This is a genomic window from Paenibacillus sp. EB106-06-01-XG199 (genome assembly GCF_058791575.1).
Window position 1 is genome coordinate 1 of sequence record NZ_JBYTDQ010000008.1, and the last position, 405,974, is coordinate 405,974.

The 405,974-nt window shown below is 50.8% G+C and carries 348 protein-coding genes, 2 tRNA genes, 3 pseudogenes, 2 riboswitches and 1 other annotated feature; of the genes and pseudogenes, 237 read left to right on the plus strand and 116 right to left on the minus strand.

The genetic code is table 11. From position 1 onward, the window contains the following. Nucleotides 1–86: 86 nt before the first annotated feature. The 3 genes from AC3WT9_RS25110 to AC3WT9_RS25120 all read left to right on the plus strand — a co-directional run bounded on the left by AC3WT9_RS25110 (nt 87) and on the right by AC3WT9_RS25120 (nt 1,569). Nucleotides 87–160: transfer RNA gene (locus AC3WT9_RS25110), tRNA-Pro, on the plus strand. A 12-nt stretch (nt 161–172) separates the two neighbouring features. Continuing rightward, a tRNA-Gly gene (locus AC3WT9_RS25115) sits at nt 173–243 on the plus strand. Between the two features lie 372 nt (nt 244–615). Then, a complete protein-coding gene (locus AC3WT9_RS25120) occupies nt 616–1,569 on the plus strand; it encodes a helix-turn-helix transcriptional regulator (protein ID WP_341089869.1) in 954 nt (317 codons plus the stop codon). A 94-nt stretch (nt 1,570–1,663) separates the two neighbouring features. Here AC3WT9_RS25120 and katA read toward each other — a convergent pair whose 3' ends face one another. Next, nucleotides 1,664–3,121 (minus strand): catalase KatA, encoded by a 1,458-nt coding sequence (katA, locus tag AC3WT9_RS25125; RefSeq protein WP_492408038.1) that lies wholly within the window; start codon nt 3,119–3,121, stop codon nt 1,664–1,666. A 356-nt stretch (nt 3,122–3,477) separates the two neighbouring features. Then, on the minus strand, nt 3,478–5,094 hold the full coding sequence (gene glgP, locus AC3WT9_RS25130; protein ID WP_341089871.1) for an alpha-glucan family phosphorylase: 1,617 nt from the start codon (nt 5,092–5,094) through the stop codon (nt 3,478–3,480). Nucleotides 5,095–5,536: 442 nt separating this feature from the next. On the opposite strand from glgP, the gene rbsK reads away from it, so the two are divergent. The 6 genes from rbsK to AC3WT9_RS25160 all read left to right on the plus strand — a co-directional run bounded on the left by rbsK (nt 5,537) and on the right by AC3WT9_RS25160 (nt 10,924). Beyond that, nucleotides 5,537–6,454 (plus strand): ribokinase, encoded by a 918-nt coding sequence (gene rbsK, locus AC3WT9_RS25135; RefSeq protein WP_492408207.1) that lies wholly within the window; start codon nt 5,537–5,539, stop codon nt 6,452–6,454. Nucleotides 6,455–6,497: 43 nt separating this feature from the next. Next, entirely contained in the window at nt 6,498–7,262 is a 765-nt protein-coding gene (aroD, locus tag AC3WT9_RS25140; protein WP_342481121.1) for a type I 3-dehydroquinate dehydratase, read from the plus strand. A gap of 336 nt (nt 7,263–7,598) precedes the next feature. Further along, nucleotides 7,599–8,291 (plus strand): response regulator transcription factor, encoded by a 693-nt coding sequence (locus tag AC3WT9_RS25145; RefSeq protein ID WP_342481122.1) that lies wholly within the window; start codon nt 7,599–7,601, stop codon nt 8,289–8,291. Beyond that, complete coding sequence (locus AC3WT9_RS25150) at nt 8,288–9,652, plus strand: sensor histidine kinase (protein ID WP_492408041.1); 1,365 nt, start codon at nt 8,288–8,290, stop codon at nt 9,650–9,652. The genes AC3WT9_RS25145 and AC3WT9_RS25150 overlap by 4 nt, the downstream gene beginning before the upstream one ends. Next, complete coding sequence (locus tag AC3WT9_RS25155; protein ID WP_342481124.1) at nt 9,649–10,248, plus strand: PepSY domain-containing protein; 600 nt, start codon at nt 9,649–9,651, stop codon at nt 10,246–10,248. The genes AC3WT9_RS25150 and AC3WT9_RS25155 overlap by 4 nt, the downstream gene beginning before the upstream one ends. 106 nt (nt 10,249–10,354) lie before the next feature. Beyond that, the gene (locus AC3WT9_RS25160) at nt 10,355–10,924 is read left to right on the plus strand and encodes a PepSY domain-containing protein (RefSeq protein WP_341089879.1); all 570 of its coding nucleotides are present in this window, start codon (nt 10,355–10,357) and stop codon (nt 10,922–10,924) included. A gap of 117 nt (nt 10,925–11,041) precedes the next feature. On the opposite strand, the gene AC3WT9_RS25165 is transcribed toward AC3WT9_RS25160, so the two are convergent. Further along, nucleotides 11,042–11,806 carry a MerR family transcriptional regulator gene (locus tag AC3WT9_RS25165; protein WP_492408044.1) on the minus strand — a complete coding sequence of 255 codons (765 nt, stop codon included), beginning with the start codon at nt 11,804–11,806 and terminating at the stop codon, nt 11,042–11,044. Between the two features lie 220 nt (nt 11,807–12,026). Next, a complete protein-coding gene (locus AC3WT9_RS25170) occupies nt 12,027–12,779 on the minus strand; it encodes a 3'-5' exonuclease (protein ID WP_341089882.1) in 753 nt (250 codons plus the stop codon). A gap of 306 nt (nt 12,780–13,085) precedes the next feature. Between AC3WT9_RS25170 and AC3WT9_RS25175 the strand changes: the two genes are divergently transcribed. The 3 genes from AC3WT9_RS25175 (at nt 13,086) to AC3WT9_RS25185 (ending at nt 15,195) form a co-directional block, all read left to right on the plus strand. Then, a complete protein-coding gene (locus AC3WT9_RS25175; protein WP_341089883.1) occupies nt 13,086–13,700 on the plus strand; it encodes a hypothetical protein in 615 nt (204 codons plus the stop codon). A gap of 50 nt (nt 13,701–13,750) precedes the next feature. Then, on the plus strand, nt 13,751–14,638 hold the full coding sequence (locus tag AC3WT9_RS25180; RefSeq protein ID WP_492408047.1) for a protein kinase family protein: 888 nt from the start codon (nt 13,751–13,753) through the stop codon (nt 14,636–14,638). Nucleotides 14,639–14,853: 215 nt separating this feature from the next. Further along, on the plus strand, nt 14,854–15,195 hold the full coding sequence (locus tag AC3WT9_RS25185; protein WP_341097547.1) for a nuclear transport factor 2 family protein: 342 nt from the start codon (nt 14,854–14,856) through the stop codon (nt 15,193–15,195). Nucleotides 15,196–15,225: 30 nt separating this feature from the next. Here the strand turns inward: AC3WT9_RS25185 and AC3WT9_RS25190 are convergent, their stop codons facing one another. From AC3WT9_RS25190 to AC3WT9_RS25215, 6 genes are all read right to left on the minus strand, one after another. Then, nucleotides 15,226–15,963, minus strand: coding sequence for a spermidine synthase (locus AC3WT9_RS25190; protein WP_341089886.1), 738 nt, complete (start codon nt 15,961–15,963; stop codon nt 15,226–15,228). 13 nt (nt 15,964–15,976) lie between these two features. Then, nucleotides 15,977–17,473: a response regulator gene (locus tag AC3WT9_RS25195; protein ID WP_341377337.1), complete on the minus strand. Its 1,497-nt coding sequence runs from the start codon at nt 17,471–17,473 to the stop codon at nt 15,977–15,979. A gap of 26 nt (nt 17,474–17,499) precedes the next feature. Further along, nucleotides 17,500–19,320 (minus strand): cache domain-containing sensor histidine kinase, encoded by a 1,821-nt coding sequence (locus tag AC3WT9_RS25200; protein WP_341377338.1) that lies wholly within the window; start codon nt 19,318–19,320, stop codon nt 17,500–17,502. A 24-nt stretch (nt 19,321–19,344) separates the two neighbouring features. Next, nucleotides 19,345–20,178: a carbohydrate ABC transporter permease gene (locus AC3WT9_RS25205; RefSeq protein WP_038586116.1), complete on the minus strand. Its 834-nt coding sequence runs from the start codon at nt 20,176–20,178 to the stop codon at nt 19,345–19,347. Between the two features lie 2 nt (nt 20,179–20,180). After that, a complete protein-coding gene (locus AC3WT9_RS25210; RefSeq protein ID WP_038586119.1) occupies nt 20,181–21,074 on the minus strand; it encodes a carbohydrate ABC transporter permease in 894 nt (297 codons plus the stop codon). 124 nt (nt 21,075–21,198) lie between these two features. Further along, nucleotides 21,199–22,539 carry an ABC transporter substrate-binding protein gene (locus AC3WT9_RS25215; RefSeq protein ID WP_492408051.1) on the minus strand — a complete coding sequence of 447 codons (1,341 nt, stop codon included), beginning with the start codon at nt 22,537–22,539 and terminating at the stop codon, nt 21,199–21,201. Nucleotides 22,540–22,735: 196 nt separating this feature from the next. On the opposite strand from AC3WT9_RS25215, the gene AC3WT9_RS25220 reads away from it, so the two are divergent. The 12 genes and pseudogenes from AC3WT9_RS25220 (at nt 22,736) to thrC (ending at nt 36,379) form a co-directional block, all read left to right on the plus strand. Then, nucleotides 22,736–25,288, plus strand: coding sequence for a beta-mannosidase (locus AC3WT9_RS25220; RefSeq protein WP_492408053.1), 2,553 nt, complete (start codon nt 22,736–22,738; stop codon nt 25,286–25,288). Nucleotides 25,289–25,319: 31 nt separating this feature from the next. Next, nucleotides 25,320–25,829, plus strand: a pseudogene (locus tag AC3WT9_RS25225) (glycoside hydrolase family 36 N-terminal domain-containing protein); the annotation flags it as partial. 141 nt (nt 25,830–25,970) lie between these two features. After that, on the plus strand, nt 25,971–26,162 hold the full coding sequence (locus AC3WT9_RS25230) for a GH36 C-terminal domain-containing protein (RefSeq protein ID WP_341089891.1): 192 nt from the start codon (nt 25,971–25,973) through the stop codon (nt 26,160–26,162). Between the two features lie 359 nt (nt 26,163–26,521). After that, nucleotides 26,522–26,866 (plus strand): DUF2294 domain-containing protein, encoded by a 345-nt coding sequence (locus AC3WT9_RS25235; protein WP_076110410.1) that lies wholly within the window; start codon nt 26,522–26,524, stop codon nt 26,864–26,866. A 297-nt stretch (nt 26,867–27,163) separates the two neighbouring features. Then, nucleotides 27,164–28,249 carry an ABC transporter substrate-binding protein gene (locus AC3WT9_RS25240; protein WP_341089894.1) on the plus strand — a complete coding sequence of 362 codons (1,086 nt, stop codon included), beginning with the start codon at nt 27,164–27,166 and terminating at the stop codon, nt 28,247–28,249. A 2-nt stretch (nt 28,250–28,251) separates the two neighbouring features. Beyond that, nucleotides 28,252–29,214, plus strand: a complete 963-nt coding sequence (locus AC3WT9_RS25245; RefSeq protein ID WP_341089895.1) for a nucleoside hydrolase — start codon at nt 28,252–28,254, stop codon at nt 29,212–29,214. A 3-nt stretch (nt 29,215–29,217) separates the two neighbouring features. Further along, nucleotides 29,218–30,045, plus strand: coding sequence for an ABC transporter permease (locus tag AC3WT9_RS25250; RefSeq protein ID WP_341089896.1), 828 nt, complete (start codon nt 29,218–29,220; stop codon nt 30,043–30,045). 4 nt (nt 30,046–30,049) lie between these two features. Continuing rightward, complete coding sequence (locus AC3WT9_RS25255; protein ID WP_038586142.1) at nt 30,050–30,838, plus strand: ABC transporter permease; 789 nt, start codon at nt 30,050–30,052, stop codon at nt 30,836–30,838. A 16-nt stretch (nt 30,839–30,854) separates the two neighbouring features. Further along, on the plus strand, nt 30,855–31,919 hold the full coding sequence (locus tag AC3WT9_RS25260) for an ABC transporter ATP-binding protein (RefSeq protein ID WP_341089897.1): 1,065 nt from the start codon (nt 30,855–30,857) through the stop codon (nt 31,917–31,919). A gap of 23 nt (nt 31,920–31,942) precedes the next feature. After that, nucleotides 31,943–33,664: an adenine deaminase gene (locus AC3WT9_RS25265; RefSeq protein ID WP_341089898.1), complete on the plus strand. Its 1,722-nt coding sequence runs from the start codon at nt 31,943–31,945 to the stop codon at nt 33,662–33,664. Between the two features lie 616 nt (nt 33,665–34,280). Beyond that, on the plus strand, nt 34,281–34,775 hold the full coding sequence (locus AC3WT9_RS25270; protein WP_341089899.1) for a CYTH domain-containing protein: 495 nt from the start codon (nt 34,281–34,283) through the stop codon (nt 34,773–34,775). 215 nt (nt 34,776–34,990) lie between these two features. Then, on the plus strand, nt 34,991–36,379 hold the full coding sequence (thrC, locus tag AC3WT9_RS25275; RefSeq protein ID WP_492408058.1) for a threonine synthase: 1,389 nt from the start codon (nt 34,991–34,993) through the stop codon (nt 36,377–36,379). 239 nt (nt 36,380–36,618) lie between these two features. On the opposite strand, the gene AC3WT9_RS25280 is transcribed toward thrC, so the two are convergent. Continuing rightward, complete coding sequence (locus AC3WT9_RS25280) at nt 36,619–37,902, minus strand: PucR family transcriptional regulator (protein ID WP_341089902.1); 1,284 nt, start codon at nt 37,900–37,902, stop codon at nt 36,619–36,621. Nucleotides 37,903–38,021: 119 nt separating this feature from the next. Between AC3WT9_RS25280 and AC3WT9_RS25285 the strand changes: the two genes are divergently transcribed. The 6 genes from AC3WT9_RS25285 to AC3WT9_RS25310 all read left to right on the plus strand — a co-directional run bounded on the left by AC3WT9_RS25285 (nt 38,022) and on the right by AC3WT9_RS25310 (nt 44,879). Beyond that, nucleotides 38,022–39,962, plus strand: coding sequence for an oxidoreductase (locus AC3WT9_RS25285; RefSeq protein ID WP_341089903.1), 1,941 nt, complete (start codon nt 38,022–38,024; stop codon nt 39,960–39,962). Between the two features lie 21 nt (nt 39,963–39,983). Beyond that, nucleotides 39,984–40,808 (plus strand): acetoacetate decarboxylase family protein, encoded by an 825-nt coding sequence (locus AC3WT9_RS25290; RefSeq protein WP_341377342.1) that lies wholly within the window; start codon nt 39,984–39,986, stop codon nt 40,806–40,808. Between the two features lie 55 nt (nt 40,809–40,863). Then, complete coding sequence (locus tag AC3WT9_RS25295) at nt 40,864–41,637, plus strand: SDR family NAD(P)-dependent oxidoreductase (protein ID WP_341089905.1); 774 nt, start codon at nt 40,864–40,866, stop codon at nt 41,635–41,637. Nucleotides 41,638–41,807: 170 nt separating this feature from the next. Further along, complete coding sequence (locus tag AC3WT9_RS25300; RefSeq protein ID WP_341089907.1) at nt 41,808–42,794, plus strand: Gfo/Idh/MocA family protein; 987 nt, start codon at nt 41,808–41,810, stop codon at nt 42,792–42,794. A 41-nt stretch (nt 42,795–42,835) separates the two neighbouring features. Then, nucleotides 42,836–43,711 carry a radical SAM/SPASM domain-containing protein gene (locus AC3WT9_RS25305; protein WP_341089908.1) on the plus strand — a complete coding sequence of 292 codons (876 nt, stop codon included), beginning with the start codon at nt 42,836–42,838 and terminating at the stop codon, nt 43,709–43,711. A 229-nt stretch (nt 43,712–43,940) separates the two neighbouring features. Continuing rightward, entirely contained in the window at nt 43,941–44,879 is a 939-nt protein-coding gene (locus AC3WT9_RS25310) for an alpha/beta hydrolase (protein ID WP_492408062.1), read from the plus strand. Between the two features lie 138 nt (nt 44,880–45,017). Here AC3WT9_RS25310 and AC3WT9_RS25315 read toward each other — a convergent pair whose 3' ends face one another. Next, entirely contained in the window at nt 45,018–46,022 is a 1,005-nt protein-coding gene (locus AC3WT9_RS25315) for a LacI family DNA-binding transcriptional regulator (protein ID WP_341089910.1), read from the minus strand. A 483-nt stretch (nt 46,023–46,505) separates the two neighbouring features. Here AC3WT9_RS25315 and AC3WT9_RS25320 point away from each other — a divergent pair, with 483 nt between their 5' ends. From AC3WT9_RS25320 to AC3WT9_RS25410, 19 genes are all read left to right on the plus strand, one after another. Next, nucleotides 46,506–47,867, plus strand: a complete 1,362-nt coding sequence (locus AC3WT9_RS25320) for an ABC transporter substrate-binding protein (protein WP_341089911.1) — start codon at nt 46,506–46,508, stop codon at nt 47,865–47,867. A 151-nt stretch (nt 47,868–48,018) separates the two neighbouring features. Further along, nucleotides 48,019–50,940 (plus strand): extracellular solute-binding protein, encoded by a 2,922-nt coding sequence (locus tag AC3WT9_RS25325; protein WP_341380320.1) that lies wholly within the window; start codon nt 48,019–48,021, stop codon nt 50,938–50,940. 54 nt (nt 50,941–50,994) lie between these two features. Beyond that, nucleotides 50,995–51,867, plus strand: a complete 873-nt coding sequence (locus tag AC3WT9_RS25330) for a carbohydrate ABC transporter permease (RefSeq protein ID WP_341097551.1) — start codon at nt 50,995–50,997, stop codon at nt 51,865–51,867. A gap of 58 nt (nt 51,868–51,925) precedes the next feature. Further along, the gene (locus AC3WT9_RS25335) at nt 51,926–52,774 is read left to right on the plus strand and encodes a carbohydrate ABC transporter permease (RefSeq protein WP_379144308.1); all 849 of its coding nucleotides are present in this window, start codon (nt 51,926–51,928) and stop codon (nt 52,772–52,774) included. A gap of 12 nt (nt 52,775–52,786) precedes the next feature. Next, nucleotides 52,787–54,295: an NHL repeat-containing protein gene (locus tag AC3WT9_RS25340; protein ID WP_341089913.1), complete on the plus strand. Its 1,509-nt coding sequence runs from the start codon at nt 52,787–52,789 to the stop codon at nt 54,293–54,295. After that, nucleotides 54,276–54,896, plus strand: coding sequence for a Yip1 family protein (locus AC3WT9_RS25345; RefSeq protein ID WP_342481136.1), 621 nt, complete (start codon nt 54,276–54,278; stop codon nt 54,894–54,896). The genes AC3WT9_RS25340 and AC3WT9_RS25345 overlap by 20 nt, the downstream gene beginning before the upstream one ends. A 14-nt stretch (nt 54,897–54,910) precedes the next feature. Continuing rightward, nucleotides 54,911–57,490 carry a DUF5696 domain-containing protein gene (locus AC3WT9_RS25350; protein ID WP_492408065.1) on the plus strand — a complete coding sequence of 860 codons (2,580 nt, stop codon included), beginning with the start codon at nt 54,911–54,913 and terminating at the stop codon, nt 57,488–57,490. Further along, complete coding sequence (locus AC3WT9_RS25355; protein WP_341089918.1) at nt 57,487–58,386, plus strand: carbohydrate ABC transporter permease; 900 nt, start codon at nt 57,487–57,489, stop codon at nt 58,384–58,386. Before AC3WT9_RS25350 ends, AC3WT9_RS25355 begins: the two co-directional genes overlap by 4 nt. A gap of 24 nt (nt 58,387–58,410) precedes the next feature. Further along, the gene (locus tag AC3WT9_RS25360; RefSeq protein ID WP_341089919.1) at nt 58,411–59,415 is read left to right on the plus strand and encodes a carbohydrate ABC transporter permease; all 1,005 of its coding nucleotides are present in this window, start codon (nt 58,411–58,413) and stop codon (nt 59,413–59,415) included. Between the two features lie 87 nt (nt 59,416–59,502). Then, nucleotides 59,503–61,422 carry a cellulase family glycosylhydrolase gene (locus AC3WT9_RS25365; protein WP_341089920.1) on the plus strand — a complete coding sequence of 640 codons (1,920 nt, stop codon included), beginning with the start codon at nt 59,503–59,505 and terminating at the stop codon, nt 61,420–61,422. A gap of 243 nt (nt 61,423–61,665) precedes the next feature. After that, entirely contained in the window at nt 61,666–62,001 is a 336-nt protein-coding gene (locus AC3WT9_RS25370; RefSeq protein WP_341089921.1) for a hypothetical protein, read from the plus strand. After that, complete coding sequence (locus AC3WT9_RS25375) at nt 61,983–62,240, plus strand: hypothetical protein (RefSeq protein ID WP_341089922.1); 258 nt, start codon at nt 61,983–61,985, stop codon at nt 62,238–62,240. The genes AC3WT9_RS25370 and AC3WT9_RS25375 overlap by 19 nt, the downstream gene beginning before the upstream one ends. A gap of 50 nt (nt 62,241–62,290) precedes the next feature. After that, nucleotides 62,291–64,414, plus strand: coding sequence for a class I SAM-dependent methyltransferase (locus tag AC3WT9_RS25380; protein WP_342481138.1), 2,124 nt, complete (start codon nt 62,291–62,293; stop codon nt 64,412–64,414). Nucleotides 64,415–64,577: 163 nt separating this feature from the next. Further along, nucleotides 64,578–65,225, plus strand: coding sequence for a GntR family transcriptional regulator (locus AC3WT9_RS25385; RefSeq protein ID WP_492408069.1), 648 nt, complete (start codon nt 64,578–64,580; stop codon nt 65,223–65,225). Nucleotides 65,226–65,473: 248 nt separating this feature from the next. Next, complete coding sequence (locus AC3WT9_RS25390; RefSeq protein ID WP_342481139.1) at nt 65,474–66,643, plus strand: amidohydrolase family protein; 1,170 nt, start codon at nt 65,474–65,476, stop codon at nt 66,641–66,643. A gap of 45 nt (nt 66,644–66,688) precedes the next feature. Next, a complete protein-coding gene (locus AC3WT9_RS25395) occupies nt 66,689–67,762 on the plus strand; it encodes an ABC transporter substrate-binding protein (protein ID WP_341089926.1) in 1,074 nt (357 codons plus the stop codon). Between the two features lie 37 nt (nt 67,763–67,799). Further along, nucleotides 67,800–68,657, plus strand: a complete 858-nt coding sequence (locus AC3WT9_RS25400; RefSeq protein ID WP_038586199.1) for an ABC transporter permease — start codon at nt 67,800–67,802, stop codon at nt 68,655–68,657. A gap of 1 nt (nt 68,658) precedes the next feature. Further along, on the plus strand, nt 68,659–69,441 hold the full coding sequence (locus AC3WT9_RS25405) for an ABC transporter permease (protein ID WP_038586204.1): 783 nt from the start codon (nt 68,659–68,661) through the stop codon (nt 69,439–69,441). 14 nt (nt 69,442–69,455) lie between these two features. Beyond that, nucleotides 69,456–70,541, plus strand: a complete 1,086-nt coding sequence (locus AC3WT9_RS25410) for an ABC transporter ATP-binding protein (RefSeq protein WP_341089927.1) — start codon at nt 69,456–69,458, stop codon at nt 70,539–70,541. A gap of 62 nt (nt 70,542–70,603) precedes the next feature. On the opposite strand, the gene AC3WT9_RS25415 is transcribed toward AC3WT9_RS25410, so the two are convergent. Next, nucleotides 70,604–71,521, minus strand: a complete 918-nt coding sequence (locus AC3WT9_RS25415) for an AraC family transcriptional regulator (protein WP_038586210.1) — start codon at nt 71,519–71,521, stop codon at nt 70,604–70,606. 126 nt (nt 71,522–71,647) lie between these two features. Between AC3WT9_RS25415 and yicI the strand changes: the two genes are divergently transcribed. After that, nucleotides 71,648–73,969, plus strand: coding sequence for an alpha-xylosidase (yicI, locus tag AC3WT9_RS25420; protein ID WP_492408073.1), 2,322 nt, complete (start codon nt 71,648–71,650; stop codon nt 73,967–73,969). Between the two features lie 204 nt (nt 73,970–74,173). Further along, nucleotides 74,174–75,340 carry an SGNH/GDSL hydrolase family protein gene (locus AC3WT9_RS25425; RefSeq protein ID WP_492408075.1) on the plus strand — a complete coding sequence of 389 codons (1,167 nt, stop codon included), beginning with the start codon at nt 74,174–74,176 and terminating at the stop codon, nt 75,338–75,340. Between the two features lie 983 nt (nt 75,341–76,323). Here the strand turns inward: AC3WT9_RS25425 and AC3WT9_RS25430 are convergent. Next, complete coding sequence (locus tag AC3WT9_RS25430) at nt 76,324–77,985, minus strand: helix-turn-helix domain-containing protein (RefSeq protein ID WP_492408077.1); 1,662 nt, start codon at nt 77,983–77,985, stop codon at nt 76,324–76,326. Beyond that, nucleotides 77,982–79,805, minus strand: a complete 1,824-nt coding sequence (locus AC3WT9_RS25435; protein ID WP_341377362.1) for a cache domain-containing sensor histidine kinase — start codon at nt 79,803–79,805, stop codon at nt 77,982–77,984. Before AC3WT9_RS25435 ends, AC3WT9_RS25430 begins: the two co-directional genes overlap by 4 nt. A 133-nt stretch (nt 79,806–79,938) precedes the next feature. On the opposite strand from AC3WT9_RS25435, the gene AC3WT9_RS25440 reads away from it, so the two are divergent. From AC3WT9_RS25440 to AC3WT9_RS25455, 4 genes are all read left to right on the plus strand, one after another. Beyond that, nucleotides 79,939–80,820, plus strand: a complete 882-nt coding sequence (locus AC3WT9_RS25440) for a carbohydrate ABC transporter permease (RefSeq protein WP_038586228.1) — start codon at nt 79,939–79,941, stop codon at nt 80,818–80,820. Then, nucleotides 80,820–81,653: a carbohydrate ABC transporter permease gene (locus AC3WT9_RS25445; protein WP_038586231.1), complete on the plus strand. Its 834-nt coding sequence runs from the start codon at nt 80,820–80,822 to the stop codon at nt 81,651–81,653. The genes AC3WT9_RS25440 and AC3WT9_RS25445 overlap by 1 nt, the downstream gene beginning before the upstream one ends. Before the next feature lie 58 nt (nt 81,654–81,711). After that, on the plus strand, nt 81,712–83,019 hold the full coding sequence (locus AC3WT9_RS25450) for an ABC transporter substrate-binding protein (protein ID WP_341089933.1): 1,308 nt from the start codon (nt 81,712–81,714) through the stop codon (nt 83,017–83,019). A gap of 152 nt (nt 83,020–83,171) precedes the next feature. Next, complete coding sequence (locus AC3WT9_RS25455) at nt 83,172–85,178, plus strand: beta-galactosidase (RefSeq protein ID WP_492408080.1); 2,007 nt, start codon at nt 83,172–83,174, stop codon at nt 85,176–85,178. A 295-nt stretch (nt 85,179–85,473) separates the two neighbouring features. On the opposite strand, the gene AC3WT9_RS25460 is transcribed toward AC3WT9_RS25455, so the two are convergent. Further along, on the minus strand, nt 85,474–86,310 hold the full coding sequence (locus AC3WT9_RS25460; RefSeq protein WP_445744946.1) for an AraC family transcriptional regulator: 837 nt from the start codon (nt 86,308–86,310) through the stop codon (nt 85,474–85,476). Nucleotides 86,311–86,428: 118 nt separating this feature from the next. Between AC3WT9_RS25460 and AC3WT9_RS25465 the strand changes: the two genes are divergently transcribed. Next, nucleotides 86,429–88,459: a beta-galactosidase gene (locus tag AC3WT9_RS25465; protein WP_341089935.1), complete on the plus strand. Its 2,031-nt coding sequence runs from the start codon at nt 86,429–86,431 to the stop codon at nt 88,457–88,459. Nucleotides 88,460–88,629: 170 nt separating this feature from the next. Here AC3WT9_RS25465 and AC3WT9_RS25470 read toward each other — a convergent pair whose 3' ends face one another. From AC3WT9_RS25470 to AC3WT9_RS25480, 3 genes are read right to left on the minus strand one after another with little or no spacing between them, the layout of a single operon-like run. Then, on the minus strand, nt 88,630–89,820 hold the full coding sequence (locus tag AC3WT9_RS25470) for a Ger(x)C family spore germination protein (RefSeq protein WP_341089936.1): 1,191 nt from the start codon (nt 89,818–89,820) through the stop codon (nt 88,630–88,632). Continuing rightward, complete coding sequence (locus tag AC3WT9_RS25475; RefSeq protein ID WP_341089937.1) at nt 89,813–90,916, minus strand: GerAB/ArcD/ProY family transporter; 1,104 nt, start codon at nt 90,914–90,916, stop codon at nt 89,813–89,815. Before AC3WT9_RS25475 ends, AC3WT9_RS25470 begins: the two co-directional genes overlap by 8 nt. 24 nt (nt 90,917–90,940) lie before the next feature. Continuing rightward, nucleotides 90,941–92,605 carry a spore germination protein gene (locus AC3WT9_RS25480; protein WP_341089938.1) on the minus strand — a complete coding sequence of 555 codons (1,665 nt, stop codon included), beginning with the start codon at nt 92,603–92,605 and terminating at the stop codon, nt 90,941–90,943. Nucleotides 92,606–92,822: 217 nt separating this feature from the next. On the opposite strand from AC3WT9_RS25480, the gene AC3WT9_RS25485 reads away from it, so the two are divergent. Then, a complete protein-coding gene (locus tag AC3WT9_RS25485; RefSeq protein ID WP_341089940.1) occupies nt 92,823–93,380 on the plus strand; it encodes an SLOG family protein in 558 nt (185 codons plus the stop codon). A gap of 13 nt (nt 93,381–93,393) precedes the next feature. After that, on the plus strand, nt 93,394–93,711 hold the full coding sequence (locus AC3WT9_RS25490; RefSeq protein ID WP_081965684.1) for a YciI family protein: 318 nt from the start codon (nt 93,394–93,396) through the stop codon (nt 93,709–93,711). Nucleotides 93,712–93,723: 12 nt separating this feature from the next. Here the strand turns inward: AC3WT9_RS25490 and AC3WT9_RS25495 are convergent, their stop codons facing one another. Continuing rightward, nucleotides 93,724–95,181 carry an amidase family protein gene (locus AC3WT9_RS25495; RefSeq protein ID WP_341377368.1) on the minus strand — a complete coding sequence of 486 codons (1,458 nt, stop codon included), beginning with the start codon at nt 95,179–95,181 and terminating at the stop codon, nt 93,724–93,726. Nucleotides 95,182–95,495: 314 nt separating this feature from the next. Here AC3WT9_RS25495 and AC3WT9_RS25500 point away from each other — a divergent pair, with 314 nt between their 5' ends. After that, complete coding sequence (locus tag AC3WT9_RS25500; protein WP_341377369.1) at nt 95,496–96,419, plus strand: DUF6612 family protein; 924 nt, start codon at nt 95,496–95,498, stop codon at nt 96,417–96,419. A 119-nt stretch (nt 96,420–96,538) separates the two neighbouring features. Here AC3WT9_RS25500 and AC3WT9_RS25505 read toward each other — a convergent pair whose 3' ends face one another. The 3 genes from AC3WT9_RS25505 to AC3WT9_RS25515 form a co-directional block, all read right to left on the minus strand. Continuing rightward, nucleotides 96,539–97,036 carry a hypothetical protein gene (locus AC3WT9_RS25505; protein ID WP_341089944.1) on the minus strand — a complete coding sequence of 166 codons (498 nt, stop codon included), beginning with the start codon at nt 97,034–97,036 and terminating at the stop codon, nt 96,539–96,541. Between the two features lie 89 nt (nt 97,037–97,125). After that, a complete protein-coding gene (locus tag AC3WT9_RS25510) occupies nt 97,126–98,526 on the minus strand; it encodes an ATP-binding protein (protein WP_341089946.1) in 1,401 nt (466 codons plus the stop codon). Next, on the minus strand, nt 98,514–99,194 hold the full coding sequence (locus AC3WT9_RS25515) for a response regulator transcription factor (protein ID WP_341089948.1): 681 nt from the start codon (nt 99,192–99,194) through the stop codon (nt 98,514–98,516). The genes AC3WT9_RS25510 and AC3WT9_RS25515 overlap by 13 nt, the downstream gene beginning before the upstream one ends. 190 nt (nt 99,195–99,384) lie before the next feature. Here AC3WT9_RS25515 and AC3WT9_RS25520 point away from each other — a divergent pair, with 190 nt between their 5' ends. After that, on the plus strand, nt 99,385–100,119 hold the full coding sequence (locus tag AC3WT9_RS25520) for a YceI family protein (RefSeq protein ID WP_341089950.1): 735 nt from the start codon (nt 99,385–99,387) through the stop codon (nt 100,117–100,119). A gap of 583 nt (nt 100,120–100,702) precedes the next feature. Here the strand turns inward: AC3WT9_RS25520 and AC3WT9_RS25525 are convergent. Further along, nucleotides 100,703–102,841 (minus strand): peptidoglycan D,D-transpeptidase FtsI family protein, encoded by a 2,139-nt coding sequence (locus AC3WT9_RS25525; protein WP_341089952.1) that lies wholly within the window; start codon nt 102,839–102,841, stop codon nt 100,703–100,705. A gap of 129 nt (nt 102,842–102,970) precedes the next feature. On the opposite strand from AC3WT9_RS25525, the gene AC3WT9_RS25530 reads away from it, so the two are divergent. The 4 genes from AC3WT9_RS25530 (at nt 102,971) to AC3WT9_RS25545 (ending at nt 105,200) form a co-directional block, all read left to right on the plus strand. Beyond that, the gene (locus tag AC3WT9_RS25530) at nt 102,971–103,357 is read left to right on the plus strand and encodes a (deoxy)nucleoside triphosphate pyrophosphohydrolase (protein ID WP_341377371.1); all 387 of its coding nucleotides are present in this window, start codon (nt 102,971–102,973) and stop codon (nt 103,355–103,357) included. A gap of 32 nt (nt 103,358–103,389) precedes the next feature. Continuing rightward, nucleotides 103,390–103,719: a nucleoside triphosphate pyrophosphohydrolase gene (locus AC3WT9_RS25535; protein WP_341089954.1), complete on the plus strand. Its 330-nt coding sequence runs from the start codon at nt 103,390–103,392 to the stop codon at nt 103,717–103,719. A 49-nt stretch (nt 103,720–103,768) separates the two neighbouring features. Beyond that, on the plus strand, nt 103,769–104,119 hold the full coding sequence (locus AC3WT9_RS25540) for a DUF1648 domain-containing protein (RefSeq protein WP_341089955.1): 351 nt from the start codon (nt 103,769–103,771) through the stop codon (nt 104,117–104,119). An 82-nt stretch (nt 104,120–104,201) separates the two neighbouring features. Beyond that, the gene (locus AC3WT9_RS25545; RefSeq protein ID WP_341377372.1) at nt 104,202–105,200 is read left to right on the plus strand and encodes a Gfo/Idh/MocA family protein; all 999 of its coding nucleotides are present in this window, start codon (nt 104,202–104,204) and stop codon (nt 105,198–105,200) included. A 110-nt stretch (nt 105,201–105,310) separates the two neighbouring features. Here the strand turns inward: AC3WT9_RS25545 and AC3WT9_RS25550 are convergent, their stop codons facing one another. Continuing rightward, the gene (locus tag AC3WT9_RS25550) at nt 105,311–106,027 is read right to left on the minus strand and encodes a glycosyltransferase family 2 protein (RefSeq protein WP_341089958.1); all 717 of its coding nucleotides are present in this window, start codon (nt 106,025–106,027) and stop codon (nt 105,311–105,313) included. Beyond that, nucleotides 106,024–106,764 (minus strand): glycosyltransferase family 2 protein, encoded by a 741-nt coding sequence (locus tag AC3WT9_RS25555; RefSeq protein WP_342481147.1) that lies wholly within the window; start codon nt 106,762–106,764, stop codon nt 106,024–106,026. Before AC3WT9_RS25555 ends, AC3WT9_RS25550 begins: the two co-directional genes overlap by 4 nt. A 141-nt stretch (nt 106,765–106,905) precedes the next feature. On the opposite strand from AC3WT9_RS25555, the gene AC3WT9_RS25560 reads away from it, so the two are divergent. Further along, nucleotides 106,906–107,832, plus strand: coding sequence for an ADP-ribosylglycohydrolase family protein (locus AC3WT9_RS25560; protein WP_341089960.1), 927 nt, complete (start codon nt 106,906–106,908; stop codon nt 107,830–107,832). Between the two features lie 94 nt (nt 107,833–107,926). On the opposite strand, the gene AC3WT9_RS25565 is transcribed toward AC3WT9_RS25560, so the two are convergent. Further along, a complete protein-coding gene (locus AC3WT9_RS25565; protein ID WP_341089961.1) occupies nt 107,927–108,721 on the minus strand; it encodes a muscle M-line assembly protein unc-89 Uncoordinated protein 89 in 795 nt (264 codons plus the stop codon). Nucleotides 108,722–108,889: 168 nt separating this feature from the next. On the opposite strand from AC3WT9_RS25565, the gene AC3WT9_RS25570 reads away from it, so the two are divergent. Next, nucleotides 108,890–109,474 carry a Crp/Fnr family transcriptional regulator gene (locus AC3WT9_RS25570; protein WP_341089962.1) on the plus strand — a complete coding sequence of 195 codons (585 nt, stop codon included), beginning with the start codon at nt 108,890–108,892 and terminating at the stop codon, nt 109,472–109,474. A gap of 7 nt (nt 109,475–109,481) precedes the next feature. Here AC3WT9_RS25570 and AC3WT9_RS25575 read toward each other — a convergent pair whose 3' ends face one another. The 5 genes from AC3WT9_RS25575 to AC3WT9_RS25595 all read right to left on the minus strand — a co-directional run bounded on the left by AC3WT9_RS25575 (nt 109,482) and on the right by AC3WT9_RS25595 (nt 115,959). Further along, nucleotides 109,482–110,201 (minus strand): DUF4386 domain-containing protein, encoded by a 720-nt coding sequence (locus AC3WT9_RS25575; protein WP_445744947.1) that lies wholly within the window; start codon nt 110,199–110,201, stop codon nt 109,482–109,484. 78 nt (nt 110,202–110,279) lie between these two features. Further along, on the minus strand, nt 110,280–111,842 hold the full coding sequence (locus tag AC3WT9_RS25580; protein WP_341377378.1) for a glycoside hydrolase family 32 protein: 1,563 nt from the start codon (nt 111,840–111,842) through the stop codon (nt 110,280–110,282). A gap of 11 nt (nt 111,843–111,853) precedes the next feature. Next, nucleotides 111,854–113,311: a glycoside hydrolase family 68 protein gene (locus AC3WT9_RS25585; RefSeq protein WP_341097556.1), complete on the minus strand. Its 1,458-nt coding sequence runs from the start codon at nt 113,309–113,311 to the stop codon at nt 111,854–111,856. A gap of 259 nt (nt 113,312–113,570) precedes the next feature. Continuing rightward, a complete protein-coding gene (locus tag AC3WT9_RS25590) occupies nt 113,571–114,443 on the minus strand; it encodes a PRD domain-containing protein (protein ID WP_341377379.1) in 873 nt (290 codons plus the stop codon). Nucleotide 114,444: 1 nt separating this feature from the next. Beyond that, entirely contained in the window at nt 114,445–115,959 is a 1,515-nt protein-coding gene (locus tag AC3WT9_RS25595) for a PTS transporter subunit EIIC (RefSeq protein ID WP_341377380.1), read from the minus strand. A 1,083-nt stretch (nt 115,960–117,042) separates the two neighbouring features. On the opposite strand from AC3WT9_RS25595, the gene AC3WT9_RS25600 reads away from it, so the two are divergent. Together AC3WT9_RS25600 and AC3WT9_RS25605 are read left to right on the plus strand one after the other, a co-directional pair. Beyond that, nucleotides 117,043–117,717 carry a phosphotransferase enzyme family protein gene (locus AC3WT9_RS25600; RefSeq protein WP_492408211.1) on the plus strand — a complete coding sequence of 225 codons (675 nt, stop codon included), beginning with the start codon at nt 117,043–117,045 and terminating at the stop codon, nt 117,715–117,717. 114 nt (nt 117,718–117,831) lie between these two features. Then, nucleotides 117,832–118,488 carry a P-loop NTPase family protein gene (locus tag AC3WT9_RS25605; RefSeq protein ID WP_341089969.1) on the plus strand — a complete coding sequence of 219 codons (657 nt, stop codon included), beginning with the start codon at nt 117,832–117,834 and terminating at the stop codon, nt 118,486–118,488. Between the two features lie 140 nt (nt 118,489–118,628). Here the strand turns inward: AC3WT9_RS25605 and AC3WT9_RS25610 are convergent, their stop codons facing one another. Both AC3WT9_RS25610 and AC3WT9_RS25615 read right to left on the minus strand, forming a co-directional pair. After that, a complete protein-coding gene (locus AC3WT9_RS25610) occupies nt 118,629–119,156 on the minus strand; it encodes a DUF5673 domain-containing protein (protein ID WP_341089970.1) in 528 nt (175 codons plus the stop codon). Between the two features lie 32 nt (nt 119,157–119,188). After that, nucleotides 119,189–119,992: an AAC(3) family N-acetyltransferase gene (locus AC3WT9_RS25615; protein ID WP_341089972.1), complete on the minus strand. Its 804-nt coding sequence runs from the start codon at nt 119,990–119,992 to the stop codon at nt 119,189–119,191. 272 nt (nt 119,993–120,264) lie between these two features. Between AC3WT9_RS25615 and AC3WT9_RS25620 the strand changes: the two genes are divergently transcribed. The 3 genes from AC3WT9_RS25620 (at nt 120,265) to AC3WT9_RS25630 (ending at nt 122,265) form a co-directional block, all read left to right on the plus strand. After that, nucleotides 120,265–120,498, plus strand: coding sequence for a ribbon-helix-helix domain-containing protein (locus AC3WT9_RS25620; protein WP_341089973.1), 234 nt, complete (start codon nt 120,265–120,267; stop codon nt 120,496–120,498). A 29-nt stretch (nt 120,499–120,527) separates the two neighbouring features. Next, a complete protein-coding gene (gene dnaN / locus AC3WT9_RS25625) occupies nt 120,528–121,664 on the plus strand; it encodes a DNA polymerase III subunit beta (protein WP_341089975.1) in 1,137 nt (378 codons plus the stop codon). Nucleotides 121,665–121,869: 205 nt separating this feature from the next. Then, nucleotides 121,870–122,265: a MerR family transcriptional regulator gene (locus AC3WT9_RS25630; protein ID WP_341377383.1), complete on the plus strand. Its 396-nt coding sequence runs from the start codon at nt 121,870–121,872 to the stop codon at nt 122,263–122,265. Here the strand turns inward: AC3WT9_RS25630 and thyX are convergent, their stop codons facing one another. Beyond that, the gene (thyX, locus tag AC3WT9_RS25635) at nt 122,266–122,973 is read right to left on the minus strand and encodes an FAD-dependent thymidylate synthase (RefSeq protein ID WP_341377384.1); all 708 of its coding nucleotides are present in this window, start codon (nt 122,971–122,973) and stop codon (nt 122,266–122,268) included. Nucleotides 122,974–123,215: 242 nt separating this feature from the next. Here thyX and AC3WT9_RS25640 point away from each other — a divergent pair. From AC3WT9_RS25640 to AC3WT9_RS25665, 6 genes and pseudogenes are all read left to right on the plus strand, one after another. After that, nucleotides 123,216–123,389: pseudogene (locus AC3WT9_RS25640) on the plus strand (HAD hydrolase family protein); the annotation flags it as partial. A 91-nt stretch (nt 123,390–123,480) separates the two neighbouring features. Beyond that, nucleotides 123,481–123,975: an NUDIX domain-containing protein gene (locus AC3WT9_RS25645; protein ID WP_341377386.1), complete on the plus strand. Its 495-nt coding sequence runs from the start codon at nt 123,481–123,483 to the stop codon at nt 123,973–123,975. Between the two features lie 101 nt (nt 123,976–124,076). Then, complete coding sequence (locus AC3WT9_RS25650; RefSeq protein ID WP_341380321.1) at nt 124,077–124,499, plus strand: WecB/TagA/CpsF family glycosyltransferase; 423 nt, start codon at nt 124,077–124,079, stop codon at nt 124,497–124,499. Nucleotides 124,500–124,541: 42 nt separating this feature from the next. Next, the gene (locus AC3WT9_RS25655; RefSeq protein WP_341377387.1) at nt 124,542–125,384 is read left to right on the plus strand and encodes a GNAT family N-acetyltransferase; all 843 of its coding nucleotides are present in this window, start codon (nt 124,542–124,544) and stop codon (nt 125,382–125,384) included. Nucleotides 125,385–125,440: 56 nt separating this feature from the next. Then, entirely contained in the window at nt 125,441–126,445 is a 1,005-nt protein-coding gene (locus AC3WT9_RS25660; protein ID WP_341377388.1) for a phosphotransferase, read from the plus strand. 282 nt (nt 126,446–126,727) lie between these two features. Next, entirely contained in the window at nt 126,728–127,087 is a 360-nt protein-coding gene (locus AC3WT9_RS25665) for a DUF6468 domain-containing protein (RefSeq protein ID WP_341377389.1), read from the plus strand. 97 nt (nt 127,088–127,184) lie between these two features. On the opposite strand, the gene AC3WT9_RS25670 is transcribed toward AC3WT9_RS25665, so the two are convergent. The 3 genes from AC3WT9_RS25670 to AC3WT9_RS25680 all read right to left on the minus strand — a co-directional run bounded on the left by AC3WT9_RS25670 (nt 127,185) and on the right by AC3WT9_RS25680 (nt 130,146). Beyond that, nucleotides 127,185–128,975, minus strand: coding sequence for a hypothetical protein (locus AC3WT9_RS25670; protein ID WP_341377390.1), 1,791 nt, complete (start codon nt 128,973–128,975; stop codon nt 127,185–127,187). 102 nt (nt 128,976–129,077) lie between these two features. Beyond that, nucleotides 129,078–130,001, minus strand: a complete 924-nt coding sequence (locus tag AC3WT9_RS25675) for a hypothetical protein (protein WP_341377391.1) — start codon at nt 129,999–130,001, stop codon at nt 129,078–129,080. Beyond that, on the minus strand, nt 129,994–130,146 hold the full coding sequence (locus AC3WT9_RS25680; protein WP_341089989.1) for a hypothetical protein: 153 nt from the start codon (nt 130,144–130,146) through the stop codon (nt 129,994–129,996). The genes AC3WT9_RS25675 and AC3WT9_RS25680 overlap by 8 nt, the downstream gene beginning before the upstream one ends. 285 nt (nt 130,147–130,431) lie before the next feature. Here AC3WT9_RS25680 and AC3WT9_RS25685 point away from each other — a divergent pair, with 285 nt between their 5' ends. From AC3WT9_RS25685 to AC3WT9_RS25745, 13 genes are all read left to right on the plus strand, one after another. Beyond that, nucleotides 130,432–132,183 carry a vWA domain-containing protein gene (locus AC3WT9_RS25685; protein WP_492408213.1) on the plus strand — a complete coding sequence of 584 codons (1,752 nt, stop codon included), beginning with the start codon at nt 130,432–130,434 and terminating at the stop codon, nt 132,181–132,183. 69 nt (nt 132,184–132,252) lie between these two features. Further along, on the plus strand, nt 132,253–135,642 hold the full coding sequence (locus tag AC3WT9_RS25690) for a tubulin-like doman-containing protein (protein ID WP_341377392.1): 3,390 nt from the start codon (nt 132,253–132,255) through the stop codon (nt 135,640–135,642). A gap of 4 nt (nt 135,643–135,646) precedes the next feature. After that, a complete protein-coding gene (locus AC3WT9_RS25695; RefSeq protein ID WP_341377393.1) occupies nt 135,647–138,052 on the plus strand; it encodes a transcription initiation factor TFIID in 2,406 nt (801 codons plus the stop codon). A 423-nt stretch (nt 138,053–138,475) separates the two neighbouring features. Continuing rightward, nucleotides 138,476–139,753 carry a vWA domain-containing protein gene (locus tag AC3WT9_RS25700; RefSeq protein WP_341377394.1) on the plus strand — a complete coding sequence of 426 codons (1,278 nt, stop codon included), beginning with the start codon at nt 138,476–138,478 and terminating at the stop codon, nt 139,751–139,753. Between the two features lie 63 nt (nt 139,754–139,816). Next, a complete protein-coding gene (locus tag AC3WT9_RS25705; protein WP_341377395.1) occupies nt 139,817–140,452 on the plus strand; it encodes a beta-mannanase in 636 nt (211 codons plus the stop codon). A 671-nt stretch (nt 140,453–141,123) separates the two neighbouring features. Continuing rightward, on the plus strand, nt 141,124–142,386 hold the full coding sequence (locus AC3WT9_RS25710; protein ID WP_038586374.1) for a hypothetical protein: 1,263 nt from the start codon (nt 141,124–141,126) through the stop codon (nt 142,384–142,386). Continuing rightward, nucleotides 142,383–145,505: a GAP1-N2 domain-containing protein gene (locus AC3WT9_RS25715; RefSeq protein ID WP_341377396.1), complete on the plus strand. Its 3,123-nt coding sequence runs from the start codon at nt 142,383–142,385 to the stop codon at nt 145,503–145,505. Before AC3WT9_RS25710 ends, AC3WT9_RS25715 begins: the two co-directional genes overlap by 4 nt. 456 nt (nt 145,506–145,961) lie before the next feature. Then, nucleotides 145,962–146,162: riboswitch (cobalamin riboswitch) on the plus strand. Between the two features lie 262 nt (nt 146,163–146,424). Next, nucleotides 146,425–151,671, plus strand: coding sequence for an S-layer homology domain-containing protein (locus AC3WT9_RS25720; RefSeq protein ID WP_341377398.1), 5,247 nt, complete (start codon nt 146,425–146,427; stop codon nt 151,669–151,671). A gap of 148 nt (nt 151,672–151,819) precedes the next feature. Continuing rightward, entirely contained in the window at nt 151,820–152,737 is a 918-nt protein-coding gene (locus tag AC3WT9_RS25725) for a DUF4430 domain-containing protein (RefSeq protein ID WP_341377400.1), read from the plus strand. Further along, nucleotides 152,734–153,678, plus strand: a complete 945-nt coding sequence (locus AC3WT9_RS25730) for an energy-coupling factor transporter transmembrane component T (protein ID WP_341090001.1) — start codon at nt 152,734–152,736, stop codon at nt 153,676–153,678. The genes AC3WT9_RS25725 and AC3WT9_RS25730 overlap by 4 nt, the downstream gene beginning before the upstream one ends. Beyond that, nucleotides 153,594–155,339 carry an ABC transporter ATP-binding protein gene (locus AC3WT9_RS25735; protein ID WP_341090003.1) on the plus strand — a complete coding sequence of 582 codons (1,746 nt, stop codon included), beginning with the start codon at nt 153,594–153,596 and terminating at the stop codon, nt 155,337–155,339. The genes AC3WT9_RS25730 and AC3WT9_RS25735 overlap by 85 nt, the downstream gene beginning before the upstream one ends. Next, nucleotides 155,312–155,998, plus strand: a complete 687-nt coding sequence (locus tag AC3WT9_RS25740) for an ECF transporter S component (protein WP_341090004.1) — start codon at nt 155,312–155,314, stop codon at nt 155,996–155,998. Before AC3WT9_RS25735 ends, AC3WT9_RS25740 begins: the two co-directional genes overlap by 28 nt. Before the next feature lie 197 nt (nt 155,999–156,195). Next, nucleotides 156,196–157,905, plus strand: a complete 1,710-nt coding sequence (locus tag AC3WT9_RS25745) for a methyl-accepting chemotaxis protein (protein WP_341090005.1) — start codon at nt 156,196–156,198, stop codon at nt 157,903–157,905. A 247-nt stretch (nt 157,906–158,152) separates the two neighbouring features. Here the strand turns inward: AC3WT9_RS25745 and qoxD are convergent, their stop codons facing one another. Genes qoxD through qoxA form a run of 4 tightly spaced genes read right to left on the minus strand, consistent with a single transcriptional unit; the run spans nt 158,153 to nt 162,044 of the window. After that, complete coding sequence (gene qoxD, locus AC3WT9_RS25750) at nt 158,153–158,446, minus strand: cytochrome aa3 quinol oxidase subunit IV (RefSeq protein ID WP_081965692.1); 294 nt, start codon at nt 158,444–158,446, stop codon at nt 158,153–158,155. 1 nt (nt 158,447) lies between these two features. After that, on the minus strand, nt 158,448–159,044 hold the full coding sequence (qoxC, locus tag AC3WT9_RS25755) for a cytochrome aa3 quinol oxidase subunit III (protein WP_341090006.1): 597 nt from the start codon (nt 159,042–159,044) through the stop codon (nt 158,448–158,450). After that, nucleotides 159,041–160,984, minus strand: a complete 1,944-nt coding sequence (gene qoxB, locus AC3WT9_RS25760) for a cytochrome aa3 quinol oxidase subunit I (RefSeq protein WP_038586390.1) — start codon at nt 160,982–160,984, stop codon at nt 159,041–159,043. The genes qoxC and qoxB overlap by 4 nt, the downstream gene beginning before the upstream one ends. 43 nt (nt 160,985–161,027) lie before the next feature. After that, nucleotides 161,028–162,044: a cytochrome aa3 quinol oxidase subunit II gene (gene qoxA, locus AC3WT9_RS25765; protein ID WP_341377401.1), complete on the minus strand. Its 1,017-nt coding sequence runs from the start codon at nt 162,042–162,044 to the stop codon at nt 161,028–161,030. A gap of 505 nt (nt 162,045–162,549) precedes the next feature. Here qoxA and AC3WT9_RS25770 point away from each other — a divergent pair. After that, the gene (locus AC3WT9_RS25770; RefSeq protein ID WP_341380323.1) at nt 162,550–163,680 is read left to right on the plus strand and encodes a polysaccharide deacetylase family protein; all 1,131 of its coding nucleotides are present in this window, start codon (nt 162,550–162,552) and stop codon (nt 163,678–163,680) included. A 121-nt stretch (nt 163,681–163,801) separates the two neighbouring features. Here AC3WT9_RS25770 and AC3WT9_RS25775 read toward each other — a convergent pair whose 3' ends face one another. After that, complete coding sequence (locus tag AC3WT9_RS25775) at nt 163,802–164,419, minus strand: TetR/AcrR family transcriptional regulator (RefSeq protein ID WP_341377402.1); 618 nt, start codon at nt 164,417–164,419, stop codon at nt 163,802–163,804. Between the two features lie 152 nt (nt 164,420–164,571). Between AC3WT9_RS25775 and AC3WT9_RS25780 the strand changes: the two genes are divergently transcribed. The 11 genes from AC3WT9_RS25780 (at nt 164,572) to AC3WT9_RS25830 (ending at nt 178,708) form a co-directional block, all read left to right on the plus strand. After that, nucleotides 164,572–166,248 (plus strand): MFS transporter, encoded by a 1,677-nt coding sequence (locus tag AC3WT9_RS25780; RefSeq protein ID WP_341377404.1) that lies wholly within the window; start codon nt 164,572–164,574, stop codon nt 166,246–166,248. 194 nt (nt 166,249–166,442) lie between these two features. Further along, the gene (locus tag AC3WT9_RS25785) at nt 166,443–166,829 is read left to right on the plus strand and encodes a GntR family transcriptional regulator (protein ID WP_341090011.1); all 387 of its coding nucleotides are present in this window, start codon (nt 166,443–166,445) and stop codon (nt 166,827–166,829) included. After that, nucleotides 166,822–167,724, plus strand: coding sequence for an ABC transporter ATP-binding protein (locus tag AC3WT9_RS25790; protein ID WP_341090012.1), 903 nt, complete (start codon nt 166,822–166,824; stop codon nt 167,722–167,724). Before AC3WT9_RS25785 ends, AC3WT9_RS25790 begins: the two co-directional genes overlap by 8 nt. After that, nucleotides 167,678–169,768 carry a DUF6449 domain-containing protein gene (locus AC3WT9_RS25795; protein ID WP_341090013.1) on the plus strand — a complete coding sequence of 697 codons (2,091 nt, stop codon included), beginning with the start codon at nt 167,678–167,680 and terminating at the stop codon, nt 169,766–169,768. Before AC3WT9_RS25790 ends, AC3WT9_RS25795 begins: the two co-directional genes overlap by 47 nt. A 329-nt stretch (nt 169,769–170,097) precedes the next feature. After that, nucleotides 170,098–170,925 carry a nucleotidyltransferase domain-containing protein gene (locus AC3WT9_RS25800; protein ID WP_341377405.1) on the plus strand — a complete coding sequence of 276 codons (828 nt, stop codon included), beginning with the start codon at nt 170,098–170,100 and terminating at the stop codon, nt 170,923–170,925. A 15-nt stretch (nt 170,926–170,940) separates the two neighbouring features. Next, nucleotides 170,941–172,401: a 3' terminal RNA ribose 2'-O-methyltransferase Hen1 gene (locus tag AC3WT9_RS25805; protein WP_341377406.1), complete on the plus strand. Its 1,461-nt coding sequence runs from the start codon at nt 170,941–170,943 to the stop codon at nt 172,399–172,401. Further along, complete coding sequence (locus AC3WT9_RS25810; RefSeq protein WP_341377407.1) at nt 172,398–175,013, plus strand: polynucleotide kinase-phosphatase; 2,616 nt, start codon at nt 172,398–172,400, stop codon at nt 175,011–175,013. The genes AC3WT9_RS25805 and AC3WT9_RS25810 overlap by 4 nt, the downstream gene beginning before the upstream one ends. Nucleotides 175,014–175,077: 64 nt before the next feature. Then, nucleotides 175,078–175,644, plus strand: coding sequence for an RNA 2'-phosphotransferase (locus AC3WT9_RS25815; protein WP_341377408.1), 567 nt, complete (start codon nt 175,078–175,080; stop codon nt 175,642–175,644). Between the two features lie 31 nt (nt 175,645–175,675). After that, complete coding sequence (locus AC3WT9_RS25820) at nt 175,676–176,194, plus strand: mismatch-specific DNA-glycosylase (RefSeq protein ID WP_341377409.1); 519 nt, start codon at nt 175,676–175,678, stop codon at nt 176,192–176,194. 651 nt (nt 176,195–176,845) lie between these two features. Beyond that, on the plus strand, nt 176,846–177,319 hold the full coding sequence (locus AC3WT9_RS25825; protein WP_341090018.1) for a MarR family transcriptional regulator: 474 nt from the start codon (nt 176,846–176,848) through the stop codon (nt 177,317–177,319). A gap of 153 nt (nt 177,320–177,472) precedes the next feature. After that, a complete protein-coding gene (locus AC3WT9_RS25830; RefSeq protein ID WP_341377411.1) occupies nt 177,473–178,708 on the plus strand; it encodes an MFS transporter in 1,236 nt (411 codons plus the stop codon). A gap of 144 nt (nt 178,709–178,852) precedes the next feature. Here AC3WT9_RS25830 and AC3WT9_RS25835 read toward each other — a convergent pair whose 3' ends face one another. Further along, entirely contained in the window at nt 178,853–179,812 is a 960-nt protein-coding gene (locus tag AC3WT9_RS25835; protein ID WP_341097558.1) for an MraY family glycosyltransferase, read from the minus strand. A gap of 96 nt (nt 179,813–179,908) precedes the next feature. Between AC3WT9_RS25835 and AC3WT9_RS25840 the strand changes: the two genes are divergently transcribed. Both AC3WT9_RS25840 and AC3WT9_RS25845 read left to right on the plus strand, forming a co-directional pair. Continuing rightward, on the plus strand, nt 179,909–180,592 hold the full coding sequence (locus AC3WT9_RS25840) for a YjjG family noncanonical pyrimidine nucleotidase (protein ID WP_341377412.1): 684 nt from the start codon (nt 179,909–179,911) through the stop codon (nt 180,590–180,592). 99 nt (nt 180,593–180,691) lie between these two features. Then, the gene (locus tag AC3WT9_RS25845; RefSeq protein ID WP_341377413.1) at nt 180,692–181,405 is read left to right on the plus strand and encodes a stalk domain-containing protein; all 714 of its coding nucleotides are present in this window, start codon (nt 180,692–180,694) and stop codon (nt 181,403–181,405) included. Nucleotides 181,406–181,513: 108 nt separating this feature from the next. Here AC3WT9_RS25845 and AC3WT9_RS25850 read toward each other — a convergent pair whose 3' ends face one another. After that, the gene (locus AC3WT9_RS25850; protein WP_341377414.1) at nt 181,514–182,497 is read right to left on the minus strand and encodes a ring-cleaving dioxygenase; all 984 of its coding nucleotides are present in this window, start codon (nt 182,495–182,497) and stop codon (nt 181,514–181,516) included. A gap of 199 nt (nt 182,498–182,696) precedes the next feature. On the opposite strand from AC3WT9_RS25850, the gene AC3WT9_RS25855 reads away from it, so the two are divergent. The 10 genes from AC3WT9_RS25855 to AC3WT9_RS25900 all read left to right on the plus strand — a co-directional run bounded on the left by AC3WT9_RS25855 (nt 182,697) and on the right by AC3WT9_RS25900 (nt 191,024). Continuing rightward, nucleotides 182,697–183,503 carry an AAC(3) family N-acetyltransferase gene (locus AC3WT9_RS25855; RefSeq protein WP_341090023.1) on the plus strand — a complete coding sequence of 269 codons (807 nt, stop codon included), beginning with the start codon at nt 182,697–182,699 and terminating at the stop codon, nt 183,501–183,503. 324 nt (nt 183,504–183,827) lie between these two features. Continuing rightward, nucleotides 183,828–183,950 (plus strand): hypothetical protein, encoded by a 123-nt coding sequence (locus AC3WT9_RS25860; RefSeq protein ID WP_341377415.1) that lies wholly within the window; start codon nt 183,828–183,830, stop codon nt 183,948–183,950. Nucleotides 183,951–184,128: 178 nt separating this feature from the next. Then, entirely contained in the window at nt 184,129–185,244 is a 1,116-nt protein-coding gene (locus tag AC3WT9_RS25865) for a slipin family protein (RefSeq protein WP_341377417.1), read from the plus strand. A gap of 144 nt (nt 185,245–185,388) precedes the next feature. Further along, entirely contained in the window at nt 185,389–186,321 is a 933-nt protein-coding gene (locus AC3WT9_RS25870; RefSeq protein WP_341377419.1) for a manganese-dependent inorganic pyrophosphatase, read from the plus strand. Between the two features lie 223 nt (nt 186,322–186,544). Next, the gene (locus AC3WT9_RS25875) at nt 186,545–187,117 is read left to right on the plus strand and encodes a hypothetical protein (RefSeq protein ID WP_341090027.1); all 573 of its coding nucleotides are present in this window, start codon (nt 186,545–186,547) and stop codon (nt 187,115–187,117) included. Between the two features lie 153 nt (nt 187,118–187,270). Then, the gene (locus tag AC3WT9_RS25880) at nt 187,271–187,708 is read left to right on the plus strand and encodes an RrF2 family transcriptional regulator (RefSeq protein ID WP_038586441.1); all 438 of its coding nucleotides are present in this window, start codon (nt 187,271–187,273) and stop codon (nt 187,706–187,708) included. A 153-nt stretch (nt 187,709–187,861) separates the two neighbouring features. Then, nucleotides 187,862–188,509 (plus strand): nitroreductase family protein, encoded by a 648-nt coding sequence (locus tag AC3WT9_RS25885; protein WP_341377422.1) that lies wholly within the window; start codon nt 187,862–187,864, stop codon nt 188,507–188,509. A gap of 167 nt (nt 188,510–188,676) precedes the next feature. Then, a complete protein-coding gene (locus AC3WT9_RS25890) occupies nt 188,677–189,378 on the plus strand; it encodes a pirin family protein (protein WP_341377423.1) in 702 nt (233 codons plus the stop codon). A gap of 36 nt (nt 189,379–189,414) precedes the next feature. Then, a complete protein-coding gene (locus AC3WT9_RS25895) occupies nt 189,415–189,744 on the plus strand; it encodes a hypothetical protein (protein WP_341090030.1) in 330 nt (109 codons plus the stop codon). Nucleotides 189,745–189,929: 185 nt separating this feature from the next. After that, nucleotides 189,930–191,024, plus strand: coding sequence for a Glu/Leu/Phe/Val family dehydrogenase (locus tag AC3WT9_RS25900; RefSeq protein WP_341097559.1), 1,095 nt, complete (start codon nt 189,930–189,932; stop codon nt 191,022–191,024). 88 nt (nt 191,025–191,112) lie between these two features. Here the strand turns inward: AC3WT9_RS25900 and AC3WT9_RS25905 are convergent, their stop codons facing one another. Beyond that, a complete protein-coding gene (locus tag AC3WT9_RS25905) occupies nt 191,113–191,880 on the minus strand; it encodes a peptidylprolyl isomerase (RefSeq protein ID WP_341090031.1) in 768 nt (255 codons plus the stop codon). Between the two features lie 140 nt (nt 191,881–192,020). On the opposite strand from AC3WT9_RS25905, the gene AC3WT9_RS25910 reads away from it, so the two are divergent. Further along, a complete protein-coding gene (locus AC3WT9_RS25910; protein ID WP_341090032.1) occupies nt 192,021–193,247 on the plus strand; it encodes an MFS transporter in 1,227 nt (408 codons plus the stop codon). A gap of 114 nt (nt 193,248–193,361) precedes the next feature. On the opposite strand, the gene AC3WT9_RS25915 is transcribed toward AC3WT9_RS25910, so the two are convergent. Together AC3WT9_RS25915 and AC3WT9_RS25920 are read right to left on the minus strand one after the other, a co-directional pair. Beyond that, nucleotides 193,362–193,973, minus strand: a complete 612-nt coding sequence (locus AC3WT9_RS25915) for a hypothetical protein (RefSeq protein ID WP_341090033.1) — start codon at nt 193,971–193,973, stop codon at nt 193,362–193,364. Between the two features lie 19 nt (nt 193,974–193,992). Next, the gene (locus tag AC3WT9_RS25920; RefSeq protein ID WP_341377424.1) at nt 193,993–194,172 is read right to left on the minus strand and encodes a hypothetical protein; all 180 of its coding nucleotides are present in this window, start codon (nt 194,170–194,172) and stop codon (nt 193,993–193,995) included. A 292-nt stretch (nt 194,173–194,464) separates the two neighbouring features. Here AC3WT9_RS25920 and AC3WT9_RS25925 point away from each other — a divergent pair, with 292 nt between their 5' ends. Together AC3WT9_RS25925 and AC3WT9_RS25930 are read left to right on the plus strand one after the other, a co-directional pair. Continuing rightward, nucleotides 194,465–196,357, plus strand: a complete 1,893-nt coding sequence (locus tag AC3WT9_RS25925; protein ID WP_341090035.1) for an ATP-binding protein — start codon at nt 194,465–194,467, stop codon at nt 196,355–196,357. Between the two features lie 161 nt (nt 196,358–196,518). Continuing rightward, nucleotides 196,519–198,381 (plus strand): ATP-binding protein, encoded by a 1,863-nt coding sequence (locus AC3WT9_RS25930; RefSeq protein WP_341377425.1) that lies wholly within the window; start codon nt 196,519–196,521, stop codon nt 198,379–198,381. Between the two features lie 18 nt (nt 198,382–198,399). On the opposite strand, the gene AC3WT9_RS25935 is transcribed toward AC3WT9_RS25930, so the two are convergent. Continuing rightward, nucleotides 198,400–198,642, minus strand: coding sequence for an NHLP leader peptide family RiPP precursor (locus AC3WT9_RS25935; RefSeq protein ID WP_341097560.1), 243 nt, complete (start codon nt 198,640–198,642; stop codon nt 198,400–198,402). A gap of 100 nt (nt 198,643–198,742) precedes the next feature. Continuing rightward, nucleotides 198,743–199,678 (minus strand): hypothetical protein, encoded by a 936-nt coding sequence (locus AC3WT9_RS25940; protein WP_341090037.1) that lies wholly within the window; start codon nt 199,676–199,678, stop codon nt 198,743–198,745. 168 nt (nt 199,679–199,846) lie between these two features. On the opposite strand from AC3WT9_RS25940, the gene AC3WT9_RS25945 reads away from it, so the two are divergent. Further along, nucleotides 199,847–200,230 carry a hypothetical protein gene (locus tag AC3WT9_RS25945; RefSeq protein WP_341090038.1) on the plus strand — a complete coding sequence of 128 codons (384 nt, stop codon included), beginning with the start codon at nt 199,847–199,849 and terminating at the stop codon, nt 200,228–200,230. Between the two features lie 82 nt (nt 200,231–200,312). Here AC3WT9_RS25945 and AC3WT9_RS25950 read toward each other — a convergent pair whose 3' ends face one another. Continuing rightward, nucleotides 200,313–202,244: a beta-N-acetylhexosaminidase gene (locus AC3WT9_RS25950; protein ID WP_341090039.1), complete on the minus strand. Its 1,932-nt coding sequence runs from the start codon at nt 202,242–202,244 to the stop codon at nt 200,313–200,315. A gap of 1,138 nt (nt 202,245–203,382) precedes the next feature. On the opposite strand from AC3WT9_RS25950, the gene AC3WT9_RS25955 reads away from it, so the two are divergent. The 20 genes from AC3WT9_RS25955 to AC3WT9_RS26050 all read left to right on the plus strand — a co-directional run bounded on the left by AC3WT9_RS25955 (nt 203,383) and on the right by AC3WT9_RS26050 (nt 229,760). Then, on the plus strand, nt 203,383–204,807 hold the full coding sequence (locus AC3WT9_RS25955; protein WP_492408111.1) for a sensor histidine kinase: 1,425 nt from the start codon (nt 203,383–203,385) through the stop codon (nt 204,805–204,807). Nucleotides 204,808–204,830: 23 nt separating this feature from the next. Then, entirely contained in the window at nt 204,831–205,466 is a 636-nt protein-coding gene (locus AC3WT9_RS25960) for a response regulator (protein WP_038586479.1), read from the plus strand. Nucleotides 205,467–205,875: 409 nt separating this feature from the next. After that, nucleotides 205,876–206,616 carry a YveK family protein gene (locus AC3WT9_RS25965; protein WP_341090041.1) on the plus strand — a complete coding sequence of 247 codons (741 nt, stop codon included), beginning with the start codon at nt 205,876–205,878 and terminating at the stop codon, nt 206,614–206,616. Beyond that, complete coding sequence (locus tag AC3WT9_RS25970; protein ID WP_341377428.1) at nt 206,600–207,241, plus strand: CpsD/CapB family tyrosine-protein kinase; 642 nt, start codon at nt 206,600–206,602, stop codon at nt 207,239–207,241. Before AC3WT9_RS25965 ends, AC3WT9_RS25970 begins: the two co-directional genes overlap by 17 nt. A 29-nt stretch (nt 207,242–207,270) precedes the next feature. Continuing rightward, nucleotides 207,271–208,158, plus strand: a complete 888-nt coding sequence (gene galU, locus AC3WT9_RS25975) for a UTP--glucose-1-phosphate uridylyltransferase GalU (protein WP_038586488.1) — start codon at nt 207,271–207,273, stop codon at nt 208,156–208,158. Between the two features lie 42 nt (nt 208,159–208,200). Then, on the plus strand, nt 208,201–208,893 hold the full coding sequence (locus AC3WT9_RS25980) for a sugar transferase (RefSeq protein ID WP_038586491.1): 693 nt from the start codon (nt 208,201–208,203) through the stop codon (nt 208,891–208,893). A 25-nt stretch (nt 208,894–208,918) separates the two neighbouring features. After that, a complete protein-coding gene (locus AC3WT9_RS25985) occupies nt 208,919–209,854 on the plus strand; it encodes a glycosyltransferase (RefSeq protein ID WP_038598671.1) in 936 nt (311 codons plus the stop codon). Between the two features lie 9 nt (nt 209,855–209,863). Continuing rightward, on the plus strand, nt 209,864–211,210 hold the full coding sequence (locus AC3WT9_RS25990; protein ID WP_341090044.1) for an O-antigen ligase family protein: 1,347 nt from the start codon (nt 209,864–209,866) through the stop codon (nt 211,208–211,210). After that, nucleotides 211,207–211,980, plus strand: coding sequence for a WecB/TagA/CpsF family glycosyltransferase (locus tag AC3WT9_RS25995; protein WP_341090045.1), 774 nt, complete (start codon nt 211,207–211,209; stop codon nt 211,978–211,980). The genes AC3WT9_RS25990 and AC3WT9_RS25995 overlap by 4 nt, the downstream gene beginning before the upstream one ends. 40 nt (nt 211,981–212,020) lie before the next feature. Then, the gene (locus AC3WT9_RS26000; protein ID WP_445744949.1) at nt 212,021–213,520 is read left to right on the plus strand and encodes an O-antigen ligase family protein; all 1,500 of its coding nucleotides are present in this window, start codon (nt 212,021–212,023) and stop codon (nt 213,518–213,520) included. Continuing rightward, nucleotides 213,486–214,871, plus strand: a complete 1,386-nt coding sequence (locus AC3WT9_RS26005; protein WP_341090046.1) for an oligosaccharide flippase family protein — start codon at nt 213,486–213,488, stop codon at nt 214,869–214,871. Before AC3WT9_RS26000 ends, AC3WT9_RS26005 begins: the two co-directional genes overlap by 35 nt. A 245-nt stretch (nt 214,872–215,116) precedes the next feature. Beyond that, nucleotides 215,117–215,971 carry a glycosyltransferase family 2 protein gene (locus tag AC3WT9_RS26010; RefSeq protein WP_038586505.1) on the plus strand — a complete coding sequence of 285 codons (855 nt, stop codon included), beginning with the start codon at nt 215,117–215,119 and terminating at the stop codon, nt 215,969–215,971. Then, on the plus strand, nt 215,958–217,151 hold the full coding sequence (locus AC3WT9_RS26015) for a glycosyltransferase family 4 protein (RefSeq protein ID WP_341090047.1): 1,194 nt from the start codon (nt 215,958–215,960) through the stop codon (nt 217,149–217,151). Before AC3WT9_RS26010 ends, AC3WT9_RS26015 begins: the two co-directional genes overlap by 14 nt. Next, a complete protein-coding gene (locus tag AC3WT9_RS26020) occupies nt 217,145–218,284 on the plus strand; it encodes a glycosyltransferase family 4 protein (RefSeq protein WP_341090049.1) in 1,140 nt (379 codons plus the stop codon). Before AC3WT9_RS26015 ends, AC3WT9_RS26020 begins: the two co-directional genes overlap by 7 nt. A 98-nt stretch (nt 218,285–218,382) precedes the next feature. Continuing rightward, nucleotides 218,383–219,483, plus strand: coding sequence for a glycosyltransferase (locus AC3WT9_RS26025; RefSeq protein WP_038586514.1), 1,101 nt, complete (start codon nt 218,383–218,385; stop codon nt 219,481–219,483). A 4-nt stretch (nt 219,484–219,487) separates the two neighbouring features. Then, nucleotides 219,488–220,828: a UDP-glucose dehydrogenase family protein gene (locus tag AC3WT9_RS26030; protein WP_341090050.1), complete on the plus strand. Its 1,341-nt coding sequence runs from the start codon at nt 219,488–219,490 to the stop codon at nt 220,826–220,828. Between the two features lie 462 nt (nt 220,829–221,290). Next, nucleotides 221,291–222,664: a sugar phosphate nucleotidyltransferase gene (locus tag AC3WT9_RS26035; RefSeq protein ID WP_341090052.1), complete on the plus strand. Its 1,374-nt coding sequence runs from the start codon at nt 221,291–221,293 to the stop codon at nt 222,662–222,664. A gap of 136 nt (nt 222,665–222,800) precedes the next feature. After that, nucleotides 222,801–222,881: riboswitch (cyclic di-GMP riboswitch) on the plus strand. Nucleotides 222,882–222,893: 12 nt separating this feature from the next. Then, nucleotides 222,894–225,293, plus strand: a complete 2,400-nt coding sequence (locus tag AC3WT9_RS26040; protein WP_341090053.1) for a PA14 domain-containing protein — start codon at nt 222,894–222,896, stop codon at nt 225,291–225,293. A gap of 207 nt (nt 225,294–225,500) precedes the next feature. Next, nucleotides 225,501–227,015, plus strand: a complete 1,515-nt coding sequence (locus tag AC3WT9_RS26045; protein ID WP_341377430.1) for a glycosyl hydrolase — start codon at nt 225,501–225,503, stop codon at nt 227,013–227,015. 198 nt (nt 227,016–227,213) lie between these two features. Next, nucleotides 227,214–229,760 (plus strand): discoidin domain-containing protein, encoded by a 2,547-nt coding sequence (locus AC3WT9_RS26050; protein ID WP_341090055.1) that lies wholly within the window; start codon nt 227,214–227,216, stop codon nt 229,758–229,760. Nucleotides 229,761–229,829: 69 nt separating this feature from the next. Here AC3WT9_RS26050 and AC3WT9_RS26055 read toward each other — a convergent pair whose 3' ends face one another. The 3 genes from AC3WT9_RS26055 to AC3WT9_RS26065 all read right to left on the minus strand — a co-directional run bounded on the left by AC3WT9_RS26055 (nt 229,830) and on the right by AC3WT9_RS26065 (nt 231,935). Next, nucleotides 229,830–230,015, minus strand: a complete 186-nt coding sequence (locus AC3WT9_RS26055; protein WP_038586524.1) for a hypothetical protein — start codon at nt 230,013–230,015, stop codon at nt 229,830–229,832. Between the two features lie 290 nt (nt 230,016–230,305). After that, nucleotides 230,306–230,674, minus strand: coding sequence for a helix-turn-helix domain-containing protein (locus AC3WT9_RS26060; protein ID WP_076109989.1), 369 nt, complete (start codon nt 230,672–230,674; stop codon nt 230,306–230,308). A 178-nt stretch (nt 230,675–230,852) separates the two neighbouring features. After that, the gene (locus AC3WT9_RS26065; protein ID WP_341377431.1) at nt 230,853–231,935 is read right to left on the minus strand and encodes a glycosyl hydrolase family 28-related protein; all 1,083 of its coding nucleotides are present in this window, start codon (nt 231,933–231,935) and stop codon (nt 230,853–230,855) included. A 610-nt stretch (nt 231,936–232,545) separates the two neighbouring features. On the opposite strand from AC3WT9_RS26065, the gene galU (AC3WT9_RS26070) reads away from it, so the two are divergent. The 21 genes from galU (AC3WT9_RS26070) (at nt 232,546) to AC3WT9_RS26170 (ending at nt 258,004) form a co-directional block, all read left to right on the plus strand. Beyond that, nucleotides 232,546–233,448 (plus strand): UTP--glucose-1-phosphate uridylyltransferase GalU, encoded by a 903-nt coding sequence (galU, locus tag AC3WT9_RS26070; protein WP_341090059.1) that lies wholly within the window; start codon nt 232,546–232,548, stop codon nt 233,446–233,448. A 3-nt stretch (nt 233,449–233,451) separates the two neighbouring features. After that, nucleotides 233,452–234,147: a sugar transferase gene (locus tag AC3WT9_RS26075; protein WP_341377433.1), complete on the plus strand. Its 696-nt coding sequence runs from the start codon at nt 233,452–233,454 to the stop codon at nt 234,145–234,147. Between the two features lie 24 nt (nt 234,148–234,171). Next, nucleotides 234,172–235,110, plus strand: a complete 939-nt coding sequence (locus AC3WT9_RS26080; protein ID WP_341377434.1) for a GDP-L-fucose synthase family protein — start codon at nt 234,172–234,174, stop codon at nt 235,108–235,110. 20 nt (nt 235,111–235,130) lie between these two features. Further along, complete coding sequence (gmd, locus tag AC3WT9_RS26085) at nt 235,131–236,126, plus strand: GDP-mannose 4,6-dehydratase (RefSeq protein WP_341090063.1); 996 nt, start codon at nt 235,131–235,133, stop codon at nt 236,124–236,126. 214 nt (nt 236,127–236,340) lie between these two features. Then, on the plus strand, nt 236,341–237,684 hold the full coding sequence (locus tag AC3WT9_RS26090; RefSeq protein ID WP_341090064.1) for an oligosaccharide flippase family protein: 1,344 nt from the start codon (nt 236,341–236,343) through the stop codon (nt 237,682–237,684). Next, the gene (locus tag AC3WT9_RS26095) at nt 237,659–238,828 is read left to right on the plus strand and encodes a glycosyltransferase family 4 protein (RefSeq protein ID WP_341090065.1); all 1,170 of its coding nucleotides are present in this window, start codon (nt 237,659–237,661) and stop codon (nt 238,826–238,828) included. Before AC3WT9_RS26090 ends, AC3WT9_RS26095 begins: the two co-directional genes overlap by 26 nt. Before the next feature lie 17 nt (nt 238,829–238,845). After that, nucleotides 238,846–240,054: a hypothetical protein gene (locus tag AC3WT9_RS26100; protein WP_341090066.1), complete on the plus strand. Its 1,209-nt coding sequence runs from the start codon at nt 238,846–238,848 to the stop codon at nt 240,052–240,054. A gap of 22 nt (nt 240,055–240,076) precedes the next feature. Continuing rightward, nucleotides 240,077–241,204 carry a glycosyltransferase family 4 protein gene (locus AC3WT9_RS26105; protein ID WP_341090067.1) on the plus strand — a complete coding sequence of 376 codons (1,128 nt, stop codon included), beginning with the start codon at nt 240,077–240,079 and terminating at the stop codon, nt 241,202–241,204. A gap of 60 nt (nt 241,205–241,264) precedes the next feature. Next, nucleotides 241,265–242,509, plus strand: coding sequence for a glycosyltransferase family 4 protein (locus tag AC3WT9_RS26110; protein WP_341090068.1), 1,245 nt, complete (start codon nt 241,265–241,267; stop codon nt 242,507–242,509). 17 nt (nt 242,510–242,526) lie between these two features. Then, complete coding sequence (locus AC3WT9_RS26115; protein ID WP_341090069.1) at nt 242,527–243,900, plus strand: sugar phosphate nucleotidyltransferase; 1,374 nt, start codon at nt 242,527–242,529, stop codon at nt 243,898–243,900. 36 nt (nt 243,901–243,936) lie between these two features. Next, nucleotides 243,937–245,676, plus strand: coding sequence for a phosphohexomutase domain-containing protein (locus AC3WT9_RS26120; protein WP_341377436.1), 1,740 nt, complete (start codon nt 243,937–243,939; stop codon nt 245,674–245,676). A gap of 239 nt (nt 245,677–245,915) precedes the next feature. After that, nucleotides 245,916–246,665, plus strand: a complete 750-nt coding sequence (locus AC3WT9_RS26125; protein WP_038586558.1) for a YveK family protein — start codon at nt 245,916–245,918, stop codon at nt 246,663–246,665. Continuing rightward, nucleotides 246,646–247,314 (plus strand): CpsD/CapB family tyrosine-protein kinase, encoded by a 669-nt coding sequence (locus AC3WT9_RS26130; protein ID WP_341090072.1) that lies wholly within the window; start codon nt 246,646–246,648, stop codon nt 247,312–247,314. Before AC3WT9_RS26125 ends, AC3WT9_RS26130 begins: the two co-directional genes overlap by 20 nt. A gap of 23 nt (nt 247,315–247,337) precedes the next feature. Beyond that, a complete protein-coding gene (locus AC3WT9_RS26135) occupies nt 247,338–248,711 on the plus strand; it encodes an O-antigen ligase family protein (protein ID WP_341090073.1) in 1,374 nt (457 codons plus the stop codon). Between the two features lie 17 nt (nt 248,712–248,728). Further along, on the plus strand, nt 248,729–249,793 hold the full coding sequence (locus AC3WT9_RS26140) for a glycosyltransferase family 4 protein (RefSeq protein ID WP_341377438.1): 1,065 nt from the start codon (nt 248,729–248,731) through the stop codon (nt 249,791–249,793). Between the two features lie 3 nt (nt 249,794–249,796). Then, nucleotides 249,797–250,345: a WcaF family extracellular polysaccharide biosynthesis acetyltransferase gene (locus AC3WT9_RS26145; RefSeq protein WP_038586568.1), complete on the plus strand. Its 549-nt coding sequence runs from the start codon at nt 249,797–249,799 to the stop codon at nt 250,343–250,345. Nucleotides 250,346–250,373: 28 nt separating this feature from the next. Beyond that, nucleotides 250,374–251,714, plus strand: coding sequence for a lipopolysaccharide biosynthesis protein (locus tag AC3WT9_RS26150; RefSeq protein WP_341377440.1), 1,341 nt, complete (start codon nt 250,374–250,376; stop codon nt 251,712–251,714). 44 nt (nt 251,715–251,758) lie between these two features. Further along, entirely contained in the window at nt 251,759–253,087 is a 1,329-nt protein-coding gene (locus AC3WT9_RS26155; RefSeq protein WP_341090079.1) for a UDP-glucose dehydrogenase family protein, read from the plus strand. Between the two features lie 218 nt (nt 253,088–253,305). After that, a complete protein-coding gene (locus AC3WT9_RS26160; protein WP_341377442.1) occupies nt 253,306–255,579 on the plus strand; it encodes a copper amine oxidase N-terminal domain-containing protein in 2,274 nt (757 codons plus the stop codon). A gap of 256 nt (nt 255,580–255,835) precedes the next feature. Then, nucleotides 255,836–257,308: a potassium/proton antiporter gene (locus tag AC3WT9_RS26165; RefSeq protein ID WP_341090083.1), complete on the plus strand. Its 1,473-nt coding sequence runs from the start codon at nt 255,836–255,838 to the stop codon at nt 257,306–257,308. 240 nt (nt 257,309–257,548) lie between these two features. Beyond that, nucleotides 257,549–258,004: a Dps family protein gene (locus AC3WT9_RS26170; protein ID WP_341090084.1), complete on the plus strand. Its 456-nt coding sequence runs from the start codon at nt 257,549–257,551 to the stop codon at nt 258,002–258,004. A gap of 184 nt (nt 258,005–258,188) precedes the next feature. Here AC3WT9_RS26170 and AC3WT9_RS26175 read toward each other — a convergent pair whose 3' ends face one another. Both AC3WT9_RS26175 and AC3WT9_RS26180 read right to left on the minus strand, forming a co-directional pair. Continuing rightward, nucleotides 258,189–258,893 (minus strand): AIM24 family protein, encoded by a 705-nt coding sequence (locus AC3WT9_RS26175; protein ID WP_038586581.1) that lies wholly within the window; start codon nt 258,891–258,893, stop codon nt 258,189–258,191. 60 nt (nt 258,894–258,953) lie between these two features. After that, nucleotides 258,954–259,442: a hypothetical protein gene (locus AC3WT9_RS26180; RefSeq protein WP_341090085.1), complete on the minus strand. Its 489-nt coding sequence runs from the start codon at nt 259,440–259,442 to the stop codon at nt 258,954–258,956. A gap of 304 nt (nt 259,443–259,746) precedes the next feature. Between AC3WT9_RS26180 and AC3WT9_RS26185 the strand changes: the two genes are divergently transcribed. From AC3WT9_RS26185 to AC3WT9_RS26250, 14 genes are all read left to right on the plus strand, one after another. Next, the gene (locus tag AC3WT9_RS26185; protein ID WP_341090089.1) at nt 259,747–260,433 is read left to right on the plus strand and encodes a M50 family metallopeptidase; all 687 of its coding nucleotides are present in this window, start codon (nt 259,747–259,749) and stop codon (nt 260,431–260,433) included. A 186-nt stretch (nt 260,434–260,619) separates the two neighbouring features. After that, nucleotides 260,620–261,285, plus strand: coding sequence for a hypothetical protein (locus tag AC3WT9_RS26190; RefSeq protein WP_341377443.1), 666 nt, complete (start codon nt 260,620–260,622; stop codon nt 261,283–261,285). Nucleotides 261,286–261,527: 242 nt separating this feature from the next. Continuing rightward, nucleotides 261,528–262,493: a helix-turn-helix transcriptional regulator gene (locus AC3WT9_RS26195; protein WP_341090094.1), complete on the plus strand. Its 966-nt coding sequence runs from the start codon at nt 261,528–261,530 to the stop codon at nt 262,491–262,493. Between the two features lie 247 nt (nt 262,494–262,740). Continuing rightward, entirely contained in the window at nt 262,741–263,730 is a 990-nt protein-coding gene (locus AC3WT9_RS26200) for an ABC transporter ATP-binding protein (protein ID WP_341377444.1), read from the plus strand. Next, nucleotides 263,727–264,716 carry an ABC transporter ATP-binding protein gene (locus AC3WT9_RS26205; protein ID WP_492408129.1) on the plus strand — a complete coding sequence of 330 codons (990 nt, stop codon included), beginning with the start codon at nt 263,727–263,729 and terminating at the stop codon, nt 264,714–264,716. Before AC3WT9_RS26200 ends, AC3WT9_RS26205 begins: the two co-directional genes overlap by 4 nt. A gap of 167 nt (nt 264,717–264,883) precedes the next feature. Next, nucleotides 264,884–266,551, plus strand: coding sequence for an ABC transporter substrate-binding protein (locus tag AC3WT9_RS26210; protein WP_341090100.1), 1,668 nt, complete (start codon nt 264,884–264,886; stop codon nt 266,549–266,551). A gap of 13 nt (nt 266,552–266,564) precedes the next feature. After that, complete coding sequence (locus tag AC3WT9_RS26215; protein ID WP_341090102.1) at nt 266,565–267,569, plus strand: ABC transporter permease; 1,005 nt, start codon at nt 266,565–266,567, stop codon at nt 267,567–267,569. A gap of 11 nt (nt 267,570–267,580) precedes the next feature. Further along, nucleotides 267,581–268,474, plus strand: coding sequence for a nickel transporter permease (nikC, locus tag AC3WT9_RS26220; protein WP_341090104.1), 894 nt, complete (start codon nt 267,581–267,583; stop codon nt 268,472–268,474). Between the two features lie 211 nt (nt 268,475–268,685). Beyond that, on the plus strand, nt 268,686–269,468 hold the full coding sequence (gene modA, locus AC3WT9_RS26225) for a molybdate ABC transporter substrate-binding protein (RefSeq protein ID WP_341090106.1): 783 nt from the start codon (nt 268,686–268,688) through the stop codon (nt 269,466–269,468). Between the two features lie 31 nt (nt 269,469–269,499). Further along, nucleotides 269,500–270,162 (plus strand): molybdate ABC transporter permease subunit, encoded by a 663-nt coding sequence (gene modB, locus AC3WT9_RS26230; RefSeq protein ID WP_038586608.1) that lies wholly within the window; start codon nt 269,500–269,502, stop codon nt 270,160–270,162. A 180-nt stretch (nt 270,163–270,342) separates the two neighbouring features. Next, on the plus strand, nt 270,343–270,909 hold the full coding sequence (locus AC3WT9_RS26235) for an RNA polymerase sigma factor (RefSeq protein WP_341090109.1): 567 nt from the start codon (nt 270,343–270,345) through the stop codon (nt 270,907–270,909). Next, complete coding sequence (locus tag AC3WT9_RS26240) at nt 270,906–271,220, plus strand: hypothetical protein (RefSeq protein WP_492408133.1); 315 nt, start codon at nt 270,906–270,908, stop codon at nt 271,218–271,220. The genes AC3WT9_RS26235 and AC3WT9_RS26240 overlap by 4 nt, the downstream gene beginning before the upstream one ends. 64 nt (nt 271,221–271,284) lie before the next feature. Beyond that, on the plus strand, nt 271,285–271,668 hold the full coding sequence (locus AC3WT9_RS26245) for a hypothetical protein (protein WP_038586617.1): 384 nt from the start codon (nt 271,285–271,287) through the stop codon (nt 271,666–271,668). A 5-nt stretch (nt 271,669–271,673) separates the two neighbouring features. Continuing rightward, on the plus strand, nt 271,674–272,060 hold the full coding sequence (locus AC3WT9_RS26250; protein ID WP_341090113.1) for a hypothetical protein: 387 nt from the start codon (nt 271,674–271,676) through the stop codon (nt 272,058–272,060). 25 nt (nt 272,061–272,085) lie between these two features. On the opposite strand, the gene AC3WT9_RS26255 is transcribed toward AC3WT9_RS26250, so the two are convergent. Beyond that, nucleotides 272,086–273,093, minus strand: a complete 1,008-nt coding sequence (locus tag AC3WT9_RS26255; protein ID WP_341090115.1) for a helix-turn-helix transcriptional regulator — start codon at nt 273,091–273,093, stop codon at nt 272,086–272,088. 121 nt (nt 273,094–273,214) lie between these two features. Next, nucleotides 273,215–273,997, minus strand: coding sequence for a polysaccharide deacetylase family protein (locus AC3WT9_RS26260; RefSeq protein WP_341377446.1), 783 nt, complete (start codon nt 273,995–273,997; stop codon nt 273,215–273,217). A 186-nt stretch (nt 273,998–274,183) separates the two neighbouring features. Between AC3WT9_RS26260 and AC3WT9_RS26265 the strand changes: the two genes are divergently transcribed. Together AC3WT9_RS26265 and AC3WT9_RS26270 are read left to right on the plus strand one after the other, a co-directional pair. After that, nucleotides 274,184–275,593, plus strand: coding sequence for a deoxyguanosinetriphosphate triphosphohydrolase family protein (locus tag AC3WT9_RS26265; RefSeq protein ID WP_341090120.1), 1,410 nt, complete (start codon nt 274,184–274,186; stop codon nt 275,591–275,593). 345 nt (nt 275,594–275,938) lie between these two features. Then, nucleotides 275,939–277,714, plus strand: coding sequence for a methyl-accepting chemotaxis protein (locus AC3WT9_RS26270; protein ID WP_492408137.1), 1,776 nt, complete (start codon nt 275,939–275,941; stop codon nt 277,712–277,714). Nucleotides 277,715–277,848: 134 nt separating this feature from the next. On the opposite strand, the gene AC3WT9_RS26275 is transcribed toward AC3WT9_RS26270, so the two are convergent. Then, a complete protein-coding gene (locus AC3WT9_RS26275) occupies nt 277,849–278,805 on the minus strand; it encodes a D-2-hydroxyacid dehydrogenase (RefSeq protein ID WP_341377448.1) in 957 nt (318 codons plus the stop codon). An 89-nt stretch (nt 278,806–278,894) separates the two neighbouring features. On the opposite strand from AC3WT9_RS26275, the gene thpR reads away from it, so the two are divergent. The 3 genes from thpR to AC3WT9_RS26290 all read left to right on the plus strand — a co-directional run bounded on the left by thpR (nt 278,895) and on the right by AC3WT9_RS26290 (nt 281,278). Next, on the plus strand, nt 278,895–279,500 hold the full coding sequence (gene thpR, locus AC3WT9_RS26280; protein ID WP_341090124.1) for an RNA 2',3'-cyclic phosphodiesterase: 606 nt from the start codon (nt 278,895–278,897) through the stop codon (nt 279,498–279,500). Nucleotides 279,501–279,582: 82 nt separating this feature from the next. Then, complete coding sequence (locus tag AC3WT9_RS26285) at nt 279,583–280,473, plus strand: cell wall hydrolase (RefSeq protein ID WP_341377449.1); 891 nt, start codon at nt 279,583–279,585, stop codon at nt 280,471–280,473. A 121-nt stretch (nt 280,474–280,594) separates the two neighbouring features. Further along, on the plus strand, nt 280,595–281,278 hold the full coding sequence (locus AC3WT9_RS26290) for a metal-dependent hydrolase (RefSeq protein ID WP_341377450.1): 684 nt from the start codon (nt 280,595–280,597) through the stop codon (nt 281,276–281,278). Nucleotides 281,279–281,382: 104 nt separating this feature from the next. On the opposite strand, the gene AC3WT9_RS26295 is transcribed toward AC3WT9_RS26290, so the two are convergent. Then, nucleotides 281,383–282,573, minus strand: a complete 1,191-nt coding sequence (locus AC3WT9_RS26295; RefSeq protein ID WP_341377451.1) for an MGDG synthase family glycosyltransferase — start codon at nt 282,571–282,573, stop codon at nt 281,383–281,385. A 394-nt stretch (nt 282,574–282,967) separates the two neighbouring features. On the opposite strand from AC3WT9_RS26295, the gene AC3WT9_RS26300 reads away from it, so the two are divergent. The 5 genes from AC3WT9_RS26300 to AC3WT9_RS26320 all read left to right on the plus strand — a co-directional run bounded on the left by AC3WT9_RS26300 (nt 282,968) and on the right by AC3WT9_RS26320 (nt 293,055). Beyond that, nucleotides 282,968–283,549: a TetR/AcrR family transcriptional regulator gene (locus AC3WT9_RS26300; protein WP_038586643.1), complete on the plus strand. Its 582-nt coding sequence runs from the start codon at nt 282,968–282,970 to the stop codon at nt 283,547–283,549. Between the two features lie 227 nt (nt 283,550–283,776). Next, a complete protein-coding gene (locus tag AC3WT9_RS26305; protein WP_341377453.1) occupies nt 283,777–286,131 on the plus strand; it encodes a YhgE/Pip family protein in 2,355 nt (784 codons plus the stop codon). 470 nt (nt 286,132–286,601) lie between these two features. Further along, nucleotides 286,602–291,197 (plus strand): glutamate synthase large subunit, encoded by a 4,596-nt coding sequence (gltB, locus tag AC3WT9_RS26310; RefSeq protein WP_341090129.1) that lies wholly within the window; start codon nt 286,602–286,604, stop codon nt 291,195–291,197. Nucleotides 291,198–291,356: 159 nt separating this feature from the next. Continuing rightward, nucleotides 291,357–292,274 carry an ABC transporter ATP-binding protein gene (locus AC3WT9_RS26315; RefSeq protein ID WP_341380324.1) on the plus strand — a complete coding sequence of 306 codons (918 nt, stop codon included), beginning with the start codon at nt 291,357–291,359 and terminating at the stop codon, nt 292,272–292,274. After that, nucleotides 292,267–293,055, plus strand: coding sequence for an ABC transporter permease (locus AC3WT9_RS26320; RefSeq protein WP_341090130.1), 789 nt, complete (start codon nt 292,267–292,269; stop codon nt 293,053–293,055). Before AC3WT9_RS26315 ends, AC3WT9_RS26320 begins: the two co-directional genes overlap by 8 nt. A 75-nt stretch (nt 293,056–293,130) precedes the next feature. On the opposite strand, the gene AC3WT9_RS26325 is transcribed toward AC3WT9_RS26320, so the two are convergent. After that, nucleotides 293,131–293,580 (minus strand): bactofilin family protein, encoded by a 450-nt coding sequence (locus AC3WT9_RS26325; protein WP_341090132.1) that lies wholly within the window; start codon nt 293,578–293,580, stop codon nt 293,131–293,133. A gap of 13 nt (nt 293,581–293,593) precedes the next feature. Then, a complete protein-coding gene (locus AC3WT9_RS26330; protein ID WP_341377454.1) occupies nt 293,594–294,835 on the minus strand; it encodes a peptidoglycan DD-metalloendopeptidase family protein in 1,242 nt (413 codons plus the stop codon). A 314-nt stretch (nt 294,836–295,149) separates the two neighbouring features. On the opposite strand from AC3WT9_RS26330, the gene cls reads away from it, so the two are divergent. Together cls and AC3WT9_RS26340 are read left to right on the plus strand one after the other, a co-directional pair. Beyond that, a complete protein-coding gene (cls, locus tag AC3WT9_RS26335) occupies nt 295,150–296,580 on the plus strand; it encodes a cardiolipin synthase (RefSeq protein ID WP_341090135.1) in 1,431 nt (476 codons plus the stop codon). A gap of 169 nt (nt 296,581–296,749) precedes the next feature. Further along, nucleotides 296,750–297,658 carry a YitT family protein gene (locus AC3WT9_RS26340; protein WP_341090137.1) on the plus strand — a complete coding sequence of 303 codons (909 nt, stop codon included), beginning with the start codon at nt 296,750–296,752 and terminating at the stop codon, nt 297,656–297,658. 180 nt (nt 297,659–297,838) lie between these two features. On the opposite strand, the gene ligD is transcribed toward AC3WT9_RS26340, so the two are convergent. The 4 genes and pseudogenes from ligD to ku form a co-directional block, all read right to left on the minus strand. Further along, complete coding sequence (ligD, locus tag AC3WT9_RS26345; protein ID WP_341090138.1) at nt 297,839–298,723, minus strand: non-homologous end-joining DNA ligase; 885 nt, start codon at nt 298,721–298,723, stop codon at nt 297,839–297,841. Nucleotides 298,724–298,797: 74 nt separating this feature from the next. After that, on the minus strand, nt 298,798–299,004 hold the full coding sequence (locus AC3WT9_RS26350) for an ATP dependent DNA ligase (protein WP_492408143.1): 207 nt from the start codon (nt 299,002–299,004) through the stop codon (nt 298,798–298,800). Nucleotides 299,005–299,207: 203 nt separating this feature from the next. Further along, nucleotides 299,208–299,732, minus strand: a pseudogene (locus AC3WT9_RS26355) (ATP-dependent DNA ligase); the annotation flags it as partial. Nucleotides 299,733–299,794: 62 nt separating this feature from the next. Further along, entirely contained in the window at nt 299,795–300,757 is a 963-nt protein-coding gene (gene ku, locus AC3WT9_RS26360; RefSeq protein WP_341090140.1) for a non-homologous end joining protein Ku, read from the minus strand. 247 nt (nt 300,758–301,004) lie between these two features. Here ku and AC3WT9_RS26365 point away from each other — a divergent pair, with 247 nt between their 5' ends. The 7 genes from AC3WT9_RS26365 (at nt 301,005) to AC3WT9_RS26395 (ending at nt 307,507) form a co-directional block, all read left to right on the plus strand. Then, complete coding sequence (locus AC3WT9_RS26365) at nt 301,005–301,193, plus strand: hypothetical protein (RefSeq protein ID WP_341090143.1); 189 nt, start codon at nt 301,005–301,007, stop codon at nt 301,191–301,193. Nucleotides 301,194–301,408: 215 nt separating this feature from the next. After that, complete coding sequence (locus tag AC3WT9_RS26370; protein WP_076113499.1) at nt 301,409–301,594, plus strand: H-type small acid-soluble spore protein; 186 nt, start codon at nt 301,409–301,411, stop codon at nt 301,592–301,594. A 303-nt stretch (nt 301,595–301,897) separates the two neighbouring features. Next, nucleotides 301,898–302,389 (plus strand): tRNA (adenosine(37)-N6)-threonylcarbamoyltransferase complex ATPase subunit type 1 TsaE, encoded by a 492-nt coding sequence (gene tsaE / locus AC3WT9_RS26375; protein WP_445744950.1) that lies wholly within the window; start codon nt 301,898–301,900, stop codon nt 302,387–302,389. Beyond that, the gene (tsaB, locus tag AC3WT9_RS26380; RefSeq protein WP_341090145.1) at nt 302,386–303,219 is read left to right on the plus strand and encodes a tRNA (adenosine(37)-N6)-threonylcarbamoyltransferase complex dimerization subunit type 1 TsaB; all 834 of its coding nucleotides are present in this window, start codon (nt 302,386–302,388) and stop codon (nt 303,217–303,219) included. The genes tsaE and tsaB overlap by 4 nt, the downstream gene beginning before the upstream one ends. Beyond that, on the plus strand, nt 303,216–303,740 hold the full coding sequence (gene rimI / locus AC3WT9_RS26385; protein WP_341090146.1) for a ribosomal protein S18-alanine N-acetyltransferase: 525 nt from the start codon (nt 303,216–303,218) through the stop codon (nt 303,738–303,740). The genes tsaB and rimI overlap by 4 nt, the downstream gene beginning before the upstream one ends. Then, the gene (tsaD, locus tag AC3WT9_RS26390; RefSeq protein ID WP_341090148.1) at nt 303,737–304,786 is read left to right on the plus strand and encodes a tRNA (adenosine(37)-N6)-threonylcarbamoyltransferase complex transferase subunit TsaD; all 1,050 of its coding nucleotides are present in this window, start codon (nt 303,737–303,739) and stop codon (nt 304,784–304,786) included. The genes rimI and tsaD overlap by 4 nt, the downstream gene beginning before the upstream one ends. A 447-nt stretch (nt 304,787–305,233) precedes the next feature. Then, nucleotides 305,234–305,524, plus strand: a binding site (T-box leader). Nucleotides 305,525–305,932: 408 nt separating this feature from the next. After that, a complete protein-coding gene (locus AC3WT9_RS26395) occupies nt 305,933–307,507 on the plus strand; it encodes a 2-isopropylmalate synthase (protein WP_341090150.1) in 1,575 nt (524 codons plus the stop codon). Nucleotides 307,508–307,986: 479 nt separating this feature from the next. On the opposite strand, the gene AC3WT9_RS26400 is transcribed toward AC3WT9_RS26395, so the two are convergent. Next, nucleotides 307,987–309,942: an ABC-F family ATP-binding cassette domain-containing protein gene (locus AC3WT9_RS26400; RefSeq protein WP_341377459.1), complete on the minus strand. Its 1,956-nt coding sequence runs from the start codon at nt 309,940–309,942 to the stop codon at nt 307,987–307,989. A 278-nt stretch (nt 309,943–310,220) separates the two neighbouring features. Here AC3WT9_RS26400 and AC3WT9_RS26405 point away from each other — a divergent pair, with 278 nt between their 5' ends. The 7 genes from AC3WT9_RS26405 (at nt 310,221) to groL (ending at nt 315,768) form a co-directional block, all read left to right on the plus strand. Next, entirely contained in the window at nt 310,221–310,862 is a 642-nt protein-coding gene (locus AC3WT9_RS26405; protein WP_341377460.1) for a 5-formyltetrahydrofolate cyclo-ligase, read from the plus strand. Further along, nucleotides 310,853–311,326, plus strand: coding sequence for a cyclic pyranopterin monophosphate synthase MoaC (moaC, locus tag AC3WT9_RS26410; RefSeq protein ID WP_076113504.1), 474 nt, complete (start codon nt 310,853–310,855; stop codon nt 311,324–311,326). Before AC3WT9_RS26405 ends, moaC begins: the two co-directional genes overlap by 10 nt. Nucleotides 311,327–311,501: 175 nt before the next feature. Continuing rightward, on the plus strand, nt 311,502–311,987 hold the full coding sequence (locus AC3WT9_RS26415; protein WP_038586695.1) for a MogA/MoaB family molybdenum cofactor biosynthesis protein: 486 nt from the start codon (nt 311,502–311,504) through the stop codon (nt 311,985–311,987). Nucleotides 311,988–312,115: 128 nt separating this feature from the next. Continuing rightward, complete coding sequence (gene tatA / locus AC3WT9_RS26420; protein WP_038586698.1) at nt 312,116–312,358, plus strand: twin-arginine translocase TatA/TatE family subunit; 243 nt, start codon at nt 312,116–312,118, stop codon at nt 312,356–312,358. A gap of 111 nt (nt 312,359–312,469) precedes the next feature. Further along, complete coding sequence (tatC, locus tag AC3WT9_RS26425; RefSeq protein ID WP_341090155.1) at nt 312,470–313,234, plus strand: twin-arginine translocase subunit TatC; 765 nt, start codon at nt 312,470–312,472, stop codon at nt 313,232–313,234. 494 nt (nt 313,235–313,728) lie between these two features. Next, the gene (gene groES, locus AC3WT9_RS26430) at nt 313,729–314,010 is read left to right on the plus strand and encodes a co-chaperone GroES (protein ID WP_038586703.1); all 282 of its coding nucleotides are present in this window, start codon (nt 313,729–313,731) and stop codon (nt 314,008–314,010) included. A gap of 126 nt (nt 314,011–314,136) precedes the next feature. Further along, nucleotides 314,137–315,768 (plus strand): chaperonin GroEL, encoded by a 1,632-nt coding sequence (gene groL / locus AC3WT9_RS26435; RefSeq protein WP_341090158.1) that lies wholly within the window; start codon nt 314,137–314,139, stop codon nt 315,766–315,768. Nucleotides 315,769–315,847: 79 nt separating this feature from the next. On the opposite strand, the gene AC3WT9_RS26440 is transcribed toward groL, so the two are convergent. After that, on the minus strand, nt 315,848–316,144 hold the full coding sequence (locus tag AC3WT9_RS26440) for a tyrosine-type recombinase/integrase (RefSeq protein ID WP_341377461.1): 297 nt from the start codon (nt 316,142–316,144) through the stop codon (nt 315,848–315,850). A 181-nt stretch (nt 316,145–316,325) separates the two neighbouring features. Here AC3WT9_RS26440 and AC3WT9_RS26445 point away from each other — a divergent pair, with 181 nt between their 5' ends. Then, nucleotides 316,326–316,487: a hypothetical protein gene (locus AC3WT9_RS26445; RefSeq protein WP_341377462.1), complete on the plus strand. Its 162-nt coding sequence runs from the start codon at nt 316,326–316,328 to the stop codon at nt 316,485–316,487. Nucleotides 316,488–316,552: 65 nt separating this feature from the next. Here AC3WT9_RS26445 and AC3WT9_RS26450 read toward each other — a convergent pair whose 3' ends face one another. Then, the gene (locus tag AC3WT9_RS26450) at nt 316,553–316,690 is read right to left on the minus strand and encodes a hypothetical protein (protein WP_341377463.1); all 138 of its coding nucleotides are present in this window, start codon (nt 316,688–316,690) and stop codon (nt 316,553–316,555) included. Then, nucleotides 316,680–317,153, minus strand: a complete 474-nt coding sequence (locus AC3WT9_RS26455; protein ID WP_341377464.1) for a hypothetical protein — start codon at nt 317,151–317,153, stop codon at nt 316,680–316,682. The genes AC3WT9_RS26450 and AC3WT9_RS26455 overlap by 11 nt, the downstream gene beginning before the upstream one ends. A 431-nt stretch (nt 317,154–317,584) precedes the next feature. Between AC3WT9_RS26455 and AC3WT9_RS26460 the strand changes: the two genes are divergently transcribed. From AC3WT9_RS26460 to AC3WT9_RS26475, 4 genes are all read left to right on the plus strand, one after another. Further along, the gene (locus AC3WT9_RS26460; RefSeq protein WP_341377465.1) at nt 317,585–318,274 is read left to right on the plus strand and encodes a hypothetical protein; all 690 of its coding nucleotides are present in this window, start codon (nt 317,585–317,587) and stop codon (nt 318,272–318,274) included. A 206-nt stretch (nt 318,275–318,480) separates the two neighbouring features. After that, nucleotides 318,481–318,774: a DUF3139 domain-containing protein gene (locus tag AC3WT9_RS26465; RefSeq protein ID WP_341377466.1), complete on the plus strand. Its 294-nt coding sequence runs from the start codon at nt 318,481–318,483 to the stop codon at nt 318,772–318,774. Nucleotides 318,775–319,284: 510 nt separating this feature from the next. Beyond that, the gene (locus tag AC3WT9_RS26470) at nt 319,285–319,515 is read left to right on the plus strand and encodes a YhjD family protein (RefSeq protein ID WP_341377468.1); all 231 of its coding nucleotides are present in this window, start codon (nt 319,285–319,287) and stop codon (nt 319,513–319,515) included. Then, nucleotides 319,436–319,681 carry a YhjD family protein gene (locus AC3WT9_RS26475; RefSeq protein WP_492408153.1) on the plus strand — a complete coding sequence of 82 codons (246 nt, stop codon included), beginning with the start codon at nt 319,436–319,438 and terminating at the stop codon, nt 319,679–319,681. The genes AC3WT9_RS26470 and AC3WT9_RS26475 overlap by 80 nt, the downstream gene beginning before the upstream one ends. A 58-nt stretch (nt 319,682–319,739) precedes the next feature. Here the strand turns inward: AC3WT9_RS26475 and AC3WT9_RS26480 are convergent, their stop codons facing one another. After that, a complete protein-coding gene (locus AC3WT9_RS26480) occupies nt 319,740–319,937 on the minus strand; it encodes a hypothetical protein (RefSeq protein ID WP_341090164.1) in 198 nt (65 codons plus the stop codon). Between the two features lie 422 nt (nt 319,938–320,359). Between AC3WT9_RS26480 and AC3WT9_RS26485 the strand changes: the two genes are divergently transcribed. The 3 genes from AC3WT9_RS26485 to AC3WT9_RS26495 are packed head-to-tail and all read left to right on the plus strand — an operon-like array spanning nt 320,360 to nt 321,157. Beyond that, nucleotides 320,360–320,668: a hypothetical protein gene (locus AC3WT9_RS26485; RefSeq protein WP_341377469.1), complete on the plus strand. Its 309-nt coding sequence runs from the start codon at nt 320,360–320,362 to the stop codon at nt 320,666–320,668. After that, on the plus strand, nt 320,665–320,841 hold the full coding sequence (locus AC3WT9_RS26490; protein ID WP_341090166.1) for a hypothetical protein: 177 nt from the start codon (nt 320,665–320,667) through the stop codon (nt 320,839–320,841). The genes AC3WT9_RS26485 and AC3WT9_RS26490 overlap by 4 nt, the downstream gene beginning before the upstream one ends. After that, complete coding sequence (locus AC3WT9_RS26495) at nt 320,828–321,157, plus strand: hypothetical protein (RefSeq protein WP_492408156.1); 330 nt, start codon at nt 320,828–320,830, stop codon at nt 321,155–321,157. Before AC3WT9_RS26490 ends, AC3WT9_RS26495 begins: the two co-directional genes overlap by 14 nt. 561 nt (nt 321,158–321,718) lie before the next feature. Here AC3WT9_RS26495 and AC3WT9_RS26500 read toward each other — a convergent pair. Together AC3WT9_RS26500 and AC3WT9_RS26505 are read right to left on the minus strand one after the other, a co-directional pair. Then, a complete protein-coding gene (locus AC3WT9_RS26500) occupies nt 321,719–323,005 on the minus strand; it encodes an ATP-binding protein (protein WP_492408158.1) in 1,287 nt (428 codons plus the stop codon). After that, the gene (locus AC3WT9_RS26505; RefSeq protein WP_492408160.1) at nt 323,002–323,736 is read right to left on the minus strand and encodes a LytR/AlgR family response regulator transcription factor; all 735 of its coding nucleotides are present in this window, start codon (nt 323,734–323,736) and stop codon (nt 323,002–323,004) included. The genes AC3WT9_RS26500 and AC3WT9_RS26505 overlap by 4 nt, the downstream gene beginning before the upstream one ends. A gap of 186 nt (nt 323,737–323,922) precedes the next feature. Here AC3WT9_RS26505 and AC3WT9_RS26510 point away from each other — a divergent pair, with 186 nt between their 5' ends. The 3 genes from AC3WT9_RS26510 (at nt 323,923) to msrA (ending at nt 326,665) form a co-directional block, all read left to right on the plus strand. Then, nucleotides 323,923–324,843: an ABC transporter ATP-binding protein gene (locus AC3WT9_RS26510; protein WP_492408162.1), complete on the plus strand. Its 921-nt coding sequence runs from the start codon at nt 323,923–323,925 to the stop codon at nt 324,841–324,843. After that, the gene (locus AC3WT9_RS26515; RefSeq protein ID WP_341090174.1) at nt 324,840–325,637 is read left to right on the plus strand and encodes a hypothetical protein; all 798 of its coding nucleotides are present in this window, start codon (nt 324,840–324,842) and stop codon (nt 325,635–325,637) included. Before AC3WT9_RS26510 ends, AC3WT9_RS26515 begins: the two co-directional genes overlap by 4 nt. Nucleotides 325,638–325,699: 62 nt before the next feature. Next, nucleotides 325,700–326,665 carry a peptide-methionine (S)-S-oxide reductase MsrA gene (msrA, locus tag AC3WT9_RS26520; RefSeq protein WP_341377474.1) on the plus strand — a complete coding sequence of 322 codons (966 nt, stop codon included), beginning with the start codon at nt 325,700–325,702 and terminating at the stop codon, nt 326,663–326,665. A gap of 653 nt (nt 326,666–327,318) precedes the next feature. Here msrA and AC3WT9_RS26525 read toward each other — a convergent pair. Then, complete coding sequence (locus tag AC3WT9_RS26525; protein ID WP_492408165.1) at nt 327,319–330,309, minus strand: S-layer homology domain-containing protein; 2,991 nt, start codon at nt 330,307–330,309, stop codon at nt 327,319–327,321. Nucleotides 330,310–330,595: 286 nt separating this feature from the next. Here AC3WT9_RS26525 and AC3WT9_RS26530 point away from each other — a divergent pair, with 286 nt between their 5' ends. Both AC3WT9_RS26530 and AC3WT9_RS26535 read left to right on the plus strand, forming a co-directional pair. Next, nucleotides 330,596–331,111 carry a GNAT family N-acetyltransferase gene (locus AC3WT9_RS26530; protein WP_341090178.1) on the plus strand — a complete coding sequence of 172 codons (516 nt, stop codon included), beginning with the start codon at nt 330,596–330,598 and terminating at the stop codon, nt 331,109–331,111. A gap of 85 nt (nt 331,112–331,196) precedes the next feature. Continuing rightward, nucleotides 331,197–331,931 carry a ZIP family metal transporter gene (locus AC3WT9_RS26535; protein WP_341090179.1) on the plus strand — a complete coding sequence of 245 codons (735 nt, stop codon included), beginning with the start codon at nt 331,197–331,199 and terminating at the stop codon, nt 331,929–331,931. 107 nt (nt 331,932–332,038) lie between these two features. On the opposite strand, the gene AC3WT9_RS26540 is transcribed toward AC3WT9_RS26535, so the two are convergent. From AC3WT9_RS26540 to AC3WT9_RS26555, 4 genes are all read right to left on the minus strand, one after another. Continuing rightward, nucleotides 332,039–332,944, minus strand: coding sequence for an aldo/keto reductase (locus AC3WT9_RS26540; RefSeq protein WP_341377477.1), 906 nt, complete (start codon nt 332,942–332,944; stop codon nt 332,039–332,041). Between the two features lie 128 nt (nt 332,945–333,072). Beyond that, a complete protein-coding gene (locus AC3WT9_RS26545) occupies nt 333,073–334,029 on the minus strand; it encodes an aldo/keto reductase (RefSeq protein WP_341380326.1) in 957 nt (318 codons plus the stop codon). 180 nt (nt 334,030–334,209) lie between these two features. After that, the gene (locus AC3WT9_RS26550; RefSeq protein WP_341090182.1) at nt 334,210–335,058 is read right to left on the minus strand and encodes an AraC family transcriptional regulator; all 849 of its coding nucleotides are present in this window, start codon (nt 335,056–335,058) and stop codon (nt 334,210–334,212) included. 142 nt (nt 335,059–335,200) lie between these two features. Beyond that, nucleotides 335,201–335,512, minus strand: a complete 312-nt coding sequence (locus AC3WT9_RS26555) for a (2Fe-2S) ferredoxin domain-containing protein (RefSeq protein ID WP_076114424.1) — start codon at nt 335,510–335,512, stop codon at nt 335,201–335,203. 344 nt (nt 335,513–335,856) lie between these two features. On the opposite strand from AC3WT9_RS26555, the gene AC3WT9_RS26560 reads away from it, so the two are divergent. Next, entirely contained in the window at nt 335,857–337,032 is a 1,176-nt protein-coding gene (locus AC3WT9_RS26560; RefSeq protein ID WP_342481191.1) for a YsnF/AvaK domain-containing protein, read from the plus strand. A 130-nt stretch (nt 337,033–337,162) separates the two neighbouring features. Here the strand turns inward: AC3WT9_RS26560 and glpX are convergent, their stop codons facing one another. From glpX to AC3WT9_RS26580, 4 genes are all read right to left on the minus strand, one after another. Then, nucleotides 337,163–338,158: a class II fructose-bisphosphatase gene (glpX, locus tag AC3WT9_RS26565; RefSeq protein WP_038586750.1), complete on the minus strand. Its 996-nt coding sequence runs from the start codon at nt 338,156–338,158 to the stop codon at nt 337,163–337,165. 14 nt (nt 338,159–338,172) lie between these two features. Further along, nucleotides 338,173–339,015: a pyruvate, water dikinase regulatory protein gene (locus tag AC3WT9_RS26570; RefSeq protein ID WP_492408169.1), complete on the minus strand. Its 843-nt coding sequence runs from the start codon at nt 339,013–339,015 to the stop codon at nt 338,173–338,175. 17 nt (nt 339,016–339,032) lie between these two features. Further along, nucleotides 339,033–339,653 (minus strand): helix-turn-helix transcriptional regulator, encoded by a 621-nt coding sequence (locus tag AC3WT9_RS26575; protein WP_052092453.1) that lies wholly within the window; start codon nt 339,651–339,653, stop codon nt 339,033–339,035. A gap of 339 nt (nt 339,654–339,992) precedes the next feature. Beyond that, nucleotides 339,993–340,943, minus strand: a complete 951-nt coding sequence (locus AC3WT9_RS26580; RefSeq protein WP_341090189.1) for a DMT family transporter — start codon at nt 340,941–340,943, stop codon at nt 339,993–339,995. 185 nt (nt 340,944–341,128) lie between these two features. Between AC3WT9_RS26580 and AC3WT9_RS26585 the strand changes: the two genes are divergently transcribed. From AC3WT9_RS26585 to AC3WT9_RS26600, 4 genes are all read left to right on the plus strand, one after another. After that, on the plus strand, nt 341,129–342,550 hold the full coding sequence (locus AC3WT9_RS26585; RefSeq protein ID WP_341090190.1) for an aminotransferase-like domain-containing protein: 1,422 nt from the start codon (nt 341,129–341,131) through the stop codon (nt 342,548–342,550). A 378-nt stretch (nt 342,551–342,928) separates the two neighbouring features. Continuing rightward, nucleotides 342,929–343,321 carry a hypothetical protein gene (locus tag AC3WT9_RS26590; protein ID WP_341377482.1) on the plus strand — a complete coding sequence of 131 codons (393 nt, stop codon included), beginning with the start codon at nt 342,929–342,931 and terminating at the stop codon, nt 343,319–343,321. Nucleotides 343,322–343,338: 17 nt separating this feature from the next. After that, a complete protein-coding gene (locus AC3WT9_RS26595) occupies nt 343,339–344,559 on the plus strand; it encodes an MFS transporter (RefSeq protein WP_492408172.1) in 1,221 nt (406 codons plus the stop codon). A 51-nt stretch (nt 344,560–344,610) separates the two neighbouring features. Continuing rightward, nucleotides 344,611–346,866 carry a GH32 C-terminal domain-containing protein gene (locus AC3WT9_RS26600; RefSeq protein WP_341090193.1) on the plus strand — a complete coding sequence of 752 codons (2,256 nt, stop codon included), beginning with the start codon at nt 344,611–344,613 and terminating at the stop codon, nt 346,864–346,866. Between the two features lie 338 nt (nt 346,867–347,204). On the opposite strand, the gene cysC is transcribed toward AC3WT9_RS26600, so the two are convergent. The 21 genes from cysC to AC3WT9_RS26705 form a co-directional block, all read right to left on the minus strand. Further along, nucleotides 347,205–347,831 carry an adenylyl-sulfate kinase gene (cysC, locus tag AC3WT9_RS26605; protein WP_492408175.1) on the minus strand — a complete coding sequence of 209 codons (627 nt, stop codon included), beginning with the start codon at nt 347,829–347,831 and terminating at the stop codon, nt 347,205–347,207. Continuing rightward, the gene (locus tag AC3WT9_RS26610; protein WP_492408177.1) at nt 347,828–348,700 is read right to left on the minus strand and encodes an STM4011 family radical SAM protein; all 873 of its coding nucleotides are present in this window, start codon (nt 348,698–348,700) and stop codon (nt 347,828–347,830) included. The genes cysC and AC3WT9_RS26610 overlap by 4 nt, the downstream gene beginning before the upstream one ends. Beyond that, nucleotides 348,697–350,088, minus strand: coding sequence for an STM4012 family radical SAM protein (locus AC3WT9_RS26615; RefSeq protein ID WP_492408179.1), 1,392 nt, complete (start codon nt 350,086–350,088; stop codon nt 348,697–348,699). The genes AC3WT9_RS26610 and AC3WT9_RS26615 overlap by 4 nt, the downstream gene beginning before the upstream one ends. 39 nt (nt 350,089–350,127) lie before the next feature. Next, the gene (locus AC3WT9_RS26620) at nt 350,128–350,913 is read right to left on the minus strand and encodes an STM4013/SEN3800 family hydrolase (protein WP_492408181.1); all 786 of its coding nucleotides are present in this window, start codon (nt 350,911–350,913) and stop codon (nt 350,128–350,130) included. A gap of 64 nt (nt 350,914–350,977) precedes the next feature. Beyond that, nucleotides 350,978–352,282, minus strand: coding sequence for an STM4014 family protein (locus AC3WT9_RS26625; RefSeq protein WP_492408183.1), 1,305 nt, complete (start codon nt 352,280–352,282; stop codon nt 350,978–350,980). Beyond that, nucleotides 352,255–353,100 carry an STM4015 family protein gene (locus tag AC3WT9_RS26630; protein WP_341090202.1) on the minus strand — a complete coding sequence of 282 codons (846 nt, stop codon included), beginning with the start codon at nt 353,098–353,100 and terminating at the stop codon, nt 352,255–352,257. The genes AC3WT9_RS26625 and AC3WT9_RS26630 overlap by 28 nt, the downstream gene beginning before the upstream one ends. 220 nt (nt 353,101–353,320) lie before the next feature. Then, nucleotides 353,321–354,730 (minus strand): nucleoside recognition domain-containing protein, encoded by a 1,410-nt coding sequence (locus AC3WT9_RS26635; RefSeq protein ID WP_492408185.1) that lies wholly within the window; start codon nt 354,728–354,730, stop codon nt 353,321–353,323. After that, on the minus strand, nt 354,708–355,439 hold the full coding sequence (locus AC3WT9_RS26640) for a FeoB small GTPase domain-containing protein (RefSeq protein WP_341090204.1): 732 nt from the start codon (nt 355,437–355,439) through the stop codon (nt 354,708–354,710). Before AC3WT9_RS26640 ends, AC3WT9_RS26635 begins: the two co-directional genes overlap by 23 nt. Further along, nucleotides 355,436–355,690: a FeoA family protein gene (locus tag AC3WT9_RS26645; RefSeq protein ID WP_341090205.1), complete on the minus strand. Its 255-nt coding sequence runs from the start codon at nt 355,688–355,690 to the stop codon at nt 355,436–355,438. Before AC3WT9_RS26645 ends, AC3WT9_RS26640 begins: the two co-directional genes overlap by 4 nt. Before the next feature lie 320 nt (nt 355,691–356,010). Continuing rightward, nucleotides 356,011–356,469, minus strand: coding sequence for an SRPBCC domain-containing protein (locus AC3WT9_RS26650; RefSeq protein WP_341090207.1), 459 nt, complete (start codon nt 356,467–356,469; stop codon nt 356,011–356,013). Nucleotides 356,470–356,596: 127 nt separating this feature from the next. After that, nucleotides 356,597–357,553: a helix-turn-helix transcriptional regulator gene (locus AC3WT9_RS26655; RefSeq protein ID WP_342481926.1), complete on the minus strand. Its 957-nt coding sequence runs from the start codon at nt 357,551–357,553 to the stop codon at nt 356,597–356,599. A gap of 111 nt (nt 357,554–357,664) precedes the next feature. Then, nucleotides 357,665–359,611 (minus strand): FtsX-like permease family protein, encoded by a 1,947-nt coding sequence (locus AC3WT9_RS26660; protein WP_341090209.1) that lies wholly within the window; start codon nt 359,609–359,611, stop codon nt 357,665–357,667. Beyond that, a complete protein-coding gene (locus tag AC3WT9_RS26665) occupies nt 359,586–360,356 on the minus strand; it encodes an ABC transporter ATP-binding protein (RefSeq protein ID WP_341097569.1) in 771 nt (256 codons plus the stop codon). The genes AC3WT9_RS26660 and AC3WT9_RS26665 overlap by 26 nt, the downstream gene beginning before the upstream one ends. 154 nt (nt 360,357–360,510) lie before the next feature. Continuing rightward, nucleotides 360,511–361,608 (minus strand): GerAB/ArcD/ProY family transporter, encoded by a 1,098-nt coding sequence (locus AC3WT9_RS26670; protein ID WP_341090211.1) that lies wholly within the window; start codon nt 361,606–361,608, stop codon nt 360,511–360,513. 10 nt (nt 361,609–361,618) lie between these two features. Then, on the minus strand, nt 361,619–361,852 hold the full coding sequence (locus AC3WT9_RS26675) for a hypothetical protein (RefSeq protein ID WP_341090212.1): 234 nt from the start codon (nt 361,850–361,852) through the stop codon (nt 361,619–361,621). Between the two features lie 13 nt (nt 361,853–361,865). Continuing rightward, the gene (locus tag AC3WT9_RS26680; protein WP_341090214.1) at nt 361,866–363,152 is read right to left on the minus strand and encodes a Ger(x)C family spore germination protein; all 1,287 of its coding nucleotides are present in this window, start codon (nt 363,150–363,152) and stop codon (nt 361,866–361,868) included. Beyond that, entirely contained in the window at nt 363,149–364,252 is a 1,104-nt protein-coding gene (locus AC3WT9_RS26685) for a GerAB/ArcD/ProY family transporter (protein WP_341090216.1), read from the minus strand. Before AC3WT9_RS26685 ends, AC3WT9_RS26680 begins: the two co-directional genes overlap by 4 nt. Beyond that, nucleotides 364,249–365,868, minus strand: a complete 1,620-nt coding sequence (locus AC3WT9_RS26690; RefSeq protein ID WP_341090218.1) for a spore germination protein — start codon at nt 365,866–365,868, stop codon at nt 364,249–364,251. Before AC3WT9_RS26690 ends, AC3WT9_RS26685 begins: the two co-directional genes overlap by 4 nt. Nucleotides 365,869–366,075: 207 nt before the next feature. After that, complete coding sequence (locus AC3WT9_RS26695) at nt 366,076–367,077, minus strand: sensor histidine kinase (RefSeq protein WP_341090220.1); 1,002 nt, start codon at nt 367,075–367,077, stop codon at nt 366,076–366,078. Continuing rightward, nucleotides 367,074–367,772, minus strand: a complete 699-nt coding sequence (locus AC3WT9_RS26700) for a response regulator transcription factor (protein ID WP_038586809.1) — start codon at nt 367,770–367,772, stop codon at nt 367,074–367,076. The genes AC3WT9_RS26695 and AC3WT9_RS26700 overlap by 4 nt, the downstream gene beginning before the upstream one ends. A gap of 140 nt (nt 367,773–367,912) precedes the next feature. Continuing rightward, entirely contained in the window at nt 367,913–369,061 is a 1,149-nt protein-coding gene (locus tag AC3WT9_RS26705; protein WP_341377492.1) for a phosphodiester glycosidase family protein, read from the minus strand. Between the two features lie 362 nt (nt 369,062–369,423). On the opposite strand from AC3WT9_RS26705, the gene AC3WT9_RS26710 reads away from it, so the two are divergent. Both AC3WT9_RS26710 and AC3WT9_RS26715 read left to right on the plus strand, forming a co-directional pair. Continuing rightward, on the plus strand, nt 369,424–370,002 hold the full coding sequence (locus AC3WT9_RS26710; RefSeq protein ID WP_341090226.1) for a histidine phosphatase family protein: 579 nt from the start codon (nt 369,424–369,426) through the stop codon (nt 370,000–370,002). Between the two features lie 116 nt (nt 370,003–370,118). Continuing rightward, nucleotides 370,119–370,973: a diguanylate cyclase domain-containing protein gene (locus tag AC3WT9_RS26715; RefSeq protein ID WP_341377493.1), complete on the plus strand. Its 855-nt coding sequence runs from the start codon at nt 370,119–370,121 to the stop codon at nt 370,971–370,973. Here the strand turns inward: AC3WT9_RS26715 and AC3WT9_RS26720 are convergent. Both AC3WT9_RS26720 and AC3WT9_RS26725 read right to left on the minus strand, forming a co-directional pair. Further along, nucleotides 370,970–372,202 carry an SLC45 family MFS transporter gene (locus AC3WT9_RS26720; RefSeq protein ID WP_341090230.1) on the minus strand — a complete coding sequence of 411 codons (1,233 nt, stop codon included), beginning with the start codon at nt 372,200–372,202 and terminating at the stop codon, nt 370,970–370,972. The genes AC3WT9_RS26715 and AC3WT9_RS26720 overlap by 4 nt on opposite strands. A gap of 4 nt (nt 372,203–372,206) precedes the next feature. After that, the gene (locus tag AC3WT9_RS26725; protein WP_341090232.1) at nt 372,207–372,944 is read right to left on the minus strand and encodes a glycerophosphodiester phosphodiesterase; all 738 of its coding nucleotides are present in this window, start codon (nt 372,942–372,944) and stop codon (nt 372,207–372,209) included. A gap of 198 nt (nt 372,945–373,142) precedes the next feature. Here AC3WT9_RS26725 and AC3WT9_RS26730 point away from each other — a divergent pair, with 198 nt between their 5' ends. After that, on the plus strand, nt 373,143–373,667 hold the full coding sequence (locus AC3WT9_RS26730; protein ID WP_341377494.1) for an NAD(+) diphosphatase: 525 nt from the start codon (nt 373,143–373,145) through the stop codon (nt 373,665–373,667). A 148-nt stretch (nt 373,668–373,815) separates the two neighbouring features. On the opposite strand, the gene AC3WT9_RS26735 is transcribed toward AC3WT9_RS26730, so the two are convergent. The 3 genes from AC3WT9_RS26735 to AC3WT9_RS26745 form a co-directional block, all read right to left on the minus strand. Then, the gene (locus tag AC3WT9_RS26735; protein WP_341090238.1) at nt 373,816–375,459 is read right to left on the minus strand and encodes an extracellular solute-binding protein; all 1,644 of its coding nucleotides are present in this window, start codon (nt 375,457–375,459) and stop codon (nt 373,816–373,818) included. Nucleotides 375,460–375,535: 76 nt separating this feature from the next. Further along, on the minus strand, nt 375,536–376,429 hold the full coding sequence (locus AC3WT9_RS26740) for a carbohydrate ABC transporter permease (protein ID WP_341090240.1): 894 nt from the start codon (nt 376,427–376,429) through the stop codon (nt 375,536–375,538). 44 nt (nt 376,430–376,473) lie between these two features. Beyond that, a complete protein-coding gene (locus AC3WT9_RS26745; RefSeq protein WP_341380327.1) occupies nt 376,474–377,337 on the minus strand; it encodes an ABC transporter permease in 864 nt (287 codons plus the stop codon). A 313-nt stretch (nt 377,338–377,650) separates the two neighbouring features. On the opposite strand from AC3WT9_RS26745, the gene AC3WT9_RS26750 reads away from it, so the two are divergent. The 3 genes from AC3WT9_RS26750 (at nt 377,651) to AC3WT9_RS26760 (ending at nt 382,258) form a co-directional block, all read left to right on the plus strand. Beyond that, nucleotides 377,651–379,231, plus strand: coding sequence for a response regulator (locus AC3WT9_RS26750; RefSeq protein ID WP_341377496.1), 1,581 nt, complete (start codon nt 377,651–377,653; stop codon nt 379,229–379,231). 20 nt (nt 379,232–379,251) lie between these two features. Next, nucleotides 379,252–381,024 carry a sensor histidine kinase gene (locus AC3WT9_RS26755; protein WP_341377497.1) on the plus strand — a complete coding sequence of 591 codons (1,773 nt, stop codon included), beginning with the start codon at nt 379,252–379,254 and terminating at the stop codon, nt 381,022–381,024. A gap of 106 nt (nt 381,025–381,130) precedes the next feature. Beyond that, nucleotides 381,131–382,258 (plus strand): family 10 glycosylhydrolase, encoded by a 1,128-nt coding sequence (locus AC3WT9_RS26760; RefSeq protein ID WP_492408195.1) that lies wholly within the window; start codon nt 381,131–381,133, stop codon nt 382,256–382,258. Nucleotides 382,259–382,449: 191 nt separating this feature from the next. Here the strand turns inward: AC3WT9_RS26760 and AC3WT9_RS26765 are convergent, their stop codons facing one another. Continuing rightward, complete coding sequence (locus AC3WT9_RS26765) at nt 382,450–383,058, minus strand: hypothetical protein (RefSeq protein ID WP_341090249.1); 609 nt, start codon at nt 383,056–383,058, stop codon at nt 382,450–382,452. 223 nt (nt 383,059–383,281) lie between these two features. Between AC3WT9_RS26765 and AC3WT9_RS26770 the strand changes: the two genes are divergently transcribed. The 5 genes from AC3WT9_RS26770 (at nt 383,282) to AC3WT9_RS26790 (ending at nt 387,961) form a co-directional block, all read left to right on the plus strand. Then, a complete protein-coding gene (locus AC3WT9_RS26770; protein WP_341090251.1) occupies nt 383,282–383,734 on the plus strand; it encodes a NanQ anomerase/TabA/YiaL family protein in 453 nt (150 codons plus the stop codon). A gap of 149 nt (nt 383,735–383,883) precedes the next feature. Beyond that, on the plus strand, nt 383,884–384,801 hold the full coding sequence (locus AC3WT9_RS26775) for an AraC family transcriptional regulator (RefSeq protein ID WP_341090254.1): 918 nt from the start codon (nt 383,884–383,886) through the stop codon (nt 384,799–384,801). Nucleotides 384,802–384,840: 39 nt separating this feature from the next. Then, nucleotides 384,841–385,917 carry a Gfo/Idh/MocA family protein gene (locus AC3WT9_RS26780; RefSeq protein ID WP_341090255.1) on the plus strand — a complete coding sequence of 359 codons (1,077 nt, stop codon included), beginning with the start codon at nt 384,841–384,843 and terminating at the stop codon, nt 385,915–385,917. 343 nt (nt 385,918–386,260) lie between these two features. After that, nucleotides 386,261–386,992 (plus strand): ThuA domain-containing protein, encoded by a 732-nt coding sequence (locus tag AC3WT9_RS26785; protein ID WP_341377500.1) that lies wholly within the window; start codon nt 386,261–386,263, stop codon nt 386,990–386,992. Beyond that, entirely contained in the window at nt 386,993–387,961 is a 969-nt protein-coding gene (locus AC3WT9_RS26790; protein WP_341377502.1) for a sugar phosphate isomerase/epimerase family protein, read from the plus strand. A gap of 321 nt (nt 387,962–388,282) precedes the next feature. Here AC3WT9_RS26790 and AC3WT9_RS26795 read toward each other — a convergent pair whose 3' ends face one another. Then, the gene (locus tag AC3WT9_RS26795; RefSeq protein ID WP_341377503.1) at nt 388,283–388,792 is read right to left on the minus strand and encodes a GNAT family N-acetyltransferase; all 510 of its coding nucleotides are present in this window, start codon (nt 388,790–388,792) and stop codon (nt 388,283–388,285) included. A gap of 93 nt (nt 388,793–388,885) precedes the next feature. Between AC3WT9_RS26795 and AC3WT9_RS26800 the strand changes: the two genes are divergently transcribed. Further along, complete coding sequence (locus AC3WT9_RS26800; RefSeq protein WP_341090262.1) at nt 388,886–389,581, plus strand: copper homeostasis protein CutC; 696 nt, start codon at nt 388,886–388,888, stop codon at nt 389,579–389,581. Nucleotides 389,582–389,605: 24 nt separating this feature from the next. On the opposite strand, the gene AC3WT9_RS26805 is transcribed toward AC3WT9_RS26800, so the two are convergent. Further along, a complete protein-coding gene (locus AC3WT9_RS26805) occupies nt 389,606–391,267 on the minus strand; it encodes an ABC transporter substrate-binding protein (protein WP_492408199.1) in 1,662 nt (553 codons plus the stop codon). A gap of 145 nt (nt 391,268–391,412) precedes the next feature. Then, entirely contained in the window at nt 391,413–392,441 is a 1,029-nt protein-coding gene (locus AC3WT9_RS26810) for an ABC transporter substrate-binding protein (RefSeq protein WP_341377505.1), read from the minus strand. A gap of 279 nt (nt 392,442–392,720) precedes the next feature. Between AC3WT9_RS26810 and AC3WT9_RS26815 the strand changes: the two genes are divergently transcribed. Together AC3WT9_RS26815 and AC3WT9_RS26820 are read left to right on the plus strand one after the other, a co-directional pair. Next, on the plus strand, nt 392,721–393,776 hold the full coding sequence (locus AC3WT9_RS26815; RefSeq protein WP_341090270.1) for an SPFH domain-containing protein: 1,056 nt from the start codon (nt 392,721–392,723) through the stop codon (nt 393,774–393,776). Further along, on the plus strand, nt 393,773–394,741 hold the full coding sequence (locus tag AC3WT9_RS26820; RefSeq protein ID WP_341377506.1) for a diacylglycerol kinase catalytic domain-containing protein: 969 nt from the start codon (nt 393,773–393,775) through the stop codon (nt 394,739–394,741). The genes AC3WT9_RS26815 and AC3WT9_RS26820 overlap by 4 nt, the downstream gene beginning before the upstream one ends. A gap of 101 nt (nt 394,742–394,842) precedes the next feature. Here AC3WT9_RS26820 and AC3WT9_RS26825 read toward each other — a convergent pair whose 3' ends face one another. Next, nucleotides 394,843–395,304: a hypothetical protein gene (locus tag AC3WT9_RS26825; RefSeq protein WP_341090275.1), complete on the minus strand. Its 462-nt coding sequence runs from the start codon at nt 395,302–395,304 to the stop codon at nt 394,843–394,845. A gap of 204 nt (nt 395,305–395,508) precedes the next feature. On the opposite strand from AC3WT9_RS26825, the gene AC3WT9_RS26830 reads away from it, so the two are divergent. The 5 genes from AC3WT9_RS26830 (at nt 395,509) to AC3WT9_RS26850 (ending at nt 400,278) form a co-directional block, all read left to right on the plus strand. Then, nucleotides 395,509–396,420 carry a L,D-transpeptidase family protein gene (locus tag AC3WT9_RS26830; RefSeq protein WP_341090278.1) on the plus strand — a complete coding sequence of 304 codons (912 nt, stop codon included), beginning with the start codon at nt 395,509–395,511 and terminating at the stop codon, nt 396,418–396,420. A 186-nt stretch (nt 396,421–396,606) separates the two neighbouring features. Beyond that, nucleotides 396,607–396,849 carry a DUF4362 domain-containing protein gene (locus AC3WT9_RS26835; RefSeq protein WP_341090279.1) on the plus strand — a complete coding sequence of 81 codons (243 nt, stop codon included), beginning with the start codon at nt 396,607–396,609 and terminating at the stop codon, nt 396,847–396,849. A gap of 5 nt (nt 396,850–396,854) precedes the next feature. Beyond that, nucleotides 396,855–397,346, plus strand: a complete 492-nt coding sequence (locus AC3WT9_RS26840) for a GNAT family N-acetyltransferase (protein ID WP_341090282.1) — start codon at nt 396,855–396,857, stop codon at nt 397,344–397,346. A gap of 467 nt (nt 397,347–397,813) precedes the next feature. Beyond that, a complete protein-coding gene (gene abc-f / locus AC3WT9_RS26845; protein WP_341377507.1) occupies nt 397,814–399,655 on the plus strand; it encodes a ribosomal protection-like ABC-F family protein in 1,842 nt (613 codons plus the stop codon). Nucleotides 399,656–399,726: 71 nt separating this feature from the next. Then, complete coding sequence (locus AC3WT9_RS26850; protein WP_341377508.1) at nt 399,727–400,278, plus strand: RDD family protein; 552 nt, start codon at nt 399,727–399,729, stop codon at nt 400,276–400,278. 75 nt (nt 400,279–400,353) lie between these two features. Here the strand turns inward: AC3WT9_RS26850 and AC3WT9_RS26855 are convergent, their stop codons facing one another. The 3 genes from AC3WT9_RS26855 to AC3WT9_RS26865 are packed head-to-tail and all read right to left on the minus strand — an operon-like array spanning nt 400,354 to nt 403,493. Then, nucleotides 400,354–402,675: a carboxypeptidase-like regulatory domain-containing protein gene (locus AC3WT9_RS26855; RefSeq protein WP_341377509.1), complete on the minus strand. Its 2,322-nt coding sequence runs from the start codon at nt 402,673–402,675 to the stop codon at nt 400,354–400,356. Beyond that, on the minus strand, nt 402,665–403,003 hold the full coding sequence (locus AC3WT9_RS26860; protein ID WP_341377510.1) for a hypothetical protein: 339 nt from the start codon (nt 403,001–403,003) through the stop codon (nt 402,665–402,667). Before AC3WT9_RS26860 ends, AC3WT9_RS26855 begins: the two co-directional genes overlap by 11 nt. Continuing rightward, nucleotides 402,987–403,493, minus strand: a complete 507-nt coding sequence (locus tag AC3WT9_RS26865; RefSeq protein WP_445935285.1) for an RNA polymerase sigma factor — start codon at nt 403,491–403,493, stop codon at nt 402,987–402,989. Before AC3WT9_RS26865 ends, AC3WT9_RS26860 begins: the two co-directional genes overlap by 17 nt. Nucleotides 403,494–403,824: 331 nt before the next feature. Here AC3WT9_RS26865 and AC3WT9_RS26870 point away from each other — a divergent pair. Continuing rightward, nucleotides 403,825–405,974, plus strand: a 2,150-nt coding sequence (locus tag AC3WT9_RS26870; protein ID WP_492408205.1) for a DUF6242 domain-containing protein, incomplete at its 3' end; no start/stop codon positions are given.

Genomic DNA, 405,974 nt, shown 5'->3' on the forward strand with positions numbered 1-405,974 from the left:
CTTAGCTCAGCTGGATAGAGCGTTTGACTACGAATCAAAAGGCCGGGAGTTCGAATCTCTCAGGGCGCGCCATTTTTTAATACCAACGGGATGTAGCTCAGCTTGGTAGAGCACCTGGTTTGGGACCAGGGGGTCGCATGTTCAAATCGTGTCATCCCGATTGTACACCTATGCGGGTGTAGTTCAATGGTAGAACTTCAGCCTTCCAAGCTGATAGCGTGGGTTCGATTCCCATCACCCGCTTAAAGAATAATCCACAAAAGAAGCCTGCGATATGCAAGGCTTTTTTTTGTACTTTGTGCTCAAGAGTCATGCAGCAGCTACAGTCTAGTGAAATTAAAGTTAGAGTGGGACATTACCCAATAAAAAATCTAATCTGGACTGCTTACTTTACTTTATCTGAAAGAGTTGAGAATACATTTGATCAATAGCTAATCGCAAAGGGAAAGCAAACTAATTAATAGTAGCTTGACGAACACGTTGGGAGATAGTTCCTTCGTGTTTTTTTGTTTGCCGGAAAGTGTGTTTCGTGACAGCCAACGGGTCTGTGAAGCTGGTATATTAGATTTACGAGATCGGGCTTCAATGATCAGGAAGTATTAAGGAGCAGCTCAAATGACAGATAAAGTAATTCGAATCTTCAGAATTATTAATGCGATTCAATCTAATCCTGGTATTACGGCGACAGATTTGGCTTTCAGATGTGATGTGAACGTTAGAACGATCTACAGGGATCTTGAGATCATCAGCCATTTTGCGCCCGTTACGAATGAGGGTAGAGGCACTGGCTATAAGTTTCTTGGCAAGTTTTTTCTCTATCCGCTTGATTTTTCCGAGCAGGAAGCGTTGGCATTCTCTCTTCTGCCTTCTGTACTCAATGAGGACAAAATCCCTCCGGGTTTCCATACAGCTTATGACAAAGTAATGGGTACACATATGAAGGAGAAATCCAGGCAGAACGGGATTCTGGAGAACATTGCTGACATCATTCAGATGGGCACACCCGCCTATCGTAAAGAAAGCCGGAACTTTCTGCAGCCGATTATCGGGGCGATTCTGGAGCAGCGCCGGATCCGAGCTGTATATCACTCGCAGTCGCGCGATGCGACAACGGAACGTGAGATCGATCCCTATTATTTGATTCCGCGGGATCAGCGCTTTTACCTCATTGGGTATTGCCACCTTAAAAAGGCCATCCGAACCTTCAGAATCAGCCGTTTTCTGGACGTGGAGGTAATGGAGGCGAGCTTCGACAAGGGGAACTTCAATATTAAGAAATATTTGAAAAATACCTGGTCCATCGACCGCGGCAATAAAAACATAAAGTTCAAGGTGCGGTTCCAGCCGGAGATTGCGCGTTATATAAAGGAAGAGGAACTGTTCGTTCATCCGCGGATGAGCGATGAGCCGGATGGCAGTCTGCTGTTCGAAGTGACTGTGAACAATGAAAAAGAGTTCATGAAGTGGATATTGCAATACGGGCCAAATGCCGAAATCCTGGAGCCGACTTCGGCCAGAGTGGAGCTAAAGCACCGGCTGGAGCATTGGATGAGTATTTATAGGGAATAGGAGTACAGTATCCTCTTGTTCCTGATCTAAACACCGTCATTTTTAGGGCAACAAGAAACCCCGAACCTCAAGGTCCGGGGTTTTGCATATGATTTTATTCAGCTAGAGGTACAGGAAAGCCCAGACCTTCGGCGATGCGCTGACCGAATTCAGGATCGGCTTTGTAAAAGTGGCCGATCTGGCGGATTTTGATCTCGTCGAACTCGACAGGAGTCATGGCACCGACAATATTGCGGACAAGACGCGCACGTTCCTCTTCGCTCAGCAGCCGGTAGAGGTCGCCGGCTTGTGTATAATGATCATCGTGATCATAAGGGACACTGTCTGCCTGACCGGAAACATTGTATGGCGCTGGTTTATGCTGCGGAGATTCCGTTGCTCCGCCGAAGCTATTAGGCTCGTAATAGACAGAACTGCCGCCGTTGCTGCCAGAGTTCATTGCACCGTCACGCTGATTGTTGTTGACCTCGGCAATAGGCCGGTTAATCGGCAACTGGTTATGATTCGCACCTACCCGGTAGCGGTGGGCATCGGCATAGGCGAATAGGCGGCCTTGCAGCATTTTGTCGGGGGATGCTTCAATGCCTGGAACAAAAGAACCCGGAGAGAAGGTAGCCTGCTCTACTTCTGCGAAATAATTCTCCGGATTGCGGTCCAGGACCATACGGCCAACCTCAATTAATGGATAATCCTTCTGCGACCATACCTTGGTCACATCGAATGGGTCGAAACGGTACGTGTCGGCATCCTCTACAGGCATAATCTGCACATGCAGTTTCCATGCCGGGAAATCTCCTTTATCAATTGCGTTGAACAAATCCTCTGTATGATAATCCGGGTTCTCCCCGGCAATTTGTGCTGCCAGATTTACATCAAGATTTCTTACGCCCTGTTCAGTTTTGAAATGGTATTTCACCCAGACAGCCTTGCCTTCGGCATTCACCCATTTGAAGGTGTGGCTGCCGAACCCGTGCATATGGCGAAGTGTAGCCGGGATGCCGCGGTCGGACATAAGAATGGTTACCTGATGCAGGGATTCAGGAGATAGAGACCAGAAATCCCAAACAGCATTCGGATTCTTCAAATGAGTCTGCGGGTGACGTTTCTGGGTATGGATGAAATCCGGGAATTTGATCGCATCGCGAATGAAGAAGACCGGTGTATTGTTGCCGACGAGATCATAATTCCCCTCTTCCGTGTAGAACTTTACTGCAAACCCGCGTGGATCACGGACCGTATCGGAAGAGCCCAGCTCTCCGGCAACGGTGGAAAAGCGAATGAACATTGGCGTGCGTTTGCCGACTTCGGACAGGAATGCTGCCTTGGTATATTGTGACAAATCCTGAGTGACTTCAAAATATCCATGAGCACCGGCTCCTTTGGCGTGGACAACACGTTCAGGAACACGCTCCCTGTTAAAGTGGGTCAATTTCTCCAGCAGATGAACATCCTGCAGTAAGGTAGGTCCACGGGAGCCTGCGGTCATTGAGTTCTGGTTGTCTCCGACAGGGGCACCCCAGCTTGTTGTAAGTTTGTTATTGCTCTGACTCATGAATACAATCACCTCGTAATAGGATTTGATATTAGATTTAGTATAAGTTCTATAATAACAAATAAAACGGGAAAAGCAATTCTTTTTTATAATAATTTTAATTAACAATATGCGGAATTGGGTGGAATCATGATAATGGGAAAGGAGGCACGTCCGATGAAAGAAGCTTGAGTTGTAGTCCCTAAGTTAACAAGGGTGTAGTAAAGGATATTTATGAATGTCGTTGAAAAGTAAGGGGAATCTAATTGCAAATAACTCCCATCCGCAGCAGCGGACGGGAGCAGGGGAAAAGGCAGGATAGGCTAAAGTGTCAGAGCAGTAGTATAACTAAAAACTGACGCTAAAAAATACGCTGCTTAGTCTTTGATATACATTCTGCTGTAATATTCATCCAGCATACGTTTGCTCGCGAATTCAACACGGGTGGTCTCGATGCTCTTGCGCATCATTTGTACCCATTTCTCCCGGTTGTCATAGAAGGTAGGGAGTACGCGGTTCAAGAGGGTGTCGTAAAGCGCGTCGCTGTCATGCTTGTCGAGCACTTCGAAATCGGTGGTCTCGAAGCCGTCGCCAATCTGCCAGCCGTTCTCGCCGTCGATGCAGGCTTCCGGCCACCAGCCATCCAGAATCGAGCAGTTGAGGACTCCGTTCATAGCCGCTTTCATCCCGGAGGTGCCGCTGGCTTCCAGCGGTCTGCGCGGATTGTTGAGCCAGATGTCGGAGCCGCGGGTCAGCTGTGCCCCAATGGTCATATCGTAGTTTTCCAGGAAAACGACACTTTTCGGATATTTTTTCATCATCGCCACGAGATTGCTGACAATTTTTTTGCCATTGTCATCCAACGGGTGGGCTTTGCCGGAGAAGACGATTTGGATTTTGCCGTCCTTCAGGTAAGGCTCAATGACTTCCGGCTGGGAGAAAATCAGGTCGCTGCGTTTGTAAGGAGCGGCGCGGCGGGAGAAGCCGATGAGCAGATTGTCCGCATTCAGGGCGATGCCGGAGCGTTCTTCAATGAACCCGACCAGCTCATTTTTAATTTCTTTATGCGTGGCCCAAAGATCGCCGTTCTCCTCAAAGGTGCGGGTAATCCGTTCGTCCACCCAGGTAGGGGTATGAATGGCATTGGTAATGCCGATGATCTCTGATCTGCCGGCAACTTCCTTCCACATTTTGTTCGCAGTATCAGCGTGAAGCTGGGCCACTGCATTAGAAATGCGCGACAACCGCAGACCGGCTACGGTCATATTGAAAGGATCTCCACCAATGCGTTCCATTTGATCGCGGGTTAAGCCATTGAATGCGCCCATATACTCGAGGCGGTCGAGCGGATGCGTTTCATTGCCTTCCTTGATGGGTGTATGGGTAGTGAACACAACCTCTTCACGGGTAGCTTTCCAGGCTTCCTCAAAGGTACTGCCGCCGGACATTTTTTCACGGATCAGCTCGATGGCGGCCAGTGCCGCATGTCCTTCATTGAAGTGATAGACATCAATTGGAATTTGCAGTGCACGCATCGCTTTAACGCCGCCAATCCCAAGAACGATTTCCTGAGCGATCCGCTCTTCGCCGAACCAGCCGTACAGTTGGCCTGTAATCCAGGCATCGCTGTTCTCGGGAATATCCGTGTCCAGCAGGTACAGCGGACTGTTGCCAAACTGCTCAGTCTTCCACACTTTACAGACAACATCGATTTTTCTTACTTTAACCGTTACTTTAACCCCTGTATCTTCAAGGAAATCATAAACATAGTTGTGATAGGAGTCATACGGATTGCCGTGGGCATCAATCTTTTGATCCGTGTACCCTTGCTTCCACTTCAGTCCGATTGGAATGATAGGAGCGTTGATATCCTTCGCGCCCTTGATGTAATCTCCGGCCAGGATGCCCAGGCCTCCGGCGTACATTTTGAAATCGGAATGCAGGCCATACTCCATGCTGAAATAAGCAACTGACGGTAATTGGTTCTCGTTCACTTGATAAGCCTCCTAATACGAATTAGATTATAATCTGGTATTGCTGTAGGCTCAATCTAAGGTGCAAACGTTTGCTCAAAATGATGTAGTCTTCCCTGGAAGCGATTGCACATCTATTCTAGCACACTTGCAGTCAAAAAGCATAACGAAGTTTTTGTGAAGAACAAACATAAGGATTCAAGAAAATACTAAACAGAAAAGTTTGATAAAGAGGGCTTCAGGCCATAAGATAAGGAAGGGACAATATCCCCTTTGAAGTGATTATGCTGCTGAAGCGGGCTATATGGATGTAAGAGTGACAGTTTAGCATGGTTCCGGCCGTAAGGATATTCAGGTTCTATACCGAAAGCGGACAAATTATGGCCGCAGCGGCTTAAGATAAGTATAGGTTGTAAATCCCGATTGTTCAAAATAACTAATGGTGGTGTAAAGCTTGAGTATAGTGGTGATCGGAAGTTTGAATATGGATATGGTGGTACGCACCAGCCGCGCCCCCGAAGCCGGGGAGACTTTGTTTGGACAAGGCTTCGCCTTGTCACCGGGAGGGAAAGGCGCCAATCAGGCAGTAGCCGCAGCGCGTCTTGGTGCCGAGGTAGCCATGATCGGAAGTGTCGGCCGGGATGCCTTTGGCAGTGAACTGCTGGAGATTATGCGGCAGGAGCATATTGATGTCCGGCATATTGCCCAGAGTAACTCGCAGGCTACCGGCGTCGCGTCAATTGTGGTCGATGGAGAAGGGGAGAACCGGATTATTGTTGTGCCGGGAGCGAATATTGAACTTGGTCCAGCGGATATTCAGGCGCTTGAGCACGTAATCAGCGGAGCTGAAATGATTGTGATGCAGCTGGAGACGGATCTTCCGATGTGTGAACAGGCGGCTTCTATTGCGCAGCGTCACGGCATTCCGGTCATTCTGAATCCGGCTCCGGCCAGAGAGCTTAGCCAGGAAATGTTGAGACATGTGACATATCTGACCCCGAACGAAACCGAAGCGGGAATCCTGTCCGGCATTGAAGTAAATAATACGGAGACGGCTGAGCAGGCGGCGCGTATTTTGCTGGGGAAAGGGGTGCGGAACGTCATTGTCACTCTGGGTTCCAAGGGGGCGCTGCTCGTGAATGAATCCGGCAACGCGCAGCATATTACCGGATACCCGGTACAGGCGGTCGATACGGTTGCGGCAGGCGATTCCTTTAACGGTGCGCTGGCTTACCAACTGACCCGCGGTGTGGCCTTGGAAGAAGCAGTGAGGTTCGCCAATGCAGTTGGTGCGCTGGCTGTAGGCAAAGAAGGGGCAATTCCGTCGCTGCCGAAGCTGCCGGAGGTCGAGCAGTTCCTGAAAGAAACAGCTGAACGGTAAGCCAGGGATAGATATAGATCGGATAGATGAGGAGCTGAAGTAAATGAGCGGCACTGTAACGGTTAAGAATGTGACTCTGGGCGAGGGAATGCCCAAGATTTGCGTATCGCTGATCGGAGCAACATTGACCGAGCTGAAGGAAGAAGCGGAGGCACTGAAAGCTCTGGCACCGGATGTGGTGGAGTGGCGGAGCGATTTTTTTGCCGGAGTGGACAATATTGAGGCAGTTACGGAAGTACTGGAAATGATCCAGGCGTGTCTTCCGGACCTTCCGCTAATTTTCACGTTCCGCAGCGCCAGAGAAGGCGGGGAGCGGCAGATCGCCACGGAGGATTATATCCGGCTGAATAAGGCTGCAGCCGCGAGTGGACTCGTCGATATCATTGATGTGGAGCTGTTCAATGAGGAAGCTGATGTGCAGGCGCTTATCGCTGCCGCGCATGACTGCGGGGTGTTCGTGATTGTGTCGAACCATGATTTTCAGGGAACACCTCCCGAGGAGGAGATTGTGTCCCGGCTGCGCAAGGCTCAGGAGCTGGGCGGCGATCTGCCGAAGATCGCCGTTATGCCATGCAGCGCGGCAGATGTGCTGACACTGCTGGCTGCGACAAACCGGATGCAGGAATTGTATGCGGACCGTCCGATTATTACGATGTCCATGGCCGGGGAGGGCGTAATCAGCCGCCTAGCCGGGGAAATCTTCGGCTCTGCGCTTACCTTCGGCGCGGCCCATAAGCCATCTGCCCCTGGACAGGTGGCGGTTGCCGAGCTGCGGAAGGTGCTGGAGCTGCTACACCGCAGCCTATAGAACTGTTCATTTATTGTCCGGCAGTAATAGAAACAATTAGAATGGGGTGTTCTAAGCCAGTGAAACGGCGGGAACACCTTTTTATTGCAAATATAAGGATTTATATGTTTCACGCTATAAATTATCCTTCTATTTCTCGCTGAAACGGATACCGTCCTTCTGAGGACGGTATCCGTTTCCACTTGATAGTTAATAGTTAAACATATATATGGTTCACGCTATAAATCATCTTCAGGGTACAGCAGGGTTTGAATCAGCGCCCGGTTATGCCCTACAATGAAGGCAGCCAAGTAGTTAAATCATCTATTTGCGGAATGAAGAAAGGGAGAACTGCCAATGACGGAATCCATCCTGGTCGTGGAGGATGAAGAAAAAATCGCCCGGCTGCTGCAGATTGAGCTGGAATGTGAGGGCTATCGCGTATTTATTGCGGGCAGCGGCCATCAGGCGCTTGAAATCTATCAGGCACAGCAGCCGGACCTCCTTCTGCTTGATGTGATGCTCCCAGGGTTCAGCGGAATTGAGCTGCTGCGCCGTATCCGGGTCAATGATGCGCTTACCCCTGTACTGATGCTGACTGCCAAAAGCTCGGTGGAAGACAAAGTATCCGGTCTTGACCTTGGGGCAAATGACTATATCACCAAGCCCTTTCAAATTGAGGAGCTTCTGGCGCGTGTCCGCGCTGCGCTGCGGCTTGCGTCTGCCCGAAACATTGAGGAGACAGGCAGCTGGCTTAAAGCGGATGATCTTGAGCTGAACGAATCCACGCGTGAAGTTGTTCGGGCTGGCAGAACGATTGATCTCACCCCGAGGGAGTTCGATCTGCTGGTGTTCTTGCTGAAGAACAAGCGCCAGGTGCTGAATAGAGAACAGATTATGACCGCGGTTTGGGGGTACGATTATTACGGTGATACCAATGTCGTAGATGTGTATATCCGTTATGTCCGTAAAAAACTTACCCAAGGGGATCAGAGCGAGCTTATTCATACCGTCCGGGGCATCGGGTATGTCCTGAAGGACTCCCCATGAAGCTGCGGAGCAAAATTTATCTTTATTCCAGCGTGCTGTTTGCTGTACTCCTTGTCATTATGAACCTCGTCATTTACTTTATGTTCAGCCGGTTGTCGACAGATAATCAGCTGGATCAGGCCGCTGCCGAGACTGCCAAAATCTCTGCCGATATGCGAAGAGTTGGAACCGGTGTGGCTGCCCCTGAGCTGCTCCGGGCGTACGTGCCGATTGAGGGAATGCTCCGGCTGCTGGCTCCGGACGGGAGCGGACCGGCGCCCGTGACTTCGGCGTCGGAACAGGAGATCAGCCGGCTGAAGCCGGTATATTATAAAGACAAGCTTAGTGAGATTATCAAGGTGGATGGCCGTTCCTATGCTTTCGTGACGACTCCGGTCATCTGGATAGACGGGATGGTGATGAATGTCCAAATGACCAAAAGCCTGGAGAGTACGATGAATACGCTCCGCGTGCTGCGGGTTGTGCTGGCGGGGGCAACCGCCTTTGCACTGCTTCCGCTGCTGCTCTCCAGCCGTGTGCTGTCCGGGCTGATTATGCGTCCCATTGTGCAAATGACAGCTACGATGCGGGAGATCAAGGACAGCGGGAAATTCAGCAGACTAACGCTGGAAGACACATCCAGAGATGAGCTGGTTGAAATGGGGCGCACGTTCAACGATATGATTGCTTTGCTGGAGAGTAATTATTTGAAGCAGGAGAAATTCGTGTCCGACGCCTCGCATGAGCTGCGTACTCCGCTGACGGTAATTGAAAGCTACGCCAGTCTGCTCAAAAGGCGGGGACTTACCCATCCTGAATTGTTCAATGAATCCGTTGAAGCCATCCATTCCGAGGCGATTCGGATGAAGGAACTGACCGAGCAACTGCTGCTACTGGCGAAGCACCACGAACAATGGGATCTGTCCATGAAGGTTGTTGATCTGCAAGAGCTGGCCAATGCATCGGCTAAAGTCTTCCGCAATGCATATGGCAGAGAAATCACCGTCAATGCACTGGGGGAGGTCAAGGGATACAGCGATGAAGCGAAGCTGCGACAGCTGCTGTTCATATTTTTGGACAATGCCCGCAAATACAGCGATGAAGCGATAACCATCACGCTTGGAGCCTCCGGGCAGGAGAGCCACATTGTCATTACTGACCGGGGCATCGGGATTCCGAGCGGGGAGCTGCCCAGAGTGTTCGACCGCTTCTACAGAGTAGATGAGGCAAGAAGCCGCCAGGGCGGAGGAGCAGGGCTGGGGTTGTCACTCGCTGCGGAAATTGCCGAAGCCATTGGAGCCAAGCTGTCCATGGAGAGTGTGGAAGGCGCCGGAACATCGGTTATGATCCGAATTGCGGCTGAGAGCAGGGGAAGACAATGAAAATAAAGAAACCTGAGAGCAAAAAAATTATATACAAAGCCGTCACTATTATTGCTGCCGTGCTGCTTCTGTCCAGTGCTGCGTTTAAAATATTCACAAATCAGTCTGCACAGCTGTTGACGAAGGAGCAGGCGAAACAGGCTGTGCTGAAAGAGTATTCCGGCAGCGTAGAGAAACTGACCCTGCAATCCGGGAACTATGTAGCGGAGCTGAAAACCGGCCAGGGCCTCTATGAGCTGGAGCTGGATGGGTCAACAGGTGAGATTATTTCCATTGTCCTGCTGGAGCCACTGGCTTCCGCAGAGATCCGGCCCACACCATTGCCTTCTTCGGCCCCTCCGGCAGGCGGCAGCGCCTTGCCATCCCCTTCCCCGGCTGCTCCGCGTGCAGTGTCGGAAGACGAGGCAGTCAAGCTGGCGCTGCAGGAGGTGCCGGGAGAACTGGATGATGTGGATACCGAAATTAACGAATCAGGAGCCTTTTATCTGGTGGAAGTCAACACAACGGATGGGCGTGAAGCGGTGGTCCAGGTGGACGCGATCTCAGGAAACATTATGTCCGTGGCTTGGGAAGAACCGGATGAGGATCATCCTTAAGCAGAATTCTCATCAATTTCTAATGTTACTGCCGCCTTTCTCTCATTTGGGCCGTGTATATTGAATACATGAGCAGCACAGATTGAACATGAGGAGGCGGCAATAAATGATGAAGATGAAATTATGGAGCAGTGTAGCGGCGGCAGCCATTCTGTTCGGGGGTGCATACAGCATCAGCGAGGTTCAGGGTGCTTCCGCAGGATCGACCGCTTCACAAAGTCAAAGCAAGACACTGATTGGCGTGGACAAGGCGGAGGCGTATGCGCTGAAGTCAGCACAGGGCCGGGTAGAGAGCATTGATCTGAAGGAGAGAATCAGTGGTTCGTATTACGAGGTTGAGATCCGTCATAACAACCAGGAAATAGACGTTCGGGTTGATGCCTACACAGGTAAAATCTTAAGCGTGCGCAAAGAAACCGATGACGATGACGATGATGACAACTACGCGTCAGCCACATCACAAAGCGGAACGATGATCAGCGCAGCTAAAGCGGCAGAAGCGGCTTCTGCCTCCGCAAAGGGTACAGTTACTGAAATTGACCTTGATGGGGACAATGGAAGTTTCGTATATGAAGTGGAGATCAGAAACGGCAAAGTGACGACCGAAGTGGGAGTCGATGCCTATACTGCGAAGGTTCTGTATACGGATGTAGATTCTGATGACGATGATGATTGAATCCATGAAAATGTAGATGAATTAACACTATATAAAAGCGGGGCAGCCGGATATCGGCTGCCCCGCTTTTATATATCATACAACTGCTTTATCACTCCGGGCAAGCGGAGTGGAAGACTACTGCTTTGTACCTGTATAGACGTGCACAGCATCTCTCAGGAACTCGGCCAGACCCGGACGGTGCTTGTCATAATAGGCGATAAAGCGTTCGTCATCCACATACATTTGTGCTACGTGGGCGTGAGCTTCTTTAGTATAAGTGTCCCAGTAGAAGGTGAGCCACTGGCGGTGCAGCTCAGCGGCCTGCTGCGCCAGCTCGCTGGCGGAATCGCCTTCCTCCATCGCTTGCTCAAGGGCTGCGAACATGTCTGCTTCAAGCTGCTGGATGGCGGCATACTGCTCTTCGGTCATGTTTTTCAGCTTGCGGTTAGACTTCTCAACAGCCTCCTCCCCGTATTTGGTGCGGGCTTCCTGTCCGTACGTACGCTCATTATCTTCAATCAGCTTTTGCTTAAAGCCTGCAAATTTCTCTTCATTGCTCATGGTTATTCTCCCTTCATTTTGGGCCAGTGTTTTTTCGACGTTTGCGATTAATTGATCCAATTGCTCTCTCCGCTGAAGCAGCTGGTCATGGTGCTCCCGCAGTGCCCGGGTGCCATCAAAGGACGGCGCGGTCACGATTTCTTTGATTCCTTCGAGGCTTAAGCCCAGTTCCCGGTAAAAAAGAATCTGCTGCAGCCGGTCGACCTCGGCCTGTCCGTAGATGCGGTATCCCGAGGAGTTGATTCTCGCCGGCTTGAGAATGCCAACCTCATCGTAATAGCGCAATGTCCGCGTACTGATGCCAGCCAAAGCTCCCAGCTTTTGCACCGTGTATTCCATAATAGCTGTACCTCCCATAACTTGTTTCAGCGTAGTATCATTGGACCCAATTGCATACTTGTAAGCTGCGGCTTGCTGCTTACAAGATCACTCTACACCTTCACGCAACGGCAAGGTCAAACACTTTTTTGTGAGGAATATCGCTCAAAAAAAAAGCAGCTCCCCATAGTATGTCCACTAAGGAAACTGCTGCTAACCTTGTATTACACATGAAGCCGGATTATTTCTTGCCGACCTGTGCCGTGAAATATTCCCGCAGCTCTGCCAGCTTCCGGGGATCCGCCAGCGCATCTTCACCCGGGAAGTAATGTTCGGCGACCAGTTCCCAGGTGGGAACGATTTTTTGTGAGATCATTGCCTTGATGGCGATCTTGACTGTCTTGCGTTCTCTGGCGTTGGAGAAGGTGTCCTTGTAATGCTGGGACCGCTCAAAATCCAGGTCGTTAAAGACAGCGCGGAAAATCTCCGCGGTCATCTTGGCATCGTCCAGCGCCCGGTGAGCGGAACCGGAAGGCTCAAGCCCGAACAGGGTCATCGCACCTTCGACGCTGATATCATTGCTGAGGCCGCGGGCACGAAGCACGCCCTTCAAGAGATCAAAATAGGTTGCAGCCATCCAGTAAGAATCATCCATTTTGTGCATCCGGATATCCTGAATGATCCGCTTCATATCCTCACCGCCCCAGGTTAGAAGCAGCACTCCGTCACTGCTCTGATCCAGCCAGGCTCTAAAGGCGGTAATGACCTTGGGAAAACGGTCGGCGACGTCGATATCCTCTTGGGGAATGCCGGTTTTTTTCTTAATGAACGAATTCAGGGTGGAGAAGTATATAGGTTTAATTAAGGCTGAGAACTCATCCTTAACTTGCAATGAAGCGTCTAACCGGACGGCTCCAATCTCAATGACCTCCATAGGATGCTCGCTGGCAAATTTGCGGCCGTTGAATTCGATGTCCAGAATAATATAATCCACAGGTAATGCCTCCGTTTCAGTGACTGGCGCCTTACAGGCTGAAGAATGCGCCGACCCTTCTATTTTAGCAAAAAAAGCGGAGGAATGGGAAATAAGACGGGAAATTGCCGTCCGGGGTGTGCGGCTAAGGCTGTTTTTGTATTGAAGAGTGATGAGGAGCCGTGGTAAACGGGAAGAAGGATAAGGGAGAAGGTTGGAAGAATAAGTAAGCATGATGGCGTGAATTGGGAAATTGTAATTGATATATTTTTGGGGGAGGTCAATGATTAATACTTACGAACAAGTTAAACAGTGGGAGGATCAGTAATGCAGGACCAACAGATTTACTGGATCGGCGGCTCGGCATGTACCGGCAAAAGCACGCTGGCTAAAATGTACGCTGATAAATATGGGCTGGCGCTGTATGCTTGCGATGAGCACTTTCATGAGCATGTGCAGCAGATTTCGCGGGAGCAGCAGCCTGCAATACACCGGGTCACCAGGCTGACGATGAACGAGGCTTTTTATACAAGGAAAGTTGAGGAGCAACTGAATACATATATCGAATGCTTCCAAGAGGACTTCACATTTGTGCTGCTCGATCTGGCACGTATGGGAGAGAAAGCGGTTGTGGTGGAAGGAAACCAGCTGCTGCCCCGACTCGTAGCTCCACTGATGAAGAATAATCACAAGGCGATCTGGATTGTCCCTACGGAACAGTTCCAATGGGAGCATTACAGCAGGCGGGAGTGGATTCATGACATATTGCAGGAGACTGAGAACTCTGGGATCGCATTCCGCAATTGGATGAAGCGGGACGCCCTGTTTGCAGCGAGGGTGAAGGAGGAGGCTGAAGCACGGAAGCTGAAAGTGCTGGAGGTAGATGGAAGCCTGAGTCTGAAACAGAGCTTTGCCATGTTGGAGCTGTACTTCAGTTCCTGAATGGCTGCTGATGAAACTTAAGGGAAGAGCAAATGCACAGGAGGCAGACGATGAGCGGAAACGGATATAGATTTGTAATTGACGAGGCTACGTTTCAACTGCAGGAGGCCTACTCTTTTGATTGGCTGACCGCAATGGGGCGGGTGTTCCGGGTGTTTGATGAGCAGGATTCCGGAAATATCAGCTTTGGGGTTGAGCAAGACGGATGCAAGGTTTTTGTGAAGTTCGCCGGAGCGAAAACGATGCAATTCCATGGTGATCCTGCGGAAGCGGTTGAAAGATTGATTCAGGCGGTTCCTCTCTATGAGGAGCTGCGGCATCCGTCGCTAATCCAGTTGTTATCTCATGGTCCTGTGGAAACGGGATATGCAGTGGTTTTTGAATGGACGGAAGGCGAGTGCCTGCATTCGCATGGGGCTTTTGGCGGAGCGGCCAAGTATAGTGATCCCGAATCGCCTTTTTACCGCTATAGGGCCTTGTCCACGGAGAAACGGCTGGATTCACTGGAGGTCATCTTTGGCTTTCATGAATACATAGAGTCTAAAGGATATGTAGCTGTAGATTTTTATGACGGAAGCATTCTCTATGATTTCACTAAGGACCGTACAGCAATTTGCGATATTGATTTCTATCAACCTAAGCCCTTCTTCAACGGCATGGGAGAGCAGCTATGGGGTTCCAAACGGTTCAAATCACCGGAAGAATACCTCATGGATGCCCCAATCGACCAAATCACCAATGTATATAATATGGGGGCTGCTGCTTTCGTACTGCTGGGTGGAGAAAGTGACCGTTCCAGGGATAAATGGGAAGCGGGACCGGAGCTGTACGAGGTTGCGCTGCGGGCCGTAGATCCAGAGCGGGCTCAGCGTTACCGGAGTGTCTCGGAGTTCAAGGCGGAATGGGATAAGGCGAGGAAGGAAGCAAACGATGGATAATAAATCTACGCTGAACAAACAGATCTGCGAACGGGAAGAGAAATACCGAATGAGAGCTGCGAATAAATCCACTGCAAAACAAAAATGTTTTTGGCCGGATATTTGGTGGAATGAACGGTGTATTGTAGTGCGAGATTTCCCGGGTACGAATAGTGGCAGAAAGAAGGATTACAGTGCTTGAAAAAAAAGGCTTAGGATACAAGGAACTGAACGCAATGGCCAAGCAGATCTGTGAACTGGAAGAGAAGCTGCTGAACACCGAGGTGCGCACTTCGCCGGATGAACTGTCGCGACTGTTGGCAGACGATTTTTTTGAATTCGGAAGCTCCGGGAAGGTATGGCATAAGCAGGACTTGCTGGGGGAAGAAGGAGCGGGCGAGGTCCGAATGACCCTGAGCGGGTTCGAACTTCATCCGTTATCCGGGGAGGCTTTGCTGGCCACCTACCGGATCATGAACGAAGAGACAGGTGGAGAGACACTGCGCAGTTCAATCTGGAAATTCAGGGATGGGCGGTGGCAGATGTTTTTTCATCAAGGAACCCCGGTGAGAGGATAAGGTTAATTGAAACATATAGGTTGTCCATGCTTAGTCCCGGATCACATGCCCCTGGCCAAGGGTGACTTCCACAAACCCGGCCATCTGCCGGGTTTGATAGCGGATCGGCTTGCCGCTGCCCATGATGATGATATTGCGGATGTCGGCGGTGCCCTCCGAAGGGAGGGCAAAGGCTTTGATATAGGCGAATTCCCCAGCTAAAGTCGTGTGGATGGCCCCTATCAGGCGGTCCTTTTCGCTTCTGCCCATCAGGTTCATGATGATGGAGCCGCGGCTGTTCAGCTTAGAACGGGCCAGGGCGAAGAAATCGCTGGAGACCAGATGCCGGGGAGTGCCGTCAGCGGTGAAGGCATCCAGAAGAAGGAAGTCATAGCGGCGTTCCGGCTCGCCCTCCAGAATGCGCCGTCCGTCCCCGACAATGACATTATCCTGGCTGTAGCCAAAATGCTGCCGGCTTAGCTTCACGACCTCCGCATTCACTTCAGCCACTTTAAAGCGCTTCTCCGCAAAATAACCGGCAATCGTTCCAATCCCATGTCCAATCAGGAATACATCTTCGAAATAAGGTTCGCCAGCCTCCATTAGATGGATCATTGCCCGCGGATATTCAAAGACCACCCGCCGGGGGTGGTCCAGATCAAGGGCACCCTGAATAGCGTCTCCCGAAAACTGCAGCACGCGGAATCTGCCTCTCTCGCCATATAACTCTGTCGTTTCGTACACCTGGATTTCGGGGGTGTTCTTTGAGTTCAGGAACTCTGGATGCAAGGTATCATTCTCCTTATACGAGCGAAATGCGTTTATATTCGTTCGGCGTAACACCGACAACCTTCTTGAACAGCTTGTTGAAGTAAGCAGGGTCGGGATAGCCGACTTCGGTGCCGATCTCGTGCACCTTCAGATCCGGCGCATTCCTCAGCAGCTGCTTCGCTTTGCGGATGCGGATTTCAATTACATAATCGGTCAGGGTCAGCCCAGTCTCCTGCTTGAACAGCTTGCTTAAATAGCTTGGCGTCAAAAACACCATACCGGCCAGCATGTTCAAATCGGCATGCTGATTATAATGGGCCGCTACCCAGCGCTTGACCGTTTCAATGGCCGTACCGGACATCTCCAGCCGGTGCTTGCGGATTTCGTTCAGCGCGACCAAGAAGGAGGAGGTGAAGAGTTCCTCAATTTCAGCAAAGGCCATGCAGGCTTCGATTTGCTCTTCCAGCCGCTGGCTGCAGTCCTTTCGGTAGACCGCTTCAAATTCCTGCAGCTCCTTGCGGGCAGTATCCTCGACCTGCCGGCAAGTGCGCAGGATCAAGTCGGGATAAGCCTGCTGCAGCTCCAGCACAGAGAATAGCTTGTGCAGTACTTCCAGCACCCCGGCCACATTTAGAATCTGCAGCTCATGGATCAGCGGCTCCCGGAATGGAGGGAATGGATCACCGGCAGCCTGCACTGGTGTCTGGAGCTCTCTAATCGTAACATAATGCAGCGGCAGCGGATTATAAATCCCTGCATCGCAGGCCAGCTTGGCTTCAAGATAGGCTGTTCTAAATTTGCCCGGGTCATCGTAGGAGCGGCTGGCTCCCGCATGGAGACGCTGGTCCTTGCTTGCAACGCCGATAATCTCTCCGATTTGGCGTGATTCTTCAGGGGTGAGCGGCAGCGGGGAATAACAGATCCATGCCCGCAGCCCTTTCTGCACTTCCAGCGTATCGAGGACGAACGCCTTCTCTTGCCGCAAACTGTCTGCAATTCCGCAGACTTTTTCCCGGGAGCTTCCTTTAAGGGCATAGACCGTGAAATAAGGCTGGGGCAAGGTAAGGCCGCTTAAAAGAACGGCAGAGGGGTCCTCGATATGCAGCAGGGAGTGCAGCAGGCCGGTACGCTGGCATTCTTCTTTTTCCCGTAACAGCTTCTGCTCCTTCTCCAGACTATACAGCACTTCGAAGAGCTGTTCTTTGTTGATAGGTTTGAGCAGATAATCTACCGCTGAACTGCGGATAGCTTCCCGGGCATAATTAAATTCAACGAATCCGCTCATCAGCAGGCTGCGAATTCCGGGGTGGTTTGCTTTAAGCTGCCGGATCAGCTCCAGCCCGTCGATTTGCGGCATACGGATATCGGTTATAACAACGTCAATGTGGAGGGAGGGGAGCGCATCAAGCAAATGTTTGCCGTCCGGATAAATACCGGCGACAACGAAGGTGCTGCTCTCTTTGCTGATCATTCGTGCCAGACCTTCGCGAATTAGAACTTCATCATCTACAATCGCAATACGCAGCAAGCCGAGTCCCCCTTTTTGAAATGATATTATTCTTCGCTGTGATCGTCCGAAAGATCCTCGATTCTTAAGGTCACACGGGTTCCTGTGCCAAGTTGACTCTGCACATGTAATCCGAAGGAGCTGCCGTAATGCATACGGATGCGCTCATTCACATTTCGCAGACCGATTCCGAACATTTCACCGTCTGCCCCGCCCATCAGACTGTTGTTCAAAGCGCGCAGGGTATCCTCATCCATACCTATTCCGTCATCCTCGATACAAAATACAGTTTTACCGTCCTCCTCCCAAGCCGTAATGTTCAGTGTGCCCGGTCCCTCCTTAGGTTCAAGCCCGTGAAAAACGGCATTCTCGACAATCGGCTGGAAGACCAGCTTGATCACCGGCAGCGGCAGGAATTCCTCCGGCACATGGATATTGAGCCGGAATTTATCCGGAAAGCGGATTTGCAGCAGATGCAAATAATTACGCACATGATCCAGCTCATGCCGGATCGTAACGGTTTCTTCACTGCGGACAATGCCGTAACGCATCTGCAGTCCGAGCAGATAGGTGAGCTTCGCGACGCGGGGGTCATCACTGCTCTCCGCCAGCATGCGGATGGATTCCAGCGTATTATAAATAAAATGCGGGTTAATCTGGTTCTGCAGCGCCCGCATATCTGCCTTTTGTTTGCGTTTCTCCGTAAGGGAGACCTCCTGAAGCAGATCCTTGACCCGGATAATCATCCGGTTGAAGTGGCTGCCGAGCATCCCGATTTCGTCATTATATTTCGGATGCAGCCAGACATCCAGATTGCCGTGCTGCACCTGCTTCATCAGACGGACCATCGATTTCAGCGGTTTGGTCAGTGCATGGGAAATAAAAGTGGCAACGACGAGCGCGAATGCAATAATCGACAGGGTAGTGAAAATCAGCCGGTTACGGTTCTTCTCCACCGGGGAGAGGATGCGGTCCAGCGGAATGGAGACAATGGTTGTCCAACCGGTCTTCTGGGATACCCTGTACACTGCAAGAACATCAAGGCCATCCAAAGTGATCTGAAAGTGGCCATTTGGAGCGGTGGCCTTCTGCAGCAGCAACTGTGCGTTTTTTTGCTGTTTCTGGGTCTCTTGGCCGTCCACATGCTCACCGTCATACATTAATTCGCCCTTGTCGTCCACGATTAGCGTATTGCCCTGGGTGACGGCGTTTACAGGATCAACGATCCCCTTGAACAGGTTGTTGATGTCAATGTCGAAGACAAGGATTCCGATATTTTTGAGCGTGCTGACCGAAGTAATGGTGCGCAGAACGCTGAACACCTCTTTGTGGCCGCCGGAATTTACACGGATCGTATGCCTGCCTTGGACTACCGGAGCTGCACCGGCCCCCTCAGTGAGGCTCTGCCACTGCGCCAGCCGTTCCGCCGGGAACAATTCATTGATGCCGGGAGCCCTGTCAAAAAAAACGGAACCGTATTTGTCCACTAAGTATACGGCAATAATCTGTTCTTTCGTATGGTTCAAATAGCTCAGGAACATCGACATGCTGGTGTTCTTTTCCCAATCGGTATTACGCTGCTCCAGGTAGAACTGAACATCGGTATTGTACAGCGGCAGCGCCGTGTACCGCTTGAGATCGGCAACATACCGGTCTATGGTATCCGAAGCGCTGTCTGCCATCTGTCCGGCACTCTTTGTGGAGCTAGACAGCACCGAGTTGAAGGTGGAGCGTGAAGAAAGATAGCTGACGTAAGTGATTGGCAGGGAGATCAGAAAAATAAATACGACAATCAGCTTCCGCTCCATCGGCAGGTTGGCAAGGAACAGCCACATGCTGCGAACAATTCTCCGGATGTAAGAGACCACTATGGTTATTCCTTTCCGTACCCCCTATTTAACGGCGCCGCTGGTTACCCCCTCAAAGATATAACGCTGCAGGAAGAAGTAAAGAATGACTGTCGGCAGCAGGATAAGCAGAATGGCTGCACAGATCAAATTCCAATCGGCCGTATTGACCCCCTGAAAACGCATGAGGACGGTGGTAACGACGCCGAGGCTTTGTTTTGGCATATATAGATAGGGGATGTACATGTCATTGTAGATGCTGATCGTCTTCAAAATAATCAATGTTGCCGTCGCCGGTGACAGCAGCGGGAAGATAATCGAACGGTAGATTTTGAACAGGGATGCACCCTCAACCATCGCATTCTCATCGAGATCAACGGGGATGTTGCGGATGAACTGCAAATACAGGATGATCTGAATGACGTCTGCTCCGATATAGAGTACGATCGGAGCACCCAAGGTGTTGTAGAGGCCCATACTTTTGATGATGCCAAAGGTCGCTACCTGAGTAGTGATGCTTGGAATGATGGTCGCCACAAGATAAGCGCCGAATACAATCGGCTTAAGCTTGAAAGAGAACCGCCCCAGTACATATGCCACCATTGTCCCAAACAGAATGTTCAGGGTCAATGTAATTATGATAATAATCAGTACGTTGCCGAAGCCGCTGAGCAGTCCGCCACGCTGAAACACAGTCACGAAGTTATCGAAGTTGAAGAAACTGCGCGGCAGAGCCATGGAACTGCTGCTGTTGAATTCCTCGGTTGATTTGAAGGCGTTGACCACCACGACATAAGGCGGAAAGAGTACGACGAATACGCCGATAAGCAGCGTGAAGTATTTAAAAATGTCTTTTAGGCTAAGTTTGGAATGTTCCATGGCTACTTATCTCCTCCCCGGTTAAGAACCAATTGCTGCAGCAAGAGCACGACAACGACAATGAAGATCAGGATAACGCTCATCGCTGAGGCCAGGCCGTAGTTATTAAAAGCAAATGCGGTATCTACTACCCGCTGAACATAAGTCTGGCTGGCACCCGCCGGGCCGCCCTTCGTCAGCACAAACGGCAGATCGAATACTTCCAGCGCGCCGGTTACGGTCAGGAATAAATTCAATTGAATGACGGGCTTCATATTTGGCAGTGTAATTCTCCACAGCGTCTGAAACGAGCCTGCACCATCTATTTTGGCTGCTTCATAAATGTCTTTCGGAATCGCCTGCAGGGAGGCAATGTAAATGACCATGTTGTAGCCCATGAACCGCCAAAAACCAGTGGAAGCGAGCGAGTAGTTCACCAATCCTTCAGTACCGAGCCAACTGGTCTGTCCTAGTCCGGTGAGGCCGATGCTGTTCAGGAACATATTGAGTGAACCATTGGTAGTATCAAACACATAGCCGAACATGAAGGCCACGGCTACACCGTTCATGATATAAGGCAGGAAGAGCATAATCCGGAACCCGTTTTTACCCCGCAGCTTGCTGTTCAGCACGACGGCGAAATAAATGGCGACAATATTCTGGACAATCCCCATCGCAAAGTAGGCGAAGTTATGGGTGAACACCTTGAAAATATCAGGATTGCCAAAAACCTCGCGGTAATTGTCCAGACCGACCCAAGGCTTCTCGGGGCTGTACCCGTCCCAGTTGGTAAAGCTGTAATAGACCAGTTTAATGGCCGGATAATAAGTGAATGTCGCCAGCAGGAGCAGGGGAATCAGCAGGAAGGATACAATGATAATGAGCTTTTGTTTGTTATAGGATAATGTTCCGAACATCGCTTAACCTTCTTTCTGAATAGCGCGTTGGTCAATGACGACAAAATGGATTATCCGGAGAAAGCGATAATCCATTTTGCGCCGGTGGATTGCTAGGTTCTAACGTTACTGGTCTTGCTAAAGATCAATAGCCGAGGTCTTTTTTGGCTTTGGCCCAGGCTTTGTTCCATTTGTCGAAGACGGATTGCGGGTCCTTGGCCAGGACGAATTCCTGTACCATAGCCGGCAGGTCGAGTTGTGCCTTGTTAGTAATTTCTGTTACCTTGGCATCATCCACTGTACCCTCTTGCAGGGTTACGCCAGTCGCCTGGAATTCCTTCAGTTGAGTCAGCTTGGATTCTTTGCCCTTCAGCGGGGAGATAAATCCGGCAAAATCCTCATAACCGGAATCCTCGATCATCCATTTCACGAACGCTTTGGCAGCATCCGGATTTTTGCTGTCCTTGGCTACAGCATAGAAGAAGTCAGGGCTGAGCGGTGCAGTAAGTTTGCCCGAGTTGTCATAAGGAAGCGGGAAGAAACCTACGTTGTCAGAAGTGGTGCCGGCGCCGATGACTTGATTGATGACCCAATTGCCAAGGAAGTACATGGCGAATTTGCCTGAGGCAATGTCCTTCTTCGATTGTTCCCAGTTGGTAGAGTTGATGTCTTTTTCCAGATAGCCCTTTTCATTCAGCTCTCTAAGCAGGTTGAGTGATTTTCCGTAGCCGTTGTCCATAGTGAAAGGTGTTTCGGAGGTCAGCTTTTCGTTCGGGAAATCCGGGTTGCCTGCAATCACGCGGGGAACAGAGTACACCCAATCGTTAAGCGGCCATTTGTCCTTAAAGTTGGAAGCGAGCGGAACGACACCTTTGGCTTTAAGCTTTTCGCAGGCAGCGAGGAATTCATCCCAAGTCTTCGGAACCTCGGTGATGCCTGCATCGGCGAAGGCTTTTTTATTGTAGACAATTCCAGTGGTGGAGTTACCTGTGGTAATTCCGTAAAGCTTGCCTTCATAGGATTTGAAATCTTTAAAGGTGATCTGATCATTCAGGCCAAGATCGTCCAGGGAAGCAAAATATTTCGGAAGATCGGAGTTAGGAATGGAAGGAATGAACATCACATCGGGAAGCTCACCACTGGCCATTCTGACCTTGGCTTGCTGGTTGTAGTCCGTTTGGGAAGCTTCGAACTCGACCTTTATGTTCGGATACTTCTCGTTAAAACGTTTAACATATTCGTCATACTCTTTGCCGATCATATCGGTTCTGTTAGTCAGGAAGGTAATCTTTCCGCTAATGTCGGAACCGCTTCCAGCCGCCGGCTCAGTAGTTGCTTCACTGCCGGAATTCTCTGGTGCTTTGGTTGCAGCCGGCTCATCTGTGGCTTTAGCTGCGTTGTTATTATTGTTCGATCCGCAGCCTGTCAGAGATAAAGAGAAAGTCATGGTGATAACAAAAAATAACGAAAATAACTTGTTTCTCATTGCGTTGTCCCCTTTTCGTTTTGATGTTAGCGTTTACATTATCATTATAGCGTCATTGATTCCAGCATTAAATGTATTCAATTATTATTTATTGTCTTTATTTGTTTTCTTTCTGGGTTTATAATTACTTTGTTGCTAACAATAAGATAACAAAATATAATGAAACAAATGAATTTTGCTGAAATAGGGAGGACTTATGAAACCATATCATCTTGAATTGACAAACTGGGAATTTAGAGCCTGCGGTGACGAAACGTGGCTTCCGGCGGTTGTGCCGGGAACGGTGCACACGGATTTGCTCCGCAATGGACTTATTTCGCAGCCCTTCTATGGAAAAAACGAGCATGAGCTGCAATGGATCGACAAGAAGGACTGGGAGTACAGAAGCAAGCTGCGGCTGGAAGAAGAATGGCAGAGCCTGGCCATTACGGAATTGGTCTTTGCGGGCTTGGACACCTATGCCGATGTTTTTGTGAATAATGTGCATGCGCTTTCAGCAGACAATATGTTCCGGGCCTGGACTGTAAATGTCAAAGGGCTGCTGGTGGCCGGTGACAATGAAATTCTCGTGAAGTTCCGTTCCGTAGTTAAGGAAGACCTGCCGAAGCTGGCGCAGCTGGGGTATGATCTGCCGGCGCCCAATGATCAATCAGAGCTGGGCGGACTGCAAGAACAGCGAATTAGCGTGTTTGCCCGCAAAGCGCCTTATCATTATGGCTGGGACTGGGGCCCGAGATTTCTTACCAGCGGACTCTGGCGGGAAGCGGTGCTGCAAGGCCGGGATGCGGCAGCCATTACGGATCTCTATATCCGCCAGAATGAAGTTAAGCGGGAAGAGGCGCGGCTTACAGCTGTCGTGGAGATTGAAGCTCCGCAAGCTTGCGAGGGAATGCTGCGGATCACGACTGCTAATGGACAAAAATGGATGCAAGCGGTTTCTGCGCTCTCCGGCAAGCAGACTGTGGAGATGGATATTGTCGTTGATCAGCCGGAGTTATGGTGGTGCAACGGGCTGGGTATGCCTAATTTAACTACCTTCCGGGCAGAGCTGCTGGATAGCGCTACGGTATTGTCCAGTGCAGAAGTAACTACCGGGCTGCGGGAGATTAAGCTGATCCGCAAACCTGATGCAAAGGGCGCTTCGTTTCAGTTTGAGCTTAACGGCGTGCCGTTATTCGTAAAGGGCTCCAACCATATACCGAACGACAGCTTCACCACGGAAATAACGGAGGAACGTTACCGGCATGAGATTGCAACAGCGGTAGAGTCGAACATGAACATGCTGCGGGTGTGGGGCGGCGGGATCTATGAGGAGGAAGTTTTTTACCGGCTGTGTGATGAGTATGGGCTGCTGGTCTGGCAGGATTTCATGTTCGCCTGCAGCATGTACCCCGGAGATGAGCCTTTTCTTGAGAATGTACGGAAGGAAGCAGAATACAACGTACGCAGATTGCGCAATCATCCTTGCATCGCCCTATGGTGCGGCAATAATGAGATTGACTCCGCCTGGTCGCAATATGAGGATAACATGGGCTGGGGCTGGAAAGAAGGCTACAGCGCCGAGATCCGCGAAACGCTCTGGGGTTATTATGAAGAAATCTTCCACCGCATTCTGCCGGAAGCGGTAGCGGCTTATCATCCGGGTGCTGATTACTGGCCATCCTCTCCGCTTCGTGAACTTACTACTGATCAAGATCAGCATGCGACGCGAATCATGGGTGAGGGCGATATTCATTACTGGGGTGTGTGGCACGGGATTGAGCCTTTTGAGAACTATAACGTCAAGGTTGGCCGCTTCATGAGCGAATACGGCTTCCAGTCCTTTCCTGAGCTGAAATCGGTGCTGAGCTACGCGGAGGAAGAGGATATGGAGCTGGAATCGGAAGTGATGCTGGCTCACCAGAAGAATGGACGGGGCAACCTGATCATTAAAGAGTATATGGACATCTACCTGCCGCAGCCGAAGGACTTCAGGTCATTCCTGTATATGAGTCAGATTCTTCAGGCAGAGGCGATGAGAATTGCTATTGAAAGCCACAGAAGAAACAAGCCGTATTGCATGGGAACACTGTACTGGCAGATGAACGACTGCTGGCCGGTGGCTTCCTGGGCTGGCATGGATTATTACGGCCGCTGGAAGGCGCTGCAATATACGGTGCGCAAAAGCTTCCGGGAGCTTATGCTCTCTATTGAAGAGATGGATGGGGAGAACCTGCAAGTGCATGCCGTTTCAGATCTTCAAAAGGCACTGGCTGGTGAACTGGTACTCCGGCTGTATGATTTCAGCGGCTCGCTATTGCGTGAATGGACGCAGCCGGTTCAGCTGGAGGCCGATTCGGCGGCGGTGGTCTTCGCGGTGCCGACTGCGGAACTGCTGCAGAGTAACGATCCGAAGCAGGTGGTATTGGTGGCTTCTCTGCTGGCGGACGGCTCCCTACTGGAGCGTAAGGAGCATTACTTTGCTTCGGCCAAGGACAGCAAGCTGAACCGGCCGGTTCTTACGGTGACCGAGATTCCGGGCAGCCTGGACTTTACGGTCAGCAGCGATGTGCTGGCCAGAGGGGTATACCTGACTGCGGAAGAGGAAGGCATCTTCTCGGATAACTTCTTTGATCTGCTTCCGGGTGAGCCGAAGACGGTGCAGTTTATGCTGCGGGGCAATGGAGATCGGGACTTCATTCCGGCAGCGCCAAAGGGGCTTGAGATTCATTCGATGGCTGACTATGTGAAGGAAGATTACCTGGGGTAAAAAACTGCGCCAGGACGGCAACCTGGGTGGTCTGCCGCATCTCGGGGCGGGCACCGGCCTGGACCGGCTTCCACAGGAATATCCCCAGTACGGCACGGGAGATTTCCGTGTGCCGGCTTATCAGGCCAAGCTTGCGGACGGCACGCGGATTACTGAGCTGCAGTACACCGGATACCGTGTACTGCAGGGCAAGCCAACGCTCGCCGGACTTCCTTCCGTGTATGTGGAGTCCCCTGAAGAAGCAGATACGCTGGAATTACGCTGCGTGATGATTACTCGTCGCTGAACGTCATTTTACGCTATACCGTATATCGTGACACGGATGTGATTGCCCGCTCGGTAGGATTTGTTAATGACGGCCAGGCGCCGCTTGACCTGCTGCGCGCTGAGCGCTTCCGTCGATTTCCCGGAGGACGGCCAATTCGATCTGATCTATCTTTCCGGCGGCTGGTCGCGGGAAGCCAACCTGACCCGCAGACGGCTGGAACAGGGCACTACCGCACTCCAGTCCCGCCGTGGAATGAGCAGCCATCAGCACAATCCGTTTGCCGCGCTGGCCAAGCCGGGTACAGATGAGCACCAGGGCGAGGTATACGGCTTTCCTATTTCAATTTCAATGCCGACAAGCTGGTGGAGATCGCCGCCAAAGGCTCGAAGCTGGGCATCGAGCTGTTTGTGCTCGATGACGGCTGGTTCGGCAAGCCCGCCTCGCCGCAGTCTGCTGCTTAGCGGCCTGAACCCCGACTATGACTACACGCTTACAGACAGCGGTGAAGTCTTCGGCGGTGACCGGCTGATGCAGGCCGGGCTGGCGCTGCCGGACATCCAGCAGGACTATGTGAGCGGATGTTTCCGCTTAAGGGCACAACCGTAATTAGCATTTGGGAGAACAGGAGAAGCCAGGGGGACTTGGCTTCTTTTGTTTTGTTTGGGGGACCATTGAGAGGTAAAAGTGCATCTGAATTTGGCGTAGGCGGGCAATATGGGGAAATGAGAGGTAGAAGTGCATCTGAATTTGGTGTAGGCGGGTTGTATAACGGAATCAGAGGTGAAAGTGCGTCTGAAATCGGAGCACTTTTCTAAACATTGGCCTGCTGAAAACCCTAATTGTTCGTGTTTAATGTAACTTTCATGTAAGTTATTGCTTTTTTGTTGCTGAAAATGCGATATTTATGTATAATAACAATTGCTATCGAAGGAATTGTACGATATTCTGTTTTCAAAGGTGGTTTCATGGCAGAACTGGAAAACAGCGAGCAGAAGAAGAAAATGTGCCAGATCTACAATGAGATCTCTAAGGATTTGTTTGGTTTCGGGACGACCCTGCTCCGCGTTACTGTCGATCAGCGGGTCATTACCTTTCACGCCAAGCACCGCAGATCTCCCCGGTCGACCGCCCTGGAAGGCGAAGCGCCTGAACTTAAGCAGGAAGTGGATTTTCGGATGTCACTGCTGTTTAAGAAGAGGTTCAAGGAAAGACTTGAAGCAGAGATGGGACTAACGATTGAGGTTCTGCTCAGGGATTATGACGCACCGACGGGGTGGGCCTTTACGAATATGATATTGGCCGGAGAATGACAGATTCAACATGATATCTGCGGATTTTCGTTTTTGATCTATCTTAAGCGAAGACCGTCCTTCTATTACGGGTAGCTCTTTGCTTTGTTTATACAAAGAAAAGTGTTCTTGTTCCTACAAGAATGCTTTTCTTTTTTTTATGAAAAAATAAGGGGAATCAAGCTTTTACTACCAACAGGAGGTGCTGCCAAACCGTTTTCCGCCAGAAGCTCACTGGAATGAAGAGAACTGAAATTGCCGCAACTATAGGATGAAGACTGGATTTGTACAGCATATTACACTTGGGAGGTTATTCTAATGAAAAAAATAATGAATGCGGGCCTTGCCCTTACACTGACTGCTGTGCTTGCTGCTTGCGGCAACAATACCTCGACGAACAACACAGGAACAAATAACGCAGCTGCACCGGAAACGGCACAATCGGGCGAGCCTACGGAACTGGTTGTCTCCACCTGGGGTTTTTCGGAAGATTTCTTCAAGGCATCGGTCTATGCGCCGTTTGAGAAAGAGCACAATGTGAAAATCGTGGTGGAAATCGGCAACAACGCCGAGCGTCTGAACAAAATCCGTCAAGGCAGCTCCGATGTGGATGTCATTTATCTGTCGGACTATTATGCGCAGCAGGCAATTAATGAAGGTTTATTCGAAACGATCGACAGCAGCAAGATTCCGAATCTCCAGAACCTTTATGATATCGCCAAAGCCCCGCTGGGTGCAGAATATGGTCCTGCGTATACGATCGGACGCCTGGGAATTGCCTATAATCCGGCACTGGTTAAAGGTGACGTAACCGGCTGGAGCGATCTGTGGACGAAGTTTGATAAAAACCTGGCGATGCCGGCAATTACAGCTACAGCAGGTCCAATGGTTGTAGATGCGGCATCTCTTGCGGCGGGCAATGCGGACTTCAACGAGGATACAGCATTCACGAAGCTGAAGGAGCTGGACAGTAAGGTTGTTAAATACTATGGCCAGACTTCCGAGTATGTGAACATGTTCGGGCAGGAGGAAATTGCCGGTGGTCCGATTATGGAAATGTACTTCAAGGATCTGCAGGCTGCTGTGCCTGACGCCAAATTTATCGCACCGTCTGAAGGTGCTTATGCCGTAATGAATACAGTCAACGTTGTCAAAGGCAGCAACAATAAAGAGCTTGCCGAAGAGTTCATCAACTGGCAGCTGAGCGATGAAGTGCAGGCGGCATCCGCCAAAGCAAAGGTCGATTCCCCTGTCAATATGAACGTAAAGCTGACACCTGAAGAAGCTGTGGGCGTAACGTACGGTCCGGATGTTATCGGCAAGCTGCGCAAGCTGGATATGTCCTTCGTGAACGAGCACATTACAGAGTGGACGGACCGCTTCAACCGTGAGATTGGCGGCTAAGGATGACGGGGCGTAAAAAAGTCATTCTGGACGTAGATACAGGGGTGGATGACGCGCTGGCGATTATGCTGGCGGTGACGAGCGGACAGCTTGACATTCTCGGCATCACCACAGTCAGCGGCAATGTCTCGCTGGATCAGGCAACCCTGAACACCTGCAAAATTCTCCAGCTGCTCGGCGTGTCCGGGCAGATTCCGGTATACCGCGGAGCGGACAAGCCGCTGGCCCGTGAAGCGATTTTTGAGCACCGTGTGCACGGTGCGGATGGCATCGGCGGTGCATTGGGGGATATGCCGGTAACAAAGCAGGCTGAAGCAGAGCCTGCGGAGGACTTCATCATCCGCCAGGTGCTGGCGCAGCCCGGCGAGGTCACGCTGATCATGACCGCGCCGCTGGCCAATCTGGCGCGCGCACTGCAGAAATGCCCGGAGCTTACCCAGCATGCCGCTGAGGTAATCATCATGGGCGGCGTGGTGCAGGGCTTCGGCAATATCACGCCGACGGCGGAATACAACATGTACGTCGATCCGGAGGCCGCGAAGCAGGTACTGGCTGCCGGATTCCCCCGGCTGACGCTGGTCGGGCTGGATGTGACCCGCCGTGCGCTGCTTAGCGCGGAGGACATTGCGAAGCTGCGCATTCCGGCGATCCGCGATTATGTGGAGCAGAGCACCTCCGGCTACCGGGAGCGTTATTATGAGCGCAACGGTGTGCAGGCCTGTGCCCTGCATGATCCGCTGGCGGTTGGCGTGGCCCTGAACCGCGGGTTCGTCACCGTGCACGATTATTATGTGGATGTGGAGACCCGAAGCGAGCTGTGCGACGGCCAGACCGTCTGCGATTTTCAGAACCGGCTGGGCAAGCCGGTAAATGCCGCTGTCTGCCTGGAGGTGGACGCGGCCGCTTTTCTGGAGTGTTTCATTGATAGCTTGAACCAAGAGCCGAAGAAGGACGGGAGTCATTAGAAAATGAAGAACAAGAACAAAAGAGCAATGTATCTGCTGCTGCCGGGCCTCTTGTTCCTGGCGGCCTTCATGCTGGTCCCGATCACGCTGACCATTGCCTCCACTTTCGTGCAGGATGGGAAGCTGACTCTGGAAGGGTATCTGCATTTTTTCCGCGACGGGTACTTTAACCGCATCCTGCTGACTACGCTCCGGGTAAGTGTCGTGACCACGCTGGTCTGCATGCTGCTCGGGTATCCGGCGGCTTATTATATTTCGCGGGCAAGCGCACGGAAGAAGAGCCTTCTGCTGGCGCTGTCGATCTTCCCGCTGCTGACCAGTCCCGTTGTGCGTTCCTTCAGCTGGATGATTATTCTCGGCAAAAAGGGGCTGATCAACTCCTTCCTGGTCAACACCGGGCTGATCGGGAAACCCCTGGATATTCTCTATACGCCTACGGCAATGATGATCGGGCTGGTGCATTTATTCCTGCCGCTGATCATCATCACACTGCTGGGGGTCATGGAGAATCTGGACCATGAGCTGGTCCGGGCGGCGCGCAGTCTGGGCGCTTCCCCGTTTGCGGCGTTCCGCAAAATCACCTTCCCGCTGACAGTGCCGGGGCTGATCATCGGCGGAATTCTCGTCTTCGTCGGCAGTCTGACGGCCTATACCACGCCGGCGCTGCTCGGCGGTAAGGAACGGGTGGTCTCCACCTTCCTGTACCAGAATGCCATGACGCTGAATGACTGGCAGTCGGCCTCGGTTATTGCCGTAATTATGATCGTCATTACATTTGTGGTCGTGGGGCTGATGAACGTCTGGGCCAACCGATTAAATCCGAAGGGGTGAGAACATGAAGGAAGGAAACCGCGCGCTGTCGCTGTATACGCTGCTGGTCTTTATTTTTCTGCTGGGTCCGCTCATCATCATTTCCGTTACTTCCTTTGAGCCGGGCACAGTCCTGAAATTCCCCCCTGAGGGCTTTTCATTGAAGTGGTACAAAAATATCTTCGAGGTCAGCGCGTTCATGGAGACCTTCAAGACCTCGATTGTGATCTCGCTGCTCGGCAATTTGCTGGCGCTTCTCCTGGGTGTGCCTGCGGCCTACGCGCTGAGCAGATACCGGTTCCGCGGCCGGGATACGCTGAATGCGATTTTTCTGTCCCCCGTCCTGATTCCCGGCATTGTTCTGGGCTTCACGCTGCTGCGCTACCTGATTGTAGTGTACGGGCTGCCGATTGTAGCCGGACTGTTAATCGGACATACGGTAATCATGCTCCCTTTTATTATCCGGGTGATTGCCTCGAGTCTGGAGAACTTCGATTTCGCCGTGGAAGAAGCGGCACAGAGCCTGGGGGCTTCCAGATTGTACACGTTCTTTAAAGTGGTCCTGCCCAATATCCGTTCCGGTATTCTGGCGGCCATTCTGATTGCTTTTCTGGAATCCTTCAACAATGTGGACATTTCCGTGTTCATGACCGGCCCGGGGATTAGTACCCTGCCGATTCAAATGCTGACTTATGTGCAAAATTACTTCGATCCCACGATTGCCGCGATTTCAGTCATTCTGATGGTGCTGACGGCGGCGCTGATGTTCGTCATTGAACGTCTGATGGGATTCGCTTATTTTACCAAACGATAAACGGAGGCATAACGCAATGTCACTATTAAGTCTTGATCATGTATCGGTTGCGTATGACAACCGTTTGATCCTGGAGGATTTCAATCTGTCGCTGGCCAAGGGGCAGCTTCTCTCGCTGCTCGGCCCCAGCGGCTGCGGCAAAACGACCACACTGCGGCTGATCGCCGGTTTTCTGAACGCGGAATCAGGAGCATTCATGTTCGGCGGGAAGGACTATACCAAGATCCCCGTGGAAAAGCGGAATTTCGGTTTTGTGTTTCAGAGCTACGCGCTGTTCCCGCATCTGTCAGTCTATGACAATGTAGCGTTCGGCCTCCGGCTGCGCAAGCTGAAGGAAGCGGAGGTTAAGAAGCGTGTTACCCGGATGCTGGAAATTGTCAGCCTGGGCGGCTTTGAGAAAAGACTGCCCGCTGCCCTTTCCGGCGGACAACGCCAACGGGTAGCGATTGCCAGAGCGCTGGTCATCGAGCCGGACCTGCTGCTGTTCGACGAGCCGCTCAGTAATCTTGATGCCAATCTGCGGGTGAACATGCGGGTGGAAATCCGCCGCATTCAGCAGGAGCTGGGCATTACGACCGTCTATGTCTCCCATGACCAGGAGGAGTGCTTCTCCATCTCCGATCAGGTAGCCGTGATGAATAATGGCAAGATCGAGCAGCTCGACAAGCCATCGGCGATCTTCAAGTATCCGGCCAGTGAATTTGTGGCCCGGTTCATCGGGTTCGGGAACTTCATTTCCTTTGAGGGCAGGAATGACGAGGGAGCGGATATCGAGCTCAGCCGGGGAGCGCTGAAGTTCCTGGCGGCCAAACGGCCGGGCGGGGAAGGCAATACCGGATTACTTGGTGCCATCCGTCCTGACGATCTGCAGCTGCTCGGCACTGCGCCTGATCCAAACGCCGCCGGCAACACACTGCCTGGCACGGTGCAGATCAGCACGTATCTCGGCCGCAGCTATCAATACCAGGTAGAGACGGAGCTGGGTGTATTCACTGTTAATCAGGAAATGGAGCAGCCTTTCATTCAAGGACAGCAGGTTACGGTTTATTTTCCAAAAGAGAAGCTGGTGCTGGTGCAGTAGCGCGTCATTAAGGAGCATACATGATGATTACAGATCAACTTATACTGAACGCTAAAGTGTACAACAGTTACTATAAACGGTTCGAGACGGCAAATGTCGCCGTGAAAGAGGGGCGTTTCCTCTATGTGGGGGCGCTCGGCGCGGAGACGTTCACAGCTGGGGAAGTCATTCAGGCGGAAGGCCGATATATGGTGCCAGGCCTGATTGATATCCATCTGCATATCGAGAGCACAATGATTACGCCGGAGACCTTCTCCTACGGTATTCTGCAGCATGGGGTCACTACAATTGTTCCAGAACCGCATGAAATGGCCAATGTATTCGGTGTAGAGGGTGTACATGAGATGATCCGGGCCAGCCGGGACTGTCAGGTGGATATGTTCTACGCGATTCCAAGCTCGGTGCCGGCGACTCCGCTGGAGACAACGGGCGGGTCGATTGAAGTTGCTGATATCGACGAGCTGATGGAGACGGAGCAGATGATCTGTCTGGGCGAAGTGATGAATTATGTTGATGTCATCCGCGACCCTGATTGCAAAAGCAACCGCATCATCCAGCATGTCCGCAGCCGTTATCCCGGTCTTGTCATCGAGGGGCATACGCCGAAGCTGCTGGACCTTGATCTGCACCGCCTGATCTATGCCGGGATTGATTCAGATCACACCCACCAGAGCATCGAAGGGCTGACCGCCCGGATTGCAGCGGGGATGTTCATCGAGATTCAGGAGAAATCGATGACCCCGGATGTGATGGAGTATCTGATCAGCCATGCGGTCAGCGAGCATTTCTGCTTCGTGACCGATGATGTGATGACCGATTCCCTGGTGCAGACCGGACACCTTGATCATCTGGTACGCAAAGCCATCGCCATGGGCATGGCACCGGAGGACGCAGTCTATGCGGCCACCTTCACCCCGGCCCGGCGGATGAAGATGGCTGATCGCGGCGTGATCGCCCCGAACAAAGCCGCCGATTATGTGCTGCTGTCGGATCTGGGCAGCTTCGCGGTCGAAAAGGTCTACAAACGGGGCGTCCAGGTCTACGACCGCATGCAGCCGCTGCCTCAGGTGGAGCGGGGGCCGCGGTTCCCGGCCCATTTCTACCGCAGCGTGCAGTTGGCTCCATTGGCTGCAAGTGACTTCGCGGTGTCATCGGAGCTGGCGGACGGCCGCTATGGCTGCCGGGTGATGATGGTCAACAACGTGTCCACGTTTACCGAAGAGAAACACGCTGAGGCCGAGGTTAAGGACGGCCAGCTGCAGTGGCAGGAAAGCGGCTATGGCCTGATTGCCACCTTTGAGCGTTATGGCAAAAACGGAAACCGCGCCTACGGCCTGATCGGCGGTGACACGATTAAACGCGGCGCCATTGCGACTACGTATTCGCATGACAATCACAATCTGCTAGTTGTAGGCCATAACCCTGAGGACATGGTCCTGGCGGCGAATACAGTGATAGCTGCACAAGGCGGCTTCTGCGTCGTATGTGATGGCGAGGTGCTCGCATTGCTGGAGCTGCCGGTTGGCGGTATTTTGACCGAAGCGCCGCTTGCAGAGACGGCTGAGCGCGTGCTCGCGCTGCGTACGGCAATGGAATCGCTGGGTTATAATCATTACAACCCGATTATGTCGATCAGCACCCATTCGCTCCCTGTCAGTCCTGCACTCAAAATCACGGACCACGGCCTGATTGATGTCGGCGCCGGACGGGTGGTACCGCTGCTGTTTCCGCTTGGAGAAGAGTAGCCGCTGCTAGATGCAGCGGTAAAGTCATTGAGACAAGAAGACGGGGTATCCCAGCAGGGGATGCCCCGTCTTCTTGTGAATACTGAATCTAACGTCTTTATGCTGCAACGGGGTATCTTTGCTGATATAGCTCCTAGCACATAATAGCTCAAAACCGGCAGCTGCTCACCAGCGCCAAGCTCACCGAAGTACATAACTGCATTTACTGCAATTAAAAGGAGCTGCAGCGGTCTATTTTCAGCGATAATTGCATTTCGTACACTTAAAAAGGACAGTAAGCTTACTTTTCCTAGTATCGGCGATATTTAACTGTACAAGGTGCAATTATATTTTGATTAACGCTGATATGCGCAATTTTAGTTGCACGAAGGGCAGTTATGATGTGGCAGGGTTCTAAATCTTCTATGGAGCAACAGCCGTACCCGCTCAACAAGCAACCTTTCAGGCAGAAACGCGGACTCAGCAAAAATGGTTTTAACATAAGCATATGCTGGCTACTCGTACCTGCCTTTTCCCATAAGATTCGGCTTTTGCGATTGACTTGCGTATGACACGACCCTATGATGATTAATAATATAAAATATAAGCGGAACTGGAAGAGGAGAGAGCGAACAGCATGGCTATGGAAATCGAACGCAAGTTTCTGCTGCCGGAATATCCGGAGCGGCTTATAGAGGACGGACAGCTTACGGTACTCACCCGGCACAGCATAGATCAGACCTATCTCGCGATCGAAGACGGGCAGGAACTGCGGGTGCGCAAAATTACCGATTTGGACTCAGGAGAGGTTACCTTTACACATACCTTTAAGGATGGCAAGGGGATCAGCCGCCAGGAGATTGAATATTACATCTCGGAAGGAATCTATAATCAGATGATTGATGCGGTTAAGGCTATTCCGCTGGTCAAAACCCGGATTACCGGCGTATGGAACGGTACTACAGTGGAAATTGATCTCTACACCCAGCTGGAGCTTACGGTGCTTGAGGTTGAATTTGATTCGCTGGAGGAAGCGGAAAGCTTCGCCGCCCCGGACTGGTTCGGTGAGGATGTCAGCGTAGAGAAGCAATACAGCAACAAGACCGTCTGGAAGCAGCTGCAGAATAAATAGTGCAGCCGGGGGTTCCGGGATGGGTGATCGCCGTGCCAAACTGCCGGTTGAATAGCTGAATAGCTGAATAGCTGAATAGCTGAATAGCTGAATAGGCTGTGCTCTGTAGGGTCGTGCTTTTATCGCAAGGGTTGACACATAAATAACGGACTTTAACACTTAAACGTGTTACTATATAGGTTAAATAAAGAGGGGTTCAGGAGGATGAGACAGGTATGGAGTATATAAGCACAAGAGGAAATGTGGAAGCCAGAGGCTTTATTGATACGGTTCTGATGGGGCTTGCGGATGATGGAGGGCTGATGGTCCCTTTTAAGATCCCGGTAATTTCCCCGGAAACGCTGGAAGAGTGGAGAAGCCTCAGCTTCCAGGAGCTGTTCCTGAAGATTTTCTCCTACTATACCAACGACGAAATTCCCTATGACGATCTAAAAGAAATGGTATACACCAGCTACGGAAATTTCCGTGCGCCGGAGGTTACGCCACTACGCAAGATTAACGATTCGCTACATGTGCTGGAGCTGTTTCAAGGTCCTACGTTTGCTTTCAAGGATGTGGCGCTGCAGTTTATGGGTGAGCTGTATTCCTATATCTCCAAGGTGCGGGGCGAGATCATCCATATCCTCGGCGCAACCTCGGGCGATACCGGAGCGGCAGCCATTCAGGGCGTTCGCGGCAAGGAAGGGATCAAGATCTGCATCCTGCATCCGCATGGCAAAGTAAGCAAGGTACAGGAGCTGCAAATGACGACGGTGGATGACAGCAATGTGCTGAACCTGTCCGTGGAAGGCAACTTCGACGATTGCCAGAAGGTCATTAAGGAGCTGTTTGCGGATTTGGATTTCAAGGGGCGTTATCATCTGCGGGCGATTAACTCCATTAACTTTGTGCGTATCCTGGCCCAGACTGTTTATTATTTCTACGCCTATCTGCAAATTGAAGGCAGCGACGTGAAGAAGATCAATATCAGCGTGCCTTCCGGCAACTTCGGCAACATCTTTTCAGGCTATTTGGCTAAAAAGATGGGCCTGCCGATCAACAAGCTGATTATCGCCACCAACGAAAACAACATTCTCGAACGGTTCGTACTGACCGGCGAATACAAGCCAGGCAGTTTTACGGGCACTTACAGTCCGTCGATGGACATACAGGTGGCGAGCAATTTTGAACGTTATCTGTATTATCTGTTGGACGAGGATACAGTGAAGCTGTCTGCATATATGTCGCAGCTGCAAACAGACGGCAAAATTACGGTGGACGGGGAGCTGTTCAACCAGGTGCAGGCTGATTTTGCCGCGCTTGGGGTCAAGAACCGGCAATGCCTCGATACCATCGGCAAATACGAGCAGGAATATGGCTATCTGCTGGATCCGCATACAGCCTGCGGCATCGCGGCTTATGAGGCCTTCAGCGGTCCAGGCGAAACGGCCATTAGCTTCGCAACGGCGCATCCGGCCAAATTCGACGAGGCGATTGCCCTGACCGGTATCAAGCAGGACTTCCCGGTGCAGATTTCGGCCTTGTTTGAGAAGCCGCAGCATATGACGGTAGTCGAGTATGACAAGGCGGAGATTGTACGGCAGCTGCAGGCTTTTTACGGATAAACAAGCCAGCTGCTGGCTGAACTAGACACCTTTGATTCATAGAACGCCAAGAGCCCCCTTCTTCTGGTGAAGAAAGGGGCTCTTGGCGTTCTTAAAATATAAAAATTTATATGCTTCACGCTATAAATTATCCTTCTATTTCCCGCTGAAACGGATATCGTCCTATTGAGGACGGCGAAGCCGTTTCCGCTTGGCGAAGTACACATAAGGCTGTGTTCTGCTCATGCTGCGGTTTACGTTTATACGCCACGCACCGCTGCCAACTGCTGTTCCCTGGCTTTCTCGCAGAAATCAGCGACTTTGTAGGAGACGTAATAGGCGAGCATTTTTTCCGAATCGGAGAAATCGGTATCCAGCAGTCTCGCGATATGATCCAATTTATATCTGAGTGTATTCCGGTGGACATACAGCTCGTCGGAAGCGAGCTGCATGTTCCGGTTGTTTTTGAGATAAACAAAGAAGGTATGGTACAGGGTGGACTGATGAGCGGCATCGTATTCCTGCAGCTTGAGCAGCTCCGGATGACGGTACACCTGCTCCTCGCCGGACATCACCTCGGCAGAAAGCAGCTCATAGAGCTGGACATCGGCATAGTAGGTCAACTGCTGCCCGGGGCAGAGAATCCGGCCGATGCGGATTGCGCTTAAGGCTTGCAGATAGTGCGTCCTGCACTGGGTCAGACTGGAGAACATGCTGCTGAAACCTATGGTGATTCCAGTCTGGTCCAGAAATTGCTGCAGCTGCCTGCTGCGGGCAAGCTCTTTGGAGAGGTTTCCGTCATGGATCATCACGATCCGGCCCTCGTAATAGCTGCAAGGACTGCCTGGGAAAAGCTGTTGTAAACGCTCTCTTAAATAATCGTCATAACGGCCCGATCCCTCATAGCGGGTTAGATCGAACAGCAGCACAAGCAGTTGTGTACCGAACTTTAGGCCTGCCGATAACATCCGGTCCCGGATAGTGCCGGGGTCCTGAGGCTGCTGATCCAGCAGTCCGCAGATGAAATCCTCCACCTTTATATTTTTGGCGTTGCGGTAGTAGCTGCTCTTGCCCATTTCTTCCGCAAGGATGGTGGCGGCAATCGCCAGCAGTTCGGGATCTCTGGGCCGGAAAGGAGTCTTGCAGCCGAGCAGCAGCACGTTGCCGACTTGCTTGCCGCCTACTTTTATTTTGGAGATCAGCTTGGTATTGGCAGTCTCCTCGCAGTGAACTTCATACGCAGCATCCGTTTGTTTGCCCCGCCTAACACTTTCCATCCGGTTCACAGCCGCAATGAAGTCATAAGAGCAGTAGCCCTTGCGGATATTCTCGTTCCACAGATAATCGTCGATATCTTCCTGGCCGGAGTGGGCCACAATCTTGAAGCTTGCGTCAAACACAATCACGGGATTTCCCAGCAGCCCTGCGGCTGTGTTCACAATTGCCGAAAGGCCTGCGCCAGAAATGTATGCTGTGAACAAAGATGCAGTATAGTGCTCAACTTCGATTGTTTCACGCTGCAGCTCATTTAAGGTAACATCCATTGGTATCGCCCCCTAATAATCATAGTGCAATTTGCACTATAAAGAAGTGATTTTTGGCGCTTGTAAATATATTCACAAAGTAACTGGAGCCTTACACTATAGGTGGAGGTGCTAAGCAGATGAAATATGAGAAACTGTTTGCAGCAGGAAAAATAGGACGTCTTACCCTGAAGAACCGGATTGTAATGCCGGCGATGGGCACGTCACTGGCAGCGGCCAGCGGCGAAGCCTCGGACGAAATGATTGCCTTCTATGAAGAACGTGCCGCCGGCGGCTGCGGCCTGATTATTACAGAGATTACGCGGGTGGACAACGAAACGGGTGTGGGAACCCCCAACCAGCTGAATGCAAGTGATCTGTTGTTCGTTCCGCGGCTGGAGAAGCTGGCCAGAGCCGTACACCGCCATGACAGCAAAATCTTTCTCCAGCTGCAGCATCCCGGACGGCAGAATCACGGGCGGCTGATCGGCGGCAAGCAAATTGTGGCACCTAGCGCAGTCATGTCATCAGCCATTGGCGAAATGCCCCGGGAGCTGACTACGGAAGAGGTTGAAGGGCTGGTGCGCAAATTCGTATTCGGCGCGGTTATCGCCCAGACTGCAGGGATCGACGGTGTGGAAATCCATGGTGCCCACGGGTACCTGATCGGGCAGTTTCTAAGCCCGCTGACCAACCTGCGGACCGACAAATACGGCGGTTCACTGGAAGGCAGAATGCGGTTCCTGAGTGAGATCGTTCAAGGAATCAAGCAGACCTGCGGGGCCGGATTCCCGGTATCCGTGCGGATCGACGGGGATGAATTTGTGCCCGGGGGCATTACGCTGGAAGAAGCGCTGCTCACAGCGAAACATCTGGAACAGCTCGGTGTGGACTGCATAAATGTAAGCGCTGGCACCTATGAGTCGTCAAATACGATCATTGAGCCGATCTCCTATCCGCAGGGGTGGAAAAAACATCTTGCTGCGGCCATGAAGCAGGCCGTTCAGATTCCGGTGATCGCTTGTGATGTAATCCGCAAACCGGAGTTTGCCGAGAGCCTGCTCCAGGAAGGAAATACGGATTTCGTGGCGCTCGGCAGAGCCCAGCTGGCCGATCCGGAGTGGGGGAACAAGGCGGCAGAAGGCCGCGAAGCAGAGATCAGAACCTGCATCTCCTGCTTGTACTGTATCCAGGAAGTAATGGAGTGCAAGGTCATTAAGTGCGCCGTCAATGCGCGGGTAGGGCGGGAGCTTGAATTCGCCGAGCCGCCGCGGGATGGCGGCGGCAAGGTTGTGGCCGTGATCGGCGGCGGTCCGGCAGGCATGGAGGCTGCGCGGATTCTGGCGCTGCGGGAGTTCAAGCCGGTACTGTTCGAAGCGCGGGATGTGCTGGGAGGCAGCGTGGAGCTGGGAAGCCGCCCGCCGCTTAAGGAGAAGCTGAACTGGTTCATCGACAATATGCAGCATCAGCTGGAGCAGCTGAATGTGGATGTCCGGCTCATGGCGAAGCCTACGCTGGAGCAGCTGAAGTCGCTGAATCCGTATGCGGTATTTATCGCAGCCGGGGCGCAGCCGATTGTGCCTGCTATTCCGGGAGTGGATAAGGCAGCGGTCTGCACGGTTGTCGACGTGTTAAGCGGAGCTGCTGTAATCAAGAACAAGCGGGCGGTAGTGATCGGCTCGGGCATGACTGGACTGGAGACGGCGGAATATCTGGCCGGCCTCGGCAATCAGGTCACGGTAGTGGAAATGCAGCCGCGGGTTGGCCCGGATGCGTATCTTCCGAACCTGATCGACATTGTCACCCGGCTGAAAAAGAGCGGCGTGGAGCTGCTGGCTTCGACGAAGCTGGTAGAAGTGCGGGACGGGGCCATTGTGCTGGAGAACAGCGCCACGGGTGAAACCTCAGTGAGGGAAGCGGATGCGGTAGTGCTGTCCATTGGAGTTGCACCTGAGCGTTCATTCATGGAAGAGCTCAAGCTGGCTCTGCCGAAGGTGAAGGTGATTGGCGATGCCGGCAAGCCCGGCAGAATCGGGCAGGCGATTCAGTCCGGCTTCGAGACAGCGTTTGTACTGAATTGATACTAAATAAAGGAGGAATCAATGATGGGGAGTTTTGTGAAAAGTTTTGCGGATATCAAGAAGTATGGAGGCAGACCGACTACCTTCTATGATGCAGAGATGCTTACAGTGTATTGGGAGACGAAACCGGAGATTATCGAACGCCTGCTGCCGAAGCCGCTGAAGCCAGCCAGCCGTCCGCTCGTCAATGCGTTTGTGGCTGATTATCCGGCAACGAACTTCTGCCCGCCTTACCGTGAAGCCGGATTATTCGTGCTGGCCGACTACAACGGACAGTTGGGCAACTACTGTCTGTCTATGCCGATTACAAGCGATATCGGTATGGCGATGGGCCGCGAGGTCTGCGGCCTGCCTAAGAAGATGGCCGATATCCGCATGAACAGTTCGGAACGTACCTTCGAAGGGGCAATCAGCCGGCATGGCGTTGACTTCTTCAACATAAAGGCCACTATGGAGGACCGCTTCAATGACGGCAAGGCCGGAGGGATTCTGGAGGAGTATTACGGCAAGGACATTCCTTTATATAACATCAAGTATGCCAATGCGGTTGACGGAAGCGGCTTTGATCTGATGCCTACGCTGGTGACCCAGCGGCTGGTCAGTGACGTCAAGGTGTATAAGGCTGCCGAAGCTTCGATTACCTTCCATGAGTCTGAGCATGATCCATGGAGCGAGCTTGAAGTCGTGAACATGCTGGGAGCGGTCTATACCGTCAGCACAAATGTGCTGGAAAAAGGCAAGGTGCTGGAACAACTCAATCCGATGGAGTTCCTGCCCTATTGCTATCTCCGCTGGGATTGGTGGGAGAACAAGCTGCAGCCGGAACATACCCCATCGTCCATATAAGTCGAGTACACGGCATTATCAGAGCGGGCTTACAAAACTATTAGGAGGGTTTACGATGAACAATCTTTTTGACTTAACGGGGAAAACGGCAATCGTGTCGGGCGCATCCAGCGGGATTGGTGTGGAGTTTGCGGAAATGCTCGCGGATCAAGGGGCTGATGTGGCGATATTGGCCAGAAGATATGACAAGCTGAAAGCGGTGGCTGATAAGATCACGGCGAAGTATCCGGAACGCCGGATTATCCCGATCGAATGTGATGTAACCAAAGAAAACCAGATTATTGCTGCGGTTCAAAAGGTGATGGCCGAGTTCGGCAAAATTGATATCCTGCTGAACAACGCCGGTATCGTCGATTCCGTGCCGATTGAAGCGCTGGAGGAGGAGGCCTGGGACCGGGTGCTTGATACCGATCTGAAGGGCGTGTTCCTGATGTCCAAACATGTTATCCGCCATATGAAGGAACGGAAATACGGCCGGATTGTCAATACTGCCTCCATGCTGGGGCTTACCGCTTCGGCGTCTATCCCTACCCATTCCTACAACGCGGCTAAGGGCGGAGTGATTCACCTGACCCGGGGTGTGGCAGCAACGTATGCGAAGCACGGAATTACAGTCAATGCGATTGGACCGAGCTTGTTCAAGAGTGAAATGACGGAGAATACGCTCTTTTCGGAGCAGGCTTTGAAAATGTACAACGCCGTATGCCCGATGGGCCGTCCCGGAAATCCCGGTGAGCTGAATGGAGCCGTGCTGTATTTTGCCTCGGATGCCTGCAGCTACACTACCGGGCAAACGTTGTTCGTTGACGGAGGCTGGACGATTATATAATTTAAAAGTGTTGTGAGAAGAAGCGCCTGCATTTATGCAGGTGCTTTTTTTCACATAGTGATCCTATCAGAATTTGTCGGAAATTACCCGTTAAAAGTGGACATGACTACCCTGACAGTGAGAAAATAGCATATAGAGCTTAGTGAGAACAAAAAAAGGACGGGATCATCATGACAATTCGATTCGGGGTCGTAGGCACCAACTGGATTACAGACCGCTTTGTTCAGGCCGGACTGGAAAATGAGGAATTTCTCCTTACAGCCGTATATTCCCGCACAGAAGAGAAGGGCCGCGCTTTTGCCGCCAAATATGCGGGAGCCGCCATTTACACCGATCTGGAGGAGATGGTCTCCAGCGGCGAAGTGGACGCCATATATATCGCCAGTCCCAATTCCATGCATGCCGAACAGGCGCTGGTATGCATGAACCATGGCAAGCATGTGATATGTGAGAAACCTGCCGCTTCCAACAGCACGGAGCTGCGGGCGATGATTGAAGCTGCGAACAGCAATGATGTGCTGCTGATGGAAGCGATGAAGTCAACCTTCATGCCGAATTTCGGCGTTATTAGAGACAACCTCTACAAGCTGGGTCAAGTGCGGCGGTATTTCGCCAGTTATTGTCAATATTCGTCGAGATATGATGCATACCGTCAGGGAACGGTGCTGAATGCTTTTAATCCGGAATATTCGAACGGCTCGCTGATGGATCTGGGCATTTATTGTCTGTATCCGCTGGTGGCGTTGTTTGGCAAGCCGGATTCGATTAAGGCTACGGGTATAATGCTCTCTTCCGGAGTGGACGGGGAGGGGAGTATGGTTATGCGCTATGCCGATATGGATGCGGTTGTCATGCATTCGAAGATTACCGATTCCTATTTGCCTGCCGAGATTCAGGGGGAGAACGGAACGATGGTGATTGACAAGATCAACCAGCCCTATCAGGTTAAGATTCATTACCGTGACGGTACGGTCGAAGAGCTTACGCTGCCGCAGGTATTCGAACCGATGTATTATGAGGTGAAGGAATTCATCCATCTGCTGAGGAATGGACACCGCGAGAGCAACACCAACAGCCATGCCAATTCGCTCGCGGTTGCGGAGGTTATGGAGGAAGCCAGAGCACAGATCGGCCTCCGCTACGCCTCGGATCTATAGTTGAAACGGCTGGGATTACAGAGGGAAAAGGGGAGCAGAACTTGAAGACTTTCAAAAAGGTGTACATCGAGATTACAAGCGTCTGCAACCTGTCCTGCAGCTTCTGTCCGCCCACGGAGCGGCAGAAGAATTTCATGAAGCTCGACACCTTTAATACGATTCTGGACGAGATCAAGCCGCATAGCAGTCATATCTATCTTCATGTCAAAGGCGAGCCGCTGCTGCATCCGAAGATCGGCGAGCTGCTGGATGCTGCCCACGCCAAAGGCTTCAAGGTCAACATTACGACCAACGGCACACTGATCCGTAAGGCGGGGCCGAAGATTCTCGGCAAGCCGGCGCTTAGGCAGATGAACTTCTCGCTGCACAGCTTCGACGGACATGCTGGCTCAGAGAACCGTGAGGGCTATCTCCGGGAGATCATTTCGTTCGTGCGGGAGGTTTCTGCGCAGGGTGTGATTATCTCCTTCCGGCTATGGAATTTGACGGAGGATAACCTGACCAATCTGGAACGAAGCCGCAACCGCGAGACATTAGCTGTGCTGGAGGAGGCGTTTCAGCTGGATTTCAAGATTGAGGAGAAGGTTATGCCGGGCACTGGCGTCAAAATCGCCCCGCGCATCTATCTAAACCAGGACCATGAGTTCAGATGGCCTGCCCTGCACGAGCCGGAGGACGACGGGAAAGGCTTCTGCCATGCGCTGCGCAGCCAGGCGGCGGTGCTGGTCGACGGCACGGTCGTGCCGTGCTGTCTTGATGGCGAGGGTGTCATCAACCTCGGCAACATCCATGAGAAGCCTTTCTCCGAGATTGTCGAGGGCGAGCGGGCGAACAACCTGTTCTACGGCTTCTCCCGCAGGGAAGCCGTAGAGGAGCTGTGCCGCAAATGCGGGTACCGGCAGCGGTTTGGAACCTAGCAGGCGGCGACATTTGGGTGGAAGTGAACCGGCCGGGGCACAAGCATCATTGTCACCCTGCCAATCACAACACTGGCCGGTAAGTCAGGTTCATGTAATGCCGCAGCATTTTCTTGGCTTGTTCATACTCCGTTCATATTGCCGTCATGGGGAGTACATCTTCATTGTATAAGCTTTTCTTAGCAGTTCGTTAAGGCAGCTCAATAAACCAATGAGGTCAGGTGTATGTATGAAAAAAACACTTAGGATTATGCTTAAATCAATAGGCGCATTAATTATTGCAATAGGGCTGTTTTTGGCCATAGTTTTTGTAGTGAATATCATCAGCAACAAATCGGAGCAAGGAAAAATAGAACCCTATGGTCAGTTAGTGCCTGTAGACGGGAAAAATATGAATGTTCTGATTCAAGGAACAGGCGAGGAAACAGTTGTGCTGCTGCCGGGTCATGGAACGGGTGCACCTGCACTTGATTTTAAGCCGCTGGTAGATGAGCTGTCTTCATTTTATAAAGTAGTGGTGGTTGAGCCGTTTGGTTATGGACTAAGTGATGGAACCGACAAAGAAAGAAGCACAGAGAACATTGTAAGTGAAATTCATGAAGCGTTACATCAGCTTAATATTGACCGGTACATGCTGATGGGCCATTCTATAGCGGGCATTTACGGACTGGATTATGTGAACAAGTACACAGACGAAGTGAGTGCATTTATCGGAATTGACAGCAGTGTTCCAACACAAGGCGGCATGGATGATGAATCACCCATCGGGACCTTTAAATTCCTCGATAAATCAGGTCTCATGAGATTGCTCAAGAAACTGGGCGGTGACCCCTATGCCGGACTGGCGTTTGATGATCAAATTAAGGAACAAATGAGAATGATTTCGAATAAAAACTACGGTAATGCCGCTACCATGAATGAAATGAAACATATTCAGACCAACTTTAAAGCAGCCCAAGCTTTGTCATTCCCCAAGGATCTTCCTCTCCTTCTCTTTGTACAAGCGAATAATACAGAGGTTGAGGGCTGGCTGCCGCTGCATGAAGAGCAGATCAAAAATTCTGTACATGGAAAAGTCCTGGCACTTGAAGGCGGGCATTATTTACACCATACCAGATCCAAAGAGATCGTCCAGAATTTAAGGGAATTCATGGGGAAAGTGAAATAAAGCAAGCTATAGGCCTTTGAATATAGAAACAGCGGCAACCCCGGACGGTAAGAGAAGTCCAGGATTGCCGCTGTTTGTCGTTTGTCCGGTTAGTGAAATTCGTAAGTGAACTCACTGGTGCATTTTGGCTTATCTTCGTTAGTCCCTAATGATAACATCTGCCTGTATAAGTATCTTTTCATAACTCGTGCCTGGATTGAGGATTCTCCAGAGCAGCTGATCTACAGCTCTTGTACCTAGCAGCTCCTTATTGACATTAACGGTCGCCAGGAACGATAGGGAAGGGTGCGTATTATCAAAACCGGTAAACACCAAAGTGTCAGGTATAGCCATGCCCATAAATTCGATCGTTTCCATGGCGAACAAGGCGTAAGTATCGTTTGCGCATACAAAGACCTCGGGCAGTCCATGTTCAGTAATGGCAGCCGCAAAGGTTTCTCTGAAGTTATCAATTTCGGGTCCGTTAAGTGAGGGGATCTGCTTAAGTTCGATATCGTTATCTTCGAGTGCTGCCCGAAAGACAAGGAATCGTTCGTAAAAACTCTGGGCATCACGTATGTTCCCAAGGAACTGATAGTCCCGGTAGCCTTTATTAATGACAAAGTTCATCATTTCTTTCATGCATGACAGATTATCGGTAAAGATGGAATCGCACTGAAAGCTGGGGTCGGAGTGATCTACCATCATGACCGGAATGCCCAGACTACGGATCTCTACCAGAATAGGTGTTGAAATGGAACCTACCGTAATCACACCCATGATCGCTTCAGGGTTAAGAAGAGAGAACATAGAGTCATCTTTAGGCTCCGTTAATGTTAATACGTTAATGCCCCTCTGATTCAATCTGGAAGAGATACCGCTAAATACCGGTCCCCAATACAAAGATTCCGGGTTCTGGTAGCGGATGTTTGGAAATAAAACCAGAACTGTGCCGGACCATTTGCGGGCATCCAGATCAACCAGCTCGCCTGGCGTTTGTGCAGACTTAGAGTCTTTAAAGTAACCTAACTGTCCGGCGGCCTTGAATATCGTATCTCTCGTCTGTGAACTGACTCCCGGTTTGCCGGATAATGCCCTTGACACTGCAAATTTCGACAGCCCCGTAAAATCAGCTATGGATTGTATAGTTACTTTACGTCGCATACAAATCATCCTACTTTAATCAGATTATTTTGTAATTCCCGAAGACAATTACATTACAATTTTACATGAAGAATGAGGGACTAACACTTGTTTTTTTAAATTTGCTGAGTTTCTTCAAGTGAGAAGAATTATGTTATTTTTTTATTTCTTTTATTTTGTTATATGTTTTTATTTATGTCATTTATGTTATGTGAAAGATAACATTATTATTTAAAATGTACAAGTTAATGACTTATTTAAGATATAACTTGTCCTATTTTGTGGAATAAATGAGATTTTGGGTAAAAAATGATTGACCGTTTTCTTGGATGATGGTAACATTTGTTATGTTAAGAAAAACAAAAGATAATAACAAACAAAGGTGGTGTTCCAAACAAACGAAGGCAATTGTGCTTCTGTTATTTTTTTATGCAATAGTGTAAGCGCTTTATTGGGAAGGGGACAGCACTAACGTATTCATATCATTAACGGGAGGTTTGACGAATGAGAAAGATAAAGGGGTATTCAGTTTTATTATTATGCCTTGTTTTTTTACTTACAGCCTGCAGTGGCGGAAACAATGCTGCCAACAATACAAAAGCAAATGCGACTACTGAGCCTGCAGCTACAGAAGCAGCAGTAGAAGCAACCGCAGAAGCAACGGCAGCACCGGTTGACATGGGCGGACGTGTAATTAAGGTAGCGGCTTGGTGGGATCTGAAGCCTGCAGGCAATTCTGCTTCCGAGAAGGAACGGCTTGCCAAAATTGCTGAAGTAGAGAAAAAGTATAACTGCAAGTTCGAATTTGTAAACGTTCCCTTTGAAGAGTTTATGCCTAAATTCACGGCTACCGCACTTACGGGTGAACCTTTTGCCGATATCGTTATTATGGAATACAACTCGGCATGGCCTGCAATTCTCAAGGGACAGCTGCTGAAAGTAAGCGAATATACTACAGCTGCCTCGAATATCAACAATGAAGCCAAACTATTAGTTAAGGCACCTCAAATTGCCAACGAGTACTATGCCTTCGCTGAACCCGGCACCGGCGGTGCGGGCCTCCATTACAACCGCGATTTGTTCAAAAAACTGGGACTTCCCGATTTGCAGGAGCTTTATGCCAATGGACAATGGAATTGGGATAAATTCATTGAAGTTGCCAAACAAGCTACTAAGGATACGGATAATGACGGTAAAATCGACACTTATGGATTCTCGGGCTGGGCTATCGATATCCTGCGTAACTTCTCCGCAGCTAATGGTGGAAAGATTGTGGACGAAGCCACAGGTACACAAGGTCTGACTGATCCCAAAGTCATTGAAACCGCTGAATTTATAAACCGTTTGTACAACGTTGAGAACGTTGTCAAAGTCAAAGGATCAGACAAAGTTGGCTATGACGAATTCAATACCTTCAAAGATGGCGATGTAGCGATGTTCCCGGCTCCGATTTGGAATCTGGGAGATTTGACTTTCGATTTCGGTGTTGTTCCGTTCCCGAATGGACCCTCAGGCTCTCCTGAGCTTACCTATGCTGATAACGGCAAGAATGCATTTTTCATTCCAAAAGGTGTAAAAGATCCACAGGCTGTCTACCAGGCTTTCGAAGATACCTATGATATTACGCAAACCGGAGATTTCCCGAGCCAAGAGTGGCTGGAAAGCATCTACACTCATGAAGAAGATGTAGCTATGATGCATGAGCACATCAACAATACAGGCCAGATTCTTTTGGAAACCGCTTACCCGGAATTCCCGACCACCAATTTCATGAAGGACATTATTGTAAACAATCAATCGGTTACAGCAACAGCCGAGAAATATAAGCCAGAGGCGGAGGCTTCCATTGCCAAGCTAGGCAAGTAACAGAAGCGGTTCGTAGCGTCATAAGAACAGGGGGATGTCTTGACGACTCCCCCTGTTGTATGAATATAAGATTTCACCACAGCACGTAAGCTCTCCCCTAAAAGGGGATAACTGCTTGCGCTTGTAAGGAGGACTTCTGGTGATAGGTAAAATGCGTCAATCCAAAATGGCCAAGAATATAACGCTTGCTGCAATGGCATTATTGATCACGCTTCCGGCAGGCTTAAATGTACAGGCAGATGCAAGCGCGCAAGCAACGTCCGCAGTGGAGCAAGTACCCAATGAAACAACGGCTACAGCGGAGACGGCAGCTTTTAATGAGCATAAATACGTATCCTACTTAACCGAACATGAGGGGGCCCCCAGACCTGATCAAGAAATTGTACTGGAGGCAGCTAATTATAGTCATGTTGAGGGCAGTGGCTTCGAGAAGCTGCCGGATTACGAAGGCATGGCAGGCCAATCACTATTAACGGGTGAATCCGGCAAGGTGGAATGGAATGTTCAAATCGCGGAAGAGGGTTTCTACAATTTATCCATGCTGTATTATCCCGTTGAAGGGAAAAGCTCAGCGATTGAGCGCGCCTTATATATTGACGGCAAGCTCCCTTTTCAGGAAGCAGCCTTCTTGCAGTTTGACCGTATTTGGGTTGACCAATTGGATCAGCTGGTTCAGGACAATCAGGGCAATGATCTGAGGCCTAGACAGATTGAGAAACCGGGCTGGAGCGAGAAAGCGTTCCAAGACTCTAATGGTTATGAGAATGAGCCCTTTTTATTTTATTTCTCTAAAGGCTCACATACGTTAACTTTGGAATCTTCCAGAGAACCTGTCGTGCTTAAACAGTTGAAGCTGTTTAAGCAAGCTGCGCCGCTACCTTATGAGGAAGTAAAGAAGCAATTGGATGCCGATGGTGTTCAGGCCTCCAGCGGTCAGCTCCTGAGGATCGAGGGAGAGGATGCGGCTGCCAAATCATCGCCGACCTTGTACCCGCTTAGCGAGCGTTCCAGTGCCGCGGTTCATCCCTACAGTTCTTCCAAGATCAAGATCAATACCATAGGCGGGCTGAATTGGCGAATACCCGGCCAGTGGATTGAATGGGAAATTGATGTCCCTGAGAGCGGATTATATAAAATGGCCTTTAAGACACAGCAGAATTATGTCAGGGGGATTTATTCCACCCGGAAGCTGACCATAGACGGAGTAGTGCCGTTTGAGGAAATGGCAAAGGTTCCTTTTCGATATAAAAGCTCCTACCGGTTGGACATTATGGGTGGGGACGAACCCTATTTATACAAGCTGGAAAAGGGCAAACATGTTGTGAGGCTTGAGGTAAGCCTTGGCGAGTTCGCCCCTTTAATTCGCGAGGTGGAGGACAGCCTGTACAATCTCAATTCCATGTACCGCAAGATCCTGATGATTACGGGAACCAAGCCGGATGAATACCGTGATTACCAGCTGGATAAAAAAGTGCCTGACATGCTTGAGGTGTTTGGTGCCGAACGGGACAGATTAACCGGGATTGCCAAGCAATTGGTCCGGTTGTCAGGACAATCGAGTGATCAGGAAGCGCTGCTCAAAACAATGGCACAGCAGTTGGGCGAATTAATGGATGATCCGGACACCATCCCAAGGAGACTGGCTGCATATAAGACGAATACCGGGGGACTTGGAACATGGGTACAGACAGCGAGAGAGCAGCCGCTTGAAATAGATGCGCTTTACTTAGCTTCTCCCGATAAGAAGTTTCCCAAGAAAGGGATGGGGTTTGGCTCGAAGTTTAAGCATGAGACCGCTACCTTCTTCGCTTCCTTCTTTACCGATTACAATCAAATCGGAAATGTGTCGGAAGAGGATGACCAGAAATCAGTAACCGTCTGGATCGGAAGCGGACGGGATCAGGCGAATACGATGAAAGCCATGATTGATGAGACATTCACATCCGCCACAGGCATTAATGTCAACCTGAAGCTCGTCAACATGACGACATTGCTTCCAGCTACCTTAGCCGGGCAAGGGCCCGATGTGGCTATGCAAATCGGCAATGATCTGCCTGTTAACTTTGCAATGCGCAATGCGGCGGCAGATCTGACACAGTTTGCAGACTTTGATGAAGTGAGCAGCCGTTTCCGGGAAAGCGCAGTTGTACCTTACAGATATGACAGCGGAGTGTATGCCTTACCTGAGACTCAGACCTTTAATATGCTCTTTTACCGGAAGGACATTGTGGAGGAGCTTCATCTGCAAGTACCTCAGACTTGGGATGAGGTATCCACTTTACTTGCTGTGCTCAGCAAGAATCATATGCAGTTTGGATTGCCGGTTGTGGTTCAATCCGCAGTCCAAGGGCAGAACATCCCGCCTAACTCGATGTACGCCGCTCTCTTATTTCAGAATGGCGGACAATTTTACCGGGATGGCGGACAGGAGTCAGATCTCGATTCGCGGACCGGGATGGAAACGTTCAAGCAATGGACGGAGTTTTACACCGATTACAAGCTTGAACGTGAATATGACTTTGCCAATCGGTTCCGCACAGGAGAAATGCCTTTTGGGATAGCCGATTACACACTGTATAACCAGCTTTCTGTATTTGCTCCGGAGATTCGGGGGATGTGGGGCTTCGTGCCGATTCCGGGAACCGTGCAAACAGATGGCACCTTGGACCGTACGGTATCCAGCGGGGGAAGTGCTGTCGTGATGATGGATAAGGCCAAAGACAAAGAGGCATCTTGGGAATTTATGAAATGGTGGACGAGTGAAGAGACGCAAACGGTGTTCGGACGTGAGATGGAAGGGTTGATGGGGGCAGCAGCCCGTTATCCGACCGCTAACATCAAAGCGTTGGACAGCTTGCCTTGGCCCGTTGCCGATTATGAAAATTTGAAAGCCCAGTTCGAGTGGGCTGAAGGTGTTCCTGAAGTTCCGGGCGGGTATTTCACGGGCAGACATTTATTTAATGCTTTCTACAAAACGGTAGTCGGCGGCGTGGAAGCACGGGAATCCATTATGGACTATGTCCAATATATTCAGGACGAAATCACCACCAAACGGAAAGAGTTTGGTCTATAGCGGTAAGGAGGAGGGTCAAGCGTGCAAAATTGGTGGAGCCTGAAGTGGCGGGAAATGAGAGCCAATAAGCATTCGTATATTTTGATGGCGCCGTATATGATATTGTTCGCCGTATTTACGGTCTTACCTGTCTTGGTCTCGATCGTGCTTAGCTTCACATACTTCAATATGTTGGAGTTTCCGAAGTTTATAGGCTGGCAGAACTATACCCGCTTATTTCTGGAAGATGACGTCTTTCTGATTGCCCTCAAAAACACACTTTTATTCGCAGTGATCACAGGGCCGATTAGTTATATCGCCTGTTTTGTGTTTGCCTGGATCATTAATGAGCTGTCTCCAAAGCTTAGAGCTGTAATGACGCTCGTCTTCTATGCGCCTTCCATTTCGGGAAATGTCTATTTCATTTGGCTCATGATCTTCTCCGGAGACCGGTATGGAATCATAAACGGATTATTGCTGAAGTTTGGCTTTATCCTGGAGCCGATCCAATGGCTCAAAACGGAAGGCTACATCATGCCTATCATCATCCTTGTTCAATTATGGCTGAGTCTCGGAACAGGGTTCCTCACGTTCATTGCAGGCCTGCAGACCGTTGATGGAACGTTATATGAAGCGGGAGCTGTGGACGGGATCAAAAATCGCTGGCAGGAGCTGTGGTACATTACCTTGCCTTCGATGCGCCCGCAATTGATGTTCGGTGCCGTTATCCAGATCACAACCGCCTTTGCTGTAGCTGATGTCTCGATTGCGCTGGCAGGGTTCCCAAGCGTGAACTATGCGGCGGAAACCATCGTCACGCATTTGATTGATTTCGGTACGACCCGCTTTGAAATGGGCTACGCTTCAGCTATTGCCACCGTGTTGTTCCTGATCATGGTTGGATCGAACCTGATTGTTCAAAAACTGCTTAGAAAGGTGGGTGAATAGAGGCATGAATATCCCCTTTCAAATGAATGCAAAACAACGGTTAAGCCGGACGATCCGGATGCCGAAAAAGCGGGTGAACCGTTCAGCATGGGGCACTTTATCTTTATTCGCCCTGCTCACCGTATTTGGAGCATTTATGATTCTGCCGCTTGTCTACGCTATTAATAATGCGTTCAAGCCGCTGGATGAAATCTTTATCTTCCCGCCGACGTTATTTGTCCGCCATCCAACGATGAACAACTTTATAGATCTGTTTAATCTGCTCGGAAATTCCTGGGTTCCGTTCTCGCGGTATATTTTCAATACGGTGTTTATTACCGGCACGGGTATTGTCGGTCACGTATTGCTGGCCTCGGCAGCTGCGTACCCTCTCGCTAAACATCATTTTCCCGGCAAAAAGATCTTGTTCAGCATCGTTGTCTTGTCGCTTATGTTTACGCCGGCTGTAACCGCGATGCCAAACTATATGATCATGTCCTGGCTGGGGCTCATTGATACTTACTGGGCAGTCATTATCCCGGCGTTTGCTTATTCACTGGGTTTATATTTAATGAAGCAATTTATGGAACAGATTCCGGATGTGCTGCTGGAAGCCGCTAAGATCGACGGGGCAAGCGAATACCGCATTTTTTGGTCCATCGTCATGCCTAACGTAAAGCCGGCTTGGCTAACGCTCATCATTCTATTATTCCAAATTCTATGGGGCAGTGACGGGAACGGGTTCATTTACAGTGAACAGCTGAAGTCACTTCACTTTGCGGCGGGCCAAGTGGTGGCCGGGGGGATTGCCCGTTCCGGTGCAGCGGCGGCGGTAGCTCTCATTTTAATGAGCGTACCCATTACGCTGTTTGTTTTTTCGCAAAGCCGGATTATAGAGACGATGGCTACTTCGGGAATGAAGGACTAAGGGGGGAGACAGTTGATAGCAAAAAAATGGTTGCCCGCGGTTATTGCAGCATCCCTGCTGTTAGGTTATGCAGCTCCTGCGCCGGCGTCTGCTGAATCTACGCCCTATGAGAGCTACAACTATAATTACTGGGAAGAAGCGGTACCTGCTCCTGCTGCTTATGTACCTGACCGTACCCTATCTGGAAAGGATCTTGGTGTGGGCAATTTTCTGGATCCCGGCGATATGGTCGTTGCGGCAAACGGACTGATCTATATTGCTGATAGCGGGAACGGACGGATTATTTGTCTGGATAGCGACTGGAAGGTCAATAAGGTCATTAGCGGCTTTGATAACAAGGGCAAAGCGGAAAAATTCAAGAATCCAAGCGGATTATACGTTAATCAGGAAGGCAATCTGTATATTGCCGATACGGATAACGGGCGGATTGTTGTTCTGTCCCCGGGCGGGGATCTGCTCCGGATGATAGAGCAGCCGAAGTCCGATATTTTACCGGCTGACTTCAAGTTTATTCCTGTTAAAGTGACCGTAGACCAGGCGGAACGTGTCTATGTCATCGCTAAAGGGATATTCGAAGGGATCATGCAGTTTGATAAAAACGGCGACTTTATCGGTTATGTCGGTACAAACAAGGTAAAGCGTGACTATACCGAATATTTATGGCGGTTACTCTCCACCAAGGCGCAGAAAGCGCAGATGGCATTGTTTGTGCCTACAGAGTTTTCCAATATTGATGTTGATTCTAAAGGGTTTCTGTATGCCACGAATATTGATCCGGGCTCGAAGGAACCGATAAAACGGCTGAATCCATCCGGTGAGGATGTGCTGAAGCGATTCGGATACTTTGATGTTAAAGGTGATATCAGGTTCCGCATCTCTATAGGACCTTCTAAGTTCACAGATATTAAAGTTCTTGCCAACGGGATGTACAGTGCTCTTGATGCTAACCAGGGCAAAGTGTTCACGTACAACGATGAAGGTGACCTTCTTTATGTGTACGGCGGTAAAGGCAACCAGGTCGGAACCTTCAAAATACCGGCAGCCATAGAATTCTCTGGCGGGAACCAGCTTGTACTTGACCGCGGCAAAGGAAACATAGTCATCTTCAAGCCAACCCGGTTTGGCACAAGCGTTAATCAAGCGGTAGGGTATCACTATAATGGCGAGGATGCCCGGGCTGTCCCGGTGTGGAAGGAAGTTCTGAAGCTGAATTCCAACTATGATATCGCTTATATCGGCATTGGCAAATCCTTGCTGATGGATAAAAGCAATAAAGAGGCGCTGAAATACTTCAAGCTCGGAATGGACCGCGACGGTTATTCCGTAGCATTCAAACGGTACCGCAGGGAAGTCATGCAGGAGCATTTCGGAACATTTCTAACCGTGATAATGATCCTGGTGTCAGGATGGCTTGCTTTCAAGCTCTTTCGCTTCTGGAGAAGAAAGCGGCTGTCAGGAAGATCCCGGCAGACTTCGCAAAACCTTAAGGAGGGTAAAGCCCATGAGGCAGGATTTCATTAAATTCCCACTGCACCTCATTGTGCATCCGTTTGATAGCTTTTGGGATATGAAGTATGAGAGAAAAGGTAAAATCCGGGTAACGTTAACGATTCTACTGCTTGTTGTCATTTCAATGATTTTAAAAAATCAGTTTGCAGGATTTCTTGTCAATTATAAAGATCCGCGTCATCTGAATAGTATCACACAATTATTTACGGTTGTATTTCCCTTCTTTCTGTGGTGTTTATCGAACTGGGCGATCACAACTTTAATGGATGGGGAAGGGAAATTCAAAGAAATTATGATGGCTACAGGTTATGCGCTTGTTCCCATCGTGATCATTTATACGCCGATGATTATTGCAAGCCGGTTTATGGCGGAGGAAGAAACGGCCTTTTATTATTTGATGATGTCGATCTCCTCCATATGGTTTGTAGCTCTTTTATTCGTCGGCATCATGACCGTCCATCAATATACTGTGCTCAAAACAATGGTAACGATGCTGCTCACGGTTGTTGTCATGGGAATTGTCATATTTTTGGGAACGCTCGTATTAAGTATGCTCCAGCAAATCATCGAGTTCTTCGTTAACATTTATCGGGAATTAACTTTCCGTACGTAAAGGAGGCCGCACCTGTGAAAAATCGTAAAATGCTGGTTGCGGTACTCGCCTGTGCCGCAGCTATTCTAATCTTTGCCGGTTCTGCCCTGTTCTTCACATCCCGCGGAGTAAAGGCTGTTGAAGCCTCCTCTTATATGGAAGTAACTACTGAACTGGAAGCCGGAAGCGAGCTAACTGCACTGCCTGATTCGTCCAAGGGTGTACCGGGAATGCAACTGGTAGCCGACGATACGGAGCTGTCTTTATACTACAATCCTGAAACCACGGAAGTAGCAGTTAAGGATAAACGCCAAGGTCATATCTGGTACAGCAATCCTGTCAACCGCGAAGAGGATGTTCTGGCTTCGGGGTTCGAGAAAGAGCTGCTGTCATCGCAGTTAACAGTGCTATTCCGTGACGCTGTAGGCACACTGGAATCCTATACCAACTTCGCCCAGAGCATCAGCAGCAAACAGTTTACTGCCGAAAGCATTAAGAATGGACTTCGTATTGTGTATACGATTGGAGATACGTCGATCGGAATCGACGCACTGCCTAAGTATATTAGCAAGACGAGAATGGAAGAAAAGGTTCTGTCCAAGCTCGATAAGCCCACGGCAAAATACGTAGGGCTCCGCTACTACCCGAAAGAGGGCGACCCGGAGGTGCTGGAGCGCATAGATGCACAAGTCTCCAAACCGCTGGTGCTGAGCAAAATGACAGCTGCCTTTACCAAGTCCGGTTATTCTGCAGAAGACCTGGCGTTCGATAATCAGGAGAATGGAGCGGGGGCCGGGGCCGGAACGGCCAAGCCGAATTTTGTTGTTCCGCTGGAATACCGGTTAGACGGGGGAACTCTGGTTGTATCCGTCCCTGTGAACCAGGTTAAGGAAAGCGGGGATTATCAGATTCGCAGCCTTGAGGTGCTCAATATGTTCGGTGCTGCCGATCAGCAGACCGATGGCTATATGCTCGTTCCTGACGGTTCCGGCAGCCTGATCCATTTGAATAATGGCAAAGTGAAGGAAGAGCAGTATGTACAGCGTGTGTATGGCCTGGACCCGAATGATAACAGCTATAGACGCGGGCAAGTCAGTGAGAATGCCAGAATGCCGGTGTTTGGATTAAAGGCTGGTGATGCTGCCTGGTTCGCCGTGATCGAAAAAGGAGATGCCATAGCCAGCATAGCCGCCGATATCAGCGGCAAGAAGAACTCGTACAATTTCATTCACAGCAGCTACACCTTACGGGGTGAGGATGAGCTTGAGCTGTACACCGGATCTACCATTCAGGAAATACAACTCCTGAATGAGGAGATTTACAAAGGCGATATTCAAGTTCGTTACAGCTTCCTGAACAATGACGAGGCCAGCTATTCAGGAATGGCTGAGCTGTACCGGAATAAGCTGGTGACGGAGAAATCACTGCAGCCTTTAGAGGAGGGACAGGGCATTCCCTTTTATCTGGATATGCTGGGGGCTGTCGACAAACAAAAGTCATTTCTTGGCGTACCTTACCGGTCCGAGGTGGCAATGACCTCCTTTGAGCAGGCAACGCAGATTGCCAGTCAATTGAAGCAGGACGGCATTGACCGGCTGCTTATGCGCTATACAGGCTGGTCTTCCAAAGGTGTAAATCATGCTACACCCAATAAGCTGAAGACTGAAGATGTGCTGGGAAGCAAGTCGGAGCTCCTTACATTAACGGAAAAGTTGGAGCAATCAGGCGGGATGTTATTCCCCGATGTGGCCTTCCAGCAGATTTACCATAATGATAGCAGTTTTACACCTTCCTCTGATGCATCCAGATTCGTGACAAGGGAAGAGGCTGAGCTCTATCCATATAATCGGGCATACAACGGGATGGATATAACGCTCGGAAGCTACTATTTATTGTCCCCTGCCAAGCTGCCTTATTACGTTGACGAGTTTATGAACAAGTATAAATCCTTCGGGATGAAAGGCGTATCTCTGCGGGATCTCGGCAATATACTCAGCTCGGATTTCCGGGTAAGCCGTGTCATACAGCGGGAAACGGCTAAACAAATCGTGGAAGAGCAGCTCAATAAACTCGGCCGGAACATCGATCAAACCATGATCGCAGGGGGGAATGCCTACGCATGGCCTTACTCCGATCATCTGATCAATGTACCGACATCCTCCAGCGGATTCTTGCTGACCGATGAAGAGATCCCTTTCTATGAAATGGTTGTTCATGGCTTTATCAACTATGCAGGGACTCCGGTTAATCTGAGTGATGAGCAGGATATCAAGCAGCAGATGCTTCGCTCAATTGAGCTGGGTGCAGCACCCTATTTCTCGTGGTCCTATGAACCCTCCTCCAAGCTGAAGTTCACTCATTTTGACAGCAAGTATGCAACCTATTACAAAGATTGGTACGATCAGGCGGTTTCGATGTATAAGGAAGTCAATAAAGTACTCTCCCCCGTACAGAATGCGCAAATCGTGAACCATATACGCCATCAGGAGGGTGTTGTGGAGGTGCGGTACAGTAATGGGATTTCGATTTATGTGAATCACACGGATAAGGATGTCACCGTCCATGGATTCGCAATCGGAGCCGGACAATATGGGATAGAAGGTGAGCAGTCATGAGAGGAAGTAAGCTCAGCTTAAATCACAAGCGCTCTTTTCTGGGAATAGCCTTTATTGCGCCATGGCTGCTTGGGTTCGTGTTCATGTTCGCGACTCCGCTCATTCAGTCCATCAAATTCAGCTTCAGTAAATTAACTGTAGATCCGTCAGGCTTCTCCTTAGATTGGGTAGGCTGGTCCAACTTCAACAATGCTTTGTTCGTAGATCCAACCTTTAACCGGATATTAACCGAATCTGTCAGGGATATGGTGCTTAACGTTCCGATGATCCTATTTTTCAGTCTCTTCTCGGCAACGCTGCTGAATCAGAAGTTTCGGGGGAGAATTCTGGCCCGGGCCATATTTTTTCTGCCGGTCATTCTGGCCTCCAACGCGATATCGGCGGCAGAAGCGTCCGGACTGATCAATCTGGTTGGTGATGCTACGGCTGTCAACGAATTGGGCCAATCGGGCTCACAGTACAATGTTATGTCGATGGTTATGATTCTCCGTGATATCGGGTTGCCGCTGTCGTTCGTGGATTATATTGTAGACGCGATCCTGCGGATCTATGAGATTATTACGAGTTCGGGCGTACAAATTCTGATCTTTCTGGCCGCGCTGCAGTCTGTTCCCGGGGCGATGTATGAGGTGGCGAAGATTGAAGGGGCAACGGCCTATGAATCCTTTTGGAAAATCACATTCCCGCTAGTGAGCCCGCTCATCTTGACCAACGTTATTTATACCATTATCGACTCCTTCTCGGGTAGCAGCGTGACCCAAATGATATTCTCAACCGCATTCACCACACAAAACTTCGGTCTCAGTGCGGCGATGTCCTGGATTTATACGCTAATTATCAGCCTAGTCCTGATTATCGTTGGTTACGTACTGTCTAAAAGAGTGCATTACAACTGATTAATAGCAAAGGAGGGTACGGCTATGCAAGCTCCTCAACCCGTTCACAGAGAAGCGAATCACTATAGAGTTCAGAAGGTCAGAGGTAAGGCAGTTGATATTTTGTATGCATTGTTCCGGTACGCGCTTGTCATCGGGATTTCATTTATTATTATTTACCCGCTGCTTATGAAATTCTCCATCGCCTTCAAGGATAAAGCAGATATTTATAACCCGACAATTTATATGATACCGGTCCACTTTACGCTGGATAACATCAAGATGGCGATGCAGATTCTGGACTATTTCCCGCTGCTGGGGAATACCTTGCTCTTCGTCGTAGTGACAACGCTGCTGACTACGGCTTCCTGCGCCTTGGCGGGTTATGGCTTTGCCCGGTTCAACTTTCCGGGAAGCAACATCCTGTTCGCGCTCGTCATTCTAACCTTGCTTGTACCTACCAGCACGCTGATGGTGCCTATGTACCTGCATTTCAGAAGCTTTGATATTCTGGGGATTATTCATCTGATCACAGGCAAAGAAGGCATCAACCTGCTCAATACGTATTGGCCTTCCATTATTACATCAGCGACAGCGATCGGATTAAAAGCAGGCTTGTTCATCTATATTTTCCGCCAATTCTTCAAAGGAATGCCGAAAGAAATTGAGGAAGCCGCTTTGATTGACGGTGCGGGAGGCGTTAAAACATTCCTGCGAATCATGCTGCCAAATGCAGTCTCCCCGATGATCACAGTCATTTTGTTCTGTTTTGTCTGGCAGTATAACGATACCTTCTTTACCTCGCTCTTCATGAGTGAAGTGGCGCTTATGCCTACAAAGGTAAGTTCGCTGGCGGCTCAGGCCAATGCCTTGCTTCCGGGGTTGCTTGGGATAGGTGCAGGCGGGTCTAGTATTAAGGCAGATCCAAACCATGTGGCTATGATTATTGATACCGGCATCTTGCTGGCCATTATCCCGCTGATCCTGCTGTATATGGTGGTGCAGCGTTATTTCGTAGAGAGTGTTGAGCGCAGCGGTATTATTGGTTAACAGAATACATTGCTTCATGGAGAAATGAAATGCTGGAGACCCGCGTAATCTGCCTCCAGCATTTTTTATTAGGAAGGGAGCCGGATCATGAAGCCTAAACGTTTGTTCGTCATGATTTGTATGTTGCTGCTGGCCGTGACGGTGACGGCTCTGCCTGCGCATGCAGAAACCAAAGAAAAGAAGAGTGCCATGCAAGCTTACGTCGAAGCCATCGGACCGGGCTGGAATCTAGGAAACACCTTCGAGGCTACGGGTGAGGAAACTTCATGGGGAAACCCGAGTACAACCCGGGCATTTATTAAGCAAATTGCTGCCGAAGGCTACAAAAGCATCCGCATCCCCATTACCTGGAAGCACCGGATGGGTGACGCTCCTGATTATGTGATCCAAAAAGAATTTATGGCACGGATTCAAGAAGTCGTCGACTGGTCGCTGGCTGCGGATCTTCATGTCATGATTAACCTGCATCACGATACGGGCTGGGTCCTGAACATGGAGACGGAGCATGATGATGTGGTTGCCAGATTCAATGCGGCCTGGACGCAGATTGCGGGGCATTTCAAGGATTATCCGGACACGCTGATGTTTGAGAGCCTGAATGAACCGCGTTTTTCGGAGGATTGGAGCAAGGACACCCCTGGATATTTTGCGATGCTGGATGAACTGAATGTTTCTTTTCATGCTATCGTTCGTCATTCCGGCGGGAATAACAATAAGCGTCCGCTTGTACTTTCTACTCTAACGGCTGCTCCAACCCAGGCCAGACTGGATGAGTTAGCCAAAACCATTACGAAATTAAACGACGATAGGTTGATTGCAACGTTCCACTACTATGGATATTATGCGTTCAGTGTGAACCTTGGGGGTTCGACCACGTTCGATAACACGGCCAGGGAGGATCTGATTCAGGCCTTCGACCGGGCTTACGACACCTTCACCGCCAAAGGGATTCCTGTTATCGTGGGGGAATTTGGTCTGCTTGGGTTCGATAAATCGCTGGATACTGTTCAGCATGGCGAAATTTTGAAGTTTTTTGAATACATCACCTACTATGCTCGGGAAAAAAAGATGCCGCTGATGCTGTGGGATAATGGCCAACATTTCGATAGGCGCACCCTCAAGTGGGTGGATGAGGAGCTTCATCAGGTGATGAAGCAGGGCTGGAAGGGCCGCTCCTCCAACGCGGAAACGGATTCGGTCTATATTCTTAAAGATTCGGAAATTAAGGATCTGGTCATTCCCCTGAATTTGAACGGGAATACCTTCACCGCTCTGCTTAATCAGGAAAATGCGTTAGTGAAGGGTACGGATTATGAGCTTGACGGAGAAAACTTAATCCTCAAATCTGCATTGCTGCAAAGGCTAGTCACGAAGAAGTATGGAATGAATGCAACCTTAACCGCTACGTTCAGTGCGGGTGCCGACTGGAAAATGAAGATTATTTATTATGACACGCCCAGCCTGATTAGTGCGCAAGCCCCGGAGGGGATATTCACGATCCCGACCTGGTTCAACGGGGACAGCCTGACGACACTGGAAGCCGTCTATACGGCTGGCGGCAATGCCGGTCCCAATGATTGGACTCCCTTCAAGGAGTACAAACGTACCTTCTATCCGGACTATACCACTGGAGAGATCAAGTTCACGGACGAATTCTGGAAGGAAGTGAAGGATGGAGAAGTGCAGCTGAAGCTGCATTTCTGGAGCGGCGCAGTGATCCCGTATACGATTACAAAAGCAAGCGGGAAGATCGTAGGGGGTTCCGCAGAGGAAGCGAAGGAGAAAGCAGCAGTAGAACAACAAGCAGCCGAAACACCGGCAGACACACCGGCAAACACACCGGCAGACTCTGGCGATTCAGCAGCAGCAGCCTTTTCAGCACAGCTCTCCGGCGATGACTCTTCATCAGATGAAGAAAATCATATCCTAAGCATCCCGGTGGCGGTAGCTTCACTCCTGGTCTTGGCAGGTGCGGGAATGTACTGTTGGAGAGCAAAAAGGCGATAAAATTATGAATGAAATTTCGCTATATGAATTGAACTTGATAACTACACAAAAGGGCAAAAGTAACGGAGGGGAATTTTGGAACTGTAGGAGCGATAGCGACCGCCTTTGTCACCGGATTTCCACCGCATATAGCGGGTCAAATCAAGAAATCTGGGGACAACAGCGGCCGGAAGTCCAAATATTCACCGCAGTTACGTCCTCGCCCAAAATGGGGGAATCTTAAATTGGAGACCACTTGAACATTTGGATACAGCACAAACATGTCTTCTTGCCAGGTTTTACTCTGGCAGGTTAGAATACGATTATCCTGCAGAGCCAGTAAAAATAAACGATACGACAAGCAGCAGGCCTCTCTTTGGAAGCTTGCTGTTTGTTGTATCGGCAAATTCTTCGGGAGAATTTGAAGGGTGGTCCGAAATGGCGAATACCATAACAAGATCAGACGCAGAGACGGATCAGGAGATTAGGTGTTCAAACGGCTTATTTTCCGTAGTGATATCCGTACTTGCACTGAGTGGATCGCGGATTGCAAGAACATCAGATGAGAAGGATTTCATTATATGGCTGGCCGAGTTTTAGACACAACCATTGAGGGGGCCATCCGCTGCTTGGGATGGGGCATGCTCGATTATACGCCCAATGTAACCATGCTCGAACCCGCACTTAATCAGTTTAGGACGCTTGTAAACGAATTGCAGGAGACGGAAATCGATTTTGCTGTTGGCCAGTTGTGGCGGGAGGAGCAAGAAGCGGAACGGACCCTTCCGGGTGAGAACGCCGGAATACTTCCTGCCGATTTTGATTCAAATGGCCGGTAGCAGGGCTATGGTATAGAAAGAGTTGTTCAATTACATAGGGAGGCATACACATGCTGAAATCATTGCAAGCGATTGAATCGTACCGTGAAGGGGAAAAGTTGCCCGCAGAGGCATTTCCCTGGCTGAAATATATTGTTCAGGCGGAGCAAGCCATAGTCAATCTGGAACGGGTGGATTCACTGCGCGAACTGGATGAACAGAATCCTGTGCTGGATTATGTGGAGCGGAGCTTACGCCTGCTGGATAGCCTGCCATTGTCCTACTGGATCAAGGAACTGGCAGAGGAGACACTGGTCTGGTCGGAGACGGCAAAAGGCGGAACTTCCCGCCAGCGCCGGTTGTGGCAGCTGGAGGGCATTAATTGTTTCGTACATAATATCGGTTCAGCGCAGCTGTACTCACGGCATGCCGGAGGAGATCCGGCAACAGAGCATAAGACGCAAGCGAGCCAGCTCACGGCGGCAGGGGTAGCAGATGCAGAGAAGACGATGATCGTACACCGGCTGATCGAAACTCACGGCCTGATCGGGCAGCAGATTCGCGGCGAGGTTCCGCCTTCTGCTAACCGTCCATTGTCGGCTATGGTGGAGGAAGGGCTTCTGACTGCAGATGAGCTGGAACGGCTGCTGTTCGCGCTGAACCATTGCATCATTTCCGCCGTTTCCCCCGAGCTGTGGCAGGAGGTGCGCGCGGAGGTTATGGAGCTGATTGCGGCAATCGCATCAGGCGCTCTGGATGTCCCGCTGCCGATGAAGGAACGGCTGGAGCGTATGCGATCGGGGCCGATTGCCAAAGGGGAGGATTTCGGCAGCGAATGGAGCAGGCTGGAGTCCGAAGGATTTCAACCGTACTTGCTGGAACCGCTGGAGCCCCTAACCTTCTGGTATGTGGAGTCGGCACTCCAGACCTTCTCGCTGGAGCAATTCCTGAAAGTGATAGCTTTGACCGCCTGCGGCGCCGAACTTTCCGGTCTGAATCATATCAGCTTTGAGGCTGTCATGAATTCGCTCCATTATGACTATAAAGGCGTGAAGAAGATCAATGTGTACAAGAAGCGGATTATCGAGAAGTATTTGTCGGAATTAACCTGGCAGGATATCACGAGCGGAACCATGTCTTCCGGTAATCCGCATCTTGCCCACCGGCTCCGTAGGCAGGCTCACTTGCCGGATACGGTGTTCTTTGATTTTGAATTTTCACCTGCTGCGGAGAAGCTGATCGAATTCTGTATGGAAGCCGAGAAGTCAGCCTTGTATGAACGGGCAGTACTGCTGCTGTTCGACTTGTTCGATCTGCGCCGCGATGCCTTTGACCGGTTCCATAACGAGGACAGCTATTTGAGCCAGATGAATGATACAGGTGATTATAAAGCAGTGATTCTGGAGTATGTCACCGGCAGCAAAGTGCTGGATATCGGACCCGGCGGAGGTGTGCTGCTGGATTTGATTGAAGCGCGTATGCCGGATGTCATTCCGGTCGGCATTGATATTTCCAGCAATGTGATTGAAGCGCTGCGGCAGCGCAAGCAGCGGGAAGGGCACCGCTGGGAGGTACTGCAGGGCGATGCGCTGAATCTGAAGGATTTCGTGGACACGGGCAGCGTAGACACCGTCATTTTCTCATCAATACTGCATGAGCTGTATTCGTATGTACCACTGGATGGCGTCAAATTCAATCACGGGACAGTGGCCGCAGCTCTGCGCAGTGCCTTTGATGTGCTGTCGGCCGGTGGTGTGATCATCATCCGCGACGGGATTATGAGCGAGCCGGAGAGTGATCAGCGCCGCGTACGCTTTCTGGAGGAGGACGGAATGGCCTGGCTTGCACGTTACGCCAAGGATTTTGCCGGACGTCAAATTCAGTATGCGGTGACCGGTGAACAAGAGGTGCTGATGCCTGTAAATGATGCCATGGAATTTCTGTACACCTACACTTGGGGTGAAGAAGCGTATATCCATGAGGTCCAGGAACAGTTCGGCTATTTCACTCCCGGCCAGTATGCCGATTTTATAAAGCGCAGTCTGGGCGAACCGGCGAAGGTTGAAGTGTTCCGGCACTATTTGCAGGAGGGTTATACGGAGGCGCTGCAGGGCAGGGTGGTCGTTATGGACGAAAGCGGTCAAGAGGTGGCGTTGCCGGACAGTACCTGCTTTATTGTGATCCGGAAAGCATAAGGGCATTGATCTCAGGAAGGCTGAAGCAGCGTGTGCAGCGTGTAGAAATGATGCGGGACGAATTGCCTCGCAGTGATGATCAACTTTACAGATGATGTATTCAGATAGTATTATAATCAGCGTATTGTTGTGATGATCATGACCGGTGAAGGAGACTGTGTATATGGGCAAGCAGAACCAAGCGCAAATTGCATACGACAGCATTCTTCGGGATATCAAAGAGAACCAGCTAACCCAAGGCCAGCCCATTATAGAAGAAGAATACGCCAAGAAGCTGGATATGAGCCGGACTCCGGTAAGAGAAGCGATCAGACTGTTGTCCGTAGAAGGATTTGTGACCGTGTACCCTCGAAAAGGTGCGTATGTCAGTGTGCTGACAGCAGAAGATGTAAAGGAATGTTACGAAATGATGGAAGCCGTTGAGGGGATGATCGCTTATCTGGCTGCACAACAGCCTTCTTCTGAGCATGTTAACCAGCTTACGGAGCTGGTCGGCAGAATGAATGAGCAAAAAAGTCTGTCTAACTTCCATCAGTGGAAGGAATATGATATCGAATTTCACCGGACCCTGCACCGCATGTGCCCTAATAAGCTACTCATTTATCATGTGGAAAAGCTGTTCCACAAAACCTACCAAATTCAGACCCGGTTTGTGGCGGGAGTCAATTTGGAGAAGGCGACAGAGGAGCATCAATTCATACTCGATGCAATCATCGCTAAAGATTCCGAGAAAGCCAGGCATTATACACAGCAGAATTGGAACAGAGCCAGAAATGAACTGGTGAACTACGGATACAACGATAAGCTGTAGGTAGACTGAAAGGTTCATTTTGCAGCTTACAACGTATTGATATCGTATGGACAAGCCATTTGTTGCGCCCACGCTGGGGCGTAAACGAGTGGTTTTTTTGTTGTGCGTCATGTTATATTACATTTAGTCCGATAAAAATATCTTTTCATCCCCCTAATGTAACTTTTGTTGACAAGGATCATCCTTGTACGTATTATTGTATACAATAACAAAAACAATTTGTTTACAAAAGATTAAGGGGGATTACCATGACGATTGATATCAGCCGCTTGCCCATCATTGACGACCATTGTCATCCATTCATGCCGACCAGAGAGAAGAAGAGTTTCGATAATTGCTTCACCCTCTCATTGATCCCCCCCAAGAGCCGCGACACCCGAAACACTCTGTTATTCAAAATTGTCCGTAAAGAGATAATCCAGCTGCTTGGGCTTGATCCCCGCGTGACGGATGACGAACTAATCCTGCAGCGTAATCAGCGTTATCGAGCCAATCCCAAAGAATATGTAGACATGCTTTTCAAGGATGTAGGATTGGAATCACTGCTGGTGGACTACGGTTTCCCGGTTATGGGGTCGCGGTTGGCCCAGGATGAGCTTGACTGGTTCCATCAGACCTCGTCATCCATTCCGACCCGCCGTATTCACCGGGTGGAAGCTACCTATCACCGGCTGTTCGAGGAGAAGGTACCCTTCGGGGAATTGGAAGAGACCTACCTCCGGGAGCTGCGGGACGAGGTGGAGAATCGGGGGACTATTGCTTTTAAGACCGTAATTGCCTACCATACCGGACTGAAAATAAACAAGATCAGCAAGAGCCGGGCCGCAGCCAGCTACAGCCGGTTCCTGGAATCGCCGGACAATACTGAAGCCGAAAAAGATGTCCGTGACTATCTCGTACTGCTCGCGTTCGAGCTGTGCATGGAATATGACATTCCAATTCAGATGCATTCGGGAGCAGGGGATGCCCCGCTGCTGGATGTGAAGCTCGCAAGTCCGCTGCTGATGCACAGCATTGTCAGTGATCCGCACTATCAGGCTGTAAAGATTATTTTCATTCATACCGCATATCCGTTTGTTGAAGAAGCCGGTTACCTGGTCAATCAGTATCATAATGTGTATCTCGACTTGTCCTCCATGATTCCCTTCAGCAGCATAGGCGTGCAGCCGAAGCTGCGGCAAATCTTTGAAATGGCTCCTTTTACGAAAGTGATGTACGGCTCCGACGGTTTTACGATTCCCGAAGTCAGCTGGCTGGGTGGCCGGATGATCAAGAAAGAGCTGGGTAAAATGCTAACGGATCTGGTGACAGATGGAATTATTGATGAAGAATATGCTTATACTGCGGCTGGCCTGGTTCTCTCGGAAAATGCACGCAATCTGTATATCCGCAACTGGGGCGAAAGATCAAACGGCTAAACCAAAGGAATATACCATCATCTGAACGATAAGGGGATATGTGTGATGCGGAAATGGTTCTATGGAAAAGCTGCGGCAGGTATACTGACACTTCTGATTACGGCGACAGCCTGCAGTTCAGGTAAGGATGCTCCAGCGGCGGCAGCCACGGACAAGCCTTCCGGCGGCAAGCTGGTGGTCACCTCTTTCGGCGGAGCGATTGAAGAAACCCAGCGTGCCTACATCAAACAATTTGAAGAGGAGTACAATGCCGAGGTTGAAGTCGTAACGTTGTATTCGGCAGATGCGCTGGCCAAGATTCGTGCGGAGAAGAACAATCAAACCATTGATGTGGTGCTGTTCTCAGGCGGACAGGAGCAGATTGCAGCCAAAGAGGATCTGATTATGAAGCTCGACCCGGAGCAGATGGAGAACCTGGACCAGCTGTACCCGGAAGCTCGCAGTGCTGAAGGCTATGGACCTACCTTCGGCTATGAAGCTCTTGGCATGATTTATAACCGTGATGCAATCCCAACTCCTCCAGCCTCGTGGAATGATCTGTGGAAGGAAGAATATAAAGGACAAGTCGGTTTGGTTGATATCTCCAACACCTACGGCAATCAGTTCCTGGTAGCCCTCGCCAAGATGAACGGCGGCGGAGAAGATAATATTCAGCCCGGACTTGATGCAATCAAGACTTTGCTGCCCAATGCCGCGGCAATTGTGAAATCCAGTCCCGAAGTCGGCAATTTGTTCGCCCAGGATGAGGCGGTTATAGCCCCGTTCGATTCTGGTTATGCCTATACGTTTGGCAAACAGGGAATTCCCATTAACTTTGCGATTCCCAAGGAGGGAGCCGTTGGCATCTATATTACTGCCCAAGTGGTGAAAGGCAGCCCGAACCCTGAGCTTGCCCGGAAATATATAGACTTCCTGCTGCGTCCGGAGATTCAGAAGCTGACTGCTGAGGGTGGCGGCTATTCCCCGACCCATAGCCAGACAGAGTTGTCCGATGATCTGAAAGGCATTCTTCCGAATGGCGAAGATACGTTTAACGGCCTGATTCATCTTGATTTGGCGCAGGTGAACAACAACAAGGCAGATTGGATGGAGAAGTGGAGCAAATTGATTTCACAGTAGCACTGCATCATTACTATTTGAAGGGAGCTGCAATGCCATGCTGAAACGCATTCCCCCTTACTGGATTCTGCTGGCTCCCGGGCTGATAATTTTCCTGCTGGTGTTTGTCCTCCCGCTTGCCCGGCTGCTGATGCTCAGCTTTTATCAAACGGACTCATCCGGAGCCATGGAAGCGGCGTTCGTCTGGCAGCAATACGGAAGATTCTTCACAGATCCGTTTTATCTGCAAATGCTCTGGCGTTCGGTGTATATCGGCGTTGCCGTAAGCTTCATCTGTCTGATTCTGGGATACTGCCTCGCGTATGGGGTATCCCGGGCTCAGCCCAAACACCGTTTTCTGCTGCTCATCTTAATCGCGCTCCCTCTGTTGACAAGCGCCGTGATCCGCAACTTCGGCTGGATTATTATTCTGGGCCGCAAAGGAATTCTGAATCAATTCCTGCTCGGAATAGGGTTGATCCAGGAACCGCTTGAGCTATTGTATACGCCTGCGGGTGTGATTATTGCTTTGGTGCATGTCATGCTTCCTTATATGGTGCTCGTTCTTTACTCGGTGCTGGAAGGCATGGACCGCAATCTCGAAAGTGCGGCCGCTAATCTGGGTGCATCGAAAACAAAGGTATTCTGGTTCGTCACCCTGCCGCTCTCCAAACAGGGGATTATTGCTGGAACATTGCTTGTTTTCTCAATTACATTAAGCTTTTTCGTCACCCCGTCCCTGATCGGGGGGGCCAAGGTGAAGCTGATGGCTACAGAAATCTACAACCAGACAATTAACCTGCTTAACTGGCCTTATGCTTCTGCTATGGGCGTCATTTTACTGCTGACCATGCTTGGGGTAACCAGTCTCTACAGACGGATGCTTAGCGGCAGGAAGCCGGGAGGAGTCGTTTGATATGAGAAGGAAATTTCCGCTCCTTACTATAGTAAATACTCTAATCTATCTATTTATTATGGCACCGCTGCTTGTCATCCTCATTTCATCCTTTAATTCCGGTGAGTTTCTGGTGTTTCCTCCCAAAGGCTTCTCCCTGCGATGGTATGAAGAGGTGCTGACAGGCGGGAGGTACACCGGACCTTTCCTGACCAGCATCAAGCTGGCTGTTTTGACTACGCTGTTTGCGCTGCCGCTTGGGACGATGATCGCCTACGCCATACAGCGGTTTGAATTTCGGCTGAAGAATGCGCTGCAGGGGCTGTTTCTGTCCCCTCTGGTTATTCCGACGCTGCTGTTCGGCATCGGCCTGCTGATTTTCTTCAGCTATCTGGGCATACGGATGTTCTTCCTGAGATTGCTGCTCGCCCATATCATCTTAATTATTCCTTATGTCGTGCGGACCATGCTGGCCGGATTCTCGCGGATGGAACGGTCGGTGGAAGAGGCTTCGATCATTCTTGGCGCTTCGCCGCTAAAAACCTTCTTCCTGGTGACACTTCCGTTTGCCAGACCCTCGCTGCTCGCGAGTGCGTTCCTTAGTCTAGTGCTTTCCTTTGATGAACTGGTTATCGCCTTATTCCTTACGGGTCCTGGCATTAACACGCTGCCGATGACCATTTATTCGGACATTCAGTTCAATCTGTCACCTTCGCTGGCTGCGGTATCTTCCATTATTATTACAGGCACGATTCTGATTGGGCTGCTGGGGATCGGCATTATGCGGTGGGGCAAAAAAACATAGCGGGGAGGCACACCATGAGCCAACTGATCATCGAAAATCTCGTAAAAAAATACGGGCAAAAACCCGTAGTCAACAATCTGAATGTTACTGTAGAGAGCGGTGAGATGCTGTCGCTTCTCGGACCGAGCGGGTGCGGGAAAACGACAACCCTGCGCATGATTGCAGGCATGCATGATCCGACCTCGGGCTCAATCCGGCTGGATGGCAGAGAACTCACAAACATTGCTCCGCATAAAAGGAACATTGGACTCGTCTTCCAGAATTATGCCCTTTTCCCCCACTTAAGCGTTTTTGAAAATGTAGCTTTTGGACTGAAGCGTCACGGTGTGCCGAAACCGGAAATCAGAGAACGCGTGGAGGCGGCTCTGCATTCCGTGCGGCTGAACGATTTTGCAGAACGGTTCCCCGCGCAAATGTCCGGCGGACAGCAGCAGCGGGTTGCGCTGGCGCGGACTCTTGTGCTTAAACCGCCGCTTGTATTGTTCGATGAGCCGCTCAGTAATCTAGATGCCAAGCTGCGTCAGGCGCTGGGAATTGAAATCCGCGTACTGCAGCGGGAGTATGGTTTTACCGGGATCTTTGTTACTCATGATCAGGAGGAAGCGATGGTCATCTCTGACCGTATTGCCGTAATGAACGGTGGGAATATCGTGCAGACCGGAACGCCGCAGCAGATTTATATGCACCCAGCGGACCCGTTCGTGGCCGATTTTGTGGGAGAATCGAACTTGTTTCCGATCACCAATGTCATGGAATCAGAAGGCATGTGGCGTTTCGAACTGGCGAAGGGAAACCCCATTTCTGCGGAGAAAACCGGGAACGGGAGCGCTCCGACATATGTTATGGTCCGGCCGGAGGCTGTTTCTGTGCGGCGTAAAAGCCCGGAGCCCCATCCGGTACCCGGGCATGGGCTGAATACACTGGCGGGTGAAGTAGCCTTTATCAACTACTCCGGTTCTTCCTATCTGATCGGAGTTGTAATCAAGTCGCTGGACCAGCAATTTATTATCCGGCTGCAGAACACGAGAAGAGAGCTTGATCTGCGGGTAGGCGAAGAAGCGGTGGTCGAGTGGCCGGTTCACGAAACGCTTACCTTCTGATATGTCAGGAAGGGTCCCGCATGCCGCGTGGCTCCGTAACCCTTCATCAAGGCTTATTCATCTCACGGATACAGCTGCGACTGCCCGGCACCCTGTACTGCCCCTTTGCGGAACTCTGAAGGCGAACATTTCATCGCCTTGCGGAACACTTTAATGAAATAGCTGACATTATCGAATCCGACATCCATGGCGATGTCGGATATTTTGCGGTCGCTTTGCTGCAGCAGATCCGCGGCCTGGCGGATCCGGTAGGAATTAATGTAATCCACCGGCGTCTTGCGGGTCATTGCCTTGAAGAAGCGGCAGAACTGTCCTTCGCTCATGGGTATAAGCTCGGACAAATCGCGGGTTCGTATCGGTTCCTGGTAGTTGTCCTGGATGTAGAGGATGACCTTCTTCAGCCGGTTGATCTTGGTTGTATCCGCACCCTCCGACTGGGTATGGTTCACGGAGCGGCCCTCAATCGCGATCTGCGAGAGCATGATAAGCAAAGTCCCTTTCATAAAGGACTCAAATCCGGGCATTTTATTAGCATATGCCTCCATCAAACGTTCGAGATGGTGGAGCAATTCCTGCTGCCAGGCAATCTCCGGTGTAAGATGTCTGGGGAAGCTTTGGCGTTTCTCCTGCAGCGGCAGAATCACTGTATGCTGAATGGCATCATACTGGGCGCTGGCGAGCAGATCGGGGTGAAAGACAAGTGCACAGAACCTGCAAGGGCCTTCCTTCAGCACGTAGGCGGCATGAATATCGCCGGATTCGATGAATACGGCCTCTCCGGCCCGGAGAGGGAAATAATCGGTATCGACCTGAAACAGAATCTCGCCTTCCAGCAGCATAAAGAACTCTGCCTCCTCATGCCAGTGCGTATCCAAGACATGGGTTCCGGCCGGAAGCTCAATCCAATAGGCGGCAAGCGGGAACATAACATCACCATGCACACGGTCTTCTTTAAGCAAACGTTGTGATGTGCGGTCCATAATTGGGCCCCTTTCGATAAAAACATCAGAATAGTGTTATAAATGAGCTATATTATATTAGTTTTGTGTTTTTATTATCGTTATAATGCAACTATAAACACCAAATTGAAGGGTGGCAAGTCACACATGAAATTTACAGACGGCCTCTGGCTGGTTCGCGACGGAATCAACATCAACGGCGCAGTACAAAACTATGTAGTAGAAAAAACTTCAGAGGGTTTGACGGCAATTACCCAAACCACTCCAATTACAGGACGTGCAGCAACCCTTAACTCCACGCTGCTGACCGTAAAATTCCATTCCCCGCTTCCGGGTGTGGTAGGCGTGAAGATCATTCATAATGACGGTGTAATTGATCGCGGCCCGGCTTTCGAATTGACCAAGGGAACCGGAGACCACGTACAGATTGAAGAAACTGATGAACAAACCGTATTGATCAGCGGCGGACTTCGTGTAGTGATCAACAAAGGCACTCAGTGGTCTGTGGATTTCTACCGCGGCAACGAGCGCATTACAGGCAGCGGTTACAAATCAATGGCTTACATCACGGATCAGGACGGCAACACCTTCATGCGTGAAGAGCTGGATATCGGCGTAGGTGAATTCGTCTATGGACTGGGTGAGCGCTTCACCGCTTTTGTCAAAAACGGACAGGTTGTTGATATCTGGAACAAAGACGGCGGCACAAGCTCTGAGCAGGCGTACAAGAACATTCCGTTCTATGTAACAAGCAAAGGCTACGGCGTATTTGTGAACCAGCCTGAGCTGGTTTCGTACGAAATCGGTTCGGAAAAAGTGAAAAAGGCCCAATTCAGCGTAGCCGGCGAAAGCCTGGAATACTTCGTTATCGAGGGACCTACGATCAAAGAGGTCATCAGCAAATATACTTCTCTAACCGGCAAGCCAGCGCTTCCTCCGGCATGGACCTTCGGCCTGTGGCTGACGACTTCGTTCACTACCGACTATGATGAAGCAACAGTTAACTCCTTCGTAGAAGGTATGGCTGAGCGTGATCTGCCGCTGCATGTTTTCCATTTCGACTGCTTCTGGATGCGTGAATATCAATGGACCGATTTCCAGTGGGACTCACGCGTATTCCCGGACCCGGTTGGTATGCTGAAACGCCTGAAGGACAAAGGCCTGAAAATCTGCGTCTGGATCAACTCTTATATCGGACAACGTTCGCCGCTGTTTGAAGAAGGCAAAAAGAACGGCTATCTGATCAAAAAAGCAAACGGTGATGTTTACCAAACTGACCTGTGGCAAGCAGGCATGGGGCTTGTGGACTTCACGAACCCTGCGGCTTGTGAGTGGTATGCCGGATACTTGCGCGACCTGGTGGATATGGGCGTAGACAGCTTCAAAACCGACTTCGGCGAACGGATTCCTACGGATGTTGTGTATTTTGACGGCTCCGACCCGCAGAAGATGCACAACTACTACACTCAGCTGTACAACAAGGTTGTCTTCGATGTATTGGAAGAGAAGCTTGGCAAAAATGAAGCGGCAGTATTCGCACGCTCGGCGACCGCCGGCGGGCAGCAGTTCCCGGTTCACTGGGGCGGCGACTGCTACGCAGATTATGAATCAATGGCAGAAAGCCTTCGCGGCGGCTTGTCCCTCGGTCTGTCCGGCTTCGGCTTCTGGAGTCATGATATCGGCGGCTTCGAGAACACGGCTCCGGCGCATGTCTTCAAACGCTGGCTGGCGTTTGGCCTCTTGTCCAGCCACAGCCGTCTGCACGGCAGCACCTCGTACCGTGTGCCTTGGGCTTACGACGATGAAGCTGTTGATGTTACCCGCTTCTTCACCAAGCTCAAATGCAGCTTGATGCCTTACCTGTATGATGTGGCCGGTCAGGCGCATGAGGAAGGCTGGGCTTCGATGCGGGCAATGGTGATGGAATTCCCGGAAGATCCGACTTGCGAGGTGCTGGATCGTCAATACATGCTGGGTGATTCCCTGCTGGTGGCTCCAATCTTCCAGGAGAACGGCGAAGTGAAATACTATCTGCCTGCCGGACGCTGGACACACCTGCTTAGCGGTGAAACTGTACAGGGCGGATCATGGCGCAAGGAAACACATGACTTCTTCAGTCTGCCGCTGTTCGTCCGTCAGAACTCGCTGCTTGCAACAGGCAGTGTGGACACCCGTCCGGATTATGATTTTGCCGATGGTGTGAAATTCGGACTGTACTCGCTGGAAGACGGAGCTGCTACGACTGCAACCGTCCGTGACATCAAGGGCGCACCTGAGCTGACCGTCAAGGCTGAACGCAAAGGCAATACTGTAATGGTAGCGGCTGAAGGCAGCGGCAAAGCATTCACGCTGGCAGTGAAGGATCTGGGTGCTATCGCCTCCGTAGAAGGTGCAGATCAGGCGGATGAGACTACAGTGAAGGTAAACGCCGGAAGCAAATCCGTATCGTTCACCATTACACTGAAATAGGTTTATACAGCATATTATTTAAGCTCTCTGATGATAGGGGACCTCTGTCCCCGATTTCATCAGAGAGCTTTTTGGATGCTTAGGGGTACGTGATCAATGATGTGAAAGATAGGTTGAATGCTGTGAAGATAGGTTGAATGCTGTGAACACACGGTAATTAATTTAAGATGATCTAAGATATGCTTAAATAATGGAGGATTACATATGACAAGGATAATAGAAGACAATGGGGTGTACAGCCAGCCGGACTACTCTTCAGCTACAGCAATATCGAGCGCGGCCAACTATATCATGAACTCACCGGAGCCGTTCACCCATACCTTCCGGACATACATCCGTTTGCGGGAGAATGGCAGCCTGACGCTTAAATTCTGGCACAGTAACAGCGTGGATTCGACCTGGGATCTGGGGCAGGAAGCAAACGGAAGCGAGCCGGGCGGGGAATGGAGCATTGAGGCGGCATACGTCTCAGACGGAGGAAGCGTTCCGGATGGAACGGTAACTGCCGGTACTTCGGTACCGCTAACCTTTGCGGGCAGCCGCACGAAGCAGGTTGGAGCTGGAGAAACGTTCTGGAGCGATGAAGCAAGGCTGGAACTGCCGGAAGGACATTATTTGGCGTTCACCTGGACGATTAAGACTGAGTCGGCAGGAAAAACAGTACCCTATAACGTGGAGGGTATTCTGGTCTCAGCCTATGACGGGCCGGGGAATCTGGCCGGGCAGGAATCGGCAGAGGCTTTTAGCTTGTCGGACAAGCTGCTGGTGCTGCCAAGCTATATCGGCTACAAGAAACAAGTAGTGAAGAAGCTGGTGTTCCTGGGCGATTCGATCACGCAGGGGGTACGGACAGAGAAGGATCAATACAGCTATTGGGCTGCGCGGATTGCCGAGGGGCTGGGAACGGATTACGGACTGTGGAATATCGGCTCCGGCTGGGGCCGGGCTTATGATGTAGCCGCAGATGGCCCGTGGATGAACAAAGCAAAGCAGGGGGATGAGGTGCTCATCGTGCTCGGGGTCAATGATCTTGATATCGGCCAGCGTTCGGCGGAGGAGCTGCTCAGGGATTTAAGCGATATTATCGCCAAGATCAAAGAGGCGAATGGAGGGGCGGAGATTATTCTGAGCACCGTGCCGCCATTCAACTTTGCGGAAGAGCGGGAGCAGGCGTGGCGTAAGGTCAATATGGCGATCCTCACGAATCCGCCTGCTGGTGTCAGCCGCGTGTTTGACATCGCCTCCGTGCTGGCTATGCCGGCCCCGGCTGAGCATAGAATCAGAGCGGAGTACATGAGCGGCGAATATGACCCGCATCCGAACGGCACCGCCGGGAAGGCCGTTGCTGAAGCCTTTTTGGCATGGTATTGAAGCGGGGAGCGGAGTATCCGGTCAGCGTTGTCAGCTGGCGTAGCGTAGACGAAAAATAGTGACTACGGGTGAGGATCGCAGGTGACGGGTGGCTGCGCTGTGACTATAGGCGGTGGTTTCGAGGTAGGGTGCCGCCGATGAGTATGGCCGCAGACGGCACAAGTTGGCCGCCAGATGTGACGGTGAACGGAACACGTAAGCGTCGCTGCGGGTAGGGTGCTGATCGCACGTATTGCGGGAATAGCACCCGCTATTTCTTTGACTATGAGGTCAACTCGAAGCGGAACAGGAATTTCTCCCGCTAAATTTGCTGATTCGGCGTAACTCAGGCAAACTGCTGGAAAATACCGGGAGAAATTCCCACTAATGTTCCTGGAAGGTGGATTTCGGGCAAATTACCGGGGAGATTTCCCGCTAAGTATAATCGTGTTGCCCGTTTTCCTTAGGGACCGCTATTTCGTGGTCTCCGAATCTCACCGGAAACTCACCAGGAACTCACCGGGAACTCACCGGAAACTCACCAGGAACTCACCGGGAACTCACCGGAAACTCACCGGAAACTCACCGGGTACTCACCGGGAACTCACCGGAAACTCACCGGGAACTCACCGGGTACTCATTGGGAACTCACTGGAATCTCACCGGAAACTCACCAGGAACTCACCGGAATCTCACGGCAATCTTACAAGACCTGGCGAGGTCTTACAGTTTCTCACGGTGTATTCCGGTTTGCATATTCCTGTTAGAACGTCGGAGTACCGCACCGGTGGATGGACGGTTAGCCTCCGGAATCGTGTAAATGCTCCCAGTTACTACGGATTACTGCGAGCTACATAGAGAAACATAGAGCTACAAAGAGCTACAAAGAACTACAAAGAGCTACAGAGAACTACATAGAGAAACATAGAACTACATAGAACTACAGAGAGCAATAGAGATCTATTAGAGAGCTACAGAGACCTTCTACGAGAATTCCCGCAAGCTTAAATGTTTTTCTGGATACGGTAGTCCTTCGGGGAGCTGCCGACCTGCTTCTTGAATACCTTGCTGAAATATTTCACATCATGGAAACCGACCATTTCCGAGATTTGCGACAGCTTCAGGTTGGGATTCTGCAGTAGCAGCTTGGCCTTCTCAATGCGGACGTTGCCGATATAGTCAGAGAAGTTGATGCCGTATTCCTGTTTGAATTTGCGGGAGACATATTCACGGCTAACGTAGAATTTGCCGGCTACCTCCTGCAGGGAGAGGTCGGAAGCATAGTTCTGCTCGACGTACCGGACGATGTCTGACATCGGATTGCTCTCTTTGACCTGTCTGGCCGAGAGCTCCTGCGACAGGCGCTGCATCAGGGCAAAGGACCAATCGCGCCAGGCAAACAGGGAGAAGGAATATCCGTTGGTATAAGGAGCCGGGTTCAACTGGTCGGCATGCTCCAGCTCTGCCAGAGCGGCGTCTGCCCGTACGCCCAAAGCGTCCCGCACCAGCCGGGTACGGAACAGCAGGACATCGGCCTTCCAGGCATTCAGCATTTCGGGAGTAATGACACCTCCTCGGCTTAGTTCATGGGTCCAATGCTGCGCCGCGTCTGACAGCGCTTCGTTGTTTCCGCTGATCACAGCCAATTTCCAATCCTCCTGAACATGGACGAAGATGACGGGAAATCCGTGGCTGGCACTGCCATCCCCGGAGGGACTAACGGTCTTGCCGTGTGCATTGGTTGAAGAAGGGAAATGGCAATAATCCTCATGACTTAACAAATTCCGCCGGAGCAATGCTTCGGCGGCTTCTGTGCGTTGTATCGGCAGCCGGTGCGGCAGGCTTCCTGTATTGCTGATGCCAAAGTGCATCCGGAACTGCAGGGTACGGTAAATGCCCTGATTGATCCGGCTGATCAGCTCCACTACAGATTCCTGCACATCCCACAGAATGATTGCGATCTCCGGAGGGCCGCCCCAATAGCGAAAGGCGATGCCCTTGTTTTGCGGGTGCAGGAATTCATTGCAGATGTTCACAATGGCGTAATAGAGCAGCTCGCTGTCACCGCCGAACCGTTTCAGCAGCGGATTGTTCCCGCTGTCTGTCTGTACCAGGATCAGCCGGGAGGATTCGGCATTCCCCGGAATAACCCCCTCGCTTACCAGTCTGCGCAGCGAAGCTTCGGAATTGATGGGATCGTCTATCAGTGCCGAAAGCAGCTTCTCCCCGTAAATTGGTTTGATTTCATTCAGCCGGATGCTCTGCTGCTGCCGCTGGCTGCGTTCCTCTTCCTCGGACCGCCAGGCGGCTACCGCCTTGGAGACCGCAGTATTGATCGCTTCAGCTTCAATCGGCTTGAGGATATAATCGATGCCGCCGTTGCGGACAGTCTGGCGTACGAAGTCAAAATCATTATGCCCGCTGACCACAATGAATTTGGTGTTTCCGGCGAATTCATTGACCCAGGTCATCAGCTCAACTCCGTTGCCCGATTCCATCATCATATCCATGATGACTAGAGCCGGTTTCGCCTCACGAATGGCTTCAATCGCTTCATTGCCGTTTCCCGCCTCCAGAATCTCATCAATGTGATGGACGTCCCAGTCGACCAGGAGCCTTACCGCTTTTCTGACTCTTGCTTCATCATCTACTATAAGCGCCTTCATATCCGTTCACTCTCCACTAGTATTTCAATTTCCAGTCTGACTATAACTCCGCCTGTTTCCAGATTGTCCACGGTCAGGACTGCGTCATCCCCGCATACCAGCCGCAGCCGCGCCAGCACGTTCCCCAGGCCGATGCCTGCGCCCGGAGCATCACGTTTGCTGTCGCTGCTTTTCAGTGTGGCGACGTCCAGTGAACCGGGCTGCTGAAGCTCCTTGCGGAGCATTTCCAGCCGGGCCGGCGGGATGGAGTGGCCGTTATTCTGAATATTAATCTCCATTCGCCCCGACTCCAGCTTGGCTGCTGTGATCTCAATGAATCCGTCACTGCGGGACAGATTAAAGCCGTGTTTGAAATAATTCTCTACAATCGGCTGCAGAATCATCTTCGGCATCAGGGCATGGAGCAGCGATTCTTCCATATCGTAGCGGAAACTGAACTTATTTTCAAAACGTTCCTTCTGCAGCTCAATATAAGCTTTGACATGGTCCAGCTCATTCTGGATGGTCACGATCTTCTCATCATTATACATGCTGTACCGCATCATTTTGGCCAAGGCCGAGAGCAGGCCATAGATTTGCGGCACCTTCAGTTCAAGCGCAAGCGTGCCGATAATCTGCAGCGTATTGTTCAGGAAATGCGGGTTAATCTGTGCCTGCAGTGCCCTCAGCTCATTGGTTTTATTGGACAGCTCCAGCCGGTATTCCCGCAAAATCAGGTTGTTAATGGTATCCATCATATTGCGGAAATGTTCAGTCACCACACCGATCTCATCCTTGCCTGTTGGGCGGATGTCAATCTCCAGATTACCGGTTTGAACTTGGGCCATATACCGGCTGAGCTGCTTGATTGGAGCCGTGATCCTGAAAGAGATGAGAATCGTTAAGGCAATAATCATAATCATCAGCAGGACCAGCAGGAGGATATTGATTTGCGCCGCCTCCTTGGCTTCACGGAACAGGTAGGATACCGGAATTTGCTTCACCAGTGTCCAGCTGAGACCGGGACTTTCGATTTTTTGATAAATAAATACAGCCCCGCCTTCTTCAAAATACCCTTGATCACGGTCATTCGCTGCAATCTGCTTATTATACCAGGTAGCATTCAGAGGTTTGCCAAGAGCGGCGGTATCGTGGCTGTAGACCAGCGTTCCGCTGTCATCCACCAGAAAGATGTTCTCCTGATTCTGCTCATACAATTGATCCACAATGTCGGTAAGTGCAGACAGTCTCACATCCACCGACAAATAGCCGAGGACCTTGGAGGACGGGATTCTCTCAATTCTTCTATGCATCGTGAACACCGGCTCTGAAGTGAACTGCGGAAACGGTGAAGTCACACCGTAGGCGGTGCTCATGTGAGTGCTTTGCACAGCTACCTGGGAGACGCCGGTGTTTTGGGAATCAGCATAAGGAGCGGTTGCCTGCCAGCGTTTGGGTGTCGTATTTTGTGTTACTAGTGTTGCCTTTCCGTCTTTGACGCCGTACAGATACACCTGTGAAATATCAGGCATGGAGGTCGAGATGTAATTGAGCGAGGAATAGATCGAAAAATCGGCAGTCAAGTCGTCGTATCCGGCTTCAAGCAAGCGGTAGAAGTCAGAATCCGAATAGGCGATCAGAGACAGCCGGCTCACTTCCTGGATCAGACTATTAATATTTTTGTAGCCTTGATACAGCAGATTCTTATTCTCATCCACGGCCCGGGTCCTTAAGGACTCTGTCGTATAAGAATAGCTGATATACATCGTAGCCATAATACAGACTAATGTTGGCAGGAGTAAAAAAACGATCAGCTTGGTGCGGATATTATTCCATTTCATCAATTCTTGTCACTTCCGATCAATATTTTACACCTCAAAGATCACTTGCGTAGGTGTAAGGAGTCCGCAAAAAAACGGATAATATGTTTAGATCATAAACAAGTAAGTGAGTAAAAGAAAGGGGGACGGGTAAATGCGCGGCAATAAGTTGTCCCAATTTGGTCAACAGCTTTTTTTCGTCGGACCGGCCTTATTGTTCTTTACCCTGATTACGATTATTCCATTTCTAATGGGGATGTATTATTCCTTTACAGACTGGAACGGCGTATCTGGTAATGTAAGCTGGGTTGGCTTTGATAACTTTAAAGCGATTTTTACAAATGATCCGGATTTCTGGTCGTCCTTCTGGTTTACAGTAAGATTTACTGTGCTGGGGGTTATATTGACCAATGTAGTGGGCTTTTTCCTGGCCTATCTGCTAACCAAACCTTTAAAAACACGTAATATGCTCCGTACCATTTTCTTCATGCCGAATGTTATCGGGGGATTGTTGCTTGGTTTTATATGGCAGTTTATCTTCATCAAAGGGTTCTCAACACTCGGGGGTATGACTGGCTGGTCCTTCTTCAATCTTCCATGGCTCGGTGATGCAACAACCGGCTTCTGGGCGATTGTGATGGTCTTTGTCTGGCAGTCTTCCGGTTATCTGATGGTAATCTACATCGCTTCACTCAGCAATGTGTCCAAAGAGGTGCTGGAGGCAGCTGAGATTGACGGGGCTTCCCGGATGCAGGTACTGCGCAACATTGTAGTGCCGCTGATCATGCCTGCTGTGACCATCGGTTTGTTCCTGGCGATTTCCTGGTCTTTCAAAATGTTCGACCTTAACCTTTCCCTGACGAAAGGCGGACCATTCAAATCAACGGAATCCGTGGCAATGAATATTTATAATGAAGCCTTCCTGAACAACCGTTACGGTCTGGGTACTGCAAAAGCGCTGCTGTTCTTCGTAATTGTGGCGATTATTACTGTGATTCAGGTCCGTGTTACGAAGAGCAAGGAGGTCGAAGCTTAATGAATGCAAAGTCAAAAGGCAGATGGAATATCGGGATTGAAGTATTCATGATCCTGCTGGCACTGCTCTTCCTGTCTCCGTTTTATTTCTTGCTGGCGAACTCGGTGAAATCGTTCGGGGAAATCCTAAGCGACGCGGCAAGCTGGCCGGAAGTCTTCATGTGGTCCAACTATTCCAATGCGTGGAAATTGGCCCGCTTCTCTGAAGCATTCCGCAATTCGATCATAGTTACAGTAATCAGTGTTGTCTTTATCTCGCTGTTCAGCGCTATGGCTGCCTATCGCATGGTTCGCGCCAACACGCGGTTCAATCAGATTCTGCTGCTTCTGTTCGTAGCGGCAATGGTGGTTCCTTTCCAGACAATTATGATTCCGATCCTGAAAGTCGTTAATATTATTGGAGTTAATAACTCCTTCGCCGGACTCATTATTACTAATCTGGGAATCAGTGTTCCGATGGCGATCTTCCTGTTCCATGGTTTCATCAAATCGGTGCCTCTTGAGATTGAAGAAGCGGCAACCGTGGATGGCTGTAATCCGATCAGTGCTTTCTTCCGGATTGTGCTTCCGCTGCTGAAACCGATGCTAATGACGACGATCGTCTTGAATGCACTCGGTATCTGGAATGACTATCTGCTCCCGTCCCTGATTCTTCAGGCACCGGAACTTCGGACCATTCCGCTGGCAACCTTCTCGTTCTTCGGCCAGTACACGAAGCAATGGGATATGGCGCTTCCGGCGCTTGCGCTTGGTGTAGCTCCAATCGTAGTATTCTACCTGTTTATGCAGCGTTACATTGTTGAAGGAATAGCGGCTGGCTCGGTGAAAGGTTAACACCGGGCCCCCGTTCCAAATATAAAGGCTAGTAAATTTATTCAAGGGGGAAACTAGAATGATGAAGAAACGTTCTGCACTGATGATGTCCAGCGTCCTGCTGATGTCTGTTGTGCTCGCGGCATGCGGTGGCAACAATAATAATACGGCTTCAAATACTGCTCAAAATGGAAGCGCTGGCAATAAAGGCGGCGAAACTAAAACGGTTAAGATCTTCCAATTCAAGACTGAAATCGTTGAAGGCCTCAATGAGCTGAAGGTTGAGTTTGAAAAAGAAAATCCTAACATCAAGCTGGATATCCAAACTGTCGGCGGTGGCGCAGACTATGCAGCAGCGCTGAAGACCAAATTCGCTTCCGGCGATGCACCTGACATCTTCTCCAACGGCGGTTATGCCGAAATGGATCTGTGGGGCGATAAATTGGAAGATCTGTCCGACCAGCCTTGGGTGAAGGATCTGATTCCTTTGGCGGCTGAACCAATGACCAAAGACGGCAAAACCTACGGTATGCCAATGAACCTTGAAGGTATCGGTTATGTGTACAACAAAGATCTGTTCGAAAAAGCCGGCATTACTGAAACTCCAAAAACAATCACTGAGCTTGAAGAAGCAGCTAAGAAATTGCAGGCTATCGATGTTATTCCTTTCGGCAACGCGTATCAAGAGTGGTGGCTGCTGGGTAACCAGGGCATCAGCGTAGCTTTTGCACAACAAGACAATGTAGATGAATTCATCAGCGGACTTAACGCAGGTACCTCCACGATCGTGGGCAACCCAGTATTCAAAGATTGGAGCAACCTGCTTAAGCTGACTGTGAAATACGGACAAAAGAACCCATTGACTACTGATGCCAACACTCACCTGGCGATGTTCGCTAACGGCGAAACCGCTATGATGCAGGAAGGCAACTGGGCACAAACACTTGTAGACAACATTACACCTGACATGAACATCGGTATGTTCCCTATGCCGATCAATGATGATGCCGCAAAAAATGACAAGCTGACTGTTGGGATTCCTGCCAACCTGGTTGTGAACAAAGAATCCGGCTCGAAAGAAGAAGCTAAGACATTCCTGAACTGGCTGGTAACTTCCGATATGGGTAAAGAATATATCACTAAAAAATGGAAATTCATCCCTGCCTTATCCACAATCGAAGCTACTCCGGAAGACATCGGTCTGCTGGGTTCGGATGTATGGAAATATGTACAGGATGGCAAAGTGTATGGTCTGCAATCCTCTAAATTCCCTGATGGCGTAACACAGGAATTCGCAAGTGTCATTCAACAGCTGATTGCCGATAAAGTCGACGAAGCCGGCTGGGAAAAGGGCATGCAGGCTGCTTGGGACAAGCTGAAGAAATAACGTCTTACCGTAAACAGAGAGTCCTATAAGGGCCGTAATTGGATAAAATGGATTGCCGGACGTCCCCGTCCTACTCATCATTGATGTGAAGCGGGGGCGTCTTTTTGATAGGATGAAAGTGGAAATGGATGAGAGTGAGAGGAGAGGGAGATATGACACTGAATAGTTATAACACAGTGCAAGTCGGCGTCGATTATTACCCGGAACATTGGGATGAATCCTTGTGGGCAGCGGATATTCAGCTGATGAAGGAAACCGGGGTCAAGGTGGTCCGGGTTGCTGAATTCGCCTGGAGCCGTTTGGAGCCAAGGGAAGGAACCTTTGATTTTGCCTGGCTGGACCGGGCTATTGAGCTGTTCCATCAGTACGGATTGCGGGTTGTGATTGGAACACCAACTGCCACTCCGCCGCGCTGGCTGACCACCACCTATCCGGATGTACTTCCGGTCTTTGCCGATGGGCAGACGTTCCATCCTGGCGTACGCGGGCACCGCTGTTATAACAGCGCTTCCCTGCGGGAATATGGAAGCCGGATTATTGAAAACCTGGCCCGCCATTACAGCGGTCATCCTGCTGTGATCGGCTGGCAGACCGACAATGAATTCGGCATGATCGACTGCCACTGCGGGACCTGCAATGAAGCCTTCCGCAGCTGGGTTAGGCAAAAGTACGGCACGCTGGAGAACGTGAACGCAGCATGGGGAACGGTGGTCTGGAGCGGGGAGTACAGTGACTGGAACGAGCTGACGGTACCGCTGGGCGGCTCGCCGTTCCAGAATCCGTCGTTCCTGCTGGATTTTCAGCGTTTTCAATGGGATTCGGTTGTCCGGTTCCAGAAGACGCAGATTGATGCACTGCGGAGGATTTGCCCGGAGCATTTTATTACCCATAACTTTCACAGCTATCCGCAGCGGCTGGATATGTATTCGGTGGGCTCTGACCTCGATGTGGCGGCATTTGACTATTATCCGAACACCTCACCGGACAAGCAAGAGACAACGCCCTATAGCGGAGCGCTGTCTCTTGACGTCACCCGCGGGATCAAACGGCAGAACTTCTGGATCATGGAGCAGCTCAGCGGCTCACCGGGCTGCTGGATGCCGATGTGGCGGGCTCCGTATCCGGGTTTTATCCGCGCCTATGCCTGGCAGGCGATTGCCAGAGGTGCGGATACGATCGTGCATTTCCGCTGGAGAAGTGCTGTCGCCGGGGCCGAGCAATATTGGCATGGCCTGATTGACCACAGCAATGTGCCGGGCCGCCGGTTCGCCGAGTTCAGCCAGCTCTGCGGAGAAGTAAACGGCCTCAGCGGCAGGCTGCAGGGTACTGTGCTGAAGCATGAAGTGGCGATTCTGCATTCTCATGAGCAGAAGGCCGCACTGGACATCCAGCCACAGGCCGGGGGTCTGGACTATTACGGGAACATCAAGCAGGTTCACCGGGCACTTACGAAGCTCGGGATTGGCTGTGATGTAATCCGTGCCGGGGAACCGCTGGACGGTTATAAGGTCGTCATTGCGCCAAGTTTGTACGTGCTGGGCGAGAAGCTTACGGAGCAGCTTGAAGCTTATGCGGCGGCAGGCGGCGTACTCCTTCTGACGAACCGCAGCGGCGTTAAGGACAAGAGCAACATCTGCGTCATGCAGCCGCTGCCGGGATTGTTAAGCCATGCAGCAGGTGTCCGGGTTGACGAATATGATCCCGTCGGCCTGGAAGTCCATACCCTAGTGGACCCTGAAGGGAACTCCTTCGAATGCAGCCAGTGGTGCGATCTGCTGACGCCGGTCACTGCGGTGCCTGTCGCCTGGTACGGCGATGATTTCTACGCTGGAATTCCGGCTGTCACTGTCAACAGCTTCGGGAAAGGGCAGGTGTATTACTTCGGAACCCATGCCGAAGAACGATACTGGTCACTGCTGCTTGCCGATTTGGCCGGCAAGTATGGAGTAACCTGCTTTGCCGGTCTGCCGGATGGCGTGCAGGCCACGATCCGCAGCGGAGAGAATGGCAGCTTCCTATTCCTGCTGAATTTGAACCGGATACCGCAAAGCGTGCCGCTGCCGAGCAGTTATCCTAGCGTGCTCTATAACGGTGAGATCCGCTCGGGCGAGCTGCGGATGGAGGCTTACGGGGTGGAGATTCTGGAGCTGGGTGAATAGCGGGAAAGGTGAAAGCAACAGACTGATTGAACGTTAGGATAAGGGGAGTCGATCAAAAGACTATTTTGGGTCCAATTCTGCTGAATCTGCCGCATGAAATGCAGTAGATTCAGCATAAAGGCCAAATCGGGCCGGATCTGCTGCACTTTGTGCAGCAGAAGTAATTATGGGCGGAGTGAGAGATAGGATTCATGAAGATAGCAGCGGCTGAAAAAGTCAGACGTTCCTCGGAGTGACTAAAAATCTCCTCCCACGCCTCACCAGTTTACCCATAGCACTACGTGCCTGTTAGCTGTTAGTGGAGCTTCCTAAATTGCTCCGGTGTAGTCGCCGACTGCTTGCGGAAGGTGGCCACGAAGTGGCTGACATCGCGGAAGCCAACCAGCTTTGAGATGGCTTTTACCGTCAGGTCAGGCTGGGTGACGAGCAGTTCCTTGCTTTTGCGGATGCGCAGGCGGACGAAATAGGCGTAGGGAGACAGGCCAAAGGTCTGCAGAAACAGGCTGTTGAGATAACGGCCGGACACCTCAAGCTGGGACGCGAGATCATAAAGTCCGATGCCGGGATCGCCATAATGGACATCCATCCATTTCAGCAGCGGCTGCAGCTTGTCCACATTGCGGGAAATGGAAGTATTGTTATGCAGCCGGCCGTATTTGCTCAAGGTAAGCAGGAAGCGGTAAGCGTCGGTGGAGACGCCCAGGCTGAACATGTCGCCCGAAGCGTCATGGCGGTCAAGCATCTCCTTCAGCATATGAGGAAGCGGGGCTTCGCTTTCCCACCGGTAGAAGGAATTGGCGCCCATGCCCAGCGACTCTAGGATGTGCCGGGCTGAGCTGCCGCCGAAGGTGAGATAATAGGTGCACCATAGATGTGGAGTGAGCGATTCATAGCGGTGCGGAGTTCCGGGCAGCAGCAGAACGCCGCTGCCTTCGGAGAGCGTGATTTTTTTGTTCTCAAAATATATAATGCCTTCACCCTGGGCCGTCTGAAGCCAGTGATAGGTGTCGTAGCCTTCGGGGCGGGATACTTTTTCCTGATCGGGGTTAAAGCCCATGCTGTCCAGAGTTATGGGCAGCTGCTGCCCGCCCTCCTGGGCAAACACAATTCTGCGTACCGCTGTCGCTGGCACAATCATCATCTCCCGTAGTTCCATATTATTATATGTATGGACCTTATTTTTATATATAAAGCGACACGTTAACCGTTTAGAATAAATATATACTTATACTATAAAGGATGTGCGAAGTGTGATCAACGATAAATTGCCAAAGATTTGGTACGGTGGAGATTACAATCCCGAGCAGTGGGATGCCCCGGTATGGGCTGAGGATGAACGGATGTTCAAACTCGCGGGAATTGATGTCGCCACAATTAATGTATTCTCCTGGGCACTGATTCAGCCGTCGGAAGACACTTATGATTTCTCCGGCCTGGATGAATTAATGGACCGCTTATATAAGAATGGAACCTATGTATGTCTGGCAACAGGAACCGGGGCACATCCGGCCTGGATGGCTCACCGTTATCCCGAAGTGACCCGTGTCGATGTACAGGGCAGAAAACGCAAGTTCGGCGGCCGTCATAACTCCAATCCGAACAGTGCGGTATACCGCAAATATGCGGCTAAACTGGCAGGCAAGCTGGCAGAGCGCTATAAGGATCATCCGGGTCTTGTCGCATGGCATATTTCCAACGAATATAGCGGCTATGACTATTCCGAGCAGTCCGCCGCTGCGTTCCGTGTCTGGCTGAAGGAACGCTACGGTTCCCTGGATGGCGTGAACAAAGCCTGGAATACCCGTTTCTGGGGTCATACCTTCTATGACTGGGAAGAAATTGTCGTTCCGAACGAACTCAGCGAAGAATGGAACGGCAACCGCACCAACTTCCAGGGGATTTCCCTCGATTACCGCAGATTTATGTCGTATAGTCTGCTGGAATGCTACAAGATTGAATACGATGCCATCAAGGAGCATAGCACCAACATTCCTGTTACTACCAACCTGATGGGCTTCTATCCGGAACTCGATTATTTCGAATGGGCCAAACATCTGGACGTGATCTCATGGGACAACTATCCATCACTGGATACACCGGTCAGCCACACGGCCATGACGCATGACCTGATGCGCGGCCTCAAGAACGGCCAGCCCTTCATGCTGATGGAGCAAACGCCAAGCCAGCAGAACTGGCAGCCGTACAACTCCCTGAAGCGCCCGGGCGTAATGCGCCTTTGGAGCTATCAGGCTGTAGCGCGCGGTGCTGACACTGTCCTGTTCTTCCAGCTCCGCCGGTCCATCGGCGCTTGCGAGAAGTATCATGGCGCGGTTATCGAGCATGTGGGACATGAGCATACCCGGGTCTTCCGCGAATGCGCTGAGCTTGGCAAAGAGCTGGAGCAGCTTGGCGATCAACTGCTGGATGCACGCAGCCAGGCGCAGATCGGGATTATTTATGACTGGGAAAACCGCTGGGCGCTTGATCTATCGAGCGGACCATCCGTAGCGCTGGACTATGTTAACGAAGTGCACAAATATTATGACGCACTGTATCAGCAGAATATCGAAGCCGATATGATTGGCGTTGAAGAGAACCTTTCCAAATATAAGATTGTAATTGCACCGGTACTTTATATGATCAAGCCGGGATTTGCCGAGAAGGTTGAGGCCTTTGTTAAGGCTGGCGGCACGTTTATTACCACTTATTTCAGCGGCATCGTGAACGAAAATGATCTGGTTACGGTTGGCGGCTATCCTGGAGAGCTGCGCAAGGTGCTCGGCATCTGGGCAGAGGAAATTGATGCCCTTCTGCCGGGCATGAGCAATGAAATCGTCATGAACAAGGAATGGGGAACGTTAAACGGTTCCTACAAATGCGATCTGCTATGCGATCTGATTCACTCGGAAGGTGCCGAGGTACTGGCGCAGTATGGCTCGGACTTCTACAAAGGCATGCCCGTATTGACGGTGAACAGCTTTGGTGAAGGCAAGGCCTATTATGTGGCCAGCAGTCCAGAAGTTGGATTCCTGCAAGGACTCCTTGCCAATCTCTGCAAGGAGAACGGCATTAAGCCGCTAGTAAACGCACCTGAGGGTATTGAATCCGTTCAGCGTGTGAAAGATGGCGTGTCCTATCTGTTCCTGCTGAACCACAAAGAAGGCGATCTCAGTGCAGACATCGGCGCAGCTGAACGCACCGACCTGCTGACCGGTAAGACCTTCAGCGGCTCAGTTGTTGTTCCAGGCCGCGGCGTACTGATTTTGTCTGACAAGAACTAAACGAGAGTGCAATAAGGGCTGTCTCCAAAGTGGACACTTCTACGCATGCGGCAGTCCTGGTCATTTTCACACTATAAAAACAGCAGAGCAGCAGTTCACCCATCAGGGAGAATCGCTGCTCTGCTGTTTTTGCCTATACCGGCTTGCTTTAGCTTATTGAACTACCAAATTCACTCGGCATATGAGCCGAAATCCGTTATTTTCAAGTCATATTTGAAATTCACCTTCGACCGGCTGAACGTCTCGTCCCAATGCTCCTTAACCTTTTTCCATTCCCCGGGATGCTGGATGCTGAGCGTGTCGCCGAAACTGGCAACATCGACTTTATAATCATTTTGCAGCTTCTGCATTAACGTTTGCATCATTTGCGCCAGCTTCTCCTGAAATACGCGGCCAACTTTTTCCGAATATTGAGCTGAAGTAGAATAACTTTTATTGTTCCAGGTTTCTGTCAGCCGGCCCTCAGTGCTAATTGAGACTTCAAATGAAATGTCATCCCCGTCTACAATGGCCTTGATCTTGCTCTTCAGTGTCTTCATTTCGTAGGTCATCGGCTGATTATCCCGATCATAGGCTTTAATCGCACCGCTTTTGCCTTTATTGGTCAGCCAGGATAGGCACTCCGTATCTTCCTGTGACAAGGCTCCAATCAAGTGGCCTGTATCTCCTTTAATAATTCCAGCACCTGAAAACACGGTATCTCCATCTGCTGTAATGAGGTTTTGCAGAGCATAACTTTTTTTGGCATGCATGAGTGAATCCAGTTGTGACAAAATGACTGGATGCAGCACCTTGCTTGTCCTGAATTGATTGTTGATCATTTCTTTGATGTGAAAGGAAGGAATTTCATCGGTTCGCTTGGAGATGAGCGTGTCATCTGCGCGGCCTTCACTGATGAAAACCATCGTACTCGGACGAATGTCATTGTCGCGGAGTACAAGATCCATAAGCTGCTCCATCTTCTGCCGTTTGAGCAGCTCAGCCGATACTATAATGACCTTGAGATGATGCCCGATAATCGGCCGTTCGTTGCGAATCGAGAATTGGCGGAAAATCTCAAGCACGGAGTCGCCGGTTCCCGATACATTGACATAGGGGGCGGTCTGCTGGCTCCCCTGTTTTTCCATTGTACCTGTCGATTTAACCGGAACAATCTGTAATGTTACCGTAATCAAGTTCTTCTTGGAATAGGTACCGCCTTTCTCCTCCAGCACTTGTTCCGTGGGAGTGAGCTTGCCTATGTCTAAAGCAAGGCCGGAATACAGGGCCAGGTCTTCAATCTCTCTGCTGCTCCAGCACCCTGTCAGCGTAAGCAGAAGCAGGAGCATGCAGAGGAAGAGGGGGGATGTCCGCTTACACATGCTGTTTCAATCCTTTCGTGCGAATAAGCCAAATTACTGAGAGCAGTACCGGCAGCAAAAGGAACAGTATGATTCCCATTTTACCGATAGCATCGCCAAGGTTAAACAGATCACTAATGGACTTAGGCACCATAGCGGAAATGAAAATGACCGGAACGAGCAAAAAAATCACCGGATGGATGGAAAGCCGGAAGATTTGGGAGATGCCCAGAGAGGCCTGGAAAAAGAAGCTGCTGAAGTTGCAGAACATTTGCATCAGCCAGATCACCATGAGCGGAAACTCCATGCGCTCGAAGAAAAATCCCGGGATTTCAAAACTTCGAATGAGATCAATAGTGGGCCAAGCGCTTGTAATGGCAGAATCTATCGAGAGGCCTCCGATGACCATAACTACCGTCAGAAGATACAGGCAGAGCGGGATGCCGATTCCCACCAGCATAGCTTTCAGTGCCTGCCGGGGATTCTGCATGAACGCAACGAGTGTCATGACGACTTCACAGCCGGTATAGACAAGAACTGTTGACCTCAGGCCGCTGAGCACGGGAAGAATGCCACTGCCGAGAACCGGACGCAAATGATTGATATCAAAAAGCTGCAGGCTGAAACCGTAAGAAATGAGCAGAATCATGATGCTGATCGGAAACACCACTTGGAAGACTCTGGAAATTGAATTGATACCGCCATACACGAGATAGGTGCCGACCCATATAAAGGGAAGGATCACTGCCCATATCGGTGTGCCTTCCAGGAGAAAAAACAGCGTGACCTCGGCGAGCGAGCGGATCTCAAATCCTGCGATGATTAAGAAATACATAATCAGAAGAATACACAGAATACCTCCAGGAACCCGGCCAATGATTTTCCCGGCATATTGAAAAACCGTTTTACCGGGAAATTGCTGGCTGATCTTCACCATTAGAACAATTACCGCCATAACAATCACACCCCCCAGCAGCACGGACAGCCAGGAATCCGGGGTCTTCACACTTTGACTCACACTCCGCGGCAGCGTAAGTATACCCGCGCCAAGCACGGTATTGTTCAGGAACACAGCAGCCTGTGAAGCGGTGATTTTATCGTCTGAACGAGTAAACATAGTGCAGCCCCCTCTTGCATGTGATTATGACCTCCGTTTCGGTTTCTGTGTTTTCATCATGGCAGGTCTGCGTTTCATCAGTGTAAGCGGCGCACGGAAGAACAAATCCTTCCAATCCCTTGGGCGAAACGGCGATACCGGCGTCAGGTAGGGTACTCCAAAGCTCTTAAGCCTGGTAAGATGGCTGCAGATCAGCAGGAAAAACAGGATCGTGCCAAACATGCCGAGAACCGCAGCAAACATCATCCCGGCGAAACGGAGAAGCCGCAGGGTAATCCCGGCGCTGTACATCGGAATGGAGAAGGATGAAATGGCGGTGACGGCAACAACGATAACCAAAAAGGGACTAACGATACCTGCCTGCACCGCCGCATCCCCGATAATCAAACCGCCGACGATGCCCATAGCCGGTCCAATGGGCTTGGGCAGCCTGATTCCGGCCTCCCGTAAAATCTCAATCGATACCTCCAAAATCAGCACCTCGATCAGTGACGGAAAAGGTACACCTTGCCGGGTCTTGATAATCGAGATCGCCAGCTCTGTTGGTATAAGCCCCGGATGAAATGAAATGAAGGAAATGTAAAGGGATGGAGCCATAAGTGCCAGAAAGGCGGCGGAGAAACGCAGTATCCGCAGAAGTGATCCCGGCAACCACCGGTCATAATAGTCCTCCGGAGATTGCAGCAGCATACTGAAAGTGACCGGTACAATCAGCGCGAAGGGCGTCCCGTCCAGAAGAATGGCGATGCGGCCTTCCAACAGGGCGGTTATAACTCTGTCAGGTCGCTCTGTACTCTGGGCCTGTTGGAAAGGACTTAGGTAGTTGTCTTCAATCAACTGCTCGATATACCCCGATTCCGCGAGAAAGTCGATGTCTATTTTGGAAATACGGGTCTGTACTTCCTCCAGCAGCTCCGGATTGACAATATCCTTGATGTAGGCAACGACCAAATCTCTTTGAACGCTGCTGCCGGCCCGGTACATCTTCATTTCAAGCTGGTCGCTGAAGCCCTGACGGCGCAGCATGGAGGTGTTCTCGCTCAGCACCTCCGAGAAGCCGAGCCGTGGACCACGAAGCAGCGCTTCTGAGACAGGTTCTGTTATCGAACGGTTAGCACCTCCCGGAAGTTGGATCAGCAATCCCTTCGGCATTCCTTCAATCAGCAGTGCGGCATGCCCGAACAGGACGGATTTGTTGAAATCATTCAGATCGCTGGCTTCGTTCAAACTGCTGAAGGGCAGCAGATGTTCGGCAATGCCGGAGGCGGACAGAGAATCCGCGGTGGCCTCAAACATTAGAAATTGCATAATCTTCATATTAAGCAGCCTGTCGTTTTGCATGCCGTCCACATACATAAGGACTCCTTGGGCCTGTAGCTTCGTTAATGTGAACTCCCTGAAGTGGAGATCACTGTTTCCGCCGATAGCCTCCTTAATAGAGTGAAGGTCAGCAGCGAAATTTCCGCTGAAAGCCGCTGCGGGAGGGGCTGTCTGCGGCAGGGCGGTATCTGATTGTGCTCTGCGGTTAGACACATTCCCGTTGCCTGAAGACTGCGGTCCTCTTCCGCTGCCTACATAGGAATGCAAGGTTTTGTATAGACTGCTGGCAACTAGGGGGACCAGCAGAGCAACTCCAGCCTGACAAAAAACTCCCCAGCCCGGGATATAGGATAAGATCGATGCGAGCAATGAAATCAACCCCAGCTTTAAGAGTAAACAACTATGTAAATGAAGTTTTCCAAAGTTTGCTGCAGTTTAGTCATTTCTGTAAAAATATTATTCAACAAGGAATATTCAACTAGCTGTTCGCCAGTACATTTCCGGCAAGGAATTAGCGGAGGAGAATGTTGTATAATGCATAATAAAGAGGGGCATCAAGATTACCCGTTCAGGAAAGAGGCAGCAGATGAAAACCCTACTGGTAACAGGGTACCGTGCGCATGAGCTCGGTATTTTTGACAGCAAACATCAAGGCATTCCCTATATCAAAAAAGCACTTGCAGGCAGGTTAATTCCCCTCATTGAAGAGGGGCTGGAATGGATCATTACGCCCGGACAATACGGGGTGGATCTTTGGGCATGTGAGGTGGTGCTTGAGCTGAAGGCGCAGTATCCCGGACTGAAGCTGGGCATTATTACAGCCCATGCCGCACCAGAGGAGAAATGGAAGGAGGAGAAGCAGAATGAATACCGGCGGATCATTGCCGGAGCGGATTACTACGGGGCTGTAAGCAATGCTCCTTATGAGGGAAGCTGGCAATTCCGGGCCAGGGATGATCTGCTGTTCCGCAAAAGCGACGGCATTCTGCTCTTCTATGATGAGGATGCTGCTGAGGGAAGCCCGAAGTATTTTAAGGAGCGGGCATTGAAGCTGCATGCGGAGGGGGAGTATGGCCTGTTTCTGATGCATGCCGAGGAAATCCAGAATATCGCAGATGAAGAAAATCAACGTGAATATGAATGAGGAGGCAATGCCAATGAATTCTGTATATGAGGAGGATATTTGTTATGTCATTCTGTTAAGTCCGACTGAACAGGACCGCAGGGATATGGAAATTATACGGGGTCATGTGCGTCATCTGCAGGAGCTGGAACGCAGCGGGCAGCTCGTGATGTGCGGTCCGTTCAGCGATGCTCCTGGCGGGATGGTCATTATCCGCGCGGAATCGCGCGAAGAAGCAGTGGCCATTGCCGAACGTGACCCTTACATCCTCTCGGGCGTCCGCAGCTACGAGCTGCGCACCTGGGACCTGTCTCATGAAGGCAACAAGCATATGGGCATAGCTGCGGATTAACGGAAGTGCCGGTTAGATAAAGCTGCGCAGCGAAGGCGCTTTACGGATCTTGTAATTCTGCTCGTACGCATATGCCAGCTTGATCAGCATAGGCTCCTGGTAGGCCTGCGCCGAGAAGGTAACGCCGAAGGGGGCGCCGGCCGATGTATAGCCGGAAGGTACGACAATGGACGGATATCCAGCTCTTGAGGTAATCCGCGCACCGAAGTCGGCCGGGAACAGCAGAGCATCCAGCCGGTGCCCGCTCATGGTGGCGTCGATGCCCTGTTCCTTACAGAGTTTAAGGTCAGTGGCGCGGTCGCGCAGGTATTGCGGTTCCGTCAAGGTGCCGGAAGAGGTGAATTCAGCATCAATCAGCGTGGCTTGCCCGAACTTTAGCGTCTCGACCGGATGGGCATGATTGAAGTCGATAATGTCCTTCAGTGTGCGCATCGGAGCGCCTGGACCCAGGCGGGCAAGATAGGCATTGATGGAGGTTTTGAATTCATTCAGCACAACGGAGGAATATTTGATCTCGCGTGCGGTTTTAATCTCAGCCGGGTCGATAATTGTCGCTCCAAGCTCACGCATTCTCTCCACGGAAGCGTTGAACAATGCCAGCTGCTCTTCCGTTAATTCTTCGAAATAATAATCGCGCGGAATCCCAATGCGCGCACCCTGCAGCCCGTTTGGGTCAAGGAAGGCGGTATAATCTTCATGCAGTCTGCCCGCGCTTGTTCCCATGGCGGCATCGCCGCTGTCCTTGCCGAGCATTGCATTCAGCAGCAGTACGGCGTCGCGGACGGTTCTTGCCATAGGTCCAGCAGTATCCTGTGTATTGGACAGCGGGAGGATGCCGGAGCGGCTGATCATGCCTACGGTCGGCTTAATCCCGATGACTGATCCGAGATTACCGGGGTTGAGGATGGAGCCGGAGGTCTCCGTTCCTACGGACACTGTGCAGAAGCTGCAGGCTACCGCAACCGCAGAACCGGCGCTGGAGCCGCCTGTCGGTGTGGAGATGTTATAAGGGTTCAGTACCTGTCCGCCCCGGGAGCTGTAGCCCGAAGGCATACCGTTCGTCATGAAATTGGCGAATTCGGTCATGTTGGCTTTTCCCAGAATAACAGCCCCGGCTTCGCGCAGTTTAGTAACGATATAGGCATCCTCCCCGGCAAAAGAATCCGCCAAAGCCAGCGATCCCGCGCTGGTATGCATTTTATCCCCTGTATTGATATTGTCCTTCAGTAAGACCGGTATGCCGTGCATCGGCCCCCGGGGACCCTGCTGCGAACGTTCTACATCCAGAGATTCTGCGATGAACAGTGCATCCGGATTGATCTCCAGCACGGAGTTGATCGTCAGGCCATTTTTGTCATGGTCGGCAATGCGTTCAAGATACATGAGCACCAGCTGTTTCGAAGTGATCTCTCCGGCAGCTAGCGCAGTTTGAATCTCCGTTATTGTAGCCTCTACGATTTCAAAACTCATACAGGTTCACGCTTCTTTCTCTCTTTGGTTTGTCATTCTCCTTCATCTAACCATAGTTTGCCGTGTCTTGACAGCGTTCTTTTTACGACTTCAGGGGCATGCGGATTTCGGGTTGTTTTTGATAGTGTGATTAGAGGGTTCCATATGTTGGGTAATAGTTCAAATACATCTATGGCAAATACTTCCGAAGTAAGTTTTGTACAAAGTAGAACAGGAAGCAGAAGTTAACAAAACTAGGTCTATGCTTTCGAAGCGATTTTTGTCAAAGCCAATTCAGTGAAGTAACGCTAACAAAAATTTAGGAGGACAACATCTTGAGAAAATGGACAACATTCGTACTAGGAGTAACGCTGGCAGTCAGCCTGTCGGCCTGTGGCAACAATGAGGCTGCTGAAAAATCAACGAATGCTGCCGAAGCATCCGCCACTACTGCTCCGGCACCGGAAACAACAGAGAAGGCGGCTGCGGAGCAAACTGCAAATGAGGGGACTCCCACTGTAGAAGAGCTTATTCAGAAGACGGCAGATGCAAGCCAGGAACTGAAGAGCTTTGCGATGGAATCGCAGATTTCACAGAAGATGAGCATGACCCAAGGGGAGACGACCCAGGATCAAAACGTTGAAATGACCATGAAATCAGAATATATGAAGGACCCGCTGCAAATGCATCAGCTGATCCAGATAAATCTGGCGGGGCAGGAAGAGCAAAAGATGGAGCAGTACATTACTGATGCCGGTTCTTTTAGCCTGGTCAATGGACAGTGGATAAAAATGCCTGCTGAAATGACTCAGCAAGTAATGTCTGCTATGCAGCAATCGGCCAGTCCGGAGAAGCAACTGGAACAATTTAAGTCCATCACAGAATTTACGAAGGTCACCGAGAAGGGCGAGGATTACGTTCTAACCGCTGAGGTATCAGGGGACAATGTGAAGGAACTGGCGAAAAGCTATATGAACCAGAGCGGCAGCGCGGACCCGCAAATGACGGCTTTGATGGATCAGATGGACATTAAGAGTATGACAATCGTCTATGGAGTTAATCAAAAAACATACCTGCCCACCCACACGGATGTGGATATGGTCATGGATATGACCACCGACAGCCAGAAAATCAGCATAGATATGAAGATGAAAAATGAGATCGGGCAGCATAATGAAATCAAGGCGATTGAGGTCCCGAAGGAAGCTTTGCAGGCAAAGGAAATACAGACGCCTTCAGCAACAGCAGCAGCAAAGTAACAACCGCGGCTGCAACAGAGTAAATAATAACAATCGCAAGACAAAACAAAGCCCGGCAAAGGTCATAAGAACCTTTCCGGGCTTTGCTTTATTTTGATTAAATAGGGGCGAATATATATCTATTCCGCCGGGACAGGGACAAAACCTTCTTCCGCCAGATACTCTTCAGCTTCCTGGATTGTCTCGAAAGCCATCTCAAGCTGAAGCCCGGCGTAGAGGTACCAGAGATCTTCTTCCAGCTTCAGGCTTAAGGTATGTCCGTCTCCATTAACCCAAAGGGTATCGGCAACTGTGGCAGTTTTCTTTTTTCTTTTGCCTGGTGCAGGGACTTCCGGGATATACATGGACAAAGAGGTGATCGACGCATCCAGCAGCTCGCGCAGCTCAGACTCCGTATAGTCGCGGATATTCACAAGACCTTTGTCATCACTTTCGTAGCCCCGCAGGAGCCCGGCGAACACGTAGCCGTTGCCGTTAGGATGCAGGTGGGAAGCGACAGTCTTCTTCTCATGGCGGCTCTGCTCGAAGTGATAATTCACCCGCCCAAGCGATACATTGCGCCGTTCAAGCTGGGGGTAGGATTCAAGAATAGCTAATTTCTGTTCAAAAGTAAGCATATACAGCCTCCGGTTCACGGTTTATTGTAAGTGATTATAACATGTGGAGGAGCGCCGGACTACTTCTTGCACAGGCTCGTGTCAGGGTGTCAGGGCGCCAGCGGCAGGGTCAGTACGAAGCGGCAGCCTTGTTCCCGGCCGCTGCCCAGCACCAGTGTTCCGCCCATCGCTTCGGCGAGCAAACGGCTGAAGGTCAGACCGAGGCCCAGTCCGCGCAGCGTGCTTTGCTTGTCGCTGCTGCGGAAGAAGGCTTCGAAGACCTTGTCTCTGTTATCCGGTGTAATCCCTATTCCATTGTCCGCCACAGTAATCTCAGCGTGTCCGGCTGGAGCCAATAGGAGGCTGATGGTGAGCTGGAGGCTGCTTCCCGGTTTCTTGGCCTGCACGCTGTTATTCAATAAATTGACGATAATCTGCTGGATGCGCAGCGGATCACCCCGCAGGAACAGGGATTTCTCCGGCATGTGCAGCAGAGGTTCGTTGACATCTGCGCTCTGTGTCAGCTTCCATTGATAGATAATTTCCTCGAGCAGCGGAACTGCATCCAGCCTGTCGTGGCGGACGGCGACAATACCGGCAGCCAGGGCGTTATAGTCGAGCAGGTCAGCGACCATACGCTGCAATCGGCTTGCCTCCAGCAAAGCGATATCAAGGAATTCCCCGGCTTCCTCCCCTTCGACCACACCTTCACGGACGGCATGGACCAGCCCTTTGATCGAAGTGACCGGTGTCTTCAGCTCATGGGAGACTCCGGCCAGCATGACTGCTCGCGACTGCTCGAATTGCTGCAGCTTTCCCGCCATCTCCTGAAAGGACATCAGCAGCTCGTGAATCTCCCGTTCCTTAGCCCCTGTCTCCAGAACAATGTTATACTGGCCGCCGCTGATTTGCGCGGCGGCGGCAGCCACTTTCTGGATAGGTTTGGCCAGCTTGCTGGACAGGAGATAGATGGTCAGCCAGCTTAAGATGATCAGAAAGACGACGAGAATCAAGAAGAAGGTAATCTCTTCCTTCGGGATATGGCGCAGGGAACGTTTGGACTGCAGGACAATGACCTGCCCCAGCGCTTCACCGTCTCCTTGGATTTGGGCGACAGCAGCCTTGAACTCCGGGCTGCGGGAATCGTTTAACGTATCATTAAGCTTATGCCGCATCGCTTCCTCACTGAGCGGCGGCTCGGAGAACAGCAGCTGTCCCTCCTTATCTGTGATGATCACACACATTTCGACCGTTAATTTGAAGAAGCGCTTGCGGTCCTCAACGAGCTTGCTCAGAGTCGGACTGATGTTCATGTTTCCGTTCGTGCCGACACTGCGGTCGGCGATCTCCTGGGCCAGCAGACCGGTGGTCTGCATGCGGTTGTTCATCGCTTCCTGCTGAATCCACCAGAAAGTGACGAGCGCGGTGAGCAGCAATCCGATGCTGATAATCAGCAGGTAGCGGACAGTCCAATAGAAGAGGATGGAGGTGCGTTTCTTCAGGTTATCCATAATTGATACCCCGTTCCTCTGAGCGTGCGAATCTCCCCTTCATCCGCCGGCCAGTGCGAGAGTGCCTGGCGCAGTCTTTTGATCGACAGATCTACGGCACGGTCGCTGCCCTCATAGTCCATTTCCCAGACCTGCTCAATCAGCTGTTCTCTAGTGCAAATTTGATTCGGGCGTTCAGCCAAAAATAACATCACCGACATATCGCGCGGGCTGAGGCTGACCTCGGCACCGTTCAGGAAGAGGCTGCGTGCCGAAAAGTCGATGAACAGACTGCCGAAATGGCGTTTACGGCTGCCGTCAGACCACTGGGAAGGGCGGCGCAGCACTGCGTTTACGCGGGCCACTACTTCTTCCGGGATAAAGGGCTTGGACATATAATCGTCGGCGCCGCCGTCCAGTCCGGCCAGCCGGTCATTGATACCGTCCCGGGCTGTCAGCATGATGACAGGGCAGCTGCTCTTCTCGCGGATCAGGCCAAGCAGCTCGAAGCCGTCCATGTTCGGCAGCATAATGTCGAGCAGGATCAGAGCGGGAGGAGAAACTTCAAAGGCTTCCAGCGCGGCGCGTCCGTCGGCGGCGCGGGTTACGTGGAAGCCGGCTTTTTTGAGATAGGCACTAAGCACCCGGGCAATGGCTTCCTCATCTTCAACAATTAGAATCGACTTCATATCTAGTGCCTCCTTGAACATGTCCGGCAGGTTGACTGCCATACGGACAGCGGCTGCAGTTTAATTAAAATTTACGACAAGTTTACCACATTGCGCAGGCATGTGCTTTGACTTATTCCCGACATATTGCTTTGTTAGAATGGGAAACAAGCCTAACAGGGCGCTTAGAAAATGGATGGAGGGAATAAGGATGAAGAAAAAAACATGGGTCTGGATTGCCACAGGAGTCGTTATCATCGGAGCAGTAACGGCCTTTGCCTTCTTGAACAACAGCTTGGGCAATAACGTTGAAATCGAGTCTGTTATTCCTGCACAGGAACAGGGAACGAATAGTGCGGGCACGGCTGCCGCAAATGCAAATGCGAGTGCGAGTGGAGAAACAGCTTCCGGTGCTGCTGTTACAGCGGAACTATTGAACGGTGCCTGGAGTATTGCCGACACTTCCAAAGTCTATTGGTCGGTGACGACCTCCAAAGAGACTGTGAATTTTGTGAATGAAAAGGTTCAGGGAACCTGGAATGTGAATCTTGAGGATGCCGCCGCAATGACCGGGGAAGGGACTCTGGAGATGAGCGCGCTGGATTCCGAAAACGCTCAAAGAGATGAGCATGTCAAAAGCGATGATTACCTCGCGGTAACGCAGTTCCCGCAGTCGACCTTCACCGTGAAGTCGTTCTCCGAACTGCCGGCAGAATGGACGGAAGGCACCGCAGTACCCGTGGAGATGCAAGGGACACTTACGGTCAAAGGGATTGAGAAGGACGTGACTTTCCAGTCACAGGCCGTATACAGCGGAGGACAGCTTCTGCTGTCGGGAACAACAACCGTAACGTTTGAGGATTTCGGCATGGTAAGTCCACATTCCATCGTACTGGATACGGAGAATAATCTCGAAGTACGCCTGGAACTTACACTTACTAAATAGAATATACAGAGTCTATCACGACTGTTTGTGCCTATCGCTTTTATAAGTGGAAGTCCACTTCGGTGCAGGACTGTAAAATGAAAAGAGCAGGGCTTCTCCCGTTATTGGAGAAACCCTGCTCTTTGTTTGTGGTTTAAACACATTAGCTTTAAGAAGAGGAGAGGCTCGAACAGGTTGTCAAACTTCGAGAGTCACTTATTCTATCCCGGAATTGTGCATCGTCTGAAGCGACGAACACAGGAGCCTGGCGTGCAGCTTCCCAGCGGTATGCAGGTCGGGTCATCAGCGCTGGTCCCGCCCGATCAAAGGCATATCTGCCTTTGAATCGGTCCTACCGTGCGGATCCCGCCTAATCAAGTGCATATCTGCCTTTGAATTGGCCCAACCGTGCAGATCCCGCCTAATCAAGTGCATATCTGCCTTTGAATCGGCCCAACCGTGCGGATCCCGCCTAATCAAGTGCATATCTACCTTTGAATCGGTTCATCAGCGCGGATCCCGCTCAATCAAAGGTATTGCTACCTTTGAATCGGTCCTACCGGCCCGGCAAGCACGTTACGGATGTCAGGCCGGGCTGCTCTGACTAATGCCCGTCTTCCGCTGCTTCTCCATCGCCGGTGGTCTTGTCATCCGCATCTTCCTTAGGGGGAATGCTCTTCTTCGGTGTGCCGTCCAGGCCATATTCCCAATCGTACGCATCAAAAATTTTGCGGGCGACTGGTGCGGCACTGTTCGAGCCGAATCCCCCTTCGGGGATGACTACAGCTACTGCCAGCTTCGGATTCTCGCGTGGGGCAAAGGCAATAAATACCCCGTTGTCTACTGTAAACTTCGTATTGACTCCATTGACCTTTCTGTAGTATTCCTGCTGGGAGGTTCCGGTTTTGCGTGCAAAGTCATAGGGGAAACCCTCAAATGCTTTAACGTCAGTATTCATTCCTTTAATAACTTCCCGCCAGTAGGACTTGTCGAACTTCACCTCGTTCAGCACTTCCCTCCCGAACGTCTTTACGGTTTTGCCCGCCGAATCTGTGACTTTACTGACCAGCTGGGGTTTGATCCGTACCCCCTGGTTTGCCAAGGTAGAAGCATATTGTGCTAACTGCAGCGCGGTGTAACGCCCCTGCTGTCCGAAGGAGGCGAATACCAGGGCTGATTGCGGACTGCCATTCTTAGCTTCGTCAAAATAATCGATGATGCCCTTGTGTTCTCCCGGCAGTCCGCTACCCGGAACTTCACCAAGTCCAAAATCTCTCATATATCTATCCCAGACCTTGACACCCTCTTCATGGTATTTCTCATAAAGCTTTTTGCCGATCATATCGATCATAAATACGTTGGAGGATTTCTCAATTGCCTTGGCAGGGGAACTAAAGTATCCATAAGGATGACCTCCGGCATTGCGCACGGTTGTTTCGTGTCCTTCTCTGCCGAAGGTCGTGCTGCCTTTGTCCGTGTAGGTCGTGCTTGTCGTAATGAAACCTTCGTTCAGGCCGATCAATACGGTCAGCGGTTTGATGACAGAACCCAGGAAAACTGCCGATTCGAAGTTGTGGCCGGACCGCCCGGAAGAAATAGGTGTAATAGTACCGTTCATATAATTTAGCATCAATTCGTTCCATACCGATGGCGGAAGGGTACCCTTGGTCCACAGATTGGTGTCATAGTCCTCCATACTGGCCATAGCTACAATATTACCGGTATCGACTTCCATGGCAACAGCGTAGCCGGTCTTGGCGTCGGGATGAACCTTTCCCTGTACCGGATTTCTGTGCACCCATTCAATCTGATCCAGGATAGCCTGCTCAGTCTTCAGTTGAACATTTTTGTTGATCGTGGTCCACAGGTCATTGCCTTTGACGGGCGGAACCACTTTCTCAATGCCTTCGGCTATGTTCTGTGCATTAACGCCTACCATCAGATATCCGTTGCGTCCGCGCAGCTCCCTTTGATACTGGAGTTCAAGACCGTCGTACCCGACGAACTCATCGTCCCTGTAAGCCAGACCGGGGTCGCCCTCGTTTTTCATCGCCGCCAGGATGTTTCTATAAATATCCATGTCCGTTTTTTTGAACGGCTTAATATATCCAATCGTTTGTGAAGCTACCGTATCCTTGTCATAATGACGTTCATCCTCTTCACTTACCGTGAGATTGGGGTATTTGTCCTTGTGCTCCATGAAGTAGGCCACTTCTTTATTTGTCAGACCGCGTTTGATCGGACGCAGCATAAAGCCGGAATAAACTTTGGAATCCAGGTCCATGGCTTTCAGCACTGCTTCTTTGGTTAGTACTTCATCTTTAGGTACCTTAGCCCCATGTGTTGCGAAATCAGCTGCAAGCTCAGTTGCAAGAAGGCCGGCCTTGGCGACGGCCTCTGGAGTACGGGCAGTTTTTTTAGTCTTCTTGTCCTTCGAGGTTTCGGAATATTCTTTTGTTAAAGTAAAATATAAGGTCTGCACCGAAGTCGAATAGGCCAATTTCTCTCCAGCCTGAGCATAAATAGTCCCTCTAATTGAAGCAAGCGGAACACTTTTCGTATCCCGGCTTGTCTCTGCCTCTTTGAGCGTAGGTCCTTCGACAAACTGTAGAATGGCAAGACGGACAATAATAATGCAGAATATAATAAACGTGCTGAAGAAAAACACATTGATGCGCAGACTAAGCGACTGGTTCGTTTTTTGGTCATCAGATAAAGAATTTGATTTGAAAATAGACTTCACATGCAGCCTCCCCTACAGAGTGAATCGATCCTGTTTGCAGATAGATTATTGAATGAAAATAAGACTTTACCATATTGTACCACAATATACCATCTAGTTTAAAAACGGATAACTATAGGAGGAAAAACGATGATTGAAGTAGCAGCGGCCATTATTCATAATAAAGAAGGGCAGATATTGATTGCCCGCAGGCGGCAGGGCAAGCCGCAGGCCGGACTGTGGGAATTTCCCGGCGGCAAGCTGGAGGCCGGCGAAGATGTCCCGCAGTGTCTGCGGAGAGAGCTGATGGAGGAGTTGAATATCACCATACGTCCCACCGGGGCTTACGGGGTCAATGAACATAACTATGGCAGTGTGCAGATCCTGCTGATTGCCTGGAAAGCGGAGTTTCTGGAAGGGGAGATCATTCTCAGTGATCATGATGAGTACAGTTGGGTGCTGCCTGCTGAACTCGAGAGTTTTGTTTTTGCTCCGGCTGATGTTCCTTTTGTAGAAAGATTGCTGGAAGAGTCCTAGCCGATATATAAACTTAAAGGAGCTGTTTGATTTTGGCTGAATATCCGAAGCTTGTGCGTGACGGCATTCCGGGGCTGATAGCTTCTCAGGGGCGAGCCTGTACTTCCCGAATACTGGAACCCGAAGAATACATAGAATATTTGCGCGCGAAGTTGCGCGAAGAAACGGCGGAGTACTTCAAGGCCGAGAGCGATGAGCATGCTCTGGAGGAGCTGGCCGATATGCTGGAGGTCATCCGCGCTTTGGCACAAACTCATGGAGCGGACAGCGAAGTGCTGGAGAACATTCGTGCAGAGAAGGCGGAGCGCCGCGGAGCATTTAAGGAACGGATTTTGCTGCTGCAGCTGGAGGAAGCACACTAGCGGACAATGAGGGAGTTGCCGCATGATTTTTGGTGAGGAGGTACATCCCATGTTCAAAAAGAAAGTGACTTTTACGCTATGCATTATTTCGGCAATTATACCCATTGTGTTATACATCTACCTTTACCCGCGGATGCCGGATTTTGTGCCAATTCACTATGATGGGGATGTAGTTGACCGGTTTGTAGACAAAGGGAGCTACGAGGTGCTGTTGATCAGTTTGTTCGGCTGGTGCGGTTTTGTGTTTATCCGGCTATTGCATTGGCTGCTGCGAAAAGTGTTCATGCGCAGCTATATTGAGAATCTCGCTGTTGTGCACCGGACCTGGAATGCGGCAACGCTGCTTGTGACAGTAGGGTGCTCCGCGACCAGTATATGTGCGCTGCTTGCTATGGCATAGGCGCAACCCTAACTCTTTTACAGGAGAGGCGCAGTTTGATAGAATCAAAGGGACTAGCAATAGTCCCAAGGAGGAGGTATTAGTGTCATTGGATAACGCTTACAAAGTAAAATGGGGCATTCTCAGCACGGGCTGGATTGCCCACCAGTTTGCTACAGACCTGGCTCATGCCAGTAACGGGACCGCTTATGCCGTGGGATCACGTACGCAGGAAAGCGCTGATGAATTCGCCAAAAATCACGGCATCCCGGTGGCCTATGCCACTTACGAAGATTTGGTGAGCGATCCGGAAGTGGACGCCATCTATATTGGCACACCTCATCCGTTCCATAAGGATAATGTGCTGCTTGCGCTGCGCGCCGGCAAGGCCGTGCTGTGCGAGAAACCGTTCACCGTGAACAGCAGCGAATTGGAAGAAATTGTGGCGTATGCCCGCGAGCAGAAGCTATTCCTGATGGAGGCTATGTGGAGCCGTTACATTCCTGCGAACGTCAAGGTCAGAGAATGGCTATCTTCCGGAAGGATCGGTGATGTTCGTCTGGTGAAGGCAGATCTCGGCTTTCGTTCCAACTGGAATCCGGAGGGACGTCTGCTGAACCCGGTGCTCGGCGGCGGTGCGCTGTTGGATGTCGGCATCTATCCGATTTCATTTGCTTCAATGGTCTTTGGGCCTCATCCAGAAACCATCTCCAGCACCGTACATATTGGTGATACCGGGGTGGATGAGCATTTCTCGCTGCTGCTGTCCTATGGCGACGGCAAAAGTGCTTCGCTGAATGGCGGTATCCGTCTCAAGATGGTGGAGGAAGCCCATGTATTCGGGACAGAAGGCTATATCCTTGTCAAAGGAACACTGGTGAATCCTAAGTCAGCTGAGCTTTACATCGGCGGTGAGCTGGTCGAGACCTTTGAGGATGACCGTACCTCGATCGGATATTCCTTTGAAGCCGAGGAAGTGGGACGTTGTCTCCAGGCGGGACTTACGGAAAGCCCGGTGATGACCCTCGATGAGTCCGTAGCCATCATGAAGCTGCTGGATCAGGTTCGTGGACAATGGGGACTTAAGTATCCTGGTGAATAAGAGAATCAATACTGTTATAACAGATTGGCGGCCCCCGGAGAATGTTCACATCACTCCGGGGGCCGCTGTATATCGGGAGGCGGATAGGATCTTCCCTATATACGGAAAGATTATCGGCAAATATACTTTTTGACATCCCGCACCTTCAGTACCTTCACATTTCCCTTGAGCAAAGATCTATCACTTATTATCCACGTATGATCTTTGGAGTCCCTTCTGCGGATCGCCAAGAAATTGTAAGGACTTCCCGCGTAGATTTTAAACCCTTTGCTGAGGCAGCGGGAGCAGAATTTCACGCATTCATTCCGGTTTAGATCTGGAAAATCCACCTGCTCCAAAACAGCACGCTTGATGAGTAAAGTTGCCCCTTGTACTAGAGAAACATATTGATCAGCCCGTTTGGGATAACGGAGCAGGAGCAGTTTTTTACCGTTCAGGTACATGAAGTGGGCGCGTTTGCCGACAATATCGGCATGGGTATCCACCATGCTGCGGCGGCTGCCGGACAGATAGCCAGGGGCGTAATAATCATCATCGTCAAATTTGGCAATCAGCCCGTATCTGGCCATTTTCACGCCATAATTCAGGCAGGAGCCCAGCGAGACATGCCCGGGCAGGCTATACACCCTCACATTAGGATATGGCAACGCGGCCCTGATATAATCGCTTAGCTTCAGGCTTGGATGATTCAAGATCACGATCAGCTCTTTATTCCTGTAATTCTGTCTGTCGTAATTGTGGAAAAGGGTGTCCATATTTTGTCTCCGTCTGGTGCACGTAATGATCGAAACCGCATCCTTCTCGTAAGCAAGATATGGGGAAATCATGAGCGGATATCCTTGGGCTTTTTCTGCACAAACTTTTTGTAATTCTTTACAGACGGAATTGTTTTATGATGAGCAATCAGTTCTTTATCGCTGATGATCCAGGTATGATTGGAGGAGTTTTTCCGGCGGATGGCGACAAAGTTGTATTTACCTGCGGAATACACCTTATAGCCCATTTTTTTGCTCCTGATGCAAAATAGATCGTCTTCCCCAACGTTTCGATCCGGAAATTTCACTTTGCTTAATACGTTGCGCTTAATCAAAAGAGTAGCTCCCGGGAGTTTGCTTACGGGCCGGTTCTCATCATGTGGAAAACGGAGAATCAGTGTTTTGGAGCCCTGCAGATACATATAATGCGACCGCTTGCCAATTACGTCGGCTTTTGTTCTGCGCAAGGCCTGCAAACTATCCGTCAAATAATAGGGGGCGTAATAATCATCATCATCAAATTTGGCAATATAGCTGTATTTCGCCTTCCGCACAGCGAAGTTTAGACAAGCGCCGAGAGAGGTAGAGGCAGGGATCCGAAAAATGTGTACATTGCGGAGCTTTTTGGCCTGCTTATAGTAGGAATCAAGCGGAATCTTATTGTTGTTCACGATGATGATAAGTTCTTTTGTCCGGTATTTCTGTCTATTGAAATTATTAAACAAGTTACGCAAATAACCTTGGCGGTTCGTGCAGGTGATAATGGAAACTCCCTGCTTGTTTAAAGAGCCTGCGGCACCGGCTTCCATTACATCGCTCCCTTTATCCGTGATCTTCCTTTACTATATATATGTGCACGGACAATGGCGGTAACGGCAGATGACGCGACAATGTACAGCCTATTAGGCATAACGTTAATATTTAGGAAATCATGCAAAGGAGGTACTGCTATGGGATTAGATATGGATCGTTATCAAGGCTGTCTGCAAGGGTTGGCGGTTGGAGATGCACTGGGGACCACAGTGGAATTCAAGGCCCCCGGCACGTTTGTGCCTATGGAGGATATCATGGGGGGCGGCGTGTTTGAACTGCTGCCCGGACAATGGACAGACGATACTTCGATGGCGCTCTGCCTGGCGGAAAGTCTGCTGGCGAAGCAGGGCTTTGACGCTGCTGACCAGATGCAGCGTTATACAGAGTGGTTCCGCAAGGGTTATCTGAGCAGCACGGGGGAATGCTTCGATATTGGCAACGCTACGCGCGCGGCACTGCAGCATTTCGAGGACACGGGTGAAGCTTACAGCGGATCGGAGGATCCCCGTTCAGCCGGGAACGGCTCGATCATGCGGCTTGCTCCGGTGGTCATGTACTATGCGCAGCATCCGGCAGATGCCATAGACTTTGCGGCACACAGTTCAAGGACAACCCATGCCGCAGGGGAGTGTCTGAGTGCATGCCGCCTGATGGCCGCCTACATCCTCGCCGGGCTGCATGGCTGGCGCAAGGAAGAAATGCTGGCCCCTGATGCATTTGCCGAATGGCTTCAGCAGGACCTGCTGACACCGCATCTTGCCGACATTTATTCCGGTTCTTATAAGCGGAAGGAACCTCCGCAGATTCAAGGTACAGGTTATGTCGTTGAATCGCTGGAAGCGGCACTGTGGGCTTTTCACAAATCGGCAAGCTTCGCCGAAGGTGCACTGCTCGCCGTCAATCTGGGGAATGACGCCGATACTACCGGCGCAGTCTACGGCCAAATTGCCGGAGCCTATTATGGTCTAAGCGGCATCCCGGCGGGCTGGACCGGCAAGCTGGCGATGCAGGCGCTGATTAGCGGCTACGCCGGGCGGCTGTTTTCAGAGCGCACGGGGAGATAAGCGGGATGGCAGGAAGTAGGGGAGCCTTTGGCGTGGAAAAACGCCCCCCTGTCAGAAGAGCAGGGGGGCATACGCATACCTATCGGCATGGGTACTAGACTAATTGGTCAATCTGGCTGCCTGGAGGGACTTTTTCCTTATTTGCTTCTGCGTAGATCTGTATTTCCGGTGTGGATAAAGCGCCTTCGGTTGCCGGATTCTTCTTGTCTTGCACATCTGCAGGAGATTCGTTCGGACTAACTGGCGAAGGGGCTGATTGTACAGCTTCTGTCATTTTATCCTGGGCGCTTTTAGCAATGTTCATGAGTTTCTGATCCAGATTGGAAGCTCTTTGGAATAGTCTTGCAGACTTCACAGGGTTACTGTTTTCCAAGGATTTCGCTTCAGTACGCAAAGTGATTTGCGCCATTCTCACAGAACCGCTTTGCTTTAAATCATTATGGGCGGATATAACGCCGTTCAAGGTGTACGTTGTATGGGCAAGCTGCTGTTCCTCAGGCGTTTGTTTGTCCGGGCTCCACGATTTTTGGGAAAGCTCCTCCTCCTTCTTTTGTTTAGTGTCTTCATCCAAACCCTGTGTCTTGCGCTGGTTTTCGAGAGAATTTATTCGAATTTGCTCGTCCAGCTGCTGAATTTGCTCATCCAGGGAAGCGAGCTCGGCCTGAACCGCTTCGGGACTATCCCCTCTTTTAAGGGCGTTGCCCACATACTCGGAACGTCTGTCGATCAGGGACTGCTTTTGCTCGTTCAATTGATTAATTAGCTTTGTCTGCGGATTTGCTGGAATCTTCATGTCTGGACCGGGCTTCTGTTCTGCCCCCTTTCGCTCTAGCCGACCGTGATCGACTAATGGAAGGGGCGAACGCTGAATAGAACGCGATACATTCATACGGAACCTCCAATTTGTAGATGTATATACTAAATAAAGTTAAAGATATGTATATATATCGGTCTTATCAGCTGTTTTGTTAATTAGTAAAGGGGGCTTATAATGAAAGTAGCAGTTCAGGAATAATAGGAATCATAATGGCTTAAGCAGGGGATGAGAGGGCATAAAGTGAAAACAATATTGCTGAAGTATCTGACCAGATTCACATCTCTTAATGAAGAAGAGCAACAGGCAATTGTTGAGGAAATTCATATTGAGGAATACAAAAAAGGGACAACGCTCCTTAGACAAGGAGATGTCCCCACTAAATGTTATTTTGTGATGAAGGGCTGTGTGAGACAGTACTCCATAGATCAGGCGGGAAAAGAGTTCACATCTAATTTCTACACAGAAGAACAAGGCATTTCAAGCTTCAATCGTCATAAACATGATAAGTCATCCGAGTATTCTTTAACATGTCTGGAAGACTCCATATTGGTCGTTGGTGATCTTGATACCGAACAGGACATGTATCATAAACACTCCCAATTGGAGTCCATGACACGCAGGATGGTAGAGGCCAACTTTGGTGAAGTCCAAGAGGAATTCGCTGCATTTATCGGTTCTACACCTGAAGAACGCTACAAGACACTTTTACTGAAACGGCCATATTTAGTCGATCGTGTACCCCAGCATCAGTTGGCGAGTTATCTTGGGGTTACCCCAGAGTCACTAAGCAGAATAAAAAAGCGGATTAATCAGGATAAGCTTTAGGTAGAGATCATGCTTTCTTCGGGACTTTTCCGCCTTTGATCATCAGCCATATTCCAAACCCCAGTTCTCCAACAATCATTGGCACATTAAATACAAATTCAAGGATCGTAATGATCTCATTGTATTGTGGAAGAAACGAGTTGCAGAAGTGAATGATAATGTATCCTGCTGCAGCAATCAACAATAAGATGCCAATGACTTTAGGGATGGTGTCAGACCGGAAAGCGACATAACCCACAATCATTAGATGCCCGCCAAAAATGATCAAACCGACTGACCAGATCAATTCAAAAGCTTCCAAGAACAGCATCACATATCCCTGTAGTTGACCGGCTGTAAATAATGATAAATAGTCTGCGCCGCTCGAGAGAAGCATCACTAATAGCAAACTCAGTATGGCAATTCCCAATATAGCCGAATAGATAAGACGGAACCATGCACCGAGCAAGGACAGCTTTTTATCAATGGGCTTCAGGATAAGATAGAACGCCCAGGCAACTACGATGTCACAGATCAGGATGAGAAGCCAGCCAAAGATTTCAGCCCTGAAAAGCATATTGGATGACCTGAGATTGTTCAATGTAGCACTGGGATCGCCTTGTACAACCAGACTTCCATGAACATAACCATAGGAAAAATATGCTGCAATCGCCATGATGATAAGTGATATGCCGGCAGTTAGTGCTGTTTTCCGCAGTTCCAATCCTTCTTTAACTGGGGTAGTCATAATTTAACCTCCTTGTTTACATTGTTAATTTCATTGTAAACGGCTAATTATGACGGAGCATTGACTTAAATCAAGAGCTTAATGGAACTGCCTAATCACAACATTTTTAAAGACCGCGGTTCCGCCTTCTGAGAATAAGGTTACGCCTTGATCATTTAATTCCGGGAAAATGAGACTGGAATGCACGATGATACCCTCATCAATAAAGACTTCGACGCTTGTCTTATCGACAAAAATTTTCAGATGAACCTTCTTCTGGCTGGCATCGAATGGAGACGTGCTTTCCAGATATTGTCCACTCGTGTCAGGATTTCCTGTATAAGCCCGATTGACGTAGGTGTAACCGCCCTCTACAGAAACTCCGACATCTGCATGACGGCTTTTATCGGTGGATTCCCGGAGTCTAAATCCTATATTGTTGAGCTCAGACCAGGAAATACCGGCCTCAAGCTCATACGAGTTTCCTGTGAACGGAAGGGTTGTAGAGCCATTTACTTGAATTTCTTTATAGGAGACGGTTGAATCCGCCGCCTTACTTAGAGCTTCAAGCGGTTGCGAGGCCAGATGATAAGTCCCGTCGCCAGTCAGTTTGAGTTCAATTTGACGAACAATAGAGTCCATTCCGTTAAATCCTTCGTGCAGCGTCGGCGTATTATGGGGATATTCCCAATTGTTCATCCAGGCTAAAGCATAACGGTGAGCAGGGGGACCGCTGTTAGTCCCGTCTTCAAAGGTTACAGCGCCATACCAATCAAAGCCATAGTCCAGCCACTGCGGTTCCTGCCGATCAGGGACAAATGTCTTTCCGTCAAAAGCTCCTGTCCAGTAAGCGTAGGTGTTCGGCTTCCCTGATGATTTCCCGTTGGCGCTGGCCCCAAGCACCCATTTAGAGGTCCCGTCGTCCGCAAGCATTACGTAGAGATCGGGACATTCCACAAGCCCGATATTCTCCGTTACAAAACCGCTTGTATAGTGCCAGTCTATTAAGTTGGGAGACTCGTAAAAACCTATTTTTGTACCTTCTGCCAAAGTCATGATCCATTTGCGGGAATGCTCATTCCACATGATTTTCGGGTCTCTAAAATCAGCAGTCCCCGGATTCGGCAGAACAGGAGTGTTGCTGTAAGCCTTAAATGATTTTCCCCGGTCGGTGCTATACCATAAATACTGCTCTTGTTCTCCCCCTTCGGCGGAGGGTTGTGTCACAATCGCGACAAGTGCGCCTTTTCCGAAACCTGAGGTTCCTGCCTCGTCCACAACAACCGAACCTGACCAGACATCGCCATTCGGATTACTATATTTGGGAATGGCGATGCCTTCGTCCTTCCAATACACCAGATCTGTGGATGTGGCATGCCGCCATTCCGTGCCATTCCCACTCGGATAATCACCGTTATACAAATAATAGTAATGGTAGGCTCCATCGTAATAAATGGGCCTTTGCGGGTCGTTTTTCCACTTGTCTGGCGTTGTGAAATGATAGCTGGCCCGTAAGGCTGGTTTTGGATCAGAATCCTCGTCTTGCTTCAGCGGATTGCTTTTTGCCCAATAATAACCCGCTAATCCCAGAGTGATCACAAAGCTTAAACCAATGATCCCTATAACGAGCTGTCGGGTAAACGTCCGCTTATGGCTGCTCAAATGGATACCTCTTAGTTAACCGTTAATTGTCCTTGTTCCAGAACGCTGTCTTTAACTACTGAGGTCTTCGAGCCTTTAATGTTCAACAGGAAGCTTGGGGCGAAAGTGGACTGCTGGTCCTCATACAAACCTCTGTTGGTCATATAGCTTGTGATTACCACGTTATTTCCTTTCGCTTGCGGGATCGCGAAGTGAGAGTAAGTCCAGGTAACATCACTAGGATCAAGGTCCATATGCAGCACAAGCCCGCTTTTGTTCAACGGTTGGTAAGGACCCGTCAATGAATCTGCTACATAACCGAGCATATATACATCATTAGCGCCGATTCCATCAATGGTCATTTTGGAGCCTCTGGAATCGGTGAACAAATACCATTTGTTATTCATTTCAAATACGTTCGCGCGTTCAATTTCATCCGTTACGGTATTGGAGGCAATCAGCGGCTTCATCACTTTTTTGAGCGAGTAATCATCATTCAACTCAATAATACCCAGTGCGCCGTTCGCTAAGGTCGCAAGAGATTTCTTAGGACTGGACAACAATTTATTTTTTTCAGCTTCGAAGAAGGGTTTGTTGCCTCCATAATAAGTTCTGATGTCTAGCGATTGTTCTCCCTGATAACCCGTTTCCGTTCCGGTATTGGCTTCAAAAACAAGATATTTATGACCGTTATCTTCCACATAGTGTGGGTCTCTTAACGTGTGGTTATCGTCATAGTTACCTTCACCGAATGCTTGATCCACATTTTGATAGAACTTGCTGTCTCCGTCAAAGATTGATTTGAGATCTTCCACGCCATCCACTTTCAGCGTATCCGCATCGGGCTTAGACACATTCACTTGAGCAGTCGTCAAGGTTTGCTTGCCGAAAAAGTTATTCGCCGGATCCCAGCCTTGGCGGTTGGTATAGAACAAGCGGACTTTGCCTTCCTTGGTCAAGGTTGCTGAACCGGACCATTCTTCGGCTTGGTTATTTAGAATCGGATCGTTTGAAACGTATTTATCACTATTTTTAAATACTCTGCCGGCATTTTTCCAGCTATCAATCGAGGTGTCGCCTACTTTTTGATAGAACATGTATACAAAGGTGTCCCATCCTTTTTCAGGATCTCCCGCTAAAGCGAACACGATATGATAGCCATTATATTCGGCAACGGTTCCGTCTGCGTTCTGAAGCGGCCAGCTGTCCCAAACATCCAGATCAAGGGCATTGCCAGACTCATCCACTATTTTTGCAGTAGGAATGTTTTTGATGGTGGAAGCATCAAACGAAGGGATTTGAAAATTCTCGCTTTTTTGTTGCTCCGGTATTTTCATCATGTCAGCGCGGGTAATGTGGGAAAAACCAAAGTCTTCTTTGTAATTCTTGCTGTTATCTTCTTTGGCCAAAGCTGAAGCCCCGCCACCTGTAAGTAAAGCTGCTGTAAAGGTTACTGCTGTTGCTTGTCTTACCATCTTTTTGATATTCATTCTCCCGGTCTCCTTTTGGTTGCGAATTTTTGTTGTTTTTAAACAGAAAAAAAGACCTAAAAATACCATTGGGGATACGTAAAACGCATCGATTCCCAAACGGATTTTTAGGTCTTGCCTGCTTAACAGTAACAATCCCGACATATTTTGTTGTCGCGTTAATTCTATAATTTTATAACGGAAAATGGCTATAGACTGAAACTCCTATTTTTTCGAGGATAATACTAGGGGTATTTGATATTGTTTCGATATCAAGAGTCTAAAGTCCTATATTATTTGATTTCGATATATTACCATTCGTCGACCGTGTACAGATCCGATCAATTTCCATGGCGATAAATACCAGCTGGCTGTCGATGAAAGTATACCCGTAATCTTCTTCAACCTGATCGCCAACCTCCCTGGCCTGCAAGTAGGCCCGGGCGTAACGTTCTTTGGCAATTCGTACAATTTCAGGGTTCAACTCATTGAGAAGCTTGCCGGTTTCATCGGATTTCAGAATGTTCTCAAGCTGTGTCACCAGACGCTCGTAATTGGCGGAGCCTCGCTTAAGCGTAACGCGGGCAGCCTGTTCCACACCTTCAGCAATATCACGGATCATTGCCGCCATTTCGGCATCTGTTCCGTGAGCTCCGGCGTTTTTCCAGGCAGTATGGATATGCATGGCGATGTATCCGACCTCGTCCTCGGGAATTTCGACCTGCAGGGTTTCATGGATAATGTTTTTGGCCTGTTGTCCAATCTGGAACTCTCTCGGATATAAAATACGGATTTCATCCAGCAGCGTATTCTGGATCATCGTTCCTTTCGCGATCCGCTCCAAAGCGAAGGAGAGGTGATCTGTCAGTGCAATATGAATATGCTCATTAAACGTCACTTCCAGTTCACGTTCAGCATACGAAATAATTTGTTCGGACGCGGTAATCTCTTCTTCAGGCAGTGTCCGCAGCATTTCCTGCAAATGGCCGTATTGATCCGGGTCATCCATAATGAACACTTTTTCAATAAGGGACGGATCTATAATATCGTTTTTCCCTTTTTGAAAAGCAATACCGGAACCCATGACAATCTTTTCCGCTCCAAGGTCGTTTACCACAACCGCGTTGTTGTTCAGAATTTTTTTGATTTTCATGTTATTCTCCTATGCTTGTTTGTTCCTTAAGAAGTCGCTTGTCAACCCCAAGAATCCAGGTGGCTGTAAAGGCTGTTATTGCTGCCAGTAGAAAACCAATCAAATAATGGATAAGATTCAGCTGCCCGAGCTGGACGGTAAAGGCGATCATTGGAATCCCGGTTAAGCCGAACGAATCAGCTGCGACCTGATAATAAGCTACATAAGCCCCTCCGGCGGCACCTCCCAAAGCAGCGCCCAGGAAAGGGCGGCCAAGCTTCAGGTTGACGCCGAAGGTGACCGGTTCGGTGATGCCGAGAAAGGCGGTGATTGACGCGGGCAGGGCTATTTTTTTCAATGCTTTGTCACGGGTTCTGGCATACACGGCCAGTCCGGCCGCAGCTTGGCCGATATTCGCCATAGACCAGATGGGAAGCAGGAAATTGACGCCGACCTCCGGATTGGTGATCAATCCGATTTCAATTGCCTGAATGCCATGATGCAGACCGCTCACGACAACAGAACTGTAGATTCCGCCAAGCAGCAGACCGAACAACGAACTGCCGTATCTGAACACCACTTCCAGCAAGCTGCTAAGAGAGCTGCTCAGTTCGTAGGTGAGTGGACCAATGACCAGAATCGCAATGCTGCCCCCGGCGGCAAGGCTTAAAAAGGGGATCAGCATAACTGCAGTCGATGGCGGAAGGAGCCGGCGCAGCCACTTCTCAATTAGACTCATTAGCAATACCGCAAGAATCGTAGGAATTACGGCTCCTGGATACCCGAACTGCGGCGTTAATAATAAATTCCCGGAACGTATCGGTGCTCCTCCGAATCCGGTGACCTGCAATAGATCAGGACGGGTCATGACAACGCCGATTGCAGCACCGAGCGCAGGGGTGCCTCCAAACCGCTTGGCCGTGTGATAACCGAACATCACAGCCAAAATCTGAAATGCCGAACCTGTCAATAATGACAGGGTTCGGAACGGGACACTCTCCGGCTGCGCCCAGCCGAAGGCTTCCATCATACTAAGCAGGCCCAGCAGCAGGCCGACCCCGACAAAGAGTGGAATCATGGGCACGACGATATCGGAAAAAAAGCTTACCGCATCGACAATCTGTCTGAACGCACAAGGAAGTAGAGCCCGCTTGGACCCGGAAGTGCTATCCGGGCTTATGGATTCAGAGGGTCCGGCAGACTGAACCTCTTCCTGCTGTGTTGGCCCGCCGTCTTGAAGGATGCGGACAACCTGGCGGTGCACCTTGAAGACGTTGGCCGAGCCCAGTATAATTTGCAGCTGTTCGGCTCGAAAGAACACGCCCTGAACCTCCTGCATGCCGGAAAGGCCGGCTTCGTCCACTAGGGAACTGTCCCGCAGTCTAAGGCGCAGCCGGGTTGTACAGTGGATGGCTTCTAATACATTGCCGAATCCTCCAGACAGCCTAATCAGATGTTCAGCCAATTCCCTTGCCGAACCGCGGGCCTCCTTCGCAGTCTCTCCAGCCTGTTCCGGGCGAATATTCCCTTGCGTCATTACTGTGCCTCCCAACCATTTTGTTCAGCCGCTATCTTAGGAATCTAATTGTGACAATGATCGATTCTAAAATCAATGGTCAGGAATTACCACCTTATCAAGTAAAAACAGGTATTCCGCCTTAGTTTCCAGAACAAAAGGATATAACTTTAGCAGCCCGAATACGTTTCAGCACATGAATAGGGCTCCCTGCTATCAGCGCTGCTTCTCCATACACTGCTCCCGCCACCTCATAAGCCAATCATGCTGCTCCTCGCAAAATTCGATGGTACGTCCGGATAGCACCCTTAAGAGATCCGGATAATATGGGGAAAAGGAATTATTATATTACTGCCCGCTTACATTCCCCGTGTTCCCGGCTGCCCATGCAGTGGATGGAAATGTGTCCAGCTATTTATTTTAGCTCCACAGCGAATGCAACCGTGGAGTTGCTTGAAACGGAATAGGTTCCTGCTGCACTCAGTAAGCCAGCGAATTATGTATCCATCACAAACTATGGCGCGGCAGCTCGGTTTTCAATAACAATAGGGTTACCGGAGCGCCTTCAGGTAAGTTCATGAATACTTCCACAAGCTTAACCGTTTCAGGAACGGGAAATAACTGGTGAGCAGTTAAGCTGATGAAAAGGTAGAGCAGATGAGGCTATCCTTTGCAGGGGAAGGTCTCTTCTGCTTGTTGACAGATATCCAGCATCTGGATACGATAGACTGAAATACAGCAATTCGAAAAGAGGCTTATGTATGTCACGAGGTTTTCGTTTCATCAAGTTGAGATAAGAAGACGCCTATCAATTTTTTGATGAATCCTGCAGCCGAGGATTTATTTGATTTGCCGTTTTTCAATCAACTGGTGAGATGGAGGCCTTTTTATGCCCGGATTTAGCGGCAGGGGACAGCTTTGCCTTGTTATATGCAGATGCCCAAGCACCGGACGGCGGATTTTGCCCGTCTGTGGTTTGGGCTGTTTGGTTTGCCCTTATACCTCCGTCTCATCTGATTTCTATTTCTATGGAGGTACACTCGTATGAGAACGAAAGGTTCCTTTACCCATCAAATGCTTGAAATCGCAGCCAGTCGTTACAGTATGAGCAGCGGCCAGCTCCGTTACCTTGGAGGCAGCCAGAATATGGTTTATGAGGCCCAGCAGGATAGCCATGACCGCATATTGAGAATCACTCCAAGCTCTAACCGTTCTAAGAACCTGATCCTCGGGGAGCTGGACTGGATTTTGTTTCTGGCGAATGAAGGGGTTTCTGTCTCTGCACCCCTATTGTCCAGGAACGGTGAATTAGTGGAAGTTATTGAGCAAAGAGATGGATCTTATAGCTGCGTTTGCTTCGAAAAAGCCCGTGGCAGAACAATCAGCTACCCGGAATGTCTTCAAAATCCTCTGCTGTATGAAAAACTGGGGCAACTGACTGGCAAACTGCATGCCTTGTCCAAAAACTATCAGCCACAAGATCCTCAGAACCAAAGACAGGATTGGAGCAGGAATTGGTTCCTGCAAAATATAGACCTGATTCCCTCATCCCAGGCAGGGTGCGGGAGAGCGGCTTCAAATTACTGGAGACCCTTCGCGGCTTGTCCAAAGACCCCAATTCATACGGACTTATTCATGGGGACATTCATACCGGAAACTTTATGGTGGATGAACATGGGGAAATCACCCTTTCTATTGGATAGCCCAAATCCCGCTATTTCTAATGCTGAGAGAATTGATCGTATATATCGGTGTTTTCCGCAATTACGACGGGGATGAATCCTTCAGCAGCTTAAATAATCAGTGGCTTAAGGACTGGATCGCGGAGAGTAAACAGAGGATTGAACAATCCATTCCCATTGTGGACATTTGGAACAGAGGAGAGAATACGAAATGAAATTGAACAACAAAAAACTTATTATTATTGATGGCATGCCGGGTTCCGGGAAAACGACCTGCGCGACGATGCTTTCGGATCAATTGTCTGCGTGGAATGTATCCAACCGGTGTATTCTGGAGCTTGAAGACAACCATCCTTTGTTCATACAGGGCTACAAATTCAGCTCCTTTGAGGATGATGCACAGGCAGATCTATTCATAGAAGGGCTGCAAGCCCTGTTCAGGGCTTTTGTTCAGGAAAGGCTGGCCAGTACGCAAGATATCACGATTATTGAAAGTGTATTGTTTCAGGATGCCGTTAACTGCGCGTATCATATGGGCATGAATCATGATAAATTGCTCAATTTCTCGTCGGAACTGCAGGAGATAATATCACCACTGCAACCGCTGCTCATCTACTTTTACCAAGTGAATGTTGAAGGGCAATGGCGGTTTATTTGCAGTGTGCGCGGGAACCAATGGGGGCCGGTGGCTCTGCATACGGATGATGATTTTAAGCAAGCCGCTGAGTTGTGGGGCGGGAGCCAGGCGTTTGTAAGAGCAATTGTTGACTCTTGGGACATCCCGAAATTAATTATTGAGAATCAGGATTATTTATGGGATGAATATGCTGACCGCATTAATCAATTTATAAGGGATTACCTAAGTTAGCATTAGCACGTTTCTACCGCGCGGAGGGATCGCGGAACCGGACTCAGTGTTAATGATTTTTTTTCAGGATTTGAGTACAGACCTCAAGGAGCCTTCTCAGGATGAGAGGGCTCCTGCCTTTATGGGGCGGCATGTCTTAACTATGCCGGCTTTGATTGAACTTTATTTTCCTCCAAAAACTGCCTTGTTTCTTCTTGGGATTCAGATGGAAGTAATCCGCGTATCACATTATCCTTTGTATGTATCTCCAGCAACAAACGATTTGTGAACGTATTCAATTTGCCGAATTCGTAATAGCTGATCATTTCCCAAGGGATCACGTCCCCCTCTTGGGAGATACCATATTCTCCGATGTACATAAGCACTCGGTCATGGTTGGCGACAACAGGAAGAACCAGCATAAAAACATAGGAGAACCAGTGATCCTCGATCACATTGCTGACCTTGAACATGTACAACAGCCACAGAACCACAACTGCGCTCGCGTACAGCAGAGTGACCACACGCAATAATTTATGTGGATTAAGTCTGGCTGGATCATAGATGCGAATTTGCCCGGCTGCCGACCGGTTGGCCTTGTATTGTCTATAGGCATAGTAGAGAAACCACGGGATGATTACACAATAAGTCAAATTTAGCACCATTATAAATATGGACTGAATCGTCATACTACCGCCCCGTTCATCGGAATCCTGTCTGTTTAAGCTCTGAATTTCCCCATCCAGTCTGTGGCCCAGTCGACCAGAGGTCTTTGTTCTAGCAACCGGATTTCGGCATTGCCGATGTGATGAATCTTGAGATTGATTTCCTGCTCATATTCATTCCCTAACGTGACAAAATCACTGTCATCCACCGCCTGGGTCGAATAAGTGAGCCACTCCCGCCTGTCGTCCACCAGAACTGCGCTGCTCTCGTCTACCATGTGCTTACCGGGGAAATCAGCCCGGGCTTCGGCCAGATGCAGGGATGTATTCCTGTCGTGGCCGACGCCAACCAAAAGGACATAACCATTTAGCTGATAAATTTTGTCCAGTGGCGATCCGGTACCAAAAATATTGCTCAAATCATGGTCCGCCGTAATATAGGCTGCATGTCTGCCTACTGCTGCTATGGAGCGGGCGGGGTGATCCGATCTTTGGGCTCCCGGCCATTTGCGGAGCATTTCAGCCGCGGCACCCATGCCGATGGCCGGAGTAACCTCTTTATCATAGGCAGGCCAATGCTCCCGTATCACGGGCCACCATTCTGCCGGTTCCTGCCAGTGGACGCCTGTTGAAGGATCGAGGTTTTTCCAAGTTTGCGAAGGCATGACCAAAGTGCCATCTTCCCCCACTATCTCCAGCAATGCCCGGATTAAGGTCTCCGCACCTCCCACGACGAAACCCAGCTTGCTTAGCGAGGCATGAACAAACAGGGTTTGCCCTTTTGCCACTCCGCAGCCTTTAAACTGATGGATCAGGTCTTCCTTTGTTAAAATGGCTCTTGTTTCCTGCAGCTCAGTCATAGATAATTCCACCTTTATACAAAAATAACCCCGCATAAGCTGCGGGGTTGTCTCCGGATGCTTCCGGAAAGCAGTGCCCTTGAATTCGGAAATTTACTAAATTATACCACGGAAGTGCCAGCTGGGAACAGCGGCTATTGGGTAAAAGCCAACATGGTAAGTTAAAAGGAATAGATTATTCCATACATTGCCAGGCAGTGGTCTGTATGCTAGAATTATATTACCAAGATTATGAAAAAGGTTCCTATAATCAATTGGAAAGGTGAAATACTATGAGCGATAATGCGATCAAAATTGGTGTCTCCAACAAAGACGGTCAACTCGGTTTCTTGTCTGGAAGAGGCGGTCTCCGGGAGGGTGCGGGCAGGAAAGGCATCGGGGTCACCAAAAAGGTATCCCTGACGTTGCCGGAGGAGCTGTGGAACAAGCTTGAAGCAGATTGTACAGCTACAGCATTATCCCGCTCGGAAATGATCCGGAATATTATTACTGCTTATTATTCATAATCATTCACTACAAGGGACAGGTGAGGGCAATGCTGGTCAATGTGACAAAGGAATCACTGCTTCATGCTCTGCAGCATGTCCTTAAGGCTGTTGTTGCGAATAGCCCAAATCCAATTCTGTCAGGATTACATATTCAGGCTTATGAGAAGGCTCTGGTGTTCACGGCAAGCAATACAAGTATGACCATCCAGTACAGGGTTCCCGAGGATAAGGACTCGATGAATGTGCAAAGAACCGGCGGAATTGTGGTGCCGGCCCGTTATTTAATTGAGATCATCCGCAGGCTTCATGCCGGGTGGATAGCTTTTGAGAGCGAAGAACCTTTTATTCTAAGCATCACTTCAGGCGATTCGCATGTCCGGTTATGCGGTTTGGACCCTGCGGAATTCCCGCCTGTACTTTCCCTTTCCACTGATGCTGAGCCTGCGTGTAAGTTTCAAATCCAGAATGACGTATTGCGATCGGCGATAAGACAGGTGTGCGTGGCTGCCTCCACATCCGATTCCAGACCGGTACTGACGGGAGTTTCTTTTGAATTTACCGGGGAATATCTCAACCTGATGGCAACGGACGGAATCCGTTTTGCTTCCCGAACGCTGCATACCGGGTATAACATAAGCAACGGAACGAATGTTATTGTGCCTGCTAAAAATATAAATGAAATCGTAAAGATGCTTAGCGAAGACAATGCTGCAACGGAAATTGCAGTGAGCCGACATCAAATCAGCTTCACGGCAAAAGAGCTGCATGTACAGTCCGTCCTCATTGAGGGGGTCTTCCCCTCAGCCGTAAAAAATGTGATTCCACAATCCTGCAAATCCGAACTGCTCATTGGCCCCTATGGTTTCCTGCAAGCGGTTGAAAGGGTGTCCATACTGGCAGGCGGAAACATCATTCGGCTTACAGCGGCTTCCGGCAAGCTGGTTTTATTATCCGGTACGGCTGACATAGGAGAGGTCCGGGACGAAATTAGCCTGGAAAACATGGAGGGGGATGACTTCACCATTGCGCTGAACGGCAGGTTCTTGCTGGATATCCTGCGCTGCCTGGATAGCGGGAACCTCAGAGTAAGATACACAGGGAAAGAAAGTCCGGTGGTCATCCTGACTTCAGACCCGCTTTCGCCCGCGCTGTTCCTGATCACTCCTGTAAGAACCCATGATTGAGCTGCGTGCATAAACTTCATATCGCTGGCACCTTGACCGTGACGTATACTTCAAGGTTTATGCTTTATCCGCAATCGTTGTGGTTCTGGAAGCCGCAGCAGGAATTCTCTTTATGAAAAGAGACCGCCGGCTGAAGTTTGATCAAGAGTACCCGTAAGAGAATGTAATTAGCAGATAAAACTGAGAAGGCAGGGGGGGAGCAGTCATGGAGGGCATGACACGCGGAGAGCTGGCGAAATTATCCGGGGTAAGCATGGCAACCATTCGCTATTACGAGGATAGTGGTATCCTGCCTGTCCCCGGGCGGGTAGCAAATGGTTACCGGATGTATACGGAGGATTATCTGGTGAAGATCAAGTTCATCAGGAATGCCAAATCCATGGGGTATTCGCTGAAAGAAATCCGTGAAGTGCTGGGAATGCTCGGTCAAAAGATGGATGCCGAGACGCTGAAGGAACGGGTCCGCAATAAAATACTGGAAACCGATGAAAGAATTGCTGCAATGCGCTCCATTCAAAGCATGCTTGCAGGCCTGCTTGAGACGCCTCAGGAGGATATCCACAATTATTTGCAGTCGTTCCGTATTCACGATAAGGAATAGTTATTTGGACAGCAGTTCGTCAATCGTCACCGGGAATAATGCTTTCACAATCTCAAGTACGGCTTTGGCATAGTCCTGTATTTCCTTCTGGGCGTCATGCTCCAGCCGCTGATTCAGGAAATGCGCTACGGATTGCAGCGAAGCCGTCCAATACCAGCGGACATAGAGTCCATAGGCAGGCAGAAACAGCCTTGCCTGTTCCGCGCAGATTCCGTCTGCCAGCGCAGCCTCATACTTCTGAACCCCCAACTCCACATAGTTCATGAGCTCCCGGGTATATTTCTCTCCAAGCTCCCAGGCTACGATACCGCCGCTGCCTTGTTTGGAGTTGGCGGGTGCGCTTCGCCATTGCCCGGCAGCAGGGGTATAGAAAGCGGGTTCTTCCGTAATATACCTGCGGCTTGATTCATTCCAGGCCTCCAGGCTGTCACCGGTTCCTTCATAATGGGCCGAACCAATGACGTATTTCCACCACTGTCTGGCGACCATAAGCGGAGCGTATATTTCATATTGGATCACGGCATGGCGGAAGGGGGAAGTATGTCCTTCTCTGGCCAGAAATTGAATGAGCCGCAGATCTTTTTCCGTGAGTGCATCCGACTGTTTGGCATAGGATACCCGCGCCGCATTAACAACGGTGAGATCGGAACCCATATGATTCACCAGCCGGACATAACCTTTATCGAGAACTTCAATATTCAAGAGCAATTACCTCCAATTTTTTTCTCTTATTCTTATTCCTCTGTGCAGGTGGCATTTCCTGCAAACAAGGCACCCTTAGGGTGTCTTTTGTGTTGCGTTCGAGCATTATCTTTTAATCTGAAATCACTATAGATACATTCTCCATTGATTTGAAGTCCAAGTTGCTGGTATGGTGAGAATGAGTATGTAAATATTTGGAGTGCGAGGTTACTCTTCATAACACATGAATCAGGGAGTGGTTCTGGAGGATGTACAAAATAGTGTTTTTTGATGTGGATGGCACGCTCTTAAGTGAAGTTGACGGAGGTATGCCATCCAGCACCAAAGAAGCGCTTGAAACGCTGACTGCGAAAGGAATAAAGGTCGTGGTCGCTACAGGAAGGCCGTACAGTCTGTGCGAAGAGTTCAGAGAGCTTGGTGTCGGAAGAAATATATTGCATGTGCCTATATACGGATGAACATGAAGCCCAGAAATACTTATTTAGGGGAGAGATGATGGTGCGGCTTAGACCAATGGCAGTAGCTTTCTTATTTAATGATAAACAGGAGGTGCTGCTTCTGCAAAAGCGGTCTGGCAGCTCTTTTCTACCTGGATATCTAGTTCCCGTCGGCGGGCATATGGACGCCCATGAAATCAATGATCCAAGGCAGGCTTGTTTACGGGAGATTGAAGAAGAAACAGGATTGACAGAACAGGTGATGGACAGCCTGGACCTCAGATACATTATTCATAGAATCAAGGATGATAAAGAAATTCGTATACAGTACATATACACCGGAAACGTTCGGGCAGATAGCAACTTAATTGAAAGCGAAGAAGGCCGGCTCTTGTGGGTGAATCGCAGTACAATTGCCGATCGGCATGTAACCGCCTCAACGCAAGAAGTGATGCGGCATTACCTGGAGACAGGGATTCATAACAACCATGTTTATGTAGGCTCGATGCACTCCTTCCATGGAGAACCTGCGATGGGCTGGAATGTGCTGGAGGACTGGGAGGGAAAGTGATTTATGAACGATATCGTTTCGATTCTAGGTGTTCCACGGAATATGACCTGCTGCTCAGGATGCTGGAGAAGGGCAATGAGCTGGGCTGAAGCTTTTATTTCCTGGGAACCGATGAAATCACCAGCAGACAGGCGGTAGAGAAGATTAACACCTCCTATCCGCAGGTGAAGATTGCCGGCAGGCATCATGGATTTTTTAATGCAGCAGAGGAGCAGGGGATACTTGCAGACATTCAGCGCAGCAAGCCGGATGTTCTCATTCTTGCCATGGGCGCGCCGTATTCGGATAACTGGCTGTATAAGCATAAGCAGGAGCTGACTGGCGTTAAGCTTGTTTTTGGAGTTGGCGGCAGCCTGGATGTAATCTCGGGAAAAGTGAAGCCGGCACCGGTGATCTGGAAGAAGCTTAACCTGGAATGGGCGCACCGGCTGTTGTTCGCTCCTGTTGCCAAAGGACAGAAATCCCGCTGGCGCAGGCAGTCCGCTTTGCCCAAATTTGTGTACCGGACAATGCTCAGAAAGTAACGGGGATTCGTAACAATAACAGATTGTGAGGGCGGAAGGAAGATGGATAATAAGGCGGAATGGAGCAAGATACTGCAGCTGATTTCAATGATTTCGTCGGGAGCGGAAGGTTATGTTAGGGCTGCTTTTGCCGATGGGGCTGTGTCGGTTGTGTACTATGGGGAATCAGGTCCCAATCAAGGTGTCTTCTGTCTGGTGGAGGGAGCAGATTGCGTCATTGCCTATGCAGTGTTCAGGCAGTGCAGTCAGCCCGATGTATTATTGGAGGTGATGGAGAGCAAGATTAACCCCTATTTACAGGCAAGCGAAGAGAGGGAGATCTGCTTTAATGTATACGGGAGAAATACGGAGATCGTTCAGTTCGTGAGAGGGCTGGGGTTTTCACCAGACATCGAAGGTTATCAGCTGAGGTATGCCGGGAACCATCCGGTTGAAGCGGAGCCCGCTTCTTTATTGCAGGAACGGGGATTTATGCCGGAGATGCTGGAGTCCTTCATTGCCTTGTTTGATGGGGCGTATGAGCAGTTGAATAGAGATAACGGTTGGGACACGGACCAGTACCGGCGGGAGCCGGAAGCCTTTTTGGCGACTCTTGCCGGTTACGAAGCGGAGTCCCGGGTCCGTTCGTTTTGGATACGAGACTCTTTAGTGGGTGCTTATATTACGGAAGGGGAATATATCCGCGATATTGTTGTAGCGCCGGCGTACCAGAACCGCGGGCATGGCGGAATTATTCTGAATCACTGCATCAACCGTATGAGAGAGCAGGGTGACGGGAATATTTTCTTGCGGGTGGCCGGAAGCAATGCCGGAGCCAAGAGACTCTATGAGCGAAATTACTTCGCTGAAACGGCCTGTTTTGCCGAGCATACCTACCGCCGCTAGAAAGAGCATTTGTTCATGATTATCGCAATTGTATTCGTTGCAAAGGAAGATGACCTATGAGTATAGATAACAGTAAATTGACCGAACTGATAAAAGATACAATATACTGCTTCATTTCCCCGGATATTCAAGTACTGGGTATTGAGAATATTCCTGTAGGCGCGGGATCACAAGCAGTTGGATTGTCGCGGCATACAATAAATTGGAAAATGACAGCTGGAAATGAAACCGATCCCACCGGAACAACAACAACTATCTCTCTTGAGGTACCGGGCATCTACCTGTATTCCAAGCAAGCCACCTTTATTGAGCGGTCGGCACTGTCCAGATTATATTCACAGGCAGCGAATGTGCCGTACAGCTTATCGAACCATCCGCTGAACGAGGGCCGCAGTTTGCTAGTTATTCAGGACGTGGACGTTGATACCGATTACGCCAAGCTGGATATTGCACCCATTCAGGACAGAGAAATGTTAGCGCTGGCCTATATTCATCGGGCCAATATGGGATGCAGGGAAGATTTGCCGTGGCTGCCTATGGTTGATGAGGCCTATATTGCAGAAATAATCAATGAACAATGGAGATATTCGTGGAATATCGCTAAGGACAATCCGGCATTTGAGAGGACGTTTGGGTTGGATATCATCTCCGGAATAGAGGAAGCCGCCGATGGTATCGTTGAGGAGATGTCTGCTGTGATCAATGATGCAAGTACTCATACGATGATCCACAATGATCTTAATCCCGGTAATGTATTGGTGTATAACAATGAGAACGTATTTTTTATTGACTGGGAGGAAGCCCGCTATGGCTCACTGTTCATGGACATTCCGATGCGGTGCGGCAGCCTGCAGCAGGCCGGTGCTTACCGGACCTATCTGGGTAATTTCGGCTTAGACATTCCAGAGCCACGTTATGCAGAGCTGTTCTCCATAGCTTCCCGATACCTGGGGCTTCGTTTTATGTGCTGGAACCTTGGGGTGTGGGAGCATAATGAACAGGCAAAAGCGGATTTGCTAAAATACATGAAGATGGTGACTCAGCCTTTATTCAGTTCATAAGCAGCAGGCGGTGAATCCTCCTTAACCGTTCTGGGTAAGTATTACTTATATAGATTGAACTTGAGAATTGTATTTAGGGAAAAGTGGCGGAGGGGAATTTTGGAACTGGAGGAGCGATAGCGTCCGCCTTTAGGTTTGGATTTCTACCGCGATTCGCGGTTAAATTCAGGAAATCCAAACCTAACAGCGGCCGGAAGTCCAAACATTCTCTGGAGTCACGCCAATCCAAAATAGAAGAATTATAAGTTCAATTTATATAGAGGGAAATTAGGAGGGATACGTTTGGGTAATCCGCTGAAAGAACTTAAGCAAAGTATCGACGGCTTGAAGCAGTCGCTGGATGGTGTCAAACATTCGGTGGACGGCTTAAAGGAGCCGGTGGATGAGATCAAGGCCAATATTCAGGAGACTATGGATGAGGCGAAAATGCGGTCAGATCGCGTGAAATCCGAGGTGCAGCGGATAAAGGCATCCGTAGAGGAGACCACAGAGGTGCTCGGCGAGGTTAAGGAAACGATTACGTCGGCCGCCGATGTTCTGTATACGCAGAAGCGTTATAAACGTCTGCTGAACCGGAAAAGAAAAGTAGGAAGCGGGAGCGCAGCACGCCGTAAGAAGGCTGCATCTGTTTGGCGATCATAGAATTTTTTGAACAATCCCCGAAAAAGAAGACGTAAGAGACTAACGGCAATCCTCCGTTACTTTCTTACGTCTTTTTAATAGAAATATTTTTCGCAGCTTAAGGGAGGATTATGCTCATGCTTCCCAAGGAGTCTGCCACGAACACGGGCAAGTATTGCATTCCTGTATCTGTCTCCACGTATTCGAAACTGTTCAGGAACTGACCGCTCACCAGGGCTAGCCCCGTTATGGAGCCGGTATTTCCCTGAAGGACAATAAGACGTCCATTGGAGTTAGCTAATGATCTGCCTGAAGAATCAATATAGATGTCGCAATTCAGAGAAACCTTCTCAAACAGATGAAGCTCCAGCTCGGCGGCAGAAGTCAGTGGATACTCCTGTTCCTGATGAATCTCGGAGAACTGGTAGACGCCCTCTGTTAATCGGTATACCGCGGTCAGGCCGTCTCCACCATTTTCTACAACTGCATTTTCAACGAAAATAGCATCATCATCAGGCTGCAGCGTATAGCTGCTTCCGGCAAACGAGAAGAGCTGGGAGATTCCCTCCGGCTTGATCAGATAGGCGGTAAAAGAGGTGCGCCCATCCTTACGGCTGCTCTCGGCGACGACCACAGGCACTTCGGAGAGGGCTGACAGCGTATCATCAAAAGCAAGACTGCGGAGATTCTCGAAGCCCGCGATGACTTCACCGGTCCTTGTCGAGACAATCCCGTCCTCGCTCATATCCGCAAAGTAGAGGACTCCGCTGCTGTCTGTTCCGGCTACGGCGACTTTGGCTCTGTATCTTCCGGTGACGGAGACAACATGGGAATATTTACCTTGCTCCTCACCGCCCGGCAGCAGGCGGACAGGCTCCGCAGCATTCCAGGCGATCCTGGCGGCGGCAATGTCTTCTGTAGTGTCCTGAAGTCCGGTGAGGTCGCTGTACAGCTGGATCGCTTCAGCATATTGGCCGCCGCGGACCAAACGTGCGGCGCTCTTCATCAGCTTCGCTAAGCTGCTGTCTATTAACGTAAGCACCTTGGATGAATCAATACCGGCAGAGGCAGCATATTTGCGGTAGCTTACGGCATGCCCGGTAAAGGCGGCATAGGAATCTCTGTCCAGATCGCCGCCGAGCATCTTCTTTGCACTGGCCTCAGCTTGCTCATGTACCCATGAGGCATTATAAGTGTGGCTCTTGTAGGCATCCATCATGGACAAGGCGGAATCCAGCAGAGCATCGAAGCTTCCGGCCGCCGCCAGCTCCTTGAGCTTAACCGTATCATGAGTTTGGAAGGACCCGGCCAGCAGCTTCTCCTTGGCTGCGCTCCCTCCATAAAAGGCATCGGGAATCCGCAGCAGATTCCACTTGAAGTTGTCCCCGCTGTCTTCATTGCCGCTGCCGCTTTGACTGGCCCCCAGTTCGGTAAGAAACTGGCTCTTGAACTGCTGGAACCCGGCTGAGAACTGGCCGGAAAGGCCTGAATCCGCCGACAACTGGCGATAATAGGATTCATAAGACCCTCCCGGCTGCATATACTCAGTTTTTAGGCTAAGCAAAGCAGCATAACTCTCCATGAATCCGGTGAAATCCTTTGTATCCAGCTGCTGTGACACTTTTAATACCAGTGTCTTGAGCCCGCTGCGAATCGCTGTTATGGGAGCCAGCTCCTTGAGCTTCGCTGCAACCTCTTCTTCCTTATAGAGGATAGAAGGATTCGCGGCTGCCAGGCGGTACTGGTTCTCTGCGGCGATCAGATCGCCGGCGGCATACAGCCGGTCGCCTTCATTCACGGCCTGAATCTTGTCTTCGATTCTAAATGCCTTCTGTCCAAGCAGAACAAGGATGAATGTACACAAAATGATCAATATATTCCGCAGGGATATGGCTTGTTTAAACGTCATATTATAGTAGCCCCTTTCTCGCGGAGCCGGTACCATCCTGACTTTGGACGGTGCAGCCGCTTCTTCTTGTTTAAAGTACTATTAAATATTGCAGTACTTTACTCAAGATTCAGGGTCCCACCGGTATTTGGCTTCACGGACTTCCGCGACCTTAAGATCCAGGCCGTTCCAGGCTTCGTAGGGGCTGGCGGAGATCAGCCTGGATAAACGCAGGAAACGGTCCTTGGGCAGATCCTGTATGTATCTTCCGATCATTCCGGAGTAGAGCAGCGCATAACGCTTCAGGCGTACAGCCGCTCCGGCGACACCGGCCAGGATGGCTGCACCTTTATCCATTTCAAGAATCTGAGCTTCATAATTCTTCACATAGCGCAGCGTACGGTCTTTGATAAGGTCAGGCCGGACCTTGGCGATTTCGCCGATATATTCTGCGAGCAGCGGCTCAAAGTCCTTTAGCAGCAGCTGTTCAAGCTCCAGGTACATATCTTTACGCAGCTGGAAGCCGTGCAGCAGGGCAATACGCTGGCGGGCAATCCGGTCACCGCGCAGCAGGATGGAAATTTCGCGCAGCTTCTCGTAGGCCAGCACATCATTCTCGCGCAGTACGGATACAGCCTCCTGGCGGTTGATTTCCAGGCCCTCCTTGATGTTAATGATATTTCGTCCCAGCAGTTCATTGAGGGCATAAAGATTCTGGTTCTGCCTTACCTTCCGCTGCGTATAGAATAGAAGTCCGGCTAGAACGACTCCTCCGGCAGCGCACAGCACCATCTGCTGCAAGCTCTCGCCGAAATAGACCGAGACCAGGGTGAGCAGCAGGATGAGCAGCAGGCGGGTGTGCATTTTCCGTCCGGCGATGGAGGTGGCCTGCTTCTCCACCGGAGTCAGGGCGGCACGTCCGCATTTGCCGCAGCGCTCTTCGCCCAGTGCGGTATAACGGCCGCAATGGCGGCAGACACGCAGGTTGTCATGCGCATAACGCGGAGCTTTGAAAGGCCGGAATGTTACGGGTTTCTTCTTATTCACGGGCAGGATCGCCTCCATTCAGTGCGGCCAGCAGCTTCTCGTCAATGTCGTCACGGGTAAGCGGTTTGCGCTGGCGTGAAGCATACAAGGAGATCTGAATTACGGCATATAGAAACATAATCCCGAGAATGACGTATGAAATCATGGAACTCTTCCTTTCTTCTTGGAAGCATAGCGGTCCGGAGGGGCGGATAGAATGACGATTCTATGCATCCGGTTGCCGGTCCTGCGGTCCTAAAGTTGAAGTTTACAAGGTTTAATTATATCATAATGGCATACTATTTACAGATTTTAGCTATACCGTTACCCTGCCGCATAACCCGAATATAACACAAGAGGAGCCATCTTTATGCTTCGTACACATCATCACCCTAGAACAAGCCCAACGATGCTGCAGCGTATTGTACCTTTACTGCTGCTGATTCTGTTCATGGCCGCTGCGCCCTTTGCGTCATTGCAGGCCAGCGCTGCAACATCTGCCGCGCCATCTCATATTGACGCTGTACTGCTGATTGATGTCAGCAACTCCATGAATAAGAGTGACAAGAACAAGATCGCGAACGAAGCGATGAAAATGTTTATAGATATGCTGTCTGCCCAAGGCGACAAGGTTGGTATCGTAGCCTACACTGATAAGGTGCAGCGGGAGAAGGCGCTGCTGCAAATCAGCTCTGCCGGTGATAAGCAGGACCTCAAGGATTTCATCGACGGTTTAAGCCGCGGACCATATACGGATATCGCCGTAGGGATGGAAGAGGCCGTCAAGGTGCTGGAGAACGGCAGCGACCCGGGTCATGAGCCAATGATCGTCATGCTGGCTGACGGCAACAATGATCTGGATGAGTCGAGCGGCCGGACCCAGAGCCAGTCGGATCAGGAACTGGATGCAGCCATAGAAACAGCCAAGCAGAAAGGATACCCGGTTTATACTATAGGGCTCAATGCTGATGGCAAGCTGAATAAAGAAATTCTGGCAGGCCTGTCTGACAAGACAGGCGGCAAGGCATTCACAACGGATTCGGCCGATGATCTGCCGCAGATCCTGAGTGAAATTTTTGCCAGCCATTTGAAGCTGAAGGTCGTGCCTGTACAGTCGATTACGGCGAACGGGAGCTATCAGGTTGTTACGGTCAATGTTCCTAACAGCAGTGTGCTGGAAGCGAATATCTCCATTATGTCCTCCCAGCCGGTTACTGCGAAGCTGACGGATCCTTCGGGAAAATCTATAGCTATCCCGTCGGACGATGTCCTGCTGTCCAAATCGAGCAGCTATAGCCTGATCAAGCTGATCTCACCGGAGCAGGGGGATTGGAAGCTCCAGGTGAAGGGTGTGCCGAAGGATAAGATCGATATCAATCTCGTATTCAACTATGATCTGGAGCTTAAGATCGATGCGCTGCCTTCCGCCGCAACTTACAAGAAGGGCGATAAAGTTGAGATTTTCTCGCACCTGTTCAGCAATGGTGCTCAGGTAACGCTCAGTAATTTGTATCAAGATATGAAGGCGGTACTGCTCGCCACGGATCTGGATACAGGCGATGTGCAGGAGATTCCGCTGGATAACTCCGCAGCGGTCTTCAAAGGCACCTTTGAACTCAAGGACAGCCATGAGTATGAGCTGAAGGTCCGGGCGGAGGAGAGCAGCTTCTACCGTGAGAGCGACGTGCTCAAGATCAACGCCAAAACGGGGACGGTTGCTACAAACACACCGGCAGCGGGAACAAAGCCGGGTGGGGAAGAACCTGCTCTGGAGAAGTCTTCCTCAAAGACGCTGTATTTAATCATTGGGGGCGTCGTGCTGCTGCTCGCTGCGGCTGTTGCATTCTGGCTGTTGCGCAAGAATTCGACCCGAGGTTTTGTAGGGCAGATGGTGGTAGAGGTACTCGACGGGAATACCGGAGAGAAGACCTATCCACAGTATAAGAAGCTGTCGGCGTTCCGGGGGAAATTCAGCCTTCACCAATTGCTGCAGCTGGCACCTGAACTGAAGGAGAGCGAGAAGCTCGTCTTCACACCGGGCAAGAATGACCGCCTGCTGCTGCGCGGCGGGGAAGGCATATCCGTGGAAAGATCGGGGCGTGTGGCCGATACCTCGCGCGGACTAGAATTGAAGAGCGGCGACCGTATTTCCGTGGCGCTGCAGACGGTAGATAAGACGATTTTGCTGGAGTATTTAATATAAGGCTGAGAAGTTAGTGGTATGGGGAGTTCCTGTAACTGGAATTTTGCAAATTGACTAGGGGGAAAACCTATGAAACCGGTAGTGAGAGAGCATATTCAGCAATTGGATGTATCGCTTGGCGGAGGGATCGTCAGCGACAAAATCAGAGTAGACACGATCGATAATCCGATCCTGATCATCGGCCTCGGCGGCACGGGCATTGATGCCCTGCTGCGCTTGAAATACCAGATCAACCGCCGTTTTAAGCTGCCGGAAGATCCGCTCTCCAAGAAGAAACGCGACAAGCCGGACAATGTGGAGTTTTTGGCATTTGAGACCAATGAGCAGGACCGCGGTAAAAAATACAAAGGCATCGGCCTCGATCCGCAGAATGAATTTGTGCTGCTGGCCAATGCGGAGATCGGCGGACTGCTGCAGAACCGCAGCATTCTCGACCCGTATATTACAGAATGGCTGTCACCGGAGCTGAGTATTACCGACGGAATGAACGGTGCCGCAGGAGTACGCCAGGCTGGACGGCTGCTGCTGTTTACGAAGATCAACCAGGTTGTGGGCGCCATCGACAAGAAGATCAAGACGCTGTCCGTCGGCACCAGCAAGAAGCTGATGGTATTCCTGCTCACCGGTCTGTCCGGGGGAACAGGAAGCGGCTCGTTCCTTGATATTGCTTATATCGTGCGCGGGATTATAGAACGCGACTACGGCGCGGCCGGTGTTGACCGGGTGAACACACTGGGATATCTGTTCACGCCGGACGTGAACCTGGCAAACAAGAGCCTCAGCGAGCATACACGCGAATATATCCGCAAGAACGGGTATGCGGCGCTCAAAGAGCTGGATTACTGGATGAATGTGGACAGCCGGGGTGAACGGTTCCGCCAGCAATACGGCAATATACTGACGGTCAATTCGCCGCTGCCTCCGTTCAATCTGTGCCATCTGATCTCGGCGACTAACACCGAAGGCAAGCTGCTGGAGAACGCCTACGATTATTGCATGAATGTAACCGCGGAGAATATCACGAACTTTATGGCCAGCGAGGAAAAGCAGTCGGGTGAGGAATTTGCGATCCACGACTATATCAGCAACATCCGCACGAACATTGCGCAGATGAACAAGACCTATCCGGCCAACTATGAATACAACATCATCGGGGCCTCTTCCGCCGTTCTGCCGATTGAGGAAATGACCACCTATCTGGCTTTCCGCCTGTTTGACAAGATGGACAAGATGTTCCAGCAGGCACCGGGGCAGGAGGATGTGGAGAAGCTGGCCCGCAAGCTGGGCATCGACCTCGACACCATGATCAAAACCTTTGAATCTCGCGTACCCGAGCCGCTGCCCGGTTACCAGAACAGTGAACGTCTGGGCCATGCCAATGTGATCAAGAACCAGGTCGTCGATATGGATACGGAGCTGGAGCAGAACTTCCTGTCCCGGGCGCGTGAAGAATATATCAAGGCCAAGAAGCAGCTGCCGGGCGAAATCACCGGACGTTTCGGTGAGGAGCTGGAGCGTATCTTCCTTCATCCTGAGCAGGGACCGTTTTATGTCTCTCGCCTGCTTTATACCGAGAAGGGCTTCTGTATTCTGAAGCTGATCCAGTCCTATATCGAAGCGCTGCGCGAGAGCCTGCTGAGACTTCCGCGCGATATCGAGACGGCGCAGGAGAGTGCGGAGGAGAAGCTGGGCGATGCGCGGAGCGCTTTTGTCTCCAAGGAAAAGAAGAAAAACGCCTATATCGAAGCCAAAATCAACGAGTACTGGCTGCATGCCGATGTGGAACGCACGGAGCAGATGATCGAATTCTACGAGGACCTGTTTGAGCTTCTGAATGAAGAAAACAACCGGATTTACGGCGTGTTTACGGAGATTCTCAGTGCGCTCAGCACGATCTTTGAGAAAAACGGCGATATTTTGATTAACGGTGAAGAGCAGGCCGACCATAAAGGCAACAAAACTTACTATTGGAATATCGTCAATGTGCCGGATATTTCGGCGACGATCTCGAAGGTAATGGACCAGAAGGACGGCGATGACCTGATCCGTGACTTCACGCGGGAAATGCTGAAGCATTCCGGCCGCTGGGTCAAAGAGCAGGAGATCGACATTGTGCGTTCCATCTCCGAATTCCTGAGCGATAAGTTCGGCGATCTCATTACCCGTTCGATGGAGGACTTCCTGGTTATGAAATACGGCCGCGAGGAGCCGCTGGATAAGTTCGTGGAGCGGATTATCGCCGGACGCCTGGATGAGGACGCCGTGCCGATTTTCCATCTCAGCAACAGCTCCGGCAGCCTGCACTTCCCGTCGTGGGGATTCGTATCTGTGCCGGTTAAGGCACCGGGCATCCTGAAGGGAATCCGCAATTATCAGAATAATGCGCTGGGCAAATCGCAGTTTACGATCAAGGAAAGCCAGGTGAAGAACCGGATTTTCTGGCTGAATACGCGCAATGGGGTACCGCTGTTTGTGTATACGCCGCTGCGGGTGTTCGAGGAGAACTATGAGCGGACCATTCTCGACAAGGAAGGCATCGGCCGCCACCTGGTGATGACTGACAAGAACAACTGGACCTACCTGCCGTCCCCGATTCCGGAAAAATCATGGGGCGATACCTATGTCAACGCCCGTGTGCGTGATTACAACGCCAGAGTCCGCGCGGATTTCGCGAAAGCACTGGAGAGCGGAGTTGTTATCGAAAAAGGGCTGGATGAAAATACGAGCAGCCGGTTTTCGGTCGTGTTCACCAAGCCGTTCGACTTGGCTAAATTCCTGAGCGGCTATGATCTGCAGCTTGACTCCTCGCGTCCGAATCTCGGTGAAGTGAAGAAGGCAACCGATGAGCTGAAGGCGCTGCGCCAGAATGGGCTGGAGCGCGAAGGGATCAAGGATATTTTTGGCAGCATTAATAAAGAACTGGCCCAGGAGAATCTGATCCGTTCCCCGCAGCTGATTACCCGTGTGCGTGAAGAGCTGGCGAAGTACGAGGCGCTGACCGCGAAGGCGGCTGAGCTTGAGGCACTGCTGCATCAATATATCGACGAAGACAAATGGCTGGATCAGTTCATCGAAGCCCTGTACACCGACACGATCACCAAAAAAGGCGCGCTTTACGTCTATGACCGTGACGAGGACGAAGATGCCTGGGAACCCTTCGCCAACTTAATGAAGGAACGCAGCTATGTGGAGTATGCGGTATACCGCCATTTCCGCTCGCTGGATGAGAAGAGCCGCAGTCTGCTGCTGCGCAAGGCGGCCCGCCGCGCCGGTGAAATGACCGCTGCGGAGGATGTCACCCCGCTGCTCTACAAGCTGGAAGGCATGTATGTCTCCTTCCTGGAGGCGCGTGACAGTCTGGAATATGAGCGGGTGGAGCATGCAGACGGCGATGAAATGTACAGCTTCTACAAGAGCCTGACCGGCAAGCTTGGCAGCATCCGCAGAAAGCTGAAGTAAGCCTATGATTAAAGCACAAGCATTAAGTTATGCCCAGCAATATGCGGCGCAGGAAGAGGCGCAGCGCAGCAAAGGGGATGGACGCAGCAGCATCCATTACCCGGCCTTGTTTCTGTTCCTGGGCGACAAGGTATCACCGGCCATCGGACCGGTGCTGGACAGCTGCGAACGGAAATGGGATAATGCCGGCGGCGTAATGGCACTGCATGCAGCGCCTGCAGGCGGCAAGGAACAGGACCACAGTCAAATGCAGGGTGGTGAAGGCGAAAGGGAACGGGTGATGAGCATGGCCCTGCCGGAAACGGCGGGGCGCGATCCCCGCACGGTCCGCCATGACATCTACCGCGAATTTCACGAAGACAGCCGTTATTTGGCTGGGATGAACCGGACCCTCCGGCAGCTCGGCAACAGCATAGCGGATTATGGGCGGCTGTATTCTTCCTTTGACGTCATCCATTTGTCCATCATTACGCGGGTCGATGACCCGCTTAATGTGCTGCTGCCGGAAGTTGCCCTGCTGGCCCGCGCAGTGCTCGGGCAGTCGTTCAAGTCGGTGCAGACCGATCTTTACGCCCTGATCAACGAGCGGGAGCAGGGGGAGAATTTCGGTTATTCCAGTTCGGTAGGGCTGGCTTTTCTGCGTGAGCTGGACGGGATGCAGCTTACGGATTATACGTTCAAAGCGCCGCTGCTTGTAACCGAAGAAGGGCTGTCCATTCCGGTCGCCCATGGCCCCTCCGCCTTGTTCGATCTCGTCTATCTGCTCTCTGACAAGAACGAGCGGGGGATGATGTCCCCACATGGCATGGACGATAATTATGAGATTATCGCCCATATCAGCCTGCTGAAGAACCGGGTGCGACCCTCCACGGACCATGCCACCGGACATGGCGGCTATAACAATATGACCTTTAAGAGCGGCATCAGGGGCAGTACGGGAAGGCAGGGGTATGCGTCCGCCGGCTTTTCCGCCGTTCGCAGACCCAATAAGCAGATTGCGCTGACGGTGCTGTACCACGCTTTCCGCTATCTTGCGGACGAACTGCGCGGAGGCGGCGCTGCATGGAGTCTGCGTGAGCGGCAGTCGCTGCTTGGGCTAAACCCGGAGGCCTTGCGTGAACGTGCGGCGGCACTGCTGCCGGATGAAGCCGGAATTGCGGAAATGACCGGGCTGATGAGCCACGGACGACCGTCCTTCAGCGAACTGAAGCAGCTCTCGCTGCGCGAAGCGGAGGACCTGCTCTTCGGTGACGGCGGGCAGTCTTATTTCCGCCGCAACTTTGCGGAGGTATCCGCCGGGCGCACAGCCGCCGTAAATCCTGCCCGTGAATGGGCCGCTGTTCTGGCGGCCCAGGAGACGGCTGTTCCGCCAGTGACGTTCTATCAGCTGGCGGAATGGACCGCCGGGCAGGGCGAAGCCGGCGGCAGTGTGCTGCATGCGCTGCGCCAGCATATGAACGGCCTGCGCTCGGCGTTATCCTCCGCACAGGAGGAACTGGAGCGGCTCTACGCGGAAAGCGTGGAGCGCCAGCCGTTCCAGCGGGTGCCGCTGCTGGACAAACGGACGGTGCGCAATTTCATTCATTATTTATTTGAACGGGTCTATGGCGGACAGTATGAGATTCTGCGTCTCGAGAGCGAGCTTGCGCTCTGCCTCCGATATGATGCCGCGCTGGAACAGCTGCACCTGGAGAGCAAGGCTAAGGTGCAGACGATGGAGGCGCTGGAGGAAGAGCTGCGCAGTCTTGCGCTGAATAGTATCGGCCGCAGCAACGAGACGGTGGACCGGAACATTATGGAGTATTACCGTACCGTCACGGAAGAGGTCATGAAGGACATGGAAGCGCACCGTGGTGCCGGCATTTTCTTCAGCGAGCGCTTTATAGGCAGCCTCTCGGAATTGCTCAAGCAAGGCGGAGCGGCAGTCGCGGAACGGCTGATTGAGATCTGCCGTAGGGAACTGCTGGCGGCAGAGCCGTTCGCGCTGCCTTTTGAGGAAGAGCTGCTGAGGCGGGCCAATGTCGCGGCGGCTTATGAGAACCGCGAGATCGTGTCCAAGGAGGAGCTGTTCAAGCGGCTGTACCGGAGCCTGGAAGAGGAGGCGAACATCAATGTCCGCCTGTTCGAATATACGCAGGAGCACCGGCATGAGGAGAAATATTTCTTCGGCGACAGTGGATCCGAGTTCCTGCGCTACGCCTTCGGTGCAGACGAGACGACCCGCATCTACCGGCTCGGCTTTGTGCATGAGCAGCGCCGGAGCGGAGTCGAGAAGCTGAACCTGATGGGCGGTTTCCATCTGGAGGACCTGCTCTATTACCGCAATGGCAAGGTCTACTATGAGACCTACGCCACAAGCGGCTACCGGCTCCATGGCGTTGAAGCTGAGCAGCTCCCGGAGTTGCGATAAGGTACAGGCACAGAATGGACGGCTGTGTGCGAAGGTAGAGGTTGGAGAGGGGCCCGGATGCCGTGACGGTCTGCTGATTGCCGCGGTCCCTCCGTCAGTGTAATTGCTGGCTCAGACTACTGAAGCTGAACCGGTGGCTGTAATTAATTGCTTGGATAGGCTCTACCGGGGAGAATCCCCAATTCGCGCGGAATGAAATTTCTCGCTGAGACGGATACCGTCCTTTTGAGGACGGCGAAGCCGTTTCCACTTACTAATACTGTAATTTCATAGCCAGGCTCATTGAGTATCATTACAATAAACAAAGGGAGTTCCTTCGCCGCCGTTTTTGCCATGGATTAGAATGCCAACAGCATGACCGGCTGGCTGCTCCGGTAATTATAAATATCAAATTTTAAGTGTTCCCGGAAAGGATGAATAACGATGCAGCGAAAAATCAATCTGCTCCTGTTCTTCTTCAGCCTGCTGGGCGGTGGAGTGGCCTTTGTTCTCGGTGAGCTGCTGCTTAGCCGCAGGCCCTATGACCTGCCGTCGATTGTGCTTGTCGGAATCTATTTTGCCATTGTGGCGCTTGGGGTTGGGCTTGGCTGTCTGATTGCGGAGATGATCTCTCCAAGGCTGAACGGCTTGTCCTGGAAGCAGCGTTATCTGGGCTTGTCCTGGAAGCTGCTCCCGCTGACGCTCGTTCTGATGCTTGGGGTAGGCGTGTTAACAGAGTTTGTGTACGAACTGAACTTCGGCGGAATCAAGCCGATCAAAAATGTCGTAATGGTCATCGATGACTCCGGCAGTATGATGCAGAGTGATCCAGACAACAGCCGCTATGCGGCTGCGGATACGCTGGTGCGGCAGATGGACGAAGATAATCAGGTAGCTGTAGTAACTTTCAGCGACGAGTCTTCGGTTGTTCAGCCGTTGATTTCACTCTCCAGTTCAGCGAACCGTGAGAAAGTATCGGCTGTAATCAGCAGTTTGCAGACGACGGAGGGCGGGACGAATATCAGCGGTGCACTTACAGAAGCTATGAATGTTATTAACAGTGACGACAAAGCCGGCCGCGGAGCAATGGTAATCCTGCTGTCCGACGGATTCAGTCAGTTCAATACCGCTACGGAACTCAACGAGTACGTGGAGCGCGGCATCGCGGTTAATACTATTGGACTGGCGCTGGACGATACATCCGGCTCCAATTTGTTGCTAGACATCGCCTCCGTCACCGGAGGGCAATATTATGATGTTACCGATGCGAATCGGCTGGGTGATGTGTTCCAGCAAATTTATGACCGCTTGGGAGACCGGACCTTGCTCACTGAGCGCAGTGATGCGACCGCCGACAGCCCGTATTATGCAGTGGTTCGTATTTTGGCGCTTATGCTGATCGGCATAACTCTGGGCGTTGGCCTTGGTATTGTGTTCGATAACCGCCACCTCGCAAAAAGCTTTGGAGTAGGCGGCGCAGTGTCCGGTCTATCCGCCGGACTGATCCTTGAATTCGGCCTCAGCGGGCATTCTTACTGGGATGCAATCATCCGTCTGATCGCCCTGCTTGTTCTGGCTGCGATTATCTCCTTGTTCACCTTTGTTGTGCCGGTTGGGGAGGGACGATTATCCCGCAGAGGTGAAAGAAATGCTGCAGCCTCAGCACCGTCATCGGAGAGCTTCCAATCACCGCGCAGAAACAGGGGCAGCAAGGGATTCTAAAAGTATGGACAGCAGGGTAGTGAACATGCCAAACGATAGGGATAGTGAAAGGAGTTTACAGTCATGAGGTACGCCGAGGCTCATTCCTCCACGCCGGTTATTGCGGATGTGGTTTCCCGGGTGGAGGACCGGTTCTGTACGCTGCGATGGCGCTGGCCGGATGGCGTGCAGGCGGTCTGTATTCACAAGGCGTCTACAGAAGCGCCGGATAGCGGAGAGCTTCCGCCCTCCGGCATGAAGCTGTATACGCGCGAGGAGTACAAGGCGAATAATGGATACCGCGACAGGCTGGATGATATCGGCCAGGTGGTGTATACCATATTTGTCCGGCTCACCGAGAACGGAGAGACGCTGCTGGTGCGCCAGCCGGATGGCGAGAACCGTGCCTTGGTCAGTGCAGGCAAGGCGCGGATTTATTATTCCATCCAGCAGAAAAAAGCACTGTTCGGCAAGCTGAAAACAGTACATATGACGATTTCCGCCGAAGTGCCGGTGGCGAAGGATGTACTGTGCTATGTCAAGAAACGGGGCGGGCATCCGGCTTCTAAAGAGGACGGCATCCTATTTCCGTTTGTGCAGGATTTCCCCGCCGGGAGAAGCGTTCTTCCGCCGATTGAAATCGGCAAGGAGGATTTTGTACGCATCTTTTTCACGGATGGCCGCAAGTACGGGTTGTATTATGAGATGGTGCCTGAGTAATCCGGTGTTGAGCTTGTAATTATGAGTCCGCAGCTTGCTTGGATTATAAGCATCATTAGGTGTAAGCTTCGTACGTCTGGTGCGCGTATTTGTTGGATCGTAAGTATCTTGAGATCTTGAGGTAAAAGCTTCATATGTCTGTGGTGCGTGCGTTTGTTAGATTATAAGTAAGTCTGAACGGCCTGCTTTTTGGAGTCTGAAGTGGCAGTAATTGCATTTCGTGCAACTAAAACGATCGATTTCTCCTACTAGGCAGGTTTAATTGTATTTTGTACATCTATATTTCGGGAAAGCTGATAAAGTATGCCATTCGCTCTTCCATAATTGCACAAAGTGCAGGTAAAGCTGGAGCGGTGGGCCTGAGCGTTGATATAGCTGTACAAAGTGCAGTTATCATTAAGCTGCATGCGGACGCAGAGCGAGACAGAGAAGTGTAGAGAAGAGAAGTGAAGTGAAGAGAAGTGAAGTGAAGTGAAGAGAAGAGAAGTGTAGAGAAGTGAAGAGAAGTGAAGAGCAGAGCAGAGCAGAGAATAGAAGAGTAGAGTAGAGTAAAGCGAAGCAGTTACAGTAGATTAGACTACATCAGGTCATAGCAGATCAAATTGTTGGAACTTAGTTTTGTAGGCACTTACTAACAAGTGATGCAGACAGAACTTTTAGGAGGATGAGAGATGTCTTTTTTCAGCCGATTTAAGAAGAAAAATCAGCCGCAGGCGCGGCCGCTTTTTTATGATATTGTCTGTCCGTACTGCTTCACCAAGTTTTCGCCGGAGGACGTTGTTTTTCGGGCCATGCACAGCCGTGAGGATGATGAGAATTATGCGCTCGGCGAAGATGATGCACTGAATAAATACCGTGAGCGTTTCGGCCTCGATACTGTCGATGATATGGAGGCTGTGCTTAATCCGGCTGATATTCCCGAGGAATATCACCACTATACCGATCATGTGCTGACCGGTCTCACCGACCGCTATGGTGTGCTTACGCGCAGACGGCTGTGCCCGTCCTGCCATAACGAGCTCCCCGTGACCGCCGGCAAGGTGCCAAGCAACATTATCTCGATCATCGGCGCCTCCCAGGTCGGGAAGTCGGTGTACATGACCTCGCTGATCCATACACTGCAGCATACGACTGCTGGGCATTTCGACGCGGCCTGCATGCCATTGAATGCTGAAATCAGCCGCAAGTTCCGCACCCTGTACGAAGAACCGCTGTTTGAGCGCGGCGATTTGCTGGCCTCAACACAGAAGGAGAAGATGCAGGAGCCGTTTATTTTTCAATTTGTGTTCAAGGATGAAGAGAAGCCGCCGCTGACACTGGTGTTCTTCGATGTTGCCGGTGAAGGCATGGTCGATCAGGATTACCTTGGGCTGCATGGCCAGCATATCAAGAACTCCGCGGGAATCCTGTTCATGGTCGATCCCTTGCAGATCCGCTCTATCCGGGAGAAGATCAAGATTAATTACGGCGACCGTCCCGGGGAATGGGTCTCGCAGTATGATGAGCCGCGTGATGTGGTGCTGACGATGTTCGGCGATTTCATCGCCTACCAGGAGAAGAGCAAGACCGATATCCCGACGGCCGTCGTGCTTGCCAAAAGCGACATGCTGCATTCGCTGAAGGATGAAGATGGCGACTACATCAAGTCCAACAGCAATGTATTCAACAACTATGTGCACCGCAACACGCTGAACCTGGATGAATTCCAGAACATCGACGGTGAAATCCGCCGCTTTATCGGCAAGGTAGACCGTCCGTTCAAAGATACGATGGATGTGTATTTTGCCAATACGGGGTATTTTGCCGTCTCCGCGCTGGGCAGCAATCCGGTCAACCAAAAGATAGAGGGTGTCGTCAGCCCGATCCGTGTGGACGAGCCGTTTATCTGGTTGCTGCATAAGCTGAACTATATTGAGGGGAGCGACGGGCCGTGAACAGATTCTCAGGGTCCAGGATCACCCAGCAAATGTATACCCGCGAGCGGCGGGGCGTATACCGGGCAACCGAAGGATTCGATACTGTAGCGAAGTCGGAGAGCCTGGACAATAATTTTGTCAAAAAAATCATTCATCCTTTCTGCCTTTATGATGCCCCGGCTGAGCTGGCGGCGCGCGGCGAAAAAAATGAGGAGCTGTATCCGGCCGCGCTGCATTTATTCCATACGGAAACAAACGACACGGTGATCGGGCAAAGCCGCTATCAGGCGACTGATTTTACCGGGCAGCGGAGTGCTTTTTTTGCCCATAACTTTGTAGTGCCTCCGACACGCGCCGAGGAAATTATTCAGAGCTATGGGGATTGGCTGCATGCTGATTTTGCCGGGAGCTATGAAGGAGAGCTTGGAGGAACCTTGCCGGAGTTGGCCGATATTCCGGCCCTACAGCGTGAAGGACAGGCTGATCCGCTAACGGTGGTGGGCAGTCTCGGGTTCAGCGAAGCATTGTTCAAGGCGCTGCTGCAGGCGGTCATGATCTCTGTGGCAAGCAAGAAAAAAAGTTATGTTGCCCTCGATGTTCCCATCGCAGAGCTATCGCAGCGGGCGCTGGAGCTTACGGAGATTATTTACGGGGCTTTGCCGTATGATTTCCGCCGCAGGCTAGGGGTACTCACCTATGCAAACGAGCCAAAAAGCCGCAAATATATCGATCTTACCTTTGTAGAAAAAGGATCGCTCCGTCCCGGGGACCGCAGTATCGAGAAGGATTTTATCTTCGATCTGGCTTCGGGCCGGACCCTGAATGCCGATTTCGCTGACTCGCAGCAGCCTTATGCCGATCTGGTATGGAAAACGCTGAAGAACAAGGGCAGCTTAGATGACTTTGCCCGGTTTGCTGATTCGCTGCTGCCCGGTGAGAACGTGGACCGCAAGCTGCAGTTGGCGCTTTATAATGAGCTGGCGGTTTTTTATGAGATTGAGCAGGGCAATGAAAGCTTGTACACGGACAACAAAAATGCTGTGCTCAGCGGCCTGCTGTCCTACCTCAAGCCGGAGGGGGCGCTGGAGTCCCGGGTACGGCTGAACGATATGTTCCTGGAGCGCTTCGACCGTGAGTATGACCTGATCCGCAAAAAGGGGATTCCTCAGCCGGAGATTATGGAGCGTTTTATGGAGTATTTTGTGCTGAAGGGCCATAATTACCGGGTCAAAGTGGTCGATTATTTCATCAACGGTATGCTGAATGCCCGGTCTGCGGACCGGGATGATACATTGGCGGCGGCTTACACTATCATCGAGAGCAATGACGAGCTGAGTGCAGCTTTCTTTAAAAGAGTGCTGGCCCAGCCTATTTTCCGCAAGGCGCTGCTGGAACCGTATATGGAATCCCGGTTGGCTGCTGCAGCGCAATCGTCTGAAATTTTACGGTTTGTCGCCCATTGGGGCCGGTTTCTTCCAGAGGCGCTGCAGCAGTCGTTTGTCCGTGATACAATCAGCGATTATTTGCTGGAGAAGCTGCAGCGTGACAAAGATCCGGTTGCGGCGGTGGCCTCAATTCATGACTCTGTAGAGAAGGCGGAAAAAGAGCGCCGCAGAGGCAGCGGGTTCAACCCTGAGGCGCTTTCGCTGCTGAAGGAGCTGATGGCGGCAGCGGACCGCTTCCTGCTGAACCGTGTATCGCTCAGCGAGCTGACACAGGAGCAGCTGCTGGAGATTTCGTTCCTGCGCTACCGGGATACGGCGGATTGGCAGCCGCCGCTTGATTCCATCAGCAGGCAAAAATCCAATGCGCTACGCGCTGCCTACCGCTGGTTCGGGGAGGAGAGTCCTGATGAGGAACTTTTTGCCGGATTGTCACCAAAGGAGCTGGATGATGTACAGCTGCTCGGACGGCGGTGGCTGAAGGAATCACGAAGTGTGGAGCCGTTCGAACGCTTGCCGCTCGCTTTCTATCACAATAGTGACCGCGAGAGCGGCCCGCTGGATTATGATGCGCTGCTGGATCTGGTGAAGCGCAAAGCGGACGGCGACAAAGAAACGGTATACCGTTTCCTGGCCTGGTCACAGAACAACCGGCTGTTCACGGTGTCGAAGAAGAAGCTATACCCGGGCTACCGCCGGGCGATTCTAAAGTATTTCCTGAACAGCGACCGTGAAGCCTTCAAGAGCAGGGATTTCCGCAAAAGCTATGTCTCCGCTGCTGGGCCTGCTCTGCAAAATGTATATAACGAAGCCCGCTCCCAGCTGGCTTCGCCGCTGGCGCGGTGGGTTAGCCGCAGCCGATTTCAACTCCTGATCTCCGGCTCCATTCTGGGGATCGTACTGATTGGCGTTATTATCGCCATCAGCCTGCTGCGGCCGGACAGCCCGGACACGGCTCTGCCGGAGGGCAGCGCAGCACCGGACGGCGGCCACCCGCCTGCTGCCGTGTATCTTAGCGGCAGCGGAGAAGGCGCGGGCAGCAGACTGGTATTCACCTTTGCTGACGCTGAAGAATGCACCGCCTTTACTCCGGCGGAGATCAGTGTAGCAGCCTCCGGTGGGGATCCGGAGGTCTACAAGGTCACGGCGACGTCGAGCCGGTGTCTCGCTCCGTCGCCGGATGCGGGGGCCGCCGGCATGAACGGCGGCAGTGGAACGGCAACGCCGGATGCGTCAGCCGGAACGGAAGCCGACGCGACCGGGAACGCGAACGCCGGAACGGAATCCGGCGCGACAGGGACCGCGAACGCCGGAACGGAAGCCGGCGCGACAGGGACCGCGAACGCCGGAACAGAAGCCGGCGCGTCCGGGACCGCGAACACCGAAACAGAGGCCGGCGCGACCGGGAACGCGAACGCCGGAACAGAAGCCGGCGCGTCCCCGGCTGTGTCATCCGCGCCTTCGCCGGGAGAGACCGGGGGAGCTTCGTACCTAGTCACTGTGGATCTGGAACCGGGGGCTAAGCTGGCCGAGGGCAACATGATCATCGCGGGCGATTATAAGCTGACTCTGCAGTCGGATCCAGCACTTACGGCAACCCCTACACCGAGTGCCCAGCCTACTGCAACTGCAACTGCGACTGCAACTGCAACGCCTACGGATGATGGCGGAGCAGCAACCGAGGCTCCTGAGTAAAGTGATATAAACAGACAAAAATCCTGAACCGCATGTTTTGCCCGGAGAGAGCAGGGCAGATGCGTGTTCAGGATTTTTCTTCTTTCACAGAGCTCCGGCGTTGGTTATGACGGATCACCCTGTAAAGGGATTCTCTCCCTCTAATGTGGACTGTATATTGAAAATAAGTTGTATAAGACGATATACTACCGCTAAATTATCCGGTTGAGCCTTATGTGGCGTTTTACGAAATAATAGCGGGTGTAAATCCGCCTAATCCTTATTAATGAGGGAGTAGCCAAAACTTAGCGGGCATTTTTTCCGCTACTAATGATGAACTGCGTGCAGACAGGTTGGGATCAACGAAGAGTGTGTTTGATGCTTTCGAAAAGGGCTCAGCCGGCAACGGGCGGCATTGGAACAGCTTTTCTATAGACATACAAGGGAATAGTGGATATGATTATGAATATTAAAATTTGATAGTCTAGTGAAAAGGGTGCAGATTCTATCCAGTAGAATTTGCTTAAAAGGGAAGTCCGGTGCAAGTCCGGCGCGGTCCCGCCACTGTAAATGCGGAGCGACTCTTAAGGGTGCCACTGTCCTGTGAAGCAAGGACGGGAAGGCGGAGGGAAGCTGTGAAGCATAAGCCAGGAGACCTGCCTTTTTCTTGAACGTTTCTATTCTTCGTGGGGTAAGAATGCGGAACATTACAAATGGATGTGGTGGCGGAGCTTGAGCACCCCCGTGCTTCATTTGTATTCTTCCGAGGCCGCCCTTAGCAGGGGCGGTTTTTTTGAGGGACGAGGATGAAGTATAAGCCGGTGCTGTATGTTATCCTTCTCTCTCGCAGAAACGGCCCCGTCCTTTTGAAATGGACAGCATAGCCGTTTCTTCTTGTTGTCCGCTGCTTCACTATTTTATTCACGGAAAGAGGTTAACGATGAAGACTCTTCTCTCTGCCAAGTCCTTTATGCTTGGCCTGGCTTTATTGCTGGTTATTTCGATTCTGGGAACAGCGCTTGTTCCTTCAGGGCAAGTGTTTGCCGGGGCGGTCTCCGCTACCGCGTCCGGAGGAACGGAAAGTGTTACTGCTGCTGTGTATGCAGCAGACGAGTCTGGCGCAGAGCCGGCTGCGGCTGCATTAACAGCGAAGCAGCAGATTACCGTTGCCGGAGCGACCTATGCGGCTGCCGAGTATATGCTCAGCAGCGGCGTGACGTCAGAATGGCAGGCGGTTGGCCTCGCACAGGCGGGCTACAAAGTACCGGAAAGTTATGTCCGGCTGCTGGAGCAAAAGGTGCGGACAGCCAGCGGCAGCTTTGCCGCAGTCACGGATTATGCACGGATTGTGCTCGCGGTACAAGCCGTGGGGGCTGATCCGGCGAATTTTGCCGGAAACGGCTCTGAGCCGGGTTTTAATCTGGTTGAGCGTATCTATAACAGCGACAAAATGAGCGGCCAGACGCTGAACAATCCGGTCTATGCGCTGCTGGCACTGGATTCAGGCAATTATACTATTGGGGCGGATGCCAAATGGAGCAAAGCGGCGCTGCTCAGCGAGATCCTGTCCAAGCAAAATGCAGACGGCGGGTTCGCCTTGACTTCCGGGGCAAGCGAGCCGGATATGACGGCGATGGCTTTAACGGCCCTTGCTGCGCATAAGAGTGATCCGGCGGTTGCAACTGCCGGGCAAAAAGCAGTAGCCTGGCTGTCTGCTGCGCAGGACAGCAACGGTGGCTTTGGAGGCAGCAGCGAAAGCGCGGCACAGGTCATTATCGGCCTTGCCTCCTTCGGGGTAGACCCGGAAGGAGCAGAATTCACCAAGGGTGAAGCAGATCTGATAAGCAGACTGCTCAGCTTCAGTGTAGAGGGCGGCGGGTTTGCCCATAATCAGGGCGGAAATGTAAATGCTTTTGCTACAGAGCAGGGGCTGCAGGCGCTGGTGGCCTACACCCTGTACAGCGGGGGCGGAAACGGCAAGCTGTATGACTTCACTAAGCCTGCGGTTCCGAATCCGTTAGTGTATGTGCCCCTTGTAATTGAAGGGCCGCAGAACACGCTGGGAGAAGGGATGGCATATGCAGGCAATGTCCTCGAGGTGCTGGAGAAAGTGGCCGCCCAGAAGGGCCTTCCGATTAAGAATGAATCGGGCAGCTATGTAACGGGAATCGGCAGTATCCAAGCCGGAATCTACGGCGGCTGGGATGGCTGGAAATATGCTGTGTCCCGGGACGGGGCATGGATTGATCCCGATGTAGGAATGAAGGATTTTAAACTTAAGGAAGCAGACCGGGTTCTCGTTTATTATGCGGGCAACGATACGCAGCTGGTGAATTCGCTGACGCTGTCCGCGTTGCAGCCGGGTGAGGAGGAGCCTTTCTCAGTCACGGTTACCCAGATAAAATGGGTATGGGACAATGCCACAAATATTTCGAGTCCTGTAACCTCAAGTGCATCTGGTGTGGAAGTGGCAATCGGAGACCGGAAGGCAACAACCGGTGAAGACGGCAAAGCGGTCTTTGCCGAAGGTGTTCCGGCAGGAGACTATACGCTAACCGTAACCGGTTATGTTGCGGACAATGCACCAACTATCGCTAAATATTCGCAAGCTGTAAAGGTAATCTCCAAGAATGTACCAGTTCATCTGTCGGTTGAAGGACCTGAGGGGCCGGTCGCTGAGGGAGCGCTGCAAGCATCCAACGCGCTGGCGGCATTGAAGAAACTTACGGCATCCGGAAATATTCCGCTGGAGATTACGGAGTCCTCCTACGGCAGCTATGTGTCGGGCATTAATGGGATTAAGAACGGAACCCATGACGGCTATTGGAACTTCCTGGTGTCGCGCGGCGGGAAATGGATCTACCCAAGCGAAGGCATGGGTGACTTCAAGCTGCAGGCACAGGACAAGGTGCTTGTCTATTTTGCCGGTGCCAACACGCAGGCAGTAAATTCCGTTACAGTATCTCCACCGCAGCCAAAACCGGGAGAAACGTTTAAAGTGACTGTTACCGGGGTGGAGTGGGTATGGAATAACACGACATTTGCTTCCGAACCGGTTGTTTCACCGGCAGCCGGAGTGAAGATAACCATTGGCGGTAAATCAGTCACTACGGACAGCCAAGGCGTTGCAGTTTTTGAAGGAGGCTTGTCCGGCAAAATATACACGCTGGCTGTAACCGGTTATGTTGCGGAAGCCACACCAAACATTGCCCGCTATACGGATTCGCTGAAGGTGGCTCCGGGCAATGTAACCTCCTATCTGTCCATTGAAGGGCCACGGGGTCCGGTAGCTGAAGGCGCGCTGGAAGCATATAACGCGTTTGATGCGCTACAGCAGCTGGCAGCTGCGAACAACATTCCTCTAAAGGTTACGGAATCTTCCTTCGGCATCTTTGTAGGGGGCATTAATGGAATCGAGAACGGAGCCTATAACAATCAGGGTTACTGGGCTTTTGCCGTATCGCGCGGCGGGGCGTGGATTTATCCGGATGTGGGCTTAAATGATTATATTCTGCAGACTTCCGACAAAGTGCTTGTCTACTATGCCGGAGAAAATACGCAGGTAGTAGATTCGGTACAGATTTCGCCTGCGCAGCCGAAGCAGGGTGAGGCATTCACCGCTACGGTCACGCAGAAGAAATGGGTCTGGAATAATGACACGTATACTTCTGATCCGGTGACTTCACCGGCTGCAGGAGTGCAGGTCACTGTTGGCGATAAAACCATCACTGCTAATGAGCAAGGGCTCGCAACCTTTGAGGGTGGCCTGCCTGCCAAAACATACACGCTGGCCGTGACTGGTTATGTCGAAGGCGGGACGCCTAAGATTGCCCGCTACACGCAGCCGTTGACTGTTACAGCTTCGGTAGAAGTGCCTGAGACGGCATCGGCCACGCTCACAGTCATTGGAGACACTACTAAGGGAACCATTCTGGCTGGTACCAAGATGACGCTGAACGAGGGAGAGACCGCATACAGCTTGCTAATCCGCCAGCTTGGAAGCAAGGTTGTCGGCGGCGGAAGCGGAGACAGTGTATACATTAAAGCGATTGATGGCTTAGCAGAAAGGGACCGCGGTGAGAAAAGCGGCTGGATGTACTCCGTAAACGGTGTCTACCCGGATTACAGCTCCGGAAGTTATAAGCTGAGCAGCGGCGACGCCGTAGCCTGGCGTTATACGCTTAATGGCGGAGATGATCTGAAGGGATCGGCTGGAGGTTCCTCCGGCACTGGAGGTGCAGCAGCAGGTACGGGCGGCAGTATGGTGAATGTGGGTATCACCCCGGATAATACCCTTCCGCTGAATCAAGTAGGACAGACGACAGCTGTTTCGAACCTGAGCACCAAAATGACCCCGGCAGCAGCGGCTGCCCTTAAGCAAAAGCTGGCGGCAAACGTGGCTGTCTTCGAGCAGGAGGTCACTTCGGGTGCGGCGGCAACCTTGCAGGACAGCGGCGGTGAAGTGAAGCTGCAGCTGCCAGCCGGTTCCGTGTCCGGCAATTTGAAGATCAGCGTACGCGAGACTACTTCAGAACGCGCTGAGCTGGTATCGGGACTCTATGATTTCAAACCGGATGGTACGAAATTTGTGAAGCCGGTGGATCTTTCGATTACAGTTCCGGTTACGGCGGTAAACCCTGCCAATCTGGCTTTGGCATGGCTTGACGAAAGCACCGGCCGCTGGATTCCGGTTCCCGCTGCGCTGGATGCGCAAAGTGGGGTGATCACCGGAAAGGTCAGTCACTTCACGTCCTTTGCCGTAGTGGACCGCAGTAAATGGGAGCCGCAGCCGCAGCAGTTGAAGAGCGATATTGCAGCTACTGCCAAGGCAATCCAGGCAGCCGAAGAGATCAGCGATTGGCAGGCGATTGGACTCGCCCGTTCCGGCCACACAGTACCGGCTGCTTATTTGAACGGAGTGAAGGAGCAGCTTGCCGCGAATAAAGGGGAGTTCCGCAAGGTTACGGATTATGAACGTTTGGCGCTGGCTGTTGCCGCTGCCGGCGGTGATCCGCAGAGTATTGGCGGGTATAATCTGATTGAGCAAATTTATAACAATGACCATATGGTAAGCCAGGGCAGCAACGGCCTCATTTTTGCCCTGATTGCGCTGGACAGCGGTTCTTATGCTGTACCTGCGAATGCGCAGTGGACTAAGGAACGGCTGATCAAGTCCATCCTGGAACTGCAAAGCAAAGACGGCGGATTCCCGCTGACAGCTGGCAGTACCGATGATGTGGACATTACCGCTATGGCAGTTACTGCACTCTCATCCCATAATGACCAGGCGGAAGTAAAAGCGGCTGCGGATAAAGCGATCGCCTGGCTGTCGCAGCAGCAGCTTGAAGGCGGCGGCTTCAAGCTCTCGGGAGCAGAAAACAGTGAGAGCACCTCACAGGTCATCATTGCCCTGAGTGCTGCCGGAGTTGGTCCTAATGACTCCAGATTTATTAAAGCTAAGGGCGGACTTCTCAGCCACCTGGCTTCATTCAGACAAAGCACTGGCGGCTATGCTCATTCGGCTGGCCAGCCCGGGAACAGCCTGGCTACCGAACAGGCATTACTGGCACTGGCTGCGTACGACCTGTTCCTGGCCGGAGAGGCGAAGCTGTTCAGCATCTCGCCAGCCGCTTCCGGCAGTGTGTCCTTTGCCGATGAGAGTAAAATTTCATCCTGGGCGCTGGACTCCGTTCACAAAGCCTATGAGCAAAAGCTGATGGAAGGAGTCAGCGGATCTAGCCTGATTTTTGCACCGAAGCAGAATATTACCCGTGCCGAATTCGCTGCGCTGCTGCTGAGACTGACAGATCAGACACCTGCTGCAGCTTCGGCTGCACCAGTATTCAGCGACGTAAAGGCCGGCACATGGTATTATGGAGCTGTGCTTAAAGCGAAAGAGCTCGGATGGGTAGGTGGAGTTACGGATACAACCTTTAATCCGAATGGCTGGATTACCCGCGAGGATATGGCTGTGATGATTTCCAGAGCGTTCAAGCTGGAGAACGGTTCTGCGGCTACGGCGCAGACTGCGAAGTTCACAGACGAGCGCCGGATCAGCAGCTATGCGCTGTCAGCGGTCCATGCGGTAACGGAGTCCGGTTATATGACCGGCTTCAGTGGAGGATTTGACCCATCAAGTGCCGTAACCAGAGAAATGGCGGCGGTCGTAGCCGTAAGATTGCCTTAAGTGTAATCCATCTTTAAGAAGGCGATTGAGCAGAGTAACAGGCTCATCGGACTGAAGCTTCAAAAGAAAACATAGAGTATAGGAACGGAACGGGGGAGCAGCAGGACAGCCTCCGTTCCTTTCCCTTTTTTCGGAGGTGTGAAAATTAATGTCCAAGCAATCCAAACGATGGTTGTTTTATCCCTTGCTTCTTCTCTTGGCGGTGGTGCTACTGACCGGCTGTTCTTCCGGTGAGCGGCAGTCTGCCGGTTCTGATCTGAACAGTGTAGCAGATACCACCGCTACACAAAGCTCAGCCCCTGATAACGCCGCGTCTCCGCAAACCGGAGACGCAGCAAACACGGCCCCGCCGTCAGAACCGGCGGGCGCTGCCGCTTCGCCTTCCGCGGAGGCGTCGGCGGCTCTTGAAGGAGCGGCGGCACCTGCGCCGCCTGACACCGCTTCCGGCACGGTGACGAGTCCCGTGCCTGCAGGCACTAAGGCGCCGGCTACGCATAGCAAGGCAGCCGGTTCCGCCGGAGCTGCCACCGCAAAGGCGTCAGCGGCGCCCGGCGCAGCAGGCGGCGCCAGTGCGGGCCCGGCAGAGTCCTCTGCCAAGCCCGCAGCCACCGCGCGTCCATCTGCCGGCACGAATAAGCCGGCAGCGACCGCGCGGCCAGCGGCTGCCGTTACGCAGCCGCCGTCCGAAACGGCAGCGCCTGCGAAGCCCGCCGCTGCGGAGAGCACAGCTACCGTCTCCATCACAGGGGACGAGGAGTACGGCGTGATTTTGGCTCCGGCCGCCTTTGAAATTGAGAAGGGCGAAAGTGCGCTGGAGCTGTTGAAACGGATTACCCGCAAGAACAAAATACAGATGGAATACCAGGGCTCCAAGGGTTTCGCCTATGTGGAGGGAATAGACAATCTGTATGAATTCGACCATGGCGCAGAGAGCGGCTGGATGTACAAGGTGAACGGGGAGTTTCCGGGCAAAGGTGCCGGAAGCTATACCGTACAGCCCGGAGATGTAATTGAGTGGCTGTATACACTGGATCTGGGCAAAGATCTGGGAGCCAAGGCGCCATGAACAGCGGCTTCCGCTCCATGCATCCTTCGGTAGCCCTGCTATACTATGCAGGGCTGCTGCTGTTCGCTGCCCTGTTGTTTCATCCGCTGTTTCTGGTAACGGAAATTGCCGGCTTGCTTGGCCTTCTGCTACTGCAGGGACAGGGACGGAAGCTGCTGCGGGGGCTGCCTTTTTACCTGCTGATGGCCGGCTCGGTGGCCGTGATTAATCCTTTGTTCTCGCACCGGGGCTCGCACATCCTGTTTTATTTTATGGATCAGCCGATTACGTTGGAAGCGGTGTTCTACGGACTGATGATGATGACCGTGCTGCTGACGATTTTTATATTGTTCATTTCTTACAACTACACGGTAACGGCGGATAAATTCATGTACCTGTTCGCCGGGGCGGCACCTAAGACGGCCCTGCTGACGCTGATGACGATCCGTTTTGTGCCATTGTTTCAGCGGCGGCTGCGGCAAATCTCCCTGATTCAGCAGATCAGAGGCATTGATGTAAGCAAGGGAAAGCTGCGCAAAAGAATGCGGGACGGCATGACCCTGCTCAAGGTGCTTCTAACCTGGTCGCTGGAGGAGGCGCTGCAGACGGCTGATTCGATGAAAGCACGCGGCTACGGCATCCGCAAACGCAGTGTGTACGGGATTTACAGGCTTGACCGTCAGGACAAGACTGTCTTGGCTCTGCTCTCGCTCAGCGGCTTAATTCCAGTGCTTGGCTGGGTGCAGGGGTACGGCATCTTTGAGATATATCCGCGCATGAAACCTATGGCTTGGGGCTCAGGCGAGGCGGTCATGTATGCCGGCTTCTGCCTGTTCGTAGGAATCCCCCTCTGGCTGGAAGGAAAGGAGAAATGGTTATGGCGATCATCGCGGCGGAAGGATTTTCCTTCCGGTATCCCGATGCAGAGAGAGACACGCTCCATGAGCTCTCATTTAAGATAGAGGAGGGCGAGTTCGTTGTGCTTCTCGGCCCTTCGGGCTGCGGTAAAACAACACTTCTGCGTCATCTGAAACGGGAGCTTGCTCCGGTGGGATTACACAGCGGGTCCATCAGCTACCGAGGGAAGCCGCTGGCGGAATTGCCTGCGGAGACAGCAGCCGGGGATATCGGGATTGTATTCCAGAATCCGGATGCGCAGATTGTGATGGATACCGTGTGGCATGAGCTGGCTTTTGCGATGGAAAATATGGGCTACCCGCCATCGGTCATGCGCAGCAGGCTGGCGGAAATCGCCGGGCTGTTCGGGCTGGAGCCGCTGCTGTACAAATCAGTGCATGAGCTCTCAGGTGGACAAAAGCAGCTGCTGAATCTGGCCTCCGTGCTGCTCCTTCAGCCCAAGCTGCTGCTGCTGGACGAACCGACCTCACAGCTTGATCCTGTCGCTGCCCGCGAGTTTATCCAGACCTTGCAGCGGCTGAATGAGGAGCTGTCGATGACGGTCATCATCAGCGAGCACAGGCTGGAGGAGGTGCTGCCGCTGGCCGACCGGGTGCTGATGCTGGAGGATGGCGTTCTCCAGGCCCAGGACACTCCCCGCGGATTCGTGCGGGGAGCCGGGAAGGGCCTGGACGTAAGTCATCAGGCCTACCTGCCGACAGCGTCGCGGTTATTCCTCGCCCTGTCACCGGAGGCCTCATCCGTTCCGCTGGAATCCATTCCGCTGACGGTGCGTGAGGGCAAACGCTGGTTGCATTCACATGCAGCAGCAGCGCCTGCTGGAGCTACGGCTACCAGCGGCTCACCCCCCGCTGCGGGCGCCCATCCAGCCGTGGAAGCAGGCCGTGCCGCAGCATCACAAGCCTGTGCAGCTTCACGCTTCACAGGCGAAGCCAATGCCGCAGTACCCCTGCTCAGCTGCCGGGAAGTCACCTTCCGTTATGAGAAGGACGGCCCGGAGGTGCTGCGTAAGCTGACGTTGTCCCTGCACCGGGGAGAGCTGCTGGCTATCATGGGCGGGAATGGTGCGGGGAAATCGACCCTGCTGCATGTTCTGGGCGGGCTGGCGAAGCCGCAGCGCGGCAAGGTCGAGTGTGCCAAAGGGCTGAAGTCCGGACTTCTGGCCCAGAACCCGCTGCTCTATTTCAGCTATGACACGGTAGCGGAAGAACTGCGGCATATGGCCCGGTATGCAGGCATGTCTCCTGAGGAGGAGAAACGGGAGATAGAAGCCCTGCTGGATGTATTTCAGCTTCATCAAGTGCTGGACAGCCATCCGCATGATATCAGCGGCGGCCAGCAGCAGAAGCTGGCGCTGGCTATGGTAATGCTGCTGAAGCCAGGCGTTCTGCTGCTGGATGAGCCGACCAAGGGGCTGGACCCCGGGGCGAAGGAAAGACTGGCAGCTTTGCTATGGCAGCTGTTGGAGCAAGGCATAAGCATTATTATCGTGACGCATGATGTGGAGTTCGCTGCAAAATACGCGACCCGCTGCGCGATGCTGTTTGACGGAAGCATTACCGCAGAGGGAGCTCCGGCGGAGTTTTTCAGCAGCAACTATTTCTATACAACGGTGGTAAACCGCATGGTGCGGGATTTGCTGCCGCAAGCATTGACTCTTGAGGATGTGATCAGAACATGGCGAGATTCCGGCTTCCGCTGTTAATTGCTTTAGGTGTATTTCTGGCCGGTCTGGCATTTACGTCAGCGCTGAAGGACCGTCATTATATGCTGCTCAGCCTCGTGCTGCTTGCAGCGGCATTGCTGCCGCTGTTTATCCGGCTGGAGCGGCGTCCGCTGGAATCGCGGGAGCTGGTGCTGCTGGCCGTGCTGTCAGCAATCGCTGCAGTCAGCCGGGTTCCTTTTGCCGCGTTGCCGAGTGTGAAGCCAGTGTCTGCTATTGTCATTTTATCCGCTTATGTCTTTGGGGCTGAGGCTGGCTTTATCATCGGGGCGGTAGCCGCGCTTGTATCCAATATTTATTTCGGGCAAGGTCCATGGACGCCCTGGCAGATGTTTGCCTGGGGGATGGCGGGCCTGACGGCGGGCTGGCTGAGGAGTACCTGGTGGATGAAGAAACGAGGAGGCTTGCTTCTCTTCGGCTTCATCTGGGGGTTTCTGTTCGGCTGGATTATGAATATCTGGTACATTATCAGCCTGCCGGATGCGTTTAGCTGGGCGCTTGTGTTATCCGCATACGTCTCGAGCTTTTACTTCGATCTGGCCCATGCCCTGTCCAATGTATTTTTCCTGGCAATTCTGGCCGGTGGCTGGACCAGGGTGCTGGAGCGGTTCCGCAGGAAATACGGGCTGCTGCAGGAATGATTAGGCCGCTGATATCATGGATTCTGCTGTGTGAAACTACATTGGAATGTTATTTTAGACATTAAGCAGTCCGAGTGTTCTCAAATTAGAATATTTTTCTGTTTTTTTCGACATTTTTCGTGTTAAATCATCATTATTTCGACCTTTTTCGCCGATGAATAAGATAACAGCAAGATACAAAAAGGCGGGAATGGGACATGAGACATCTGAAAGTGAAATATAAAATGGCGCTATTCGTGGCAATTGTCGTTGCTATGCTGATTGGTCTGGGTACGATTGGTATCAGCTTCACCCAAAAAATGGCCAAGCGATCCCAAGAGACCTATAGCGGGAATTTGCAGCCAATTTACCTGGTTACTGAGCTGCGGGCCAACAACCGGGCGATTGAATCTTTTTTGCTGGAAGCTTTACTTACCAAGGAAACCGTCAAGAGCAAAGAGCTGACCGAGGGGATTCAACAAAACATTTCCAAGAATAATGAGCTGTTGGAGCAATTGAAATTAATTGCCTTCCAGGATGCTGAAATCGGCAATAAAATCAATGAGTACCTGTCGTTGCTGCCGGATTACCGGACACAGCGCGATAATATCATTCAGCTTGCCAACCAGAATCTTAATACTGAAGGCTATCAAATCTTCTCGGGTGTGTCCTTTAGCGAGTCCAGGAAACTGATGGTCGGTCTGCTTGATGATACATCCCGGTTGCTGGTTGAGGATGCGACTAAGCATAATGAGCTTGCTTTAGCCGACGCCAAGACCTCATCAACCATGAGCACGATTCTGATTACTGCCGCCTTGATTCTCTGTATTCTGATCAGTATTATAATCACCCGGCTGATTACGAAGCCGCTCAAAGAATTGCAGGGATTGATGAAGCGGGCAGAAGAGGGCGATTTGACCGTAGCTGCATCCTATACAGCCAAGGATGAAATCGGCCAGATCAACCGTTCCTTCAATTCGATGCTGAATAGTCTGAAGGTGATGATGCAAGGGGTCTCGGAAAGTGCGGAGATGCTGTCGGCCTCGTCGGAGGAAATGAGTGCCAGTGCAGAACAGACCGCACGCGCTTCGCAGATGATCGCCGAAACCTCGAATGAAATAGCCGTGGGTTTTGATGTCCAGGTTGAGAACATCAGCCGCACGACAGCATCCGTGCAGAACATGACGGAGGATATTGCTGCCGTCGAGCGCAGCGGCAATGAGATGGCTGAACTGATGGCCGGGGCTGCTGTCTCGACAGACCGCGGCGCAGAAGCTGTTGAGCGAATCCTTGCGCAAATGAAAGAAATTGACTCTAGTGTTGCATCGAGTCAGAGAATAGTCAGCAATCTGGGCAATCTGTCCGGGGAGATCAGTACAATTATCACAACCATTAATGCAGTCGCCACCCAGACGAATCTGCTTTCGCTGAATGCGTCAATCGAAGCGGCCAGAGCCGGGGAACATGGCCGGGGCTTCGCTGTTGTTGCCGGAGAGATCCGCAAGCTGGCGGAGGCTACAGGAAGCAGCTCGCTGCAGATTACCGGAATTATAACTGACATTCAGCAGCAAACCGCCAGTGCGGTAGATTCAATGGCACTGGGAACACAACTGGTATCACAAGGTCTTGCGCAGAGTGAAGTGGTCTCGCAGGCGTTTGAGGAAATACAGCATTCAATTAATGATGCCGTCCGGCAGACGGAGGGTATCAGAGAGGCTGTCGGGCATGTCTCACAGGAATCGCAGGCCGTATCACAGGCCATGGAGCACGCCAATGAGATTTCCCGCAAAGGCGCGGGGGAAGTGCAGGATACAAGCGCTGCCAGTGAGGAACAATTGTCTGCGATGGGGGAAATGTCGCTTTCTGCCCAGTATCTTGCCACACTTGCCGAAGACCTGCAGAAGGAACTGGCCAAGTTCAAACTCTAAATACAGAGCTGCAGCAGCAGATATAGGCTACATAAGGAGAGGCCACCGGAACTTTCATTCCGGTGGTCTCTTCTTTTTATATATGGCGGTATGTTCATTTCTTCGCCGGAGCCACTCACCAGCGCTAACTGAAAGACATCTGAGATTGCGATTAATGTTTTGAACATCCTGCAAAACAAAAAAAAGGTCCGCCCCGGATCGGATGACCGGAGTGGACCTGAAATATGTTGTCCAGCTTATCTAGTTCTTAAGCGTACCAGCCCCATACGAAGATGAACAGGGTTCCGAAGATGGTAACCAATCCAACGAACAAAGCGTAAGCGATATTGATATAAAGCTCTTTCTTGGTATCCGCGGATTCCCCGATGTGCATGAATACGAAGAGCTGCAGAGAAGCCTGGATAAGGGCTGTAATCAGCAGAACCGCCATATTTGCCCCATCGGACAGATCACCATAGATGACAACCAGCGCAGCGGCAGAAAGGACCAGAGAGGCCAGATAACCCATCACATGGCGAATTGGGAACAGTTGCTTCATCATGTCACATCAGTCCTTTCAGGTAGACGAAGCTGAAGATAAAGATCCAGACAACGTCCAGGAAATGCCAGAACAGCGAGAAGATAAAGGCTTTATTGGCGGTAGCCGGATTAATGCCCTGACGCCAGATCTGGATCATAATCGCTGCGCCCCACAGAAAGCCGAAGCTGACGTGCGCACCGTGCGTGCCGAGCAATACGAAGAGACTGGATAGGAATCCACTGGTTTGCAGTGTAGCCCCTTCATGAACATAGGTGAAGAATTCATCAATTTCAATGCCGATAAAGCCGAGGCCCATCAGCAGGGTGATTGCCATAAAGACCATCATGGCCTTCTTGTAGCCGTGACGCATAGCATGGATCGCAAGCCCGATCGTGAACGAACTCGACAGGAGCAGGAAGGTTTCAATCAGCACCGGGCCGATTTCAAACAGCTCGCTTCCGCTTGGTCCGCTGGCGAAACGGTTGACCATTACTAAATAAACGGTGAATAAAGTGGCGAAGAGCGGAATTTCAGCTCCGAGAAATACCCAGAAACCGAAAATCTTGTTGCTGTTCTCCTCTGTTGAATATTCCAGCGGCTTGGACGCATCTATTTTCATACAGTCTCACCCCGCAGTTTCTTTTCAGTAGCAATAACTTCTTCAGCTGAAACGTAGAAGCCGTGATCCCGGTCAAAAGACATGGCAGCCAGCATGATGATGATGCCTATTCCGGCCACGATGGCAGGAATCCACATGCTGAATACTAGGAAGAAGCCCAGGAAGAAGAAGATGACACCCAGGATAAATGGCTTCCCGGTATTGTTTGGTAAATGGATTTTAGTAATTTTATCTTCGAAGAGCGGAATATTATCCTGCTTCGCGGACCAGAAGGCATCACGCGTCTGAACTTTTGGCACAATTGCAAAGTTATAAGCAGGAATCGGACTTGGTGTAGCCCATTCCAGTGTACGGCCATCCCATGGATCGCTTGTTGTGTCTCTTGGCATGTAGCGTGTGCTCCAGTAGATGTTGTAGACCAGAATAACAAATCCGATCGCCAGGCCGACAGCACCGGCGAAGGAGAGCATATTCAGCGGACCAAAGCCGGTCTCTTCTGAGTAGGTGTACATCCGACGGGTCATACCCATTAGTCCCAGGAAGAACAGTGGGAAGAAGGTGACATTGAAGGATATAATAATCCACCAGAAGGCATGCTTGCCCAGACGTTCATTCAGGCGGAAGCCGAATACTTTAGGGAACCAGTAATGGAACCCGGCGATAACGGCGAACACGGCGCCCGGAATCAGCACGTAGTGGAAATGCGCAACCAGGAACATCGTATTATGATACTGGTAATCGGCACTGGCCATCGCCAGCATAACGCCGGTAACCCCGCCGATAGTGAAGATCGGGATAAAAGCCAATGTGTACAGCATCGGGGTCGTAAAGGTTATTCGCCCTTTTCGGAGGGTGAACAGCCAGTTGAATATTTTAACCCCGGTAGGCACAGCTATCGCCATAGTAGTTATGGAGAAGAAGCTGTTGACCATAACCCCTTGGCCCATGGTATAGAAATGGTGAGCCCATACCAGGAAGGACAGCAGGGAGATGAGCAGCATACTGACAACCATGGAAGTGTAGCCGTACAGATTCTTTTTGGAGAAGGTGGCAATAATTTCGCTGTAAATACCGAATGCCGGCAAAATAACGATATATACCTCCGGATGTCCCCACACCCAGAACAGGTTGGCCCAGAGCATATCCATCCCGCCGTTGGCCATCGTGAAGAATTGAGAACCAAACAGCCGGTCGAACATCATCAGGGCAAGTGCCACAGTCAGCACAGGGAAGGCAAATACGATAATAATGTTTGTAATCAGTACGGACCAGGTGAACATTGGCATCTTCATCAGTGTCATGCCTGGTGCACGCATTTTAAGAATCGTCACGATGAAGTTAACGCCTGTGATCAGTGTCCCGATACCGGAAATCTGCAGCGCCAGAGAGTAATAGTTATTACCGACCGTAGGGCTGAATTCCAGACTCGCCAGCGGGAAGTAAGCCGACCATCCGGCATCCGGCGAGCCGCCGATTACGAACGAAATGTTAAGCAGCATAGCTCCCATGAAGAAGAGCCAGAAGCTGACCGCGTTCAGCCGCGGGAAGGCCACATCTCGCGCGCCGATCTGCAGTGGGATAATTACGTTCATTAAACCGATGATAAACGGCATGGCCATGAACAGAATCATGATCAGACCATGGGTGGTAAAGACCTCGTTATAGTGCTGGGCATCGAGGAATTTCATTTCCGGCGCTGCCGTTTGCAGACGCATCATCATGGCGTCAACGCCACCGCGGAACAGCATAAGCAGTGCGGCCAGGATATACATAACCCCGATCTTCTTATGGTCTACAGTTGTAAGCCATTCGCGCCAGAGGTATCCCCATTTCTTGAAATAGGTAAGCCCAACGAGAATCCCGATGGTCGCAAGAGCGATACTGATCATTGCTCCGTATATCAGGGGTTCGCCGTGAACCTTAAATTTGTCTAAATCCATTAGGGTAGCTCCTTTCAGGTTGTTACATTAAACTGTGAACGAGTTAGTGGCCCTCGTGTGTGTGTTCTTCTACAGGTGAGCTTGGAAGCGGCTCATTCACCTCTGGGTTGGGCTCGCTGTCAAATTCGGTCTGGCTGGACGGTTCAGGGGAAGGGTGGATGTCCTTGTTATCCTGATGATCCATATTTCCGTTATCCATATCCATTTCCGTACCATCCCCGCTCATATGCTCGCTATGGTCTCCCGGCGGCGGGCTGAACTCCAAGTGGGTGGAGGAATAGGTTTTGCGTCCAAGATGTTCGGCAGCCAGCAGGCCTTTGAATTCATCCTCTAAAAGCTTAGGCGCGGTATCCTTAACCTCTTTGACCCATTCGGCATATTCTTTGTCGCTCATCACAAGCGCCTCGAATTCCATGTGGGCGAAGCCTTTACCGCTGAAGTTCGAGTTCTTGCCGATAAATGAACCTGCAGTGTCAGCGGAGAGATTAAGTTCTGTAAGCATGTCGCTCATCGCATACTTCTGTCCGGCAAGCTGTGGAATCCAGAAGCTGGTGATGGTACCGAAAGAGTACAGTCTGAACTCTACTGCACGGTGAATCGGGAAATTGACGTAGTTTACGGTTTCAATTCCCTCCTCAGGATAGCTGAAATGCCATTTCCAGTTGGAAGAAGAGGCGTAAATAACCAATGGTTTCTGGTCCTTGTATTCCTCTGCAACATTTTCAACCGCATGGGTTGATTTTACAGTCACCACTGACAAAAAGGTTACGATGATAATCGGGATAATAATCCAGATGGCTTCGAGAACCTTGTTGCCCTCCTCATGTTCTGGAATGTAACCTTCGTTGCTTTTTTTCGCCCGGTATTTCACCAGTACGAATATATATAAGATGTAGACAACTGCCAGGACCCCGATCATCACCAGAATGGACAGGATGATGGTGTCAGATAAAGTGCGTGCGGCCGGACCCTTCGGATTCAGAACGGTGAGCGAACTGCATCCCGGCAGAAGAAGGATTAGGCTGAGGAACAAAGCGTATAACGGACCCTTTTTTTTCATATAGAACTCCTTCCTTCAAAACTTCTTTTCATTGCCGTTCATTAGCCAATAAAGATTAACCTGTATCTATAGTAAGAACTACTTACCCATAATGCAAAATACATATTTTAACAATAAAGCCACATAAGACCTTAATAATGGCGAACAAGTTAAATATGTGTGATCGAATTGTTACAAATGTCGTAAGGTATGACAAAGATCACTGTAGTGGTGCGGTTTAAGGTAATTTTAAGGTTGTTCAAATTTTGTTCACTTTTTCACAAATGTTACTAATTTCGTCACAATTAATTTGTGTAATAAACTCTGATTTTAACCGCTTTTTGCGGCCGCGACAGGTTTCGACGATTGTTGCGATTTTTTGATAAATATTAAGAATATGTCTTTTGTCACTGTGAAAAAGTAACAAGATATTCTTTGGGCGGTTACAATCTCTCAAATTCAAATCTATCTATGTGTGATAAAGTATAGATAAATATACATAGATAGGAGATTACTGCTTGTGCGAATGAAAAAAACAATGCTGTTATTCATGTCTTTATTCTTATGTTTTGGTATTCTACAGAATACGGCAATCGCAGCCGGAACGAATCCCTCATTACGTCTTGGTGTGAACGACACACTGACGGAAATAGAAGCTGTTTCTGTAAAAGGTAACTATTATGTTCCAGTACGCGCTTTGGCGCAGAAGCTGAAGTGGAACATTTCCATGCTTCAGGACGGGGTTCAGATCGCCGGAGGCGGCAAATCCCTTTTACTGCTCAAAGATGACGGAGGTGCCAAACTCCAGAATGATACTATTGTTCAAATAAGTAGCTTTGTGCAGAATGGATCGCTGATGGTTCCGTTGCGGATAAGTACTTATCTTGGGTATATGATAACCTTTGAGCCGGATAAATATTTACTAAGAGTGCGGGATACATCGGCAGCTTTGGATGATGTCGCGTTCGTAAGCCAATTCAAGAGCGAATTAAAGCCGATTGTCAGCGCAAAGCCGGCTCCGGAGACAACCCCGGGCAAGCAAGGAAGGATAGTGTATCTTACCTTTGACGACGGACCATCGGCAACGACTTCGCAACTGCTGGATATTCTGGGTAAAAATGAGGTAAAGGCGACCTTTTTTATGCTTGGACCCAATATGAACCGGTATCCATCGGCAGTAAAACGAATTGAAGAGGAAAGCCACGGACTCGCACTCCACGGTATGACTCACCGCAAAGAGAAGTTTTATGCTTCTCCGGGTGCAGCACTTGCCGAAATGTCAGCTGATAATGCGGTGCTGAAGAAGATCACCGGCTCCAGCACAACGCTGATCCGTCCGCCATACGGAAGCAAACCTTATTTCACCAAATCCTACAGGGACAGAGTGCTTAGCCAAGGGTTCCATCTATGGGATTGGAATGTGGACTCAAACGACTGGAGATACAAGGAGAACAGCGCCAGGATCTATAATACGGTTATGGAACAGGTCCATAAACTGCAAAAGTCCAACAGCAATCCTGTTATCCTGATGCATGATCAGAAAGCTACACTGAAAGTGCTGCCGGACGTACTCGAAACACTGAAGAAGGAAGGCTATACCTTTGAGATTATTACGAAGGATATGGAGCCGCTGAATTTCTGGAAGGATAAGCGCTGATCGTCCGCGTTTACGGCAAGAGGTAGAAAGAGTGTAATAAGCGGCTTAAGCAGATTGTTTTCTGCTTAAGCCGCTTTTTTTGTGCTGCGAGTTGGTTGTCCGTACCGACAGCATAGCCCCGTCATTTGTACAAATACCCTACGAGCATATTGACAAGCTCCGATTTCAGCCTTTCGATCGAAATACGGTGCGGCGAAAATGCAATCACGTCCACAATGGCGTTGATCGATTCAAACACGAGGATTGCAGCAGCTTCCAGATCGTTAATTTTAAGCTCATCCTTGCCAATTTGAAGATATTGAAGTGTTCTGACGCGGCCGACCTCATACTGGGCATCCATCAGTTGCGTAATATCGTCATCGCTAAGATACATAATGGAGAGCTCCTTATTGAATCCGATGTAAACCTCGTGAGAGAGCAGTAGGCTGTCTACCAAATGGGTGAGCAGCGCGTGTTTATCTGGATTATGGAAGTTGATCTCTGACATATAGGCATCAATCCGAGCCTGCAAGGTTTCGTTATAGTCCTTGAGCACATCAATAAATACGGCCCTTTTATCTATGAAATAGGAATAGAAGCTGCCGGTGGATACGCCCGCTGCCGCAGCAATCTGCTTCGTATTGGTCTGATGGTAGCCCTTCTCCGAGAAAAGCCTCATGGCGGCTTGAATGATGGCTTCCTTGGTCTTGATGCTGCGGTCCTGCCGCGGTGTTCTTGTCTTGTCTTCCATTTCACTCATGGTTAAAGCCCCCCCTTATACAGATTGTAGAGGAGCAGAATTTCACTGTCAATAAAAGTTGAACCAAAGTTCAAATTTGTTATTGACAAACATGAACTATAGTTCATATAATTCAAACATGAACTGAAGTTCACATATAAGGAGAGATGAAATTGAGCATCAGAATGCGTAGGGCTTTTTCATTTACGGCAATTGTTCTGGGTTTCTTCATGGCGCTGCTGGATACGACGATTATTAATATTGCCTTGCCTGAAATGACGAGACAATTTGGCGGCAGCGTATCGCAAATTTCTTGGGTGATGAATGGTTATAATCTGGCGTTTGCCGTATTCATTCTCACGGCTTCAAGACTGGCCGACCAATTCGGACGGAAGAAAATATTTATCATCGGTGTGGTGCTGTTTACTGCGACCTCGCTGCTCGCGGGCTTTGCAACATCACTTGGGATGCTCATTGGATTAAGAGTCCTTCAGGGACTTGCGGGGGCCATCATTGTTCCAGTTACTATTCCGCTGACAACCACAACCTTTCCAAAGGAGATGCACGGCTTGATCATCGGCATATGGGGGGCCGTTTCAGGCGTTGCGGCTGCGAGCGGGCCGGCACTTGGCGGGATTATTACGCAAAATCTGAACTGGCAATGGATCTTTTTTGTCAATGTGCCGCTGGGGGTGCTGAGCGTGGTGCTTACTTGTCTGTTTATACAGGAATCCAGAGATGACACTGCAGGCCGATCCATTGATTATGGCGGAACATTGGGAATAACCGGGGCGATGTTTTTTATTACCTATGCGCTGATTAAAGTTCAGGATTATGGCTGGAACTCCCGGATGACGCTGCTACTGCTGGCTGCAGGGGTTCTGTTTCTCGTCTTCTTTTTCCTCACACAGTGGAAAGGGAAGGAGCCGATGCTCCCGTTGTCGCTGCTGAAAATTCCCCCGTTTAACGGTGCAACGTTAACTATGCTGTTTGTTGGTGCGGGGCTGATGAATATCTCTCTGCTGACCTCTTTCTTCCTGACCCGGATGATGGGGATGACCGAACTGCGGGCCGGGCTTGTACTTTCCATGATCGCGGTGGGCTCGATCGTCAGCTCAGCCCTTTCCGGGCCGTTGTCCAATAAATACGGCAGCCAGCTGTTTGGGGCCGTTGGAATGATTATGATGGCCGGAGCGATGTATTCATTAAGCGGCCTGCATGCAGACTCAACGCTTCCGGAAGTATTGATCCGTCTGGTTGTGGCCGGTATCGGCACCGGCTTCACCATGGCACCAGTGATGTCTTCAGCCGTGCGCAACGTGCCAGAGGAGAAGGTGGGAATCTCATCGGGGATTACGAATATGGCAAAGTCACTGGGGGGTGTGATCGGGGTTGCTATTATCGTTACTGTGCTGCAGCAAAATACCAGCGACGGGCTGCATGCGGCTTCCGTCCGCGCGGTGAAAGCAGTGGAGAAGGATGCTGTGCTCCAGCCCTTTCTCAAAACAGTGATTGCGGATGCGGCGGGTTCATTGGCCGATGTGGAAAGCTCGCCGGCTGAAACCTCCGGGAAGGTATTGAAGGAGGTGGAGCTTGCTGCTGCCCGGCTTGCCCCTTCGGATCAGCAGGCATTTGCCGCCGACCGGAGCCGGCAAACCCGGGAGATGGAGCTCGTCCTAACGCGTGCAGGAGAAGACATGAAACATGCAGCTGAACAGGCATACAGCAGAACTTACGTTTTAGCCAGCCTTATTATGCTTCCGGGTGCTGTATTCGCACTGTTCAGCGACAAACGCCGGAAACGGAAGGGGGCCGGGGTTCCTGGGGAACTTGCATTGCCGCAGCAATAGAGTTCTCCGTATATATCGTGCATATATAGAAGAAAGACCCTTGGGGTTTTATAAGATTAGGTCAGCCGGTAATTTCTGGTTGGCCTAATTTTTTGTTTTGAGGTTGACATGTATATCTAACTGTACTAATAATAGTAGTACAGTTAATACACCTAGACACAGTTTGTGATACAACATCAGAAAGGAGAACTGTCATGTTCGAATTGGATGTCCGCAGCCGCAAGCCGATTTACGAGCAGCTGACCGGCAAGATCAAAGAAATGATTATGCATGGTATTTTGCGGGCAGATGAACAGCTTCCCTCGGTGAGGATCTTATCCTCGCAGCTCACCGTAAATCCGAATACGATTCAGAAAGCCTACCGGGAGCTGGAGCGGGAAGGCTACATCTATTCTTTGCAGGGCAAGGGGAGTTTCGTGGCTCCGCTTCAACAGGGACTGAACGAGAGCAAAAGGGCGGAAGTGCGGAATGAGCTGCTGCGCCTGATGGCGTCAGCCGTCTACCTTGGATTTACCGAAAGCGAGATAGGTGCGCTGTACCGCCAGGTGCTGGATCAGAGAGAGGGGGAGAAACATGATTGAAATTCGCGGCGTCAGCAAAATTTTTCAGGGAGAAAAAGCGGTTGACGGCATTTCGCTGACTGTACATAAAGGAGCCATTTACGGACTGCTCGGATCGAACGGTGCGGGTAAAACAACACTGCTGAAGACGCTCGCCGGTATTTACCGGCCGGAAGAGGGTACGGTTAAGTTTGAAGGGAAGCCGGTCTTTGAAAACCCCGGGGTGAAGCAAAGGATCATTTTCATGCCGGACAGCCCTTATTTCTTCCCGCAGGCATCGATCAAGAGCATGGCTGCCTTTTACCGCTCTATTTATCCGGGGTGGAATGAGGCGCACTTTCAGGAGCTTGGGAAAATGTTCCGGCTCGATACAGGCCGCAAGCTCAGCCGGTTCTCCAAGGGAATGCAGCGCCAGGCTTCCTTCTGGCTCGCCCTAAGCTGCTCGCCGGATGTGCTTATCATGGATGAGCCGATTGACGGGCTTGACCCGGTCATGCGGCGGCAGATCAAGAATCTGCTGTTCCAGGAGGTGGCCGAACGGGGGATGACCGTCATCATTTCCTCACATAACCTGCGGGAAATTGAGGATTTATGCGATCATGTCGGCATTATGCACGGCGGCAAAATGCTGGTGGAGAAGGATCTGGACGATCTCAAAGCGGACACGCATAAAGTGCAGGTGGCGTTCCGGGATGAACGGCATGCATCGGTACTGACAGCCAAGCTGCAGATTCTTCATCAGGAACAGCGTGGCAGCGTTAATCTCTATATTGTAAAAGGGGACCGCGAGCGGATCGGGCAGGCTTTTCGGGTGTACGATCCGTATGTACTCGACCTATTGCCGCTGACACTTGAGGAAATCTTTATATATGAAATGGGGGATGCCGGTTATGACGCGCAGCCGATTCTTCTTTAACAGCAGTGTGATCCGCCAAAACTTGCGCCAGCATGGCTGGATTGGGATTATCTACATGCTAGGTCTCATGTTCTTTCTTCCAGTCCAGATGTTCTTGAACGGCAATCCGAATGCGGAGCCTGAGAAAGTCGAGGGTTTGTTCCGTATCGGTGGTGATATGCAAGTGGTCTTTATCGCTACGCTTCCAGTGGTAGCAGGCCTATTCCTCTTCCGCTTTCTGCAGGCCAAGCCTTCATCGGATCTGTGGCACAGCCTGCCGCTGCGCCGGGAGCATTTACTTGCTGCCCATACATGTAGCGGCCTGATTCTTCTGCTTCTTCCGGTCTGGCTGACTGCCGCAGTTGCCGCAATCGTGGCACCGCTGGACGGCAATATGTACATTTACCAAGGAGCAGACGTCTGGGAGTGGTGCCTGACGGTTACCATCCTCACCTTGTTCCTGTTCGTTTTCACTGCCTTCGTCGGAATATGTACAGGCCAAACTGTTCTCCAGGGGGTTGTTGTTTATATCCTGCTTGTTCTTCCGTCCGCGCTGTTAATGCTGACCAGCATGCATCTTAATAGGTATTTGTACGGGTATTCAGGCGGTTATAATGAGGAGTATAGAATGGTCAATTGGTCGCCGGTTCTGCAGATTGTGAAACTCGAAAATGAATACGATCAATTCAGTACAGGAGAGAAATGGATATATTTCGTGATCACTCTCTTAGTAATTATGCTGTCTTTTGTGCTTTACCGCAAACGGCATAGCGAAAAGGCTGGGCAGGCAATTGCTTTTACCTATTTCAATCCATTGTTCAAAGCCGGGGTAATGTTCTGTGCCATGCTGGTTTCCGTGTCTTATTTCGGCAATGTGAAGCCGCAGCAGACAGGCTGGCTTATTGGCGGCTGTATTGCCGGAGCACTCATTGGCTATATTGTAGCTGAAATGATTATTCGCAAGACGTGGCAGATCATGACCCGCAGGGTATTCGCCGAGTTCGCTGCCTATGCCATACTGCTGGGACTCCTGCTCTATGTTCCGGTCACTGGAATTACCGGCTATGAGAGCAGGGTGCCGGCAGCGGACAAGGTCACAGCAGTGTATACCGGAAGCAATTTCTGGACGTTAACCGAACCAGAGCAAGGCCCGATGGGAGTTCAGAACCGTCCCTATGAAGAGAAGGAAGTCTTCAATGAAGACAAAAGCTATATTGAGGCTGTGCGCAAGCTGCATCAGGCACTTGTCACTGTGCGTCCTGGAGAGGAGGAACGCTCTATGGGCAGTTCTATCGGCAGCAGGCAGTTCAGCATTGCTTACCAGTTGAAGAATGGGCGGCAGATGCTGCGGTCTTACTGGATACCATCAGCCGGCTTCGAACCGGAGCTGAAGGCGATCATGGAGAACAAGGAGTTCAAGCGCAATGAATATATGCTCTCCCGGCTGAACGATAATGTGGATAGTCTGAGAATCAGCAACAAAAACAAAAATAAAGCGATTTCGATCTCCGATCCCCAAGAGGTTAAAGAATTCAAGGAAATTCTGAAACGGGAGATATTGAACATGTCCTATGAAGATCAGATGGACAATAGGATTTCAAAGGCTTCTATTCAAGCAATAGGCAAGCCGGATGAAGTGGGGTACCAGCTCTATTATCGCTATGAGTGGAAAACCTCCTATCACGAGCTTGAAGGCTGGCTGGCCGAAAAGGGATACGCGGATAAAATTCGTACCCAGGCACGGGATGTGGAATCCGCCGAAATTATAAAGGATGTGTATACTGACAAGCTTGACGCGGCAAGCAGGAATGATGTGTATACTGACAAGCTTGGCGCGGCAAGCAGGAATACTGTCCAGCGGCATTTTGATCTGGCGCGCAGCGAAGGTCTTGCGGCGGTCACCAAGGATAAGAAGATTATCGGCGATATTCTGGGAAAAGAGCGCTATTATAGCGGAAGAACCGGTGAATATGTAGTGAAGATGAAGTATAAGTACGGAGAAGTAACTTATATATCGCTGAGGAAACAAGACCTTACGCCCGCTATAAAATCACTGCTTCCTTAAGATTCTGGTTTTAGCTTCAGCGGGTTGACAGAAACTGGATGAGTGGATTATGCTTTTGGAAAATACAAGAACGGCAGGAGGTCTGGACAGATGATTGAACAAGGGAATAATCTACACTCGCATTATGCTATTATCTATCTTCCATTCATCTGTCCGCCTTGGGTTACTGTTCAGCTTTAGCAGCGTTTAGTTATTTCCGGTCAGCAGCCTGTAAGGCGGTTGCCGGGGATACTCTAACTGTGGTTCTGCTATATGATGGTGCCAGGCCATGGACGAATGGAGTCCATGGCTTTTTTGTATTTCGGCAAAGTCCGAAAGGAGAATGAAGCATGTCTGAAATTCATCAATCGATCCTCCGCCAGCTGCGTGGCATTGAGGCGGAGGAGAATGTACGCATTCTGTATGCCTGTGAGTCGGGCAGCCGCGCTTGGGGGTTTCCGTCCAAGGACAGTGATTATGATGTCCGCTTTCTGTATTTGCGCCGCCCCGAGGCGTATCTCTCGATTTTTGAGCAGCGGGATGTGATTGAACGGCCGATCAGCGAGTTGCTCGATATTAACGGCTGGGATCTGAAGAAAGGATTGACTCTCTTCCGCAAATCCAATCCGCCGCTGCTGGAATGGCTGCAATCCCCCATCCGGTATGAGCAAAATTACACGGTGGCGGACAATATCCGCAAGCTATCACCGCTCAGCTTCTCGCCCAAATCCTGTATCTATCATTATCTGAACATGGCCCGGGGGAATTACCGTACCTATCTGCAAGGCAGCGAGGTCAAGATTAAGAAATATTTCTACGTTCTCCGTCCGCTGCTCGCGTGTGCCTGGATCGAGAAATACCAGGAGGTACCGCCACTGGATTTCAATGTGCTGGCCCTGGATCTGATTCCTGAAGGAACCGAGCTTAGAGAGGCTGTACTGGAGCTTCTACACCGTAAAATGTCCGGCGAGGAGCTTGACCTGGAGCCGCGTCTGGAAGTCATTAACGTTTATCTGGAGCGGCAGATCGCGCATTTCGAGCTTGCGGCTTCGCAATTTCGAAGCATGGGCGGTGTAGCGGATGCTGCTCTGGATGAACTGTTCCGGGCCGCGCTGCTGGAAGTATGGGGAGAAGACAGCCGCTGGACTTCAGGCGGGGGAAATCAAAGCGAATCCTAAGGAGAGATCAACCTTATGCATTTAATCATCAAGGCGACAGGGACAGGAGCAGGAATGCTCTCTCATCTGCTAGCCAAAAACCCGAATAATCTGTATGACCGGATTGAAAAAGAGGCCAGAGTGCGTATTGTGTTCACAGTCTCTTCCGAAGAAGAGACGGAGGCGGTCATTTATGTAACACCCGACCCAATTGAGCTGGTGAAGGGTTCTTCCTCCGCACACAACGACATCACGCAATATATCAATGACCGTGAATTTGTAACCAGCAGTCTGTTCTGCACCTATATCCGTCCCGCACTGGGTACTGCATTAAACGGCAAACCGAAAGAAGCGTATCTGCCCTGGGTAGGCCAACGCCTTGCACTCCAGCTTTCCTTTGGACCTGTAGCCTCCAATTTGCCTGACCATACACTTGAAGAGTTGTTCACTGCGCTTGGTTATGAAGTGGTGCTGGAGCGGGGAGAGGCGGAGTATTCCTTTGACCTCAAGAACCACAGTTCTGTCCGTTATATTAAACTAAAAGGATTTCAGACACTCCAGACTGCCTTGCAGCAGCTTTTTGTGCTCATTCCCGCATTGGATGATTACAAGCATTACTATATCAGTGAGGATGAGGTTGATAAAATCAGGCGTTACGGCGAAGGCTGGCTTCAGGATCATCCTCAGCGAGCGCTGATTCTGAAACGGACGCTTCGTTTCGCAGGGGTAATTAAACAGTTCGAGGCGTTTGAGGGCCGCACTCAGAATTCCGGTGGAGCTTCTGTTGATGAAAATGCAAAGGAAGCTGCTGGTAAAGGTTCAATGGATGCGCCAAATGCTTTACCTGATCAATCCTTCGAATCCGAGGCTCCAGAAGAGCCTAAAGTCCGGTTGAATGATTTGCGTTACGCAGCTATTGCCGCTACCGTTGAAGCTTTGCAAGCTAAAGCCAGTATTGTTGACTTTGGCTCGGGGGAAGGCAAGCTATCTGCCATACTCGCCAACGTGCCTGGTGTCCGTGATATTAAAGCAGTTGAGCCCTCAGCCGCAGCTCAGTTGAGAGCCATGGACCGGTTTGCCAAGCTGGAAGGCAGGCAAGAAACTATCGTGCCTAAACCGGTAACCGGATCCCTGTTCTATTTCGACGAGTCACTGCGGAATAAGGATGTAATGATTCTTTGTGAGGTAATTGAGCATATCGATGAGCACCGGCTTGCGCGGGTGATGGAGACTGTTTTCGCCGAATATGGTCCAAAGACACTGATTATAACTACCCCGAATAAGGAATACAACGAGGTCTACGAGATGGAGCGGGAGGAGATGCGTCATGGCGACCACCGTTTTGAATGGGGGAGAGAAGCATTTTCCGCCTGGTGTTCCCGCTGGACGACAGCCTTTGGTTACTCTGCGGAGCTGAAGGGGATAGGCGAATGCATGGAAGGTTTCGGTTGCCCGACGCAGATGGCCATATTTACGAAGGAGGTAACATCACAATGATAGAGAGACAGGAAGGGCAGCGGGTCATTCCGTTTCCTCATGGAGGCATCGTCGTACTGGTGGGGCCTTCCGGCAGTGGCAAAACGACTCTGCTCCGCAGATTGGTACAAGAAGGTATATTGTTGCAGACAGAGATCGTCTCTTCCGACGATTATCGCTCATTAGTGGGTGATATCGATTTTATAGATTGGAAGGGCCATCCCCGTGAAGAAGCGGATATTCTGTATGGCGATTACCAACTGCTGTCGAAACTGGCCTTTGAAGCGATGAACACAATGATATCTATGCGCTGCCGGATGGGGAAGCTGACGGTGGTAGATGCCACACATTTGCTGCCCGAATACCGTAAAAAATATATAGAGATGGCAGCAGATTATGATCTGCCCTGTACGGCCTGGGTGCTCGATCTGCCGGAACAGATCCTGCTTGAACGGGATAAGGGACGTGAAATGCCTCGCGGCAGGCAGCGGGTCAAGGCGCAATTTAGCCAATTCAAGCGTTCGCTAAGAGGGCTGCGCGATGAAGGCTTTGATTTCAAATATGTGTTGAAAGAAACGGAAAGTGTGCAGTTTGTCCGCAAGCAGAATGAATTGCTGATTGAAATTGGTGCAGGGATTGATGTGATCGGCGACATTCACGGCTGTTACGATGAGTTGTTGGAACTGCTTGATCAACTGGGCTATGTCGCTGATGAGTGCGGATTGTACCGCCATCCTGAAGGCAGAGAACTAATCTCTGTAGGCGATGTAATGAGCCGTGGTCCCAAATCACTGGATGCACTGAGATTCTGGAAGCGGCACAGTGAAGCCGGAATCTCACGTATGGTCGACAGCAACCATGGCTGGAAGATTGCCCGGTATCTTGGGGGGCGCAAGGTTACCTTAAGCCATGGCGATGAGAAGTTTGCCGCTGAGCTGGAGCAGTATGCACTGGCAGAGGGTGAGGCTGCAGCTAGTAAACTTAGAGAAGAGCTGAAGCAGTTCCTGCTCTCCGCCCCCAGTCATCTGGTGTATGGACGGGGTGGTATACGGCAGGTGGTTGTTGCCCATGCAGGAATTCGCGATGAGTATATCGGTAGGGAGTCGAAAAGGATTAAGGATTTTTGCCGCTACGGTGATACAGACGGAATTGAGGGGAAGGGCGCTCCTGTGCGCAAGGAATGGTATGTGCAGCATGATTCCGGGGAGTTAATTGTCTGGGGACATGATCCGAGACCTTACCCTACTCTGGTTAAGAATACGGTCAACATTGACCAAGGCGCAGTCTTTGGCGGCTCGTTGACGGCTTACCGGTATCCTGAAAAGCAGTTTGTTGCTGTCAAGGCCCACAGAGATTACGCCCAGGACCCGGACAGCCCGCTGATCCGCTGGGAACGCGGCCGTTTCTCTCCGCCTAACCTGCGGAAGTTTGTGGAAGGGTACTCCGTTATGACAGCTGCCTATGGTGAACTTTCTGTACGCGGTGAATTCGTCAAAGCAGCCATTGATACCGTCTCCCATTTTACGATTCCGCTGGAGGATCTGGTTTATATTCCTCCGACCATGAGTCCGGCTCCGGCAGTATCCGCAGATGAATCTTACCTGGAGCATCCGCGTGAGGCCTTTGCCTATTATCGCAAACAGGGTGTGGAAACAATGGTTGCCGAGAAAAAACACATGGGCAGCCGGGCTATCCTGATGCTGTTTCGTGACAAGGAAGCGGCAGTATCCTATGTGGGACGTCGCACACTGGGTACGATTTATACCCGGACGGGCCGGGCATTCTTTGACAAGGAAACGGAGTCCGAAGTACTGGCTAAACTGAATGCCGATTTGCGGAAAGCGGACTATTTTGTCCGCCATGATACGGATTTACTGCTGCTGGATGCCGAAATTATCCCATGGAACCTGAAGGCTCGTGAATTGATCGCTTCCCAGTACGCGCATGTCGCAGAAGCCGCCGTAATGGACCGCGGACATCTTGCGGAGAAGCTGCGAGAAGCGGAGAGTAACGGGCGCGATGTATCCGGCTGGGTACAGGAAATGGACAAGAAGCTGCGGAATGCCCGCGTGTTCTGTGAAGCTTTTCAGGAATACTGCTGGGATGTCAGCGGGCTGGAAGGAATCAGGATTGCTCCTTTTCATACGTTGGCGCATAGCGGCCAGAGTTTTTTTGATCATAGCCATCTCTGGCATATGGAGAAAAACCGCGAACTTGCAGGTGTTTCTCAGCTCTTTATGGAGACTGAATACCGGACTGTCGCAAGTGAAGACGATGAAGCTGAGGTTATCGCCTGGTGGGAAGAGATGACAGAGAATGGTCATGAGGGGATCGTGATCAAGCCGGAACTTTTCATATCACGAAATGGTAGCTCGATGATTCAGCCTGCGATCAAAGTCCGGGGACGCAAATACCTGCACATCATATATGGCATCGATTATTTGCAGCCTGACAATCTGACACGGTTAAAACTGCGCAAGACCGGCAAGAAGGAGCGGCACGCCCTGATGGAATGTGCTCTTAGCGCCGAGTCAGTGGAACGTTTTATCCGCAAAGAGCCGCTGGAGCGGATTCATGAATGCGTGCTTGCTGCTTTGGCACTGGAATCTGAGCCGGTGGATCCGCGGTTGTAAGCTATAGGGATGGAATCCAAATACGAAATTAATTCTACGAAAGTGGTTTTAAGAGGTGCAACTTATGTTAAACCATACCGCTGAAGTTTCGCTCAGCAAATTTATGACCAAGCTGCTTCGGCACACGCCGCAGCAGTATGGACTATTTCTTGATCCTGAGGACGGTTCCTGTCTGCTGGAGGAACTGCTCGCAGTGATAAATGCAATCCCAAAGTGGTCTCATATTACAGAAGAAGATATCCGCCAAACGGTCACGAACAGTGAAAAGCAGCGGTTCGCCATTGAGGGGGACCGGATTAAAGCAAGATACGGACACAGCCACACCAAAGTTGCCTATGAACCGGGAACACCGCCGTCCGTGCTCTATCATGGCACTCACCAGAATGCGCTGCCGGCGATTGTAAAAGAGGGGCTGCAGCCGATGGGCAGGCAATACGTGCATTTATCGGAGGGGCTCCATTTCGCTACCCTGGCCGGAAGCCGCAGGGGCAAGCTTGTTTTGCTCGCCGTGGATACGGTTAAGGCTGTAGAGTCTGCTGTAACCTTCTATTATGCCGGAAATGAGGTATGGCTGGCTGAGCCGGTTCCGGCTGCCTGCATAACGCCATTAAGTGCCCCGGAAGAACAGTAGCACCAAATCTCCACAACAGGAGGAATGTGATATGGAAGAGGTGCCGGATCACCTGGATCACGGATTGCAGATCGTCTTCATTGGATTCAATCCAAGTCTACGCTCGGGCGAGCTGGGGCATCATTATGCGAATCCGCGCAATAATTTCTGGCGGATTCTTGAGAAGTCAGGGCTGACTCCGCGCCTTTATGATGCCTCGGAGGACGGTGAACTGCTGAAGCTCGGCTACGGCTTTACCAATATTGTAGCCCGTCCGACCCGCGGGGCCGAGGATATTACCCGCGAGGAGTATGCCGAGGGGCGGGAATTGCTTCGTGCCAAGCTGACGCTCTACCGGCCGGAGGTAGCCTGCTTTGTAGGCAAGGGCGTCTACACTGAATTCAGCCGTAAACCAAAAGCAGATTGGGGATTTCAGGAGCATATAGAACCGGTAGTGGATGGCGTGCGCGAGTTCGTCGCCCCGTCGTCGAGCGGACTCGTCCGGATGCTGATGCCGGAGATTGTGGCTATTTACCGGAGACTATATGATTTCACCCATAAGGATGACTGACTTAGAGTTTGTTTGACAGGACACGGGGATTGAGGATGGATGGAGAAGCGGAGGGTGGACGTAGGAAGGATGATAGGCGGAGATGTACCCCAAAAAGTAGGAGTTCTAGGATAACTGCATTCTATACAGTTAAATATGGGGATTTTTGGCATATGGCGAGAGTTAGTTGTATTCCGTACATTTATAACAGAGAATATTTGCCCGTAATTGACAAACTTGCGATTATAGTTGCAGGAAGTACAACTAAACCGTGACGGGAGCTGATTTCTGCCTATTTAGTTGTACGAAGTACAATTATGAGCCCGGAGTCTAAGCTGAACCCCAGTTGCAGCAGTCAGCACCAACCCGGAAAGCAGTCGCAGTTACCAATACCAACTGGCCCGCCACCACGGGGGGGACTCAGTGAATAAAAAAACACCCTGTAGGTTATGGGTGTCTCAATTGTAGACAAAAAGGGGTTTGAAACGAATTATTTCTGTTTCAAAACCCTATTTGCTTTGTCAAATTTATTGTGAATCTGTTTTAAATCACACTATATTCCCTCCATTCGTGTATTGGTTATTTAATCAATTATATTTTGACAATGTTGAAATAGAAACAAAAATATACTATATTATATTGTTAATGCACTGAGCGGGGGGAGGACAGGCCATGAACAAAGAAGAACAGGTCATAATGGGCTTCAGGGACGTATATAACAAGATGGTTTGGCTCAATAAGGATAAGATGGAAGACAGTCTTAAAGGTTATAAGTCTTCTGAAGTACATTGCATCGAATACATTGAAAAAAATGTGGATTCCAACGTGACTAAACTTGCGGAGTCCTTTTATATGACCCGCGGTGCCATAAGTAAAATGACTAAGAAGCTCATAAAAAAGGGCCTTATCGAAAGCTACCAGAAGCAGGATAACAAGAAAGAAATCTATTTTAGGCTTACTGAGCAAGGGAAAGTAATTTATAAAATCCATGAGGACCTGCACAAAGAGTTTCAAGAGCGGGATAAAGCCGTATTTGAGCAGGTAACCGAGGAGCAATTCGACAGTATGCTTAGCTTCGTGGAAAAGTATAGTAGGCATTTGGATGCAGAAATAAAAAAACTGGGTATAGATTTTAAGCCGGAATAACTTTGAATAATGAAAATGAAACCACAGGCAGCCGGGTTCTATTGAGAACGGGCTGCTCTTTTTTGCTCTTTAATTTGTTGACAAGGAAACAAAACGGAGATATTATTTTGTTGACAAGGAAACGAAATAACGGTTTTTGAGGAGAGAATTTAAATGTCCATATTTAGATCACACAATGAACAGAACACAGAACAAGCCGTAGATAAACACGCTTTAATATTCGGTCTTATCTCTGTGTTTCTTTGCGGAATAGGCTTCAGTATCATAATGCCTGTCGTCCCATTCTTAGTGCAGCCTTATACAAGCAATCCGGGAGAACAAGCTATAGTTGTTACGCTGCTGACCTCTGTTTATGCCCTCTGCGTGTTTTTTGCGGCTCCCGTACTTGGGGTTTTGAGCGACAAATACGGCCGTCGTCCATTGCTCTTAGTATGCCTTTTGGGTTCCGCGATCGGTTACTTCATTTTTGGCATAGGTGGAGCTCTATGGGTACTATTTGCCGGGCGCATAATAGAAGGTATAACAGGCGGGAGTGTAAGCACGATCTTCGCATATTTTGCAGACATCATTCCTCCAGAGCAGAGAACCAAATACTTTGGATGGGTGAGTGCGGTTGTAGGTGTAGGCACCGTTATTGGCCCAACTCTAGGCGGATTACTTGCCAAGTTTGGTTATGCTGTACCCATGTATTTTGGAGCAATAATAACTTTATTGAATGTTGTTTATGGATTCTTTTTTATGCCTGAGAGCCTTGGCAGGAATAATAGACTAAAGGAGATTACCTTTGTAAGACTGAATCCATTTACACAGCTTGCAAGCCTGCTTTCCACGAAAAACTTAAAAAGGCTACTTGTCTCGGCGTTCTTACTTTGGATACCTAACGGATCTTTTCAGGCAGTTTTATCCCAATTTACAGTGGATACTTTCAGTTGGAAGCCTGCACTAATCGGACTTGTGTTTTCAATTATGGGCGCTCAAGACATCATTTCACAAGGTTTCATAATGCCAAAGCTTTTGACAAAACTTAGTGATAAACAGATAGCAGTTCTTGGAATGGTTTCAGAGATTATAGGCTACAGTCTTATTGCGCTATCTGCTTTGTTCTCATTCTATCCTCTTTTTATCGCTGGCATGTTTATATTTGGTTTTGGTGATTCGATCTTTGGGCCTTCATTTAATGGGATGCTCTCCAAGTCTGTCGATTCTAGTGAACAAGGAAGGATTCAAGGGGGGAGCCAATCTATTCAGGCTTTAGCAAGAATGATTGGGCCTGTCATAGGAGGTCAAATCTATGTATCACTTGGGTCTGCCGCACCCGCTTTTATGGGTATGATCCTTATAGCAGCGGCAATACCAGTTTTATATAAGAGAACGCAGGTAAATATGTAAAAACCAAATTATAATAGGGTTTCAGAACTCAGGGACAAGTTCTGAAACCCTATGGGTCTACAGTCTGAAACACCCTGCATGTTAAGAGTGTTTTTCTTATTTCTGCGCTCATACAAGTCCGGCAGTTTGAGTATACGCAGTCTGTTAAGTCTCGATCAGCAACAGGATGATCGAGGACAGCGACAGGCACACGCTGACCAGATAAAGCACGGCAACAACCTGCTTCTGGTTAAGACCGGCCTTGAGCAGGCGGTAATGCACCTGGGTGGCGTCGGCCTGATAGATCGATTTGCCTTGGATGAAGCGTTTGATGACGACAAAGATATTATCGAAAATCGGCACGCCAAGCGCTAATATCGGGATGAACAAAGACAGCACTGTTGCCTGCTTGAACGCGCCGTCCAGCGCGATCACAGCCAGAATGAAGCCGAGGAACGTGGCGCCTGCGTCACCCATGAAGATTTTGGCTGGTGCCTTGTTGTAGCGCAGATAGGCAAGTGTAACTCCGACAAGAGCAATAGCCATGATTGCGGAAGTAGATTGCCCTTTGGTCACAGCGACAATAAACAGGGTGACTGCCGAAATGGCCGTGAGTCCCCCGGCTAATCCGTCCATGCCGTCAGAGAAGTTAATGACAGTAGTTACGCCGAAGATCCAGATGATCGTCAGCACGAACTGCAGAATAACCGGCAGGGAGATGTAATCACCGGAGAACGGATTAATGAACCCGGTAAAGGCATTACCCGAGAGAAAAACAAGGATCGCCGCTGCAATCTGTACGATAAACTTGGGCAGTGCCGGGAAATCCTTACCCTTGGTTTTGTACCAGTCATCAATGGTGCCTATAGTCAACAGCAGCACACCGCCGATGAACAGGGCTAGTGTCTCCAGTGAGAAGTCACGGGCAAACAGCAGATATGTAATGAAAAATCCGATAAATATGGCATAGCTGGCTGTCAGAGGGATGGGCTCCCTATGTATTTTGCGTTCGACATCCTGACGGGGCTTGTCCACAAAATCAAGCCGGAAAGCCAGTTTGCTAAGCGGAGGAATCAGCCAATAGACGATGAAAAATGACACCAGAAACGATAAAACGTATAAAATGACAATCACCACCGTTGATTTTTTTAAGCAGGTCTGTCTAAATTATATCGCAGAAGCAGAACGTTTGTCGACGAAACATAAAACTGGAGGGGAATTATGAAATACGAGGTTATTTTATTCGATGCCGATGATACGCTGTTTGACTATGGAATGGCGGAAGGACAGGCTTTTCTAAATGTGTTCGCCCATTTCGGGCTGCCGACGGGGGCGGAGGAATATGCGGTCAGCTACCGCGAAATCAATCAGGCGCTGTGGAAGGATCTGGAGCAGGGGCGGATTACCTCGGCGGCGCTCAGGGTGGAACGGTTCAACCGGTTGTTTTCGCGCCACAAACTCGAATACAGTCCGGAGGCCTTCAGCGAAGTCTACTTGCGCTTTTTGGGTGAGGGGACCTATTTGATTCAGGGGGCGGTGGAACTGTGCGGCGGGCTTACCGGCTGTAGACTTGCGATTATCACGAATGGAATCAAAGATGTGCAGTTGTCCAGAATTCAAGGTTCGCCACTCTGCAATACGTTTGAGCAGATTATTATTTCCGAGGAGGCAGGCTCGCAGAAGCCGGAGCCCGGGATTTTCGATTATGCTTTTGCCAAACTTGGGATTACGGATAAGAGCAAAGTATTGATTGTGGGCGATTCATTGACATCGGATATTCAAGGCGGGAAGAATTACGGGATCGACACCTGCTGGTTCAATCCGTTGGAGAAAGCCAATGAAGCGGGGATTAAGCCTACATATGAAATCCGGGATCTGTCCGAGCTTCTTAGAATTATCGCCTGAAGTTGGAGGCTTAACAGGTTGAAATGCTCTCCCGGTGTTAAATTATAGTAAGACGCTGAATTCAAATCCACATCATTCAATATACGGGAGAGGATTGCTATGAATAAAAAATGGCTGATTGCCACAATTGTAGCCGGCATGGCCGTAACCGGTTCTGCTGGCGTATACGCAGGAAGTAAATTGCAGCAGATCAAGGCTTACTTGAACCATGGACTCGGTATTGTCGTAGATGGCACTCCCTGCTGGCTGAAGGATGCCAACGGCAAAACCTTGGCTCCGATCACCTATGAGGGGACGACATATTTGCCGATTCGCTCCATCTCAGATGCCCTGGATGTGCCTGTTGCCTATGATGCGGTTAATGCCAAAGTGAGAATTGGCAGCGGGTCCGAAACTGGAGCAGCGTCAGGAAGCACTGGAAGCTCTGGAAGCACCGGAGGTACTGCGGGTTCCGGAAACTCCGGCAGCGGTACAAGCACCCCGGCGGCAGGTGTGAAGCGGCCTGCTAATCTGCCGAAGGATTTCCCGATTCCGGCAGATGCCGTGGTTACACCAACTTTGGATACGGATTCGGGCGGAGTCATGAAGGCCTCCTTTACCTATATGACCCAGGAGACTTTGGCTACGATGGGTTTCGTGTATAGTGAATATGCCCGGATTAAACGGTCGGAGAATGCCTCAGAGACAGTAACTGCAACAGCTGTGAAGATTACCGGCAAACTGGGCGGAATCAGCCCGGTCTCCATCTGGGGCCGAGCTTCGACAGCACAGCCCGGCTATAACGTTTTCACCGTTACCTGGTCGGAAATCTAAATATCCAGCTGCAGAATTCAGCAGTATGAACAAAGCCGCATTCACAGAGAATGCGGCTTTTTAATATAAGAGGCATGCTTCAGTATCTAGAACTAAGAGACAGCCGGATTAAGACTGCTGGCGGGTATCAAGCGGCTTCAGATGGGCTTCAATCTGTGCGCGCTTCGCTTCCAGAAACGGCGGCAGGGCAAGTGATTCACCCAGGTGCTCAAGCGGTTCGTCCGTGGCAAAGCCCGGACCGTCCGTAGCCAGCTCGAACAATATGCCGTTAGGCTCGCGGAAGTAGAGGGAGCGGAAGTAGAAGCGGTCAACGAACCCGGAATTGGGCAGCTGTACTGTGCGGATACGCTCGATCCATTGCTTTAATTCCTCTTCGTTATCCACGCGGAAGGCCACATGATGAACACCGCCCCGTCCGAGATGTTCCTGGGAAAGGTCATTGCGTTCCTCCAGATGCACCTCTGTGCCGGAACCGCCTTCTCCGGTTTCGTATACAATGATGTCCGGCTGCCCGGCCGCGGGCGAAGGATAGCTGCCTTTGCGGCGGAAGCCAAGCAGATCTTCCAGCACCAAGGCGGTGTGTTCTGCTGTTTCGACGGTTAAGTGTGCGGGGCCCAGACCGACAATGGCATACTCTACCGGAACAGGACTCTTATCCCAAGGTTTGCCGCCGGGCACGCCCTGGTTGTTCTCGTCCGAGACCAGATTGAAACGCTGTCCCTCAGGATCACGGAAGGCCAATGTCTTGCGGCCGCCCCGCTCAGTGATTTCATCATGCTCTACGCTGAACCCGGTTAAGCGATGTTTCCAATAATCAAGCGCCTTATCATCCGGCACACGCAGTGAAAGGGCAGAGATGCTGTTATTGCCGTCCCGGTTGCGTCCAGCATTCGGAAGCTCGAAGAAAGTCAATTCTGTCCCCGGATTGCCCAGCTCATCCCCGTAGAACAAATGATACACGGAGATATCATCTTGGTTTACGGTCTTTTTAATCAGGCGCAGACCAAGCACTTGGGTATAAAATTTGAAATTTTCCGGTGCGTTCTTTGTAATCGCGGATACGTGGTGGAGTCCTTTTAATGTTAAACTCATGGTATATTACCTCCTGTTAGTTACCTAAGCATGTATTGGAATCGTTCGGTTCATATGGAAATCGGATAGAACACAACGGCGAGTATACAGATTTGAACTTTTGTGAATATTGTTAAGTAACTATAATTTTATCAGTTAATAACCTAATTTGCAATAAAGGATTTATGATCCGTACAATTTCGTGAAGGAGAGAAACAAAATGCACACCAAAACAGGCTTGTTTGAACAGTTGAAGGCACTTGAAATCAACCCGTCGGGGACACTCCTCGTTCATTCTTCGTTAAAAAGCATCGGTGAGGTGCAGGGAGGCGCGGACACGGTACTGGATGTGCTCAGTGAGTATATGAAGGACGGGCTGCTTGTGCTGCCGACACACACCTGGTCGTATATTAATGCCACTAATCCGCGATTTGATGTACTAAACTCCCCTGTCTGCGTCGGGATTTTGCCGGAATTGTTCCGCCGCCGTCCGGGAGTGATCCGTTCCTGGCATCCGACCCATTCCGTGGCCGCCCTGGGCAAGGATGCGCAGGCGTTCATTGCCGGAGAGGAAAGCCGGGATACGCCTTGCTCACGGGATTCAGTCTATGGTAAGCTGCTCGACCGCAAAGCCGACATTATGCTGCTTGGCGTCGATTTACGGCGGAATACGTTCATCCATGGCATCGAGGAATGGGTGGATATTCCCGGCAGAATGACCGATGACCACGAGCTGCTATACACGGTTACGCCCGAAGGTGAAGAAATCGCCGTGCCTTCCCGCAGACATTGCGGACTGTCCTGGTCGCAGCATTTTTGGAAGGTGGAGCCGGTGCTTCAAGAAGGCGGTGCTTTACGCAAGGGCAGCTTTGGGGATGCAGTGGCAATGATCTGCGGCACAGCAGAAACCACTGAAATCCTAAGCCGGATGCTGGCTGTGAATCCCGATCTGTTCTCGGACAACGAACCGCTGAACGGCGAAGCAGTGCCAGAGGCGCTTCCGAAGACCAAACGTCAGATACCTTGATGACTGCCGGTGCTGGTGCACTGTAAAGGGGCGCTGAAGGTGGGCACGGAGGAAGAGATCATCGTCAACCACCGTTCCCTGGAGACGATTCTGGATGAATGCCCGCAAGCCTATAGGAATTTAGCTTTATTAATGAGGTACTTACAAATTATAATAGATTTGGGTATTTACCATCTGCGTGCTTAGCGGGGATTTCTGATGATCCCGCAGTGCCCGCCATTGTATGACCGGGTATACTGCAGAGCAGATCCGGGACTTATCCTCCTTCGGGGTTCGAATCCCCATCGCCTTTTAAGCGACTTTGGTAAAATTTGAGCATTGCACATGAGTAGACCTTTGCCGGAGATTCTCGGCCTGACCTTCGGGCAGGCGCCGGAAGCGCTGCTATGCAGCCGGCGGATACCGGAGCCGGGAACGGGCACGGATAGAGGGTCAGGCATTGCATAACTTTTCAGGCTGCAGGCGGGCCAAGATGTTATGCCGTGAACCTTTCCTTCGAGAACTTGCCTCTCCCCGCTCCTTAAGACCGGTTCCGCAGCCGCAGCCGGGAGAATCTCCTTGCCGGGGTCGACGATCAGATGAACCGCCTCAAGTCAGAGAATCAAGGCGGATTCGGGAGGAACTAATGTTAAATAAAATCACGATTGCTGCCGATGAACGCGGACTACTGTTCAAGAAAGGCAGCTACGACAAATATTTAGAGCCCGGTACATACTGGTTGACAGGCTTTACGGATCAGAAAATCGAAAAGTTGAAATTAAGCGAGCCGTTCAGCGTCCCCGGCAAAGCGTTGAAAGTTTTCATGCAGGACGTAGCGCTGCTGCGCGACCTAGAGATTGTGAATGTAACGGATTATGAATATGTGCTGCATTATGAGGACGAAAGGTTCAGAAGCTTGCTTCCTCCTGGCCAGCATGCTTTCTGGACGAAGCTCAGCACGCACCGGTTCATCCGCGCCGATAGCCGCCAGCCGGAGATTCCGGCGGAGATTGACCGCTCCATCCTGCCGTGTTTTCCATATGCGATTCAGAGCTTTGAGGTAGCCGCACATGAAATCGGCATTCTTTATTTCAATAATGTGCTGCAGCGGGAGCTGCCTCCGGGCAAATATGATTTCTGGAGAGGTCCGGTGAAGGTGGCGGTAAAAACCGTTGACCTGCGCCAGCAGCAAATGGATATGACCGGTCAGGAGATGCTGACAGAGGATAAGGTTAGCCTCAGGCTCAACTTTGTCTGCCAGTATTCGATTGTGAATCCGCAGCGGACGCTGGCGATCAAATCGGTGGAGGAACAAATGTATATCAGCCTGCAGCTGGTGCTCCGTGAATACGTCGGCAGCCTGAAGCTTGATGATCTGCTGCGGATGAAGCAGGAGGTGGGGGTTTTTGTACTCTCCCGTCTGCAGGAGCAGAGTGAAGGGTATGGCGTACAGTTCCACTCCGCCGGAGTGAAGGATATTATTCTACCGGGAGAGATCAAGGATATTCTCAATACCGTGCTGCTGGCAGAGAAGAAGGCACAGGCCAATCTGATCACCCGGCGCGAAGAAACAGCCTCCACCCGCAGTCTGCTGAACACGGCAAAGCTGATGGACGAGAACAAAACGCTATACCGTCTGAAGGAGCTTGAGTTTCTGGAGAAAATCAGTGAGCGGATCGGCAATGTTTCTTTGGTCGGCGGAGGTACGCTGGCAGAAAGGCTCGGCCAGCTGCTGATCCATGACGGTGACGGGAAGCAATAGTACGGCGTTTTTATTCTGCATTTTTATTTCCCTGACTGGCGGATAAATGGTGGCCTCAAACTTAAGTTCTGCCGCACAATCTGGCTAGTCCCTATCAATGTATGGTATATTATTCTCACAAAAAACAAAGTAAGGAGATTGGAAATGGAAAAAACATTGATCTTTGGACACAAAAATCCGGATACGGATACGATTTGTTCAGCAATTGCTTATGCGGCACTGAAAAAAGAACTGGGCTGGGATGCCGAGCCGGTTCGTCTGGGAGAAGTAAGCGGCGAGACGCAATTTGCGCTCGATCAATTTGGAGTGGCAGCTCCGCGTCTGGTAGAGAATGTGGCTGGCGAAGTTAAACAGGTCATTCTGGTTGACCATAATGAACGGCAGCAAAGCGCAAATGATATTGATCAGGTGCGGGTTGTTGAGGTTATCGACCATCACCGGATCGCCAACTTTGAAACGGCTCATCCGCTGTACTACCGTGCCGAGCCGGTTGGCTGCACAGCAACAATCCTGAACAAGCTGTACAAAGAAAACGGAGTAGCGATTCCGAAGGAAATCGCCGGTCTGATGTTGTCCGCCATTATTTCCGATTCTTTGCTGTTCAAATCGCCAACCTGCACCGGAGAAGATGTGGCAGCAGCGCGTGAGCTGGCTGAAATTGCCGGTGTGGATGCAGACAGCTACGGACTTTCCATGCTTAAAGCTGGAGCAGACCTCAGCGACAAGAGCATTGCACAGCTGATTTCCCTGGATGCCAAGGAATTCAAAATGGGTGAATACAAAGTAGAAATTGCCCAGGTAAATGCGGTGGATGTGAACGATGTACTCTCCAAGCAGGTAGAGCTGGAAGCTGCGCTGAACACGATCATTGCTGACAAAGGACTTGATCTGTTTCTGTTCGTTGTTACAGATATCCTGAACAACGATTCCGTAGGATTGGCTCTGGGCCGCGTTGCAGGTGCTGTAGAGCAGGCTTATAATGTAAAGCTGGATGATAACAAAGCCATTCTGAAGGGTGTAGTTTCCCGCAAATCGCAAATCGTGCCAGTGCTTACTGAAACGATTGCCAAGCTGTAACAATTGCATGGAAGACTGGACGTTGTCCTGTTCCTAATCATATGATTTCAGAGAAACCGGCTGTGCCATCCTTAACAGGACGGGGGCAGCCGGTTTTTTTGGCAATGCACATCTGCCGCCGTTTGGATCTACCAAATGTTCGGCTATACTGTTTTCTAATATTATGCAACTAATTGCCCTCGGAAGGGTATAAACAGCATAGTCACAGAGAGGGGGAGCAAGAATGGGGAAGATAAAAAAGAAGGTTTTGGCAGCCGTTTGTATAACGATGATTTCAGGCGGAACCATGCTTTATGCTGCGCCCGGCAAACCGGATATAGCGGTCTATTTGAACAATGTGCTGCAAAAACAAGCAGGATTATCAGTTGATGGAGAGACCTATCTGCCGGCCCAGCAGCTGATTGGGGGGCTGCAGGCGCTTATGTTCTGGGACGAATCCGCCAAGGCTATCCGTGTCTATAAGCCGAATGTTAACATAGCGTTGCTTGATGATCAGGGGAAGATCTTTGGAAAGGTCAGAAGCGGTGTCAGCAATAAATTTTCGGTTCTGGTGCAGGTGGACAGCCTGAAGACGGAGATATCCGATTTGAAAATAATCATCAGCGATCCGGAGGGCAAAACAGAAAATATTGATGCCGCGCCGGTCAAGGACAAGAAGGACAGCTTCTGGTTCAAATCCGCTGAGTTCTCCAGCACCTTTAGTGAAAAGGGAAATTATAAGATCCAGGTGTATCTGAAGGATACTACTTCCAAGGAATGGGCGGTTGTTTCTGAAATCCAAATCTCTACAATCTAAACGGAATATACGGATATCAAGAAATTTGCAGTTCCGCGAACGGCCAAGCACTCCCGAGATCGTATTGCGATGCCGGCAGGGCTTTCTCTTTGCCAAAATTGGGGATGGGCTCTATACTAAGCTTACATGAATGTACCGAAAGGAGCGGGAATAATGACAAAAACACGAAACAGCGGAGCTCTTCAATATAAATCGTTTGGACTGGTATTGCAGGCGCTTGTGATCCTGGCGAAAAAGGGCGACACCTGTTCAAGCTGTGAGATCGCCGAGCTTCTCTCGTCGGAGGCAACGCTGTTGAGACGCACGATGGCGAAGCTGACCAGAGAGCATATCCTGGTGACCCGGGAAGGCAGGGATGGCGGATATTTGCTGAACCGTGCCCCGGAGGAGCTGACGCTCGCGGAAATATACCTGGCGCTGGAAGTGGGGGAATCCCGCAATAAAGCGGTAAAAGATACGATGTGCATCAATGCTTTCGGAGAGCAGATGAAGGCGGCCTGCGGAGATGTTTTGGAGGAAATGGATCGCAGTGTGCTTGGCGTGCTGGAGCAGTACACGCTTGCCGATATGGTGCGCAAAGCAGGTTGTTGACAGGATTCATTTATTTGAATTATACTGTGCATATTAAAATACAGTTAAACACGTCATGATGAGTTGCCGCAGGGAGAGTATATTTTTTTGTTTTTAACTGTGTGTTAATAAACACAGAATATAAACCGGATTAGGAAGAGGAGGAGTAGTGTGATGTCAACGGAATTGAAAACGGAAGTGGAATTTAACAAGGTGATCCGCGAACGGCATTCGGTGCGCAAATATGATCCATCCTGGAAGATTTCCGAGGAGGAGATCAAGGAGATTCTAGGAGAGGCGGTTCTGGCACCATCCTCCTCCAATCTGCAGCCATGGCGGTTCATCGTCATTACGGATCAGGAGCTGAAGGCACAGCTGCTGCCTATCGCCAACAACCAGCAGCAGACGGTAGAAGCTTCTGCCATTATCGCCGTGCTTGGTGATTCCGAGGCATACCGCAATGCAGAGGCTATTTACGAGTACGCGGAGGCTGCCGGATATGTGACTCCGGAAGTGGGAGCTGCCATGGCGAAGAGAAGCCGGGATGGATATTCCAGCATGCCGGTTGAGGTGCTGAACAACATCGCTCGTGTTGACGGCGGACTGGTATCCATGCAGCTTATGCTTGCAGCCAAAGCGAAAGGCTATGACACTGTTCCTATGGGCGGCTTCAACCCCGATGGCTTCAGAGAGCTGTTCCAGATCCCTGAGCGTTATATAACAGTGATGCTGATTGCTCTAGGCAAGGCAGCGGTGGAAGGACGGCCAACCGTCAGATTGCCGCTGGAGCAGGTTACCCATTGGAACGGATTTCAGGGTTAAATAGCTTCACCTGTCAAGGGAAGCAGGGGCTGGTCAGCGTAAGCTGGCCGGTTTTTTTGTTTTGCGGTGCTTTCTGCTAAAATATTGTTAGCAGATGCTTTCGAAGTCAGTTTTGTTCGAAGCAGAGCTTTGAAGGAATGCTCACAAAACTATCAGGAGGGGATCATATGATTCAAGTCTATCCGGCACAATCCGCCCACCGTTTTGATCACGGCTGGCTGCAGGGCAGCCACAGCTTCTCGTTCGGTGATTTCTATGATCCCGGTAATACCTCGTTTGGTCCGATGCGCGTCTGCAACGATGATACCATCGCACCAGGCAGGGGCTTCGGCGCCCATCCGCACAGCGACATGGAGATCGTCTCCATCGTGCTGTCCGGCAGGCTGCGCCATGAAGATAATTTGGGTAATGTAGCAGAAACAACCTTCGGCGGCATTCAGCGCATGTCGGCTGGAACCGGCGCTATTCATACGGAGCATAATCCCTCGGACAGTGAGCCGGTACGGCTGCTGCAGCTCTGGTTCATGCCGCGTACCCGCGGAACGGCACCTTCTTACAGCACCGGCCGATTTGATCCGGCGAAGCTTGAAGGAAAACTGCTGCCTGTGGTGGCTGCAGAGCCTTCGGAAGAGGTCGTGGGTATTGCCCAGGATATGACGATTTATCTCGGCCGGGCGGAAGCCGGCCAAGTATTATTTTTTCAACAGGAGCAGGGACGGCGCATTTTTATATATCTAATTGAAGGACGGCTGAAGCTGCAGGGGGAGGTCGTGCTGCTGCCGGGGGATTCGGCACGGGTTGAAGAGGTCAGTGCATTAAGTCTTGCCGCTGCAGAGAATACCCTGGTTATGGTGATTGATTTACCGTAGCTGCTTACAAAGTACAGTGACAAGGAGGGACATATAATGGCGCAGCAGGAGAGAGTGCTGGTTAAGCATTCGGTAACAGGACGATTGCTGGTCAGCAGCACGGACGGTCCGACCTATACGTTTGATCCGCAAGGCACATTGACGGTAATTACGATCTGCGGGGTAGCTTCCGATAAAGGGGCAGCAGTGGTGGAGCTGAAGTCCGAGCTCAATGTGTTCCGTTTCGAGGAGCCTGCGGAGGGGCCGGTTATCAAACATTGGTATTATGTAGGCGATAATGCGGTAGATTACAACGCGTCTTCAGGATGTCTAACGATAGCGGTCCAGTCCGAGATTGAGTACCGGCCCGACCAATACTGGGAGTAGCAGAGTCAATCTGATATTTCTTTGACTAATATCACATCAAAGGTGAAGTTAGTGTCTGGTAAAGTCAGTTTTTTCAAAAAATCCACGGAGAGAGGACAAATGATATTGACAATCCGCTCCTGGTGTACTAGCTTTGTTATGAAACGTAACACGACCAAAGAGATGAGATAGGGGAAATGAACAAAATGGAATTGTTTGCAGCAATGCAGCAGGACGATTACGAAGAGCTGTTGTTTTGTCAGGATAAGGCATCAGGGTTAAAGGCGATCATTGCGATTCATGACACAACACTGGGGCCCGCACTGGGCGGAACAAGAATGTGGACTTATGCTTCCGAGGAAGCGGCGATTGTCGATGCGCTGCGGCTGGCCAAAGGCATGACGTACAAGAATGCTGTAGCGGGACTAAATCTCGGCGGCGGGAAGACGGTGATTATCGGCGACCCCAAAAAAGACAAAAACGAGGCGATGTTCCGGGCCTTCGGCAGATACATACAAGGTTTGAACGGCCGTTATATCACAGCGGAGGATGTAGGCACCACAGAAGAGGATATGGATATTATTCATCAGGAGACGGATTATGTTACCGGGATTTCGGCCACTTACGGTTCCTCCGGCAATCCTTCACCGGCTACTGCTTTCGGAGTGTATCAAGGGATGAAGGCCGCAGCCAAAGCGGCTTTTGGCAGTGATTCGCTGGCTGGCAAGACGGTGGCAGTACAAGGTGTAGGCAACGTGTCCTTTACACTGTGCAAATATCTTCACGAAGAGGGAGCACAGCTTGTTGTAACGGATATTAACAAGGAAGCTGTGGCCCGGGCAGTGGAGGCCTATGGGGCCAAAGCAGTTGATCCTGCGGACATCCTCTCGGTAGCTTGCGATATTTATGCTCCTTGCGCACTCGGTGCAACCATTAATGATGAATCGTTGCCGCTGCTTAAGGCGAAGGTTGTCGCAGGTGCGGCCAACAATCAGCTGAAGGAGCCGCGTCATGGTGATGCCCTGCACGCCAAGGGTATCGTTTACGCACCGGACTATGTCATTAACGCAGGTGGCGTAATCAACGTTGCCGACGAATTGAACGGCTATAATAAAGAACGGGCTTTTAAGAAAATTGCCAAGATCTATGGCAGCATTACCCGTGTGCTGGAGATTTCACAGGCCAATGGAATACCGGCTTATGCCGCTGCAGACCGGTTGGCAGAAGAGCGGATTGCTCTGCTGCGCACAAGCCGCAGCACGTTCCTGCGGAATGAGCATTACGCCATCAGCAGAAGATAGCGTTTCTTCTATATAAATAAGTCAAAAGCCCATTTCCGGTTAAGCGGAAATGGGCTCTTGACTTTCAGAGCAGATGAAACATCAAAGGCTACTGTACCTTCTGCGGTTCCGGATAAGTGACACCGAGTGTATCTACGGTAACCTTCTTCATCACCGGAGGCGCTTCCGGGCGGTCCGAATCGTCACGCGGCAGGTTGACGATGGATTCCACTACCTCAAGACCCTCTGTAACCTTGCCGAAAGCTGCGTAGCTTCCGTCCAGGCTCGGATAAGCGGCTGCCATAATAAAAAATTGTGATCCGGCAGAGTTGACATCCTGGCTTCTGGCCATCGAAAGAACCCCCTCTGTATGCAGCAGGTTGTTGGTGAACCCGTTGCCGGAGAATTCGCCGGAAATGCTGTAATCCGGTCCGCCCATGCCTGTGCCATCAGGATCGCCGCCCTGAATCATGAAGCCGGGAATCACGCGATGGAATATGGTTCCGTCGTAAAATCCCTTTTTAATGAGGGAGATGAAATTATTGACAGTATTTGGAGCGACTTCCGGATAGAGCTCTGCTTTGATAATGCCGCCGTTATCCATCTCTATAGTTACGACCGGGTGGCTGGCTGTTGCAGAAGGGACGCCTTCGGTAGCCGCAGCAGCGTCTTCTTTTTGCGGAGCGGGGCTGGCCTCACTGTTTGCAGTATTACCTGACGTTTTGTTGTTGCCGGAATTAACCGCTTCATTGCCGTTAGCCGGTTTGTTGCCGCATCCGGATACAATGATCAGCAGCAGTGTCATCATCATCAGAAGGATGACGGGTTTTTTTCTTGTTAGCTTCACGTTCGTAATCTCTCCTTTTTCCTTGTTCATCTCATGTTCTTCTTCATTATCATACCTTCTTTGTCCCACTTCTTGCAAAGTGAGGTACATGGGCCGGGATTGGCACAAGTTCAAAAGAGGGGTAGAATAGGTAGATGCTTCCAAGGTATAACAGAAGGGATGTGTGCTTCATGCAGTTTTCGTGGAAGCGGAACCTGATCGTGCTTTGGGTGGGTGTTTTCTTTTGCAGTACGGCTTATTCGATCTCGATTCCGTTCCTTTCCATTTTTTTGAGTGACCAATTAGGGGTCACGAGTCATTTGGAGATTTGGTCGGGGGTCAGCTTCGGCATCACCTTCCTGGCCAGTGCGCTGATTTCACCTTATTGGGGTTCACTGGCTGATAAATATGGCCGCAAACCGATGCTGATCCGCTCGGGCTTCAGTCTGGCGGCCTTATACTTAATTAATTTCTTCGTCCATGACCCATATGTATTTCTGATCGTACGGATTTTTCAGGGGCTGCTGGCAGGCTTTGTTCCGGCAGCCATCGCCATGGTGGCCACCAATACGCCCGAGGATAAGACCGGTTATGCGCTGAGCATCATGTCGACTGCGGGAGCTACCGGCAGTATCATCGGACCGCTCATTGGTGGCATAGTGAGTTATTATACCAGCAACCGCAGCGCCTTTTTGTTCTCGGCGGCGATCGTTCTAGTCTCGGCTCTAATCGCTACTTTCTTCGCCAAAGAGGAGAACTACGACCGCTCTGCACCCAGATCACGGGTCAGGGATGACATCCGGGAGGCAAGAAACAACCGCGCCTTTATTACCCTGCTGTCGCTGGCAGGCATCAGTACTTTTTCGGTAATGATCCTTGAACCGCTGCTGCCGATTTATTTACTTGATATGGGCATTTCCAAAAGCACCGCTACACTAAGCTCGGGAATTGTATTCTCCGCCGTAGGGATTGCTACTGTGATTATGGCACCGCAATGGGGGAGAATAGGCAGCCGCAAAGGCTTCGGACTTGTCCTGTTTATTGGCCTGATCGGCGGGGGGATTGGGAACATCCTTCAGTATTTTGTCTCAGGTTATGTAGAGTTTGCGGTACTGCGTTTTGCCTATGGCCTGTTCTATGCCGGAGTGCTTCCTTCGGTTAACGCAATGATAGTCCAGACCATTGAACCGGGATTCCGCGGGCGGGCATTCGGACTGAATCAGGCGGCTTCGCAGCTGGCAACGATGGCCGGTCCGATTATGGGCGGCTTGCTCGGCGCGTTCATTCCCATCCGTTGGGTGTTTGTCATCAACGGTGTGATGCTGCTGGTAGCGGCGATGCTGGTGAAGACCCGTAAGCTGGAGGCGAAAGTCATCGCAGCCCGTCATGCTGGAGAACTGGCAGCGATGCAGAAATAACAGGCGAATTACGCTGCCGTAAGGTTCGGATTAGGATAAGCTGTCGGCTTGGTCCATTTTAATGGAAAAGCGCCGCCGGAATAACTTCCGGCGGCGCTTGGCGTCAGTCCTACATTATTCTTCTTCTCCGTTCGATCCGTTCAGGACATCGGTCCCGGGCATTACATCCAGGGGAGGTGAGGCAGGGTCCACAGCGGTTCCGGGCTGAAGCTCGTCGGCGTCGGGAATATCCTCAAGTGGCAGATCCTCTTCCTCATCGTCCAGGATTTCGTCGTCACCGGCATAATCAATGACGCTGCCCGTCAGTCCTGCAGCCCTGGCGGCGAAGACGGCATCGGATTCAAGCAGCTCATCCCGCCCGGTTCCCGGTGAAGCGGCTATCTCTCCGTGCCGTTCAGCCCGCGGACGAAGAGCGGGTTCAGGTGCACTGAGGCCGATGTCAGCAGCCAGAATGTGGTCTTCTACGAGCGCCGGATCGGCACCGTCATCCACTACGCCATCGAAATCAATGGGAGCGGCACCGACGGGTTCATGGCTGGTAAATGCAGATTCGAGCGGCCGTCTGTCTTCCTGATCCGTGCCGCTGCCGCTTGTGCTCTGTTCGGTAATCGTGCCGAGCGGGCGCAGTTCTTCCAGCGGAATATCCTGCTCCGGGGAGCGTTCTCCCATCTTTGTATAACGCTCATATGCAAAATCGGCTTCAGTTTTATTAAATTCATTACCCATAGCCGTTCAACTCCTTTGCTTAAGTCTGTACCTTTTTAGGAACAGCATGGTCAATTGCTGCTTGCTGGTCGTCGTCCGGCAGGGCGCCGGGAAATGACCCTTCCTGAAACAGGCCGAACTGTTCATCGATATCCCGCTCGGTTACCAGCCCATCTTCGTCAGAGGGTTGGTCTGCGGTGATGTTCTCCTTCTTGTCCATAGCCTATCCTCCTCGACTTCTATATTAGTTCTTTACCCGTTTATCCGGCGCCGAATCTGTACACCCCGGCGCAGCCTGTCCATTAGTAATCAGAACGGGTATAGAGGAGATTCTTAGCCTGATCTTAATATATTCAATTCAGGGGCCATTTAACCCCGTGTAACCAAGGGTAAACTACTTAATTCGAGGTTTTTTGCAAGATTAGGCAGGTATAGTGCGAAGGTTGTCGAAAATAAGAATCATATGAACTATATAAATACCACTAATGATTTATTGAGGAGCCAAGATGAAGTTGCCATCATCAAAGAGAGTAGTTGCGATATTTATGCTGCTGCTTTTGATCGCTATTGTGCCTATCGGTATCGTCATGGAGTGGGACGAGCGGTCAGGCGTTGCCTTGCCGGAATGGGAGCTGAAGTGGGGAAGTTCAAATATACAGGATGTTGAAGAGGCTGCGTCTGCACCTGATGAGGATTGGACAAAGCAGACAGAAAGTTCATCCAGGCCGCTCACCAATGAAGGGATGACAGGAGCCTGGATACGCTTTACTTTACCTCCGACAGCTGCAAATTCGGCACTGCTTATAGATAAGGTGTATGGAAATACGCTTAAAGCTTTCAAGAATAACGTTCTTATTTACGATTCGGCAGATATGGTCAATTATAATGGCAGTAAAGTGCTGATTCCTTTGTCAGCAGAAGATAAAAGCGTCCAGCTTTATTTGTGGAGCAGCGGCGGCAGCAAAGGTTTCGGTATAGAAGGCGGCATCAGGGTAGGAAATTATGATAAGCTCCTTGCCCATTATGTTAAACAGGATCTGATCGATCTTGTTATCGGTGCGGCCCTAATATTTATGGCTGTTGCGCTGTTGATGTGCCTGCTGTTTTTCAGGCTGGAATTTTTCTCGGGCGGCTTATGGCTTGTGCTTGTTATAGCTTCCTTCGGTATGCTGCTGATCACCTACTCACCTTTTCTGCAGCTCGTCTTGCACGGCCATGACCAATGGATTGAAGTTTGTTTTGATCTGGCATTACTCACACTGCTGCCGGCATTCACCTTGTATTTTGAACGGATATTCGGACGTGGAAAAAGCCTGTGGCTGGTCCGGTTTCGTAATTTTCAATTGGTTTATTCGGGATTCTGTCTCGGCTTTCTGCTGTTGAATACATTACTTTCCTACCGCTTGGACCACCTGTATAGACTGATGAGTGTTCAAGTGACCGGTATCATGATGATCCTGCAATTCTTTTACTTGCTGGTCCTTGCGGTTATTCATGCACTTAGAGGCAACCGGGAAGCTCTTATCTTCACGATAGGCTTTGTTATTTTCGCGGTTCCTTCGCTTAGTGAGCTGATCCTGTACTTTTCATCCACACATAGATACCATTTGTATTGGTGGAAATGGGGAGTGGTTGGGTTCCTCCTTTCTCTGATCATTATCCTCGGGAGAAGGCTGGCCCGGAATTATGAACAGACCGTGGAATACTCCCGGGATCTGGAGAAATTTAATAACGATCTGCAGCGCTCGGAGAAGATGGAGATCATCAGTGAGCTCGCCGCTTCGGTTGCCCATGAGGTTCGCAATCCGCTGCAGGTAACCCGGGGATTTCTGCAGATTCTGGGTGAACGCTCCGGCAAGAAGGAAAAGGAGTACCTGAAAATGGCCATGGAGGAGCTGGACCGGGCTTCCTTGATTATTACGGATTTTCTGACCTTCGCCAAACCGGGGCAGGAAACCGTGAATGTATTTGAGGTTTCGGAGGAACTGAAGCATGTGTCCGGCATTTTGATGCCGCTGGCCAATCTGCAGGGGGGTGAGATAGAGCTCCGCCTGCAAAGCGATCTTCAAGTGAAGGGCAGCGCCTCCAAGTTTAAACAGGCTTTTATCAATTTGATCAAGAACAGCATTGAATCGCTTCAGGAGGATGGGGTGATTCAAGTAACCGCCTGGAAATCAGGTCAGTATATTATTATCAGTGTGCAGGATAACGGGGAAGGCATGAGGGTTAGCGAACTTGCCCGGCTGGGAGAGCCGTACTATTCGAACAAAACCAAGGGAACAGGGCTCGGGCTCATGGTTACCTTCCGTATTATAGAAGCGATGGACGGTTCCATTCAATTTCACAGTACAAAAGATGAAGGTACCGAAGTGATTGTTAAATTGCCATCAGCCGGAAAAATTTAGAATTTTTTTGGTGAATTTCGTTTTTATGAAGGGATAGGCAACGGCCAGCGCGAAATAATACCAATACAGAACACTTTGTTTCTGAAACTTTCTTCTGAGGTGCTTACATGCGCTTGATCGTCAAAAGTTTACATATAGCAGCAGCATTTTTTTTGCTTTTTATGATCTGCGGTTCGCTCACGGTATCAGCGGAAAGTCATTATGCTTCTAAAGAAATCACAAATTGGCAAATCAAATGGGGCAACAAGGCAGGGGACAAAGGGTATATGGTTCCTGTTTCGGTTAAAGAAGGGTGGCTGAGTGCCGGGTCCGGCGGGAAAACAACGGAGCTTCCAGACGGCATCTCTTCTATATGGACGCAAATTAAGCTTCCTGAATTCAAATATGTCTCACCTTCAGTCTATATCGATACGTTATATGCACTGCATGTTAAAGTGTACGTGGAGGATCGCCTCATATTTGAAGCTGACCGCAGTTATATTAAGGATAATTATTCACTGCTCGTGCCCCTAAGCAGCGGGGACAACGGGAAGAATCTGTACATATGGACTGAAACGCTTAAGGATCGGATCGGAATCAAGGATCAAGTGGTCATTGGGGAACACGGAGTTCTGATTAAGGACTATATCAAAAACGGGCTTATCGACGTTATTCTGGGCGGTGCCTTTTTGTTTGTGGCGATAGTCCTGTTTGTGTGCGCGTTTTATCTCAACAAGGATTACTTTTCGATAGCGGCCTCTTTATCTATCGTCATTGCCTCCACCGGAGTGCTGTCGATCACCTATTCCCCGTTTATTTATACCTTTTACAGCTATTTAGGTCCGGTGAGCATAGTCTTTCTGGATTTGGCGTTACTGTCGCTTCTGCCTGCGCTGACCTATCTGTTTGAGAAAATATTCGGCGGCGGAAGGTTTGGCATCATCCGTAAGTTCCGCAAATTCCAGACAGCATATTCTTTATTCTGCATCGTTTGTCTAGTGATCAATGGACTATCGGATAACCGCTTTGTTGAGCTGTACTATTTTGTATCCGTCACTATCATCGGATTTCTAATGATCCTTCAATTCATTCTCCTCATTGCTTGTGTCATTATCTATTCTTTGAAGGGGAATAAGGATGCGATCATTTTTGCCATCGGCTTCGGAACTGCAGCCTTTACTGGAGTAGGCGAGCTGGTGTGGTATTATATCCGCCAAGGCAATTATGATCTGTTCTACTGGAAATGGGCGCTGGTTGTGTTCATTCTCTCGCTCATTATTATTCTCGGCCGCAGGCTGGCCCTGAACCATCAGCAGGTGGTCAAATATTCCCGGGAGCTGGAGCTGTTCAACAATGAACTGCAGCGTTCAGAAAAAATGGAAATTATCAGCGAGCTTGCTGCATCCGTAGCACATGAAGTCCGCAATCCGCTTCAGGTTACGCGAGGATTTTTGCAGCTGCTGATGGAGAAATCGAACGGAGATGAGCAGAGATTTCTGTTCATGGCCCTTAGCGAGCTGGACCGCGCAGCGAACATCATAACGGATTTCCTGACCTTTGCCAAACCGGAATTCGAGCAGGTCTCGATTCTTAATGTTCATGATGAATTCAAGCATATCGAGAGCATCCTGCTTCCGCTTTGCCATTTGAACGGGGGCAAGATGGTGCTGGACGTGAAGGAACATTGTTGGGTGAAGGGCAACTCCTCCAAATTCAAGCAGGCTTTTATTAATATCATCAAGAATAGTATCGAGTCTCTCGGGGAGGAGGGGATCATCCATATGTCGGTATATGCCAAAGGGGACAGGGTGTATATTCATGTGAAGGATAACGGGGAGGGAATGGAACCGGGCGTATTGAACCGGCTTGGCGAGCCGTATTTCTCGAACAAGTCGAAGGGCACGGGCCTGGGACTTATGGTCACTTTCCGTATCATTGAGGCCATGAACGGTGAAGTCCGCATAATAAGCAAAAAAGGAGCAGGAACCGAATCCATCATCATTCTGCCGCTGGCAGAAGCTCCGGATGATTCCAACTCCTTATGAACTCTTAAGCCTGATGTTCTACCAAGAACCGAGTGTAGTAACGTCGGTCTTCAGTATGCCTGAAGAAGGACTGGGGGGAATAACCAGATAGAACTCATTGGAGCCTTCCTCTACCGTCTTGAGCGTAATATGGTCGGGAAGATTGATGCCTAGTGCCTCTTTTAGGGCTGCTTTTGGATCTGTGAGCAGTTTCTGCTTGAAACTTGGATCTTCCCATGCCTTCTGGATCACTTGATTTCTAAGAATTGCTTCTGACAAAATAATCACCCTTCCCCAAATGGTTATATTTACCTCATGAGCATAACATAGGATTATATATAAATCTATTGCTATTTCAATGACATAATAGAGTTGGTATTTATTATGTATTCCTATTCTTGGATAACCAGTAGCTGAGTCCTCCTCCCTGCAAAAGCTGTTTCTCCGCTTCGATAGCTGCTGCGATATGCTGGAGATTCTGGACCAGCACATGGTGGAAAGCTACCAGATGGGGAGCCTTCAGCCGGTATTCTGCGAGTTTGCTGTGGTTGGCGAGCGCTGTTTCAGCATAGGACGCCAGCCCGCCTTCCGTAAAGATGAAATCTTTGACCTTACCCGCTGTAAGCGGCCCTTGACCCTCCTGAAGCTGGCAACGGGCCAGAGACAGCAGGCAATTATAGCTGCCCTCCGCCAAATCCTGCTCCCAATCCTCGTAATCATCAAGCATTTGCAGTGTAATCAGTACCTTGTGCAGCATCTCTTCCGAATCCGCAATCAGAAAAGCATGATCCGAAAGCAGCAGGACGGCTGTACTGCAGAGCTTAAGCGGACTGGCTTTATGGGCGATTTTGACACGGTCGTTCAGGAAATAGTCACTGCTGGCCTCGCCTGCCACACTGTCTGCCCATTCAAAAAGATAACGTTTGAAATAGGACCAGAACGAGGAGTCCGGGGCGAAAAGAGGCCGGTAAATATGGAGGAATTCCACGTACAGCAGGTTAGCAAGCGGCAGCTGCTCTGCGGCGGCCGGCTCTTTGCTGTCCATCAGATCATCCTGCAGGAAGAAATAGAGCATAATTAAGACGTTCCCCAGCGACATCTGATGCGCTTGCTCTGACGTAAGACCGTATTCTGAGCGCAGCCAGAACGGGAGTAAATAACATATGTAGTTTTTGTGGCTTCCTGCTTTAAATACGTTAAACTGATGAAGATAGGCCAAACCTTGTGTACGAAGCGGTTCCGGAAATCCTGTGATGATGACACTGGCATCGCTGAATACCGCACGGAGCTCCTCATCGTACTCATGAAGCCAATCCATAGGCTGCTCTCCTGTCAATATTATATTTTTTCAGGAAAAATGTGGTTATCCGTCATGATTATAGTCCTACTAACCTGGGATTTCAATGACAATTTATGGGGTGATATAGTAATGGAGTACTATAATTCATCTTATCCACGGATCGAGAATTGTTAAAGGGGAATGGACATGGAGAAGATTGTGTTTGTGCTGGCCGGCGGCGGCTGGCGGGCGGAGTTCTATTTGCGTATTGCACACGGACATCACGGAATCAGCCTCATCCGGCAGCTGCTGGGCATCGGCTTCGAGAATGCAATTATTCGTGCACATAATTTTCGTTCTTCTATTATAAAAGGACCGCAGCAAAGTGGACCTCCGGTTGCCGAGGTGAGGGTCAGACCGGGCAGACGCTGGCCACTTTGGATTTGGAAACCGGCTAGGCGGTTCGATTTCAGCCGGGCATGGCGGAAACCTGGGATGCCAGAATCAGTATTTGCACTGCTGCTGGAGCAGGCGGCGGCGGGCGGAGAAATGGTGTCTTCCCATAGCCAGCCGTGGTCAGAGCTGGGCTGAAGCAGCGGATGAAATTCAAAAGCACGGCTGGGCGGTGATGTTTCCCGCCTGCCGTGCTTTTTGGGTATATGATCGTACGAGCTTACAGCGGCTGCGAACCGGATAGTTGTGCAGCTAATTGTGCATACTCGCCGCGCAGCCGGAGAAGTTTCGCCACACTCTTCTCCAAACCGCCGAGCCGGTTGCGCCGGGTCCATAATTGCCGGTATTGATGCAGCAGGAGGTCGAGATCATGGATCTGGTGGTCCACCAGTACCGGATCAATCCCGGCAGGTTCTGCAGCCAGCAGCTGTTTGATGCGGCCAAGCTGCACGGCATGCTTTACAAAATGAATGCCGTTCTCAAGCTCTTGGATGACAAGTTCGGCATCCTTACATTCCAGCGCAAGATCTTCAAGCTGATCCTCAATACGGCTGATGTACTGCTCCAGATTATCGAAATGCTCAGCGGTGAGTTTATTTACGATCCCCATGTTATCCAGATTACTGCGCATCAGCATGGACATTTCTGAATCATTGGGGCGGGAAATGCCGGATTCAAGCTTGTAGTAATTTCCAAGATCGAGCAGCAATTGCCCAATCTTCCCCGAACGGTCGTGAAAGACCGAGGTATTCAGATATTCTGCAACATCGGCATCAAGATTGTTCTCGACATTCCAGGACAGCGCAGCGCCGTAGACAAATCCGGCATAACTCACCGGAAGATGCTGCCAATGGCCGAAATCACCCCAGTCCGTAATGAGGTAGCCAAGAGCCCCGTTGTTCTTGCCGTGTTCAGCGGCGTTATGCAGGTTGGCGAGCATATTGTCGGTACGTCCGGTAAGGGAATTCCAGGAGCTGGTTCCCGGGCAGACATAGAACGGGATTTGCGCTTCGCGGAATTTCAGTGTGTCCGCTTCGAACGGGTGGTCTGCACTGTAACCCCATTCCATGGCAATAATATTTTTGGGCAGCTGGGGGATCAGCTCAGGATGCTGGATGATAATATCACCCCAGAACTGCATCGTTTTTCCCCGCTGCACAACGAGCTCTTGAATCTTCTGCAGAAATGACAAGTAGAGCGTGGCTTTGCCTGCTGCATCTGCCGCGGCTTTGCTTTTGCCAAGTCCCAGTTCATAAGTCTCGTCGCAGCCAACGTTGAACTGATTCGAGGTGAAATAAGGAAGAAGGTCATCATACATTGTGCCCAGCAGCTCAAGTACTTTAGGGTCTTCAGTATCGAAGGTTCCCGGCTCCATGAAAAGCCCATCCGGATATAAATCACTGTCATACATATGGTCTGGCAGCATGAACCCCTCAGGACTTTCGGCCAGTGCGTTGAATTCCGGCCGGGTCAGCCATGCTTCCATATGGCCGAAGCTGTTCTGGTTGGGTACCAGCTCGATATAATGTTCGCGGCAGTAGGCATCTAGCAGCAGAATTTCTTCACCGGTTATAGGTGTTTCGAGCTCCCAAACCTGGGGAAACGACTCATAGGCAAAAGGAGAACCTTCTATATATAACTGCAATTGGTTCAGCTTCAGATCGGCCATAAGATCAACGATCCCGTAAAGGGTTTCGAGTTTGGGCGTTTTGTTGCGGCTGATATCAATCATCAGTCCTCTTGCGGCAAAGTCCGGTTCATCCCGGATATGCAGACAGGGCATGTTTCTGCCGGATTGTTCCAGAATCTGTTTCAGGGTTGCCACTGCATAATAGGCCCCTTCAGGAGAGCTGTAAGTAATGGAGATTCCATGCTCTCCGATGACAAGCTCATAACCTCCTGCAGGCAGCAGACGGTTGTAGCTAAAATTGCATGCGGAGGAAACGGCTGGGCGTGTACCTACTGACAAAGGCAGGCTGAGCTGAAGAACTTGAGAAATGACAAGCTGAAGCTTACGGGCTGCAGGCAGAACGGAACGGTTCGCCTCACCGGAGAGGACAATGCTTGCTTTGGCCGGAAGGCGGAAGTAGCCTTCAGAGCGCGTGATTATCCGTGGATGGGGAAGCAGCTGTAAAGTACGAATTTCAGGCATAGTGTGGACACCTCTTATTCATGTAGAATATGATCATCTTCCTAACAACCATATCACTCCTAAACAGAGGAAGGAATGCAAAGTATGTCCAAGGTCATGGATTATATAATCAGTCCTTACCCAGTCAATACGTCGATCGCAAGGTGAGACGATAGAGGGACTTTTGGCCTCATTCGCAAGTGGATTTGCTGCTAAACGCTCCCTATAGTAAAAGGTAATATATGGTATGGCGCATTATAATAATCGTTTTTTTATTTCTCAGCAATTCTACAGTCTCTCTATATAAGACGACATATTTCTTCTTTTGTTGCGGACGAATGTCGGATCATGCAGCTTTATGTTGACACTCACGAAAATCAAATGCTATTATTTAGATAATATTAGTAATTTTTATGATAGTTCTTAAAGACTATGTTATGCCGGAGATGAAGCCATGAGAGAATTTTACTGCATCAGTTGCCGCATTCTCCATAAGGTGGACGTACAAAAAAACCGCTCCGTACGCATTTTGTCCACCGGGTATCATATCGTTGGCGAACAGCGCTATCAAATTTGTATCTGTAATCTAACTGAGTTGCATACATCCTTCCCAGCTGCAGTCGAATCTAATGCGGAATGACTGGTCTAATAATGCACCTGATTCATATATCAGCCGAACAACCTGTCCACTGAGCGGACAGGTTGTTTAACGTGCCCGTCCACCCAATTTCGAAAGTGAATACGCTATCTTTTGGAAATATGGATATCTCTGAGTGAAACTTCGAAAAAAAATGAATGATATTCTGTTATTTATTTAAAAAGAAAACGCTGTCAGTAAATAGTGAAACTTGTTATTGTGATTTTTCTCATGTATGATGCTTTTATCAAAGCTTAAATAAGCTCGAATTTTCCAAAAAATGGAGAATAGGGTGGTGGGATGAAAATCAAAACAACTGCGGAAGACAAGATGATAGCATTTTACAGATACTTTTCTTTGTCCCTCACATCTCTGATGTACCTCCTGGACTACGCGGGGCCTTCCGTAATTAATAAATCCCTTTTAATAATAATTTTGTTCTTATTTGCCCAACTATTCACTATGTATTACCGGAGGTTCCGGAATAAACCGCGTGTCCTTATGGTAGCTGTAAGTGTAGAGATGGCGGGTATTATTGCACTGACGCTGTTAACCGGTGCCTATGACAGCTCCTTCAGACTGTACGTGCTTAACCCTGTGCTGATCGCTGCAGGTTCGTTATCCATCTATTTCGGATGGAGTTTGCTGCTTGGATACATTGGTATATTCGCTGTATTTTGTTATGTTTTTCTTAATTCTGCCGGAAAAACTTTAGCTCAAGCAGCACTTGCAAATGGCAACCTGTTTCTAGCACTGGTACTTACGGTTATAATTATGCAGATGGTTAACAGGATCAAGCGGCAGCGGGAAGAAGCAAACGCGCGGACCAACGAAACCATGGAGCACATTAAATCGCTCTATCATATCGTAGAAACATCAAGCCAGCATGACTTCATGAACATAGGCCAGGTTATTACGGATTATGTGGTAAAGCTTACCAAACTTGACAAAGCCTTGTTCTGGTTCGCCAAGAAGAGCGGTGAGCCTGCACCGCAGAGCCGGCAGACCGGCTGGCAGCAGGAAGAGGAACGTTTTCTTTTCTCGGAGCTGGAGAAGCATGAGCATGAATGGAGATTACAGCGCGAGCCTGTATTCAAGAGCCTGCCGGGGCTCGGAGATTTTTTGCTGATGCCGGTTAGAATGAGCACCCGCTTTGTTGGCATGATCGGCGTGAAGCTGGAGTCCTCGGAAGGCCTTGAAGGCCGCCGGTGGTATATCCAGCAGTTGATGTTTCTGTCGGAGCTTAGTGCAATTATTCTTGAACGCCATGAGCTGGGGGTCATCGAGAACCGGCTGATCATCACGAATGAGCAGAACCGGATTGCGGATGAAATGCATGATAGTGTCTCACAGAGTTTATTCGGCATCGTCTATGCCACTCACTCGCTAAAGCAGACCTGGCCGAAAATGTCTGATTCCGAGCTGGAGGAGCAGATAGAGCTTATCCATGATTCGGCGACCAAGGTGGCCAAGGAGCTGAGAATTACAATCTACAGTCTTAGCTCCAAGAAGAGCGGCGGTCCAACCTGGCTGGGTATGGTAAGGTCTCATCTGAAGAGCTTGTCCAGACTGAATGATGTGGAGATTGAACTAAAGATCACGGGTGATGACTTCAGTCTCCCGTATCCCTACCACAAGGCGCTTTTCCGGATTATCTCTGAAGCGACCGGCAATGCCATTCGTCATGGAGCGGCCAGCAAGGTGGATGTTGAACTGTCACTTAAGCCAAAATGGATAAGATTATCCATAATCGATGATGGTGTAGGTTTTGATACGAGTCTGCTGTTGACGGAGTCTGAGGATAACACAGGCGGACTGGGGATGAAGAATATGCAATATCTGGCGCAGTCTCTTGGGGGCGATTTTCAATTGTCCAGCAGTGAGAATGCAGGCACGAAAATTTTAATTTCGATACCTGTCGGTGTGGCTGAATTAAAAAATGCATAAATTTTAGGCAGGAGGTCGTTCTAGTGAAAATCGTCATTGTTGATGATCATCCTTTGGTGAGAAGAGGATTGGCAGCTGTGATTTCAATGCAGCCCAATTTGCATTTTGCCGGCGAGGCAACGAATGGCCAAGAAGCTCTTCTTGTAATTGAGGAGACACAGCCTGATCTTGTGCTGATTGATCTGAAGCTTGCCGATGAATCGGGACTGGACGTAATCAAAGCAGCGCGTGCGCACGGTTTGACCAGCAAGTTTATTCTGCTGACCTCATCGGCAAGCCGGGAGGATTTCCTGAAGGCAGAAGAAGTGCTGGTTGATGGATATGTGCTGAAAGAAGCACTGCCGGAGGAATTGCTGTTTGCGATTCAACTGGTCCATAAGGGCAGGAAGTATTATGACCCCGGCCTAATGGAAGATAAAATGCGGATGAGCGGCAGCAGTCCGACAGATGAATTGACACCGAAAGAGAAGGAAGTACTGATTGAGCTGGGTCAGGGTGCCTGCAACAGGGAAATCGCTTCGCGACTGTTCATCAGCGAATTTACGGTCAAAAAGCATGTGAGCCAAATTCTGGCAAAGCTGCAGGTTGCCGACCGGACGCAAGCAGCATTGTATGCCAACGCAGTCGGGCTGACCAAATATGAAATGTCATATGATTAAGATAACCTATGATGGCTTAAAGAATGGAGCACGGACTTAGAGGTCCGTGTTTTTTTGTGCGAATTATTATTTTCCAGGTTCCGGGCTGCAGAGGAACCGGGATACTTTACACGGAAACGGCTGTGCCTTCCTTTTGAAAAGGACGGTGAGGCCGTTTTTTCTTGGATGCTTTCAGCAAATTTGGTGACTTGGTGTAGGGGTTCCTTCCATAAGTTGTTACAATTTACCAAGCGTGTACTACTAAAGTATACCATAGAGGTACACTTAAGTGCCAATAGGACTCACACGAAAGTGAAGATTAAAGTGATGGTATGACCCATGTGGCAAGTCGTATGGATTGATAGAATAAAAGTAAGATATCTGAAACTTTCATGATTGCTTTCAGAATTAATGCGGAAGGAGGGTTACTGTGGAAAAGACGATTTTGGATTACATTAACCTGATAAAGAAAAGGTTATGGTTAATCATGGTGTTTGTATTAATCTCCTGCGCCACCACCTTCTACGTCAGCAAGAACTTCGTCGTACCCGTCTACTCCGCCTCCGGACAGCTGCTGGTCAATAACACCGCAAATGTACCCGAGAGCAACAATCTAAACAATCTAAACTTCAGCCTTAACCTCATCGAGAGCTATAAGGAAATCATGAAATCCCCCACGATTATGAAGAATGTTGTAGCGGATCACCCGGAATTCAATCTGACGGAAGACCAGCTGGCATCGAAGCTGCAGGTGAAATCTTCAGAGAAAAGCTCGGTCATCAATATCAGCGTGCAGGACGAAAGCTACAGCAAGGCAGCCGGGATAGTAAACGCGGTTTCACAGTCGTTCATCCGCAGCTTGCCGACACTGATGAAGCTTGATAATGTAACATTCCTGACGCCTGCTGACCCAACTGATGTTCCCGGACCGATCAACGGTGGCGTCAACATGAATATCATCATCAGTTTTGTAGTTTCGCTGATGGCTGCAATAGGGATCATCCTGCTGATGGAAACACTCAATGGAACGCTCCGGAGTGAGAAGGAAGCCGAATTAGACCTGGGTCTGCCGGTCATTGCAAGCATTCCTGCCATCCGCAAACGTGATTTGGGTAAAGCAGCAAATGCTAATTCGAGAGTAGGGGAGGGCGCTTATGTTGCGGCTGAATAAAAGTTTGATCACGGACTTGAATCCGTCCTCGCATATCTCCGAATCCTTCCGCTCGCTGCGCACCTATATCCGCCAGCTGGGACTGCTTGGCGGAGACGCAGGCAAAGTGCTGCTCTTCACTTCAGCGGAAGGCGGAGAAGGCAAGACGACGCTACTGGCCAATCTGGCGGTTTCTTTCGTTCAGGATGGCAAGAGGGTTGCCGTTGTGGATTGCAACTTGAGACATCCCGGACTGCATTCCGTGTTTGAAGTGGAAGGCAGCCATGGGCTTGCCACTTATCTGGGCGGCACTGAAGAAACCAAAGATGTCGCAGTTTACGGAAATTTGGCGAATCTGGCCGTGATCCCTGCCGGTATTACCGCTGTCAGTCCGCCGGATCTGCTGGGTAACGACAAGATGACAGCTCTGCTGGAAGAGCTGAAAACAAGCTTCGATCTTATCCTGCTCGACTCGCCGCAGGCAGTAGAGTTCAGTGATGCAAGAATCCTGGCCCCGCTGACGGACGGTGTCATCATTGTGGCAAAGCACGGCAAATCGAAGCGTGAAGCGCTCCGCAAGCTGAAGACGCTCATGGATCAGACCGGAACCAAAATTCTTGGCATTGCCATGAATCATAGTAAATGAGCTCACAAAACTTTTAGGAGGTAAGTGCGATGAAAAAGGTAAAAAAGGTAATTATCCCTGCTGCTGGGCTAGGAACGCGCTTCCTTCCCGCGACGAAAGCAATGCCTAAGGAAATGCTGCCGATCATCAACAAGCCAACTATTCAATACATCGTAGAGGAAGCCATCGCTTCCGGTATCGAGGATATCATTATCGTTACCGGTAAAGGTAAACGTGCAATTGAGGACCATTTCGACAATGCGTTCGAACTGGAATCCCGGCTGCTGGAGGACGGCAAGCTGGAACTGCTTAAAGAGGTTCAGCGTTCCTCTAAAGTAGAAATACACTATATCCGCCAAAAGGAACCAAAGGGATTGGGCCATGCAGTATGGTGCGCAAGACGTTTTATCGGAGACGAGCCCTTTGGCGTTATGCTCGGTGATGACATCGTAACCGGACAGGTTCCTTGCCTGAAGCAACTGATCGACCAATATGAAGAAACGCAGAACTCAGTGATTGGTGTTCAGGAAATTCCGGATGAATTCACTAACCGTTACGGGATTATTGAACCGGATCTGCAGGATGGAAGACTTTACCGGGTTAACAACTTCGTCGAGAAGCCAGCCCTGGGTACAGCGCCTTCCAATCTGGCCATTATGGGCCGTTATGTGTTCACTCCTAAGATCTTCAAATACCTGGACCTGCAGGAAAAAGGTGCGGGCGGCGAGATTCAGCTCACGGATGCGATCCAGAAGCTCAATCAAAGCGAGCGGGTATATGCCTATAACTTTGATGGTACGAGATATGATGTCGGCGAACGCCTTGGATATATTTTAACCACATTGGAATTTGCCCTGCAGAGTGAGGACTTGCGCTATCCGGTAATGGATGCCATGTCGGAATGGCTCAGCAAGGCCGGACAAACCACGCTTAGCTAAAAATGAGGAGCACCACAAAACCTTTAGGAGGAATGAGGAGAAATGAGCATGCAAAAACTGCCGGAAGACTATGAGGCCGTCCTGCCGAAACTTTACATGCTGCATGCCAAAGAAGGAAATAAAGGGATGGATTCCTATCTGGTGATGAAGCGGATTATCGACATTTTTTTCTCCGCTCTTGGCCTTCTCGTACTGCTGCCGCTATTCACTCTTGTTGCTGTCCTGATCAAGCTGGAGGATCCGAAAGGCAAAGTGTTCTTCCGGCAAACCCGGGTAGGCAAAGAAGAGAAGCTCTTCCCGATGTATAAGTTCAGATCTATGGTGTCTAATGCTGAGGAGCTGAAGGCGAATCTGATGGCTTATAACGAAGTGAGCGGCGCAATGTTCAAAATCAAGAATGATCCCCGGATTACACGGACGGGAAGATTTCTGCGCAAGACGAGCATTGATGAACTGCCTCAGCTCTGGAACGTGCTGATGGGCCATATGAGTCTGGTCGGCCCCCGTCCTCCGCTCGTTGAAGAGGTGGCGCAGTATTCGGAATACGACAAGCAGCGGCTCATAGTTACACCGGGCTGCACAGGTTATTGGCAGGTAAATGCCAGAAACAGCGTCGGCTTCGACGAGATGGTGCAGCTGGATTTAACCTACATCCAGATCCGGAGCACGATGCTGGATCTCAAAATCATTGCGAAAACCGCCCTAATGCTGCTCGGGTCCAAAAATGCTTATTAAAAATATGGAAATTGGGTGATTGCCGATGCTTGAATACGGAGATGTACCTAAGATTTCCATCATTATCTGCACCTATAACCGATCGGTTTTGCTAGTCAAGACCCTTCAATCGCTGCTGTCATTGGAGAATCTGCATCAGGCAGAAATTATCGTGGTGGATAACCACTCCAAGGATGATACGGCGTCCGTCACCAAACGCTTTATGGAGACGGAAGGAGCAGAGATGGATATCCGTTATCTTCTGGAACCGGTACAGGGGTTGTCGGCAGCCCGAAATACGGGGATTCTGGCTTCCAAGTCGCCAATCATCGCCTTTCTTGATGATGATGCGATTCCTTGCCGAACCTGGATAACAACGATTGTTGACAGTTTTGAACAACATCCGGAAGTGATGGCCATGGGCGGAAAGATCGCTCCGATCTTTGAAAGTAAGCGGCCTGAATGGCTCATTAAGCCGTTTGAACTGCCTTACACGATTGTTGATCTGGGTGACCGGGTGAGGGAATATCCGAAACGGCTGCATCCCTGCGGAGCCAACATGGCTATGCGTAAGCTTGTATTTGACATCAGCCTGTTTCCTCTGGAGCTCGGAAGAAAGGGAGATTCACTTCTCTCCGGTGAAGAGACCTGGTTATTCGGTCAAATACAGGGAGAAGGACATTCTATTCTCTATCATCCTCAGATGGCGGTTGATCATTTCGTACCGGCAGGACGTCTGACTGAAGATTGGATTATGAAAAGGTATTACAGTCAAGGCATATCTAACGCTATGAAAAGCGAAGGTGTGAAGGGCAATCTGATCCTGCTGGTCAAGACGGCCGCCAAAGTAGTCTATATCATGGCGGATTCGATCCTCTCCAGAAGCAAGGGAAGAAAGCTTCTGAACAGATGCCGGCTGGAGAGCATTCGGGGAACTCTTCATATGATTTGGAACCGGAAGAGGCAATCTGCAGCGGGGTGAGGGAAGACAATGACTAATTTTGGGTGGGGCTCAAAAATCAACGCTTTGCCATACGGAATGCTCTACCTGGTGTCTGCCCTGTTCCTCGGAACAGCGGTCATTTACCAGCCGGCAATTGCGGTAGCTGCCGTACTCCTGATTATATTGCTGGTTGTCTCTCTCTCTCGTCCTGAACTGATCAGTTATTTCGTTCTGTTTACGACGGCGATTTCCATTAACTTCTTGTATAACGGCAGCATGTTCGGGATTGAAATTCTTTCCCTCTACAAGCTGGTTATCCTGATGCTTCTGGTGCCGTGCATTCTGGTCAATGGCCTGAAGTTCCGTCTCAGTCCTCCGCTCTGGGCCATGGTGGCACTGGTGTTCATCACCTTTGGCTTCTCGATCTGGCTGCCGGAGATGAGCTCATCCATTGCCATAAAAGCCTTTATCGGTCTGTCGCTTCCCTTCGTATTTCTCCTGATCAACTGGAAGAAAGAAGTGGCTGAGAAGCAAATCCGCATCATCACCTTGCTGCCGCTGGTCAGCGTGCTGGCTGGAGTGGTGCTGCAGGCGGCTCATATCCATTCATTTCTCGATATCGAGTTCACGGGCGCTATACGGATACAGGGGGCGAACATTCCAGCGCATCTGGCTATGCTGGCTTTTATGGGAGTGGGCATCGCATTTATTGAGGTGAAACGGAGCCCGCAGCATATCAAGTTTTTCTACACCATGCTGGCGCTGAACTTTCTAATCCTGATCGGAACAGGGACGCGGGGACCGATATTAGCTCTGGTTTTGATGGTTCTCTACTATTTTTACGACATTTCCCGTCAGTACTTAAAGGGGAGAACGCAATATCTGATTCCGCTGCTGTGTTCGTTTCTCCTGATTGTCTCGGCTGTCTATCTGCAGCTGGACAACATCAAGAAGCGCTCCTTCGAACGGACGACCGAAACGGGTGTTGATTTGTCGGGACGGGCGGAGGCCTGGGAATATTTCCTGCACAAAGCGGAGGATTCGCCCCTTGCGGGCAGAGGACTCGGCGCAGTGACTGTAGCCAATGACGGGTCGCTGTACAAAGGCTTTGTGGTTCCGCACAACGAGTATATCCGGTTCTACTTCGATGGAGGATATGTCGGCGCCATCCTGCTGTTGCTTTCCTTATTGGCTGTGTTTCTTCTGGTTTACAGAGCTTTGGCACCGCCGGTCAAACCTTACTATCTGCTCTTTATTGCAGCGTTTCTAATTTATTCTTTCTCCGACAACACGCTGTCGACGGTCCAATCTATTATTCCGTTCTGTTGGTACCTGAACTGCCTGTATCGATCTTCACAGCCAACCGATTCCCCACAAAAAGAAGTGATACGATGAACCAAGTGAATATGTTCGATGTCAATTTCGATAACTATGATTTCATGGATCTGCTTGAATACATCGACAAGACCATTAAGGAAAGGAATCAATCCTACATCCTGACCTGCAATGTCGATCATGTGATCAAGCTTCGCAAGGACAAAGAGTTTAGGGCAGTGTATTCCGAAGCAGGTGCCGTAGTGGCGGATGGAATGCCGCTGATCTGGGCTTCGAAGATGCTGGGCAAGCCGCTGAAGCAGAAGGTCTCCGGATCAGATCTCTTCAGCCGCCTGGGTGACGCCTTCGAGCAAAGAAAGTACCGGCTGTTCTTTCTGGGCTCGGCGGAAGGTGTGCCTGAGCGGGCGACAAAGAATTTAAAGGCGGCTTATCCCGGCATGAACATTGTCGGCTGTTATTCTCCCTCCTACGGTTTTGAGCACAACGAGGAAGAGAATCAGCGTATTATCCAAATGCTGACCGAAACCCGGCCGGATATTGTATTCGTCGGTGTGGGCGCACCGAAGCAGGAGAAATGGATCTACCGGCATTACACCTCCTACCGGGCGCCGATTTCCATCGGCGTGGGAGCGACGTTTGATTTCCTCTCGGGCTCCGTCAAACGGGCGCCGGACTTTATGCAGAAAACAGGGCTTGAATGGTTCTGGCGGCTGAGCCAGGAGCCGGGACGCCTGTGGAAAAGATATCTTGTAGATGATGCCCAGTTCCTGGTCCTGCTGCTCAAAGAGCTGCGCAAGCGGGATAAGATCAAGGGCGGGAGATTTGAGTAAACATACGAAATTTGGATGGCCATAGGGCGGAGGTGGGGAAATGAAGAGGATGAGCCAGAATGAAAGCAACCTGATATTGCCATCCCTCACTTCGGTGAAGTCAGGCGTCATGATGACGCTGATCTGCGCTATGTGCTTGGGGCTTCCGCTGCTGATCGGCTTCGCCAGTGCGAAGCTCAGCTCTTCCAGCAGTCTGCAGGGGGTCATTCTGGCAGGGATTCTATTCCCCGCCTTCCTGCTGGCGCTGCTGAAGCCGAAACACCTGATCGCCTATACTCTGCTGATCTGGGCGGTGGCCCCGGAGCTGCGGCGTATCGCCGACTGGTACGAAGGGGTCTACCACTCGGTATCCCTGCTCAGTCTGGCGCCTCTGCTGACGGGAGCAACACTTGCGATTCCGGTGCTGAAGGAAATCCACAGAATCCGGAAATCCTCCACGCGGATCATCCTGCTGTTCTCGGTAGCGTTGGCCTACGGCGCATTGATCGGACTGGCGAAGAACGGCATAGGCTCGGTATACGATTTGGCTAACTACATCGTACCGCTGCTGTTGATTCCGTTCTTCGCGGTAACGCGTTTCAAGCCTAAGGATATTGACCGGCTGCTGTACGCTTTTGCCAATATTGCAGTCCTGGTGGCGATCTACGGTATCATCCAATATCTGACGGTTCCTCCCTGGGACGCTTTCTGGATGAGGAATGCGGATATGATGTCCATCGGAACACCGTATCCTTTGGAAATCCGCGTCTTTTCCACTCTGAATTCTCCCGGACCGGCGGCGACCTTCCTGGTATTCGCCCTCGTCCCGATGATTCTGGAGAAAAGATGGCAAGGCACGCTGCGCTGGATCGGTGTCCTGCTCGTTGTGGTCTGTCTGCTGACCACGCTGGTGCGTTCCGCCTGGCTGGTCCTGCTGGTTATGCTGCTGGTGTACATCGCCTCTTCTCCCTCCAAAGGGAAGTGGAAAACCCTGCTTCAGCTGGGTTTTGTCGCTGTAGCGCTGATCTGGATCGTTCCCAAGCTGCCGGGGGCAGAGGGGCTGGTGGCACGCATGGAGACACTTACCTCCGTGCAGGAAGACCACTCCTATAATGAACGGCTCAGCTTATGGCAGAACATGCTGCCGATGGTAGCCGCTAATCCGGTTGGCCAAGGAATAGGCAGTGTAGGCCAGGGAACAAAGATTGGCAACGGCGGGGAGCTTGGAGAGTACGGCAACATGGACAACGGCGTTATCGCACTGCTGCTTACCTTTGGAATACTGGGCGCCTTATTCTTCTTCGGCGCACTTGGGGCCGTTATTAAACAGATTGTGGTCAGAGTCACCAGCAAGGACAGTCTTCAGCCCTATGCCCGGCTATCGCTGGCAGCATGGATGGGGGCGGTAGTCAGCCTGGTGTCAGACAACGGATTCCCCGGACTCAAGGGATATCTGATATGGATGCTGATCGGCCTTGGGCTAGGCGCCAAAGAGATTATTGAGAGCAGAAAGAAGGGAACACCACATGCAGCAGTTGAACGCGAAATCACTTCCCACTAGCACAGTCTGGTCCTCGCTCAAGAAATTCACGAAGAGCAAGGACAACAGCTCGGCAGCCGTAAAAACCATGTTCGTCAGCGTGCTGATTCTGCTGGTTAATATGCTGACGGGTGTGCTGACTGCCCGCTATCTCGGGCCGACAGGCCGCGGGGAACAGACAGCTATGGTGAACTGGTCCCAGTTTCTGGCGTTCAGTATGAGCTTCGGTATTCCCTCGGCGCTGATCTACAATGCCAAGAAGAATCCGGATGAGGCCGGGGTGCTCTACCGGGTGGCGCTGATGATCGGCCTTGGGTTTGGCATGGTGGCCATGACAGTGGGAATCTTTGTCCTTCCTTACTGGCTGGATTCCTTCAGTCCGGAGGTGGTGGTTTTTGCACAATGGTCGATGATCCTGTGTCCGCTGATTGTGATCTCGCAGATTAACAACGCGGCATTTCAGTTCAGAGGGGATTACAAGACCTTTAACTGGATGCGTTATCTGGTTCCTTTGCTGACGCTCGCGGCCATTGGCATTCTGATCCTCACGGATCATATGAATCCATTTACTACGGCACTGGCTTACTTGGTTCCATCCGTACCGCTGTTTATCGGAATGACAATCTTGCTGCTCCGCACCTACAGGGTGAAGCTGAAGGATGCATACCTGAATTTCAAAAGATTATTCACGTATGGCCTCGGTTCTTACGGAAATGACCTGCTCGGCCAATTCTCCGGCTATATCGACCAGATCATTATTGCCGGTCTGCTGCGGCCAGCCGATTTGGGACTGTACGCAGTAGCAGTGAGCTTGTCGCGGATGGTTAACTTCTTCTCGAACTCGATCACCGTGGTGCTTTTTCCAAAGGCTTCTGAGCTCTCGAAGGAGGAGGCGATCGCCCTTACCTTCAAAGCATTCCGGATCAGTACGACCTGCACCCTGCTCGGCGCAGTGTTCCTGATGCTGGTGGCCCCCTTCGTTATTCCGTTGCTGTACGGGAAGGATTTCAATACGGCGCTGACCGTATTCCGCCTGCTGCTGCTGGAAGTTACGATCAGCGGAGGCACACTGATTCTGGCTCAGGTCTTTATGGCGCTTGGCAAACCGAAATTCGTATCCATTCTTCAGGGAGTAGGCTTAATCCTGGTGATCCCGATGCTCTTCCTGCTGGTGCCGAAGTTCGGATTGTTCGGAGCAGGGGTGGCGATGCTGTCATCGGCTGTACTGCGGTTCTTGTTCATTATTCTCAATATTAAATACAACCTGAAGGTCAAGCTGCCGCGGCTGCTGATCAACGGGGACGACATTAAGTGGATGAAGACGACGATGAATTCCTATATCCATAAAAAACCCGCGGATACCCAAGGTTAAAAAGAAATATTTGGTTTGGCCTACCCTTATTGAAGGCTTAAGGCAGATTAGCGGAGAGGACGGAATGACCTGGAAAAGCGAAGCGGTCGCCTTTGTCTTCAGATTTCAACCGCGAACAGCGGTCTAATCAAAGAAATCGGAAGACAACAGCGATTGGAAGGACATCCGTCATCGCAGCGGTTCTGCGGCAACCAGCCTGAAATAGAATGTAAGCCAATAACATACAGACAAAGGAGGAAACCTTCATGGATTCAGTGACAAGCGTGCTTGGCGGCCCGGGGAGTTACCCGATATCTGCTGTCATCATTGCGCAGGATGATGAAATTCGAATATCCAAAGCAATTCAATCCTGCCGACTTTTCGCCGACGAGGTGGTTGTAATCGACGGAGGAAGCAAAGACGGGACGGTGCAATTGGCCGAAAGCCTGGATTGCCGGGTATACGTCAACCCATGGCCCGGATACGCGAAGCAAAGAGAATTCGGAGTGGAACGCGCCGTCCATGATTGGGTCTTCCTGATTGATACCGATGAAGTGGTCAGCGATGAGCTGGCCAAGGATATTCTTGAGCGCAAGCCGGCGCTGACGGACCGGGGCGTAGCTTACTCGCTATACCGGATCGGTGATTTTCTGGGCAGATGGCTGGACAAGGGCGAATATCTGGTGCGGCTGTACAACCGCAAGGAGTACGGCATCCGCAACTCCCTGGTGCATGAAATGCCCGAGGTGTTGGAGGAACGGACGGTTCGCTTGAACGGAACGCTCTGGCATCAGGGCTTCCGCAGCATCAATGACCATGTAACCCGGTTTAATAAATACACCGACCTGGAAGCGCAGAGCGCTTATGCGAGCGGCAAGCCGTTTAAGCTGAGAAATCTGCTGCTGCGGCCGCCGGCACGGTTCCTGCAGAAATATTTTCTGCACGGTTTGTTCAAGAAAGGCATTGCAGGGTTCGCGGTATCCGTATTTTGGGTGATGTATGAATTCATGGTCGGCTTCAAGCATTACGAATTGAACAGCTCCGGCAAGCTGGCCCAGCACAACGCACAGGGGCAGGCCGAGAAAGAAAAGAAAGGGGAGAGAAGCTATGCCGTACAGTGACGGATTAAACATTATGACGACAGGCCTTAGTTGGCCCTCGTTACAGCCCGGCGGGCTTAACACTTATTTTAAATCCGTTTGCGAGCAGCTCTCCTCACGCAACCAGGTGCATGCGCTGATCTGCAGTCAGGAGACGCCGTCCACCTCGAAGGAACTGATTATTCATAACGCCGGAGATCCCAAGGAAACCATCTGGAAGCGTAAGGATGCTTTTCAGCGTAAAGCTGCAGATTTGATGGGCAGCGGGAGCGGGCGCATTGATATCCTATATACCCACTTCGCACCTTACGGGGTTGGGCCGGCAATGGAAGCGAAGAAGCGGGGGATTCCGGTGGTCATGACTTTTCATGGCCCATGGAATGAAGAGATGAAGATCGAAGGCCAGGGCATTAAGCACCGGGTCAAAACAACGATTGCCAAATCTATTGAACGCAAGGCCTACAAGCTGGCCGACCAGTTCATTGTACTTAGCGAGTATTTCCGCGACATGCTGCACAGTCTGCATGGTGTGCCGCTGCACAAAATCATCGTGATCCCGGGTGCGGCCAATGTGGAGCGGTTCATCCCTGCCAGCAACCGGCTGGCTGTCCGCCGGACGCTGAATTTGCCGGAGGGAGCAACGACGGTACTGACGGTCCGGCGGCTGATGAACCGGATGGGGCTGCTGCAGCTTTTGGAAGCCTGGAAGCAGGTATCCGAGCGGTTCCCGAACGCGATTCTGCTGATCGGAGGCAAAGGTCCGCTGCGCGGAGAGCTAGAAGAAAAAATCTCTGATTACGGTCTCAGTAACAAAGTCAGGCTGCTTGGCTACATTCCCGATCATGAACTGGCTTCCTACTACCAGGCTGCTGACATGTTCGTGGTTCCTTCACAGGCACTCGAGGGCTTTGGACTTATCACCGTTGAAGCACTGGCTTCCGGGCTTCCGGTTATGGCTACTCCGGTCGGAGGCAACAAAGAGATCCTGCAGGGCTTCCGCCCGGAGCTGCTGTTCAAGGGTTCGACCAGTGAGGATATGGCGGAAGGCATGATTCATATGCTCAGCAACCGCAAGCTGCTTCCCGGCCGTGACGAATGCAGAAACCATGTGCTGGAGAAATACACCTGGCAGCATGTGGGCGATCAAGTGGAATCGGTATTCCTTCAAACATTGGGAAAGGGTGTGGCTGCAGGATGCTAAAGGTCGCTTATATTGATCACACCGCCAAGTGGAGCGGAGGAGAGGTTGCGCTGTTCAACATCCTCACCAACATCGGCAAAGAGATTCAGCCGCTGGTCATTCTGGCTGAAGAAGGGGCACTGGCTGAACGTCTGCGGGAAAAAGGTATCGACGTCCGGATCATCCCGCTTGATGAGAGCATCCGCAGCCGCGGCAGAAATGCCGTCAATCTCGGTGCTCCGGCTGCGGCGTTCAAGCTGCTGGCTTACGGCCGCAAGCTGGCGCCGCTGCTCAAACAGGAAAAGGTGGATTGTGTGCACACCAACTCCCTGAAATCGGCCTTCTACGGTGCAGTTGCCGCGAAGAAAGCGGGAGTGCCGCTGATCTGGCATATCCGGGACCATATCGGTGCCCCGTACCTAAAGCCGGTTGTCGCCAAGGCGATCCGGCTGCTGTCACGCCTGCTTCCCAATGGCGTGATTGCCAATTCCCATTCCACGCTGAATGCGCTGGAGCTGCCGCGTTCGAAGAAGACACTGGTGGTCTACTCCGCTTTTGCCAAAGCAATCGGCGAAAGCATCGGCAGACGGGACCAGAAGAATTTCAACGTCCTGCTGGTGGGCCGGCTGGCGCACTGGAAAGGCCAGCATATCGTGCTGGAGGCCGCCAAAGCGTTCAAGGATGACAGTCGTGTCCAGTTCTGGCTGGCCGGTGATGCTCTGTTCGGGGAAGAGGAATATAAACAGGAATTAATTCAGAAGATGCAGCAGGATGGGCTTACCAACGTCAAACTGCTGGGTCATGTGGATGACATACAAGGCCTTATGAAAACTGCTGATTTGCTGATTCACACTTCGATTACCCCCGAGCCATTCGGCCAGGTTATCGTCGAAGGCATGGCGGCTGGACTGCCGGTAATCGCCTCCAATGAAGGCGGCCCGGTAGAGATTGTGGTTCCCGGTGTAACGGGGCTGCTGATCCAGCCTGGAGACCCAGTCGTACTTGCAGATTCCATCACCTGGATGCTGAACCATCCCGAAGAGCGAAGAAGGATGGCCGAAAGTGGAATGAAGCGGGTAAAAGAGCATTTTGTCATCGAGAATACGGTAAAGGACATCGTCGCTTATTACAAAGGATTGCTCGCCGCAACCTGAGCTGTTTTTCCGGACAATGCTAAAGCTTAAGGGCACCGTTCCTTCCATGCATTCACTACTTGATGATGCTGCTCCATAAAACTTTGAGGATGATTTACATGAAAATTGCGATAGCGCACGATTACTTAATCCAAATGGGCGGAGCGGAAAGAGTTGTGGAGGTCTTTCACCACATGTATCCGGAGGCTCCGATCTTCACGACGGTGTTTAACGGAAGCCGCCTGACCGACAACCTCAAAGATGCGGATATCCGGGCCTCCTGGCTGCAGAAGATCCCGGGAGTGAAGGCCAATTTTAAAGGGGTATTGCCACTTTATCCGATGGCCATTCGTGATTTGGACTTTAGCGGGTACGATATCGTCCTGAGCTCCAGCAGTGCTTTTATGAAAAGCATAAAGGTTCCTGAATCCACGTTTCATCTATGCTACTGTCATACGCCAATGCGCTTTGCCTGGGATTATGACACGTACATGGAGCGGCAATCGAATTCCGGACTGTTCAAAAGACTGCTCAAGGTCTATATGCAGCGGCTCAAGACCTGGGATCAGCGGACATCCAAAAATGTAAACCAGTTCGTGGCCAACTCTTCCGTAGTGAAGACGCGGATTCAGAACTATTACCATAGGGATGCCGATGTGATCTTCCCGCCGATCAATACAGCCCGCTTCACAAGTTCCAGTTCTATCGGCGACTATTACCTGATCGTCTCGCGGCTTGTATCCTACAAACGGATCGACCTGGCAGTGGAGGCTTTTAGCCGGAATGGCCTTAAGCTCTATATCGTCGGCGACGGGCCGGACCGTAAGCGTCTGGAGGGAATGGCCAAAGATAATGTCACTTTTCTGGGCCGGCTGGAGGATGAAGAGGTTACGGGCCTGATGTCGAAATGCCGGGCGTTTATTTTTCCGGGAGAAGAAGATTTCGGAATCACGCCCCTGGAGGCGAATGCCGCAGGAAGACCGGTCATTGCTTATCAGGCCGGAGGGGCGCTGGATACCATAGTTCCTTATGTCAATGGCGTATTCTTTCAGAATCAGGAAGTGGATGATCTGCTGAAGGCTATCCACGAAGTGGAGTCCTATGCGTGGGACATCAGCAAGATTATGGGGCATGCGCATAAATTCGATGAACAGACGTTTATGGTTCAGTTCAAGCAGTATGTGGAACAGGCCTACGTTAATTTTCTTAAAGGAGGATGATTATATGAAGCTGGCAGTAATCGGTACCGGCTATGTCGGTCTTGTATCTGGCGTATGTTTTACACTTAACGGGAATCATGTCATCTGTGTCGATAAGGATGAGGAAAAAATCAAAAAGTTGAACCGGATGGAATCCCCCATCTATGAACCGGGTATTGAGGCATTGATCGAAATGAATCTCCGTGAGGGCAGATTATCCTTTTCGGCGGATTTGCAAGAATCGGTGCGCCTTTCTGATATCGTCATCCTTGCTGTTGGAACGCCTTCCCTGCCGGGCGGCGAAGCGGATTTAACGTATATCGAGGGAGCAGCCAAAGAAATTGCGCAAGCAATGGAAGGCTATAAAATCATCATGACCAAGTCGACTGTACCGGTTGGCACAAATGAGAAAATCCGCAATCTGATTGCTTCCCACACGAATCATCCCTTCGATATCGTCTCCGCTCCTGAATTCCTGCGTGAAGGCTCGGCGATCCGCGATACGCTTCATCCTGACCGGATTGTGATTGGTCTGGATAATCCGCTTTTGGAGCCAACGATGCGCCAGCTTCATCAAGGCTTCACTGAAAATATTTTCGTAACGGATATCCGCAGTGCGGAAATGATTAAATATGCATCGAACGCGTTCCTGGCAACCAAAATCTCCTTTATCAACGAAATTGCCAACATCTGTGAAAAAGTGGGAGCTGATGTAACCGAAGTGGCGGAAGGCATGGGGATGGACCGGAGAATCGGCTCAAGCTTCCTGCAGGCCGGAATCGGTTATGGAGGCTCCTGTTTCCCGAAAGATACCAATGCACTGATCCAGATCGCCGGCAACGTGGACTATGAGTTCAAGCTGCTGAAATCGGTGGTTGAGGTGAATAAAGGGCAGCGGTTTATGATTATTTCCAAACTTCATGAGTCGCTTGGCAGCCTGCGCGGCGCGGTTATCGGAATTTGGGGGTTAGCCTTCAAGCCGAATACCGATGATGTACGCGAGGCACCTGCCCGGGAAATCGTCGAAGCGCTGGTAGCGGAGGGAGCTACAGTGAAGCTCTATGATCCGATTGCCGCCGATAACTTCAAAATGCAATACGATCATCCGCAGCTCCGCTGGTGCGGCCTGCCGGAAGAGGCGGCAGAAGGCAGCGATGCCGTATGCCTGCTGACCGACTGGAGCCAGTTCAAGGATATCGACCTGCATCGCTTGGCGGGCAGTATGCGCCGCCAGGTTCTGATCGACGGCCGCAACGTCTACTCCAAGGAGCAGATCGAAGGCACCGGCCTGGAGTACCATTCCGTCGGACGCCCGCAAATGGGCGGACTGAGCGGGTATTCGGCCAGCGTGGCTGGTGCGGTCTAAGCCTCAAGCTTGCTCTGCTAAGTTCTCAGCTCTGTAAAGCACTTCGCTCTTACCTGCCGCCAACCAAGCGGCAATGCCGGATCTTTAGCAGGGAGCTTCGCCTGCGGGTGCAAGCCGCGGGCGTGAATGTCTTGCTAGGGCGCATAGCCCAGCTGGAATCCATCTAAGGAAGCTGTTATGGAATGGAACGGAGAGGAATTTTGGAACTGTAGGAGCGAATGCGTCCGCCTTTGTCTGCGGATTTCCACCGCGGACAGCGGTATAAATCAAGAAATCTGCAGACAACAGCGGCCGAAAGTCCAAACATTCCTTGCAGTGACTCCCGTAACAGTTGTATCTGAAGGCTATCGCGCAGCAACAGCGCGCTATAAACATTCTAGCATCTCGAGGTTGCTGTTTAGCTCGTAGCTCACAATAACAATCCGATATTTTTGCGTCAACACATAATGAGGAGGGTTCCATATGAAACTGGTACTTCTATCAGGCGGTTCAGGTAAACGTCTCTGGCCATTGTCTAACGATTCACGTTCGAAGCAATTTCTGAAGGTACTTGAGAGCCCAACGGGGGAACCGGAATCCATGGTGCAACGGGTATGGCGGCAGCTGGAGGAAGCTAATATGTCGGGTTCGGCTTATCTGGCTACCGGCCGCAGCCAGGTGGAAATGATTCAGAGCCAGCTTGGCAGCGAGGTGCCTATCATCGTTGAGCCGGAACGCCGCGATACGTTTCCGGCGATTGCCCTGACAGCAGCCTACCTGTATTCCATGGAAGGCGTTTCGCCAAGCGAGACCGTGGCCATCCTCCCGGTCGATCCTTATGTGGAAGCCGCCTTCTTCGATACAGTAGTGCAGCTTGAGCAAACGATGCAGGAGAGCGGAGCGAACCTGGCGCTAATGGGTGTAGTACCCGAGCATGCTTCAGAAAAATACGGATACATCATTCCTACCAGCGCTGAGGCGGGAGCAAGCGGCTATCTGCAGGTAAGCCACTTCCAGGAGAAACCTGACCGTGAGCAGGCCGAGGAACTGATCAGCCGGAATGCCCTCTGGAACTGCGGCGTGTTCGCGTTCCGCCTGGGTTATCTGCTTGATATTCTGCAGCGTAAGGGATTGCCGCTGAACTATGAGGAACTGCAGAAGCAGTACAAACTGCTTGCTTCCATCAGCTTTGACTATGAAGTGGTGGAAAAAGAGGAGAAAATCGTAGTTCAGCCTTATGCCGGGTTCTGGAAGGATCTGGGAACCTGGAACACGCTAACTGAAGAAATGAACAGCAATCATGTAGGCAAAGGGTTCGTGACGGCGGATTCCGAAGGCACATGCCTGATTAATGAGCTGGATATTCCGATTACGGTGATCGGTGCGAAGGATCTGATTATCGCTGCCAGCCCGGACGGGATTTTGGTTACCCATAAAGCGGAGAGTCCGAGAATCAAGGAAGTGCTGAAGTCTTTTGAACAAAGACCGATGTACGAAGAACGCCGCTGGGGCCATTATAAAGTCATAGATTATGTGAAATACGATGAGGGAAATGAAGTGCTGACCAAACGGATTTTTATCGAAGAGGGTAAAAATATCAGTTACCAGCTGCACCATAAACGAAGTGAAATCTGGACATTTGTCAGCGGTGAAGCAAGCATTGTGATTAATGAGAAGATGCATAATGTCAAGGCAGGAGATGTGGTTCGTATACCGGAAGGCACCAAACATGCGATCCTTGCGCTGACGGATGTAGAGTTTATTGAGGTACAGACCGGTTCGGAACTGGTAGAAGAGGATAACATCCGCATCACCTTGGATTGGGAAGATATAGCTTTGCAACAGTTTATCTCGTAGGCCTAAATAATCTATTTAACCAATTGTTGCAAATCTAAAACAGGCATTTAGAACCATTTATTAATCTATTTTTATTAATGCTCTAAATAAAAACTTCATAGGGACGATACTTACGGTAAGAGGGATAAATCCTTCCAAAACGACAAGGCAAACCTAATCGAAAGATAGGGACGCAAAGCCATAGGGCCTTCGCAAGAGTGGCAGCCTGGCTACCGAAAGGAAGATAATTTTGAAAACTTACCGTAAGTCTCGTCTGCTGTCCACATTGTTGTCTCTTGCCATATTGTTAACCACTGTGCCTTTAGGGTTTGGGCTGTCGCCTTCAACCGCAGAAGCCTCATCAAGCACAGCAGTGCCGGTTAATCCGGACGCTTCAGCCGAAGCTGTCAAGCTGCTTAGTAATCTCTATTCCATTACCGGAAAAGGGATTATCACTGGACAGCACGATTATTTGGAGAGCCCGGATGAATTCAGCAACAAGCTGAAGGGAACAAGCGGAGAATATGCTGCTCTTCACGGATATGAGCTTGGCGTAATTAGCGGCCAGTCGGAGAGTACGGCTGCTTCGCAGCGCAAGAATGTGGTGAACAGCGCGATCAACTGGTACAAGAACGGCGGCATTGTCACAATGACCTTTCATCAGAATCTGCCGGGGACGGCGTACCTCTGGTCCAATGTGCAGAAGCCGCTCACCCAAGCGGAATTTAACAGGTATGTAACGCCGGGCACGACAGAATACGCCAGCCTGATCACGGATCTGGATAAAGTGGCGGTGTCTCTTAAAAGCTTGCGGGATGCGGGCGTTCCTGTACTTTGGAGACCTTATCATGAAATGAACGGCAACTGGTTCTGGTGGGGGAAGAAAAGTAATTTTGCTGAACTGTGGAATATTATGTATGACCGTTTCGTGAACGTTCATCAATTAAACAATCTGTTGTGGGTATGGAACCCTAATGCACCGAATGCCTGGTCCGATCCTTATGCGCTGACCTATCCGGGCGCAAGCAAAGTGGATGTTCTTGCAGCAGATATATATGATAACGATTATATGAATAAGTACTATGACAGTTTGCTTAGTCTGGCTGCCGGTAAACCGATAGGTATTGGTGAGAACGGTGAGATGCCCAGCACGGCCAAACTGAAGCTCTCCCAGAAAAATTTCGTTTTCATGATGAACTGGGGAAAAATGCTCTATGAGAAAAACAGCACAACTACGATTAAGAGTTTCATGAGCGATAGCTATACACTGACCCGGGATCAATATAAGAGTTGGAGTGCACCGGCCACTGCGCCAACACCGACGGCAACACCGACGCCAACGCCAACGGCAACACCGACGCCAACGCCAACGGCAACATCGACGCCAACACCAACGGCAACATCTACGGCAACGCCAACACCTAAGGTTACGCCAGCACCTGTACCAACGCCTGACTCTAATGATTCAGTGGAAGCGCCTGTGGTGAGCGGACTTAAGGGAGAGTACTTCAAAAACATGACGCTTTCCGGTACGCCCGCCTTGGTGCGCAATGATGCATTGCTTAATTTTAACTGGCGCCAGGGTTCGCCGGATCCTTCAATCGGTATAGATTCCTTCTCCGTCCGCTGGACCGGTCAAATCAAGCCAACGTATAGTGAGACTTATCAGTTTTTTACCACTTCGGATGACGGTATCCGCGTTTATATTAACGGTAAAGCTGTCATTGACAGCTGGATGAAACAGAGCGGAGCCGAGCGTACCGGAAGCATCGCTTTAACAGGCGGTCAGTTGTACGACATCAAGGTTGAGTATTACGAGAATGCCGGCGATGCGAATATCCGCTTAATGTGGCAAAGTCAAAGCCAAGCCAAAGTGACGGTTCCGGCCAGCGCATTGTTTGTGAATGCCGGGGCAGCTGCTGCCAGCCAGACAGAATTGGACAGTACACTCAGCCTGATTGCAAAACCGGCTTTAGCGGCGACAGCAGCACCAGCCTCAACGGCAACGGCAGCACCAACACCGGTGCCAACACCGACAGCAACGCCAACACCGGTGCCAACGGCAACACCAACACCGACGCCAGCACCAACGCCAACACCGACGCCAGCACCAATGCCAACGGCAGCACCAACACCGATGCCAGCTCCAACGCCAACACCGGTGCAAACGACAGCAGCACCAACACCAGTGCCAACACCGACAGCAGCACCTGCTGAGAATGGACTAAAGGCAGAATATTTCAATAATATGCTGCTGTCAGGCACTCCGGCACTTGTACGTAACGACGCCATTCTTGATTTCAATTGGCGTCAAGGCACCCCGGATGCTGCAATCGGCATCGATTTCTTCTCCGTACGCTGGAGCGGCAAGATTAAGCCGCTCTACAGTGAAACGTACACAATCTATACTACTTCAGATGACGGCATCCGCGTTTGGGTCAATGACAGTCTTGTGATTGACAGCTGGATGAAACAGAGTGGAACCGAACGCATGGGAAGCATCAGCCTGAATGCCGGGCAGCTATATGATATTAAAGTGGAGTATTACGAGAATCAAGGGGATGCCAGAGCGCGTCTAATGTGGGAAAGCCCAAGCCAAGTGAAGGGTACTGTTCCTGCGAGCGCCCTGTTTCTTCCTTCCGCTTCCTAAGCAGAGCGACTGGTTAGCTTCTGTATTCACCGGCGGGTGCTGGTTAAGACGTTACAATTATAATTCCTAAAGTCCACTCTTAGTGGCCCTGCTTATCAGCAGGGCTACTAAGCTATAGCCCCCATTTGGCCTCGGGATGTATGAATCTGCATAGGAACGCATCCTGTGTGCCGTGGCGGTAGTTCCCTGGAGAAAGGAGATTACGATTTGAACACTTACCGCAAGTACCGCCTGTTTAATACGATTTTACCGCTTATATTAATATTTTCCCTGCTGCCTTGGTCAGAAGCGAGGAGTCTTCCGGTTCCCCGGACGATAGTTACACCTGCTGCTGCCATCACTCCTATCAATCCCTCAGCTTCGGAGGAGGCTGCCGGTCTGCTCAGCTATCTGGTTGATCTTGGAGGCAAGGGAATGATATCCGGGCAGCATGACTATTTGGAGACCCCGGATGAATTCAACAATAAGCTGAAGCATGCAAGCGGACAATATGCCGTATTACATGGTTATGAGCTGGGAGCGATTAACAACCAGCCGGAGTACACCATCGTGAAGCAGCGCCAGAATGTCGTGAAGAGTGCGATCAAATGGCATCAAGGCGGTGGAATTGTGGCGATGACCTTCCATCAGAATTTGCCGGGTACCTCCCCGGAATGGGCTAATGTGCATATGAGCCTGAGCCAAGAGGATTTTAATGCTTATGTTACGCCGGGTACCCCACAGTATAAGAACCTGATCGCTGAGCTTGATGAGGTGGCCGAATATTTGGGAGACCTGCGCGATGCGGGAGTGCCTGTCTTATGGCGCCCTTATCATGAGATGAACGGCAACTGGTTCTGGTGGGGGCAGAAGGACAACTTCACCGAACTTTGGGACATTATGTATAACCGTCTGGCGAATGTTCACAAGCTGGATAATCTCCTTTGGGTATGGAATCCGAATGCGCCCAATGAGTGGTCCGATAGCTATGAGCCGTATTATCCGGGTGCCGGGAAGGTTGACGTTCTGGCGGCGGATATTTATAACAATGACTACAGACAGTCTTATTATGAGAAGCTGCTGAAGCTGGCTGACGGCAAGCCGATCGGGATCGGTGAAAGCGGAGAACTGCCAGACCCGGTCATATTGTCCCGAACGCAGAGTAAATGGGTATATACCATGACATGGGGAAAAATGCTGACTGAGAAAAATAACCTCGAGCAGATTAAGAGCTTTATGAGCAATAATTATACCGTGTCGCGGGATGATTATAAGTTAACGCTGGTCGGTAAAAACAATAACCCGGTCCAACCATCCCGAAATGGATTAACGGGAGAATATTTCAACAATATGGAGCTGACGGGCAAAGCCGTCCTGGTCCGCAACGACAATAAGATCGACTTCAACTGGCATGGAGATTCACCGTCTTCAGGAATTGGCAAGGATGCTTTCTCGGTGCGCTGGAGCGGCAAAATCAAGCCGGTTTACAATGAGAAATATACTTTCATAGCCTCCTCGGATGACGGGGTACGTGTATGGATCGACGGCAAACTGGTCATCGACAGCTGGAAGAAGCAAAGCGGTGTTAGCCGTGAGGGAAGCATAGTCCTGGAAGCGGGAAGCCCGTACGACATCAAGGTTGAATATTACGAGAACAGTGGAGATGCCAGTATTCGCCTTATGTGGAAGAGCCCAAGCCAGAAGCAGGCGGTTATTCCCAAAGGCGCGTTGACTTCCAAATAATGAAATGAAAGTAATAAGTCATTGTGAGGCAGGCACCCCGGAAGAAAGCGAGGACAAGGAATGAGGACTAGAACTAAGAAGAACAAGAATAAACCTCTACATCTACTGTTAAAATTCGCAGCTTTAACCCTCTTGTTTCTATTGTCTGTTTCTATCTTCGGAGATGACGGGACGAAGAGGGCCGAGGTGGAGGTTGACATGTCCAAATTGTCCGCAGCGAAAGATGCAGGACCCGCATTGCCGGACGGAACTGTGTTGTGGCAGCTGGGCAAGCATGACGGAACAGCTGGTGAATTTGCGGCTGCCGGCACTTCGGCCGCTAAGGAGGCATTTAAGGTTGCCTCCGTTTCGGCCAAGACTGCGGAGCTCCAAAGTGTGCCCTCCGGTCTTAGAGGCGACACTAATCCTGAGCTAAGGATTATGTATAAGCTGGATAAGATCCCGGTCAACGGGGTCTTATTTCGCGTAAGCATCATAGATGCCTATAAATCCATTCCGCAAATGAGCGTGTTCTCCAACCGGCAGCTGTCGGGGATTATCCAGATTGCTGGTGTTGCCGGTACAGACAGCAAATATTCGTTCCGCAAAACGTATGAGCTATATATCCCGAAAGAGCAGCTGGTGGCTGGAACCAACGAACTAAAGCTGCAGGCGGCCCGCGGGATCTATTCCTCCGATTTGGAGGATAAGTACAACTGGTGGACCTGGGATGACCTCAGCCTGGAGTCGCTGAATGCCCCAATCAAGGAGCCGATTCATGGCAGCTACACACTGACGGGCACCATGGTGAACAATAAGCAATTTTATTTTGACGAAGGTGCAGTTACGCATCTGCCTTATATTATGAAGTGGCTTGGAGTAGCTTACAGCGGCAATATTATGCGCACCAGCTGTGCCAGCGATGTCGGCCGCTCCTGTTCGAATATGGAGGAGTACTACAAGGTGCTCAAGGATTACAACATGCAGGCCGTTGCGCTGTATTTGTATACCGGTGATATTAAGCTTAAGGCGGATGGCTCACTGCCGGATGACGCCGAGAAGAAACTGACTGAATATTTCCAGAAGTACAGCCCGTACTTCCAATATTATGAGGTGGACAATGAACCCGGCCTGTTCAATCGTTCGAAGGCAGTGAACCTGGCGATTGCCAACTGGCTGAACGAGAAGGGCAAAACTATAGCTCCCCATCTGCAAACCGTGGCACCGGGTTGGGCCTATTGGCCGAGTTATAGTGCGGATTCCTGCGGCAGCCAGAAAGGTACGCTTAAACAGTGCGGCGATCCGGACGGTTGGGAGCGTGATTCGGAGCAACGCAACGAGCTGGAGGAAGTGACGGATTTAACGAATGGACATTCTTATGGCGAATCCTATATTTTCAGCCATGGAGGAAGCTTTACCGAGAATCTGAAAACCTTTGGCGGAACTGCGGACGGCCTCGGCAAAAAAATGCTGACGACGGAGTTCGGCACTTCAGACACACATGTAGATGCCTACCAATATGGGGCAGCCGAACGGACAGCGGCGGTCTTCGACCGGATTATGCGCGGTCATATCGGCTACGCGGATATGTTCATCCAGCATGCCGCCTTCTTCAAGAATTTCAGTCTGTTCAAGTACGGATTCAATCTGGAAGAGCATGATCCGGCCAAAACAGAGATCTACTATACCAAAGAAGGCGAGGATTCCCGGGTCAGCATTATGAGAAGGCTCAGTCTGGCTTATGCTACCCACGGAGCCCCGTTAAGTTATGAAATTACCAATAAGGATGATCTAGCCGACAAGCTGCTATATGTACGTGCTGTTGACACCTCAACACTTGAGCCTCAACCCGGAAGCAAAGCCACCTCCAACAAGGTGCTGGTTAATTTCGTCAACTTTGAGGATACACCGCAGACGGTTCATGTGAAAGTAAATATGCCGAAGAAAACCGTGTATGAAGGTGAACGGTTCGGCAGCGGTGATTCATACGAGGCGGCACGCAGCTATGTATCCGGCAAAAGCGCTACACCTGTCCTGGAGTTTACCGAGACCTTAGCTCCGGGCGAAGCGGTGCAGTATATCCTGCAGCCATCCTCCGAGGTGGCGGATACTGCACCGCAGAGTTTTAAAGCTGCTGCAGTCAAAGGTTTGTACGTAAAATTGAACTGGCTGGAGGCCCCTGGAGCAAGCTATGAAGTGCTCCGGGCCGACGGCTCAGGCACAGACCTGAAGGTTATCGCAACGGGGATAAAGGATACGGAATACACCGACGGTAAGCTGCAGGAAGGAACATTATATACGTATGCGGTTAGGGTACCCGGTTCCAGCATCATGTCGGAGAAGACACAGATTACAGCAACAGGACTGGTTCCTTTGGACCGTTCGCAGTGGAAGGTATCCTCCAATATCAATAACGAGGTGTCATATCCCGGAAATGCGATTGACGGGGACCGGCGAACACGGTGGGATACGGGTAAACATCAAGCCTCCGGAGAGTATTTGCAGGTAGATCTCGGGAAGGAACATAGTATAGAAGCGGTGGAAATGGATTACACATTATCTTCTTATGATTATCCACGGGGATATGAGCTTTATGTATCGGATGACGCCAGCAATTGGAAGCGCATAGCTTCCGGAAAAGGGAAGCTGGAGAAGACCAAGATAGAGTTTGCCAAGGTGAATGCGCGGTACATCAAGATTCTGCAGACCGGCTCGGGAGGAAATTACTGGTCCATACAGGAGCTGCAGATTTTTTCAAGAGAATAGAGATGTTGGGACTGGGCTGGCTGGCCGCATTTTTAAGAGAACTGATGAGGGCATGAAGTTATAAGAAATTTATAAGGATACCGAGGATTGCCCTGTTCCGTTCTTATCGAAATTGCGGCAAAGATTTATAAATTCACTTTCAGAGATATGTCCGTGTTTATACAACGCGTGGAAGCTTTCTTTTAGGTCTATTGTGCCTTCATGCTTCATTCCTAACTGGTTTAGCAAGCTGCGAATAGAAAATTCTAATCTCATCAACTAAGCTCCTCCGCGAATATCTAAAATTAGGTAATTCATGTAAGCCTACTTTACTACTATTTCAAAAAAAAGAATGTCACTATGTGTCGGTGATAAAACTAATATTTTAAGTACTTTTGACTCATTTTACTCATTTTTGACTAGGCTGCAGAGGAATATGTTGAAATGTATTCAGCAGACTAGAGAAGTATACATAAGAATTGCAAGAGGAGCAGGAATAAAAAATAATCACGACAGCTCCCTTAACTAGCGGAACCGCCGTGATTATGATGGATATTGATTTTGATTCATTGTTGACCATTGTCGCCAGAACCGGCGGCCGCCCTGTTCTGAACTACCCGCTCCAGCAGCATGCGCACAAGCTCCAAATCCTGCTCTTCCAAAGGAACACCGTCCCAATGCAGCTGATGCTGGTTCAGGATCTCTCTGGCATTGTTCGTGATTTCCATGGGGTCGGGGTTATCGGTAAGGCCGATGAGATAATCTGAGGTAGTGTGAAGCTTTTTGGCAATCAGTTGAGTATTTTCAAGGGTGGGCTGACGGTATCCGGATTCATACCCGGCATACGTACTTTTGGCGACGCCAACCGCTTCAGCAACCTCCTGCATGGAGAATTTTCTTGTTTTTCGTAGCTGTTTCAACCGTTTAGCAAACATCTGCATGCCTCCAATTGCGGGTTCCAACATGATTGGATATAGGCGTAATTCGTATTGAATCATTTTTGGATATTATACCATAAACATAACTGAACGAACATCCATCCCTTTTCCAGCTGCCAATCCGCCTAGGAAACTTCCCCCGCACATCCCCCGGTACTTTACGAGTGTTCTATTTTCAAGGGAGAAATATAGAATTAACAGTGGACACCTGTTTGGTTACGGTTTTGCTCTGGAACGTGGAATTGTATACGGTGATTGTTCCCCCCACAGGCAAGTCGGTATTATAGATAGCCAATTTGCTGTATCCAACGGTAGAGGCCATGAATTTGCTATTGTACACTTTTACCTTTGCATTCGACAATACCGCGATATCCGCTTTGGGATCACCGGTATAATTGGCGGAGCCGTTATTCTTAAAGATTGAATTGATAATTGTTACCTCCGCATAATCTTCAACATGAATACCTTGTCCGCGGATATGAATAAAGCTGGAGTTTTTGATGACAATGTTTTTTGCGGACAAGGCAACGCCTACTCCAAATCCCGCCCATCGGGAAGCGCTGGTGTTGGTATCAAATACACAGTTCTCGATGACCCAGTCACGGCTTGGAGCATTGATTTCAATCCCGTCACCTTTGAGATTCACAAACCGGGTATTCAGGATCTTAACCCCGTAGCTCGGATTTATATTCGACAGAATGCCATAGCCGGAATTTTCGAACAGACTGTTAAATACAGTTAGCCGGTTGACTGTTACCGCATTCTGAATCCCTTGAACGCTGCATTCGAATCTGACGTCGATAATGTTGATGTCGTCCCCGTTCGGCATAATGCCAATGCGGGCTTTAATCCCGATGCCTTGAACACTCTGATTGCCGAGCAGGCGCAGGGCGGCTTCATCCTTGTTATCATTGCGGATCAAGGTAGCCTCTCTTCTGCCTGCACCTAGAACGGATATATTTTGAGGAATATGAATAGAGTTGATTAGATAAGTCCCTCTGTCGAAATAAATCATGCCGCCCCCCGAATTCTGCGCAGCCTTTACAGCCTTGGCGATACTCGCCGTATCATTGGTGACTCCGTCCCCTACGGCCCCGTAGTCCTTCACATTAAACATCGGAATGGCAAAATCCTGAACACTTCCTGCGCCCGTATCGCTGCTCCAGGCTTTTTCCGGAGCCTTATTCCAAATGAGTCCCACAGCCAGAGCTGCAGTAAGGACGGCAACCAGGGGCAAAGCTATTTTCCAGCGCATCATGAATCCCTCTCCTTAACGAAATGGTTTATGAGTAACTTTGAAAAACTTTTTTTCCTGAAAAGAAAACATTAATTGTTTACAAAGTTATTCTAAATGAATATAATAATTTTGACAAATACTCCTAATGAATAATATATGACGATAATCATTCGATGTCAGAATATGTGAAGAATGAAAGGGAACATGAAAGGAAATGGGATATGCGCTTATAAATAGAGATTAGGCAAGGAATATTTTTTTTAGTTATTTGGTCGCGATATGAATAACTTTATTTGAATTATTAAACATTTATTCTCGATGAGAACCATGAGAGGGAGGCCAGTCCTCTTTAGAGCGGCAGACGTCAACCTTCATTAGCATATGTGCCCCGCGAACTGTTGGTGCGGCAGTAATAGCGGACAAACGCTGAGATTCGTATATCATTACCTGCATTTATTCGCAGGATCAAAGGTAATGCCTCCTGTACCTATATCACTGGAGACACTCGGTCATGCTGTGGGTGCTGATACCTTAGACGTTAATCGTCAAGGGTGTGACGTGAGGAAGGGTTAAATGCCCGCTTATTGCAAGAATTCAGTTCGTCAATAAAGAAACAAGGGATGTGTTCGGGATGAAAAAGGTAAGAAAGGCTATTATTCCAGCAGCTGGGCTTGGAACCAGGTTTCTTCCCGCTACCAAAGCAATGCCGAAGGAAATGCTTCCGATCGTAGACAAGCCGACCATTCAATATATCGTGGAAGAGGCGATTGCTGCGGGCATCGAGGACATTATCATCGTTACCGGAAAAGGAAAACGCGCCATAGAGGATCATTTTGATATCGCGTTTGAGCTTGAGCATACCTTGTTTGAGAAAGGGAAGCTGGAGCTGCTGGAAGAGGTGCGGCGTTCCTCCCAGGTGACACTTCACTATATCCGGCAGAAGGAAGCCAAGGGGCTGGGGCATGCTGTATGGTGTGCGCGCAACTTTATTGGAGATGAGCCGTTTGCCGTGCTGCTGGGAGACGATATTGTGCAAAGCGACGTTCCGTGCACCAGACAGCTGATTGAACAGTACGAAAGACTTGGGAGATCAGTCATAGGCGTCCAGACGGTACCTGCCGATCAAACGAACCGTTACGGTATTGTAGATCCGCTGCGGGCCAGAGGGCGGCTGTACGAGGTGGACCGTTTTGTGGAAAAGCCGGCTTTAGGCCAGGCGCCTTCCAATCTGGCGATTATGGGACGGTATGTGCTTACGCCGGACATCTTTGATTTCCTGGAGAGCCAGGAGACCGGAGCGGGCGGTGAAATTCAGTTAACGGATGCCATTCAAAGGCTCAACACGGAGCAGGGTGTGTATGCCTATGACTTCCAGGGAGTACGGTACGATGTGGGCGAGAAGCTCGGGTTTATTCTGACGACGATTGATTTTGCCTTGAGAAGACAGGATCTGAGGCATGATCTGTTAAGTGCTCTCGGGGAAATTGTGGATAGAGAACACACCAGTACGTATGCAAAGTCAAGAGGTGAATAATAGATGATACCTTCCAGTCAAAGAGAAGAGGAAGCGGCCCTGTATGCTAAAAGGTACTATCCGGCAGTAAGGCGTGCCGGAGGTAAGCCGGAGACATTATATCTATTTATTAAACGGGTCTTTGACATTGCGGCATCTGCGGCAGCACTCCTTGCACTGTCCCCCCTTTTCCTTATTCTTGCGCTGGTTATCAAGCTGGAAGATCCCCGCGGCTCCGTATTTTTCGGTCAAACCAGGGTCGGGAAGGCAGGGCGTTTGTTCCGGATTTACAAATTCCGCTCCATGATTGCTGATGCGGAAGCGCTTCTGCCGAACCTGTTGAACCAAAATGAAATGAGCGGCCCCATGTTCAAAATGAGAAATGATCCGCGGGTGACCCGGGTAGGCAGATTTATCCGCAGAACGAGCATTGATGAGCTTCCCCAGCTGGTAAATGTGCTTAAGGGTGACATGTCACTTGTCGGCCCAAGGCCGTCGCTTCCACGGGAAGTGGAGAAGTACTCGGAATACGACCGGCTTCGTCTATCGGTCACACCGGGATGTACAGGGCTTTGGCAGGTGAGCGGGCGGAGCGGACTGAATTTTAAGCAAATGGTGGAGCTCGATCTGCTCTACATTGAGCAGAGAACACTGGGCCTGGATCTCAAGATTATGTTTATGACGGCCTGGCAGCTGGTGAGATCGAAAAATGCATTCTAAATCATTTATAACGGGGTGAAGCGTATGGATCGCCATTCGAGAATATATGTAGCTGGGCATCGCGGTCTGGTCGGTTCGGCCATCGTCCGCGCACTGGGGAAGCAGGGCTTTCATAATCTTGTCCTCCGTTCCAGAACAGAACTGGATTTGCGCAACGGCGCTGAGGTGGACCGTTTTTTTGAGGACCAGGAGATTGAGTATGTATTCCTTGCTGCGGCCAAGGTGGGTGGAATTGCGGCTAACAACGAACAACCTGCGGAATTTATCCGCGACAATCTGCTCATTCAGACCCATGTCATTGATGCGGCTTACCGGAACGGGGTGAGCAAGCTGATGTTTCTGGGATCAACCTGCATTTATCCAAAGCTGGCTCCGCAGCCGCTCAAAGAAGAATATCTGCTGACCGGAGAGCTGGAGCCGACTAATGCGCCCTACGCAGTGGCCAAAATTGCCGGCATCAACATGTGCCAGTCTTATAACAGGCAGTACGGCACCCGGTTCATTTCTGTGATGCCGACGAACATATACGGGCCGAATGACAATTTTGATCTGTATTCGTCCCATGTACTGCCCGCGCTGCTGCGCAAATTCCATGAAGCCAAGGAACAGGGCAGCCCGTCGGTGGAAGTGTGGGGCACCGGCAATCCGAAACGTGAATTCCTGCATGCGGATGATCTGGCGGAAGCCTGTCTCTATCTGATGGAGCACTATGAGGGCAATGATATCGTGAACATCGGTGTAGGGGATGACATTGCGATCAGAGACCTTGCACTGCTGATTAAGAAGGCTACCGGCTACGAAGGGGAAATCACCTTCAACACATCCGTTGCGGACGGTACCCCAAGGAAACTGGTGGATGTGTCCAGAATCAATGCCCTTGGATGGAAAGCAAGAATTGGGCTCGAAGACGGGCTGCATGATGTGTACGCTGATTTTCAACATACGTATGCTGTGAAAAAATAATGATGCGGGGGAATTCATCAATGAAGAGAGCTTTAATTACGGGCGTTACAGGGCAAGACGGGTCCTATCTGGCGGAATTTCTTCTCTCCAAGGATTATGAGGTATTCGGACTGCGGAGAAGAACGAGCACGCCCAACTATGAAAATGTGTACTCTATTAAAGATCGCATTCATTGGATTTCCGGAGATTTGACTGATTTGGCTTCCCTGATTGAAGCGGTGAGAATCGCGGATCCGGATGAGGTATACAACCTGGGGGCGCAGTCGTTCGTAGCCGCATCGTGGCCGCAGCCCTTGCTGACGAGTCAGATCACCGCCGTTTCCGTTACCAATATGCTGGAGGCGGTCAAGATTGTGAAGCCGACGGCCAGATTCTATCAGGCTTCGAGCAGTGAGATGTTCGGCAAGGTCGTAGAAACTCCGCAGCGGGAGACTACCCCTTTTTATCCGCGCAGTCCTTATGGTGTAGCCAAGGTGTACGGCCACTGGATTACCGTCAATTACCGGGAGAGCTTTGACATGTTCGCCTGCTCGGGGATTCTCTTCAATCATGAATCGCCAAGACGCGGACTGGAGTTTGTCACCCGCAAGGTGACCGACGCCGTTGCCCGTATCAAGCATGGGCTGCAAAACGAGCTGCGGATGGGCAATCTGGATTCCCTGCGGGATTGGGGGTTTGCCGGGGATTATGTCAAGGCGATGTGGCTGATGCTCCAGCAGGAGGAGCCGGATGATTATGTTATTTCGACAGGTGAAATGCACACGGTCCGCGAGCTGCTTCAGGTGGCTTTTTCGTATGCCGGACTCGATTATGAGCAGTATGTGGTGATTGATCCTGAATTTGTCCGTCCGGCTGAGGTCGACCTGCTGCTGGGCGATTCCTCCAAGGCGCAAACCAAGCTGGACTGGAAGCTGGAAGTCGGCTTCCATGAGCTGATTCATATGATGGTGGATGAAGATATGAAGCGTGTCGCTGCTGAGATCCGCTACCACGATGCCTTTATTTTAGTGAACTAATATTTCGATACAGCATAGGTGATCTAACAGGGGACGGCGCTGCCGTCCTTTATTCAAATATAAGACTCCCATGCCGCTGCGCGGCACCACTGAGGAATGAAAATATGCTTCAAGCTATAAATTATCCTTCTATTTCTTGCTGGAACGGATACCGCCCTTTTGAGGACGGCGAAGCCGTTTCCACTTGTGAAGGCCGAAAGCGGGTGAGTGCTCTGTGACCGCACTGAGATTGAGGCTGGCAGGGTTGAGACGCAATCGCGATTTCAATAACGTCATTTACAGCCTGCTTTCTTATTGTATTACTCCTGTCGTTCTGTTTATTTCAACACCGCTGCTGCTCAGGCATCTGGGTGATCAGCAGTACGGGCTGTGGATTCTTATCCAATCGGTGCTTAATGTGCTGGCGGTATCGAACTTCGGTCTTGGCAATGCGCTGATCAAGCTGGGCTCCGAGAGTGACAGCGAAGAGAGATTTAATGCCCTCTTCCGGGTAACGCTTACGCTGTCGGTCATTCTGGCGGTGTCGGCGAGTCTTTTTCTTCTTCTGTTCGGTACTTATATTTTTCCTTTGCTGGTGAAGGCGGAAGGGCTGGATACCGTGCTGTCCGTCTCCTATTTTCTTAGCGGAATCATCGGCATTCGGATCATCAACGGCATTCTTTCCGGTGCCTACATGGCTAAGCAGCGTTACGATCTGAACAGCAAGGTGAATATCGTATTCAACCTGGCGAGCTCGATTGGCTTCACCATACTGGCCGTCATGTATGGAGACTTGTATCTGCTGGTGCAGTGGATGTTCGTGTTTACGGTATTGCTGGCGGTATGCAATGTCTTCGTTACACGCAAGGCGCTTCCCGGACTTCGATTTGCTCCCTATTTCGAGCGGGACAGCTTCAGAAGGCTGTTTCATTACGGGATTTATTCCTGGGGCCAAATGTTGATCAGCACGCTGAATGCCCAGATGGACAAATTGATTATCGGGGGATTTCTAGGTGCCAAAGTACTGGGGTACTACACGGTTTGCATGCAGGTGGTAGTGAAAATCCATGAAATTCCCGCTGCGGCCGGAGGATATTTACTGCCTAAATTCAGTTCACTTTCCAAGAGTGATGACCGCCGGGAAATCAGGAGGACCTATCATCAGTCACTGGTTATTGCCATTTCATTCGTAGGAGCTGCGGGTTTGGCAGCCTTTGTGCTGGCCAAGCCGATTCTGTCCCTATGGATTAGCCCGGAGTTTGCTGAAGCCCATTATGTGCTGTTCCAGGTGCTGGTATTGTCGGTATCTCTGGGTGCACTTGGTGTAGTCCCCTATTATTGTCTGAATGGAACCGGGTACGTCAGGCTTAATACTGCCATTTCACTTCTCACCACGCTGGTGACAATGGGTCTGTTTGTTCTATTGATCCCGAGATATGGTGCCATAGGCATCGGCCTGGGCAAATTTGTCGGCATACCGCTGGTTGTCTTCTCCCTGTATTACGTGGAGAAGGTGGTTCTGAATGGCAGCGGTCAAAGGAGGGAACCGGTTCGTGAAGGGACGATGGAAAGCATCTGAAGAGAATCATCAGAAGAAGTACCTGTTCTTTGATTTGCTGAATACCGGACATCATTATCAATATAATCTGGCTGTGATGAAGGGGGTATTGAAGGGGGCGCCCTCCAGTGAAGTCACGTACTATTCCAGTAGACTGGAAGAGAGCAGGCAGTCGGAGCTTGAGGCAGCAGGGATTAGTTATCAGCGGGCGGTGGAAAGGCGGTATCACCGTTATATGCCGTCCATGCTGGTCCGTGCGCTGCTTCTGCTGCAGGTGCTGCGTTTTGCTTACAAGCATAAGTCCGTTCTGCATCTGTTATATCTGGATACGCTGATTATTCCGCTGGTGCTTCTGATTCCTGCGCTGAGGGGAATGAAAATAACAGCGACGCTTCACTGGTATCCGCCAAGAGAGAGCAAGCGCAGGCTGCTGAGGAATCTGCTGCGGCGTCAACATCTCGATAAGCTTATTGTCCACGGGGATTATCTGCGGAAGCAGGTGCTGGAACTAACCAGCGTGGAGCAGTCAAGGGTAAGCTCTATCGTGTATCCCAACCTGCATCCTGCTGTGGTGCAGGAAACTGTTCAAGCGCCCGGCACCCATGCCAGCCAAGGCGCTGCGGAGGCCGTGCCGACCTTACTCTGCTTCGGCGGCCTGCGGTATGACAAGGGAATCGACCTGCTATTGGAAGCAGCCGGGAGACTAACCGGCCAGCCGTTCACTATCCTCATCGCAGGCAGGGAACAGGATTTCACCCGCAGCGATTTGGAGCAGATCATCCGCGGCAAGGGACTGGAGCACAAGGTAGAGCTATGTTTGGAATATATTCCCGATCATGAGGTGCCGTTATATTTCGAGCGGGCGGACATCATTGTGCTGCCTTACCGCAAAATGTTCTCCGGACAAAGCGGGCCGCTGACCGAAGCGGCGGCCAGAGGTAAGGTGATTATTGGACCGAGCCACGGGGAGATCGGGTACTGTATTGAGCGTTATGGACTGGGGGTCAGCTTCCGGGCGGAGGATATCAGCGATCTTGGCGACAAAATCGTCTATGCCATACATAACATGGATGAACTCCGCCGGAAATCACAAAGCTCGGAGTATAAGGCGCTCCTGTCGCCGGGTATTTTTGAACAGCGGTATTTCGAGGAGCTTGCCGGGTAGGAGGGAGGATAATGTAAATGGCGTTCGTTTTAAAAATCGGATTCCTGCTGGTGACCGCCTTTTTGATCAAGCCCACGGCTTTGGGAGAGAACTACTCCATGCTGGGAATCGCGGCGGCCATGCTTGCCTTTTTGTTTCATCTCATTGATTGCCGGGTGCATCCCATGAAGAAAATATCCATTCAGGGCCCTCATCGGCTTGTGCTGTTTCTGGTACTGCTGCTGTTCAGCTATCTGCTGGGCCACGCCATGCTGATGAACTCCATCTTCCTGCTGAATGTGCTGAAAGCTACAGTGCTGAACTGCACCGTAGTTCTCGTCGCGGCCTTCATCCTTAGCGAGGCGAGGGCCAACTATATTTTCTTTCGCAGCATGGTGATCATTTTTATTGGATTCATTGTGTCCTACTATGTGACCATCGCGCTGGCTGTATTTGTGACTCACCTGGAGCAGCTGGAGTTATTCCGGATTCAAATCGGGGACTATCCCTCCTCGGGGATGACCTATTTCCCCTTCACCGTCATGTACGGCGTTTACACCGTAGATGGTATCCGGTTTCCGCGGCTGCTGGGGCTGTTCAGGGAGTCGGGCATTCTGCAGATGTTCCTGATCTGGTCATTGTTCAATCTGAAGTCCATCCGGCTGAACCGGTTATGGATTAAAGGAACACTGCTGCTGGGGATTATCGCTTCGTTCTCAACAGCAGGGCTTGCGATTCTCTTCGCCAACCTTGTGCTGTATCTCTTTATGAATAAAAAAGTGATGAGAGGCGTCGTCTTGCTCTGCTTCACCTATGTGGTGATCATGTACGCCCCGTTTATCGGGATCAACGACAAGACGGAAACGCATGGCGCTTCCATCTCGGACCGTACCATGGCTACAGAAGCAGGGCTGGAAGCGCTCGGGAACAATCCGTTTGGTGAAGGCATGTACAACACCCGTATTCCCAACGCGGGGATCAACCTGGTAGCAGCTTCTTCCATGATCGGCGTGGCCGGCGTGCTGCTCGCGATGCTTGTCTATCTGGTACCTGCGCTTGCCGCCGGGAACCGCAGGCGCTATTTACTCGCAGTCATTCCCATTATTCTGACTTCGCTGATCTCACAACCGCTGCTGGATGCCCCGCTGCTCTATCTGCTGCTGATGGCCCCGTACAAGGGCGAAGAGGAACCACAACCCGAAGGGGCGGCATTACTTGTTCAACCCGCTTTGGAATACATCCGTTAGGATCAAGAAAAGGTAGGGTCTTATGATAAAAACACTATTGATAGCCTATCAGATCGCCCCGTACCGTATCCCGGTCTATAACACGATCGACGCATCGGAGGATATCGATCTTACGGTTTGGTTTCTGGAGGAGAAGGAAGCCAACCGGGAATGGAATATTGATTATCAGGATATGCGATTCCGGTACAGCTGCCTGCGCGGGTTCCATTTGTTCATTCAGCGTATGGATTTCGGAGTGCATATCAACCCGGGTTTATTCTTTAAGCTGGTACGCCTGAATCCCGATGTGATTATCACCACGAGTTATGACGCGATTGGCTATTGGGTGAGCTTGTTCTACGCCAAGCTCTTCCGTAAAAAGTTCGTCGTCTGGTGGGGCAGCACGCTGGAGAGCAGCAGAGTGAAGAACCGGGCGATGAATGCAGTGCGCGGATTGTATTTCCGTTCGGCAGATTCCTTTGTAACCTATGGCTCGGACTCAGCCAGATGCCTGAACCACTACGGCATTCCGGATGAGAAAATGGCTGTCGGCTTCAATACGGTGGATATCCGCTATTACTACCGGAAACGCCTGGCGGTTAAGCCCCATAAGGAAGAGGAGGGGCTGCTAAATCTCTTGTTTGTCGGTCAGCTGATCAAGCGGAAGGGCCTGGAGGAGACCATCCAGTCCTTGGCCCGGTTGAACCATGAGAACTGGAGACTGCGGATTATCGGCACGGGACCGGATGAGAAGAAGCTGAAGGAAATGGTCCGGCGGTATGGCATGGAAGAGAAGGTGCTATTCGAGGGCTACAAGCAGAAGGAGGAGCTGACCGGCTATTTGGCGGCAGCCGACTGCCTGCTGGTCCCTTCGCTGATTGAGGTGTGGGGGCTTGTGGTCAACGAAGCGCTTGTCTCCAACACCTTCGTGCTGGCTTCCAAATATGCCGGCGTGACGAGTGATCTGATTGTCGATAAGGAGAACGGGATCATCGCCGATCCTCTGGACCCGGACAGTATGGATGAAGCGATGCAGTGGCTGTTCGACAATGTATCCTATTTAAAGGCAGACCGGAAGATTAAGCTGAGCATGTGGAAGAAGCTGCATCCCACGACCTATGCCAAATCAGTGGTCCGGGCCATCCGGATGGCGAGCCGGCCCAGCCATTAAAAGGAAGGCTCTCCGGTAGAGCGGGCGGTTCAGAGATTATTTCGAGAGAGGTGCAAGGCTATGAAGCCCAAAATTGTGTTCGTGATCAATTATTTTTACCCGGATTATGCTTCCACCGGCCAACTGCTGACCGAGCTGTGCCTGCATCTGCAGAATGACTTCCAAATTACCGTCATTGCTTCGCAGCCCGGCTATTCCGGGGAGGCGAACACAGAGAAGAGAAGATTCATTACCGGTCACCTGGAGAATATAGAAATTATCCGTATCCGTCTTCCTGTCGTCAATAAGCTGAATAAATGGAGTAGGCTGCGATATATCGTAACCTACTTTTTTTATGCCATTGTTGCCGTGCTGAAGCAAAGAAACGTGGATTTTATCTATACGATCTCACAGCCGCCGATCCTCGGCGGGCTGATCGGAACGATCGGCAAGCTGCTGAAACGGTCGAAGCATATTTATAATATCCAGGATTTCAACCCGGAGCAGGCGAAGGCGGTCGGCTTCATGCAGAATGCCAGGCTGATGAAGCTGGCCCAGTGGGTCGACACCCTGAACTGCAAGCTGGCGGATCACATTATTACGGTAGGCCAGGATATGCAGGAGACCCTGCTGAGACGGTTTGCCAACAAGAAAGTGACAGACAATACCGTCATTAACAATTGGACCAATGAACAGGAGATTATTCCTTTAAGCAGGGAGCATCCGCAGGTCCAGGGCTTCCTCGAGAAGCATGGCCTGCAGAATAAATTCATTGTGATGTATTCCGGGAACCTCGGGCTCTATTACGATCTGGAGAACCTGATCAAGCAGACGGCAGCCTTCCGTCATCTCGATGATCTCGCTTTCGTCTTTATCGGAGAGGGAGCAGTGAAAGCCAAAATGCAGGAATATGTGGCGGACCACGAACTCTCGCAGGTCTACTTTCTGCCTTACCAGCCGAAAGAGGATCTGGTGTACTCCCTGAACGCTGCCCATGTACATCTGGTAGTTAATCAGAAGGGAATCAAGGGTGTCTCCGTTCCCAGTAAAATTTACGGGGTTATGGCTGCAGGCAAGCCGGTGCTTGGTGTCCTTGAGAACGGAAGTGAGGCGTACCGGCTGATACGGGAAAGCAATTGCGGTCTTCTCGTCGAGCCTCACAGTTATGAGGAGGTTGTCCGCAGCGTGCTGGCTTTTTATGAATGGGATCGTGAAGAGCTGGAGGCCTGCGGGATGCGGGGAAGAGCCTATTTGGAACAGTATTTAAGAAGAGAACTGTCTCTTGAACGTTATAGAGAGCTGCTGCTGTCTTTAAAAATCTCATAAAAAAGGTGGGGGAATTCATGAAGCTGGTGTTATTGTCCGGGGGTTCCGGAAAAAGATTGTGGCCGTTATCCAACGATTCCCGCTCCAAGCAGTTTCTCAAAGTACTGGAGAATGAAGAGAAGGAAATGGTCTCCATGGTCCAGCGGGTATGGGGGCAGATCGAGCGCAGCGGACTGGGTGCATCCACGTTTGTAGCTACGGGGAAATCGCAGATTGAAATGATGCACAGCCAGCTCGGCCAGCATGTGCCTCTGATCATCGAGCCGGAACGCAGGGATACCTTCCCGGCCATCGCGCTTACAGCGGCCTATCTGTATTCCTTCATCGGAGTAGATCCGGATGAAGTGATCGCCATTCTGCCGGTGGACCCTTTTGTGGAAAACCGCTTTTTTGATACCGTCAAGCAGTTGGAAGAGGTTGTGTCGGCAACGGGAGCGGATCTTGCACTGATCGGCGTGCAGCCCACGTATCCCTCTTCCAAATACGGCTATATCATCCCTGAAAGTTGTGCGGATTCCTCCGGCGGCAGCCTGAAAGTCAGCCATTTCCGTGAGAAACCGCAGGAAGAGGAGGCTAAAAACCTGATTGCCCAGGGCGCCCTGTGGAACTGCGGAGTGTTTGCCTTTAGGCTCGGCTATCTTATCGATATATTGAGCGGGCAAGGCTTGCCTGTGAACTATGAGGAGCTGTCGGAGCAATATGACCAGCTGCCCAAGATCAGCTTTGATTATGAAGTGGTAGAGAAGGCAGCCCATATCACTGTGGTTCCCTATGAAGGCTACTGGAAGGATCTCGGGACGTGGAACACTCTTACAGAAGAGATGAAGAACAAACAAATTGGCAGAGGGACGATCAGCGGGGATTGCAGCAACACCCATTTGATCAATGAGATTGATATCCCTGTATCCATTATCGGTTTATCCGATATTGTCGTGGCGGTGAGCCCGGACGGGATTCTGGTCACAGACAAGAGCGAAAGCCCGAGAATCAAGGACTACATTGATTATAATCAGGGACCGATGTATGAAGAGCGTCAATGGGGCTGGGTGAGAATACTGGATGACCAGTCGTATGAGGACGGACGCTGTGCCGTTACCAAACGGGTATGCATTCTTGGCGGCAAAAGCCTCAGTTACCGGATGCACACCAGCCGGGAAGAGGTTTGGACCATTATTAAGGGAGAGGCAGAGTTTGTGCAGAACGGGAATTTCATGCTTATCGGCCCGGGCAATGTTCTGCATATTCCGATGAAGACATTGCATACGCTCAGAGCTTCTGCCGACCTGGAGATGATAGTGGTCCAAAGCGGGCAGGTACGGGAACCTAACCGGATGCTCGAGCTGTACCCTACATGGGATGAGATGTCACAGCACTGCTTCAAAACCTCCTGAATAGCCGAATCATCCTAACCCAAAGGAGGCCAACACATGCATGCAATCGCCGATCAGCTGGAGGAAATCGTTCAGAGGCGTTATAACCGCTGGAAAAATGCAGAGCTGCCCGCTTATCTCAGCAAAGAGCTGAATGAGCTGAAGTCTGCGGAAATTATCGACCGCTTCTATCAGGATTTGCAGCTTGAGGATCACGGCATTTACGGAATTACCGGGGTTGGAACGAACCGGATGAATATATTTACGATCCGCCGCGTCTGCCGGGGACTGGCTGAGGAGATTAAGAGCCGCGGTTTTGCCGCCGGGCAGAGAGGCATAGCCATCGGCTATGATTCAACTTCCTTTTCCAAAGGGCTTGCGGAGCAGGCGGCGCTCGTTCTGGCGAATCATGAGGTGAAATGTTATCTGTTCCGCCAGCCTTCTCCCGCAGGTGAACTGGCCTTCGCCGTACGGTATTTACATGCTGCCGGAGGTCTGCTCATGTCGAGCGGGGGGGAGGCCTCTAGCTACAGCGGCTGTACCCTTTATGATGAGCATGGAATGCCGGTAGAGACGGAAACCAATCTGCGCTTGGCCCGTTACATGGAGCAGTGGGAGGATGGGCTTCATATCGGATTGATGAATGTAGAGGAGGCGGCCCGTACGGGCCGCCTCGTCTTTACCGGGGAGGAAGTCGCCAGCGCCTATCTGGAAGATGTGGACCGGATTCCGGTCTCCCGGGAAATCAATCAAATCATGGGCGCTTCTGTGCGTATCCTTTATATCCAGCCGGGGCAGGGGGAGGCAGGACTGCTGCGCAGCACGCTTCTGCGTTCCGGCTTTACCTCTGTACATGTCGTTCAGGACCCGAGGCTGCAGAGCGCGAAGTCGTCCTCCCAATACTTTGAGCTGTACGATTGGCGGCTGGCGAATGAGGCGGCTGCGGAGATGAATGCCGATATGATTCTGGCGTTCAACCCGCAGTATAGTGAGCTGGCCTTGTCCATTAAGACGGAAATGGGCAAGTATCTTGTATTAAGCCACAGTGAAACGGCGGCGCTTCTTCTCCACTATCTTTTGCGGCAAAAGAACAACAGGGGGGGGAGCACTGCCGGTGGAGTGCTGCTTAAGTCTTTTTTTACAAGTGATCTTGCCTCGGCTATTGCCCGAAAAGAGGGGATTAAGACGATCAATGTTACCGGAGGTTTTGGCGGAGGGGCATCGCTGGGGAAATTTTGCCGCTCGGGCAATCTCCCTTTTCTGTTCGGTTACGATGAGGACGGCGGATTTGCGGTCGGGGGCTCCATTGCTGGCAGTGATGCCATTCAGTATGCTGTGCTGATTGCCGAGATGTCAGCCTATTTTAAGTCCAGGGGCAGAACACTTGGCAAAGAGCTGCTGGAATTGTATGCGGAGCACGGCTGGTTCTCAGATGACAGGATAGAGCTTACATACCGGGGGCTTGAAGGCCGGCAGAGGGTAAGCTTTATCATGGGGCGGCTGAGCAAGGATGCGTTAAGAGTAGTGGGCGGATTAAAGGTTGAGCAGTTGTACGACTTCCGGGCCCGGGAGCATATCCAACTGGCCAAAGGCAAACATTTAGCGCTGGATATGCCGCGGTATGACGCGCTCAAATTTATAATGGAGGACGGGTCCTGGTATGGTCTGCGGCCGGTATCTGCACAGCCGGGCATTCAGCTCTTCCTCGGCAGCCATGCTTCTGACAGCCTTACCAGCAGGCGGAAGCTTGCAGCCATACGATCCGACGTACTGTTCATGCTTGAAAGCATGCTGTAAAACTGAAAATTTTTATTTGTTTACAATGTTATTCGAAACGAATATAATTGAGTCGACAAATACTCTTATTGAAGCTTTTCTTGAGGGCCTTAAGGACTGTCTGAAATTGCGGAATGTTGAAAATGGGCATGTAAAGAGGCGTGGAAACGGGTTAAAGCAATAGTTTATGTTTTTCGGGTCGCGTATTGAATAATTATCATTTGTTTATTCGATCTAATAATTCGAATGGAGGAATTCGAGTGGAGTTAAAACAGTATTGGACCGTAATCCGAAAGCGATTATGGCTGCTGGTCCTGCTTGTTGTTGTGATTACTACCGCCACGGGAATATACACGTATGAATACACCGAGAAGCAGTATACGGCGTCAACGAAGCTTATTGTAACCCCCAAGCAGGAGGTTGAGCTGCTTGGCGGCAAGCTGGATCTAAGCACCATCAACTCCAACATCCGGCTGATAGCGACCTACAAGGAGATCATCATGTCGCCGAGGATCATGAATCTGGTCGTCCAGCAGTATCCTCAGCTTGGCCTCACATCCGATGAAATGCTGAAGAAGGTAACTGTATCCGCCGTCGAGGAATCCCAGGTGATGTCCCTGGAGACAGTGGATACTTCTTACGCTCAGGCAGCTGCAATTGTGAATGCAGTGGCTGCCATATTCCAGTCAGAAGTGCCCAAGGTGATGAAAATAGATAATATCAGCGTCCTCAGTGAAGCCAATCCGGCGGATACTCCAGATCCTACATCACCACAGCCTCTGCTCAATATGATTATCGGGCTCGTCCTGTCCCTGATGATCGGAACGGGACTTATGTTCTTGCTCGATTACCTGGACGATACGATCAAGACGGAAGCGGATATCCGCGATGTGCTGGGTCTCTCTACGTATTCGGCAGTCCCGGCGATTACCCAGCGGGACCGGGTGGCAGCCCCGAGAAATACAGCCAAGCCGACGAGGAGGAAGAAGAATGTCACGTTCGAAGTCTAAGCATTATCTGATTGCGGATCCCAGTCTGGATTCCCCGGCTGCCGAGGCCTACCGCAAGCTGCGGACTACTCTTGATTATTCGCACCAGGATGAAGGCATCCGGACGCTCATGATTACTTCGGCATTAAGCGGCGAGGGCAAAAGCACGACTGCCGCCAACCTGTCGATGGCTTACGCGCAGTGCCGGAAAAAAGTGCTGCTGATTGATGCGGACCTGCGCAGCCCGTCCCAGCACTCCATATTTAATGTAGAGCAAAACCCGGGAATCAGCGCGGTTCTAAATGGCCAGGCTCTGCTGGAGGATGTGCTTGTGCCCGTGCTTGACGGAACATTGGCGCTGCTCCCGGCCGGCCCCCTCTCAGGCAACCCAGCGGAGCTGCTGACCTCGCCGCGGATGAAAGATTTGCTGGCTGAGCTTAGCGGGAAGTTCGATCTTATCCTGATTGATACCCCTGCACTGCTGACCTACAGCGATGCCCAGATCATTGCGGCCCAGTGTGACGGCGTCCTGCTGGTAGTCAAGCCGGGCAAGGTGAAGAATGGCGCTGCGCTTAAGGCCAGAGAGAGTCTGGCGCTGGTTAAGGCCCGGGTTCTTGGGGCCGTTCTGAGCAACGTCAACCGCAGAAATGCCGGCCGCTTTATCTACTAGAAGAAGAGTACAGGAGAATAGCTATGAATGCTTTCATTTATCTCGCTTTTGCATTGCTCCCGCTGGACAATTTCCCCTATATGTTCGGCGGAGCATACAAGCCGGTTTCTCTGATTTTTATCGTGCTGTATTGTGTACTCAAGATTCCGGTACTGATCCGGATGAAGTTCCAGAGAAAGGAGATCTGGATCTTTATCGTTCTGGTATCGGCAGTCCTGATCTCCGCAATCCTGGGCCTGCAGAACAATTACTCCTTTGCGGGGCTTCAGGATGCAGTGGTTTCTCTGGCCGCCGGCATCATCATCTATCTGAGCTTCAGAATATATGTGCATTCGAGCGAACACCGCAAGGATTCATTCCTGACCTTGTTCCGCTGGATGTTCAGAGGATATTGGCTGGCCGTCATAATCGGTCTGCTCCAGCTTGTATATATGTATGCCTTTCATAGCGGCGCGCTAAGCAGTGTAATCGGTTTTTTCGTCCAGAGGGATTCTTACGTCACCGCAGGACGGCTGCATTTTACATTCTCGGAGCCATCCTACATCGGGCTTCATACCAATCTGCTGCTGTTCCCGGCCTATCTTATCCTGAAGAAATACAATTATTTAACGAAATCCGACAAAGTGCTGTTATGGATCTTTATCCCGTTATCGCTGCTCTCCTTGTCTATCCGTTACTATTTGGATCTGCTGTTTTTTGTGGTCGTGTATGTCATTATTACCAGCAAGCCTGAAAAGTTCCTGATGTTATTCATGAAGTTTATGATGTACCTTGCGGCTGCTGCTGTTCTGCTGAATATCGTCTTTGTTAACAATCTCTTTCAATTAAAATCCGATCATTACTATCGTATTCTGCATATCTACGAGGATCCTGCCAGTATTACGGAAGATAATTCATTCAGCATCAGAAGCACTTACTCCAGCCTGGGTTTTCGATCCTTTCTCGATAAGCCGTGGTTCGGGTATGGAATGGGGAATTACTATTACGGCTTTATGCATAATTTGGACCATATTCCCGTTGACACCCTTGAAGAGAACGAGGAGCTTAGGGAAGCTAAATACAATCTGACCCTCCCGCAATATAACATGTACACCCGGCTGCTGTCGGAGTTCGGCCTGCTGGGGATTATGCTGATTTTTTTATTGCTCTCTTTAGTAAGGCTCAGCCACAAGGGTAATTTCCCGAAGCTGATGGTCGTCCTGCTGTTGTATTCGCTTCTGCAATTTGATTCTTTTGCCTTCATCCAGGTGCTCTTTTGGGTGGCTATTCTGCAGAGCGAGGAGGTGTCCCGGCTGCGGATTGGCAAGGCAGAGAGCACAGAGAATAAAAGAAAGATGGCTAAGATGCATTCGGGCCCGTGGGTCCAGCTGCGGAGGTCAGAACATTATCCCAAGTGACAATGAAGGTGATCATAATGAAGAAAATCTGCATTATCGGCCAATTTCCCCCGCCTGTGCACGGATTGTCCAAAGCACTCGAGACACTTCTGAATTCCCGGCTTTTTAACGAAAAATACGAACTTACCCATGTGGATATCAAGGACAATAAGAAAGTTGCTGCTCATATGAGCATGATCAACCGCCAGGACACAGATATTTTTTACTTTACCATTTCACAATCCAAGTGGGGCAATCTGCGGGATATGTTTATTCTGGCCAATCTGTTCAGGAAGGGCAAAAAAGTGGTCATTCATTATCACGGCGGCTACTTCAGACAGCTGTACAGCCAGTTTAATCCCCTGCAGCGGGCCATCAACAAGAAGCTGCTCGCGAAAGTGGATGTGATGATTGTCCTCAGCAAAAGTCTGGAATGCCTGTTTGCCGGGATTGTCGATGCCGGGAAAATCAGAATTTGCGAGAACTGCATTGAGGACAGCCAGCTCTTAACCTCATGGGAATACGAGAGCAAAATCTTCAGGCTGATGGAAACCGGTAAGCCGCTTGAGGTGGTATACCTGAGCAATTTCATTAAGAGCAAGGGATACTTCGATCTGTTGATGGCAGCGGAACGGCTGAAAGACCGGGACATTCATTTTCATTTTGCCGGCAGCTTCTTCAATCGGGAGGATGAGGAGGAGTTCCAGGCCTACATTCAGCAGAACGGGCTGCAGGATAAAGTGTCTTATCATGGCGTGGTAACCGGGGAGCGCAAGAAACGGCTGCTGGAGCGCTGCGATATCTTTGCGCTTCCAACCTATTATCCCAATGAAGGGCAGCCGATCTCCATAATTGAGGCAATGGGCAACGGACTGGCCATTATCTCGACGAAACATGCCGGTATTCCCGACATCGTATCCGAGGAGAACGGCTTTCTGATCGAACCGCAGTCGCCGGAGGCGATTGCCGGAGTTATCGCCGGACTGCTTCAGGACCGGAGCGGAATGAAGCAAATGGCTGATGAGAACCGGAGTAAGATTCTACGCAGGTATAAGGAAGCAGACTATCTAAAACGGTTGGAACTAATTATGGATGAGGTCTGAACAATGAAGATGAACTTAGCGAAGTATGATCAATCCTGGTTCGTTAGAGGGAGAAGCGGCGCAGTAGTCATGCTGTGGTGGCTGATACAGGCAACCGTGTTCAGAGTGTCGCTGCACAATATGCACGGCTTCCGCAGCGCTTTGCTGCGTCTGTTCGGCGCACAGGTAGGCAAAGGGGTAAGGATAAGGCCTTCGGCGAAGTTCACGTATCCCTGGAAGGTCAAGATCGGTGATTATTCCTGGATTGGAGACCATGCGGAGCTGTACAGTCTGGACAGCATCGTGATCGGCGACCATTGTGTGATCTCCCAGAACGCCTATTTGTGTACAGGCAGCCATAAGCTGAATGATCCCCATTTCGGTCTCATTACGAAACCGATAGAGCTGAAAGACGGAGCATGGGTGGCTAGCCATGTCTTTGTATACCCCGGAGTAACAATCTATGAAATGGGGGTCGCAGGGGCAAGGAGCACCGTGATGAAAGATATTCCCGCGAACCAGGTTCATGTCGGATTTCCCGCCGTGTATTTCAAAGAACGATTCACGAGCTGAAAGGCTGCACCATTAAAGGAGAGTAGCAATGAGAATGATGAAGAAGGCCTCCGGCAAAAACTTTTCGTGGCTGTTCACCGGAAATTTAATTTATTCGTTATCCCAATGGGGGATGGTGGTTTTGCTGGCGAAGCTCGGAAGCCCGGCCATGGTCGGCCAGTATGTGCTGGCTCTGTCAATTACGGCTCCGGTCATTCTGTTTGCAAATTTCCAGCTTCGTGATTTCCAGGCTACCGATGCCAACAACCAGTATTCCTTCCAGCAATATTTAACACTCAGGCTGCTGTCGATGACGGCCGTATTCCTCCTCATTCTCGCTGTTACTGCATTCATTCCGCTATCCCTGAATACACTTCTTGTAGTCTGGTTCGTCTGCGCAGCCAAAATGGTCGAATCCGTCTCGGATATTTATTTCGGATTATTCCAGCGGAATGAAAAGATGGAGTATGTCGGGAAATCCATGATTCTAAAAGGGTTGTCCTCTGTCCTTGTGCTTGGGATAAGCGTCTATCTGACCCAAAGCATTGCCGCCGGAGCTTTAGCGCTTGCGCTTGCCTGGCTAGGGATACTCTTGTTCTACGACATGAAGAACGGAGCGGCTGTGCTGGGGATCAGGGTGGCAGCGCGAACAGCAAATGGCCGCCTGTCCAGCTTCAGGAGCGTTCTGGGAAGAGGGGAGCGGGCCACTCTGAAAGGCCTGCTCCTGCTTGTACTGCCGCTGGGCATTACCGCGGCGCTGGATTTCCTGAACAGCAGTATCCCCCGCTATTTTCTCCAGCATATCGGCGGTGAGGAAGCCCTGGGCTACTATTCTGCGATCGCCTACATCATGATGGCGGGAGGCACCTTTGTCAATGCAATGACGCAGGCGTCGAGTCCGAGGCTGTCGCGCTACTTCCGGGACAACCTGCAAGGGTTCAAAAGGCTGCTACTGCAGATCATGGGCCTGTGTCTGCTGCTCGGACTTGCGGGTCTTTCCGCTGCCTATTTCATGGGAGAGTTTCTGCTCAGCCTGCTATACAGCTCCGATTATGCCGCGTATAACAATGTCTTCATTATTATTATGCTGGCAAGTACGATCTGGTATATGACAGGCTGCCTCAGTGCAGCTTTAACCGTCTCCCGTTATATTAAACTGCAAATCCCGGTATTTCTGCTGACCTGTATAACGGTTCTGGCAGGTTCCATCCTGCTGATTCCCGGGTATGGAGCGGCAGGAGCAGCATGGAGTATTTGCATCGGGATGGGGACAAGATTTGTCTGCAGCTTTGCGCTGGTTCTTCATGCCTTGTCCAGGCAGGCGGCACTTGCCAAACAGGCGGAGCAGCGGGAGGCGAGGATCGCTCTCGGCGATATCGCCAGGGGATAAGTTCTTCTATTTAAGCTCACAAAACTTTGATGAGGAGCAGAGACATGAACATTACTGTGATAGGAACAGGGTATGTCGGTTTGGTGTCAGGTGTATGCTATGCAGAGCTTGGGCATCAGGTGTATTGTGTCGATAAGGATGCGGAGAAAATTGAGCTGCTTCTGAGTGGCGGCATTCCGATTTATGAGCCGGGGCTTGGGGAGATGTCCTGCACCAATATGGATGCGGGCCGGCTCCGCTTCACGACTGACTTGTCCGGTGCAGTGTCCGATGCAGAGCTGGTGATTATAGCAGTAGGAACGCCTTCGCTGCCGAGCGGTGAAGCAGATCTGCGGTTCGTCGATGCGGCCGTAAGGGAGATCGGCGCGGCCATGAACGGTTATAAAGTAGTCTGCGTGAAGAGCACCGTGCCGGTAGGCACCAATGACAGAGTCCGTGAGCTGCTGAGCGAGTTATACGAAGGGCCGTTCGATATTGCTTCGCTTCCGGAATTCCTGCGTGAAGGAACGGCTATCCGGGATACGCTGGCTCCGGACCGTATTATTATCGGGACGGACAGCCAGCGTGCTTCCAAGCTGCTGAGCGGACTGCATGAGCCGCTGAACACCAGAATATTGATCACAGACATCCGCAGTGCGGAGATGATTAAATACGCCTCCAATGCTTTTCTGGCTACCAAAATTTCATTTATCAACGAGATCGCCAACATTTGCGAGAAGGTAAAGGCAGATGTCACGGAGGTAGCCAAGGGAATGGGACTGGATACACGAATCGGGCCCTCGTTTCTGGGAGCGGGTATTGGCTATGGCGGCTCCTGCTTCCCCAAGGATACAACGGCGCTGATCCAAATCGCAGGCAATGTGCATTATGATTTCAAGCTGCTGAAATCAGTAGTGGAAGTCAATAAAGAACAGCGCTATAGTGTCATCAGCAAGCTACATCAGGCACTGGGCAGCCTGGAAGGCAGAACCATTGCGCTGTGGGGGCTGGCCTTCAAGCCGGAAACCGATGATGTCCGGGAGGCTCCTGCACTGGAGATCGTCGACAGGCTCATTCAGCTTGGCGCCACTCCTAAGGTATACGACCCGGTGGCTATGGATAATTTCCGGCGGCTGCGGAATCATTCCGGGATTCAGTGGTGCAGCTCGGCGCTGGAAGCTGCGAAGGACAGCGACGCGTTGTGCCTGCTGACAGAGTGGAAGCAGTTTAAAGAGATCAATCTGGCCGGGGTAAAAGCAGCCATGAGCGGCACCGTCCTCATTGATGGCAGAAACGCCTTCTCGGAACAGCAGGTAAGCGGACTGGGCTTCGGGTATTACCCGGTAGGCCGGCCTTCGCTCCAGGAGCCGTTTGAAATTCCGGAAGTCGTGTAGCTTTGCAAGGGGCGTTCCAGCCGGATCACGAAATGAATCCCTGCCGTAGGTGTGGCGGGGATTTTTTTGTGTTTCCATATCCCTTCTTATTTAGCCTGGGAATGGAAATTGGATTAATTTATTGTAACCAGTAAATCGAGAAACTTTTAGACCGGTTGATGCGTCAAAGGGATAGTCAAGAAAATGGAATTTTATTTATTATCCAGGAGGGTGAGCTTGTGAAGAAGTTATGGATTTCGATTTTAGCGGGGTTGCTGGTGTTTCCGATGCTGCTGCAGTCCCCGGCTCAGGCAGCTGCACCTATCAAAATTGTGATTGACGGTGTTCCCTTACCTACTGATCAACCCCCTATATCGGTGCGTGGACGAACGCTGGTGCCGTTACGGGCCATTTTTGAAGCCTTTGATGCCACCACCACGTGGAATAAGCAGACAAAAACAGTAACAGCAACCAAAGAGGGTACAACGATTATATTGAAGCTTGGCTCGACACTTGCCACGATTAACAATAAGTCTGTTATCCTCGATGTGCCTGGTCAAAGTTTGAAGGGCAGAACGCTGGTTCCGACACGGTTCGTCAGCGAAGCTCTGGGTCAGGAAGTGGTATGGAATTCCAAAGCAAGGACCGTGTCCATAACGACTTCTGGAGGTAAAGGTGGAACCGTAAGTCCGGCATCCAATGTAGTCCTGCAGGATGTGAGTGATAGCGGTGACGGACGTGATCTGCAGGTCAGCTTCGTCCGGGCGGCAGATGAGTCCATTGTTGATCATTACAGGGTATTGATTGTGAAAGCGGGGAACACATTAAACTTGTCATCCGCCCAACAGATCGCACCGTCCAATTATTCTACTGTATTGTCTACCGGAGCTAATCCTGCGTTTAAACTGAACGCTGGGTCGAGGGATATCAGCGGTGAATTAATTAAAGTCAATCAGCCGTATATTGCTTATGTTTTGGCAGTAGGCAAAGGGAATAATATCAGTGCCCTTTCGAATAGTTCAGCAACACTTACGTTGGTGAATAATATTGTATCCGCACCAACCAACATACAAGTGAATGATGTCGGGGATAATGGGGATGGACGGGATTTGTCTGTCAGCTTCAACAAGTTGCCGGATGAATCGAAGGTCAATTCCTACCGGATATTTGTAGTCAAAGCAGCGAACTATACCAATTTCAATGTGGCGGCAGCAAACGCAGTTTCCAGTTCTAACTACACCCAAGTCAGCAAGACGGGAAATAATCTTTCTCAGGTCTTGGCTTCAGGATCCAGGGATGTCGATGGAGCCCTTATAAAGCCGGGTGTGAGCTACCGGGTGTTTGTTATGGCGGTAGATAGCAGGAATGCGGCCAATCAAGTACTATCTCCTGCGTCATCTGCGATTACGTTGTCCACTACAGGAATCTCTAGCTTCATCGTTAGTGATGTTAATGACTATGGAGACGGCCGGGATATGAAAGTGTCCTTTGTCCATCCCACAGCCGAAGCTAATATTAACCAGTATCGGATTATGGTCGTACCTACGGCTTATTACAGCGGCTTCAGCGTATCTGAAGCGAATAATGTATCCAGCTCCAATTATACAGCGGTGAGTACATCAGGAAGCAGCACCAATCAAATCCTGACCTCATCAACCAGAGACGTACGGGGTAATTTGATCAAAAATGGAACGGGTTATCAAGTATACGTGTTATCGGTTGGAAGCAACTCAAGTGCAAATGTGCTTTCCAGCGCTTCATCGGTTATTACGCTGCTGACTGACTTCAGTATGGGAGCCGTTTCTAATCTAACCGTAAGCGACGTTAGTGACAATGGTGATGGCCGGGATATGAAAGTATCCTTTAATCATGCTGCGGACGAAAGGTACATCAGCAAATATCTGATCATGGTGGTGCCAACCTCATATTACAGCAACTTCAGCGTATCCGAAGCCAATCGTATATCCAGCTCCAACTATACAGCGGTGAGCACATCTGATAATAGCACCAGTCAAATTTTAAATTCATCCTCCAGAGATGTGCGCGGCAATTGGATTAAAGAGGGAACCACTTATAAAGTGTATGTATTATCTGTTGGCAGTGGGAATTATTCAGGTTCTAATGTCTTGTCCCAGGCATCCTCGGACATTACGTTGTCGTCCAAAACCCCTGTGGTTTCCGTAACCAACGTCACGTATCAAGTGAATGACAGCAGAATACTGGCCCGCTTCAACAAATCGTCCAATGAGACCAATATTTCTGAATACCGGGTATTAGTAGTTCCGGCCAAGCAGGGTTTTGGCTTGGGTGATGCACTTGGGGTGACCTCTTCCTCTTACAAGTCCATCATTCCTAACGGAACGAATCCGGTAATTACAGCATCAACAACAGACGTCAACGGTAGTCCCATCATTAAAGGCAAAAAATATAAACTGTATATTCTTGCCGTGGCAAATAACAAGGGGATGCAGAATGGCGGCCTTTCAGATTCAACGGAGGAGTTTGAAATATAATAGTTAATGTTAAATGAGTCGTAAGCCTGACCTTCCATGGTCAGGCTTTTGTTATGTAGATAATAGAAGAAATGTATGATGTGCAGCCGTTTGAGCATTATAAATTCAGTGTGGAAGTGTAGATGACCAGAGCGGGGCACCCGGCAGTCTTTACCGCAGCTGACTCAAGAAAAGACTTTTGAGGTTAATAACGTGAATAACACAAGGAGCGGTAACGTCTGCTTGATTTCAATATCAGAAGGGTGCGAAGTAAACGATGACTCATCTTGCAGATCAGATTATTATGCTGCTGGCGGTGCTGCTGCTTGTAGGAGTGCTTTCCACAAAATTCTCTACACGGTTCGGCATGCCGGCGCTCGTATTATTTATTGCAGTGGGGATGGTACTCAGCCATTTTGTCTATTTTAACAATGCATCCCTGACCCAGATTGCCGGCATTTTTGCACTGGTCGTGATTCTGTTTGAAGGCGGGATGCAGACCAGCATGAAGGATATCCGGCCGATAATGGCGCCGGCGCTGTCCTTGGCTACGGTGGGCGTGCTGCTGACTACAGCCATAGTAGGCGTTTTTGCCAAATTCATACTGGGAGTGCCTTGGGCGGAAAGCCTGCTGTTCGGAGCGATTGTCGGTTCAACGGACGCAGCCGCCGTATTCTCTGTTCTGGGCGGCAAAAATATCGACAAAAGGTTGACCTCCACACTGGAGGCTGAGTCTGGGAGCAATGATCCGATGGCCGTATTTCTGACCGTATCACTAATCGAATGGATTCAGCATCCCGATACAGCCATCTGGAGCCTGCTGCTGTCCTTTGTATGGGAAATGGGGATTGGCCTGCTGCTGGGGATCATTATCGGCAAGCTGGCCGTATATCTGATCAACAGAATCAACTTGGATTCCACCGGTCTGTATCCGGTAATGGCTATAGGGTTTGCCGTACTGACTTATGGCCTTACAGCCATGGTTCACGGCAGCGGACTGCTTGCCGTCTATGTAATTGGCCTGACGCTGGGGAATTCCGAACTGATGTATCACCGCACCATCATGAATTTCAATCACGGCTTTGCCTGGATGATGCAGATTGCTATGTTCATTCTGCTGGGGCTGCTGGTGTTCCCGCAGGAGCTTGCAAATATCGCTTGGGACGGGCTGCTGCTGTCTGTCATCCTAATGGTAATTGCTCGGCCAGTCGGGGTATTTATAAGCCTGCTCTTTGCCAAATTCTCTTTCCGGGAAAAAACACTGATCTCGTGGGCTGGTCTTCGCGGCGCCGTGCCGATTGTACTGGCCACCTATCCGCTGCTGGCGGGTCTTCCGCAGGGAAGGCTGTTCTTTAATGTCGTCTTCTTCGTCGTCCTTACATCGGCTGTTATTCAGGGGACGACGATTTCACCGCTCGCTTCCAGACTGAAGCTGGTCGGGCGGGAAGAAGCGGGGCAACCTTCTCTCATGGAACTTGTAGCCCTTGGCAAGACGGACTCGGAATTCAATCATATTGGAATACAGCCTTCTATGCCGATTGCCGGGATGCAGATTGCAGAGCTGGGGCTGCCTGATGATATTCTCTTCACGGCGATCATACGGGATAAGAATATCGTCACTCCGCATGGCAATACCGTCATTCAGGCAGGAGATACAGTCTACGTGCTTAGTCCGAAGTCTAAACGCGACGAGATGCGGGCGATCTTCCGGAGCGGAAAAGGCAAGGCGGCGCAAGCGGAAACTACCTAGGTTTAACCTTTGTATTTCATGTGATTTTTTATGCCGTAACGATGTGATTTGTGTCAATATAGGTGCTTATGCTCCAATGTGACACAAATAATAGGAGTATAACAGAAAGTTATGCTAGAATTTGCAGCAACAAAATCGTCGTAATCGTTGCAAAAAGCATAAATTCATGTTATATTGTATATAGATTTAGAACAAGTCTAAATACAATAACATATATACAAACTATAGGAGGCTATTAGAATGAGTACACAAGTAAAGAGCCAGACTGAACTGCACGCTGCTTTGAATCGCCAAACTGCGAACTGGACCCTGCTCGGAGTGAAACTGCATCATTACCACTGGTATGTGAGCGGACCGCAATTCTTCACGCTGCATGCCAAATTCGAAGAACTGTACAATGAAGCTGCAGGTTATGTGGATGAGCTGGCTGAACGCCTGCTCGCTATCGGCGGACAACCGGCCTCTACTATGACCCAATATCTGGCCCTTTCCGAGCTCAAGGAAGCCGTCGGCGGCGAAAGCGCCAAAGAAATGGTTACCCAACTTGTAAAAGATTTTGCCCTTGTTGCAGAAGAGCTGAAGCATTCCATCGCGGCAGCAGAAGAGCTGAGCGATCAACCGACTGCTGATCTGCTGATTGGTATCAGAAGCAGTGTTGAGAAGAGCGCCTGGATGCTGAATGCTTACCTGGCATAAGACCAAGTGACCAAGTGACCAAGTGACCAAGTGACCAAGTAGCAACAATCAGGAACCGCCCATGATTCCGGGTATAGAAGCTGTTGCCGGGTTTATGGGTTGTGTGCATTGTCTGTAAACTAAAGAGTGCCCTTGCGTGATACGCACGGGCACTCTTTTTGCTAAATAAGATTTATATATATTCCTACTTAATAAACACTCCGCCGAATGGCAGAGCCTCACGGAGAAACCGTTTGATAATCCCGTCCTCATTATTGTCGCGTTCAAAGCGCCGGCTCTGGCGGCCGGCTTGGAACAGCACGGGTCCGTGGCCTGTCATCTTCCAATGATAGCTCATATGCTGGCTGGCCAGATGATTGCCGTAGACGGTCAGCTCAAGCTTGGCATTCTCGGGGTAGGCAATGACGCTTCCGGCATCCACATACAACGGGTCGAAGGGATGCAGCTCCGCTTCGCATACCGTTCCCTCAGTTAAGATGCCGATGCTGCCCCTGCCAGAGAACTTCACCTTGATGACATCGCGCGTCACGAGCATATTCTTCATGCTGAGCACCCGGGTCTGCATCGTAACCCCCTTACTATAGAAGAACAGATGCCTGAAATCATAGAGCAGATCGCTTTTTCCATCAAGCTGCAGCGTTTTGATCCGATAACCGGGAGGGAGTGCGGCAACGAACCGGCAGGGCCCGGACAGATCCGAGCGGATCAGCTTGCGCTTGCGGTACATGCCCTTGACATCCATCAACCGGTCCGCCCGGCCTGAAGAGGGACCTTGATAGGCAATAATCTGCTGCGGGTGCAGCACATGAACCTCTTCATTCTCTCCAACAGTAAAGGCAACGGCTTGTCCGCTGCCGCTGTCGCCTTCATCCTGGACATCAACGTTCATAGCTTACACTTCCTTGTTCCTGTGACTTCTTGTTTCTGTGGGTGACGCTCTCCTTGCGGACTACCGCAGCCGGTCGCTTCTTCTGGACCGGTAGCGCATCGCGAAGCGAAGCAGCCGGGTGAGCAGGAAATAACCGAATATAAGGGCAACCCCGGTAATGACCGTAACTTTAATCCGGTTATAGTAGTTTTCCCGGGCCGTACGGTCGTTTTTCAATTCCTCTACCACCAGGCTTAATTGGCGGTTCTGCTCCTGAAGAGCCTCATTCTGGGTACGGTACGTCTCCATCTCCTGCAGCGTCTGTCCCAAGGCTTGGGTCGTTTCGCCCAGCTCATTTTTGGTCTGCTGGAGCTCATCCACCGTTTGCTGGTAGCTTTCCTGCAATTGATTAACTTCACCGGGCAATTCCGAGAAATTCTGCAATCCTTTATATATATCGCTGAAGTAATTGGCCTGAGCCGCAGGAGCCGGCAGGGCTGCCGTTATCCCAAGCAGCAGCAGGGCCGAACTTAAGAGCTTGATCAATTTGCTCATTACATGTTTTTTCATTACATATCACCACCTGGTATAGGCTAATATTACTTTTATTTTAACATAGCCTGACAACTTCCGGGTACCTTACAGGGGAAGCTTGGCATCATTTGGCGGATAAAGCACATTTTTGTCCCGAGTTTTGGATATAAAGGGACAAACAGATACCATCCTTTTGAGAACGTCGCAGCCGTTTCCACTTGCACTGGGGCCTGCGGCAATAACCATAAAAGTAATACAGCATTAAAGACACTCAGGTTTCGGTTTTGCTACCACAGGTGTACAAATTATCGTATACTTTGAACGGAAAGGGGCTGATGTGATGAATAAATGGCTTAAGACGCTATTGTTTCTGGCAGGTTCTGCTTTTTTAACGCGGTTAATCCCGTTCTCTTCCTTGTTCCGCAATCTGGATACGATGGTTCACGAGTTCGGCCATGCGCTCATGACCCTGTTGCTCTCGGGAAGTGTGCTGCGCATTGAGTTGTACGCCGATCACAGCGGGGTCACTTATTCGGCCATTGGTGCGGGAGCACAAGCGATACTGGTGTCGCTGGCCGGATATACGCTGGCTTCGTTATTCTCTTTGCTGCTGTTCTATTTATATAGAAGAAACCGGCTGCAATGGGGGCTGATTTTGTCCACCGCCATAGCACTCATTATGCTGGTTTTATATGTGCGGGGCGGATTCGGCATGATGTGGCTGACCGGCTTTATTGCGCTGAATCTGGCGATGATGTTTCTCTGGCCTAAGATCAGCAAATATTATTACTTGTTTCTGGCGTTTCTCACGCTTGAGGAATCCGTAATGGGTACACTTTTTCTGGTATCGTCTGCGGCATTTACACCCTCCCGTGCAGGGGATGCAGCCAATCTGGCGAGGTTGACTCCTTTGCCGGCCATCTTTTGGGCAGTGCTGTTTCTTCTATTCTCATTGCTATGCGCCAAAGGAGCACTGGGTTTCTTATTCAAGGAAGAGCGCCGGAACAGCAAGCTGGGGAATAGGTGAAATTACACAAATTTTTCGTCATCTTTAGACAAAAGAACGATCTTTCGCAAAGAGGCAATCCACTTTATAGTGGAGTGGCTCTTTTTTTGTCGATATTCTAGGTCCGAACATATATTCCATGACAAGGAGTTGTCCGCCATTATTGGTACATTAATAGAAGATCCAAAAAAAGAAAGAGGTGGAAATATGCAAGCAAGTATCCAGCCCATATTTACATGGAGTCAAAACCGGATTTTTGCAGGAGCTGCTCGAGATGTAATTTTACTAGTCGAGTGGGAAGGCATGGTCCAAGGTGTGGAAACGCAGAAGAAAAGCCGCAAAGTCGTTGCCCGTGAAATTGAACTGAGAGTATGGCTTGAAGCGCATGTAAGTCTGAAGGCATGTTATGGATGTGTAGTGGAGGCAGGGGAAGGAAGATCGCTGCTGCTTAAGCTTGGCAAAATACATGCGGGAGGGAGGAAATATATAGCGCTGGAATTCACTATGGCGGCGATGCCAGCGGGAAATCATGAAGCACTCTGGCTGCAGTGGCAATATAAACAACCCCCGGTGGAACGCATCCGCGAGCTGCCCTTGCATAAGCTAAGCCTAGAGTATACCCACCATACCGATGTGCTCGGCACGGCCAGCTGCTTTCATGTAGCCAAGCATTTGGAGCTGCTCAAGACAGCGATGGCAATGGAAGAAGCAGTGGCCTTACGTTCTAAGACATCCGACCCAGCTTCCTACGATAGGTTGCGCAGACAGGCGGATGATCTGCTGCTGCTGGCAACCCAATCTGGAGACATGCAGCTGGTTAAAGAGGCGGAGGCTGTGTACAAACAGTTGGCCGTGGGGATTCAGGTCTGGTGACTCTAGGAATACACAGTTTATGATCCATCAACCGGTAACTAGGGCATATACATAACTGCACTATTTCGCTGAGTGCAAACCAGAATAGCTGACAGATAGAGCGATATATAAATGTGGTAATATAGTAAAATAGTTCTATTATATTTTTGTAACGAGGTTATTAATTCCCTGTTTTTAGATATATATAACTAATTTATTTAAAATAATGGGTCTATTTTACCATAAATCAAGGGGAACTGAAAATGACAGACCGATTAATCCGGCTGATGCGCATCATTACGCTAGTTCAGGCCAAACCGGGAATTTTAGCCCGTGAGCTGGCGGAACGCTGCGGCAACAGTGAGAGAACGATATACCGGGATATGGATGCGCTAAGTGCCATGCATATCCCTATTACCCACCTGGGGCACGGGAAGGGATATGCTTTTATCGGGAACTTTGCACTCTATCCTTTAGATTTGTCGGAAGAAGAATCGGCCGCATTTTCACAGCTCCGCGGCATTATGAATGACATTAAGCCTCTGTTGCCTGCACATTTTGAAGACGCCTACGAAAAAATCATGGCTGCAGAATATAAGCAGAAGGCGGAAAGGGAAGAGAAGATGGAAAGCGTAAAAAAAGAAGCCTGGCAGCATTGGACAGAGAGGGGAACTTCACAGGGAGAGCCTTCGCCTTTTCTGACGGAAATTCTGCTGGCTATAATGAAACAGCGAAGCTTTCAGGCGGATTACAGTGAAAATGCCTATGAAGAGAAGGAGATACAGATCGATCCATACTGCCTGGTTCCGCTGGAGAACCGCTATCATTTAATCGGTTTCTGCCACCGCTTTGGCATGATCCGGGCTTTTCACATCAACGGGTTTTCGAGTGTCAGGCCGTTGAATCGTTTTTTTTCCAAGGAGCAATTTGATTTGCAGTCTTTTATGAAGCAGAAGTGGCATTTGGACCAAGACAGTCTGGAGATCGAATTTAAGGTGAAATTTTCGGAACGGATGATGGATTGGATCAAATATGAGGAGTTGTTTGTAAAGCCGAGCAAGGTGGACCGCCAGAGCCGCTTTCTCCACTTTAAGGTAGCTGTTGAACAGGATATAGGATTTGTTCGTTGGATCATGAAATTCGAAGAGGAAGCGGAGATAGTGGAGCCGTTTTACTATAGGGATATGATGAGGGTTCAACTGGAAAGGTGGCTATTGCTCTACAAATAGAGCAGGATCTTTTTGTTTTGTCATTAATTATACCCTTAAACCCTATGAGGTTAGTTAATCTTGTAAATTTTTCTTGTCTATCATGGTTTTATATAGTAGTATTATACAATAAATAACAACTATGTCGATTAAATCCTATTAACTAACTTATTATGTAAGGTGTTCACGGTAGAATCTCTCTTTTAGAGAGATTTTCTTGTCTGTCATTTGACCTTTGTTCAATTTTTAATAGAAGAGAGGGTTCATTTTGATCCAGCCAATTCTGGAAATTGAGGATTTGCATACTCATTTTTTTACGGATCGTGGAGAGGTTCCTGCTGTGGACGGCGTCGATTTGTATATTGATCCGGGCGAAATTCTTGGAGTGGTTGGTGAATCGGGCTGCGGCAAGAGCGTCACTTCATTGTCCATCCTGAAGCTGGTTCCGAATCCTCCCGGCCGGATTGTCGGCGGCCGCATTCTATTAAAAGGGCAGGATCTTGTGCCGCTTAGGGAAAAAGAAATGCGAAAGATCCGCGGAGACTCGGTATCGATGATCTTCCAGGAGCCAATGACTTCGCTTAACCCGCTGTTTACGGCAGGTCAGCAGATTATCGAAACTGTGCGGCTTCACCGCGGCTTATCGAAAAGAGAAGCGCGGGAGCATGCGGCCGGGATGCTCCGCAAAGTAGGAATACCGCGGCCGGAAGCGATCATTGATGAGTATCCTCACCAGTTGTCGGGCGGCATGCGCCAGCGGGTGATGATCGCGATGTCGATCTCCTGCAGTCCGGAGCTGCTCATTGCCGATGAACCCACAACGGCGCTGGATGTAACGATTCAGGCGCAGATTCTGGATTTGATCCGGCGGTTGAATGAAGAACAAGGCACTGCGGTCATGCTGATTACCCATGATCTTGGAGTTGTGGCGGAGATGTGCCACCGGGTGGCTGTTATGTATGCCGGCAAGATCGTAGAGGAAGGCTCTGTGCGCGATATTTTTAAAAATCCGTTTCATCCTTACACGAGGGGGCTTATACAGTCTGTGCCAAGAATGAACGAGGTCCGGGAACGGCTGTATTCCATTCCCGGCAATGTGCCGATTCTCAGTAAAGATATGCAGGGCTGCCGGTTTGCACCCCGCTGTCCGAATATGATGGACATCTGCCGTGAGTCGCTTCCTGAGCTGTCACTGCAGGAAGACCGGCACAGCTGCAGATGCTGGCTGCATGACAGCCAACAGGAGGATGCTGTATGAGCGAGAACCTGCTCGAGGTTATTGGCCTCAAGAAGTATTATCCGATTTATAAAGGCTTCTTCAACAAGGTGCAAGGGGCCGTCAAGGCCGTGGACGATATTTCCTTCTCCGTAAGCAAAGGCGAGACCTTTGGACTGGTGGGGGAAAGCGGCTGCGGCAAATCGACAACCGGGCGTACGCTGCTGCGGCTGATCGAGCCTACAGCAGGGGAGGTCTGGTTCGAAGGCCAGGATATCACCAGGCTCACTCTGGAAGAAATGCGCAAGCGCCGGCGGGAGATGCAGATTGTCTTTCAGGACCCGTTCTCTTCCCTTGACCCGCGGAATACGGTGCAGCGTATTCTGGAAGAGCCGATGATTGTACATGGTGTAGGCGATGCCAGGCAACGGAGGGATACTGTCGAGCGGCTGGCTGATGTGGTCGGCTTGGCGAAGGCACATCTCCAGCGTTATCCGCATCAATTCTCCGGCGGGCAACGGCAGCGGATTGGAATCGCCCGGGCGCTTGCCCTGCAGCCGAAGCTGATTATAGCGGATGAGCCTGTGTCCGCACTGGATGTATCCATCCAGTCTCAGGTCATTAATCTGATGCAGGATTTACAGAAGGAATTTGCACTTACCTACATATTTATAGCCCATGATCTCAGTGTGGTGAAGCATATCTGTGACCGTGTCGCCGTAATGTACCTGGGACGGATTGTAGAGATTACCGATAAGTACAAGCTTTATGCCGAACCGCAGCACCCGTATACACAGGCGCTGCTGTCGGCTGTTCCCGAACCCGATCCCGATATCCGCAAGAAACGGGTTATTCTGCAGGGTGAAGTGCCGAGTCCGGCCAATGCGCCTGTCGGTTGTGCCTTTAATACCCGTTGTCCCCGGGTGATGGACGTGTTCCGCAATGTAAGACCGCCGTTGAACGAGACCGGGCCAGGGCATCTAACCGCATGCCATTTATATGATGATGCTGACACCCGGCTGGCTTAACAAGACTTGACGACATCTTAGAAAGACTCCGGCAGGAGTTATCCTTAGTATTTAGAGCGAGCAACCATTCATGAATGCAATTAGTGGACTTGGTATATGGCAGCGCTTTGGCGCAGCTCCATATAGACGCTTTAATACTTTTAATGAAGGAAGGGAGTTTTCTAGAGATGAAGAAATGGAGTAGTCTTGCACTGGCAGTGACGCTGGGGGCGGTATTAATGTTAAGCGGCTGCGGAGGCAACAATAACGCAAGCACGGAGTCAACTGCGGGGGGCAATACAGCGGCAACTGCCGCACCGGATAGCTCTCCTGATTCGGCGGCAACGTCACAGGATACACTGATATTGGGGCGCGGCGGTGATTCGGCTTCGCTGGACCCGGCAATCGTAACCGATGGTGAATCTTTGAAGATTGCCCATCAGGTATTTGACTCTCTGCTGGAATACAAACCGGGAACCTCCGAGGTACAGGCTTCACTTGCAGACAGCTGGGAAGTCTCAGCCGACGGCTTAATCTACATCTTCAAGCTGCATCCGGGTGTGAAGTTCCATGATGGATCAGACTTTGATGCCGAGGCTGTCGTGTTCAACTTCACGCGCTGGAGTGATCCGGCAAGTGAATACAAATTCGAAGGCGATTCCTTTGACTACTATGACTCCATGTTCGGTCCGGACGGAAGCCGTGTCATTAAAGAGGTGAAGGCTGTTGATGCCACAACCGTGCAATTTGTGCTTAATCAGCCGCAGGCCCCTTTCCTGCAGAATATCGCCATGACCTCCTTCGGGATTGCCAGCCCTACAGCCATTAAGGAGAAGAAGGAAAACTTCAAGAATGAGCCGGTAGGCACAGGTCCGTTTGTGTTCACCGAATGGAAGCACAATGATTCCATTACGCTGGACAAGAATCCGGGCTACTGGAAAGAAGGGCTTCCTAAGCTGAACAAAGTTATCGTCCGCTCCATTCCGGATAACTCTGCGCGCTTTACTGCTCTGCAGAACGGTGAGATTGACCTGATGGAGGACCTTAGCCCTGATGATCTGTCCACACTGGAAGGCAACACCGGGCTGCAAAAGATTGAACGCCCGCCGTTTAATGTCTCGTACCTCGGCTTCAACTTCAATAAGAAACCTTTTGACAACGTGAAGGTAAGACAAGCGCTGAACCATGCGGTGAATAAGCAGGCTATTATCGAAGCGTTCTTCTCAGGTCAGGCAACGGCCGCCGTTAACCCGATACCCCCATCCCTATGGGGCTATAACGATGCTGTGAATGATTATGAATACGATCTGGAGAAAGCAAAAGCGCTGCTTTCTGAGGCCGGATATCCTGAAGGTCTGCCGGATCCGGTAACTTTGTATGCTATGCCGGTCTCCCGTCCTTATATGCCTGATGGCAAGAAGGTAGCCGAGGCGATTCAAGCCGATTGGGAAAAAATTGGCGTGAAGACGGTGATCGAGTCCCCTGAATGGGCTACTTACCTTGACGACACAAAAGTCGGAGAAAAAGATGATATCTACATGCTCGGCTGGACCGGTGACAACGGTGACCCGGATAACTTCCTGTATACGCTCCTTGATAAAGATGCGATTCCGGGCAACAACCGTTCCTTCTATATTAATGAAGAATTGCATACCGTTCTGATCAATGCACAGAAGGAAACGGACCAAGCCAAACGCTCCGACCTGTACAAGCAGGCGCAGGAAATCATCAAAGCGGATGCGCCTTGGATTCCGCTTGTGCACACGACTCCGTTGCTGGCTGCCAAAACCAATCTCAAGGGTTTTGTTCCAGGTCCGACAGGTACGGAATATTACAGCGAAATCTACTTCGAATAGTAGGTGAGCTGATTTGAACTCCTACCTATTAAAACGTGTAATGGTATTAATCCCGGTTCTGATTGGGATGACAATCATTGTCTTCTCTATTATCCATGCGATTCCGGGAGATCCGGCAGAGACGATTCTGGGACAAAAGGCAACGGAGCAGTCCAAGCAGGCGCTGCGGGGACAACTGGGTCTCGACAAGCCGTGGCTGCAGCAGTATTTCAATTATATGGGCGATTTGCTGCAAGGCGATTTGGGTACCTCGATCCGTACCAAAACGCCAATCGCCAAAGAAATTATGCCTTATCTGGCCGCTACCCTGGAACTTACGGCGGCGAGTATGCTGTTCGCCACTGTTGTGGGAGTCAATGCCGGTATTCTAAGCGCCTGGCGGCAAAATTCATGGTTTGATTATGCCGCAATGATTATAGCGCTCATTGGTGTGTCCATGCCGATTTTCTGGCTTGGTCTGATGGAGCAGCTGTTATTCTCGCTTAAATTACATTGGCTGCCCTCCATAGGCAGGATGGACCAGCGCAATCCGGTGGAGAGCATCACCAGTCTCTACGTGATTGATACGATACTGGCAGGCCGCTGGGACCAGTTGTGGACGGTTGTTAAACATCTGATCCTGCCAAGCATTGCACTGGGTACGATTCCGATGGCGATTATCGCCCGGATGACCCGCTCCAGCATGCTGGAGGTAATGAATTCGGACTACATCCGTACGGCAAAAGCCAAAGGGTTATCGCAATTTCTCGTAGTATACAAGCATGCGCTCAAAAATGCGCTGATTCCTGTATTGACTGTGGTGGGGCTGCAGACAGGAGCTCTGCTCGGCGGAGCGGTGCTGACAGAGACGATCTTTGCTTGGCCGGGTGTGGGAAGATATATATTTGAGGCGATCAGCTCGCGTGACTATCCTGTCATTCAGACCGGTATTCTGATTATTGCTTTTATTTTCGTAATCATTAATCTGCTTGTGGATCTGCTCTATGCCGTCGTTGATCCACGCATCAATTACAAGTGAGGGGTGAATCTGTGGCACAGGCAACAGTTAATGTAACGCCCCCAAAGGTACGTGCCGAAAAGGGCTCCGGACCTTGGCATGATGCGTGGAGGGCATTCCGCAAGAACAAGACGGCTATGCTCGGGCTCTGTATTATTTTGTTTTTCGTGCTGATTGCGCTGTTTGCCCCGCTTATCGCGCCGTATACCTTCAAGGAGCAGGAGCTGGTGAACCGGCTGAAGGCACCGTCGGCTGACCATTGGTTCGGCACGGACGATCTGGGAAGAGATTTGTTCAGCCGGGTCCTGTACGGTGCCCGTATCTCGCTTTGGGTCGGGTTCTCCTCAGTGATCGGTTCTATTATTGTCGGTACATTTCTGGGGGTTCTGGCCGGATTCTATGGCAAGTGGGTAGACATGCTGATCTCCAGAATGTTTGATATCCTCTTGGCTTTTCCGAGTATTCTGCTCGCGATTGCAATTGTGGCCATACTCGGACCCTCTCTGCGGAATGCGCTGCTCGCCATTGCGATTGTTAACATCCCGACCTATGGAAGACTCGTTCGGGCCAAGGTGCTCAGTTTGAAGTCGGAGGAATACATCACGGCGGCAAGAGCGATCGGGATGACGAATGCGCGTATTCTGCTGACTCATATTCTGCCGAACAGCCTGACACCGATCATTGTACAAGGGACGCTGGGCATCGCAACCGCCATTATCGAAGCGGCAGCCCTCGGCTTCCTTGGCCTTGGTGCGCAGCCGCCTGATCCGGAATGGGGCAAGATACTCTCCGATTCGCGCCAGTTCATTCAGAAGGCGCCGTGGACGGTCATTTTTCCGGGGATGTCAATCATGTTGACTGTACTCGGATTCAACCTGATGGGAGACGGACTACGCGATGTGCTTGATCCGCGGATGAAGAGTTAAAACAATGAGATCCAGGGAAGCCCTTAGGTGTTTACACGCCTGGGGGCTTTTTTGCTATGAAGCCCATTATAAATAGAAATGTATGTTAAGGTGTAATCTGTATTAATCATAACTGAATATAAGCAAACATAACCAAACGTATAGAAAAACGAAAAAAGATATGCTAGAATATCATCTAAATATACAAGATATATAAATGGGAGGAATGGAAATGGTCAAGAAATTAGCGTTGGTTGTCATGACTGTAATGCTTGCTGTGGGCTTGTCGGCAATACCTGAGAAACAGGCAGAGGCGGCGAAGAAGAAAACCGAAATCATTGTATCTGCCGCAGCCAGCCTGCAGGACAGTCTTGACAAGATTGCCGTTCTTTATGAGAAGCAGCATCCTGATATTGACCTCGTCTTTAACTATGGCGCTTCCGGTACATTACAGAAGCAGATTGAACAAGGCGCTCCGGCCGATCTGTTCTTCTCAGCAGGAGATAAGCAAATGACAGCGCTGGTGGATGGCAAACTCATTTCAGGCCATACGGAACTTCTAAAGAATCGGCTGGTTCTCATTGTGCCTTCCGATTCCAAAGCTAAGATTACAACAATCACACAGCTTACAGATAAAACATTCAAGAAGGTCGCTGTCGGACAACCGGAATCGGTGCCGGCGGGCCAATATGCGCAGCAGTCATTGACCGCGAAGAATGTATGGGATACGCTGCAGAGCAAACTGGTATTCGCCAAGGATGTCCGCCAGGTGCTCTCCTACGTGGAAACAGGCAATGCTGATGCCGGATTTGTGTATAAGACAGATGCCCTAACCTCCAAGAAGGTGAAGATCGCCCTTACTGTAGGGGCACAGGTGCACAAAGCAATCAATTATCCGGTCGGGATCGTTAAGGATTCCAAACATCAGGCAGAGGCCAGAGCCTTCTATAACTACGTGCAAACCAAGGCGGCGGGCGATATTTTTACCGGCTACGGCTTTCAGCTTGCCAAGTAATTCTAATCGAACTTAAGCGGGGTGAAAGCGGATGGAGATCAATTGGACTGATTTTTTCGCCCCGGTCTGGCTTTCCGTCAAAATCTCTGTAATCACGAGCATCATCGTATTCCTTCTGGCAACCTTCGCAGCTAAGAAGATGGCGGGCCGGAGGTTCCCCGGATACAGTCTGGTCGAGACCATTCTGCTGCTGCCGCTTGTACTGCCCCCTACCGTAGTCGGCTTTGTGCTTCTAGTAATTCTGGGACGGCGGAGCTGGATTGGCAGGCTGTATGAGCAGTTCACAGAGCATACCATCCTCTTTACCTGGGGGGCTGCCGTTATTGCTGCGGTGGTTGTGGCCTTTCCGCTGGTCTACCGGACCGTTAAGGCCGGGTTTGAGGATGTCGAAAAGGATCTTGAGGATGCGGCGCGTGCACAGGGTGCCAGTGAACTGCAGGTGCTGCGTTATGTAACGTTGCCGCTTGCCAGCCGTTCTCTGGCTGCAGGGTATGTGCTCGGCTTTGCCCGCGGGCTTGGCGAATTTGGAGCTACGATCATGGTAGCAGGCAATATTCCCGGCCGTACGCAGACGGTGCCCACCGCCATATATGTGGCCGTCGACGGCGGCGACATGACGCTGGCCTGGATGTGGGTATGCTCGATAATCGTAATCTCAGCCGTTATGCTAATGTTTGTTAATCGCCGTTCTTGAATCGAAGTATGCGGATAACCTCCGGTTTTGCCATCAAGCATCATGGCAAGACCGGAGGTTATTTACTATGATCATAGAGAGAACAGAACATTTGAGGACGGCTAATAAATGATTATGTGAAATTTCGAACAAAGCCTGGAGTTCATTCGTAATGTTAATTGAAAGGGTGGGCGGGGGCACATGATTACCGATAAACAACTCATTGAAGGGTGCCGGTCCGGCCGCCGTGAAATGCTGGGACTGCTCGTCGACAGATACAAAGATGATTTGTACCGGTTTTGCCGCCACCTTACCCTGAATGCCCAGGATGCCGAGGACCTGTTTCAGGAGGTGTGGGTCCGGGTCATCCGCAAGCTGGAGAAATATGATTGCGAGCGTTCCTTTAAAGCCTGGCTGTTTCAAGTTACGCTCAATCTGCATAGGGACCGCTACCGCAGATGGAAAAAACTCCAGCGCCGTTTTCTGGGTGAGGCGTCTTTCCAGGCGGACTTCCTGAACATCCGGGATTCGTCGCCTCTCACGGAAGAAGCTTTGCTGCGGAATGAACGGAACGCCGAGCTGGAGCAGGGGCTGCGTGCGTTGTCCAAACGGTATTTGGCGCCGCTGGTTCTCTACTATTACAACGAATTCAGCTATGAGGAGATTGCGGAGATGCTTGGCATTCCCGTGGGAACGGTCAAGTCAAGGCTCAATCAAGGGAAGAAGCTGCTGCAAACCTCCATGCAGCATGTAAAGGAGGAAGCATGATGAATGAAGAGGAAGCGCAGGAACAACTGCTAAGCCGATATTTTAATGAACCGGCCCTGGCTTCTCCCCGGCTTGTTGCGGATACTCTCCGGAAAATAACGGCTGCAGAAAGATTGGGAAGAAACTTTATCGCTGTCGTGGTGATTCAAGTTATTGTGCTAATGCTGCTGGGAGCCTGTGTGCTGACGGGTCCTCTTCCCCTGCTATGGAAGCTGGTCCTGCTGCTGGCCTTTGGTCTCGTTCAGACATCTGCCGCCGCAGCACTGCTGTTCTGCCTGTCCGGCAGATCGGGCGCAGCAGCCCGGGCATGACTTTTCAGGTATATGGGGCAGGCGGACACCAGACATCCGCATTATTCTCAAAGGAGGACGGCATATGAAGAGACATAAGCCGCTTGGCAAATTGCTTTTTTGGGTTCTTACAACCGGCTTCTTGCTTACTCTGGCCTTAATGGGATATTGGATGTTTCCCTATATGTCGGATGTCCTTAGTGAGGAACGTGGCTGGTTTTTGTTTATGGGGCTGGCCGTGCTGCTGCTCATTGGTTTGAATGGAGCTATAGCCGTATTCATCTACAGGGATGCTTCGCGTATGGGGATGAACACATGGTTGTGGATGACTGCTGTCATCTACATTCCCAATTTAATTGGGCTGCTGATCTACTTTGTGGTCAGACAGCAGCACAAAAGAGACGGCGGCGTGAGTGCTAAAGAGGAATATTGCCCGCACTGCGGGCACATGATTAGAACCGGGGAGTGAATGAAGTGAACAAAAAGTGGAGCCTGCTGATACTCGTAGTACTGACATCTGCTTTGCTGCTTACGGGCTGCGAAAAAAGGCTGATGTTCGTTGGATCAAGCAGTGGTAAACAAATTAAGGCATCCTACAAGCTGCTGTCAGGTACGGAAACAAAGACGCTGAAGCTCAAAGAAGGGGAAACTCTGCTTCTGGACTATACCTCCAAAGTGGATAAAGGCAAGCTGTCCATGAAGCTGTATGATCCCGATCACGAGCTTGTGAAAGAGCTTCGTACGAATGAGGCCGGAGAAGAGCAGGTGGAGATTAAAAAGGACGGTAAATACAAGCTCGAAATTGTCGGTACCGGGACCAAAGGAAGTTATAAAATCAAATATTCCACTGAAGCCGAGTAGGGATTACTGGCTGGCTGCTTTCCGCTTAAGTCTCGTAAATGAGCCTTCCGGTATCGGTAAGGTCATAGCCGTGAATGGAGCTGAGTTCGTTTTTGAATGCAGATGACCGTAAAATGTCGATGACAGTCCCGATCCATTGCTCATGCTCCGGCTTCTTGATCATTACAAGATCATAACGCTCCTGAATGAGCGGAATGAATTCAATGCCGTCAATAATCTTGGCGGCTTTTTCTGTGCCGATGCCGACGTCAGCCTCACCCCGTGCCACCATCCCGGCTACGGCCAAATGACTGTTCTCTATAGTGTCATAACCGCTTAACTGGGCGGACTGGATACCGTGCAGGCGCAGCTGCTCGTCCAGCAGCACCCGCGCACCGGAGCCGCGCTCGCGGTTAATCAGCCGGAGGCCCTTCTGCTGGAGATCCGACCAGTCACGGATGCCCTTCGGATTGCCCTTTAGCACGTAAAATCCTGCACTTCGCGCCAGCATATGCACCACTACATAGGAGAAGCCGACAAGCAGCTTGCGGATATAGGGCAGGTTATATTCTCCTGTATCGCCGTCCAGCAGGTGGGTGCTGACAATGTCAGACTCCCCATGATACATCGCAATCAGGCTGTCCAGACTACCGGCATAGGAACGAAGCGGCCGGGAGGAGGGCTGGCTGCGCTCCAGGTGGGTAGCCAGAATGTCCAGCGACATATCCTGCCCGGTAATGACCACATTGACTCCGGCCGATTTACCGGTAAATGCAGGCGGCTGGGAAAAGTGAAGCGGTGCTGCAAAAGTGGCTGGCGGCAGCGCAAAGGGAGTATGGGGAAGTGCGGCTGCATCGCCAGCAGGCGGACCGGCCGAAGCTCCGCTGCGCGAATTCTGCTTGTAGGCCTCCAGATCGGAGAGGTCGACACGCATTTGTTTACCGACACGGTAAGAGGGCAGCTCGCCCTTTTTGATCAAATCATAAACCTTCAGCTTGGATATCTTCAATAACCGGGCGATTTCCTCGGTAGTATAGGAAGTGTTCTCAGACATGGATAAAGCCTCCTAAAGGATGGACTGCAGCAGCGATCATAAAGTCATAATAATAGCTCAAGACTACCTTATTTTGAGGTCAATCGCAATTAAAGAGCCACGGAAAGGCCGGCAAAAGTATTCAAAAAGCAAAATGCCGGCCATGCTTCACCTGCTCTGCATCGGATAATTCAATCAGTTCGGAAACGGTGACAAACCGGAAGCCCCGTTTTGCAAGCTCGGGCAGGATGATTTTGAGCGCTTCACCCGTCTGCGACTGCCCGTGTACATAATCATGGAACAGTACGATATCGCCGTTTTTTGCATTACGGATGACTTTGCTGTAGATATTCCACACACCAGGACGGTTCCAGTCGCGGGTATCCTGATGCCAGGACCACAGCACCGGCTTGAGGCCCATATTGTTGGATACATCAATCAGTGTATCATCGTACATGCCGCCAGGCGGTCTGAACAGGCTGCTGTGTTTGCCTGAGATCTTTACGATTTCCTTTTCGGTCAACTCCAGCTCCTGCAGAATCTGCTGCTCGGAAATAGGCTTCTTGAAATACACATGATTGTAAGTATGGTTAGCCAGTTCATGCCCCTCGGCAATCACCTGCTTGGCTACCTCGGGATAGGCGGCAATTTTTTTGCCGATAGCAAAAAAGGTGCATTTGGCATGGTATTGATGCAGCACATTCAGAATCTGCGTGGTCTCGGAAGGATCGGGTCCGTCGTCGAAGGTCAGTGCTATTACTTTTTGACTGGTGGGGACCTCCCAGATCATGGCCCCGCTCTGCTCATAATAATAGCGGTTTTTAATATTTGGACTGGCTAGCGCGCTGTTAGTAAGCCCAAGCAAAAGCATGAATGCTGTTATTGTGGTATAGGTTATTCTGCAGCCTGTTTTCATAAGATTCATCTTTCACTCCATACATGACCCGTGGCAAAGTAAACGGGTTATTTTGCTTTAGAATGCTCCATGCACCTTACAAACTATTCACTGCGGCCGGGGAGTTGCTCAACTTTCTATTTTAGAGTGAAAGTTCTGCTGAAAATGACTTATAATGAAATACTAAATACAGATCAATGGATAGGGGCAGCGGATATGACACTTATTGAGAAAAGAGAGCATCGGCAATATCCGGAGATTACCCGGCTGGAAACCTCTAGAGCTGCATATGAACGCGATTATTCGCGCCTGATTCATTCGCCGACTTTTCGCCGGCTGCAAGGCAAATCACAGGTGTTTGGCGCCGGTACCGGCGATTATTACCGTACGCGCCTGACTCATTCCCTGGAAGTGGCACAAATTGCCCGTGAAGCCGCCAAGAGCCTGCTTCGCTCTTACCCGGAGGTGGAAACAGGGCAGGCGGACAACCCGGGTCTTGTAATCGATCCCGAAGTGGTGGAATGCGCTGCTATCGCGCATGATTTCGGCCACCCGCCATTCGGCCACAAAGGGGAAGAAGTGCTCGATAATATTTTGGAGCAGCTTGTGGCTAAAAAGACTGAGGAAGAAGCGCTGAAATCCGGCGCGGGTCCGCTGCAAAAGCAGACGATCCACGAAAATCTGAAACGGCAATATGAGCATTTTGAGGGCAATGCCCATAATTTCCGGCTGATCATGTTTCTGGAGAAGCGCGAGAACATCGACGGCCTGAACCTTTCCGACGCAGTGCTGCTGGGGATCAACAAGTATCCTTTTCCCGGCACGGTACTCAAGAAAGGCATGTATCTTCATGAATGGGATTATATCAGGGAAGTCCGCAAGGAATGGGGGGTGCCGGAAGGCAAGAAGACGCTGGAAGCCCAGCTTATGGACCTCTGCGACGACATCGCCTATTCCGCCCATGATTTGGAGGATGGCATAAAGGCCGGCAAGATTGAGGTCCATGAGCACTTTATGCATGATGCCTATATCCAGCAGCTGATCGTCGAGAAGATTACCACGCTGGAGGATTTGTTCTGGGAAGGCTGGAAGTCAGAGGCTATCCATGCGAAAGTTGAAGAGGTACTGAGCTCATTCCTGCGGGTATGGATGGAGAAAATGCCCACCTGCGAAAATGATTACTCCCGCACCCGGCGTGAGGTTAAAGCCTACTGGGTCAGCACCTTTGTCGCCAGCTTAGGCGTGATTCACGACGGAAACTGGAAGAAGGTCACCTTTATCAAGGAGGGCAAAGAAGATGAGGACATGCTGCGGACGGTCAGTGTGCTCAAAAGCTTCGCCTGGGTCACGATGATTCGCGACCTGCGTGTGCAGCGGCTGCAGAAACGCAGTGAGTGGATTTTGCGGCGGCTTTGGGGCGCATTCCTTGATCCTGAAACGTCAAAGGCGATTATTCCGAGCGACTGGCTGCAGCGCTTTGAGAAGGATCAGCGGTCGCAGAGGCCGATCTGGACGTGGGAGCATATGGTGATTGATTATATTGCCGGAATGACAGATGCTTTTGCCGAGAAAATCTACAATGAGCTTTATGGTCTGAAGGTCGGTTCTATTTACGATCTGGACTAGGACAGGCAAAAGGAACGGCGAAGTTGTATCTACAGGAAGTGATGCTTGCCGCAGCCGGGCCGGACATTGATTAACAGGTTTCAAGTGAGTATGGCTAAAGACTCAAGGTGAAAGCCAGCAGACTCAGTGGCGTTATAAAAAACCCGAAGCCCCTATACGGTGCGCTTTGGGTCTTTTTGGTATGTTCTAAAGAGACAGGAATGAATATCTTACATTATATAAATTTCTCATTTCAATCTGCCGAAATATAAGGTAGATCTGTTTTTTTGCCCATTCTTGAAAATGAAATGTAACAGATTGGAATTACATGTTTGGTTTTCGGAAAAGTTTGAGGAGGATGCGCAAATGAGAAAGGATCTGGGGCTTAAGGGATCTGTACACAATTTCGTTAATGGGACATTGAAGGGGGTAACATCCAGGGGGAAGCAAAGCATCGGCTTCAAAATAGCTTCCGGGTACGTTGTTTTGGCTTTGCTGGTCTTGATTATCGGAGGAACCTCTCTTTATTTAATGAACGGTATGCAAAAGAATACCGGAAATATTGTTGAACAAATGGTCCCTGCGCTGGAAGAAATACATAATGTCAATTATTACACTGAACATATCATGGCGGTCAGTATGCAGCATATTTTAAGCACCGATGCTGCACAGAAAAAAAAGCTGGAAGCGGAACGTGACCAATTTATCCGTAAAGTGGCCGAATCTATGAAAAACTATAGAAATACGCTGCGGGATAAGGATCAGAAGGAGCTGTTGCAGTCACTGAATCATAAATGGGATGAATTTATGACTATTAACAACCAGGCGATCAAGCAGAGCGGTGCAGGCGACGAAGAACTGGCACTGGAGGTATCGCAAAAAGGAATTACGGCGTTTAATTCGATGCAGACCGATATGGATGCTCTGGTTGATCTCAGCCAGAAAGCGGCGTCTGAAGAGGGCGAGCGTTCCGTTGAAATTTTTCATACATCCATTATTGTGAATCTGATTACTGTAGTGGTAGTGCTGGTTGTGATCGGTCTAATTAATATGGTTATCCGGCGCACAATCATCAATCCGCTGAAGCAGGTAACCGTTCATTTGCAACAAATATCAGGCGGTGATTTAACGTCAGAGGATACCTTGATCGCAAATCAGGATGAAATCGGTTTGCTTGCCAGGACGGTAAACGATACGAACCGGACATTGCTGGAGATTGTGAGTCAGATCCGTAGTGTTTCCAGTATTATCGCGAGGCAGGGGGAGGAGCTGGTCCGCAATATTTCCGATACAAAGGAGGGCAGCCAGCAGATTGCCCTTACTATGGAGGAGTTGGCCAAAGCTTCTGGAAGCCAGGCGGAGGCAGCCGTAGAAGCATCCAAAGCGATAGAGGATCTGAATATACTGATTGAGGCTTTTGCAGTCAAAGGTATGGATCTGTCGCTTCATTCCGGGCAGGTACGGACAAAGGGTGACAGAGGCAAGCAATTAATGGAGAGCTCAGTGGCACAAATGGGGCAAATCGCCGAAGCAGTATCACAATCCATGGAAACGGTGGAGGAGCTGAACCGCAAGAATGAGGGGATCTTCCGGCTGGTTGGCTCGATCCGCAGCATTTCCGAACAGACGCATCTCTTGGCAATCAACGCTGCGATTGAAGCAGCCAGAGCCGGAGACAGCGGGCGCGGATTTGCGGTTGTGGCGCAAGAGGTGCGGAAGCTTTCGGAGGAAGTGCAGCGGACGGTATCGGAAATTACCGGGATTACGCAAGGCATTCAGCTGGACTCCAAAGAGGTGGTCGAGCATTTGCGCATGGGGGTCATGAGGACAGAAGAAGGCAGCCGGCAAATTGCTGAGACAGGCGAAGCTTTGGATGACATCAATAAATCGGTGGATGTTATGTCCGGCACTATTGAAGAGATGGGCGATAATCTTCAGCAGATGACCGCAGCAAGCGAAACGATGAACGAGTTCAGCCAGCATATTTCAGCCCTTGCCCAGCAATCGGCGGCAGGTGTGGAAGAAACCTCAGCTTCGGCCCACGAGCAGCTCAGCGCCACCAATGAAGTTGCAGCTGGCATAGGGCAGCTAAAAACACTGCTGACCGAGCTTAGTGAATCGGTAACTCGTTTTCAGGTATAAGAGGAAAGCCCCTCACGGGTTCATTTACGCAAGGAGTAAATGTGACTGTGAGGGGCTGTTTGTGCTTGTTATAAACGTGACGGCAGAAGCTTGCTGCACGTTGCTTGGCCGCCAGTCAATAGAGTGGGCTGCAGTCAGTACTGGCGGCTATAGTCAACCCTGTTGCGCGAAGGGGCGCCATCTTGCAGATAGGACTGCAGGTTGTCTGTGAAAATATTAACAACGCGGTCGGCATATCGGTCTGTAGTGCCGGCACAATGCGGGGTAATTACCACCTGCTCCATTTCCCATAGCGGATGATCCTGCGGCAGGGGTTCGGTCTCAAAGACATCCAGCCCCGCTCCGGCCAACTGGCCACTCTTCAGCGCGGCTATCAAGTCTTCGGTATGGGTGGTGGCTCCCCGGCCGATGTTGATATAATAAGCGCCTTGCTTGCAGTTGGAGAAGATTTCCGCATTAAACAACCCTTGTGTTTCGTCGGTGAGCGGCAGCGTATTGATCACGAAATCGCCTTGGCGGATTGCGTCAGGCAGCTCGTCAGTGGTGTAGACCTGATCAAAATCGGCAACCGTTTTACCGGAACGGCTTATGCCGATGGTCTTCATCCGGAAAGCCTTGGCGATTCTTGCCGTTTCACTGCCGATGGAGCCGGTACCGGCAATGACAGCTGTCTTGCCGGTTAATTCACTTTCATTGCCTTCCGAATGCCAGCGGCGGTTCTGCTGGTTGCGTACGGCTGTATGCAAATTACGGGTGAAGAGCAGCATAAAGCCAAAGATTACAGCTGTGATCGGCTCGGCGTGAACGCCACTGGCGTTCGTGAGCAGGATTCCGCGCTCCTCCAATCGACCAAGCGGGAGTTTCTCTACACCAGCCGACCAAGTCTGAACCCAACGCAGCGGTGAATCCGGCTGCAGTAGCGTGTCGCTGATGCCCTTACCCCAGCCGATTACAATTTCTGCATTGGCCAGAAGCTCCAAATCCGGGCTTTTGGCGTTTCCCAGTGTGAGGGTATAACCTGGGGCGGCGTCGAGAATGAGCTTCTGCTGCTGGGATGTAAGGGGCTGTAAACAAACAATGGACTTCGTCATGATGGTTCCCTCCCGTTATACTTTTTTATAGGATTGGCTGATAATGTATAGAATAAGGATAACAAATCTGTCTGGAAAGGTGAAATTTTATGGAACTTAATAGGTCTGAGCGAGAGATTGAGCGCTTGTTTATTGCCGTAAAAGTCCCTTCAAACCTGAGTGAATTACTGGAAAAAGAGTCTAAAAAATGCTCCGCAAAGCTGAAATTTGCAAAATGGACACATTCTGAAGATTATCATATTACCCTGCAGTTTCTCGGTGACACACCCAGGAAAGAAATTCCTGCACTTCTTAAAGCGCTTGAGGAAATATCCGGAAAGAGCAAGCCGTTTCGATTAAGCTTGGAGAACTGGGGGACTTTTGGTCTTCCGCATGCGCCTAAGGTGCTCTGGGCAGGGGTTTCCGGCGAGCTTGCGAGACTTGGGGAACTGCAGCGGGACGTGGTTAATGCGACTTCTGGCCTCGGTTTTAAAGCCGAAACAAGGGAGTACAATCCCCATATTACCCTGGCCCGGAAATACCGGGGGGAGCAGCCCTTCAGCGCCGAGGAGCTGCCGGATTTACGTGACTGTGGAGAAAAAAAGGAGAACAATTGTTCGGAAAAGGACTGGACGGTAGATGCTTTTGTGGTGTATGCTACTAGAATGCATGCCATTCCTATGTATGAAATGATTGAAAAATTGACATTTTTCTAAATAAAAATCGACAAGAAAGTTTTCAAAGCTTCCATTTTCGGTTACATACAATAGGAATGTGCCGTAAAATAGGAGGTAAAAAATGGTTATTTTCAAACAAAATCGCTGTATTGCGCTGCTCGTTGGCGTTATTCTAGTGTGTTTCTCTTCAATAAGCCTGATGAACTCCGAGCGTGTATCAGAGGGCAAAAATACAGTATCAATGAATAAATTACAGACAACCCATGCATCTGCCGCATCTGTCCTGTCGTATCCTGCCACAACCGGCGCCAAGAGGATAACCGAAACACCCAAACCCATACTCTACACCACAGTTGCCGATCTGAGGCTTAACTGGAACAGCAATCCAGCCGTGAATTGGTTCACTCCCGATAAGCTGAAGCCGCAAAGCGCAGCCAAGAAGGTAACCATTCAGACTAAGGCTACTGTGGTGAAGGCACCGCCGGCAACAGCGCAGAAAGCGCTCGGACAGGCGGCAGCCAAGGGGAGCCAGACCGTAAAACAAGCGAAAACGGCATCTCAGCAACATCCCCCCGCTAAATTGTTCTTCTCCCGGACGCAGTTATTAAGCCAGGAACAGCAAGCGCAAGCAACCTGGAGCTACGCCGTATCCGATGAAGACCTGCTACTGCTGCAAAAAATCGTTATGGCAGAAGCAGAAGGCGAACCGTACCAGGGCAAGGTGGCAGTTGCCAACGTTGTTCTGAACCGGCTGCGGTCAGCCAATTTTCCCGACACCATTTATAAGGTCATTTATCAGAAAAGCCAGTTCAGTCCTGTGGCAAACGGGCGTCTTAAACGTGTCAAACCTAATAAGGACAGCATTAAAGCGGTAAATGCTGCGCTCTCTGGAGTTAAAGAGGTGACGGATGATACGTATTTCTTCCTGTCGCTGAAGCTGGCACAGGATCTGACGGTCCACCATTCGCAGGAGTACGCCAAGACCATCGGCAATCATACCTTTTATAAATAATTTGATTTCAATGAACGAGAAGCATAATTCCGCAAAACTTAGCGAATGCTTTCGAAGCCAGTTTTGCTGCACAGCCATTCCAAGAAGTACAATTCCGCAAAACTTTTAGGAGGATCTCTCTATGAAAATCACCTATTACGGTCATTCGGCGCTGCTTGTTGAGACGGAGGAAGTCAAGGTTATTATTGACCCTTTTTTGTCGGGAAATCCGAATTCGGGGATCTCACCCGATGAGCTTTCGGTCGACGCGGTTCTGCTCACCCACGGACATTCCGATCATTTTGGAGATGCGCTGGAGATTGCCGCGAAGAATGACTGTCCGGTCTTTGCTGTCTATGAACTGGCAGAATATTGCCGCATCAAAGGTGCGCAGGTCAAACACATGAATACCGGCGGCAGCCATTCCTATAAAGGAATTACCGTGAAATATACCCAGGCCTTTCATTCCTCCTCCATTACAGAAGGGGATACCTGGATTTATGCCGGACAACCGGCGGGCATTCTGCTCACTATCGGAGGCAAAACCTTATTTCATGCCGGAGACACGGCGTTGTTCGGAGATATGCGTCTGATCGGAGAACGAAACGCCATTGATATAGCGGCGCTGCCTATCGGGGACATGCTTACGATGGGGCCTGACGATGCACTGCTGGCGGCAAGATGGCTTCGTGCGGACAAAGTGATTCCGCTGCATTACAATACATTTCCGGCGATTGCCCAGAATGGCGCAGAGTTCTGTGACCGGCTGCGGCAGGAGGGGATTCAGGGCTATCCGCTGCAAGCAGGGGAAAGTTTGGAAATCTAACTGACGCTGGCGGTATAATAAAAGAACCTCCAATCCATACTTTAATGGATTGGAGGTTCTTTTGGTTGTGCAGTTCAGGCAGAACTGGCGGCAAACATTCGAGCTTAAGGGGTAACATAGACGGCCTCTTCATTGCGGGCCGGTGTCCGCGCTCCCCGCAAATCGGTTCTTCCATCAGCCGGTTTGCCCAGCAGCAGCTGCAGCACCGTAGAGGCGCAATTATGCGGTTGCTGGCGCTCGGGAGCCAGCCGGCGCTTCCGCAGCTCCTCCAGTCCGGCATATTCACGCAGCAGGAGGGAGAACCATTTGTCCACGACACTCGGATCCAGCACCTCGGCCAAGCCAAGCTCCACGAAATACTGGCAATTCTTCTCTTCCTGGCCGGGAATGGCGCTGTAGAAGAGCATCGGTATTCCTTTGGCCTGCCCTTCCGTGCAGGTCATTCCACCGGGCTTTGTAATCAGCAGATCGGAGGCATCCATCAGCTTATTGATTTCACTGCTGTAACCAAGTATCCTCACGTTGGGATGGTTCAACAGGGGATTGGCATGCATCTTGGCTACAAGCTTGTCGTTGCTGCCCATGCAGAAAATCAGCTGGATATCATCCATTCGGGCCGTGAGTGAGTCCATAACATCCTTGCCGAACATGAGTCCCCAGCCTCCGCCCATAATGAGCACGGTAGGAATATCGGCTAGCCCGAGTTCCTTGCGGAGCTGCGTCTTGTTGGAACGCTCCCAGAACTTCGGATGCACCGGTATGCCGGTGACCGTCACAAGCTCAGGAGATACTCCGCGTCCGGTCAGAATTGATTTTACCCGCGGAGTAGAGACTAGATACCGGTCAGCTTCAGCATTGACCCAGGTGGCGTGTGCGTCATAATCCGTTATGAGTGTAAAGAGCGGGACATTCAGCCCTTGCCGCTTCAACCTCGAAATGACGGCTGCGGGAATGGGATGTGTGCAAATAATTAAATCCGGTTTAAGCTGCTCGATAACCTGTAAGGCATGCGTATAAAAAACCCGGTGAAGCGCCAGCTTCGTCAACCGGTTCAGTGATTTATTGTATTGGGTCTTATACATCATGCCAACCAGCTTGGGCTGGCTGCTGACTGTTTTACGGTAAGCGGAAAGAATCCAAGGAGCAACCGTAGGATTCAGGAATTTCCCCAGCTCGATGACCCGGCATTGTACATCCGGATTCAACAGCTTTATTCCTTCGGCGAGAGCATAGGCTGCCCCTGTATGGCCCGTGCCGAAGCCTTCCGAAAACAGCAGTACTCTTTTCTTTCGCATAAGTTCACCTGCTACTTTCCTTCATAGGTAGAATTGCGGGTTCTCTTCTTTGGCGGATTGGAGATACCTCTAAATAATCATCTCTTCTATTATACAGCGAAATTAGCTGTTAATCTCATAATATAAGACTATGTGTGTCCGGCCATTCTATTCTTCCATTTCCCGCAGGGAAACCGCCCTTTTTCAAAGACGAGACAGACGTTTCTTCTTACATTATACAGATAAGACGTAAATAGAAAGTTAAATCACTGCAATAAATTAAAAAAATATACATTGGTTAAAGTATTGCAAACGCGGAGGCATCATGTTAAAGTAAGTAATGACCGAATGACCGGATTAGTAAAATGGTCAAAATGCGGTAGCAGCGATATTTCCGAGGAAAGGGAGTGTACGGGTGGCAGTGGTAGATCGAAGGCAGCAGGTGCTTAAAGCCGCGACGAAATGTTTTTCATTATTTGGCTATAAGGCAACTACAATGGATCAGGTCGCCAAGATTGCGAATGTTGGAAAAGGAACGATTTATACCTTTTTCACGAATAAGGAGCAGCTGTTCGATGAAATCCTGCGTGATGTCATTGTCGAAATGAAAAAAATCGCCGAGCGGGAAATCAAAAAAGATAAGCCTTTTTTTGATAATCTGCACAGGGTTCTGGATGCTTTGCTGGAATTTCGAAGCGAACACGAGCTGTTCATTAAGCTTTCCCAGGAAAGTCGCGATTTCGGAACGCCGCAGGCTGGTGAAGGACTCGACAAGATCGAGAGTGTTGTGCTTGACTATTTGAAACGGGAGGTGGAACAGGCGATTCGTCAAGGCGAAATCAAACCTTGCGACCCCAAGATCGTATCTGTTGTAATGTTTAGACTTTACATTGTGCTGACTGCTGAACTTAACAAGGTGCATGTGCCTTTGAACAAAGAGCAAATCAAACATTATTTTCACTTGTTCTTGTCCGAAGGACTGGCAACAGCAAAGTAAGGTTTGGAGCTGGAATAGGGATGGCATCGTCAACCGTCTGCTTTCCCTGGATGTTCTTTTACTTAGGCGGCAGTGGTAACAAAAACCGAATAGGTTTTTTTTTACCCCGGACTGACCAATTGGGGAAAACAGTCATATGGTATTACTGTAACTTTCAACACAATAGCAAGAGTTGAAGATTCATAGCATTTTAAAAGAGAGCAAACGATTATAAGGAGAGAACCAGAATGAAATCTTTATCCGTGTTTTTCAAGGACCTTGGGGCAGTGCTGAAGAATCCTAAAGTGCTGATCCCAATGTTTGTTGTTCTATTCGTTCCGGTGCTGTACAGCGGGTTGTTCCTGAAAGCATTCTGGGATCCCTACGGTAAAATGAATGAACTGCCGGTCGCTGTCGTAAATGAAGATAAAGGTGCCGACTACGAAGGCTCAAAGCTAACTGCCGGGAATGACCTGATAGAAGAACTTAAGAAAACCGACGGGTTCGAATGGAATTTCGTAACCCGTGACCAGGCAGAAGCAGGACTTGATGACAGTACTTATTATATGGCGATCATTGTGCCTGAAGATTTTTCAGCAAATGCAACAACCTTGCTGGGTACTGATCCCCAGCCGGCCAAAATTATTTATGAACCGAACGAAGGCTTCAATTTCCTTGCCGGCCAAATTGGCGGAACTGCGGTAAAGGATATTAAGACAAAAGTATCGGCCAAAATAACGGAAGCTTATACAGAATCCGTATTCGATAAAATTACGGAGATTGCCAGCGGGCTTGGCGACGCCGGAGACGGCGCAACAAAAATTGCCGATGGCGCAAGCAAGCTGGATGACGGCGCGCTGAAGCTGAAGGATAATCTGGTAGTACTGACCGAGGGCACTGGTAAACTGCTCGATGGTGTAGCGCCGCTTACGAAAGGTGTGAGCGATCTGAATACGGGTGCCGCCGCCATACAGAACGGCAGCAGTACTCTGGCAGGCGGACTCCAGCAATTGTCTGCTGCACACAAGAAACTGCAGGCTGGTGTATCACAGACTGCAGCAGGCAACAAGCAACTGAGTGAAGGCCTTAAGAAGACGGAAACCGGAGCAGCTTCACTTCAGGCTGGTACAGCATCAGCTGTAGAAGGTACGACTAAGCTTCAGGCCGGCACGAAGTCGGTTGTCGATGGCAGTGCTAAGCTGGAAGCGGGACTTACTTCTTCCGTCGAAGGCAGTGCCAAGCTGGAAGCCGGTCTGAAGGCTTCCAAGGATGGCAGCGCGAAAGTGAGCGCGGGAGCCAAAGCAGTGGCCGATGGCCTGCAGCAGCTGGCCAAAACAAATCCTCAGCTTGCAGCCAGCCCTGATGTGCAAAAGCTGCTGGCCGCAAGCACGGCAGTCGCTCAAGGCAGCGCGCAGCTGGATCAAAGTCAGCAGCAGCTCGTGGAAGGCGCATCTGCGCTCCACAGCGGACAGGAGCAGCTTGTGCAGGGTGCAGGACAGCTGCATACCGGTTCTGAGCAGTTGGATGCTGGAGTCAGTCAGCTGCATGACGGAGCGCAGCAGCTGAATGCCGGCAGCACGCAGCTGCTGGAAGGACAAAAACAGCTCGTGGCGGGTGCAACGAAGCTGGAAACCGGCGGCACTACACTTGCCGCAGGAATGAAGCAGTTCGGCGCGAAGCTGGACGAAGCTGCAGCTGGCGGTGCGAAGCTGGCCGATGGCGGCAAGGCGCTGGAAGCCGGAACTTCGAAACTGTTGAATGGAGCAGGACAGTTGAGCAGCGGTCTGACTTCTGTCGCCGATGGCTCGAAGAAGCTAAGCGATGGAGCAGGTCAGCTGAAGGATGGTCTTGATGATCTGAAGGCCGGTTCAGGAGAACTTGCAACGAAGCTTGGCGATGCCGCATCACAGACCAGTTCGGTGAATAAGACCGATGCGTTGGTATCGATGTTCGCCCAGCCGGTGGAGATTGAAGAAGTTAAAGTCAATGCCGTGCCAAACTACGGCACAGGCTTTGCGCCTTACTTCCTGTCCCTTGGACTGTTTGTAGGTGCACTGATCAGCACGATTATTATTCCAATGCGTGATTCCGAAGTGATCGGTGCCAGCCGGTTCAACCGGTTTGTCAGCCGTACGCTTACATTCACAATGATGAGTGTGCTTCAGGCGCTGCTCGCTGCAGTTATTGTTCTGTACGGATTGGGTCTTGAAGTGCAGAATGTACCGCTCTTCTATGCATTTATCTTCATTACCAGTCTTGCCTTCATGTGGATGATCCAGGCGATTGTAACCTGGATGGATCAACCGGGACGTTTTGTGGCTATTGTCATCCTTATCTTCCAATTGACGACAAGTGCAGGTACGTTCCCGCTTGAATTGATTCCGAACTGGATGAAATTCTTCAATCCGCTTCTTCCTATGACCTACAGCGTCAGAGGATTCAAGGCAGTAATTTCCACGGGAGATACGGGTGTAATGTGGAACGATGCAGGCTTGCTTGCGATCTACGGCATTGTATTCCTGGCCCTTACGTTCACCTATTTCATGACCCGCAGTCGTGAAAGTGAAGCTGCTATAAAAAGTGAACAAGTTTTGACTGTATAATCGTTTAATAGCAATAATATAACAATAAGCAGAGGACGCTCCTTTAGGGGCGTTCTTTGCTTATTGCGGAAATGATATGCGCCATTAAAATGACATGTTATGGAAAGAAAACAAAATAAGCGTTTTCATTGCATAAGAACATATTCGGTTTTAATGCATAATTATGCATCGTAAAGATTTTTTACGCTTTTATTCACTAAAGCTGTACCGCAAAAGCAATTGTTAATCAAACTCATAAAAAAGTTTAAATTGCGCTCATGTCAGGTCGATGATAAAATAATATAACCAATCTGCCCTGAATAATTATTAAGATTTTTCTCTGAAATATTTTCCTGTAAATATAATGTAAGTAGAGCTTGCGCTTTACTTTTCCCTTATATTTTTTGTGAAAGTGATGCCGCCGTTATGCAGATCGGCAAGCGGGTTCTTCCGATGATAACTTCTACTTTATTATAGAAAGGTTGCGTACAATGAGACACACTGAACTGCCCGGCAAACAGGGCCTTTATGATCCCCAGTTCGAAAAAGATGCATGCGGCATGGGATTTGTTGCCCATATTAAAGGCACACCGTCCCATGATATTGTAAGTAACGCTTTGACTATGCTCTTCAATATGGAGCATCGGGGGGGCCAGGGTAGCGAGCCGAACTCCGGTGACGGAGCCGGCATCATGCTGCAAATTCCGCACCGTTTCTTTGCAGGGGAAGCCGCTAAGCTTGGCTTTGAACTGCCGGAGCAGGGCCGCTATGGCGTGGGTATGATCTTTCTGTCTCATAACGAGGAGATCCGTGCCCGCCACGAGGCGCTATTGAGCGACATTATTGCAGAAGAAGGCCAAGAGGTGCTTGGCTATCGCGATGTGCCTACCTTTGACGAAATGCTGGGCAAAACTGCCAAGGCAGCGAAGCCTTATGTCCGTCAGGTATTCATCGGCCGTTCCGCAGGCGTCAAGGATGAATTGGCTTTTGAACGCAAGCTGTATGTAATCCGCAAACGCGCAGAACTTGCAATCCGCTATGGCGGTACCGAAGAGGGTGAGTCCTTCTACGTGCCAAGTATGTCCTGTCGTAAGATCGTATATAAAGGCATGCTCACAACTGAGCAGGTAGGCCAGTTCTATCTGGATCTGCAGAACAAAGAGCTGGAATCCGCGATTGCGCTTGTCCACTCCCGGTTCAGCACCAATACGTTCCCGAGCTGGGAGCGTGCCCATCCCTACCGTTTCATGATCCACAATGGGGAGATCAACACCCTGCGGGGGAATGTGAACTGGATGCACGCCCGCCAGTCGCTGTTCAAGAGTGAAGTATTCGGAGAAGACCTCAGCAAGATCAAGCCGGTTGTTAATCCGGACGGTTCCGACACCGCCATGTTCGACAATACGTTCGAGTTCCTGTATCTCAGCGGACGTTCCTTGCCGCATGTGGCCATGATGATGGTACCTGAGCCTTGGAGCAACCATGACAGCATGGATGAGCAGAAGAAGGCATTCTATGAATACCACAGCACCTTGATGGAGCCGTGGGACGGGCCTGCCGCGATGGGCTTCACCGACGGTGTGCAAATCGGAGCCATTCTTGACCGTAACGGTCTGCGTCCTGCCCGTTATTATGTAACCAAAGATGATATGATTATTTTATCCTCTGAAGCAGGAGTTCTTGATATTCCGGCAGAGAATGTACTATATAAAGACCGCCTGAGACCAGGCCGGATGCTGCTCGTGGATACGAAGCAGGGCCGGATTATTTCTGACGAAGAAGTGAAAGCATCCATTGCTTCCGAGCAGCCTTACCGCCAATGGCTGGATGAGCATCTGATCGGACTTGACGAGCTTCCGGATGCACCTGAACTGCCGAACCCGAAACATGACAATGTGCAGCAGCTGCAGCAATCCTTCGGCTACACCTTTGAGGATTTGCGCAAGGTGCTGGAGCCTATGGCTTCAACCGGCGCCGAAGCTGTCGGCTCTATGGGCTATGATGCTCCGCTGGCTGTGCTGTCGGATCGTCCGCAGAGACTTTACAACTACTTTAAACAAATGTTCGCACAGGTAACCAATCCGCCGATTGATGCAATTCGTGAAGAACTGGTAACGTCAACCGCTACGACAATCGGACCGGAACGCAACCTGCTGAAACCAGAACCGGAGAGCTGTCGACAGATCTCGCTGGAATCGCCGATTTTATCGAATGAGGATTTCGCCAAGATCCGCCATGTCCGCCGGGCGGGCTTCAAATCGATGTCTATTCCGATTCTGTTCCCGGCTGAGCTTGGAGCGGAAGGACTGCGTATCGCACTGGAGCGCATGAATGAGGCTGCTGACCGCGTAATGGCCAAAGGTCATAATATTCTTATTCTGTCCGACCGCGGTGTGGACCGCGAGAATGCGGCCATCCCGGCTCTGCTGGCTGTATCCAGCCTGCATCACCATCTGATCCGCTCGGGAACACGTACGAAGGTCAGCATTTTGCTGGAGTCCGGCGAACCCCGTGAAGTCCATCATTATGCGCTTCTTCTGGGCTATGGCGTAAGTGCGGTCAATCCGTATCTGGCCTTCGAAAGTCTGGATGACATGATCAGCCAGGGCCTGCTGCGCGGAATTTCGCATGAGAAGGCTGTGAAGAACTACATTAAGGCTGCGACAAAGAGCGTAGTGAAAATACTGTCCAAAATGGGTATCTCTACTATTCAATCGTACCGTGGCGCACAGATCTTTGAAGCTGTTGGACTGAATTCAGAATTTGTCGACCGTTACTTTACCTGGACGCCTTCCCGTATTGGCGGTATCGGCCTTGAAGAAGTGGCGGCAGAAGCGCTGATTCATCATAACCGCGCCTTCACCGACAAAGACGGCAACGATAAAGTGCTTGATTCCGGCGGCGAGTACCAATGGCGCAGCGACGGGGAAGAGCATCTGTTCAACCCGCAGACCATTCATCTGCTTCAGCACTCCGTGCGGAGCGGCGATTACAATATGTACAAGAAATATGCAGCACTTGTTCAGGGGGAAAGCGAGAAACATCAGACGCTGCGCTCCATGCTGCAATTCAAATCGGCAAATCAGCCAGTTCCGCTGGAAGAGGTGGAATCGGCAGAATCAATTATGAAACGGTTCAAGACCGGTGCGATGTCCTTTGGTTCGATCAGTAAGGAAGCACATGAGACGCTGGCAATCGCCATGAACCGCATCGGCGGCAAGAGCAACACCGGTGAGGGCGGCGAAGATCCGGCACGCTTTATTCCGGACAGCAACGGTGATTCCCGCCGCAGCGCAATTAAACAGGTGGCATCGGGACGTTTCGGGGTGACTTCGAACTATCTCGTGAATGCGGATGAAATTCAGATCAAAATGGCACAGGGGGCTAAACCTGGTGAAGGCGGACAGCTGCCGGGCCGCAAGGTATATCCATGGGTGGCAGAAGTGCGCGGCTCCACAGCAGGCGTAGGTCTGATCTCACCGCCGCCGCATCATGATATTTATTCCATTGAGGATTTGGCAGAGCTGATCTACGATCTGAAGAATGCCAATCCGCGTGCCAGCATTAACGTAAAGCTGGTGTCTGAGGTAGGCGTTGGAACCATCGCTGCCGGTGTAGCCAAAGGCCGTGCTGATATCATTCTGATCAGCGGTTATGACGGAGGAACCGGCGCATCGCCGATGAACTCTATCCGCCATGCCGGTCTGCCTTGGGAGCTGGGTCTCGCTGAGACCCATCAGACACTGATGCTGAATAACCTCCGCGACCGTGTCGTGCTCGAGACAGACGGCAAAATGCTTAGTGGCCGTGACCTGGCAGTAGCAGTATTGCTGGGTGCTGAAGAATATGGATTCGCTACTGCACCGCTTGTAGCCGTAGGCTGCATCATGATGCGGGTGTGCCAGATGGATACCTGTCCGGTCGGTGTTGCAACACAGAATCCGGAGTTGCGTAAGAACTTTACAGGCGATCCACAGCATGTTGTTAACTTCATGACGTTCGTGGCGCAGGATCTGCGTGAGATTATGGCTGAGCTTGGTTTCCGCACCATTGAAGAAATGGTTGGACGCACCGATTGCCTCGACGCTGTACGCGCTTCGAGTCATTGGAAGAAGAAAGGTGTCGATCTGAGCAGCTTGCTTCATACTCCGGCAATGCCGGAAGGAAGCACACGTTTCCGCAGCAAACGCCAGAACCATGGTCTTGAAGAAACGCTCGACGTTTCGAAGCTGCTGGAGCTGGCTGCACCTGCACTGGAATTCGGTACGGTGGTTGAAGCCTCGCTGCCAATCACGAACGTGAACCGTGCGGTAGGAACGATTCTGGGCAGCGAACTGACGCGCAAATATGGAGCGGCAGGCCTGCCTGATGATACGATCCGCCTGCATTTCAGCGGATCTGCCGGACAAAGTCTTGGCGCGTTCATGCCGAAAGGGATTACGATTACGGTCGAAGGCGACTCCAATGACTATGTGGGCAAAGGGCTGTCCGGCGGCAAGCTGATTATTAAGCCATCGCCGAAGGCAACCTTTGCCGCTGAGGACAATATTATTATCGGGAATACGGCGCTTTACGGAGCGACCGGCGGCGAAGCTTACATCAGCGGCATCGCCGGCGAACGGTTCGCCGTCCGCAACTCCGGTGCGAATGTCGTCGTTGAAGGCGTGGGCGACCATGGCTGTGAATATATGACCGGTGGACGCGTCGTTGTGCTCGGTGAAACCGGCCGCAACTTTGCAGCAGGGATGTCCGGTGGTATCGCTTATGTATACGATCCGAACAACAACTTCATCAAACGCTGCAACCTGGAAATGGTGCTCCTGGAGCGGGTCGAAGAACCGGACGAAATCGCTGAACTGCACAGTCTGATTGCCCGTCACACGGAGCTTACTGACAGTGCCGCGGGAAGACGGATTCTGGATGGCTGGGAAGCGGCTCTGCCGAGTTTTGCCCGAGTAATTCCAAAGGATTACAAACGGATGATGGAGCAAATCCGCAAAGTTGAGCAAACAGGCTTGACCGGCGAAGCTGCACTAATGGCAGCCTTTGAAGCCAACATGCGTGAGCTTGCCCGTGTCGGTGGCTAATCTTTAAGCAATTGTCGAAGAACAAGGGACCGTCTCCTTCTGTAATGAAAGGAGACGGTCCCTTTATAATGTAATGTATTTTTCCTGATTTTCATGAAAAAGGTAAGTTGTGGTAGTATAGAAAGATAACTGACGAAAGGGAGTGAAATAATGCCAAATATGGCAGAAGTGTTGAATCCTGTAGCCAGCATTAAGGGCGTCACCAAAAAAATAGGCTCCAAAGCGCTGGTCAGTAATTTAACGCTGGACATTCCGTCCGGTCAAATATTTGGGTTTCTTGGACCAAACGGCGCCGGGAAAACAACGACAATTCGCATGATGGTAGGGCTTATTTCGATTAGCGAGGGAGACATTCTGATCTGCGGCCGCAGCATCAAGGATCAATTCGAAGAAGCGGTAGCCAATATCGGGGCCATTGTAGAGAATCCGGAGATGTACAAGTTCCTGACCGGATACCAGAATTTGCGTCAGTATGCGCGCATGGTGCCGGGTGTAAACAAGCAGCGGATCAATGAGGTTGTGGAGCTCGTCGGGCTTGGACAGAGAATTCATGATAAAGTAAAAACCTATTCTCTGGGCATGCGCCAGCGGCTTGGTGTCGCTCAGGCCCTGCTGCATCGGCCGAAGCTGCTGATTCTGGATGAGCCGACAAACGGGCTTGATCCGCAAGGGATCCGTGAGCTTCGCGATTATTTGCGCCGTCTTTGCCAAGATGAGGGAACAACGGTGTTTGTCTCCAGCCATTTGTTGTCCGAAATGGAGCTGATGTGCGACAGCGTCGCCATTATCCAGAATGGCCGGCTCGTAGATGTGAAACAGCTGAAGACAGTGGGAGACGCAGTAATGCCGACTAAGGAAACACTGTTTGAGGTGAGCAATCCGGAAGCGGCGTTTAGCCTGATTGGCCGTGGAGTATTGAGAGAAGGCGGTCTGGCCGTCGTGGCGGGCCGTGAGGAAGTGGCCGAACTGAATGCGAAGCTGGTGGCAGGCGGCATCAAGGTCTACAGCATCAAAGCGCTGTCCCGCTCACTGGAAGATCAATTCTTGGAAATTACAGGAGGTGAAGGCATTGGGTGAGTTCGCTGCTCTCATACATAATGAGAATATCAAGATTTACAGCCGTGTACGTACATGGATTATGTTGTTCATTCTGGCCTTAATGAGTGCGCTGTTTCCGGCACTGTTCTATTTCACCAGCAGTGGTGATATGTCCAGGATGGGACTATGGCAGAGCTTTCAGACGACCGTGAGCATTGCCTTTTTCCTGAATACGATCTTCACGGTTGTGGTTGCATCCGACTCCGTGGCGGGCGAATTTTCCTGGGGAACAATCAAGCTTTTGCTGATTCGCCCGTGGAGCCGCTCCAAAATACTGCTCTCAAAATATATTTCCATGATCCTCTTCAGTCTGCTCAGCACAGCAATATTAATTGCTTTCGCTTATGGTTCGTCATTGATCTTCTCCCCTTCAGCGGAAGCGGGAGCGTTCAACTTCGGAAATTGGAGTCCGGTTGAATACTCCTTCCTCGACGTGCTCTGCCGTTATGTTGAGCTGTTTCTAACCGCTGCGCTTGCCTTTATGGTTTCCAGTGTATTCCGGGCAAGCGGACTGGCGATCGGTCTGTCTTTGTTTATTATGTTTACCAAAAATTTATTTATCGCCATCTTTAGCCCGGAAAGGTATGAGTGGGCTAAGTATCTGATCTTTACCCACATGGATTTGCGGGGATATATATTGAGCGATGCGGGTCCTGGCGGTGTAACCCTTGGGTTCTCTGCCGCCGTGCTGGCTGTATATTATCTGCTGTTTCTGGCGGTTTCCTGGATCGTATTCCGTAAAAGGGATGTCGCCGCTTAAGACCGTACGTAAATGGAATGTGAGGCGGGTGCATGTGGGAAGCTGCGGGAATGAGCCCAGACAGGTTCAAACCGTTTAGCCGGCTTCCAGTTTGCTCTGCGCCTTGGAGGCACGTTTACCTGCCTTGTCCTTATTCTTATCTTCCTGAAGTCCGCCCGCTTTCTCCGGGGCGGGCTGTTCTGTCATGCCTATGGAACCGTTAAGCACACTTCCCTCCATAATGCTGAGCGTCCCTGCAAGGATGTTGCCGTGGAGTTGTCCGGTTCCAGTCATGGTGAGGCGGCGGTCGGCGGTAACATCACCGAACACTTTGCCGGCTATAATGATCTCCTGAGCTTTAATGCTGGAACGGACCGTTCCTTGTTCACCTACGGTCACTGTCCCCTGGCACTGAATTTCCCCGCTGAAATTGCCTTCAATCCGCAAATTAGTATCACACTGCACCTTGCCCTCCAGTGTACCTCCAAGACCAATCAGCGAGTCAGTAGACTTAAAGGATGCCTGCTGCTTTGGTTTATTCCACACTTTTGATTCCTCCTTAGGGTTTTACATAATTGAGCGGATTTACCGCCTTGTTCTGTTTTACCACCTGAAAATGAAGATGGGGACCTGTACTGCGCCCCGTATTGCCCAGCATTCCGATTTGCTCGCCTTTGTTCACCTTGTCACCAGCTTTGACGGTCATTCCGTTCAAATGCATGTACCAGGTCTCCAGACCGTTTGTATGCTCGATAATAATGTATTTTCCTCTTGCACCCATCTGATCGGAGGCGGTGACCACACCAGCCATTGCTGCATAGACAGGATCACCGATATCACCGGCAATATCAATGCCGGAATGATAGGCGGAAACGCCCTTGAAAGGGTCGGAGCGGTAACCGAAGCTTGAGGTGATCACATTGGAGTGGGTGGGCCAGATCACGGCCGGTGCCAAGCGGGCTTTTTCGGCGAGCGCTTTTTTGGCCTGAAGGTTGGCTTGAACGCTGTTTGCCCTCTCGGCCTGGGTAATCGTAATGGAGATGCTGTTCACCATCTCTTCAAGCATGCTGCGGATTTCTGCATAATCATCTTTAGTTTGCCGGACCAGCTCCAAGGGATCCTCCTGATAGACCGCGATATATTCACCGCCTACCTGTGGGGTTACCTTACTGCCCAGTACCGATGAAAGCGCCCCGATCCGGTAGCTTACACCGGACAGCGAAGAAGAATTGGAAACCGCTGCAGCCGTGTAATTTACACCATTTATCACTGTTGTAACGGCTGGAGCAGATCCGTCTATGGTGTCCAGTGAAGCTGTGGCATGAGAGAGCGTCCCTGATGACGCATTGGAGGAGGATGTCTTTTCGGTATCGGAGTCTGTGCCTGTACCCTTACCTTTACCTGGGTCTGTTCCAGTGGTGGACCCGCTCTCCTTGTCAATCAGCGACTGGAGCTGCGCTTCCAGCTCACTGACACTTTTTAGCTTGTCTTTGATGTTCTTGGCCTCCTCCGACAGCTCAGTCACCTGACTGCGGAGCTGCTGGAGTGTCTGGTCCTTATCGGCGACCTTCATTTCCATTCGAAGATTAGTCAGGGATAGCGCCGCTGCTTCCGATTCCAGCTCCGCAATCGAGCGGGAGGCATGAAAATGCATGGAGGTGACCAGACTGGAGATAGACAGAGCGGCTGCGGCCGGGAGGGCCAGGGCAAGCGGCCTCGATAGCTGAAGTTGTCTGACCGGACGTCCGGCTTCGCGGACGACGAGCAGTGTAATCTTGTTATGATCGGGCTGACTCTTCATAGCTACTCCTTTCTGCGGCTTGTGCAGCCGCCTCGTGGTAACTAAAACTCCGTGCCTGCGAGTGTTAGCTATTAAATGGGCTCATCCGAATTGTCCTACTACTCTATGTATTCCAGGCCTTTGGCGAACATGACAACGGTTTGGTTGAATAAAGAAGGAGAGTTACGGCAAAACCTGTACTAGAATTGGCTTGGGTACAGCTAATTACCGGTTTTTCATGGAGGACATAGTGATGCAGGTGCCAAAGCCCGAAACCGGCTTGTACGAAGCTCAGGCAGGAGACAGTTATTCTAGACTTTCAGGAGGTGTGCGCCTTGAGAATATTTGCAATTATTTTATGCCTTTTTATTCTGCAGATTGCCGTAATACTGATGCTGGAGCACCGCCGTCCGCAAAGAGCGCTGGCCTGGCTGTTCATTACATTCTGCTGCCCGCCTGCAGGGCTGTTGTTCTATTATTTTTTGGGCCGTGATTATTGGCAGAACCGCAGGATCGGCAAACGCTGCTCGCCGCTGCTACGTGAAATTCGCACCCACGTCTCCGGCAAAATTAAGATTGTGAAAAATACGCCAGACACCGGGAACCCGGAGTTTGAAGGCCGCGATGAACTGCTGCATCTGCTCTCCAGGCTCTCGGAAAGTCCAGTTACCGGACGCAATAAGTGCCGGATACTTTCCAGCGGCCAAGAGGCCTATGAGGATATGCTGGAAGCGATGGAAACGGCGCGGGAGAATATCCATCTGGAGTTCTATATTTTTCGGGATGATGTCACCGGTGAGCGGTTTAAAGAAGTCATGATCCGCAAATGCCGCCAGGGGGTTAAAGTGCGTCTGCTATGCGACGGCCTCGGCAGCCATAAGCTGAGCCGCGGATTTATTCGCACCTTAAAAAATGCGGGCGTAGAAGTCCATTTCTTTCTGCCGCCGCTGACCTCACTTATGGACCGCCGCTTTAATTACCGCAATCACCGCAAAATCCTGGTTGTTGATGGTCTAATAGGATATACGGGCGGATTGAATGTCGGGGATGATTATTTGGGCAAGGACCCCAAGCTGGGCTATTGGCGGGATACCCACCTGCGGCTTGAAGGAGATGCAGTCTATAATCTGCAATACGTGTTTCTCAAGGATTGGAGATTGGCGGCAGGAGACGCACTTAGCCATCCGCGCTTTTTTCCAAAGCACAGCTGTGAAGAACAGGAGACTGTACTGATTGTGGCAAGCGGGCCTGATGGAGCAATAGATGCCTCTCTGGAGATGTATTTTGCTGCATTATGTGCAGCCAGGCAGCGAATCTGGATTGCTTCTCCGTATTTCATTCCCGATCCGACGATTTGCCGGGCCCTTAAGAATGCTGTGCTCAGCGGTGTGGATGTGAGAATTATTATCCCGGCCACACCAGACAACAGGCTGGTTTATAATGCTTCTCTATCCTATCTTGAGAATCTGCAGGATGCCGGGGTGAAATTCTACCGCTACAAGAAGGGATTTATGCATGCCAAAGTCATGATCATAGACGATCTGCTGGCTACTGTGGGCAGTGCCAATCTGGACATGCGCAGCTTTTACTCCAACTTCGAGCTTACCGCGGTGCTGCTCCAGCCGGAGATCATTACTTCACTTAAGTCAGCGTTCCAGAATGATCTCAAACATAGCGAATTTATTGACCCTGGGAAATTTAGCAGGAGGGGACGAAATGTCAAGTTGATTCAAGGGCTCTGTCAGCTGCTTTCACCGCTATTATGACGGAAAAATGGTCAAAATCCTAACTTTTCGAAGGCGCAAACATGTTCCGTTCCTTATTTTAGCTTCTTTTATGATATAATATAGGTATAAGAAGAAATTTAAGAAAGTATAGCTCAACAATTATGCTTTCGATTATTCTTGTTTATACTTTTTTTATAGGGGGAGTTCTATGACTGTAAGCCAAAAAGTCTTTACGAATGAGGAACAGAAGAAACCGCAGAAGTCGGGGGCTTTGAAGACCGCCAGACTGGCCCATCGGATCATTATGATGGTGCTCGGGGCGGGTATGATGTCTGTTGCACTGGAGATTTTTCTTGTTCCCAATCAGTTGATTGACGGCGGAATTACGGGTATTTCTATTATGCTGTCCGATATTTTTGACATCCCGCTCGGGATTTTGCTTACGCTGCTTAACTTGCCGTTTCTGGTTATAGGTTACAAGCAGATTGGCAAAACCTTTGCCTTATCCACATTATTTGCCGTAGTAGTAATGTCCATCGGTACTCAGCTGCTGCATCCTGTAAATCCCATAACGGTGGAACCACTGCTTGCCGCAGTGTTTGGGGGCGTCATTCTCGGCGTGGGTGTAGGGCTCGTTGTACGCTATGGGGGATCACTGGATGGTACAGAAATTGTCGCCATTCTTTTGTCTAAGAAGCTGCCGTTTTCCGTAGGTGAGGTAGTTATGTTTTTCAACCTGTTTATTCTTTCGAGCGCAGGTTTTGTGTTTGGCTGGAATAATGCGATGTTTTCTCTAATTGCTTACTATATTGCGTTTAAGCTGATTGATATTACGCTTGAGGGGCTTGATCAATCCAAGTCGGTATGGATTATCAGCGATAAATTCCGTGATATCGGCGAAGCGCTGACCGAGCGTCTGGGACGCGGCGTTACCTATCTCGATGGGGAAGGCGGTTTCTCCGGTGAGAACAAGAAAGTGATCTTTGTGGTAATTACCCGTTTGGAAGAAGCCAAAATGAAGTCGATTGTTGAGGATTGGGATTCCGATGCCTTTATCGCAATTGGCAATATCCATGATGTTAAAGGCGGCCGCTTTAAGAAAAAATCAATCCACTAGCGATTCTCACAACCTGAGCGCTATCCGAAGGAAGGTATATTTACGAAAGTCAGAGTAATCAATAGGGTGGCTTGCGTTTGGCAGCGCCGTATTCTCATATATAACCTTCCGTCCAAAAACTGGACGCCTGATAAGCCCGCAGCCTGAAAAGGCAGTTGCGGGCTTATTGCTGCTTCAGAATCAAGGGAGCCGGGAGATAATGTTCTCTACCGGCTGAGGCGGTACGCTAACAATTAAATCGCCCATGCGGCTGAGGCGTTCCTCAATATTCAGCAGATGAAAATCTGCAGGGGAGACATTGCGCTGCACCTCTTCCCATAAGAGGGGAGTAGAGACGGTGGCCAGCGGTCTGGCACGAGGTGTATAAGGAGCGGCAAGGGTTTTACCTCCGTAATGCTGAAGATAATCAAAGTAAATTTTGTCTCCGCGGTGTTTCTTCAGCCGCTCCAGAGTGAACAAATCAGGACGTTTCTCGGTGACATAACGTCCCACAAAATGCCCGATCTTGCGCAAGTCATCAAAAGTAACACCGGGCCGAATAGGAATGATGATCTGCACACCTGTGGCCCCCGAAGTCTTCGGAACGGAAGCCAGTCCCAGTGATTTCAATACTTCACCGACAGTGGCGGCCGCTTCCATGATCCGCGGCTCCACCTCAAGGGAGGGATCAAGATCAATCATCCATTCACAGGGAAGCCCGCTTCCCGCATAGTGCAGGGAAGGGTGAAACTCCAGTGCAGCCAGATTGCCCAGCCAGAGCAGCTCCGGCAAGCCCTGAAGTACGATATAGTTGATTTTGTCCTGTACCGCTGTTCGGACAAAGTCCGGCAGGGGGTCCGGGGCGTTTTTTTGATAAAAAGACGTGCCGGAAATACCGTGGGGGTAACGGATTACCGTCAGCAGCCGGTCCCGGCAATAGCGCAGCAAATACGGCGAGAGTGCGGCAAGCTTTTCCAGATAGATGCGTTTGGTAATCCCTGCTTCGGGCCATAATGGTTTATCGGGGTTCGTTATCGTAATTTCTTGTCCGGCTATAGTAATGGAGCCTTTGATTGTTGCCGGCATGCCGGATCTCCTCCCTTCCCGTCCTCGTACATAACTGCAGCACACACTTTTTGCGCTTAATCCCTTGTTTCTAATTACTCCTTCTGCTCAATCCGGCAAGACTGCGGCGGCAGATCTACTTGTGCTTGAATGACCGGCTGGCGAAAGGTACCTGAGCTGTTCCATTCCAGAAAATGAAGCTTGAAGACCAGCTCGGGCTTGATCCATACCGCATGGGCAGGGCTGCAAAAGGCATCTTCGGTACGGTGAGGCGGTGGGCTTCCGCAGTCACGTTCCGCCAATCCGCTGCCGTCATTCTGCCCGCACCGGCATGACCGATGTAATGCAGCTTGCCTTCGTTGTCGTACAGGCCGAAAAGCAGCGCATTTACAATCCCGTCACGAAAGGTTACCCCGCCGGCGACGGCAGTTACATCGGAGATGATTTTCCGCTTCTGCCAGCGTTTGTCCTTCCCTCCCGGCGCGTAAGTACTATTCACGTCCTTGCATACGATGCCTTCCAGACTGCCGCTTTGGGCTGCGGAGAACAGCTCCGCCGGATTGGCATAACTCGGCACATTCTGGACATGGGGATGGGGCAGCAGCATTTCATTTAAGTACTGCTGCCTCCGGGATAAGGGCTGATCGAGCAGCCATAGTCCGTTGCAATACAGGATGTCAAACACCATATATAGAACAGGAACCTGCGGTCTAACCGCCCGGATGGCCGCTTCATTCTTCAGGCTGTCGCGGCGCATGACCTCATGGAAGGAAGGTTTGCCGCCACTGAGCGCAATGACTTCTCCGTCAAGGATAAAAGAGCCGGCCCGGCAATAGCTGCGGGGCTCGGCCAGCTCGGGATACTGTGGCGTGCGGCGGTTGCCCCGGCGGTTAATGAGCTCGGCATGGCTGCCATCGTAATAAGAAAGCATGCGTACACCGTCCCATTTGATTTGTGCGATCCACTCGCTGCCGGACGGAAGCTGTGCGGCCAGTACAGGCTCAAATGGAATGACAGGCTGCAGCTTCATAGCAACCCCTCCTAAAGGGAATATAAGCGGGAAAAGCGCTTAGGCTTCAACCCGTGCATAGCTTAGGAAACCGTATCTTTGCTCTTGGCGGTACGGCGTTTCGGCTTGGGTGAAATAACCGGAATCGGGCCGGTTGCTTCGTTAAGCACAGCGGCTGCGGGAGCGGAGGCTGTGGCCTTGGCGGTTTTTTTCCTGGCAGCGGCTGTTTGCGGTTTGGCAGCAGAACCGGACGGGGAGGGCCCGGGGTCCGACGGGATATGCTGGACTGCTTCGATGCTGGCCTGCAGCGCGGCCATCAGGTCGATTACATTGCTCTCCTGCCGCGCCGGAGCAATATGGAACTCTTCACCGGCAATTTTATGTGAGATCAGATCCAGCATCCGCTGGCGGTAATCATCGGTATATTTTGCCGGCTCGAAGGGTGTGGACAGCTGGGAGATGAGCAGTTTGGCCATATCCAGCTCCTTGTCATTGACCATTCCGGCTTCCGGCAGGCCTGGAACCTGGGAGACGGGCCGCACCTCATCGGGATAATAGATGGTTTCAATCGCCAGGCAGTCCGACAAGACACGGATGGCGGCGAGACTGCTTTTGGAGCGGATGGAAATTTTGGCAATGCCTATCTTTCCGGTCTGGCGCATAGCTTCCATGAGCAGCCGGTAGGCATTCATCCCGGCCTGATCGGGAGAAAGATAATAGGTCTTTTGAAAATAAATCGGATCTATCTCCGTTAAATCCACAAAGTCTAGAATGGTGATGCTTTTGCTGCTCTCCTCGGTAAGCTGATCCAGGTCCTCTTTGTCGAAGAGGACAAACTTTCCCTTCTCATACTCATAGCCTTTGCCGATTTCTTCCCAGGCTACTTCCTTGTCACACACGGGACATTTGCGCACGTATGACAGCGGACTGCCGCATTCCTTGTGGATATAACGCAGGGAAATGTCCTTATCCTCCGTGGCGGAGAACATTTTGACCGGAACATGTACAAGGCCGAAGCTGATGGCTCCTTTCCAAACGGTATGCATGGATATCGCCTCCTGATAATAAGTGCTTTGGCTTAGTATGGGGCGGCGGGGCTTTTTCTAGCCGGATGCATTTTTTGCGAACCATGGGAAAAAATAAAATCAGGTCCCCATGGACGAGCAGCGTCATTTTGCATCAGCTTGCGGTAGAAGACTGGGAAATGGAAGCACAATGAAGTACACGGAGAACAGTGAATTAGGCAAACCTTGAAGGATGAAAAAAGAATCAGGAAGGCAGAGGAGGTACTATATGGGGCGTGGACCGAATGAATGGATCGACAGCTTATCGGAGCAGGATATTCCGGCAGAGGTCGTGGATTGGGAGAACATTATTGCGGTACGGGATGACAATGGGTTAAGTGATGAGTCAGAGCACCTCGATGCCGTGGCGACGATTGGTGAACCGCCTACTGCCGAGGAGGAGACAGAGGAACATTGACCTTAGTGTGATGTTGTGAAGGAATGGAGCCAAGCCAGTGTGCAAAAAAGCGTATATTTACAAAAATAAAGAGCAAGCTTCCCGAAGCTAGTTCTGTACGAAGGTAAATCAATGGGGCATCTGCTCACAAAACTTAAGTACAAGCTTCCGAAGCTAGTTTTGTCGAAGCTAAAACAATGGAGCATATGCTTACAAAACTTTAAGGAGCCAAAAAAATGGATGTACAGCGGGCGAAGGCTATTTATGCCTCCAAAGAAATGATCTCCGTACATTTGGATGGAGAGCCGGTATGGATTGAGCATGTTGATGCGGATAATGGCATGGCTACGGTGCAGGTCGGCTCTCGGCCGACCAATACGCATACCGTCGGTGTGGAACGGCTGGAGGAGCAGGGAAGTTAGAATTAATGGCAGGCAATGAACCTAACCGATTGAAGGGATACCCCCTGTTCAGTCGGTTTTTTGTATTTGCCAATTGTCGCTGCATTCGGATTATGAAACCGTTAGAATAAGTGGACTCGCATAACCTGCTCTCCCTGCGCCCGGGAAAGGATAACTGCACTTGCAGCATAAGAAAGACCGGCAACGGGGGCTTTGCTGCCGAGGGACAGGAGTAGATCGGGTTGTTGCGGTAGCAGTACCATACCGATATAATTAAGAGTATTGTTACCGGCAAGGTATATTCTAAAAGGTGGTAGTTGCAGCTTGGACAATAATGTTGAAACGGTGTTTACTTACCGTTCTTACAGCTTGCAGGATACGGAGCTGCTCGCTGCCGCTGTCGCTGCTGCTTCAACGGCGGGGATGGTTATCGGCCTGGACGGCGATTTGGGTGCGGGCAAAACGGCATTCTCGCAGAGGTATGCCCGCCATTTGGGCGTACAGGGGATTGTAAACAGTCCTACTTTTACAATTATTAAAGAATATGAAGGCAGATTGCCGCTGTATCATATGGATGTATACCGGATTTCGCTTCAGGAAGCGGACGAGCTGGGGCTGGATGAATATTTTTACGGGCGGGGCATTTGCCTGGTGGAATGGAGCAGTATTATACAAGAGTTGATGCCGCCGGGGCATCTGCATATATACATGGAAACAGCCGGGCCGGACGAACGACTGATCACGGTTACCGGAATCGGAGAGCCTTACGGCGAGGTCTGCCGGGCTCTGATCCAGAAGTGGGGTAAAGAAAGATGACGAATGAAAATAAAGAGCCGCGCAAGCGGTTTTTGTCGCTGGATACATCAACGGCTGTCCTGGGTGTGGCCATAACGGGAGACGGCAGGCTTTTGCATGAAATCAATGCATCCGGGGAGCGGAACCATTCGGTTCATCTGCTGCCGATTATTCAGGAGGCTTTGCAGGCCTCGGGGACTACCCCCGGTATGCTGGCTGGAGTCTCCGTCGGAGTCGGGCCCGGTTCGTATACGGGAACCCGCATTGCGGTTACAGCAGCGAAGACGCTGGCCTGGGCCTGGAAGGTTCCGGTAGCAGGTGTGTCGAGCCTGCATGCACTGGCCTGGGGCGGCTTTGGCGCCGCTCTTGCACAGCAGCACCCAGAAGCCGAAGGACAGGTGCCGGAGAAGGCCGGGAACGGCCCGGACTGGATTATTCCGCTGCTCGACGCGCGCCGGGGTCAAGCCTATACGGCGTTGTTTGCCGCAAGTGGCGATGAGGCCCCGCGGCGGCTTGAGCCCGATGCGATCCGCCTTATGGCAGATTGGGTGCTGCAGCTGGAAGAACGGCTTAAGCAGGCAGCAGCAGAGGGTGTAAAACCCCGTATCCTGTGGTTTGTCGGGGAGACTGAGCTGCACGGCAGCGAGGACAGCCTTCGTACATTGATGGAAGAAGGTTGTGTGCGGGCCGTGCCTTATGAGCTGGAGGGCCGCTGGACAGGCTTCCTTGGTGAGGAACGGCTGCTGGCGGGGAGTGACGATATTCACGGGTTAATCCCGAACTATACCCAGCTTTCCGAAGCGGAAGCGAATCTGCGCCGGAGCAGTGAAGGGAGCCTGAACAAAAGATGACGGAATCGGAGCCAATTAGAGACCCGGAGAGCGAGCTTATTTTCCGCCTGATGAAGCTGGAGGATATTCCCGAAATTCTTATAATTGAGCGGGAAGCCTTCACTATGCCATGGACCGAGGAAGCGTTCCGCAACGAGCTGACGCATAATCATTTCGCTAAATATATGGTTATGGAGCTGGAGAGCCATATTATTGGATACGCCGGAATGTGGGCAATTGTGGACGAGGCCCATGTGACGAACATCGCCCTGCTCGAGGCTTACCGGGGACGAAAATGGGGGGATAGGCTGCTGGATGAACTGATGAAGACAGCCGCTTATTTAGGCATGAAGTCGATTACGCTGGAGGTACGGGTCTCCAACGAGGTAGCCCAGAATTTATATCGGAAAAAAGGCTTCCGGCCCGCGGGTACCCGCAAGGGCTACTATTCAGACAACCGTGAGGATGCGCTTATTATGTGGGCGGATCTGCCGGAGTACGAGGAGCATGGAATGATGGAAGGAAGCGTGGATCTGAAATGAAGACAGAAACGGGCGGAGCTCAGCCTGTACTTATATTAGCTATTGAAACCAGCTGTGACGAGACATCGGTCGCGGTCATCAAGGACGGCAGCGAGGTGCTGTCGAATATCATTTCAAGCCAGATTGAGACGCACCGTGCGTTTGGTGGTGTAGTTCCTGAGGTGGCTTCACGCAAGCATGTCGAGGTTATCACGCTGGTGATCGAAGAAGCGCTGACAGCGGCGGGTGTTGAGCCGCAACAGCTGACCGCAGTTGCCGTAACGCAGGGTCCTGGGCTGGTCGGCGCGCTGCTGGTTGGCGTAGTTGCGGCCAAGAGTCTTGCGCTGGCCTGGGGCAAGCCGCTGATCGGCACGCATCATATTGCCGGGCATATTTATGCCAACCGGCTGGTCAAGGAATTGCAATATCCCTGCATGACTCTTGTAGTGTCCGGGGGACACACTGAACTCGTGAATATGGAACGGGAAGGGGAATTCCGGATCATTGGACGCACCCGTGACGATGCAGTAGGCGAGGCTTATGACAAAGTGGCGCGGGCCCTTGGTTTTCCTTATCCCGGCGGCCCCCATGTAGACCGGCTGGCCCGGGAGGCGGAGGAAGCTGTGCCGCTGCCGCGGGTCTGGCTGGAGCCGGATTCCTATGATTTCAGCTTCAGCGGTCTGAAGTCGGCTGTGCTGAATGTAGTCAACCAGAGCAAGATGAAGGGGCTCACACCGGATGTTGCCGGCATCGCCCGCGGTTTTCAGGAGTCGGTTGTCGAGGTGCTCGTAGAGAAAGCCGTCCGTGCCGTAAAAGCCTGCGAGGCCAAACAGCTCCTTCTGTGCGGCGGGGTTGCCGCGAACAAGGGCTTGCGTGAAGCGCTGATTGCCCGTTGTGACAGGGAAAAGATTGAACTGATCATCCCGCCGCCAGTGTACTGCACCGACAATGCAGCGATGATCGGCGCAGCGGCCTATATCAAGTGGATGCATGACGGAGACACACCGCTGGACATGGTGGCCGATCCCGGCTTGTCGCTGGAGAAGTGGTCGGTAGCCGCCTATTGACAGCCTCTGGAGGCGCGGGTATAATCAAGGGCAATTAAACGAAACAAACGCGATGAATGGAAGCAGTAAGGAAACTCCGGGATAAGAGAGCTGCGGGCAGGTGCGACGCAGTCGAAGGAGCCCTGAACTCGTCCGGGAGCGGAGCGGTGGAAGCAGGGGCCTCCTGTTCACAGGAGCGTTGAACGGCGTGGAGGATTGCCGTACCTTTCGTACACCGTTACGGGTTACCTCCGTGAGAGGGTGGTCGGGTAAGACAGGCGGAATTATTATGAGGCCGGATGATCTTACTTGGCTGTAAAGTGGATATCTTAGGATGGCAGAGGTTTGGCTGATCCGTGATATCAACAAGAGTGGTACCGCGAAGGTTAACAGCCTGTCGTCTCTTGAATGAGATGGCAGGCTTTTTTGTATGGATTTTCAGGGATGCAGAGGTCAAAATCAATATCAATACACGCAATGAACGGGAGCAGTAGATGACGAAGGTGAACAGAGAGCTGCGGGGTGGTGCAACGCAGTCACCGGAAAACATTGAATCTCGCCCGGGAGCGGAGCGGCGGAAAGGCTTGAGGTACGCCGCAACGGTTGTCCCCGTTAACGGACCTTCATGTATCGCGGTTGGTTCCTTATGGAACCGGTACGATACATGGGGAAGAGCTGGACGCAGCTGGGCTTGGCATTGCCAGGAGCCTATGCGTCAAAAAGAGTGGTACCGCGGAGGGGTGACCCGCCGTCTCTTTATTGAGACGGCGGGTTTTTGCGTTGTTCAGGAGGTGAACGGGGGTACCGGACACCTCCGGTAACGGCGTTTGAGAGTGACGGCTTTCCGCATGCTGCGGGAGGCACACTCTCTACTTGCTGCCGGCAGCAGTGGGCGGGAAATCAGCAGAGCCGCAAGTCGACGTGCGGTTCTGCACAAGAAGTGCCAGGGAAGAACACGTAAGACCTAACTGGAAGACAAAGTGTGAGACAGACAGGATGACAATATGTTAGACAGACTGTAATACAAACTGTAATACAATCGGTAAACCAAAAATGTAATCCAAAATGTAATACAAAAGCTCAGACCACCACGCTGACCAACTCAGCAAAATGCATACTCACACTAAGGGGATGCGGTCAATCAACCCACTTTCAGGAGGTTATTCCATGATTATTCCGGTGAAGAAACGTATACAGATTTTTGACACGACGCTGCGAGACGGTGAGCAGGCCCCCGGTGCGAGCCTGACTCCCGAGCAAAAGATAATATTGGCCTACAAGCTCGCTGAACTGGGTGTCGATGTGCTGGAGCCGGGTTTCCCGGTCTCGAGTCCGGGTGATTTTGCAGCGGTGGAGACGATTTCCCGCAAGGTGGAGGGCGTAGAGATTTGCGGCTTCGCCCGCGCGGTCAAAGGTGACATTGATGCCGCAGTCCGGGCAACCCGGGACGCGCAGCGCCGGCGGATTCACCTGTTCATCTCCTCTTCCGACATTCACCTGCGCCATCAGCTGCGTAAAAGCAGACCCGAGGTGGTTGCTGCCGCCCGCGAAATGACAGCCTATGCCCGCCAGTTCTGCGATGTCGTGGAATTTACCGCCATGGATGCCGCCCGGACGGGGATCGATGATCTGATCGAGATGGTGGAAGCGGTCATTGAAGAGGGGGCGACTATTATTAATCTTCCGGATACAGTCGGCTATGCGCTGCCGCAGGAATACGGAGAGATGTTCCGCCGGGTGCGGCTGGGTGCCAGAGGCGGCGGGAACGTGAGCTACAGTGCCCATTGCCACAACGATTTAGGCCTTGCTGTAGCGAACAGCCTGGCAGCGATTGCGGGCGGTGCGACCCAAATCGAGGTCACGGTCAACGGCGTCGGTGAACGTACAGGCAACTGTGCATTGGAGGAGTTGGTTATGGCTCTGGAAACCCGCGGGGACGTCCTTGGCGCAGAGACGGGAATCGTCCTCGAAAAGCTGTACGATACTTCGCGGATCATCAGCGGGGCGATGCATTTTCCGATTGCCTACAACAAGCCGGTTGTCGGCAGAAACGCCTTCCAGCATGAATCGGGGATTCATCAGGACGGCCTGCTGAAGGACCGCAGCACCTATGAGATCATGGACCCTGAACGGCTGGGCATTCCGCGCAGCATGATCATTCTGGGTAAGCATTCCGGCAGACATGCGCTGAAGGACCGGGCAGCGAAGTACGGTATTGCCCTGGATTCGGCAGAGCTTGATACGCTCTACGAATCGTTCAAGGAGACCGCTGACCGTCAAAAGGCTGTCAGCGACGACGAACTGCTGCGGATGGTCAGCAGCACAACAGGGCAGCAGGCGCAGGTCTACGGGCTGGGCGAGGTTCAGGTGCTGGCCGGCAGTGCGCCGCGCCGTGTAGCTGCCGTTACGGTGCATCACCTGAAAAGCGGCAAGGAGACCTCGCATACCAGCACCGGCAACGGTCCGCTGGAGGCAGTCATTGCAGCGATCGCCCAAGGCATCACTGAAGAGATCCGCTTTGACGGTCTGGAGCTGCATTCGCTCGGCAGCGGTGAGAATGCTCAGGCTGAGGCTGCTGTAATGGTGGAATGGGCAGGCTGCAAATTCCGGGGGACAGCGATCCATCAGGATATTGTAATGGCAGCGGGGATTGCCTACATTGCTGCATGCAATTCGGCGCTGCTGTCTGCCGGGGAAGAGGCTGATCCGGTGGCAGCGGAATTTCAGGCCGCGGAATCCTAAAGAAGCGCGAAGAATCCTCCTCAGGCCGTTGAGTTTTCTGGCTGAGGAGTACATGGAAAAGCCCTCATCCTGTGCACAGCAGGATGAGGGCTTTATTACTGCTGGAGCACCTCTACTTTTTTTGACGAAAAAGGTAGAAAATTAGCGAATGCATCTTTTGTCAAGATGTGGACAACGTTATCCACATATTCTGTCTGAGTTGTGTAAAAACCGTGTAAAATCAGCAATAACGCCCTTTTTTTGAAGCCTCGAAATGCTGATTTCTCCAGAGGACATTTCTTGTGGAAATTGTGGATAATGTGGATAATTCGGTGGATAAAAAGTCCTTGACAACGAAAATAGCGATTTTACGCCTAAAAAAAGGCCCCAAGGGCCTTTTTGAAGCGTGAGTTATACACGAAATCTGTGGATGAGCTTGTGGATAAGTATTTTTGAACAAATCAGAAACACTTAAAAAATATTTATTTAACGTATTTACATTATTCGTCAGCAAGGTTTTCCCATTCGCTAAATAATTCTGTAAGATTCACTTTCTTGCTCTTCAGGTCGCTTTCATGTTCTTGAAGCGCCATATAGTCCTGATAAACTTCAGGTTTGGTCATTTCATTTTCGATACGGGCGATGTCTTCCTCAAGCCGGGCAATGTTCTCTTCCAGCTCGGAAATCCGCCGCTGGCGGTTGCGTTCCTCGCGTTTGGCCTGTTTGTCGGCTTCATAGGAAGAAGCGGTGCCTTTTTCCGCTGCTGAAGCTTCGATGTCAGCATTCCGGGACGCTTTGGCAGAGGCAAGTTCTGCTTCCTCCAGTGCGATGTCTTCAAGCTCCTTTTTCTTCTCGACATAGTCGTCATAATTTCCGAGATATTGGTCGATGCCGCCGGGGTGAAGCTCCAGAACGCGCTCGGCCATTTTATTAAGAAAATAACGGTCATGGGAGATAAAAAGCAGCGTTCCCTCGAAATCGATTAGCGCCGATTCCAGTACTTCACGGCTCACCAGATCCAAATGGTTGGTCGGCTCATCGAGAATGAGCATGTTCGCACCGCGCAGCATGAGCTTGGAGAGTGCTACCCGTGCTTTTTCGCCGCCGCTGAGGGCAGCGACTTTCTTCAGGACATCCTCGCCGCTGAACAGGAAGTTGCCGAGGATAGTGCGGATTCGCGCTTCTTCCAGCATCGGGTACTCGCTCCATAACTCTTCCAGCACCGTATTGCGCGGATTCAGCCGGGTCTGTTCCTGGTCGTAGTACGCGATTTTCACTTTTGTTCCCCAGTTGACCGTTCCGGCCGAAGGTTCGCGCGTGCCGGTCAGGCACTGCAGCAGCGTGGATTTGCCGATCCCGTTCGGGCCAATCAGCGCCGCAGTTTCGCCGCGCCGCAGCTCGAAGGAAGCGTGCTGAAACAGCGGTGCTGATTTTTCGCTGAAGGCCACAGCGACGTCACGGAGCTGCAGCACCTCTTTGCCCGACATGAAATCAGGCTCGAAGGAGAAGCTGGCCTTCTTGAGATCACCCAGCGGTTTGTCGAGGCGGTCCATTTTATCGAGTGCTTTGCGGCGGCTCTGCGCACGCTTGGTGGTGGAGGCGCGCACGATATTACGCTGCACGAAATCCTCCATCCGCGAGATTTCATCCTGCTGCTTCTCATATTGCTTCATGCGGATTTCATATTCCGCAGCTTTCAGCTCCATGTAGCGGCTGTAGTTCCCGGTGTATCTCCGGGACTGATGCCGTTCAATTTCAACGATGGTCGTGACCAGCCGGTCGAGGAAATACCGGTCATGGGAGACGACCAGGATGCCGCCGGCATAGCCGCGCAGGTAATCCTCCAGCCAGGTGAGCGTCTCGATATCCAGATGGTTGGTCGGCTCATCCAGCATGAGCAGATCGGGAGCCTGAAGCAGGATGCGGGCCAGTGCCAGCCGCGTCTTCTGCCCTCCGCTTAGCGTCGCGATAGGTGTCTCCGGTGCAAATTCACCGAAGCCCATACCATGAAGCACGCTGCGAATCCGCGTATTCATCTCATATCCGCCGTGGTCCTTGAACCAATCCGAGCGTTTGGCATACCGTTCCAGCAGGTCCTCATACCGCTTGGGATCCTCCGCGAGCCGGGGATCGGCGATACTGGCTTCCAGCTGCCGAAGTTCGGCTTCCGCTTCAATCAGCGGAGCAAAGACAGCCAGCATTTCCTCCTGAATGGTCTTGTCCGACTGTAGGCCGCTGTTCTGGGCCAGGTAGCCGATTGTAGTTTCCTTGGATTTATGAATTTGCCCGCTGTCAAAAGACATCTCGCCCGCGAGAATCTGCAGAAAGGTGGATTTGCCCGCGCCATTGACGCCGACGAGCCCCACTCTTTCCTTCTCGTTTACTTGCAGACTTATGCCGTCCAGCACGCTTTGTATCCCATATGATTTCGTAATTCCTGTCGCTTGAAGAAGCATACCGATGAAACCTCCGCCCTTGCTTATTTCGCCTCGGCTTTGAACGCTTCGGCCATATTACATACTTATTCTATAGTTTACATGAAAAGCGTTTGCGGCGCGAGAGGTGCACCCCAGCGTCCAAGGGGTAAATCCGGGTACTGAGGCGAAAAATAGTTAGGCATTGATTCGTATAACAACGTGATTCAAGCTACCTTGGCGAACCGGGGAGAAGAGTGGTAAACTGAGTTTACAAACTATGATAAGCTAGGTATATGGACAAGAGGAGGGTGCTGCCTATGACGGGCCAAAAGCTCCCGCTAGCTGAGTGGAAGCGGGAGCTTCGCGCGGAGAAAGCCGCCCTCCGTGACAGTCTGTCCTTGGATCAGAGGACGTCCTGGTCTTCTCTGGCCTGCAGTCATGCATCAGAATGGCTCCGGCAGGAAGGAGCATCTTCATTCATGGCCTATGTTTCGTTCCGCTCGGAGCTGGATACACGTCCGCTTATCACCGCGGCTTGGGCGCAAGCGCGTAAGGTATTGCTGCCCCGGGTAATTCAGGCCAGCGGAAGGATGAGCCTGCATGCGGTAGCTTCCTGGGAGGATTTGGCGCCGGGAGCTTACGGGATTCAAGAGCCGATTACCGGCGCTATAGAGCTCCAGTGCCCTGAGGGAGTGCCGGATGTGGTATTCGTGCCGGGGCTGGCCTTCGACTCCCGGGGCGGACGGCTCGGTTACGGGCGCGGCTACTATGACCGCTTGCGGGCAGCCTGGGAAGCGGAGCTTCCGGAAACCGCCAGACCGCCGGTATGGGCCGGACTGGCGTACGGACTGCAGCTGGTGCAGGAAGTGCCGATGGATGACCATGATGCCTATATGGACATGCTGATTACGGAAGACGGCATTATTCATTGCCGGAAGGAGAGAGAGCTGTGGAGTTAACCCATTTCAATGAGCAGGGCAGAGCGCGCATGGTGGATGTCAGCGACAAGGAAATTAGCAAGCGGACAGCTGTCGCGCGGAGCAAGGTGCAGATGGACCCGAACACGCTTGCGGCCATTAAAGCGGGCAAGATCGGCAAAGGCGATGTTATGGCTGTTGCCCAGGTTGCCGGAATTATGGCCGCGAAGAACACCTCCAGCTGGATACCCATGTGCCACCCGCTGCCGCTTACCGGTGTTGATATCAGCTTCTCGGATAACAGCGAAGATGAACTCTATATAGAAGCAACCGTCAAGACGACCGGAAAGACCGGAGTGGAGATGGAGGCGCTGACTGCGGTTTCTGCGGCGGCGCTGACTGTATATGACATGTGCAAGGCGCTGCAAAAGGACATGATTATCGGTCCGACGATGCTGGTATCCAAGAGCGGCGGGAAAAACGGAGATTACGCGCTGGAAGCATAGCAGTGGCAATAGGCTTAGCTCAGTAGCAGATACCTGAGTGACATTCACAGTATCACCCGCAGGCGTAAGCATTTGCTAAAAAGGGCGGCGCAGCCGTTCTTCTTGGCGGAAAGCGCGAGAAGGCAGCACATTGCAGGCCTTCCATACATAATACATAGAGAGGGAGGGACAACCTATGGCGTGGAAAACAGCAATCCTGACGGCCAGCGATAAAGGGGCCAGGGGCGAACGGGAAGACACGAGCGCCCAGGTTATTCGGGAGCTGGTGGAAGAGGAGCTTGGCGGTGAGATTATAGAGTACCGTATCGTGCCGGATGAGCAGGATGAGATCATTGCTGCTTTGATTGAACTTACGGATTATTTTCAGGCAGATCTGGTGCTGACTACCGGAGGGACTGATCTGGCGATTCGTGATGTTACGCCGGAAGCTACACGGCGTGTGATTGAGCGGGAGGTGCCCGGCCTCTCTGAGGCCATGCGCAGTACCGTCATGCAGAAGAATCGCGCGGTTATGCTGTTCCGCGGCATTTGCGGCATTCGCGGGAGAACGCTGATCGTTAATTTGCCGGGTACACCGAAGGGTGTCCATGAGAATCTGGCAGCGATAATGGATCAGCTTCCTGAAGCACTGCTCATGGTAACCGGCCAGTACCGTCAATAAACTTGTCAATTCCAGTAATGTCACAGGAATCACTCCGGATAACAGATGGATGTGTGACATAAGTTATGGTATTATTAATTTATTGTTAACAATATCATGAACGGACAAAGTGACAAGGAGGAATGACTATGCTAAACGGTATTGGTGCTCCCGGAATTATTTTACTGGTCATTTTAGCGCTATTGCTCTTTGGCCCCAACAAGCTTCCTGAGCTTGGCCGGGCAGTCGGGCGGACCTTCCGCGAATTTAAGGACGGGGCGCGTGAAATTATCAGCGAACCTGAGCCGGCCAAGAAGAGTGAGGCTCCTGTTCCGCCGGCCCCGCACATATTAGCAACAGAACTCCCGCAGGACAGACGCCTGCCGGAGTAATACCATCCATTACGCGGGGGCGTTTCTCTCAGTTCTGTTTCAGACTGGGAAGACGCCCTTTTTTTCTGCCATTAATCATGCTATACATATGTCAATTGGGTGGTGTCTGTCATGACTCTGGAACCGGAAGAAATGTCGGTAGTTGAACATCTCACCGAACTGCGTAGGCGGATTATCTACGTGCTGATTGTTTTTGTAGTGGGTCTCATAGGCGGACTGTTCGTCGCCAAACCGATCTATTTATACCTGATCCATGCGGATCATGCCCAGGGTTTTGTGCTGCATGCCTTCTCTTTCTGGGATGGCATTGGCATGTACATGAAGATTGCCATGGCAGTTTCGCTAACGGTATCCCTGCCTTTTATCGTCTATCAGCTGTGGGCTTTCATCAGTCCCGGGCTGCGGCAAGTGGAGCGGAGTGCGGCTTTGCGGTATGTGCCCTATGTGTTTATCCTTTTCCTGCTGGGCATTGCCTTTGCCTATTACATTGTATTTCCGATGGCGCTGTCGTTTACCATCTCGATCACCCGCAGCATGGGACTGGAAGAAACCTACGGAATCGCACAGTACTTCAGCTTTATGTTCAGCCTGGTGATTCCGCTGGCTCTGCTCTTTGAGCTGCCGCTGCTTGTTATGTTCCTGACGAAGCTGAGAATTCTCAACCCGCTGCGGCTGCGTAAGATGCGGAGATACGCCTATTTTGCGCTCGTCTTCATCGCAGTGGTCATCACACCACCCGATTTCATCTCGGACTTTTTGGTGACGATTCCCTTGCTGGTCCTGTATGAGTTCAGCGTGTTTCTGTCTGCATTCGTTTACCGCAAGCAGCTGGCTATGGACAACGAGCGGGAGGCGCGCTACGTCAGGAAAGAGTAGGCCCGGCAGGGAGAAGACTCCCGCAGGGCTGCTCTGGGGCTGTGGCCGGCTGCTGCAGTTGGGGCTGGGTTCTGCCAGCGGGACACTAGTGCATATCCAATTGAAACTGCATACTAACAGCAGATTGGCGAGGCCCGGCATCCAAATGGCGGAGAAACGTTCGTTGCCCTGGCAATCCGCAGCATATTTTATTTTCTGCTGGATAGAATGTAGAGAGTATGTGTCGGACAACCTCCGAAACCATATTTTTCCCAAAAACAGATCACAATTTACGTAAAAGGACTTGAAATCCGTCCTCAAGTTGAGTATCATAAAAATTGTTGTTAGCACTACAGAGGGTTGAGTGCTAATGCTGCTCGAAAATATGGGATTAGCGCTTAAAAGCTGCGCTTAAGACGATATTTTCATAACTGCCGCATGAATCCTTGGGATTCAACGGTACCCTATCTATGTTTTCAAGGTAAACAACATAATTTCAAAGGAGGCTATTTTTCATGATCAAACCACTAGGTGAACGCGTATTGGTAGAACCAAGCGAGCAAGAGGAAACCACTTCTTTCGGGATTGTGCTTCCGGACTCCTCTAAGGAGAAACCGCAAGAGGGTAAAATTATCGCTGTAGGCAGCGGTGTATTGAAAGACGGAGTGCGTGTACCACTCGAAGTTAAAGAAGGCGACCGCGTGATTTTCTCGAAATATGCCGGAACTGAAATCAAATACGAAGGTAAAGAATATTTGATTATGAAAGAAAGCGACATTCACGCGATTCTTGACTAAGAAGACCGTTCATAAGTTATAGCTAAATTACTTATACAAAACTAAGCGATGCTTTCAAACGCCAGTTTTGCACGATACCGATTCAAGAAGTAACGCTCACATAACTTTTAGGAGGTTAATTACACAATGGCAAAAGAAATTAAATTCAGTGAAGACGCCCGCCGCTCGATGTTGCGCGGTGTTGATGCTTTGGCAAATGCGGTAAAAGTTACACTCGGACCTAAAGGCCGCAACGTGGTGCTTGAGAAGAAATTCGGCAGCCCGCTGATCACCAATGACGGTGTTACCATCGCCAAAGAAATCGAGCTTGAAGATGCATTCGAGAACATGGGCGCGCAGCTCGTTAAAGAAGTTGCAACCAAAACCAACGATGTAGCTGGTGACGGTACTACAACTGCAACTGTTCTGGCACAAGCCATGATCCGTGAAGGCCTGAAGAACGTAACTGCAGGCGCTAACCCGATGGTTATCCGCAAAGGGATCGACAAAGCGGTTAAAGCAGCTGTTGCTGAACTGAAGAATATTGCTAAACCGATCGAAGATTCCCAGGCTATCGCTCAAGTAGCTGCTATCTCCGCTGCTGACGATGAAGTGGGCCAACTGATTGCTGAAGCTATGGAAAAAGTCGGCAAAGACGGCGTAATCACCGTTGAAGAATCCCGTGGATTCCTGACTGAGCTTGAAGTGGTTGAAGGCATGCAGTTCGACCGCGGCTATATTTCCCCTTATATGATCACTGATACGGACAAAATGGAAGCTGTTTTGGAGAACCCGTACATCCTGATCACCGACAAAAAAATCAGCAGCACGCAAGAAATTCTTCCGCTGCTTGAGAAGATCGTACAACAGGCGCGTCCACTTGTAATCATCGCTGAAGATATCGAAGGCGAAGCACAAGCGATGCTGATCGTGAACAAACTGCGCGGAACATTCAACGCTGTTGCTGTTAAAGCTCCTGGCTTTGGCGACCGCCGCGAAGCTATGCTGCAGGACATCGCTGCCCTGACTGGCGGCCAAGTGATCACCGAGAAGCTTGGACTGGATCTGAAAAGCACTTCTATCGAACAACTGGGTAACGCACGTCAAGTGCGCGTAACCAAAGAAAATACTACAATCGTAGACGGAAGCGGCGACAAAGCGGACATCAATGCACGCGTAAGCCAAATCCGTTCCCAGCTGGAAGAAACCACTTCCGAGTTCGACAAGGAAAAACTGCAGGAGCGTCTGGCTAAATTGGCCGGCGGCGTAGCCGTTGTTAAAGTAGGCGCTGCAACTGAAACAGAACTTAAAGAACGCAAGCTTCGCATCGAAGATGCCCTGAACGCAACCCGCGCTGCGGTTGAAGAAGGTATCGTATCCGGTGGGGGTACTGCTCTAGTGAACGTATATGCTGCTGTAGCTGCTGTAAATGCAGTAGGCGACGAAAAAACAGGCGTGAACATTGTACTGCGCGCTCTGGAAGAGCCTGTCCGCACAATCGCAGCAAACGCTGGTCAAGAAGGTTCCGTAATCGTGGACCGTCTGAAAAAAGAAGCTATCGGCATCGGCTACAACGCTGCTACCGATGAGTGGGTGAACATGTTCGAAGCAGGGATCGTTGACCCTGCCAAAGTAACTCGTTACGCGCTGCAAAATGCAGCATCCGTAGCTGCAATGTTCCTGACCACCGAAGCTGTCATCGCTGACAAACCGGAGCCTGAAAAAGGCGGCGGAATGCCAGATATGGGCGGCATGGGCGGTATGGGCGGCATGATGTAATACAGGCCAAAAAGCCTGTAGTATCAATGACTTTCGGGGTGAATTGGAGCGCTTGCCCATAATTTGCCCATAAAAATTTTTATGAGTCGAGGCTTTCCATGAGGCTACTAAACCTCTGGGAGGCCTCTTTCTTTTTTGGCTTGGTTACATGAGTGTACACATAGCGTGTGGTATCATCATCTCTGTGTCCAAGACGGCCCATGATCTCTTGCAGTTCAGCCCCAGCTTCCGTCAACAGGGATACATGGGTATGCCTCAAACTGTGTGGAGTCAGAGATTCGTTCAATCCAGCGAGTTTTAATAATCTGGTCATCCGATTTTCAATTGTTTTGATGTACTCTGGGTAGCCTGCATTTTTCTTTGTTTTGGCAAACACAAAACCCTCATTATTCTGGATTTTATGACTTTTATGACTTCTGAATATCCTGCAGCTCCTTATACTCCTGAAGTTCGGTAATCAGTTTCGGATCCAGCTTCTGGCCGGGCTTGCACGCCGTCGCCAGGAGGAACTGGAATTATTCACTAAGGCCGCAAAGGCCATCAAGGAGGACGACACTTTGGAATTAACAAGCTATCAATGGAATACACTGCGTGCTCAAGTTAAGGCACTACTGGATGCAGGTACGATTAAGGATACGGCTTGGTTGAACAAGATCGACAATAAGACGCTGACAACATCAGAGCTTGCTTGGCTGACGTTTACTGTTGCCAAAAAGTAAGGAGTAAATTCCCAAGAGTTATGAAAAGCCCTGCAGGCCGTGATGGTCTGTAGGGCTTTTTTTGTTTATTCTTTGTATTTTTCTTGAAGATCAGTGAATGCCGATTCAGCAGAACTTCTTTCATTATTTTCTATATAGTTTGCTAGTTTATTAAACATTTCTTGATTTTCTTCTTGGATAAATACTGTGTTTTTACGAATCAAATCTGAAATCTCTGTTAAAATGTCTTTTTTTTAGATCTACAGTAGCGTCGATGTAAAGTTCAGCAGCCTCGAGGGATAAAGAAGCAAACTTTTGGTCGGCTTTTGCTGATGAAACTTCATCTTCAGAAGGTGTAGCAGAGGGAACGATAAGTTCTCCGCCTAATTCTTTGAAAATCTTTTCCACTTGATCGTAATCTTCTTGTTCCAGTAAGTCAGCTATTTCAAGAAACGACTCCTTCTCATTTTCGTTTTCTAAAAACTCAGACATATCACGAATGAATTTAATTGAAGATTCGTCTTTCGGTTGATCAAGAGTTTTCATTTTCAATAAAAATTCGACTTCAGCCATTATAGTGGATTTATCATCGTCCACCTTAGACTGGTTATTACCACATGCAGTTAGGATAAACAGCACTAGCAATCCGCTCATTATTACTCTCAAGCCAATACGCTGGGCAAGCATTTTACATCCTCCATTCCAATAAGTATAGTCAGTTTATCAGAATTGGATGAATTTTACTATATATGTATTTAACAAAGAGTGATATAGAGTTCATATCCTCAACTAAAATCCACATATTTCCTCAATAACCCTCAATTGAATTGTGAATTTTTGTCGAAAAACAGACTGTTTGTTCGTAGTTCAGGGATGAGTAACTAATAAATCTAAAACACTAATAGTAATTAATATATTACAAACTCAAACACCAAACCAATCACAAACCTTGTAAATAAGCTAAAGATGGTATTTCATATATTGTATTTCAAAAAAATAAAGAAAACAGTATTATTTCTATATATGGAAATTTAGAGGAAAATATAAGGCTGAAGACTCATTGAAAAAATATCCATTTTGTACAAAAATTAATATTATAAAATATAAGGAGGAAGAAAATGAAAAAAATATTATTGCGAAGTATTCTTATTTTATCATTTATTTTTGTGATAGTAGGTTTCATGCCAGGTGGACTAACTGATGCCAGCGCGAATACGATTGATATTCAAGAAAGTCTTATCACTGATCAGGCTGATCAGGCTACTGTAACAACAAATACTTACAGTGACGAAGGGTTAATTCTGCCATTTGCAGAAATCGGTCCTACATATCCGGGTACTAACGTTCAGATGCGGATTGGAGATATTCTTTATTCCACAAAAACTCTAGGGTCAAGTTCTCAAATAGTAGGGCATACAGGAATTGTAAATTCAAACTTCAAGGTTGTTCATGTGACATTACCTGTTAATGGTGGAACAGTAGATAATATGACGGGTTACATGAATAGGCATGGTGCGGGAGAAACAATAAAAGTCTATCGGCCTACAAATGGAATGGGTGTAAGTGCTGCTAAATGGGCTACTTGGAATTTCCAATATGTTAAAGAATACTCTATAGATCCTTTTTCAAAACTAGGAACCATTTCCCCTAATTATTGCTCTAAATTTGTTTGGCAAGCATTTTATAATGGTGAAGGAATAGACTTGATGAACGTTAATAATACCCCCGATCTTAGGGGATTTGTTACTCCATCAATGGTTATAAACTCACCTTTCGTAATTTATATGACTTCATTTACTGCTGTTTAATAGGTTAGTAATTAAGGTGTTTTTAGACAGTCGAGGCACCCCCTGTTTTTTTTGCAGGGGGTGATAATTACTCTATTTGGGAATTTTTTAGTTAAGTTTCTTTGAAGAAAATGTTATATTAGGTTTATTGTTAAGATGTATATGGAAAGCTTTTTATTTGTTTTCTAGCTATTACTACAGGAGGTGGTTTTAAAATTAGAAAATTTGTGATTATCGCAGCATCAATTATCATTTTGCTCGTAATTGGGATTTATGCAGCACTCCAGTTTAAATATAATTCACTTGAAAAAAGCCTAAAAGCATATTTAATTACTGTAGAGGGATACTCTGAATCTGATATAGTGAGTGTTAAAGCTAAGTTAAGTTCTATGCCGAAATTCCCTGTATATGTAATATTTGCTGATGACCCTAATACAAAATACATTTTCACAGACAGAGATGCATCAGACTGGACACAACTAGATCCTAAAGAACCGCAGCGATTGAAAAAGGGTAACTAATGATTTTTTTAAAAAAGAGTTTTTATAATATATTGTCGTGACTATGAACGAATGTTATGCGAAAAATGGAAAATACCATCGTCCTATGATATCCAAGGCCGCTGTAATCAGTAGAAGATGATTCAATCACTTGAAAAATCTTTGTGATTGATTAATCTATCAAACTAATTACAGCGGGTTTTATACGGAGTTTTCATTTGATTTTATTATAGTGCGGACTATTCGAGGACTACATACAAAGTCCTAGAGAGCGATACAGACTTCCTGACTGCTGCCTTAGCCCAATCAAAGGTGTCTGTCAGGTTACCGGGAAGATCCGGACCCGATGGTGGCATAGTAGAGAGATACACGCCTGAATCAATTAAGATAGCTGGTGCGCGGTTCGTTCGGGAACGGTTTGAATTTCGTGTTCAGCTTTCAAAATAGAGGAGCTTCTGCCAATGCTGGGGCTTTTTTCTTGTGGATAAAAGAACGAGTGTTCTCATATACTAGAGCCAGGAGGCGATAGATATGAGCGTGAACACTGGCGAAAAGATGCTCACGAATGACGAGAGGGAAATGGTCAGGGACTTAATACTGCTCCCTTACATAGATACGATGGTCAGCAAGAGTATGCGGGAAATCCAGCACTCGAATAACGTACTCAGCAGATTCATACCTATTGGCTGGCCGTTATGTACAAAAACGGGTTGTACAGGATGTTTACCAGCTGCGGCAAGCGCTGAAGCAACGGAACATTAAAGTCGTGGAGGGTACTCAGGATGATTTCATCACATACAGTACAATCTACTTTCGTGGGTACCAGGAGCGTTTTGACATGACTCGTGACGTAATGCGTACTGAGATCAGCTTAAGGCTCACTCGATACACTGCTGATCTTGGCGAGGCTTTACGGGCAAATCTGTAATAAGCAAGCCCCTGCTGGCCGTAATGGCTAACAGGGGATTTTTTTTGCGTTTAGATATCTACTTCTTCCCATCCTTCAGTAGCAGATCCTCCGGTGCCGGCTCCAGGTCATCTGGCATCTCATTGACCAGCAGCGGCTCTCCAATGTCGATTAGGATAGTTTTAGCGCCGACTGCCAACACGATGCCGGTACGACCTTGCCAGTGAACTTCCGTGATTCGGACACGGACTCCCACGGTTACATCTTCTAATTTCATAATAATCAGCCTCCTTAATATTAGAGGCTCAAATCCACTTGCCCATAATTTGCCCATAAAAAGCCCATAAAGGTAGGTATAATGCTGCACATATTGCGAAAATGGCACACTCTTTAATACCGAAAATACCAGTTATATCGCTGTTTTCACGTAATGCACGTTTATTCTGTTGATGGGCGGCATGATGTAATTCGTCTACACAACCTTATTTATCCAAAGAAACGGGACCTTCACAGGTTCCGTTTTTTTGTTGTCCGGATGCAGCAGGAATGCTTAATAGTTCAGGTGGAAGGCGAGCGATTCTAACAAAATACTATTTTACCCAATCAAAATCATAGAAAAAGAATAGATTACAATATACGATCTTCCGGCTCGAAGCATGGTATGTCTTGTGCCGAAAGGTTGGACAGGTTGAGCAAATAATGCTTAGACCCGGAAACAACAGGAATCTCAGACTAACAACGAACGGGGGGATGATGATGGATTTGAACGCATTGACTGGCCTTTTCAACGACAACAGCGGTTCAGTCGTGCTCAATGTCCTTCTCTCTATTGCATTAATCTGGAGCGTTAGGCAGTTAGCCAGTAAGGAAAAGATCATTCAGAACTATCAGAAACGCGATGAGGAGAACGAGAAACAGCTGAACCAATACAATCGTACACTCGTCAAACTTCTAATAGAAAGAGGGAGCACCGATAAAACCAATGGTGAGGAGGTCGTCGACAAGTGAAGCTCCTCGATATATTCAGAAAGAGTGAACTCAAACCCAGTCGTGTAAAACGGGAGATTGAAAAACTAGGCAGAATCCAGGAAGCCTATGAATCGAATGATATCGAAAGCCTTATTGACCTGCACCGTTCCGGCTTAGGCAAGAGAGGAGATGACCTTCATGGAAATTATTGATTTAACTATAATCACACTGGAAGCCATTGCATTTTTCATATTCACCGCCTATGTGATCCGTTACAGTAAATATTTCATCGGACGCGGCCCGCAGCGGAGTTATAATTTGTACCTCCGCAGCGTATGGGTGACCTACACTACCGTCGCGCTGCTCTGCCTCAATCTGATGTGGGGCCGGTTGAATATTGTTTTTGGATACAACATAGAGAGTACTTCCAATAGTTTCAGAGAGCTTGTTATGATCCTCACACTGCTCCTTCTAGTGCATGCAGGTTGGACGCATAAGGACATTTGGGACAGCAATAAAGACAAATAAGCCACCCGGAGGTGGTTTTTTTAAGGATAAGAATTTATATGTTTCACGCTATAAATTATCCTTCTATTTCTCGCTGAAACGGATACCGTCCTTTTGAGGACGGTATCCGTTTCCTCTTGGTGCAGTATTTCCGGCTTTTATGGGGGTGAGTTGCTTATGCATCACTTTAGCAGTTCTCTGCATCATCTCTTTGCAGGTCATGCTGTCAGAGCCGCCTACATCAATCGCAAGGCGGTCTAATGCGGGGTTGCCTATACTTTCTCTTCAAAGCAAGCAGCACGTCTGACAGGGCAATGGGATGGGTCTGGGTGCGCGTTCCATTTCGGCAGCACCATAACCGGCAGACGCCGGACCAGCTTCACCAGGATGGGGAAGGAGGAGCTCTTCTCCGCCGGAGACATGGAGAACAGCTCACAGGAGCGCTACTCCACTTGCGGGCTGTTTTTCTTAGAGTCTCATGTCTTGGATATGCTATTACATGATATTCGTCCGTTAACTGCTTCAGTAAATGCTGCCCGATATATCCGCTGGCTCCGGTTAAGGCAAGGCTCTGCCGCGGCTTCAACCAGAAGAGGCAAGCTTTCTTGTGATATGGAACAGAACGACCTCCACTTGAAACAGGCCGCTGTCATAGGAAATATCCAGCAGGCCGCCCCATTCCTCCACAGTTTTCCGGATGTTTCGCAGTCCGATGCCATGCGACCGTGTATCGGCCTTGGTCGAAGAGATTTCACCATAACGGTTGGTGCTGATTTCATGGGCATACGGATTCTGAATTTTTATGAACAAGCTGTCATTCAGATAATGCATATGGATCAAGACATAACGCTCCTGATTAAAGGTCTCCCGGCAGGCTTCAATTGCATTGTCCAGCGTATTGCCGAGAATGACGCTGATCACCGTAGTGTCCAGCTCAAGCTGCGGCGGAATGTTCAGCTCTAAGCGAAAGGGGGTGTCATAGCTGCCTGCGGTCTGCTCCTTGTAGCTGATCATCGCATCAATGACCGGGTTTCCGGTATCGCAGCTCCCTGCAGGCTGTCCAATCGTGCCCAGCAGACGGTCCAGTTCATGGACGGGAGTTTCCTCATCTTTGGCAAGCCCTGCGCGCAGGCCAAGCAGGATATTTTTGAAGTCATGCTGAAATTTGAAGGCTTCCTCCTGCTTGTCCCGGGTCATCAGATATTGGTTAACATAGTAGGTGTTCTGCTGTTCCAGCAGCAGACGTTTGCTTCTCTCGGACTGCACGCACAGGATATGGTCGCTGAGCACAAAAATCAGGCAGTTGATTGCCAGCAGCAGGGTAGGTACCACGGGGAACAGGTTGGGATACGCCTGGAAGAAGAAGTTGTCCGACAGCGAGACCAAAGTAATAACGCTCAGAACAGGACAGACCAACAGCAGACTCCAGTACCATCCCGCCAAATTACCGCGTCCTTCCCCTTTGGTGATTCGCAGCAAAAGGTATACGAGAGACAATACCAGCAGCTTGGAAAGAAAGAGGTTTGCTATGTATCCGCTATCCGTATACGCAAACGGCATCACGGCTTCGCCAAGAAAGATGAGAGCCATAACAAAAAAGGCGCAATACCCCCTCCACAGGTTATCCCCCCGGTAGAGCAGTGATAACAAGAAGATCAAGACAATATTTGCGGTGAGCAGAACCATGTCCGGAAGCTGGATATGATGCAGCACGAGATGACACGCCATATATAGAGCGTAGATCAGGACAAGGTAAGGTTTGCTCTTGATCCGGCAGGTGAAGCTGCGGCTGAAGAAATAATGAAGGATTACGGGAATCAGCGGAAAAGTGATGAGATACAGCAGCTCTTCCCGCAGCATGGTATTCATACGAGCGTCCCCCTAAAGCTGAGGTAGGCTTTCCTCACGGATATGCTGTGCTTCTCGCTGACCGGCAGCTCCTTGCCGCTGACTAGCGTAACCCTCTTCGCACTGATTTCTTTAATAAAGAAAAAGTTCACAATATAAGATTGGTGAATCCGCACAAAATGACCGCCGGGCAGCTTGCGCTCCTCATCCTTAAGTATGCCGTAATATTGGATCTCCCTGTCCTTCGTGATAAGGGAAACCCGTCTGATGCTGCTCTCCAAATAGAGGATGTCCCGAAAAGGGATCAGCAGCTCCTTTCCTTTTTGCTGTACCGGCAGGAAGTTGGTTTTGCCCTGCTGGCGGGTACGTATGGCCTTTTGCAAGGCGGGAATAAGCTTATGTATGAATGCTTCCGGTTCAACCGGCTTCTTAATGAAACCCGACGGCCGCACATCGAACAGCTGCAGATGATACTGCTCATGGCTGGAAATATAAATCAATTGTACAAGATCATTTCCGTCATCTTCCCGCAGCACTTGCCCTGCTGTAATTCCATCCATTCCACCCATTTCTATATCCATGAAAATAAGGTCAAAGCGCTCTCCGGCCTGAAGAGCCTGGGCGAAACTTTCCCCGGAGTAATAGAGGGATACCTCAAGCTCTTCCGAACATTGGTGCCGGGCATCTAAAATCAGGTTCTCAATCTGTCCTGCAGCCTGCAGATCGTCGTCACAAACGGCGATATGAATCATGCCTTCACTCCGTTCCGTATTTATCGCTCTATTATACATTTCCAGGGAAAAGCGGGCCAGATGTTATGAAAATGCTCCTTAAAAACGACAATAACCTGCCTAAAAATAGCAGACTGTGCACCCGGACCGCTTACCCATGATAAGGTTGCCGGGTAGACATATCTGCGAGATGAAGGAGTGTTCTGATTGAAACCGCATGTGTTCGAAACCAGAGGGCTGACTAAAAAATATGGCTCCGCGTTTGCGCTTCAGCATTTGAATATGACCATTGAAGAGGGGGATATCTACGGATTTGTCGGGGAGAATGGTGCCGGAAAAAGTACGCTGATGAAAGTGATCGGCGGGCTTGTACACCCGACAAGCGGAGAAGTTTCACTGTTCGGGCAGCGGGAAAAGCAGGAGCTCATCCATGCCAGGAGGCAGGTTGGGTTTCTGATTGAAACGCCGTCTCTTTATCCGCATATGAACGCAGAGGAGAACCTGGGTTTTTATTGCCGGATCTTTGGCATTCAGGATAATGCAAGAATCAGGGAGGTTTTGCAGACTGTAGCATTAACGGATACCGGAAGCAAAAAAACCTCGCAATATTCCCTCGGCATGCGCCAGCGTCTCGGACTTGCCATTGCGCTGCTTAACCATCCGAAGTTCCTTGTGCTGGACGAGCCCATCAACGGGCTGGACCCTGTAGGGATTGTGGAAATGCGGAGGATTCTGGAGCTGCTGGCGCATGAGCAGGGGGTAACGATATTGATCTCCAGCCACATTCTGGGTGAGCTTCAGCTGCTGGCAACTAAATACGGGTTCATACATCAGGGTAGGCTGATCAAAGAAGTCTCTGCCGGAGAATTACTGCAATCGGCACAGTCAATGATTACAATTTCAACACCTCATCCGGCTGCTGCTATGGCTTTTTTGAAGGAGAAGCTGCAGCTTGAGGACATCTCCATCAATACTGCCGGGGCCATTGAAATTCCTAAGGCAGTCGCAGATTTAGAGCAGCTGATGACGGTTCTCCTGCAGCAGGGAATTCCGGTTGAAGGGTTCAACCTGTCCGCGCCTAATCTGGAACACTATTATATGGATCTGATTGGAGGCAAAGGTCAATGAGGAATTTTTTGCAGGCTGAAATTTATTATTTGCGAAAAGATCTGGCGTTCAAAAGCATCAATGCTGTTTTTGTGCTGGGATCCATTCTGCTGGTTGTGATCATCGGGAACCATGGCGGATATGAATTAAGCAGTCCCATGCAGCCCTTAAAGCTCGCCGGTTCATTCTCCCTGTTTCTATATCTGGTTATCCCGATGCATGCCTGCTTTTTCTCTACAGAAGGTTTTGAATACGGTTCGGTGCAGAATATAATCGCTTCGGGGCAGAGCCGGCCGGGGTATTATATGGGTAAATATATGCTGGAGCTGCTGGCGATTTTTTGGTGGCTGCTGCAATTTTTCGGACTCTTCTCCATCTTATATCTGGCTGCGGCGCTCGTTACCGGATCTCCTATCGGGATGGAAAGCTTAAGAGAGGATTCCATTCAGGCGTTCAGGGCTTTCGGATTGAATGTCTTGTATTTGGCGGCTTATTGCGCCGTAATCATGATGCTGGGGGTGCTGATCCGTAAAGCGGCTTCCGCCGTGGTGGCAACCTTTTTCTTTATCTTCGGTAATTTTCTTCTTACAGGTTATCTCAAGGATTCGTCTTCGGCATTCTTGAAATGGGTATCGGATCATTCCCTGATGACGCAAATCATGAAATTTTCCGGGATGTATGTAGCCGACTCGGAGCAGATCCTGCTTTCGGGTGCGGGAGATTACATTCAAGCGGTGCTCATTCCGGTTATTGTTATCCTCGTTTGCTTGCCGGTGGCCCTGATTTCTTTGGAGAAGCAGGATATTCATATATAATGGAATTCCGGCATGGACGGATGATGAATTGCCTGGACTAAATTCGGGGGGAGTTGTTCTGGATGAATGGAGATAAAGCTGTACAACAACTCGCCACCTTCGCCGGCGGCTGTTTCTGGTGTATGGTCAAGCCGTTCGACGAGCTGCCGGGCATTGTTTCTGTGGTGTCAGGCTATACCGGCGGGCATACAGTTAATCCAACTTATGAGGAAGTGGGAACGGAGACGACAGGGCATATTGAGGCAGTGCAGATTACCTATGAGCCTGAGCTATTCCCGTATGAGCGTCTGCTGGAGATATATTGGCAGCTCATAGATCCTACCGATAAAGGCGGGCAATTTATGGATCGGGGCTATTCTTACCGGACGGCGATCTTCGTGCACAGCGAAGAGCAACGGGAGAAGGCGGAAGCTTCGAAGGAGGTGCTGAAGGCAAGCAAGCGGTTCAAAGCTCCGATTGTGACGGAGATTCTGCCTGCGGCTCCATTTTATCCGGCGGAGGCCTTGCATCAGGATTACTATAAGACCCACCCGATGGATTATAAAATGTACCTGAAAGGCTCGGGCCGAGGCGAATTCGCTGAGCAGTACTGGAACAACCGCGAAGACCGGGAGCGGCTGCATAAGCAGCTGACCGGGCTGCAATACGAAGTCACGCAGAACAAGGGTACGGAGCCGCCGTACCAGAATGAATATTGGGACCATTTTCGTGAAGGGCTATATGTTGACGTGCTGAGCAGCGATCCGCTGTTCAGCTCAGCCGATAAATTCGATTCCGGCACCGGCTGGCCAGCTTTTACCAGACCTATTGAGGAGGGGCTGATCCGCAGGGAAGCGGACTACAGCAGCGGTCAAGTACGGACGGCGCTGCGGAGCAGGTTGAGCGGAGCCTATCTGGGACATCTGTTCCACGACGGCCCGGAGCCAACGAAGCAGCACTACCGCATCAACTCCGCCGCACTGCGGTTTATTCCCAAGGAGGAGCTGGAGGCAAACGGTCTGGGGCGGTATTTGAGTCTGTTTGAGTAGCGGGTGCTTGAGGGACGAAGGAATTGAGTAGGAGCGAGGAAGCAGCGTCGGAGGATTAAAGCATCCGCAGGTGAGTTGGTTAGTAGGCCGATTAGACAATTAGTGCGGAGTAAAAGCGGCATAGTAAGTTAATAGCAGTAGTATCGGGGCCTAAGAGATATAAATTGGGGTGAGTGCAGAAACATTAACAGTTTAAGTCGGCTAAGTGTACTTCGTACAACTAAATTCAGGGGTTTTGAAGACAAATTACAGATAGTTGCACTCCGTACACTTATATTTGCCCGATCTAGCGTAGTTGGCTCGGATTGCGAATTTTAAGTGTACGAAATACATCTAACTCCCAGAGGGTGTGTGATTTGTGCATTTTAGCTGCACAGAGTACAACTATCCTTATGAGTATAGCCACAGTCTTCTTGAGCGCAGCCTTCAAATACAGCTCTCAAGTACAGTTCTCAAGTATAGCAATACGCAGAAGCTACAACAAAACGCAGAAGCTATAACAAAACGCAGAAGCTATAACAAACGCAGAAACTATAGCAATACGCAGTAGCTATAACAAACCGCAGTAGCTATAGCTACACCAAACAGCCAGGCTCCGGGAAGCCTGGCTGTTTGGTGTTAAGTTGTAATTATACTTGAATCTGCTTAATGAACTATTCGTTTTCTCTTGCAATCTGATTAAAAATTTCATGAAGAGCTTTTATGGCTTCGAGCCAATCTGCCGCTGTTGCATCGGTGTTGTTTATAACGGCTTTGGCGGCAGTTACAGCTTCAGCAAGGCCGGGATGAGTTGAACCATCCAGCAGCATTTTATCGGCTAGTGCAACAGAATCAGGCAGCGCGGTGAATACACTAGGGACCGTAATAATAATTTCTTTGATAACTGCGGAAAAGTCGCGTTTTAATTCCAGCTTGATGCTATAGTCGACAGGATTTGCGGTGCCGTTGTAATTCATGTACCATACCATGTAGTCTCTTAGGATGTATACATCATCAGTCACTGTGGATGGGCCATCATAATTCAACACAGTTACACGGAGATCCCTTGGCAGCGGCTGCTGTGGATCAGGCAGATAAACCACATCTCCCACAGACAGTGTGCCAGGCAATACCTGATTCTTAAATGCACCGTCAATCGTTGTTTCCAGTTCGGCATATTGAGCTTCTGAGTAGACAGATATAGGTACAGCATGGCTCTCCGAATGGTTCGGTTTCTTTAAGGAAATATAGACAGTGGTGCTGTCTGCACCGAAATCAAGACCGGTCAGCTTAACGCTGGTTGAGCCTGCGGGCACTGTTGCAGTTTGCAATAACTGGCTGTGGTCAATCTCGTCTGCGTAGACAGAAACCACATCTCCGGGTGCAAGGCTTCTCACATTTACAACGTCATTGGCACCGGCATGATTTTCTACACTCAGGAAGTTTGTATTAACAGTAGGACTCTCAGTGTCCTGACCATTGTCTTGATCAAGATCAGACTTTGGAGCCGTGTCTGTCAGCATGTTCTTGTCCACAAAGGTCAATTCGCTGCCGGATACGTTCATATCAAAAACGTACCAGTATAGCATCTTGGTGTCTGTAACAGGAATGTGGTACGTTTTAACAGGCGTAGCATTGTGGCCGTTGTAAATCTCTACTTTGGCACCGGAAGCGGTTAAAGTGTTCGCTTGGGCTGTGCCGTTTCCGCTGAAGTTGTGAACGAAGAAGGTGTATTTTCCATCCACACGTTTACGAATTGTAGTCGTCTCCGGGCCGTAAGAATCTACATCATCATGGTCCAGATCGGCATAAGTTTCATTATTATAACTATATACTCTATCGCTGTACCAGGTATGGAATGACCTATTATTGGGTGCAGCGCCAATCAGATGTGAATCTTCATCCAGCGGAAGCAAGTCCCAGGTGAGAACAATTCGGATCTCGGCTTCGGCAGGGACTTTGATTGCTGTGGCATTCTGGTTAATGTTTTTATGAGTACTCAGGGAAACACCAACAACGTGAGTAGTAATAAATCCGGATTTTGATAATTCACCAGTGTAAACGCCAGGGGCCAGATTGGCAAAATATTTACCTGCCGCATCCGTAACCACAGTTGCTGCGATTTCGCCTGTAGTTGCTCCGAGGCCTCTACGGAAATGGATTGTCATATCTGCTACGGGCTGATCGTCTACATCCGTAATTACGCCTTCAAAGCCATACACTGTCTCTGTCACAGTGCCTGGATTGCTGCCGTTTGAACCGCCGGATGAGTCACCAGATGAACCACCGGATGATCCGCCTCCCGAAACAACCGGAGTGCCGATGACAGCTGTTGCATTATTGCCGTAGTTTACATGCTCAGGATTCTGGGCAAGAGTTGAACCGTTGGCATTGATTGAGGCAGTGCCAATGGAGCCTGTTCCGGTTACTCTGGCAATGGCATTTAGAATTAGAGCATTGATGCGGGCTCCACCTGTAATGTCAATTCCCGTATTTCCGGCGCCGGGAGCCACTTGAAGCTGGCCGATCGAACCGGAATTCAGGTTTACTTGAATGGAGGTTGCCATAACATCCACCGTCTCGAAGGATCCGGCTAAGGATACCTGTGCATTTGCCGGAATTGCTGCGGAGAGATCGACATTGCCGAAGCCGCTGCCTGTGCCGCTGCCTTCTTCCAGTAGCGCACCGGATTGCAGCGTGATCTGTTCAACCGAGCTGGCACCTTCAGTAACGATTCGGATACTTCCGTCTTTTTTATTGACAATGACGGTTACCAGGACTGAATCCACTACGTGGATACTGTTTTTACCGCCTCCGGCAATGGTAGTGGTGCCTTTGACAGTGACATTCTTTAGCGTCACATCACCTTTGCCAACGCCTTCACCAATCACAAGATCACCTGTGATAAGCGTGTTGTTCAGTACAACTCCGGGCGCTTCGATATATACCGAACCCTTTACTGTAGTAAGACCTGTCTCCGGGCCATAGCTACCGGCTTTGTCATAAACGACCTTCTCAGAGGATTTGGAAGCTTCAAACTTCAATGCCCGGTCAAGCACACTGACTGCTTCTGCTCTGGTGGCTGTGTCGAGCGGTCTGAATTTTTGATCATTTCCACTCATAAGGCCAGCTTGGGCAATGGCATTAATCTGGAGCTTGCTCCACTGGTGGCCTACAGCTGTATCCGAAAATGCAGCAGGTGAATCGGTGGCGCTCAGCTTAAGAATAGAGCTCACAATGGCAGCCATTTCTTCACGGGTAAGCGGCTGGTTAGGTCTAAACGTCTGATCGGTGTATCCTTTTATGTATCCTGCGGCAGTTGCTTTTGCAATGTCCGCGTAGAACCAATTAGTTGCTTTAACATCTTTATAAGCGATTTCCGCTGTGTTTGTATAACCGAAAGATTTGTTAATCAATGCTGCAAATTCCGCGCGGGTAATCTTGTGGTCAGGCTGCAGGGTTCCATCTTGATAGCCTGAAAGTAACCCTTGCTGCTGCCATGCTTTTAAGACATTCTCTGACCAGTGGCCGGATATGTCCTTTGCTGCAACGGAAGTCCCGGAAGCACCGGATGCGGCAAAAGCTTGACCAAAGGACATTAGATTCAAACAAATACATAATAGTACAATAAGAGTATTTCTGCGTACCTTGTTCTTCCTTCTCAATACGACACCAGCTTTCGTTTAATAGTACTTTTGTAAAGGTGAATACTAAGGAGACTAACCCTCCTTTGAGAAAAATAGGTCTACCTAAGTGATATTAGCTTTTTATTGTAGATAAAAGTAGTTTTTTGTAAAAAAATAGGCTTAATGAACGATGAAATTGCGCAAAAGCGAAGGGTTGATGTAGGTTTTTGTATTTAAAATATTAAAATTATAATCTCCTAATTCAAAACAATGGCCTATAATCTGGAATAAATCTTCCATTTCAGGCGCAGGAGGGATAACCCCTATGTACATAAGAGTTCTTAATTCCGCTGATGCGGAAATATACCGCGAGATTCGGCTGCAGTCCTTGTTGAACCACCCTGAGGCTTTCCTCAGCTCCTATGAAGCGGAGTTGGGAATGCCGATAGAGATAACCCGGGCCAGGCTCCAGGCGGGGGACGGCAAATTCACACTCGGCGGCTTTAACGGGCGGGAGGAGCTGGTTGGCGTGGTCACTTTAGTCCGTGAGAGCAGATACAAGATCAGCCATAAAGGCAATGTATACGCCATGTATGTAAATCCCTCGGCACGGAAGCAGAAGCTGGGACATTTGCTGATGACGGAGCTGATTGTGAGGGCCAAGCAGTCTCCAGGACTTGAAATCCTTAATTTGGCAGTATTCTCAGATAACCTTCCGGCCATCCGGCTGTATCAATCGCTGGGATTTACCTGCTACGGGACGGAGCGGAATGCGGTGAAGCTGAACGGCAGTTATCTGGACGAAGACCTGATGACCTTACCGCTGATCCCATCACCCTAGAGAAAAATCAACAAGCAGACATAATGAAAGCTGCCGCAAGCATAAGCTTGTCTAAAGGGTCCTGTCCATAAAAGGGGTTGAAGACTTGGCGACTGCGCTGCTTGGCAGCTTTTTATCGGCGATGGCCACTGTTCTTGGAGTGGTTCCCATCCTGTTTGTGAAAAAACTTTCCGAGCTGTGGAAGGATGTGCTGGTCGCCTTCACCGCCGGAATTATGGTTTCCGCGTCTACCTTTGGCCTAATGCCGCAAGCGATGAGAGAGTCGGGGATCATCGCTCTGACGCTGGGACTGATTACCGGTGTGCTGCTGCTCGATCTGATCGAGAACAACATCCCGCATATCGACGTGGAGAACAAGCCCGGATTCACCAACATGGATTCCAAGGCGCTGCTTGTTTTGATCGCATTGTTCATCCACAACATTCCCGAGGGTCTCAGCACAGGTTTCAGCTATGCCAGCGAGCAGGCCAGCCTGGGTCCTATGGTGGCAATTGCCATTGGTGCGCAAAATATGCCGGAGGGACTGATTCTGGCTATCTTCCTGATGAATTCGCAGGCAACCCGGCGAAAAGCGCTGTTCATGGCCGGTTTAACCGGTCTTATGGAGATGGTGTCGGCAGTCATCGGCTATTGCACGGCCAGCTATTTGCATAATAATGCCGTAGGTTACGGACTGGCTTTTGCTGCCGGAGCCATGCTCTTCATCGTCTATAAGGAGCTGATTCCCGAGAGTCATAGTCATGGCTATGAGCGGCCCTCCACCTATTCGTTTATCTTCGGATTGCTCGCAATGCTGTATATTACACAGTTTTTTGGCTGACGTAGAGGGCATTACAGGCGTTGGCTCAATGCAGCAGAGTTCGATGAAAAAGAGGCTATCCCGGCTGCGGCAACAGTCTAGGGATAACCTCTTCTTTGTGTATTGAATTAAAGGTGTACTGTGTAGCGGTTTGGTTTGCTTACGCGACGGACGGCCTCAAGCTCCTGCGGAGAGAGCGGGGAGGCCGCGGCGGCTGCAATATTCAGCTGCAGCTGCGCAAGACTGCTCGCGCCGGGGATGATCGCGGCCACAGCGGGATGCGCCAGCGGGTAGTGAAGTGCTGTTTGCGTCAGGGTACGGGAACCGGTGGATTGCTGCAAATGCTCCTGCAGCCCAGGCAGTTCTCCGGTTTCATAATCAAGGTACGCCTTGCCTGTCCGGCTGCGCCCTTGCTCGGTCAATATACCTCCGGCCAGCGGCCCCCGGGCGATCAGGCTGATTCCATGCTCCGCCAGTAAAGGCAGGATCTCTTCCTCGGGCCGTCTGTCCAGGATGCTGTATTGGCTCATCACACTAATAATAGCGGAGCGCTTCACGTATTCCCGGATCACATTGGGGCGGATCGAGGAGATCCCGTAATAACGGATGAGGCCTTCCTGCTTCAATTCTTCAAAAGCCTCAATCGTCTCGTCGATGGGGTCCTGGATCGTTCCTCCGTGCAGCTGATAGAGATCGATATAATCTGTCTGCAGCCGGCGGAGGCTCTCTTTTACTGCTGATTTAATATAGGCCTTGGAAGGGTCCCAGCTCCAGCCTTCTTTGCCGGGGATTCTGCGGTTGCCGACCTTCGTAGCCAGGATGATGTCCGCACGCCGATGGCGCACCGCGTTGCCGATGATTTCTTCATTCCGTCCCTCATCATATAGATCCGCAGTATCGAGGAAATTAATGCCCAGCTCCAGCGCTTCGTGAATGATCGCCGCAGCATGAGTCTCATCGGTCCCCAGAGACATGCAGCCAAGGCCCATGGCACTTACATATAAATCGGATTGGCCCAAACGGTTTTTCTTCATTCTGCAACCCCTTCTGTGCTGTTTTTGTGTCCATTATACCATTCCTATGCCAAAAGACGGCAATCGCGCGCCGCCTTAGCCTGCCGGCTGTATGGACGCGATTGCCGTCTTTATTGTGATGTGCAGGGTTATCCCCGCAGGATCGTTTCGATCTGCTCTAATTCTTCCGCGCTGAGCTCAGGGGCGTTCAAGGATGCCACGGCATCTTCGATCTGGCTTACCTTGCTTGCGCCAATCAGTGCCGAGGTGACTTTGCCGCCGCGAAGCACCCACGACAAGGCGAGCTGCGACATCTTCTGGCCGCGTGCGGCTGCCAGCTCATTCAGCTTGCGTACCTTGCCGATGACCTCTTCGGTAATTTCCTTCTCCGAGAGGAATACACTGGGGCCGGCTGCGCGGGAATCCGGAGTAATTCCGTTTAGATAACGGTCGGTCAGGATGCCTTTTTGCAGCGGTGAGAAGGCGATGGTGCCGATGCCTTCTTCGGCAAGCACATCCTGCAGGCCGTCTTCGATCCAGCGGGACATCATGGAGTAGTTGGGCTGGTGAATCAGGCAAGGTGTGCCCAGACGGCGGAGGATTTGAGCGGCCTCGCGCGCCTGCTCGGCACTGTAGTTGGAAATGCCGACATACAACGCTTTGCCTTGGCGCACCAAGAGATCCAGCGCACTCATGGTTTCCTCCAGCGGCGTGTTCGGGTCCGGACGGTGATGATAGTAAATATCGACATAATCAAGGCCCATCCGCTTCAGACTCTGATCAAGACTTGCGACGAGATTTTTCTTCGAGCCCCATTCGCCATAAGGGCCGGGCCACATATAATATCCGGCTTTGCTGGAGATGATCAGCTCATCCCGGTAAGTAGTGAAGTCCTTCTTAAGAATCTGGCCAAAACTCTCCTCGGCAGAGCCTGCAGGCGGACCATAGTTGTTGGCGAGGTCAAAATGGGTAATTCCCAGATCGAAGGCCCGCCGGACCATTGCGCGGCCGTTCTCAAAGACGTCATTGCCGCCAAAGTTATGCCACAGCCCGAGTGAAATGGCAGGCAGGAGCAGGCCGCTTCGGCCGGTGCGGTTATATTTCATCTGGTCGTAGCGTTCAGGATTCGCGTTGTACAATTTGTTTTCCTCCTAAAAGTTTTATGGAGCATTACTTTCATACATCCTTCGCAATAAAACTCGCTTCGGAAGCGTTTACTATATTGCCGGGTATGTTCCTATTGTAGCGAATGCACGGCGACAAACGTATGTCAGCAAGGAAGATGTTTATAGAACAATGTCATTATCGGCATGCTGGAGGCGGTATCCTTTGGGGGAACATCCCTTGACCTTCTTAAACATGCGGGAGAAGAGCAGCGGGTCCTGATAACCGACGGAACGCGAGATCTCACCGATGGTACAATCGGTCTCCGTCAGCAGCTCGCAGGCCTTGGCGATCCGGTAATTTAGCAGATACTGCTGTGGCGGAAGGCCGATGGTCCGTTTAAATAATGCGGATACGTATTTGCGGTCCAGCCTAAGGGAAGATGACATCATCTCCATTGTGACATTTTCACAGTAATGGGCATGCAGGAAGTGGAGGCATTGCTCGACGTAAATGCTTTTTTGGCGCGGAATCGGGAATACATCCTTGGCCGCTGGTACCTTGCTCAGCAGGAGGGAGAAGAACTCATACATCATCGCTTTGAGCGGCAGATTCAAGCAATCACTGCGGTCCGCTGCCTCTGTCAGCCGATCATACAATGAGGGCATAAGCAGTTCATCCATCGGAAAGACGGGATACTCCGGCGACAGCGAGGTTTTGGACAGCAAGTATTCAATTTCTTCTCCGGTAAAAGCAATCCATGAATAATTCCAAGGCGTATTCAGGTCAGCCCTGTAAGAAGTCACGATATGCGGATAGGTCAGAAAGGCCTGACCCGCCTGAAGTGTATGTGTCTCTTCACCGACGGCCACCTTGCCGGTACCTTCGTGGATGAAATGGATTTTGTACAAATCGCGTACACAGGGTCCAACGGTATGACCGGGGGCACACTGCTCCCGTCCCCAATAATGAAGATGCAGATCGGAATTCCCCCGGAACGGACGCTGTGAATTATATTTGAATATGGCCATGATTCAGCCTCTTTCCTGTATGAGGTGGTCCTGGACAACGCCCGGGATATGCCCCCATTATACAATAGATTCGAAACGGCGGATAAACCGCAAAAAGTCCCATCCCCCTTTTGGAGGGGAGGGACTCGCAGAGCAGGCTGGATTATGCCTCCATTTTCAGCATCACCAGCTCTTCCACAGGCTCGCCGTTTACCAGATGCTCTTCCACGATGCGCGGAACATCGTCTGTCGTCACATTGTAGTACCAGATGCCGTCAGGGTAGACGATAACAAACGGTCCGTTGCCGCATAGCCCGAGACAGCTGGTTTTGTTGATTTTAACCGTTTTATGGATGCCTTGCTCTACGAGCTGTTCCTTGAAAGCCTGCATAACATCCTCTACCTCCTGATTGTTGCAGTGCTCGCTGCAGCAGAAGAGCAGATGTTTTTTTAACACCTTTAAACGCATATTCATGGTTAAGCCTCCTCGATCTTGTGGGAATAGTGGACGTATCTTTAGGAGGAGTATAGTCTCTTTTGCAAACTCTGTAATGAGGTTGAGAGCATTGTTCTAAAAGGCTACATATATAGGATAAATCCGGGAGATTAGTGTTAGATTAGTTAACTTTCCAAGCAGATGTTTGAACAAAAAGTGTCATTTCCCTTATTTCCCAGAGTATTTCCTGTTTGAGAAATATAATTGAGGACTCTCCTTTAAATTTAAAGTAAAGCAGTTTAGCGCAGGATCGATTGGTTAATTAAGAGCTATGAAAGAATGATTATGCAACATCATACTTTAACTATCAGGAGGAAATCGTTATGAATAAGAAAATAGTAGGTGTATTTTATACCGAGCATGAAGCTTCACGGGCCATTGAAGACTTGAAGAACCAAGGGTTTCTGACAGAGGATATCTCCGTGATTGCCAGAAACAAAGATGATGTTGACGCGATTAACAATGAGATGGGCACCAAGGCGCCAGAGGGTATGGCATCCGGTGCGGCTACCGGCGGTTTGCTGGGCGGTGTCACCGGGCTTCTTGCAGGAATCGGTGCGCTGGCCATACCGGGAATCGGACCGATACTCGCCGCAGGACCGATTGCCGCGACATTGGCAGGAGCTGCTGTTGGTGCAGGAACCGGCGGACTGGTTGGTGGACTGATTGGTCTCGGCATTCCTGAGGATGAAGCGGAAAGTTATGATAATTATGTAGATGAAGGTCGTATTCTGGTTATGGTGGATGCGGATAATACACGGGCCGAAGAAGCATATTCTGTGTTCCGCAGCCACAATTCAGCCAATGCCGACCGTTATATGGATGATAATATGGCAGCTGGAGATGTTACGGGGACAGCCCGCAATTCAGTAACAGACACGGTGGATGCTGCATTTAACGGATCAGGGCTGGAGGGACGTCAGGATACGGGGCTGGATACAATGAATTCTGCTCCTGTTCATGATCTTCCTGAAACACGGGCGCTGGATGATGTGAACCGGCCGGGAATGACAGGGGATGTATATTCCGGAACTCCGGACGGCATAGCGAATTTGGATCGAACCGGATCAGATCCATTCACGGATGAGGACGAAGCCCGCAAGCTGCGCCTGCGTGAGGAACAGCTGGATGTGTCCAAGAACAAGGTGCAGACTGGTGAAGTCCAGGTGCGCAAGGAAATTATTGAAGAGCAGAAAACGATCAATGTACCGGTTACCCATGAGGAGATTGTAATTGAGCGAAGATCTGTCAATAATGACTCTACGGATACCCCCATCGGAAAAGATGAGACGATCCGCATTCCTGTAAGTGAAGAGCAAGTGGAGGTTCGCAGGAACACAGTAGTCACCGGTGAAGTGGACATTCATAAACGTGAAGTCCAGGGCACTGAACAGGTTAAGGATACAGTGAAACGCGAGGAAGCACGGGTGGACAAAACAGGCAAGGTGAAGCTCGATTCCAGCGATGAACTGCTGAGAGACCACAGCCGGATGCATTAAATCGAAAGTTTCCTGTTTAACTCCGTCACTATAAGTGAAAACAAGGTTTCCCCAAGGTCCTTTTCGGGCCCCGGGGAAACCTTGTTTTGATGTTATGATGGAATATCCTCTGCGCTACAGGTTAGGCTCTTTACATAAAAGCCGCATTCGGTCTGGCCGAGTAGCCCTGCGGAATCTCCTTGCCGGGCAGGAAGTGGATGCTGCGGATATAACGGATCGTCCGGCTCTGTGACCGCATGATGACAGAATGCGTCTCAGCGCGTTCCTTGCCGATGAAGCGGACTCCGTTCAGGAATTCACCGGAGGTGACCCCGGTGGCGGCAAAGATAACATCGCCCGTCCCGACCATATCCTCCATGGACAGAATGCGTGTCGGATTGTCGATACCCATATGCAGGCAGCGCTGCATCTCAAAAGGGCCCTCCGGCAGCAGTCTTCCCTGGAGCTCTCCGCCAAGGCATTTCAGCGCGGCGGCAGCAAGCACGCCTTCGGGCGCTCCGCCGGAGCCCATGTACAGATCCACATCGCTGTCCGGCAGCGCGGCGGCGATAGCCCCGGCCACATCGCCGTGGCCGATCAGCTTGATCCGTACGCCCGCTTCGCGCAGGCTGCGGATCAGCTCTTCATGCCGCTTGCGGTCAAGCACCATCACCGTCAGCTCGGAGAGCGATTTGCCGGTGATCATGCTGGCCTTGCGCAGCGTAACCCCGGCAGGATCTGCGAGGCTGAGCCTGCCGGCCAGCTCGGGGCCGCAGGCGAGCTTCTCCATATAAATGTCGGGAGCATGCAGCAGGCTGCCCCGGTCGGCAATGGCAATCACCGACTGGGCATTGTGCAGTCCGCAGGCTACCACCTCGGTGCCTTCCAGCGGATCAACAGCCACGTCAACGGAAGGGCCGCTTTTGTTCCCGACCCGTTCTCCGATGTAGAGCATAGGTGCTTCATCCATCTCGCCTTCGCCAATGACGACAGTCCCGTCAATGGAGACGGAATCGAACATGGAACGGATAGCGGTTGTAGCAGCATCATCTGCCGCATGTTTATCACCCCGGCCAATCCAGCGGGCCGAGGATAAAGCGCCCAATTCAGTTACCCGTACAATCTCCAGTGCTAATTCGCGTTCCATATGCTTTCCCTCCATTACATTTTTAGTGTGGATGTTTCCGGTGTTTCCGGAGAATCGGAGATATATCCCATAATAATTCCCGCTGTCTCCTCAATGGCTTTGTTCGTAATATCTATGACAGGGCAGCCCAGCTTGGCAAAAAGCCCTGCGGCATACTCCGTCTCTTCTGTAATACGTTCAAGACTGGCATATTGGGAGCCTGCCGGCAACCCCAGTACCTTAAGGCGTTCCGAACGGATCTTCAGCATAGTTTCCGGCTTCATCGTAAGGCCGATGATCCGGTTCGGCGGCAGACTCATCAGCTGCTGCGGCGGGCCGATCTCGGGGACCACAGGGTAATTGACGACCTTCTTGCCCCGGTGGGCCAGAAAAATGCTGAGCGGAGTCTTTGAGGTGCGGGACATGCCGAGCAGCACAATATCGGCCTTAAGCATCGCGCCAAGATCGCGCCCGTCATCACTGGCAACCGTGAATTCGATCGCTTCGATCCGCTGGAAATAATCCTCGTCGAGCTGATGCAGCAGCCCCGGCCGGGCTTGAGGCGCATCGTCGAAAGTGTCGATGAAGGCCTGCATCATCGGGCCCATAATATCGACAATCCTCAGGTCGAGCCGGACAGCCTCTTCACGGATCATCTCCCGGAGCTCCGGCTGGACCAGTGTATAGGCGACAAAACCTTGCAGCTGCGCCGTTTCCTCCATCAGCTTCCGCAGTTCGTCCTCATGTCTTACATTGCCGTATCTTCTGATGGTAACCCGCTGATTCTGAAATTGGTGAATGACAGCCTGCACAACCGCCTCCGCTGTATCTCCTATCGAATCTGAGCAGATTGTAATGAAGTGTGAAGATTGCTCCATGCGTTTCGATTCCTCCGTTATCCTTTGGCTTCTAGATCGAGGAGAAGCTTTACGATGGAGGTTTTGGTCAGGCGCCCTACCACGTCAAGCTTGGGGCCGGTTTCCTCCGTGCCGCTGGGCACAACCACCGGCAGACTGTCTACCTCGTGAACAATCATTTTATGCGCGGCCTCAAGCACCGGGTCATCGGGAGAAACGGTTACTACCTTGGGCTGGCGGGTCATTACCATACTCACCGGCATGGATACTGCGCCGGGATTGCCGAGCGTTACCTTCAGGAAATCTTTGCGTGAGGCGACACCGGCCAGTTTGCCGTCGCCATCGCAAATAATAAGCGTGCCGACATCCTGCAGGAACAGCGTAACCACGGCATCCTGAATGGTTGTCGTCTCGCGGATAATAATCGGGATGCTCTGGATATCCCTGACTCTGGTTTCCTGCAGCAGAGAGCTGCTGCCTTGACGCTGAGCCGCTTTCTTGCCGGGGAAATATCCGACCTTTGGCTTGGCATCAATGTATTCCAGCATGACCAGGATGGACAGGTCGTTGCGGATGGTAGGCCGGCTGAGATTCAGGGTTTCCGCAATTTGGTCGCCGGTAATCGGCGCTCTTTTTTTTACAATGTCAATGATTTGCATTTGACGGGATGTCAGTTCAATCACAGGTTTCCTCCACTTTCCGGATACAATCAGGTGCTCCTCTATAGAAAAGGAGTTCTGTTAAGCAAGATCCCCCTTTCAATTAGACGTCCTAATGGTAAAAAAATCCCCTAACTTGGTTATATAATACGCAATAATAATCAATTATGCAACATATAGTATGTCATATATAATATTTTTTTTGAATTTTCATTTCAGCCATGAGGAACAGTAATGAACTGAGCTGCGTAGAAAAATAGGGAAAGACAACAATAAAACAGCCTGGAGCCCATTTTTTCAGGGTCCAGGCTGCTCTGTTGTTTAGGAAATATACAATATTTATTCCTGTGGAAGAGCCTCAATGCTTCCTTTTTGAAGAATCGGGGCAGGGGGTTTTTGTTTAAAGATCAGCTGCTTCAGCGCTCCCGCATTCACAAGCACGGTTCCGGCAATGATGGTGAATACCCCGAGGACGGTTAACCAGCTTACAGCTTCCCCGTAGAATACAAGACCCACACCAACGGCGATCGGCGGCGAAATATACAGCCAAGTCGACGGAAAGACGGGATTCGTCTTGGCGACGAGCCAGTAGAACAAGGTGTGTCCAACCATGGAGCCGATAACGGTCAGGTAGAGCAGCGAGCCGGCGGTTTTGAATGAGAGCAGAAACCCGGGATGCACATTCTCGGTGAAGAGCGACAGGATGAACAGGAGCGCTCCGCCATATATCATTTGTGCTGCATTCAGCGCGACGGGTGAGACCCCGGAGAAGGTTGTGGTTACTTTTTTGGAGTAAATGGCCCCCGCCGCATAGCAGCATTCCCCAATCAGCACGGCAGCGCAGCCGATGAGCCACAAGGGGGAGACCTCAATCGCCAGACTGGGCAGAACCAGCAGCAGAACGCCGGTGAAGCCGATGATACAGCCGTAGATCGAATACGACGGAGCTTTTTGACGGAATAAAGCGGTCTGCAGCAGCAGAATCATCATCGGTCCGGTAGCTGACAGCACGGCGGCAAGCCCGGAGGATACATATTGCTCTGCCCAGTACAGCCCGGCGAAGGTTCCGAAGGTCAGCGTGGCGCCGGTGAACAGCATCTCTTTACGCAGCAGCAGGGAGAAGCTTGCTTTGCCTTTCCAGACCATCCAGAGGAACAATATTGCTCCTGCCATAAAGAAACGGATTCCTGCTGAGAAAAAAGGCGGCGCTCCGGCATCCACACCAATTTTAATCGCTAAAAAGGTAGTGCCGAAGATCAGACAGACAAGAGAGTAAGCCAACAGAATCATATCCAGTTCCCCTTTGTAAAGTTAATATGGCAGTCCAGTAGAATCATTTTGTTAATCATATAGGGGTGGGGACAGAACAGATTGCAGACAGCAGAACAGATGAGAGTAATAATGAGGTACAATACGGGAAAGAGGTTTTGCAGAAGAGCTGCAATATGCGGTTATCACAGGGAGGGCGGATTACGTTGAAAAAAGCTACGGGAGCGGACCAAAGTCATCCCTTGTTCCGCCAGGTGTGCAATTTCATGCTAAACCGGATGGAACGTGGGGAATGGAAGGCACATGATAAGCTGCCCTCGATCCGTCTGCTGGCGGAAGAGCTGAAGGTGCACCGGCTGACGGTATTCAAGGCCTACCGGGTGCTGACTGAGGACGGCAAGGTCTATGTGAAAGACAAATCCGGTTATTATGTATCTCCGGGCGACAGGGCACTAGGCAATGGTTCAAGCGAAGGGGCAGCGGTATCCACTTATTCACTGACGAATCCCTTATCCGATATCCAGCGGATGCCGGTCCAATACCAATTTTCGCAGGCGCTTATTGATCCGAATCTGCTGCCGAACCTGTTCCTGTCCGATTATGTGAAAAAAGTGTTTGACCTTTATCCGAAGGTCATGGGAACCTATTCCTCTGTTCAGGGCGATGAGGAGCTGCGCGGAACGCTGAGCCGCCATTTCCACGATCAGCACCGGCTGCAGCTGTCGACGCAGGAGCTGCTGATCACCTCGGGTGCGCAGCAGGCGATCAATCTGATCGCCGGTATTGTGCTTGGGCCGATGGACAATGTGCTGGTGGAGCGCCCGACGTACAGCACAGCTATGGATATTTTTCGCCGGGCCGGTGCGCGGCTTATACCAGTGGAGATTACACCGCAGGGCTATGATCTGGAGGCGGTGGAGGAGCTGATGCGCCGGCACAGGCCGCGGATGTTCTACATGAATCCGACCCACCATAATCCGACCGGATATACTGTCCCGGCGCGGCAGCGTAAGCTGATGGTTGAACTGGCCGAGCGGTACCGCTGCCTGCTGGTGGAGGATGATCCCTTCCGCGATATGTATTTCGGGGAGAAGCCGCCGCCGCCGTTTTTTGCCTATGATACGGAGGGCTGGGTCATTTATATCAGCAGCTTCAGCAAGTATGTCGCTCCGGGGTTGCGTATCTGTGCGGTCGCCTGCCGTTATCCGTTTATGGAACGGCTGATTACCGCCAAATCACTGGCAGATAACGGGACGCCGCTGCTTAACCAGAAGATTTTCCTGCATTATTACACCTCGCCGCGGCTGCAGCGGCATCTCGGCAAGCTGCGCATTGCGCTCCAGGTGCATAAGGAAATTGTGGAGGAGGAGCTGGCTTCTGCCGGTTGGGAATGGACAGCGCCGGAGGGCGGGCTGAACCTGTGGGTGAAGCTGCCGGAATCCATCTCTGTGGCAGCATTATTTGACCGCAGCATGGAACAGTCGATCTCCTTCATACCGGGAGAAATTTGCGATCCGCTCGGTGAAATGAAATCCTGGCTACGGCTCAGCTATTCCTTTGCCAGTGAAGGTGTGCTGCGGGAGGGCATCCGGCGTCTGGTGAGGCTTGCCGGGGAGATGGGAAGGTGAGTGTGAATTAAATACTCTCAATTCCCTTAAGATTTCTAATAGACTTTATTGAATGATCTGTTTATAATGGAAAAGTCAGGATTAAGTAAACGATTACGTAAACGATTACATCAAAGAGTTGATAAGACGTGTGTGCGTCTGGAAAGTGTATTCCTGGCTCTGAGCACGAACGGACCGGGTTGCACCTATTTGGGGTTTTTAGCCTGTTACAGTAGGAAACGGACTCCAGTGCAGTTATTTCTCCCTAATGGCCGTTTTTAGATAAAACGCAGAGCAGATAAGGTCGTCTGGGTCCGCAAATGAGAATAAACAGAGGTTTTGATCCCCAAAGCCCTTCCAGTTTAAAGACACGCTCTAGTAGAAAGGACAGATGATTAGATGTTACCTGCATTTCTGGTACAGATCGATCAGATCCCCTTGACCTTCAACGGCAAAACGGACTTCGCCGCGCTCCCGAATCCGGTACGGGCAGCAGCCATGGACGAGAAAGTGCGCCTTGAGGCAGAAAGTCAGCCAAGTGCTAACCGAATTTATCAAATTCTAAACGAAATACAGATTAAAGGCGATGGATATGCCGGGCAGCCGCTAAGAAGAGGAGCCTTGGCCGGGTTGGGGCTCGATTCACCCGATTTCATACGTCTGTTGGTCAGAGTCGAGACCGAGCTCGGCCTTGAACTAGAAAGCGCGGAGAGGGAAGAACTGAAGTTTTCGACGGTAGAACAGTTTTCCGGGTATAGGGCCGATTGTATTCTCCGAACGGTGAACCTATGAAAAAGGATACGGCGGGGATGGGCAAGTTACTACGGAATCGGTTTATGATTGGGATTTTGTTATCCATGACTTTTTTGCAGCTTGGAATTTGGGTCAGAAACTTTGCGGTTTTGTTGTTTGTTATGGAGAAGACGAACGGCAGTGCATTAGCCGTATCCCTGATATCGGTTGCAGAATTTGCGCCAATATTTATCTTCTCCTTTATAGGAGGCGTATGGGCAGACCGATGGAAGCCCAAAAAAACGATGGTCTGGTGCGATATAGGCAGTGCGGTTTCGGTTGCGTTCGTTCTGCTGGCATTGCTGCTTGGTACATGGAAGGCCGTCTTTTTGGCAACGCTGGTCTCTTCGATTTTGTCGCAATTCTCTCAGCCATCAAGCATGAAATTGTTTAAGAGGCATGTGCCGGAGGACCAGCTTCAGACTGGAATGTCCATGTTTCAGTCCATGATAGCCGTCTTTACGTTGCTTGGACCGGTACTGGGGACGATGTGTTATTATCAGTTCGGCATTTCGGTCTCTATCGGTCTGGTTTCGGTTTGTTTCCTTCTATCGGCTGCGGTCTTATCTTTGATGCCAGCAGACACTAAGTCCGACAAGATGGAACATTCGAATAGTATGAGGATTGAAATGGTTCAAGGCCTGCATTATATCAGAGGGAAACGAATTTTACTTTTGTTGGGAACATGCTTTTGTTGTACCGGTCTTGGCATCGGATTTATCCAGCCCTTAGGCATCTTTCTTATTACGGAAAGACTTGGCTTGCCGAAGGAATATTTGCAGTGGATGCTCTCTTTGAACGGTATGGGGATGATTCTCGGCGGAGCCTTAACGGTAATGCTGGGAAAAGTCATGCAGGCCCGTTCTCTGCTTGCTGTCGGCTTGGCGGTCAATGCGCTGTGTATGGTGATTTCCGGTCTATCGACTTTTATGTGGCTTACGCTCTTGGCTCAATTTTTCATCGGCATGGTTACGCCAGGCTTTCAGGTAGCGGTTCAGACTTTGATTTTGAAAAATACAGAGCAAGCTTATGTCGGCCGAGTGAACGGCATCCTGTCCCCTCTCTTTATGGGCTCGATGCTGATAACGATGAGCATGTCAGGATGGCTGAAGGATCAGTTGTCCGTTATGGCGATGTATCTGTTAGCCGGTGTGTTTTTTGGAGTTGGACTTCTGATTGTTTCGCCTTTGTTCCGAATGGAACCGTTGGCAGAGGCCAAAGGGATGAACACCCTCTAGGTTACTCTATACGAATATACGAATTTACAGAGAAGGGGAAGATTTTTTCGAATGGAAAAGAAACAAGGATTGATTAGCCATTGGTCTTTTGACGAAGCAAGTGGAAAGGAAGCGTTAGATCACGTTACCGGAATCAACGATAAGATTGAGTATGTGTTAAACGAAGCGCGGTATAACGATTCGCATGACCCGCAAAGGAGAAAAGGAATCAGTGGAAATGCGCTGATGTTTGACGGATATTCCAATTGGATCGCTCGTCCGGCAGAGAAGACCGTTATGCCGCAAGACGCGCTTACGCTTGAAGCATGGGTAGCGCCCCGTACTTATGAAAGAGGCATAGAAGCAAGGCTTTCGCCCATCATAAATCAACATGACCGCGAGAAAAAGGAAGGTTATGTTTTTGGTATTTTACGTCACGGCCAGTGGTCCATGCAAGTAGGATTAAATAACGAATGGGTTGAGATTTGGGCGGATGGACATTCCCTCCCCCTGAATCAATGGTCCTATATTGTTGCAACATTTGACAGTAGGAATGCCGTGATGAAACTCTTTCTGAACGGTGAGGAGGTAGCAGCCAAATCAATCGTTGCTAACACAGCGATTACACCATGCAACAGAGATTTAATGATCGCCAAGAATAACAAGGGCTTCATATTGGGCGATACACCGTATGTGCTTAATATGTACAGCGGCATGATCGATGAATTGAAGATGTACAATAGAGCTCTTTCGCCGGAGGAAGTGAGACAATCTTACCAGGATTATGTGACTCCTTATGGAGGTTCCATTCCGGCGATTCCGTACGATGATATCAAATTGGACCGCAGCTTGCTTGCAAACGACAGGCACCGTCCGCAATACCACCTTAGTCCACCGCAGCATTGGATGAACGAGCCGCACGGGCCAATCTATTTTAACGGGCAATATCATTTGTTCTATCAGCATGATCCGCATGGGCCGTATTTGCATACGATCCATTGGGGCCATTGGGTTAGCGATGACTTGGCGCATTGGCGGGATCTGCCATGGGCGCTTGCTCCAGAGGAGAACGGTCTTGATCCGGATGGCGTATGGTCCGGCAGCTCCGCTTATGACGAGAACGGCGTTCCGGCATTGTTCTATACCGCCGGCGACGACAGCGCCACTCCGAACCAGCGGGTAGGGCTGGCACGAAGCACCTTTCTGAAAGACGGTGAGAACGATCTGGTCCGTTGGGAGAAACATCCCGTTCCTGTCATCGTTCAAGAGAAAGGGCAAGGCTTCTATGGCGATTTTCGCGATCCTTTTGTCTGGAAAGACGGGGACACTTGGTACCTGCTGATCGGTTCGGGCACCGACGGTCAGGGGGGAACGGCACTCTCTTATACATCAAAAAACATGATCGAATGGGAGTATAAGGGCCCCTTTTATATAAGCGATATTAAGAAATACCCTTATCTCGGAAATATGTGGGAATTGCCTGTATTCCTTCCGCTCGGTCAAAACAAAACCGGAACTGAAAAATATATTTTGCTCATTAGCCCTCTTGGCCCTGAAGCCGACGTTGAAGTCTTTTACTGGATTGGTACCTTTGACAAGGATGCCATGCGATTTACTCCAGATCAGGAAGAACCGCAGTTGATCGATCTGGGCGATTTCCATTTCACGGGTCCTAGCGGCATGGTTGATCCGAAGACGGGACGTAAGCTCATATTCACCATTTCCCAGGGAGTCAGAACGTCAGAAATTAATTATTATTCCGGATATGCCCATAACGCGGGAATTCCCCTTAGCATATTCCTTCGTGAGGACGGACGGCTTGGAATACGACCCATCGAAGAAATGGAACTGCTTCGCGGCGAAAAACTCACATCCATCGAAGGTAAATCGTTAAACGAAGCCAATGATCTGTTGAAAGAAGTCAAAGGCGATATGCTGGGAATACGGGTGGAGCTGGAGGCGGGAACGTGCACACAGTTGGGAATAAAATTTCGCTGCTCCCCCGGTGGTGAAGAAGAAACGTTGCTCTATTATGACAGAAAGGAATCGGCTTTGATCGTGGACCGAGACCATTCATCATTGGACGAACTGGCAGATTGGGACAGAGGTGTTCAAGGCGGAAAGCTGGAGTTAGGCGGCGAGAATTTGAAGTTGCAAATTTATTTGGACCGTTCTATGGTAGAGGCTTATGCCAACGAACTGAAAAGCTTGACGACTCGCGTTTATCCGAGCCGCACGGATGCTCTTGGTATGCAGATCTGGGGCGACGGTACCCTAACGGTAAAATCAATGGAGGTCTGGGAAATGAAACCTGCTTTTGAGAGCTAGACACGGACGAGAAAATAAAGTTTGATATGCTCCCCTTACGGCAGACAGGTGAAATAATAAAACCTGCCGCTGTAAGGGGAGCTTTTTCATGACTAGAGGACAATCGGCTCTGATTTTCATATATGGGACAATATGGAGATACAAGGCCTCATCCACGCAAGCGGTCGGCCCCAAGATGTCCTGTTCAGGGAAGCTCAAAGTTACATGGTGCTTATCCAAACGTCCGTCCCACGATGTGCTGTCCACGCAAGCAACTGGCCCAAGGCATGGCTAATACATGTAAGTATCCATAAGACACAAAACACCCTGTCCGGGCAAGCAGACAGGGTGTTTTGTGTCTATTTATTAAGCTCAGGCAGGGTCCCGCTTCGTGTTAGCCAGGACCATATCTCATTCACGCTTTCCTCCGGCGTCTGCTCGGCTGTGCGGAGCGTTAACTCTGGGCTGACAGGCGCCTGGTAAGGATCAGAAATGCCGGTGAAGGAGGGGATTTCGCCCCGGCGGGCCTTGGCATACAGCCCTTTGACATCCCGCGACTCGCAAATTTCTAAAGGGCAATCAACATAGACTTCTGCGAAACCGGGCAGCGACTGGCGGGCATAGTCGCGCATTTCCGCATAAGGGCTGATGACCGAGACCACTGAAATGACGCCATGCCGGTTCAGCATTCCGGCCACATAGACGGCCCGGCGGATATTCTCGAAGCGGTCTTCCCGGCTGAAGCCGAGGCCTTGTCCGAGCGCACGCCTCAGCTCATCTCCGTCGAGCCATTCGGCAGCCAGCCCCTGTTCCCTCAGTCTGTCCGTCAGAAGCGAGGCAATCGTTGATTTACCCGCCCCGGATAAGCCCGTGAGCCACAGAGTCATTCCGTGACCTGAACGAATTCCCGCACTTTTGTGCGCTGCTACAAATTCGGAGCCTTCGTACTTTGCTTCAATTCCAGCATTTTCGCGACTAGCTCTCATCCTTGCACCTCCGCGATTCCGTAGGGTATTCGTTCCAGCAGGCCGGAGCCGTAAATCTGCTCCAGCCGGAGCCCGGGCATGTGGATGTAACCGATATAGCAGTCGCAGAAGTTCATGCGGCAGCTCCGCTCTGCAGCGAGGCCTTCCAGGCCGTCACGGTAGAGGTTGCCGATGACGCCCCTGTCCTTATAGCAGCGTTTTACTATACCGGGTCCCTGCACATAAAACACATTGCTGCCGGCGTTGCAGAGTTTGCCCAGGCTTTCATAGTCGACTGTGTTGATATAGAAATGCGGATCGATGCCGCCGAGAAAGGCGAGATCTTCCGGTGTGTAATAATCCGGTTTGTCTTTGTAGGCATTCACCCACAGATAGACATCATCCGGCAGGGCGGCCCGCAGCGAGGCAATTGCCGGAAAGGCGCTGCGCAGGCCCACACTGCCGACACTGAAGGGAATGCCCTGCTTATAGACAGCCATACATTGGGCCAGAAACCGTTCCTCCCGCACCTGTCCCGGGTGATAGGTCGTCCAGAAGGCAGCCGTGGCCGGGTTCAGCTCCGGGATAAAATCCAGACTGGCCGACAGGTTGGTCTGGATAGCCACCTTGTCCACATGGGGGAGATGGGAGAGGGTAATCAGCGCTTCTTTATACCAGCGGTGAATCAGTCCTTCACCGTAAGGATTGAAGAAGATCGACAGCCGGTGGCCTGCCGCACCTTGCTCCGCAGCCCAGCGGACAAAGGTCTCCAGTCCTTCGCGGTCCTTGGCAAGCGTTGCTGCGCTGTCTCTGGTCTTGCCGAACGGACAGTAGGGACAATCATAATTGCAGGAGGTGAGGGCCCCGCGGTAGTAGAGGACGGCATTCATGGCAAAATGAATCCTTCCATACGTTCCCTGATTTCACCCGAGATGAACCAGTCGCCGATGGAGTCCGAGTAGCCCAGACCCTCAGGAGTTAACCGCAGGATACCTTCCTCTACTTCGCCCAGACCACTTTGAAGCAGCAGATTAAGCTCAGGATAATCATTCCACAGCGAGGCCGAGAAACGTCCGCTGTAGTCCGCCAGCTTCAGCCCCTCACTGTGCAGTACAGCTTTCAGTATGAAGCGCCGCTTCTGTTCTTCCCGGCTCAGCACAATGCCGTAATCGGCCGTGTCATAAGACTCAGACGACACATAATCGGCAATGATGCTCTCCGTTGCCTTGCGGCTGACGCCGTAGCGGGAGGCGTAGTGCACCTCCCGCGTATAGGAACGGGCTCCGCAGCCGAGGCCGACCATCCCCTCCTCCTGACAGCTGTAGTCGAGGATGGCTTTGCTGGTGCCAGCCGCTTCCTTAGCGAAGCGGCGCATGGAATACTGGCGGTAGCCGTGCTCTGCGAGGAGCTGGCAAGCGGCAGTATAGCAATCATGGCGGAAATCCTGCTGGCGCAGCAGATCTCCCGGCTTCACAATCGTATGCTCGCGGGTGTAGAGCGGATAGAGAAAGATCTCCTCCGGTTCATACAGGAGCGCCTGATTCAGCGAATAGAGCCAGGACTCCACGCTCTGGCCGGGAAGCCCGTAGATCAGATCCAGATTCAGGATGGGGAATTGATATTTCCCCAGCAGCTCCAGTGCCTGGTATACCACCTCAGGATTCTGCGGACGGTAGATGGCCGCCGATTCGGCGGCGACGAAGCTCTGAATGCCCATGCTAACCCGGTCCACGGTATTGTCCTTCAGGATGGCGAGCTTCTCTTCCGTAATCGTCTCGGGTGAGGTTTCGACTGAGATTGAAGCAAGGGCGGTGTCCAGGCCCATGATCTCCCGGGCGATCCGGAACAGCCGGCTTAGCTGCGGGGCGGCCAGCAGGGTTGGCGTACCGCCGCCGATCGCGAACCGGGCATACGGCTTATGGCCGGTAAAGGCCGACCACTGTTGTGCCTGCCGTTCCAGTGCATCCACATAGGTGGCGTGGACATCTGCACGTTTGTCCGGCAGGGTGAAGAGATTACAGAAGCCGCAGCGTGCGCCGCAGAACGGAATATGCATATAGAGAAAAAAAGAATCCGCAGGCTCTTCCAGCCACAGCTGTTCCAGCGGAATAGGAGGCTGGAATTCACGATAGGCTGTCTTGTGCGGATAGGAATAGAGATAATTGCGGTAAGGGTTAGCGGTAATCTGCTCTTTCCAGTGCTTAAGCTCCTCCGGAGAGAGAGACGGTCTTACGTCGTTGTCATTAGGATGCTGCAGAAAGTTGCCGGTTGACGCCATACGTTTCTCCTTTCTTCCGGGTTGAACCGGGCTGTTGATCTAAAGGATGAATTCCCGGTAAGGGACATTCCACACGGTCTCATGTGCCAGTCGGTGTCCCTGGTAGCCGTCTTCCCCATAGGCTGTGCCGTGGTCCGAGAAGGCCAGGCAGAAGACCGGATTGCCGCGTTCGCGGAATGCATCAAACAGGCGCCCCAGCTCTCCGTCGGCATAACGCAGTGCGGCACGCTGGCTGTCTACCGAATCCTTCCGGGCGCCCGGAAGGAAGAAATGGTTCGGCCCGTGGATGGCTGACACATTGAGGAACAGGAACAGCCTTTGATCCAGCGGGGTATCGTTCAGCACCTTCAAAGCGTGGTTCACCTGATGCTCCGTGGAGCGCGGGTTCGTGACACCGAAGGTCATCCGCCAGTAGCTGTGCTGGAAATAACCGGGCAGTACGCGGGCCAGCGGGACCTTTTTAGTGAAAAAAATAACCCCGCCAATACATACCGTACGGTAGCCCCCGGCAGCAAGTCCTGATACAAGATCAGGTGTGTCGAACAGCCAGGTGTGCGGATGGGTCTTCATCCCGGTATTTCTGGAATGGAACAGCCTCACATGTGAAGCTTTGTCCGTGTCAGCGGGAGTCGGCAGGAAACCGCCGAAGAAGGCATGATGTGCGGCATAAGTGAAGCTGCCGGGGGTATGCCTTTTCTCCCAGGAACCGGTGCCGCACAGATTGGGACAGTTCTCTTCCTCCAGAACAGCAGCATCGTAGCGCAAGGTATCCAGTGTGATCATCAGGATGTCATGGGTGCCAACAATGGCATTCATATCTGTCATAACCGTTATAAGCGCCCTTTCTTAAGAGATATGGATTAAAGATAGCAATACGCTATAAGGTCTCTCATTCATGATTCGCAATTGCATTCAGCTTTTTCATTTCCCATTCATACGTGCCGCAGCCGTCATACTCCACATCGTAGAGCAAGTCGCCAAAAGGATTTACGTCCGCAGCATAAGTACGCCGGGAACTGCCGGAGGATACCAGGATATCAATCCCGGCAACGGCCGAGCGGGGGAAGGCGGCAAGGGCCTGCACAGCTGTACGCCGTACCTGCTCCTGCACCTCTTCCGTGAGCCCGGCTTCTGCCGGAGACATCCGCTGGCTGCGCAGATGCAGGTTCGTAATGGGCGTGGTGCTGACCCGGGCAACGGAATGGCAGGCTTCTCCAAGCACGACAAGCTGGCGGATGTCGAACGAAACTCCGGCTGCGCCCGGCTTGGGAATCCATTGCTCGGCATACGCGCCATGGCTGTAGAGCCAGTTGATGATTCCGGACAGAACAGCGGAGTCGGTATAACGCCGCAGTTTCCCTGAATTATAGTACACGGGAGGGCGAGTGATATACTGCTCAACCCCGATAGTAGTCACAGCGATTTCGGCTCCCGTAGCGGGATTGATCTGATAAGCGATGACACCGGAAGCGGCAGAGCCGCAGGCCAGCTTGATGAATACCCGGTGCATCCGCTCCGTGATCATCAGCTCCCTCAGGGACGCATAGTCTGACGGAGGATGTCCGCCGCCCAGAGGCCGGGGAACCGGAACACCGGACTCAGCCAGAATCTGCTGAGTCCGGCGTTTGTCGGTCATGGCAGCAATATCTCCGGGGTGATTCTGCCACCGGGCTTCTGGCAGCAGCTCTGCGGCCTCGCGCTGAAGCCTGGCCAGCAGCCGGCAGTAGCCGCGGAACCATTGAGATGGATGATGCAGCACGCCGGGCATGTCCTTCAGCCGCCCGGCGGCCTGGAGACTCAGCGGATGGGGATCAGGATGATGCCCGAAGGGGTGCAGCGAGTCATCCTGATCCCCGGCATCCGGTGCGCCCAAGGTAATGAGGGCCTGCTCCATCTCGAAGCTGCCGCCGGGTGAATCCAGCCGCAGGAGAGGCGGAGCTGCTGCCGGATGTGAACCGGAAGGCTCTGGCCACAGGCCCGCCTGTCCGCTGGTCTGCAAGTGCAGCGCCTGCTCCAGCAGCTCTGCGAGCGAACTTCCCCGCAGCAGCTCTGAGTAAGGGATGAGCAGGGCCGGGGGCATCCCGAGGCGGCTCCGCGCCTGCTGGATGCCGTCCGAGCGCCTGTCGCCGGGACAACATAGCAGGATCAGCGGCTGCGGTTCCTGCATCATTCGGTGATGGAGGGATAACGCCAATCTTCCTCGTCATCGCTTTTTTGCTGGTCGCTGACATCGGCCGGCAGGCCGCTTGCCTTCCAGCGGGCAATCATTTCATTCGACATATAATGATAGCTCAGGTTCAGTGCCTTCAGGTCTTTAATCCGCTCGCTGGCCAGCAGCGCCTCCGCACCCTTGTCACTAAGCGTTCCAAGCGAAAGGTCTAGCGTATGCAGCTGGTCCAGAATGGGCGCATCGGCCACGGCCGCAGCAATTTCATCCTGAATTTCACTGTTTTTCAGTCCCAGATAGGTAAGCTTAGGGAACTTATCCGGCTGGATCAGCGGGTAGAGATCTTCCAGTCCGCCATCAAAGCCATAGTTGTCCACGCCAAGGTACAGCTCCAGCTTGCGCAGATTCGGCAAATGTCCTGCGGCGATTTCTGCCAGAACGCTTTTGCCAAGTCCGCCGGTAATAATAATCAGTTCCTCCAGCTTGTCATGCTGCAGACTGCTGAGGCTCAGTTCATTTCCGCCTTGAATGGTGAGTGATTGAAGCTCCGGATAGGCGGGGAGAAGCGGGGAAAGATCGCTTTGTGTAATCCACGAAATTTCACATTCTTCATAACCCATCTCCCCGATAAACAGCTTGCGCAGAGCCGGAAAGCTTCCGCTGTATTTCACAAGGGCTGACACAACCTCCTTGGAGCTGTTCTCATAGGCCTGTCCCCAATCCCCAATGATGAGGCTGGTTAGTTGCGCTGCTTCAGGACTTGTGCTCAAGCGTTCAATCTCCGTGCCTATTCTTTGACCTTCTTCAAATTCGTCGTACCCGACAGTAAGCTTTACTTCCGTCATTAACATTCCCTCCCGGAAAAATATGGCTTCAATTTCACCCTAACATCTGAGAAGGGGGCGAGTCAAATTACTGGACAGAACGGGAATGGAGCATTGAACGGAGCCTGCCAGGCAGTTGCAGCAGCAGCGGGAATTCCGCGTTCTCCGGAAATGTGCGGATACACAAAAACGGCCCGGCCCCACCCTGTATACGGGAGAAGCCGGGCGCGTAAGAACTCTGTCAGACCCAGCCGAACAAGCGCGCTGCCTGTGCAACCAGGAAGGTGACGGCAATGGCGATGCCCAGCGGTATGACAGCCGAGAGCACTGCCCATTTCATGCTTTTGGTCTCTTTGTAGATGTTGATCAGAGTAGTGCCGCATGGATAGTGGAGCAGGGAGAACAGCATCATGTTGAGCGCGGTCAACCACGTCCAGCCATGGCTCAGGAAGATATCCTTGATGCTGCCGATACCGTCGACATCGACCATAGCGCCGGAGGACATGTAGCCCATAAGCAGAATCGGCAGCACGATTTCATTGGCCGGAAGCCCCAGGATGAAGGCCATCATGATGAAGCCGTCCATGCCGAGCAGCTGGGCAAAAGGATCAAAAAAAGCGGCCATATGGTTCAGCACGCTGTCTCCGCCAACGAACACATTCGCTAGGATCCAGGTGATAATGCCTGCCGGAGCAGCCACGACGATGGCGCGGGTCAATACATTCAGCGACTTCTCCTTGGAGGAGCGGACAATCGTCTTCCAGATCTGCGGACGGCGGTACGGCGGGAGTTCGAGCGTGTAGTGGGTGGGAACGCCGCGCAGCGCGGTTTTGGACATGACCCAGGACACTGTTAAGGTTACCGTGATACCGACCATTACGATTCCCATCAGGACAAGGGCTGTCGAGAAGGTCCGCAGCGCACCAGTGGTAGCGGCCCCGACCATAAACATGGAGGACAGCAGAATCAGGGTCGGCCAGCGGCCGTTGCAGGGCACGAAATTATTGGTCAGAATAGCCAGCATCCGTTCACGCGGCGATTCGATAATGCGGGTGGAGAGAATGGCGGCAGCATTGCAGCCGAAGCCCATCGACATCGTTAACGCCTGCTTGCCGTGCCCGCCGGATTTCTTGAACAACCGGTCCATGTTAAAAGCCACGCGCGGCAGATAGCCGAAATTCTCCAGCAGCGCAAATACCGGGAAGAAAATCATCATCGGCGGCAGCATGACGCTGATAACCCAGGAGGTTCCGCGGTACAGGCCAAGCACAAGCACGCCGTGCAGCCAGGCTGGAGCGCTCACTGCTTCGAATCCGGCGGTTAAATAACCTTCGATGAAGCCGAACAGCGAGGCCAGCCAGCTCGAAGGATAGTTCGCGCCGGCAATCGTAATCCAGAAGACGAGTCCGAGCCCGGCGAGCATAATAGGGAATCCCCATATTTTGGAGGTGACAATATTATCAAGCTTATAAGTGCTGCCCAGCTTCTTTTTGTCCCGGTAGGTAACTGCATCTCTGCAGATCCCCGCAGATACACCATATATTCCGCTTACGATTTCATCACGGATTCCGCCCTTGTCTGCGAGATTCTTCGCTGCCGAGAGCAGGGAATCCATCGGATCGGCTCCCTTAATGACATGCGGTGACTCCATGGCCCACTACCCCCTTCGATCCGGAAATATTCCTCTGTCCCATATTGGCTTTGAGCGAAGCAAGCAGGCTTTCGTCACCGTCCAGCAGCCGCAGGGCAATCCAGCGTGCCGGATATCTTGAACCGACCGTCTGCTCTACCATAGGAAGGAGCGCGGCGATGCCCTGCTCAATCTCATCGCTATACGTAATCCGCAGCGGCTCCGCTGTATAAGTACCAGTAGCCACACGCTCAATTTGATCCAGCAGCGCCTCAATGCCGATTTCACTCCGGGCCGAAATTGCGGCTACCGGTACGCCGAGCCGTTTCGAAATGGCCTTCAGGTTAATATCGATACCCAGCTTCTTGGCTTCATCGATCAGGTTGATGCAGACAACGGCCCGCCCGGTAATCTCCAGCACCTGCAGGGCAAGATTGAGATTGCGCTCCAGTGAAGTGGCGTCCAGCACCACCAGCGTCACATCCGGCTGCTCAAAAATAATGTAGTCCCTTGCGGCCTCCTCGTCAGCTGAGTTGGAGTATAGGGAGTAGGTACCCGGAAGATCTACAGCCAAGTAGGTATTGTTCTTGTGGGTAAACTCGCCTTCGGCGGTGATGACGGTCTTGCCTGCCCAGTTGCCGGTGTGTTGGCGCAGGCCGGTCAATAGATTGAAGAGTGTGCTCTTGCCCGTGTTGGGATTGCCTGCAAAAGCTACAGTGTAACGGTTCATGCTTCATCACCTCCGATTAATTCTCCGTAAATCAGAGCGCTTTCTTCCCGGCGCAGGGCAATGGTTGTATTACTTACCCGGAAGGCGGTAGGGTCTCCAAGCGGACTGCGCCGCAGTACCTCGACAGCATTGCCGACGACAAACCCGAGGTCGAGCAATCTTCTCCTCAGCACACCCTGCACTTCTATGCTGCGGATATGCAGGGTACTGCCGTTCACAGCTTCAGATAATGGAATTACGGCTCCGGCCATAAGATTTTCCTCCGTTCCATCCAGATTGATTGAGCATGTATGATTTATTGATTTATGTTATGCACATGGGTTAGATTTTTGTACTCTACCACAATATTAGTATACGTAAATAAATTTGTCCATGCAACAAAAAAGTTTCCCTAGGGAAAAATAAAAATAACCCACGCGTAAAGGCAGCAATTGCTGCTTTTACGCGTGGGTTGGGGGACTCAGAGAGCATCCATGCATTCGATTGGACTGAAAAAACATCCTCTCAAGTAGGGATGTACTGGCTATAATCCTGATAAACACAGAATTCGTCCATCTTCAGGTGTCTGCTTCTACTCCCAGCTACCAAAATCCAGCGTACTGCCTGTTTCCACTAAGGTCTTGATGTTGCTGAGAATCTGCCACCAGGAGCTTTCGCTGGGGCCGTAGGATGGATCATCAGGATGCCATTGATCATGAATCAGTGTCAGCTTGGTACAGCCGCCAACCGGCTCCAGCAGCCAGGAGATGCATGATTCATACGGTTCGCCGCCCTTGAGATAGGAGGGGCCGACCTTGTGGGTAAAGCGGAACGCCTGCTCTGGAGAGAATTCCAGCACTGTGCCGTATACATGCAAGGTATCGGGGCCATCTGCCCCCGGCCCGATATATTTCAGCGGTTCCCCTGCTGTAAAGCTGGAGTGGATCGTGCTGCCGTAATAGATTTGCTGTACTTTATCCGGTGAGACGAGGCTGTCCCACACCTGTGCTGGTGTTCCGCCGATATAGAATTGATATTTCAGTTCTTGCATGCCTTATTCCTCCTGCCTTTTATGTTCTTATTTGCCTCGGCAAAGTCCTATGAATGTTTGCCTTAGCGATAAGTTCACTATACAAAAGAATCACTGACAGCTGCGGTCAGTGATCCGGATAAAGATATTATTCTTTATAATAATCTGCAAGGTCCGCAGTGATAGCTGCCAGCTTCTGCCTTAAAGCTGCGGGTTCGATGATCTTAAGCGCTTTGCCGTAAGGCAGCAGGAAATAGGGGGCGTAGCTGTATAGCGAGGCTTCATCCAGCAGGAAGCTGGCTTGTTCCGGGGTTCGTTCCGCAAGCGTATGGCCGAACAGCCAATGGCTGCACAGATCATTCAGGACGGCTTCCGCAGACTGGATGATGACAGCCACCAGTGCGGAAGCTTTATCCTGGCCGGGAAGCAGGCCGCGCAGCAGAAACTCGCGTGCGGAGAATCCGGCAGGTCGCACAAAGTCATCTCCGGTCCGCCGCAGTCCTCCAATCCGGTCTACCCGGAAGCTGCGGATTTCCTGGCGGTGATGGCAATAGCCGGCCATATACCACTGGCCTTTCCACAGCACCAGCCCGTAAGGATCTATAGACCGGGCAGAAACATCCGCTCCGTTTCCCTTGCGGTAGTCCATCTGCAGGGTGAGGCTGCCTGCGATGCAGGCTTCCAACTCCTCCAGCAGCGGCTGCAGCACAGCGCCAGGTGCATGGAGCATCTCCATGCCGGCTTCGTGGCGCTCCATTTGTGACAGCTGCGCCGCATTGCTGTAGCGTTTGAGCTTGGCAATCGCTCCGTCCAGGGCTGCGACATAAGGGTATCCGCTGCCCCGGGCAAAAGCGGAGGCCTGTACGAGCGCCCTCTGTTCCCTGGTGTCGAAGAACAGGGGCGCTGCACTGAAATGCTCAGGCAGGCTGTACCCGCCTCCCGGCCCGGCGCCGGCAATTACGGGAACACCGCTGGCACAGAGCGCGTCAATATAACGGTAGACGGAGCGGATGCTGAGCTCCAGCTCCTCCGCGAGCTCGGCAGCGGTTCTTCTCCTCTGTTGCAGCATCCACAGGATGGACAGCATATGATCGGCTTTGGACATCAGGCAGAACCTCCGGTACGCCTGTAATTCTGCTCTCTGGTTGCAATCAAGCAGCGGCGCTTTATTCTCACTCACTAGGACTCAGCATTCATTGTAGCCTACGCCTCCGGGTTACACCATCATCTTCTTCAGACTATGAATATAGCGGGATCTGACAATGATGAAATACACGGTTTGCACTAACAGGAAAGCTGCCGATGTGATCAGCACAGGAACGGTAACATTCGTGATATCCATCACTTTCAGTACGGGACGGACAACTACAAGAGTCTGCACGGCTGCAATAAGAATAGGGATATAGAACAGCAGTGCAATCTGTCTGGTGGCGGAAGCCGACATTTCTCTGGTGCTGAGTCCAATCTTGGAGAGTGCATGGTACATCCGCATATCTGCGTTCAGCTCTGTATGCAGCTTGAAATAGAGGAAGCTGGCTGAAGAGAGTGAGAAGATCAGGGCGATAAAGATGCCGATAAAACTGAGCATTGAGGTTCCCTGCTTGGTATTCATATAGCTATCAGCCCGTGCACTTATTAACGTATGCCAGTTGTCAGTCGCATGATTCCTGTCCCTGCTCCACTGCACCAGCTCACTGGAGATGACAGTCTCCGGCTCCCCGGTCTTAGGAAGCAGTGCATCCCACGCCGGGATTTTATAAAAGTAATTTATTTCGCGATCATTGGCTCTAGCCTTACCGGCAGCTTCTGCATACACACTGTCGCTGACAATCATCACCGACGGGTTGTATTGGCCAAAAGGCATAACCGGTGGATTGATAAGATGATTCAGGACGAGTTCCACATTTACTTGATCTGCCAGCAGAATCTTCTCTCCTGCGTTATATTCGATAATGGCGTTCTGGGGGTTAAGCAGCAGCACAGCTTCTCCGTCAGACAAAGGAGGGATTCCGGTGACATCCATTTGTCCTGCCAGTTGATTAAATACGGACACCGTCAGCAATTGAACGTTGTCAAACTGGTCCACATCATTAAGGCCTCGGATAGAAACGCGGATGAATTCCACTTTGTTCTCTGTGTACTGCAATCCGGCGTTTTCCAGGGCATCATGAATGGTGGTCAGTCCGGGTTCGGGACCGTGTCCATTGTCAACGGAATAGTCGATAGCGAATGGACTGTTCACATACGTCGTATTATTCGAAGAGCTGATGGATAGAAGAAGACTTGCGGCCATGCAGGCCAATGAAGTGACAACCGTTACCAGAAACAGCATCCGCGCATTGTCTTTAACCTTGTAGCTCATTTCGTTGATCCAGAGCAGATTGGTTCCGCGCCATAGCCGTTTGCGGCTCAGCTTCAGCAGGCGGATGCCCAGCACCGACAACTGGGAGTAGAAGAAATAAGTGCCGGCGATGCCTGTGACGGCAGCGATCAGCAGTGTGTTCGGAGACAGCTCCAACCCGATGGAAATGGCTCCTGTTGTCAGCAGTGCAAGTCCGAGAAGCGAAAGCAGCCAGGATACTTTGGGCTCCTTCTTCGGCTTCACGCTTCCCTTAAGCAGCTCTAGCACCTGGTTCCTGCGGATGAACAGCAGGGTGAAGATTGAATTTATCAGGAATAACGCCAGAAAGGAAACGGAAGTGATCACGAGTGCTTTTACCGGCCAATAAAATGGCATATCTGCAATACCAATAATATTAGTGCTGAGCAGCAGGAACAGCTTGGACAGCAGCATCCCTGCGGCCATGCCGCTCAGGATCGACAGCAGGCCTATAATCATATTTTCCAGCAGAATCAGTCTGTTGATCTGCCCGGGACGCGCGCCCAGGATCATCAGGATGCCGAATTCCAGATTCCGCAGCTTGAGGAAAGCACTGATCGAGTACAGGACAAAGAAAAAGGCGAAAATGAAGACAATATAGGAAGCAATTTTCATCCCGGTAGCCGAATTACGTCCAAGCTCAATAGAGGTTACTTCAGGATGATAGATGAACACCGAATAGGAAAAGAAGATCATGACCATAAAGGCGCTGCTGAGGAAAAAGGCCATATATGCCCGCGCGTTGCGCCGCACATTGTTAAACGCGAATTGAGGAAAGCTCATGACTATTCCCTCCCCAGAATGAAAGTGTATCAATGATCTTCTGGAAGAAGGCCTGGCGGTTGTCGCCGCGGTGGATTTCCGCAGCCAGCTTGCCGTCCTTAATGAAGACGATGCGGTTGCAATAGCTTGCTGCCATCGGATCATGCGTAACCAGCATCAGCGTCGTGCCTTCCTTGCGGTTGATGTCCTCCAGCGACTCCATTACGATCCGGGAGGAATTCGAATCGAGCGCTCCCGTCGGCTCATCGGCGAGCAGAATGGCAGGCGAAGTTATAATTGCCCGGGCAATCGCCGTCCGCTGGCGTTGTCCGCCGGAAATTTCATAGGTCCGCTTATTCAGGATGTCCGTGATATTCAGCCGCCCGGCCACCCGCTGCAGCAGCGCGTCCATCTCGGAAAGCTTGCGGTTATCCAGAGTCAGGGGAAGAACGATATTCTCCCCTACGGTCAATGTCTCCAGCAGGTTGAAATCCTGGAACACAAAGCCAAGCTTTCTGCGGCGGAACAGGGCCAGCTCTTTTTTGTTCATCTGATAGGGATTGCTGCCGCCGATCTTCACTTCACCCGAGGAGGGTTGGTCAATGGTTGAGACCATGTTGAGCAGGGTGGTTTTGCCGCTGCCCGAAGGGCCCATAATTCCCACAAATTCACCTTGCTCAATGCTGAGATGAATATCGGTAAGAGCCTGCGTAAGCACCTTTCCCGGGTATACTTTGTTCATTGCCGTGACTTCGAGTACATTCATGGAATTCATTCCTTTCTAACCGAAACATGAGTGTCACCCATTGTCGCCTATAGGTGCTTATCTTCTGATTCCGAGTGTACAGGATGAGCTTCCGGCATGCTATGGTTTTACCTTAACGTTTCCTTACAGCGCGGTTAAGGTTATGTTCGCCAGGTCAGGAGGATGTTCGTTTGAACCATCCCCGCAGCAGAATGGATATTGAGAGCAGCAGCGGGAAACCGATTTGGAACAGCGGGTCAATCTTGAGGCTTGGCCCCAGGCCGAAGGCAAGATGCTGGGTATAGTCCCTCGCCAGAAAGGAAGTGCCATAGATTGCCGCTCCTACGGGAAAAACCCACCATTTGGCCGGTTTGCCGCTCAGTTCACTAATGCCTTTAACCGCGCAAAAGTAGAAGAGCATCATCTTGATCAGCAGCCCGATAAAGAGTTGGATCGTTACCAGAATGTCGAGCCGTTCCACAAACTTGAGGTTCGATAAGGTGCGGACTGTCTTCAGAAAAGGCAGTTGGCTGATCCCTGCAATCGATGGGCCGAGGACAGCCACATTCAGCGCGTTCATGAAGATGAGAAAGATGCTGATGGCAATATAGGCGGTCACTGTATTTTTTACCGGCACACCGGGTTTATCCCAGAGGGACCACAACATCAGGAACACAATCATTTGGCCGAAGGGAAAGGAGACGATATCCGGCAGCGCAACTTCTACAATCGGCATAAATCCGCCCTCGAAGACAGGAGTCAGCCGGTAGAAGTCGATGGAGCCCATAATACCAAGCAGCAGCACAAGCAGGAAATAAAAGAAGAGAACCAGCGGGAGCAGCACCTCGGGCAGCCGGAAGACAACCTCCGCACCTTTCCAAATCGCATAAAGTGCAATCATTACAAAAATGAGCATCGTGAGCGGCATCGGGGATCTCGGCAGTAAAGTCAATGCCGTCAGCTCGCCGAGATCGCGGACATTGCGCATCGACTGGTAAGCGAAATAGAAGCAGTAGATCAAGCCGATCACGGAGCCGGCAACTCCTCCGAAATGGAATTTAAGCATGCTGATGAGGTCCAGCTTGGGCGAGCGGCGCTGAATCCACAGCAGAAGCAGAAGGAGGATGAAGCCGCCCAGCGAGCCAGTGCACATGGCCAGCCAGGAATCCTGCTTGGCCTTGCCGCCCAGCAGAAAGAGCGGCGTGCTGCCAATCTCGAACAGCATAATCATAAACGCAATTTGCAGGCCAGACACCTGTTCCTTTTTTTGCATGAGTCCGAAATCAGCCTCCTAACCACTTGATAATGAATCTGCCGGCGGGTTGAAAGTAAGTAATATATAAGGTAGCCATATTGAAATGCGGCGTTTCTGTAATCCCGCAAATGTTCTCATAAGCACACCAGACCAGAATGCAGCCAAACCACAGCCGGTGCAGCTTCCTTCCTTCTCCGCGCAGCCGGGTGCAGCCCCAGACGAAAGATAAGGCATAAAGCAGAAGAGTGATCGCTATTTTCATAGAGCAGGCCCCTTTACTTCTGCTGGACGGATTTAAAGGATTTGTTGCTGAGTCCGCTCCGTTCAATTTGGATCGAAACATGCGGTTTGATCTCAATATTCTGGAACATGCGCTCCCAGCTTTTGTCCTTCTCAATCTGCTTCCAGCGCTTGCGGTCACTGCGGTGAATCCTCACGGCAAAGCCCGTGACGTCCGCTCCCAGCCGCTTGACCTCACTCCATGAGTTGCCCACGAGTTCCAGGATACGCTGTTCAATGGCTCGCTCCATCTCCGTAATGGAAGCCCGGTCATTCAAATCCATGACGCTTCCAAGCTCCGTCAATACGCCGCTTCCTTTGATATTCACATCCATGATGTAGTGATCTTTATCCCAGATGGGATGAACGGAAGTGGTCGAATTCTGGAGGATGAACGAGGCGTCCGGTTTGTCGCTGATTTCGGGCCGGGAGGCGAAGGCGATGGTGGCAGTATCAATTTTGTTCGTCAGAAACGACAAGCCGAAGGCTTGCTTCTGCGTTAGCCATCCTACCAGTTTTTCGCCTTTTAAGACACCGAGCCTTCCCAGCTCGAGCCGTGAAGGCAGGTCGGTCCGACCGGTCTCGCTGGTTTCATCCATGATCTGGTCACCAGTGAGGCGGATTTCCGGCAGCACGGCACTTCCGGATTCGGAGGACAGGGCCATGGCCAGTTCAAACAGCCGGATGCTGGGATAAAAGGAGAGCAGCTTCGATTCCTGCTCAATCATGAGCTGGATACCGGCTCCCTGATTTTTGGTCAGCTGCATCAGCTGGTCCAGAATATCTCCGGCATCGTCTTTGGATAGAAATACATATACAGTTTCCCGGGCGTCCTGCTTGCGCAGGAACATGTCGATTAGTTGACTGATGCCGTGTTTGGCCAGAGATTCTCCAATTACGGTTATGCGAGAATGGGAAAAAAACATTTCGCGCGTACTGGTCAGATTGGTTTTTTCGATCGCTTCCATAATCGTTCGGCCTTTTACTGTGAAGGTGACGAACGGCGGTGAGCTGGTGCTCCCGCCCCCGCTGCCTCCCATGCTGCTGGTGCCGGAAGAAGGGTTGATGACCTGGTAGGTGGCCTTCCACTCGTTATCCTTCCAGTCATATGCCGAACCGGAGGTAATGCCCAGCTCACTCAGCTCCCGGTCATCCCAGCATCCGGTCAGCAATGTCGACAGGAGGGGGAGGCAGAGTCCCAGGCAGAGCGTTTTTTTCACGGCATAAACCAGAGGTCTCGCGGGATTTGCAGAATAGGGTTCGGTGTTTTGCTGCTGCATCATGTTTCCCACCCCTTTCGTTTGGATCTCGGTTTCCGGAGCCGGTGCAGCAGGATCGCAGCTAGCGGAACAAGTACATTGAACAGGAAGAAGACCGGGAAACGCCCTTCCTTGTTGTAGAGATTCAATTGGTCTGCACTCTGCCAGGTAAAGAGACATTCTAAAGCGATTATCAGACCCAGAGCCCCGATAAAAGGCCGGCTGCTGTTTACACGAAAGGTCTGTTTGAAGCATTCGACAGTCGCAAACAGAAAGATCGAGAATTTCAGATAGATGGACAGCACCCAATAGGAGATGAATAGAATGTCCAGCTTTTCGATAAATCTGCCGATATGAACGACTCCGGCGGTGGAAAAACCCGGATATGTGCTGAGCTTGATGAATTCGGACCCGAACACCATCAGTGTCGTTACGAGCGAAAACATCATCAGCACAGCAACGAAGAGAAGGCCTGCCCAGCCGGCGATGCGCGCTTTTTGCGGATTCTGCAAATAAGGAGCCAGAAACAGCAGCACCGCGACTTCGGACATCCAGGTAGCCGGTGTTATGCCGGCCAGTGTCAAGGAGGCCAGAGAGTGATCAAAGACCGGCAGCAGCTGATGGACATCCATGTCCCGGTACAGCCCAAACAGATAGAGCGGCACGAAGAAAAAGTACAGCAGCAGCACGAGGCTGTTCACTCTGGCGATGGACTCAAGGCCCTGCCTGACCATATAAATCGTAATTAACAGAATCAGGATGGTCATTACGGTGACCGGGGTGTCGATCAGTACATTGTCTTTGATGAAATTGACGAATTCGCGCAAAATGGTAGCCGATGTGTCCAGATAGAACTGCAGCATCAATAGGCCCAGAATCGTAGCAGCAACAGGAGAACTCTTCTCGCCAATCCAGGTCAGAAACGGTGCGCCCTTGCTGTAGCGGATGACTGTCCCGACAATCGTGGCGAACACGAGCCCGGCCAGAGTCGATAACAAAATAGCCAGCGGCGCGTCCTGTTCCGCGTAGTTGCCAATGATGACGGGAAGCACGACGGTGGCTGTCGGCAAGATAGTGTTGACGATGAGCATGGCTGTCTGGGTGGTGCCGATTTTACCGTTCAACTGGGATCCTCCCCCTGCGGCTGCCTGGTTTGCTGATTGTTCTGCGCCTCTTCTTGGGGCTGCGGCTTTTGATCCGGGCCTTGTCTGCGCGTTTCCTTGCCCAGATTGGTCTTTGGCCGCATGGTCATGCTCCAGAGCGGAACGCGGATAAAGATATCCTTCAAATATCGGGGAGTCATTGGAGCTACCGGGGACAGGTAGGGTACACCAAAGGAACGCAGTCCGGCCAAATGAATCAGCAGCACCATCAAAAAGGACATGATGCCGAACAGGCCAAGGGTAGCGGCGATCAGCATCATGACAAACCGGATCAGGCGGATCGAATTGGCGATAGCCAGGGACGGGATGACAAAGTTAGAGATGGCGGTGAACGACACCACGATAACCATGGCTGCGGAGACGAGTCCGGCTTGAACGGCGGCCTGTCCCAGCACGAGTGCCCCAACGATGGAAATCGCCGGCCCGATGGTGCGCGGCATACGGACCCCGGCCTCACGCAGCACATCGAAAGTGACTTCCATCAGCAGCGCTTCCGCCAGTGCCGGAAACGGTACGCCTTCACGCTGGGCGGCCAGACTGATCAGCAGGGTTGTCGGCAGCATTTCCTGGTGAAAGGTAGTCACGGCGATATACAAGGCCGGCAGCAGCATGGATACAAAAAAAGCAGCATACCGGATCAGCCGCAGGAAAGAAGAAATATCATAACGCTGATAATAATCTTCGCTCGACTGAAAAAAATTGAAGAAAGTGGAGGGAGCAAGCAGTGCAAAGGGAGTCCCGTCAATAATAATTCCGACCTGGCCCTCCAGAATGCCTCCGGCAAGCGCATCCGGACGTTCCGTGTTCTGGATGGTCGGAAAGGGAGTCAGTCCGCCATCCTGAATAAATTCCTCGATGTAATTGCTCTCCAGAATGCTGTCGGTTTCAATGGCGTTTAAGCGCCGGCGGATTTCCGCCACCACCTGTTCACTGGCGATACCCTCCAGATAGATGAGTGCCACACCGGTCTGAGTGCGCTGACCGATCTTATACTCTTCTATTCTAAGATCGGAGGTTTTGAGTCTGCGCCGCAGCATAGAGGTGCCTGTCCGCAGGCTCTCTGTGAAGCCTTCCTTGGGTCCGCGGATGACACCTTGGGAGGTTGGTTCGTTGATGCTTCTTTTCTCCCAGCCGGAGGTATCGGCAGCCAGTGCCACCTGAAGTCCTTCAAACAGAATGAGGGTATAGCCTTCGAAGAGCATGGGGAGCAGACTTTCCAGCGTTTTGCCTTCCTTGACGCCCCCGACCGGCAGCATCTGATCTTTAATCAGGCTGAAGGCGTCCTTGGCGGTAATACCGCCGCTCTTGGGAGCAACCATCTCCATCAGCGGCTGCAGTACCGTCTGGTTGACGGCATCTGCGTTAACGAGTCCGTCGATATATATAAAAGCAAGAGAGAGGGAGCTTAAAGATTCATTAGTGAATCTGCGGAAAACAACATCGGAGCTTTGACCGATCCGCTTAGTAATTTCCTGCAAGGTAATATCTAATGAGGGGTGAAGAGGCAGCGTTGCAGGAACGGAAGCCTTGGCGGGATCTGTTCCTTTCTTGCGGCGTTGCTGCAGATGGGTTGGCATCGATACTCCTCCTCGTTGCTGGATTCTGGATGATTTTCTGTATTATCCCCTGGGAGCGGATTCCTTATTCTGACTGCATTATGAGATTAGCAGACATGAAGAAGAGAGCACTCTACCGGCCATTTGGTCATGGCGGGCGGAATGCTCCCGGTTGTGAAGCTTGTGGCAGCTCCAGCCAGTCTTAGGAAGCTGAGCGGATGCTGTAGTTCAGCCGCGAGGAGGATCAACTGCTCCTCCGAAAGTAATGCGAACTGTGGTCCCCTCGCCGGGCCGGGATTGCAGCTCTACCGTATGCCCGAGCCTTGCGCAGATCTCACGGACCAGATAGAGGCCCATCCCGGTGGATTCATGATACTGGCGGCCGCGTTCTCCGGTGAAATAAGGATTGAACACCCGTTTCAGGTCTTCGGGAGAGATGCCAATGCCCTGATCCTTAATCAGTAAGATGCTCCCGTTTCCTGTCTGCTCCGCGGAAATGGTTACTGTCTTGCCTGTCCCGGCAGTATAATTTACGGCGTTGACGAGAATCTGGGCCAGCATGAATCTCAGCCATTTGGCGTCGCTGTATACAGATAGTCCATCGTCAATGGTAATGTCTACCCGGACTCCACGCCGGATGAACAGCCTGCGGTTATCGGCGACGGTCTCGCTTACGGCTTTGCGAAGCAATAGAGGCTGAACATGGAAATCATCCTCAAAGCGCTCCAGCCTGGAGGTGTAAATAACCATCTCCAGTCCCTTGCGGAGCCGCTCTACCTCCTCTTGGATGCTGCTGGCAGCATCCTCCTCCAAATCCTGAAGGGTAAGCTGGATGACGGAAAGCGGCGTCTTCATCTGGTGGACCCAGCGGTTGATGAAATCGATATGCTGATCCATCCGCCGGGTATGGGAATGCAGCTGGTCCAGATAATAGCGGTGGTTGTGCTGCATCATTTCCGTCACCGCTTCGGGCAGCGGCGCATCGTCAAGGGGAATAAGCTGTTCCCCCGGGGCTCCGCCGGGTCCGCTCAGGCGGGTGTATAGCTTATAGTGCTGAACATACCGGAAGCCCAGATATAGAATGAGAACTGCAAAGCTGAGGGCCATCCCGTATAAAACAATCGAGAAGGGTCTGTATTCGCCTGTAACCCAGTAGAGCACGGGGATGAGGATCATCTGGAGCAGATAGAAGAGCAGCAGCGGCCGGTGATCCTTAAGAAACAGCCTCATGGTGTTTCTCCGGAGAGGCTGAGCCGGTAGCCGGCACCTCTTATGGTTTCTACGATGTCGTCAAGATCAAGATCCTTGAGCTTCTTACGTACGCGGGTGATATAGACATTAAGTGTATTATCATCGATGAAATGCTGGTCCTCCCACATCAGGTCCAGCAGCCGTTCACGGGAGACGACGCGCCCTTCCTTCAGCAGGAGCGCTTCAAGCAGGACGGCTTCCTTCTGTGTAAGCTCAGCGGACAGGCCGTTGTGCTGGATCACATAACGCTCCGGATACAGCGTCAGTCCTCCGGCTTGAAGCTTACGTTCTTCCTGGCTGTGGGCGTAAGAGCCGTAAGCTCTACGCAGATGGCTGCGGATTTTGGCCAGCACGACCTCGTATTGGAATGGCTTGATAATGTAATCGTCGCCGCCGTTCTCCAGCGCCATGACCTGATCCATGCCGCTGTCGCGGGCAGATATGAAAAGGATGGGGCAGAGTGAGGATTTGCGAAGCTGGCGGCACCAATAGAACCCGTCATATCTCGGCAGATTGACGTCCAGCAGCACCAGGCTTGGGGCGCTGTCCTCAAAGGTTTCCAGCACTCTATTGAAATCATCTACGATGACGGTATGGAAATCATATTTTGACAAATAACTGCTAAGCAGGTCTGCCAGCTTGGCGTCGTCCTCGACAATCAGAATCGTTTCCATGAATTCACTCCTTTGTCCAGTATTACAGTAACATGCTAAGGGAAATTTATGCAAAACAGGATTCAGACGCAAACAACCTCCCGGGCTGCCGGAAAAAGATCCGGCTGCGGGAGGCTGCTTGTATGTTGCGGAAGGATGGATTAACGGGTTTTGATGACCAGCGCATTGCTGATCAGACGTCCCGGTGTTGTCAAATATTTTCCGTTGTAATACAATCCGCTGGAGGCGCCGCCATCCAGATTCATGGCCTGATAGGCACCGGCCTGCTTCATAATCTGCGCCAGCTGCGAAATGGTAGCCCCGCTGGTGGTCAGAAGAATCAGCTTGTGGTCGCGCGTCAAGCCCAGCGCGCTGCGGGCTCCGCCGCCGGTGCGGATTTTGGGATCCCGGAAGCCTTCGGCGGTCACATCCACCGCTACCTTCCCGTTAACCAGCAGCCGGGGGCCGGCCTGAAGCGCACCTTCGATGGTCCCGCTCTGGAAGCGCGATGCGAATTCAGTGCCAGGAATCAGCTCTGCTAATAGATTGCGGTCATAAGCGAATACGGCCCGCCGTTCTCCAGCGCCGTTCTTGAGCATCTTTCCGCGGCTGATGATATAACCGTAAGGGACTTTGTATGCCCCTTTAGTGTAGGCATCAAAGTAGGTCCCGTTGATCGCAACGAGAGCACCGCTACGTTTGGCAATGCTGCCAAGTGACTCCGTCTTGCCGACCGTGTTGCCGGCAAGCACTACATCCAGCTTGACCGAGGGATGGAGCAGGGAAGCGGTGACTGTCTGCACTGTAAAGGAGCGGCTGCCGACCTTAAAGGTGCGTTTGCCGCTGACTACCGCCGGGGATTCCGCTTTAAGGAGTGCTCCGCTGTGCACGGGCAAGGTGGCGGAAGTTTCGTCCGCTGTCAGCGTGAGCGACGAAGCCTGCGGATTCCACTTCAGCTGAAGGCCCAGTGTTTGGCTGACCAGGGACAGCGGAACATACGTCGTGCCGCTGCCGCTGAAGACCGGCTCACTCAAGGTTACGGCCTTGCCGTTCACGGAGGCCTTCGCCGAGCCCGGAATCAGGCGGAGGGAAGCTTCGTCCTTTGTAATTTCTATCGTTCCGCCAGGAGTGAGGATCGACCGGATGCCGGCAAAATCATTCAGGAAACGCAGTGGAATGTAAGCATGATTCTCCTTGTCCACATAAACTGCGAGCTTGGACGCAGGCGCCGCAGAGGCGCTTGATGATGCGGGAGGAAGGACGTAAAGCGGGAGAAGCAGGGTAAGAATGAGGGTGACGATTTTTTTCATGATGAACAGTATCTCCTTTTAAGTGGCGGCAGCATAATCTGCCATGCAGGATGAATTTGGAACATGCTCCAGAATGAAGCACCGGGTCTTATTATCGTATAAGGGCAGTCTAACCGTCAATTACTTAGGCTTCATTGCAGGCAGAATAATGATCAACTGATGATTCTTATATCCGGTGGCGCATGCATCTTCCGGACTGTTCGTTTATAATCTAAATAGATTGAATTTAAGATTTTTCCATTTTGGCGAGGACGTAGCTACAGGGAATATTTGGACTTCCGGCCGCTTTTGCCCTTTTGTGTAGTGATTAAGTTCATTCTATAAGTAAGCTTACTTATTCTTCATAAAGGCGGGTAGCAACAATGACAAGAATCGGCTTGATTCGGCATGGCAGCACAGCTTGGAATAAAGAAGGACGGATACAGGGGTATACGGATAACCCTTTGGACGAGGAGGGACTTCAGCAGGCGGCGGCTATAGCAGAGCGTCTCAGCGGAGAACAGTGGGACTATATCTACTCAAGCGACCTGCTGAGAGCAAGACAGACAGCAGAGGTGATCTCAGCGAAGCTGGGCCTGCAGGTAGCGGGAGTGATTCCGGGAATTAGGGAGATGAACGGCGGACTGCTTGAGGGCACCACGGAGCAAGAGCGGGTGGAACGCTGGGGAACAGGATGGAAGTCGCTGGACCTCGGGCTGGAGAGCAATGAGTCAGGCAAGCAACGGGGGAGCAAGGCGATTGAAGAGATTGCATTGAAGCATCCCGGCCACAACATCCTGATTGTCAGCCACGGCGCGATTCTGCGGAGCAGCCTGACCGGACTGGTTCCCGGACTGGATGTCAGCGTGCTGCTGAAGAATACCTCTGTCACCCGCATCGTTAAAGAGGACAGCGGCTGGGCCTGCGAGCTGTATAACTGTGTGAAGCATATGGAGAGCTAGACCTTATCCAGACGGCCCCTTCCAAAACATTCCATGCAGGATCAGTCCGTGCCTGCCGATAATAAGCTTATAGCCGACTAACCAGATTTATTTTCATGTAAAAGGGAGTGCGCATTATGATGGAAGAAGCCCGTAATTATATATTGGCTCTATTTTCGGTTCTCATCGCAGCGTTGACTGTGTACAGCCTTCTCCGGCTGACCCGGAATTTCACCTATAAAAATCAAAGAGCCCGTGCTGTGCGCACGAGCCTGATAATACTGATCACCAGCGGCGGATTATACGGAATGCACTGGCTGGGCAAGCAGTCACAGTCCGGGTTGAAACAGGCTGAGGGCAGCCTGTTTATCTCCTTGGCACTGTATACACTGACTCTCTTGGCTCTGACGTATCTGTTCTCTAAGCTTCGCCAGATCCTGACCGAAAGAGAGCAATTGAAGGAACTGGCCTACAGGGACACCTTGACAGGCCTCTTGAACAAAAACGGGATGGATCACTTTTGGGACCACTGCAAACCGAACGAGCAGCTTGCGGTGCTGTTCCTTGACCTGGACCGGTTCAAGTCAATCAATGACAAACTTGGCCATCATGTGGGCGATTTGCTGCTCCAGGCCGTCGGCGGCAGTCTGAAACAGTTCACCTCCAAAGGCAAACGGCATATCTTCCGGAACGGCGGGGATGAATTCGTAATTGTCGCCAAGCGCTGCGGCCGTAAGGAAGTGGAGCAGCTGGCTATGCAGATTCTGGAGCAAACGACCCGCATTTATAGTCTGGAGCGGCATGAACTGTTTGTTTCAGTCAGCATTGGCATTACGTTGAGCCATGGCAGGATCGACCCGATGCGGCTGCTGAAGGAAGCCGATTCGGCAATGTACAGCGCCAAGCAGCTCGGAAAGGGCCGATATACCATACACAAGCAGGGAAACGCGCTTCAATCAGTCAATTGGGCAGGCAGCTCCAAAGCCAATTAATTCAATTTGCTGCGTCCTTTCATCAGGAACAGGCAGAGCAGGGCTATTGCCATGCTCACCGCTGCCGCATAGAACAGGATGGAGTAGTCGGTAAGATCAATCATCAGCCCAAGCAGCGGTGGGGAGGTGATGGCGGCCAGCGAGGAGACCAGATAATACATCCCGGTGCGTGTGCCGATGCTTTCCTCTGTGCCTGTCGCTACTACATAAGGATATGAATTGATATTAATGCAGGCCCAGAACATCCCGCCAAGGAGCAGCAGAATCCGCAGCACAAGTAAATTCTCCGCAAATCCCACGAGGGAAAAAACTGCCATCAGTCCGCATACTCCGGTGACAATCATCTTTTTCTTCCCGAACCGCCCGCCCAGCCAGCCGCTGGGAATCGCAAATACTACGAAGGCCAGGGAAAAGAACGTCAGCGAGAAGGAGGCTGCCTGTTCACTGAGACCAAGGTGATGTTTGCCGTACAATGTGAACAGTGTCTCTACACCTTGATAAGCAACGAACCAGAAGAAGATGGCTGCTAAGAGCCAGACTGTGGTCCGGTCGAGCTGTTTTTTTAAGGAGATGCGTGTAGGTTTGACCCGTGGAATGTTACCGCTGCGTTGCGAATCTCCGGATAAACCTGTGGCTTCTTCTGTACCCAGTCCGGCTTCTTTGTTCACCCCATCCCGTTCCTCCTTGATGAACTGTGACACGATGAACAGGCAGAGCAGCGTGATGAGACCGGCAACAATGAACGGCAATGCCGGGCTGGCCTTGTAGAGGAATGAGCCGACGCCAAACGCCAGAATCGACCCAATCCCTCCCATGAAGTTAATCAGTCCGTTCGCCTTGGTGCGCTGCTTATCCGGCGTAATATCCGGCATCAGCGCGACGGTCGGCGAACGGTACAGGCTCATGGCCAGGTTCATCAGCATCATAAAGAGCAGTAGCGTGAACAGCCCGGTGTGGAACGGGATCAGCATCGTCAGTACGGCAGCCAGCGGCATTCCGATCAGCAGATAAGGCATTCTGCGCCCATAACGGCTCACCGTACGGTCACTGCGGTTGCCTATCCATGGCTGCAGAAACAGGGCGAAATAGTTATCAATGGTCATCATGAAGCTGATCAAGGCTACACTGTGTACATATTTCTCCAGGAAAAAAGGTACAAACGCATTATACAAACTCCATGTAATGCTGATGCTGAAAAACCCGAAACCCAGCAGCCAGACTTTCTTCACCCCATCACACTCCCTTGGCAGTAAGCAGTCTGTCCAGCACGTCCGGATAATCGCTAATGATTCCTGACACTCCGGCAGCGATTAATTCTTTCATGCGCTCCGGATCATTCACGGTCCAAGGATGATAGGCGATGCCATGCTCCGCCGCCTCGGAGACAAACTCCGGCAGCACAGCGAAATGATAGGCATGCAGCGCATCCGCCTGCAGAGAGGCCGCGTAATCCCACGGGCGGTACAAGCCTTCTCCATATAAAATCCCGGTGCGAATCTCCGGTGCAAGCGATTTGCAGTGAGCCAGGGAGTAATGGTTGAAGCTCGACAATATGACGCGTTCACTCATGTTGAATTCCCGCACGGCGGCAATAACCTTTTCCTCCATCCCCGGGTACATAAAGACCCCGTTCTTAAGTTCAATATTTAGCACCGTATCGCTATCCTTGAGCAGATCCAGAAGATCTTCGAGGGTGGGAAGCAGCTCTCCCTTGAATTCTTCCCCGAACCAGGATCCCGCGTCCAGGGCAAGCAGTTCTTTAAGCGTGTGGTCTTTCACATTCCCGCTGCCGTTTGTCGTGCGGCCCAGCGTTTCGTCATGAATCAGAATCAGTGCGCCATCCTTAGTCATCTGTACATCGGTTTCAATCCCGGTCGCTCCAAGGGTAAGACCTTTGCGGAATGCTGACATCGTATTCTCCGGACACACAGCGGATGCGCCGCGATGCGCAAAGTTAATTAGCGGATTCATTGTTTGCAGTCCCTCCAAGTTGTTTTTTAATAGAGCCCGATGAATCAGGCTACTCTTCTTATTCCACACCGGATAACAAAAACCTGTCCCAAAATCCCCTCAGAACGTGAATTCCTAAAATTTTACCTAGCGATTACATATCCCTGGATCTGTATAATAGAATAGAATTCAGTGTACTTGGAGAGGAAGAGATGTTTCTTGAAGTATTGTATAGAATGCGGAACTGAGCTGATCTTGAAAGAATGCGGCGGGGAGGGGCTGGTCCCTTTTTGCGAGGCATGCGGAATGTTCCGGTTTCCTGTTTTTAGCACGGCTATCAGTACCGCAGTGTTGAACAAAGAAATGGACAAGATTCTGCTAATCAAGCAGTATAACCGGCCGGATTACATCCTGCTCGCAGGTTACGTCAACAAAGGGGAGAATGCGGAAGCCACCCTTATCCGCGAGGTAAAGGAAGAGGTAGGGCTGGATATCGTGGCTTATGAATATATGCGCAGCCTTTATTTTGAGCCGTCCAATACGCTGATGCTGAACTTTATAAGCATGGCTGATTCGGAAGACTTGAGCCGGATGAGTGCCGAAGTGGATCAAGCGATGTGGTTCACATTTGAAGAAGCAGCCCGGGAGATCAAAAAGAATAGTCTGGCAGAGACCTTTCTGCTGGCGATTATTGAGAAGCTGAATGCAGGCAAGGTAGATCTCCTTAAACTCACTGAAGCTTAAACGCGCGGCCTCGGTCCATTCCTTGGGCCAATTGATTCTGACCACAGCCGTATTCATTGATGTATTTCCACTCTCATCCTGACAAAGCAAAGGGTGTCCCGCCATTTACATGGCAGGGAACACCCTTGTTTTTTTATAGCGGGATGGTTTAATTCCCTTTTATCTTCTTAATATTGTCCTGCCATTTCCCGGTTTCAAACTTCAGGAGCTTATCATAACCGGCTTTTTGGGCATCCTGCTCGGCTTTGTCGAGCAGGGCAATCACTTCCTGTTCATCCTTGGCGAACAAGGCTTTAGCCCGCACCTTATCGGCGATATCGGCTACACGCTGCATGATCATGCCCTCTTCTGAATCTGGAAGGGGCTGGATATTGCCGAATTCCGTGGCATCAAAGGAGGTTTTCCAGGCGATTGTGGTTTGGGAGACCGTAGCCCAGTCGCGCTTATCTTCAGGCAGACTCATTTCATTTTCAGCCTTGGCTCCATCAATAAACGCTGTATTTCCTGCCCATTGAAACGTATCCCAGATGGCCATGAGCTTGGAACGCTCCTCGGCTTCATTTTTATATTTTTCTGTATAGACGGGTGCGCCTTTCTCATTGGTGCCCTGCCAGTACATGCCCTCAGGCCCCCAGAAAATAATACGCTCCCCTTCCTCGCCCGTCAGCCAGTCCAGATAGGCAAATATACCTTCTGGATTCTCAGCCTGGGTTGTGATGACACTGACATTCCAGCCAAGAGAATCAAATTCGTTGACCCATACCTTCTTCGGATCTACGCCGGCTTTATGCAAAGGCCAGATCATCGTGTATCCGCCTTCAGGATCTTTGGCGCGCAGCATGCTGTTCGCTTCCGTGCCGATAACGGTGGTATCGAAATCCCCGTAGATCGCTATGCGGCCATTATTCACCTTTTCCTTGACCTGGTCGCGGGTCTGCGTGATGGCATCCTGGGTAATCAGCTTTTCCCGGAACAATTTATTGGCGAACACCATAGTTTCGCGGTAGACCGGATCACTGAAGAGGGATTTCAGCTCATTCCCCTGGGGGACCACACGCAGAGAGACCTGCCCGACATTCCGGTCTTCCGCCATCCCGGCGTAGAGAAAGTCTATCCCTTGACCCAGCATCCCGACCTCGAATGGAATAATGTCAGGATATTTCTCTTTCACCAGCTTCAGATAGGCATACAGGTCATCAAAGGTTTCCAGCTTCGGCGATCCGAGTTCCTTGTAGATTTTATTATTTACAGCGTAGCCACCGTTGCCCATCGGATTTTTCGTGTACCAATTCGGAAATTGGTACAGTTTGCCGTCTTCGGAGCGGAGCATATTGATTGTTTTTTCTCCCGCCCATTTTTTCAGATTAGGATATTTATCAAGATAGGGGTCCAGCGCAACGAGCTTGCCTGCTTTTCTCAGCTTTTCTACTTCGGCTCCGCGGTCTCCCCAGATGACATCCGGGTACTCGCCGGAAGCGATCATTGTATTGAATTTCTGCAGAGCCGCACCGCCGGACTGGATCGACTGGACCGTTACTTTCTTGTTCTCCTGAATCCATTTAGTCGCCGGATCCTGGCCCCAAGGATTCATCGTATACCAGTCATAATTGCCGAAAAAGGAAAAGGTGAGCGGAGTTTCTCCGAAAACAAAAGGTTTAGATGAATCAGTCCCGGCAGTGTTGTTGCTTGGTTTTGCCCCGTCTTCACCGGTGTTTCCACCGCATGCGGCAAGCATGATACTTATACCCAGCATACATACCGGCAGCAGGAATGATTTTTTTGTAATGGACATCTTCATACCCCCATGGGATTGTTTTTTATCAAGAATAAGCCGTGAGCCATGATTGCTACACCGATCTTATCCAAGTTCATTCTTTAATGGAACCGATCATGACGCCCTTGGTAAAATATTTCTGCAAAAATGGATAAACGAGCAAAATCGGTACCGTTGCTACCAGCATGGTGGACATGGTGAGCGATTTGGTTGTGACGCTTTGGAGCCGGGCCATGTGGCCTTGAGCGGCTGCATTGGTCTGCATCATCTGTTCAGACATAATGTTGGAGCTAAGGATTTGCTGAAGCAGCGTTTGAATCGGGAGCAGATGCCCGGAAGTGATGTAAATGCTGGCCGTAAACCAGTCATTCCAGTGCCATACTGCAGCAAATAGAGAGAGTGTGGCGATCACCGGACCCGAAATCGGGATGACAATTTTGAAAAAGATACCGAAGTGGCCGCAGCCGTCGATTTTCGCCGATTCCTCCAATCCTTCCGGAAGTTCGAGAAAAAACGTGCGGAAAATGATCATGTTCCAGACGCTGATTATATTCGGAACAATCATGACCCAGAAATTATTCATCAGGCCCAGCTCGCGGTTAATCAGAAAGGAGGGAATCAATCCTCCGCTGAAGTACATCGTGATGATACACAGGATCATATACCCTTTCCGTCCCATGAGCTGTTTCTTGGACATGCCATAGGCAAAGATTGATGTACAGGCAATGGATAGGATTGTGCCAATCACTGTTCTCAGTACGGAAATAAGGAAGCCTGTCATTAGCCGCTTATCCTGAAACACTACAATGTAATTCTCCAGAGTGAATTGTCTGGGCCAAAAGGTGATCCCCCCTCGCGTCGTGTCCAAACCCACGTTGAATGAGATGACGATCGAATTCCAGAACGGATACAACATTACAAAAGCCATGAGAATGAGCATGGAGTAAATGAGACTGAGAAACAAATTGTCAGAAAAGCTGTTTTTCATGCCGTGATCACCTGCATTTCAATGTGTAGTTGCGATGCCGAAGACTACCACAGACTGTGTCCCAGTTTACGGGCTATCCGATTGGCAACTGTGAGCAAAAAGACGCTGATTATCGACTTGAATAAACCGACTGCGGCGGCGTAGGAGAAAAGCGAGTTGCGGATACCAACGCGGTAGACGTAAGTATCAATGACATCGGACACGTCCTGAAGTACAGGGTTTTTGGCCAGGAGCAGGATGTCCTCAAAGCCTGCGCTCAAGATATCGCCAACTGCGAGAATCATGAAGATCGTAACTACGCCGGAAATACCGGGCAGAGTAATGTACCAAATTTTCTTCAAGCGGCTTGCTCCGTCGATGGAGGCTGCTTCGTAAATTTCGGGATTGATGCCGGCAATGGCGGCCAGATATACGATGCCGGAGAAACCGATCTCCTTCCAGATTCCTGTTCCGATCAGGATAGCCCAGAAGTAGCCGGGAATGGACAGGAAATTGACAGGTTCGCTGATTAAATGCAGCTTTTGCAGCAGCATGTTCACGCTTCCGTTGTCGGTTGCCAGCATGGAGGTCACAAATCCGGACACGATGACCCAGGACAGGAAGTGGGGCAGGTAGCTGATGGTCTGGATCATCCGTTTGAAGCGTGAGTGAGTCACTTCGTTCAGGATAAGCGCCAGCAGTATAGGTGCCGGAAATCCGATGAGGAGTCTCAGGGCACTAATCACAATCGTATTGCGCATGACAGTCCAGAATTCGGGTGCCTCGAAGAACATCTGGAAATACTTGAAGCCTACCCATGGGCTGTGCAGAAATCCTTGGAAAATATCGTAATCCTGAAAAGCCATCAGCACCCCGTACATCGGCAGATAAGAAAAGATCACGATAAGAATCATTGCCGGGATGACCATCAGTTGAAGATCCAGCTGCCTGGAGAATCTGAACCAGAAGGATTTGCGGCGGGCTTCCGGTCGTACGCCCGGAGGGACTCCCGGTGGTGAAGACGTGACGATACTTTTTTTCATCTGAACACTTCCTTTGCAAATTTCTCTGCTGAAATTCATAGTATAGGAACCGTTCCGGCAAAAACACTGATAAGAACAACGATTTGTAGACTTCTGCAATGAGGATGAAGGTTTTGCAACACGGTAAAAATGAAATGTTATATGATGTGATCAATAGAAAGTGTTGGCTTTGATCACACGGCCGGATTGGAGGTCAAACATGTATAACGTATTGCTGTCAGATGATGAAGTGCTGGATTTAAGAGGGATGCAGCACTTTATACCCTGGAAGGATCTGCAGATGAATGTAGCAGCGGTGGTGAGCAGCGGCTTCGCTGCGCTGGATTATATACAGAATCATCATGTTGATATTCTGATCACCGATATCCGGATGCCGATTATGTCCGGTCTGGAGCTGTCCCGTGAAGCATTGCAGCTGCTCCCACAGCTGAAAATCATATTTGTAAGCGGTTACGAAGACTTCCACTATGCCAAGCAGGCGATGGAGCTGAATGTGCAGAGTTATGTCCTGAAGCCTGTAGAGGATGAAGAAATGATCGAGGTGCTGCAGAAGGTGAAGGCCCAGCTGGATCATGAGGCCCAGCAGTCGAGACTGGAATCGGATTACTATAAGACCTTGCCTGTACTTAAGAATAACAGGCTGCTTGGCCTGCTGGATGGCCAGCAGGACGGAGCAGAAACCATGGATGACCTAGTCCTTGCGCAGTGCGGGATTAGCCCATCTGCTCCGCAGCGGGTCGCCGTGATTGAGATTGATGATGTGGCCTGGAAGCTGAATGCATACAGCGAGCTGGAAGCGAGGCAGATCGTCAATCAGCTGTATCAAACGGTATTGGATTATTGCACAGAGTGCCGGATCTGGTCGCTGTGCAGGCTTTCCAGCCGTGAATGTGCGCTTGTACTGCAGATGGAGGAACTGGCGGAATGTGAAGCGCTGCTCAGCGGTTTAATTGAACTTATTGGGGTCCGGTTTCCGGTCACCATCACAATAGGCCTGAGCAGCACAGCAGCTTCCACCGCTTCAATTCACACCTCTTATCAGCAGGCGAAGCAGGCGCTTGATTATAAAATGCTTGCGGGCAAAAGCCGTCTGATCCAATTTTCCGAGCTGGAGTCAGGCAGCGTGGAGGATGTGCAGAGTCTCGAAATGACGCTGGATGCCCTGTTTGCCGCAATGTCGAATTACAGGCTTGTCCAGCTGCACGATGAACTTGAGAATGTATTCGCCTTGGTCCGCCGGATGAAGTCCAAATCTACCGTCTACAACTTTGCCATTCAGATTATCTCCCGGCTGGATGCCTATCTGGCAGGACTGAACGAGAATCTATTCCAGATGCTGGGCATGCGAATGGAGAACCTGGACATTTTGTTCAAATTTGAAACCATGGATGATATCCAATCCTGGCTGCGCCGGAGGGTATTTGAAATCTCTGAAACACTGCATGTAAAGAAGCAAAAGAAAAATAATAAGCTGCTTGAATCGGTCTGCGCCTATGTGGAGAAGCATCTGGACCAGAATATCGCACTCCGGGATGTGAGCAATCTGTTTAGCTTTTCCCCGAATCATCTCGGCGTGTTGTTCAAGCAGGGAACCGGCATTAATTTCAGCGATTACGTGGTGGAGAAGCGGCTGGAGAAAGCCTGCACTTTACTGCAGAATCCCCAATATAAAATTTTCGAGGTGGCCGGAAGGGTTGGCTATAAAAACCTGACTTATTTCAGCAGGCAGTTTAAAGACAAATATGGGATGACACCGGGGGATTACCGTAAGCAGTGCTGAACAAAGGAGAACAGCGGCCTATGAAGCAAAAGAAACGGTTTCTGTCATTCGGCTACAAGCTGATGATTTCTTATATTGTACTGCTGATTGTCCCGGTTGCTTTTGTCGGTGCCTTTGCTTATAACACAGCGGTTGAATCCATCCGAACACAGACAAAGGCCAATATCCGGGGCACGCTTCAGCAGATTCAGGATAATATCCGTTATAAGGTGGAGGATACCAAGCGGCTGACGGACTCACTGTATTATGACCGCAATCTGGCGGATTCCTTAAGACGCTATGATGACGGCTGGTACAGCTTTGAGACGCTGCAGAGCTATTTGATCCCGATGCTGCAAAATACGGTGCATTCCTCTAACCGCAACATTGCACTGTCCCTGTATATTCAGAATGAGACTATACCCGAGGTTTACTATTCTTACGAAGGGATGGACCCGCTGCGGAAGGGGAGGTTCTACCAGCTGTTTCACCAAAAGCGGATTCTGGGCAAGCCATGGTTCAGCGGTTTTCCCCGGGAGCAATACGGGGTGACGATGCAGTGGCGCCAGATCGAAGATGATGAGTCCTACGGGAATATTTCCTTACTCCGAAGATTGATGGATACGTATGAGCCCACTGCCCCGAGTCCATTTGGTTTTGTCCGGATTACCGTCAAGATTGCCGATCTTCTTGAAAGCGTGAAAGATGATAAGTTCCGCAAGGGCAGCACAGTGTATATAGAAAATGAAAATCATGACATTATCCACCTTTCTTCAGGGGATAAAAATGTGAAACCTCAGCAAATTGCACTGCTGGAGAGCAAGGATTATCTGCAAATCAAGGCGCCGGTTGAGGAGCTGAACTGGACGCTTGCGGTCAATATCCCCAATGAAGTTTTGGAGCAGGATATCCAGAAGGTCAAAAGCGTAACCATTCTCGTCTGCCTGATCATGATCGGTTTCTTTTCCGCAGCAGGTATGCTGCTGTCCGGCTATTTTTCCCGGCGTGTCGTCAAAATTGTGTCTGTTCTCCGTTCCTTTCAGGAAGGGGATTTACATAAAAGGCTTAGTTACCGGGGAAATGACGAATTTAATCAGATCTCCCTGGCACTAAATAATATGGGGGAGAATATGAACCGCCTGATTCAGGAAGTTTACCTCTCCAATCTGCACAAGAAGGAAGCAGAGCTGGAAATTCTTCAGGCACAGATCAATCCCCACTTTTTGTATAACTCGTTCTCTTCCATAAACCGTCTGGCACAGTTCGGTGAGATCAGTAAAATCCGTTCGATGGTCAGCGGCCTTGCGAAATTCTACAGGCTGACACTGAATGAGGGCAGGACGATGATTCCGATCGAGAAGGAGCTGCAGCATGTACAGACCTATATTGACATCCAGAAAATCAAATATGAGGATCATCTCACCTTTAATTTCGATATCGACCAGAAGGTGCTGGGTTTTGATACTGTAAGGCTGATTTTGCAGCCCTTTGTGGAGAATATTCTTGAGCATGCTTTTTACGGGGAGACCATTCATATCCGCATTACGGCGGAGGCTGGCGAGCAAGGGATTGTGTTCAAGGTGATTGACGACGGCATCGGTATGACCAAGGAAACCATCCGGCAGATTTTCTCTCCAAGCGGGATCAAGATGGGCTATGGCATCCGCAATGTCGACCAGAGAATCAAGCTGCAATTTGGCGGTTCATACGGTGTCTTGCTCTACAGCCGGCTTGGAATCGGAACAACTGTTCAAATCACTATCCCTTACTTTCATCATACAGAGCTCACCGATAGCGGCGGGACACAGGGATAAGGCAGAAGCTTTCCGAGCTCTCAGTCTGTCTAGGAAAGGAGGAGGAATAAGGAATTCATAACATCTAATCTGCACCCCATCTAATTATAGAAAGGCGGAGAAAACAATGACTAAAGGTAAAAGAAAACGGACTTTGCTGACGGCCCTGCCCGCGCTGCTGCTGAGCTTTATGCTGAGTGTTCCGGCCCAGACAACCTCTGCCCAAACAGGGCCCTTTGTATCCGAGATCATCGTGCGGACAGGCGCCAATTTCAAAAACCATAATGAGGTTGTCAGCTTCGTGAGCAATGCGGCAAAGAACAATATTTCTGTCATCAATTTGAGTGTGAAGCAGGATGAGGATGAGGAGATTCCGTCCGGTTATGCATTTTATAAGAGCAAGATTGCACCGGTTGCTTCGGGATACGCCAATTTTGACGCAGTCAAGGATGTTATTGCTGAGGCACATAAAAAGAATATTCAGGTGAGGGCATGGATTCCGCAGTTCCACGACCGTGCGGCCTTTGACAAGAACAGCGAGTGGCAGATGCGCGCGCTTGTGGACGGCAAGGTGAAACCTTTTACAGGCTCCAATGGCACTGAATATTTCGTGAATCCGCTCGATCCTGGTGTGCAAGCCTATGAGCGCTCCATCATCAAAGAAGTTGCGGCAAATTATGATGTTGATGGTATTGTCCTGGACTGGCTCCGCTTTGACGATTACAACATGGATATGGGGGATTACACGAGAACACAGTATAAAAATCAATACGGCTATGATCCAATTACTATTAACTTTGCTTCAGATAATGCGAAACGGGAGGAGTGGAATGAGTGGAGAACGACCAAGCTTGGGGAATATGTGCGTGATGTGAAAAGCGATTTGGACGGGATTACGCCAGGGCTCTTTTTCGGGGCTTATATTCTGCCGCCGGAGTTTGTGGAAGTCGGACAGGATGCCGCCAAATTTATGCCATACATGGATTTTGTTTCTCCGATGGCCTATTTCGACGACTGGGAATTTCCGCAAAGCTGGGTTTATGACAGCGAAGGTATACTAAGCCAGACCCGGCAAAAAATCGGCAATGCCGAAATCATCGCCGCGTTGGATACCGATTGGACCGATGCCCAGTATAAAAACGTACAACAGGGAATCCGCTCCAACTTCCCCGACATTTCAAATCTGGCTTTTTTTATTTATGGCAAGTGGACGAATACGGATATGAAGAATATCAATAAGCGCGCAAGCTGGTAGTTATATAAGCTGAACTTTAGCTTTACCCCGCCGGCATAGAACGCAACGGTGAATGTTTGAACTTCCGGCCGCTGTTGTCGTAAGAATTTCTTGATTTAACCCGCTATTTGCGGTTGAAATCCGTAGAACGGCGAGGATATTGGCAGGTTGAGCAAGGGTGGGCTGGAAAGCAATACGATGACCGTACGGTACTATGCTGAGACAATATCCCGGATCATCTCATGCACATGCTGAACTTCCATAAGGGCCTGGGAGTATCCCGGGTCCGATTTATTGGCCGGTACCTGTCTTGGAAGAAAGGGAATAGACAGCACGGGCGTATCTGTACTGCTGAGGTAGATTTTAAGCGTAAGCTCAATGATTTCCTCGGGTGTTCCGTCTTCCTGTCTGTTTGTCGTTCCGTCGACTGCGGCAGCATCCAGCACTTTACCTGTGCCGGTCTTTGCGCCACTGCTGGTAATCCGGCTGGTTTTGCTGACTTTGGTCAGGGTGAGGGCATTCTCAACAATTTCAGAGCCTAAGATCACATCAAAGGTGTAAAGGGCAGCTGAGGACGTTTCGTGGTTGTCAGGGGAATACATGCCGATAGCGAGCTGTTTCCCTCCTTCATCCAGGGCAATGATATGAGATTTGTCTGGAGTGATGAACCGCTTGCTGAATTTAAGGTTGAAATCAGCCAGTGTATGGATCAGCTTGTTCAAGTCGGACGAAGGATCGGACAGTTTATGCCGCAGCACCGCTGCCGCCAGCAGCAAGCCAGCACCCAGTGCGGCGAACATGTACATCAGGACAATGAGCATTATACCGCCTCCTTAAAGTTTTGCGAGCTTAGCCTCATTGAATCCACTTCGGGCAAAACTCACTTCGAAAGCATGGACTTAAGTTTTGCGAGCTTAGACCTTATTGTAAGAATCTATGCCGGGGGTACGTGAACAAATACATAGACCTGCCGCGGGGAATCAACTATTCTTTTTCTATTCCGCAAAACGGGGATATATCAGAGATTATAGGAGGATTTCGGGCATGATAGTGGATACATTGGGGCATTTGCTGGAGAATGAGGCTGCTTACGGAGAGAAAATTCAGCGTGGACTGCAGTTCCTGCGGGATACGGACTTTGCAGGACTGGCTGCAGGCCGTCATGAGGTGAATGATGAAATGTTCTATTTCATCAATGAATACGAGACCAAGAACGCCGGAGACTGCTTCTGGGAAGCCCACCGGATCAATCTTGATCTGCATTATATTCTTGAAGGCACAGAGCGCATCGGTTATTCCGCTATTGAGCAGCTCAAGGTAAGAGATGAATACAGTGCCGAGAAAGATGCGGTGTTCTTTACGGGTGAGCTGGAGTCGGCGGTAACCGCAGGTCCGGGAGCGCTTGTCGTCTGCTATCCGCAGGACGGGCATATGACAGGGATTGAAGCGGGGAAGAAGGAAGCGGTGCGGAAGGTTGTTTTGAAGATTAAACTCTGATTTGTTTTCGATTTAAAATATAGTGTGAAAGAGAGCCCCGCGGGGCTCTTTTTTGCGCCTCTTGATGTGTCCTCTGCCGGGGGATAAGATAAAGTGGGGTTCAATGAAATTTTAATTTCAGCTAATTACCCGGACAAGGAGCCGCGCTAATGAATATTTATCTCGAACTTCCGGATGTGGATAAGCATTTCCCCTTCCGCAGCTTAGTCTGCGGAGGTGATGATCTCACATATCCGCATTGGCATAAAGAAATCGAAATTATTTACGTCACCAAAGGAAGACTAAATCTGGGAATAAATGATACCCCGATCCGCATGGAACAGGGTGAAATACAGTTCATCAATGGCGGAGATGTGCACTATTTCCTCGCCTCGCCTGAAAGTGAACGGTTTGTGATCCAGTTTGATCTCGGACTGTTCCAGGAGGTTACTGCGCTCGGCGGCAATGAATATTCGCTCCGCGATTTGTTCACAGAGATGGAGCAATCCAGTTCAAGCTGGCCGGAAGCGGTAGCAACGAAGGTGATTGGCCTTCTGGAGAGCATTTACGAGGAGGACACGCAGCGGCGTGAAGGCTATGCCTATCTCATCAAGGCGAGGCTGTTCGAGCTGCTGACGGTTATTATGCGGGAAGTGCCGAAGAATAGCAGCAACAGAGGGCCCAAGTTCTCGGAGGATACTCAGATCCAGTCGCGGGAAACGCTGGAACGGCTGGAGCGGATCTTCATCTATGTCGAGCAGCATTACCAGGAACCGATTACGCTAAACGAGGTAGCCGGACATATGGGCTTCAGCCCGTATTATTTTACTAAGCTGTTCAAGAAAAATACGGGCATGACCTTTGTGGCCTTCCTGAATGAGTACCGGCTGAATAAAGCCAAGTGGATTCTGCTCAATGAGAACCTGCCCATGTCTGCCGTGGCGGAGGCGGCGGGGTTTGGCAGCGTGAAGACTTTCCATCATTTTTTCAAGGAAGCGACGGGAATATCGCCCCTGAAATATCATAAGACAATATTCAGGAATAACAGGGCAAGATTGCAGGAAGAAAGCCCTTCCGCGGATTTGTAAGATAGAGATATTACATCAACAAGTGGAGGTTAAGAGAGAATGACTTTAAAAGTTGGAATTATCGGCTGCGGCGGCATCGCGAACGGCAAACATATGCCTGCGCTAAAAAAAGTGGAAGGTGCGGTGATGGTTGCTTTCTGCGATATCGTTCCTGAACGTGCCGAGCAGGCCAAAGCGGATTACGGAGATGCCAACGCTGCGGTATACAGCGATTATAGAGAGCTGCTTAAGGATGCAAGCATAGATGTGATTCACGTATGTACGCCGAACATTTCCCATGCGGAGATTTCGATTGCGTCCATGGAGGCCGGCAAGCATGTAATGTGCGAGAAGCCAATGGCCAAGACGACTGCGGAAGCACAGGCGATGATTGATGCTGCGAAGCGCACCGGCAAGAAGCTGACGATCGGATATCAGAACCGGTTCAGAGCCGATTCAGCGTATCTGCATGCCGTATGCGAGAACAACGAGCTTGGAGAGATTTATTATGCCAAAGCGAAGGCTATCCGCCGCCGTGCGGTTCCGACCTGGGGCGTGTTTCTCGATGAAGAAGCGCAAGGCGGAGGTCCGCTGATCGATATCGGCACCCATGCTCTTGATTTGACCCTGTGGATGATGGACAACTACAAGCCAAAGTATGCCGTGGGCAATGCCTACCACAAGCTGTCCGGCCGCAAAAATGCCGCAAACGCCTGGGGGCCGTGGGACCCGGAGAAATTCACCGTTGAAGACTCCGCCATCGGCTTCATTACGATGGAGAATGGCGCAACGATCGTGCTTGAAGCCAGCTGGGCGCTGAACACGCTGGATGTCGGCGAAGCCAAGACCGCGCTCTGCGGCACGGAAGGCGGAGCGGATATGGAGAAGGGGCTGCGCATTAATGGAGAGGCCTATGGCAAGACGTTCGAGAAGTATATCGGACTTGATGCCGCTGGCGTTGACTTCTATGACGGTGCCGGAGATGACCCCGCAGTGGTTGAAGCCGAGCAGTGGATCCGCAGCATTGTGAACGACACCGAGCCGGTGGTGAAACCGGAGCAGGCGCTGGTGGTTACCCGCATTCTGGAGGCGATCTACAAATCGTCAGAGACCGGAATGCCGGTGTTTTTTGACTAAAGAACGTTGAGTAATAAGGAAGGATATCCTTCCTCATGCTTCAAGCATTAACAGGAAAACGGCCCGCTAATTAAGAGTCTGGTAGATCCAGATGACAAGTAAGGGGATTTGAGCCCGCTAATTTTCAAGGATCATTCAAATTCACCGCACCCGGCAGAATTAAAGGGCCAATTTCCCTTTAAGTGTCGAGAAATGACCATTCCCATGTATTTAGCGGGCAATTTTCCCGCTTTAAGAAACGTAGGGCGTTAAAGTCCCGCATGTATTTTATGCTTATCTATTTTGCATTAACGGATAACTCAGCATATCCCTGAATTCAGCTCAAATTAGGAGTGTGTCCAAAGTGACCAGAGTAACCATATGGAATGAATACCGTCATGAATTGCAGGAGGAACGAATCCGCCGGGTATATCCGCAGGGAATTCACGGACAACTGGCCGGATTCCTGCAGGAAGCGGGCTTTGATACAGCAACAGCTACCCTGGACGAGCCGGAGCATGGCTTGACGGAAGAGGTGCTGGAGAATACGGATGTGCTGGTCTGGTGGGGGCATGTTGCCCATCAGGAGGTCAGCGACGAGATTGTAAGCCGCGTGTACAACCGGGTCCTGAAGGGAATGGGGCTGATTGTGCTGCACTCCGGCCACATGTCCAAAATCTTCATGAAGCTGATGGGCACCAGCTGCGACCTGAAATGGCGCGAAGCAGAAGAGAAGGAACGTCTCTGGGTAATGGACCCGAGCCACCCGATTGCCGAAGGCATCGGCGAATACATCGACCTGGAGCAGGAAGAGATGTACGGGGCGCATTTTGATGTGCCGGCACCGGAGAGCCTCATCTTTGTAGGCTGGTTCGAAGGGGGCAATGTGTTCCCGAGCGGTTCGACTTACCGGCGCGGAAGCGGGAAGATTTTTTATTTCCAACCGGGCCATGAATCATATCCGACCTATTACAACCAGGAAATTCAAAAAGTGATCATCAATGGCGTCAATTGGTGTGCTCCAACCAAACGTGATTATCCGGTGTACGGCCATTCCGAAGCTTTGGAGCCAATCAGAGAAAAGGTGGGAATATAAATGAAGTTAGGTGTATTTGATCCGGTATTCGGAAGCTTAACACTCGAAGAGATGCTCGATAAAATTGCTGCCGCTGGCCTGAACGCCGTGGAAATCGGCTCGGGAGGCAATCCGGGCAATGCCCACTGTCCGACCGATGAGCTGCTGGCCAGCGAATCGGCCCGCGAGGCCTATCTCGAACAATTCACCAAACGCGGGATTATCATCAGCGCTTTCAGCTGCCACAATAACCCGATTTCACCGGATAAGGAAGAAGCCCGCCAAGGCGACGAAATTCTGCGCAAGTCGATCAAGCTGGCTTCACTCATGGGCGTACCGGTTGTCAATACATTCTCAGGTACTGGCGGGGACAGTGACGACGCCAAAGCACCTAACTGGCCGGTAACGCCTTGGCCTACCGTATACAGCGATATTTTGACCTGGCAGTGGGAACAGAAGCTGATTCCGTACTGGAAGGAAATCGGCAAGCTGGCCGAAGAGCATGGAGTCAAGATCGGTATCGAGCTGCACGGCGGCTTCCTGTGCCATACGCCATATACGATCCTCAAGCTGAGAGAAGCTACCTGCGATGCCATTGGTGCGAATCTCGATCCGAGCCATCTGTGGTGGCAGGGCATTGATCCGGTAGGGGCGATCAAGATTCTCGGCAAGGCAGGCGCGATCCATCATTTTCACGCTAAGGACACCTATCTTGACCAGGACAACATCAACATGTACGGCCTGACCGATATGCAGCCTTATGGGGATGTACAGACCCGGGCCTGGACCTTCCGCTCCGTAGGCTGCGGGCACAGCATCTCCGAATGGTCGGATATTATGAGCGCGCTGCGCACTTACGGCTACGACTATGTGGTAAGCATTGAGCATGAAGATCCGCTGATGTCAGTAGATGAAGGATTCTACCGGGCTGTCACCAATCTGCAGTCCATTCTCATCCGCGACCAGCCACTGGATATGTGGTGGGCGTAAAGGGATTTTAGTTCTGTCTATAGCAAAAGCCGGAGTTTCTGCGAATCGCAGAAACTCTGGCTTTTATTTTTACCGCACGCGCGCTGCAGGGCGGAATGAAGAGCAGAAGTGCACTTGATTCCGCCATACGCGCGCTGCAGGCGGAATGAAAGGTGAGCAAGCTTATTTACTATATAGAGTGAACTTACGAATCCTACTTTCTGTTTTGGTGAAACCCTTGACGCAGATTTCACCAGTCAGCACGCCATCATTCTTAAGTTCAGCGTATATGGCTTCCATTTCGACTTGTGCCCTGGCAAAGAGGAGCGTGCTTTTTTTTGTTCAAATTAACTTATAATATAATACCGTAGCATCCAGCTGCCCGTTGGCTGACCGGCAATAATTCGGGATTCGGCCTGCCTCGATGTATCCCCGCGATTGATAGAGCAGGTTGGAGGGATCGCCTTCCCGCGTATCCAGAACAAGCAGTGTTCTGTCTGCTGCCGCTGCAGCTTGTTCGGCGGTATCGAGCAGCAGTCCGGCGATGCCCTTGCGGCGGTGCTCCGGATGTACCATTAGTTTGGCAATTTCCGCGCGGTGACGGGCATTGGCTTTGGCAGCTAAATGGAGCTGCACCGTACCCGCGATTTTGTCGCCCTCCATTGCTGTCCAGAGCAGCACATGCGGATCAGGGACGCTTTTCCAATAGGCTGAAGCCTCCTCAGCTGTGACCGGAGGGAGAAATCCGATCGAGGCGCCATCTTCCACTACTTCTGTCAACAGCCCGCTCAATGCAAGCTCTGTCTCCGGCAGTAATGTCTCTAATAGTACAACATTGATTTTAGGGGTCATCGGATTAGTTCCTTTCACCAATAAAGTGTAACAGCTAAATACAATAGGATGAATTCTATATCATTATCATAATCAAGGAGAGGAAGTGGAGCAATGCTGTTAGAGGTCATTGCAACGACCGTAAATGATGCTGTCCTTGCCGAACGGCATGGAGCAGACCGGATTGAGCTGATTTCAGGCATCCTTGAGGGGGGGCTGACTCCCAGCCTGGGGCTGATGGAAGGCGTTCGCGAAGCCGTGGGCATCCCGGTCAGAGTCATGGTGCGGCCGCATGCCCGGTCATTCCGTTATGATAAGGCGGATGCGCAGACGATGCTGCGCGATATCCGCCATATTGCCGCCATAGGAGGGCTGTCGGTGGTCATGGGAATGCTCCGACACGACCGGACGGTGGATGAAGAGCTGCTCAAGCAGCTGCTTCAGGCTGCAGACGGCATGGAGGTGACCTTCCACCGGGCCTTTGACGAGGCCGCCGATCAGCTCGAAGCCCTGGAGGTTCTGTCACGCTACCCTCAGGTGACGGATATTCTGACCTCCGGAGGGCAGCGGACTGCGCCCGAAGGTGCGGAACGGATTGCGGTGCTTGAGCGTCTATCCTCCGCGAAATCCGTCTCCATTCTGGCCGGAAGCGGCCTCACAGCATCTGGCCTGAGGGAGTTTCTGGGTGAAACAGCTGTGGAACGGGTGCATTTTGGGTCCGCCGTAAGAGAAGACGGCGATCCGCTGCGGCCGATTGATCCCGGGCGGCTGCAGGAAGTCCGTTCGATTCTGGATCTATGGGGAAAGTGAACTGAATGTCGGCTGCTCTTTCGGTCATACCGGCTGGCTGCCTAGCAGCTTGGGCAGCAGATTGAGCAGCTTCTCCCGGGTCAACGCGTCTGCAGAGTTCCATTTCGCGTTCTCTAGCAGATAGACTTGGCCCTTCCGCACGGCGGGAAGGCTGTTCCAGAGCGGGCTACGCATCAGCTGCTCCATGGCCTCCCGCGAGTCCTTGCGCTCCGGAATGAGCATGAAGATCCGGTCTCCCGCATAGGCATGCAGCTGCGCCGGATCGACCTCGGCGAATCCGAGCTCTTGATCCAGAATGCCCCGGATCACCTCAGTCGGCTGCAGGCCGCCAGGGGCATATAGGGCACTGGAAAGCCCGGTCCTTCCCATGGCGAACAGATGGTTTCCGTGGTCGTATATCAGCGCGGAGGCCGTCTCTCCGGGCTGGAGTGTTTCCTCGTAAAGACGCTGCCATATGGCGGCGTTTTTGGCATGGAAGGATGCCAGCCAAGCCTCGGCTTCATGCTGCTTGCCCAGCCAGCTTCCCAGTATCCGCATCCGCTGTTCGAGTGGTGCGAAAGAATCGAAGGTCAGTGCCGGAGCTATGCTTGAGATGACCCGGTAAGCCCGCTCATCCGCGTTGGCGAAAATAATCAGATCGGGATTTAATGAGGCAGTCAGCTGCGGGTCCAGCGGAAAACCGACATTGGCCAGCTTCTTGAGCCGGTGCTTATAGACACTGTTCCGCGCAAAAGCCTCATCTCCGCCGACAGGCTTCACGCCCAGCGCGAGCAGATCGCCCAGCGTTTCTCCGTGATAGACAATGCGTCGTGGCCGTTCGGGGATCTCCACCTGATGGCCCGTCCAATCCTTGACCGTCGGCTTCCGGCGCTGCGTATAGGCGTATTGTCCGGGGGTGACCCCGGTCTTCTGGCGGAAGCGGCGGCTGAAATAATATTCATCAGAGAAGCCAACCTGCCGGGCGACTTCCCGCAGGGGTTCAGCGGAATCCAGTAAAAATTGCTTCGAATGGTGAATGCGCAGCTCGGTCAGATAATCGAGCGGTTTTGTGCCGGTAAGCTTTTGGAAGAGCGGAGTATACTGCCAGAGCGGGATGCCCGCAAGTTCTGCCATCTGCTTCACCGTGATGCTCTCCATATAGTGCTTCTGCATATACTCCGCAGTTCTTTCCACGGATTCTGCAGGACTTGGCAGCTGTCCGGAAGGATAATTGTGCTCGAAGAGCAGCAGCAGCAGTTCCTGAAATTTCAATTGCTGCTTGTAGTGCTGCACATCGTCGCCGCTGTTGTCCTTCATCATCAGTTCTTCCGCCAGACGAATGACTCTGGTGAACGGATGAACGATTAATTCCCGTCTGCCTGGCAGCAACTCCCCGGCATAACGCTCCGGAAGTTCGGCCGCATGAATGGCTGTAAAAGAGATAAGGTAATAATACAGGGTCATCTCCGGATTGTCCGCGCTATAGGAGGTTCCGGGAGACAGCAGGTAACACTTATCGGCACTCAGCGGCGCAATCTGGCCGTCAATATGCAGCACTCCGCTGCCGCCCGTAAAGACAAGAAGCGTATGACAGAGTGGTGTCTGCTGTACTGGGCAGGAGTCGGCAGGCTGAATAATCAGTTCGGCGTTGGACAGCTGAAACAATAGCGAGCGAAGAGGGAGAGGTGGCAATGAGGGATGCTGCAAGGTACGGTCTCCCTTCAATAGTGAGAATGATTATCAATAAATACATTGTATATAAAACAAAGAAGCTTATCAACTGGTGTTGACAAGCTTCTTTTGTGTCAGATATGTCCCCGTTTAAACACCGGAACCCTAAGAAAGAGATGAATTATTTATTATTCAGCAACTTAGGGATTTCTCCCAGCAGCCATTCACGGGTAGTTGCATCGCTTGATGTCTTCATAATGTCTTGTGTGTAGACATAGCCGTTTTTGACAGCGGGAAGACTCTTCCACACCTGACTCTTCATCATTGCTTCTGTGGATTGCTTGGCTTCATCGGCAACAGGAATCAGCAGGAAAATCCGGTCTCCGGAATATTGTTCAATCGCCTCCATAGATACTTCCTGGAATCCCAAACCTTCGTCAAGCACCTTCTGGATCGCGGGGATTGGCTTGAAGCCATTCTCACCATACAGCACCTGCGAAAGTCCGGTGGTGGCCATTACGAACAGCCGGTCACCGGGATAATAGGTGAAGACAGCTGCGGTTTCTCCCTCTTTCATCAGACCGTCGCTTTTCAATTGCTCCCACATGGCGGTTTCCTTTGACTTGTACTGGGTCAGCCAGGCTTCCGCTTCAGCCGATTTATCAAGAAGTCCGCCGATTTCCGCCAGCCGTTCCTGCAGCGGGGCGAAAGTATCGAAGATTACAGTGGGTGCAATTTTGGACAATGCCTCGAAATCCGCTTCGTCCGTTCCTGCATAGATGATCAAGTCAGGTTGAAGCGACAAAGTCTTCTCCAGGTTAATCGGGAATCCTACATCCTCGACACCCTTCAATTGGCCTTCGAACACCTGGCCATCGCCCATCGAAAGCGGATAACCGACTGCTTGCACACCCAATGCCAGTAAGTCACCATAGGTTTCTCCGGAGTAAACTATACGTTTCGGTGTAACCGGAATCTCTACAGTATGGCCTTTGTAATCCGTATAGGAGCGGGTTTTCGCTGCAGCTTCACCAGTGCCAGCGTCGGATGCCTCCGGAGCAGGTGATGCGCTCGCGGCGGTATTGCTGCCAGCAGAGTTAGCCGCAGCATTGCCGGCAGATGGTTCCTCTGAATTTCCGCACGCGAGCAGAAGGATGCTCATCACGAAGATGACACATAACGCGGCGAAGGGTTGTCTTGCCTTTTTCATAGAATCTTGCCTCCCCAGAAATATATAACGATTAACAATAATGATAATCATTCTCGTTAGAACAATCTTAAAGGAAACCCGTTCTTTACTCAATGGACAAAATTCAAACCGTTCTTTCATTTTGTACAAATCTGTTGCTCCCGGATAGGAAGAAGTAGTTACGTTGCTTCAAAAAGAAATAGTTTCATTATGTTAATAACAACTTGATAATATCAAACATTCATGCTAAACTGTTGTTAATAACAAAATGTTAATAACATAAATCAGGAGGTTTTGTCTATGTTCGGATTCCGATTCGTGAAATTCCAGCCCAGCGATTATGTGCTCAAAGTGAAGAACGGCAAAGTCGTCCGTGAAGGCATCGGTCTTTCTTTTCATTATTACGTGCCGACCACGTCGGTTGTTGTAGTGCCGGTATCCTCGATTGATGTCCCGTTTATGTTCGAAGAGATTACGAGCGATTACCAGACGGTGACCGTCCAGGGCCAGCTGACCTACCGGATCGTCGATTACCGCAAGACCACACAAATCCTCAATTATACCTACAATTTGAAAAAGAATACGTACCTGTCCGATGATCCCGGCAAGCTGGCCCAGCGGGTCATCAACATCGCCAAGGTGCTGACCAAGAAGCAGCTGGAGCAGCTGCCCCTGCGGGAAGCCATCCAGTCAAGCGAACGTCTGGCCAAGACCATTACCGGGGAGATCGAACGGAACGCGGAAATTGAGAAGCTCGGGATCGAGCTGATGGGGCTGTCGATTCTGGCGATTGTTCCGAACAAGGAGACCCTTCGTGCACTGGAGGCGCAGGCCAGAGAAGAAATTCTCCGCAGCGCAGACAATGCGCTGTATGAACGGCGCAATGCCTCCATTGAGCAGGAGCGGCGGGTGAAGGAAAACGAGCTGAATACGGAGATTGCTGTTGAGACGAAGAAGAAGCAGATCCGTGAGACCCAGCTGGATGCAGAGCGTTCAGTAAAGCAAAAGCAGAACGAAATGAAGGAAGAGCAGCTCAGCTTCGATACCGCACTGGAAGAGAAGAAGCAGGAACTGATCGAACTCACTGTGGCCAACCAAAGAGCGGAAGCGGATGCCAAAGCCTATGAGCTGTCGGCGGTGATGAATTCGCTGCAGGGGGTATCGTCAAATGTGCTGCAGGCACTGACCAATGTCGGCATGAATCCGGATAAGCTGATCGCCATCGCCTTCCAGGAACTGGCTGAGAATGCCGGGAAGATTGGCCAGCTGAACATTACGCCGGATCTTCTGCAGGGAATTATGGCCGGATCGGCCGGAAACGGGGCAGGTGCGGCGAGAGGAGCGGGAGGGCGATGAGCGGCCGGATGTCCGAGAATAAAATCATTCTGATCAAACGCAAAACACGGCTGGAAGAGCTGGTGGTCCGCTACAATACGATCCAGCAGGCCCAGTTCTATATTGAGCGGCTGGGTGCGGATTTCAGCGACTATATCAGCGAGGATCATCATTACCGTAAGGCGGTGGAGACGGCAGTGATTGAGCTGAGCGCCATAGGCAGAGTTCAGCTGCTGGAGCGGCAGCATGTCCCGAATTTCATCTTCGGTGATGAGGATACAGTGGTTGTACTTGGACAGGACGGACTTGTTGCCAATACGCTGAAATACTTGCGGGAGCAGCCGCTGATCGGTGTCAATCCCGATCCGCAGCGCTGGGATGGAGTGCTGCTGCCGTTCACCGTCAAGGATCTGCGGCTCCTTCTGCCTGAGGTGTTCCGGGGCCAGCGCCAGGTGCGCGAAGTGACCCTTGCCCGGGCGGAGCTTAATGACGGACAGAGCCTATACGGCGTCAATGATTTGTTCATCGGCCGCAAAACCCATGTGTCTGCACGTTACCAGCTTCAGCTAAATGGTGTAACCGAGCAGCAGTCCTCCAGCGGCATCATTGTCTCCACCGGTATGGGTTCCACCGGCTGGCTCAAGAGCGTCCTTGCCGGAGCGACGGGCATTGTCCGCAGCGCAGCCGGGCTGCAAGTGGATGCTGAAGCGGAGGCAGTACTTGGCTTGGCCGGTTCCGGTCAGCGGCTGGCCTGGGATCATCCGCAGCTTTATTTCACGGTGCGGGAACCTTTCCCCAGCCGTACGACCTCCGCCGGAGTTGTCTTCGGACAGATCGGCGCTCAGCAGCCGCTGCGGATTACCTCGCAGATGCCGGAGGACGGGGTCATTTTCAGCGATGGAGTTGAAAGCGACTTTCTGGAGTTCAATTCCGGTGTGGAGGCAACCATCAGTCTGGCTGAGAAAAGAGGGAGACTGGTAGTGTGAAGCTATGGTCAACAGCCGATTTACCGTATGGATAAGAGCACAAAAGGCTGTCTCAAGCAGAATAATCTGCGGAGACAGCCTTTTCGAAAGGTAAGCAAGTCCTATTGAAAGTTCCGTCCTTGATTCATCAATGAGCCATAGTTTTGGCCGATTGGAGAACCGGAATGCGATTGAACCGGATTAAACGACGGGTTTACCGGGGTATGCACCGCATGCATAGGCTGCTGTTGACCATAGGAAGGGTTAAAGGATGGGTTGAAGGACGGATTGAAGCTTTGAGCGCCTGTATTATTTCCGACATTTTGAGAGGACTGCTCAAGCTGTCTAAGCGTCTGTGACACCTGCTGCATCTGCTGAATAGCAGTGTTATGGCCCTGCAGCGCATTTTGAATAATTTGACTAGCCTTGTGCTCACGTTGGGCCAGTTCTTCCAGTCTTACCGCATTTTGCTGCTCCTGCTGGAGAAGCTGCTGATAATTCTGGCTGGCTTGCTGGGTCTGGCTCACAAGCTGTTGAATGATTTGCTCGCAATGGCTGATCTGGCTGGAAAGGTTTGAATTCAAAGTGATTTGCCTCCTTGGGCGTTGAGTTTGGACTTGCGGGTTTATTATCTCTGAGAAATCTGCGGAATATTCATGGCCATTCAGTTTTAGGAGCGTGGGACTAGCCAGAACGAATAGGTACAGGCAGCGGTGCAACTAATGAACTTTGATTTCGTCTATCTAGATGACTTTCTATAATCACCCATAACCTGGAGGTGGGGCAACATGAATCCGCATGATAAGGCCGGCTGGTGCAAGGCTTATTGGGCGCACAGTATCAAGCTGGTGCTAATGTTTGTGCTGCTGTTTACGGCTTGCTTTCCCGGAGCGGCGGCAGCAAAGGCAGCGTCGTCAGAGCTGATCATTGTCAACAAGAAGACAAACAAACTCGGTTATTTTAGCGGCGGCAAGCTAGAGAAGATTTTTCCGGTGGCAACGGGCAAAACGAAAAGCCTGACCCCTGAAGGTAGCTTCCCGATTGTGGTCAAGGTCAAGAACAGACCTTACTACAAGGAGAAGATTCCCGGCGGAGATCCGGCCAATCCGCTCGGTGACCGCTGGCTCGGACTAAAAGTGAACGGCACGATGGGCACAACCTACGCCATTCATGGCAACAATAATGAATCCTCCATCGGCAAATATGTCAGCGCCGGCTGCATCCGGATGCATAATGACGATATCCACTGGCTGTATCCGCGGGTGGCCAAGAATACAACCGTTATTATTACGTCCTCCTCATCGGATATGGAAACCATTGCTTCCAAAGCAGGTTATACACTCGGCCATAAAGTGTTCGCCGGGACGTACATCATTCATGGTGAAAGTGTAAAGCTAAAGGATCCTTTTGTAGTGGAGGACTCCAAAGTCTTTATTCCTCTAAGAGAATCCGTCGCCCTCTGGGGCGGCACATTGAAACTTCAGCCAGGGACCGGTGCACTTATTATTACCATCGGGGATCACACTGTGATTCACAAGCCGCAGACTGCTCAAGCGGTAGTTAATGGGAAAGTGGTTGCAATGACAGCTTCACGGCTGGAGAGCAGCAGGCTGCTCATTCCGCTGGACAACGTCACCGGGCTATTCGGATTGCAGTTCACCTGGAAGCCGAAGGAGCAGACAGTGACTTTCGCGGACTAAATTAACGTTCATCGTAATTATTGTAAGACCGCAGACGGGAAGGCATCCGGCTACGGTTTTTTTAACATAAACGCCTGCTGGACGACTGGCGGAATTTTTAAACGCTTTTCACTTCACCGGGGATAGGGCAGGATTTACAGGATAAATATTGAATTTATAGGTAGGTAAGTGCAAAGGAGGTTTTCGATGAAAGCTGACCCGATCTATATTGATCTTGCCTATGATGGAGAAACGGTAAAATTTAAATATGACAATACCCACGATGAGTACGCAAAAGGTAAAGTCAGAACCAGTGTCTGCAAAGGAATCAGTAAAGAGGTCACCGGTAAGAAGATTGAATATAAGCTGACTGGATGCTCCGGCAAAAATAGTGATCTGGCGGATTCTTTCAGTCTGAGGATACAAGGAAAACAACTGAGTGAGGAGTGAGCCGTATGACACTGAATTTGACCAGCCGGACTTTAGCACAGGAGGATCTGGACACCATCTGTACGTTTGTCCGGGACGCCGAAGAAGTTTATTTAGTAAGCCCGAAATTCCACTATCCGCTGACGGCGGAGCAAATCCTGAAGGTGCTTGAGAACAGATACAGCCCGACAGTCATCGTATCCGGTGATGCGCCGGAGCCGCTTGCCTATGCCAATCTTTATGATAAGGATGAGGAGAGCCATACCATTTGGCTGGGCAATGTGATTGTAAGTCCAAGCTACCGGGGGACGGGGGTTGCGGCTCACCTGCTCCAAACCATGATGGATACCGCCAAGCAGGAGCATGGAGTCCGGACGATGAAGCTATACTGCCACAATACGAATACAAGAGCACTGCTGTTCTATTGCAAGCAGGGATTCAGCCCCTGCGGATATAAGGTGCTGGTCAAACCGGATGGCGAGAAGCTAGTAGGGATCGCAATGCAAAAAGAGCTATGACCCTAACGAGACTGAGACTGCTATGATTTCCTATGAGGAGATCCCACCCGGAGTTAATGCTGATCACAGGTAGCTCTTAACTATAATTATTCTTGACCTTGCTTATCGCGGGCAGGCTTTATATACTGTAACCAATAATAAATTCGGACAATTACGGAGGTTCACCCGACTGATGAATAACTAACACGTTTCCCAGCAACAGACCAGTTAACTTGTGATGTGCTTATGCACAAGCCACGGGACGCCCTTATGGGGTGTACGGTCAGGGATACGTGTGTCGTTCGGGGCCTATACGATGCTAATAGAGGATTGAAGCTGGTGTTGACGGCTTGCCCTGCAATTAAACAGGGGAGGCTACGTCCGCACCTCTGTTTCCTGGCATCGCTCCCCCTTCATACACGACTCTACCGCAGGCCGCTGGCTGCGGTTTTTTTAGTTTCGGTATTTGATGAAGCGGAGGAATGAATATGACCAAGACCTTAATAAAAGCCAAAAATATACGCAAAGAGTGGAATGGCATTGCCCTATTTGAAGGTGTGTCGTTTGAAATCACCGAAGGGGAGCGCGTGCTGTTATTCGGGCGCAACGGGATCGGCAAGACGACGCTGCTGCAAGGACTGCTCGGCCGTCTGGCCTTTGAGGAGGGCAGTGTCTCTTACGGGTTGCCCGCGGAGGCATGGGGTGTGCTGGACCAGCAGCTGGAGATCTCAATTGAAATATCCGTGCTGGAGTATGTTTTCTCCGGCTGGAAAGAGCTAGCTGCGCTTAAAGGCAGACTAGAGATACTGGGCAAGCAGCTTCAGGATACGGAAGGTGCTGATGCAGAGGCGGTGGCCGAATATGGAGAAGTCTATGAGAGCTATCTGCAGTTGGACGGCTATGGCTGGGAAGCCAAGGTGGAGAAATGCCTCAGACAGCTGAAGCTTGATCCTGTGTTATGGGGCCAGCCGTACCGCCTGCTCAGCGGCGGCCAGAAGACACGGGTTCAGCTCGCTGCGCTGCTCGCCCGGCAGCCGAAGCTGCTGGTGCTGGATGAGCCGACGAATCATTTGGACAATGAGACGATGGAGTGGCTGGAGGAATGGGTACGGAGCTATCCCGGTACGGTATTGTACGTTTCCCATGACCGTACTTTCATTGACCGGACAGCTACTGCTGTGCTGGAGCTGACTCCACAGGGCTGCCGCCGTTATCCCGGCGCCTATAGGGAATACCGCGAGCAGAAAGCGCTGGAGGCCCGCACGCTTGAAGGGCAATACAAAAAGCAGGAGCAGGAGAAAGAGCAATTGCTGGAGAGCATCCGCCGTTACGCGGAATGGTTCCAGCAGGCGCACCGCGCCGCCGGACAGAACGATTTCCTGCGCTCGAAATCGAAGAAAAATGTTTCCCGCCTCCATGCCAAGGAGGCCAGCCTGGCAAGGCTGGAGAAAAACCGCGTGGAGCTGCCGAAAGCAGCACCCAAGCTGAACATGAAGCTGGAGAGTGAAGCTTTCCAGGGAGATGCGCTGCTGAGCTTACACAATATCCGTTGTGCCTATGGAGACAACCCGGCGCTGCTGGAGGATTTCAATCTCTCCTTGCGGCGGGGCGACCGGCTTGCCGTTCTGGGACCGAACGGTGCCGGGAAGTCCACGCTGCTGAAGCTGATCGCAGGAGTTGCACAGCCCTCCGGCGGTGAAGTGACTCAACATCCGCGTACTCAAATCGGTTATTTTGCTCAAGAATTGGATCATCTCAATCCTGAATCGACCTTACTGGACAGTCTGCTGGAATTGCCGGGGATGACGCAGACGGAGGCACGGACGATTCTGGGCTGCTTTTTATTCCCCCGGGAAGATGTCTTTAAGCACATTGGCGACCTTAGTATGGGCGAGAAATGCCGGGTAGCGTTCCTCCGCCTCTACTTCGGCAGAGGCAATCTGCTGGTGCTGGATGAACCGACTAATTACCTGGATATCGACACAAGGGAACGGGTGGAAGAGGCGCTTGCGGCCTATCCGGGCGGGCTGGTTATCGTCTCCCATGACCGTTATCTGCACACTAAGGTCGCCAACAGGCTGCTGCTGCTGGAGCATGGGCGGAGACCGCAGTTCTTCCCGGGCACTTATGAGGAATATACTGCAAAGGAACGCGGCCGGGTGCTGACCCCTGAGGAGCAGACTCGTGAAGGAGAATTGCAGTTGCTGGAGATGAGCCTGGCCCGGCTTATGCGGAGCGATGCCCTGGAGACAGAGGAAGAGAACCGGGAACTGATGGCAGAGATTGTGAATCTTCGGAAAACCATCGGGACGCTGCTGGAGGAAAACTGAATATTATGGAGAATTACTTCTTAGAATGGAGAAGCAGTAAAAAGCACTCCAGGGGGAGCGTGCAATATTCTATGGGACAAACGTTGGAAACCAGGCTTGAAATGAGTGACTTTGTGGGATTCTGGAAAAGGGTGTTGATCAGCCTGCTGGATTTTATTATTCTGGCCATTCCCGCCTATTATCTGAATAGATGGTCGCTTTCAGCGGCGGAGAATTACAATTCTTTAATCCCGCTGTTGATTGAGTGGGGGGCGCTGGCAGCGTTCAATATTTTTATGGTTGTGAAGTATGGCGGGACACCGGGGAGGCCGCTGCTCAAAACAAGAATTGTAAACGGAAGCGGCGCTTATCCTACGGTGAAGCAGTCGGTGATCCGCTACAGTCTTTATCTGATCAACTCGCTGCTTGCGGTAGTTATAACTTCTGATGAAAAGATGATTTCTTCGTTGTCCGGCTATTTTTCCGATTGGGCGAATCTGAACAATGGTCTTAATGAGATTCTGGGCCTTATTATTATTGTAGATTGCCTGATTATTGTGGTTACCCGCTACAACCGGGCATTCCACGATATGATGGCCGGAACATATGTAGTAAATAAAGACGCACTGGATGAACTGAAGTAAGACAAAAGGGGATGGAAACGGGTTGATCAACTACCCGATTCTATCCCTTTACTTGTCTCCGGAAAAAGTGCCCCCTTAACTAACTTCAAGTACAGCCTTCATGAAGATTTTCAGTGCTGAAGGCTCCCCCTCCTTGGTCCATTGTTGCAATGCCTCCGATTCACCTGCGACATAAGAAGCAAGCTTCTCTTGCAGCAATTTGTCAAAAACCTCCGGCTGCTTTTCCCGCTCAGACTGAAGCTTCAAGATCATCAGGGGCCAGCGGTAACCGCTTGTTCGATAACCGTGCTCAGGATAACGCTTCGCCAGCTCCAGCACGGAAGAAAGCGGCTGGCCGGCGGCTAGTTCCGCCGCCAGATAGCTGCCGATAAAGCGGTGGCTGAGGTCTTCCTCCAGCGCAACGGCAAACTGCTTGCGGGCCTCTGCCAATTGCCCCTGAAACATCAGTGCGGCAGCATGGATGGCCATCACATAAGAGCTTGGCTTTTCCTGAACAAGCTCATTATATATGGAATAATATTTGTTATAGTTCATCCAGTCGGCGTGGTCAAAGTAGTGATCTACAAGTGAAAAGGTAAAATTGGCATCCGGACGCAGCTGAACGAGCTGGATTAACAAGGGAATTGTTGCATCCTCCGCTTGTTTATCTTTTGCATAGGAGGCTTTGGCTGTTAGGAGATGGGTTAGCATTTTCAGGGCATGGGCATCCTGCGGATTTGCAGCGTAGTCCCGGCGGTAGGCTTGCAGTGCCTGTTCGAGCTTCTTGTCCTTAACAAGCTTGTCTGCGGCAGTAAGTGTACGCGACTTGTAATAAAAGAAAGGCAGATTGCCCACGGTATCATCGTTCAGCCGGTAGCCGTTGCTGCGGGTAAGCAGCTTGCCTTGCTCATCAAAAGCATCGATGGTCCACGAGAACCGGCCTTCAGGATCTGCGAACCCAAGCAGGGAGGACGGATCAATAGTTTTCCAGTCATCTGCGCCACCGCTGATGGAGAAGCCGCCGGCATCGTATAACTCTTCTGCCGGGATGGTTACCTTATTATCCTTAATGTTCTGCCGGACTATGGTAGTGAATGAGCCTCCCTCTATGACGGTACCGCTCAGGTTGTAATATGCCGCGGTTTTTACTGGTTCCCATTCAAATTTAACAGAGGAATCTGTAACCACTTGTGAATTTACGGGAGATTTCAGTTCAAGCAGTGGCTGCAGAACGATATTTTTGGTGAAATCATCCCCTGGCTTGATTTCAATCCAGTCCTCAGACTGTACAGGCCAGGTCCAGCCGTCAATCTGGGCAAAGCTGACGCCGATCTGAAGCTGATAGAAGCCGGGAATGACCCCGCTGAATTCAAAATGCCCGTTCTCGTCGGTAACGATTTGATAGGGTTCGGAATCTTGCATCACACTATGATAGATCTCGCTTTCCGCACGGAGAAAGATGCCGGCGCGCGGCACCGGGGTTCCATTGCTTTTGGTGAGTGTACCTTGTAGGGTCGCCGGTGTATGGATACCCATATCTACAACAGCTTGCAACGCCGTCTGAAGGGCAATAAGCCTAATTTCGCTGTTAGTACTTCCCTGCTCAAATGCTCCAGTACTGCTGTCATCGCCGCTTTCTCTCGAATGGATCACCTGCGTTTCGCCCCCGCCATATTCATTTTCCAGTTCTCCCCACCCCATCCGGTAACGTTCCAGCGCGGCTGTAACCAGAGTTAATGCCTCACGGCTTTTCCCTTGGGCAAAAAGCAGACGTCCGCCAAGCCAGGCCGTATGGGCATCTATTTCCAGATCGTTGTACTGGACAGGGAAATCCGCTTGCTTCAGCAGGTCTTCCGCCGCTGTAAAATTACCGCTGTTCAGTGCCCGTTCTGCCCGGATCAGCGTCAGTTCCTTTGCCAAGGAGGAGTTGCTGCTAATCCGCTCCACCGCAGCTGCCAGTGCCTGGTCAGCCTCATCATCCATTGTGCCAATCACGTCGTACTCATAGAGCAGCTGCTTGACCGCATTCAGCATAGAATAGTCAGCAGGGCCTTGCATAATATACTCCTGCAGGAATTTGATCCTGTCTCCGGGAAGCAGAGGGGAATGAGGTTCTTCGTTTTCGCTTTGTGATGATTGAGTCATCGAAGCTCCGATATACACATTGAAGCTGTACGAGGTATCTAGATTGCCGGGTTCAATGACCTTTGTGCGGATCAGCTCTATCCGTTTGCTGCCGGTGCTGCCACTTAGAGTATTGAGAAGTTTTATTCGATCATCCTTGGCTGTGGAAGCCGATAAGGAGGGGCTTCCTGTTCGGGATTGTGAGAAAGGCTGTACAACAGCTACAATAGCCAACAGAGAGAGGGGCAGCAGCACAAACAGCACCAGATGTTTGACCTTTAATCTAATTTTCATACCGTTTCACCGCCCGCTCATAGATGTCTTTCCAGTACATATTGCCTCCGGCTTTGATTAATTCACGTTGTCCCGGCTGCTGAACAGCTTGCTGGGTTTCAGTACCGGTATGCGGTGAATATAACAGCAGTGCTCCTGTTACGAGGATTGCCGTGCATGCGCCAACAGCTTTGAGCGGAATATCCAGCTCCTTGTTCCAAAGTGCCAGCAGACGGGCCCGGCCCGTAGGAGGGTGGGTTTGCCGCAGTACCTGTTCATGACCTGTGAAAGTGACGGGACGGAGCTCCTCATCAAGCCGCTTTTTGATTTGTTCACGATCCGTATTCATAGGAAATGCCCTCCTTCTCCAAAGTCTGCTTAAGCAGCATCCGGCCTCTGGCCAGACGGGATTTAACCGTATTCTCCGCTGTGTTCAGCTCCGCGGATATTTCGCGGATGCTCATTTCATGGAAATAGTACAAGGTCAGACTTTCACGATAGATGTAATCCAGGCTTCGGACGGCTTCAACCAACCGCACATGATGCCATTCCACCATAAAGTGATCTTCCGCTCCAGCGGAGGCACCGGACTCTTCCATCCATTGTCCGCTCTCTGCCGCAGGGAAAATGCTCCGCCAGCTCCACGTCCGCTGCTTCATCCGGCAGCGGTTGACAACAATGGAAACCAGCCAGGCCTTTAACCGCTGCGGATCATGAAGCTGGGCCATTTTGGCGTAAGCCTGAATAAAGGTATCCTGCACGGCTTCTTCGGCAGATTGCTGGTCTTTAAGCAGCAGGCAGGCGGTTCTGAGCAGCATATCACCATAAAGCTCCATCAACAGGCGGAGAGCCGACTCATCCCTAGCAATAATTCTTTCTATAATATCCAGATGAAGCTCCCCTCCCTTTACTATTAAGATGCGTGCTGGAGGATTATGGTTGCGTAAGCAGGAGATTTTTTCCTGAGATGCTAAATCAGAGTTGAATAGCAGATCGAATTAACTCAAAAGCAACTATGCGGAGTTGTCCAAATAGCTGCTTTTTAATTTATTTTTTTAATTGATTAATTTTTAGAGGAGTTAGGCGTAAGATGTCGAATTATGGGATATTAAGTTTGTTCACAAAATTGTCAGTTTCATAGACGAGATCACATAATGGAGGCAGCTAACGATGAAAAGAGGTTTAAGTTATTTTTCTGTAGGAACGATGTTGCTTGGAGTTCTAACGCTGTTCTTGTTTCACCCGCAGGCTGTAAATGCTGCTAATCCTGCACCGGATTCTTTTACGCTGAAAAGCTACGACAATTTACCATCCAGTGCAATGACGGATCTTGCCTATGGCAATAATACGTATATCGCAGTTGGTTACTACGGGGCGATTATTAAATCAGCGGATGCAGAGACCTGGGTGAACGTAAAAACAAAAGCAGACATCACCTACACTGGAGTGGCAGATCCGAGCTCTTTCACTTTTAACGGGGTAGCTTATGGAAACGGATTATTTGTCGTAGCCGGGAGCGCGGGAGTCATTCTGACTTCACCCGACGGCACAACATGGACGCAGCGCACCTCCAATGTGAGCAAGGGGATAGGGAATGTTGAATTTCTTCAATTTAATGGGAACAGTGCATTCTACGCCACAACAGAGGGGAAATATTTAACGTCGGCAGACGGAATTACTTGGACTTCAGTCGTCCCTACTGGCCTTGCTTCTAGCGATTATGTAACGAGAATAACGGTAGGAAATAATGGATCCAGACTGGCTATTGGCGCCGGGAACGGGAAAATATATTCCACCACGAATGGCACAACCTGGACTGTGGCACAGCCGTCAGGCCCTTCAGGACCATCTATTGGTACAAATATGATCACCTGGATGAAGGACCGCTATTATATTTCAGATCCTTTGGCATATATTTGGACCTCTACAGACCTCTCAACTTTCACTTTACTGGGTGCCCCCTTTAAGCAGAATTCTTCTCAATATAATAATCAGATGTTTAATGGATTTTATGATGGTACGAAATACTACTTGTTCGGCTATGAATCTCCTAATTATGGTGCTGTGTATACCTCGACGAACGGAACCACATGGACGATGCAGCCGTTTAAGAATTATTTTGTGACTCAGAGCTCGATGTTCGTGAACGGAAAATATTTCCGTCTGGGAAATGAAGGAATGATGGTATCCCCTAACGGCTCGGATTGGAGCTATAAATGGGGAGGGGCTTTCTATGAAGTTATCCATGACGGATCCCAATATGTCGCTGCTGGAAAACAAGGGGGCGATGGGGCTATATGGACTTCGGGTGACTTGACTTCATGGAGTAAAGCCGCTTTATCCTCAAGAACAGGAACCTTTACGGCCGCAGCGTACGGCAATAACAAATACGTGGCGATCGGTGACGTGAGTCAAACGACAACAGCGCTGGCCACCTCAACCGATGGTTCAGCGTGGACTGTGCGGAGCAGTATAAACGATTCCACATCTTTGACAGATATCACTTTTGGCAGCGGGAAATTTGTTGCAGTTGGGACAGGCTTAGGCTCGGTGCCCAAAATAAAAACGTCGGTTGACGGGGTGGTCTGGAATGAGCCTGTGCTGCCTGTGCAATCCCTTGATGCTCTATATACCGTAACCTATGATAATAATCAATTTATAACTTTAGGATATGGTTATGATAGCAGCGGCAATGTAGACCAGGCCGGTATCTGGACCTCAGCGGATGGGGACACCTGGGTAAATCACTCCGGTGCTTATCCGAATCAAACGGATGTTTTTAATAATATTGTATATGACGGAAGTAAATATGTCCTGACCGGGTATGATTCAATAACCTATGAAGTATTCTCCCGCACGAGTGATGATCTCTCGGCATGGAGCGCCCCAACTTTAACTGGTACTTATAGTTTCTACGGGGGTTCTACGATGATGGGACAAAAGGGAAACAATATTTATATAGTAGCATACGACAGCAACAATGTTCCGGGGATTTACTACACGGGAGACCAGGGCTCTACCTGGCAGGATGCTGGAGTTGATTTGTCGGACATTGATATCAATGCGATTTATGCACTGATGGAGCTGAATGGTGGAATTGTTATCTCCGGGAGTTCGCAATTAGTGATGGCGGCAACCGGATCCCTAGCGCAAGTGGACGCGCCAACAGCGAATCCAACCGGAGCCGGAGGCGCAGTGGCGTCGGGCACGGAGGTAACGCTGAGCAGCGCAACTAGCAGCGCAGTGATCTACTATACGACGGATGGCACAACGCCAACCAGCAGCAGCACGCTTTATAGCGGTCCAATCACCCTGACGAG

Bases quoted from the DNA above. Each gene is read 5' to 3' on its own strand.
- AC3WT9_RS26470 (WP_341377468.1), top strand. From the start codon at position 319,285: ATGAGCGTGAACACTGGCGAAAAGATGCTCACGAATGACGAGAGGGAA.
- AC3WT9_RS25630 (WP_341377383.1), top strand. From the start codon at position 121,870: ATGGAGGGCATGACACGCGGAGAGCTGGCGAAATTATCCGGGGTAAGC.
- qoxC (WP_341090006.1), bottom strand. From the start codon at position 159,044: ATGAAAATAGATGCGTCCAAGCCGCTGGAATATTCAACAGAGGAGAAC.
- AC3WT9_RS25325 (WP_341380320.1), top strand. From the start codon at position 48,019: ATGCGTCAATCCAAAATGGCCAAGAATATAACGCTTGCTGCAATGGCA.
- AC3WT9_RS26245 (WP_038586617.1), top strand. From the start codon at position 271,285: ATGAAGAGACATAAGCCGCTTGGCAAATTGCTTTTTTGGGTTCTTACA.
- AC3WT9_RS25680 (WP_341089989.1), bottom strand. From the start codon at position 130,146: ATGATTTCATACGTCATTCTCGGGATTATGTTTCTATATGCCGTAATT.
- AC3WT9_RS25720 (WP_341377398.1), top strand. From the start codon at position 146,425: ATGAAGACTCTTCTCTCTGCCAAGTCCTTTATGCTTGGCCTGGCTTTA.
- AC3WT9_RS25995 (WP_341090045.1), top strand. From the start codon at position 211,207: ATGAACCAAGTGAATATGTTCGATGTCAATTTCGATAACTATGATTTC.
- AC3WT9_RS26675 (WP_341090212.1), bottom strand. From the start codon at position 361,852: ATGAAAATAGCGATCACTCTTCTGCTTTATGCCTTATCTTTCGTCTGG.
- AC3WT9_RS26365 (WP_341090143.1), top strand. From the start codon at position 301,005: ATGGGGCGTGGACCGAATGAATGGATCGACAGCTTATCGGAGCAGGAT.
- qoxD (WP_081965692.1), bottom strand. From the start codon at position 158,446: ATGATGAAGCAACTGTTCCCAATTCGCCATGTGATGGGTTATCTGGCC.
- AC3WT9_RS26815 (WP_341090270.1), top strand. From the start codon at position 392,721: ATGTTCGGATTCCGATTCGTGAAATTCCAGCCCAGCGATTATGTGCTC.
- AC3WT9_RS26500 (WP_492408158.1), bottom strand. From the start codon at position 323,005: ATGAATACCATGCTGCGGGAAGAGCTGCTGTATCTCATCACTTTTCCG.
- AC3WT9_RS25515 (WP_341089948.1), bottom strand. From the start codon at position 99,194: ATGAAGTCGATTCTAATTGTTGAAGATGAGGAAGCCATTGCCCGGGTG.
- AC3WT9_RS25540 (WP_341089955.1), top strand. From the start codon at position 103,769: ATGTTCAAAAAGAAAGTGACTTTTACGCTATGCATTATTTCGGCAATT.
- AC3WT9_RS26680 (WP_341090214.1), bottom strand. From the start codon at position 363,152: ATGATGCAGCAGCAAAACACCGAACCCTATTCTGCAAATCCCGCGAGA.
- AC3WT9_RS25605 (WP_341089969.1), top strand. From the start codon at position 117,832: ATGAAATTGAACAACAAAAAACTTATTATTATTGATGGCATGCCGGGT.
- AC3WT9_RS26025 (WP_038586514.1), top strand. From the start codon at position 218,383: ATGAAAATTGCGATAGCGCACGATTACTTAATCCAAATGGGCGGAGCG.
- AC3WT9_RS25775 (WP_341377402.1), bottom strand. From the start codon at position 164,419: ATGAGTGAAATGGAAGACAAGACAAGAACACCGCGGCAGGACCGCAGC.
- AC3WT9_RS26770 (WP_341090251.1), top strand. From the start codon at position 383,282: ATGATAGTGGATACATTGGGGCATTTGCTGGAGAATGAGGCTGCTTAC.
- AC3WT9_RS25255 (WP_038586142.1), top strand. From the start codon at position 30,050: ATGAAGGAAGGAAACCGCGCGCTGTCGCTGTATACGCTGCTGGTCTTT.
- AC3WT9_RS26555 (WP_076114424.1), bottom strand. From the start codon at position 335,512: ATGAATATGCGTTTAAAGGTGTTAAAAAAACATCTGCTCTTCTGCTGC.
- AC3WT9_RS25490 (WP_081965684.1), top strand. From the start codon at position 93,394: ATGAATTCTGTATATGAGGAGGATATTTGTTATGTCATTCTGTTAAGT.
- AC3WT9_RS25660 (WP_341377388.1), top strand. From the start codon at position 125,441: ATGAGTATAGATAACAGTAAATTGACCGAACTGATAAAAGATACAATA.
- AC3WT9_RS25560 (WP_341089960.1), top strand. From the start codon at position 106,906: ATGGGATTAGATATGGATCGTTATCAAGGCTGTCTGCAAGGGTTGGCG.
- AC3WT9_RS25185 (WP_341097547.1), top strand. From the start codon at position 14,854: ATGGCCAAGCAGATCTGTGAACTGGAAGAGAAGCTGCTGAACACCGAG.
- AC3WT9_RS25820 (WP_341377409.1), top strand. From the start codon at position 175,676: ATGGAAGAGGTGCCGGATCACCTGGATCACGGATTGCAGATCGTCTTC.
- AC3WT9_RS25590 (WP_341377379.1), bottom strand. From the start codon at position 114,443: ATGAAAATCAAAAAAATTCTGAACAACAACGCGGTTGTGGTAAACGAC.
- AC3WT9_RS25365 (WP_341089920.1), top strand. From the start codon at position 59,503: ATGAAGCCTAAACGTTTGTTCGTCATGATTTGTATGTTGCTGCTGGCC.
- AC3WT9_RS25360 (WP_341089919.1), top strand. From the start codon at position 58,411: ATGCAAGCTCCTCAACCCGTTCACAGAGAAGCGAATCACTATAGAGTT.
- AC3WT9_RS26395 (WP_341090150.1), top strand. From the start codon at position 305,933: ATGATTATTCCGGTGAAGAAACGTATACAGATTTTTGACACGACGCTG.
- AC3WT9_RS26060 (WP_076109989.1), bottom strand. From the start codon at position 230,674: ATGTTTGCTAAACGGTTGAAACAGCTACGAAAAACAAGAAAATTCTCC.
- AC3WT9_RS26205 (WP_492408129.1), top strand. From the start codon at position 263,727: ATGAGCGAGAACCTGCTCGAGGTTATTGGCCTCAAGAAGTATTATCCG.
- AC3WT9_RS26130 (WP_341090072.1), top strand. From the start codon at position 246,646: ATGTCACGTTCGAAGTCTAAGCATTATCTGATTGCGGATCCCAGTCTG.
- AC3WT9_RS25695 (WP_341377393.1), top strand. From the start codon at position 135,647: ATGATTAAAGCACAAGCATTAAGTTATGCCCAGCAATATGCGGCGCAG.
- AC3WT9_RS26575 (WP_052092453.1), bottom strand. From the start codon at position 339,653: ATGCAAATCATTGACATTGTAAAAAAAAGAGCGCCGATTACCGGCGAC.
- AC3WT9_RS25870 (WP_341377419.1), top strand. From the start codon at position 185,389: ATGGAAAAAACATTGATCTTTGGACACAAAAATCCGGATACGGATACG.
- AC3WT9_RS25795 (WP_341090013.1), top strand. From the start codon at position 167,678: ATGAAATGGGGGATGCCGGTTATGACGCGCAGCCGATTCTTCTTTAAC.
- AC3WT9_RS26710 (WP_341090226.1), top strand. From the start codon at position 369,424: ATGACAAGAATCGGCTTGATTCGGCATGGCAGCACAGCTTGGAATAAA.
- AC3WT9_RS26255 (WP_341090115.1), bottom strand. From the start codon at position 273,093: ATGTCTGAGAACACTTCCTATACTACCGAGGAAATCGCCCGGTTATTG.
- AC3WT9_RS25885 (WP_341377422.1), top strand. From the start codon at position 187,862: ATGTCAACGGAATTGAAAACGGAAGTGGAATTTAACAAGGTGATCCGC.
- AC3WT9_RS25785 (WP_341090011.1), top strand. From the start codon at position 166,443: ATGTTCGAATTGGATGTCCGCAGCCGCAAGCCGATTTACGAGCAGCTG.
- AC3WT9_RS25145 (WP_342481122.1), top strand. From the start codon at position 7,599: ATGACGGAATCCATCCTGGTCGTGGAGGATGAAGAAAAAATCGCCCGG.
- thrC (WP_492408058.1), top strand. From the start codon at position 34,991: ATGGAGTATATAAGCACAAGAGGAAATGTGGAAGCCAGAGGCTTTATT.
- AC3WT9_RS25300 (WP_341089907.1), top strand. From the start codon at position 41,808: ATGACAATTCGATTCGGGGTCGTAGGCACCAACTGGATTACAGACCGC.
- AC3WT9_RS26705 (WP_341377492.1), bottom strand. From the start codon at position 369,061: ATGAAAAAAATCGTCACCCTCATTCTTACCCTGCTTCTCCCGCTTTAC.
- AC3WT9_RS25670 (WP_341377390.1), bottom strand. From the start codon at position 128,975: ATGACGTTTAAACAAGCCATATCCCTGCGGAATATATTGATCATTTTG.
- AC3WT9_RS26370 (WP_076113499.1), top strand. From the start codon at position 301,409: ATGGATGTACAGCGGGCGAAGGCTATTTATGCCTCCAAAGAAATGATC.
- AC3WT9_RS25440 (WP_038586228.1), top strand. From the start codon at position 79,939: ATGCGCGGCAATAAGTTGTCCCAATTTGGTCAACAGCTTTTTTTCGTC.
- AC3WT9_RS25290 (WP_341377342.1), top strand. From the start codon at position 39,984: ATGATGGGGAGTTTTGTGAAAAGTTTTGCGGATATCAAGAAGTATGGA.
- AC3WT9_RS25395 (WP_341089926.1), top strand. From the start codon at position 66,689: ATGCGGAAATGGTTCTATGGAAAAGCTGCGGCAGGTATACTGACACTT.
- AC3WT9_RS25860 (WP_341377415.1), top strand. From the start codon at position 183,828: ATGAGTAGACCTTTGCCGGAGATTCTCGGCCTGACCTTCGGGCAGGCG.
- AC3WT9_RS26400 (WP_341377459.1), bottom strand. From the start codon at position 309,942: ATGCTTCTTCAAGCGACAGGAATTACGAAATCATATGGGATACAAAGC.
- AC3WT9_RS25380 (WP_342481138.1), top strand. From the start codon at position 62,291: ATGCTGAAATCATTGCAAGCGATTGAATCGTACCGTGAAGGGGAAAAG.
- AC3WT9_RS25425 (WP_492408075.1), top strand. From the start codon at position 74,174: ATGACAAGGATAATAGAAGACAATGGGGTGTACAGCCAGCCGGACTAC.
- AC3WT9_RS26735 (WP_341090238.1), bottom strand. From the start codon at position 375,459: ATGTCCATTACAAAAAAATCATTCCTGCTGCCGGTATGTATGCTGGGT.
- AC3WT9_RS26820 (WP_341377506.1), top strand. From the start codon at position 393,773: ATGAGCGGCCGGATGTCCGAGAATAAAATCATTCTGATCAAACGCAAA.
- AC3WT9_RS25685 (WP_492408213.1), top strand. From the start codon at position 130,432: ATGGCCGCTGCGCCCTTTGCGTCATTGCAGGCCAGCGCTGCAACATCT.
- AC3WT9_RS25825 (WP_341090018.1), top strand. From the start codon at position 176,846: ATGAACAAAGAAGAACAGGTCATAATGGGCTTCAGGGACGTATATAAC.
- AC3WT9_RS25895 (WP_341090030.1), top strand. From the start codon at position 189,415: ATGGCGCAGCAGGAGAGAGTGCTGGTTAAGCATTCGGTAACAGGACGA.
- AC3WT9_RS25555 (WP_342481147.1), bottom strand. From the start codon at position 106,764: ATGGAAGCCGGTGCCGCAGGCTCTTTAAACAAGCAGGGAGTTTCCATT.
- modA (WP_341090106.1), top strand. From the start codon at position 268,686: ATGGTCAAGAAATTAGCGTTGGTTGTCATGACTGTAATGCTTGCTGTG.
- AC3WT9_RS26790 (WP_341377502.1), top strand. From the start codon at position 386,993: ATGAAGTTAGGTGTATTTGATCCGGTATTCGGAAGCTTAACACTCGAA.
- AC3WT9_RS26270 (WP_492408137.1), top strand. From the start codon at position 275,939: ATGAGAAAGGATCTGGGGCTTAAGGGATCTGTACACAATTTCGTTAAT.
- AC3WT9_RS25940 (WP_341090037.1), bottom strand. From the start codon at position 199,678: ATGGATTGGCTTCATGAGTACGATGAGGAGCTCCGTGCGGTATTCAGC.
- AC3WT9_RS26000 (WP_445744949.1), top strand. From the start codon at position 212,021: ATGAAGAGGATGAGCCAGAATGAAAGCAACCTGATATTGCCATCCCTC.
- AC3WT9_RS25265 (WP_341089898.1), top strand. From the start codon at position 31,943: ATGATTACAGATCAACTTATACTGAACGCTAAAGTGTACAACAGTTAC.
- AC3WT9_RS26115 (WP_341090069.1), top strand. From the start codon at position 242,527: ATGAAGCTGGTGTTATTGTCCGGGGGTTCCGGAAAAAGATTGTGGCCG.
- AC3WT9_RS26290 (WP_341377450.1), top strand. From the start codon at position 280,595: ATGAAAATCACCTATTACGGTCATTCGGCGCTGCTTGTTGAGACGGAG.
- AC3WT9_RS25165 (WP_492408044.1), bottom strand. From the start codon at position 11,806: ATGGAATACACGGTGCAAAAGCTGGGAGCTTTGGCTGGCATCAGTACG.
- AC3WT9_RS25620 (WP_341089973.1), top strand. From the start codon at position 120,265: ATGAGCGATAATGCGATCAAAATTGGTGTCTCCAACAAAGACGGTCAA.
- msrA (WP_341377474.1), top strand. From the start codon at position 325,700: ATGAATGGAGATAAAGCTGTACAACAACTCGCCACCTTCGCCGGCGGC.
- AC3WT9_RS26655 (WP_342481926.1), bottom strand. From the start codon at position 357,553: ATGTCCAAAGCCGATCATATGCTGTCCATCCTGTGGATGCTGCAACAG.
- AC3WT9_RS26120 (WP_341377436.1), top strand. From the start codon at position 243,937: ATGCATGCAATCGCCGATCAGCTGGAGGAAATCGTTCAGAGGCGTTAT.
- AC3WT9_RS25385 (WP_492408069.1), top strand. From the start codon at position 64,578: ATGGGCAAGCAGAACCAAGCGCAAATTGCATACGACAGCATTCTTCGG.
- AC3WT9_RS25260 (WP_341089897.1), top strand. From the start codon at position 30,855: ATGTCACTATTAAGTCTTGATCATGTATCGGTTGCGTATGACAACCGT.
- tsaD (WP_341090148.1), top strand. From the start codon at position 303,737: ATGAAGACAGAAACGGGCGGAGCTCAGCCTGTACTTATATTAGCTATT.
- AC3WT9_RS25845 (WP_341377413.1), top strand. From the start codon at position 180,692: ATGAATAAAAAATGGCTGATTGCCACAATTGTAGCCGGCATGGCCGTA.
- AC3WT9_RS26840 (WP_341090282.1), top strand. From the start codon at position 396,855: ATGACACTGAATTTGACCAGCCGGACTTTAGCACAGGAGGATCTGGAC.
- AC3WT9_RS25735 (WP_341090003.1), top strand. From the start codon at position 153,594: ATGGCGATCATCGCGGCGGAAGGATTTTCCTTCCGGTATCCCGATGCA.
- AC3WT9_RS26155 (WP_341090079.1), top strand. From the start codon at position 251,759: ATGAACATTACTGTGATAGGAACAGGGTATGTCGGTTTGGTGTCAGGT.
- AC3WT9_RS25950 (WP_341090039.1), bottom strand. From the start codon at position 202,244: ATGCCTGAAATTCGTACTTTACAGCTGCTTCCCCATCCACGGATAATC.
- AC3WT9_RS25285 (WP_341089903.1), top strand. From the start codon at position 38,022: ATGAAATATGAGAAACTGTTTGCAGCAGGAAAAATAGGACGTCTTACC.
- AC3WT9_RS26065 (WP_341377431.1), bottom strand. From the start codon at position 231,935: ATGATGCGCTGGAAAATAGCTTTGCCCCTGGTTGCCGTCCTTACTGCA.
- qoxA (WP_341377401.1), bottom strand. From the start codon at position 162,044: ATGAAAAAAAAGGGTCCGTTATACGCTTTGTTCCTCAGCCTAATCCTT.
- AC3WT9_RS25990 (WP_341090044.1), top strand. From the start codon at position 209,864: ATGACTAATTTTGGGTGGGGCTCAAAAATCAACGCTTTGCCATACGGA.
- AC3WT9_RS26630 (WP_341090202.1), bottom strand. From the start codon at position 353,100: ATGACGGAAGTAAAGCTTACTGTCGGGTACGACGAATTTGAAGAAGGT.
- AC3WT9_RS26750 (WP_341377496.1), top strand. From the start codon at position 377,651: ATGTATAACGTATTGCTGTCAGATGATGAAGTGCTGGATTTAAGAGGG.
- AC3WT9_RS25790 (WP_341090012.1), top strand. From the start codon at position 166,822: ATGATTGAAATTCGCGGCGTCAGCAAAATTTTTCAGGGAGAAAAAGCG.
- AC3WT9_RS25855 (WP_341090023.1), top strand. From the start codon at position 182,697: ATGCACACCAAAACAGGCTTGTTTGAACAGTTGAAGGCACTTGAAATC.
- AC3WT9_RS25810 (WP_341377407.1), top strand. From the start codon at position 172,398: ATGATAGAGAGACAGGAAGGGCAGCGGGTCATTCCGTTTCCTCATGGA.
- AC3WT9_RS26850 (WP_341377508.1), top strand. From the start codon at position 399,727: ATGGGACAAACGTTGGAAACCAGGCTTGAAATGAGTGACTTTGTGGGA.
- AC3WT9_RS26860 (WP_341377510.1), bottom strand. From the start codon at position 403,003: ATGAATACGGATCGTGAACAAATCAAAAAGCGGCTTGATGAGGAGCTC.
- AC3WT9_RS25770 (WP_341380323.1), top strand. From the start codon at position 162,550: ATGAAAAAAACAATGCTGTTATTCATGTCTTTATTCTTATGTTTTGGT.
- AC3WT9_RS26330 (WP_341377454.1), bottom strand. From the start codon at position 294,835: ATGAAGAGTCAGCCCGATCATAACAAGATTACACTGCTCGTCGTCCGC.
- AC3WT9_RS25700 (WP_341377394.1), top strand. From the start codon at position 138,476: ATGCAGCGAAAAATCAATCTGCTCCTGTTCTTCTTCAGCCTGCTGGGC.
- AC3WT9_RS26545 (WP_341380326.1), bottom strand. From the start codon at position 334,029: ATGAAATATAACCGCACCGGCCGAAGCGGCCTGCTCCTGCCTGCCATT.
- AC3WT9_RS25575 (WP_445744947.1), bottom strand. From the start codon at position 110,201: ATGACTACCCCAGTTAAAGAAGGATTGGAACTGCGGAAAACAGCACTA.
- AC3WT9_RS26405 (WP_341377460.1), top strand. From the start codon at position 310,221: ATGACGGGCCAAAAGCTCCCGCTAGCTGAGTGGAAGCGGGAGCTTCGC.
- AC3WT9_RS25600 (WP_492408211.1), top strand. From the start codon at position 117,043: ATGAGCAGCGGCCAGCTCCGTTACCTTGGAGGCAGCCAGAATATGGTT.
- AC3WT9_RS25335 (WP_379144308.1), top strand. From the start codon at position 51,926: ATGCCGAAAAAGCGGGTGAACCGTTCAGCATGGGGCACTTTATCTTTA.
- cysC (WP_492408175.1), bottom strand. From the start codon at position 347,831: ATGAGAGCTAGTCGCGAAAATGCTGGAATTGAAGCAAAGTACGAAGGC.
- AC3WT9_RS26640 (WP_341090204.1), bottom strand. From the start codon at position 355,439: ATGAACCGTTACACTGTAGCTTTTGCAGGCAATCCCAACACGGGCAAG.
- AC3WT9_RS25450 (WP_341089933.1), top strand. From the start codon at position 81,712: ATGATGAAGAAACGTTCTGCACTGATGATGTCCAGCGTCCTGCTGATG.
- AC3WT9_RS25485 (WP_341089940.1), top strand. From the start codon at position 92,823: ATGAAAACCCTACTGGTAACAGGGTACCGTGCGCATGAGCTCGGTATT.
- AC3WT9_RS26765 (WP_341090249.1), bottom strand. From the start codon at position 383,058: ATGCTCATTGTCCTGATGTACATGTTCGCCGCACTGGGTGCTGGCTTG.
- AC3WT9_RS26265 (WP_341090120.1), top strand. From the start codon at position 274,184: ATGACACTTATTGAGAAAAGAGAGCATCGGCAATATCCGGAGATTACC.
- AC3WT9_RS26650 (WP_341090207.1), bottom strand. From the start codon at position 356,469: ATGCAAGAACTGAAATATCAATTCTATATCGGCGGAACACCAGCACAG.
- AC3WT9_RS25215 (WP_492408051.1), bottom strand. From the start codon at position 22,539: ATGAGAAACAAGTTATTTTCGTTATTTTTTGTTATCACCATGACTTTC.
- glpX (WP_038586750.1), bottom strand. From the start codon at position 338,158: ATGGAACGCGAATTAGCACTGGAGATTGTACGGGTAACTGAATTGGGC.
- AC3WT9_RS25905 (WP_341090031.1), bottom strand. From the start codon at position 191,880: ATGAACAAGGAAAAAGGAGAGATTACGAACGTGAAGCTAACAAGAAAA.
- AC3WT9_RS25875 (WP_341090027.1), top strand. From the start codon at position 186,545: ATGGGGAAGATAAAAAAGAAGGTTTTGGCAGCCGTTTGTATAACGATG.
- AC3WT9_RS26015 (WP_341090047.1), top strand. From the start codon at position 215,958: ATGCCGTACAGTGACGGATTAAACATTATGACGACAGGCCTTAGTTGG.
- AC3WT9_RS25520 (WP_341089950.1), top strand. From the start codon at position 99,385: ATGAAGAAAAAAACATGGGTCTGGATTGCCACAGGAGTCGTTATCATC.
- AC3WT9_RS26660 (WP_341090209.1), bottom strand. From the start codon at position 359,611: ATGAGCTTTCCTCAATTCGCGTTTAACAATGTGCGGCGCAACGCGCGG.
- AC3WT9_RS26135 (WP_341090073.1), top strand. From the start codon at position 247,338: ATGAATGCTTTCATTTATCTCGCTTTTGCATTGCTCCCGCTGGACAAT.
- AC3WT9_RS25655 (WP_341377387.1), top strand. From the start codon at position 124,542: ATGGATAATAAGGCGGAATGGAGCAAGATACTGCAGCTGATTTCAATG.
- AC3WT9_RS26775 (WP_341090254.1), top strand. From the start codon at position 383,884: ATGAATATTTATCTCGAACTTCCGGATGTGGATAAGCATTTCCCCTTC.
- groES (WP_038586703.1), top strand. From the start codon at position 313,729: ATGATCAAACCACTAGGTGAACGCGTATTGGTAGAACCAAGCGAGCAA.
- AC3WT9_RS26715 (WP_341377493.1), top strand. From the start codon at position 370,119: ATGATGGAAGAAGCCCGTAATTATATATTGGCTCTATTTTCGGTTCTC.
- AC3WT9_RS25595 (WP_341377380.1), bottom strand. From the start codon at position 115,959: ATGACGCAAGGGAATATTCGCCCGGAACAGGCTGGAGAGACTGCGAAG.
- AC3WT9_RS26235 (WP_341090109.1), top strand. From the start codon at position 270,343: ATGATTACCGATAAACAACTCATTGAAGGGTGCCGGTCCGGCCGCCGT.
- AC3WT9_RS25400 (WP_038586199.1), top strand. From the start codon at position 67,800: ATGCTGAAACGCATTCCCCCTTACTGGATTCTGCTGGCTCCCGGGCTG.
- AC3WT9_RS26615 (WP_492408179.1), bottom strand. From the start codon at position 350,088: ATGGCGTCAACCGGCAACTTTCTGCAGCATCCTAATGACAACGACGTA.
- AC3WT9_RS26415 (WP_038586695.1), top strand. From the start codon at position 311,502: ATGGCGTGGAAAACAGCAATCCTGACGGCCAGCGATAAAGGGGCCAGG.
- AC3WT9_RS26740 (WP_341090240.1), bottom strand. From the start codon at position 376,429: ATGAAAAACAGCTTTTCTGACAATTTGTTTCTCAGTCTCATTTACTCC.
- AC3WT9_RS25375 (WP_341089922.1), top strand. From the start codon at position 61,983: ATGGCTGGCCGAGTTTTAGACACAACCATTGAGGGGGCCATCCGCTGC.
- AC3WT9_RS26275 (WP_341377448.1), bottom strand. From the start codon at position 278,805: ATGACGAAGTCCATTGTTTGTTTACAGCCCCTTACATCCCAGCAGCAG.
- AC3WT9_RS25920 (WP_341377424.1), bottom strand. From the start codon at position 194,172: ATGGACAAGAAGGAGAACATCACCGCAGACCAACCCTCTGACGAAGAT.
- abc-f (WP_341377507.1), top strand. From the start codon at position 397,814: ATGACCAAGACCTTAATAAAAGCCAAAAATATACGCAAAGAGTGGAAT.
- AC3WT9_RS26010 (WP_038586505.1), top strand. From the start codon at position 215,117: ATGGATTCAGTGACAAGCGTGCTTGGCGGCCCGGGGAGTTACCCGATA.
- AC3WT9_RS25815 (WP_341377408.1), top strand. From the start codon at position 175,078: ATGTTAAACCATACCGCTGAAGTTTCGCTCAGCAAATTTATGACCAAG.
- AC3WT9_RS25565 (WP_341089961.1), bottom strand. From the start codon at position 108,721: ATGAATGTATCGCGTTCTATTCAGCGTTCGCCCCTTCCATTAGTCGAT.
- AC3WT9_RS25745 (WP_341090005.1), top strand. From the start codon at position 156,196: ATGAGACATCTGAAAGTGAAATATAAAATGGCGCTATTCGTGGCAATT.
- AC3WT9_RS25880 (WP_038586441.1), top strand. From the start codon at position 187,271: ATGACAAAAACACGAAACAGCGGAGCTCTTCAATATAAATCGTTTGGA.
- AC3WT9_RS25430 (WP_492408077.1), bottom strand. From the start codon at position 77,985: ATGAAGGCGCTTATAGTAGATGATGAAGCAAGAGTCAGAAAAGCGGTA.
- AC3WT9_RS26515 (WP_341090174.1), top strand. From the start codon at position 324,840: ATGAGGAATTTTTTGCAGGCTGAAATTTATTATTTGCGAAAAGATCTG.
- AC3WT9_RS26210 (WP_341090100.1), top strand. From the start codon at position 264,884: ATGAAGAAATGGAGTAGTCTTGCACTGGCAGTGACGCTGGGGGCGGTA.
- AC3WT9_RS25705 (WP_341377395.1), top strand. From the start codon at position 139,817: ATGAGGTACGCCGAGGCTCATTCCTCCACGCCGGTTATTGCGGATGTG.
- AC3WT9_RS25150 (WP_492408041.1), top strand. From the start codon at position 8,288: ATGAAGCTGCGGAGCAAAATTTATCTTTATTCCAGCGTGCTGTTTGCT.
- aroD (WP_342481121.1), top strand. From the start codon at position 6,498: ATGAGCGGCACTGTAACGGTTAAGAATGTGACTCTGGGCGAGGGAATG.
- AC3WT9_RS25355 (WP_341089918.1), top strand. From the start codon at position 57,487: ATGAGAGGAAGTAAGCTCAGCTTAAATCACAAGCGCTCTTTTCTGGGA.
- AC3WT9_RS25280 (WP_341089902.1), bottom strand. From the start codon at position 37,902: ATGGATGTTACCTTAAATGAGCTGCAGCGTGAAACAATCGAAGTTGAG.
- AC3WT9_RS26185 (WP_341090089.1), top strand. From the start codon at position 259,747: ATGAATAAATGGCTTAAGACGCTATTGTTTCTGGCAGGTTCTGCTTTT.
- AC3WT9_RS26180 (WP_341090085.1), bottom strand. From the start codon at position 259,442: ATGAAAAAACATGTAATGAGCAAATTGATCAAGCTCTTAAGTTCGGCC.
- AC3WT9_RS26075 (WP_341377433.1), top strand. From the start codon at position 233,452: ATGATACCTTCCAGTCAAAGAGAAGAGGAAGCGGCCCTGTATGCTAAA.
- AC3WT9_RS25250 (WP_341089896.1), top strand. From the start codon at position 29,218: ATGAAGAACAAGAACAAAAGAGCAATGTATCTGCTGCTGCCGGGCCTC.
- AC3WT9_RS25445 (WP_038586231.1), top strand. From the start codon at position 80,820: ATGAATGCAAAGTCAAAAGGCAGATGGAATATCGGGATTGAAGTATTC.
- AC3WT9_RS25495 (WP_341377368.1), bottom strand. From the start codon at position 95,181: ATGAGTTTTGAAATCGTAGAGGCTACAATAACGGAGATTCAAACTGCG.
- AC3WT9_RS25330 (WP_341097551.1), top strand. From the start codon at position 50,995: ATGAGAGCCAATAAGCATTCGTATATTTTGATGGCGCCGTATATGATA.
- AC3WT9_RS26485 (WP_341377469.1), top strand. From the start codon at position 320,360: ATGCTTAGACCCGGAAACAACAGGAATCTCAGACTAACAACGAACGGG.
- AC3WT9_RS26050 (WP_341090055.1), top strand. From the start codon at position 227,214: ATGTCCAAATTGTCCGCAGCGAAAGATGCAGGACCCGCATTGCCGGAC.
- AC3WT9_RS26620 (WP_492408181.1), bottom strand. From the start codon at position 350,913: ATGACAGATATGAATGCCATTGTTGGCACCCATGACATCCTGATGATC.
- thpR (WP_341090124.1), top strand. From the start codon at position 278,895: ATGGAACTTAATAGGTCTGAGCGAGAGATTGAGCGCTTGTTTATTGCC.
- AC3WT9_RS26570 (WP_492408169.1), bottom strand. From the start codon at position 339,015: ATGGAGCAATCTTCACACTTCATTACAATCTGCTCAGATTCGATAGGA.
- AC3WT9_RS26645 (WP_341090205.1), bottom strand. From the start codon at position 355,690: ATGGCCGGAGCCGTAATTCCATTATCTGAAGCTGTGAACGGCAGTACC.
- AC3WT9_RS26190 (WP_341377443.1), top strand. From the start codon at position 260,620: ATGCAAGCAAGTATCCAGCCCATATTTACATGGAGTCAAAACCGGATT.
- AC3WT9_RS25120 (WP_341089869.1), top strand. From the start codon at position 616: ATGACAGATAAAGTAATTCGAATCTTCAGAATTATTAATGCGATTCAA.
- AC3WT9_RS26690 (WP_341090218.1), bottom strand. From the start codon at position 365,868: ATGCCAACCCATCTGCAGCAACGCCGCAAGAAAGGAACAGATCCCGCC.
- katA (WP_492408038.1), bottom strand. From the start codon at position 3,121: ATGAGTCAGAGCAATAACAAACTTACAACAAGCTGGGGTGCCCCTGTC.
- AC3WT9_RS25850 (WP_341377414.1), bottom strand. From the start codon at position 182,497: ATGAGTTTAACATTAAAAGGACTCCACCACGTATCCGCGATTACAAAG.
- AC3WT9_RS26020 (WP_341090049.1), top strand. From the start codon at position 217,145: ATGCTAAAGGTCGCTTATATTGATCACACCGCCAAGTGGAGCGGAGGA.
- AC3WT9_RS26540 (WP_341377477.1), bottom strand. From the start codon at position 332,944: ATGAAGAAAAACCGTTTGGGCCAATCCGATTTATATGTAAGTGCCATG.
- AC3WT9_RS26795 (WP_341377503.1), bottom strand. From the start codon at position 388,792: ATGACCCCTAAAATCAATGTTGTACTATTAGAGACATTACTGCCGGAG.
- AC3WT9_RS25295 (WP_341089905.1), top strand. From the start codon at position 40,864: ATGAACAATCTTTTTGACTTAACGGGGAAAACGGCAATCGTGTCGGGC.
- AC3WT9_RS25245 (WP_341089895.1), top strand. From the start codon at position 28,252: ATGACGGGGCGTAAAAAAGTCATTCTGGACGTAGATACAGGGGTGGAT.
- AC3WT9_RS25230 (WP_341089891.1), top strand. From the start codon at position 25,971: ATGACGGCTGGTTCGGCAAGCCCGCCTCGCCGCAGTCTGCTGCTTAGC.
- AC3WT9_RS25210 (WP_038586119.1), bottom strand. From the start codon at position 21,074: ATGTTCGGAACATTATCCTATAACAAACAAAAGCTCATTATCATTGTA.
- AC3WT9_RS26725 (WP_341090232.1), bottom strand. From the start codon at position 372,944: ATGAATCCGCTAATTAACTTTGCGCATCGCGGCGCATCCGCTGTGTGT.
- AC3WT9_RS25155 (WP_342481124.1), top strand. From the start codon at position 9,649: ATGAAAATAAAGAAACCTGAGAGCAAAAAAATTATATACAAAGCCGTC.
- galU (WP_038586488.1), top strand. From the start codon at position 207,271: ATGAAAAAGGTAAAAAAGGTAATTATCCCTGCTGCTGGGCTAGGAACG.
- AC3WT9_RS26610 (WP_492408177.1), bottom strand. From the start codon at position 348,700: ATGAATGCCGTCCTCTACTACCGCGGGGCCCTCACCTCCTGCAATTAT.
- AC3WT9_RS25270 (WP_341089899.1), top strand. From the start codon at position 34,281: ATGGCTATGGAAATCGAACGCAAGTTTCTGCTGCCGGAATATCCGGAG.
- ligD (WP_341090138.1), bottom strand. From the start codon at position 298,723: ATGCCGGCAACAATCAAAGGCTCCATTACTATAGCCGGACAAGAAATT.
- AC3WT9_RS26580 (WP_341090189.1), bottom strand. From the start codon at position 340,943: ATGATTCTGTTGGCTTACTCTCTTGTCTGTCTGATCTTCGGCACTACC.
- AC3WT9_RS26505 (WP_492408160.1), bottom strand. From the start codon at position 323,736: ATGATTCATATCGCCGTTTGTGACGACGATCTGCAGGCTGCAGGACAG.
- AC3WT9_RS26055 (WP_038586524.1), bottom strand. From the start codon at position 230,015: ATGAGATTAGAATTTTCTATTCGCAGCTTGCTAAACCAGTTAGGAATG.
- AC3WT9_RS26530 (WP_341090178.1), top strand. From the start codon at position 330,596: ATGTACATAAGAGTTCTTAATTCCGCTGATGCGGAAATATACCGCGAG.
- galU (WP_341090059.1), top strand. From the start codon at position 232,546: ATGAAAAAGGTAAGAAAGGCTATTATTCCAGCAGCTGGGCTTGGAACC.
- AC3WT9_RS25310 (WP_492408062.1), top strand. From the start codon at position 43,941: ATGAAAAAAACACTTAGGATTATGCTTAAATCAATAGGCGCATTAATT.
- AC3WT9_RS25910 (WP_341090032.1), top strand. From the start codon at position 192,021: ATGCAGTTTTCGTGGAAGCGGAACCTGATCGTGCTTTGGGTGGGTGTT.
- AC3WT9_RS26755 (WP_341377497.1), top strand. From the start codon at position 379,252: ATGAAGCAAAAGAAACGGTTTCTGTCATTCGGCTACAAGCTGATGATT.
- AC3WT9_RS26780 (WP_341090255.1), top strand. From the start codon at position 384,841: ATGACTTTAAAAGTTGGAATTATCGGCTGCGGCGGCATCGCGAACGGC.
- gltB (WP_341090129.1), top strand. From the start codon at position 286,602: ATGAGACACACTGAACTGCCCGGCAAACAGGGCCTTTATGATCCCCAG.
- AC3WT9_RS26800 (WP_341090262.1), top strand. From the start codon at position 388,886: ATGCTGTTAGAGGTCATTGCAACGACCGTAAATGATGCTGTCCTTGCC.
- AC3WT9_RS25980 (WP_038586491.1), top strand. From the start codon at position 208,201: ATGAGCATGCAAAAACTGCCGGAAGACTATGAGGCCGTCCTGCCGAAA.
- AC3WT9_RS25320 (WP_341089911.1), top strand. From the start codon at position 46,506: ATGAGAAAGATAAAGGGGTATTCAGTTTTATTATTATGCCTTGTTTTT.
- AC3WT9_RS26030 (WP_341090050.1), top strand. From the start codon at position 219,488: ATGAAGCTGGCAGTAATCGGTACCGGCTATGTCGGTCTTGTATCTGGC.
- AC3WT9_RS25470 (WP_341089936.1), bottom strand. From the start codon at position 89,820: ATGTGTAAGCGGACATCCCCCCTCTTCCTCTGCATGCTCCTGCTTCTG.
- AC3WT9_RS25315 (WP_341089910.1), bottom strand. From the start codon at position 46,022: ATGCGACGTAAAGTAACTATACAATCCATAGCTGATTTTACGGGGCTG.
- AC3WT9_RS25900 (WP_341097559.1), top strand. From the start codon at position 189,930: ATGGAATTGTTTGCAGCAATGCAGCAGGACGATTACGAAGAGCTGTTG.
- AC3WT9_RS25415 (WP_038586210.1), bottom strand. From the start codon at position 71,521: ATGGACCGCACATCACAACGTTTGCTTAAAGAAGACCGTGTGCATGGT.
- AC3WT9_RS26240 (WP_492408133.1), top strand. From the start codon at position 270,906: ATGATGAATGAAGAGGAAGCGCAGGAACAACTGCTAAGCCGATATTTT.
- AC3WT9_RS26590 (WP_341377482.1), top strand. From the start codon at position 342,929: ATGTTACCTGCATTTCTGGTACAGATCGATCAGATCCCCTTGACCTTC.
- AC3WT9_RS26560 (WP_342481191.1), top strand. From the start codon at position 335,857: ATGAATAAGAAAATAGTAGGTGTATTTTATACCGAGCATGAAGCTTCA.
- AC3WT9_RS25610 (WP_341089970.1), bottom strand. From the start codon at position 119,156: ATGACGATTCAGTCCATATTTATAATGGTGCTAAATTTGACTTATTGT.
- rimI (WP_341090146.1), top strand. From the start codon at position 303,216: ATGACGGAATCGGAGCCAATTAGAGACCCGGAGAGCGAGCTTATTTTC.
- AC3WT9_RS25585 (WP_341097556.1), bottom strand. From the start codon at position 113,311: ATGAATATCAAAAAGATGGTAAGACAAGCAACAGCAGTAACCTTTACA.
- AC3WT9_RS25510 (WP_341089946.1), bottom strand. From the start codon at position 98,526: ATGGATAACCTGAAGAAACGCACCTCCATCCTCTTCTATTGGACTGTC.
- AC3WT9_RS25475 (WP_341089937.1), bottom strand. From the start codon at position 90,916: ATGTTTACTCGTTCAGACGATAAAATCACCGCTTCACAGGCTGCTGTG.
- AC3WT9_RS25955 (WP_492408111.1), top strand. From the start codon at position 203,383: ATGGCGGGTATTATTGCACTGACGCTGTTAACCGGTGCCTATGACAGC.
- modB (WP_038586608.1), top strand. From the start codon at position 269,500: ATGGAGATCAATTGGACTGATTTTTTCGCCCCGGTCTGGCTTTCCGTC.
- AC3WT9_RS26110 (WP_341090068.1), top strand. From the start codon at position 241,265: ATGAAGCCCAAAATTGTGTTCGTGATCAATTATTTTTACCCGGATTAT.
- AC3WT9_RS26595 (WP_492408172.1), top strand. From the start codon at position 343,339: ATGGGCAAGTTACTACGGAATCGGTTTATGATTGGGATTTTGTTATCC.
- ku (WP_341090140.1), bottom strand. From the start codon at position 300,757: ATGCATACCGTTTGGAAAGGAGCCATCAGCTTCGGCCTTGTACATGTT.
- AC3WT9_RS26295 (WP_341377451.1), bottom strand. From the start codon at position 282,573: ATGCGAAAGAAAAGAGTACTGCTGTTTTCGGAAGGCTTCGGCACGGGC.
- AC3WT9_RS26285 (WP_341377449.1), top strand. From the start codon at position 279,583: ATGGTTATTTTCAAACAAAATCGCTGTATTGCGCTGCTCGTTGGCGTT.
- AC3WT9_RS26810 (WP_341377505.1), bottom strand. From the start codon at position 392,441: ATGAAAAAGGCAAGACAACCCTTCGCCGCGTTATGTGTCATCTTCGTG.
- AC3WT9_RS26480 (WP_341090164.1), bottom strand. From the start codon at position 319,937: ATGAAATTAGAAGATGTAACCGTGGGAGTCCGTGTCCGAATCACGGAA.
- AC3WT9_RS26695 (WP_341090220.1), bottom strand. From the start codon at position 367,077: ATGAGGCTGTTTCTTAAGGATCACCGGCCGCTGCTGCTCTTCTATCTG.
- AC3WT9_RS25205 (WP_038586116.1), bottom strand. From the start codon at position 20,178: ATGGAACATTCCAAACTTAGCCTAAAAGACATTTTTAAATACTTCACG.
- tsaB (WP_341090145.1), top strand. From the start codon at position 302,386: ATGACGAATGAAAATAAAGAGCCGCGCAAGCGGTTTTTGTCGCTGGAT.
- AC3WT9_RS25730 (WP_341090001.1), top strand. From the start codon at position 152,734: ATGAACAGCGGCTTCCGCTCCATGCATCCTTCGGTAGCCCTGCTATAC.
- AC3WT9_RS25505 (WP_341089944.1), bottom strand. From the start codon at position 97,036: ATGCTTACTTTTGAACAGAAATTAGCTATTCTTGAATCCTACCCCCAG.
- AC3WT9_RS25390 (WP_342481139.1), top strand. From the start codon at position 65,474: ATGACGATTGATATCAGCCGCTTGCCCATCATTGACGACCATTGTCAT.
- AC3WT9_RS25615 (WP_341089972.1), bottom strand. From the start codon at position 119,992: ATGACTGAGCTGCAGGAAACAAGAGCCATTTTAACAAAGGAAGACCTG.
- AC3WT9_RS26550 (WP_341090182.1), bottom strand. From the start codon at position 335,058: ATGGCCATATTCAAATATAATTCACAGCGTCCGTTCCGGGGGAATTCC.
- AC3WT9_RS26460 (WP_341377465.1), top strand. From the start codon at position 317,585: ATGAAAAAAATATTATTGCGAAGTATTCTTATTTTATCATTTATTTTT.
- AC3WT9_RS25930 (WP_341377425.1), top strand. From the start codon at position 196,519: ATGATCTGCGGTTCGCTCACGGTATCAGCGGAAAGTCATTATGCTTCT.
- AC3WT9_RS25915 (WP_341090033.1), bottom strand. From the start codon at position 193,973: ATGGGTAATGAATTTAATAAAACTGAAGCCGATTTTGCATATGAGCGT.
- AC3WT9_RS25160 (WP_341089879.1), top strand. From the start codon at position 10,355: ATGATGAAGATGAAATTATGGAGCAGTGTAGCGGCGGCAGCCATTCTG.
- AC3WT9_RS26170 (WP_341090084.1), top strand. From the start codon at position 257,549: ATGAGTACACAAGTAAAGAGCCAGACTGAACTGCACGCTGCTTTGAAT.
- AC3WT9_RS26195 (WP_341090094.1), top strand. From the start codon at position 261,528: ATGACAGACCGATTAATCCGGCTGATGCGCATCATTACGCTAGTTCAG.
- AC3WT9_RS26260 (WP_341377446.1), bottom strand. From the start codon at position 273,997: ATGAATCTTATGAAAACAGGCTGCAGAATAACCTATACCACAATAACA.
- AC3WT9_RS26175 (WP_038586581.1), bottom strand. From the start codon at position 258,893: ATGAACGTTGATGTCCAGGATGAAGGCGACAGCGGCAGCGGACAAGCC.
- AC3WT9_RS26315 (WP_341380324.1), top strand. From the start codon at position 291,357: ATGGCAGAAGTGTTGAATCCTGTAGCCAGCATTAAGGGCGTCACCAAA.
- AC3WT9_RS25220 (WP_492408053.1), top strand. From the start codon at position 22,736: ATGAAACCATATCATCTTGAATTGACAAACTGGGAATTTAGAGCCTGC.
- AC3WT9_RS25840 (WP_341377412.1), top strand. From the start codon at position 179,909: ATGAAATACGAGGTTATTTTATTCGATGCCGATGATACGCTGTTTGAC.
- AC3WT9_RS25805 (WP_341377406.1), top strand. From the start codon at position 170,941: ATGCATTTAATCATCAAGGCGACAGGGACAGGAGCAGGAATGCTCTCT.
- AC3WT9_RS26100 (WP_341090066.1), top strand. From the start codon at position 238,846: ATGGCGTTCGTTTTAAAAATCGGATTCCTGCTGGTGACCGCCTTTTTG.
- AC3WT9_RS26080 (WP_341377434.1), top strand. From the start codon at position 234,172: ATGGATCGCCATTCGAGAATATATGTAGCTGGGCATCGCGGTCTGGTC.
- AC3WT9_RS26600 (WP_341090193.1), top strand. From the start codon at position 344,611: ATGGAAAAGAAACAAGGATTGATTAGCCATTGGTCTTTTGACGAAGCA.
- AC3WT9_RS26105 (WP_341090067.1), top strand. From the start codon at position 240,077: ATGATAAAAACACTATTGATAGCCTATCAGATCGCCCCGTACCGTATC.
- AC3WT9_RS25405 (WP_038586204.1), top strand. From the start codon at position 68,659: ATGAGAAGGAAATTTCCGCTCCTTACTATAGTAAATACTCTAATCTAT.
- AC3WT9_RS26340 (WP_341090137.1), top strand. From the start codon at position 296,750: ATGACTGTAAGCCAAAAAGTCTTTACGAATGAGGAACAGAAGAAACCG.
- AC3WT9_RS26035 (WP_341090052.1), top strand. From the start codon at position 221,291: ATGAAACTGGTACTTCTATCAGGCGGTTCAGGTAAACGTCTCTGGCCA.
- AC3WT9_RS25945 (WP_341090038.1), top strand. From the start codon at position 199,847: ATGGAGAAGATTGTGTTTGTGCTGGCCGGCGGCGGCTGGCGGGCGGAG.
- AC3WT9_RS26835 (WP_341090279.1), top strand. From the start codon at position 396,607: ATGAAAGCTGACCCGATCTATATTGATCTTGCCTATGATGGAGAAACG.
- AC3WT9_RS25690 (WP_341377392.1), top strand. From the start codon at position 132,253: ATGAAACCGGTAGTGAGAGAGCATATTCAGCAATTGGATGTATCGCTT.
- AC3WT9_RS26700 (WP_038586809.1), bottom strand. From the start codon at position 367,772: ATGGAAACGATTCTGATTGTCGAGGACGACGCCAAGCTGGCAGACCTG.
- AC3WT9_RS25175 (WP_341089883.1), top strand. From the start codon at position 13,086: ATGCAGGACCAACAGATTTACTGGATCGGCGGCTCGGCATGTACCGGC.
- tatC (WP_341090155.1), top strand. From the start codon at position 312,470: ATGACTCTGGAACCGGAAGAAATGTCGGTAGTTGAACATCTCACCGAA.
- qoxB (WP_038586390.1), bottom strand. From the start codon at position 160,984: ATGGATTTAGACAAATTTAAGGTTCACGGCGAACCCCTGATATACGGA.
- AC3WT9_RS25455 (WP_492408080.1), top strand. From the start codon at position 83,172: ATGACACTGAATAGTTATAACACAGTGCAAGTCGGCGTCGATTATTAC.
- AC3WT9_RS26830 (WP_341090278.1), top strand. From the start codon at position 395,509: ATGAATCCGCATGATAAGGCCGGCTGGTGCAAGGCTTATTGGGCGCAC.
- AC3WT9_RS26305 (WP_341377453.1), top strand. From the start codon at position 283,777: ATGAAATCTTTATCCGTGTTTTTCAAGGACCTTGGGGCAGTGCTGAAG.
- AC3WT9_RS25180 (WP_492408047.1), top strand. From the start codon at position 13,751: ATGAGCGGAAACGGATATAGATTTGTAATTGACGAGGCTACGTTTCAA.
- AC3WT9_RS25645 (WP_341377386.1), top strand. From the start codon at position 123,481: ATGGCAGTAGCTTTCTTATTTAATGATAAACAGGAGGTGCTGCTTCTG.
- gmd (WP_341090063.1), top strand. From the start codon at position 235,131: ATGAAGAGAGCTTTAATTACGGGCGTTACAGGGCAAGACGGGTCCTAT.
- AC3WT9_RS25890 (WP_341377423.1), top strand. From the start codon at position 188,677: ATGATTCAAGTCTATCCGGCACAATCCGCCCACCGTTTTGATCACGGC.
- AC3WT9_RS26855 (WP_341377509.1), bottom strand. From the start codon at position 402,675: ATGAAAATTAGATTAAAGGTCAAACATCTGGTGCTGTTTGTGCTGCTG.
- AC3WT9_RS25235 (WP_076110410.1), top strand. From the start codon at position 26,522: ATGGCAGAACTGGAAAACAGCGAGCAGAAGAAGAAAATGTGCCAGATC.
- AC3WT9_RS26145 (WP_038586568.1), top strand. From the start codon at position 249,797: ATGAAGATGAACTTAGCGAAGTATGATCAATCCTGGTTCGTTAGAGGG.
- AC3WT9_RS25725 (WP_341377400.1), top strand. From the start codon at position 151,820: ATGTCCAAGCAATCCAAACGATGGTTGTTTTATCCCTTGCTTCTTCTC.
- AC3WT9_RS26745 (WP_341380327.1), bottom strand. From the start codon at position 377,337: ATGGTCATCCCGGCAATGATTCTTATCGTGATCTTTTCTTATCTGCCG.
- AC3WT9_RS26665 (WP_341097569.1), bottom strand. From the start codon at position 360,356: ATGAATGTACTCGAAGTCACGGCAATGAACAAAGTATACCCGGGAAAG.
- yicI (WP_492408073.1), top strand. From the start codon at position 71,648: ATGAAATTTACAGACGGCCTCTGGCTGGTTCGCGACGGAATCAACATC.
- AC3WT9_RS26165 (WP_341090083.1), top strand. From the start codon at position 255,836: ATGACTCATCTTGCAGATCAGATTATTATGCTGCTGGCGGTGCTGCTG.
- AC3WT9_RS26760 (WP_492408195.1), top strand. From the start codon at position 381,131: ATGACTAAAGGTAAAAGAAAACGGACTTTGCTGACGGCCCTGCCCGCG.
- AC3WT9_RS26495 (WP_492408156.1), top strand. From the start codon at position 320,828: ATGGAAATTATTGATTTAACTATAATCACACTGGAAGCCATTGCATTT.
- AC3WT9_RS26005 (WP_341090046.1), top strand. From the start codon at position 213,486: ATGCAGCAGTTGAACGCGAAATCACTTCCCACTAGCACAGTCTGGTCC.
- AC3WT9_RS25410 (WP_341089927.1), top strand. From the start codon at position 69,456: ATGAGCCAACTGATCATCGAAAATCTCGTAAAAAAATACGGGCAAAAA.
- AC3WT9_RS26635 (WP_492408185.1), bottom strand. From the start codon at position 354,730: ATGGAGTCACCGCATGTCATTAAGGGAGCCGATCCGATGGATTCCCTG.
- tatA (WP_038586698.1), top strand. From the start codon at position 312,116: ATGCTAAACGGTATTGGTGCTCCCGGAATTATTTTACTGGTCATTTTA.
- AC3WT9_RS25865 (WP_341377417.1), top strand. From the start codon at position 184,129: ATGTTAAATAAAATCACGATTGCTGCCGATGAACGCGGACTACTGTTC.
- AC3WT9_RS25345 (WP_342481136.1), top strand. From the start codon at position 54,276: ATGAGGCAGGATTTCATTAAATTCCCACTGCACCTCATTGTGCATCCG.
- dnaN (WP_341089975.1), top strand. From the start codon at position 120,528: ATGCTGGTCAATGTGACAAAGGAATCACTGCTTCATGCTCTGCAGCAT.
- AC3WT9_RS25830 (WP_341377411.1), top strand. From the start codon at position 177,473: ATGTCCATATTTAGATCACACAATGAACAGAACACAGAACAAGCCGTA.
- AC3WT9_RS26140 (WP_341377438.1), top strand. From the start codon at position 248,729: ATGAAGAAAATCTGCATTATCGGCCAATTTCCCCCGCCTGTGCACGGA.
- AC3WT9_RS25710 (WP_038586374.1), top strand. From the start codon at position 141,124: ATGTCTTTTTTCAGCCGATTTAAGAAGAAAAATCAGCCGCAGGCGCGG.
- AC3WT9_RS25530 (WP_341377371.1), top strand. From the start codon at position 102,971: ATGATTGAAGTAGCAGCGGCCATTATTCATAATAAAGAAGGGCAGATA.
- AC3WT9_RS26670 (WP_341090211.1), bottom strand. From the start codon at position 361,608: ATGCAAAAAAAGGAACAGGTGTCTGGCCTGCAAATTGCGTTTATGATT.
- AC3WT9_RS26455 (WP_341377464.1), bottom strand. From the start codon at position 317,153: ATGCTTGCCCAGCGTATTGGCTTGAGAGTAATAATGAGCGGATTGCTA.
- AC3WT9_RS25240 (WP_341089894.1), top strand. From the start codon at position 27,164: ATGAAAAAAATAATGAATGCGGGCCTTGCCCTTACACTGACTGCTGTG.
- AC3WT9_RS25800 (WP_341377405.1), top strand. From the start codon at position 170,098: ATGTCTGAAATTCATCAATCGATCCTCCGCCAGCTGCGTGGCATTGAG.
- AC3WT9_RS25970 (WP_341377428.1), top strand. From the start codon at position 206,600: ATGTTGCGGCTGAATAAAAGTTTGATCACGGACTTGAATCCGTCCTCG.
- AC3WT9_RS25740 (WP_341090004.1), top strand. From the start codon at position 155,312: ATGGCGAGATTCCGGCTTCCGCTGTTAATTGCTTTAGGTGTATTTCTG.
- groL (WP_341090158.1), top strand. From the start codon at position 314,137: ATGGCAAAAGAAATTAAATTCAGTGAAGACGCCCGCCGCTCGATGTTG.
- AC3WT9_RS25550 (WP_341089958.1), bottom strand. From the start codon at position 106,027: ATGATTTCCCCATATCTTGCTTACGAGAAGGATGCGGTTTCGATCATT.
- AC3WT9_RS26150 (WP_341377440.1), top strand. From the start codon at position 250,374: ATGAGAATGATGAAGAAGGCCTCCGGCAAAAACTTTTCGTGGCTGTTC.
- AC3WT9_RS25435 (WP_341377362.1), bottom strand. From the start codon at position 79,805: ATGAAATGGAATAATATCCGCACCAAGCTGATCGTTTTTTTACTCCTG.
- AC3WT9_RS25985 (WP_038598671.1), top strand. From the start codon at position 208,919: ATGCTTGAATACGGAGATGTACCTAAGATTTCCATCATTATCTGCACC.